The 454345-nt window shown below is 63.3% G+C and carries 407 protein-coding genes, 5 tRNA genes, 1 pseudogene and 1 riboswitch; of the genes and pseudogenes, 164 read left to right on the plus strand and 249 right to left on the minus strand.

Translation table 11 applies throughout. From position 1 onward, the window contains the following. Positions 1-138 precede the first annotated feature (138 nt). The 32 genes from EDF71_RS00005 to EDF71_RS00160 all read right to left on the minus strand — a co-directional run bounded on the left by EDF71_RS00005 (position 139) and on the right by EDF71_RS00160 (position 30489). Positions 139-1122 carry a branched-chain amino acid ABC transporter permease gene (locus EDF71_RS00005; RefSeq protein ID WP_133854605.1) on the minus strand — a complete coding sequence of 328 codons (984 nt, stop codon included), beginning with the start codon at positions 1120-1122 and terminating at the stop codon, positions 139-141. Between the two features lie 9 nt (positions 1123-1131). After that, positions 1132-2016, minus strand: a complete 885-nt coding sequence (locus EDF71_RS00010) for a branched-chain amino acid ABC transporter permease (protein WP_133854606.1) — start codon at positions 2014-2016, stop codon at positions 1132-1134. Positions 2017-2149: 133 nt separating this feature from the next. Beyond that, a complete protein-coding gene (locus tag EDF71_RS00015) occupies positions 2150-3346 on the minus strand; it encodes an ABC transporter substrate-binding protein (RefSeq protein WP_133854607.1) in 1197 nt (398 codons plus the stop codon). A 75-nt stretch (positions 3347-3421) separates the two neighbouring features. Further along, complete coding sequence (locus EDF71_RS00020) at positions 3422-4144, minus strand: ABC transporter ATP-binding protein (protein ID WP_133854608.1); 723 nt, start codon at positions 4142-4144, stop codon at positions 3422-3424. 1 nt (position 4145) lies between these two features. After that, positions 4146-4916 (minus strand): ABC transporter ATP-binding protein, encoded by a 771-nt coding sequence (locus EDF71_RS00025; RefSeq protein WP_021028573.1) that lies wholly within the window; start codon positions 4914-4916, stop codon positions 4146-4148. Between the two features lie 328 nt (positions 4917-5244). Continuing rightward, positions 5245-5763, minus strand: coding sequence for a DUF1178 family protein (locus tag EDF71_RS00030; RefSeq protein ID WP_133854609.1), 519 nt, complete (start codon positions 5761-5763; stop codon positions 5245-5247). A gap of 4 nt (positions 5764-5767) precedes the next feature. Next, positions 5768-6094 carry a DUF2818 family protein gene (locus EDF71_RS00035; RefSeq protein WP_133854610.1) on the minus strand — a complete coding sequence of 109 codons (327 nt, stop codon included), beginning with the start codon at positions 6092-6094 and terminating at the stop codon, positions 5768-5770. Positions 6095-6125: 31 nt separating this feature from the next. Continuing rightward, positions 6126-7619, minus strand: a complete 1494-nt coding sequence (gene nuoN, locus EDF71_RS00040; protein WP_133854611.1) for an NADH-quinone oxidoreductase subunit NuoN — start codon at positions 7617-7619, stop codon at positions 6126-6128. Positions 7620-7646: 27 nt separating this feature from the next. After that, complete coding sequence (locus EDF71_RS00045) at positions 7647-9116, minus strand: NADH-quinone oxidoreductase subunit M (RefSeq protein WP_133854612.1); 1470 nt, start codon at positions 9114-9116, stop codon at positions 7647-7649. Between the two features lie 12 nt (positions 9117-9128). Then, positions 9129-11168 (minus strand): NADH-quinone oxidoreductase subunit L, encoded by a 2040-nt coding sequence (gene nuoL / locus EDF71_RS00050; protein WP_133854613.1) that lies wholly within the window; start codon positions 11166-11168, stop codon positions 9129-9131. 28 nt (positions 11169-11196) lie between these two features. Next, positions 11197-11505, minus strand: coding sequence for an NADH-quinone oxidoreductase subunit NuoK (nuoK, locus tag EDF71_RS00055; protein WP_133854614.1), 309 nt, complete (start codon positions 11503-11505; stop codon positions 11197-11199). Next, the gene (locus EDF71_RS00060) at positions 11502-12170 is read right to left on the minus strand and encodes an NADH-quinone oxidoreductase subunit J (protein WP_133854615.1); all 669 of its coding nucleotides are present in this window, start codon (positions 12168-12170) and stop codon (positions 11502-11504) included. Before EDF71_RS00060 ends, nuoK begins: the two co-directional genes overlap by 4 nt. Before the next feature lie 35 nt (positions 12171-12205). Next, positions 12206-12718 carry an NADH-quinone oxidoreductase subunit NuoI gene (gene nuoI / locus EDF71_RS00065; protein ID WP_021028565.1) on the minus strand — a complete coding sequence of 171 codons (513 nt, stop codon included), beginning with the start codon at positions 12716-12718 and terminating at the stop codon, positions 12206-12208. A 15-nt stretch (positions 12719-12733) separates the two neighbouring features. Then, the gene (nuoH, locus tag EDF71_RS00070) at positions 12734-13810 is read right to left on the minus strand and encodes an NADH-quinone oxidoreductase subunit NuoH (protein WP_133854616.1); all 1077 of its coding nucleotides are present in this window, start codon (positions 13808-13810) and stop codon (positions 12734-12736) included. Beyond that, positions 13807-15921, minus strand: a complete 2115-nt coding sequence (nuoG, locus tag EDF71_RS00075) for an NADH-quinone oxidoreductase subunit NuoG (protein ID WP_133854617.1) — start codon at positions 15919-15921, stop codon at positions 13807-13809. The genes nuoH and nuoG overlap by 4 nt, the downstream gene beginning before the upstream one ends. Positions 15922-15935: 14 nt before the next feature. Continuing rightward, on the minus strand, positions 15936-17291 hold the full coding sequence (nuoF, locus tag EDF71_RS00080) for an NADH-quinone oxidoreductase subunit NuoF (protein WP_133854618.1): 1356 nt from the start codon (positions 17289-17291) through the stop codon (positions 15936-15938). Then, a complete protein-coding gene (gene nuoE, locus EDF71_RS00085) occupies positions 17288-17779 on the minus strand; it encodes an NADH-quinone oxidoreductase subunit NuoE (protein WP_133854619.1) in 492 nt (163 codons plus the stop codon). Before nuoE ends, nuoF begins: the two co-directional genes overlap by 4 nt. Then, entirely contained in the window at positions 17776-19029 is a 1254-nt protein-coding gene (locus tag EDF71_RS00090) for an NADH-quinone oxidoreductase subunit D (RefSeq protein WP_133854620.1), read from the minus strand. Before EDF71_RS00090 ends, nuoE begins: the two co-directional genes overlap by 4 nt. Positions 19030-19056: 27 nt before the next feature. Further along, positions 19057-19665, minus strand: a complete 609-nt coding sequence (locus EDF71_RS00095; RefSeq protein WP_133854621.1) for an NADH-quinone oxidoreductase subunit C — start codon at positions 19663-19665, stop codon at positions 19057-19059. Between the two features lie 8 nt (positions 19666-19673). Then, positions 19674-20153 (minus strand): NADH-quinone oxidoreductase subunit B, encoded by a 480-nt coding sequence (locus EDF71_RS00100; RefSeq protein WP_021028558.1) that lies wholly within the window; start codon positions 20151-20153, stop codon positions 19674-19676. A 22-nt stretch (positions 20154-20175) separates the two neighbouring features. After that, entirely contained in the window at positions 20176-20535 is a 360-nt protein-coding gene (locus EDF71_RS00105) for an NADH-quinone oxidoreductase subunit A (RefSeq protein ID WP_021028557.1), read from the minus strand. Positions 20536-20608: 73 nt separating this feature from the next. Further along, a tRNA-Leu gene (locus EDF71_RS00110) sits at positions 20609-20693 on the minus strand. 116 nt (positions 20694-20809) lie between these two features. Then, a complete protein-coding gene (gene secG / locus EDF71_RS00115) occupies positions 20810-21286 on the minus strand; it encodes a preprotein translocase subunit SecG (RefSeq protein ID WP_133854622.1) in 477 nt (158 codons plus the stop codon). Between the two features lie 47 nt (positions 21287-21333). After that, positions 21334-22077 (minus strand): triose-phosphate isomerase, encoded by a 744-nt coding sequence (tpiA, locus tag EDF71_RS00120; RefSeq protein ID WP_133854623.1) that lies wholly within the window; start codon positions 22075-22077, stop codon positions 21334-21336. Then, the gene (locus tag EDF71_RS00125; RefSeq protein WP_133854983.1) at positions 22071-23066 is read right to left on the minus strand and encodes an NAD(P)H-quinone oxidoreductase; all 996 of its coding nucleotides are present in this window, start codon (positions 23064-23066) and stop codon (positions 22071-22073) included. The genes tpiA and EDF71_RS00125 overlap by 7 nt, the downstream gene beginning before the upstream one ends. A 99-nt stretch (positions 23067-23165) precedes the next feature. Then, positions 23166-25409 carry a polyribonucleotide nucleotidyltransferase gene (gene pnp / locus EDF71_RS00130; RefSeq protein WP_133854624.1) on the minus strand — a complete coding sequence of 748 codons (2244 nt, stop codon included), beginning with the start codon at positions 25407-25409 and terminating at the stop codon, positions 23166-23168. 209 nt (positions 25410-25618) lie between these two features. Then, a complete protein-coding gene (gene rpsO / locus EDF71_RS00135) occupies positions 25619-25885 on the minus strand; it encodes a 30S ribosomal protein S15 (RefSeq protein WP_027011292.1) in 267 nt (88 codons plus the stop codon). Between the two features lie 132 nt (positions 25886-26017). After that, positions 26018-26347 carry an AzlD domain-containing protein gene (locus EDF71_RS00140; RefSeq protein ID WP_243854098.1) on the minus strand — a complete coding sequence of 110 codons (330 nt, stop codon included), beginning with the start codon at positions 26345-26347 and terminating at the stop codon, positions 26018-26020. After that, positions 26344-27066: an AzlC family ABC transporter permease gene (locus tag EDF71_RS00145; RefSeq protein WP_133854625.1), complete on the minus strand. Its 723-nt coding sequence runs from the start codon at positions 27064-27066 to the stop codon at positions 26344-26346. Before EDF71_RS00145 ends, EDF71_RS00140 begins: the two co-directional genes overlap by 4 nt. A gap of 273 nt (positions 27067-27339) precedes the next feature. After that, positions 27340-27876, minus strand: coding sequence for a GAF domain-containing protein (locus tag EDF71_RS00150; RefSeq protein WP_133854626.1), 537 nt, complete (start codon positions 27874-27876; stop codon positions 27340-27342). Beyond that, positions 27873-29231, minus strand: coding sequence for an MFS transporter (locus EDF71_RS00155; RefSeq protein ID WP_133854627.1), 1359 nt, complete (start codon positions 29229-29231; stop codon positions 27873-27875). The genes EDF71_RS00150 and EDF71_RS00155 overlap by 4 nt, the downstream gene beginning before the upstream one ends. 25 nt (positions 29232-29256) lie before the next feature. Beyond that, complete coding sequence (locus tag EDF71_RS00160) at positions 29257-30489, minus strand: amidohydrolase family protein (RefSeq protein WP_133854628.1); 1233 nt, start codon at positions 30487-30489, stop codon at positions 29257-29259. Between the two features lie 137 nt (positions 30490-30626). Here EDF71_RS00160 and EDF71_RS00165 point away from each other — a divergent pair, with 137 nt between their 5' ends. Beyond that, positions 30627-31532: a LysR substrate-binding domain-containing protein gene (locus EDF71_RS00165; protein ID WP_243854099.1), complete on the plus strand. Its 906-nt coding sequence runs from the start codon at positions 30627-30629 to the stop codon at positions 31530-31532. Positions 31533-31601: 69 nt separating this feature from the next. After that, positions 31602-31994 (plus strand): low affinity iron permease family protein, encoded by a 393-nt coding sequence (locus EDF71_RS00170; protein ID WP_133854629.1) that lies wholly within the window; start codon positions 31602-31604, stop codon positions 31992-31994. A gap of 42 nt (positions 31995-32036) precedes the next feature. On the opposite strand, the gene ykgO is transcribed toward EDF71_RS00170, so the two are convergent. Both ykgO and EDF71_RS00180 read right to left on the minus strand, forming a co-directional pair. Next, positions 32037-32186 (minus strand): type B 50S ribosomal protein L36, encoded by a 150-nt coding sequence (gene ykgO / locus EDF71_RS00175; RefSeq protein WP_021028544.1) that lies wholly within the window; start codon positions 32184-32186, stop codon positions 32037-32039. A 112-nt stretch (positions 32187-32298) separates the two neighbouring features. Continuing rightward, positions 32299-33366 (minus strand): SDR family oxidoreductase, encoded by a 1068-nt coding sequence (locus EDF71_RS00180; protein ID WP_133854630.1) that lies wholly within the window; start codon positions 33364-33366, stop codon positions 32299-32301. A 170-nt stretch (positions 33367-33536) separates the two neighbouring features. Here EDF71_RS00180 and EDF71_RS24885 point away from each other — a divergent pair, with 170 nt between their 5' ends. Continuing rightward, entirely contained in the window at positions 33537-33686 is a 150-nt protein-coding gene (locus tag EDF71_RS24885) for a hypothetical protein (RefSeq protein ID WP_165841178.1), read from the plus strand. A gap of 53 nt (positions 33687-33739) precedes the next feature. On the opposite strand, the gene EDF71_RS00185 is transcribed toward EDF71_RS24885, so the two are convergent. After that, a complete protein-coding gene (locus tag EDF71_RS00185) occupies positions 33740-34060 on the minus strand; it encodes a plasmid stabilization protein (protein ID WP_133854631.1) in 321 nt (106 codons plus the stop codon). Positions 34061-34113: 53 nt separating this feature from the next. Continuing rightward, positions 34114-34242 (minus strand): hypothetical protein, encoded by a 129-nt coding sequence (locus EDF71_RS25525; RefSeq protein WP_269075742.1) that lies wholly within the window; start codon positions 34240-34242, stop codon positions 34114-34116. Positions 34243-34472: 230 nt separating this feature from the next. On the opposite strand from EDF71_RS25525, the gene EDF71_RS00190 reads away from it, so the two are divergent. Then, entirely contained in the window at positions 34473-34736 is a 264-nt protein-coding gene (locus EDF71_RS00190) for a hypothetical protein (protein ID WP_133854632.1), read from the plus strand. A 29-nt stretch (positions 34737-34765) separates the two neighbouring features. On the opposite strand, the gene EDF71_RS00195 is transcribed toward EDF71_RS00190, so the two are convergent. Together EDF71_RS00195 and EDF71_RS00200 are read right to left on the minus strand one after the other, a co-directional pair. Next, positions 34766-35446 (minus strand): hypothetical protein, encoded by a 681-nt coding sequence (locus tag EDF71_RS00195; RefSeq protein ID WP_243854100.1) that lies wholly within the window; start codon positions 35444-35446, stop codon positions 34766-34768. Next, complete coding sequence (locus EDF71_RS00200; protein WP_133854633.1) at positions 35443-36486, minus strand: MlaD family protein; 1044 nt, start codon at positions 36484-36486, stop codon at positions 35443-35445. Before EDF71_RS00200 ends, EDF71_RS00195 begins: the two co-directional genes overlap by 4 nt. 169 nt (positions 36487-36655) lie before the next feature. On the opposite strand from EDF71_RS00200, the gene imuA reads away from it, so the two are divergent. Genes imuA through EDF71_RS00215 form a run of 3 tightly spaced genes read left to right on the plus strand, consistent with a single transcriptional unit; the run spans position 36656 to position 42035 of the window. Next, complete coding sequence (gene imuA, locus EDF71_RS00205; protein WP_133854634.1) at positions 36656-37465, plus strand: translesion DNA synthesis-associated protein ImuA; 810 nt, start codon at positions 36656-36658, stop codon at positions 37463-37465. After that, on the plus strand, positions 37383-38882 hold the full coding sequence (locus EDF71_RS00210; RefSeq protein ID WP_243854101.1) for a DNA polymerase Y family protein: 1500 nt from the start codon (positions 37383-37385) through the stop codon (positions 38880-38882). The genes imuA and EDF71_RS00210 overlap by 83 nt, the downstream gene beginning before the upstream one ends. A 24-nt stretch (positions 38883-38906) precedes the next feature. Continuing rightward, entirely contained in the window at positions 38907-42035 is a 3129-nt protein-coding gene (locus EDF71_RS00215) for an error-prone DNA polymerase (RefSeq protein ID WP_133854635.1), read from the plus strand. Positions 42036-42108: 73 nt separating this feature from the next. On the opposite strand, the gene EDF71_RS00220 is transcribed toward EDF71_RS00215, so the two are convergent. Continuing rightward, the gene (locus tag EDF71_RS00220) at positions 42109-42894 is read right to left on the minus strand and encodes a hypothetical protein (protein ID WP_133854636.1); all 786 of its coding nucleotides are present in this window, start codon (positions 42892-42894) and stop codon (positions 42109-42111) included. A 199-nt stretch (positions 42895-43093) separates the two neighbouring features. Here EDF71_RS00220 and EDF71_RS24890 point away from each other — a divergent pair, with 199 nt between their 5' ends. Beyond that, positions 43094-43351, plus strand: a complete 258-nt coding sequence (locus EDF71_RS24890) for a hypothetical protein (protein WP_166656414.1) — start codon at positions 43094-43096, stop codon at positions 43349-43351. Between the two features lie 252 nt (positions 43352-43603). Here the strand turns inward: EDF71_RS24890 and EDF71_RS00225 are convergent, their stop codons facing one another. Continuing rightward, positions 43604-44839, minus strand: coding sequence for an MFS transporter (locus EDF71_RS00225; RefSeq protein WP_133854637.1), 1236 nt, complete (start codon positions 44837-44839; stop codon positions 43604-43606). Positions 44840-45058: 219 nt separating this feature from the next. Here EDF71_RS00225 and EDF71_RS00230 point away from each other — a divergent pair, with 219 nt between their 5' ends. Beyond that, positions 45059-45682 (plus strand): TetR/AcrR family transcriptional regulator, encoded by a 624-nt coding sequence (locus tag EDF71_RS00230; protein ID WP_133854638.1) that lies wholly within the window; start codon positions 45059-45061, stop codon positions 45680-45682. 87 nt (positions 45683-45769) lie between these two features. Here EDF71_RS00230 and EDF71_RS00235 read toward each other — a convergent pair whose 3' ends face one another. Beyond that, positions 45770-46504, minus strand: a complete 735-nt coding sequence (locus EDF71_RS00235) for an SDR family oxidoreductase (RefSeq protein WP_133854639.1) — start codon at positions 46502-46504, stop codon at positions 45770-45772. A 104-nt stretch (positions 46505-46608) separates the two neighbouring features. Here EDF71_RS00235 and EDF71_RS00240 point away from each other — a divergent pair, with 104 nt between their 5' ends. Then, positions 46609-47532 (plus strand): LysR family transcriptional regulator, encoded by a 924-nt coding sequence (locus tag EDF71_RS00240; RefSeq protein ID WP_133854640.1) that lies wholly within the window; start codon positions 46609-46611, stop codon positions 47530-47532. Positions 47533-48269: 737 nt separating this feature from the next. Here the strand turns inward: EDF71_RS00240 and EDF71_RS00245 are convergent. The 3 genes from EDF71_RS00245 to EDF71_RS00255 are packed head-to-tail and all read right to left on the minus strand — an operon-like array spanning position 48270 to position 51675. Continuing rightward, positions 48270-49112 carry an LLM class flavin-dependent oxidoreductase gene (locus EDF71_RS00245; RefSeq protein WP_133854641.1) on the minus strand — a complete coding sequence of 281 codons (843 nt, stop codon included), beginning with the start codon at positions 49110-49112 and terminating at the stop codon, positions 48270-48272. Then, entirely contained in the window at positions 49109-50380 is a 1272-nt protein-coding gene (locus tag EDF71_RS00250) for an LLM class flavin-dependent oxidoreductase (RefSeq protein ID WP_166656415.1), read from the minus strand. The genes EDF71_RS00245 and EDF71_RS00250 overlap by 4 nt, the downstream gene beginning before the upstream one ends. Next, the gene (locus tag EDF71_RS00255; RefSeq protein WP_133854643.1) at positions 50377-51675 is read right to left on the minus strand and encodes an acyl-CoA dehydrogenase family protein; all 1299 of its coding nucleotides are present in this window, start codon (positions 51673-51675) and stop codon (positions 50377-50379) included. Before EDF71_RS00255 ends, EDF71_RS00250 begins: the two co-directional genes overlap by 4 nt. A 112-nt stretch (positions 51676-51787) precedes the next feature. Between EDF71_RS00255 and EDF71_RS00260 the strand changes: the two genes are divergently transcribed. The 4 genes from EDF71_RS00260 to EDF71_RS00275 are packed head-to-tail and all read left to right on the plus strand — an operon-like array spanning position 51788 to position 56987. Next, positions 51788-53473: an ABC transporter substrate-binding protein gene (locus EDF71_RS00260; RefSeq protein ID WP_133854644.1), complete on the plus strand. Its 1686-nt coding sequence runs from the start codon at positions 51788-51790 to the stop codon at positions 53471-53473. Between the two features lie 3 nt (positions 53474-53476). Next, a complete protein-coding gene (locus EDF71_RS00265) occupies positions 53477-54442 on the plus strand; it encodes an ABC transporter permease (protein ID WP_208300976.1) in 966 nt (321 codons plus the stop codon). Further along, the gene (locus EDF71_RS00270; RefSeq protein WP_133854645.1) at positions 54439-55383 is read left to right on the plus strand and encodes an ABC transporter permease; all 945 of its coding nucleotides are present in this window, start codon (positions 54439-54441) and stop codon (positions 55381-55383) included. The genes EDF71_RS00265 and EDF71_RS00270 overlap by 4 nt, the downstream gene beginning before the upstream one ends. Further along, entirely contained in the window at positions 55380-56987 is a 1608-nt protein-coding gene (locus tag EDF71_RS00275; protein ID WP_133854646.1) for an ABC transporter ATP-binding protein, read from the plus strand. Before EDF71_RS00270 ends, EDF71_RS00275 begins: the two co-directional genes overlap by 4 nt. On the opposite strand, the gene EDF71_RS00280 is transcribed toward EDF71_RS00275, so the two are convergent. Together EDF71_RS00280 and EDF71_RS00285 are read right to left on the minus strand one after the other, a co-directional pair. Next, positions 56976-58061, minus strand: a complete 1086-nt coding sequence (locus tag EDF71_RS00280) for a LacI family DNA-binding transcriptional regulator (RefSeq protein ID WP_133854647.1) — start codon at positions 58059-58061, stop codon at positions 56976-56978. The genes EDF71_RS00275 and EDF71_RS00280 overlap by 12 nt on opposite strands. Before the next feature lie 83 nt (positions 58062-58144). Then, positions 58145-59329, minus strand: coding sequence for an acyl-CoA dehydrogenase family protein (locus EDF71_RS00285; protein WP_133854648.1), 1185 nt, complete (start codon positions 59327-59329; stop codon positions 58145-58147). A 182-nt stretch (positions 59330-59511) separates the two neighbouring features. Here EDF71_RS00285 and EDF71_RS00290 point away from each other — a divergent pair, with 182 nt between their 5' ends. After that, a complete protein-coding gene (locus EDF71_RS00290; RefSeq protein ID WP_133854649.1) occupies positions 59512-60477 on the plus strand; it encodes a TauD/TfdA family dioxygenase in 966 nt (321 codons plus the stop codon). Between the two features lie 27 nt (positions 60478-60504). Here EDF71_RS00290 and EDF71_RS00295 read toward each other — a convergent pair whose 3' ends face one another. From EDF71_RS00295 to EDF71_RS00310, 4 genes are read right to left on the minus strand one after another with little or no spacing between them, the layout of a single operon-like run. Continuing rightward, on the minus strand, positions 60505-61485 hold the full coding sequence (locus EDF71_RS00295) for a tripartite tricarboxylate transporter substrate binding protein BugD (RefSeq protein ID WP_133854650.1): 981 nt from the start codon (positions 61483-61485) through the stop codon (positions 60505-60507). A 26-nt stretch (positions 61486-61511) separates the two neighbouring features. After that, entirely contained in the window at positions 61512-62912 is a 1401-nt protein-coding gene (locus tag EDF71_RS00300) for a class II fumarate hydratase (protein ID WP_133854651.1), read from the minus strand. Positions 62913-62965: 53 nt separating this feature from the next. Next, positions 62966-64354, minus strand: a complete 1389-nt coding sequence (locus tag EDF71_RS00305) for a cation:dicarboxylase symporter family transporter (protein WP_133854652.1) — start codon at positions 64352-64354, stop codon at positions 62966-62968. A 22-nt stretch (positions 64355-64376) separates the two neighbouring features. Continuing rightward, positions 64377-65753, minus strand: coding sequence for an adenylosuccinate lyase family protein (locus EDF71_RS00310; RefSeq protein WP_133854653.1), 1377 nt, complete (start codon positions 65751-65753; stop codon positions 64377-64379). Positions 65754-65870: 117 nt separating this feature from the next. On the opposite strand from EDF71_RS00310, the gene EDF71_RS00315 reads away from it, so the two are divergent. Beyond that, positions 65871-66617, plus strand: coding sequence for a GntR family transcriptional regulator (locus tag EDF71_RS00315; protein WP_133854654.1), 747 nt, complete (start codon positions 65871-65873; stop codon positions 66615-66617). A 46-nt stretch (positions 66618-66663) separates the two neighbouring features. On the opposite strand, the gene EDF71_RS00320 is transcribed toward EDF71_RS00315, so the two are convergent. Beyond that, complete coding sequence (locus tag EDF71_RS00320) at positions 66664-67068, minus strand: DUF4440 domain-containing protein (RefSeq protein WP_133854655.1); 405 nt, start codon at positions 67066-67068, stop codon at positions 66664-66666. Continuing rightward, on the minus strand, positions 67061-68416 hold the full coding sequence (locus tag EDF71_RS00325) for an MFS transporter (RefSeq protein ID WP_133854656.1): 1356 nt from the start codon (positions 68414-68416) through the stop codon (positions 67061-67063). The genes EDF71_RS00320 and EDF71_RS00325 overlap by 8 nt, the downstream gene beginning before the upstream one ends. A gap of 89 nt (positions 68417-68505) precedes the next feature. On the opposite strand from EDF71_RS00325, the gene EDF71_RS00330 reads away from it, so the two are divergent. After that, positions 68506-69432, plus strand: a complete 927-nt coding sequence (locus EDF71_RS00330) for a LysR family transcriptional regulator (protein WP_133854657.1) — start codon at positions 68506-68508, stop codon at positions 69430-69432. A gap of 76 nt (positions 69433-69508) precedes the next feature. On the opposite strand, the gene EDF71_RS00335 is transcribed toward EDF71_RS00330, so the two are convergent. Both EDF71_RS00335 and EDF71_RS00340 read right to left on the minus strand, forming a co-directional pair. Then, positions 69509-70822: an Ig-like domain-containing protein gene (locus EDF71_RS00335; RefSeq protein ID WP_133854658.1), complete on the minus strand. Its 1314-nt coding sequence runs from the start codon at positions 70820-70822 to the stop codon at positions 69509-69511. A 295-nt stretch (positions 70823-71117) separates the two neighbouring features. Continuing rightward, on the minus strand, positions 71118-73550 hold the full coding sequence (locus EDF71_RS00340; RefSeq protein WP_208300977.1) for a TonB-dependent siderophore receptor: 2433 nt from the start codon (positions 73548-73550) through the stop codon (positions 71118-71120). A 557-nt stretch (positions 73551-74107) separates the two neighbouring features. Here EDF71_RS00340 and EDF71_RS00345 point away from each other — a divergent pair. Together EDF71_RS00345 and EDF71_RS00350 are read left to right on the plus strand one after the other, a co-directional pair. After that, complete coding sequence (locus tag EDF71_RS00345) at positions 74108-74473, plus strand: VOC family protein (protein WP_133854659.1); 366 nt, start codon at positions 74108-74110, stop codon at positions 74471-74473. Between the two features lie 125 nt (positions 74474-74598). Beyond that, positions 74599-75135 carry an ATP-binding cassette domain-containing protein gene (locus tag EDF71_RS00350; protein ID WP_133854660.1) on the plus strand — a complete coding sequence of 179 codons (537 nt, stop codon included), beginning with the start codon at positions 74599-74601 and terminating at the stop codon, positions 75133-75135. 17 nt (positions 75136-75152) lie between these two features. Here EDF71_RS00350 and EDF71_RS00355 read toward each other — a convergent pair whose 3' ends face one another. After that, on the minus strand, positions 75153-76187 hold the full coding sequence (locus EDF71_RS00355; RefSeq protein ID WP_133854990.1) for a linear amide C-N hydrolase: 1035 nt from the start codon (positions 76185-76187) through the stop codon (positions 75153-75155). 140 nt (positions 76188-76327) lie between these two features. Then, entirely contained in the window at positions 76328-76726 is a 399-nt protein-coding gene (locus EDF71_RS00360; RefSeq protein WP_133854661.1) for a hypothetical protein, read from the minus strand. A gap of 199 nt (positions 76727-76925) precedes the next feature. On the opposite strand from EDF71_RS00360, the gene EDF71_RS00365 reads away from it, so the two are divergent. The 4 genes from EDF71_RS00365 to EDF71_RS00380 all read left to right on the plus strand — a co-directional run bounded on the left by EDF71_RS00365 (position 76926) and on the right by EDF71_RS00380 (position 81770). After that, a complete protein-coding gene (locus EDF71_RS00365) occupies positions 76926-77843 on the plus strand; it encodes a LysR family transcriptional regulator (protein ID WP_133854662.1) in 918 nt (305 codons plus the stop codon). A 222-nt stretch (positions 77844-78065) separates the two neighbouring features. Continuing rightward, positions 78066-80429, plus strand: coding sequence for a TonB-dependent hemoglobin/transferrin/lactoferrin family receptor (locus EDF71_RS00370; protein WP_133854663.1), 2364 nt, complete (start codon positions 78066-78068; stop codon positions 80427-80429). A gap of 30 nt (positions 80430-80459) precedes the next feature. Then, positions 80460-80975 (plus strand): hypothetical protein, encoded by a 516-nt coding sequence (locus EDF71_RS00375; protein WP_133854664.1) that lies wholly within the window; start codon positions 80460-80462, stop codon positions 80973-80975. 3 nt (positions 80976-80978) lie between these two features. Continuing rightward, positions 80979-81770 (plus strand): DUF4198 domain-containing protein, encoded by a 792-nt coding sequence (locus EDF71_RS00380; protein WP_133854665.1) that lies wholly within the window; start codon positions 80979-80981, stop codon positions 81768-81770. 132 nt (positions 81771-81902) lie between these two features. On the opposite strand, the gene EDF71_RS00385 is transcribed toward EDF71_RS00380, so the two are convergent. The 3 genes from EDF71_RS00385 to EDF71_RS00400 all read right to left on the minus strand — a co-directional run bounded on the left by EDF71_RS00385 (position 81903) and on the right by EDF71_RS00400 (position 84710). Next, positions 81903-82967 carry an ATP-binding protein gene (locus tag EDF71_RS00385; RefSeq protein ID WP_133854666.1) on the minus strand — a complete coding sequence of 355 codons (1065 nt, stop codon included), beginning with the start codon at positions 82965-82967 and terminating at the stop codon, positions 81903-81905. Further along, positions 82964-83686 (minus strand): response regulator, encoded by a 723-nt coding sequence (locus tag EDF71_RS00390; protein WP_133854667.1) that lies wholly within the window; start codon positions 83684-83686, stop codon positions 82964-82966. Before EDF71_RS00390 ends, EDF71_RS00385 begins: the two co-directional genes overlap by 4 nt. A gap of 475 nt (positions 83687-84161) precedes the next feature. Further along, a complete protein-coding gene (locus tag EDF71_RS00400) occupies positions 84162-84710 on the minus strand; it encodes a TetR/AcrR family transcriptional regulator (protein WP_166656416.1) in 549 nt (182 codons plus the stop codon). A gap of 142 nt (positions 84711-84852) precedes the next feature. Between EDF71_RS00400 and EDF71_RS00405 the strand changes: the two genes are divergently transcribed. The 3 genes from EDF71_RS00405 to EDF71_RS00415 are packed head-to-tail and all read left to right on the plus strand — an operon-like array spanning position 84853 to position 90567. Beyond that, a complete protein-coding gene (locus EDF71_RS00405; protein WP_133854670.1) occupies positions 84853-85989 on the plus strand; it encodes an efflux RND transporter periplasmic adaptor subunit in 1137 nt (378 codons plus the stop codon). A 13-nt stretch (positions 85990-86002) separates the two neighbouring features. Continuing rightward, the gene (locus EDF71_RS00410; protein WP_133854671.1) at positions 86003-89161 is read left to right on the plus strand and encodes a multidrug efflux RND transporter permease subunit; all 3159 of its coding nucleotides are present in this window, start codon (positions 86003-86005) and stop codon (positions 89159-89161) included. Beyond that, complete coding sequence (locus tag EDF71_RS00415) at positions 89161-90567, plus strand: efflux transporter outer membrane subunit (RefSeq protein WP_133854672.1); 1407 nt, start codon at positions 89161-89163, stop codon at positions 90565-90567. The genes EDF71_RS00410 and EDF71_RS00415 overlap by 1 nt, the downstream gene beginning before the upstream one ends. 171 nt (positions 90568-90738) lie before the next feature. Here the strand turns inward: EDF71_RS00415 and EDF71_RS00420 are convergent, their stop codons facing one another. Then, a complete protein-coding gene (locus EDF71_RS00420) occupies positions 90739-91659 on the minus strand; it encodes a LysR family transcriptional regulator (protein ID WP_133854673.1) in 921 nt (306 codons plus the stop codon). A gap of 98 nt (positions 91660-91757) precedes the next feature. On the opposite strand from EDF71_RS00420, the gene leuC reads away from it, so the two are divergent. From leuC to EDF71_RS00435, 3 genes are read left to right on the plus strand one after another with little or no spacing between them, the layout of a single operon-like run. Next, entirely contained in the window at positions 91758-93173 is a 1416-nt protein-coding gene (gene leuC / locus EDF71_RS00425) for a 3-isopropylmalate dehydratase large subunit (protein WP_133854674.1), read from the plus strand. Continuing rightward, complete coding sequence (leuD, locus tag EDF71_RS00430; protein ID WP_133854675.1) at positions 93166-93849, plus strand: 3-isopropylmalate dehydratase small subunit; 684 nt, start codon at positions 93166-93168, stop codon at positions 93847-93849. Before leuC ends, leuD begins: the two co-directional genes overlap by 8 nt. Then, positions 93849-94727 carry an alpha/beta hydrolase gene (locus tag EDF71_RS00435; RefSeq protein ID WP_133854676.1) on the plus strand — a complete coding sequence of 293 codons (879 nt, stop codon included), beginning with the start codon at positions 93849-93851 and terminating at the stop codon, positions 94725-94727. Before leuD ends, EDF71_RS00435 begins: the two co-directional genes overlap by 1 nt. A gap of 200 nt (positions 94728-94927) precedes the next feature. Here the strand turns inward: EDF71_RS00435 and EDF71_RS00440 are convergent, their stop codons facing one another. Then, positions 94928-95476 (minus strand): hypothetical protein, encoded by a 549-nt coding sequence (locus EDF71_RS00440; protein WP_133854677.1) that lies wholly within the window; start codon positions 95474-95476, stop codon positions 94928-94930. A 122-nt stretch (positions 95477-95598) separates the two neighbouring features. Continuing rightward, positions 95599-95781, minus strand: a complete 183-nt coding sequence (locus EDF71_RS00445) for a hypothetical protein (protein WP_133854678.1) — start codon at positions 95779-95781, stop codon at positions 95599-95601. Between the two features lie 360 nt (positions 95782-96141). Between EDF71_RS00445 and EDF71_RS00450 the strand changes: the two genes are divergently transcribed. After that, complete coding sequence (locus EDF71_RS00450) at positions 96142-96486, plus strand: hypothetical protein (protein ID WP_133854679.1); 345 nt, start codon at positions 96142-96144, stop codon at positions 96484-96486. Between the two features lie 168 nt (positions 96487-96654). Continuing rightward, positions 96655-96999 carry a hypothetical protein gene (locus EDF71_RS00455; protein ID WP_133854680.1) on the plus strand — a complete coding sequence of 115 codons (345 nt, stop codon included), beginning with the start codon at positions 96655-96657 and terminating at the stop codon, positions 96997-96999. Positions 97000-97121: 122 nt separating this feature from the next. On the opposite strand, the gene EDF71_RS00460 is transcribed toward EDF71_RS00455, so the two are convergent. Then, entirely contained in the window at positions 97122-98030 is a 909-nt protein-coding gene (locus EDF71_RS00460) for a LysR family transcriptional regulator (protein ID WP_133854681.1), read from the minus strand. 154 nt (positions 98031-98184) lie between these two features. On the opposite strand from EDF71_RS00460, the gene EDF71_RS00465 reads away from it, so the two are divergent. From EDF71_RS00465 to EDF71_RS00475, 3 genes are all read left to right on the plus strand, one after another. Further along, a complete protein-coding gene (locus EDF71_RS00465) occupies positions 98185-98961 on the plus strand; it encodes an SDR family NAD(P)-dependent oxidoreductase (RefSeq protein WP_133854682.1) in 777 nt (258 codons plus the stop codon). Positions 98962-99214: 253 nt separating this feature from the next. Then, on the plus strand, positions 99215-100459 hold the full coding sequence (locus EDF71_RS00470; protein ID WP_208300978.1) for an MFS transporter: 1245 nt from the start codon (positions 99215-99217) through the stop codon (positions 100457-100459). Continuing rightward, a complete protein-coding gene (locus tag EDF71_RS00475; RefSeq protein WP_208300979.1) occupies positions 100456-101355 on the plus strand; it encodes an NAD(P)-dependent oxidoreductase in 900 nt (299 codons plus the stop codon). The genes EDF71_RS00470 and EDF71_RS00475 overlap by 4 nt, the downstream gene beginning before the upstream one ends. Positions 101356-101503: 148 nt before the next feature. Here the strand turns inward: EDF71_RS00475 and EDF71_RS00480 are convergent, their stop codons facing one another. Continuing rightward, on the minus strand, positions 101504-102127 hold the full coding sequence (locus tag EDF71_RS00480; RefSeq protein WP_133854683.1) for an HAD family phosphatase: 624 nt from the start codon (positions 102125-102127) through the stop codon (positions 101504-101506). Positions 102128-102408: 281 nt separating this feature from the next. Between EDF71_RS00480 and EDF71_RS00485 the strand changes: the two genes are divergently transcribed. After that, entirely contained in the window at positions 102409-102876 is a 468-nt protein-coding gene (locus EDF71_RS00485; protein ID WP_133854684.1) for a cupin domain-containing protein, read from the plus strand. Then, positions 102854-103528 (plus strand): carboxymuconolactone decarboxylase family protein, encoded by a 675-nt coding sequence (locus EDF71_RS00490; protein WP_347876654.1) that lies wholly within the window; start codon positions 102854-102856, stop codon positions 103526-103528. Before EDF71_RS00485 ends, EDF71_RS00490 begins: the two co-directional genes overlap by 23 nt. 138 nt (positions 103529-103666) lie before the next feature. Here the strand turns inward: EDF71_RS00490 and EDF71_RS00495 are convergent, their stop codons facing one another. The 11 genes from EDF71_RS00495 to EDF71_RS00545 form a co-directional block, all read right to left on the minus strand. Continuing rightward, positions 103667-105070, minus strand: a complete 1404-nt coding sequence (locus tag EDF71_RS00495; protein WP_133854685.1) for an efflux transporter outer membrane subunit — start codon at positions 105068-105070, stop codon at positions 103667-103669. A 2-nt stretch (positions 105071-105072) separates the two neighbouring features. Continuing rightward, the gene (locus EDF71_RS00500) at positions 105073-107082 is read right to left on the minus strand and encodes an ABC transporter permease (RefSeq protein ID WP_133854993.1); all 2010 of its coding nucleotides are present in this window, start codon (positions 107080-107082) and stop codon (positions 105073-105075) included. Beyond that, positions 107076-108254: an efflux RND transporter periplasmic adaptor subunit gene (locus tag EDF71_RS00505; protein ID WP_133854686.1), complete on the minus strand. Its 1179-nt coding sequence runs from the start codon at positions 108252-108254 to the stop codon at positions 107076-107078. The genes EDF71_RS00500 and EDF71_RS00505 overlap by 7 nt, the downstream gene beginning before the upstream one ends. Before the next feature lie 85 nt (positions 108255-108339). Further along, positions 108340-108687: a DUF3325 domain-containing protein gene (locus tag EDF71_RS00510; protein ID WP_133854687.1), complete on the minus strand. Its 348-nt coding sequence runs from the start codon at positions 108685-108687 to the stop codon at positions 108340-108342. Further along, entirely contained in the window at positions 108684-110384 is a 1701-nt protein-coding gene (locus EDF71_RS00515; RefSeq protein WP_133854688.1) for a PepSY-associated TM helix domain-containing protein, read from the minus strand. The genes EDF71_RS00510 and EDF71_RS00515 overlap by 4 nt, the downstream gene beginning before the upstream one ends. 1 nt (position 110385) lies before the next feature. Continuing rightward, positions 110386-110679: a DUF3649 domain-containing protein gene (locus EDF71_RS00520; protein WP_243854102.1), complete on the minus strand. Its 294-nt coding sequence runs from the start codon at positions 110677-110679 to the stop codon at positions 110386-110388. 205 nt (positions 110680-110884) lie between these two features. Beyond that, positions 110885-113371 carry a TonB-dependent receptor gene (locus EDF71_RS00525; protein ID WP_133854690.1) on the minus strand — a complete coding sequence of 829 codons (2487 nt, stop codon included), beginning with the start codon at positions 113369-113371 and terminating at the stop codon, positions 110885-110887. Between the two features lie 136 nt (positions 113372-113507). Further along, positions 113508-114869 (minus strand): sigma-70 family RNA polymerase sigma factor, encoded by a 1362-nt coding sequence (locus EDF71_RS00530; RefSeq protein ID WP_133854691.1) that lies wholly within the window; start codon positions 114867-114869, stop codon positions 113508-113510. Between the two features lie 99 nt (positions 114870-114968). Further along, on the minus strand, positions 114969-117284 hold the full coding sequence (locus EDF71_RS00535) for a TonB-dependent siderophore receptor (protein WP_133854994.1): 2316 nt from the start codon (positions 117282-117284) through the stop codon (positions 114969-114971). Positions 117285-117553: 269 nt separating this feature from the next. Next, positions 117554-118561: a FecR domain-containing protein gene (locus tag EDF71_RS00540; RefSeq protein WP_243854103.1), complete on the minus strand. Its 1008-nt coding sequence runs from the start codon at positions 118559-118561 to the stop codon at positions 117554-117556. Beyond that, on the minus strand, positions 118558-119067 hold the full coding sequence (locus EDF71_RS00545; protein WP_133854692.1) for a sigma-70 family RNA polymerase sigma factor: 510 nt from the start codon (positions 119065-119067) through the stop codon (positions 118558-118560). The genes EDF71_RS00540 and EDF71_RS00545 overlap by 4 nt, the downstream gene beginning before the upstream one ends. A 188-nt stretch (positions 119068-119255) precedes the next feature. On the opposite strand from EDF71_RS00545, the gene EDF71_RS00550 reads away from it, so the two are divergent. Then, positions 119256-120152 carry a LysR family transcriptional regulator gene (locus EDF71_RS00550; RefSeq protein WP_133854693.1) on the plus strand — a complete coding sequence of 299 codons (897 nt, stop codon included), beginning with the start codon at positions 119256-119258 and terminating at the stop codon, positions 120150-120152. A 91-nt stretch (positions 120153-120243) separates the two neighbouring features. Here the strand turns inward: EDF71_RS00550 and EDF71_RS00555 are convergent, their stop codons facing one another. Beyond that, a complete protein-coding gene (locus tag EDF71_RS00555) occupies positions 120244-121902 on the minus strand; it encodes a ParB/Srx family N-terminal domain-containing protein (protein ID WP_133854694.1) in 1659 nt (552 codons plus the stop codon). Between the two features lie 314 nt (positions 121903-122216). Between EDF71_RS00555 and EDF71_RS00560 the strand changes: the two genes are divergently transcribed. After that, complete coding sequence (locus EDF71_RS00560; protein WP_133854695.1) at positions 122217-123338, plus strand: NADH:flavin oxidoreductase/NADH oxidase; 1122 nt, start codon at positions 122217-122219, stop codon at positions 123336-123338. Between the two features lie 165 nt (positions 123339-123503). Here the strand turns inward: EDF71_RS00560 and EDF71_RS00565 are convergent, their stop codons facing one another. From EDF71_RS00565 to EDF71_RS00605, 9 genes are all read right to left on the minus strand, one after another. Next, positions 123504-126152 (minus strand): TonB-dependent receptor, encoded by a 2649-nt coding sequence (locus EDF71_RS00565; protein ID WP_166656417.1) that lies wholly within the window; start codon positions 126150-126152, stop codon positions 123504-123506. A gap of 109 nt (positions 126153-126261) precedes the next feature. Next, on the minus strand, positions 126262-127284 hold the full coding sequence (locus EDF71_RS00570) for a FecR domain-containing protein (protein WP_133854697.1): 1023 nt from the start codon (positions 127282-127284) through the stop codon (positions 126262-126264). Then, positions 127281-127757, minus strand: a complete 477-nt coding sequence (locus EDF71_RS00575; RefSeq protein WP_243854104.1) for a sigma-70 family RNA polymerase sigma factor — start codon at positions 127755-127757, stop codon at positions 127281-127283. Before EDF71_RS00575 ends, EDF71_RS00570 begins: the two co-directional genes overlap by 4 nt. A gap of 141 nt (positions 127758-127898) precedes the next feature. Then, positions 127899-130382, minus strand: a complete 2484-nt coding sequence (locus EDF71_RS00580; RefSeq protein WP_166656418.1) for a TonB-dependent siderophore receptor — start codon at positions 130380-130382, stop codon at positions 127899-127901. An 88-nt stretch (positions 130383-130470) separates the two neighbouring features. Next, entirely contained in the window at positions 130471-131424 is a 954-nt protein-coding gene (locus tag EDF71_RS00585) for a FecR domain-containing protein (protein WP_133854700.1), read from the minus strand. 2 nt (positions 131425-131426) lie between these two features. Then, positions 131427-131933, minus strand: a complete 507-nt coding sequence (locus EDF71_RS00590; RefSeq protein ID WP_133854701.1) for a sigma-70 family RNA polymerase sigma factor — start codon at positions 131931-131933, stop codon at positions 131427-131429. A 152-nt stretch (positions 131934-132085) separates the two neighbouring features. Next, a complete protein-coding gene (locus EDF71_RS00595; RefSeq protein ID WP_166656419.1) occupies positions 132086-134644 on the minus strand; it encodes a TonB-dependent receptor in 2559 nt (852 codons plus the stop codon). A 113-nt stretch (positions 134645-134757) separates the two neighbouring features. Further along, complete coding sequence (locus EDF71_RS00600; protein WP_133854702.1) at positions 134758-135768, minus strand: FecR domain-containing protein; 1011 nt, start codon at positions 135766-135768, stop codon at positions 134758-134760. Continuing rightward, the gene (locus tag EDF71_RS00605) at positions 135765-136292 is read right to left on the minus strand and encodes a sigma-70 family RNA polymerase sigma factor (RefSeq protein WP_133854703.1); all 528 of its coding nucleotides are present in this window, start codon (positions 136290-136292) and stop codon (positions 135765-135767) included. Before EDF71_RS00605 ends, EDF71_RS00600 begins: the two co-directional genes overlap by 4 nt. A gap of 494 nt (positions 136293-136786) precedes the next feature. Here EDF71_RS00605 and aspT point away from each other — a divergent pair, with 494 nt between their 5' ends. Next, complete coding sequence (gene aspT, locus EDF71_RS00610; protein WP_133854704.1) at positions 136787-138472, plus strand: aspartate-alanine antiporter; 1686 nt, start codon at positions 136787-136789, stop codon at positions 138470-138472. A gap of 103 nt (positions 138473-138575) precedes the next feature. Beyond that, entirely contained in the window at positions 138576-140186 is a 1611-nt protein-coding gene (locus EDF71_RS00615; protein WP_133854705.1) for a bifunctional aspartate transaminase/aspartate 4-decarboxylase, read from the plus strand. Between the two features lie 24 nt (positions 140187-140210). On the opposite strand, the gene EDF71_RS00620 is transcribed toward EDF71_RS00615, so the two are convergent. Continuing rightward, complete coding sequence (locus EDF71_RS00620; protein WP_133854706.1) at positions 140211-142601, minus strand: DNA polymerase II; 2391 nt, start codon at positions 142599-142601, stop codon at positions 140211-140213. Positions 142602-142694: 93 nt separating this feature from the next. Here EDF71_RS00620 and EDF71_RS00625 point away from each other — a divergent pair, with 93 nt between their 5' ends. Both EDF71_RS00625 and EDF71_RS00630 read left to right on the plus strand, forming a co-directional pair. After that, the gene (locus tag EDF71_RS00625) at positions 142695-143582 is read left to right on the plus strand and encodes a M35 family metallo-endopeptidase (protein WP_133854707.1); all 888 of its coding nucleotides are present in this window, start codon (positions 142695-142697) and stop codon (positions 143580-143582) included. A 22-nt stretch (positions 143583-143604) separates the two neighbouring features. After that, complete coding sequence (locus tag EDF71_RS00630; protein ID WP_133854708.1) at positions 143605-144039, plus strand: hypothetical protein; 435 nt, start codon at positions 143605-143607, stop codon at positions 144037-144039. A gap of 308 nt (positions 144040-144347) precedes the next feature. On the opposite strand, the gene EDF71_RS00635 is transcribed toward EDF71_RS00630, so the two are convergent. The 9 genes from EDF71_RS00635 to thrS form a co-directional block, all read right to left on the minus strand. Further along, a tRNA-Pro gene (locus EDF71_RS00635) sits at positions 144348-144424 on the minus strand. An 18-nt stretch (positions 144425-144442) separates the two neighbouring features. After that, a complete protein-coding gene (locus tag EDF71_RS00640; RefSeq protein ID WP_133854709.1) occupies positions 144443-144874 on the minus strand; it encodes a MerR family transcriptional regulator in 432 nt (143 codons plus the stop codon). A 113-nt stretch (positions 144875-144987) separates the two neighbouring features. Beyond that, a complete protein-coding gene (locus EDF71_RS00645) occupies positions 144988-145314 on the minus strand; it encodes an integration host factor subunit alpha (protein WP_021025154.1) in 327 nt (108 codons plus the stop codon). A 22-nt stretch (positions 145315-145336) separates the two neighbouring features. Continuing rightward, positions 145337-147790, minus strand: a complete 2454-nt coding sequence (gene pheT / locus EDF71_RS00650) for a phenylalanine--tRNA ligase subunit beta (protein WP_133854710.1) — start codon at positions 147788-147790, stop codon at positions 145337-145339. Positions 147791-147940: 150 nt separating this feature from the next. Continuing rightward, positions 147941-148996, minus strand: a complete 1056-nt coding sequence (gene pheS / locus EDF71_RS00655) for a phenylalanine--tRNA ligase subunit alpha (RefSeq protein ID WP_021025156.1) — start codon at positions 148994-148996, stop codon at positions 147941-147943. A 142-nt stretch (positions 148997-149138) separates the two neighbouring features. Then, positions 149139-149498 carry a 50S ribosomal protein L20 gene (gene rplT, locus EDF71_RS00660; RefSeq protein WP_021025157.1) on the minus strand — a complete coding sequence of 120 codons (360 nt, stop codon included), beginning with the start codon at positions 149496-149498 and terminating at the stop codon, positions 149139-149141. 26 nt (positions 149499-149524) lie between these two features. After that, positions 149525-149728 carry a 50S ribosomal protein L35 gene (gene rpmI / locus EDF71_RS00665; protein WP_133854711.1) on the minus strand — a complete coding sequence of 68 codons (204 nt, stop codon included), beginning with the start codon at positions 149726-149728 and terminating at the stop codon, positions 149525-149527. Positions 149729-149973: 245 nt separating this feature from the next. Further along, complete coding sequence (gene infC, locus EDF71_RS00670; protein ID WP_133854712.1) at positions 149974-150591, minus strand: translation initiation factor IF-3; 618 nt, start codon at positions 150589-150591, stop codon at positions 149974-149976. An 85-nt stretch (positions 150592-150676) separates the two neighbouring features. Next, positions 150677-152608: a threonine--tRNA ligase gene (thrS, locus tag EDF71_RS00675; protein ID WP_133854713.1), complete on the minus strand. Its 1932-nt coding sequence runs from the start codon at positions 152606-152608 to the stop codon at positions 150677-150679. A 348-nt stretch (positions 152609-152956) separates the two neighbouring features. Between thrS and EDF71_RS00680 the strand changes: the two genes are divergently transcribed. Continuing rightward, positions 152957-153679 (plus strand): hypothetical protein, encoded by a 723-nt coding sequence (locus EDF71_RS00680; protein WP_133854997.1) that lies wholly within the window; start codon positions 152957-152959, stop codon positions 153677-153679. 41 nt (positions 153680-153720) lie between these two features. Here the strand turns inward: EDF71_RS00680 and EDF71_RS00685 are convergent, their stop codons facing one another. Continuing rightward, positions 153721-154194: an Lrp/AsnC family transcriptional regulator gene (locus EDF71_RS00685; RefSeq protein WP_133854714.1), complete on the minus strand. Its 474-nt coding sequence runs from the start codon at positions 154192-154194 to the stop codon at positions 153721-153723. 101 nt (positions 154195-154295) lie between these two features. Here EDF71_RS00685 and EDF71_RS00690 point away from each other — a divergent pair, with 101 nt between their 5' ends. After that, positions 154296-155207, plus strand: coding sequence for a DMT family transporter (locus tag EDF71_RS00690; RefSeq protein ID WP_133854715.1), 912 nt, complete (start codon positions 154296-154298; stop codon positions 155205-155207). A 79-nt stretch (positions 155208-155286) separates the two neighbouring features. Here EDF71_RS00690 and EDF71_RS00695 read toward each other — a convergent pair whose 3' ends face one another. Beyond that, positions 155287-156588: a UDP-N-acetylglucosamine 1-carboxyvinyltransferase gene (locus tag EDF71_RS00695; RefSeq protein WP_133854716.1), complete on the minus strand. Its 1302-nt coding sequence runs from the start codon at positions 156586-156588 to the stop codon at positions 155287-155289. Positions 156589-156768: 180 nt separating this feature from the next. Continuing rightward, positions 156769-157557: a MetQ/NlpA family ABC transporter substrate-binding protein gene (locus EDF71_RS00700; protein WP_021025165.1), complete on the minus strand. Its 789-nt coding sequence runs from the start codon at positions 157555-157557 to the stop codon at positions 156769-156771. Between the two features lie 199 nt (positions 157558-157756). Here EDF71_RS00700 and EDF71_RS00705 point away from each other — a divergent pair, with 199 nt between their 5' ends. Then, positions 157757-158023, plus strand: a complete 267-nt coding sequence (locus EDF71_RS00705; protein ID WP_133854717.1) for a DUF3820 family protein — start codon at positions 157757-157759, stop codon at positions 158021-158023. 55 nt (positions 158024-158078) lie between these two features. On the opposite strand, the gene EDF71_RS00710 is transcribed toward EDF71_RS00705, so the two are convergent. Then, positions 158079-158534 carry an ABC transporter substrate-binding protein gene (locus tag EDF71_RS00710; RefSeq protein ID WP_133854718.1) on the minus strand — a complete coding sequence of 152 codons (456 nt, stop codon included), beginning with the start codon at positions 158532-158534 and terminating at the stop codon, positions 158079-158081. A gap of 229 nt (positions 158535-158763) precedes the next feature. Next, complete coding sequence (locus EDF71_RS00715; protein ID WP_133854719.1) at positions 158764-159426, minus strand: LysE family transporter; 663 nt, start codon at positions 159424-159426, stop codon at positions 158764-158766. Between the two features lie 70 nt (positions 159427-159496). On the opposite strand from EDF71_RS00715, the gene EDF71_RS00720 reads away from it, so the two are divergent. From EDF71_RS00720 to EDF71_RS00730, 3 genes are all read left to right on the plus strand, one after another. Beyond that, a complete protein-coding gene (locus EDF71_RS00720) occupies positions 159497-160399 on the plus strand; it encodes an HTH-type transcriptional regulator ArgP (protein WP_133854720.1) in 903 nt (300 codons plus the stop codon). Between the two features lie 134 nt (positions 160400-160533). Continuing rightward, positions 160534-161520: an ABC transporter ATP-binding protein gene (locus EDF71_RS00725; protein ID WP_133854721.1), complete on the plus strand. Its 987-nt coding sequence runs from the start codon at positions 160534-160536 to the stop codon at positions 161518-161520. Beyond that, complete coding sequence (locus EDF71_RS00730) at positions 161517-162881, plus strand: hypothetical protein (protein ID WP_133854722.1); 1365 nt, start codon at positions 161517-161519, stop codon at positions 162879-162881. Before EDF71_RS00725 ends, EDF71_RS00730 begins: the two co-directional genes overlap by 4 nt. Here the strand turns inward: EDF71_RS00730 and EDF71_RS00735 are convergent. Both EDF71_RS00735 and EDF71_RS00740 read right to left on the minus strand, forming a co-directional pair. After that, a complete protein-coding gene (locus EDF71_RS00735; RefSeq protein WP_133854723.1) occupies positions 162878-163621 on the minus strand; it encodes an LrgB family protein in 744 nt (247 codons plus the stop codon). The two genes, EDF71_RS00730 and EDF71_RS00735, sit on opposite strands and share 4 nt — an antisense overlap. Then, positions 163618-164103 carry a CidA/LrgA family protein gene (locus EDF71_RS00740; RefSeq protein WP_133854724.1) on the minus strand — a complete coding sequence of 162 codons (486 nt, stop codon included), beginning with the start codon at positions 164101-164103 and terminating at the stop codon, positions 163618-163620. The genes EDF71_RS00735 and EDF71_RS00740 overlap by 4 nt, the downstream gene beginning before the upstream one ends. Positions 164104-164257: 154 nt before the next feature. Between EDF71_RS00740 and EDF71_RS00745 the strand changes: the two genes are divergently transcribed. Continuing rightward, a complete protein-coding gene (locus EDF71_RS00745; RefSeq protein WP_133854725.1) occupies positions 164258-165142 on the plus strand; it encodes a LysR substrate-binding domain-containing protein in 885 nt (294 codons plus the stop codon). A gap of 10 nt (positions 165143-165152) precedes the next feature. On the opposite strand, the gene EDF71_RS00750 is transcribed toward EDF71_RS00745, so the two are convergent. From EDF71_RS00750 to EDF71_RS00760, 3 genes are all read right to left on the minus strand, one after another. Next, positions 165153-165722, minus strand: coding sequence for a DUF2721 domain-containing protein (locus EDF71_RS00750; RefSeq protein WP_133854726.1), 570 nt, complete (start codon positions 165720-165722; stop codon positions 165153-165155). Between the two features lie 358 nt (positions 165723-166080). Beyond that, positions 166081-166296: a SlyX family protein gene (locus EDF71_RS00755; protein ID WP_133854727.1), complete on the minus strand. Its 216-nt coding sequence runs from the start codon at positions 166294-166296 to the stop codon at positions 166081-166083. 93 nt (positions 166297-166389) lie between these two features. Then, positions 166390-167580 (minus strand): PLP-dependent aminotransferase family protein, encoded by a 1191-nt coding sequence (locus tag EDF71_RS00760; protein ID WP_208300984.1) that lies wholly within the window; start codon positions 167578-167580, stop codon positions 166390-166392. 169 nt (positions 167581-167749) lie between these two features. Here EDF71_RS00760 and EDF71_RS00765 point away from each other — a divergent pair, with 169 nt between their 5' ends. Together EDF71_RS00765 and nth are read left to right on the plus strand one after the other, a co-directional pair. Further along, positions 167750-168787 (plus strand): DUF4105 domain-containing protein, encoded by a 1038-nt coding sequence (locus EDF71_RS00765; RefSeq protein WP_133854729.1) that lies wholly within the window; start codon positions 167750-167752, stop codon positions 168785-168787. 60 nt (positions 168788-168847) lie between these two features. After that, on the plus strand, positions 168848-169501 hold the full coding sequence (gene nth / locus EDF71_RS00770; protein ID WP_133854730.1) for an endonuclease III: 654 nt from the start codon (positions 168848-168850) through the stop codon (positions 169499-169501). A gap of 15 nt (positions 169502-169516) precedes the next feature. Here nth and cobT read toward each other — a convergent pair whose 3' ends face one another. The 15 genes from cobT to EDF71_RS00845 all read right to left on the minus strand — a co-directional run bounded on the left by cobT (position 169517) and on the right by EDF71_RS00845 (position 184058). Continuing rightward, positions 169517-170599 carry a nicotinate-nucleotide--dimethylbenzimidazole phosphoribosyltransferase gene (gene cobT / locus EDF71_RS00775; RefSeq protein WP_133854731.1) on the minus strand — a complete coding sequence of 361 codons (1083 nt, stop codon included), beginning with the start codon at positions 170597-170599 and terminating at the stop codon, positions 169517-169519. A gap of 149 nt (positions 170600-170748) precedes the next feature. After that, positions 170749-171186, minus strand: coding sequence for a hypothetical protein (locus EDF71_RS00780; RefSeq protein ID WP_133854732.1), 438 nt, complete (start codon positions 171184-171186; stop codon positions 170749-170751). 124 nt (positions 171187-171310) lie between these two features. Then, on the minus strand, positions 171311-172765 hold the full coding sequence (locus EDF71_RS00785; RefSeq protein WP_133854733.1) for a cobyric acid synthase: 1455 nt from the start codon (positions 172763-172765) through the stop codon (positions 171311-171313). Further along, positions 172762-173166, minus strand: a complete 405-nt coding sequence (locus EDF71_RS00790; protein WP_133854734.1) for a DUF3037 domain-containing protein — start codon at positions 173164-173166, stop codon at positions 172762-172764. Before EDF71_RS00790 ends, EDF71_RS00785 begins: the two co-directional genes overlap by 4 nt. Continuing rightward, positions 173153-173938 carry a HipA family kinase gene (locus EDF71_RS00795; RefSeq protein WP_133854998.1) on the minus strand — a complete coding sequence of 262 codons (786 nt, stop codon included), beginning with the start codon at positions 173936-173938 and terminating at the stop codon, positions 173153-173155. The genes EDF71_RS00790 and EDF71_RS00795 overlap by 14 nt, the downstream gene beginning before the upstream one ends. Positions 173939-173996: 58 nt before the next feature. After that, positions 173997-174998: an aminotransferase class I/II-fold pyridoxal phosphate-dependent enzyme gene (locus tag EDF71_RS00800; RefSeq protein ID WP_133854735.1), complete on the minus strand. Its 1002-nt coding sequence runs from the start codon at positions 174996-174998 to the stop codon at positions 173997-173999. Beyond that, a complete protein-coding gene (cbiB, locus tag EDF71_RS00805; protein ID WP_243854130.1) occupies positions 174991-175977 on the minus strand; it encodes an adenosylcobinamide-phosphate synthase CbiB in 987 nt (328 codons plus the stop codon). The genes EDF71_RS00800 and cbiB overlap by 8 nt, the downstream gene beginning before the upstream one ends. Before the next feature lie 104 nt (positions 175978-176081). Then, a complete protein-coding gene (gene bluB / locus EDF71_RS00810) occupies positions 176082-176771 on the minus strand; it encodes a 5,6-dimethylbenzimidazole synthase (protein ID WP_133854737.1) in 690 nt (229 codons plus the stop codon). 22 nt (positions 176772-176793) lie between these two features. Further along, on the minus strand, positions 176794-177363 hold the full coding sequence (gene cobO, locus EDF71_RS00815; RefSeq protein WP_133854738.1) for a cob(I)yrinic acid a,c-diamide adenosyltransferase: 570 nt from the start codon (positions 177361-177363) through the stop codon (positions 176794-176796). A gap of 75 nt (positions 177364-177438) precedes the next feature. After that, positions 177439-178248, minus strand: coding sequence for an ABC transporter ATP-binding protein (locus EDF71_RS00820; protein WP_133854739.1), 810 nt, complete (start codon positions 178246-178248; stop codon positions 177439-177441). Continuing rightward, on the minus strand, positions 178248-179225 hold the full coding sequence (locus tag EDF71_RS00825; protein WP_347876656.1) for an iron ABC transporter permease: 978 nt from the start codon (positions 179223-179225) through the stop codon (positions 178248-178250). Before EDF71_RS00825 ends, EDF71_RS00820 begins: the two co-directional genes overlap by 1 nt. 77 nt (positions 179226-179302) lie before the next feature. Continuing rightward, a complete protein-coding gene (locus EDF71_RS00830) occupies positions 179303-180301 on the minus strand; it encodes an ABC transporter substrate-binding protein (RefSeq protein WP_243854106.1) in 999 nt (332 codons plus the stop codon). Further along, positions 180301-180888: a bifunctional adenosylcobinamide kinase/adenosylcobinamide-phosphate guanylyltransferase gene (locus tag EDF71_RS00835; protein ID WP_133854741.1), complete on the minus strand. Its 588-nt coding sequence runs from the start codon at positions 180886-180888 to the stop codon at positions 180301-180303. Before EDF71_RS00835 ends, EDF71_RS00830 begins: the two co-directional genes overlap by 1 nt. Positions 180889-180898: 10 nt before the next feature. Continuing rightward, the gene (locus tag EDF71_RS00840; protein WP_243854131.1) at positions 180899-182311 is read right to left on the minus strand and encodes a cobyrinate a,c-diamide synthase; all 1413 of its coding nucleotides are present in this window, start codon (positions 182309-182311) and stop codon (positions 180899-180901) included. Positions 182312-182342: 31 nt separating this feature from the next. Continuing rightward, positions 182343-184058, minus strand: coding sequence for a TonB-dependent receptor (locus EDF71_RS00845; RefSeq protein ID WP_243854132.1), 1716 nt, complete (start codon positions 184056-184058; stop codon positions 182343-182345). A 269-nt stretch (positions 184059-184327) separates the two neighbouring features. Further along, positions 184328-184575: riboswitch (cobalamin riboswitch) on the minus strand. Positions 184576-184612: 37 nt separating this feature from the next. On the opposite strand from EDF71_RS00845, the gene EDF71_RS00850 reads away from it, so the two are divergent. The 3 genes from EDF71_RS00850 to EDF71_RS00860 all read left to right on the plus strand — a co-directional run bounded on the left by EDF71_RS00850 (position 184613) and on the right by EDF71_RS00860 (position 186516). Continuing rightward, positions 184613-184828, plus strand: coding sequence for a hypothetical protein (locus EDF71_RS00850; protein WP_021027064.1), 216 nt, complete (start codon positions 184613-184615; stop codon positions 184826-184828). After that, the gene (locus tag EDF71_RS00855; protein ID WP_133854743.1) at positions 184828-185247 is read left to right on the plus strand and encodes a cell division protein ZapA; all 420 of its coding nucleotides are present in this window, start codon (positions 184828-184830) and stop codon (positions 185245-185247) included. Before EDF71_RS00850 ends, EDF71_RS00855 begins: the two co-directional genes overlap by 1 nt. Positions 185248-185694: 447 nt before the next feature. Next, positions 185695-186516, plus strand: coding sequence for a sulfite exporter TauE/SafE family protein (locus EDF71_RS00860; RefSeq protein ID WP_133854744.1), 822 nt, complete (start codon positions 185695-185697; stop codon positions 186514-186516). Positions 186517-186532: 16 nt separating this feature from the next. On the opposite strand, the gene hemN is transcribed toward EDF71_RS00860, so the two are convergent. After that, on the minus strand, positions 186533-187915 hold the full coding sequence (gene hemN / locus EDF71_RS00865; RefSeq protein ID WP_133854745.1) for an oxygen-independent coproporphyrinogen III oxidase: 1383 nt from the start codon (positions 187913-187915) through the stop codon (positions 186533-186535). A gap of 150 nt (positions 187916-188065) precedes the next feature. Between hemN and fnr the strand changes: the two genes are divergently transcribed. Both fnr and EDF71_RS00875 read left to right on the plus strand, forming a co-directional pair. Continuing rightward, complete coding sequence (gene fnr, locus EDF71_RS00870; RefSeq protein WP_133854746.1) at positions 188066-188788, plus strand: fumarate/nitrate reduction transcriptional regulator Fnr; 723 nt, start codon at positions 188066-188068, stop codon at positions 188786-188788. Positions 188789-188935: 147 nt separating this feature from the next. Further along, on the plus strand, positions 188936-189379 hold the full coding sequence (locus tag EDF71_RS00875) for a universal stress protein (protein ID WP_133854747.1): 444 nt from the start codon (positions 188936-188938) through the stop codon (positions 189377-189379). 110 nt (positions 189380-189489) lie between these two features. Here EDF71_RS00875 and EDF71_RS00880 read toward each other — a convergent pair whose 3' ends face one another. From EDF71_RS00880 to lgt, 7 genes are all read right to left on the minus strand, one after another. Next, on the minus strand, positions 189490-191046 hold the full coding sequence (locus EDF71_RS00880) for a malonyl-CoA synthase (protein WP_133854748.1): 1557 nt from the start codon (positions 191044-191046) through the stop codon (positions 189490-189492). 66 nt (positions 191047-191112) lie between these two features. Next, on the minus strand, positions 191113-191904 hold the full coding sequence (locus EDF71_RS00885) for an enoyl-CoA hydratase-related protein (RefSeq protein ID WP_133854749.1): 792 nt from the start codon (positions 191902-191904) through the stop codon (positions 191113-191115). A gap of 16 nt (positions 191905-191920) precedes the next feature. Continuing rightward, entirely contained in the window at positions 191921-192874 is a 954-nt protein-coding gene (locus EDF71_RS00890; RefSeq protein WP_243854133.1) for a tripartite tricarboxylate transporter substrate binding protein, read from the minus strand. A 256-nt stretch (positions 192875-193130) separates the two neighbouring features. Beyond that, positions 193131-194609 (minus strand): malonyl-CoA decarboxylase, encoded by a 1479-nt coding sequence (locus EDF71_RS00895; protein ID WP_133854751.1) that lies wholly within the window; start codon positions 194607-194609, stop codon positions 193131-193133. After that, the gene (locus EDF71_RS00900) at positions 194606-195274 is read right to left on the minus strand and encodes a GntR family transcriptional regulator (RefSeq protein ID WP_133854752.1); all 669 of its coding nucleotides are present in this window, start codon (positions 195272-195274) and stop codon (positions 194606-194608) included. The genes EDF71_RS00895 and EDF71_RS00900 overlap by 4 nt, the downstream gene beginning before the upstream one ends. Positions 195275-195523: 249 nt before the next feature. Further along, entirely contained in the window at positions 195524-196312 is a 789-nt protein-coding gene (locus EDF71_RS00905) for a transporter substrate-binding domain-containing protein (protein WP_133854753.1), read from the minus strand. 103 nt (positions 196313-196415) lie between these two features. Next, on the minus strand, positions 196416-197237 hold the full coding sequence (lgt, locus tag EDF71_RS00910) for a prolipoprotein diacylglyceryl transferase (RefSeq protein WP_243854107.1): 822 nt from the start codon (positions 197235-197237) through the stop codon (positions 196416-196418). Positions 197238-197520: 283 nt separating this feature from the next. Here lgt and dapA point away from each other — a divergent pair, with 283 nt between their 5' ends. Then, entirely contained in the window at positions 197521-198417 is an 897-nt protein-coding gene (gene dapA / locus EDF71_RS00915) for a 4-hydroxy-tetrahydrodipicolinate synthase (RefSeq protein ID WP_133854755.1), read from the plus strand. 39 nt (positions 198418-198456) lie between these two features. After that, positions 198457-199563, plus strand: coding sequence for an outer membrane protein assembly factor BamC (bamC, locus tag EDF71_RS00920; protein ID WP_133854756.1), 1107 nt, complete (start codon positions 198457-198459; stop codon positions 199561-199563). Between the two features lie 230 nt (positions 199564-199793). Here the strand turns inward: bamC and EDF71_RS00925 are convergent, their stop codons facing one another. The 3 genes from EDF71_RS00925 to EDF71_RS00935 form a co-directional block, all read right to left on the minus strand. Continuing rightward, a complete protein-coding gene (locus EDF71_RS00925; RefSeq protein ID WP_133854757.1) occupies positions 199794-200189 on the minus strand; it encodes a hypothetical protein in 396 nt (131 codons plus the stop codon). A 199-nt stretch (positions 200190-200388) separates the two neighbouring features. Then, on the minus strand, positions 200389-200913 hold the full coding sequence (locus tag EDF71_RS00930; protein ID WP_243854108.1) for a hypothetical protein: 525 nt from the start codon (positions 200911-200913) through the stop codon (positions 200389-200391). After that, positions 200913-202064, minus strand: a complete 1152-nt coding sequence (locus EDF71_RS00935) for a cupin domain-containing protein (RefSeq protein ID WP_133854758.1) — start codon at positions 202062-202064, stop codon at positions 200913-200915. Before EDF71_RS00935 ends, EDF71_RS00930 begins: the two co-directional genes overlap by 1 nt. Before the next feature lie 53 nt (positions 202065-202117). Here EDF71_RS00935 and EDF71_RS00940 point away from each other — a divergent pair, with 53 nt between their 5' ends. The 6 genes from EDF71_RS00940 to EDF71_RS00965 all read left to right on the plus strand — a co-directional run bounded on the left by EDF71_RS00940 (position 202118) and on the right by EDF71_RS00965 (position 205749). Continuing rightward, positions 202118-202642 (plus strand): FKBP-type peptidyl-prolyl cis-trans isomerase, encoded by a 525-nt coding sequence (locus EDF71_RS00940; protein WP_133854759.1) that lies wholly within the window; start codon positions 202118-202120, stop codon positions 202640-202642. A 134-nt stretch (positions 202643-202776) separates the two neighbouring features. Next, positions 202777-203337, plus strand: a complete 561-nt coding sequence (locus EDF71_RS00945; protein ID WP_133854760.1) for a MarR family transcriptional regulator — start codon at positions 202777-202779, stop codon at positions 203335-203337. 87 nt (positions 203338-203424) lie between these two features. After that, positions 203425-203916, plus strand: a complete 492-nt coding sequence (locus EDF71_RS00950; protein WP_166656420.1) for a DUF393 domain-containing protein — start codon at positions 203425-203427, stop codon at positions 203914-203916. A 41-nt stretch (positions 203917-203957) separates the two neighbouring features. Then, positions 203958-204875, plus strand: coding sequence for an NAD-dependent epimerase/dehydratase family protein (locus EDF71_RS00955; protein ID WP_133854762.1), 918 nt, complete (start codon positions 203958-203960; stop codon positions 204873-204875). After that, positions 204872-205273, plus strand: a complete 402-nt coding sequence (locus EDF71_RS00960) for a DoxX-like family protein (protein ID WP_133854763.1) — start codon at positions 204872-204874, stop codon at positions 205271-205273. The genes EDF71_RS00955 and EDF71_RS00960 overlap by 4 nt, the downstream gene beginning before the upstream one ends. Then, positions 205273-205749, plus strand: coding sequence for a DUF2269 domain-containing protein (locus EDF71_RS00965; protein WP_133854764.1), 477 nt, complete (start codon positions 205273-205275; stop codon positions 205747-205749). Before EDF71_RS00960 ends, EDF71_RS00965 begins: the two co-directional genes overlap by 1 nt. Before the next feature lie 4 nt (positions 205750-205753). On the opposite strand, the gene EDF71_RS00970 is transcribed toward EDF71_RS00965, so the two are convergent. After that, positions 205754-206671, minus strand: coding sequence for a Dyp-type peroxidase (locus EDF71_RS00970; protein ID WP_133854765.1), 918 nt, complete (start codon positions 206669-206671; stop codon positions 205754-205756). Between the two features lie 473 nt (positions 206672-207144). Between EDF71_RS00970 and EDF71_RS00975 the strand changes: the two genes are divergently transcribed. Further along, complete coding sequence (locus EDF71_RS00975) at positions 207145-208176, plus strand: helix-turn-helix domain-containing protein (protein WP_133854766.1); 1032 nt, start codon at positions 207145-207147, stop codon at positions 208174-208176. A gap of 113 nt (positions 208177-208289) precedes the next feature. Then, positions 208290-209474 (plus strand): MFS transporter, encoded by a 1185-nt coding sequence (locus EDF71_RS00980; protein ID WP_208300980.1) that lies wholly within the window; start codon positions 208290-208292, stop codon positions 209472-209474. 80 nt (positions 209475-209554) lie between these two features. Here EDF71_RS00980 and fumC read toward each other — a convergent pair whose 3' ends face one another. After that, complete coding sequence (gene fumC / locus EDF71_RS00985) at positions 209555-210946, minus strand: class II fumarate hydratase (protein ID WP_133854767.1); 1392 nt, start codon at positions 210944-210946, stop codon at positions 209555-209557. A 620-nt stretch (positions 210947-211566) separates the two neighbouring features. On the opposite strand from fumC, the gene EDF71_RS00990 reads away from it, so the two are divergent. Together EDF71_RS00990 and EDF71_RS00995 are read left to right on the plus strand one after the other, a co-directional pair. Then, positions 211567-213120, plus strand: a complete 1554-nt coding sequence (locus EDF71_RS00990) for a fumarate hydratase (protein WP_133854768.1) — start codon at positions 211567-211569, stop codon at positions 213118-213120. Between the two features lie 174 nt (positions 213121-213294). Then, positions 213295-213504, plus strand: a complete 210-nt coding sequence (locus EDF71_RS00995) for a hypothetical protein (RefSeq protein ID WP_133854769.1) — start codon at positions 213295-213297, stop codon at positions 213502-213504. 78 nt (positions 213505-213582) lie between these two features. Here EDF71_RS00995 and EDF71_RS01000 read toward each other — a convergent pair whose 3' ends face one another. The 3 genes from EDF71_RS01000 to xdhC form a co-directional block, all read right to left on the minus strand. After that, positions 213583-214971, minus strand: a complete 1389-nt coding sequence (locus EDF71_RS01000; RefSeq protein WP_133854770.1) for a gluconate:H+ symporter — start codon at positions 214969-214971, stop codon at positions 213583-213585. A 158-nt stretch (positions 214972-215129) separates the two neighbouring features. Further along, complete coding sequence (locus EDF71_RS01005) at positions 215130-216362, minus strand: urate hydroxylase PuuD (RefSeq protein WP_133854771.1); 1233 nt, start codon at positions 216360-216362, stop codon at positions 215130-215132. Between the two features lie 339 nt (positions 216363-216701). Then, the gene (xdhC, locus tag EDF71_RS01010; RefSeq protein WP_133854772.1) at positions 216702-217517 is read right to left on the minus strand and encodes a xanthine dehydrogenase accessory protein XdhC; all 816 of its coding nucleotides are present in this window, start codon (positions 217515-217517) and stop codon (positions 216702-216704) included. Positions 217518-217580: 63 nt separating this feature from the next. Between xdhC and EDF71_RS01015 the strand changes: the two genes are divergently transcribed. Then, complete coding sequence (locus EDF71_RS01015) at positions 217581-218159, plus strand: hypothetical protein (RefSeq protein ID WP_133854773.1); 579 nt, start codon at positions 217581-217583, stop codon at positions 218157-218159. A 78-nt stretch (positions 218160-218237) separates the two neighbouring features. Here EDF71_RS01015 and EDF71_RS01020 read toward each other — a convergent pair whose 3' ends face one another. Beyond that, positions 218238-218822 carry a YSC84-related protein gene (locus EDF71_RS01020; protein WP_133854774.1) on the minus strand — a complete coding sequence of 195 codons (585 nt, stop codon included), beginning with the start codon at positions 218820-218822 and terminating at the stop codon, positions 218238-218240. A gap of 349 nt (positions 218823-219171) precedes the next feature. On the opposite strand from EDF71_RS01020, the gene EDF71_RS01025 reads away from it, so the two are divergent. The 4 genes and pseudogenes from EDF71_RS01025 to EDF71_RS25335 all read left to right on the plus strand — a co-directional run. Further along, positions 219172-223980 (plus strand): RHS repeat-associated core domain-containing protein, encoded by a 4809-nt coding sequence (locus EDF71_RS01025; RefSeq protein ID WP_133854775.1) that lies wholly within the window; start codon positions 219172-219174, stop codon positions 223978-223980. Continuing rightward, on the plus strand, positions 223980-224552 hold the full coding sequence (locus tag EDF71_RS01030) for a tetratricopeptide repeat protein (protein ID WP_133855003.1): 573 nt from the start codon (positions 223980-223982) through the stop codon (positions 224550-224552). Before EDF71_RS01025 ends, EDF71_RS01030 begins: the two co-directional genes overlap by 1 nt. A gap of 68 nt (positions 224553-224620) precedes the next feature. Further along, positions 224621-225394 (plus strand): RHS repeat-associated core domain-containing protein, encoded by a 774-nt coding sequence (locus tag EDF71_RS01035; RefSeq protein WP_133854776.1) that lies wholly within the window; start codon positions 224621-224623, stop codon positions 225392-225394. A gap of 435 nt (positions 225395-225829) precedes the next feature. Next, positions 225830-226149, plus strand: a pseudogene (locus EDF71_RS25335) (transposase); the annotation flags it as partial. Positions 226150-226330: 181 nt separating this feature from the next. Here EDF71_RS25335 and uraH read toward each other — a convergent pair. Further along, a complete protein-coding gene (gene uraH / locus EDF71_RS01045) occupies positions 226331-226681 on the minus strand; it encodes a hydroxyisourate hydrolase (RefSeq protein WP_133854778.1) in 351 nt (116 codons plus the stop codon). A gap of 92 nt (positions 226682-226773) precedes the next feature. Here uraH and EDF71_RS01050 point away from each other — a divergent pair, with 92 nt between their 5' ends. The 6 genes from EDF71_RS01050 to EDF71_RS01075 all read left to right on the plus strand — a co-directional run bounded on the left by EDF71_RS01050 (position 226774) and on the right by EDF71_RS01075 (position 235683). Beyond that, entirely contained in the window at positions 226774-227451 is a 678-nt protein-coding gene (locus tag EDF71_RS01050; protein WP_116925811.1) for a GntR family transcriptional regulator, read from the plus strand. Beyond that, a complete protein-coding gene (gene puuE / locus EDF71_RS01055) occupies positions 227448-228407 on the plus strand; it encodes an allantoinase PuuE (RefSeq protein ID WP_133854779.1) in 960 nt (319 codons plus the stop codon). The genes EDF71_RS01050 and puuE overlap by 4 nt, the downstream gene beginning before the upstream one ends. A gap of 66 nt (positions 228408-228473) precedes the next feature. Then, a complete protein-coding gene (gene uraD, locus EDF71_RS01060; protein WP_133854780.1) occupies positions 228474-230249 on the plus strand; it encodes a 2-oxo-4-hydroxy-4-carboxy-5-ureidoimidazoline decarboxylase in 1776 nt (591 codons plus the stop codon). After that, the gene (locus tag EDF71_RS01065; RefSeq protein WP_133854781.1) at positions 230246-231517 is read left to right on the plus strand and encodes a M20/M25/M40 family metallo-hydrolase; all 1272 of its coding nucleotides are present in this window, start codon (positions 230246-230248) and stop codon (positions 231515-231517) included. Before uraD ends, EDF71_RS01065 begins: the two co-directional genes overlap by 4 nt. 271 nt (positions 231518-231788) lie before the next feature. Then, positions 231789-233276, plus strand: a complete 1488-nt coding sequence (locus EDF71_RS01070; RefSeq protein WP_133854782.1) for a nucleobase:cation symporter-2 family protein — start codon at positions 231789-231791, stop codon at positions 233274-233276. A 103-nt stretch (positions 233277-233379) separates the two neighbouring features. Beyond that, positions 233380-235683, plus strand: coding sequence for an NADP-dependent malic enzyme (locus EDF71_RS01075; RefSeq protein ID WP_133854783.1), 2304 nt, complete (start codon positions 233380-233382; stop codon positions 235681-235683). 112 nt (positions 235684-235795) lie between these two features. On the opposite strand, the gene EDF71_RS01080 is transcribed toward EDF71_RS01075, so the two are convergent. From EDF71_RS01080 to EDF71_RS01100, 5 genes are all read right to left on the minus strand, one after another. Beyond that, positions 235796-237151, minus strand: a complete 1356-nt coding sequence (locus EDF71_RS01080; RefSeq protein WP_133854784.1) for a four-carbon acid sugar kinase family protein — start codon at positions 237149-237151, stop codon at positions 235796-235798. Between the two features lie 5 nt (positions 237152-237156). After that, complete coding sequence (locus tag EDF71_RS01085; RefSeq protein WP_133854785.1) at positions 237157-238434, minus strand: ribulose-bisphosphate carboxylase large subunit family protein; 1278 nt, start codon at positions 238432-238434, stop codon at positions 237157-237159. 30 nt (positions 238435-238464) lie between these two features. Next, complete coding sequence (locus tag EDF71_RS01090) at positions 238465-239004, minus strand: VOC family protein (protein ID WP_133854786.1); 540 nt, start codon at positions 239002-239004, stop codon at positions 238465-238467. Positions 239005-239124: 120 nt separating this feature from the next. After that, positions 239125-241011, minus strand: coding sequence for a TRAP transporter large permease subunit (locus EDF71_RS01095; protein WP_133854787.1), 1887 nt, complete (start codon positions 241009-241011; stop codon positions 239125-239127). A 38-nt stretch (positions 241012-241049) separates the two neighbouring features. After that, on the minus strand, positions 241050-242069 hold the full coding sequence (locus EDF71_RS01100) for a TRAP transporter substrate-binding protein (RefSeq protein ID WP_133854788.1): 1020 nt from the start codon (positions 242067-242069) through the stop codon (positions 241050-241052). Positions 242070-242203: 134 nt separating this feature from the next. Here EDF71_RS01100 and EDF71_RS01105 point away from each other — a divergent pair, with 134 nt between their 5' ends. Continuing rightward, complete coding sequence (locus EDF71_RS01105) at positions 242204-243241, plus strand: LacI family DNA-binding transcriptional regulator (protein ID WP_243854110.1); 1038 nt, start codon at positions 242204-242206, stop codon at positions 243239-243241. Between the two features lie 18 nt (positions 243242-243259). Here the strand turns inward: EDF71_RS01105 and EDF71_RS01110 are convergent, their stop codons facing one another. Genes EDF71_RS01110 through EDF71_RS01150 form a run of 9 tightly spaced genes read right to left on the minus strand, consistent with a single transcriptional unit; the run spans position 243260 to position 251665 of the window. Next, positions 243260-243790, minus strand: coding sequence for a MarR family transcriptional regulator (locus tag EDF71_RS01110; RefSeq protein WP_133854790.1), 531 nt, complete (start codon positions 243788-243790; stop codon positions 243260-243262). Positions 243791-243825: 35 nt separating this feature from the next. Continuing rightward, a complete protein-coding gene (locus tag EDF71_RS01115; protein WP_166656422.1) occupies positions 243826-244254 on the minus strand; it encodes a PaaI family thioesterase in 429 nt (142 codons plus the stop codon). A gap of 46 nt (positions 244255-244300) precedes the next feature. Then, on the minus strand, positions 244301-245266 hold the full coding sequence (locus EDF71_RS01120; protein ID WP_133855004.1) for a hydroxymethylglutaryl-CoA lyase: 966 nt from the start codon (positions 245264-245266) through the stop codon (positions 244301-244303). Beyond that, positions 245266-246927, minus strand: a complete 1662-nt coding sequence (locus tag EDF71_RS01125; protein WP_243854111.1) for an AMP-binding protein — start codon at positions 246925-246927, stop codon at positions 245266-245268. The genes EDF71_RS01120 and EDF71_RS01125 overlap by 1 nt, the downstream gene beginning before the upstream one ends. Next, a complete protein-coding gene (locus EDF71_RS01130; protein ID WP_133854792.1) occupies positions 246911-247693 on the minus strand; it encodes an enoyl-CoA hydratase/isomerase family protein in 783 nt (260 codons plus the stop codon). Before EDF71_RS01130 ends, EDF71_RS01125 begins: the two co-directional genes overlap by 17 nt. Positions 247694-247710: 17 nt before the next feature. After that, positions 247711-248694: a tripartite tricarboxylate transporter substrate binding protein gene (locus tag EDF71_RS01135; protein ID WP_133854793.1), complete on the minus strand. Its 984-nt coding sequence runs from the start codon at positions 248692-248694 to the stop codon at positions 247711-247713. A 47-nt stretch (positions 248695-248741) separates the two neighbouring features. Next, a complete protein-coding gene (locus EDF71_RS01140) occupies positions 248742-249938 on the minus strand; it encodes a CaiB/BaiF CoA-transferase family protein (RefSeq protein WP_133854794.1) in 1197 nt (398 codons plus the stop codon). Positions 249939-249940: 2 nt separating this feature from the next. Then, a complete protein-coding gene (locus EDF71_RS01145) occupies positions 249941-250675 on the minus strand; it encodes an enoyl-CoA hydratase/isomerase family protein (protein ID WP_133854795.1) in 735 nt (244 codons plus the stop codon). Between the two features lie 6 nt (positions 250676-250681). Beyond that, positions 250682-251665: a nitronate monooxygenase gene (locus EDF71_RS01150; RefSeq protein WP_133854796.1), complete on the minus strand. Its 984-nt coding sequence runs from the start codon at positions 251663-251665 to the stop codon at positions 250682-250684. 600 nt (positions 251666-252265) lie between these two features. On the opposite strand from EDF71_RS01150, the gene EDF71_RS01155 reads away from it, so the two are divergent. Beyond that, positions 252266-252580, plus strand: a complete 315-nt coding sequence (locus EDF71_RS01155) for a hypothetical protein (protein WP_133854797.1) — start codon at positions 252266-252268, stop codon at positions 252578-252580. A gap of 50 nt (positions 252581-252630) precedes the next feature. On the opposite strand, the gene EDF71_RS01160 is transcribed toward EDF71_RS01155, so the two are convergent. Then, positions 252631-253284, minus strand: coding sequence for a flavin reductase family protein (locus EDF71_RS01160; protein ID WP_133854798.1), 654 nt, complete (start codon positions 253282-253284; stop codon positions 252631-252633). Between the two features lie 254 nt (positions 253285-253538). On the opposite strand from EDF71_RS01160, the gene EDF71_RS01165 reads away from it, so the two are divergent. Genes EDF71_RS01165 through EDF71_RS01180 form a run of 4 tightly spaced genes read left to right on the plus strand, consistent with a single transcriptional unit; the run spans position 253539 to position 257331 of the window. Then, positions 253539-254564, plus strand: coding sequence for an ABC transporter substrate-binding protein (locus tag EDF71_RS01165; RefSeq protein ID WP_133854799.1), 1026 nt, complete (start codon positions 253539-253541; stop codon positions 254562-254564). Positions 254565-254619: 55 nt separating this feature from the next. After that, positions 254620-255648 carry an ABC transporter substrate-binding protein gene (locus EDF71_RS01170; RefSeq protein WP_133854800.1) on the plus strand — a complete coding sequence of 343 codons (1029 nt, stop codon included), beginning with the start codon at positions 254620-254622 and terminating at the stop codon, positions 255646-255648. A gap of 57 nt (positions 255649-255705) precedes the next feature. Continuing rightward, positions 255706-256536 (plus strand): ABC transporter ATP-binding protein, encoded by an 831-nt coding sequence (locus EDF71_RS01175; RefSeq protein WP_021027056.1) that lies wholly within the window; start codon positions 255706-255708, stop codon positions 256534-256536. A gap of 18 nt (positions 256537-256554) precedes the next feature. Next, a complete protein-coding gene (locus EDF71_RS01180; RefSeq protein WP_133854801.1) occupies positions 256555-257331 on the plus strand; it encodes an ABC transporter permease in 777 nt (258 codons plus the stop codon). Between the two features lie 213 nt (positions 257332-257544). On the opposite strand, the gene EDF71_RS01185 is transcribed toward EDF71_RS01180, so the two are convergent. The 3 genes from EDF71_RS01185 to EDF71_RS01195 form a co-directional block, all read right to left on the minus strand. Continuing rightward, positions 257545-258291 carry an anti-sigma factor gene (locus EDF71_RS01185; RefSeq protein ID WP_133854802.1) on the minus strand — a complete coding sequence of 249 codons (747 nt, stop codon included), beginning with the start codon at positions 258289-258291 and terminating at the stop codon, positions 257545-257547. Beyond that, positions 258288-258866: a sigma-70 family RNA polymerase sigma factor gene (locus EDF71_RS01190; RefSeq protein ID WP_133854803.1), complete on the minus strand. Its 579-nt coding sequence runs from the start codon at positions 258864-258866 to the stop codon at positions 258288-258290. Before EDF71_RS01190 ends, EDF71_RS01185 begins: the two co-directional genes overlap by 4 nt. A gap of 81 nt (positions 258867-258947) precedes the next feature. Continuing rightward, complete coding sequence (locus tag EDF71_RS01195; protein ID WP_133854804.1) at positions 258948-259520, minus strand: DUF3455 domain-containing protein; 573 nt, start codon at positions 259518-259520, stop codon at positions 258948-258950. A gap of 253 nt (positions 259521-259773) precedes the next feature. On the opposite strand from EDF71_RS01195, the gene EDF71_RS01200 reads away from it, so the two are divergent. From EDF71_RS01200 to EDF71_RS01290, 19 genes are all read left to right on the plus strand, one after another. Next, positions 259774-260340: a fasciclin domain-containing protein gene (locus tag EDF71_RS01200; RefSeq protein WP_133854805.1), complete on the plus strand. Its 567-nt coding sequence runs from the start codon at positions 259774-259776 to the stop codon at positions 260338-260340. Between the two features lie 324 nt (positions 260341-260664). Further along, entirely contained in the window at positions 260665-261426 is a 762-nt protein-coding gene (locus tag EDF71_RS01205; protein ID WP_133854806.1) for a FadR/GntR family transcriptional regulator, read from the plus strand. Positions 261427-261625: 199 nt separating this feature from the next. After that, on the plus strand, positions 261626-265246 hold the full coding sequence (locus EDF71_RS01210; protein ID WP_133854807.1) for an SIR2 family protein: 3621 nt from the start codon (positions 261626-261628) through the stop codon (positions 265244-265246). Positions 265247-265367: 121 nt separating this feature from the next. Then, on the plus strand, positions 265368-266420 hold the full coding sequence (locus EDF71_RS01215) for a ligase-associated DNA damage response exonuclease (protein WP_133854808.1): 1053 nt from the start codon (positions 265368-265370) through the stop codon (positions 266418-266420). Then, positions 266417-268132, plus strand: a complete 1716-nt coding sequence (locus EDF71_RS01220; RefSeq protein ID WP_133854809.1) for an ATP-dependent DNA ligase — start codon at positions 266417-266419, stop codon at positions 268130-268132. The genes EDF71_RS01215 and EDF71_RS01220 overlap by 4 nt, the downstream gene beginning before the upstream one ends. After that, positions 268125-270842: a ligase-associated DNA damage response DEXH box helicase gene (locus EDF71_RS01225; protein ID WP_133854810.1), complete on the plus strand. Its 2718-nt coding sequence runs from the start codon at positions 268125-268127 to the stop codon at positions 270840-270842. Before EDF71_RS01220 ends, EDF71_RS01225 begins: the two co-directional genes overlap by 8 nt. Beyond that, positions 270842-271546 carry a ligase-associated DNA damage response endonuclease PdeM gene (pdeM, locus tag EDF71_RS01230; protein WP_133854811.1) on the plus strand — a complete coding sequence of 235 codons (705 nt, stop codon included), beginning with the start codon at positions 270842-270844 and terminating at the stop codon, positions 271544-271546. Before EDF71_RS01225 ends, pdeM begins: the two co-directional genes overlap by 1 nt. A 215-nt stretch (positions 271547-271761) precedes the next feature. Further along, positions 271762-272802: a hypothetical protein gene (locus EDF71_RS01235; RefSeq protein WP_243854112.1), complete on the plus strand. Its 1041-nt coding sequence runs from the start codon at positions 271762-271764 to the stop codon at positions 272800-272802. A gap of 343 nt (positions 272803-273145) precedes the next feature. After that, positions 273146-275224: a catalase gene (locus EDF71_RS01240; protein WP_133854812.1), complete on the plus strand. Its 2079-nt coding sequence runs from the start codon at positions 273146-273148 to the stop codon at positions 275222-275224. Between the two features lie 295 nt (positions 275225-275519). Then, the gene (locus EDF71_RS01245) at positions 275520-276884 is read left to right on the plus strand and encodes a GntP family transporter (RefSeq protein WP_133854813.1); all 1365 of its coding nucleotides are present in this window, start codon (positions 275520-275522) and stop codon (positions 276882-276884) included. 100 nt (positions 276885-276984) lie between these two features. Then, positions 276985-277908 carry an L-threonate dehydrogenase gene (gene ltnD / locus EDF71_RS01250; RefSeq protein WP_133854814.1) on the plus strand — a complete coding sequence of 308 codons (924 nt, stop codon included), beginning with the start codon at positions 276985-276987 and terminating at the stop codon, positions 277906-277908. Continuing rightward, positions 277905-279182, plus strand: coding sequence for a 3-oxo-tetronate kinase (otnK, locus tag EDF71_RS01255; protein WP_133854815.1), 1278 nt, complete (start codon positions 277905-277907; stop codon positions 279180-279182). The genes ltnD and otnK overlap by 4 nt, the downstream gene beginning before the upstream one ends. A gap of 14 nt (positions 279183-279196) precedes the next feature. Next, on the plus strand, positions 279197-279883 hold the full coding sequence (locus tag EDF71_RS01260; RefSeq protein ID WP_133854816.1) for an aldolase: 687 nt from the start codon (positions 279197-279199) through the stop codon (positions 279881-279883). Between the two features lie 67 nt (positions 279884-279950). Continuing rightward, positions 279951-280760 (plus strand): 2-oxo-tetronate isomerase, encoded by an 810-nt coding sequence (gene otnI / locus EDF71_RS01265; RefSeq protein WP_133854817.1) that lies wholly within the window; start codon positions 279951-279953, stop codon positions 280758-280760. Between the two features lie 88 nt (positions 280761-280848). After that, on the plus strand, positions 280849-281694 hold the full coding sequence (locus tag EDF71_RS01270) for a MurR/RpiR family transcriptional regulator (RefSeq protein ID WP_133854818.1): 846 nt from the start codon (positions 280849-280851) through the stop codon (positions 281692-281694). A gap of 774 nt (positions 281695-282468) precedes the next feature. Further along, positions 282469-283188 carry a response regulator transcription factor gene (locus EDF71_RS01275; protein WP_243854113.1) on the plus strand — a complete coding sequence of 240 codons (720 nt, stop codon included), beginning with the start codon at positions 282469-282471 and terminating at the stop codon, positions 283186-283188. A 10-nt stretch (positions 283189-283198) separates the two neighbouring features. Further along, on the plus strand, positions 283199-284566 hold the full coding sequence (locus tag EDF71_RS01280) for a HAMP domain-containing sensor histidine kinase (RefSeq protein WP_133854819.1): 1368 nt from the start codon (positions 283199-283201) through the stop codon (positions 284564-284566). A gap of 379 nt (positions 284567-284945) precedes the next feature. Beyond that, positions 284946-286373 carry an MFS transporter gene (locus EDF71_RS01285; protein ID WP_133854820.1) on the plus strand — a complete coding sequence of 476 codons (1428 nt, stop codon included), beginning with the start codon at positions 284946-284948 and terminating at the stop codon, positions 286371-286373. Positions 286374-286382: 9 nt separating this feature from the next. Next, on the plus strand, positions 286383-287030 hold the full coding sequence (locus tag EDF71_RS01290; protein WP_133854821.1) for an aspartate/glutamate racemase family protein: 648 nt from the start codon (positions 286383-286385) through the stop codon (positions 287028-287030). Positions 287031-287061: 31 nt separating this feature from the next. Here EDF71_RS01290 and EDF71_RS01295 read toward each other — a convergent pair whose 3' ends face one another. The 3 genes from EDF71_RS01295 to EDF71_RS01305 all read right to left on the minus strand — a co-directional run bounded on the left by EDF71_RS01295 (position 287062) and on the right by EDF71_RS01305 (position 290269). After that, on the minus strand, positions 287062-288339 hold the full coding sequence (locus EDF71_RS01295) for an FAD-dependent oxidoreductase (protein WP_133854822.1): 1278 nt from the start codon (positions 288337-288339) through the stop codon (positions 287062-287064). Further along, positions 288336-289187 carry an NUDIX domain-containing protein gene (locus EDF71_RS01300; protein WP_133854823.1) on the minus strand — a complete coding sequence of 284 codons (852 nt, stop codon included), beginning with the start codon at positions 289185-289187 and terminating at the stop codon, positions 288336-288338. The genes EDF71_RS01295 and EDF71_RS01300 overlap by 4 nt, the downstream gene beginning before the upstream one ends. 101 nt (positions 289188-289288) lie before the next feature. Further along, a complete protein-coding gene (locus EDF71_RS01305; RefSeq protein WP_133854824.1) occupies positions 289289-290269 on the minus strand; it encodes a quinone oxidoreductase in 981 nt (326 codons plus the stop codon). 114 nt (positions 290270-290383) lie between these two features. Here EDF71_RS01305 and EDF71_RS01310 point away from each other — a divergent pair, with 114 nt between their 5' ends. Together EDF71_RS01310 and EDF71_RS01315 are read left to right on the plus strand one after the other, a co-directional pair. Further along, positions 290384-291286, plus strand: coding sequence for a DMT family transporter (locus tag EDF71_RS01310; protein ID WP_133854825.1), 903 nt, complete (start codon positions 290384-290386; stop codon positions 291284-291286). A 107-nt stretch (positions 291287-291393) separates the two neighbouring features. Then, entirely contained in the window at positions 291394-292260 is an 867-nt protein-coding gene (locus EDF71_RS01315; protein ID WP_133854826.1) for a DUF2076 family protein, read from the plus strand. A gap of 79 nt (positions 292261-292339) precedes the next feature. Here the strand turns inward: EDF71_RS01315 and EDF71_RS01320 are convergent, their stop codons facing one another. The 12 genes from EDF71_RS01320 to EDF71_RS01375 all read right to left on the minus strand — a co-directional run bounded on the left by EDF71_RS01320 (position 292340) and on the right by EDF71_RS01375 (position 307186). Continuing rightward, entirely contained in the window at positions 292340-293167 is an 828-nt protein-coding gene (locus EDF71_RS01320) for an SDR family oxidoreductase (RefSeq protein ID WP_133854827.1), read from the minus strand. Positions 293168-293318: 151 nt separating this feature from the next. Next, complete coding sequence (locus EDF71_RS01325; RefSeq protein ID WP_133855008.1) at positions 293319-294191, minus strand: DMT family transporter; 873 nt, start codon at positions 294189-294191, stop codon at positions 293319-293321. Between the two features lie 73 nt (positions 294192-294264). Beyond that, entirely contained in the window at positions 294265-295572 is a 1308-nt protein-coding gene (locus EDF71_RS01330) for a DUF3422 domain-containing protein (protein ID WP_133854828.1), read from the minus strand. 140 nt (positions 295573-295712) lie between these two features. After that, complete coding sequence (locus tag EDF71_RS01335; protein WP_133854829.1) at positions 295713-296363, minus strand: hypothetical protein; 651 nt, start codon at positions 296361-296363, stop codon at positions 295713-295715. A gap of 292 nt (positions 296364-296655) precedes the next feature. Beyond that, positions 296656-299142 carry a TonB-dependent siderophore receptor gene (locus EDF71_RS01340; RefSeq protein WP_243854114.1) on the minus strand — a complete coding sequence of 829 codons (2487 nt, stop codon included), beginning with the start codon at positions 299140-299142 and terminating at the stop codon, positions 296656-296658. An 88-nt stretch (positions 299143-299230) separates the two neighbouring features. Beyond that, on the minus strand, positions 299231-300367 hold the full coding sequence (locus EDF71_RS01345; RefSeq protein ID WP_133854830.1) for a FecR domain-containing protein: 1137 nt from the start codon (positions 300365-300367) through the stop codon (positions 299231-299233). A gap of 60 nt (positions 300368-300427) precedes the next feature. Further along, the gene (locus tag EDF71_RS01350; protein WP_243854115.1) at positions 300428-300925 is read right to left on the minus strand and encodes a sigma-70 family RNA polymerase sigma factor; all 498 of its coding nucleotides are present in this window, start codon (positions 300923-300925) and stop codon (positions 300428-300430) included. A 171-nt stretch (positions 300926-301096) separates the two neighbouring features. Next, positions 301097-302611 (minus strand): tripartite tricarboxylate transporter permease, encoded by a 1515-nt coding sequence (locus EDF71_RS01355; protein WP_133854832.1) that lies wholly within the window; start codon positions 302609-302611, stop codon positions 301097-301099. Positions 302612-302625: 14 nt separating this feature from the next. Beyond that, a complete protein-coding gene (locus EDF71_RS01360) occupies positions 302626-303114 on the minus strand; it encodes a tripartite tricarboxylate transporter TctB family protein (RefSeq protein WP_133854833.1) in 489 nt (162 codons plus the stop codon). 260 nt (positions 303115-303374) lie between these two features. Beyond that, a complete protein-coding gene (locus EDF71_RS01365; RefSeq protein WP_133855010.1) occupies positions 303375-305138 on the minus strand; it encodes a GspE/PulE family protein in 1764 nt (587 codons plus the stop codon). 343 nt (positions 305139-305481) lie between these two features. Next, positions 305482-306267, minus strand: a complete 786-nt coding sequence (locus tag EDF71_RS01370) for a spermidine synthase (RefSeq protein ID WP_133854834.1) — start codon at positions 306265-306267, stop codon at positions 305482-305484. After that, entirely contained in the window at positions 306257-307186 is a 930-nt protein-coding gene (locus EDF71_RS01375; protein ID WP_133854835.1) for a LysR family transcriptional regulator, read from the minus strand. Before EDF71_RS01375 ends, EDF71_RS01370 begins: the two co-directional genes overlap by 11 nt. A gap of 94 nt (positions 307187-307280) precedes the next feature. Here EDF71_RS01375 and EDF71_RS01380 point away from each other — a divergent pair, with 94 nt between their 5' ends. Continuing rightward, a complete protein-coding gene (locus tag EDF71_RS01380) occupies positions 307281-307592 on the plus strand; it encodes a DUF2798 domain-containing protein (RefSeq protein WP_133854836.1) in 312 nt (103 codons plus the stop codon). On the opposite strand, the gene EDF71_RS01385 is transcribed toward EDF71_RS01380, so the two are convergent. From EDF71_RS01385 to EDF71_RS01400, 4 genes are read right to left on the minus strand one after another with little or no spacing between them, the layout of a single operon-like run. Then, positions 307589-308095 carry a DNA-deoxyinosine glycosylase gene (locus EDF71_RS01385; protein ID WP_133854837.1) on the minus strand — a complete coding sequence of 169 codons (507 nt, stop codon included), beginning with the start codon at positions 308093-308095 and terminating at the stop codon, positions 307589-307591. The genes EDF71_RS01380 and EDF71_RS01385 overlap by 4 nt on opposite strands. Continuing rightward, positions 308088-308960 (minus strand): TatD family hydrolase, encoded by an 873-nt coding sequence (locus EDF71_RS01390; protein WP_133854838.1) that lies wholly within the window; start codon positions 308958-308960, stop codon positions 308088-308090. The genes EDF71_RS01385 and EDF71_RS01390 overlap by 8 nt, the downstream gene beginning before the upstream one ends. A 20-nt stretch (positions 308961-308980) precedes the next feature. Beyond that, positions 308981-309664, minus strand: coding sequence for a lipoprotein-releasing ABC transporter ATP-binding protein LolD (lolD, locus tag EDF71_RS01395; protein WP_133854839.1), 684 nt, complete (start codon positions 309662-309664; stop codon positions 308981-308983). Beyond that, on the minus strand, positions 309657-310913 hold the full coding sequence (locus EDF71_RS01400; RefSeq protein WP_133854840.1) for a lipoprotein-releasing ABC transporter permease subunit: 1257 nt from the start codon (positions 310911-310913) through the stop codon (positions 309657-309659). Before EDF71_RS01400 ends, lolD begins: the two co-directional genes overlap by 8 nt. Positions 310914-311011: 98 nt before the next feature. Between EDF71_RS01400 and EDF71_RS01405 the strand changes: the two genes are divergently transcribed. From EDF71_RS01405 to EDF71_RS01415, 3 genes are all read left to right on the plus strand, one after another. Then, complete coding sequence (locus EDF71_RS01405; protein WP_133854841.1) at positions 311012-311932, plus strand: phosphoglycerate mutase; 921 nt, start codon at positions 311012-311014, stop codon at positions 311930-311932. Further along, on the plus strand, positions 311929-313644 hold the full coding sequence (gene recJ, locus EDF71_RS01410; protein WP_133854842.1) for a single-stranded-DNA-specific exonuclease RecJ: 1716 nt from the start codon (positions 311929-311931) through the stop codon (positions 313642-313644). The genes EDF71_RS01405 and recJ overlap by 4 nt, the downstream gene beginning before the upstream one ends. A gap of 294 nt (positions 313645-313938) precedes the next feature. Further along, positions 313939-315198 carry an FAD-dependent oxidoreductase gene (locus tag EDF71_RS01415; protein WP_133854843.1) on the plus strand — a complete coding sequence of 420 codons (1260 nt, stop codon included), beginning with the start codon at positions 313939-313941 and terminating at the stop codon, positions 315196-315198. A 70-nt stretch (positions 315199-315268) separates the two neighbouring features. Here the strand turns inward: EDF71_RS01415 and EDF71_RS01420 are convergent, their stop codons facing one another. The 5 genes from EDF71_RS01420 to EDF71_RS01440 form a co-directional block, all read right to left on the minus strand. Beyond that, on the minus strand, positions 315269-315967 hold the full coding sequence (locus tag EDF71_RS01420) for an aspartate/glutamate racemase family protein (RefSeq protein WP_133854844.1): 699 nt from the start codon (positions 315965-315967) through the stop codon (positions 315269-315271). 8 nt (positions 315968-315975) lie between these two features. Next, positions 315976-316446 carry an Lrp/AsnC family transcriptional regulator gene (locus EDF71_RS01425; protein WP_021026316.1) on the minus strand — a complete coding sequence of 157 codons (471 nt, stop codon included), beginning with the start codon at positions 316444-316446 and terminating at the stop codon, positions 315976-315978. A gap of 18 nt (positions 316447-316464) precedes the next feature. Further along, positions 316465-317238 (minus strand): amino acid ABC transporter ATP-binding protein, encoded by a 774-nt coding sequence (locus tag EDF71_RS01430; RefSeq protein ID WP_133854845.1) that lies wholly within the window; start codon positions 317236-317238, stop codon positions 316465-316467. 1 nt (position 317239) lies between these two features. After that, positions 317240-317905 carry an amino acid ABC transporter permease gene (locus EDF71_RS01435; protein ID WP_133854846.1) on the minus strand — a complete coding sequence of 222 codons (666 nt, stop codon included), beginning with the start codon at positions 317903-317905 and terminating at the stop codon, positions 317240-317242. Positions 317906-317999: 94 nt separating this feature from the next. Continuing rightward, complete coding sequence (locus EDF71_RS01440; protein WP_243854116.1) at positions 318000-318839, minus strand: transporter substrate-binding domain-containing protein; 840 nt, start codon at positions 318837-318839, stop codon at positions 318000-318002. Positions 318840-319115: 276 nt separating this feature from the next. Here EDF71_RS01440 and EDF71_RS01445 point away from each other — a divergent pair, with 276 nt between their 5' ends. The 7 genes from EDF71_RS01445 (at position 319116) to EDF71_RS01475 (ending at position 328007) form a co-directional block, all read left to right on the plus strand. After that, positions 319116-320012 carry a 3',5'-nucleoside bisphosphate phosphatase gene (locus EDF71_RS01445; RefSeq protein WP_133854847.1) on the plus strand — a complete coding sequence of 299 codons (897 nt, stop codon included), beginning with the start codon at positions 319116-319118 and terminating at the stop codon, positions 320010-320012. A gap of 50 nt (positions 320013-320062) precedes the next feature. After that, positions 320063-320698 carry an L-threonylcarbamoyladenylate synthase gene (locus tag EDF71_RS01450; RefSeq protein WP_021026320.1) on the plus strand — a complete coding sequence of 212 codons (636 nt, stop codon included), beginning with the start codon at positions 320063-320065 and terminating at the stop codon, positions 320696-320698. A gap of 185 nt (positions 320699-320883) precedes the next feature. Continuing rightward, positions 320884-321537 (plus strand): site-2 protease family protein, encoded by a 654-nt coding sequence (locus EDF71_RS01455; protein ID WP_347876655.1) that lies wholly within the window; start codon positions 320884-320886, stop codon positions 321535-321537. Between the two features lie 51 nt (positions 321538-321588). Beyond that, positions 321589-322881: a tryptophan--tRNA ligase gene (locus tag EDF71_RS01460; RefSeq protein WP_133854849.1), complete on the plus strand. Its 1293-nt coding sequence runs from the start codon at positions 321589-321591 to the stop codon at positions 322879-322881. A gap of 157 nt (positions 322882-323038) precedes the next feature. Next, a complete protein-coding gene (locus EDF71_RS01465; protein WP_133854850.1) occupies positions 323039-323746 on the plus strand; it encodes a response regulator transcription factor in 708 nt (235 codons plus the stop codon). Between the two features lie 121 nt (positions 323747-323867). Further along, positions 323868-325595 (plus strand): FecR domain-containing protein, encoded by a 1728-nt coding sequence (locus tag EDF71_RS01470; RefSeq protein WP_133854851.1) that lies wholly within the window; start codon positions 323868-323870, stop codon positions 325593-325595. A gap of 60 nt (positions 325596-325655) precedes the next feature. Continuing rightward, entirely contained in the window at positions 325656-328007 is a 2352-nt protein-coding gene (locus tag EDF71_RS01475; protein WP_133854852.1) for a CHASE2 domain-containing protein, read from the plus strand. 13 nt (positions 328008-328020) lie between these two features. On the opposite strand, the gene EDF71_RS01480 is transcribed toward EDF71_RS01475, so the two are convergent. The 5 genes from EDF71_RS01480 to EDF71_RS01500 form a co-directional block, all read right to left on the minus strand. Then, on the minus strand, positions 328021-329274 hold the full coding sequence (locus EDF71_RS01480) for an MFS transporter (protein WP_133854853.1): 1254 nt from the start codon (positions 329272-329274) through the stop codon (positions 328021-328023). 176 nt (positions 329275-329450) lie between these two features. Then, positions 329451-330692: a radical SAM family heme chaperone HemW gene (hemW, locus tag EDF71_RS01485; RefSeq protein WP_133854854.1), complete on the minus strand. Its 1242-nt coding sequence runs from the start codon at positions 330690-330692 to the stop codon at positions 329451-329453. A gap of 1 nt (position 330693) precedes the next feature. After that, entirely contained in the window at positions 330694-331329 is a 636-nt protein-coding gene (locus tag EDF71_RS01490; protein ID WP_133854855.1) for a non-canonical purine NTP pyrophosphatase, read from the minus strand. A gap of 146 nt (positions 331330-331475) precedes the next feature. Continuing rightward, complete coding sequence (locus tag EDF71_RS01495; RefSeq protein WP_133854856.1) at positions 331476-332318, minus strand: PP2C family serine/threonine-protein phosphatase; 843 nt, start codon at positions 332316-332318, stop codon at positions 331476-331478. Continuing rightward, positions 332315-333307 (minus strand): serine/threonine-protein kinase, encoded by a 993-nt coding sequence (locus tag EDF71_RS01500; protein WP_133854857.1) that lies wholly within the window; start codon positions 333305-333307, stop codon positions 332315-332317. Before EDF71_RS01500 ends, EDF71_RS01495 begins: the two co-directional genes overlap by 4 nt. A 72-nt stretch (positions 333308-333379) precedes the next feature. Between EDF71_RS01500 and EDF71_RS01505 the strand changes: the two genes are divergently transcribed. From EDF71_RS01505 to EDF71_RS01520, 4 genes are all read left to right on the plus strand, one after another. Then, positions 333380-334291 (plus strand): YicC/YloC family endoribonuclease, encoded by a 912-nt coding sequence (locus tag EDF71_RS01505; RefSeq protein WP_133854858.1) that lies wholly within the window; start codon positions 333380-333382, stop codon positions 334289-334291. A gap of 14 nt (positions 334292-334305) precedes the next feature. Next, on the plus strand, positions 334306-334944 hold the full coding sequence (gene gmk / locus EDF71_RS01510; protein ID WP_133854859.1) for a guanylate kinase: 639 nt from the start codon (positions 334306-334308) through the stop codon (positions 334942-334944). Then, entirely contained in the window at positions 334944-335147 is a 204-nt protein-coding gene (gene rpoZ, locus EDF71_RS01515; RefSeq protein ID WP_133854860.1) for a DNA-directed RNA polymerase subunit omega, read from the plus strand. The genes gmk and rpoZ overlap by 1 nt, the downstream gene beginning before the upstream one ends. 166 nt (positions 335148-335313) lie before the next feature. After that, complete coding sequence (locus tag EDF71_RS01520; protein ID WP_133855012.1) at positions 335314-337491, plus strand: bifunctional (p)ppGpp synthetase/guanosine-3',5'-bis(diphosphate) 3'-pyrophosphohydrolase; 2178 nt, start codon at positions 335314-335316, stop codon at positions 337489-337491. An 80-nt stretch (positions 337492-337571) separates the two neighbouring features. Here EDF71_RS01520 and greB read toward each other — a convergent pair whose 3' ends face one another. The 5 genes from greB to EDF71_RS01545 form a co-directional block, all read right to left on the minus strand. Further along, a complete protein-coding gene (greB, locus tag EDF71_RS01525) occupies positions 337572-338132 on the minus strand; it encodes a transcription elongation factor GreB (protein WP_133854861.1) in 561 nt (186 codons plus the stop codon). A 98-nt stretch (positions 338133-338230) separates the two neighbouring features. After that, positions 338231-339742 carry an amidase gene (locus EDF71_RS01530; RefSeq protein ID WP_133854862.1) on the minus strand — a complete coding sequence of 504 codons (1512 nt, stop codon included), beginning with the start codon at positions 339740-339742 and terminating at the stop codon, positions 338231-338233. Then, entirely contained in the window at positions 339739-340692 is a 954-nt protein-coding gene (locus EDF71_RS01535; protein ID WP_243854117.1) for a tripartite tricarboxylate transporter substrate binding protein, read from the minus strand. The genes EDF71_RS01530 and EDF71_RS01535 overlap by 4 nt, the downstream gene beginning before the upstream one ends. Beyond that, a complete protein-coding gene (locus EDF71_RS01540; RefSeq protein ID WP_166656423.1) occupies positions 340689-341288 on the minus strand; it encodes a TetR/AcrR family transcriptional regulator in 600 nt (199 codons plus the stop codon). The genes EDF71_RS01535 and EDF71_RS01540 overlap by 4 nt, the downstream gene beginning before the upstream one ends. A gap of 131 nt (positions 341289-341419) precedes the next feature. Further along, positions 341420-341617, minus strand: a complete 198-nt coding sequence (locus EDF71_RS01545) for a hypothetical protein (protein ID WP_133854864.1) — start codon at positions 341615-341617, stop codon at positions 341420-341422. Between the two features lie 257 nt (positions 341618-341874). Here EDF71_RS01545 and EDF71_RS01550 point away from each other — a divergent pair, with 257 nt between their 5' ends. The 4 genes from EDF71_RS01550 to EDF71_RS01565 are packed head-to-tail and all read left to right on the plus strand — an operon-like array spanning position 341875 to position 344574. After that, positions 341875-342249 (plus strand): hypothetical protein, encoded by a 375-nt coding sequence (locus tag EDF71_RS01550; protein WP_133854865.1) that lies wholly within the window; start codon positions 341875-341877, stop codon positions 342247-342249. A 55-nt stretch (positions 342250-342304) separates the two neighbouring features. Next, positions 342305-342847: an RNA polymerase sigma factor gene (locus tag EDF71_RS01555; protein WP_133854866.1), complete on the plus strand. Its 543-nt coding sequence runs from the start codon at positions 342305-342307 to the stop codon at positions 342845-342847. 2 nt (positions 342848-342849) lie between these two features. Further along, the gene (locus tag EDF71_RS01560; protein WP_133854867.1) at positions 342850-343719 is read left to right on the plus strand and encodes an anti-sigma factor; all 870 of its coding nucleotides are present in this window, start codon (positions 342850-342852) and stop codon (positions 343717-343719) included. A 54-nt stretch (positions 343720-343773) separates the two neighbouring features. Then, entirely contained in the window at positions 343774-344574 is an 801-nt protein-coding gene (locus EDF71_RS01565; RefSeq protein ID WP_133854868.1) for a substrate-binding domain-containing protein, read from the plus strand. Between the two features lie 176 nt (positions 344575-344750). On the opposite strand, the gene EDF71_RS24895 is transcribed toward EDF71_RS01565, so the two are convergent. Beyond that, positions 344751-344924, minus strand: a complete 174-nt coding sequence (locus EDF71_RS24895) for a hypothetical protein (RefSeq protein ID WP_166656424.1) — start codon at positions 344922-344924, stop codon at positions 344751-344753. Between the two features lie 420 nt (positions 344925-345344). Here EDF71_RS24895 and EDF71_RS01570 point away from each other — a divergent pair, with 420 nt between their 5' ends. Continuing rightward, entirely contained in the window at positions 345345-345695 is a 351-nt protein-coding gene (locus EDF71_RS01570) for an FHA domain-containing protein (protein ID WP_133854869.1), read from the plus strand. Between the two features lie 341 nt (positions 345696-346036). Continuing rightward, positions 346037-347188: an IPTL-CTERM sorting domain-containing protein gene (locus EDF71_RS01575; RefSeq protein WP_166656425.1), complete on the plus strand. Its 1152-nt coding sequence runs from the start codon at positions 346037-346039 to the stop codon at positions 347186-347188. 19 nt (positions 347189-347207) lie between these two features. Here EDF71_RS01575 and EDF71_RS01580 read toward each other — a convergent pair whose 3' ends face one another. Beyond that, on the minus strand, positions 347208-347825 hold the full coding sequence (locus EDF71_RS01580) for a LysE family transporter (RefSeq protein ID WP_133854871.1): 618 nt from the start codon (positions 347823-347825) through the stop codon (positions 347208-347210). A 65-nt stretch (positions 347826-347890) separates the two neighbouring features. Between EDF71_RS01580 and EDF71_RS01585 the strand changes: the two genes are divergently transcribed. The 4 genes from EDF71_RS01585 (at position 347891) to EDF71_RS01600 (ending at position 351326) form a co-directional block, all read left to right on the plus strand. Then, positions 347891-348826: a LysR family transcriptional regulator gene (locus EDF71_RS01585; protein ID WP_133854872.1), complete on the plus strand. Its 936-nt coding sequence runs from the start codon at positions 347891-347893 to the stop codon at positions 348824-348826. A gap of 151 nt (positions 348827-348977) precedes the next feature. Continuing rightward, positions 348978-349754, plus strand: a complete 777-nt coding sequence (locus EDF71_RS01590; protein WP_133854873.1) for an SDR family oxidoreductase — start codon at positions 348978-348980, stop codon at positions 349752-349754. A gap of 8 nt (positions 349755-349762) precedes the next feature. Next, on the plus strand, positions 349763-350095 hold the full coding sequence (locus EDF71_RS01595) for a hypothetical protein (protein WP_243854118.1): 333 nt from the start codon (positions 349763-349765) through the stop codon (positions 350093-350095). A 28-nt stretch (positions 350096-350123) separates the two neighbouring features. Beyond that, positions 350124-351326 (plus strand): low temperature requirement protein A, encoded by a 1203-nt coding sequence (locus EDF71_RS01600; protein ID WP_133854874.1) that lies wholly within the window; start codon positions 350124-350126, stop codon positions 351324-351326. 64 nt (positions 351327-351390) lie between these two features. Here EDF71_RS01600 and EDF71_RS01605 read toward each other — a convergent pair whose 3' ends face one another. Further along, the gene (locus tag EDF71_RS01605) at positions 351391-352929 is read right to left on the minus strand and encodes a THxN family PEP-CTERM protein (RefSeq protein WP_166656426.1); all 1539 of its coding nucleotides are present in this window, start codon (positions 352927-352929) and stop codon (positions 351391-351393) included. A gap of 145 nt (positions 352930-353074) precedes the next feature. After that, positions 353075-355315, minus strand: a complete 2241-nt coding sequence (locus EDF71_RS01610) for an IPTL-CTERM sorting domain-containing protein (RefSeq protein WP_133854876.1) — start codon at positions 355313-355315, stop codon at positions 353075-353077. 338 nt (positions 355316-355653) lie between these two features. Here EDF71_RS01610 and EDF71_RS01615 point away from each other — a divergent pair, with 338 nt between their 5' ends. Beyond that, positions 355654-356490, plus strand: coding sequence for a response regulator (locus tag EDF71_RS01615; RefSeq protein ID WP_133854877.1), 837 nt, complete (start codon positions 355654-355656; stop codon positions 356488-356490). 91 nt (positions 356491-356581) lie between these two features. Next, positions 356582-358753: a HAMP domain-containing sensor histidine kinase gene (locus tag EDF71_RS25530; RefSeq protein WP_133854878.1), complete on the plus strand. Its 2172-nt coding sequence runs from the start codon at positions 356582-356584 to the stop codon at positions 358751-358753. A gap of 9 nt (positions 358754-358762) precedes the next feature. Here the strand turns inward: EDF71_RS25530 and EDF71_RS01625 are convergent, their stop codons facing one another. The 12 genes from EDF71_RS01625 to EDF71_RS01680 form a co-directional block, all read right to left on the minus strand. After that, positions 358763-359542, minus strand: a complete 780-nt coding sequence (locus EDF71_RS01625) for an ABC transporter permease (protein WP_243854119.1) — start codon at positions 359540-359542, stop codon at positions 358763-358765. Continuing rightward, positions 359539-360759 (minus strand): ABC transporter substrate-binding protein, encoded by a 1221-nt coding sequence (locus tag EDF71_RS01630; RefSeq protein WP_133854879.1) that lies wholly within the window; start codon positions 360757-360759, stop codon positions 359539-359541. Before EDF71_RS01630 ends, EDF71_RS01625 begins: the two co-directional genes overlap by 4 nt. 40 nt (positions 360760-360799) lie before the next feature. Further along, positions 360800-361606 (minus strand): ABC transporter ATP-binding protein, encoded by an 807-nt coding sequence (locus tag EDF71_RS01635; protein ID WP_133854880.1) that lies wholly within the window; start codon positions 361604-361606, stop codon positions 360800-360802. Then, positions 361603-362691 carry an acyl-CoA dehydrogenase family protein gene (locus tag EDF71_RS01640; RefSeq protein WP_133854881.1) on the minus strand — a complete coding sequence of 363 codons (1089 nt, stop codon included), beginning with the start codon at positions 362689-362691 and terminating at the stop codon, positions 361603-361605. Before EDF71_RS01640 ends, EDF71_RS01635 begins: the two co-directional genes overlap by 4 nt. 246 nt (positions 362692-362937) lie before the next feature. Further along, complete coding sequence (locus tag EDF71_RS01645) at positions 362938-365082, minus strand: tripartite tricarboxylate transporter substrate-binding protein (protein ID WP_166656427.1); 2145 nt, start codon at positions 365080-365082, stop codon at positions 362938-362940. A gap of 213 nt (positions 365083-365295) precedes the next feature. Continuing rightward, a complete protein-coding gene (locus EDF71_RS01650) occupies positions 365296-365892 on the minus strand; it encodes an alkylhydroperoxidase domain protein (protein WP_133855016.1) in 597 nt (198 codons plus the stop codon). 11 nt (positions 365893-365903) lie between these two features. Beyond that, a complete protein-coding gene (locus EDF71_RS01655; RefSeq protein WP_133854883.1) occupies positions 365904-366572 on the minus strand; it encodes a CMD domain protein in 669 nt (222 codons plus the stop codon). 20 nt (positions 366573-366592) lie between these two features. Continuing rightward, positions 366593-367699 (minus strand): putative FMN-dependent luciferase-like monooxygenase, encoded by a 1107-nt coding sequence (locus EDF71_RS01660; protein ID WP_133854884.1) that lies wholly within the window; start codon positions 367697-367699, stop codon positions 366593-366595. Next, positions 367659-369302, minus strand: a complete 1644-nt coding sequence (locus EDF71_RS01665; RefSeq protein ID WP_133854885.1) for an ABC transporter ATP-binding protein — start codon at positions 369300-369302, stop codon at positions 367659-367661. The genes EDF71_RS01660 and EDF71_RS01665 overlap by 41 nt, the downstream gene beginning before the upstream one ends. After that, positions 369299-370258 (minus strand): ABC transporter permease, encoded by a 960-nt coding sequence (locus EDF71_RS01670; RefSeq protein WP_133854886.1) that lies wholly within the window; start codon positions 370256-370258, stop codon positions 369299-369301. Before EDF71_RS01670 ends, EDF71_RS01665 begins: the two co-directional genes overlap by 4 nt. A gap of 2 nt (positions 370259-370260) precedes the next feature. Further along, positions 370261-371205: an ABC transporter permease gene (locus EDF71_RS01675; RefSeq protein ID WP_133854887.1), complete on the minus strand. Its 945-nt coding sequence runs from the start codon at positions 371203-371205 to the stop codon at positions 370261-370263. A 34-nt stretch (positions 371206-371239) separates the two neighbouring features. Next, a complete protein-coding gene (locus EDF71_RS01680) occupies positions 371240-372907 on the minus strand; it encodes a TIGR04028 family ABC transporter substrate-binding protein (protein WP_133854888.1) in 1668 nt (555 codons plus the stop codon). Between the two features lie 362 nt (positions 372908-373269). Between EDF71_RS01680 and EDF71_RS01685 the strand changes: the two genes are divergently transcribed. The 7 genes from EDF71_RS01685 to EDF71_RS25350 all read left to right on the plus strand — a co-directional run bounded on the left by EDF71_RS01685 (position 373270) and on the right by EDF71_RS25350 (position 382100). Next, positions 373270-373836: an OsmC family protein gene (locus tag EDF71_RS01685; protein WP_133854889.1), complete on the plus strand. Its 567-nt coding sequence runs from the start codon at positions 373270-373272 to the stop codon at positions 373834-373836. A gap of 34 nt (positions 373837-373870) precedes the next feature. After that, positions 373871-374644 carry a VOC family protein gene (locus tag EDF71_RS01690; RefSeq protein WP_133854890.1) on the plus strand — a complete coding sequence of 258 codons (774 nt, stop codon included), beginning with the start codon at positions 373871-373873 and terminating at the stop codon, positions 374642-374644. A gap of 359 nt (positions 374645-375003) precedes the next feature. Next, positions 375004-376455: a Wadjet anti-phage system protein JetA family protein gene (locus tag EDF71_RS01695; RefSeq protein ID WP_133854891.1), complete on the plus strand. Its 1452-nt coding sequence runs from the start codon at positions 375004-375006 to the stop codon at positions 376453-376455. A gap of 6 nt (positions 376456-376461) precedes the next feature. Next, positions 376462-377151: a DUF4194 domain-containing protein gene (locus EDF71_RS01700; RefSeq protein ID WP_133854892.1), complete on the plus strand. Its 690-nt coding sequence runs from the start codon at positions 376462-376464 to the stop codon at positions 377149-377151. Then, entirely contained in the window at positions 377148-380831 is a 3684-nt protein-coding gene (locus tag EDF71_RS01705) for an SbcC/MukB-like Walker B domain-containing protein (protein WP_133854893.1), read from the plus strand. The genes EDF71_RS01700 and EDF71_RS01705 overlap by 4 nt, the downstream gene beginning before the upstream one ends. A gap of 2 nt (positions 380832-380833) precedes the next feature. Beyond that, the gene (locus EDF71_RS01710) at positions 380834-381856 is read left to right on the plus strand and encodes a hypothetical protein (protein ID WP_243854120.1); all 1023 of its coding nucleotides are present in this window, start codon (positions 380834-380836) and stop codon (positions 381854-381856) included. Positions 381857-381899: 43 nt separating this feature from the next. Then, the gene (locus EDF71_RS25350) at positions 381900-382100 is read left to right on the plus strand and encodes a hypothetical protein (RefSeq protein WP_243854121.1); all 201 of its coding nucleotides are present in this window, start codon (positions 381900-381902) and stop codon (positions 382098-382100) included. Positions 382101-382143: 43 nt separating this feature from the next. Here EDF71_RS25350 and EDF71_RS01715 read toward each other — a convergent pair whose 3' ends face one another. The 7 genes from EDF71_RS01715 to EDF71_RS01745 all read right to left on the minus strand — a co-directional run bounded on the left by EDF71_RS01715 (position 382144) and on the right by EDF71_RS01745 (position 390000). After that, entirely contained in the window at positions 382144-383526 is a 1383-nt protein-coding gene (locus tag EDF71_RS01715; RefSeq protein ID WP_133854894.1) for a sulfite reductase subunit alpha, read from the minus strand. Further along, the gene (locus EDF71_RS01720; RefSeq protein ID WP_243854122.1) at positions 383526-384665 is read right to left on the minus strand and encodes an FAD:protein FMN transferase; all 1140 of its coding nucleotides are present in this window, start codon (positions 384663-384665) and stop codon (positions 383526-383528) included. The genes EDF71_RS01715 and EDF71_RS01720 overlap by 1 nt, the downstream gene beginning before the upstream one ends. 57 nt (positions 384666-384722) lie before the next feature. Beyond that, positions 384723-385523 (minus strand): DUF4198 domain-containing protein, encoded by an 801-nt coding sequence (locus EDF71_RS01725; protein WP_133854895.1) that lies wholly within the window; start codon positions 385521-385523, stop codon positions 384723-384725. A gap of 33 nt (positions 385524-385556) precedes the next feature. Then, positions 385557-386078: a DUF2271 domain-containing protein gene (locus EDF71_RS01730; RefSeq protein WP_133854896.1), complete on the minus strand. Its 522-nt coding sequence runs from the start codon at positions 386076-386078 to the stop codon at positions 385557-385559. Positions 386079-386115: 37 nt separating this feature from the next. Next, a complete protein-coding gene (locus tag EDF71_RS01735; protein WP_133854897.1) occupies positions 386116-386763 on the minus strand; it encodes a PepSY-associated TM helix domain-containing protein in 648 nt (215 codons plus the stop codon). A 135-nt stretch (positions 386764-386898) separates the two neighbouring features. After that, complete coding sequence (locus tag EDF71_RS01740) at positions 386899-387579, minus strand: Fe2+-dependent dioxygenase (RefSeq protein WP_133854898.1); 681 nt, start codon at positions 387577-387579, stop codon at positions 386899-386901. Positions 387580-387639: 60 nt separating this feature from the next. Then, positions 387640-390000 (minus strand): catecholate siderophore receptor Fiu, encoded by a 2361-nt coding sequence (locus tag EDF71_RS01745; protein WP_133854899.1) that lies wholly within the window; start codon positions 389998-390000, stop codon positions 387640-387642. A gap of 304 nt (positions 390001-390304) precedes the next feature. Here EDF71_RS01745 and EDF71_RS01750 point away from each other — a divergent pair, with 304 nt between their 5' ends. From EDF71_RS01750 to EDF71_RS01770, 5 genes are all read left to right on the plus strand, one after another. Next, on the plus strand, positions 390305-391153 hold the full coding sequence (locus EDF71_RS01750; protein WP_133854900.1) for an AraC family transcriptional regulator: 849 nt from the start codon (positions 390305-390307) through the stop codon (positions 391151-391153). Positions 391154-391397: 244 nt separating this feature from the next. Beyond that, positions 391398-392030: a LysE family transporter gene (locus EDF71_RS01755; protein ID WP_133854901.1), complete on the plus strand. Its 633-nt coding sequence runs from the start codon at positions 391398-391400 to the stop codon at positions 392028-392030. Between the two features lie 247 nt (positions 392031-392277). Continuing rightward, positions 392278-393153, plus strand: a complete 876-nt coding sequence (gene yghU, locus EDF71_RS01760) for a glutathione-dependent disulfide-bond oxidoreductase (RefSeq protein ID WP_133854902.1) — start codon at positions 392278-392280, stop codon at positions 393151-393153. A 156-nt stretch (positions 393154-393309) separates the two neighbouring features. Continuing rightward, positions 393310-393924: a glutathione transferase GstA gene (gene gstA / locus EDF71_RS01765; RefSeq protein WP_133854903.1), complete on the plus strand. Its 615-nt coding sequence runs from the start codon at positions 393310-393312 to the stop codon at positions 393922-393924. A gap of 69 nt (positions 393925-393993) precedes the next feature. Next, positions 393994-394338, plus strand: a complete 345-nt coding sequence (locus tag EDF71_RS01770) for a carboxymuconolactone decarboxylase family protein (RefSeq protein WP_133854904.1) — start codon at positions 393994-393996, stop codon at positions 394336-394338. 60 nt (positions 394339-394398) lie between these two features. Here EDF71_RS01770 and EDF71_RS01775 read toward each other — a convergent pair whose 3' ends face one another. Both EDF71_RS01775 and EDF71_RS01780 read right to left on the minus strand, forming a co-directional pair. Continuing rightward, complete coding sequence (locus EDF71_RS01775; protein ID WP_133854905.1) at positions 394399-395307, minus strand: LysR family transcriptional regulator; 909 nt, start codon at positions 395305-395307, stop codon at positions 394399-394401. 138 nt (positions 395308-395445) lie between these two features. After that, entirely contained in the window at positions 395446-396384 is a 939-nt protein-coding gene (locus tag EDF71_RS01780) for a LysR family transcriptional regulator (protein WP_133854906.1), read from the minus strand. Between the two features lie 204 nt (positions 396385-396588). Here EDF71_RS01780 and EDF71_RS01785 point away from each other — a divergent pair, with 204 nt between their 5' ends. The 4 genes from EDF71_RS01785 (at position 396589) to EDF71_RS01800 (ending at position 403704) form a co-directional block, all read left to right on the plus strand. Then, positions 396589-397782, plus strand: a complete 1194-nt coding sequence (locus EDF71_RS01785) for an efflux RND transporter periplasmic adaptor subunit (RefSeq protein WP_133854907.1) — start codon at positions 396589-396591, stop codon at positions 397780-397782. Continuing rightward, entirely contained in the window at positions 397779-400985 is a 3207-nt protein-coding gene (locus tag EDF71_RS01790) for a multidrug efflux RND transporter permease subunit (RefSeq protein WP_133854908.1), read from the plus strand. Before EDF71_RS01785 ends, EDF71_RS01790 begins: the two co-directional genes overlap by 4 nt. Then, on the plus strand, positions 400982-402496 hold the full coding sequence (locus tag EDF71_RS01795) for an efflux transporter outer membrane subunit (RefSeq protein ID WP_133854909.1): 1515 nt from the start codon (positions 400982-400984) through the stop codon (positions 402494-402496). The genes EDF71_RS01790 and EDF71_RS01795 overlap by 4 nt, the downstream gene beginning before the upstream one ends. A gap of 119 nt (positions 402497-402615) precedes the next feature. Next, entirely contained in the window at positions 402616-403704 is a 1089-nt protein-coding gene (locus EDF71_RS01800) for an NADH:flavin oxidoreductase (RefSeq protein WP_133854910.1), read from the plus strand. A 110-nt stretch (positions 403705-403814) separates the two neighbouring features. On the opposite strand, the gene EDF71_RS01805 is transcribed toward EDF71_RS01800, so the two are convergent. The 3 genes from EDF71_RS01805 to EDF71_RS01815 form a co-directional block, all read right to left on the minus strand. Then, a complete protein-coding gene (locus EDF71_RS01805; protein ID WP_166656428.1) occupies positions 403815-404507 on the minus strand; it encodes a phosphatase PAP2 family protein in 693 nt (230 codons plus the stop codon). A gap of 312 nt (positions 404508-404819) precedes the next feature. Then, positions 404820-404896 (minus strand) — tRNA-Arg (locus tag EDF71_RS01810). 15 nt (positions 404897-404911) lie between these two features. Then, a tRNA-Ser gene (locus tag EDF71_RS01815) sits at positions 404912-405001 on the minus strand. 491 nt (positions 405002-405492) lie between these two features. On the opposite strand from EDF71_RS01815, the gene EDF71_RS25250 reads away from it, so the two are divergent. Further along, positions 405493-406008, plus strand: coding sequence for an SHOCT domain-containing protein (locus tag EDF71_RS25250; protein ID WP_208300981.1), 516 nt, complete (start codon positions 405493-405495; stop codon positions 406006-406008). 198 nt (positions 406009-406206) lie between these two features. Here EDF71_RS25250 and EDF71_RS01825 read toward each other — a convergent pair whose 3' ends face one another. After that, complete coding sequence (locus EDF71_RS01825) at positions 406207-407055, minus strand: GIY-YIG nuclease family protein (RefSeq protein WP_133854912.1); 849 nt, start codon at positions 407053-407055, stop codon at positions 406207-406209. A 365-nt stretch (positions 407056-407420) separates the two neighbouring features. Between EDF71_RS01825 and EDF71_RS01830 the strand changes: the two genes are divergently transcribed. Then, positions 407421-408689, plus strand: coding sequence for a glutamate carboxypeptidase (locus EDF71_RS01830; protein ID WP_243854123.1), 1269 nt, complete (start codon positions 407421-407423; stop codon positions 408687-408689). Positions 408690-408939: 250 nt separating this feature from the next. Beyond that, positions 408940-409437, plus strand: a complete 498-nt coding sequence (locus EDF71_RS01835; protein WP_021027972.1) for a YetF domain-containing protein — start codon at positions 408940-408942, stop codon at positions 409435-409437. On the opposite strand, the gene aliA is transcribed toward EDF71_RS01835, so the two are convergent. From aliA to EDF71_RS01855, 4 genes are all read right to left on the minus strand, one after another. After that, on the minus strand, positions 409438-411078 hold the full coding sequence (gene aliA / locus EDF71_RS01840; protein WP_133854913.1) for a cyclohexanecarboxylate-CoA ligase: 1641 nt from the start codon (positions 411076-411078) through the stop codon (positions 409438-409440). A gap of 63 nt (positions 411079-411141) precedes the next feature. Beyond that, positions 411142-412293 carry a cyclohexanecarboxyl-CoA dehydrogenase gene (gene aliB / locus EDF71_RS01845; protein WP_133854914.1) on the minus strand — a complete coding sequence of 384 codons (1152 nt, stop codon included), beginning with the start codon at positions 412291-412293 and terminating at the stop codon, positions 411142-411144. 24 nt (positions 412294-412317) lie between these two features. Beyond that, positions 412318-413100, minus strand: a complete 783-nt coding sequence (badI, locus tag EDF71_RS01850) for a 2-ketocyclohexanecarboxyl-CoA hydrolase (RefSeq protein WP_133854915.1) — start codon at positions 413098-413100, stop codon at positions 412318-412320. Between the two features lie 29 nt (positions 413101-413129). After that, positions 413130-413894, minus strand: a complete 765-nt coding sequence (locus tag EDF71_RS01855; RefSeq protein ID WP_133854916.1) for a glucose 1-dehydrogenase — start codon at positions 413892-413894, stop codon at positions 413130-413132. Positions 413895-413975: 81 nt separating this feature from the next. On the opposite strand from EDF71_RS01855, the gene EDF71_RS01860 reads away from it, so the two are divergent. From EDF71_RS01860 to EDF71_RS01870, 3 genes are all read left to right on the plus strand, one after another. Further along, positions 413976-414494: a MarR family transcriptional regulator gene (locus EDF71_RS01860; RefSeq protein ID WP_133854917.1), complete on the plus strand. Its 519-nt coding sequence runs from the start codon at positions 413976-413978 to the stop codon at positions 414492-414494. Between the two features lie 306 nt (positions 414495-414800). Next, a complete protein-coding gene (locus tag EDF71_RS01865; RefSeq protein WP_166656429.1) occupies positions 414801-415205 on the plus strand; it encodes a DUF2846 domain-containing protein in 405 nt (134 codons plus the stop codon). A gap of 210 nt (positions 415206-415415) precedes the next feature. After that, positions 415416-415847, plus strand: a complete 432-nt coding sequence (locus tag EDF71_RS01870; protein ID WP_133854919.1) for a hypothetical protein — start codon at positions 415416-415418, stop codon at positions 415845-415847. A 127-nt stretch (positions 415848-415974) separates the two neighbouring features. Here the strand turns inward: EDF71_RS01870 and EDF71_RS01875 are convergent, their stop codons facing one another. Together EDF71_RS01875 and EDF71_RS01880 are read right to left on the minus strand one after the other, a co-directional pair. Beyond that, the gene (locus EDF71_RS01875) at positions 415975-417153 is read right to left on the minus strand and encodes an IPTL-CTERM sorting domain-containing protein (protein WP_133854920.1); all 1179 of its coding nucleotides are present in this window, start codon (positions 417151-417153) and stop codon (positions 415975-415977) included. A gap of 133 nt (positions 417154-417286) precedes the next feature. After that, positions 417287-417670: a hypothetical protein gene (locus EDF71_RS01880; RefSeq protein ID WP_133854921.1), complete on the minus strand. Its 384-nt coding sequence runs from the start codon at positions 417668-417670 to the stop codon at positions 417287-417289. A gap of 294 nt (positions 417671-417964) precedes the next feature. On the opposite strand from EDF71_RS01880, the gene EDF71_RS01885 reads away from it, so the two are divergent. After that, positions 417965-418041, plus strand: a tRNA-Arg gene (locus tag EDF71_RS01885). A 145-nt stretch (positions 418042-418186) separates the two neighbouring features. Here the strand turns inward: EDF71_RS01885 and EDF71_RS01890 are convergent. The 12 genes from EDF71_RS01890 to EDF71_RS01945 form a co-directional block, all read right to left on the minus strand. Then, positions 418187-419590, minus strand: coding sequence for a DegQ family serine endoprotease (locus EDF71_RS01890; protein WP_243854135.1), 1404 nt, complete (start codon positions 419588-419590; stop codon positions 418187-418189). Between the two features lie 305 nt (positions 419591-419895). Next, complete coding sequence (locus EDF71_RS01895) at positions 419896-420654, minus strand: sigma-E factor negative regulatory protein (RefSeq protein WP_133854923.1); 759 nt, start codon at positions 420652-420654, stop codon at positions 419896-419898. Positions 420655-420710: 56 nt separating this feature from the next. Beyond that, the gene (gene rpoE / locus EDF71_RS01900) at positions 420711-421346 is read right to left on the minus strand and encodes an RNA polymerase sigma factor RpoE (RefSeq protein WP_133854924.1); all 636 of its coding nucleotides are present in this window, start codon (positions 421344-421346) and stop codon (positions 420711-420713) included. Between the two features lie 61 nt (positions 421347-421407). Next, positions 421408-422013, minus strand: coding sequence for a hypothetical protein (locus tag EDF71_RS01905; RefSeq protein ID WP_133854925.1), 606 nt, complete (start codon positions 422011-422013; stop codon positions 421408-421410). Between the two features lie 67 nt (positions 422014-422080). Beyond that, positions 422081-423325 (minus strand): beta-ketoacyl-ACP synthase II, encoded by a 1245-nt coding sequence (fabF, locus tag EDF71_RS01910; protein WP_133854926.1) that lies wholly within the window; start codon positions 423323-423325, stop codon positions 422081-422083. An 84-nt stretch (positions 423326-423409) separates the two neighbouring features. Beyond that, on the minus strand, positions 423410-423649 hold the full coding sequence (acpP, locus tag EDF71_RS01915; RefSeq protein ID WP_021027954.1) for an acyl carrier protein: 240 nt from the start codon (positions 423647-423649) through the stop codon (positions 423410-423412). A gap of 105 nt (positions 423650-423754) precedes the next feature. Then, complete coding sequence (fabG, locus tag EDF71_RS01920) at positions 423755-424501, minus strand: 3-oxoacyl-ACP reductase FabG (protein WP_133854927.1); 747 nt, start codon at positions 424499-424501, stop codon at positions 423755-423757. Further along, the gene (gene fabD / locus EDF71_RS01925; protein ID WP_133854928.1) at positions 424498-425442 is read right to left on the minus strand and encodes an ACP S-malonyltransferase; all 945 of its coding nucleotides are present in this window, start codon (positions 425440-425442) and stop codon (positions 424498-424500) included. The genes fabG and fabD overlap by 4 nt, the downstream gene beginning before the upstream one ends. Positions 425443-425506: 64 nt before the next feature. Next, entirely contained in the window at positions 425507-426487 is a 981-nt protein-coding gene (locus tag EDF71_RS01930) for a beta-ketoacyl-ACP synthase III (protein ID WP_133854929.1), read from the minus strand. A gap of 5 nt (positions 426488-426492) precedes the next feature. Next, positions 426493-427545: a phosphate acyltransferase PlsX gene (gene plsX / locus EDF71_RS01935; protein WP_133854930.1), complete on the minus strand. Its 1053-nt coding sequence runs from the start codon at positions 427543-427545 to the stop codon at positions 426493-426495. A gap of 129 nt (positions 427546-427674) precedes the next feature. Next, on the minus strand, positions 427675-427857 hold the full coding sequence (gene rpmF / locus EDF71_RS01940) for a 50S ribosomal protein L32 (RefSeq protein WP_021027949.1): 183 nt from the start codon (positions 427855-427857) through the stop codon (positions 427675-427677). A gap of 155 nt (positions 427858-428012) precedes the next feature. Continuing rightward, positions 428013-428570, minus strand: coding sequence for a YceD family protein (locus EDF71_RS01945; RefSeq protein WP_133854931.1), 558 nt, complete (start codon positions 428568-428570; stop codon positions 428013-428015). A gap of 26 nt (positions 428571-428596) precedes the next feature. Between EDF71_RS01945 and EDF71_RS01950 the strand changes: the two genes are divergently transcribed. Together EDF71_RS01950 and EDF71_RS01955 are read left to right on the plus strand one after the other, a co-directional pair. Then, positions 428597-429193, plus strand: a complete 597-nt coding sequence (locus EDF71_RS01950; protein ID WP_133854932.1) for a Maf family nucleotide pyrophosphatase — start codon at positions 428597-428599, stop codon at positions 429191-429193. Beyond that, positions 429190-429972: an SAM-dependent methyltransferase gene (locus tag EDF71_RS01955; protein ID WP_133854933.1), complete on the plus strand. Its 783-nt coding sequence runs from the start codon at positions 429190-429192 to the stop codon at positions 429970-429972. The genes EDF71_RS01950 and EDF71_RS01955 overlap by 4 nt, the downstream gene beginning before the upstream one ends. An 88-nt stretch (positions 429973-430060) precedes the next feature. On the opposite strand, the gene EDF71_RS01960 is transcribed toward EDF71_RS01955, so the two are convergent. Genes EDF71_RS01960 through EDF71_RS01970 form a run of 3 tightly spaced genes read right to left on the minus strand, consistent with a single transcriptional unit; the run spans position 430061 to position 432188 of the window. Continuing rightward, positions 430061-431092, minus strand: coding sequence for a S49 family peptidase (locus EDF71_RS01960; RefSeq protein ID WP_133854934.1), 1032 nt, complete (start codon positions 431090-431092; stop codon positions 430061-430063). Between the two features lies 1 nt (position 431093). Further along, positions 431094-431471, minus strand: coding sequence for a Rieske 2Fe-2S domain-containing protein (locus EDF71_RS01965; RefSeq protein WP_133854935.1), 378 nt, complete (start codon positions 431469-431471; stop codon positions 431094-431096). 60 nt (positions 431472-431531) lie between these two features. Beyond that, complete coding sequence (locus EDF71_RS01970) at positions 431532-432188, minus strand: HAD-IA family hydrolase (RefSeq protein WP_133854936.1); 657 nt, start codon at positions 432186-432188, stop codon at positions 431532-431534. Between the two features lie 468 nt (positions 432189-432656). On the opposite strand from EDF71_RS01970, the gene EDF71_RS01975 reads away from it, so the two are divergent. Next, positions 432657-433520 (plus strand): ribonuclease E/G, encoded by an 864-nt coding sequence (locus EDF71_RS01975; protein WP_133854937.1) that lies wholly within the window; start codon positions 432657-432659, stop codon positions 433518-433520. Between the two features lie 53 nt (positions 433521-433573). Here EDF71_RS01975 and EDF71_RS01980 read toward each other — a convergent pair whose 3' ends face one another. Continuing rightward, a complete protein-coding gene (locus tag EDF71_RS01980; RefSeq protein ID WP_133854938.1) occupies positions 433574-434593 on the minus strand; it encodes an RluA family pseudouridine synthase in 1020 nt (339 codons plus the stop codon). A gap of 588 nt (positions 434594-435181) precedes the next feature. Here EDF71_RS01980 and EDF71_RS01985 point away from each other — a divergent pair. From EDF71_RS01985 to queF, 4 genes are all read left to right on the plus strand, one after another. Then, a complete protein-coding gene (locus EDF71_RS01985) occupies positions 435182-438211 on the plus strand; it encodes an Rne/Rng family ribonuclease (protein WP_133854939.1) in 3030 nt (1009 codons plus the stop codon). Positions 438212-438275: 64 nt separating this feature from the next. Continuing rightward, positions 438276-439052 (plus strand): peroxide stress protein YaaA, encoded by a 777-nt coding sequence (gene yaaA, locus EDF71_RS01990; protein ID WP_133854940.1) that lies wholly within the window; start codon positions 438276-438278, stop codon positions 439050-439052. 38 nt (positions 439053-439090) lie between these two features. After that, entirely contained in the window at positions 439091-439972 is an 882-nt protein-coding gene (locus EDF71_RS01995; RefSeq protein ID WP_243854124.1) for a 2OG-Fe(II) oxygenase, read from the plus strand. A gap of 55 nt (positions 439973-440027) precedes the next feature. After that, the gene (gene queF, locus EDF71_RS02000; RefSeq protein WP_133854942.1) at positions 440028-440885 is read left to right on the plus strand and encodes an NADPH-dependent 7-cyano-7-deazaguanine reductase QueF; all 858 of its coding nucleotides are present in this window, start codon (positions 440028-440030) and stop codon (positions 440883-440885) included. On the opposite strand, the gene EDF71_RS02005 is transcribed toward queF, so the two are convergent. From EDF71_RS02005 to EDF71_RS02020, 4 genes are all read right to left on the minus strand, one after another. Next, a complete protein-coding gene (locus EDF71_RS02005; RefSeq protein ID WP_133855020.1) occupies positions 440886-442115 on the minus strand; it encodes a DNA polymerase IV in 1230 nt (409 codons plus the stop codon). It lies immediately after the preceding gene. A gap of 143 nt (positions 442116-442258) precedes the next feature. After that, on the minus strand, positions 442259-443602 hold the full coding sequence (locus EDF71_RS02010; RefSeq protein WP_133854943.1) for an MFS family transporter: 1344 nt from the start codon (positions 443600-443602) through the stop codon (positions 442259-442261). Positions 443603-443697: 95 nt separating this feature from the next. Beyond that, a complete protein-coding gene (locus EDF71_RS02015; RefSeq protein ID WP_133854944.1) occupies positions 443698-444609 on the minus strand; it encodes a DMT family transporter in 912 nt (303 codons plus the stop codon). Positions 444610-444752: 143 nt separating this feature from the next. Beyond that, positions 444753-445922, minus strand: a complete 1170-nt coding sequence (locus tag EDF71_RS02020; protein ID WP_133854945.1) for an alpha-hydroxy acid oxidase — start codon at positions 445920-445922, stop codon at positions 444753-444755. A gap of 528 nt (positions 445923-446450) precedes the next feature. Here EDF71_RS02020 and EDF71_RS02025 point away from each other — a divergent pair. Further along, positions 446451-448112, plus strand: coding sequence for an L-lactate permease (locus EDF71_RS02025; protein WP_133854946.1), 1662 nt, complete (start codon positions 446451-446453; stop codon positions 448110-448112). A gap of 28 nt (positions 448113-448140) precedes the next feature. Here EDF71_RS02025 and EDF71_RS02030 read toward each other — a convergent pair whose 3' ends face one another. The 4 genes from EDF71_RS02030 to xdhA form a co-directional block, all read right to left on the minus strand. Then, complete coding sequence (locus EDF71_RS02030; protein WP_133854947.1) at positions 448141-448776, minus strand: YbhB/YbcL family Raf kinase inhibitor-like protein; 636 nt, start codon at positions 448774-448776, stop codon at positions 448141-448143. A 121-nt stretch (positions 448777-448897) separates the two neighbouring features. Then, positions 448898-450199 carry an NCS2 family permease gene (locus EDF71_RS02035; protein WP_133854948.1) on the minus strand — a complete coding sequence of 434 codons (1302 nt, stop codon included), beginning with the start codon at positions 450197-450199 and terminating at the stop codon, positions 448898-448900. 98 nt (positions 450200-450297) lie between these two features. Further along, the gene (gene xdhB / locus EDF71_RS02040) at positions 450298-452721 is read right to left on the minus strand and encodes a xanthine dehydrogenase molybdopterin binding subunit (RefSeq protein ID WP_133854949.1); all 2424 of its coding nucleotides are present in this window, start codon (positions 452719-452721) and stop codon (positions 450298-450300) included. Position 452722: 1 nt separating this feature from the next. After that, the gene (xdhA, locus tag EDF71_RS02045; RefSeq protein ID WP_133854950.1) at positions 452723-454324 is read right to left on the minus strand and encodes a xanthine dehydrogenase small subunit; all 1602 of its coding nucleotides are present in this window, start codon (positions 454322-454324) and stop codon (positions 452723-452725) included. Between the last annotated feature and the right edge of the window lie 21 nt (positions 454325-454345).

Genomic DNA, 454345 nt, shown 5'->3' on the forward strand with positions numbered 1-454345 from the left:
TACTTCTGGACCATCTTGAGCTTGAAGCTCTCATCGTATTTCGTCATGAAAAACACCCCAAAGGTTGGACTGGTGTCCAACTTTTGGGGTGCAGTTCACAATGCAGGCCTTTGACTTGGGCGCGTCTGCGACCCTCCGCTATTTCTTCTTGCGGTCAATGAAGGCGATCAACTCGCCCATGATGCCGCGGCGGAATGCCAGCACACAGATCACAAAAATCAGGCCGGTCACGATCGTCACCGACTCACCCAAGGTGTTGAACCATTCGACGCCGGTCAAGCGCGACAGCCAGGTGCCGATATCGCCGATCTTGTTCTCCAGCGCGACGATGACAGCCGAGCCGATGATCGGACCAGAGAGCAAGCCCAGGCCGCCCACCAGGGTCATCAGAATGACCTGGCCGGATGCCGTCCAATGCACGTCGGTCAAGGTGGCAAAGCCCAGCACCACGGTCTTGAGCGAGCCTGCCAGGCCGGCCAGTGCCGCCGAGATGACAAAGGCCAGCAGCTTGAAGCGGTTGACGTCGTAGCCCAGCGAGATGGCACGTGGTTCGTTTTCCTTCAGGGCCTTGAGCACCTGACCGAAAGGCGAATGCACCGTGCGCATGATCAGCAGGAAGGCCAGCACTACGATGGCCAGGGCCACGTAGTACATGGTCCAGTCGCTCTCCAGGCTCAGCAGGCCAAACAGCTTGCCGCGCGGCACCGCTTGCAGGCCGTCCTCACCACCGGTAAAGGGCATTTGCAGGCAGGCGAAGAACAGCATCTGCGCGAGCGCCAAGGTGATCATCGAGAAATAAATCCCCTGGCGGCGAATCGCGAGCCAGCCGAACACCACACCCAGCAAGGCGCCGAACACCACGCCGAACAGAATGCCCAGCTCCGGCGTCAGGTGCCAGACCTTGATCGCATGGCCGGTTACGTAAGCCGCACCACCAAAGAAGGCGGCATGGCCGAAGGACAGCAGACCGGTGTAGCCCAGCAGCAGATTGAAGGCACAGGCAAACAGTGCAAAGCACATCAGCTTCATCACGAACACGGGGTAGGCACCCATGAACGGCGCAGCGATCATGCCGAGCAGCAGCAGCCCATAACCCAGTTTGGCAAACTTCTTGGAATTCATCCCCTCACCTCACTTCGCTTTGCCAAACAGGCCAGCCGGGCGCACCAGCAGCACGATGACCATGATCACGAACACGACCGTGGCCGAGGCTTCCGGGTAGAAGACCTTGGTCAGGCCTTCGATCACGCCCAGTGCCAGGCCGGTGACGATGGCACCCATGATGGAGCCCATGCCGCCGATCACGACCACCGCAAACACGGTGATGATCAGGTTCTGGCCCATCAGCGGCGTGACCTGGTAGACCGGAGCAGCCAGCACGCCGGCAAAGGCAGCCAGGCCCACGCCAAAGGCATAGGTCAGCATGATCATCAGCGGCACGTTGACACCGAAAGCCTCGACCAGACGCGGGTTCTCGGTACCGGCGCGCAGGTAGGCACCCAGGCGGGTTTTCTCGATCACGAACCAGGTGGCAAAGCAGACGATCAGCGAGGCCACCACCACCCACATGCGGTAGTTGGGCAACAGCATCACGCCAACGTTGGTGGCGCCTTCGAGCAGTTCGGGCGTGTCATAGCCCAGGCCGGAGACACCGTAGATCGAGCGGAACACGCCTTCGATCAGCAGCGACAGACCCAGGGTCAGCAGCAGGCCGTAGAGGTGGTCGAGCTTGTAGATATGGCGCAGCAGGAAGCGCTCTATCAGCACCCCGATGATGCCCACCAGAATCGGCGACAGCAGCAGCATCACCCAGTAATTGATCTGGAAGTACGATGCCGCCATCCAGGTGAACATGGCCCCCAGCATGAACAAAGCGCCGTGGGCGAAATTGATCACGTTGAGCAGGCCAAAGATCACGGCCAATCCCAGACTGAGAATGGCATAGAACGAGCCATTGACCAGACCCAGCAGCAGCTGGCTCATCAAGGCCGGTAATGAGATACCAAAAATTTCCATGAAAAGCTCACGAGTCGGTGAATGAACACAACACGGCTGGCGTCAGGCTGCCTGGGCCATCGGCACCCGGGCCATCAGCGATGGACGGGTGCCGCAGCGGGCAGCAAAGACGCAGCTTACGTGTGAGCGGTGCTTACTTCCAGAGCGCGCACTTGGATTCGGCCTTGGTCGTCCAGACCTGGTCCGCAGGCAGGGTGGACAGGACCTTCAGGTAATCCCAGGGCTTCTTGGATTCGGCAGGCGACTTGGCTTCGACCAGGTACATGTCGTGCGCGTAGCGGCCATCGGGGCGGATGACACCCTTGCCGTAGAAGTCGTTCAGCGGCGTGCTCTTCAGGTAGGCCATGACCTTGTCGGCATCGGTGGTCTTGACGGCCTCGACAGCCTTCAGGTAGTTCATCGTGGCCGAGTAGTCAGCAGCATGCAGATCGGTAGGCATGCGCTTGGTCTTGGCGAAGAACTTGTCGGCGAACTTGCGCGTCTCGTCGTTCAGGTCCCAGTACCAGCTGGTGGTGTGCAGCAGGCCTTCGGTGTTCTTCAGGCCCATGCTGTGGATGTCGGACAGGAAGACCAGCAGACCGGCGGTCTTCATGGTCTTGTTGATGCCGAACTCACGCGCGGCCTTGATGGCATTGATGGTGTCGCCACCAGCATTGGCCAGACCCAGGATCTGGGCCTTGGAGCTTTGCGCCTGCAGCAGGAAAGACGAGAAGTCAGAAGCGTTGAGCGGGTGGCGCACCGATCCCAGCACCTGGCCGCCCTTGGCCTTGATGACGGCGGTGGTGTCCGCTTCCAGCGAATGGCCGAAAGCGTAGTCGGCCGTCAGGAAGAACCAGGCCTTGCCGCCACGGTCCACCACCGCGCCGCCGGTGCCCTTGGCCAGGGCCACGGTGTCATAGGCGTAGTGCACGGTATAGGGGCTGCATTGCTCATTGGTCAGTGCCGACGAGCCCGCGCCGCTGTTGAAGTAGACGCGCTTTTTCTCTTGGGCCACCTTGGCAGCGGCCAGCGCCGTGCCGGAGTTGGTGCCGCCGAACAGCATGGTCACGCCGGCGGTATCGATCCACTCGCGCGCCTTGGAGGCAGCGATGTCGGCCTTGTTCTGGTGGTCGGCCGAGACCATCTCGATAGGCTGGCCCAGCACCTTGCCACCAAAGTCATCGATGGCCATCTGGATGGCGACGGCGCCGTTCTTGCCTTCCACGTCAGCGTAGAGGCTGGACATGTCCGTGATGAAGCCGATCTTCACCTTTTCCTGTGCCTGGGCAGCGCCTGCGGACAGGGCGACCAAACATGCCACCTGGGCAATGGCTTTGAGCTTTGCTTTCATCTTGTCTCCTAAAAAATATCTGTTCTCAATACATGGCGGCAGTCTGCGCTGCGCCAGGGTTGCAAAAAGTTGGGCCTAGACCCCCAGCAAGGTGTTGAGCAAAGGCATCTTGCCTTCAAGCTCACCCGAGCTGAACTGCTCGACGATCTGGCCGTGTTCCATCACATAGAGGCGGTCGGCCAGCGGCGCGGCAAAGCGGAAGTTCTGCTCCACCATCACGATGGTGTAGCCCTTGGCTCGCAGGTTCACGATCATGCGGGCGAGCGCCTGCACGATGACGGGGGCCAGGCCTTCAGAGATCTCATCGAGCAGCAGCAGCTTGGCGCCGGTGCGCAGGATGCGGGCCACCGCCAGCATCTGCTGCTCGCCGCCCGACAGGCGCGTGCCTGGGCTGTGCCGGCGCTCGGCCAGGTTGGGGAACATCTCGTAGATCTCTTCGACCGACATGCCGGCCGAGCCGGTTTTCAGGTCCGGCGGCAGCATCAGGTTTTCTTCGCAGGAGAGGCTGGCGAAGATGCCGCGCTCTTCCGGGCAGTAACCCAGGCCCAGATGCGCAATCTTGTGCGTCGGCATCTGGATGGTTTCAACGCCATTGATCTTGATCGAGCCCTTGCGCGCTCCGGTCAGGCCCATCACAGCGCGCATCGTCGAGGTGCGGCCCGCGCCATTGCGGCCCAGCAGGGTCACCACCTCGCCTGGCATCACGCGCATGTTCACGCCATGCAGCACATGCGATTCGCCATACCAGGCGTGCAGATCGCTGATCTCCAGTGCAGGCACTCCGTTTTTCTCATTCATGTCAGTGCGCTCCCTGCAGCTGGCCGTCGGTGGTTCCCATATACGCTTCCATCACCTGGGGGTTCTGCGACACGGTCTGGTAGTCGCCCTCGGCCAGGATGGCTCCGCGCTGCAGCACCGTGATGCGGTCTGCAATCGTGGAGATGACCTTCATGTTGTGTTCGACCATCAAGATGGTGCGGCCGGCCGACACCTTCTTGATCAGCTGGGTGACACGCTCCACGTCCTCATGGCCCATGCCCTGGGTGGGCTCGTCGAGCAGCATCAGCTCGGGCTCCATCGCCAAGGTGGTGGCAATCTCCAGCGCACGCTTTTGGCCATAGGGCAGGTTCAGGGTGATCTCGTCGGCCAGATGGGCCAGGCCCACCTCTTCGAGCAAGGCCACGGCACGGCCGTTGAGCTTGTCCAGGGTGCGCTCGCTGCTCCAGAAGTGGAAGGAGGTGCCCAGCTTGCGCTGCAAGGCGATGCGCACGTTCTCCATCAGGCTCAGGTGCGGAAACACGGCCGAGATCTGGAAGGAGCGGATCACCCCACGGCGGGCAATCTGGGCCGGCTCTTCGCTGGTGATGTCCGTGCCGTTGAAATGGATGATGCCCTTGGTGGGCGTCAGAAACTTGGTCAGCAGGTTGAAGCATGTCGTCTTGCCGGCACCATTGGGGCCGATCAGCGCATGGATCGAGCCCCGCTGCACCGACAGGTTGACATTGCTGACTGCTGTGAATCCCCGAAACTCCTTGGTGAGATCTCGGGTTTGAAGAATGACATCACTCATGGGCACCGCACCGCTTCGCTGGAAAAAAGTGCGACGCCTTTCCTGGATGGAAATATACGTCGCTTCGATGCTGCCAATACTAGGAAAGAATACTGCAATGCAACACTGGGGAAAGCCTGTAGGTGAGGCTGCGTACGCGTTAACCCGTGGGCTTTATGCGCTCACTTTTTGATAGTCACCTGAGGGACAAGCGGTCGTCTTTTTGTCATCAAAATCAAGCATGGGCGACAATGTTAGCGCCCTGCTCCGCCCCCTCCATACGCGCTGTGCATCATGGAGGCGGCAGCATGCAAGCCAAGCTGGCTGCTGCTTAGGCGACAGAAGAGGCTTATTGCAGACGGTGTTTGCTGGCTTCAGGCAGCAGCAGGGGCAGCACGTCGATGCCGTCATCGACGAGGGCGCGCTGCTCCTCCGGGGTGGCGGTGCCACGGATGGGCCGGACATCGACCTCGCCCTCATGCATCTGCCGGGCCAGGTCGGCAAAGCCGCTGCCCACATCGTCGGTATTGGCGATGACCTGGCGCGACAGCTCCAGCCAGGCCTGTTGCAGGCGCTGGGCATCGCTGAGCGGGTTATGAGGGGGCTGGGATGGCGAGGATGCCGCCGGCGCGCTGGCGGGCTGTGCAGGGGCTGCAGCAGATGAGGCCGGCGCAGCAGGCGCCGCCGGGGCCAGGGAATTGGATTTGCGCGCCAGATGCGGGGCGCTCAGGCCTTTGACGATCTCGTGCGAGTTGCACATCGGGCAGCTGAGCCAGCCCTGGCTTTGTTGCTGCTCGAAAGCGGCCTCCGAGGCGAACCAGCCCTCAAAGATATGGCCCAAAGGGCAGCGCAGGTTGAAAACCTTCACAGGCTTACCCCGCTCGGCTCACCTTGCGCAGCAGGTACTGGTAGGCAAAACCGGGGAAGGCAAAGGTCAGGAACAAGGTGCCGGTGACGGCATAGAACTCCCAACCCTGGCTGCTGCGCTGGCCAGCACGGCCTTCAAGCAGCATCGCAAAGGCCCCGATGAGGAAGTACAGCACGACCAGCTCAACCAGGCGGATCCACAGTGCCTTGCTGGCACTGCCGCCGTCATGGCATACCGGCCCTGCGGCCAGGATGCGTTGATTCAGAAACGGAAGATTGGCCGCAACAAAGCCCGCCACGATCACCAGCCAAATGGATGCAGTGATAGACATGCGGGCTTTGCAGGGCTAAAGGTAGGACAGCTTAGCTGGCGAGCGCGCGCAGCACGGCGTCAGAGCACAGCTTCATCAGACCGCCGGGCATGATACCCAGGATCAGCACCAGCGCGCCATTGACGACCAGCACGGCACGCACGTCCAGAGGTGCATGCACCTTGGCGGCAGTGATGGGCTTGTCAAAGTACATGACCTTGACCACGCGCAGGTAGTAGAAGGCGCCGATCAGCGACATGATCACCGCAAACACAGCCAGCGCAATGTACAGGCCGCTGCCCGATGCCACCAGCGCCTGCAGCACGGCCAGCTTCGAGTAGAAGCCCACCAGCGGAGGAATACCAGCCATCGAGAACAGGCAGATCGCCATCACGCCAGCGTACAGCGGGCTGCGCTGGTTCAGACCGGCAAAGTCGGCGATCTCTTCGCTCTCGAAGCCTTCACGGGCCAGCAGCAGGATCACACCGAAGGTAGCCAGGGTGGTCAGCACATAGCTTACGACGTAGAACATCGAGGCGCTGTAGGCGTTGCCAGCGGTAGCCGCTTCGACATTGCCATTGACCACACCGGACATCAGACCCAGCAGCACAAAGCCCATTTGCGAGATGGTCGAGTAGGCCAGCATGCGCTTGATGTTGGTCTGGGCGATAGCTGCCAGGTTACCGATCAGCAGCGAGAGGATGGCAAGCACGCCCAGCATCTGTTGCCAATCAAAGGCCAGCGGCAGCAGGCCGTCCACCAGCAGGCGGATCACGATGGCAAAGGCTGCCAGCTTGGGCGCGCCGCCCACGATCATGGTGATAGCCGTTGGTGCGCCTTGGTAGACGTCAGGCACCCACATGTGGAAAGGCACCACACCCAGCTTGAAGGCCAGACCAGCGACCACAAACACCAGACCGAAGACCAGCACCTGGTGGCGGATCAGGCCGGAGTTCACCGCCTTGAACACTTCACCAATATCGAGCGAACCCGTGGCACCGTAGATCATCGACAGGCCGTACAGCAGGAAACCCGACGCCAGGGCACCCAGCACGAAGTACTTCATGCCAGCTTCCACCGCAGCGTTGTTGTCACGGCGCAGGCAAACCAGCGCGTAGCTCGACAGGGTCAGCAGCTCCAGGCCCAGGTAGATGATCAGGAAGTTGTTGCCCGAGATCATCACGTTCATGCCCAGCAGCGCCAGCAGCGACAGGATGAAGTACTCACCGCCCTTGAGCATGCCACGGTCACGCGAGTAACCACGGCCATACACCAGGGTCACGGCCATCGCGATGGCCGCAGCGCACTTGAGCCAGTTACCCATGGCGTCCGAGACGACCATGTTGCCAAAGGCGTAGAAGGTGTTGCCATTGGCGGCGTAGATACCGGTGATCACCGCCACGACCCCGAGGGTCAGCAGCGATAGCACGTAGGTGAGCGTGCGGCCCGGGCTCTTGACGCCCAGGTCCACGAGGGTGATGACGCAGGCCATCACCAACAGCACGATTTCAGGATAGATAGCCAGCCAGCTGATGTTATCAATCATCTCAAGTCTCTCAATTCTGTCTGACCATCACAGCTTGGACACGGCGACATGCTTGAGCAGGTCGGCTACCGAGGCACCCATCACATCAGTGAACGGCGCGGGGTAGATACCCATGATCAGCACGGCAGCAGCCAAGATGCCCAGGATAAGGAATTCGCGGCAACCGATGTCCTTGAGCTCGCGCACATGGTCATTGGCGATGGGGCCGAAGTACACGCGCTTGTACATCCACAGCGTGTAGGCAGCGCCCAGAATCAGCGCGGTGGCCGACAGCACACCAATCCAGAAGTTGAACTTGGTGGCGCCCAGGATCACCATCCACTCGCCGATGAAACCGGCGGTGCCTGGCAGGCCGCAGTTGGCCATCGCAAACAGCAGTGCAAAGGCAGCGAACTTGGGCATGGTGTTGACCACGCCGCCGTAGGCAGCGATATCACGCGAATGCACGCGGTCGTACAGCACGCCGATACACAGGAACATCGCGCCCGACACAAAGCCGTGGGCAATCATCTGCATCAGACCACCCATGACACCGATGTCATTGAAGATGAAGAAGCCCAGGGTCACAAAGCCCATGTGTGCGACGGACGAATAAGCCACGAGCTTCTTCATGTCCTTCTGCACAATCGCCACCAGACCCACATAGATCACAGCCACCAGCGACAGCGCGATGATGAGCCAGGCCCATTCGTGCGACGCATCAGGAGCGATGGGCATGGAGAAACGCAGGAAACCATAGGCACCCAGCTTCAGCATGATCGCGGCCAGCACGGCAGAACCACCGGTAGGCGCTTCGACGTGAACGTCGGGCAGCCAGGTGTGGACCGGGAACATCGGCACCTTCACCGCAAATGCAGCGAAGAAGGCAAAGAAGATCAAGGTCTGCTCGGTCATCGTCAGCGGCAGCTGGTGCCAGGCCAGAATCTCGAAGCTACCGGCCTTGGTGTACAGGTACAGCAGTGCGATCAAGGTCAGCAGCGAACCCATCAGGGTGTACAGGAAGAACTTGAAAGCGGCGTAGATGCGGTTCGGGCCGCCCCAGATACCGATGATCAGGTACATCGGGATCAGCGTGGCTTCGAAGAACACGTAGAACAGCAGACCGTCCAGTGCGGAGAACACACCGATCATCAGACCCGACAGGATCAGGAACGCACCCATGTACTGGTTCACGCGCTCGGTGATCGACTCCCAGGACGCCAGCACCACGATCACCGTGATGAAGGCGGTCAGTGGCACGAACCAGAAGGAGATGCCATCAACGCCTAGGTAGTAGTTGATACCGAAGCGTGGAATCCAGGACGCCTTCTCGACGAACTGCATCGCCGACGTACCCAGCTGGAAGCCGGTGTACAGCGGCAAGGTGACCAAGAGGCCTATCAGCGCACCGACCAGTGCGATCCAGCGCACCATCTTGGCTTGCTCCTGCTTGCCAAAGGCCAGCAGGACCGTACCAAAGACGATGGGCGTCCAAATTGCAAGACTCAACAATCCCATTTTTCTTCTTCCTTACTTGTTGAGCAGCACGAAGTACGTCATGGCCAGGAAGATACCCAGAATCATGACCAATGCGTAGTGGTACACATAACCCGTCTGCAGCCAGCGCACCAGAGCGGAGATGCGGCCAACGACCTTCCAGGAACCGTTGACGATCAGGCCATCGATCAGACCCTGGTCGCCCACCTTCCAGAACACGCCGCCCAGCACGCGCGAGCCGCGGGCGAAGATGTTTTCGTAGACCCAGTCCACACCGTACTTGCCTTCCAGCGCCTGGTACAGGCCGACCTTCTCGCTCATGCGCTTGATGGCCGCAGGAATCTCAGGCTTGACCATGTAGAACACATAAGAGGTCACCACACCAGCCAGCGCCAACCAGAACGGCGCAGCGGTGAAGCCGTGCAGTGCCATCGGAATCCAGCCGTGGATCTTCTCGGCCAGCTCGGCCATTGCGCCGTGCTTGCTGCCATCCACATAGATGACACCCTTGAAGAAATCACCGAACAGCATGGGCATCAGCGCGATCGCACCGATCACCACCGAAGGGATCGCCAGCAGCACCAGCGGCAGGGTCACCACCCAAGGCGACTCATGCGGCTTGGCATCGTGGCCATGGCCATGGTGGTCGTCATGACCATGGTGGTCATCGTGGTGGGCATCGGGGTTCTGGTCGTAGCGCTCTTTACCGTGGAACACGATGAAGTACAGGCGGAACGAGTAGAACGCGGTGATGAACACACCAGCCAGCACGGCAAAGTTGGCAAAGCCGGCGGCAGGCAGGTTCGAGGCGTGTACCGCTTCGATGATCGCGTCCTTCGAGTAGAAGCCCGAGAAGAACGGCGTACCGATCAGCGCCAGGTTACCCAGCAGGAAGGTGATCCAGGTGATGGGCATGTACTTGCGCACGCCACCCATCCAGCGGATGTCCTGGTTGTGGTGCATGCCCATGATGACCGAGCCTGCGCCGAGGAACAGCAGTGCCTTGAAGAAGGCGTGCGTCATCAGGTGGAACACGGACACCGAGTAGGCCGACACGCCCAGCGCAATGGTCATGTAACCCAGCTGCGACAAGGTGGAGTACGCGATCACGCGCTTGATGTCGTTCTGGATGATGCCCAGGATACCCATGAACAGCGCGGTGATCGAGCCGATCACGAGGATGAAGTTCAGCGCGGTATCGGACAGTTCATAGAGCGGCGACATGCGCGAGACCATGAAGATACCGGCGGTCACCATCGTGGCCGCGTGGATCAGTGCCGAGATGGGGGTAGGACCTTCCATCGAATCGGGCAGCCAGGCATGCAGCGGGAACTGGGCCGACTTGCCCATCGCACCGATGAACAGGCAGATGCAGATCACCGTCATCAACGACCAGGTAGAACCTGGCAGGGTCATGCCGTTCAGTTCCTGGCTCTTGGCGAAGATTTCGGTGTAGTTCAGGGTGCCGGTGTAGGCAGCGATCAGGCCGATGCCCAGGATGAAGCCGAAGTCACCGACACGGTTGACCACGAAGGCCTTCATGTTGGCGAAGATCGCGGTTTCCTTCTTGAAGTAGAAACCGATCAACAGGTAAGACACCAGGCCCACTGCTTCCCAGCCGAAGAACAGCTGCAGCAGGTTGTTGCTCATCACCAGCATCAGCATGGAGAAGGTGAACAGCGAGATGTACGAGAAGAAGCGGTCGTAGCCTTCGTCTTCTTCCATGTAGCCCATCGTGTAGATGTGCACCATCAGCGACACGAAGGTCACCACGCACATCATCATCGCGGTGATGGAGTCGATCAGGAAACCGATCTCCATCTTCAGCGACCCGACGGTCATCCAGGTGTAGAGCGTCTGGTTGAAGGTCGCACCTTCAAACACCACGCTCTGGAACGTCATCGCAGAGATGACGAAGGCAATGAACACACCCAGGATGGTGAGCGTGCGGCTGCCAACGCGGCCGATGCGGTTACCGCCCAGGGCGGTGCCGAAAATGCCTGCCAGCAAAGATCCTGCCAGGGGCGCCAAAGGCACCGCCAACAGTGTTGAAGCAGAAAGGGTTTGACTCATTCTTCTTAACCTTGCAAGTATGGGTGCCTCAACCCTTCAGGGAGTTGAGATCTTCCGCATCAATGGTGGATTTGTTACGGAACAGCAACACCAAGATTGCCAACCCAATTGCCGACTCCGCCGCCGCAACGGTCAGGATGAAGAACACGAAGATCTGGCCGTGCATGTCTCCCAGGTAGTGGGAGAAGGCAACAAAGTTCGTGTTCACGGCCAGCAGCATCAACTCGATGGCCATCAGCAGCACGATCAGGTTGCGGCGGTTCATGAAGATACCGACCACGGACAGCGCGAACAGCATCGCGCCCAACGTCAGAAAATGACCCAGTGTGAGCGTCATACCTTCTTCTCCTCGGCATCAGCAGCAGGCGGCACCAACGGTGCTGGCGGCTTGCTGGCCTCGACTTTGACCAATTGCAGACGATCCGAAGCACGCACGCGCACTTGCAGGGATGCATCGATAGCCTTGGAGTCCTTGCGTTGGCGCAGGGTCAGGGCAATCGCGGCAATCATCGCCACCAGCAAGATGACCGCAGCCACTTGCACAGGGAACAGATACTCGGTGTAGAGCATGGTGCCCAGCGCCTTGACGTTGCTGTAAGGCACGACATTGCCAGCCGCATCCATCACCGCAGGAATGGCCTTGGGCGCATCAATGGCGCTGAAGCCACCGATCAACACCACACCCATTTCAAACGCGACGATGGCAAAAATCACCGCTGCGAGCGGGAAGTTCTTCCAGAAGTTCTTGCGCAGCTGGTCGATGCGGATATCCAGCATCATCACCACGAAGAGGAACAGCACCATGACAGCGCCCAGGTAGACCATCACCAGCACGATGGCCAGGAACTCCGCCTTGAGCAGCAACCAGATACCGGCTGCCTGAGAGAACGCCAACATCAGGTGCAACACAGCGAGCACCGGATTTGGGGAAGTAATCACTCGGAATGCCGCGTACAGCAGCACTACCGAGAACAGATAGAAAAAACCAGTTGTGACATCCATGTGGGGCTCTTTTCGATCATTCTCCAAGTGCCGCGTTAGCGGTACTTTGCGTCCGCAGCCTTGGCTGCAGCAATTTCAGGTTCGTAACGGTCGCCCACGGCCAGCAGCATTTCCTTGGTGAAGTACAGGTCGCCGCGCTTTTCCCCGTGGTATTCCAGAATCTGGGTTTCCACGATGGAGTCAACCGGGCAGCTTTCTTCACAGAAGCCACAGAAAATGCACTTGGTCAGATCGATGTCGTAACGGGTGGTGCGGCGTGAGCCGTCATCACGCACATCGGACTCGATCGTGATCGCCATGGCGGGGCAGACGGCTTCGCAGAGCTTGCAGGCAATGCAACGCTCTTCGCCGTTTTCATAGCGGCGCAGCGCGTGCAGGCCACGGAAACGGGGCGACAGCGGTGTCTTCTCTTCGGGGAACTGGACCGTAATCTTGCGCGCAAACGTGTAGCGACCGGTCAGGGCCATGCCCTTCATCAATTCCCAGAGCATGAAGCTCTTGAAGAAATCCTTCACCGAGAAAGAGCGGGGAGAAACTGCAGTAGTCATGTTGTATTCCTCCGCTTATTTCCAGATGTTCCATGGCGACAGCAACCAGCCGCCGACAAAGACCAGGTACACCAGGGTGACGGGGATGAAGATCTTCCAACCCAGACGCATGATCTGGTCATAGCGGAAACGTGGGAAAGTAGCGCGAATCCAGATGAACATCGACACCACCAGGAACGTCTTGGCAGCCAGCCAGATCCAGCCGGGGATGAAGGACAGGAAATCGAACGGTGGCAACCAGCCGCCCAGGAACATGATCACGGCCAGGATGGACACCAGCCACATGCTCGCGTACTCCGCCAGGAAGAACACGGCAAAGCCCATGCCCGAATATTCCACCATGTGACCGGCCACGATTTCCGCTTCGCCTTCAACGACGTCGAAGGGGTGGCGGTTGGTCTCAGCCACGGCCGAGATCAGGTAGACGATGAACATCGGCAGCAGTGGCAGCCAGTTCCACGACAGGATGCTGGCACCCGACGATGCCATCATGCCCTTGCCCTGGGCCAGCACGATTTCGGTCAGGTTCATGCTGCCGGTGACCATGATCACCACCAGGAAGCAGAAGCCCATCGCGATTTCATAGCTCACCATCTGGGCCGATGCGCGCAGCGCGCCCAGGAAAGCGTACTTGGAGTTCGATGCCCAGCCGGCGATGATCACGCCATAGACTTCGATCGAGGTGATGGCCATCACCAGCAGCAGGCCCACGTTGACATTGGCCAGCGCCACATCAGGGCCGAAGGGGATGACCACCCAGGCTGCCAGCGCAGGCATGATGGCCATGATCGGGCCCAGGCGGTAGAGGCCCGAGCTCGCCGCCGTCGGCGTGATGATTTCCTTGGTCATCAGCTTGAGGCCGTCGGCCAGAGGCTGGAGCAGACCAAAAGGGCCGACCCGGTTGGGGCCGTAACGCACTTGCATGAAGCCCAGGAGCTTGCGCTCCCACAGGGTCAGGTAAGCCACCGCGCCCATCAGAGGCAGAACGATGCACAGGATCTTGACCAGGTTCCAGATCACTGGCCAGACCAGGGTCGCCCACCATTCCGCTGCGATCAGGGTCAGACCGCCGTTGTAGATTGCGTCGATCATGCTGCCACCACCTCCGAGGATTGGCGGGCATCCGCCGTCATTTGCAACGACGGCGCGCGACGCACGATGCCATCGAGTTGGTAGATGCTGGCAACCACGGGCTCCTGGCCTGCAGGTGCCGACACTGCCATATTGGTCTTGGTGCTGTTGGACAGCAGCTCGGCAGGCACCTGGCCTTGCGAGCCGGTGGCCACGGCCAGCACATCCTGCGAGGAGTCAAAGGCCATGCCTGCAACATCCAGCAGATTGCCCAGCACGCGCAGCACCTTCCAGCCCGGACGGGTATCGCCCAGTGGCTTGACCACGGCGTGGAAGCTCTGCACACGGCCTTCGGCGTTCACGAACGAGCCCGAGGTCTCGGTGAATGGCGCGATTGGCAGCAGCACATCGGCGATGTCCATGTTGGCCTTGAACGGGCTCAGGCTCACCACCATCTCGCAGCCTTGCAGCGCCTGGCTGCCAGCGGCCGTGTCGAATGCGGGTTCGCAGTTGAGCAAGATTGCTGCCTTGACGCCACCGGCGAGCATCTCGCCAGCGTGCATGCCATGGGCCTGGGGCACAGCACCCACCCATTGCGCGCCCACGGTGTTGGCCGCTTCGGTCAGGAAGCCCACGGTCGCACCGGTCTGCGCGCCAATCCAGTTGGCGATCGACAGCAAGGTGCTCGCTTGTGCATGGTGCGCGACCGCATTGCCCAGCAGGATGGCCTTTTGCTCGCCGTTTTGCAGCGCGCGGGCAATCTCGATGGACTCAGGCGTCACCGTACCGGCATTGTTAGGCGCTTCCACACCCTTGGACTGGGCGATGGCCGCTGCCACGGAGGACAGCGCATAGGCCCACTGCGCAGCAGGTGTGACCACCTGGTGGGCCAGCGGAATCGCCAGATCAAAAGCCTTGGACTGGATGGCGGTCACCACCGCGCCCTTGCGGGCGGCCTGGCGGATGCGCTGGGCAAACAGCGGATGCTCCTTGCGCACGTTTGAGCCCACGATCAAAGCCGTGTTCAGGTCCGACAGCGAAGCGATCGAGCGGCCCAGCCAGCGCACGCCTTCTGCCTTGGCAAAATCGGCGTTGCGCAGACGGTAGTCCACGTTCTGGCTGCCCAGCGAGCGCACCAGCTCACCGGCCAGGAACAGCTCTTCGAGCGTGCTGTGCGGGCTGACCAGCGCACCCACGGCGCTGGCGCCATGGTCGCGTTGCACGCTCTTGATGCCATTGGCCACGTATTCCAGCGCAGCTTGCCAGCTCACTTCGAGCCATTGGCCGCCTTGCTTGATCATCGGCGCGGTCAGGCGCTCTTCGCCGTTGAGGGCTTCGTAGGAGAAGCGGTCACGGTCGGCAATCCAGCATTCGTTGACGGCATCGTTCTCGAAAGGCACAACGCGCATCACCTTGTTGTTCTTGACCTGAACGATCAAGTTGGCACCGGTGGAGTCATGCGGGGAGACCGACTTGCGGCGCGACAGTTCCCAGGTACGGGCGCTGTAGCGGAAAGGCTTGCTCGTGAGCGCGCCCACGGGGCAGATGTCGATCATGTTGCCCGACAGCTCCGAGTCCACCGTATCGCCCACGACCGTGGTGATCTCGGCGTGCTCGCCGCGGTTGACCATGCCCAGCTCCATGATGCCCGAGACTTCTTGACCGAAGCGCACGCAGCGGGTGCAGTGGATGCAACGGCTCATCTCTTCCATCGAGATCAGCGGGCCCACGTTCTTGTGGAAGACCACGCGCTTTTCTTCTTCGTAGCGCGAGCTGCTGGCACCGTAGCCCACAGCCAAGTCCTGCAACTGGCATTCACCGCCCTGGTCGCAGATCGGGCAATCCAGCGGGTGGTTGATGAGCAGGAACTCCATCACCGATTGCTGGGCCTTGACCGCCTTGTCCGAGGTGGTGCGCACAATCATGCCTTGAGTCACGGGCGTGGCGCATGCGGGCATCGCCTTGGGCGCCTTCTCGACGTCCACTAGGCACATACGGCAGTTCGCCGCGATCGACAGTTTCTTGTGGTAGCAGAAGTGAGGGATGTACTTGCCCGCCGCATCGGCCGCGTGCATGACCATGCTGCCTTCCGCGACCTCGACCTTCTGACCGTCTATTTCAATTTCAACCATATGCTCACTCGCGATCAGGAAGAAGCAGCGGTCTGCTTTTCAGCAGCGTTGATCTTTGCTTCGAATTCATGGCGGAAATGCTTGATCATTGCGCGCACCGGCATCGCTGCCGCATCGCCCAATGCGCAAATCGTGCGCCCCATGATGTTGCCGGCTACCGAGTCCAGCTTGTCCAGATCCTCGGCGCGGCCGTGGCCGTGCTGGATGCGGTCGACCATGCGCCACAGCCAGCCCGTGCCTTCGCGGCAAGGGGTGCACTGTCCGCAGGACTCGTGCTGGTAGAAGTAGGACAGGCGCAGCAGGCTCTCGACCATGTCGCGCGAGTCGTCCATCACGATGACGGCGCCCGAGCCCAGCATCGAGCCGGCCTTGGAGATGGAGTCATAGTCCATCGTGCAGGCCATCATGATGTCGGCAGGCAGCACAGGGGCCGACGATCCGCCAGGGATCACAGCCTTGAGCTTGCGACCGGTGCGCACACCGCCCGCCAGCTCCAGCAAGGTGGAGAACGGCGTGCCCATCGGCACTTCGTAGTTGCCGGGCTTGTTCACGTCACCGCTGACCGAGAAGATCTTGGTGCCGCCGTTGTTGGGCTTGCCGCATTCCAGGTAGGCCTGACCACCGTTGCGGATGATCCAGGGAACGGCCGCAAAGGTTTCGGTGTTGTTGATCGTCGTGGGCTTGCCATACAGACCAAAGCTGGCCGGGAATGGCGGCTTGAAGCGGGGCTGGCCCTTCTTGCCTTCGAGCGATTCGAGCAAGGCGGTTTCTTCGCCGCAGATGTAGGCGCCAAAGCCATGGTGGGCATGCAGCTCGAAGCTGAAGTTGCTGCCCATGATGTTGTCACCCAGGTAGCCTGCCGCACGCGCCTCTTCCAGCGCCGCTTCAAAGCGTTCGTAGACCTGGAAGATTTCGCCGTGGATGTAGTTGTAACCCAGCGAGATGCCCATGGCATACGCGGCGATGGCCATGCCTTCGATCACGATATGCGGGTTGAACATCAGGATGTCACGGTCCTTGCAGGTGCCAGGCTCGCCCTCGTCCGAATTGCACACCAGGTGCTTTTGGCCGGGGAAGTTGCGGGGCATGAAGCTCCACTTCAGACCGGTGGGGAAGCCAGCGCCGCCACGGCCGCGCAGACCCGATTCCTTCATCGTGGCAATGACCTGGTCCTGGGTCAGACCCTCGCCACCGTCCTTGCCCAGCAGCTTGCGCAGGGCCTGGTAGCCACCGCGAGCCTCGTAGTCTTTGATCGACCAGTTCGTGCCGTCCAGACCTGCATAGATCTGGGGTTCGATGTGGCGATCGTGGAAGCAGGTTTCCACGCCGGTGGCCTGGAACTGCGACAGAATTTGAGCGGCTGTAGTCACTTGGTGTCCTCCGCTGCGCGCAAGCCGGTCAGCAGCTGGTCCAGCTTTTCGTTGTCCATGAAGCTGCACATGTGGCGGTCATTGACCAGCAGCACCGGTGCATCGGCGCAGGCGCCCAGGCATTCGGATTGCTCGATGGTGAACACGCCATCGGCGGTGGTATCACCCATCTTGATGCCCAGCTTGTCTTCCAGGTGCTTGAGTGCCTCGCGGCCGCGACGCAGCTGGCAAGGCAGGTTGGTGCACACGCTCAACTTGTACTTGCCCACCGAGTGCTGGTTGTACATGTTGTAGAAGGTGGTCACTTCATGCACGGCGATCTCGGGCATCTCCAGGAATTCGGCGATCACCGCCTCGCTCTCCTGGCTTACCCAGCCCTGCTCCTGCTGCACGATAGACAGGCAAGCCATCACGGCCGACTGCTTCTGCTCTGCCGGATACTTGGCAACTTCGCGGGCAAAGCGTGCTTTTGTTGCTTCGGTAATCATCGGTCAACGTCTCCAAACACGATGTCCAAGGTGCTCAGCACCATCACGGCATCGGCCAGCATGTGGCCACGGCTCATTTCATCGAGCGCCGAGAGATGCACAAATCCTGGTGGACGAATCTTCAGGCGGTAAGGCTTGTTGGCACCATCGCTGATCAGGTAGATGCCGAACTCGCCCTTGGGGTGCTCCACCGATGCGTAAGCCTCGCCCTCGGGCACTTTGAAGCCTTCGGTGAACAGCTTGAAGTGGTGGATCAGCTCTTCCATGTTGGACTTCATGGATTCGCGATCGGGAGGCGCCACCTTGTGGTTGTCGGTGATGACCGGACCGGGGTTGGCACGCAGCCAGTCCACGCACTGCTTGACGATGCGGTTGGACTCGCGCATTTCAGCAATGCGCACCAGGTAGCGGTCATAGCAGTCGCCAGTCTTGCCCACAGGGATGTCGAAATCCATGCGGTCATAGACTTCGTAGGGCTGCGACTTGCGCATGTCCCAGGCCAGGCCCGAGCCGCGCAGCATCGGGCCGGTCAGGCCCAGGTTCATCGCACGGTCGACATCGACCACGCCGATGCCCACATTGCGCTGCTTCCAGATGCGGTTGTCCGTCAGCAGGGTTTCGTATTCGTCCACGCACTTGGGGAAACGCGCGGTGAAGTCATCGATGAAGTCGATGAGCGAACCTTGGCGGTTGCTGTTCATCTGCTCGATGGCCTTGGCATTGCGCACCTTGCTGGCCTTGTACTGCGGCATGCTCTCTGGCAGATCGCGGTACACGCCACCCGGGCGGAAGTAGGCCGCGTGCATGCGCGCGCCGGAGACGGCTTCGTACATGTCCATCAGGTCTTCACGTTCGCGGAAGGCGTAGATCAGAATGGTCGAGCTGCCGCCGTCATTGCCCGAAGAGCCCAGCCACATCAGGTGGTTCATGATGCGGGTGATCTCGGAATACATCACGCGGATGTATTGCGCGCGGATCGGCACTTCCAGGCCCAGCAGCTTTTCGATAGCCAGGCAGTAGGCGTGTTCGTTGCTCATCATCGAGCAGTAATCCAGGCGGTCCATATAGGGCAGCGACTGGATAAAGGTCTTGCTCTCCGCCAGCTTCTCGGTGGCGCGGTGCAGCAGGCCGATATGCGGGTCTGCACGTTGCACCACTTCACCATCGAGCTCCAGCACCAAACGCAGCACGCCGTGTGCTGCAGGATGCTGGGGACCGAAGTTGAGTGTGTAGTTTTTGATTTCAGCCATGGTTCTTCATCGTGAGGTCAGAGCGCCTCAGTGCAGGCCTCCGTAATGGTCTTCACGAATAATGCGGGGCACGATCTCGCGCTGCTCGATCGTCACGGGTTCGTAGATCACGCGTGCCTGCTCGGGGTCGTAGCGCATCTCCACATGGCCTGTCAGCGGGAAATCCTTGCGGAAGGGGTGACCGATAAAGCCATAGTCGGTCAGGATGCGGCGCAGGTCGTCATGGCCTTCAAAGACAATGCCGAACAGGTCAAAAGCTTCGCGCTCAAGCCAGTTGGCCGAAGCCCAGAGCTGGCTGAGGGTGTCGAGCACCGGGAAATCGTCGTCCTGGCAGAACACGCGCACACGCAGGCGCTGGTTCAGGCTGATCGACAACAGGTGCGAAACCACGGCAAAACGTGGGCCATCGGTGCCCACGTCCTTGTATGCGGAGTAATCCACGCCGCACAGGTCCATCAGCATCTCGAACTTGCATTCGGGCGCATCGCGCAGCAGCTGCATGGCTTGCAGGTAGTTCGAGGCGGAGACCTCGACGGTCACTTCACCCAGCGCCAGGGTCACCGAGCGCGCCTTGTCGCCCAGCACGCGGGCGATCGTCTCTTGCAGCACGCTAGGCTGTATCAGTTCTACACTCATTCCAACTCCTAGGCGCGCGCGATCGTGTGGGTGCGGCGGATTTTTTGCTGCAGCTGGATGATGCCGTAGATCAGTGCTTCTGCCGTGGGCGGGCAGCCTGGCACATACACGTCCACCGGCACAATGCGGTCGCAACCGCGCACCACCGAGTAGCTGTAGTGGTAGTAACCACCACCGTTGGCGCAGGATCCCATCGAGATCACCCAACGCGGCTCAGCCATCTGGTCGTACACCTTGCGCATGGCCGGGGCCATCTTGTTGCACAGGGTGCCAGCCACAATCATCAAGTCAGCCTGGCGCGGGCTGGCACGGAAGACTTCGGCGCCGAAGCGGCCGATGTCGTAACGCGCAGCGGCCGCGTGCATCATTTCGACGGCGCAGCATGCCAAACCAAACGTCATGGGCCAGATCGACCCAGTCTTGGCCCAGTTCACCACCGAGTCGTAGCTCGTGGTGACAAAGCCTTTCTCCAACACACCTTCAATCATCGTGTACCTTTTTGATTTCCGGTTATTCCCAGGTCAGCGCGCCCTTTTTCCATTCATAGGCGAAACCCACCACCAGAATGGCCAAGAACACGAGAACCGCGATAAAACCAGGCATTCCCACTTCATGCAGCGAAACCGCCCATGGGAAGAGGAACGCAATTTCCAAGTCGAAGAGAATGAAAAGAATGGCGACGAGGTAGTAGCGCACATCGAATTTCATGCGCGCGTCTTCAAAGGCCTCAAAGCCGCATTCGTAAGGGGAGTTTTTCGCCGCGTTCGGGCGATTGGGTCCGAGGATGTAGCCTATGACTAGAGGACCGAGGCCAACGCCTGCTCCAACTAGGATAAACAAAAGGACCGGGAGGTACTGTTCGAGGCTCATCTTGATGTCTACTCACCGCAGGAGCCAACCCAGGTAAGCACAAGACGCGACCCAGGCAGGCCTTTTATTGTGTTGGTGCCGTCGGCGAGACTCGAACTCGCACAGCTTTCGCCACTACCCCCTCAAGATAGCGTGTCTACCAATTTCACCACGACGGCTGATTTGACTTGCCTGGCAAGCATCGATTGCTTTTGCTTGCAATCTGCTCACCAGACAGACTCAGATTCTACTCTGGAAAAACCCTGACTAAAGGGATTCTTTTCAAATAGTTGAGTTATTTGCCAGCAGGCTGTGCTGGCTCGGCAGGTGCTGCCGGAGCAGCAGCAGGCACGGAGGCATCGGCAGCTGGTGCAGCAGCGCCAGCGGCAGGCACCGAGGCATCAGCACCAGCAGCAGGTGCCGCAGGGGCTGCAGCTGGTGCAGGCGTGGAAGCAGGAGGAATGGTCGCGTCCACGGGAGCGCTCGACTGCGGGATCGTCGCAGCAGGGCCTTCCAGCACGCTACCGGCCGAGGTCGGGCGGGCATTGCCCAGGTAGGCCAGACCCAGGGTCGTGACAAAGAACACCGCCGCCAGCACGCCCGTGCTGCGCGAGAGGAAGTTGGCGCTACCGGAAGCACCGAACAGGCTGCCAGCGCTGCTGCCGCTGCCAAAGGCAGCACCCGCGTCGGCACCCTTGCCATGCTGCACCAGCACCAGGCCAATCATGACCAGTGCTGCCAGCATTTGAATCGTCAACAGAATCGTTACCATCATCTACCCTTTTATCAAACTTGGTCGTCGCCAGAGCCGCTTGTCTATCAAGCAGCTGCAGCAATAATTTTCAGAAAATCCTGGGCCTTCAACGAAGCGCCACCGATCAGTCCACCATCAATATCGGGCTGGGCCAGCAGTTGCTCGGCATTGCCCGCATTCATGCTGCCACCATACAGCACCGGCACCGTGGCTGCCTGCGTGCTGGCCGCTGCCAGTTGCGCGCGCAATACAGCATGCACAGCCTGCGCCTGCTCGGGGCTGGCCGTCTTGCCCGTGCCAATGGCCCAGACGGGCTCATAGGCCACGACGATTTCAGTGACGCAAGCACCCACCGCATGGATCACCGCCGCCAGTTGGCGCTTGACCACCGCTTCGGTCTGGCCAGCTTCGCGCTCCGCCAGGGTCTCGCCCACGCAGACAATCGGTGTGATGCCGGCAGCCAGGGCCTTTTGCGCCTTGGTCGCCACCAGCGCATCGGTTTCGCCGTGGTACTGGCGGCGCTCGGAGTGGCCGACCAGTGCGTAGCGCACCGCAAAGTCACGCAGCATCGGCGCCGACACCTCACCGGTATAGGCACCGCCATCGTGCGCCGACACATCCTGCGCAGCCAGCGCAATCGCCGAGCCTTGCAGCAAAGCCTGCACCTGGCCCATATAGACAGCAGGCACCGCCACCGCCACATCGCAGCCCGGTTGACCCAGGCCTTGCAGCAGCTCGCCCAGCAAGGCTTCATTGGCAGCCAGGCTGCCGTTCATCTTCCAGTTTCCAGCAATCAGTTTTTTCACAATTGATCCCAGGTCAGCACGATCTTGCCGATATGTTGGTTGGATTCCATCAGTGCATGGGCCTGACTGGCGTGTGCAGCAGTGAACTGGCTGTGGATGATGGGACGCACCTTGCCCGCTGCCAGCAGCGGCCAGACCTTGGCCTGCAAAGCCTGGGCAATCGCCGCCTTGAAGGCCACCGGACGCGGACGCAGGGTCGAGCCGGTGATCTGCAAGCGGCGGCGCAGCACCAGACCGGCATTGAACTCGGCCTTGATACCGCCTTGCACGGCGATGATGACCAGGCGGCCATCCTCGGCCAGCGCCTCGACCTCGCGGGCCACATAGTCGCCCGCCACCATGTCCAGGATCACATCCACACCCTTGCCAGCGGTGATGCGCGCCACTTCGGCGACAAAATCCTGGCTGCGGTAATTGATGGCCTCGTCAGCGCCCAAGGCCAGGCAAGCCTGGCACTTTTCATCCGAACCGGCAGTCACGATCACCTTGGCGCCAAAGGCCTTGGCCAGCTGGATCGCCGTCACACCAATACCGCTGCTGCCGCCCTGGATCAACAAGGTCTCACCGGCTTGCAACGCACCCCGGTCAAACACATTGCTCCAGACCGTGAAGAAGGTCTCGGGCAGGCAAGCGGCCTCGACATCCGACAAGCCCTCGGGCACCGGCAGGCACTGGGCCACCGGGGCCACGCAGTACTCGGCATAGCCACCACCGGCGACCAGCGCGCATACGCGGTCACCCAGCTTGAGACCCTGCTCGGCCATGGCCGCCGTGTCTCCCGCCACCACCACACCAGCCACTTCCAGACCCGGCAGGTCCGAAGCACCTGGAGGCGGCGCGTAATGGCCCTTGCGCTGGATCACATCGGGGCGGTTCACGCCACTGGCGACCACGCGAATGCACAGCTCGCCCTGCCCCGCCTGCGGCACAGGACGCTCTCCCAGCTTCAATACCTGCGGATCACCAAAGGCGGTGATCTCGACTGCACGCATCTTGTCCACGCTTGTTTCCTCAGCCAATCACAATCAGCACACGCTTTTCAGCAGAAAAACGCACCCAGCGCCAGGCGCATGGGTACGTCACACAACAGATTATTGCTGTTGTTGTTGCTGCTGGTCGGCAGCACCGTCCACGCGGGGTTCGCGTGGTTCGCGGTTCTGGCGAGGAGCGCGATCGCCGCGGTCACCACGGTCGCCGCGTGGCTCACGGAACTCGCGCGGTTCACGCTCAGGCATGCCGGCTGGACGGTCCAGCAGCGCCTTCATCGACAGCTTGACACGGCCCTTTTCGTCCGTCTCCAGCACCTTGACCTTGACGACCTGGCCTTCGCTCAGGTAGTCGGTCACCTTTTCCACGCGCTCGTGGGCGATCTGGCTGATGTGCAGCAGACCGTCCTTGCCGGGCAGCAGGTTCACCAGTGCACCGAATTCCAGGATCTTAACGATCGGGCCTTCGTAGATCTTGCCGATTTCGACTTCGGCGGTGATCTCTTCGATGCGGCGCTTGGCTTCGTCAGCCTTGGCGCCATCGGTGGCAGCGATGGTGATGGTGCCATCTTCCTCGATGTTGATCTGGGTGCCGGTCTCTTCGGTCAGCGCACGGATGGTGGCGCCGCCCTTGCCGATCACGTCACGGATCTTCTCGGGGTTGATCTTCATCGTGTACAGCTTGGGCGCGAACGACGAGACTTCCGCCTTGGCTTCGCCCATCGCTTCTTGCATCTTGCCCAGGATGTGCATGCGCGCTTCCTTGGCTTGCGCCAGTGCCACTTGCATGATTTCCTTGGTGATGCCCTGAATCTTGATGTCCATCTGCAGCGCGGTGATACCGTTGGTGGTACCGGCTACCTTGAAGTCCATGTCACCCAGATGATCTTCGTCACCCAGGATGTCGGTCAGCACGGCAAACTTGTTGTCTTCCTTGATCAGACCCATGGCGATACCAGCCACGTGGGCCTTCATCGGCACGCCGGCGTCCATCATCGACAGGCAGCCGCCGCAGACCGAAGCCATCGACGAGGAACCGTTCGATTCGGTGATTTCCGACACAACGCGGATGGTGTAGGGGAACTCTTCCTTCGAAGGCAGGCAAGCGGCCAGAGCGCGCTTGGCCAGACGGCCGTGGCCGATTTCGCGGCGCTTGGTCGAGCCCATGCGGCCCACTTCGCCGGTGGCAAAGGGAGGCATGTTGTAGTGGAACAGGAAGCGGTCTTCAAACTCGCCAGCCAGGGCGTCGATACGCTGTGCATCGCGCTCGGTGCCCAGGGTGGAGATCACCAGCGCCTGGGTTTCACCACGGGTGAACAGGGCCGAGCCGTGGGTGCGTGGCAGCACGGACGAGCGAATCTCGATAGGACGCACGGTGCGGGTGTCGCGGCCGTCGATACGGGGCTCACCAGCCAGAATCTGCGAGCGCACGATGCGCGCTTCGATGTCGAACAGCATGCCGTCGACCTTGACGCCGTCAAAGGCCACGCCTTGCTCGGTCAGGCCAGCCTTCACAGCGGCGTATGCCTGGCGGCAGGCCAGCGTACGGGCTTGCTTGTTGCGCAGTTGGTAAGCGTCGCGCAGAGCGGCATCGCCCAGCTCGCCAACCTTGGCGATCAGTGCCTCGTCCTTGGCAGGAGCGGCCCAGTCCCATACGGGCTTGCCGGCTTCGCGCACCAGTTCGTGGATCACGTTGATCGCCACTTGGCTTTGCTCGTGGCCATAGACCACGGCGCCCAGCATCACTTCTTCAGGCAGTTGTTGGGCTTCGGACTCGACCATCAGCACAGCAGCTTCGGTACCTGCCACCACCAGATCCATCAGCGAATCCTTGCGCTGGGTCTGACCGGGGTTGAGCACGTATTCGCCATTGATGTAACCCACGCGGGCAGCACCGATAGGGCCATTGAAAGGAATGCCCGAGATGGACAGTGCAGCGGACACGGCGATCATCGCAGCGATGTCGGCATCCACTTCAGGGTTCAGCGAGATGGTGTGGATGACCACATGCACGTCGTTGTAGAAACCTTCGGGGAACAGCGGGCGGATCGGGCGGTCGATCAGACGGCTGGTCAGGGTTTCGAGTTCGCTGGGCTTGGCTTCGCGCTTGAAGAAGCTGCCAGGGATCTTGCCTGCAGCGTAGGTCTTCTCGATGTAGTCAACGGTCAGTGGGAAAAAGTCCTGACCGGCCTTGGCGATCTTGGAGCCCACCACCGTAGCCAGCACCACGGTGTCGTCGATGTTGACCAGCACCGCGCCGGAAGCCTGGCGGGCGATTTCACCGGTTTCCATGGTGACCGTGTGTTGGCCCCACTGGAAAGTCTTGGTGACTTTGTTGAATATGGACATAGATTGCTCCTGGTTAAACAGCTAAAAACCTGTCGGTTTTCAGCAGGAGCCGGCATTCAGAACACGATGCCATTCCAGGGAGGTTGAAGGCCTGGAACCCGGGGTTCAGCCCCCTTGGAATGACACAGCTTCGCTCTGTTTGCGCGGCGTTGAAGTAAAAAACGCCTGAGCTAGCGGACTAACTCAGGCGTCTCCATCTCACCCTGGGCTTACTTACGCAGGCCCAGCTTAGCGATCAGTGCAGTGTAACGGTCAGCGTCCTTGGACTTGAGGTAGTCCAACAGCTTACGACGACGGCTCACCATGCGCAGCAGGCCGCGACGACCGTGGTGGTCCTTGGCATGCGTCTTGAAGTGAGGGGTCAGTTCGTTGATACGGGCGGTCAGCAGAGCCACTTGGACTTCTGGGCTACCAGTATCGTTAGCGGAACGTGCGTTGGCCTGTACAACTTCGGCCTTGATAGATGCGGCGATCATGTGTTTTCCTTATAAGGAACACCGGCTTGCGCTGGCATTCTGGTTACTTGCGCCACAGCCGGAAAAGCTTGTGACGTGCGTCTTGCACCATGCAAAACCCTGCAATTATACCCAACTTCCAATTCTTGGGATTCAGGCCCAAAACCGCACCAAAGCCGATGCCGCCGCACCCAACACCACCACCAGCAAAAACGGCGCGCGCAGCGCCAGCGCGATGATGGCCACGGCCAGCGCTGCCAGGCGGGCATCCAGCACCAGTTGCTGGCCGCTGACCAGGGTGTTCATGGCGGTCAGGGCCGCCAGCAGCGCAATCGTCAACGCCCCTGCCACCCGGGCCATGCGCGGGTGGCGCAGCCAGTGCGCCGGTACGCCATAGCCCAGCAGCTTGGTACCATAGGTCACGGCGCTGGCCAGCAGCACCCAGAGCCACCAGTGGTTGCCCACATCTGCCATCGCGTTCATCGTGCGGCCTCCTGCACGCTCGCGCCCTGCCCGGCCGGGCCGCTGCTGCGCGATGCATAGCCCCAGACAGCGCCGACCACCGCCGCAATCAAGATAGGCACGCCCGGCGCCACCCAGGGCACCGCCAGCATGGCGATGCTGGCAGCCACCACCGCCAGCGCGATCGGCTCCTTGTGCGTCAGGCGCGGCCAGAGCAGGCCCATAAAGGCAGCCACCGCCGCACCATCCAGCCCCCAGCGCCCCGGGTCGCCCAGGGCATTGCCCAGCAAGGCGCCTGCGGCGGTGAACAGATTCCACAGCAGGTAGACGCCCACGCCAGCGGTCCAGAATCCCCGCTTTTGCTCGGCTTTGTCGGTTTGCCCCAGCGCGGTGGCCGCAGATTCATCGATCGTCAGCTGTGCCGACAGCAGGCGTGCCAGGCCGCGTGGGCCCAGCAAGGCGGCCATCTGCATGCCGTAGACGGCGTTGCGCACGCCCAGCAGGCTGGCCGCGCCCAGGGCCGCTGCGCCAGCGCCACCACCCGCAACCACGCCGACAAACGCAAACTGCGAGCCGCCGGTAAACATCAGCAGACTCAAGGCGCAGGTCTGCCAGACCGACAGACCCGCCGCCACCCCGAGCGCACCAAAGGAGATGCCATACAAACCGGTTGCCACGCTGATCGACACGCCCATGCGCACGGCGGGCGAGGACCACAACCCTGAACTGTTAGAAGCCATGGGCGGCGATTTTAGAGCGTATTGAGTCTGGCGCGCGCCACTGCCAGGCACCTAGGGATCCTCCGCAAGCGGGATGGACGCGGATCGGGATGAGCCGCAAGGCGTCTTTTGCAGTCAATAGCGAGCTATTGACAAGAAAGACAACGCAGCGGATCGCCCGAGACCGCGTTCAGACCACGGCAGGGAGTTTTGCAGAGGGTCCCTAGCTCAGCAGGCGCAAAAAAGCCCGCAGGGCCAGGGGCCTTGCGGGCTTTGGTGTTGGCAAGCCGGCGCTCAGACGCTTTGCAGGCTGGCGCTGTCAATGCCCCGCGCCGCCTCGCGCGCGGTTTCGCGGGCCGAGGCCAGCGCCGGCACGCAAACGCCGGCCACCAGGTGGATCAGCGCCTCGGGCACGTCGTTGTAGGCGCCGCGCGGGCCCAGGATATTGATGGAGCCCAGCACCTCACCGCCATACCAGACGGGAATGTTCAGCACCGCATGCAGGCCCCGGGCGACCAGGTCCTCGGCTTCGGAGAAGACGGTGCGGATGTCGGCCTCATCGCGCCCGATGTAGGGCAGGCCCTGGTCCAGCACCCGGCCCGACCAGGGGCCCTTGCCGGTGGCCTTGAAGCCGCCCAGCGGGCTGATAGCCTCGTTGGACGAGTAGATGCGACGCATCAGCTTTTCCTGCTGCAGGTAGACCAAGCCGGTCAGCAGGCCGTAGCCAAACAGCTGCTGGCAGCTGTCGGCAATAGCGGCCCAATGGCGCTCGGCATCGCTGCTCTGGCCCAGGGTGTGGGCCAGGCGGCCCAGGATATGGGTGGTGCTCATTGCTGAATTCCTTCCAGGGACACGCCATGGGTGTTCTTGCCAAACAGCAGAATGCCCATGCCGCCGACAAACAACACGCCCGTCATCAGCGCAAACACGCCACCAAAGCCCAGCACCGGATAGGCGGCCCCCACGATGGTCGGCGAGGCAATCGAGCCGATGCGTGCCAGTGCCGAGGCCGTTCCCATACCGGTAGCTCGGATGGAGGTCGGGTAGATCTCCGAGGTGTAGGTGTACTGGCCGGCAATCACGCCGTTCATGCCAAAGGACAGCAGCATGCTCAGCAGGATGATCTCCTGATCGGCACCGGCAAAGGCCAGGCCCAGGGCCGCCAGGCAGGACACCAGCATGTAGGCCAGGATGGTGTACTTGCGGCCGATCTTGTCGTTCAGATAGGCAGCCGAGTAGTAGCCCGGGATCTGCGCCAGGTAGATCAGGATGGTGAAGGAGAAGCTCTTGGTCACCGCAAAGCCACGCGCCACCAGCAGGCTGGGAATCCAGACCAGGAAGGCGTAGTAGCAGAACATCACCGTGATCCAGAACACCCAGACCACCAAGGTGGTTTGCAGGTACTGGGGCTTGACCAGGGTGGCCAGCTTGGCCCAGGCGCCTTGCACGGCGGCGTCGGCGGCCTTGGCCGCCAGGCTCATCTTCACCGGCTCGGGCAGCGGCTTGCCGCTGCTGCGTTGCACCTGCGCTTCAATGGCGGTGCAGATCCGGCTGGCCTCTTCATGGCGGCCCATCTCTTCCAGCCAGCGGGGCGATTCGAACAGCGCGCGGCGCATCCACAGCAGGAACACCACCGGCACCGAGGCGATGACCATGATCCAGCGCCAGCCGTCCGCACTCATCGGCACGATGAAGTAACCCAGCAGCGCCGACATCACAAAACCAAAGGAGAAAAAGCCCGCCAGCGCACCGGTGAAGCGGCCACGGTAGCGGCTGCTGACAAACTCGGCCAGGTAAGGCGCCACGATGGCGCCCTCGGCCCCCATGCCCACACCGGCAATCATGCGCAGGATGTAGAACTCATGGAAGTTGGTGGCAAAGGCATTGATGAAGGTGGCCACGCAAAACAGCACCAGCGCCCACATCATCACGACCTTGCGGCCAAAGCGGTCGCCCAGCATGCCCGAGAGCAGCGCACCCACCAGAAAGCCGACATAGGTGCTGCTGGCAATCCAGCCGGCCTGAATGCCGGTCAAACCCCATTGTTCGCGCAGCGAAGGCAGGATGAAGGCGATGATGCCCGCATCCAGCGCCTCAAAGGCCAGGCCCAGGCCGCCAATGATGAGCAAGGTGAAATGGAAGCGGCTGAAAGGCAGCCGCTCCAGACGTTCGGAAGCGTTATACATATTGTTGTTCTCGCTCAAAGGCCTGTCAGCAGGCGTTCTTGTGGATGAAGCCGTCGCGCATGATCAGCTTGATCGCCGCGTCATGCTGGGTCAGCACCGATACATCTTCCAGGGGGTTGCCATCGACCAGCAGCAAGTCCGCATAGGCGTTCTCCACCACTTCGCCCAGCAGGCCTTCGTGGTTCAGAATCTCGGCGCCGATCAGGGTGGCCTGTTGCACCACCTTGGCATGGCCCAGCACCTTGGCGCGCAGCACCAGCTCGTCCGATTGCATATAGTGCGTCTCGCCCAGCAAATCGCTGCCAAAACCCATCTTCACGCCAGCGGCGTCCAGCACTTGCAGCGCGTTGAGGCCGTTGGTGCGCACCTTGGCAATCTTTTGCACCGACTCGTCGGGCAGACCGTACTTGGCACCGTCGTTGGCCAGGCCTTCATAGGTGATCAGGGTCGGCACCATGTAGGCACCCTTTTCCTGCATCAGCTTGGCGGTGGGTTCATCGACCAGGTTGCCGTGCTCGATGGTGCGCACGCCGCACTGGATGGCACGGGTGATGGCCTGGGGCGTATACGCATGGGCCATCACATAGGTGTTCGCATTGTGGGCCTCTTCGACGATGGCGGTCAGCTCCGACACCGAAAAGCCCAGATTGTTGATGGGATCGTTGGGCGAGGCCACGCCGCCCGAGGCCATCACCTTGATCTGGGTGGCGCCCTTCAGGATCTCTTCGCGCACCGCCAGGCGGCAGGCGTCCACGCCATCGACCACCTTGCCAATATTTCCGATCTTGTAGGCGCAGGAGCAGGGGTCGAGCGTGTCATTGCGCGCCCGGAAATCGCCATGGCCCCCGGTTTGCGACAGCGCCTTGCCAGCGCAGAACAGGCGCGGGCCGGCCACCTGGCGGGTACGCACCCCTTCGGCCAGCGCCCAGTCGGCACCGCCGGCATCCCGCACCGAGGTAAAGCCCCGGTCGATCATGCCCTTCATGATGGGCAGCGCACGCAGCAGCGCCAGCGCATTGGGCAGGTTGGCAACCGCACCCAGGTTGAAGCCCGAGGCCATCACGTGCACGTGGCAGTCGATCAGGCCGGGCATCAAGGTCATCCCCTTGGCATCAATGACGGTGGCATCGGCCACCTCAAAGTCTTCGGCGCTGATCTTTTCGATCAGACCGTTGCGCACCAAAATGGTATGAGTAGAAGTCAATACGAGATTTCGGGTGTCGAGAATCTTGGCATTGCGGATCAGGGTGGATTGCATAATCGGTTTTGGCGTTCACAGCGCCATGGTTGCCTCTAATGCCCCGAACTCTAGCCAAGCTGCAACAATATGTGGCAATGACATGACGTCATGCATCTGCCAATTTTTTCTACCATCATGAGTGGAGCTCATACCCCATGCGCCGTCGCTGCCCCACGATTTCAGAGCTGAACGCCTTCCTGCTGTCGGCGCAACACCTCTCGTTTTCCAAGGCCGCCAAGGAGCTGTTTGTCACGCAAAGCGCCATCAGCCGCCACATTGCGGGCCTGGAGGCCTACCTGGGCCACCCCCTGTTCATGCGCCGCAGCCATGGGCTGGCGCTGACCCATATCGGCGAGAACTACCTCAAACTCGTACGCCCGGCGATGGAATCGCTGGAACGCGCCACCACCCAGGTCATCTCCACCGCGCAGAACGCCCATCTGCTCAGCCTGTCGGTGGCACCCACCTTTGCCGCCAACTGGCTGTTTCCCCGGCTGGAGAGCTTTCGCGCCAGCAACCCGCACATCGCCATCCACTTTGTGCGCTACAGCACCACCGACAGTGCCGAGACCGGCGATGGCTTCGATGCCTCCATCCAGTACGGCTACGGCGACTGGCCGATTGCCGATGCCCAGTACCTGATCGGGCGCGAGACCAGCATCGTCTGCTCGCCCAGCTACCTGCAGCAGCACCCGATTGCGCATTTCAGCGACCTCAAGCAATGCAGCCTGCTGCAGCACATCGAGCTGCCCACCTCCTGGGACGACTGGTTCACCGCCTATGCCGGCCCTTATGAAGGGGCACGCATAGGCCCCGGCTTCAACCTCTTCACCCTCATCATCCAGGCAGCGATTGGCGGCCTGGGCGTTGCCTTGGTCCCTAGTTGCCTGCTGCAGGAGTCGCTGGCCTCACACAAACTGGTCGAGCCCCTGGGTCAGCGCTTTGAAAGCCCGCTGGGCTACTACCTCTGCGCCCCCACCTGGCGCAGCGACATGGAAAGCTACCAGCGCTTTGGCGAATGGCTGCAGCAGGAATGCCGCCGCCCTCCTACAGCCACTTGATCTGCAGCGGCACCCCGACCGCCTCCCTTGCTTCTATGCTGGACGCCATCCCTGAACGAAGGAGTCCCTGTGAAGACCCAACATTCCCCTTTCAACAAAATCGCCCGCTCCGTCGCCAAGTTCAGCGGCCACCCCGTCTGCTTTGTCGGCGCCCTCGCGGTCATCGTGCTCTGGGCCATCAGCGGCCCGGTCTTTGGTTTCAACGACACCTGGCAGCTGGTGATCAATACCGGCACCACCATCATCACCTTCTTGATGGTCTTCCTGATCCAGTCCACCCAGAACAGCGATACCGAGGCCATGCAGATCAAGCTCGACGAGCTCATCCGCGCGATCGAACCGGCCCGCAACCGCATGCTCTCGCTCGAAGAGCTGGACGAAGACGAGCTGGATGCGCTGCGCAAGGAGTTCGACATCCTCGCGGAAAAAGCCCGCCAGGCCGAGGAAGCCAAGCAGGGCTGAGCAGCGCCGGCCTTAGTGGGTGCCCCCACTCAGCCTATCCGCTCAACCCTTGTGCTTGTTCTTGGCACCACCCTGGCGCGCCTTGAAGCGCGGGTTGGATTTGCAGATCACATAGATGCGGCCACGGCGCTTGACCACCTGGCAATCACGGTGGCGCTTCTTGGCTTCTTTGAGCGAGGACAGGACTTGCATGGCAGAACTTCTCCAGAACAGGAACAGAAGCCAAAATGATAATGCATTCTCATTATCATTTCAACCCTGTGCCTTGCGATGGATGTAAAGCTGGGCCCGCGCAAACCTGGGTTCAGGATTCGCCCACGCTCCCCGTCACCGGCAACACAATGCCCGAGATATAGCTGGAGCAGGCCTGCGATGCCAGAAACACATAGGCGGGGGCCAGCTCTTCGGGCTGGGCGGGCCGGCCCATTTGCGTGTCGGCACCAAATTCGCGCAGGTCCTCGGGGCTTTTATCGGCCGGGTTCAGCGGCGTCCAGACTGGTCCCGGGGCCACGGCATTCACCCGTATGCCGCGCTCCATCAGGTTCTGCGCCAGCGCCTTGGTAAAGGCATGGATGGCGCCCTTGGTCGCAGAGTAGTCCAGCAACTGCTTGCTGCCGCGCAGGCCGGTGACCGAGCCGGTGTTCACAATCGCATCGCCCCGCTGCAGGTACGGAATGGCGGCCTTGACCATGTGGAAGTAGCCAAAGATATTGGTGCGAAAGGTTTCATCCAGGCGTTCAGTGTTCAGGTCCTCAATATCGGCCGCATGCTGCTGGAACGCTGCATTGTTGACCAGCACATTGAGCGCGCCAAACTGCTTGAGCACCTGCTTGACGGCCTTTTCGCAAAACTGCGGATCCTGCACATTGCCGGATATCGCCAGGCTCTGCTGACCTTCTTCCTCGATCAGGCGGCAGGTCTCTTTGGCGTCGTCGTGCTCATTCAGGTAGAGGATCGCCACATTGGCGCCCTCTCGTGCAAACAACAGCGCCACCGCCCGGCCAATGCCTGAATCCCCGCCGGTGATGACCGCCGTCTTGCCCTCCAGCTTGCCGCTGCCCCGGTAGTTTTCTGCCAGGTAGAGCGGCTGCAGATCCAGCGCTTTCTCATGGCCGGGCTTGGCCAGCTTTTTGCCGGGCATCGGCGGTGTCGGCACCGCATGGCCAGGGCCAGGTGCGGTCTTCTTGCTGCTTTTAGCGTCTTTGCTGCCCTTGGCTTTTTTGGACGCCTTGGCAGCCTTGTCCCGCGCATCGTTCTTGGTTTGCTGCTGCTGGATGCGCTGCTGTGCAGCCACCACCTCCGCGACCGAGCGCTTTTCTGGCGCAGGCTTCTTGCTGGCGCTCTTTTTGGACTTGCTGGTGGATGGGCTCATGCTGAAACTCCTTGGAACTTGAACTTGGAAAAAAACAAAACGACTTAATGCAGCGGCAACGCGCTGCTACATCAACCTCGACAGCCCTACATGCGCTTACCCGCTGCCAAACTTGTCCGACATACGGCCGCCGCAGCGCGCAGTACAAACAAGGCAGAAAGGAGGCTGCCATGCCAACCCCTACTACGCCCCCTCAACCGCCGGTGGCACCACCGCCGCCGGATCTGCCCAAGCCCGAGCCCATTGATCCGCCAGACAGCACCTTGCCGATCGAGGAACCGGGGCATGAACCACCGGTCAAGGATCCGGAACCGGTTTAAACCGGTAACGCAACAGGCCAGCACACCATCCGGTGGCTGGCCTGTTTTCATCCTTAGTTTTTCTTGGCAGCAGCGTTGCGCTTGCGGGTAGCCGCCGCCTTTTTGGCCGATGCGGAGCGCGCCTCAGGGCTGCGGCTGGCAGCGGCTTTTTTGGCCGCTGCCGATCGCACGGCCGCCAGCCGCGATCCCGGCCCGGTCGCCTTGCCCCGGCCCGATCCAGAGAGCTTGCCGCCCCCCGTTTCCTTGTTCACCGTGGCCCAAGCGCGTGCTGCGGCTTCGTCTTCCGACACGCCCTTTTTCTCGTAGCTTTTTTCGATATGGCGGGCCATGCGTTTTTGCTTATCGGTATAAGCGGATTTATCTCCTTGGGGCATCACGGATCTCCTTGGGTGCTGCGTTAGGCGGGGTGGCGCGGGATGGATACGCCTTACTGCGATGGATCACCATCTGCAGGCGGGCCGCCGCCACCGGGCTGGGGCTTCTTGGGAGTGGTTGGGACTGGCTTTTGCGCCTGGGGCAACGCAAACGCCTTGTGCATGTGCTGCATCGTGTGCATGGCATCCTCCTGAAACGGGTTGGAGCTTTCAGCGTAGCGCTGCCGCCAAGCCCGCCATGTGGGAGAAATGCTTTGCTGTACCTTGTTCCGCTTCACACATGACGTAACGGCGATGCGCGTACCTTGGCGTGCTACCGGGGCCTACACGCCAGCGCTGCTGCGCTTGCCACACTGGGCTTTTGCCAAGGGCACGCTGCATAGGCAGACAGGCCCGCCACAGGAGGACGACCATGCCCCAGCCCTACGATCCCAGCCAATCGCATACCCAGCCCCCTATCCCAGGCCAGCCCCAGCCGGCGCCTGGTGAGCCAGGCACGTATGAGCCCAGCCCGTTGCACCCCTACCCGGGCAACCCGCAGCACCCTTATCCAAGTGAGCCAGTGCACCCCTATCCAGGCAACCCCGAGCACCCCTACCCCGGCAACCCCGAGCACCCCTACCCCGGCACGCAGCCAGAGCCCGCGCCCGATACGACGACCGGCCAATCGATGTGAGTGGATGCAGCGTTTGAGCGGCTGCGGGCTTATTTCTGCGTCACTTGCAGCAGGTCAAGACGGCGCTGCACCTGGTCGGCCAGCGCCGTATCGCCCAGCTCGCGGGCTAGGCGCTGCTGGTTGATCAGCCAGGCCATCACAGCGCGGCGCCAGCCTTGGGCAGAGGCAGTGTCCACCGCCTGGGTGACGACCGCCATCGGCACCGGTCCGCGCACGGCCAACACGCCGGCGGCGACCAGGCGCGAGAGCGGGTCTTCCATAGCGGCCAGCGCAGCGGCTGCCTGCTCCGGTGCCAAGGGCGCCACCGCCTGCTGGGCCTTGGGCAGCAAGGCCACATCACCGTCAGCCAACTGGCCCTGCAGATAGCGCGCATAGGCCTGTTCGGCATCGGCGGCATCCTGGGCCACAGCCTCAAAGCCTGTGCAAGGGGCAGCATCCAAGGCAGCCACCTGTGCAGCGCAACGCGCCAGCTCCAACCGGGCCAGCAAATCAGGCCGCGCGGTGCGGCTTACCTCGTCACGCGCACGCCGCCATTCGGCATCGGCCACCCGGCTGTTGCCGGACAGATAGGCATCGGTCGCGCGCTCGGCAGCGCCTTGTTCGTTGATCGCCCAATCGGGCGCTTTCTTGCCGCTGGCACAGCCGCCCAGCACAGCGGCGGCCAGCAGTGCAGCGGCCAGGCGGGTGGTGATGGCAATCATGGCGCTCATGGCAGTCGCACCTCGGCATCTTTTTTGGCAAACGGCCATTTGCGGTTCAGCTCGGTCAGCATGCCTTCCACCTTGCGCAGATTGGCCTCGACATCGGCACGCAAATCGCCCAACTGGTTGGTGGCATCCTTGGCATTGGCGCCCACGGCCTGGGCCTCCACCAGCACCGCATCCACCTTCTTCAAGCTGCCGCGCACATCACCCAGCACGGCATTGAGCTGCTGCACCGTGGCACGCACTTCGGGCATCACGCCATCGGAGCCAAACACCTGCTTGTCGGCATTCTTGGCCAGGCCATCCAGCCGCGCCAGCAGCTGGTTGGTGCGGTCCAGGGTCTGCGATATCTTGCGCGCCTCGGCATCCCCACCCATCACCACGCCCAGCGCGCCGCTGGGGCCGTTGAGCTTGGTGCTCAGGTCACGCAACTGCTCCAGGGTGCCGCCCAAGGCCGAGCCGGCCGAGGTCATCATGTTCAGGTTCTCCAGCAGCTGGCGGGCATTGCTCATCAGCTGGGGCAGCTCAGCCGTCGCATCGCCCGACAGCACGGCACGCACAGCGCCATCCTCCAGCTGCGGGTCGTCCAGAATGCCCGAGTAGGCCTTGATCGTCGTGCCGCCCACCAGGCCCTTGACCAGGGTGAACACGCTGCTGCTGCGCAGCCAGTGTGCATCCTTCTCGGGCACATCGACATGGATGCGCACCGTGCCATCGGGCGCCAGCTCAATCTTGCTGACCTTGCCGATCGCAAAGCCGGAGAAGGTCATGTCCAGACCGATGGACACGCCCTCGGAATCATCGGCCGTCAGGATCAGCGACTGCTTGGGCTCAAACACACCGCGCGCATACATCAGATAAAAGGCCGAGCCCAGGATCAGCAACAAGGTAAACAGCAGCAAGGCCCCGGCCTTGCGCTCCAGGTGCGGCACCGGCGTCAGGCCGTCCACCGCCACACCATCGACCACGGCCGTACGCCGCGCAGAGGCGGCAGAAGACGGCGGCGCAGGGCGGTCGGCAGAGTCGTGGGGTTCTGGTATTTGCATGTACCGCGATCTTACCCGGCTGGCTGTCAGCTTCAAAACAAAGCTGCAGGGGCTTGTTTTCAAAGACATACACAGGCTTTGTCGTCCTACAGTGCGGCGCAGACCCGCCCGCTGTTACACATAAGGCAGGCGCAAGCTCTTATACTGTACATATATACAGTTATTTGCCATGCCTAAACTCGATGCCCTGTCCCTGCCGCCTACGGTGGCCGCCCAGCTCTGGCGCGGCGACCACTTGGTGCGCGCGCCGATGGCAGGCATCCCCACCGGCTGGGATGCGCTCGATGCCGAGCTGCCCGGCAAGGGCTGGCCCAGCCAGTGCCTGACGGAGGTGCTGCAGCCCCAGGCCGGCACCTTGGAATGGCGCCTGACCGGCGTGGCCCTGCAGCAGTGCCCAGCGCACAAACCCGTCATCGCACTGGGCCCGCCGCTGCCGCCCCATGCCAGCGGGTTGGCGCAAAGCGGCCTGGCGCCTGGGCAGCTGGTCTGGATCCACGGCAGCCGCCCGCAAGACCAGCTCTGGGCGCTGGAGCAGTTGCTCAAGGCCAATGCCGCCGCCGCGCTGCTGGCCTGGCTGCCCCAGGTGCAGCCCGAGCAGATACGCCGCCTGCAAATCAGCGCCCAGCAGTTTGAAGGCCTGGTCTTTGTGTTCCGGCCCGAGAGCAGCCGGCACCAGGCCTCGGCCGCGCCACTGCGGCTTTTGGTGCGCAGCAGCCAGCCCTGGTCGCTGCAGCTGGAGCTGCTCAAACGCCGGGGCCCCGTGTACGAAGGCACGCTGGAGCTGCCCGCCGTGCCGCCCAGCCTGCAAGCCGTGCTGCCCACCCGCCTGTGGCCCGCTAGCCTGCCGCAGCCCCAACCTTCCACCACCTCGACCCGAGCCATCCTCTTGCCAGACCATGACACCGATCTGGGCCGCCCTGCTGCCCCAACTCCCCTGCCCCGCCGCCAGCGCGCCCAGCCATCCAGCCTGCAGCACTGAGGCCGCCAGCGCCGCGCCCAGCGCCAACATGCAAGGCCTGGCGCTGTGGGCGCAGCAGTTCACGCCGCGCCTGGCCTGCGTGCCCTCGGACAGTGTCTTTGGCGATGCGCTGGTGCTGGAGCTCTCAGCCAGCGAGCGCCTGTTTGGCGGCCGCCAGCAGCTGGCCCGGCGCCTGCTGCGCGAAAGCCGGCAGCTGGGCGTGCAGGCCATCGGCTGGGCCCCCACCAGCCTGGCCGCCATTGCGCTGGCACGCTGCGGCATCCGCCACGGCATGGGCCATCCGCTGCCCCAGGTGCTGGCGCCCCTGCCCTTGCAGGCCATCGATGCGGTGGCCCGCCATGCCGAGCTGCTGAGCCAGCTGGGCTGCCAGAGCCTGGGCGCTGTGCATGCGCTGCCCCGGGGCGCGCTGGCCCGGCGCATGGATACGGGCATCTTGAAAGCCCTCGACCAGGCCCATGGCCTGCTGCCCGACCGCTACCCCTGGATCAGCCTGCCTGCCCGCTTTGATGCCCGGCTGGAGCTGCCCATGCGCATCGACCAGGCCGATGCGCTGATGCATGGCGCGCGCCACCTGCTACTGCAGCTGTGCGGTTGGCTGGCGGCGCAGCGTGCCGGCGTGCGCAGCTTTCGGCTGTGCTGGTGCCATGATGCGATGCGCTCCCGCCATGTGGGCGATGGCGGCGAGCTGACCATCCACACCGCCAGCACCACGCGCGATCTGCAGCACCTGTGCCGCCTGCTGCAAGAGCACCTGGCCCATGTGGAGCTGCAAGCCCCCGTGGGTGAGCTGAGCCTGCATGCCGATGCGCCCGAAGCGCTGCAAGAGCGCAGCGCCAGCCTGCTGCCCGACAAAACCGCTGATGATGAAAGCCTGGAGCAGGTGCTGGAGCGCATCACCGCCCGCCTGGGCGCCGACCAGGTGCAGCGCCCGCTGCTGCGGCCCGACCACCGCCCCGAGTGGCAGGTGCAGTGGCTGCCCGCGCAACCGGCCGGCAAGGCCAAGGCCGCCCCGCCCTCGGCGTTGCCACCCCTTCCGCAACCCAGCTTCCTGCTGCCCACGCCGCTGCAACTGCTGCAAGACAGCCAAAGCCGGCCGCTCTACCACGGCCCCTTGCAATTGCTTCTGGGCCCGCAGCGCATTGAAGGCGGCTGGTGGCACCGCAGTCCTGGCTTTTTGCCAGTGAGCGATGCGGATGGAGACACTCACACCGATGAGGCAGCAATCAACATCGGTCACAGCGACCACGGCGATCACCGCGAAAGCCCGCCCAAGCCCGCTCCCCTCTCCCAAACCGCCCACACCGCACTGCGCGATTACTGGGTCGCCCACAGCACCCATGCCGGCCTGCTGTGGATTTTTCATACCCGGCTGTCTGCCCACAGCAGCGCCTGGTTTTTGCACGGCCGCTTTGCCTGAGCCGCGCTGCATCCTGCTTGCACCATGGCCACGCGCCCTCCCCTCCCCATCCCCGACTACGCCGAGCTGTGGTGCCTGAGCAATTTCAGCTTTCTGCGCGGCGCCAGCCACCCGCATGAGCTGGTCGAGCGCGCCCATGCCCAGGGCTACCGCGCGCTGGCGCTGACCGATGAATGCTCGCTCGCCGGCATCGTGCGCGCCCATGTCGCCGCGCGTGACTGCGGGCTGCCGCTGATCGTGGGCGCACAGTTCGAGGTGCAGCCCACCGATGCAGCCGCGCCCGCCTTCACCCTGGTGGCACTGGCCTGCAACCTGCATGGCTATGGCAACCTCTGCGCCCTCATCACCCAGCTGCGGCGCAAATCACCCAAGGGCAGCTATGCACTGGCGCAGTCGGCCATCCACCCGCGCGCGCTGCAAGACTGCCTGCTGCTGCTGGCCCCCAGCCGCCAGGCCAACCCGGCGCAGATCCAGGCCCAGGCCGCCTGGCTGCAGCAGCACTTTACCGGCCGCTGCTGGCTGGCCGTGCAGCTGGACCGCAGCCTGGGCGACGAGGCCTGGCTGGCGCAGATGCGAGCGGCGGGCAGCAGCAGTGGCGCGCCGCTGGTAGCTGCCGGCAATGTGCACATGCATGTGCGCTCGCGCAAGCCCATGCAGGATGTGCTGACCGCCATCCGCCTGCGCACACCGCTGACCGACTGCGGCTACGCGCTGCAGCCCAATGCCGAGCAGCACCTGCGCAGCCGGCTGCGGCTGGCGCAGATGTACCCGCCTGACCTGCTGGAGGCTAGCCTGGGCATTGCAGCGCGTTGCCAGTTCTCGCTGACCGAGCTGCGCTACCAGTACCCCGACGAGGTGGTGCCGCCTCAGCTCACGCCAGCAGCCTACTTGCGCCAGCTCAGCTACGAAGGGGCAGCGCGCCGCTGGCCGCAAGGCACGCCGCCGAAAGTGCAGGCCACCTTGGAGAAAGAGCTGGCCCTCATCTCCGAGCTGCAGTACGAGCACTACTTTCTGACCGTCTACGACATCGTGCGCTTTGCCCGCAGCAAGAACATCCTCTGCCAGGGCCGGGGCTCGGCCGCCAACTCGGCGGTCTGTTTTTGCCTGCAGATCACCGAGGTCGATCCGGACAAGACCCGGCTGCTGTTCGAGCGCTTCATCAGCAAGGAGCGCAACGAGCCGCCCGATATCGATGTGGACTTTGAGCATGCCCGGCGCGAAGAGGTCATCCAGTACCTGTACAAGAAATACGGCCTGCACCGCGCCGGCCTCACCGCCGTGGTCATCCGCTACCGGCGCAAATCCGCGATCCGCGATGTGGCCAAGGCGCTAGGCTTTGCACTGCCCAGCATCGATCTGCTGGCACGCGACCATTCGCGCTGGGACGACGAACTGCTGCGGGCCGAAGCGCTGGCCCAGTGTGGCCTGCAGGCGGGCGACCTGGCCGTGCGCCAACTGCAGGAGCTGGTCGAGACCCTGCGCGATTTTCCGCGCCACCTGTCCCAGCATGTGGGCGGTTTTGTGCTCACGCGCGGCCCGCTCTCGCGCATCGTGCCGATCGAGCGCGCCAGCATGGAGAACCGCACCGTCATCCAGTGGGACAAGGACGACCTCGATGCCGTCGGCCTGCTCAAGGTGGATGTGCTGGCGCTGGGCATGCTCACCGCACTGCAGAAAATGCTGCACCTGGTGGGCGCACGCCAGGGCCGCAGCTTTGCGCTGGGCGATATCCCGCACGGAGACACCGCCACCTACGACATGATCTGCGCGGCCGACACCATCGGCGTCTTCCAGATCGAGAGCCGCGCCCAGATGAGCATGCTGCCACGCTTGCGGCCGCGAACGTTCTACGACCTGGTGATCGAGGTCGCGCTGGTGCGGCCCGGCCCTATCCAGGGCGGCATGGTCCACCCCTATCTGCGCCGCCGCCAGGGACTGGAAAAAATCCAGTACGAAAGCGAGCTGCTGCGCCCGGCACTGGAGCGCACCCTGGGCGTGCCCATCTTCCAGGAACAGGTGATGCAGATCGCCATCGATGCGGCCGGTTTCAGCGCCGGCGAGGCCGACCAGCTGCGCCGCTCGATGGCCGCCTGGCGCCGCACCGGCAACCTGCAAAAGTACTACGACAAGATCATCAATGGCATGACCGGCAACGGCTACTCGCAGGCCTTTGCCGAATCGATCTTTCAGCAGATCCAGGGCTTTTCGGAATACGGTTTTCCTGAGAGCCATGCCGCCAGCTTTGCGATCCTGGTGTACTTCAGCGCCTGGATCAAATGCCACTACCCGGCCGAGTTTCTGGTGGCCATGGTCAACAGCCAGCCGCTGGGCTTTTACAGCAACAGCCAGCTGATCCAGGATGCCAAGCGCCATGGCGTGCAGGTACTGCCCGTCGATGTGATGCACAGCGGCATGGATTGCAATACCGAAGCCGCCAGCGGCCCCCACCCCGCCGTGCGCCTGGGCCTGCGCCTGGTCAAGCAGCTGCAGCAGACGCAAGTCGAGCGCCTGCTGCAGGCCCGCAGCGCCGCCCCTTTTGACAGCGCCCAGGACCTGGCCCGCCGCGCCCAGCTCGATGCCCCGGCGATGAAGTACCTGGCCGCCGCCGATGCCCTGGCCAGCCTAGAAGGCCACCGCCGCAACCAGCTCTGGCATGCCTCCGCGCCGCTGCACCACAGCCGCCTGCTGCGCGCAGCCCCCATCGATGAGGAAGAGCTGCAACTGCCCGCCGCCAGCGAGCAGGAAGACATCCACTGGGACTACGCCTCGCTGGGCCTGAGCCTGCGCTGCCACCCCATGGCCTTGCTGCGCGAACGCCTGCAGCGCCACCGCTTCCAAACCCAGGCCGAGCTGCGCGAAGCCCGCGACGGCAGCTGGGTGCGCGCCTGCGGCATCGTCACCCTGCGCCAGCAACCGCCCACCGCCAAGGGCGTCGTCTTTATCACCCTGGAGGATGAAACCGGCAACCTGCAAGTCATCTGCTGGCCCCAGCTGCGCAGCGCCCAGCGCGATGCCCTGCTGCATTCCCAGTTCCTTGCTGTGCAAGGCCGCTGGCAGCGCAGCGGTGAGGTGGGCAACTTGATTGCGCACCAGCTGCGGGATGTGTCGGACTGGTTTGAGAGTTTGCGGATTCGGAGCCGGGATTTTCGGTGAGGGTGTTGCGCTTAGCCAGTTGGATTCGCAATTGGCAAGCCATACAGTCGTGTGCTGCTACGGTGTTGACTCTTTACTGGTTTTCCTCACCAGAATGAGGTGACGACTTTAACGACTGGAGCTTCATCAAGACATTGTTCAGTTCTACGCCGATGTTTACAGTCAGCGGCTGAATTCGATCATGCTCCTTCCGCATGAAATCACGAGCATCGGTTCTTAAAAATAATTCTCCCGCATACCAGAACGACTCCAAAAAAAGAACCCACTTCTCTTTCCTTCTGCCAGTAGCGTCCTCATTCAGTTCTGAGCGAACGATGCTGCGGTGCTTGACAGTATTAGTCAAGGCACTAAGGTATTTGTAGTCATCGCCAGTCGTAATCTCTTGGAACAATCTACAGAGCTTGTCATACTCCGGATGCCCGGCGTCGTGCTGCTGCTCTAGTAACTTAAGGACTTCCTTGGCATTGATGTCTCGCTCTCTGAGCGGCTTTGGAATCGTATCCAAGGCCAAAGCGTAATAGAGCATGTGAGAACAGGTGTCCGACACTGCATGCAAACTCTGCACAAATGCAGCGATATTTGCCCTGATTTTCAGCATTAGGTGACTGAACTCACCGTACTCATCGTAAACACCCCAGATACCTGTCTCTTCTAGCTTTGATTCGATGTACTCACTCATCATGCCCAAGGCCTCATGGTAGTGATAGCGGCAGAATTCGGGTCTATCCGTCATGGACCTTACGCTAGGATGCGCCTTCTTCCACTGAACTGGACCAAATATTGCAGCTACCAATTCTCCGGTCAATCCGATGTCCCATGTGGGATTTTTTTCATATTCAGCTTTAGAATTTTCGACCATTTTTCCTACATCCAAGCGAGCAGACTCTAAACTTTTATTCTTCAGCTAACTTTAGTTATTAGAACGCAATGGTGCTCCGCTGAATGCCGTACAGTAAGTCCAATCGCACCCAACCAAAGGCTCTATTTTGAAAATTCCATGCCGCTGTGGTGCTCTCATTGTTGACAGCACCGACAATTTATCCCACAAAGCCCATTTAATGCCCGATCAAAGTCGGTTTGGCGCGCTTGATGCGATCGACGAGGAAGTCATCGACCCGATTGCCAATGGCAAATTGAGCAAGGACGACGCATACATGCGCGCGCGATGCATCCTCCAGGCCTCCACACGAACGATGTGGCAGTGTCGGTCTTGCGCAAGGTTGTTCATCAACGCACAAGATGGCTCACTGCACTGCTTCACACCCGAAGATGCAAACACCGACAAAGACATTCTTGCCTTGGACATGAGCCAGTAGCTGCATGAACGCATCGCTACTGCGTTCGGCCACCGGCCTTAACTCAGGAGTGAAGAATAACGCACGAATACCAGCGCTTTGCATTGCCCGCAACTTGGTAGCGCAGTAGACGGCGGCAGTCGGAAACACCCCATGCGCACCAGCTGCGGGATGTGTCAGACTGGTTTGACAGCCTGCGGATTCGGAGCCGGGATTTTCGGTGAGGAGGAGTGCTGCGAAGCAACGCCGCTGTCTTACCGTACCCGTCGCAGATCAGTGGCCCACCACCGCCGTATTGGATACGCGGTGGCCCGATGGGAAGCCTTGGGAGCGCGCCCACCAAGCCATCCCGAAGCCGACCAGCAGCAGCGCCAACGCGGCCCAAGGTAGAGCGCCCGCCCCTTGGATTTCCAAAATGACGCCACCCAGAATCCCACCGCCGGCAATGGCGCTGTTCCAAGCCACCACATTCATGGACAAGGCCACATCCGCGCCCTCGCCAGCCGTATCAGCCAAGGCGGTCTGCAACAACGTAGCCGCACCACCAAAGGTGAGGCCCCAAATGGCCACCCCGGCATAGACAAGCCAGGCGGACGCGCCCCATAGCCCCAAGGCCAGAGCCGTCAGCGCGAAGGTCGCCAGGCTGACCAGCACTGCGGCGCGCAGGCAGCGATCCACCAGCCGTCCGACGATCCAGATGCTCAGCAGTGCCGCGACGCCGAACACCAGGAGCACGAGATCCACGTGACCCGCCAAACCGGCCAGTGCCGAAAACGGTGCCACGTACGTATACAAGAGGTTGTGTGCCAGCATCCAGGCGATCACCACAGCCAGCACAGGGCGGACGCCTGGCGTTGTAAATACCTTGCGCAATGGCATCGTTTCGCGACCTGACTGACCTGGATAGTCAGGCACCTTCCGCTGCACCCAGACGATCAGTGCCAAGGTCAGCAAAGACATGATGCCGAAAGCAGTGCGCCAACCTACGAGCGCGCCCAGCCAGGTGCCCACAGGCACGCCCAGCGACAGTGCAATGGGCGTTCCCACCATGGCAATGGCCATTGCGCGGCCCTGCAGATGCGGCGCGACCATCCGGCGCGCATAGCCAGCCAACAGGCTCCAGGCCAGTCCGGCAGCCATGCCCGCGCAGAAGCGAGAAGCCAAGGTCAGCCAGTAGTTCGAAGACAACGCCGTCAGGGAGTTGAAGGCCAGAAAACCGACGATGGTCAGCAGCAGCACGTTGCGTCGCCGCCAGCCACGGGTGGCGATGGTCAGGGGAATCGCTGCCAGCAGTGAGCCCAGCGCATAAGCGGTGATCATTTGCCCCGCGAGCGCCTGCGACACGCCAAGCCCTTCGCTGATCTGCGGCAAAAGGCCCGCAGGCAAGGTCTCCGTCACGATGCAGATAAACCCCGTCATGGCGAGCGCCAGTAGCGCGGATATCGGCAGCCTCTCAGCAGCTGCTGGCGGTGTGTGCGCCTCGGGTGGGTGCCAGGTCGTCTTAGTCATCGAAAGGATTCCGTGTGAGAAGTTGAGGTGGGATAAAAGCTGCGTCGAGGACGCGCCCGCTGAAGATGAGCGTGCCCCGGGCGGGTCAGGTCGGTGGATCAGCCATCGCCGGCGCTTCGATTTATATATCGATTGGTATAAATGTAGCGAATCCTGGACGCCCTTGTCAACGACTTTTGTATCGATTAGTATTTAAGTCCTTACCAACAGGAGAGCGCCATGGCGCAAATGGGCCGTCCCCGTAGCTTTGATCGTGAAGAAGCCATCCACCAGGCGATGCATCTGTTTTGGGAGCATGGCTATGACGCCACCTCGCTGACACAGCTCAAGGCCGGCATAGGCGGAGGCATTACGGCACCCAGCTTTTATGCGGCATTCGGCTCGAAGGAGGGCTTGTTCAAGGAAGTCGTGACGCACTACCTCGCGACCCATGGACAGGTCGAATCCAGCTTGTGGGATGAGCGCCTGCCACCGCGCGAAGCTGTTGAGCTGACCTTGCGCCGCTCGGCAAAAATGCAAAGCGAACGCGGTCATCCCAAGGGTTGCCTGATGGTGGTTTCAGCCGCGGGTTGCTCAGGCGAGCATCTCCAGGTTCAAAAGATGCTGGCTCAGGCTCGCACAAGAACACGCGATGGCATTGCCTCTTGCGTGGAGCGCGCGAAGGCATCGGGCGAATTGCCCTCAGAGACCGACGCGCGCGCGCTGTCGATGGTGTTCGGAGGCTTTTTAGTCGGTTTGACCACGTTGGCCCGGGATGGGATGACATCGGTCGCCCTGAACAACGCAGTGACCGAAATCATGCAGGTATGGGACGCTGGCGTGCACAAAGCCAAGGCGCACTGATAACCCATGGTGGCTGGCGACAATATCAACAGCCATGAAGCTCATAGCCTTGCGGCCGCCCGGTTCTAGCAGCAGTGCGGGTTCACATCAATGCGGGCTCACCGTAGGCCGCATGATGATCTCACTGGTATCCACATCCGCCGGTTGCGAAATCGCAAAATGGATGGCCCTTGCGATCGCCGATGCGCTGATGGCCACTTTGCGAAACTCCTTCATCTCTTCACGGCCAGCGGCATCGGTGATGGTCTCCGCCAGCTCCGACTCCGTCACCCCGGGACTGATCGTGGTCACACGGATGTCGCGGCTTTCCTGCCGCAGCCCTTCCGAAATCGCCCAGACCGCGTACTTGGTAGCGCAGTAAACGGCGGCGGTTGGCGACACCGCATGCGCGCCGATGGAGGCGATGTTCACGACATGCCCAAAGCCCTGCTGGCGCATGGTGGGCAACACCGCCGCAATGCCGTGCAGCACACCGCGAATGTTCACATCGATCATCCAGTCCCACTCCTCCACCCGCAATGCGGCAAGCGGTGACAGCGGCATCACGCCGGCGTTGTTGATGATGGCATCGATGCACCCATAGCGATTCAGCGCATGGTCGGCAAAGGCCTGCAGCTGCGCACGCTGGGTCACATCCAGCGCCAGCGCTTCGGCCACACCGCCTGCGTTCTGGATATCGGCCACGATCTGGCCCAGTTTGTCGACCCGGCGGGCGCCCAGCACGACGGTGGCGCCGTGCGCGGCCAGCAGCTTGGCGGTGGCCTCACCGATACCGCTGCTGGCACCGGTGATCAAAATGACTTTGTCGAGCAAGTTTTTCATGGAGAACTTTCTGCACATGGCGTTGGAAAGTTCAAACTGTAGGCAGCTTGGCTTGATCAGAGAAGTGTGCCAATGCTGCACAATTTGGTTAGACTTTCTAACCAATGAAAGACGAACTTCACTTGCTCCACTGCTTTTTGGCGGTGGCCAAAGCGCAAAACTTCCGTGCTGCTGCCGACCAGCTGGGCGTGACACGCTCTGCCGTCAGCCAGGCCATGCGCAAGCTGGAGGACCAACTGGGCATCGCCCTGGTCCACCGCACCACCCGCCATGTGCGCCTGACCGAGGCCGGCCAGACGCTGCACCAGCAAATCAGTGGGCCTTTGGCTGCTGTGCAAGTGGCACTTGAAGAAGTATCCGAAGAAGGCCCGGCGCGCGGGCTGCTGCGCGTGGCGGTCACCTCCATCGCCGAGCGCTTTCTGTCCGGCCCCTTGATCAGCGCCTTTGCCGCCGCCCACCCGCATATCACCTTGGATGTCACCGTCACCGATGACGAATCCGACATCATTGCCGGTGGCTTTGATGCCGGCCTGCGCCTCGGTGAAGTCATCGAGCAGGACATGATCGCCATCCCGCTGACGGGGTCGCAACGGCAGGTGGTCGTCGCCACCCCTGCCTACCTGTCTGCACAGGGAACGCCCCAACACCCCAATGACCTGCTGAGCCACCGCTGCATCGGCTGGCGTGCCGAGCTGGAGCTCGCCCCCTACCGCTGGGAATTCCAGGAAGACAGCCGTGATTTCAGCCTCGCGGTCGCCCCCCGTGTCACCACCAACGACATGCTGCTGATGGTGCGCACCGCGCTGGCCGATGGCGGCATCACCATCGGCATGGAAGAGACCTTTGCGCCCTACCTGGAACGCGGAGAGCTGGTCTCGGTGCTGGACAGCTACCTGCCCTACTTTCCCGGCTTTTACCTCTACTACCCCAACCGCAGAAACCAGCCGCGCAAGTTAAGGGCCTTGGTGGAGCATGTGAAACGGTGGGTGCCGGTGGCTGGGTCTTTGCCCGGGTCCACGGCAAGTTAAGCAGGAAGGCCAATCAGCAACGCGTAATACTCCGATAAAGTCGCCACACCGCAGGCGTTTGATCTGGCCCTGGTGCATTACCGCCCAGACGCATGGCGTGCCCATGTGATGCTCAGGGTGGGATGCGATCTGTTCCTGCACCTTTCGATCCGCAAATCCTGGCCACGATAAATATTGAGAAATAATTTCCTATGCAAGAGACTTATTCCCGATTTTCATGGGTCGACAGCGTAGATGGGCCATGCGCATTTATCGTTCTTTGTACTGAGCCAGGTGCGCATTCGATACGGCTTTGTTTTTCCAATATCGTCGGTGCCCCGTCGCGGGACTTGGTCATCCGCTTTGACAGCGTCATAGCATGCATGTCTCATACCAAATACGCGCACCCATGGGAGACCTATCCAATAACGGAAATTCCTCAACTGGGAGGGGACTGGGGCAGTGCCGCTTATCCTCTACTGGAAGTAAAAGACTCGCAGTGGCTAGACGCATTCAGCACAACCCAGTCGGTGGGGTTAGACAGGGATACCGTACGCCATTTTCGCTTTGTGAGCCTGGATAACATCGTTGATGTTTTGGTATACGGGCAATGCGTATTAACCACCGAATGGGTTGACACAAGCAGCAACGTTGTCCGCACTTGAGCAGTCCAAGCCATGACTCGCTTGTGCCCCAACGAATGTTTCCGGCATCAGAACCCAGGACCCATCGGGAAACCTCACCCTGCCGCCCCCCACTCACACCCGCAACGCCACCGCTGCATCCTTGAAGACCGGCGTCTGCACCGCAGCAGCGCTACGTCCTGCAGGCAACTGCAGGGCTTCGCGTATCGACGCGCCTTGCGCCGGGGCATTGTCTTCGCTGGACCAGGCGAGGATGGCATCCAGCGATGGCGCACCGGTTCGCAGGCTCACAGGGTCGCGCGTGAAATGGCCTGACCCCGGCTCGGTTTCGTTGAGCTGAAGGTCCAACGATGGCTCCGGGGAAGCGGCGGTGCCGTGGGGCGAGAGCAGCAGCAGCGGGGGCTTGCCCGGGATATCGGTGGGCAGTGTGAGCGGGCCGCCGATATGCGTGTAGACGGGGTCCGCTATGCGCACGATGCGGTCGGCATCCACATAGCGGCCGCCTTCGGTATCGCCAATGAGCGCGTCCATGGGCCAGCTGTCCCAGAGCGAGGAGACCAGACGCAAATAGTCGGCAGCGCTGGCGGGAGAGGCCGCATCCTCGGGCCGAAACCAGCCGGCGGTGGGCGCATCTGCGTGCAAGGCCAGGCCGATGCGCGAGCCATGCAGGGCGTTGAGCGTCGCGAGATTGCGTGCAAGATTGATCGGGTGCTGCTGCGCAGGATTGGCACTGGCAATGAAGCGGCTGCTGCGCGTAAAGGCGAGCAGGAAGGACAGCGCCACAGAGGTATCACGCGCCCTGGCTGCTGCTGTTCCCAGGCCCAGTGCATAGGCTGCAACCGGCAGGGCATCCAATGCCTTGCCAAGTGCGGTGGCAGGCGCGCCGCCACCGGCGAGAGTGGTGAGAATGTCTTCCAGCGCCTGGCCGGAAAGGTCCAACACGGTGTGTACCGTCATGCAGAAAGCTCCTGAAGGCGTTGGGCAAAAGCAAGGGGGGTGGCTACTGGCTCGGGCGGCACAATGCCGCGCTGGCGCAGCACGGGCATGGCATGGTCAACGAACTCGCGCAGCCCGATGGGGTTGGCGTCGAACAGCAGGTTGAAGCCATCGGCGGCACCGCCGCGCCACCAGCGCTCAGCCACGTCGGCAAACTGCTCAGGCGTGCCCACAAAGAACTGGTGGCCAAATCCGGAGAAATGCCGGATGAGCTGACCGATCGTGAGCCCGTTGGCCACGCCATAGGCGGTGATGGATTTGCGGAAACCTGCGGAACCACGCTCTGTGGAGCCCGCCAGTTGTTCCAATGCCGAGGCCGGCGCCTGCGGATCGAGCCGATCAGCCGGAATGTCGAGCAGGCTGGAGAAGCGCTGCAACACATAGTCCTTGGGGCCACGCTGGTGCACCCGCTGAAAACGCGCCTCGGCCTCCGCTTCCGTCGAGCCGATCACCAAATGCACGCCGGGCAGCACCACGGGCGGCCGGCGCCCGGACTCGCGCGCCATGGTATGCAGCTCCAGCCGGTTCTTGCGTGCCACCTCGAACACCGTTTCGGCGGAGAACACGGCATCGGCACTTTGCGCGGCAAGGCGCCGGCCCTGCTCCGATCCACCAGCTTGCACGATGAGCGGGCTTACCTTGGTGCTGAAGCGCGCCGCCGCCCCCTGGGTGGGCAATTCATCGCGCTTGAGTGAATACTGAAAGCGCTCGCCCGAGTGGTTGAAATCCTTGCCCTCGCGCACCGCATCCAGATAGCCGGCATAGACCTGCAAAAACTCGGTGGCGCGGGCATAGCGGTCGGCGCGCTCAGGCGTTTTGGGCACCTTGAAGTCCTGGGCGGAGAGCTCTGGCAAGCCCGTCACCACATTCCAGCCAAACCGGCCTTGCGACAGCAGGTTGTAGTCCAGCAGGCGGCTGGCAAGCTCCACCGGATCGTTCGAACCCGTGGACACCGTGGCGATCACGCCCAGCCGGCTGGTCTCCGCGAGCACGACGGCCAGCGTGGCCAGCGGCTCCACCATGCGGTTGGGGCGGATGGCCGGGTTGGACGACAGCCCCGGCCCATCGGCCAGAAAGATGCCGTCAAGCCCGCCGTCTTCGGCAGTGCGGGCCACCGTGCGCCAGAACGCTTCGCTCAGGTTGTCACGGGGGCCGGTGCCCGGTGCCCGCCAGGCGCCCGCGTCGGTGCCGAAATCGTAGATGTTGGCATTGAGGATGAAGCTGCTCACGGCTGCGCCTCCACTGCCAGCGTTGGCGCGGGCGCTGCAGCGATGGACGCTGCCCCAGCTGCGGTGCCGGCATACCAGATGGTCGGAAGGGCGACGCCGTTGAGCGCCTCATTGCCCAGCACGCGTGCCTTCTGCGGCGACGGGTTGTGCGATGCCAGTGTGCGTGCATTGCGCCAGTGCCGATCCAGCCCACGCGCGGCCACCACCATGGAGCCGCCGCCAATATCAAACAGCGCCTGCGTCGCATCGAGAATCAACGCGGGCAACACCACCTGCAGCTGCGTGACGGCGCGATGCCCATCCGCATACGGGTCCCCCAAGGCGTCTTCGCTGGGTGTCTGCAGCTGCAGCGCAGCAGAGCGCACCGCGAGCAAGGCGGTGCCGGCGACTGCCTCCAGGCGACCGACCTGCTCCTGCACCAAGGGGTCGTCGGCAGGCACCGAGGCGGCTGCATGGCTGAAGTGGCGCTTGCGGCCATGCAGCCACGCGGCCGCATCTTCAAAGGCACGAATGGCAATCCCGGTGAGCGTGGCCAGGTGGGTGAGCTGGGCCATCGCGTCCTGCAAGCCCGAAGGCGTGTCCTCCGAACGGGCGCGCGGCCGCACATGGGCGGGATCCACCAGCACCTGTTCGAACTGCATGGTGCCGCTCATCGTGAGGCGTTGACCGACGCCGTCCCAGTCATCGACCACGGTCACGCCCTGATCCTCACGGGCCACGGTGGCCAGAATGTGCGTGCCTTCGGTGTCGGCTGCAAACACGTTGACCCAGTCGGCATAGCCTGCCCCCGTGGTGTAGAACTTCGAGCCGTTCAGACGCAGACGGCCCTGTCCATCGGGCTCAACCTTGGTGCCGACGGCACCCACGGCGATGTTGCCGATCTCGGTGGTCGCACTCGCAAAGAGCTTGCCGCCCGCCACCTCGGCAACGCCAAAGGCATTGCCCGACAAATCGGGGTGGCGCACGAGATGCTCCACATAGAGGAAATGCGAGCGCAGGCTCTGCGCGGCGCTCGAGTCGGCACGCGCCAGAGCGATCAGCAAGTCCACATTCTGCGCATAGCTCCATCCCAGCCCGCCCTGTGCCGTGGCCAAACGCGCAGAAGTCACGCCGAGTTGGGCCAGCGCTTGCAGCTCATTGGCCAAGGAGCCTCCGTCCCGATCGCGCTCGGCGGCGCGGTCCCGCAATGTCGCCAACACGGCATCGACCTTGGGGGCCAGCGCAGGTGGCAGACCTAATGCCTGCGCAGTGAACAAGGGGGCGAAGCGAAAAGAAGGTTGAGGCGCCGAGGTCACGAGAACTCTCCATCAAGAAAGCGAAGATTGATATGCATAAATCGAATAACGAAAAAGATTTTTATACATGATACTAGTAGTACTTCGAAATTGATACGAATAAATTCTTCTAATGACTTACGAAAAAGCACCTAAACACTTCACGGCTCCGGTGTCGCGCAGACTGGCTTTGACGCTGGGAGGGGGCCTGGTCGGTCTGGTTCTGGCTGCCTGCTCCAAGACGGAAACTGCGCCCGCCTCCACGGCTTCCGCAGCGGGCGCATCCGCTGCACCGGCAGCACAGACCGAGCCGGTGCGCGGTGGCCAGCTCGTGGTCGCCATCCGAGCCGAGCCCGCTCAGTTGAATCCGCTGGTGGACCAGGGCTCGGGCGCGCATTCGGTGCGCCCGGCGCTGGACTCCCTGGTCTGGGACAACGGCGACGGCACGCACGCGCCCTGGCTGGCGTCGAGCTGGGATGTGTCGGATGACGCCACCACCTACGTTTTCCACCTGCGCAAGGACGTGCATTTTCACGATGGCACGCCCTTCAATGCGGCGGCCGTCAAGGCCAACTTTGACTATGTGAACGACCCGGCCAACAAGTCGACCGGCTCCACCGCCAAGCTCAAGCCGGTGGCGACGGTCATTGACGAATACACCGTGTCGGTGAAGCTGGGCACGCCCGAGTCCAGCTTTCTCACCTTAATTGCCGCGCCCTACTTCGGGATTCTTTCGAAGCAGCAGATCGAGCAGGACCCCAAGTCGCTGGCCACCAAGCTCATCGGCACCGGCCCCTTCAAGTTCGACAGCTGGGTCAAGGGCCAGAGCCTGACCTATGTGCGCAATGACGATTACCAATGGGCGCCCGCGCAGTTCCACGCTGGCGCAGCCTACCTGGACAGCGTCAAATACGTCTTCCTGCCCGAAGACCAGACACGCTACAACGCGCTGACCACCAAGGAAGCGCATGTGGTCGACTACATCGCGCCCGAATACGCCAAGAGCGTGAAGCAAAGCGCGGAGTACCAAAACGAGGAATTCCTGCTGCCGGGCGTGGGCTACAGCCTGCATTTCAACACCCGCCGCGCGCCCTTCGACAAGCTCGAAGTGCGCCAGGCCCTGCTGCATGGCCTGAACCGCGAAGAGATCGTCGCCAGCTCCACCTTCGGTGCTTATCCGGTGCAGGAATACCTGGCCAGCACAACGCCCGACTTCAACAAGGAGCTGAAGAACAAGATCAGCTACGACGCGGACAAGGCCAATCGCCTGCTGGACGAAGCGGGCTGGAGCACGCGCGATGCGCAGGGCTACCGCAGCAAAGAGGGCCAGCGCCTGAGCGCCTCCATCCCCTATGCCGACAACGACCAGCTGGCACAGCGCACCTTGGAGCAAGTTCAGATCGATGCGCGCAAGCTCGGCTTCGAGATCAAGCTGCAGCCTGTCACCGATCTGCCCGAACGCCTCTACAACGGCAACTATGGCCTGCTGGGCACCTTCCAGTCCGAAGCCACCGGCATGCAGCTGTGGCGTCTCTATGGCACAGACAACATCAGCGATGGCAGCACCGTGGGCTCCAACGCCTCGTTCCTGAGCATTCCCGAGCTTGATGCCTTGCTGGCCAAGGCGCGGGCCTCGGGCAAATCACCCGACCGCGCCCGCTACTACGCCCAGGCGCAGGAGATCCTGCCGAACTACGCGCCCTCGGTGCCGTTGTACTCGCGTGCCCGCCTCGTCGCCATCCAGAAGAATGTGCATGGCGTGGCCTGGGACAAGGCCTGGCCGCAGCCCTACCTGTTCGATGCCTGGATCGGAAAGTAAGCTGTGACGCAAGCCTCCCTGCGCCCTCTCTCCCGCCGGGTCCTCCACCGTGTTGGCCTGAGCGCGCTCACCGTGCTCGGGGCCATCACCGCGGCGTTTTTCGCGCTCAGGCTGGTGCCGGTGGATCCGGCCTTTGTCATTGCAGGCGCAGGCGGTGACGCCGTGGCCATCACCGCCGAAGTGCTGGCCGCCATCCGCAAGGAATACCACCTGGACGAGCCGCTGGTGATGCAGTACCTGTTCTACCTGTCGCGCCTGGTGCAGGGCGACATGGGCATGTCCTATGTGCAGGAGCAGCCCGTTGCCAGCTTGATTGCCGAACAGGCCCGCCCCACCTTGGCGTTGGCCAGCCTGGCCTGCGGCCTGGCCGTGTTGCTGTCGCTGGCCGTGGGCATTCTGAGCGCCGGGCGCCGCCGCAGCAGTGCCATCGCTGGCGCCGTGGAACTGGTGCTGGCTTCCACGCCCGTGTTCTGGATCGGCTTTCTGCTGATGCTGCTCTTCACCGTGCACTGGCAGCTGTTCCCCTTGCTGGATACCGGGGGTCTGCGCTCGCTCATCCTGCCCGCGCTGACCATTGCCCTGCCCACGGCCGCGCCGCTGGCACAGGTACTGCGCCGCTCCATGGACGATGTGCTGGAGCAGCCCTTCATCACCACGGCCCGCGCACGCGGGCTGTCGGTGCTGGCCACCAAGCTGCGGCATGGCCTGCGCCACGCGGTGATTCCCTACCTGACCATGGCGGGCTACAGCTTTGGCGCGCTGCTGGGCGGCGCCGCCATTACCGAAACCCTGTTTGGCCGCCCCGGCCTCGGCCGCCTGCTGGTGAATGCCGTCACCCGCCAGGACATGCCGCTGGTGCTGGGTCTGGTCTCTCTCGCCACCCTGGCCTTTGTGGTCATGAACCTGCTGATCGACTTCGCCTACCTCCTCATCGACCACCGACTGCAGACAGAGTCGCCGCAGCCATGAACCAGACGCTTTCGATCCCTATTGACGCCCACGGCGCCCAACACAGCCCCACCACCCCGAGCACCCAGCACGCGCCTGCCGCATCAACCGCAGCAGGCACAGCGCCAAGGTTTTCACTCTCAGACTGGCGCCTGCCGCGTGCGAGCACGCTGGGCGCCGCGCTCGCGGTGACCGTGCTCCTGCTGCTGCTGTGCGCGGTGCTCGCTCCCAGCCTGCTGGCTCCGGGCGATCCACTCGCAGCCGACCGCAGCCAGCTGCTGCAGCCGCCCTCGCTGCACCACCCCATGGGCACGGACCAGATCGGCCGCGATGTCTACACGCGCGTGGTGCATGGCGCGCGGCCTTCCATTCTGCTGGGGCTGAGCGCAGTGGCGCTGTCCCTGGCGGTGGGCACGGTGCTCGGCCTGCTCGCCGGGCTCACGCAGCGTGTGGTGCCCACGGTGGTCATGCGGCTCACCGACATCGGGGCCGCGTTTCCGGAGTTGCTGCTGGCCGTCTTTATCGTCTCGCTGTTCGGCAGCGGCATCTTCAACGCGGCCATTGCCATCGGCATCGCCGGCATCCCCTACTACACCCGCATCGTGCGCGCCGAGACCTTGCGCGTGCGCTCGGCCAGCTATATCGAGGCCGCAGAGGCGCTGGGCCTGAGCCGCGCCGAGGTCGTATTGCGCCATATCGTGCCCAATGCACTGCGGCCCCTGATCGTGGTGGCCACCATCGGCCTGAGCAGCGCCACACTGGCTGGCGCCGCGCTGAGCTTTCTGGGGCTGGGCAACCCGCCGCCCTCGCCCGAATGGGGCGCCATGCTCACCAATGCCCGCAACTTTCTCAGCATGGGCTGGTGGGCGGCGGTGTTCCCGGGACTGGCCATCACCTTGTTCGTGATGAGCACCACCTGGCTGGGCCGCTGGCTGCAGCAGCGTTCGGAGGGCCGGCTGTGAGTTTGCTATCCAACACCCCGTCAGCGCCCCTGCTGCGCGTACGCAACCTGGCGGTGGCGTTTGAAGAGCGCGGCCGCTTGCGCCAGGCCGTATCAGGCCTGAGCTTTGAGCTGCAGCCGGGCCGGTGCGTCGCGCTGGTGGGTGAATCCGGTTCCGGCAAAAGCGTGAGCACGCGCTGCCTGGTGGGACTCAATGGCCCGAACGCCCGCATCACCGCCGATGCGCTGGAGATCGACGGCCAGAACGCGCTGCGCCTGGGCGAGCGGCAGTGGCGCAGCCTGCGCGGTCGCAAGGTCGGCTACATCCTGCAGGATGCGCTGGTCTCGCTCGACCCCTTGCGCACCATCGGGCAGGAGCTGCAGGAAGCCATCCGCGCGACCGAGTCCGCCACACGCGAGCAGGAGCAAGCGCGGGCGCTGGAACTGCTTAGCCGCGCCCACATGCCCGATCCGGCGACACGTATCCACGAATACCCCAGCCAGCTCTCGGGCGGGCTGCGCCAGCGTGCACTGATCGCCACCGCCATCGCGGGCAACCCGCCCATCCTGATTGCCGACGAGCCCACCACGGCGCTCGATGTGTCCGTGCAAAAGGAGATCCTCGCACTCTTTGGCGAGCTCAAGCGCCAGGGCATTGCCCTCATCCTCATCAGCCACGATCTGGGCGTGGTGTCGCAGCTGGCTGACCAGGTGATCGTGCTGCGCCAGGGCCAGGTGGTGGAGAACGGCCCGGCAGACCAGGTGCTGCGTCAACCCACACACGCCTATACGCGCAGCCTGATGGCCGCTATCCCCCGGCTCGATGATGCGGCGCCCGACACTGCGACGGGCCATGCGCCCGTGCTGCTGCGCGCCGTCCATATCCGCCAGCGCTTTGCCGGGCGTGAGGCCCTGCGCGGTGTGGACATTGAGCTACGCCACGGCCGCACCTTGGGGCTGGTGGGTGAATCGGGCTCCGGCAAGACCACGCTGGCCCGCATTGTGGCCGGCCTGCAGAAGGCGACCGAAGGGCACATCCAGGCTGACACCCTGCGTGCCCCACCGCCGCGCAGCCGTGCCAGGCCGATTCAGTTCGTGCACCAGGATCCGCTGTCTGCCTTTGACCCGCGCTACACCGTGGGCCGGGTGCTGGCAGAGGCGCTGTGGCTGCGCTTTGGCCGCGAGTCCAGCGCGCGCAGTGACGAACGCGTGGCCCAGTGGCTGCACAAGGTGGGGCTCGATCCGGCACTGGCGGCACGCAGGCCGCTCACGCTGTCGGGCGGGCAGCGCCAGCGCGTGGCCATTGCCCGTGCGCTGGCGACGGAGCCGCAGATCGTGGTGCTGGATGAACCCGTCTCCGCACTCGATGTATCTGTGCAAAAGCAGATTCTGGAACTGATCACCACACTGCAGCGTGAAACCGGTGTGGCCATGCTCTTCATCTCGCACGACCTGGGCGTTATCCGCCAGGTGAGCCACGATGTGGCCGTGCTGCGCCATGGCGAACTGCGAGAGTACGGCGATGCGCGCCAGGTGCTGGAGCGCCCCAGGGACGACTACACGCGCCAGCTCATTGCGGCCGTTCCGCACCTGGGCAATGCGCCCCTCGCGGCATCAGCGCAATGAACGGGCGGAACCCCGCACCACCAGGTGCGGGGGCTGCAGCGGCTCGGGCAGCTGCGGCCCGTCCGCGTCCAGTGTCATCAGCAGCGCTGCGGCACGGCCAATGGCCGTGGCATTCTGGTGCACCGTGGTGAGGCCGGGCGAGAGCAGTTCGGCAAACACCGCATCGTCGTAGCCCACCACGGACAGATCGCCAGGTACTGAGATGCCGCGCTCATGCAATCCCTTGAGCACGCCCAAGGCCAGCATGTCATTGGTGCAGAACAAGGCGGTGATCGGGGGTTGCTGCTTCAACAATGCCAGCAGCACATCCACGCTTTGCCGGCCCTCTTCTACCGTCATTGCCGTGCGGCTGATCTCATGGATACGCGCATCCGCAACACCGGCGAAGCCCGCATGAAAGCCGCGCGACCGGCTGGCACACCAGGATATCTCGGGCGAGCCATTGACCAGCGCCACCTCCCGGTGGCCGCCATCGCGCAGATAGGCCGCTGCCAGTTCCGCCCCAGCGGCATGGTCCAGACTGATGGAGGGAAACTCGCCCTGCGGGTCTTCGCTGTCTAGCAGCACCACCTGGATACCCTTGGCCCGAAAACGGCGCAGCAGCGGCAGATTGGACGGCGTGGGTGCCACCAGAATGCCGCGCACGCCCTGTGATTCAAAGGACTGAAAAATCGCGCTCTCGGTCTCCGCATCCTCGTTGGAGCTGCCGATGATGAGCGGAATGCGCCCTGGCGCCGTCACCGTCTCGATGCCCTTGACCACTTCGCCCCAAAACGGATTGGCCACATCCAGCACCACCACCCCCAGGGCCTTGCCAATGCCGGACTTGAGCGCGCGGGCCGAGCTGTTCACGCTGTAGCCATGGTCGGCCATCACCCGCTCGATGGCCGCCAGCGTGGCAGGCGCCACCAGATGCGGCCGGTTGATGGCATTGGAGACGGTGGCCTGGGACACGCCCACCAGGCGGCCAATGTCCTTGGAGGTCAGCCGCACCACGCCGCCATCTGGCGGCGGATGGTCGGCTGGGGAGGCCGGACAGTTGTCGTCATCGGGGTGCGGTGGGGTTGGGGTCACGTCAGTGTGGATGGCGCAAGGCTGGAGGGCTGATCACTCCGAGTCTAAGGCTTTCCACCGCCCTGCGGGCACAGCGCCCCCGCTCATTGGATGCCGCTGGGCACAGGCGGCTCGCCCGTCAGAAACCAGTAGCCCACATTGCGGGTCTTGTACTCTTCCGGGTTGTGCAAGGTATGCGTGCGCACATTGCGCCAGAAGCGGTCCAAGCCCAGCTCGTTGGATGTGGATCGGGTGCCCGTCACTTCAAAGATCTTGCTGGTCACATCCAGCGCGGTATTGCCTGCAAAGGCATTGGCCGCCGCCAGCGGAATCGCGGCCTCACCGCGCTCAGCAGCTGTCAAGGCCTCACCACGCGCCCACACCCGGTCCAGCACATCGAGTGCCTGGTCGGCCAGCGCCGTCGCGGCCAGAGTGCGGGTGTACAGATCGCCATACACGCGCTTGACCCAGGGATCGTCCACATGCCGCTCCACGCCCGAATGCACCCAGGGGCGGCTGTCGTTGAGAGAGTATTCGCGCGCCCGCAGCAGCGCACCCTGCGCGGTGCCCAGAAACACATTGAGCAGCACACTCTGCTGCACAAACGGAATCAGCGTGCGGTACGGAGCGCGCGGCGTGGCGCTGCGGCGTTCATAGACCTCATGGGCCTCCACTCGCACGTTCTCATAGGTGCAGGTGCCGCTGCCCGTCTGGCGCTGGCCAAAAGCATCCCAATCGTCCAGCGCCGTCCATCCTGCGCGGCCTGCGGGGATGGCGGCATCGATGGTCTCAGCGCTGTCCTCGTCCACCCAGGTGATGTGCAGATGGTCTGCCACATGGCTGCCCGAGGTGTAAGGCTTGCTGCCATTCAGAATCCAGTGGTCGCCCTGCCAGCGCCCCGTCAAGCTGCGCGCTCCGGCATTGGAGTTATTGGCCCAGAACCAGTTGCCCTCGGCCGAGGCCGCATACAGCTGCGCCGCCTGCTGAGGACTGCTCAGCACATGCGCGGAGTGCAAGGACGATCCATGGTAGCCAAAGAGATGCGCCACCGAGCCATCAGCCTGGGCGAACTCGCGCACCACCCGCAATGCGGTGGACCAGGGCTGGCCGGCGCCGCCGTGCTGCGCGGGAATGCCCAGCCGCAGCAAGCCACTGTCCTTGATCTGCTGATACTGCTCCAGCGGCTTGCCGCCTGCCTTGTCGCGTTCAATCGCATCGCGCGCAAAGAGATCACGCAGCTCGACAGCCTGGCGCAGGTAGGGATTGGAGAGATCAGCTTGAAAAGTCATACCGACAATATAGCCACCGGGCGCTGCGCGCTGCCGTTCTGCATAGACGAAATGCGCATCTCCATATCTGAAATCCTTCCAACCAATTCTCTGGAGAGACAGGACACTTTGTAGTTTCAGGATGACCGCATTGTCATTGCACATCGCTTCATCCAAGCCACTACAACACAGAGAGAATCAAGATGAACGCTCGCACACCCATCGCCACATCTGGTGTGGACACCAGCATTGGCAACCTGCAGATCCGACGTGTCGCGGGCACCCTCGGCGGTGAGGTGCAGAACATCCAGCTCAGCCCCGACCTGTCTGAACAGACCATTGCCGACATCACCCGTGCCTTGGTGAAATACAAGGTGCTCTTCTTCCGTGGCCAGGGCCATCTCGATGACGAAGCGCACCAGGCGTTTGGCGCGCGTCTGGGCAAGACTGTCGCCCACCCCACCGTGCCTGCGCCGTCAGGCACCAAGATCTTCGAACTCGATGCCTCCAAGGGCGGCGGCCGCGCGGACTCCTGGCACACCGATGTCACCTTCCTCGATGCCTTTCCCAAATACTCCGTGCTGCGCGGCGTGGTCATCCCGCCCTACGGCGGCGACACCGTGTGGGCCGACACCACGGCGGCCTACCGCAACCTGCCGCCCCAGCTCAAGGCCCTCGCCGACAGCCTCTGGGCACTGCACAGCAACGACTACGACTACGGCGCCGAACGCACGCAGGTGGACAGCAGCCGCCTCGACCACCAAACCAAGGTGTTCACCTCCGCCATCTATGAAACCGAGCACCCCATCGTCCACGTGCACCCGGTATCGGGCGAACGTGGCCTGTTGCTCGGCCATTTCGTGCGCCGCATCCTGGGCGTTACCGGCAGCGAATCCGCCCGCATCTTCGAGCTGGTGCAAAACCGCGTGACTCGCCTGGAAAACACCGTTCGCTGGTCATGGCAACAAGATGATGTCGCCATCTGGGACAACCGATCCACCCAGCATTTCGCCATCAACGACTACGGCGACCTGCCCCGCATCGTGCGCAGAGTCACCGTGCATGGCGACCCCGCGGTCTCCATCGACGGACAGCACAGCCGCACCATTCGCCGCCCGGAGGCCTCCAGCCAGGAGACCTTGGACCGGCTGATTGCGACCACTGCGTAGCCAGCCCCTCAAGCCCCAGGCCCCCACTCAATCCAGCGCCATCTGCGTCTTGGCCGCTACATCCTTCCAGCGCGTCACTTCCGCCTCGGTGTGCCGGCCCAGCGCCTGGCCGCTGTATTGCTCAGGCGGCAGCAACTGGATGGCCTGGCTGACGAGCTTGTCGGTGTATTCCTTGTCGCCCATGACTTTCAGGTAGGCCGTCTGGAACTTGTCCAGCGCTTCTGGCGGCGTGCCTTTGGGCGCGTAGATGCCGTACCAGGTACTGGCCTCAAAGCCTGGCAAGGCGGTCTCGTCCAAGGTCGGCACATCCTTGAGCTGCGGCAAGCGCTGCCTGGAGGTGACGGCCAGAGGGCGCAGCTTGGCGTCCTTGAGCTGCGGCAGGGCCGTGTTGGTCTGGTCGAACATGCCGTCGACCTGGCCGCCGATGACATCGAGCAATGCCGGACCCGCGCCCTTGTAGGGCACCAGGGTGACCTTGATGCCGGCCGAGGTCGCAAACAAGGCGGCGATCAGGTGGGAGCTGGAGCCTATGCCCGCATTGCTGATGTAGAGCTTGTCCGGGTGGGCCTTGCCCCATTCGACCAGGGCCTTGATGTCCTTGGCCGGGTGCTCCTTGCGGACCATCAGCACCAAGGGCGTATCGGGAAAGCGGAACACCGGCGCGAAGTCCTTCACCGGGTCGTAGCTGAGCTTTTTGTACAGCGCGGGCGCTGCACCCATATAGCCCATGTGGCCGACCAGCATGGTGTAGCCATCGGGCTTGGCGCGCGCGGCCTTGGCTGATCCCACCGTGCCTCCCGCGCCCGGAGCGTTGTCGATGATGATGGGCTGGCCCACCTCTCGCGCCACCCGCTCGGCCACGCTGCGGGCCAGCGCATCGGTGGGGCCACCGGCGGCAAACGGCACGATCCAGGTGATGGGTTTGGACGGATAGCCCTGCGCCCCGGCCCCTGCCGCAGCGCTGATGAGGGCAAGCGCCGCCATACCGCTCTTGATCAACGATGTCATTTTTTGTCTCCTTGTCGTTAGAAAAATCAGGGCGCTGGATGGGGCCGCGCCAAGGCCTTGGCATCCACATGCCGGTCGTAGTCTTCGCCGCTGAGCAGGCCCAGCGCCAGGGCCACCTCGCGCGGGGGGCGGCCGCTAGCCAGGCTCTCGCGCACAATGCGGGCGACCTGGTCGTAACCCAGCACCGGGTTGAGGGCGGTCACCACCAGCAGCGAGCTGCCCACATTCGCGGCCAGCCGCTCTTCGTTCAAACCCAGGCCATCGACCAGGCGGGTCGCAAAGACATGCGCCGCATCGCTCAGCACCCGGATCGACTGCAGCAGGTTGTGGATGAGCACGGGCTTGGCCACGTTCAGCTCAAACAGCCCGGAGGCATTGGCCATGGTGATGGTGCTGTGGTTGCCCATCACCTGCAGGCAGGCCTGCACCAGCGCTTCGGCGATGGTGGGGTTGCGCTTGCCAGGCATGATCGATGAGGTCAAGCCATCGTCAGGAATGTGCAGCTCGCCCAGGCCGCAGCGCGGGCCCGATCCCAGCAAGCGCAGGTCGTTGGCGATCTTGACCAGCGAGCTGGCCAGGGTGTTGAGCGCGCCCGAGGCCTCTACCAGCGCATCGTGCACCGCCATGCCTTCGAACTTGCTGGGGTTGGGCACAAAGGCCAGCCCGGTCAGGCCCTGCAGTTCCTCGCAAAAGGCGGCATCAAAACCCGGCGGCGCATTCAGGCCGGTGCCCGCTGCCGTGCCGCCCTGGGGCAGCACCAGCAGGCGCGGCAATGTCGCCCGCACCCGCTCCATGCCCAGCGCCAGCTGCCGGGCATAGGCGTCAAAGGCCTGGTCCACCATCATCGGCACGGCATCCATCAGGTGGGTGCGCGCGATCTTGACCACGCCCGCAAAGGCCTGCGCCCTGCCAGCCAGGCTGGCTTGCAGCACCGCCAGCGCCGGCAGCAGGCGCTCTTCCAGCTCCCGCACCGTGGCGATGTGCATCACCGTGGGAAAGCTGTCATTCGATGACTGCGAAGCATTGACATGGTCGTTCGGGTGTACCGGCGCCTTGCTGCCGCGCGGCTCGCCCAGCAGCTCGTTGGCGCGGTTGGCGATGACCTCGTTGGCATTCATATTGGTCTGGGTGCCCGATCCGGTCTGCCAGACCGTCAGCGGAAAATCCGCATCATGCGCACCGTCGCGCAGCAGCGCTGCCGCCTGCACGATAGCATCGGCAAGCCGCACATCCAGCGCGCCGCAGCGCTGGTTGGCCTTGGCGGCGGCCATCTTCTGCAGGCCAACGGCCTGGATCAGGCAGCTGGGAAAGCGCTCGGTGCCAATCGTGAAAACGCCCAGCGCGCGCTGCGTCTGGGCCCCCCAGTAACGCGCGGCGGGCACCTCCACCGGCCCAAAGGCGTCATGCTCGATACGGCTGTCGTTCATGCTGTGTCTCCAGGGGGGCATGCCAGCGGTGCATGCCCCGGGGTTCAGTGGGCTCAGCCTGCGCTGGGGCTGCGTTGCAGGGCGGGGCTGGCCGCGCTGTCATGCGCATCGGCTGCCAGCAGGTTGCCATCGTCGATCGCCTCGTCGGCCGCTTGGGTTTGCGGGTAGCGCTCGGGGTAGAGGTGGCGCTCGGCAGCCTGCGCATCGAAGGTGCCCGACCACTTGGCCACCACCACCGTCGCCACGCTGTTGCCCAGGGTGTTGCAGGTGGCAATCGCCATCGACAGGAAGCGGTACACGCCAAAGATCACGGCCAGGCCTTCCACAGGCAGGATGCCGGTGGAGGTGACAGTGGCCGCAAACACCACGAACGAGCCGCCCGACACGGTAGCCGCGCCCTTGGAGGTGAGCAGCATCAGCAGCAGGATGCCGATCTGGTGGTCCAGACTCAGCGGCACGCCGTAGGCATGCGAAATGAACATCACGCCCATGGCCATGAACAGCGAGGTGCCGTCCAGGTTGAAGGCATAGCCGGTGGGCAGCACCAGGCCCACGGTCTGCTTGGCGCAGCCCAGGCGTTCCAGCTTGATCAGCAGGCGCGGGAGTGCGCTCTCGGACGAGGCCGTGCCCAGCACGATCAGGATCTCATCCTTGATGTAGCGCACAAAGCGCCAGAGGCTAAAGCCGGCAATGCGCGCCACCAGCCCCATCACCACGGCAATGAACAGCGCCACCAGCACATAAAAGCCCAGCACAAACTGCGCCAGTGCAATCAGCACTGCCGTGCCATTGCTGCCGACCGAGTAGGCCACCGCACCAAAGGTGCCGATGGGCGCGAGCTTCATCACCAGGTTGATAAAGGCGAACAGCACTTCGGAGATGCCATCGAGCGCGGCATTGATGGGCTTGCGGCGCGCATCGGGGATGGCCAGGATGCCGATGCCCACCATGACGGCCAGCACCACCACCTGCAGCAGCTCGCCCTTGGCAAAGGCGCCCACAAAATTGTCCGGCACGATGTGCGCCATGAACTCCAGAAAGCCCTGGGGCGCCGCCGCCTTGGCCACCGGCGCAGCCGTGCTGGCCGTCACATGGGCCATGCCCTTGCCGATCTCAATCAGGTTGCCTGCGAGCAGGCCCACGACCAACGCGATGGTCGACACGATCTCGAAATAGACAATCGCGCGCCAGCCCACGCGGCCCGCGCTTTTGACATCGCCGGCCGAGGCAATGCCGTGCACGATGGTCAAAAACACCAGCGGCGCCACGCCAGCCTTGATCAGCGACAGAAACATGTCGCCCAGCAGCTTGAGCTTGGACGCAAAGGCCGGGAACACAAAGCCCACGGCAATGCCCAGCAAGAGGGATACCAGCACCTGCATGCCGAGCTTGCGGTACCAGGGCAGTTTGCGCACAGGCGCCAGAGATTGGGAATTCGTCATTGTTGTCTCCTCCACCGCAGCCTCAGGCCTGCACCTGCGCCGACAGTTCCAGCGCGCGGTCCACCATCTGTGGCGCCAGGCCCAGGTAGTTGGTCGGATCGGTCAGGCGGTCAATGGTGGCGCGGTCAAAGTGCTGGGTCACCTCTGGCAGCGCAGCCAGCGCCTCGGCCAGGGTGCCGCCCTTGTCGTTGACGGTGCGGCATGCGTCGTACACCACATCGTGCGCCTGCTGGCGGCCAATGTGCGGCGCCATGCCCATCATCACGGCCTCGGCCACGATCAGGCCTCGGCTGATGCCCAGGTTGTGCTTCATGCGGTCCTCATCGACGATCAGGCCGCCCAGCGCAAACTTGGCCTGGTACAGCGCACCGGAGCTGAGGATGAAGCTCTCGGGAATGGCAATCCACTCCGCATGCCAGGGGCCGGTGGCGCGTTCAAAGTCCTGCACCATGGCATCCACCATCAGGCCGGCATGCTGGCGCACGGCCTTGGAGGCGGCCAGCATCAGCTCGCTGGAGATGGGGTTGCGCTTTTGCGGCATGGTGCTGCTGGCGCCACGGCCCTTGACGAAGGGCTCATACACCTCGGCGAACTCGGTGGAGGCCATGATCATGATGTCCAGCGCAATCTTGCCCAGCGAGCCGGTGATAAGCGCCAGCAGGTTGATCGCTTCGGCAAAGCCATCGCGGGCCACATGCCAGGTGGTGGCCGGCACGCCCAGGCCCAGCTCATCGGCCAGCGCCTTCTGAATCGCAAAGCCTGCTTCGCCCACCGAGGCCAGGGTGCCGGCAGCGCCTGCGAACTCGACCACCGCCACACGTGGGCGGAGCTCGGCCAGGCGCTGCTGGTGGCGGTCAAACATCGCCAGCCAGATGGCAACCTTGTAGCCGAAGGTCACCGGCAGCGCCTGCTGCAGGTGGGTGCGGCCCGCCATCGGCGTGTCGCGGTGCTTCTTGGCCAGGTTGGCAAGGATGCCGCGCAGCTCGCGCACATCGGCATCGATGCTGTCGATCGCATCGCGCACCTGCAGTGCCACGGCGCTGTCCATGATGTCCTGCGTGGTGGCGCCCCAGTGCACATAGCGGCCGGCTTCGCCACACATCGCCACCAGCTGGTGCACCAGCGGCAGGATGGGGTAGCCCACGATGTCGGTCTCATGGCGCATATGGTCAAAGTCGATGCGCGAGAGCTGCGATTCGCGCGCTATCACCTCGGCGGCATCGGCAGGGATCACGCCCACCCGCGCCTCGGCCTTGGCCAGGGCCACTTCCACATCGATATAGCGCTGGATCAGGGCCTGGTCCGAGAAGATGTCGCGCATCTTCTGGGTGCCAAAGGCGTCACGGAACAGGATGGAGTCGACGACCGTGCTGGAGAGAGGAAAGGAGGTGGCGCTCATGGTGCGTGCTGTATTGCGTTAGAGTAGATGACATGCTATGTCCGGACCAATTATGTCCGGACATATGAACTATAAATATGTTCGGACATATCCATTACAGGGTATACCCTTGCTTCCATGAATGACGCCACTGCCCGCAAACTGAACTTCAGCGATATCGCCAACCACCTGACCGATGCCATCACCTCGGGGCATTTCGCGGTGGGGGCGCTGCTGCCCACCGAACTGGAGCTGTGCGAGCACTACAGCACCAGCCGCCACACCGTGCGGGCGGCGCTGGCAGCGCTGCAGGAGCGCGGCCTGGTATCGCGCAAGAAGAACGTGGGCACGCGCGTAGAGGCCTCCAAGCCCAAGAGCCCGTTCCGCCCCACCCTCGCCTCGGTGGATGACCTGGTGCAGTTCGGCGCCGAGCATTTGCGCCAGGTGCAGCGCATTGAAGAAACGGTGGCCAGCGCCAGCCTGGCGCAGGAGTTGGAATGCCCGCCCGGCGCGCGCTGGCTGTGCATCTCCAGCCTGCGGCTGGAAGGCGACCGCCAGGCCCCGCCCATCGGCTGGACCGATGTCTATGTGGACCCGCAGTACCAGGACATTGGCGAGTTGGTGCGCGCCACCCCCGGCGTGCTGATCAGCAGCCTGATCGAAGAGCGCTATGGCCGGCAGATTGCAGAAATCCGCCAGGACATCCAGGCGGTGCAGATCGACGATGCCGCGCTCGCCAAGGTGCTGGAAGTGCCGCTGGGCGCCCCAGCGCTGAAGATTGTGCGGCGCTACCTGGACCTGGACGGTGAGCTGTTCGAGGCCAGTGTCACCACCCACCCGGCCGAGCGCTTTCGGGTGTCGATGCGGTTGCAGCGGATGAAGTAGGCCCCGGCGAGCGCCAGGGCGCGACGCCGCTGCCGCCCGCTTGCCATCAACGGCTCAGGGCCGTCTCATGCAGGTAGTGCCAGCGCAGCGCCCCATCGGCGCAATCCACAATCGCCGTCGCCCAGCGCGCCGTGGCGCTGCCGTTCAGATGGTGGGTCTCCTGGTAGCGCAGCGCCACGCTGCTGGCGGCTTGCCAGACAGTGGCCACCTCGCCGATCTCGATGCGCAGCCCGGGCCGGCCGCCAGCGGCTTGCTCGAACATCGCAGCCACCTGCGGCAGCTGCACCACGGCACCTGCGGTAGTCACCATGCTGAAGCTTTCGGCAAACATGGGCATCAGCTGATCCATGGCAGCCCGCGCCATGCCCGGCTCGCCGGCAAAAATGGTTTGGATCAGTGCGTGCACGTCGTGGACGCTGCGCTCGGCAGCCTGGATGTAGGTCTTATTCATGGTGGGTATTTTCTGCAGGCAAGCTGCGCAGTTGAAGAAGAGGAAGCAGGCCCAGCACCGCGGCGATGGCAAATGTGAGGTGGTAGGCCTGGGGTGCCGGCCAGCGCTGCGCCAGCCCATTGAAAACCATCAGCAGCAGCGCCGCGCCCACGCTGAAGGCCATTTGGCGGTTGATGTTCCACAGCACGCTGGCCTTGTGGGTTTGGGCGCCGTCAAAATCCATCAGCGCCGTGGTCTGCGCGCTGTTGGCACCCAGCCCGCCGCCCATGCCCATAAACGCATAGGCCAGGATGAGGACCGGCAGATCCTGGGTGGAATCCACCGCCGCCAGCGCCGCAATGCCCAGGCTGTGCAGCAGCATTGCCAGCAAAAACAAGCGCCCTGCCCCCACCCGGTTGTACAGGCGCCCGCACAGCAGCATGGCCGCCAGCGCCCCTGCGGCATACACCACCATGAAGCGCCCCGTTTGCGCGGCCCCCATCTGGAGCAGGTCTTGCAGATAAAAGATATTGAGCAGGTTCACCCCGGTAAAAATGCCGGGGATGGCGTAGTACACCCAGATCGACAGCGTGAGCCGGGGACTTTGGAGCAAGCGCAGATCCACGATGGCATCGGCCACCTGGCGGAAATGCCTGGCATAGAGGCCGGCAAACCCCAGCGCAGCGCCCAAGCAGGCCAGCGCCACCACGCCGGCTTGGCCGGCCCCATAGAGCGACATGCCCAGCAAGGCACTGGCCAGCGCGGCGCTGATCAGCAGCAGGCCCAGCAGGTCGGGCCTTGTCTGCGCTGGCGAAGGCTCCTCGCGCAGCCACAGCCATGACAAGGCAGCGGCCGCCAGCGCCAGCGGAATATTGGCGTGGAACACCCAGCGCCAGGAGGCCTGGTCCACGATCCAGCCACCCAGGCTGGGAGACAGCGCAGGTGCCAGCAGGGCCACCGCCATCACCAGGGTTGAGATACGGGCCCGTTCGCTGCCTTGGAAGCGGTTGAAGGTCATCGCCTGGCCCACGGGGATCAGCAGGCCGCCCGCCATGCCCTGTACCAAGCGCCAACCCACCATCTGGCCAAAGCTGCTAGCCTCACCGCAGGCCCACACGGCCCCCGCAAACACCAGCATCGATGCGGCCAGCAAGCGCCGTGCACCCCAGCGGCTGGCCAGCCAGGGGCTGAGCGGAATGACCAGGGTCAGCCCCAGGATGTAGGCATTCGCGACCCAGGCGCTGGCCGCGCTGCCGATCTGGAATGCGGCGGCCATGCGCGGCAAGGCCACGGCCGGCATAAAGATGTTGATGCAGTCAATGAAAAATCCCAGCAAGAACACGGAGGCAATGCGGTAGCGGTACGTCATCTTGGATCCCTTTGGCCCAGGATGGTAGGCAGCGCTGCGCGGCCCGTCGATACCGCTATGCTTGAATCTTTGTTTGGCCAGATTGAACAATGAACCGCATCGCCCTCTCCACCCAGCTCCACCGCGTGCAGACCTTTCTGGCCGTTGTCGAGCTGGGCTCATACACCAAGGCGGCCGATTACCTGTCCATCAGCAAGGCCATGGCCAGCCTGCATGTCAAAGCCCTGGAGGAGGCCCTGGCCGTCACGCTGCTGCTGCGCAGCACCCGCAGCATTGCGCTGACCGAAGCCGGCCAGGACTTCTACGATGAGTTCAAGGAGCTGGTCGGCCAGCTGGAAAACAAGTTTGAAATGGCCATGCAGGGACGCAAGCGCATCGCCGGCACCTTGCGCCTGAGCACCACGGGCGAATATGGCGAGCGCTTCATCCTGCCATTGATGGCCAGGTTTGTGCAGCAGTACCCGGCCATCTCCATCCGCTACGACACCAACTCCTCGCTCAGCGACCTGATTGCCGAAAAGCTCGACCTGGTGGTGCGCCTGGGCAGCCTGGCCGATTCCGACTTCAAGAGCCGCAAACTGGACGACTACGACATCCTGCTCGTCGCCTCGCCCGCCTTGCTCAAAAAGCATCCGGTGCGGCAGCCTGCGGATCTGGCCCAACTCCCCTGGATCGCCAACAGCAACCTCCAGAGCCCCACGCACTGGACCCTGCGCGGTCCGCAGAACAAGAGCACCGAGGTCAAGGGCAGCGCCGCCCACCATGCCAACACCTCCGCCGCCATCCGCCTGATGGCGCTGTCGTCGATGGGTGTCGCCGTGCTGCCCGCCTGGCTGATCGAGCAGGAACTGCACAGCGGCGCCCTGCAGCAGCTGCTGCCAGGCTACAGCCTGCCACGCCAGTCAATCAGCGCAGTCTTCCCCAACAGCAGCCACCTGCCGCACAAGACCCGCGCCTTTATCGACTTTCTCAGCAAGAACCTGGGGCCCTCTGCCAAACGACCTGCGCTGGTCTGAACGCGGACTCGGGCGATCCGCGTCCTTCCCGCTTCACCAATCCGCATGAAAAAGCCCTCCGAAGAGGGCTGGGCAATCAGGCCAGGTTGCGCTTTCTGCTCAGGAACCCGGCCACACCCATGGTCAGCATCGACAGCAGGCCGACACCCCAGCCAGCCAGGCCGGGAACAGCGGTGGCTGTGCCGGGGTTGGGCGGCGTGACCTTGGCAGGAATGTGCAAGGTCACGGTGACTGGATCGGCCGTGCAGGCGGGCGTGGGCGTCGACGTGTCGCAGACCCTGTACTGGAAAGTCACATCGCCGGAATACACACCGTCAGGGGTATAGAGAATCAGCTCGGGATGGCTGGGATCGGGGATGCTCAGCGCACCGAACTGCGGAGCGCTCAGCAACTCGACCGATGCCTTGTTGATGGTCGTGCCGCCTTCCACATAGTCATTGGTGGTGACATCGGGAATCGCAAAGGCCGCCGAGATATTGGGCAGCGTGTGCTCGTCATCAACGCCCTTGACGACCTCGGTGGCAGGTACCTGAGAGGCGGTCACCAGGATATTGTCGAACGCTGCATAAGAGCTGTCTGTGTCCATCTCCCAGACCACACCCAGACGCTGTGTAGCGCTGGTGAAACCCATCGCTGCCATATCCAAGGCGTAGTGCATGGCATGCCAGTCAAAGGACAGGCCATTTGGCGACGCGGTGGAGAACGTAAACACCTCTGTGCGGACTGCAGAGGCTGGCACACCATTGATATTCACCGAGGATTCGGATGCACCGTTGTCTACCAAAGACAAGGTGTCACTTGCCTCAAGCCGGAAGAAACGAAACTTGACGCCGTAGTCCTTGTTGGGTCGATCCAGCCAAATCTTGTGATACAGATCGGTGGGGTTCGTCGGGTCTGCGCCAGCCAATTGCACCGCCAACCCGGACCAGTCCATCGACAGGTCCATGAAACTCTGTCCTTGTGTCGGAAAGACCAGCCCCACCGACTCTGAGTGGCTGTAATCACTCGTTTGACGAATGATCGCCCCGGTGAACTTGTTCAGTGGGCGGAGATTGTCTGCGTAGCCATTACCGATCCAGGCGGGGGAATGGCTGGGGTTATCGGTTGGATTGTTGACGGCGGTCGTGCACAGACGATCTGCGGTTTTGACCTGAACAAAGGGAAAGCCATTGGCCGGATCACTGTAATTGTCAGAGAACGTACCGTAGTTCGCGCTCCCCACCGGAGTCCCCCCACCATCTCGGCATATCTCGATCGCGAACTGCGCAGCATTGGGCGTCTCAAAGTCGTTCTGATACACCGTAATCAGCCCCTGGGCAAACAGGCTGGAAGTGGCAAGCAACATGGCCGAGGAAACAACGATGTTCCGGGCACCCCACAGATGAGTCATATAACGTCCTTGGCAATGATGTTACGCACGATCAATACATTCGATCGAGCCAATAAAGCAAAAGTCGAAGTCTATTTAGCAAAGCGCCACGAAACGCATGATGAAGGTCAAAGAAGGTGAATCAATGACGGTTAGCAACGGTTTGTCGCGCGAAGTGCACATGTGACATAGTGTAAATGTATTTATTTGTTTCTGCCACTACTTGGCGACATGCCGGAACACGGAATACACACCCAAAAAAAATGCACCACCGGCCCCTCAAGACCCGTGGTGCATTACTTGAAAACAGCAGCGCTTAGAACTTGTAGTTCAAGCTCACCGTCACCGTGCGCGGCTCGCCCCAGGTGTAGGTGCTGTACCAGCTGAAGATGGTGTAGTACTTCTTGTCAAACAGGTTCTTCACGTTGAGCGAGGCGGAGAGCTGCTTGTTGAAGTCGTAGCGGGCCATGGCGTCCCAGATCCAGTAAGCCGGCACGGTGTGCACGGCATTGCCACCGGTCGGCACGCTGATGGTGCCCCAGGTCTTGTCCTGCCAGCGGGCGCCGCCGCCCACCGTCAAGCCGCTCAGGCTGCCGGCCATCTTGTAGCTGGTGTAGAGGTTGAACTGGTTGGAGGGCGTGAGCGTGGTGACACGCTCGCCATCCTTGCGGGCAATGCTGTGCGAGTATCCGGCCTGGATCTGCCAGGCCGGTGTGATCTGGCCCGACACCTCCGCCTCCCAGCCCCGGCTTTTGACGCCCTGGACCGCCCGGTAGGCAGGGTTGCCGCTGGGGGTAATGCCCCCGCTCTCCACGGCAAAGTTGTCCTGCAAGGTCTGGAAGATGGCGGCGCTGGCATTGAGGCGGCCACCCAGGAACGAGGCCTTGGCCCCCAGCTCATAGTTCTTGCCTTCCAGCGGATCCAGGGTTCGGCCTTGCTCGGTCTGGTAGGTCTGTGGTTTGAAGATACCGCTGTAGCTGGCATAGACCGAGTAGTTCTGGTTCAGGTCATACACGGCGCCCAGGTAGGGCGTGAAGACATTCTTCTCCTTTTGCTCTTGCACCCGGTTCTTGTAGTTGGAGAAGCGCCCGCCGGTGATGAGCTTCAGGTCATCGCGCAGGTTCCAGCGGGCCGTCGTGTAGATGCCGCTCTCGTAGGTGCTCTCGTCATTGCTGTAATCCGGCGTGCTGTTCCAGACCGGTGCGGGCACCTTGCCATTCCACTGGTAGTAGTTGTCGACTACCCCGTCAAAGCCGCTGTTGTCGTTGTAGTAGCCATCGTTTTTCCAACGGCGCTTGGCCAGGCTGCCGCCCAGCACCAGCTCGTGGCTGCGCCCCAGCAGCGAGAAGGGGCCGCTGGCATACAGGTCGGCCGCATCGCTGGTGGTGCGGCCGATGTACTGGCCCTTCCACATGCTGACCCCGGCGCCGGTCAGCGGATCGGGGTTGCCACCAGCTGCAGCACCCAGGTTGGCGTTGTAGCCATTGATCTGGTGGTTGAGCTGCAGCTTGCTCACCCAGCCGCTGTCGAAATTGTGTTCCAAGGTGGCAAAGGCGGTGCGCGTGTACTGGTCCCAATGGCTCCAGTCGGCACCGTTGTTGAACGAGCGCGGCATGGCGTTGAAATCGCCGTTCGCATCGAGCAAGGGAATCCCGCCCCAGGTCGATGCCGTGGGCTTGTTGTCCTGGCGGTCCGCGCCCAAGGTCAACAGGGTTTGGGGGCCCAGGTCCATCTCGACGATGCCGTAGAGCACGCCGGTCTTGCGCTCATAGCGGTCCAACTGCGAATGCTTGTCCTGGTAGGTCGCCACGCCGCGTGCGCGGATGCTGCCGCTGTCGTTGAGTGCGCCGCTGATGTCCAGCTCGCCCCGGTAGTTCTGGTAGCTGCCAGCGCTGATGCTGGCATGGCCGCTGAATTCCTTGGTCGGCTTTTTGCGCACCAGGTTGATGGTGGCACCCGGATCGCCACTGCCCGTGAGCAGGCCGGTGGCGCCCTTGAGCACTTCGACCCGGTCGTAGATGGCCATGTCGGTGAGCGTATTGCCGGCGGAGTAGGACGAGTCACGCGACATCGGAATGCCGTCGTACTGGAAGTTCTGAATCGCAAAGCCGCGCGCGTAGTACTCGGTGCGCTCGCTGTCGTAGGTCACGATGCTCACGCCCGGCGTGTGGTTGATGACATCGTCAATGGAATTGAGCTGGAAATCGTCCATCACCTGGCGGGTGACGACACTGACGGACTGCGGCGTCTCGCGCGGGGTCAGCACCAGGCGGGTTGCCGTTGCAATGGCACCGGGCGTGTACGAGCCCGAGCCCTCGGTGATCTCGCCGAGCTGGTTGGTGCGCACCGTGACTTCCGACAGCGTGACTTCGGCACCCGCTGCGCTTGCGGCCGATGGTGCAGCAGATACAGATGCTGCTGGGGCCGCTGCCGCTGCCTGTACCGTCAGCACGCCGCCTTCCACCCGCCCTTGCAAGCCGGAGCCTTGCAGCAAGGTCGCCAATGCCTGCGACACCTGCTGCGCACCTTGCAGCGCTGGCGCCTGGCGGCCCTGCGCCGCTTCGGGCGCTGCGGTAAAGCTGAGGTTTGCCTGGCGGGCAAATTGCGCCAGCGCGCTGGCCAGCGGTTGTGCAGGAATATCAAAGCTGGCGGTCTGCGCCAGCGTCGCCTGCATGTGCAAGGCCAGGCCCAGGCAGACAGCCGCATGCGCCAGCACGGTGCGGCGGGGCTTGAAGGTGAAGGAAGACATGAAAGGTTTCTCGTCCGATAAATAGCAATGACGGGACGAGACAACGCCACCTGACCTGTGCTGCACGCTGAGAGTCGCTAACACAACCCTTGATACGTCGTTACCAAGCCTTGTCGTACGTCTGTACTGCCTGCGGCTTGGCGCCTAGTCTCAACCGCAAACCTTCGGTTTGCTGGGCCGTGTTAGCGAATCTAAAAGCAAGCCACCAGAGCGAAGCGCATGCGGCGCTGTCACCGTCCGATGGATTTCTGCGTGCGTGGCGTGGGCTGGTCAGCGCGGGAAATCCTCAAAGCCTTGCGGCCACCGCCCCGCTTGGATCAAGGGCGGCAGCCTGCAAAAGGCGCTGCCAATGGTACTTATCAAATGCGAATCAGTCTCATACTCAATACTATTTAGTGACATTTCAGCAACAGTTTTGTGAAACCACGAGCGCGCTGCGGGTCTGCAGGCCGATCAGCCGCCTGCTCTTGTATGCACGCGCCTGTTGCACGCGCCTGTATGCACGCGCCTGTCATCACGCCAACACAGCACGTCTGCCGCTGCGATAATCGCTCGCCATGACCATCGCGCTCACCACCCTGCTCATCTACGCCAAAGACATGCAACGCACGGCGCGCTTTTATGTCGAGCATTTTGGCTATGCCTCTGACTGCAAGGTGGTCGACGGCCTGATCAGCCTCCAGCCCCTGCACGGCGGCGCGGAGATCCTGATCCACCAGGCCGCCAAGAGCCTGAAGTTTGGCTCTGCGGTACTCAAGCTCAGCTTCAGCGTGGCAGACGTTGAGCAATTTGTGGCCCAGGCCGCCGCCAAGGGGCTGGCATTTGGCAGCCTGCACCAGGCCAATGGCTACGCCTTCGCCAACACCAAGGACCCGGATGGCAACTCCATCAGCGTGTCGAGCCGCCAGTACCGGACGAGCTAAGCGACAGGTCAAACGATCGGCATCGTCGCCAGCAAGCTGCGCTATTCCAGGCCAAGGGTTTGGCTAGAATCCCCTCTCTTTGCCCGCGAGCAGCACCGCGGGCCACAACCCGGCAAAGGATGGAGATGCGCTATCTGGTGGTAGGCACAAGCGGGGCAGGCAAATCAACTTTTGCCCAAGCGCTGGCAGAGCTGACGGCATCCCGCTATATCGAGCTGGACGCGCTGTACTGGGGGCCGGACTGGCAAGCCGTGCCGACGGAGCAATTCCGGCAACGGGTGGCGCAGGCCACGCAAGGCGAGCGCTGGGTGGCCGATGGCAACTACAGCGATGTGCGCGATATCCTCTGGCCGCAAGCCAGCCATGTGCTGTGGCTCAACTACAGCCGCTTCACGGTTTTCTCGCGCCTGCTCTGGCGCACGCTCCGGCACAGCATCACGCGCCAGCGCCTGTCGCACGGCAACCGGGAGTCGCTGGCGATGGCCTTGTTCTCCAAGAATTCGATCCTGCTGTGGGCCTGGACGACCTACGCTAAAAACCAGCGCAAGTTTGCGGCGCTGCGCAATGATAGGCAGTTTGCGCATCTGCAGTGGCTGGAGATCCGCAAGCCGTCAGAGGCGGCTAAGCTGCTCCAGACCATCGCTACACCACCACAGCGCTGACGCAGCACCGCACCGCCTTACTGCAGCCCCAGGAACTTGAACGGCGCCGAAGGCTGGAAGGCCGCCGTCGCATCGCCGGCATACGCATGGTTCTGGTTCGGTCCCAGATCCAGCTTCATCACCTTGCCGCTGTCGTGGCTGAAGTTCAGTGCCTTCAGGTCCACCCAGAAGGTATTGGGGGTCAGGGCCGATTCAAAGAAGTAGAGCTTGCGCTTGTGGTCGAAGACCGTGCGCCAACGCGTCGATGAGATATTGGGCTGGTCCGGGGTCGTGATGCCATAGGGCACGGAGACATTGCGGATCACGCTGAACACGCTGGCCAGCGCCTTGTTGGGCTCCTGGTCCTGCGGCACGGCATTGACGTAGAAGGAGGCGCGCGCAAAGCGGTCGGCAGCGCGGTTGGTGCCTGGCAGCATGACGGTGCCGCCAATCTGCTTCCAGTAGCTGTTCAGCGCCAGCTGCTCGTCAAAGGTGGGCGAGTTGGTCATCACCTGGTAGCTGCGGCTGTGGTGGATGACCTGGCGGCCGCCGATGTACTCGACGATGGCGCTGTCGCCACTGGCGTCCGACATCGACAGGTGCAAGGTGGTGAGCCGGTCCTCGCCGGGCACATTGTCCGAGACGATGGTGAAGGGCTGCTGCTCCAGCGCCTTGACGGCCTCGGCCACGGTCGCAAAGTTGTCGAGCACATACTGCGCCCAGGCGGCAATCGTCAGGCCGGGCTTGCTCTTGTCATCAAACTGGGGGTACTGCGATTCGGCCAGCCACAGCAGGTTGGCGCTCAGCCCCGCTTCGTTGACGCCATCGGTGGTCGAGACGTCGTAGCCCGAGGTCACCAGGCTGCCGTAGCGCGAGGTCCAGCGCAGCGAGTTGGGCCCCGCCTGGCCCGTGCGCTCCATGCCGCGTGGCAAGACCCAGAGGTTGCTGGTGATGTCGTTTTTCCAGTCCATCGAGCGCGCGGTGATCACCTGGTCATTGGCACCCAGGTAGACCACCCGCGTGCAGGCGATGGCGCTGCTGATGCTGCTGAGGCCCAGCACGCCCGCCAACATGGTCGCAGCCAGCTTGCGCGCAGTCGGCCGATTATTCTTGTTCGTCATTGGTCTCTCCCTCCCATCGGTTGGTTTGGCTTTTTAGGACAAGCCAGCAGGCCGCGCCTACCGCATCGGGCAGGAGCGACCCTGCTGCTGGTTTACTGCGCGCTGGCCTTCCAGGTTCCGTTGGGCTGCTTGCAGAACCAGAACTGCCATTCCTCCTTGAGCTTGCCGGTGGGGCGGCTGGCTTCCACATTCAGCAGGCGGCAGGTGTCGGCCTTCTGGGTCTGGCTGGTTTGCAGCGGGGTCAGTGCCATCTGCACCTGGCGCGAGCGCGGGCCCTGGCTGCTGGTCCACTGCGTGGTGCTCTTGTCGGCGGCGTTGTTCAGCACATCGCCCACGGCCTTGCGCAACGCAGGCACATCCTTGGCGGGCACGCTGGCCGTGATGGTCTGGTTGAGAAACGACAGGGGCGCGGCAGAAGCGGCAAAGGCCAGGCCACCCAGAACGGTGGCCAGCACCAGGGCGGGCAGTTGGCGTGCAGCAGGCTTTTTCATGGTGTCATATCCTCTCATTGAATTTCTCGGTGCGATCGCCAGCAAAGCCGCAGACCTGCCATGCAGACAGGCCCAGCGCGCTTCACCCGGGCTCGCGTTATCAGCGAGATGATCATATTCCATATAGTCTGATCCACCCACCCTATGAAACTGACGATGCCCTTGCGCAACGCCACCATGCCCCCAGCAGGAACCCGCCATGCCCCGCGAAAACATCAATGACTTGTTGGCCTTTGTCGCCGTCGCGCGGGAAGGCAGCTTTACCAAGGCCGCCGCGCAACTGGGCGTGTCGCAGTCGGCACTGAGCCACACCATCCGGGGCCTGGAGGCCCGCATGGGTGTGCGGCTGCTCAGCCGCACCACGCGCAGCGTCTCACCCACCGAGGCGGGTGCCTATCTGCTGGCCCGCATTGGCCCGGGCTTTGACGAGATCGAATCGGGCGTGGCTGCGCTCAGCGATTTTCGGGACACGCCGCGCGGCAATGTCCGCATCACCACGGCCGAGCATGCGGCCAACACCGTGCTCTGGCCCAAGCTCGCGCCGGTGATGCAGCGCTACCCGGATATCTCCATCGAGATCAATGTCGACTACGGCCTGGGCGACATCGTCGCGCAGCGCTTTGACATGGGCATCCGCCTGGGCGACCAGGTGGCCAAGGACATGATTGCGGTGCGCATCGGGCCCGACTGGCGCATGGCGATTGTGGCGACGCCCGACTACCTGGCGCGCATGCCCGCGCCCCAAGCGCCTCAGGACCTGGCCGCCCACCAGTGCATCACGATGCGCCTGCCCACCCATGGCGGGCTGATGGCCTGGGAGCTGGAGAAAGACGGCGCTGCGGTGCAGGTGCGCGTGCAGGGCCAATGGGTGTTCAACGGCAGCCGCGCCATGCTGCGCGCTGCGCTGGCGGGTTTTGGCCTGACCTATGTGCCCGAGGACATGGCCGCGACCCATCTTGCGCAGGGTGAGCTGGTACGGGTGCTGGATGACTGGTGCCAGCCCTTCAGCGGCTACCACCTGTACTACCCGCATCGGCGTGGCATGTCGCCTGCGATGCGCGTGGTGGTGGATGCCTTGCGCCACAGCGAGGTGCCCGCCTTGCACGCAGTGTTGTAGAAGTGAGCAAATGCAAGAAATTCGACGCAAATGATAATCATTTTCATATAGAATCGCTTTTTTCAGGCGCCAGCAATAACAAAACCATGCCATAAGGGCCTGCTGCAAACCTCGTTCTGAGGGTTCTGCAGCCGACCCCTCAGCCTGCATCATCCGCATGCAGCACAGGTCAGTAGCCAGCAGTCCTTCCTTCCCCCCTCTTGCTTTAACTGGCTGGACCCTATGGCTTCTCGCACCTCTTCCCAGGCGCAGCGTATGTCTGCGCGCGCCACTTCCACTTTCCAACCCCGTTACCTGGCCGCAGCTGTGGCCGCACTGGTATCTGCCGGCGCCCTGGCGCAGCAGGCTGCCCCGGATCAGGCGGTGCAACTGGCACAAGCGGAATCGACGATGCCGCAAGTGACGGTGCAGGCCAAGGCAGAAAAGGCCCCCGGCACGATCACCGTGATCTCCGGCGAGGAGCTGGAAAAAGCCAACAACATGGCGGACATCTCGCGCTACCAGCCCCTGGTGTCGGCCCCCGGCACCGCATCGGGCACCAGCCGCAACCGCAGCAGCTTTGACCGCTCGGGCACCACGGGCTACAACATTCGCGGTATCGAAGGCAACCGCATCGGCATGGATGTGGACGGCATTGAAATGCCCGACGCCAGCACCCGCCCCTACGTCAGCCGCGCCGGCAACAACACCTTTGGCATTGGCCGCGACTTTATCGACCCCGAGATGTTCTCCTCGGTCGGTATCCAGTCGGGCACCACCACAGCCCGTCGTGCAGCCGGTGGCATTGGCGGCGCCGTCAGCTTCAAGACCAAGTCGGCCAGCGACTTTTTGCGCAATGGCAATAACAGCTACTTTGGTGGCAAGCTCGGCTTTGATTCCGCCGACCATTCCTGGAACGAAAGCATCACCGCTGCGGGCAAATCGGGCAGCCTCGATGGCCTGATCGCCTTCTCGCGCCGCGATGGCAAGGAGACGCAGAACAACAGCGCCCTGGGCATCAAGGCATCGCCGGAAGACTGGCATTCCAACGCGCTGCTGATGAAGGGCGGCCTGCAGATCGATGCCGAGAACCGCCTGGAGCTGTCTGCCGACCTGTACCGCCGCAGCAACCAGAGCCAGTTCTATGGCTGGAGCACCGACAACAGCGCCATCACGCAAAACAATATGCAGGACAGCGACACCAGCCGCAACACGCTGCAGCTGTCGCACCTGTGGACGCCTGCCGACGCCTTAGTGGACCAGCTGGACACGCGCCTGTTCTTCCAGAACACCGATACCAAGGACGTGACCGACACCACCACCTTGGCGAGCGGCGCCGTCGCGCGCAACCTGTCGCAGAACAAGACCAAGGCCTGGGGCCTCTCGACCACCGGCGACAAGCGCATTGATCGCCACCGCCTGAGCTTTGGCTTCAACGCACAGACGCAAAGCCAGGAACGCCCCTGGGACGTGGCCGGCTACATGAAGCCACAGCCCGACACCGACACCCTGCGCCTGGGCGCCTTTATTCAGGATGACATTGGTTTTGACGTAGGCGGCAAGCGCCTGGGCGTGATCCCCGCGCTGCGCGTTGACCGGGTCAAGGTCGAACCCAAGCACCTGGGCGATTTTGCCGAAGGCGCGTTGACCGAAGACGCCGCCTCCAAGCTGTACAGCAACCTCAGCAGCACCATCTGGAGCCCGAGCCTGGGCCTGACCTATGAGCTGACGCCCAAGTTCATCGCCTACGGCCAGTACAAGCGCAGTGGCCGTGCACCGACCGCTGGCGAAGTGTTCGGCTCCTGGAACATGGACCAGAACTACGCCGGCTCTGCCCAGTACGCGCTGATCGGCAACAGCAACCTCAAGCAAGAGACCAGCAACGCCTTTGAGATCGGCGTCAAGGGATCGCCGACCGACGGCGTGCTGTTCAATGCCTCGACCTTCTACACGCGCTACAAGGACTTCATCGGCTACACCCGCTACACCCGCGCCAGCGCGCCTGACAAGTTCAGCAACGTACCCGCACACATCGGCACCATCTACCAGGCCGAGAACCGCGACGAGGCCACGATCTACGGTCTGGAAATGAGCGCCCGCCTGGACCACGGCCAGTGGGCACCCGCCGTGAAGGGCCTGTACTCGACCTGGGCGCTGGGCCTGTCCCATGGCACCTCCAAGTCCAACTATGCGGGTGACAAGGATGTGCCGCTGGACACCATCCAGCCGCGCAAGGCCGTGATCGGCGTGGGCTATGACGCCCCCATGCGCGCCTGGGGCGTGAACATGACCGGCACCTTTGTGGCCGGCAAGCAGGCCCAGGCCACCAACCGCGAGAGCTATACCAACGCTGGCACGGACATCGCCGACTCCAGCATTGAGCAGTTCCGCGTGCCCGGCTATGCGCTGTTCGATCTGTCGGGCTACTGGCAGATCAACAAGAACGCCCGCCTCAACGTCGGCATCTACAACCTGACGGACAAGCGCTACTGGGATTACGCCAGCAGCCGCAGCCTGCAGCCCTCCGTTGCCAAGGACCAGCGCGACATCCAGCTGCTGACCAACCCGGGCCGCACCTACGCCGTTTCGTTGAACGTCAATTTCTAAGTTTCTCTCCCACCACGAAAGGACCCCAGCATGAACCGCTTTTCCGCCGCCATGACCGCAATCGCAGCCGCCGCGCTGCTGACGGCCTGCGCCAGCAACGACAGCAAGACCGCAGCCCCCGCCGCTGCTGCCAAGACCGAGGCCAAGGGCCCGGCCACCCCCGTGGGCGGCCACGGCCACAATGCCTTCATGGGCGGCTATGACGCCAACCGCGACGGCGTTGTCACCCGCGAGGAATACGACACGCTGCGCAAGCAGCGCTTCGTCGCCGCCGACACCAACAAGGATGGCTGGCTGAGCGAGGACGAATACGTGGCCGAGTTTGAAGCCCGCCTCAAGGCCCAATACGCCGCCGCAGGCAAGAAGCCCGACCAGCAGTACGAAGGCAGCATCAAGCAGGCCCATGTGCGCTTCCACATCCTCGACACCAACAAGGATGGCAAGCTGAGCATCGAAGAGGAAATCGACATCGCCAACAAGACCTTCAAGAACGCCGACCGCAACGGCGACGGCGTGGTCAACGCAGCCGACATGGCAGGCCAGTAAGCCATGCAAGCGCGCCATTTGTTTGCTGCGCTTGCTGCGACGTTCAGCCTGAACGTCGCCCAGGCCCACATGCCCTTTCTGCTGCCCAGCGTGTTTGATGTGCAGCCCAAGTCCACCATCAGTGTGGATGCGGGCTTTGCAGAAAAACTGTTTCTGTCCGAAGTCCAATTTGGCGACACGCCCTTCAGCATCACCACGCCCTCGGGCACCACGCTGCCCTTTGGCGATGTGCACCAGTTCAAGACCCGCACGGTGGCAGAGCAAAAACTGCCCGACGAGAAAGGTACCTACCGCCTCTCCAGCGGCCCGCGCCTGGGCGCCATCTTCCGCAGTTGGGAAGTGAATGGCAAAACCACCGTCGTGCGCGATCCCAAGGCCGTCATGCCCGACGGTGGCGTGATGAAGGTGCACTACCAGTCGCTGTCGGTCTCCGATGCCTACGTCACGGCTGGTGCACCCACCCCCATCAAGCCCTATGGCAAGGGGCTGGAGATCTTGCCCAGCACGCACCCCAGCGATGTGTTCGCCGCAGAGAAATTCAACTTTGCGGTGCACTTTGATGGCAAGCCGCTGGCAGACCAGAAGGTCAGCATCTACCGTTCGCCGATGGACCTGCAAGGGCAGAACAGCGTGGATGAGCTCAGCTCCGATGCGCAGGGCGATATCAGCTGGACCCCGAGCAAACCGGGCATCTACATGGCCCTGGTACGCCACCGCGCCCCAGCCCCTGAAGGCGCTGCCGCGCCGACCTATGGCTACAACTACACGCTGACCTTCCGGGTACTGGCGCAGTAGTTTTATGGGGGGCTGCACGCTGGCCTGGCGGCCCCCGATGCCAGCGCAGACCAAGCGCTGCAAGGCCTGCAAAAAGCGAATGCGCCGATGCTGCAGAGCCTGAAGCGCAACCGCCCTTAGGGGTAGGCCGGCTCAGGCTCGCTTCCAACTGATGCTGAAACGAGAGCCACCGTTGGGAAGCCGTTCATAGGCCGCTCGTCCGTTATGGGCCTGCGCAATGGCAGCAACCACCGCGAGCCCGAGCCCGGTGCTGCCCACGTTATCTGTGCGAGCTGAGCGCCGAAACGCCTGAAAAACATGGGGCGCCAGATGCTCTGGCACACCCGGGCCTTCGTCATCCACGGCCAAAAGGTATTCACCGGCATCATTGATCCGGGTCCGAACGGTGATCGTCCCACCGACCGCATGCTTGTGTGCGTTTTCGAAAAGTGCGAGCAAGGCCTGCTTGATACGCATGGGGTCACACCACGCTTCCTGGAGCTCAAGCGCCAACACGCATTGGTGATGGGATGCCACAAACCGCTCTTCAAAAAAGTGCACTACTGACAGCACATCCTCATCGAGTCTGGCCTGCTCAAAATGAAGGTACAGGTGCCCAGCATCCGCCAAACCTACCGTTCTGAGATCTTCTACGAGACGCCCCAGCGATTCAACCGATTTCAATAACTTCTGGAAATTATCTTGCGATGGCATAAATATGCCATCAGATAATCCTTGGAGCCGCCCACTTAAAATGGTAATGGGCGTGCGCAACTCATGAGCAATCGCAGCATTCCAGAATTTCTGCTCTTGGGTTACTCGCTCCAGCTTTTCTGCCAGCATATTGAAATCGTTGGCCAGGATGGCGGCTTCGCCCAACGATGAATGGCCCACTTCCGCACGGGCATTCAGATTCCCTTGCGCCACTTGCTTGATGGCCAGGGTGACCGAATTCAATGGAATCAATATACGATTGGCCAACCTGACAGCCACAATCGCGGCCAGAACCAGACAACCCAGGGTCAAAAAAGTCAGAAATATCCATTCCCAAAAACTGGGAAAAGCTCCTGAGCTCTCGTTGATCTTATAGCTCTCTGGCCAATAAGCATCCCAGATGTAATAGAAGGCGTACACGAACATGACGGATATGGTGATGACCGCTACGGACATCCCCATCATCCAGACCATGATTTTCTTGCTCAGTCCATCTAGTTTCATACCGTTTTGCTTACCCGATATCCGACACCACGAATGGAATGGGGCACACCCTCAATACCGGAGTCTTCAATCTTTTTCCGAAGCTTGCTGATGTGCGAATCCACTGCGCGAAACAGCTGGTCGCCCTCTTGCAGGCAGTGGACGGTCAACTCCTCGCGAGTGAAAACCCGACGAGGCGCCTGCAGCATTCGGGCCAATAACTTGAATTCTGTGGGAGTGAGGTTGAGACGTTTGCGTTGCCCCTCAACCTGAACGCTCGCCTCATATATTTCAAGATTCACTTCCAGATGAAGAAATCTCAGAATCTTCAGGGTTGAGGCCGATGTGGCGCGCGCCCTGCGCAATATGGCTTCCACCCGCGCCACCACCACAGCAGCATTGAAGGGTTTGACGACGTAGTCATCCGCTCCAAGACGCAAACCCATCAGCTTGTCAATATTCTGATCAAGCGCTGTAAGCATGATGACCGGGGTCTCGCCATATTCCCTGATTCGAGACAATACCTCCCAGCCATCGAACTCAGGCATATTGACATCAAGGATCAGCATGTCGGGCTTCAGACGATTATGCAAGTCCAGTGCGATACGACCATTCGGTGCGATAGCCGTACGATAACCAGATTTTCTGAGATAGGCATCGAGAATCTCAGCAATCTCCGCTTCATCTTCTGCTATGAGGACGAGAGCATTCTTGTCAGATTGGTAGGAAGAGAGACTCATAGGCTTGGGCAGGACTCCAAAAAAGATGCACGACTCTAAGCATTTTTGCGATCCCTGTGTTTATTTCTGCTCTACATCAAATCTACACACATCCGCATTCATCACTTCTATAACGCATGGGAAAGTCCTGCTTGTTTTGTCTGGCGCCGCAGCTGGCGGCCATTAAAAAGTGATGATGAAAGACCGTAGTCCCCTCGAGAGCATCCATGAAAACAGTGATGTTTCTCTGGTTTCAGCAGCGCGAGATTTCGCCTCGGGCGCAGCGCAGAGATCTGTGGATGCAGCAGATCTGGCGCAGCGACTGTGGAAGCAATCAGACCGACTGGCCAGTCGGCTCCGGGCAGAGCATCAGTCAGCGACGCGCCCAAGGTCTATGGCCGGCTTCTCTGTCCGCATTCAGCGCCTGCTCCTGGCGGCCGCAGGAATGATTTTGGCGTACGTCATGTTAGGAGGTGCCGCACGCCCCTGATGCCCATCAGCGCCGCATGGCACCTTCGAGGATCAGCGCACAAGCGATGGGCAACACGCTTGCTCTTGCGATGCGTCCACGCCGCTCCCCCTCCATGAGGCCGATGAGCATGCCACCCAGGCTCTCATTCAATGCGGCAGCCGGTATGTCAACGCGGAAGACGCCTTCCCGCTGACCCCGCAGGAAAAATTGGTCAAGCGTCGCCTCATACGCCAGGCATGCAGGTCCCAACTCCGGATCCGTTTCGATGTCGCGTGACCAGAACTCCATGAGAAAGGCGTGCAGCTCCTTATGAACGACTTGCCCTTCCACCAAACGGGTCAGTGCATCCACTGGGGAGCCTTCATCAAGGCGTGCTTCGTGAAGGCTTGCAGTCAAGCGAGCGATGCAATGTCTATGCAGTAAGTGGATGAGCTCATCTTTGCTGCTGCAAAAGCGGTACAGCGTTGCGCGGCTCACACCGATGGCCTTTGCGATTTCCTGGTACGTCGCGCCTGGAGCGTGTGCAAGCGCTGCTGCGATGGAAGCAAGTGATTTGTCGTCTTGGAGGTTCATGTCGGCCAGTGAAGGGGCGGGTTGCCTCAGCGGGAACCACAAGCAACACATTTTAGATGAAAGCGTTTTGATTATACAAATTTGCCTCAATTGAGACATAATTGTCTCTTTTGATTCATATCAATCTATCTCTCTCCCTCGTATGACCCACCCTCTTTTTCGTTTAGGTTTTTCAGGAGCGATGCTTGTTGCCATCACCGGCTGTGGCAGCCAGGAATCCCCCCACACCGAGGAGCAGCCTCCGGCGACCGTGTCTGTGTTCAGCGCTGCGCCCAGCACCCTTGAGATCACCGAGCAATTGCCTGGCCGTGTCCGGGCTATCCGTACTGCGGAGGTTCGTGCGCGCGTGTCAGGCATCGTCAAAAAGCGGCTCTTCACGGAAGGCATGAACGTGAAGGAAGGGCAGGTTCTCTTCCAAATAGACGCCGCACCTTTCGAGGCCGCACTCGACCGGGCCAATGCCGATGTGCAACGGACTGAAGCTGCTGCAGCGGAAGCCAAGTCCACGCTGGACCGATACACCCCGCTTGCAAAGATTGAAGCCGTCAGCCAGCAGGACCTGGTCACCGCCCAGACGGCCTACAAGACGGCCCTGGCCAATGTGGCTGCGGCTAAGGCAGATGCCAAGACAAGCAGGTTGAGCCTGGAGTACGCGACGGTTCGCGCGCCCATCGCGGGGCGCATTGGCCGCTCCTTGGTTACTGAGGGCGCACTGGTTGGACAAGGCGAGGCCACCGCCCTGGCAACGATTCAACAGATCGACCAGGTCTACGTTGACGTTACGCAGCCAGTCGCCGACGCGATGCGACTGCGCGAAGCGGTCGAGGCGGGCGCACTCCAAGCGGGTGGTGGACGCGTCGTGGCGACTGTCGATGGAACGCAGAAGCAGCGCGAAGGCAAGCTGCTGTTTTCTGATATCTCGGTAGATCCGACCAGTGGGCAGGTCACCCTGCGAGGGATGTTCCCCAACCAAGACGCTTTGCTGCTGCCCGGCATGTTTGTTCGCGTTGCTGTCAGCAAGGGCGTGTCGTCCGAGGCCATCTTGGTGCCGCAGCGGGCCGTTCGCGTCGACGCTGATGGCGGTAGCCATTTGTGGGTCGTGAACAAGGACGCTGTCATTGAGGACCGAGAGGTTGGCACTGGCGGCATGTATGGCGCTCAGTGGCATATTCTGCACGGCCTCAGTGCGGGGGAGCAGGTAGTGGTCGGAGGGCAGGCAGTGGAAGCTGGGCAGAAGGTCCATGTCGCCATGGACGCGGGTGCGGACAAGAAGAAGTAAGGAGAGCGCACTGATGTCAAATTTCTTCATCAACCGCCCCCGGTTTGCCTGGGTGGTTGCCATCTTCATCATGCTGGCGGGACTGCTCGCCATTCCGAACCTCCCCGTTGCGCAGTTCCCGGATGTGGCCCCTCCGCAGATTTCGATCTCCGCCACTTACCCAGGTGCGTCCGCGACCACCATGACCGAGAGCGTGACAAGCGTCATTGAGCAGGAGCTCAATGGCACGAAAAACCTCCTCTATTTCGATTCTTCCAGCTCCAGTGGTTCAGCGGAGATCACCGTCACCTTCAAGCCCGGAAGTGACCCCAACCTGGCGCAGGTGGATGTGCAAAACCGGCTCAAGAATGCCGAGGCGCGTATGCCAGAAGCCGTCAGACAGCTGGGCCTGCGTGTCGAACAGGCCAACGCCGGATTTCTGCTCATCTACGCGTTGAACTTCACGGAAGACAAGCCAGGCCAGGATGTGACCCAGCTATCGGAGTACGCAGTGCGCTCGCTCAATAACGAGATCCGCCGTTTACCCGGTGTCGGCAAGGTGCAGTTTTTCAGCTCTGAAACCTCCATGCGGGTCTGGGTTGATGTCCAGAAGCTGCGTGGCTTCGGGATGTCCATCGCAGATGTCAATTCGGCCATCCGGTCGCAGAACATCCAGGTCCCGGCCGGGAGTTTCGGCAGCCGCCCAGGCAGTACGGAGCAGGAACTAACCGCGACCTTGCTGGTGCAGGGTATGAAGCGCACCCCTGCCGAGTTTGGCGACATCGTGTTGAGAGCCAACCCAGATGGCTCTGCAGTGCGCCTGCATGATGTGGCGCGCATAGAGACCGGACTGCAAGATTTCTCATTCGAAGCCCGCCTCAACGGAAAACAGGCGGCCGCGGCCGCTGTGCAACTGGCTCCCGGTGCCAACGCCATTGCTACGGCCAAGGCGGTCAAGGACAAGCTCGAGGAGCTCAAGCCCAACTTCCCGCCAGGCATGACCTACGACATCCCCTACGACACCTCGTTGTTTGTGAACGTGGCCATCGAGAAGGTCATCCACACCCTGATCGAAGCCGTAGTGCTGGTGTTCCTGGTGATGTTTCTTTTCTTGCAGAACATCCGCTACACCCTCATTCCGACCATTGTTGTGCCGGTTTGTCTGCTGGGCACCCTTGCCGTGATGTATGCCGTGGGCTTCTCGGTCAACATGATGACGATGTTCGGCATGGTCTTGGCCATCGGGATCCTGGTGGATGATGCGATCGTCGTGGTGGAAAACGTGGAGCGCCTGATGGCTGAAGAAGGGCTCACACCGCGCGAGGCGACAGTCAAGGCCATGCAGCAGGTGGCCGGCGCCATCATCGGTATCACGCTGGTGCTGACGGCAGTGTTCCTGCCCCTGGGTTTCATGTCGGGTTCGGTCGGCGTTATCTACCGCCAGTTCTCTTTGTCGCTGGCAGTCTCCATCTTGTTCTCGGGCTTTTTGGCTTTGACGCTGACGCCCGCGCTTTGCGCCACGTTGCTGAAGTCGATTGCGAAGGGACACCATGAAAAGAAGGGATTTTTTGGTTGGTTCAACCGACGGTTCGCTGTTCTCACCGAGAAGTTCGACCTCCTCAACCATTGCCTCGCGCGTCGAACGGGCCGCTACATGCTGGTCTATCTGATGCTGACCATGGTGCTGGGCTTGCTGTATGTACGAGTACCGGAGACGTTCGTTCCCACGGAGGACCAGGGCTACAACATCGTGAGCGTGCAATTGCCTCCCGGCGCGACCTACGCACGTACCCAGCGCGTGGTGGAAGACGTGGAGAAGTACCTGGGCACCCGTGACGCAGTTCAAAGCTCCATCAACATCATCGGCTTCAGTTTCTCGGGCTCCGGAGAAAACGCCGCTTTGTCTTTCCCATCGTTCAAAGATTGGTCCAAACGCTCGCGGGAGCAGTCCGCAGATGCGGAGACCCAGGCTATGAACGAGGCGTTTGGCACCCATGCCGATGCGCAAATCATGGCCGTGAACCCTCCGCCCATCGAAGGACTGGGCACCTCGGGAGGCTTCTCACTGCGTCTGCAGGACCGTGCAGGTATCGGCATTGACGCGCTGACAAAGGCCAAGGATGTGCTGCTTGCGAAGGCGGCGCAGCACCCGGCGATCGCGTATGCGATGGTCGAGGGCTTGCCCAACGCGCCTCAACTGCGCCTGCAGATTGACCGAGCCAAAGCGGAGGCATTCGGGGTGAAGTTCGACAGCATATCCAGTGCCTTGGAAACATCCTTTGGCTCCAACATTGCAGGCGACTACGTCTACAAGGGGCGCCTGCAGCGGGTGGTAGTGCAAGCGGAACCGAAGGACCGCGTCACCCCCACTGAAGTGCTGGCGCTTCCGATCCCCAATGCATCCGGTGAGTTGGTTCCTATCAGCGCTTTTGCCACGGCCGAGTGGACCTCGGGTCCCTCGCAGCTGTCACGCTACAACGGCTACCCGGCATTCCGCATTGCGGGTGATGCCAAGCCGGGTCATAGCAGTGGTGAAGCCATGGCCGCCATGGAGGAACTGGTGCAAGGCCTACCACCAGGCGTGGGCTATGAATGGACTGGCCTGTCCTACCAGGAGCGTCAAGCCGGTTCGCAGGCGCCCATCCTGTTTGCGCTGGCCATCCTGGCGGTCTTCTTGCTGTTGGTGGCCTTGTATGAGAGCTGGGCAATTCCAGTGTCCGTGATGCTTATCGTGCCGATCGGTGCACTGGGATCCGTGCTTGCGTTGATGGTTGCCAACATGGTGCCGGGCTCATCGGGCCTGGCCAATGATGTGTACTTCAAGGTGGGCCTCATCACCGTGGTTGGCCTGGCCGCCAAGAACGCCATTCTGATTGTTGAGTTTGCCAAGAGCCTGATGGAGGCGGGAAAGCCCATCAAAGATGCAGTTCTGGAGGCGGCGAAGCTGCGCTTCCGCCCCATTGTCATGACCTCTCTGGCCTTTATCCTGGGTGTCGTTCCTCTGGTGCTCGCCTCGGGCGCCGGTGCCGCCAGCCAACGCTCGCTGGGCACGGGCGTGATTGGGGGAATGCTTGCTGCGACGGTCATCGGTGTGGTGTTTGTTCCGCTTTTCTTTATTGCGGTCATGTCTATGTTCGGTAAGGCGAAGCGCGAGACGACTGCTGGTTCGACCCACCCACAGGAGGCTGTGTAATGCCCGTTTTTCAACTTACCAAGACTGCGGCAGCCGTCTTCCTGGCGGCATCGCTCAGCGCCTGCTCACTCGCGCCCACGTACAAGCAGCCAGCCGCTCCTGTTCCCACCGACTGGCCAGACCTGAAAGCCAACAGCGCAGGCGTTCCGATCGGACTGGCAGATTTGGTCGCGGACAAGGCCTTGCTTGACCTCGTAGCGGCTGCGGTTGACCACAACCGTGACCTGCGCAAGGCACTGTTGAACGTTGAGGCCGCGCGGGCACAGTACGGAATCCAACGTGCTGAGCAATTGCCCAGCATCAGCGCCCAGGCCAATGGCACGCGACAGCGAACAGCTGCCGACCTTTCCCAGACCGGGCGGGCTTCTACAACCTCGGTTTATCAAGCCGGCTTGGGGGTCACCGCATTTGAAGTGGACCTGTTCGGACGGCTGAGAAATCTCTCCGAGAGCGCGTTGCAGGAATTCTTCGCCATCGAGCAGAACGCCGAAGCGGCGCGAATCAGCCTGAGCAGCGAAGTGATGCAGGCCTACATCACTCGCAACAGTGCGCAGTCGCGGCTAAAGCTCACAGAACGCACGCTCGCGGCACGAGAGAAATCCTTGGCGCTCACCGAGCAGCGTCGCGCCGCAGGTGCTGCCACTGCGCTGGACCTCGAAGATGCCCGTGGGCTTGGCGAGCAAGCCAGAGCGGATCTTGAGCAGGTGCGCAGAGAGTTGCGCCAGGCAAACAACGCCTTAGGTCTTTTGACGGGTAGCCATGCCGGTGCAGAGCAACTTCGTCAGACACGGGAAGGTGCCTCTATCTTCGCCCTGCGAGATATAGGCGCTGGCGCACCGTCTGACCTGTTGCGTGACCGGCCAGATATATTGGCGGCCGAGAATTCACTCAAGGCACGCCATGCCGATATCGGCGTGGCTCGCGCCGCCTTCTTCCCTCGGTTGTCGCTGACTGCGTTTCTTGGCAGTTCCAGCCCTGAGCTGTCGGACCTGTTCCGAGGGAGTTCTCGTGCATGGAGCTTCGCCCCCCAGCTGACCATGCCCCTGTTCGATGGCGGAAGAAACCAGGCCAACCTTGAGCTCGCGGTGGTGAGAAGGGATATCGCAGTAGCGCAGTACGAAGGGGCCATTCAGACCGCGTTCCGCGAAGTCGCGGATGCCTTGGCGGCGAACGATACCTTGCGCAATGAAGTGACCTACAGGAAGGCACTTCTGGAAAGCAGCCAGCGGTCATTGGCACTTTCAGAGGCCCGCTACAAAGGCGGGGTCGACAGCAGCCTGCGGTATCTGGATGCACAGCGCACTTCGTATGACAACGAACTGGCCTACATCAATATCGTGGCTCAACGGCAGACCGCCATCGTGAGCCTGTTCAAGGCCTTGGGAGGGAAATGGTATCTCGAATAGCGGTCTAGATCGATGCCGGCATGGTGAGACGGGTAGCGCAGCTCGCATGCGCTAGCCTTCACCCTATTGCGTTTAACCAGGGCCAGTCCTTGCCCCAGCCAGCCGGCCATCCCAGCCTGCGCAATCCCGAGCAAGCTCCCCGCAGGGCCACAGCCCGCCATTCGTCGCCCATCACCAGCTGGCATCCGCCCTCCCCGGCGGGCGCTGCGGCGCGAACACCTCGACCAGATGGTCCACCAGGGCCTTGGTCTTGGCGGGCAGATGGGCCCCGCCATGGAACTGCACATAGATATCGGCGGGCGGCAGCCGCCATTCCGGCAGCACCGGCAGGAGCTGGCCCGCGCGCAGCAGGGGGCCGACCTCCCACGCGGAGCGCATCAAGATGCCGTGCCCCGCCATCGCCCAGGCGGTGGCCGATTCCCCATCGTTGGCACTCAGCGGCCCCCGCACCTTCACGGTTTCTGTCTGCGCGCCATTGCGCAGATGCCAGGTGCCAAACGCCTCATCGCCCTCGCGGATGAAAAGGCAGGCGTGGCGCGTCAGCTCCTGCGGTGACGATGGCGTGCCCATCGCCTGCAGATAGCGCGGCGAGGCGCACAACACACGCCGGTTGCGAGCCAGCACCCGCGCCGTCCAGCGGGAATCAGGCATATCGCCCATCCGGACCACCAGATCAAAACGGTCCTCCAGCAGGTCGGCAGGCCGGTCGCTCAGCTGCAGTTGCACCTCCACCTCTGGAAAGCGCTGTGCAAACGTTCCCAGCGCTGGCGCAATATGCCGGCGCCCAAAGCCAAAGCTGGCATTGACCCGCAGCAGGCCCTGCGGCACGGCGGCCGCCCCGCCAATGGCGCGCTCCAGCGAACCCAAGTCCGAAAGCAGGCGCGCGCCCTCCACCAGATAGCGCTCGCCCTCAGGCGTCAAGCTCATGCGACGGGTGGTTCTTTGCATCAGCCGGGCGCCCAGCCGCGCTTCCAGTGCCGCAAGGCGCTTGCTGACGGCCGGACCGGTGACGCCCAGCTGCTGCGCCGCACTGCGCATGCTGCCCTCTTTGCTGAGCAGCGCAAAAAAGGCGATGTCCGAGAATCCATCCATTCGTAACTCCAGCGACCGAAAGTCGTGCTTTGCCGCGCATTGTATATTTTCGCCTCAGCTGTGAGACTCGGAGCCATCGCGTACACAGAGCACCCCACATGCACCGCACCCTTTACCGCAAGCTGGTCGACGCCCATACCGTCACCCAGCTCGATGCGCAGAACGTCCTGCTGTTCTGCGACCTGCACTTGATGAACGAGTACACCAGCCCCCAGGCCTTTGCCGGTCTGGATGAGCAAGGGCGCCAGGTGCTGATGCCAGGCCAGAACATGGCCGTGGTCAGCCATGTGATTCCGACCGACCCGGGCGCTATCCGCATCATTCGCGATGCCGCGCCTGCGCTCCAGGCCAGCAACCTGCGCAAGAACTGCGACCAGCATGGCATCCCCTTGTTCGACACCCAGGATGCGCTGCAAGGCATCGAGCATGTGGTGGCGCCTGAGCACGGCATGGTGCGGCCCGGCATGGTGGTCATTTGCGGCGATTCGCACACGACCACCTACGGCGCATTGGGCGCTCTGGGCTTTGGCATCGGCACCTCGGAGGTCGAGCATGTGCTGGCCACGCAGACCTTGGTGTACCGGCTGGCCAAGGACATGCGCATCCAGGTCGATGGCCTGCTGCCGCTGGGCACCACCGCCAAGGACCTGATCCTCATGGTCATCGGCCATATCGGCGCCCAGGGTGCCCGGGGCCATGTCATCGAGTTCTGCGGCACGGCATTCGACGCCATGTCGATTGAAGCCCGCTTCACCGTGTGCAACATGGCCGTTGAGGCAGGCGCCCGTGGCGCCCTGATCGCGCCAGACCAGAAAGCCGCAGACTATGTGCTGGCGCGCTCTGCGGACCTGAACGGCCTCATCCAGCAGGCCGCCCTGCAGCACTGGGCCGGCCTGCGCAGCGATGCAGGCGCGGTGTTCGATGTGGAGCACCGTTTTGATGCCAGCGACGTGCCCCCGCATGTGACCTGGGGCACCAGCCCGGACCAGGTGGCGCCCATTGGTGGCGCGGTTCCCGATCCCGAGACACAGGCCGCTGGGCCCCTGCGCCGCAGTACCGAGCAGGCACTGCGCTACACCGGGCTCGCCGCAGGAACGCCTCTGGAAGGCATCGCCATCCAGCATGTCTTCATCGGCTCCTGCACCAACGCCCGCATTGAAGACCTGCGGGCCGTGGCCGAGGTGGTGCGCGGGCGCCAGGTGGCCCAAGGGGTCCGCGCCATGGTGGTGCCGGGCTCCGGCGCAGTCAAACAACAGGCAGAAGCAGAAGGCATTGCCAGCCTGCTGCTGGATGCCGGCTTTGAATGGCGGGAGCCGGGCTGCTCCATGTGCCTGGCGATGAACGGCGACATCCTGGCAGACGGTGTGCGCTGCGCCTCCACCACCAATCGCAATTTCGAGGGACGCCAGGGACGCGGCGCCATCACCCACCTGATGAGCCCTGCGATGGCGGCCGCCGCCGCCATCACCGGCACCATTACCGACGTTCGACGTCTGGAGACCCCGCATGCGTGAGCAAAACATCCTGAGCGGCAAGATGGCCGCTCTGGCCATCGAGAACCTGGACACCGACCAGATCATGCCCAAGCAGTTTCTGCACGGCATCGACAAGGCCGGGCTGGACAAGGGCCTGCTGTACGACCTGCGCTTTGATGCCGCAGGCCACCAGCGCCCAGACTTTGTGCTGAACCAGGCCGAGCGCGCCGATGTGGAGATCCTGGTGGCCGGCGCCAATTTTGGCTGCGGCTCCAGCCGAGAGCACGCCGTCTGGGGGCTGCAGCAGTATGGCATCCAGGCCATCATCGCGCCCAGCTTTGGAGAAATCTTCTACTCCAATGCGATGAACAACCAGCTGCTGCTGGTCATGCTCCCCGAGGCAGAGATCGCCCAACTCATGGCCGATGCCGACCGCCTGGAGACCTCGCATGTCCATATCGACCTGCAGGCGCTCCGGGTCAAGAGCCAGAGCGTGGATGCCGCCTTCAGCCTGTCGGAACGCCACCACCGCATGCAGCTGGAACGCAGAGACCTGATTGGCATGTCGCTGACGTACCAGGCAGAGATCATGCATTTTGCGCAGCGCCACTGGGAGGCCTATCCTTGGCTCAAAGACGTGGCCCTGCGCACCCGGCAACAATTGGGTGCGACGCCACGCGCCCAGCAACCGGCCAGCTTTGGAGGAAAAGCCTGATGTTCGAGCGTTTTGACACCCGCGATGTAGCCGTCAACGGCACCGTGATTCGTTGCCGCGCCGGGGGCAGCGGCCCCGCGCTGCTGCTGCTGCACGGCCACCCGCAGAGCCATGTGATGTGGCACCGCGTGGCCCCCACCTTGGCCGAGAAGTTCAGTGTCGTCTGCGCCGATCTGCGCGGCTATGGCGACTCGGCCCGCCCCGGGCCCAGCCCGCACCATGCCGCCTACAGCAAGCGCACGATGGCCCAGGACATGGCCGCTCTGATGACCAGCCTGGGCCACCAGCAGTTCCGCCTCGCCGCCCATGACCGGGGCGCCCGTGTGGCCCACCGGCTGCTGCTGGACCACCCCGATCGGGTGCAGCGCGCCATGCTGCTCGACATCGCACCGACCCTGGCCATGTACGAGCAAACGACGGAAGCCTTCGCCAAAGCCTACTGGCACTGGTTCTTCCTCATCCAGCCCGCACCGCTGCCAGAGCGGCTGATTGACGCCGACCCCGCCGCCTACATCCGCGATGTGATGGGACGCCGTCACGCGGGTCTGGCCGCCTTTGCGCCAGAAGCGCTGCAAGAGTACCTGCGCTGCATTGCCATCCCAGGCACCGCCACCGCCATCTGCGAGGACTATCGCGCATCCGCCGGCATCGACCTGGAGCACGACCGGGCCGACAGGGAGAAGGGGCACAAGGTGCTGGCCCCGCTGCGCGTGCTATGGGGCGCGGAAGGCGCCGTGGGGCGCTGCTTCCCGGTGCTGGACCTGTGGCGCGAGGCGGCTGCTGACGTCAGCGGCAAGGCGCTCGACTGCGGTCACTACATTGCCGAAGAGCAGCCGGCCAAGTTGCTGGAGGAGATGGGGGAGTTTTTTGCCATCTGATGGGCGGTGATGGAAGTGGTCATCTCGAGGCCCGCTGAGCGCATCAGCGGGCCTTCTTGGGCGAGGGACGATCACTGATCGGCTGCTTTGGAGCCCAGCGCATGGGTGACCTCTGCTGACCGGTCTGCAACTGTCGCAGACGGCGTCCTTGCATGCAGCGCTGCGGAACGCCATTCGCCAACGCGCAGACAGTCTGCGATTCATTGCGCATCTTCTGGTCTCAGCGCTGAATACGTCCAAGGCAGGCTGACGAGAAGTGCCTTGGCATCTACGTCAAACTCCTCCCTGTAGTGGTGCTGGTGGGGAACCGGAATCCGCGGATCCCCCAGCTCGAAACCCAGTGCGTTGAGCCTTTCCTGGTACCGCCCGATCGGCCCGTAAGCAAAGATTTGATCGTGGCGGTCCCAGACAATAGTCGCCCTTTCTTCCACCGAATAGGCCCAAATATCAAATCGCGCATCGCCGCTTAGAAACGCGCCGAATCTGCCGATGAAATCTTGAAATTCTTCTAGCGAAAGTGCTGGGCTTTGGTAGCGGCCTTCCGCCCCTTCACCTCGCGACGTGTGAAGAACAAAGAGCAGAAGATAAGGCGGTGAGAGACTGGCCACAAGCGTCGCGAACGGCAAGGCATCACCAGCCGGAACGCCTGCTATCAAACGCTCCGTGGCGTCCACAAATGAAACTGCATACACCGGTCCGTGCGAGAACGGAGCCCAACTATGGGCCAGGAAATGGGAAAGCTTGTGCATCTGGGATACCCACTTGAATGTCGGCCTCTGTGCCACGCAACCACAGCCAGAGCGGACCATCGGGTTCGACTGATCCAGGCCGAATCGCGAAATCCTACCAGCAGAGCCCATGGTGACGCTCACTAGATCGCCAGATATGCGGCCCATTCAGGGACCTGACTCCTTCCATCGGAGGTGCAGGCCTGGACAGGTTGCACATAGCGCTCATCGTCAACTTCTCCAAGCTGGTGATGAATCCCGACGCTCAGTTGAATACGACCATTCCAGCCGCTGCCATAGAGACGATGGCAGTAAACACGGGTCATCCAGTGCTCCAATCAGAACGTGGTGGTGACTTGCTCAAAGCAAGCCATCGCGTGTGAGCAATGCAACCCTGAGTTGCTCCATGTTTAGCAACGCGTTTTCGCCGACAATGCGGCGGGCGAAGGCTTCTCCGGTCGGCAGGTGCGGGAAATGCTTTATCCATGCGATTGGTAAGCCCAAACCCTCGAAGAGTTGATGAGGTGGTCTATCCGCCTAGCTAGCACAATGGCCACGGAAACGGAACCAGGATTTTCTTTTCATTCAGCATTACTGGATGCCAAATTCGCTTCGAACTTGCACCATAAAATCACTCTGTTTTTTGGATCCGTCTCCCTTTTTTGATCTAACGATTGGACGAAGTGATGTATTTTTTGACGATCACGGGCGGTGATGAAATGCTGTGTGAAAGGACTCCGTTCCATGACTATGCGGAAGCCGTGGCCGCATGTGGAGAGTTCTATGAGCCGAAAGCGCCTGGTGCCGTACTGAATTTCACATCTGTGGTGGTACGGAAAAAGTTTGTGCGTTCTTATACCCATCTCACGCTGCTGGCTGACCTAGGCGATGTGCCGCATGACTCGCCCGAGGCCTTTTTAGCGGCTAAACAAAGTAACGCATTTTCATTTTCGAGGTCTTATGTATTTGTCATCGAAAGCAGCGAAGGCGTTCGCGAAGCAGACGAGCGAGCAAGCGAAGTCGATGAGTAAGATGTTGGCGGAGTCAAGAATTCATCTATCCGATGTCCGTCTCTGACGACTGATGTGAATTCAACCTATAGCGGATTTCGCTGATTCAATGATCCAATGGCAAGTGGGAGTAGACTGATTCTCAATAAGCCTGATGGGCATGGATTAGCCTGGCAAATTATTAAATGTATGAAACTCATTAATGCCGATGTTTGCCGTGATGGTGGCTCGATTACAGCTGAATTTCGACTTGCTGATAAATCGCTCCTTTCGTTGCTCCTCGAAGTTTCATCTGAGGGATGGCCTCAATATGCACACCTTCATGCAGGGGGTGAAATCCAGCAAAGTTGCGACCCCAGCACGGTGGTCGCTAGAGGTAGTCTGCGAGAAAAAAAGATCATTGCGCTGCTGGCCAAGTGGCGAGACTCCCCTTCTCGCCAGCCTGATGAGTATCCAATGGAGCGTGCAGATAAAGAAAATGCCGAGCGCTGGGCATTGGAGATGTGCAGGCGCATACCTGAACGAACTGCTTGACTGTCTATAACAAATTCACCAGCTACGACTCCACTGCAAAAGACGCCTTGCGTTTCATCTCAATCGGCGAGGGACACGCAAAGGGCACTATCTGGGAGAGCCGTTTTCCCCCCAGCCCCGCATTAGTCAACAAGCTTGCCTACGAAGTCAAGCAGTGCGCGTGTTTTCCTAGGTACGTAACGCCGGGATGGATAGTAGGCGTACAAAGGGAATCTATGGTCGGACCATGTCGGAAACACTGGCACTAGCTGACCAGCACTCACGTATTCCTCCGTTCCAAGCTCAAAAAGCTGAGCTATCCCAAGCCCAGCCAGGCAGGTGCTGTAGACCGTTCCTGGGTCATTGACGGTCAACATGCCTTTGGGCTGCACCAGCAATTTTTTTCGTCGTTGCTGAAATTCCCAGGGGAATGGCTTTCCTGTCACTGGCTCTCGAAACAATATGCACTTGTGGTGATGCAACTCCAGCTCGCGTGGATCTGTGGGATGCCCAAATCGCTGCAGGTATTGGGGTGACGCCATTGCCAGCACTCTGGTGTCAAACAGCTTTCTCGCCACAAGCGATGATGACTGAGGGTGACCAAAACGAAGCGCCACATCAAAGCCGTCTGCCACCAGATCCCCCAGCTCATCCTTGCTACGCAGTTCGATCTCCAGCTCGGGACAGCTGTCCATGAAGTCCCCCAAACGGGGCGCAAGAATGAACCTTGCAAAAAGGGGATCTACATTGACACGCAACTTCCCCCGCACTTGTTGTGCATCCCCTGCAGCGCTCCCGGTCGCCTCTGCCAGAGCACCAATGAGCGGCATCACTTCTTCATAGAAGCGACGCCCTTCATCCGTCAAACGTACCTGACGTGTAGTGCGCTCAAAGACACGGATACCCAACCTGGCTTCAAGGCGTGCAACCGCTCTGCTGACACCGGACTGTGACAAATCCACCAGCTCAGCCGCTTTGCCAAAGCTGCCGGTGTCGACAACGGCAGCCATCACATCCAGCCCTTCCAAGAGCTGTGTACTGAACGCGCTCATATATGACTACCAAGCATAAATATTGTGATTCTCATGCTATCGCAATTCAGGGCCTGGTGGCTCAGAATTCTCCCATCGCCAGAGACATCTGATCTGGCAGAGACGAGCGGTCAACAGCCCTGTTCCAGATAGCTCGTCGCAGAAGGAGAAATGAATGTCGAGAATTTTCATCACCGGATCCTCCGACGGTCTGGGCCAGATGGCTGCACAACTTCTGGTGGAGAGCGGTCATCAAGTGGTCTTGCATGCCCGAAACAGAGAACGCGCAGTGCATGCCATGGCACAGGTTCCGGGAGCCCAGGCCGTGCTGTCTGCCGATCTTTCGAGCATTGAGGAAACCAAGGCGCTTGCGCACAAATTGAATGATGCAGGCCATTTCGATGCAGTGATACATAACGCAGCTGTGGGCTTTAGCGAGCCTCGACGTGTAGCGACCATTGATGGCCTACCGCATGTGTTTGCGGTGAACACACTAGCGCCCTACATCCTCACTGCGCTTATGCATGCGCCCAAAAAGCTGGTTTACATCAGCTCACGCTTGCATTTAAGTGGTGATCCATCGCTGGGAGATCTGGCGTGGGAGAGCCGGCGCTGGAGCGGCGCACAGGCTTATTCGGACTCCAAGCTGCATATCGTGTTGCTGGCATTTGCCGTTGCTCGCCGCTGGCCTGGCGTGCTTTCGAACTGCGTCGAGCCAGGTTGGGTTGCAACCAAGATGGGAGGGCCTAATGCCACGGATGACCTTGACCTGGCATATCGCACCCAGGCATGGCTCGCCACCGGTAGCGCTGCTTCGCATCAAGTAACCGGCGATTACTTCTATCACCAGCAATCGGCACAAGCCCTGCGTGCCGCCCTCGATCCCGCTCTGCAAGACCGCCTTTTGCAAGCCTGTGCCCAGTTGAGCGGCGTCGCGCTTCCTTCTCACTGAGAGCCGCTAGCACGATCCAGCAAAGCGAAGGCGTCCCCGACCAGGCATCAAGCCGCAGCCCATACAGGCGTACGGCAAGGCTTGGGTCGGCCGGCCAGGCAAAGGACACATCAGGGCTGGTGTCAGCAGCTCTAAAGCGACTCAGGTCCAAACCAGCCACGTGATGGTTCCACACGGGTAAGGCGCAGCTATGTCCAAAAAGCGGACTTCTTTCTCAATCCTTCTCAGTTAATCGTTTCAACGGAGATCATTCATGCACTCACACACCACTGAATCCAGTACCGACCCATCGACCCATCAAGACAGATCTCATCACCGAAGCAGCGGCATTTCCAAGGCGAGGGCTGCCGCTGCAGTGATCGCTTTGAGCCTGGGTTGCTTTACCTTTGTAAGCACCGAACTGATGCCTGTCGGCGTACTGCCAATGATGGCGGAAGGCCTGCATGTGTCTCTTGGCGCTGCAGGCTATCTCGTCACCATCTTTGCCTTCATGGTTGCGCTCACGGCCGCTCCGCTCACCAGCCTGTTGGGCGGTCTCAACCGGAAAGTGCTGATGGCGGGGTTGTTGGCCGTGTGCTGCATCGGCAACTTGGTCACGTTCCTCGCACCAGGCTACTTTGTCGTCTTTCTGGGGCGCATTCTCGTCGCAGCCGCCATTGGCGTTTTCTGGTCGACGGCTGTCGTGACGGCAGTGCATATGGTGTCGTCTCGCAATGCCGTGAGGGCCACCTCGATCGTATTCGGAGGTGTCTCGCTCGCTGCTGTTCTGGGTATTCCCGCAGGCACCATGCTGGGAGATATGTACAGCTGGCGCGCCGTTTTCGCCGCACTCTCGGTGCTGAGCCTATTGGTGTTCACCATCGTTGCCTGGTCGGTTCCGGCAGTTCGCATCACTAAGACAGCCAAGCGTGGCGCAATGTCTTCGGTACTCAGGAGCGGCCCACTGCTCGCCGTGTTCGGTATTACGGCGCTGGTGGTGACTGGCAACTTCCTGGCCTACACCTATGTCACTCCTTATCTGGAGCAGATGGCGGGTCAGAGTCCCGCACAGATCAGTATGCTGCTGCTCGTCTATGGTGTGGCAGGCGTGGTCACCAACTTTGCCATAGGCCCATTTGCATCCCGCGCACCGCGCACTAGCCTTGGCCTGGTAACGGCGCTCTTCACGCTGAGCCTGGCATGTACCAACTCGGCCTCTGGCAGTACCACGGCCATTTTCATTGCACTGGCCGCATGGGGAGCCGCATACGGAGCATTGCCGGTACTGCTGCAAACCTTGGTGTTCAAGGAAGCATCACGCATTCCCGGCGCGGCCGATGCCGCAACCGCCATCAATGTGTCCGTCTTCAACGCAGCCATTGGTCTCGGCTCTCTACTGGGCGGCATGCTGATTAACCTGGCAGGGCCTCACCCCATTCCCTATCTGTCGGCCTGCTTTGGTTTGGCCGGATTGCTCGCCATTGTTGTAAGCCGCGAAGGCAAGGCGCGTCATCGTTGAGTTCAGTCATCGTCAGTGAGAAAAAAATGAGTCATATAACCGTTTTGGGCTTGGGCGCAATGGGATCGCGAATGTCTGCCCAATTGCTTGCAGCCGGGCATAAGCTAACCGTCTGGAATCGGTCCCCCCACGCCGTGCAAGCACTGATAGACGCGGGGGCTCACCATGCCGCCTCACCAGCAGAGGCAGCCAGTGGCGCAGAGGTGGTGATTGCCATGCTGCGTGACGATGAGGCATCGCGGCAGGTTTGGCTCGATGCAAACACCGGCGCACTTGCAGGCATGGTGCCGACGGCCATCGCTATCGATAGCTCCACCCTCACGCCTGGGTGGGTCCGAGAACTTGGCCGCCGTATGCAAGAGCGTGGCATCTCCTTTTTGGAGGCACCGGTCTCAGGCTCGCGCGCGCAGGCAGATGCAGGTCAACTGACTTACCTGGTTGGCGGTGATGCACCGACGCTTGCCCGCTGCCTGCCCCTTCTTCAGACGCTGGGATCCCGTGTAGAACATGTGGGTGCGCTTGGCCATGGAGCCCTTGCAAAACTGGCCACCAACGCCATGCTAGGCATTCAGGTGACCGGACTGGCAGAAGTCATTGCCATGCTGGAGCGCCAGCAAGCCAATACGTCTGAAGTTCTGAACGCCATGGCAAAGACCTCCGTTTGGGCTCCTGTATTTACCTATCTCTCCAGCACGATGGTGCAGCGGCAGTTTGCACCTCAGTTCCCGGTGGAACTGATGGAAAAGGATTTTGGCTACACCTTGCGGGAAGCGGGCTCGAACGCCAATGCACCGACACTCGCGGCTGCCCACGCGGTCTTCCAACGGGCCCGTGCACAAGGTCTGGGTTTAGAAAACATGACCAGCGTCGTGCAACTGTTTCGCGCAGAAAAATGATAGGAGTCGTAGCGAGACGCGTATCCAGTCGCCTGGGCCGAGGAGCCCGCTTAGGGTATCGGCGGGCCTTCTTAGTTTTGGCTAGAGCGTTGTCTCAGGCCGCGGTGCCACCAATAGCGGTCACCAAGAAGTGCGGCCTGACAGACGCTTAAGCAATCGCCAGCCCAGCCTCTCTGAGTCGCGCACGCAGATCATCAACACCGACAAAATGGATGGCATGCATCCCCGAACGCCTGGCCGCTTCCACATTACGCAGGCTGTCATCAATGAAGACGGTGGATTTAGGGCTCAGACCGAATCGTTGGATGGTGAGATCAAAAATCTCGGCTTGAGGCTTTACCAGCCGCTCGTGACCCGAGACAACAATACCCTCGAACCAGTTGAGAAAGTCAAACCGCGCTTGCGCGATGGGAAAGGTCTCGGTGGACCAGTTGGTCAGTGCCAGCAGGCGCAGATGGCCCTGGCCTAGCTCCCTCAATAGGTCCACCACCTCGTTGTTCGCACCAGGCATCATTTCCTCCCACCGATCGTAGAAGGCACGGATGTTCGCCTCCTGGGACGGATGCCTTTCAATGGCCTCTGCAATGCCTTCACGCCATGGCCGGCCTTGGTCCTGACGTTCGTTCCAATCAGGACTGCACACCTCTTCCAAGAAGGCCTCCATACCTGCGACGTCGGGTCCAAAAATCTTTCGGTACAAGTGCCTCGGGTCCCATTGAATCAGCACATTGCCGAGGTCAAAAATGACGGTATCTATCTGCAGTCCGTTCATGCAATTGCTCAAAGTAGTAGAACCGCTGCACCTTACACCAAACGATGGATCTTGTTGCCGCCCCCATTCATGAGCCCCGCTCATGGCGGCATGCGCCCTCAAGGGCTCAATCAAAAGTCGCTAAATCTCTAGCATGCAAACCATGGATCACCCGGCCGCGCCAGCGGCCTTTCCCTGGAGTTGACTATGCAGATAAACGGCTATACAGCCCACACAACAGGCACGCCCGTGCCCACCCGAATCCCTGGCAGCAGCCAGCATCCCACCGAACAGGAGGCCGCATGAGCAAACACCTGATAGCCGCAGGCGCCTACATGCTGATCAGCACCAGCATGGCCCAAGCCCAGGGCATCCACATCAGCCCTGCTGGCACGCCGGCCACGATGATCGGCGCGGCGCAGAACTTCAGCGGCCATGTCGCGGTAGACATCAAGGCGGCGGGCGACAGCGCGCAGCAAGGCAGTGTGGGCATGGTGGACTTTGCACCGGGTGCCCGCACCGCCTGGCACACCCACCCTGTCGGGCAGCTGCTGGTGGTCACCGATGGCAAAGGCTGGATACAGCAGGATGGCCAGGCCCGGCAGAACATCCAGGCCGGTGATGTCGTCTGGATCGATGCCGATGTGCGCCACTGGCATGGCGCCGCTGCCACCACCGGTATGCGCCATATGGCGGTGACCTATCTGAAGAACGGCAAGAACGCCGACTGGAAGGAGCTCGTCAGCGATGCGCAATACAACCCCCGCTAAAACCATGCAGCAGCTGATGTGCGCAGCTGGCCTGGTGCTGATGGCCGGTGAATCGTCGGCACAGAGCACGGCCACCAGCCCGGCGGCTACCAGTGCGCAGGCCTGCACGGCCAACGGCAAAAGCCAAGCACCGTCGCAGGTGCTGAGTGCCCAGCAGCAGGCCATCCTGCCGATCGCAGCGTTTGCGGCCGCAGGCGACATGGAGCGGCTGACCTCCAGCCTGCAAGCCGGTTTGGAGGCGGGCCTGAGCATCAGCGATATCCGCGAAGTGCTGGTACAGCTTTACGCCTATGCCGGCTTTCCGCGCAGCCTCAATGCGCTGAATACCTTCATGCAGCTGCTGCATCAGCGCGAAAAAAGCGGCATTGTCGATGCACCCGGCTGCGCACCCAGCCGCGCCATTGCGCAAGGCGATGCACTGCGCGCTGCCGGCCGCGCCAACCAGACCCAGTTGGCAGGGGCGCCCGTGCAAGGTCCCCTGTTTGACTTTGCGCCTGCGATTGGCGAGTACCTGCAATCGCACCTGTTTGGCGCCATCTTTGAGCGTGACAACCTCGACGGGCACAGCCGCGAGCTGCCCACTGTCGGCATGCTGTCGGCGCTGGCAGGGGCGCCGAATCGCAGCTGCAATCGCATATCCGCATCAGCCTGAACGCCGGGCTGAGCGCCGTCCAGTTGCAGCAGGCAGTGCAACTGCTGGACAGCCGCGTAGGCAGCACCAATGGCCAGCGTGCCAGCACCGCACTGGCCAACACCCTGGCAGCGTTGGCCCACCAGAAGCGTTAAAGCGCTAACCCTTGTTGGTCTCGCCCTGCACCTGCCCCCAACCGCCGCCCAGCGCCTTGTACAAGGCCACGCTGGCGCGCAGGCGCTCCTGGTGCAGCTGCACTGCCAAGTCCTGCGCCTGGTACAGCGAGCGCTGGGTATCCAACAGCACCAGCTGGGTTTCGGCACCGGCGCGGTAGCGGGCCTCGGCCAGCGCCAGCGCCTTGCGGGCCTGGCGCAGTTCTTCCTCTTGCGCCAGCGCCTGCTGCTGCACACCGGCAACGGCGTTCAAGGCGGTCTGCACATCGCTGAAGGCCTGGACGATGCTCTGGCGGTAGGCCAGCAGCAACTCCTCGCGCTGGGCGATCACCAGGTCGCGGTTGGCTGCCAGGCGGCCGGCATCAAAGATGGGCGCAGCCAGGCCAGCAGCCAGCGAGTACAGCGGGTTGTCCAGCACGCGGTGCAGCTGGCGGCCTTGTGCGCCCAGCTCGGCCGTCAAGCTCAGGCGGGGCAGCATGGCGGCGCGTGCGGCCTCCAGGTCGGCATCGGCCGCCTGCAAGCGGGCCTCGGCGCGGGCAATGTCGGGCCGGCGGGTGACCAGCTCGATGGGCTCACCCTGGTCGATACGGGGCACCTGCAAGGCCAGCACACTGCTTTGGCTGACGGCAGGGCCTTGCGCCTGGCCCAGCAGCAAGGCCAGGCTGCGCTGGGCATCGGCCTGCTGCTGGTCCAGGGCCGCCAGCGCGCGGCGCTGCGCCGCCACCAGGCCGCGTTGCTGCGCCAGCTCCAGCGATGTGGCCGCGCCAAAATTGGCCTTGGATTCGACCAGCGCCAGCAGGCGCTTGGCGGTTTGCAGATTGCGCTGGGCAATCTCACCGCGCTCACGCAGGCCCACGTTCAACAGCCAGGCATCTGCCACTGCGGCGGTGACCGACAGACGCACCGTGTCGTGGTCAAAACTGCTGGCGCGCAGCGCAGCGCCTGCCGCATCGCGCTGCGACTGCAGGCGGCCCCAGAGGTCCAGCTCATAGCTGGCAGCCAGGCCGACCGACAGGTTGCGGCCCGTCGTCTCGGCATGGCCGCCCAACCGGCCTTGGTGCCCGGCCTGGGCCGTGGCGTTGACGGTGGGCAACAGCTCGGCCCCGGCATAGCGGGCGCTGGCCTGTGCCTGCTGCACCCTGGCCATGGCGGCGGCCACATCCAGGCTGTGCTGCTGGGCATCGGCCACCAGCGCATCCAGCTCCGCGCTGCCAAAGCTGCGCCACCAGCCCTGGGTGACGGCATCGCCTTGGGCCGCGTCACTGCGCTGCCATTGGGCAGGCACATCCAGCGCTTGCAACTGCGACTGCTGCACCTGCGGCGGCGCCGACACACAGCCGGCCAGCACCAGGGCCGCTGCCAGCGCGCTGGCGATTGGGAAGATCTGCATACTCACTCTCCTGCCAGGGCCCGCACTGGGTCCAGGCGCGCGGCCGTCTTGGCCGGCATATAACCAAACACCAGACCGGTGACCACCGCACAGGCAAAGGCACCGGCCATGGCCCGGATGGAAAACACCACCGGCACACCGGCCAGCACCAGCACGGCACCTACCAAGGCGCCCACCACCAGGCCCACGGTGCCACCCGACAGGGTCACCAGGCTGGCTTCGGTCAAGAACTGGCGCAGGATGTCGCTCTGCCGCGCACCCACGGCCATGCGGATGCCGATCTCCCGCGTGCGCTCGCGCACCGTCATCAGCATCACATTCATCACGCCAATGCCGCCCACCACCAGCGACACCGCAGCAATCAGCCCCAGCATCACCGCCATGCTCTGGCGCGTGGCCGCCTCGGCCTGGATGCGTGCGGCGGCATTGCCGATGCCAAAGTCTTCGCGGCCGCCATGGCGTGCCAGCAGCACGCGGTGGATGGCCGTCTCGGCCTCGTTGACCACCTCGGAGGACATGGCCTCGACCACCACATAGTCCGGCTGGGTCTGCGCCTGGTAGACGCGTGCCCGGCCCGATTGGTAGGGGATGAAGACCATGTCGTCATAGTCCTGCGCGCCCGAATCCGCCCCGCGCTCGCTCATCACGCCAATCACCTCGAAGGCCGAGGTGCCGATGATCAGCTGCCGCCCCAGCGGGTTGGGGGTGTCGGGGAAGAAGTGCTTGTGCGCCTTGTGGCCCAGCACCACCAGCGGCGCCAGATCGCGGTCCTCGGTGTCCGTGTAGTAGCGGCCCAGCTTGGGCTTCCAGTGGTGTACCAGCGGCATTTCTTCGCTGGCGGCAAACACATAGACCTGCTTGTCGGCATTGCCATAGCGCACGGTGATGGGGTCGCCAATCACCGGCATCACGCGCCGTATCTCGGGCAGCTCGCGCAAGGCATCGAGGTCTTCTTCTGTTATCTGGCCTGCCGGCCCGCCGGTCGCTGGCGGCTTGCTGCCCATGTAGAGGATCGCCGTGCCCATAGTGCCCATCTGCTCGACCACCTTGCGCCGCGCGCCTTCGCCAATGGCCAGCATCACGATCACCGAGACCACGCCAATCACAATGCCCAGCAAGGTCAGACTGGTGCGCACCCGGTTGAGGCGCATGCCCCGCCAGGCCGAGCGTGCGGCCTCCAACAGCTCGGCCACCAGTGGCGCGGCCGAGGCACTGCCGCCCTGGGGCACCGGCGCCAGCTCCATGCGTGTGCCCTCGCCTTGTGCGATGGTTGCAGTGGTTGCCGCCGTTGCAGGCTGGCTGGCGCTGTCGCCCACAACGCGGCCGTCGCTGATCTCGATGACGCGTTGCGCCTGCGCTGCCACATCGCGGTCGTGGGTGATCAGGATGATGGTGTGGCCGGCAGCGGCCAGCTCGCGCAGCAGCGCCATCACCTCGGCGCCGCTGTGCGAGTCGAGTGCGCCGGTGGGCTCGTCGGCCAGGATGATGTGGCCGCCATTCATCAGCGCCCGCGCGATCGACACGCGCTGCTGCTGCCCGCCCGAGAGCTGGTTGGGCCGGTTGCCCAGGCGCTCGCCCAGGCCCAGGCGCTGCAGCAGGCCCTGGGCGCGCTGCACCCGTTCTTCCTTGGGTAGGCCAGAGTAGATCGCCGGCATCTCCACGTTCTCACTGGCGCTTTCGCTGGCGATCAGGTGGTAGCCCTGAAAGACAAAGCCAAAGGCCTCGCGCCGCAGCCAGGCCAGCGCGTCCGAGTCAAACTGCGCCACATCCTGGCCCTGGAAGTGGTAACTGCCATCGCTGGGCCGGTCCAGGCAGCCCAGGATGTTCATCAAGGTGGACTTGCCCGAGCCCGAGCTGCCCACGACAGCCACAAATTCGCCCGCGTAGATATCCAGGTCAATGCCATGCAGCACGGTCACCAGCGGCTGGCCGCTGGCGGGGTCGCCATAGTGTTTGCGAATGCCCCGCAGTGCGATCAGTGGCTGGTTTGCGTCAACCGGGCCGCTCACCATTGCAGCCACCTGGGGCCACGCTCCAGCGCGGTCTCGCCGATGACGACCTTCTCGCCTTCGGCCAGACCTTCCAGCACTTCCACCTGGTGGCGGCTGCGTATGCCCACCTTCACGCTGCGGGTCTGGGGTTGGCCGTTGGCATCCAGCACCCGGGCCACGTGGGCGCCTTCGCGGGCCTTGTCTTCCTCCACCGCCGTCAGCGCCACCGCCAGCGCCTGGCTGGCACTGGCGCTGACAAACACCACCTGTGCCGTCATCTGCGGCATCAGCTCAGCGTCGTCATTGCCCACGTCAAACAGCACGGTATAGGCCACGGCCTTGGTGGCGGGTGCCGGCGTTTGCGCATTGCCGGCCGGCTGGGCCTGGCTGGCGGCGGGCGCGGGCAGCACCTGGCGCACCTGGCCCTTCCAGCGCCGGGGCTTGGTCTGGCCAGCACCCCCCAGGGTGGTGAAGTAGACGGGCATGCCTTCCTTGACGCGGCGAACATCGGCTTCGGACACCTCGGTCCAGACCGTCATCGCCGACAGATCGGCAATGCGCAGGATATTGGGCGTCTGGTAGGTCGCGTTCAGGGTCTGGCCCTCGCGTGCCTCGACCGACACCACGGTGCCCGCCATCGGTGCATAGATGCGGGTGTAACCCAGGCGTGCCTCATCGGCCTTCAGCGATGCCTGGGTCTGGCTGATCTGGGCCTTGAGGTGATCCATGCGCGCCACGGCCATGGCCAGGTTGGCCTGGGCGGTCTGCAGGTCTTCCTCGCGCGTGGCCTCGTGTGCGCTCAGCTGCTGCTGGCGTTGCAGCTGCTGGCCCGCCAGCCGGTGCTGGGCCTGCTGCTCGGCCAGCTGGGCGCGCAGGCCCGCCAACGAGGCGCGGCCTGCATCCACCGTCGCGCGCTGCACGCTGGGGTCAATCTCCACCAGCAGATCGCCCTTGGCCACCTCGGCACCAGGCTCCACCTTCAGCTTCAGGATCTGGCCCGAAACCTGGGCGCCCACATCCACATAGCTGCGCGGCTGCAAGGTGCCAATTGCTGTCACCGTGGCCTCGATATCCTGGCGCGCCACCGGCTCGCTCTGGTAAGCCATGGCCGGGCGGCCCGACCACCATAGCACCGCCCCTGCCACCACCGCCGCAACGGCGACCACGGTTACTCCTACGCGCGAGGCCTTCATGAGATCGCTCCCTCAGCCACGTTCTTCTGCACACCCTTCATTGCTTCCCCCACCATAGCTCCCCCAGTTATTCATTTGCAGGCCGTCAAGCCCACCACCACAAACCCAACAAGGCCAGCGGCGCCAGCGCAGCCGCTGCACGCGCCGCCCAGCGCGGCGCAGCCGCAATCCACAACACAGCGACCAGTGCCCCTGCAGATATCCAACCCAGCCAGGCCACCACGCCCACGGTGGCGCCCCAACCGCCCACGCTGGGCAGCACGGCGGCCGCCAGCAGCAGGCTGCCCAGCAGGCGCAGCAAGCGGCTGCGCCGCAGCGGTATGTCTCGCTCGCCCGTCAGCTGCTCATGGTGGCGGTCCATCGCAAAGGCCAGGGCCGTCATGCCGGCAAAGGCCAGCGCCAATGCGTATCCGGATGCTTGCCAACTGTTCATGCGCCCACCTGTAGCTTGTTAGCGGTTGAAGATGCTGCCTTGCCCGCGACCAGCGCGCGGCGGCGCCCCAGCACCCGGCAGGCCCAGACGGCGGCCAGGCCAAAAGCCCAGGCGCCCAGCTCCACGCCGGCGCTTTCCCAATCGCCGCGCAGCAGTTGCGCCGGCCAATGGTCGCCCACGGTCACCGCATTCAGCACCGGCAGCAGCAGGCAGAGGGCAGCCAGCAGCGCCATCTGCTCCAGCCAGGCCTTGGCCGGAGCGCGCAGCAGGCCATGCAGCAGCGCGGCCAGCCACAGCCCAAAGAAGACGCCCAGCTCCCACTGCGCGCGCAGCGGCAGCTCCAGCGGCAGCAGGCGGTTGGCCCAGAGGTAGCCAATGCAGGCCACACCCAGGCCGGCAATGGCCGCCACATTCAGCCCCTCGATCAAGCGGTAGACGGTGGCCGTGGCGCTGCCAAACTCCCCCATGTGCTTGCTGCGGCGCTTGACGACAAACAGGATGGCGCCGGTGGCCATCATGGCGGTGCCTGCCAGGCCGCAGACAAAGTACAGCCACTTCATCACCCACCCGCCAGACTTGACCATGTGCAGCCCGCCCATCACCGACTGGGCGAGCGATGCACCACCGCCTTCGGCCTCACCCGGCATGCGCAGCTGCAGCAGCTCGCCGCTGGCGGCCGAGAACATGGCCATGCCGGTATTGGGGCTCAGGCGCTTGTCGGCATCGGCATCGCTGTTCCAGCCGTAGATGCCAACGCGCGCGGCTGCATCGCCAGGGTGGTTCACCACCACGGCACGCACGGGCTGGCCGATCAGTGCCTGGCCACGTGCGGCAAAGCTTTCCAGATCGGGCACCGCCATGGGCTCGCCCGAGCGTGGCGGCTTGCCGGGCTCGCCCAGCTCGGCCGCAAAGGTCTGGACGGCGCCGGGCGCCGTGCCGTACTGGCTCCAGATGCCGGCGGGCATAAAGGTCAGCGCCGATATCGCAATGCCGGTGTAGGCAATCATCAGCTGGAATGGCAGGGTCAACACCGCCACGGCATTGTGCGCATCCAGCCAGCTGCGCTGGCCCTTGCGGGCACGGAAGGTGAAAAAGTCCTGAAAAATCCGCTTGTGCGTAATCACGCCGCTGAGCAGCGCCACCAGCATGGCCATGCCGGCAACACCGACCACCCACAGCCCGGCCTGGCCGGCATGCAGCTCGTAGTGGAAATGCACAAAATGCTCGCCGCCCATCGTGGCCCGCATCGCGCCATGGTGGTGCTCATCCAAAGGTTCTCCCGTGCGGGTGTCCAGCTCGGCATCGGCATACTGGCGCTTCTGGTCAAACCAGTAGACCTTCAGGTCGCCGCCGCCCTTGGCATCGGTGGGCCAGATCTCCCACATCTCGGCGCCCTGGTGGTACTTCTCCATAAAGGCCGCGCCCCAGGCCAGGCGCTGGCCCCGGCTGGAGGCCAGGCCTGCGGCCTCGACAGCCGCCTGCTCGGCCTCATGCGCCGCTTCCTCGGCATGGTGCTCAGGCGTCATCCAGTGGCCAATCGCCTCCTGGAACACCGCCAGGGTGCCGGTCAGGAACACCGCATACAGCAGCCAGGAGAACCACAGCCCGCACCAGGTATGCAGCCAGGCCTGCGCCTGGCGAAACCCGCCCCGCCCTGCGCCGCTGCCCGGCCGCTTGTCGATCACGGTCTTGCCCATGTCAGCGTCCCAGCACCAAGGCGCCAGCTGCCAGCAGTGCGCTGGGCAGTGCAATCCCCAGCCAGACCTTACCCGGCGAGACCGGCGAGAACGCCCACACCGCCGCCAGCGCATGCAGCGCGAAGCTCCACTGCATGCCGGCCAGCACGGCCTCGGCCCGGGCAGCCGGCAGCACGGCCGCCAGGAAGACGGCCAAGGCGCTGGCCAGCAGGTAGCCGCCGAACACGGCGGCCAGCAAGCGGCTCAGGACGGACAGGCCCGGGTGGGCGCTGGGTGCGTTAGAAATGGGGTTCATGGTTAGGGACATCGTGGTGGTTGCGGGGTAAACAATTTTTTAAGTCGCCAATGGGCCTTTTCAGGCCCCTCCTCTTACATGACAAACGAGATGCGAAAAAGGGCCATTTGGTTTGTAAGCACCTGTCGAGGATCCTCCCGCCTGTGACAGCGGGTGGGCCCTCAAACGGTGCTGGTTCAAGCCAGCGGCCCGGCGCTTTTATTGTTTAGAAGGTCCCCCGCAAAGTAAGCATCGCGCTGCGCGGGCTGCCGTAGTAGTTGCTGCCGCTCGCATAACCCACCGACTGGTAGTAGGTCTTGTCGAACAGGTTGTTGATGTTCAAGGTCACCGTCCAGCGCGGGTCGACCTTGTACTGCAGCATGGCATTCCACACGGCGTAGCCGCCTTGGGTGAAGTCATAGCTGCGCACCGGGTTCCAGTCCGCGTCATACAAGGTGTCTTTCACATAGTGCTTGCTCTGGATGTGGGCGCTGGCCCCCACGCGCCAGGCAGACAACTCGCCCGGCAAGGTGTAGGCGGTGCTCAGCTTGAGCAGATGGCGCGGCGTGATGCTGCTGAAAGGCGCACCCTCGGTCTCATCGCGGGTGGAAACATAGGTGTAGCCCGCCGAGGCCTGCCAGCCCGGACGCAGCTCGCCGCCCACTTCCACATCAAAGCCCCGGCTGGTGACCCGGCCCTGTGGCAGGTAGCAGCAGTTGCCCGACCATTCCTCGTGGTTGCTGGGGTAGCGCGTGTCGAGCACGGCTGTGCCCGTGCGCTCCACATTGAAGACACTGAAGGTGGCATTGAGCTTGCCCTCCATCAGCTCGCCCTTGAGGCCGGCCTCATAGCTCTTGCCCTTAACAGGCGCCAGCGAATCGCCGGGCGGTGGGCCCGACTTGGACAGCGCCTGCGGCTTGAGGATGGAGGCATAGCTCAGGTAGGCAGACCATTGGCCATTCAGGTCATAGATCACGCCGCCATAGGGGCTGAACTTGCCCGGCTCGCTGAAGCGGCTGCCCGATGCCAGCTCCCAGTTGCCGGCCGCATCCATCGACTCATACACCTGGTTGAACTTGTACTTGGCGTAGCGCCCACCCAGGATGACATGCAGCCGGTCCGTGGGGTGCAGGCGCAGCACGCCATAGCCGCCCAGCTGCTTTTGCCCCCAGGGGTTGTAGCGGCGCGAGACCGGGCCCGCCGCCGCTGGCTGCCAGCTGCCGGGGTTGAACACATCAATCGGCACCACGCCTGATGGATCGCTGGAGTAGCCCACATTCCAGAAGCTCTCAACGCTCTGGCGATCCACGCCCAGCACCAGCTCATGGGTGCGCCCCAGCAGCGAGAAGTTGCCCGACAGGCTGGCATCCACCACGGTCTGGGTGTTCTTGTACAGGTAGTGGCCGCCGCCGTTCCAGGTCACGCCGGTGCCGGTTTCACGGTCCAGTGCGCCATAGCCAAAGGCAGTGGTTCCGTCGTAGTCGGACGAGGTGCGGGTCACGTTCAGCTTGGCGCGCCAGTTCGGGTTCAGCCTGTGCTCCAGCGCGGCAAACAGCTCGGAGTTCTGGGTAAAGCCGGTGGACCACGGCTGGGTCAAGCTGGTGTTGCGCGGCAGGCCGATGTCGCTGCCATCGTTGTAGCGCGGCACATCGCCACCGCCCTCGCCGCGCATGCGGATGTTGGCGCGGCTCAGGCCTGCAGTCAGCAAGGTGTCGGGGCTCAGATCGGCCTCGATGATGCCGTAGAACTGGGGCGAGCGTTGGTGCTTGATATCGATGAAGGAGTCACTGTCGGTATAGGACACCACAGCCCGGCCACGCACCCGGCCTTCAAGCGCCAGCGGCCCGGTCACATCGAGCATGCTGCGGTAGTTGTTCCAGCTGCCCAGCGACTGCTGCACCGTCACACGCGGCTCAGCCAAGGGTTTTTTGCGCACGATGTTGATGATGCCGCCCGGATCGCCCACGCCACCCAGCAGGCCGGATGCGCCCCGCATCACCTCGACCCGGTCGTAGAAATCCATGTTCTGCGCGGCGCTGTAGGTGAAGTTGGAGATGTTCAGCGGCGCGCCACCATCGACCTGCATGCTGTCGATCTGGAAGCCGCGCGAGAAGAAGTTCGCGGCCTCGGCATTGGTCAAGGTCGTCGTGATGCCCGGCGTGGCGGCCAGCGCATCGCGCACCTCGGTCAGGCGGCGGTCATCGAGCTGCGCCCGCGTCACCACCGATACCGACTGCGGAATCTCGCGGAAAGCCAGGTCAGACTTGGAGGCAATGCTGGTCACCCGGCTGGTGTAGGAGCCGGTGTCTTCCGTGGTGCCGTCTATCGCGCGGCGCGCCTGCACCCGCACCTCGGCCAAGGTGCTCTCGCGCGTGGGCGCCGTCTCTACCGTCAAGGTGCCATCCTGCATGCGGCCATGCAGGCCGCTGTTCTTGAGCAGGCTGTCGAGCGCCTCGCGCAGCGGCAGCTGGCCATGCAGAGCAGGGGCTTGGCGGCCGGTAGCCAGCTCGGGGGCAAACACCAGCTGCAGGCCGGCCTGGCGGGCAAACTGGTCCAGCGCAGCGGCCAGCGGCTGGGCGGCCATGTCAAAGCGCTGGGTCTGCGCCGGGGCGCCGGTTTGCGCCAGTGCGCCCTGCAGCGGCAGCGCCAGAACCAGCAAGAGTGCGGCATGGGCCAGCGGTGTGTGCCGGGCACGGAAAAGCAATGAAGGCATGAAAATCGTCCTTGTGAAGATGGGGTGAAAGCAAACGCTCACCACAAGGACGATCGGCCCTGAAAGTTCCTGAAAAATAATTGGATCGCGGCTGCCGCAGCCCGCGTAGTGCAGTGCCATACCGTGCCCTGCTCCATCAAGACCGGCTGCGGCGGCTGAGCAGCAGGCTGCCATCGCTTTGCGGCTGCACCTGCACCGGCAAGGCCCGGGGCAGTGCCTGAATCCAGGCCTGGGCCTGCGCAATACGTACCCGGCCGCTGAGCGGCAGGCGCGCTGCATCCGGCGTGGCTTCCATCGCAAACGGCGCATAGCGCGCCAGCCGCTCCAGTGCCTGGCCCAGGGTGGCATGCTGGAACACCAGCTCGCCATGGCGCCAGGAAGCAGCCGACTCCACGGACGACAACTCGGGGCTGCGGTCGCCCGCCGCCCACTGCAGCGCCTGTCCGGCCTCCAGCGTATGCACAAAGCCATCATCCTGCGGCGTTTCGATGGCGTCGCCCTCGGCCATCGGCTCCACACGCACCCGGCCCGATTCCACCTGCACGCTGACCCGGCTGGGCCCCCGGCCCATCGGCGTGATCTCCACACCAAAGCGTGTGCCCAGCACCGTGATGCGCAGGCCGGCCGCCTGCACCTCAAAAGGCCGGCTCTCATCACGCGCCACGTCAAAAAAGGCCGCACCTTGCAGCAGCTGCACCGATCGGCGCGCCGCAAAATACTGCAGCTGCGCCTGGCTGAGAGCATCGAGCAGCAGGCTGGAGCCATCGGGCAGCGCATGCCGCACCTGCTGGCCGCGTGGGCTCTGCCAGCTGGCCTGCCACTGCACATGCTGCTGGCGGTAAAGCTGCCACTGCTGCCAGCCCAGATGACCGCCCAGGCCCACACCGGCAAAACTCAGCAGCGCGGCCAGGCTGCGGCGCCGGCCGGCACGCCGGGCGCTGCCCAGCTGGTTGCCGCGCCAGCGCTGCAACGCATCTTCCACACAGGCACTGGCCTGGATCAGATCGCGCTCGATGGTGTTCAGCGATACGCCCAAGCGCTCGGCAATCAGCGGCTGCTTGTCGCCATGGATGCGGTGGGCCACAAAGGCGGCGCGGCTGCGCTCGGGCAGGCCGGCCAGTGCCGTCTCCAGCACCGCCAGCGCCTGGCGGTACATCACGGAATCGGCCACATCCGGCGCATGGCTGGGCGCCAGCTGCTCCTGCAGCACAGCGCCTTCCACATAGCGGCCGTGGCGCTGGCGGCGGCGGTGCGCGTCCAGCGCCAGGTGCTGGGTCATCACCGCCAGGTAGGCCGTGGTGTCATCGGGCTGGTCGCCCGCGGCCTCCGCCTGGCCACTGGCCTGGGCATGCTCGGCCAGCTTGAGCCAGGTCTCATGCACCAGCTCGCCTGCCTCGTCGCGGCTGCCGGTGCTGCGCGTCGCCACCCGCACCAGGTCGGCATAGGCCCGGTCAAAGCCGGTCAATAGCGCGCGGGTGAAGGAGGCTGACAATTCCATGGGGCTGGATCATAAGCCATGTAAAGAGAATCATTCTCAATAGCCATACTGATTTTCTGTCCTCTGCCCCAGGAGCGGCGCTTTTATCACTACGCGTACTTAGAAGAAGTACTTGAAGCTCACAGTCGCCTCACGGTCCACGCCACGGAAGATGCCCGCATAGTAGGTCTTGTTGAAGAGGTTGTTGACGTTGAGCGCCATGCGGTACTGGGGTGTTTCATAGGCCAGCGCCAGATCGGCCACGGTCACCGCGTCGTTGTAGTTCGGGCTGCCATTGGAGGCCAGGTTATAGGGCGAGCGGCCCTTGTAGCGCAGGCCAGCCCCCACCATCACGCCCGGCAGGCTGCGCGGGCGGTAGTCCAGCCAGAGGCTGGCCATGTGGCGCGAGGTCTGCAAGGTTTGCTGGCCGATCTCAGCTGGCCGGTTGCTTTGGGTGGTGCGCGGGTCCAGGTAGGTGTAGCCAAGCATGCCCTGCACTTCTGGCGTGAGGGCCATCTGCGCTTCCAGCTCAAAGCCGGTGGAGCGCACCTCGCCGGTCTGCACGCTGAAGCGAGGGTGGTCCGGGTCCTGGGTGGTCACATTGGTCTGGCGCAGGTCAAACACCGAGGCGGTAACCACGCTCTTGCTGCCGGGCGGCTGGTACTTGATGCCGACCTCGTACTGCTTGCCCTTGCGCGGTGCAAAAGCACTGCCATCAAAGGCCAGGCCGGTGGTCGGGTCGAACGAGCTCGCGTAGCTGGCATACGGCGCCAGGCCATTGGCCATCTGGTAGAGCAGGCCCACGCTGCCGGTGGTGGCGTTGTCGCGCATGCGTGGCTGGGTGCTGCTGTTCTGCGTGGTGCGGGCCACATCATGGCGCAGGCTGAGGTTGGCAATCCAGGGCCCGCGCTTGAACTGGTTGAGGGTGTAGATACCGGTCTGGCGCAGGTCGCTGTTGCTGTCTTCGAGCTCAGGCACCGCGATGGACTGGCCATAGACGGGCGCGCTCAGGCTGAGGTTGGGCACATCCCAGCCAAAGCCCAGGCCGCCGCGCTCCTTGTACTTGGTGATATCGACGCCCCAGGCCATGCGGTGCTCCACATCGCCCCAGCGCAGGTCCTTCTGCGCCCGGCTGTCCATCGCCAGAGTTTTGCCCTTGGTGCGCTGGGCCAGGTTGGCGCGGGTCACGCTGTCGCCATCAGCCAGCACATCCATCGCATAGATGTGGCGGTAGTCGATGTCGATCGTGGAGTAGCGCAGGTTCTGCGTCAGGGTCCAGCCGCTGTCGGTCTGGTGCGAGAACGCATAGCCCAGCGAGCGCGTGTCGCGGTCAAAGCGGTCAAACGCCGGGTCGCCTGCCGTCAGCTTGGGCGACAGCTGCTTGATCTGCGGATAAGTGAACAGGCTGGGCCACCAGGGCTTGGGCGTGCTGCGTTCGCGTGAGTAATTGGCCAGCACCGTCAGCTGGGTCTGGTTGGAGATATTCCACAGCAAGGATGGCGCAATGGCCAGGCGGTCGTCGCGCGATCCGATGGAGCGGCCATCGCTGTCGCGGCCCTTGAGGTTCAAGCGGTAGAGCAGCTTGCCGTCGGCATCCAGCGCGCCGCCCAGATCGGCCGTGAGCTGGGCGCGGTGGTAGCGCCCATACGAGGCGCCCACGCTGTTGACATGGTCCGCCTCGGGCCGTTTGGACAGCACATGGATGACACCACCGGGCCGGCCTTGGCCAAACAGCATGGAGGCGGGGCCCTTGATGACCTCCAGGCTCTCGATCTCGTCGATCTCGTCGTTCCAGGAGCCATAGGTGCCGGCGGCAAACTGGCGCAGCCCATCCTTGTAGTACGAGCTGCCATCGCTGAAGCCCCGGATGATGGCGCCCGTCATGCGCACATCGGCGCCGGTGACCTCGGTGGCCACGCCAGGTGTATAGGACAGCGCCTGCTCGATGCTCTTGGGCGCCTGGGCCTGCAGCTGCGCCTGGCTCACGACCGAGATGCTGCGCGGCGTCTCCATCAGGCTGGTGCCCAGCTTGGTGGCAGACACGGGGCCGGGGCTGGCATAGCCCTGCTGCGCCTGGCCGCGCTGCGAGGTCACCGTGACTGCCGGCAAGGTGGTATCGCCCGCCTGGCCGGCGCTGGCGGGTGCCACGGCCGGGCGCGGCGCGGCTTGCAAGATATAGGCGCCAGCGGCGGTGCGCTGCAGGGCCAGGCCGGTGCCGGCCAGCAGGCGCTGCAGTGCTTCATCCGGCGCATAGCTGCCCTGCAGGCCCGCGCTGCGCAAGCCCTGGACCTGCGCTTGCGTGAAAGACAGCAGCAGGCCCGATTCGCGCCCAAAGCGGTTCAGCGCATCTTCGAGTGCGCCGGCCGGGATCTGGTAGCTGCGGCTGGCCCCCACGGCCTGAGATGCAGCAGCGGGCTGGGCATGGCTGCTGGCCATGCCGGCACAGGCCAGCGCCAGCACCAGGCTGCGGCAGGCCCAGACATGGGTCGCGGAAGAAGCGCTCAACGCAGACAGCCCGGCAGCGGGACGCGGGTGGACAGAAGACTTGGCCATGGTGATCACAAAGAAAAGAGGACGGGTGGCAGGAGCGCCGTGCAAGACGGCGCCATGCCGCTTTCCTTTGACATGTCCCGCGAGAAAGCAAAACAGACCAGGCTGAGCCCAAAATATTTGAAAAAAGTATTTGATCCCTGCTGCGCGCGTGGCTAACCGGCCTTCTCGACCACCACTTCGCGCTGCCCCCACCAGCGCACCAGGCGGCGCACCCGCAAACCTGGCAAGGCATCGAGCGTGGCCAGCACCCGCGCCACATCGGCCAGCGGGTAGCTGCCCGACATGCGCAGGCCCGCCACCGCCGGGTCGCAGACCAGGCGCTCGGCGCTGTAGGGCTGCAGCGCAGCCAGCATATCGGCCAGTGCCATGCCACGTGCCACCAGCATGCCGTCGGTCCAGGCCAGGCTGTCTTCATACGCCGCCTGCGGTGCCGATACCGACTGCGCTTGCAGCACCGCGCTAAAGCCGGCCTGCAGCAGCTGCCCGCCGCCCCCGTTGTGGGCCGGGCTCAGGCGTACAGCACCCTCAAACACAGCCACCAGACTGCCTCTACCCGCCAGGCTGCGAACCGAAAAACGCGTACCCAGCGCCTGCGCCAAGCCTTCGCGCGTCTGCACCACAAAGTCGCGGGCGGGTTGCTGGCTATCGGGCGCGGTGGTGATCAGCACCTCGCCTTCAACCAAGCGCAAGCGGCGCAGGCCTGCGCTGTAGTCGATGTTCAAGGCCGTTGCGCCGTTCAGCACCAGCTGGGTGCCGTCGTCCAGACGCATGCGCTTGCGCTCGCCCCGGGCGGTCTGCACATCGGCAGTCCAGCGCCGCCAAGGCAGTTGCTGCTCGGCCTGCCAGGCCACCGCACCACCAAACACCAGCACGGCCAGGGTCTGCACCACCCGGCGGCGGCGGGCCGAGCCCCGGGGTGCCAAGGCCGCCCTGGCCACCTCGGCACTGCCCCTGCCACCGGGTGCGGCCAAGGCGTTGAGCTTGTCGTTGACCCGGGCCAGGTGCTGCCAGGCCTGTTCATGCAGGGGATCGGCATCCCGCCAGGCCTGCCAGGCTTGGCGCTGGCCCTCATTCAGCGCGCCCTCTTGCTGCTGCAGCCACCATTCCACCGCGCTGCGCGCCACCTCGGGCGGCACGGTCAAACCAGCGGCGCCCATCATGGCGCCACCGCAAAAAAGCAGCGCATGCCCGCCTGCAGCAGGTAGCGCTTGACGGTGGTCAGCGACACACCCAGCGCCAGCGCAATCTCGGCCTGCTTCATGCCATCGAGCTGGGCCATCAAAAAAGCCCGGCGTACCGGCGCGGGCAGTCCATCGAGCATGCGGTCGACCTCGTCAAGCGCCTCCAAGAGCAGCGCCCGCTCTTCGGGCGAGATGGCCGTGGCCTGCGGCACCAGGGCCAGCGCCTCCAGGTAGGCGCGTTCGAGCTGCTGGCGCCGGTAGTGGTTGGCCAGCACGCGCTGGGCCACCGTGGTCAGCAAAGCCCGGGGCTCGCGCGCCTGCACCGGCTCCTCACGGCAGAGCAGGCGCATAAAGGTGTCCTGCGCCAGATCGGCCGCCTGGTGTACATCACCCAGCTTGCGGCGCAGCCAGGTCTGCAGCCAGCCATGGTGGTCGGCATAGAGCGTGGCAACTTCGGAGTGCAGGGAAGGTTCGGCGCTGGACATAGGGCTGGGGGCCTGCGAACAGGCCCATAGACAATGCAAATAGGAATTACTCGCATTGTAACCAGGCGTATTTGACCCTGTTGGCACCTGCAGCAGCGCTGCCCCGCCCCATACCCATAGCGCAGCAGCGGCAAAACAGGCCCAGCACAATATCAGCCAAATTTAGCTATCTGAGAGTTGTGATAAGCATGCGAGATATCAAGAAGATGGACCTCAACCTGCTCAAGGCCCTGGATGCGCTGCTCGATGAGCGCAGCGTGACCCGTGCTGCCGGCAGGCTGGGGCTGACCCAGCCTGCGATGAGCGGCATGCTGCAGCGCCTGCGCGAAAGTTTTGCAGACCCCTTGTTTGCGCGCGTCCAGCGCGGCATGGTGCCCACGCAGCGCGCGCTGGATCTGGCCTTGCCCATCAAGCAGATGCTCTGCGAGATCGATGCATTGCTGCAGCCACCGGTGTTTGACCCCAGCACCGCCCGGCTCACCTTCCGCATCGCCGCGACCGACTATGCGCTGCGCGCCATTGCCGTGCCTTTTCTGGCGGCCTTGAAGCGCCAGGCACCCAGCATCCGCGTGTCGCTGATCCCGCTGGAGCCGCGCCTGGTGCAGGGCCAGCTGGAGCGCGGCGATATCGACCTGGCGTTTTTGACGGGCGACAACACGCCGCAGGACATGCATGCGCGCCAGCTGTTCCAGGAGCACTATGTCTGCGTGATGCGCGAAGGCCACCCGGCTGCGGGACGCAAGCTCAGCGTCAAGCAGTTCTGCGCGCTGGACCATGCGCTGGTGTCGTACGAAGGCGGCGGCTTCCACGGCGTGGTGGACGAGGCGCTGGAGAAGCTGGGCCAGCGCCGCGAGGTGACTTTGTCGCTCAAATGCTTTGTGGTGCTGCCCGATATCCTGCGCTCCAGCGACATGGTCGCCGTGCTGCCCAGCCGCCTGGTCGCTGGCATGGAGGGGCTGTCGGTCTGCAAGCCTCCGGTGGAGGTGCCGGGCTTCAGCCAGCTGGCGGTCTGGCATGAGCGCAGCCACCACAACCCGGCGCAGCGCTGGCTGCGCGAGCTGCTGTTTTCCGCTACCCAGGCATAAGAAAGGGCCCCTGAAGGGGCCCTCTGGACTGCCACATGAGCGCCCAACCCCAAGGTTGCGGCGCTCCACGGGGCTTAGGTGCTGGCCTCGCTTATTGCGCTACCCAGGGTGGCGACTGGGTGTAGTTGTTCCAGCATGCAGGCTGCTGCGCTGGAGCGCCTTGGCAGGTACGCCAGCCTACGGCGTACCAGGCCTTACCGCCGTTGCGGTAGTCGCCGGATTTTTTGGCGTCACTGCGCCAGACTTCTTTTTCCAGCGTGTCGTTCCAGTCCTTCGTCTTCAAGGCGCTTGTGGTAGGTGTGAGCTGGCCCATGGCCGTGTTGGTCAAGCCAGGGAAAATTTCCGTTCCGGGTGCGGCGCTGCGCATCTTGAAAGCTGCATCACGTACAGCGGCGACATAGCTGTCTGTGCTGCCTGCGCCTGCCAGTTCAACGCCGTTTTGGACATTGACTTCGGCAGCGTTGAGGTCCATCAGCTTGTATTTGCTCAGATCGATGGCAGCTTGGCCAGCCGCTGCTTCGCGCAGCCACAGGCCCCAGTAGAACTCGGCAAATTCCTGCACTTGTGCGTTGCTGTAGCCCATGTCGCGGGTCAGGTAGACCAAGGAGCGATAAGGGTCATCCGCCAGGGCGCTCAGGCCCAAGGTGCTAGGCAATTGTGCTGGCGTGATGGCAGCGCCTGCCTTGTCGAACAGCCAGACGAACTTGTTGGCCTGCATTTTTTGCCAGAAGCTGCTGAGGTCTAGCGTATCGCTGAAATTGCCTGCGACGCGCACATACACCGTCAGGTCTGGGCCACCATCGGCCAGTTCCCACAGGGTCGTGAAGGTGTGGTGACCATCGGTCAGGTAGAGCTGGCCATTGGGGCCCACCACCACGGTTTTGAGGCCGTCAGGGCTGACATCGCTATTGGCCACCGTGCATTTGAAACCTGTCGCGTTGATCAAGGAAACCTGGCCCACGACATAGTCGCTGGCGCTGCCTCGGCCCGTGTCTTCGCAATAGTCCTTGGCGCGCTTGAGCTCGGTCGCTTCCGTTTGGTCTTTGAAGTTGGTGGAGCCAGCCGCAAAGCGTGCCATGTTGGGTTGCTTGCGCGCCAGATGGTAGTAAATCTGGTCGTAGCCCACCGAAGGCTGGGTGGGATGCAGGTCCTTCAGTTGGACGGCCATCACCTCGCCCGTCTGGCGTGTGAAGTTGTCGGACACCACCACATCAATCGAACAAGATTGGCCGGCCGCCAAGGTCAGGTCGTTGCTGCAGGCTGGCACCTGGCTGTCATCGCTGGTGGAAAACAGACGCGTGCTGGCGTTGCCGTTTTGGATGCTCAAACCCTGCAGGCGCACTGCTTGCTTGGTGGTGTTGCGCACCAAGACACGCTCGCTGAAATCCCGGTCCAGACTGATTTTTGCCGGGCTGGTTTGCAGGTCCAGCGTGCGCTGCACTGCTTCGGCTTGTGTGCTGTCTGCCTGGCTGAAACCCGCAACGGCAAGCATCGCCAGCACCGGCAGGCTCAACCAATGGCCTGCGCCTTTGCGCTTGCCCAGCAGCAGCACCAGTGCAATAGCCAGCACGCTCAACAGCACGGCCAGCGGACCCAGTGGCACGGGCGTGGCAGCGGTAGCGTTAGCGCCTGGGGCCAGGACGGCCACAAACTCCACGACCAGCGAAGCGGTGGTGGTTTGGGCATAGACGGAAGGCGCGGTGGCCGCGACAAGCGCCAGCGTGGCAGTCGGCAAAAATAGGCGGTGCATAAATGTGAGGACGGCTAAAAACAGTAACAGGCCGCCACACTAAGGCGCTAATTTGACGGCGTCATGACAAAACCGGAATAGGCCTCTGCTGTGCAATGCATGCAAGAGGGCCTGCCTGATATCAGCTAGGCAGATGGCCACCATAAAAAACCAGCATTTGATTTATGGCTGTAGCACCTCAATTGCAGGCGATGGACGGCCGAAGCAGCCCCTGTTTGGGCTGGCGAGCTCTCGCCTTGCAGATCTGAAAGCGATCTGCGGGCGGCAGCTTCGGCGGCCGTTCCATCCCTTATTTCTTCACCCCAAGCATTCTCATGTCAGCCCTGTTTACCCCCTTTACGCTCAAAGACGTCACCCTGCGCAACCGCATTGCCGTGCCTCCGATGTGCCAGTACAGCGCCACCGATGGCTACACCAACGAATGGCACCAGGTGCACTACCCCTCGATCGCCCGGGGCGGCGCGGGCCTGGTGATTGTTGAAGCCACGGGCGTCTCGGCCGATGGCCGCATCAGCCCTGCCTGCCTGGGCCTCTGGGATGACGCCCATGTGCCCGGCCTGGCACGCATTGCTGCGGGCATCGAGGCCGCAGGCGCTGTGCCCGGCATCCAGATTGCGCACGCCGGCCGCAAGGCCAGCGCCAACAGCCCTTGGGAAGGCGACGACCATATCCCCGAGAGCGACCCGCGCGCCTGGCAAACCATTGCCCCCTCGGCCATCGCCTTTGGTGGCGACCTGGGTCGTGTGCCCCGTGAGATGACCCTGGCCGATATCGAGCGCGTGAAGGCAGATTTTGTCGCCGCCGCGCGTCGCGCACTGGCTGCCGGCTTCAAATGGCTGGAGCTGCACTTTGCCCATGGCTACCTGGCGCAGAGCTTTTTCTCGGCCCACTCCAACCAGCGCCAGGATGCCTATGGCGGCAGCTTTGACAACCGCGCCCGCTTTGCGCTGGAGACGCTGGCCGCCGTGCGCGAAGTCTGGCCCGAGAACCTGCCGCTGACCGCCCGCTTTGGCGTCATTGAATACGATGGCCGCGATGAAGAAACCCTGGCCGAATCGATCGAGCTGGTGCGCCGCATGCGCGAAGGTGGGCTGGACCTGCTCAACGTCAGCGTGAACTTTGTCATCCCCGGCGTGCAGATCCCATGGGGCGAGCCCGCCTTCCTGGCCCCGATTGCCGCCCGCGTCAGCCGCGAAGCCGGCCTGCCCGTGGCATCGAGCTGGGGCATTGACGACCCCGAGCTGGCCGAGCGCGTGGTGGCCGAGGGCCAGATGTCGCTGGTGATGATGGGCCGCTCGATGCTGGCCAACCCGCACTACCCCTACACCCTCGCCCAGCAGCTCAAGGCAGCCCGGCCAGACTGGGTGCTGCCTGCGCCTTACGCCCACTGGCTGGAGCGCTACCGTGGTGCGGGCAAGCAGGCGGCTGCGGCCTAAAAAGAAAATCTGCGCGCGGTTAGCGCGCAGATCTTTCTGAGGCTTGGGGGCCAACAGGGCCCAGCAACCCAAAGCTTTGCGCTTGCCCTCAGGCGCCCTGTTGCAGGCTGCACCGCAGCACGGCAAGACCGGGCGGCAGCGTACCCAAGCGCGTGTCGGCGACGCTTAGAACTTGCCGCGCAGGGTCAGCATCCAGTTGCGCGGCTCGCCATAGTAGTTGCCCGAAGCCGCACTGCCCACCGTGCGGTAGTACCACTTGTCCAGCAGGTTGTTGACGTTGAGCGTCAGCGACCAGCGCGGATCAAAGCTGTAGGCCACCGAGGCATTCCAGACCGCATAACCACCCTGCGTATAGCGGAACGGTACCGAGGCCCCGTTGTACTGGCCGGTGGAAGGGTTGATGCTGCTGACCGTGCCCGATACATACTGGGCGCTTTGCACGGTTGTACCGGCCCCCAAGCGCCAGGCGCTGGCCTCGCCCGGCAACTGCCAGGTACCCCAGAGCTTGAGGGTGTGCTTGGGCGTGATCGAGCTCAAGGCGGCATTGGTGGTTTTGTCGCGGTTGTGGTTGTAGGTGTAGCCGGCATAGAGATTCACACCGGGCGCCACCTGGCCATTGATCTCGGCGTCAAAGCCCTGGCTGATCACCTTGCCCGTTGCCAGGTAGCAGCAACTGCCGGCGTAGAGAATCGACTCGGCCGGGTAGTTGGGATCGGCAATGCCACCGCCCTCTTGTTGGATGCGGTACAGCGCAAAGGCTGTGTTCAGCTTGCCGTCCAGGATCTCCCCCTTCACCCCCAACTCCACATTGGAGCCGCGCACCGGTGCCAGCCCCGTGCCCGGGGCAGGTCCGGCCTTCAGGTTGGCCTGGGGCCGGTAGATTTCCGCATAGCTGGCATAGGCGGTCCACGAAGGGTTCAGGTCATAGACCAGGCCGGCAAACGGCGTGACCTTGGTGGGCTCGTCGTAGCGCGTAGCGGCGGCCAGGGTCCAGGGCGCTGTGGGGTCGAGCGCGCCGCTGCTGTTGACCCGGTTCCAGTACTGCTGGTCATATTTGAAGCGGTTGACTCGCGCACCCACGACCAGCTTGGTGCGGTCGGCAATCTCCAGCCGCAAGGTGCCGTAGGCACCGATCTGGCGCTGCTTGTTGGGGTTGTAGTCACGTGTCCATCCGTTGGCCGTAGGCTCCTGCCACAGGCTGGTGTCGAGGTTGAACACATCGACGGGCTGGCCCACCACATTGGTGGCATAGGTGCTGCCCTTCCAGCGGCTGGTGATGTCCTGGGCATCCACGCCCAGCAGCACCTCGTGCGTACGGCCCAGCAGATCGAATGCACCGCTCAGGTTCACATCGATCAGGTTCTGCTCGTTCTGGTACCACTGCGGCGTACCACCCCAGTAGTGGCCCAGCCCGGTCAGCGGATCGACGGCTCCAAAGCCGAAAGCACCCCATGCGCTGCCCTGCTGACGCGCCTGGGTCGCATTGGCACGCAAGGTCCAGCGGTCGGCCAGCCGCCAGGTGAGCTTGGCAAACAGTTCCTTGGAGGTGCCATTCAAGTACGACCAGTCGGTGGTGAACCCGGTATTGCGCGGCAAGTGCAGATCGGCGCCATTGCTGTAACGGGGCAGCCAGGAAGTGGTGCCGTTTTCATGGATGTGCTGGTCGCGTGCGCCAAGCGCCAAGGTGGCGGCCGGTCCCAGGTCGGCTTCCAGCACGCCGTAGAGGAATGGCCGCTCCAGCGACCGGCGATCGACAAAGTAATCGCGGTTCTCGTAGGCGATGACGGCGCGGCCGCGCAGCTTGCCATCAAAGGCCAGCGGGCCCGATGCGTCCAGCTCTGTGCGGTAGTTGTTCCAACGCCCGGCCAATGCGCTGATGCTGTACTGCGGCGTGGCGGTCGGCATCTTGCGCACCAGGTTGACGGCGCCACCGGGGTTGCCGGTGCCGTTGAGCAGGCCGGCGGCCCCGCGCAGCACTTCGATGCGGTCGTACTCGGCCATGTCATAAGCCACGTTGGCGTAATGGCCAGTGAACATCGGCGCGCCGCCATCGAGCTGGATGCTCTCGATCTTGAAGCCCCGCGCATACATATCGGGCAAGCGGGTGTTCTGGTCTTGCACGGTGATGCCCACCACCTGTGCCGCAGCCGCGCCCAGGTCCACCAGGTTCTGGTCCTCCAGCCGCTGCTTGGTCAGCACCGTAACCGACTGCGGCATCTCCCGCATCGCCTGCGCCGTCTTGCCGATGGTGATGGCATCGCTGGTGTAGGAGCCCGTGCCCTCGGTCTCGCCCAGCCGCCTGGCCTGCACCCGCACCTCGCGCAAGGTGTAGTCGCCGGGCGCAGCGGCAGGCGCTGCTTCTGGCGTATCAGCATCGCTGTCGGCCTCGGCCTTGGATGCGGCCAATACCGTCAGCGTGCCGCTGGGCGTTAGCGCCAGGCGCAGGCCGCTGCCCTGCAGCGCCTGCTGGGCAGCGTCTTCCACCGTCAGCTGGGCGTTGATGGCGGGGGCCTGGCGACCGGCCAGCAGGCGCGGGTCGGCGCTGATCGAGCGGCCGCCTTCGCGCGCAATGCGGGCCAGGGTATCGGCCAGCGGTGCAGCCGGCAGCGACCAGGCCCTGGCGGCCGCAGAAGGCTGGGCAGCGCCAGGCGCCGCAGCAGTTGTGCTGGCGGGCTGCGCCCAGCTGGTGGAGGGCAGCAGGCTGCCGCCCAGCAGCAGTGCGCCCAAGGTGGCGGCCAGCGGATGCAGCGGCAAACGGGGCCGGCGGAGGGAGCGAACCAGGGGACGGCAAGAAGGGGATGGCGAGGATGTCATGGATAGCGGTCGATAAGGGATAAACATGTCTTCATCCCTCTTGTGCAACGAGGACCGCAAAATCCCTCAGCTTGCGCAAAATATTTTTTCTGCGAAGAGTGCCCGCCGCTCAATCCGCGTTGTCGCGCAAGCCGATCAGGGTGAGCCAGCTGCCCCAGTGCCGCACGGTGACCGGCTGGGTATCGACCAGGTCCTGCAACACCCGCTGCGGGTCATCGAGCGAGAACACGCCAAAGATCGGCAGCTGCGCCGCCTCGGGGCTGATGCGCAGCACACCCGGCATATAGGGGCGCAGCGCATCCACCACCAGCGCCAAGGGCTGGTTGCGCACATCGATCACGCCCTGGGCCCAGGCGTCGGCGGCCAGGCCTGGCGCCTCCAGTGCAATGTGGTCATCGCCAAAGCGTGCCGCCTCACCGGCCTGCAGCACTTGTTCCAGCCCACTGCGCGTGGTGATGCGCACACTGTGCTCCAGCACCTGCACCAGGGTCTGGCCCAGCGCGTCGAGCTGCCGCACCATGAAGTGGGTGCCCAGGGCCTGTACCCTGCCCTGCGCGCTTTGCACCACAAAGGGCCGGTCAGCGCCCAAGGGTGCGACCTTGGCCAACACGGCACCGGCACGCAAATGCAGCAAGCGCAGGCTGGCGCTGTAGCGGATATCCAGCGCCGAGCGCGCATCGAGCAGCAGCTCGCTGCCATCGGGCAGGCGCTGGGCCAAACGCTCGGCGGTGCGGGTGCTGAGATCGGCCACCAGCGCCTGCCAGGGGCTTTGCCGGTAGGCCAGCACAGCGGCGGTGGCGCTGCCCAACACGACGGCCAGGCTGCCACGCAGCACGCGCCGGCGCGATGCGCTGGGCACAGGTGCCAGCAAGGCCTGGCGCCCTAGCTGCGCGGCCGGCCCGGCATCCCGCATCTGCGCCAGCGCGCCAGCAACACCGCCCGTGCTGCCCGCGCCAACGGCCCCGGCACCCAGGCGGGATTGCAAGGCATCCCAGGCTGGCGGGTGCGCGGCATCGGCCTGCAGCCAGGCCTCAAAGGCCTGGTGGTCGCTGGCACTGGTCTGGCCGGAGCCGAGCTTGACCAGCCAGTCAATCGCCTGGTCGGTGGCGCTGTCGATGCTGCGTGCCTTCACGTGCGGGGCTCGTCCAGCATGTAGAGGTGAACAAAGGCCTGCCTCACATAGCGCTCCACCGATGCCACGGAGACACCCATGCTCTGGGCGATCTCGCTGTGCTTGAGACCATCGAGCTGGCGCAGCAAAAAGGCCTGCCGCACCTTGGCCGGCAGGCCCTGCAACGCGCGGTCCAAGGTCTCCACCGCCTCGCGTACCAGGGCATAGTCCTCGGCCGACAAGGCCAGCGCCTGCGGCTGGGCAGCCAGCGCATCCAGCCAGGCCTGCTCCAGCTCACGCCGGCGCCAGAACTCATACAGCACGCGCTGCGCCAAGGTGGTGAGGTAGGCACGCGGCTCCAGCAGCGCGGCGGCCTGGCCGCCCAGCATCAGGCGCACAAAGGTGTCATGCGCCAGATCGCTGGCCTGGTGCGTATCGCCCAGACGGCGCCGCAGCCAAGCCCGCAGCCAGCCATGGTGGTCGGCATAGAGCATGGCAACTTCGGGGTGCTGGCAAGAGGCTGGGGGCGGCATGGACAGGGAGAAAAGGGACAAAGGTGAAGCCGGGCCCCTCCTCAAACAAGAATCATTCTTAATAAATTGTACCCAGATCCCAAAGCCGTGCGGGCGCCTGCGTCAATAGCTGGCGCGCAGCACCAGCGATACGTTCCGGGGTGTACCGAAATAGTTGCGGCTGGCGGTGGTGCCCAGGGTTTCGACGTAGCGGCGATCGAACAGATTGTTCAGCGACAGCGCGGCCGACAGGTGGCGGTTGAAGCGGTAGCCCACACGCAGATTGGCCGTGGCAAAACCGCCCTGGCGAATGTCCACCCCGCTGCTTTGCGTGTACATACGGCTCTGTGCGCTGATACCACCGCCCACGCTCCAGCCCTGCAGCAGACCGCCAAAATCCTGCGGCGCAAAAGCATATTGTGTCGAGAGCCGGAAGATATGCTTGGGGATGTAGGTCAGCAAGGGCTGGCCCACGTTGGAAGCGTTGCCATCCTTCAGGTATTTGGTGGTGTTGTAGGTGTAGCCGGCAGAGAGGTTCCAGTTCGAGGCCAGCTTGCCGTTGATCTCGCCCTCGATACCTTGGCTCTGCACCAGTCCAGCGGCGACGTAGCAGGCGCCATTCCATGTATCGCAGACATGCGAACCATCCGGATCGGTGACTGAGCGGTTCTTGTCGCGCATGCGGAAGACGGCCAGCGAGGCCTGTAGCTTGCGGTCCATCAATTCGGCCTTGATACCCGCCTCTGTCTGCCAACCTACGCGCGGCTGCAGGCGCTGGCCGTTCACGTCCTTGTCACCTTGCGGCACAAAGATATCGGCGTAGCTCATATAGGCACTGACCTGGTCATTGATATCCCAGATCAACCCGCCATAGGGCGTGAACTCGTTGTGCGCCTTGCTGTAGTCGCTCCAGCTGGTGTCGCCTATGCTTTGCGAATCGATCAGGAAGCGGGACATCCGTCCCCCAACGACCAGAGTCAGCGGGTCAGCAAGCTTGAGTTGCAGCGAGCCGTAGACGCCGGACTGGGTCTCGCGTTCCGCAAATGTGGGCTTGCCTTCTGCCAGGTCTGAAGCGGCAATGCTAGGGTTGAACAGATCCATGCCGCTGAAGTATGACCAGGCATAGCCGCCCTGGATGTCGACCTTGCTGCGGTTGAATCCCAAGGTCAGGCGGTGTTGTCGGCCCAGCAGTTCAAAGGGGCCGCTGATGTTCATGTCGATGTCCTGGTTTTCCACCGGCCAATTGGTCTTGCGGCCGCTGAAGTCCGTGGTCTGGCTCACCGGGTCCAGTGGAGCAGTGCTCTCCAGGTAGGCAGAGTCGAAATTGGTACGCCGCTTACGCAGCGAAACCTTGGCGCGCCAGTCGTCGCCCAGCTTATGCGTCAGCTCGGCTGCAAGCTCGGTGATGGGGTATTCCCAGCGCTGCCAGTCTGCGCCGACCGACGCCGACCGCGACACATCCAGAAAGCTGCCATCGGCATAAGTAGGCAGGCCCGCTGAGCGCCCTGTCAACTTGCTCTTCTGGTGGGTGGCAGTGAGCGACAGCATGGTGCTGGGGGTCAGGTCCCAGTCCAGCGTGCCATAGGCGAGCTGCTGGCGGTTGTGGGCCGAGCGGTAGTGGAAATCGCGGTCCTCAGCGGCCAGCACCATGCGTCCGCGCAAGCTGCCCACTTCGTTGAGCGGACCGGTGATGTCGAGCTCGGAGCGGTGGTTGTTCCAGGATCCGGCAGACAGCATGACGGATGCCTGCAATTGGTCCAGCGGACCCTTGCGAACCAGATTGACCGTGCCGCCTGGCTCCCCCGAGCCCTGCAACAGGCCCGCGGGTCCGCGCAACACCTCAATACGGTCATAGACGGCTGTATCGAGCTGCTTGTAGCCATTGATGATCTGGCGGCCTGCGGGCACACCGTCGTACTGCGCGTTCATCGTGTAGCCACGGCTGTAGAAAACGGCCGTGCCTTCGCCTTGAGAGACGGCAGAGATACCGGTAACCGAACGCAGTGCATCCTCCACCGTGGTCAGGTTCTGATCCTCCATGCGCTGGCGGGTGACGACCGAGATGGACTGCGCTGTTTCGCGCAGGCCCTGTACCGTCTTACCCAGGGTGATGCCCTGCGCCGCATAGGAGCCTGAACCTTCGGTGGCGGCATCGCGCACCGCCTGCGCCTGGACCCGCACTTCCGACAACGTGGTCTCGCCCTCAACCGTCGCAGCCGCTGGCACAGGGCGCTGCTGCAAGGTATAGCGACCGGCCGAGGTCTGCACCATGACCAGACCACTGCCAGCCAGCAGCCTTTGCAGCGCCATCTGCGGTGTGAAGCTGCCAGACAGGGCGGGACTGTGCTGGCCCTGCGTCAGCGCCGGATCGAAGGACAGCGCAATGCCAGCCGCAGCCGCTACCTCGGACACGGTGCGGCCCAGCGGGCCAGCGGCAAGCTCATAGCGCTGGGTGGGCTCCAGAGCTGCGCCAGAGGCTGTCGCCTCCTGGGCTGCCTGCACACTGCCGGCCAACAACAAGCCACTTAGCAGGGCCAGTCGAACGGCATGCGAGACGGGCCTCAGTCGTGCAGAGAAGGGAGGGAGAGACAGGGGGCAAGCAGACATAGACAGCATCCTTGTTGGCAAAAAGTGAAGGGTTCACTGCACTTGCCAAACAAGGCGCCAAAAAGTCTCAGCACTAACGCATTTATTTTCAAGAATCGCGGGTCACCGTTACCCAATAGCCACCCAAACGGCGGTGGATGGCCACGCCATAGGTCTGGGCCAGCATGGCCAAGGCACTGTCGGTATCAGCCAGCGGATAGGCACCAGAGACCAAGATCTGCGCCACTTCAGCGCTGCATTGCAGCAGGCCTTGCCGGTAACGCCCAAGCTCGGCGCAAACCTCGGCCAGCGGCATCGCGTCAGCCACCAGCATGCCCTGCACCCATGCCTGGGGCCTAGCGGGCACCACGGGGCCGGCACCGCGCGCATCCAACAGGATCGCGCTGCCAGCAGCTACCACCTGCACGGGCGCAGACGCACTGCGCGGACTCACCTCCACCGCGCCTTGGCTTACCGCCAGATGCACAGAGCGACCACTATCGATATCACGCACGCTGAAGCGTGTGCCCAATGCCCGCAATCGCCCCTGTGCGGTAGCCACCAGCAGCGGCCGGTTGCGTCCGCTAGGGTCCGGTGCCGTTTCCAAAAAGATGGCACCTTGTTTGAGGCTCAGCAAGCGCTGCTGGTCATCGAACGCCACCCACACTCGGGCACCAGCATCCAGCAGCAGGCGGCTGCCGTCGGCCAACAGCACGCGGCGCTGCTGACTGCCCTCGGCACGCAGCTCGCCCGCCTGCTCTGCCAAAACACGCCAGCCCAGCCAACCCGCTGGCACCACAGTCAGCAAAGCAGCCATACGCAGCACTGCTGCTCGGCGCTTGGGAGCCGCCAGCCGGTCACGGCGACCGAGTGCAGGCATGGCGACCTCCGCAGGCAAGCCGCCCAGTTTGTCCATCAGCAACTGGGCCCGCATCCAGGCTGCTGCATGGGCGGCGCTCGTCTGTTTCCAGCGCTCCAGGTCGGCATGCTCAGCAGCGCTCAATCCGCCATCATGCAGGCGCACCAGCCAGTCTGCAGCCTCATCCAGAATATGGGCTTGCATGCTCAGTCCATCAAGGCCAGGCATTGGCGGAAAGCCTGGGCCATGTAGCGCTTGACACTGCTGAGCGAGACGCCCAGTTGCTCGGCAATGTCGGCATAAGCCAGGCCATCCAGCTGGGAGAGCAAGAATGTGCGGCGCACCACAGGAGGCAAGGTATCGAGCATGGCATCGATCTCATGCAAGGCCTCCAGCACCAAGGCCCGCTCCTCGGGCGACGGGGCCAGCGGCTCGGGAAGCTGCGCCAGTGCTTCGAGGTAGGCACGCTCCAAGGCCTGGCGACGGCACCAGTTGACCAATACGCCCTTGGCGACAGTGGTGACATAAGCACGCGGGGATTCGAGCCGCTGCACCTCCCGCGCTTGCAGGATTCGCATAAAGGTGTCCTGCGCCAGATCTGCAGCATCAAAGGCATTGCCGACCTTGCGGCGCAACCAAGTTTGCAGCCAGTGGTGGTGGTCGCTGTAAAGGGTGGCAACCTGCAGTGTTTGGAGAGGGTCGGCAGCGGGCATGGAAAAGGCTTTGGCATGGCGCGTGCCCGCTGCGCAAAGCGCGGCACACAATCAAGAATAATTCTTATTCAATGGACTGTAGCCGCGCCAAGAAAGCCCAGGCCGCCGTCTTGTGGCGGCTTTGCCTGGCTCCCGCCCTCTTCAGTCTTTGCTTAAAACCGATACCGCGCCGTCAGCATCACATTGCGCGGGTCGCCAAAGAAGTTGGGGCCGTTGTCTGCGCCGATGGAGCTGTAGTAGTAGCGGTCGAACAGGTTGTTGATGTTCAGGTTCAGATCCAGCTGGCGGTTGACCTTGTAGCCCAGGCGCAGGCCGGCGACAGCGAAGCCGCCCTGGTGTACGCCCCAGGGGCTGTCGGTCCGACTTTGCACTTCCAGCGATCCGCCCACGCTCCAGCGCTGCCAATCGCCCGGCAGGCGGTAGTTGGTGGCCAGCTTGACGAGGGTACGCGGGATGTTGGAGGCATAGCGCTCGCCCAAGGTAAAGGTGCCAGCCGGGTCATAGGCCGATGCCGGGCTGCGCCGCTTGGCCGAGGCATAGGTGTAGCTGGCGGCCAGCTGCCAGCCGGGTTGCAGCTCGCCGCTCAGCTCCAGCTCCACGCCACGGCTGCGCACCTTGCCTGCCGATTGGTAGCAGCTGGTGGCACGGCCACCACAGGCCGATGCGGGCAAGGCATCGGGCAGGTTGTCCAGATCGATCTGGAAGATGGCGGCGCTGGCATTGAGCTTGCCGTCCAGGTATTCGCCCTTGATGCCCAGCTCAAAGTTGGTCCCGGTCTGCGGCGGCAGGCTGCCGCCATCGGCGCTTTCGTAGCTTTGCGGGTTGAAGATGCGTGTGCCGCTGGCATAGACCGAGTACTGGTCATTGAGCGTGTAGACCAGGCCTGCATAGGGCGTGAACTTGCGCGTTGCCTTGTCGTGCGTGGCACCGTAGGGGGTATCGCCATCAAACTGCACCTGGTCGCGTTCGAACCAGTCCAGGCGTGTGCCCAGGATCAGCTTGGTGGCATCGCCCAGCGCCAGGCGGCTCATGCCGTACAGGCTGGTCTGGTCCATCTCGGCCTTGCGCCCCCACAGGCCAAACTCGCCAATCGTCGGCTTGGGAATGCTGCCCGGGTCCCAGCTGAGGGGGTTGAAGGTGCCCAGAGTGAAGTTGCCATTGATGGTGGCGCCGCCGCCCACATCGTTCCAGCGGCTGCGGCGGTGGCTGGCGCCCACCACCAGGTCATGCGCGCGGCCCCAGGCGTTGAACTGGCCCGACAGCTGGGCATCGATGCTGCGCTGGGTGCGGTCGTAGTCATAGCCACCACCACCCAGACCGAACTGGGCCTGGCCCTGGCTGTCCAGCACCGGCGAGCGCAGGTAGGTGCCCAGCATGTGCATCTCGCTGTTGATGGCCGACGCGGCCAGGCGCGCCTTCCAGCCGTTGTCCAGGCGGTGCTCCAGATCGGCAAACACGGTCTTGCTGCGCTTGTCCCAGAAGGACCAGCTCGGGCTCATGCGGGTGGAGCGCGACAGCGGCAAAAAGCTGCCGTCGGGGTTGGTGCCCAGGCCGTTCCAGTCCACACCGGGGTTGTCTTCATCGCTGAAGGAGCCGCCCACGGTCAAGGTGGTGGAGGCTGTCAGGTCGGCTTCGACAATCCCATAGACCAGGCTGCGCTTGTTCTTGGTGTCGTCGATGAAGGAGCCTTTGTCCTGGCGGCTGACCACGGTGCGGCCGCGCAAGGTGCCTGCCTCGTTCAAGGGGCCGCCCACATCGACCGAGGCCGTGTAGTTGTTCCAGCTGCCAGCGCTGGCGGTGACATTGCCCTCAAAGCTGCGGCCCGGGCGCTTGCGCACCAGGTTGATCGAGCCGCCCGGCGTGCCTGCGCCCTCGGTCAAGCCGGCGGCGCCGCGCATGATCTCGGCCCGGTCATACATGGACAGCGCGCCGGTGGACAGCGCCGCCTCCTCGTACTCGATCGGCAGGCCATCGACCAGCAGGTTGTTGATCTCAAAGCCGCGTGACGAAAAGCGGTAGCGCTCGCCGCCCCACTTGACCACCGTCAGACCCGGCGCCGCCTGTGCAATGTCGGCCAGCGAGACCAGGCCCCGGTCCTCGATCTGCTGGCTGGTGATGACGGACACGGACTGCGGCGTCTCGCGCGGCGACAGGGCCAGCGGCGTGGCCGTGCGCATCTGCTGCGTGGTGTAGCTGCCCGTGCCTTCGGTGGCGCCACTGCGGTCGAGCGGCGCGGCGACCTTGACTTCAGGCAGGGTCTGCGCCTTGTCCGCGCCTTCGGCGGGCCGGGCTGTGGCGGCGGGGGCTGGTGCAGCCCGCAGGGTATAGACACCGACAGCGCGCGCCGCTACCGGCTCCAGGCCCGTACCGGCCAAGAGGCGGGCCAGGCCCGCATCCACCGCATGGCGCCCTTGCAGGCCGGGCGACTGCTTGCCCGCCAGCAGCTGCGGCGGCATGCTGATGCTGATACCGGCTTGCTCGGCAAAGCGGGCCAGGGCCTCGTCCAGCGGCCCCGCCGCAATCTGGTAGCTGCGCAGGTCAGCGGCCTGGCTGCTGGCTGGGCTGGCGGGGGTAGATGGCTGCTGCTGGGCATGGCCCAGGCTGGCACTGCAGGCCATGGCCAGCAGCGCGCTGCGCACGGCTGCGCTGAGGGGCCGGCGCAGCAAGGCTGGCGCGGCGGATTGGTTGGAACAGGTGAAAGCGGAACCCATGTCGGCGTACTCCGGATAGTGTCAATGAAGGTCTCTCAAGGCTTCACACGCCAAATCCGGAAAAGGGACAGCTGGGAGCAAAAAATTTTGAAAAAGAAAAATCAGGCCGCTGGTTAGGAAGCGCCAGCCGGTACCAGGGTCACCCAATAGCGGCTGCGGTAGACGACATGCACCGGCAGCAGATCGGGCAGGCTGTCCAGCACCGGCGTGGTATCGCGCAGCTGAAAACTGCCCGACAGCCGCAGTTCGGCCACTGCCGGATCGCAACGCAGCAGGCCGCTGCGGTAGCGGCCCAGCTCGGCGGCAAAGTCGGCCAACCGCATATTGCGCACATGCAGTACCCCCCGGGTCCAGCTGTCCGCTTGCGGCGCCAGGGCTTCGATGGCGGAGGCGCTATCAGCATGCAGCTGCGCCTGCTGGCCGGCTTGCAGCACCACGGGGCTGCTGCCCGTTTGCGTGGGCTGCATCTCCACTGCCCCTTCAAGCACCGCCACGGCCGTCGCATCCCCTTGCACCCGCACGGTAAACCGGGTGCCCAGCGCACGCAGCCGCCCCTGGGGCGTGGCCACCACCAGCGGGCGCGCAGGTACCACCGGGTCGGCAGCGGTCTGTACATGGATGGCGCCCTGCTGCACGCGGATCAGGCGCAACGCGCTGTCGTAGCGCACATCGATGGCGGTGGCGGTATCGAGCTGGAGCTGGCTGCCATCGGCTAGCACCAGGGCACGCTGCTCGCCGGTGGCGGTGCGGTAATCGGCCAGCCAGCCCGCTTGCTCGCTGTGGCGCCAGGCCATCCAACCCACGGGGGCGGCCACCAGCAAGGCAGCCAGGCCGCGAATCGCTTGCCGGCGCTGGGCGGCGGGGCGGTCCAGCGCGGCCATCGCCAGTGATGGCGGTAGCTGCGCCATCTGGCCGGCCAGGCGCTCGGCCTTGTGCCAGGCCGCGGCATGCACAGGGTCAGCCGCCAGCCATTGCTGCCAGCGTGCCCGATCCTGCGCACTGGCGTCGCCTGCCTGCAGCAGAAAAAACCATTCGGCCGCCTGCAGTGCGGCCTGCTCGCTGATGGGGGTGGTGCTAGCTGCGGGCGCTGCTGCCTGGCCCGGGGCGGGATGCAAGGCGCTCATGGCATCAGCACGATGCAGCGTGCCATCGCCTGGGCCATATAGCGTTTGACCGTGCGTTCGCTGCATTGCAGGCGGCTGGCGATGTCGGCATAGGCCATGCCCTCTAGCTGCGCCAGCAGGAAGGCCGCACGCACCGGCGCGGGCAGGCCATCCAGCACGGCATCGAGCTGCTGCAGGGTTTCCAGAATGATGGCCTGGTGCTCGGGCGATGGCGCGAGCAGCTCGGGCATCAGCGCCAGCGCTTCCAGGTAGGCCTGCTCCAGCGAGCGGCGGCGGTGCAGGTTGGCCACCAGGCGTTTGGCGACCAGGGTCAGGTAGGCACGCGGCTCGCGCAGCTGCCAGCCAGCTTGTTTCTCGGGGCTGTGCTCGGGTGCATCGAGCAGGCGCACAAAGGTGTCTTGCGCCAGGTCTGCCGCATCCCCGGCATGGCCCAGTTTGCGGCGCAGCCAGCCCTGCAACCAGCCATGGTGGTCAACATAAAGCCGGGCAAGGTCGCCGTGTGGCGTGGGGATGGAGGAAGACATGGAGGGCCGGTTCTGTGCAGGCCCAGGGGTGCCGCATTCAAACAAGAATCATTCTTATTTAATTTTAACCAGATCTTGTTTGGGCCCATCGGCTGCATCAATAAACACCCAGGGAGTTGTGGCGAGAACGCATCAGCGCTACAACATTTCTGCGCAGCGGAGATCAGAACTGACGGCTTCTCGGCAACAGGGCTTTTCGGTCCACGACACCGCGATGAGGGTGTTCACTTACTAACCGCATGGCGCAGAGAAGACCATCCATGGCACGCGCCATACCGCAGACTGCGGGCCCTACATCCTTGAAAAAATTCAATTTCTGATCTGCCGCAAGCGCAGCGCTTTATTCGGCTTTGCCAGTCTTGTCCTACATGCAGATTTTTGCGCGCTCGGTTAACGTGGCAGCACCCCATTGCAAACAATTCCTAACAAGCTGTACACCGGGCGACGTTGGACTTGGCCGGTAGCGCAGCCTTCTTTTGCTTGGAAAGGCTCGTATGGATTGGCTCAGAGGTATCTTGCACCAGGCGCCGGAGATTGCGCTGTTTGCGGCCTTGGCGCTTGGCTATGGCATCGGCAAGCTGCGGTTTGGCTCGTTCCAGTTGGGGGGTGTGGCAGGCTCGCTGTTGGCGGCGGTGCTGATCAGCCAGGTGGGGGTTCAGATCGATTCGGGCATCAAGGCCGTGCTGTTTGCGCTGTTCATCTATGCCGTCGGTTTTGAGAGCGGTCCCCAGTTCTTCCGCTCCCTGGGCCGGCAGTCGATCAAGGAGATCCTGATGGCGGCGGTGGTGGCCATCTCGGGCCTGGTCACCGTGGTGGTGCTGGCGCGGGTCTTCCACCTGGACAAGGGCTTGGCAGCGGGGCTGGCCGCCGGTGGCATGACGCAGTCGGCCATCATCGGCACGGCGGGCTCGGCCATCGAGAAGCTGGGCCTGGCCGCCGACGAGGTGCAGCGCATGCAGGCCAATGTGGCCATCGGCTATGCGGTGACCTATATCTTTGGCTCATTCGGCGCCATCTTGCTGTGCGTGAATGTGCTGCAGTGGCTGACTGGCCGCAAGATCCATGACGATGCCATCCAGGCCGAGCAGGAAATGCTCAAGGGTGTGCATGTCTATGGCGCCGGCGAATCGCCTGCGGCGCCTGATCTGGTGGGCCGCATTTTCAAGGTCAAACAGTCGGGCGGCACGGTTGCCGAGCTGGAGGCCAGTGCCCAGCAAGGCCCGGCCACCATCGAGCGCATCCGCCGCAAGAATGCGCTGGTGGGTGTGGACCCGCAGCTGGTGCTGGAGGCCGGCGACATTGTGCTGCTGGTGGGCCGGCGTGCTGCTGTGGTGGCGCTGGGCGCCAGCATTGGCGATGAGCTGCAAAGCGCCGAAGACATGGACGTGGTGATGGTGCGCCGTGATGTGTCCATCACCAACAGCCAGTACCTCAACCGCAGCGTCAAAGACATCCTCGACTGCCTGACGCCCGAGTTCAAGCACGGCGTCTATGCGGTGGCACTGACGCGCTCGGGCTCGCCCTTGCCGATCACGCCTAAGACCTTGATCGTGCCCGGCGATGTGGTGACCCTGTTTGGCACGCCCCAGGATGTGCAGAATGCCGCGCAGTCGGTGGGCCCCATCCTCATCCCCAGCGACAAGACCGACTTTGTCTTCCACGGCCTGGGCATCACCGTCGGGCTGCTGATCGGTCTGCTGGTGCTGCGCATCGGCTCCATCCCCATCACCCTGGGCAGCGGCGGCGGCGCCCTGCTGGCGGGCCTGCTGTTTGGCTGGTGGCGCAGCCGCAAGCACACCTTGGGCAATATGCCCACCGCCGCTTCTACCTTGCTGCGCGACCTGGGCCTGGCCGGCTTTGTGGCCATGGTCGGCCTGCAATCGGGCCAGCAGGCGGTGAGCACGGTGATGGAGCAAGGCCTGAGCCTGTTCCTGATGGGCATGGTGGTGACCATCGTGCCGCTGCTGATTGCGATGCTGTTTGGCAAGTATGTGCTGCGCTATGAGAACGTGGCCATCTTTGCCGGGGCACTGTCGGGCGCGCGCAGCGCCAACCCGGCCTTTGGCGAGGTGCTGGACAAGGCGGGCAACGCCATCCCCACGGTGCCGTTTGCGATCACCTATGCGCTGGCCAATGTGTTTCTGACCCTGCTCGGGCCGCTGGTCATCGCCTTTGCCTGAGCGGCGCGGCGGTTCTCGCCTATCTCCATGACCTACCGGCGGCGCTACGCCGCCTCCCCTCTTCCGGTTTACCTGTTTATCAACGACTGCAAGGAGTTGCACCATGTCTCAGGACTACCAGCGTCTGGCCCATTTGAGCCCGTTTGAGCTCAAGGATGAATTGATCAAGGTGGCATCGGGCAAGGCCAATCGGCTGATGCTCAACGCCGGGCGCGGCAACCCGAACTTTCTGGCGACCACGCCGCGCCGCGCCTTCTTCCGCCTGGGGCTGTTTGCTGCGGCCGAGTCCGAGCTGTCGTACTCGTACATGACGGCCGGCGTCGGCGGCCTGGCCAATATCGAGGGCATTGAAAACCGCTTTGAGCGCTACACCGCCGAGCACCGCGACCAGGAAGGCGTGCGCTTTCTGGCCAAGGCCCTGAGCTATGTGCGCGACCAGCTGGGCCTGGACCCTGCCGCCTTCCTGCATGAGATGGTAGATGGCATCCTGGGCTGCAACTACCCGGTGCCACCGCGCATGCTGACCGTGAGCGAGAAGATCGTGCGCCAGTACATCGTGCGCGAGATGGCCGGCGGCGCCGTGCCGGTGGAGTCGGTCGACCTGTTTGCGGTGGAAGGCGGCACGGCCGCGATGGCCTATATCTTCGAGAGCCTGCGCATCAGCGGCCTGCTCAAGGCTGGCGACAAGGTCGCCATCGGCATGCCGGTGTTCACGCCCTATATCGAGATCCCGGAGCTGGCGCAGTACGCGCTGGAAGAGGTGCCCATCCATGCCGATCCGGACAATGGCTGGCAGTACTCCGATGCCGAGCTGGACAAGCTGCGCGACCCGGCCGTCAAGATCTTCTTCTGCGTCAACCCCAGCAATCCGCCGTCGGTCAAGATGGACCAGCGCAGCCTGGAGCGCATCAAGGCCATCATTGCCGACCACCGCCCCGATCTGATGGTGCTGACCGACGATGTCTACGGCACCTTTGCCGATGACTTCCAGTCGCTGTTCTCGGTCTGCCCGCAGAACACCTTGCTGGTCTACTCCTTCTCCAAGTACTTTGGCGCCACCGGCTGGCGCCTGGGCGTGATTGCCGCGCACAAGGAGAACGTCTTTGACAAGGCGCTGGCCCAACTGCCCGAGAGCGCCAAGGTGGAGCTGGACCACCGCTACCGCTCGCTGCTGCCCGATGTGCGATCGCTCAAGTTCATCGACCGCCTGGTGGCCGACAGCCGCGTGGTGGCGCTGAACCACACCGCCGGCCTGTCCACCCCGCAGCAGGTGCAGATGGTGCTGTTCTCGTTGTTTGCGCTGATCGATGAAGCCGATGCCTACAAGCAGGCGCTCAAGCAGCTGATCCGCCGCCGCGAGGCCACCTTGTACCGCGAGCTGGGCATGCCGCCGCTGCACAACCCCAACTCCGTCAACTACTACACCTTGATCGACCTGCAGAGCGTGACCTGCCGGCTCTATGGCCAGGAATTTTCCGACTGGGCGGTCAAGCAGTCTTCGACCGGGGACATGCTGTTCCGCATTGCCGATGAGACCGGCATTGTGCTGCTGCCGGGCCGGGGCTTTGGCTCGGACAGGCCATCGGGCCGGGCATCGCTCGCCAACCTGAATGAGTACGAGTACGCCGCCATTGGCCGCGCCTTGCGCAAGATGGTGGACGAGCTGCATGCGCAGTTCCAGGCCCAGGCCGGCGGCAAGGGCGGCGCCGGTTAAGCGTTGGGCAGGTGCAGCAGGCCGCTAGAACAGCTCCTGCTGCCTTGAGGTCAAGCTGTTGAAGTCCTCCCCCAGCGGCTGCAGGATCGAATCAGCAATCGGCTGCAGCTGCTTGCTCAGGTAGTGCTCATAGTCGATAGGCGACTGGCGCACCTCCAGGGGCTCGGGTCCGTTCTTGCCCATCACATAGCGGATCCAGCCGCCGCCTTGGTACTGCAACGGGCGGCCCAGGCGCAGGTTGTAGTCATCGGCCATGCGCGCGGCACGCACTTGCGGCGGCAGGTTGGCCACATAGGCATCCAGCCGGTGGCGCAGGCGTTTGCGGTAGACCAGCAAATCATCGTTTTGGCCCGCCAGGGTGGCCTGCGCATAGTCGATGACAAAGTCGCGGTACGGCAGCCCCTGGAACACACGCGAGAGCAGCCCTTCCTGGAACTGGCGCGCCAGCAGCGTCCAGTCACTGCGCGCCATCTCCAGGCCCCGGTAGACCATGGCCTCCTTGCCATCGGCATCCACGCTCAGGCCCGCATAGCGCTTCTTGCTGCCCACGTCCGAGCCCCGGATGGTGGGCATGAAGAACTTCTTGTAGTGCGTGTCGAACTCGATCTCGAGAAAGCTCTCCAGGTTCTGTTCCTGGCGCAGGCCTTGCGTCCACCAGGCATTGATGTCATTGACCAGCGAGGTGGCCACCGCATGCGCCTCTTGGTTGCTGTGGGCACGGCCCAGCCAGATGAAGATCGAATCCGTATCCCCGTAGATGACCTCGTAGCCGCGCTGCTGCACCAGCGCCTTGGTGCGCTTGACCATCTCATGGCCGCGCAGGGTGATCGACGAGATCAGCGCCGGGTTGAAAAAGCGGCATTCCGTCGCGCCCAGCACCCCGGCGAAGGAGTTCATCACCAGTTTGAGCGCTTGTGACAGCGGCTCGTTCTTGCTGCGCTTGGCCTCGTCACGCGCGCGCCAGAGCGTGGTAACGATCTCGGGCAGGCAGTGCTTGTCGCGCGAGAAGCGCGTGTCCATCGGTCCGCGAATCAACGACGCGGTATCACCGGCATGCAGGCCTTCGGCCAGGCCCACCGGATCGACCAGGTAGGTGCGGATGATGGAGGGGTAGAGGCTTTTGTAATCGAGCACCACCACCGAGTCATAAAAGCCGGGCCGCGAATCCAGCACATAGCCGCCGGGTGAGGACTTGCCCCGCACATCGCCCACATTGGGCGCCACATAACCCTGGCGGTGCATGCGCGGCAGGTAGTGGTGGCTGAACGCGGCTATCGAGCCGCCAAACTGGTCCAGCTGCAGGCCGGTGGCATGCGCGCGTTCCATCGCAAACTGCAGCAGCTGGGCCTTGTCAAAAATGCGCAGCACCAACTCACAATCGCGGATGTTGTAGGTAGCCAGCGCGGGCTTGTCCTCCTGGTAGCGGCGCTCGATCTCGGCCATCTTGTCGTACTCGTCGCCAATGTCCTTGCCCTCGCCCAGCAAGGCCTGGGCCACGTTCTCCAGGCTGAACGATGGAAAGCTCCAGACCGCCGCCCGCAAGGCCTCGATGCCATCGATGACCGCACGGCCCGGCATCGGCGCAAACCAGTAGTCTTGCTTGCCCGGGTGCGCCCGCCAGGCAATGGGCCGGCCCTCGCGCCCCAGCAGCAGCGGCGTGGCGCAATCGTCTGCCGTCTTTTGCAGCACCCGCAAGTCGAACTGGATCACATTCCAGCCGACGATCACATCCGGGTCATGGCGCGCAAACCAGTCGTTGAGCTGCTCGATCATCGCCAGGCGGCTGGCGCAATAGATCAGCACGAAATCGCTGCTTGCTTCGCTGGGTTCAGCCTGCGCATCGGGCGCCGAAGCATCGCCCAGCATGAACACTACCCGCTGGCCCACACCATCCAGCGCAATCGAATACAGATCCTGGTGCTGGCTGGTCTCAATATCGAGCGACACCAGCTTGAGCGCCGGCCGGTATGCGGGCGCAGGCAACAGCTTGCAGTCCACCACGGTACTGCCTTGCAACAGACCACCTTCGATCTGCACACCCGCCGTGATGAACCGCTCCATCAAATAGCGCTCATGGGGCCGCACATCGGCTTCGAGCAGCGACACATCCAGCTGCTTCAACCCACGTGCGAGCTTGCCCAACTGCCGGTAGTGTTTGGCATAGACGCCCAAGACCGGCTCCTGCTGAAAACTCTTGAGGGCCAGTTCGCGCAGATCCATATCCGGCATGGCCAGCAACTGCGTCTGCACCACCACCCGGTGCCGCGCCTCGACAAACGCGACCGACGCTTGCCGCGTCAGCAGCACTTTCAGCGGACCAGCATCGGTCGCCAGCCAGTACTCAATCTCGGTACCCGCAGCCGTGTCCCGCCAATGGCGGGTCAGGATGAATCCTTGGTGGGGGGTGGTGGGCACGGAAGGGCAGAAGAAAGAGGAAAAAAGCGCCGCAGAACCTGCGATCAGGGCCGCTAGGTATTGTGCACGCGGAGAGATATCAAATGTAAACGGGTGCAAATCACCGAGCGCTCTTCGCCACTCTTATGTATCGTTCATCTCTATCAAATTTCTTACTTTGATAGAAAGATTAATTTAATGACATTATTCAGAGTACCAGGACCCATCGGCGTCAATGTTTCCAACAACTCAGGACCAGGCCCCGAGTTCTCAGCGAGCCTCGGAAATTTTCAAGCGCCAACCACGGGCTGGACTGGAGATATTTTCCCAAGCTCATTTTCCCAAACTCCCTCAGTCATGAGAAAAATGACAAAAACAACAGATCTTGTAGAGCAAATCGACAATGATTACGCTGATATTTGCCACAACATGAGGAGTGAAGCATTTGGCAAACTCATGATGGATTATCGTGATGAAGCCGTGGCATATACACAGACTAGAACAGCTGAACTACATCGGTGGGACGAGCAGGCAAAGGCAAGAACGCTCACTTGGTTTAACAGCTCAGACGATGAAATTCGAGACTATTTATTACCACGGTTAGGCTCCACAATGAGGGTTTTGAAATCTCTAACCCCTGACAACTTTGACTATGACACAGGAGAGAATAGGCAGCTCTCAGGCTGTTTACCCGGACAGGGTATGTTCGAAGAAGGTGCCATTGCCTCCGTTTGCCCTATTGATACCGAGAGGCATCGAATCCTCATCAATATGAAATTCTTCACTATTCCCAAGCGGGGAGTAACTTTCGGTACCAATATCTTTACGGGGAAAGACTCGCAGCTACAGACTTTAATTCATGAGGTCACCCACTTCAATGATGTTGCCAGTTCAACCGATGATTTTTATAGTAACAAAAACGCATTGTTTCATGCAAAGCATCCAAAGGCACGAATGAATGCAGACAGCCTAGCCGGCTATATTCTTGGAATTAATATTTAATTATTACAAGCACAGAAAAATCATGAGATTTCTTAAAGCAACATTAGCTTCATTGATCTATATTTCTTCACCTCTTGCTTATTCGTGCGTCATTCCCGATCTGCAGTACTATATTAAATTCAGCCCAGACACCTCAGAGCTTGGGAAGGAAGAAGCAACAAAGATTGCAAAATGGCTCATCGACTGGAGAGAAAAAGAGGGCATTAAATACGCCATCGTCTTCTCAAACATAACCAAAGAAGACCGCGATTTCAACCAGGTTTCCAATCAAAGGGTTAAAAATATAGCATCGCTTCTAACACCTTTACTAGAAGAAAAAACGGAAATCAAATATGGCACATCCATCCGAAATTATTCAGTGGAAAAATCAAAATATGATGATCTGAATGAGATTCAAATATCGATCCAGCCTGAGTGCAAAAGGACTGGAAATTGCTGCGGCGGAAACAGCAGGTGATCTTGCAATGACACAGCCCATACCGTCAGCGCTGTTCCTGTGGGCGATCGTTATAGAAAGAGTTACCTCCAAAGGAGGAACGTTCATTCATCTCCCCATGCCTTTGCGCACCGATTGCCGCTGCAGATCCAGTCTAGGTGAAAAGGATACTTGGCATGCTGATACCGCGAAGCGATGGCCAGTGAAGCTGCGACCTGCGCGTTAGCGGGTGCAGAAAGATAGGAAAACAGCATTGGCAACGCACTTGAAAACCTGCGCGCAACAAAAGAAAAAGGACTTAGCTCTTTCGAGCTAAGTCCTTGTCTTTTTGGTCGGAATGGCGGGATTCGAACTCGCGACCCCTTGCACCCCATGCAAGTGCGCTACCAGGCTGCGCTACATTCCGAAGACTTGAATTATATACCTAGTTTTCGGGGTCTCCGGAAAGAATGCGACGAATTTCTTGCAACTCGATCGCGGCCTGCTGCCAGCTCAGCGGTTCCAGGCTTTCGGGCATGCCGGCAGCCAGCGCATCGGCGCCCTCTTCCTGCAGTGCGAACATGCTGTCGTCTTCCAGCGCATCGAGCATGGCCTGGCCGCGCGGCAGCGACTGGAGCTGGTTGCGCGCACCGCTGATCGTGAAGCCGCGCTCATAGAGCAGCTCACGGATGCGGCGGATCATCAGCACCTCGTGGTGCTGGTAATAGCGGCGGTTGCCCCGGCGCTTGACCGGGCGCAGCTGCGTGAACTCCTGCTCCCAGTAGCGCAGCACATGCGGCTTGACGTCGCACAGCACCGATACCTCACCGATGGTGAAGTAGCGCTTGGCAGGAATGGGGGGCAGCTGTTTTTCCATGGACAAATTGTAAACAGCCGCGAAAGCGGCCGTGTTGCATATAGGCGAAAGCGGGCGACGGTTTGACCTTCAGTGCCAACGCACTGCAGGCGGCCGCGCGCCCAGGGCCTGCGTCATTCCATGTCGGCCGGTGCCTGCACCGAATCCTTGAGCTTGCCGCTGGCATGGAAGGTCACCACACGGCGCGCCTCGATCGGCACCTCTTCTCCGGTGCGCGGATTGCGGCCGGGGCGGGCTTTCTTCATGCGCACCTGGAAGTTGCCAAAGCTCGACAGCTTCACATCTTCGCCCTTGATCAAGCTCTCCGAGATCAGGTCGAAAAAGGCATCGACCATGTCCTTGGCTTCGCGCTTGTTCAGGCCGATGTTGTCAAACAGCATGTCGGCCAGCTGCGCCTTGGTCAGCGCAGGTTGTTCCAGGCTCTCAACGGTGAATTCCATATAGCAATCCTCGCGTGTGGGATCAGCGCAGACGCGCACCCAGGCTTTGTGTGAGTTGTTCCACCACGGCCTGCACGGCCGCTTCGATCTCGGTGTCTTCCAGCGCGCGTTCGTCATGGCCCAGGCTCAGACGCACGGCCAGGCTCTTCTCGTCCTGGGCCAGGCTGCCGGCAGCGGCTTCTTCGCCGGCCTTGAGCTTCTTGGGCCGGAACACGTCAAACAGCACGGCACTGCGCAGGATAGCACCTGCGCTGGCAGCCGTGATGGCCTGCATGATCTGGGCGTGGGTGACGGCTTCCTTGACAACGACGGCGATGTCGCGCTCGACCATCTGGTGCTTGGCCACCGGTGCGAACACCGGCACTTGGCGTGCCAGCACGGCATCAAGGGCAAGCTCGAACATCACCGGCGCCTGGGCCAGATCCCATTCCTGGCGCCACTGGGGGTGCAGCTCGCCGACAAAGCCGATGGCCTTGCCGTCCAGCAGCACGCGGGCGCAACGGCCGGGGTGCAGCGCGGGGTGCTCGGCCGCTTCAAACACCGGCTTGAGCGGTGCGAGCAGTGCCTCTACATCGCCCTTGACGTCGTAGAAATCAACCTTGGTCTCGTCGCGGCCCCATTGCAGCTGGTCAGCTGCGCCGTAGGCCAGGCCGGCCACGCGCATGGGCTGGTGGAAGCCCTTGACGGTGGTGTCGGACTCGACGACCGAGTCGTCCTTGAAGAACACGCGGCCCAGCTCGAACACGCGCACGCGCTGTGCCTTGCGGTCCACATTGAACTTGAGCACCTGCAGCAGCGAGCCCAGCAACGAAGAGCGCATCACGCTCAGGTGGCTGGCGATGGGGTTGAGCAGCTTGATGGCCTGGTTGTTGCCAGCCAGCTCCTGCTCCCACTTTTCTTCAACAAAGCTGAAGTTGATGGTTTCCTGGTAGCCCAGGCCGGCCAGCGCATGGCGCACGGCGTAGGGGCTGCGGGAGTTCTCGGCACGCAGTTTGGGCGAGATCGGCGCCAGCGGCTTGCTGGTGGGCAGATTCTCATAGCCAATCATCCGCGCGATTTCTTCAACCAGGTCTTCTTCCAAGTTGATGTCGAAGCGGAAGGTGGGCGCGGTCACGCTGATCACGCCTTCTTGCGCCACGGTGGCGGGCAGGCCCAGGCCGTTCAGCGCATCCAGACATTGCTGCTGGGTCACGGGCATGCCGATGACCTTGGCCGCACGTGCCACGCGCAGTTGCACCGTCTTGGGCGCTGGCATGTTGGGCTGCTGGTCGTCCATGGCGGCCACCTGGGTCTCAGGCGTGCCGCAGATCTCCAGCACCAGCTGGGTGATGCGCTCGATGTGCTCGGTGGTGAACTGGGGGTCCACACCGCGCTCGAAGCGGTGGCCCGCGTCGGTCGAGAAGTTGAAATGGCGCGAGCGACCGGCCACCGCCTTGGGGAACCAGAAGGCCGCTTCGATGTAGATGTTCTTGGTGTCGTCGGACACGGCGGTGGCATCGCCACCCATGATGCCAGCCAGCGACTCCAGGCCGTGCTCGTCCGCGATCACGCCGACCTTGAGGAAGTCGTCGATCGTGATGGTGTTGCCGTTGAGCAGCTTGAGCGTTTCGCCCTGCTTGCCCCAGCGCACGCTCAGGCCACAGCTGATCTTGTCCAGATCGAAGATGTGGCTGGGACGGCCCAGCTCGAACATCACATAGTTGGAGATGTCGACCAGGGGGCTGACAGCGCGTTGGCCGCAGCGGGCCAGGCGGTCCAGCATCCACTGCGGGGTCTTGACCTGGGTGTTGACGTTGCGCACGATGCGGCCGGAGAAACGGCCGCACAGGTCGGTCGCCTCGATCTTGACGGGCAGCTTGTCTTGCGAAGCCACGGCCGCAGCCGGGAAGGACAGGGCCTTGAGCGGCGTGCCGGTCAGTGCCGACAGCTCGCGAGCCACGCCGTAGACCGACAGGCAGTGCGCCAGGTTGGGCGTGAGCTTGAGGGTGAACAAGGTGTCATCGAGGTTCAGGTACTCGCGCACGTTCTGGCCCAGTGGCGCATCGGCGGGCAGCTCCAGCAGACCGCCGTGGTCGTCGGCAATGCCCAGCTCCTTGGCCGAGCACAGCATGCCAAAGCTTTGCACGCCACGCAGCTTGCCGATCTTGATCTTGAAGGGCTTGCCATCCGCGCCGGGAGGCAGCTCGGCGCCCACGGTGGCGCAAGGGATGCGGATGCCCACGCGCGCATTGGGCGCGCCGCAGACGATGTTGAGCAGCTCCGGGCCGCCCACATCGACCTGGCAGACACGCAGGCGGTCGGCATCAGGGTGTTGCACGGCTTCTTTGATCTCACCGACAACGATGCCGGTGAAGGGAGGTGCGACGGGGTCGAGCTCTTCGACCTCGAGACCCGCCATGGTCAAGGTATCGGCCAGCTCTTGGGTGGTCAGCGACGGGTTGCAGTATTGGCGCAACCAGGATTCAGGAAATTGCATAGTCGGACTCTTTGGCGTTCAGGCCTGCTGCGCCATCTTGGGCATCGGCAGGCCGGGCGTTCTTGCTTTTCAAAGGGGAGCGGGTGGCAGCACATGCTGCCGGGTGGCTGGGGATCACATTGCAGACCTGCAGCACCGCCCGCTCCGTTTTCAGGACTGGAACTGCGACAGGAAGCGGATGTCGCCGTCAAAGAACAGGCGCAGGTCATTGACGCCATAACGCAGCATGGTCAGGCGGTCAGGGCCCATGCCAAAGGCAAAGCCAATGTATTTCTCGGGGTCCAGGCCCATGTTGCGCACCACGTTGGGGTGCACCTGGCCGGCGCCCGAGACTTCCAGCCAGCGGCCGGCCAGCGGTCCGCTTTGGAACTGGATGTCGATCTCGGCCGAGGGTTCGGTGAACGGGAAGAAGCTGGGGCGGAAGCGCAGCACCAGGTCATCCTGCTCGAAGAAGGTCTTGCAGAAGTCGGTGAACACGACCTTGAGGTCCTTGAAGCTCACGTTCTCACCGATCCACAGGCCTTCGCACTGGTGGAACATCGGCGAGTGGGTGGCGTCCGAATCCACGCGGTAGGTGCGGCCCGGCGCGATCACGCGAATCTCGGGCATGGTCTGGCCGGCGTCGATCAGGTTGCGGTAGCGCTTGACGTGCTGGACCGCATGGCGCACCTGCATCGGGCTGGTGTGCGTGCGCAGCAGGTTGGGCGCGTGCTGCGTGCCGCCTTCCACATAGAAGGTGTCGTGCATGGAACGCGCGGGATGGTCTTCCGGCGTGTTGAGTGCGGTGAAGTTGAACCAGTCGGATTCGATCTCGGGGCCTTCGGCCACATCGAAGCCCATGGAGCCGAAGATGCCTTCGATGCGCTCCATCGTGATGGACACGGGGTGCAGACCACCGCTGCCGCGACGGCGGCCGGGCAGGCTCACATCCAGCACTTCGGCCTTGAGGTGGGCTTGCAGCTCGGCATCGGCCAGCGCCTTGCGGCGTGCCGTCAAGGCCGCCTCAATCGCCTGCTTGGCCACGTTGATGGCGGCACCGCGCGATTTTTTCTCTTCGACGGAAAGCTGCGCCATGCCCTTCATGAGCTCGGTCATCTTGCCCGACTTGCCCAGAAACTGCGCCTTGGCGTTTTCCAGATCAGCGGGGGTATGGGCCTGCGCAAACAACTGTTGCGCGCTTTCGACCAGAGAATCCAACTCGTTCATATCGACTCTTATCGACTTAGGTGCCGGGCCGCCAAAAGCAGCCTGGCGATAAAAAAACAAGGGCTAGCGCCTTTTCAAGCCCTAGCCCTTGCTGTGTGTGCACCAGCAGCTACTAAATCAACAGTAACTACCGATCGTGACCTTAGGCAGCCAGCTTGGCCTTGACTTGGTCGACGATAGCTGCAAAAGCAGCCTTGTCGTGCACGGCGATATCGGCCAGCATCTTGCGGTCGATTTCAATGGCAGCCTTCTTCAGGCCGTTGGCGAACTGGCTGTAGGTCAGGCCCAGTTCACGGGAAGCGGCATTGATACGGGCGATCCACAGTTGGCGGAACACGCGCTTCTTGGTACGACGGTCACGGTAGGCGTACTGGCCTGCCTTCATTACCGCTTGCTTAGCAACGCGGAAGACGTTACCACGGCGACCACGGAAACCCTTAGCGAGGGCCAGAACTTTTTTGTGACGGGCGCGTGCCGTTACACCACGTTTGACGCGAGGCATGTGTTTTCTCCTAGTTCGTCAGTGAATTACAGGCCCATGCCGGGCAACATTTGTGCGACGTGACCCATGTTGGTCTCATGCACAGCGGTTGCACCACGCAGATGGCGCTTGTTCTTGGTGGTCTTCTTGGTCAAGATGTGACGCTTGAAGGCTTGACCGCGCTTGACGGTGCCACCTGGACGAACGCGAAAACGCTTCTTCGCGCTGCTTTTGGTCTTCATTTTGGGCATGTGAATGCTCCTTATGTTTGTGCTCGTGAGGCGTTCCATCGCCATGATGGAACTTGTTATGGCCCCGAGCCACTTTTGTGACAGACCTAGATCAGATCTACTCTATCAATGCGCAGAGTGTTGACGGCACCCAGCTGAGGCACCAGGGCCGAAACCCCGGACTCAGGCAAGCACTGCTGCTACCCTGCTAAAAACCGAAAGCGGCCTAAGCCGCTTGTCGGTAATCCGGTATTCTAACCGCTTCTTTAAGCTGTGGCTACTGGGGAGGAATTACCCTCCACCGGCTTGCCAGCAGCAGCGCCACCGGGCTTCTTGCGCGCCGGAGCGATCATCATGATCATCTGGCGGCCTTCCAGCTTGGGGAACTGCTCGACCTGGATCAGGTCGGCCAGCTCGTCGCGGATGCGGTTGAGCAGGTCCATGCCCAGGTTCTGGTGGGTGATTTCACGACCACGGAAGCGCAGGGTCACCTTGACCTTGTCGCCTTCAGCCAGGAAGCGCTTGATGTTGCGCATCTTGACGTTGTAGTCGCCATCATCAGTACCAGGACGGAACTTGATTTCCTTGATTTCGATGACGGTTTGCTTGGCCTTGGCCTCGGCCGCCTTCTTCTGCTCCAGATACTTGAACTTGCCGTAGTCCATCAGGCGGCAAACCGGAGGCGTGGCCGTGGCGACGATCTCGACCAGGTCAACGTCCAGCTCTCCGGCCATGCGCAGCGCTTCCATCAGCGGCACGATGCCCAGGGGTTCATTATCAGGACCGGACAGACGCACTTCTTGTGCCTGAATCTCACGATTCAGGCGGTGTTTGCGTTCTTCGCGGTGGCGGCGATCACGGAATTCAGTAGCTATGGCTTTCACCCTAAAAATTTAAAAGCTACGACAGCGTAGCTGCTATTTATGCAGTCCACGCTGTCCAAAGCTTTTCAGCGCCTGGGTAGGCTTGTTAGGCTTTAGCGGCGATGTCCTGGGCAATCAGTTCGACGAATGCATCAACGGACATCACACCGAGGTCTTTACCGCCCCGGGCGCGCACTGCTACGGCTCCGGCTGCCTTTTCCTTGTCGCCGGCGACAAGAATATAGGGCAGCTTTTGCAACGAATGCTCCCGTATTTTATACGTAATCTTCTCGTTGCGCAGATCGGTAACCACACGCAGCCCTTGGAACGGCAAGGCCTTACGCAGTTTGTCGGCCACTTCCTGCACGTAGGCGCCTTGCGCGTCGGTGATGTTGAGCACCGCGATTTGCGTGGGCGCCAGCCAGGCGGGCAGCGCGCCAGCGTGCTGCTCGATCAGGATGCCGATGAAGCGCTCCAGCGATCCCACGATCGCACGGTGCAGCATGATCGGGCGGTGGCGCTCGCCGTCTTCGCCGACGAACTCGGCATCGAGGCGCTCGGGCAGGTTCGGGTCGACCTGGATGGTGCCGCACTGCCATTCACGGCCCAGTGCGTCCTTCAGGGTGTACTCGATCTTGGGGCCGTAGAAGGCGCCCTCACCCGGCAGGTATTCAAACTCGCAACCCGAGGCACGCAGGCCTTCGGCCAGCGCTGCTTCGGCCGCATCCCAGCTCTCGTCGGTGCCGATGCGCTTTTCAGGGCGGGTCGACAGGCGGTAGAGGATGTTGGTAAAGCCAAAGTCGGCATAGACCTTTTGCAGCAGCGCGGTGAACGCGGTCACCTCGGCCTGGATCTGCTCGGGCAGGCAGAAGATGTGGCCGTCATCCTGCGTGAAGGCACGCACGCGCATGATGCCGTGCAGCGAGCCGGTGGGCTCATTGCGGTGGCAGGCGCCGAACTCACCAAAGCGCAGTGGCAGATCGCGGTAGCTCTTGATGCCTTGTTTGTAGATGAGGATGTGGCCGGGGCAGTTCATCGGCTTGAGTGCGTACTCGCGCTTTTCCGACTCGGTCGTGAACATGTTCTCGCGGTACTTGTCCCAGTGGCCGGTCTTCTCCCACAGTGTCTTGTCCAGGATCTGCGGGCCCTTCACCTCCTGGTAGCCGTTGTCGCGGTACACCTTGCGCATGTACTGCTCCACCTCTTGCCAGATCGACCAGCCCTTGGGGTGCCAGAACACGGTGCCAGGCGAGTGCTCGTCGATGTGGAACAGGTCGAGTTCGCGGCCCAGCTTGCGGTGGTCGCGCTTTTCGGCCTCTTCCAGCATCGTCAGGTACTGCTGCAGATCGTCCTTGCTGGCCCAGGCCGTGCCGTAGATGCGTTGCAGCATCTCGTTGTTGTGGTCGCCGCGCCAGTAGGCGCCCGCCACCTTCATCAGCTTGAAGTGCTTGAGCTTGCCGGTGCTGGGCACGTGGGGGCCACGGCACAGGTCTTCGAACGCGCCTTCGCGGTACAGGCTCACATCTTCATTGCTGGGGATGGAGGCAATGATCTCGGCCTTGTAGTTCTCACCCAGTCCCTTGAAGTAGGCCACGGCTTCGTCACGCGGCAGCACGCGGCGCACAACGGCCTCGTCCTTGTTGGCCAGCTCGGTCATGCGCTTTTCAATCGCCACCAGGTCTTCGGGTGTGAAGGGGCGCTTGTAGGCGAAGTCGTAGTAGAAACCGTTGTCGATCACCGGACCGATGGTCACCTGGGCTTCAGGGAACAGTTCCTTGACGGCGTAGGCCAGCAAGTGGGCGGTGGAGTGGCGGATCACTTCCAGGCCGTCAGCGTCCTTGGCCGTCACGATGGACAGCGGCATGTCGCGGTCGATGACAAAGCTGGTGTCCACCACCTTGGCGTTGTCGCCCAGACCCACCTTGCCAGCCAGCGCGGCCTTGGCCAGGCCGGCGCCAATCGATGCAGCGACCTCGGCCACCGACACGGGGCCCGGATAGTCGCGCTTGGAGCCATCGGGAAGCGTAATTTGAACCATGAGAAATCCTAAATAATCGTGCTGTACAGAGCCGCGCTGCCCAGAAAAGCAAAAAGCGCGGAGCTTGTCCGCGCTTTGGTGTGAGGAGACGAAATCGTCGTACAGGCGCGAACCACCGGCCTTATTGGCCAGTCAAACCCCAAGTGGTTGTAGTTCGCGGTGTCATAACCGATGTTGCCTTTCTCGCTCTTACCAGTGGATGAAATCTAAAACGACTGTCATTTTCCCACATTCTGATGCAATCTGCTGGTCTTCCCGCAATCCAGTCGCCAACAGGCTTGCCATAATCAAAACGATAGCAGACCTTGACGATTAGATATGCCCTATCGCTACGCCCGATCTGTTGGAATGTCCGCCTGCCTGGCTGCGTTATTGCTGCAAGGGGGCTGCTCCAGCACCCCTCCCACCCGTGGCAAAGTCCCCGAACGCGATATGCAGGCCCAGGAATGGGGCCAGTCCGATGTGAACCGCATGGCCACCTTGAGCATGCGCGCCAATCTGCAAAGCCTGTATGTGTTGATGGACAAGCTCTACCGCCGCAATCCGCAGGAATGGCGCAAGGGCGGTTTTGACAACCGCGAAGCGGCTATGAAGGCGGTGCGCGAGGCGATAGAAAACCAGCAACCCTGGCCGGATCTATTGGATCAGCGCGACATTGCCGGCATGAGCATGGCCCTGGCGCCCGAATTTGCCGGCGACCGGGTCGCCGCCTTCACCTGGGCCACGGCCGACATGCTGATCACCGCCTACGGCGGCCGCACCACCTTCTACTTGATCCATGGGCTCGATGCCCAGTCGGTCTACAACGCCTCGCGCAATCTGGAGATTGCCAACTGGATGCTCACCCACCGCAAACTGGGCAATGGCCAGGCCATGCTGCTGAGCAATGAGCTCAATGCCAACGAACGCAACCTGAGCTTTGAGCGCGAATTTGGCAAGATGATTGCCCGCAATGACCTGATGGCCGATGTCGTGTCCGAGAAATACCGGCGCGCGGTGATTGGCTATGTGCAGGGTCTGGCCGGCGGCAGCCTGCTGCAGTTCCTGCCGGTGCAAGCGGTGGCGCATTAACGGCACCCACCGCCCCCCCCTGCTTTCCCCAACCAGTTGATTCAGCGCGCAGGCAGCGGCAAATGCAGGCTGCGCTTGAGCGTGGCCAGCGCGATCGAAGTGTTGAAGCGCTGGATATTCTGGTCGCCATCAAACAGCCGCTGGGTGATGGCCTGGTACTCCTGCATGTCGCGGGCCGTCACCACCAGCAGGTAATCGGTCTGGCCGGTGACCATATAGCACTGCTGCACGGCGGGCTCGGCCGCCACCCGGGCACGAAAGCCCAGGGTCAGCGCATCCAGCTCATTGACCAGTTGCACCTCGATAAAGATGGTCAGCGGCCGGCCCACGGCTTCCGGGTTGAGCAAGGCGGTATTGGCGGCGATGACCCCGCTGTCCTGCAAGCGGCGAATGCGGCGCTGCACGGCAGCGGGCGACAGGTTCACCTGCTCGGCCACCTCGCGCTGGGGCCGCAGGTTGTCGCGCTGCAGGATGGCCAGAATGGCCAGGTCGAAGACATCGAGTTCAACATTCATCGCAAGGGCCTGGAGGAGAAGCGCACAGCAAGAGCGAAACTTGCATTTGGCACCGATTTTTCGAGCAATTTACTTCGCTCAGCTGCAATATTATCTCGGCCATGCAAGATTCTCTCTGGCAGCGCCTGCTGCCCTCCTTGGCGGTGTTGGGCTCAGTCAGTGCGCTGTGCCTGGGCACCAGCTTTGCCAAACACCTGTTCCCGGTCGTCGGCGCCCAGGGCACCACCGCCTTGCGCGTGGGCTTTTCCGCGCTGTTGCTGCTGCTTATCTGGCGCCCCTGGCGCTTTGGGCCCACCAAGGCGCACCTGGGGCAGATTGCGATCTTTGGCGTGGTGCTGGGCCTGATGAACCTGCTGTTCTACATGGCCATCAAGCGCCTGCCCTTTGGCGTGACGGTGGCCATCGAGTTTGTCGGCCCGCTGTCGGTGGCGGTCTGGACCTCGCGCCGCGTGCTGGACCTGGTCTGGCTGGGGCTGGCTGCGCTGGGCCTGTTCCTGCTGCTGGTACTGCCGATGTTTGGCGTACAGACCGCCGCGCTCGATCCGGTGGGCCTGTGCTTTGCGATCATGGCCTCGGCCTGCTGGGCCGGCTATATCGTGCTGGGCAAGCGCGCCGGCCATATGCATGGCGGCATGGTGGTGTCGCTGGCGCTGCTGACTGCCGCCATCGTGGTGGTGCCCTTTGGCATTGCCGAGGCGGGCGCCAAGCTGCTGCAACCCTCCATCCTGCTCTATGGGCTGGCGGTAGCCGCCGTCTCCAGCGCCATTCCCTACAACTTGGAGATGTTTGCACTCAAACGCCTGAGCTCGGGCGCCTTCTCCACCATGCTCGCAACCGAGCCCGCCATTGCCGCCATCGCCGGCATGCTGGTGTTGGGCGAGCTGCTGACCGCCACCCAGTGGTCCGCCATTGGCCTGATCATGGTGGCCGCAATGGGTAGCGCGCTGACGGCCAAGCCTTCTGCACCGCCGCAGGCCGCAGCACCCAAACCGGAGGGGCAGGCCGTCGCCTGATTGCAGCCCCAACCGGCCATGCAAAAAGCGCCTGCCGCAGAGACGGCAAGCGCTTTTTTATGCGTACGTGGCAGAAGGCTTAGTTCTCGCCCGCCCACTCCACCTTGGCGCCCAGGCTCTGCAGGTTCTCTACAAAGCGCGGATGTGCGCGCTTGATGGGCGCGGCATTGCGGATCTCGGAGCGGCCTTCGATGCTGGCGGCCACCATGAACAAGGCAATCGCCACGCGGATGATGTAGGGGCTCTCCACGACAGCAGGGCTCAGCGGGTTGCCACCCAGGGTGACGATGCGGTGCGGATCGGACGAGAACACATGGGCGCCGAACTTGGACAGCTCACCCGTCCAACCCAGCGCGCCATCATAGACCTTGTTCCAGAACATCGCATTGCCTTCGGCACGCACGCCCAGCGCGATGAAGATCGGCAGCAGATCGACCGGGAAATAAGGCCAGGGCGCGGCCTCGACCTTGGTAAGCACATTGCGGGTAAACGGCGTCTCGACCTTGAGCGGGCCCTTGCGGATGGCACGCGACCAGCCGTCCTTGTGTTCGATCTGCACGCCAAACTTGGCAAAGGTGCGGTCGATCAGCGGGAAGTTGTCGGGCGTGCGGTTGCGCACCTGCACATCGCCGCCGGTGATCGCGCCCAGCGCCAGGAAGGTGGTGATCTCGTGGAAGTCTTCCTCGAAGTGGAACTCGCCGCCGCCCAGTTGCTCGACGCCATGCACCGTCAGGCGCGAGGTGCCGATGCCCTCGATCTTGGCGCCCAGCATCACCATAAAGCGGCAGAACTCCTGCACATGCGGCTCGCAGGCGGCATTGGTCAGCACCGAGCTGCCCTTGCCGGTAGCGGCGCACAGCACAAAGTTCTCGGTGGTGGTGACCGAGGCGTAGTCCAGCCAGTGCTGGGTGGCCTGCAGCGGGCCATCGCAGCGCACGATCAGCGAACCCTCGCCATGCTCCACCCGGCCGCCAAAGCGGCGGAACACCTCGATATGCGGATCGATCTCGCGCACACCCAGGGTGCAGCCCTTGACGTTGTCCTCCAGCCGCGCCACGCCAAAGCGGGCCAGCAGCGGCGGCACCAGCATGATGGACGAGCGCATCTCCTCGGGCAGGTGGTGCTTGCAGGCATCAAAGTGGGTATCGCGGTGGTGCAGCTTGAGCACGCCGCTGGCGTAGTCCATCTGCACGCTGGAGCCGAGCTTGCCGAAGATGTCCAGGATCTTGCGCACATCGGTGATGTCCGGAACGCCATGGAGCACCAGAGGCTGCGCCGTCAACAACGTGGCGCACAGCACAGGCAAAACGGCATTCTTGTTGGACGAGGGAATGATGCGGCCCTGCAAAGGGGTGCCGCCGTGCACGATGAGTTTGGACATGGATGGGGGGAGGTCGCGAATTCTTGAGTGGCCCGGGGCAGTGTGCGCTATCCGGGCTGACCCTGCATGTTACAGCGTCAAAAACAACAAAAGGCACTCGGTGGGAGTGCCTTTTGTAAATACCCGTCAACAAAATATGCGGGATGCTGCTAGGCCCTGCTAGGGCAGCTTGCTAGCCGATCAGAACGCGGGAACCACGGCGCCCTTGTACTTTTCCAGGATGAATTTCTTCACATCGTCGCCATGCAGCGCGCGGGTCAGCTTGGCAATCGCCTCGTCATTGGCGCGGTCAGCACGGGCGGCAATGATGTTGGTGTAGGGCGAATCAGCACCTTCGATGAACAGCGCATCCTTGGTGGGGTTGAGCTTGGCTTCGATCGCATAGTTGGTGTTGATCAGGGCCAGATCCACATCACCCAGCGCGCGTGGCAGCAAAGGCGCTTCCAATTCCTTGAACTTCAGCTTCTTGGGGTTCTTGGCGATGTCCAGCGGGGTGGAGGTCAGCTTGGAGGCGTCCTTGAGCTCGATCAGACCGTGCTTTTGCAGCAGCAGCAAGGCGCGGCCGCCGTTGGAGGGGTCATTGGGGATGGCCACGGTGGCGCCGTCCTTCAAGTCCTTGATGTTCTTGATCTTGCTGGAGTAGGCGCCAAAGGGCTCCACATGCACCTTGCCATTGGGCACTTGCACCAGCGAGCTCTTGCGGTCCTTGTTGTAGCTGTCCAGGTAAGGCTGGTGCTGGAAGAAGTTGGCATCGAGCTGCTTGTCTTCCACGGCCGCGTTAGGCTGGATGTAGTCGCTGAACTCGCGCACTTGCAGATCCACACCTTCAGCCTTCAGCTTGGGCTTGATGAAATTCAGAATCTCGGCATGTGGCACCGGCGAGGCCGCCACTTTCAGCACTACATCTGCCGCATGGGCAGACACGGCCAGGGCCGCAATAGCAAGAACAGAAAGCGTTTTTTTGAACATGGTGTTTTTGACAAATGAGAAAGACCAGCCCCGGCAACTACTTGGATTTCTCTTGATGGGACTGAACCAAGATGGTGCAAGTCTAGCCTTATTTGGCATATCACTCAAAGAAAATAAAGAGATTTGGTTATAAAGAATTTGATCTTAATACCCGCTCGCTACAGTCTGCGGGCTTGAAGAGCGGGCTATGCTTGCGCCCATGTCTACCCCGTTTGACCCCGATCAGCTGCTGCGCCTGCTCACCACGACGATGCCCTTTGGCAAGTACCAGGGCCGCGCCATTGCCGACCTGCCTGGCAACTACCTGAACTGGTTTGCCCGTGAAGGCTTTCCCAAAGGCGATCTGGGCCGGCTGCTGGCACTGATGCACGAGATCGACCACAACGGCCTGGGCGAGTTGCTGCGCCCGCTGCGCGCCAGCCTGCAAGCGAGCGGGCAGCCAGTTGGGCAACCCCTGCGCCCATAAAAAAACCCGCAGGCTGCAAGCAGCTGCGGGTGGGTTCAGGCCATTGCGGCGCTGATTATTTGACGGCGGAGCGGGCTGCGTCGGCCTTAGCCTTGGCTTCATCGGCCTGCTTTTGCAGCGCGGCGGCTTCGGATTCTGCCTTCTTGGCTTCCGCTTCCTTAGCGGCGGCTTCTTCCTTGCCCTTGTCACCGCCCATGGCGCCTGCCATGGCACTGCCGGCCATCGTGCCAGCAACGGCGCCCACGGCGGCTGCGCCCATGGTGCCCATCATGCCGGAGCCTCCTGCGGCAGGGGCCGCTGCAGCAGGGGCAGCAGCTGCTGCTGGAGCGGCCGCAGGTGCAGCGGCGGCTGGCGTCGCAGGCTTGGCTGCCGGCGCTGGTGCTGCCTTTTGCGTAGCTGCTGGGCGCTTGACACCGCCACCCATGCGCTTGGCGTGGGCCAGGCCTGGCAGAACCAGACCGGCAATGGTCAAAGCAAGAACGGATGCAGAGGTGCGAAAAGAGGGGTTCACAACGAATTTCCAGATAAAAGGCCAGGGCTGCAGGCGTGGTGCCTGCGTGCCTACCATGGGTACATAAGGGGAAACGCTGCAAATTCAAGTGCTTGGCAGCACGGCTTGCAGCGGTATGGCTCGGCTTTGGTTATTCGTTATGCGTAGCGCGCAGCTACAAATATTGTAGAGCAAGCGCTAGGCCAGGAGGCATCTACAAGACCTTGGGCGCCGTCAGCAATCGCGCGCATCAGGCAGCGCCTATGCTCGCCAGCCCGCTGTACACCCACCAGGCCAGGGCCAGCATCATCACGCCGGTGAAGCCATCCATCACGCGCCAGGCCTGGGGCTTGGCAAACAGGGTTTGCAGGCGCCGGCCGGCGCTGGCCAGCATCACAAACCAGGCCAGGCTGGCGCTGGCAGCACCCAGTACAAAGATCCATTTCAGGCTGCCATCCTGGCGCGCACCGATCGAGCCGACCAGCACGACGGTATCCAGGTAGACATGGGGGTTGAACAAGGTGATGACGACCAGCGCCCCCAGCACACGCCACAGGCCACGCCGGGCCGCCGTGGCGGGCGCGCCGTCCGCATCGGCAGTCGGTGCTGCGCCAGCAGGCATCGCGGCACGCCACAGCGCCATCAGGCCATAGGCCAGCAAAAACAGCGCGCCGCCCAAGGTCAGGTAGTAGGCCAAGGTGGGCGAATCCCCCAGCACCTGGGCCATGCCGGCCACGCCGATGCCGATCAGCAGCGCATCGCTGAACACGCACCAGGCGACGCAGGCGCGCACATGCTCACCGCTCACGGCCTGGCGCAGTACATAGAGGTTTTGCGCGCCGATCGATACGATCAGGGAAAGGCAGACGGTGAAACCGGCCAGCCAGGTAGAAGTCATGCTTGTTGTCCACATGGCAGCTATTGTGCGGCGCACCAATAAATAAGTAAAATTAAACAATCTTAGCCAAATGAAGCAAAACTAAATGCTCGACTACCTGGGACTGGCCGCGCTGGCGGCCGTGGTGCGCGAGGGCAGCTTTGAGCGCGCCGCCAAGAAACTCCATGTCACCCCGTCGGCGGTGTCGCAGCGCATCAAGCAGCTGGAAGAGCGTACCGGCCAGGTGCTGGTACAGCGCGGCAACCCCTGCACGGGCACCGAGGCCGGCCAGCGCCTGTGCCTGCATCTGGAACAGGTGGCCCTGCTGGAAAATGCCCTGCGCCGCAGCAACCCCGATCTGCTGCCCGATGCGCCGGTGGCGCCGACGATCAAGCTGGCGGTGAATGCCGATTCGCTCTCGACCTGGTTCATGGATGCAATGGCCGAGTTCACCGCCAGCGGCAATGAGCTGCTGGACCTGCGCGTCGATGACCAGGACCACACCGCCCAGGCGCTGCGCGAAGGGGCGGTGCTGGGCGCCGTGACCGGCACCAGCGGCCAGATCCCCGGCTGCAACAGCTGGCCGCTGGGCACGATGCGCTATGTGGCCGCAGCCAGCCCCGGCTTTATGGCGCGCTACTTTGCAGACGGCGTCAGCACCCAGACCCTGGCCCAGGCGCCCATCATGACCTTTGACCGCAAGGACCGGCTGCAGGACCAGTGGCTGCAAGCCCAGGGCATGGCCCCCAGAGGCAGTGGGCCCCGGCATTTTCTGCCGTCCAACCAGGGCTATGTGCGGGCCTGCGAGATCGGCATGGGCTGGGGCATGCACCCCACGGTGCTGATTGCCGAGCAACTGGCGCGTGGCAGCCTGGTGCCACTGGTGCCTGATACTCCGCTGGACCTGCCGCTGTACTGGGCACTGCCGCGCAGCGCACAAGCCAGCCTGGCCCGGCTGACCGACTGCGTCATGCGCGCAGCCAGCCGCGTGCTCACGCCTGCCGCTTGAGCATTTCTGCCATGGCGTTGTCAGCACAGCGCAGGCCTGTGCGCCTATGATGCGAGCAGTTGCAGCGCCAGATAAGCAACCGGGGCGCTGCCGCAGAGGGAGGTATCCATGGTTTTCATTAGAAAGAGCACAGCATGATTGAGGTGCAGGATCTCATCGTCGACTACCCCGGCCACCGCGCGCTGCATGGCGTCAGCCTGCAGATCGAGGCAGGCACGGTGACCGCCCTGGTGGGCCCCAATGGCGCCGGCAAATCCACCTTGCTGCGCTGCATTACCGGGCTGGAGGCGCCGTTGAGCGGCAGCACTCGGGTTGCGGGCATCGATGTGCAGCAAGAACCCCGCCGCGCCCACCAGTACATGGGCTATCTGTCGGATTTCTTCGGCCTCTACGAAACCCTGAGCGTGGCCCAGTGCCTGCAGTACGCGGCAGAGAGCCAAGGCCTGAGCCGCAAGGAAGCCACTGCGCGCGTGCATACCGTGGCCGAGCAGCTCGCGCTCAGCAGCAAGCTGGGCAATGCCACGCGCAGCCTCTCGCGCGGCCAGCGCCAGCGGGTCGCCATTGGCCAGGCCATCATCCACCAGCCCCAGGTGCTGCTGCTCGATGAGCCGGCCAGCGGGCTGGACCCGGAAGCCCGCAGCAGCCTCTCGACCCTGTTCCGCCAGCTGCAGGCCCAGGGCATGACCCTGGTCGTCTCCAGCCACATCCTGAGCGAGCTGGACGAGTACTGCAGCCATATCCTGTCGATCCGCGAGGGCCGCATCACCAGCCACGGGCCCTTGAATGCCGTGGCAGGCGCGGGCGGCAGCAGCGCCCTGCCTTCCGAGCTGGTGATGCAGCTGGAGCTGGCGACACCACTGGCCCAGCCCGAGCTGGCCCTGGCCGGCTACCGCCTGGTGGACATGCGCGCTGGCCGCGAGGGCAGCGCCAGCCACATTCTGTGGATTGGCATGCCTGCGCAAGACACTGCTGCCCGCGTGCAGCTGCTGCAACAGCTGGTGGCCCATGGCGCGCAAGTGCTGGGCTACCAGGAGGCGCGCACCAGCCTGCAGGAGCGCTACCAGCAAAGCCTGGAAGCACCTGCTGATCCACAAGCGCTGTTTGCCAAGGAGTGGCCATGAATCCGGAATTTCGCCGCCAGCTCAGCCTGGAGCTGAGCCCTGCGCGTTTGGTGCTGATGCCCGCCATCTTGCTGATGCTGGCCATCTGCGTGTTTGTCATCGAGGGCAAGCAACCCCTGCTGTACCTGCACAAGGGCGCCCTCACCCTGGTGGGCCTGCTGGCCGCCTGCGTGGGCACTTTCACAGCGCTGTCCAGCATCAACGATGAGCTCAACGAGCGCACCTGGGACCAGCAGCGCATGAGCGCGATGTGCCCCTGGCGCATGGCCTGGGGCAAGCTGCTGGGCGGCCCCAGCTACGCCTGGTACGGCGCCCTGCTGTGCAGCGCTGCCGCCCTGCTCTGCGGCTTCTGGCTGGGCGAGCTGGCCGACACCATCCTGGTGCTGGTGCTCAGCATCGTGGGCGCCTGCGCGCTGCACTGCGCGATGATGGCCAGCCGCCTCTACAGCATGGACCCCAACAAACCCGCCACCAGCCGCAATGTCTGGGTGCTGGTGGTGCTGGTGTTTCTGTTGCTGCAACTGGCCAGCAGCCTGGTGGTGGGGCTGGGCAGCCTGCTGGGCGGTGACGGTGGCGGCGCCTGGTGGGGTCTGCAACTGGGCTCGGGCGCACTGCTGCTGATTTTTGCCGCCGCCAGCCTTCTGCTTGGTCTGCTGGCGCTGTGGCGGGCCATGTCGATGCAGCTGTCGGTGCCGACCACGCCCTGGGCCTGGGCGCTGGGCAATGCGGCCACCGGCCTGCTGCTGGTGGGCCTGGTGCCCACGGGCACCGGCCGGGCGTTGACCGGCATGCTGCTGCTGGCACTGGCAACCTACTACGCGGCGGCGCTGGAGAGCCAGGTGCCGCAGCGCTGGCGCGCCCTGCTCTACAGCGCGCAACACGGCCAATGGCGGCGCTTTTGGCAGAACATGCCGCTGTGGCCCATCAGCTGGTGCATGGCCTTTGCGGTGCTGCTGCCGGCCTATTTGCTGTGGAATGCCGATCCGCTGTCCAACCGCGGCCAACTGGGCCCGCTGGCCTTCATGGTGCTGCTGCATGTGCTGCGCGACTGCGGCATCTACCTGGTGTTCTCACTGCGCAAAAGCAGCCGCTCGCCGCTGGGCATGACCTTGCTGGTGGTGTTTGTGCTCAGCGCCCTGTTGCCGGCCATGTTCTGGTCGCTGGGCCTGGCGCCGCTGTTCGAGCCGCTGTTTGGCGCCTTTGACCCGCGCCTGTCGTCCAACTTTGCGCATGCACCGGCCCTGGGCTGGCTGGCCTGGGTCGGCATGCTGCTGCAGCTGGCGGTGCTCGCCGTGGTACTGGTCTGGCGCTTCAAGGCCATCACCCCACGCACGGGCAGCAACGACCTGTTTGCACTCTAGCCAAACACCCAGGCGCCGATCCAGGGCGCAGCCAGCACATTGAGAGCGCCGGCAATCATCATCACCAGCGAGGCGGCCACACCTTGCTGGGGACCGGCCATCTGCGCCTTGGCAACGCCCGAACCGTGGGCCGATCCGCCCAGCATGGCCCCCGCTGCCACCCGGCTGCGCAGCCGGGGCAAGAGACGCAGTACCAGGCCACCAATCAGCATGCCGGTCACCCCGGTGAGCAGCACAAACAAGGCAGCCAGGTCCAGCGGGCCACCGATGGCACGCTCGGCCTCCACCGCAAAGGGCGTGGTCACCGAGCGCATCGCTAGCCCTTTTTGCAGCAAGGGCGACAGGCCCAGCCAGCGCGCCAGCCACACCGACGTCAGGATGGACACCGTGCTGGCCACCAGCACGCCGGCCAAAATCGACATCCAGTGCTTGCGCACCATCTGGCGGTAGTCATACAGCGGCAGCGCAAAGGCGACGGTCGTCGGCCCCAGCAGCCACACCAGCCAGTGGGTATGGGTGCGGTAGTCCTCGTAGCCAATGCCCAGCAACAGCAGTGCGGCCACCAGCACCAGAGGCGTGCCGATGATGGGCATCAGCAGCGTGTGCGGATAGCGCCGGTACAGCCGCTTGTTGAGGTAGTAGCACAGCAGGGTCAGCAGCAGTGACAGCAGCGCGGCGCTGCCATGGCTCAGCGGCCACAGCGGTAACCACGCGGTCGAGAGGACAGGCGCGGCAGTCATCGCGCCCCTCCCGCAGCGGCCTTGGCGCTACGCTGCTGGCTGCGCTTGCGCTGGGCCAGGCGCAGCTCCAGCCGGTAGACCGCATCGACCACCAACGCGGTGGCCACCATCACACAGGCAGTGCTCAGCACAATCACCAGCACAATGCGCAGCCCCTGGCTGCGTACCAGGTCGCCATAGTTGACGACCACCAGCATCGCCGGGATGAAGAACAGCAGCATGTCCGACAGCAGCCAGCGCGTGCCCTGTGCCAGCCAGCGGCCGGGCACGGCGCGGCTAAACAGTCCCAGCGCCAGTGCAGCAAAGCCAATCAGGCCCGCCGGCGTACGCCAGCCCATATGGCTGCGCAGTGCCTCGGCCGCCAGCCAGATGGCGCAGAGCAGCGCCACCTGCCACAGCGTGCCTGCCGCCTGGCGGACCTGCCGGGGCAGCCCCATGCCTGCGGATCTGCCCTCGCCCGCCACCCTGTTATCGCTTGTCATGCCGTCCTCAGTCTGGCCCTTGGGCCAGTGGCAGTGGCGGCGGTGCGGCCCCTTGCCTCACCATGCTGCACTGCACAAAACGTATTGTAAAAATGGCATGACCATTCGTAAAATGACTTATTTTTATAAATTCCATTCCATATAGGAATTCACCATGGACCTGCGAGCGCTGCGCTACTTTGTCGAGGTGGTCAACCGCAATAGCTTCACCCGCGCGGCGGAGGCGCTGTATGTCACCCAGCCCACCATCAGCAAGATGGTGAAGGCTCTGGAAGACGAGCTGGGCGGCCCGCTGCTGCTGCGCGAAGGCCGCAAGCTGCAGCTGACCGATGCCGGGCGCGTGGTATTTGAGCGCGGCCAGACGCTGCTGCAAGAGGCCAGCCGCCTGCGCCAGGAAGTGGCCGAGGTGGATGGCATCGCGCGCGGCACGCTCAGCGTGGGCGTGTCCCCCACCACGGGCCACTACATGGCGCCCATCTTTGCGCAGTACCGCAAACTCTATCCTGGCGTGCAGCTGCAGCTGCATGAGCGCGGCGCCCGGGCGCTGGAACAAGCGGTGGCAGAGGGCGAGATTGATGTGGCCATGGGCCTGTTGCGTGCGGGCAGCCCCTTGGCCAGCCTGCGCATACACACCCACCATACCGTGGCCGTTTTTGCCCATGCGCGCGCGCCCCAGGGGCAAAGCCAGGTGCGCTGGCAGGAGCTGGCTGCCCTGCCCTTTGTGATGTACGAGAGCGACTTTGCGCTGTACGAAGGCGTGCAGAGCTGCTGCGCGCAGGCGGGCTTTGAGCCGCAGATCGCGCTGCAAAGCCGTTACTGGGATTTGATTGGCGACCTGGTCGCCGCCGATGCCGGCATTGCCATCATGTTCGACCATGTGGCCAGCCGCTTTGACCCGGTCCAGGTGCGCTGCCTGCCCGTGGTCGATCCCACCCTGAGCCATGATTTTGGCCTCACCTGGCGGCCTCAGAACCTGTCCAAGGCCGCCAGCGCCTGGCTGGCGCTATGCCAGGCGCGCTATCCGCAGGCCCGGGCATAAACCCAAGGCCTCAGACCTGGGGCATAAAGCCGTCTTGCCGGCCTGGGTCAGCTGCGCTGATGCGCGCTGCAGGTGCGGGGCTGCTGGCAGCGGCCACCGGTGCCGCCTCAGGCACCTTGGCCGGTTGGCGCAGCGGGTGGAAGTTCAGCAGCTGGGTGGCCATCATGGTCTCGACCATGAAACAGCACAGCGCCGAGACAAAGCTGACCACGCCCATGCCAAAGCTGAACATGGCGGCCAGCGACCAGCTGGTGGCGTCGATCTCGGTCTTGGTGGTCTGGCCGACGAAGAGCAGGATGATGGTCAGCGCAATCAAGGCGCCACACAGCGTCAGCAGGCCGATGCAGAGGTTGGCCAGGCGCCCGCGCCGGCGCAGAAAGTTCAGCTCCAGCAGGGAGCGCTGCACATAGTCCTCGTCCTTGGAGGCCATCATGCGGTCTTCCAGCACGCGGCCCCGGTCGATGATGCGCGCCAGCCGGCCGGCGACGGCGCCGATCATGCCCGCCACACCGGTGAGAAAGAAAACGGGAGCCACAGCCAGCTGGATGCTGTGGGTGATGTTGCTGACGTCGATGGACATGGTGTTGGTGCAGAGATGGTGGACAAACTGCGCTGCAGCACACGCTAGGGACCCTCTGCAAAACTCCCTGCCGTGGTCTGAACGCGGTCTCGGGCGATCCGCTGCGTTGTCTTCCTTGTCAATAGCTACGGCTATTGACTGCAAAAGACGCCTTGCGTCTCATCCCGATCCGCGTCCATCCCGCTTGGCGAGGATTTTGCAGAGCATCCCTAGTGCAGGCTGCGACGCCTGCGATGAACACTGCAAAATTCAAGCCAACATTCTCGCACCAAATAGGTGCAAACCCTAATACCTTTTTTGCCCTGTTTCTGGGCTGATTTGAAGCAAATTGTGTGCTTCCCAGTGCAGAGACCGGCGTTCAGTAGTGCGGCGGCAGCTCGTCGCGTGCACCTGGCGCAACACCTCCGGTCTCGGGCATGCGCTGCTGCAGGTCCTTGACCAGGTGCAGCAGGCGGTCGATCTGCTGCTGTTGCTTGTAGATCGTCAGGTTGAGCTCTTCGAGCAGGTCATCGGCATAGGCTGCCTTGATCTCCAAGGCTTCAAGGCGCTGCTGCAGGGGTTCGAGGGTGGACATGGCGGCTCCTGGCTAAAAACGGGGCGGGCGAGTAAAAGAATAACGCCGGCATGTGACAGCGCACATGCCGGCGTCCCAGGTGGGTGGGAGTGCTTACAGCGCCTTGGCCAGGCGGGCAATGCCCTCTTCGATACGTGCAATATCAGCGGTGGCAAAGGACAGGCGCAGGGTCGAGGTATCGGGGTTCTGGGCAAAGAATGGCGTGCCGGGCACAAAGGCCACGCCCTGCTCGATGGCGCGCTTGGCCAGCGCATTGCCGTCCGTCTCCTGGCCCCGGGCGCCCGTCAGCTGCACCCAGATGAACATGCCGCCCAGCGGCTGCACAAAGCGCACTGCATCGCCCAGCTGGCTGCGCAGGCCGTCGCCCATCGCCTTGCTGCGCGCCGCGTAGGTCGTGCGCACGCGGTCCAGGGTGGCGGGCATGCGGCCGGCCTTCAGGTACTGGGCGGCGGTGGCCTGGCTGAAGGTGCTGGTATGGGCATCGCTGAACTGCTTGCACATGACGCACTTGCCCAGCAGCTCAGCCGGTGCAATCAGCCAACCCAGGCGCAGACCAGGGCTGAGCACCTTGCTCATGCTGCCGCAGTGGGCCAGGTAGTCGCGGCTGCCGGGCACGCTGTCCGACAGCGCCAGCATGCTGGGCGGTGGCGGTGCATCAAAGTACAGGTCGCCATAGGGGTCGTCCTCAACCACCAAAGTCTGGTGGCGCACGGCCATTTCCAGAATCTGGCGGCGGCGCTCCAGGCTCAGCAGCGCACCGCTGGGGTTGCCAAAAGTGGGGATCAGGTAGACCAGCTTGGGCTGGTGCTCGGCAATCAGTTGCTCCAGCGCTTCGGGGATGACGCCGTTCTCATCGGTAGGAGCGCTGATGACTTCGGCGCCATAGAGGCGGAAGCACTGGATGGTGGCCAGGAAGGTCGGGCCTTCGACGATCACCTTGTCACCGGGCGAGATCATGGTCTTGCCCAGCAGGTCCAGCGCCTGCTGGCTGCCGGTGGTGACGATCAGCTGATCGGGCGTCAGCGACTGCACGCCCTTGGCCGCCATCAGGCCCACGATCTGCTCGCGGAACGGTTGGTAGCCCTCCGTTGCGCCGTACTGCAGCGCAGCGCCCGGCTCCTCTTTCAGCGCCGCATTGGCCGCTGCCTGCACACCGTCCACGTCGAACATGGCTGCATCCGGAAAGCCCCCGGCAAAACTGATGATGCCGGGCTTGCCCAGCAGCTTGAACAGTTCACGGATGGCGGACGTCTCGACATTGTCGAGGCGGGAGGCAAAGCGCAGTGTCATGGAGTGTTCTCTCAAATCAAAAAAGAGCAGCCCGGTCGATCGACGGGCCGCCCTGGCATTTTGCTACTTTTTACCGCCCCCATGCGTCGCTCTGGCATCGCCAGTGGCCCTCCAAATGCCTTTGCCTATCGACTATGCTTGCGCCCTAAAGGATTCTGACAACATGCGCATCGCCGCTTTCTTCATTGTTTTGGTCAAATTGCTGGCCTCGTTGCTCATGCTGCTGGGCGTGGTCTGGGCCTGTGGCGCGCTGTGGTTTCAGCTGGCACAGTCGGTCAAGTCGGGCTCGGCCCGGGGACTGCTGCTGGGGGTCTGGGTCGGGGTGGGCCTGTACTGCATCTACCTGCTGTGGCAGCAGCGCATGCCCAAGGGCCTGCTGATCTATGGGCTGCTGTTTGCCGCCATCCTTGCCTGGTGGGCCAGCATCCAGCCCTCCAACACGCGCAAATGGGCGCCCGATGTGGCCCAGCAGCTGTCGGGCACGGTCCAGGGCGACCTGGTGCAACTGCACAATGTGCGCAATTTTGACTGGCAGACCCCCAGCAAGGCCACGGTGCGCTGGGAAGACCGCAACTACGACCTGCGCCAGCTCGTGTCGGTGGACATGAGCACCTCGTACTGGATGGGCCCGGCCATTGCCCATACCCTGGTGTCCTTCGGCTTTGAGGACGGCAAGGGCCCGCGCCGCTATCTGACCTTCTCGGTGGAGATCCGCAAGGAACAGGGCGAGCAGTTCTCGGCCGTGGGTGGCTTCTTCAAGCAGTTCGAGCAAAGCCTGGTGGCCGCCGATGAGCGCGACATCCTGCGCGTACGCAGCAATATTCGGGGAGAAGAGGTCTACCTGTACAGCGTGGCCATGCCGCGCGCTGCCATGCGCTCGCTGTTCATCGCCTATGTGGACAAGGCCAATGCGCTGGTCGAGACGCCGCAGTTCTACCACACGCTGTTTGCCAACTGCACCACCATCGTGTTCGAGATGGTGCGCCGCATTGTGCCGGGCCTGCCAATGGACTGGCGCCTGCTGGCCAGCGGCTACCTGCCCCAGTATGTGGACAGCCTGGGCGCCCTCGCCCGGCCGCATGACTTTGAGGCCATCCATGAGGCGGCCCACATCAACGCCCGCGCCAAGGCCGTGCGCCCGGGTGAGGATTTCTCGGCCGCCATCCGCCAGGGCGTGCCGCAGGTGCCACTGCAGCCCTGATGCAGGGACCCAGGCTCGGGCCTTGCCAGATAATGGCAGCCGAGCCTGCAAAAAAACACGATGAAAACCGCTGATATCCAACCCTTCTTCGCCACCTTGAAGGCGGCCAATCCCTCGCCCCAGACTGAGCTGGAATACACCTCGGTGTTCGAGCTGCTCGCCGCCGTGCTGCTGTCCGCCCAGGCCACCGATGTGGGGGTCAACAAGGCCACCCGCAAACTCTTCCCGTTCGCCAACACGCCCCAGGCCATCCTGGCGCTGGGGCTGGAAGGCCTGGAGGGCTATATCAAGACCATCGGCCTGTACCGCAGCAAGGCCAAGCACCTGATGGAGACCTGCCGCATTCTGGTGGAACGCCATGATGGCCAAGTGCCCGACACGCGCGAGGCGCTGGAAGCCCTGCCCGGCGTGGGCCGCAAAACCGCCAATGTGGTGCTCAATGTGGCCTTTGGCCAGCCCACCATGGCGGTGGACACCCATATCTTCCGCGTCAGCAACCGCACCGGTCTGGCGCCCGGCAAGAACCCGCTGGAAGTGGAAAAGCAGCTGATGCAGCGCGTGCCCGATGACTATGCCGTCGATTCGCACCACTGGCTGATCCTGCTGGGCCGCTATGTCTGCCAGGCGCGCAAGCCGCGCTGCTGGGAATGCCTGGTCAGCGGCTACTGCGATTTCTCGCCCAAGACGCCGCCACCCCAAGGCGCGCTGCGCTGATCGCAGCGGCAGGCATCAGACGTTGCTCTGGGTGCTGACCCCCGCCGATGCAAAGCTGGCCATGTCGCGCAGCATCGCGCAGGCGGACTCCAGCAGCGGCCAGGCCAGCGCCGCACCCGAGCCTTCGCCCAGGCGCAGTTGCCAGTCGAGCAGCGGCTGGGCCTGCAAGGCCGCCAGCAAGTGGCTATGGCCCGGCTCGCCCGAGCGGTGGGCATAGACGCAGCGCTCCAGCACCCCGGGCTGCAGGCGTGATGCCACCAGCACCGCAGCGCTGGTGATAAAGCCATCGACCACAATCACACGGCGCTCCAGCGCAGCCTGCAGCACCGCGCCCACCATGGTCGCAACTTCCAGCCCGCCCATCGCTGCCAGCACGGCCAGCGGCTCCTGCACATCGGCATGGCGCGCCAGCACCCGGCGCAGCACAGCAGCCTTGCGGGCCACGCCCTCACCACTCAAGCCCGTGCCTGCACCGGTCACCGTCTCCACATCCAGATTGCAGAGCCGTGCCAAGAGCAGCGATGCGCTGGAGGTATTGCCAATGCCCATCTCGCCCAGCAACAAGGCATTGCCAGGCAAGGCCTGCAGCAGCGCGCGGCCATTGGCAATGGCCGCTTCGCACTGCGCCATGCTCATCGCAGGGCCCAGGCTGCTGTCTTGCGTGCCGGGGGCAATCTTGCGCAGCCAGAGGCGGGGAGCGCCTGGGGGCAGCACCTCGGCATGGGGTTCAAAATCACGGGCCACGCCGCAATCGACCACATTCAGCGCCACGCCATGCTGGCGCGAGAGCACGCTTACCGCCGCGCCACCGGCCAGAAAATTACCCACCATCTGCCAGGTCACATCCGCCGGGAAGGCCGACACGCCCTGCGCCACCAGGCCATGGTCCGCCGCAAACACCACCATCTGGGGATCGGCCAAGCGGGGCTGGGTATCGCCCAGGATGCAGGCGATGCGCAAAGCCAGCGCTTCGAGCATGCCCAGCGAGCCCAGCGGCTTGGTCTTGTTGTCCAGCAGTTGCTGCACTTGCTGGCGGAAGGCGGCATCGTCGACGGAGGCGATGTGGGGGATGAGCGGAGAGAACGAGGATTCGGACATGATCAAGCTAGGGAGCAGGGCAAGGCGATACGCCAAGCCGCCAGTATCGCCCTGCCCGCACAGGTTTGCAGCCCCCAGCCCGCAATCCAATGAAAAACGCTCTGCGCAGCAAATGCTGGGCAGAGCGTTGTTGGACTGGATCAGTCAGCTTACTTGGCAGGCACCGTATAGGTGTACTCGCGCAGAATGCCACCGCCTTGCACCGAGCCGCTGTCCTGGCCCTGGGCCACGCGGCCTACGCAGGCACGGCGGTCTTCGTCGGTCTTGAAGACGGCGCAGCGTGCGGTGGCGTTTTCGCGGAAGCTGGAACCTGGATCGGTCAGCTGGCCCTGGCGTGCGGCTTGGCGCGCAGCAGCTGCTTCGCGGGCGCTGGAGCTGCCTTCGGCCACATCGGCATTGGCGCGGGCATCGCCACGCATTTCACCACGCTTGTGGTGGGCACCGTGTGGGCCATGCGGCATGGGCTTCGCATGCTTGGCAGGGGGTGGTGGGGGTGGCGGTGCGGATTGGGCGCTGGCATAGCCGGCGGTGCCCAGGGCGAGGGCCATCGCGGCCATTTGCAAAGTCTGACGGAACATGTTTTTCATAGCGATCATCCTTATCGGTGATGAGAAGCAACACGAACAGCATGCCTGCGCGGCAGGCACGCCCCTATCGGCCCAATCCGCCAGTGCTTGCAATATTTGGCCTACAGGCAAAAGCCTTGGCCATTCAGGGCAAGCGGTCCCCAAACCACTCGCCCACCCCTTGGGCCATGCGCTCAAACACCTGGTCCAGGCTGGGTGCGTCATGGCCAAACAGCGCATGGATCACGGCAGCGTTCTCAAACAGGCCATGCACATAGGTGCCCAGCACCTGCGGCGCCCCGCCCTGCCACAGCAGGCCCGGCAACAGCTCTTGCGCGGGCTGGGCTGCGCTGGCCTGCATATCGGGGCGCAGTTCGGTCTGGCCATGGTGGATTTCATAACCCGTCACCACCAGGCCGCTCAGGCCCTGCCAGGGCGCCTGCACAGCAGGCAGCAGCAGGCGCGTGGGTTGCACATTCTTTTGCTGTGCAAACAAGGTCACCAGCGGCAGCAAGCCCAGGCCGGCGGCATTGCCGTCTACCCCATGCAGATCGACCAGCGCCTCGCCCAGCATCTGCAGGCCGCCGCAAATACCCAGCACCCGCTTGCCGGCCTGCGCATGGCGGGCAACGGCGGCATCCAGCCCCTGCTGGCGCATCCAGGCCAGATCGGCAGCGGTGGCCTTGCTGCCCGGCAGGATCACCCAGTCCGCATCGCTCAACTGCGCGGGCGTGCGGGCCCAGACCACGCGCACGCCGGGCAGTTGCAGCAGCGGCTGGAACTCATCGAGGTTGCTGATACGCGGGTAGGCCACGATGGCGATGCAGGTGTGCACGGCCTGCCCCTGGCCGCCACTGCCCCGGTCGTCGAACACGCCATCTTCCTCGGGCAGGCCGTGCTGGAACTGCATCGGAATGCAGGCCACCGTCGGCACGCCGGTCTTGTCTTGCAGCATCTGCGGCGCGGGCGCCAGCAAGGCCGCGTCGCCCCGGAACTTGTTGAGCACAAAGCCCTTGATCAGGCCTTGCTCCTCGGGCGGCAGCAGCGCCCAGGTGCCGTAGAGGTGGGCAAAGGCCCCGCCCCGGTCGATATCGGACACCAGCAGGCAGTGCGCATCGCAGTGCCGCGCCACGCGCATATTGACCACATCGCTGCTGTGCAGGTTGATCTCGGCGGGCGAACCCGCACCCTCGATCACCACCACATCGTTCTCGGCGCGCAGCGCATCGAGCGCCTGCGCAATCTGCGGCCACACCTTGAGGCTGCGACCGCGCCAGGGCATTTTGGACAGCGCCTCGTCCACCTGGCCAAACAGCACGACTTGGCTGCGGGTATCGGCCTCGGGCTTGAGCAGCAACGGGTTCATGCGCACATCGGGTACGGCGCCTGCGGCCAGCGCCTGCAGGTACTGGGCCGTGCCGATCTCGCCCCACTGGCCATCGGGCGTGGCCACCACGCGGGCGTTGTTGCTCATGTTCTGCGCCTTGAAGGGCGCCACCTTGTAGCCCTGGGCCCGGTACCAGGCGCACAGCGCCGTGGCCACCCAGCTCTTGCCGGCGCCACTGCTGGTGCCCAGCACCATGATGCAGCGCGCGCTCATCGAGCTGCGCTGCCCAGCGGCAGCACCATGCGCGCCATGATGCGCTCCAGCGCCGAGCCCGCATCGCTGCACAGGCCCGTGTGTACCGGCGAGGTCTGGATCATGCTGCTGCGCTTGGCGGTAAGCCAGTGGAAGCGCGCACGGTACGGCAGCTGGCCGATGGGCCCAGCCTCGGGCACGCCAGCGCAAATGGCCACGATGCTGCCCAGGTGGCGGTAGACCGCTTGCAGATCGACGTCCGGATCCAGTGCCAGCAGGCGCGCATCATCCAGCGCGATCGCGGCCTGCAGATAGCCGCTGCGCTGGCAGGACAGGATCACGCCAGCGTTGATGAACTCTTCCCGCTCGACCCGGGGCACCACGCGCACGATAGCGTAGTCATACACATCATGCGCGTGCATCGATGGCTCCTTGCAACCAGCGGCCACGCGCTTGCAGGCGGGCCAGAAAATACTTCACATAGGCGGCGCGGTGCGCCTGCGGATCGGCCAGCAGCGGGCTGTTGCGGTCTTCCGCCGCCTTGGCCAGAAAGCAATCGGGCACCGTGGCCAGAATGGCGCTCAGCACCGGCTCGTTCAGCTGCGCGGCCAGCGCCTCGTCCACCTCGGCCAGCTGGCTGGCCTGGGCCAGCAGCACATGGTCGGCAATCGGCGCAAAGGGCTTGCCCGGGTCGGCCACCGTGCCATCCCAGGCATGGTGGAAGGTCAGGGTCGCGCCATGGTCAATCAGCCAGGGCTTGCGCTGCCACATCAGCATATTGGTGTTGCGGGCCGTGCGGTCCACATTGCTGACCAGCGCATCGAACCAGACCAGGCGCGAGGCGAAATCGTCGCTGACCGCATCGACGGCCGGATCAAAATTGACCGAGCCAGGCAGGTAGTCCAGACCGACATTGAGGCCATCGCTGGCCCGGATCAGGTCCTGGATCTCGGGATCGGGCTCGGTCTGCGCCAGCTTGGCATGCAGCATGGCCAGCACCAGCTCGGGCAAGGGCAGGTCCAGCGCGCGGGCAATGCCGCCGCAGATGAGCTCGCCCATCAGCGCGCGCACGCCCTGGCCAGCCCCCCGGAACTTGAGCACATACATGCCCAGATCGTCCGCCTCGACGACGGCCGGCATCGAGCCGCCCTCGCGCAGCGGCGTCACATAGCGCTCCACCAAGACGGTGCGCAGTTGCAAAGTTTGTAAATCCATGCCAAATGGTAGCGGTTGCCGCATGTCCTCGCCGGGCCTAAGCATCTGCCAGCGACAGCCAGGCCCGCGCCAGCGCCGCCTGCGCCACCGGCGCCATCACGCCCAGGCGCACATGACCGGGCAGGCCAAAGCTGCGGGCATCGCGCAGCTTGATGCCCTGGCTGCGCAGTGCCACCAAGCGCGCGGCCATATCGGCCTGGGCCAGCGGCAGGTGCGCGACAATATAATTGGCCTGGTGGCCGGGCAGCACCGCCCAGCCCAGGCGCTCGCACAGCGCCAGTTGCCGGCCCTTCCAGTGACGCAAGGTGTCCAGGCTGCGTGCCAGCCAGGCCTGCACCTCGGGGGTCACCCAGGCCTGCAGCATGGCCACGCCATGCGCACCCACCACCCATGACGGCGCCAGTGCCCGCAGCGCGTCGATCTGCGCCTGCGCTGTGCCCTCGGGGGCAATTGCATAGGCAGCGCGCACCCCCGTCATGCCCAGCGCCTTGTTGGGCGTCCACAGCTGCCACAGCGCAGCCATGTCGCGCTCTGGCGCAGGGCCTTCCAGCCACAGCGGCCGGTAGGCGCAATCCAGCACCAGGCCATGGTGGCTGGCATCGTCAGGCAAAGCCTGCCAGATATCTTCGACCCGGCCCAGCGGGCTGGAGGGTTCGCAGGCCCAGTGCAGGCCGTCACCCCAGGTCGTATTGCGGCTGCTGCGACGCAGGCCCCACACCTCCGCCGCCTGGGCGTAGTCGCCATAGCTATGGCGCGGCAGGCTGACCTTGGTGGCGCCTTGGCGCAGCGCATGCTGGGTCAGGCGGTGGATCAGCTCGCTGCTGCTGCCGCCGATGACCAGGCGCTCGGGCGCCACGGCGTGGAAGGACGCCAGCTGCAGGCGCAGCGCCGTGTACTGCGGATCGGGGTACTGCGCCAGGTGCGCCGCCTGCAAGGCCGACACCGCCTCTGGGCAGGGGCCGCAGGCATTGCGGTTGGTGGAAAAATCATGCGCCGGTACGCCCAAGGCGTCGGTGCCACCATGCTCGTTATCAGCCATGGGCCAAGGCTCCTTGCGCCATCAAGGCGATTCCTATCTTTATCGCCAAACCCAGGGCCAGTAGCAAGGCGCACAGCGCCTGCGCCCACACCACCCGGCCCGCCAAGGCCAGCGCCCGCTGCACATCCTGGGCCTGCGGCGGCCGGCCTTGCGGGTTGAGCTGGTACACACCGGGTTTGGACAGGTGCACACCCAGCACCCGCGCCATCGCCCCCATGGGCCAGCCGCCGTTGGGCGATGGCGTGACCGCTGCATCGCGCCGCAAGCCGGACCAGGACAGTCCGCCCGCCAGCAGCGCCAGCCAGGCTGCGGTAATGCGGGCCGGCAACCAGTTCAGCACATCATCGGCCCAGGCCGCCCATTTGCCGGCCCATCGCCAGTGGCGGCGCTGCGCGCCCTGGCCGCGCCAGCCGGGGTAGCCCCACATGGCATCGGCCGTGTTGGCCAGCCGGTACAGCGCCGCGCCCGGCAGGCCAGCCACCGCAAACCAGAACAGCGGCGCCAGCACCGAATCGCTCAGGTTCTCAGCCAAGGTCTCGATCGCGCTCTCGCGCACTGTCGCTGCATCAAGCTGCGCGGTGTCGCGGCTTACCAGCCAGGACAGGCGGGCCCGGCCCGCTTGCAGCGATTCGCCGAGCGCGGCCTCGACCGCCAGCACCTCGCTGCGCAGCATACGCCAGGACAGCAAAGGTTTAAGCAGCAGTCCGGCCACAAGGCCACCCAGCCACCAAGGCGCTGCCTGCAGCAGATACATGAGGCCCGCATACACCCCCCAAGCGCCGACCGCCAGCAGGCACCAGGCCAGCGCCGCCAGCACAAAGCGCCCGTAGGCGCGCTGCTGCGCCTGGCGCGGCGCAATCGCCTGGCCCAGCAGGCCCAGCAGCTTGCCCATATAGACAACCGGGTGCAGCCGCACGGGTGGCTCGCCCCACCACCAATCGACCAGCAAGGCCAGCAATACGGCCAGCAAGGCCGCCATCGGTGCCTGCCAGTGCAGCACAGGGCCAGTATCTGTCAAGGCCTGGACCAGTTGCAGCAGCGGGCTGCCACCGGCCAGCGCCAGCGCCCCCAGGCCGCCATCGCTCATGGCTGCGGTCCTTGGTCTGGCTGCCAGCACTCGTCCATCAGCATCTGCTGCAAAGGCGCGCGGCTGGCCCAGCGTTCCTGCTGCAGCATGGGCTCGGCATAGTAGGCCTCCACAGGGCCCAGGCACAAAACAGCCAGCGGGTGCGCGCCGGCAGGCATGGCCAGCAACTGCGCCAGCACCTGGGGCTCGAACAGCGATACCCAGCCCATCCCCAGCCCTTCGGCACGCGCAGCCAGCCAGAGGTTCTGGATCGCGCAGGCGGTGCTGGCCACATCCATCTCAGGCAAGGTACGACGGCCAAACACATGGGCTTCTCGCCCGGGCGGCATGGCCACCACCAGCACCTCGGCCGCCTGCAGCACGCCCTGCACCTTGAGCTTCATAAAGTCGGCCTCGCGCTCGCCCATCGCCTGGGCGGTACGCAGGCGCTCATCCTCCACCAGCGCATGGATGCGGCTGCGCATCTGCACATCGCGCACACGGATAAAGCGCCAGGGCTGCATAAAGCCGACGCTGGGCGCATGGTGCGCCGCGCGCAGCAGGCGCAGCAGCACGGCCTCGTCCACCTGGCCGCCGGCAAAGTGGCGCATGTCGCGCCGCTCATGGATGGCGCGGTAGACGGCTGCGCGCTCGGCCTCGCTGAATGCGGTGGCGGCAATCGTGGGGGCGGGGTTGGTGTCGCTCATGCCAGCAATCGGCTGTGCTGCCTCAGTCTTCAATGCCGCGCTGCGCCGGGATGCCGGCCTTGAACGCATGCTTGATCAGGGTCATCTCGGTGACGGTGTCGGCCACATCGATGATCTCCTGTGGGCAGCGCCGGCCGGTGATGCAGACATGCACCTCCTTGGGCCGGGCGGCCAGGGTGTCCAGCACCTCTTGCAAAGGCAGCCAGCCATAGATCAGTGGGTAGGTGATCTCGTCGAGCACCACCAGAAAATACTCACCCGACAGGATAGAGGCCTTGGCCTTTTCCCAACCATCGCGCGCCAGCTGGCCGCTGTGCTCCAGGTCGCGGCTCTTCCAGCTGAAGCCATCGCCCAGGCCTTCGACCGGCAGGCCCACCTGCTCGGCCAGGCGGTGCTCGCCAAAACGGGCGGTCGGCACCTTCATGAACTGGTAGACCTTGACGGCCTTGCCCCGGCCCGTCGCGCGGAAGGCCAGGCCAAAGGCCGCCGTGCTCTTGCCCTTGCCGTCACCGGTGTTGACGATCACCAGGCCACGGCGCTCGCCCTCTGGCTTTTCATAAGGCTTTTCGCTGGGTGGCGTTTCAATCTGCATCGCAATCTTTCCTTGTTTCGTTGTGTCGTTGGAAGCGGGGCCAGGCCCCGTTTCACAAAAGGTTCAGCGCCAGCGTTAGCCGGCCTGCGCAGCGGTGGCCGTGCGCGGCAAGGCCATCCACACGCCATCAATGGCACGCACCTGGATGCGGTGGTCAAACACGGCCTCCAGCGCGGCATGGGTGGCCGGGTCATCACAGCGGCCCTGGTGCAGCACCCTGCCCGCCTGCAGCACCAGCATATGGTCGGCCAGCAGCGCCACGGAAATCTCATGGAGCACGCTGACCACCGTAGTGCCCTGGGCCGTCAAGGCCCGCATGCTGTCCACCCAGTCGGTCTGGTGCGGCGGGTCCAGATTGGCCAGCGGTTCATCCATCAGCAGCACCTGGGCCTGTACGGCCATCGCGCGGGCCAGCAGCACACGCTGGCGCTCTCCGCCCGATAGCTCGGCCACCGGCCGGTGGCGCCAGTCCCAGGCATGAGCTGCGCGCAGGCATTGCTCGACCACCGCATGGTCTTCGCTGCTGGGCGCCGCAAACCAGGGCTGGTGCGGCAGGCGGCCCAGCATGGCCACATCCATCACCGTCAGCTCCTGCGTCACCACCTCGCCCTGGCCCAGCCAGGCCAGCGCCTGGGCGCGCTGCTTGCGTGGCCAGCGCTGCAAATCCTTGCCCAGCAGTGCCACATCGCCCTGCAGCTGTGCTGCCGGCCACAGGCCGCCCAGCACCTTGAGCAGGCTCGATTTGCCTGCGCCATTGGGGCCGACAATGCTGGTCCAGCGGCCTTGGGCAAACTGGGCGTTGACGCCTTGCAGAATCGGCCGCGCATGCACAGCGGCATGGATATTGTTGGCAGTCAGCGCAGCGGGGGTTGTAGTGGTCAGCATCACAGGCCTCCTGCCGATCGGGTGCTGCGGTGCATGCGCCAGAGCAGATAAGTGCCGCCCAGCGCGGCGGTGAGCACACCCACCGGCAGCTCTTGCGGGGCCACCAGCCAGCGTGCCAGGATATCGGCCGCTAGCAGCAGCACACCGCCCATCGCGGCGGCCAGCACGGTGCTGCGGCCATGGCCCACCTGCACCAGGCTGCGCACCAGGTGCGGGGCAGCCAGGCCCACAAAGGCAATCAGCCCGGTCTGCGCGACCGAGGTGCCGGTGGCCAGGGCCAGCACGGCTACCAGGCCATAGCGCAGCGGCGCCAGCGGCAGGCCCAGGCTGGCAGCGGTTGCCTCGCCCAGGGTCAGGCCATCCAGCACCCGGGCGCAACACCACGTGGCCAGCACGCAGACCAGCAGCACGGCGGCCATCAGCGCGCAGCCCTCCCAGCCGACAAAGGCCGAGGTGCCCAGCGTAAAGGCCTGCATGGCCTGCAGAATATCGGGGTGGCGCAGCTCCAAAAGATCGCGCATGGCGCCCAGCACCACGCCCACGATCACGCCGGCCAGCAGCAGGCGCAAGGTGTTTTGCACATTGCGCGCCAGCACCACCGTCAGCGCCACCGCACAGGCCGCGCCAACAAAGGCCATGCCGGTCATGCCCAGGCGGTAGAGCAGATTCAGGCTGGTGACGGACGAGCCCAGCAGCACCAGGCCCAGCGCACTGCCCAGCGAGGCGCCGGAGGCACTGCCCAGCAAATAGGGATCGGCCAGCGGGTTGCGAAACAGGCCCTGGGCCACGGCCCCGGCCAGGCCCAGCAGGCCACCGGCGAGCCAGGCACCCAAGGAACGCGGCAGGCGGATATCGACCACGATCTGCCAGGAGGTCGGGTCATCGCGCATGCGCAGCACGCTCTCCCAACCAGTGCTGCCCACACTGGCGCCCACCAGCAGCAGCACGACGCTGAGCACCAGCAACACCAGCGCCAGCCAGGCACTGCGGCGCAGGCCGGGAGCGGCCTCGCGCAGCGCTGCGGGCGCAGGTGCAGAGCTGGGCAAAGCGGCCATCAGCGCGCCACCGCTGCCTTGCCAGGCGCCTTGTCGGCCAGGCAGCGCGCCATCAGCGCCGCGGCCTGGGCCATGCGTGGGCCGGGTCGCACGATGGCATACGACTCTTCATCGCTGAACACGCAGACCCGGCCCGCCTTGACGGCCAGGAGGTTGTTCCAGCCCGGGTAGCTGGTAGCAGCCTGCATGCTGCGGTTGCCCAGCATGATCACATCGGGCTGGGCGCGCAGCAAAAACTCCGGGCTCAGCCGGGGAAAGGGGCCCAGCTCGGCCGGCACCACATTGTCGGCACCCAGCTGGGTCAGGGTCTCGCCAATAAAGGACTGGGGGCCGGCCGCATAAGGGCCCCGGCTCACTTCAAAGTAGACCCGGGTATGGCGCGTGCGCTCGGGCAGCCCGCGCACCACCGCATCAATGCCAGACTCCAGCTCGCGCCAGACCCGGTCTGCGCCCTGCGCCTGGGGCACGCCCAGCAGCTGGCCCAGGGTGCCCAGCACGCGGTGGATGTCGGCCTTGGACTTCACATCCAGCGCCACCACCTTCAGGCCCAGCGCCTGCAAACGCTCGGCCGCCTTGGAGGCATCGGACAGCAGCACCACATCAGGCTTGAGCGCCACCACCGATTCGACGCTCGGGTCCAGCCCGCCGCCCACCACCGGCAGCTTCTTGACCGAGGCAGGCCAGTCCGAATAGCGGTCCACGCCCACCAGGCGGTCGCAGAGGCCGAGCGCGCAGGTGCTCTCGGTCAGCGATGGCAAGAGGCTCACGATGCGCTGCGGCGCTTGCGCCAGCTGGACCTTGCGGCCCCGGTCATCAACGATGGCCGCGGGGCTGACCAGGTCCTGGTCCTTCCAGACCGGCGCGTTGGCAAAGGGTTGCAGGCGCAGTTCATCGACGCTGGCAGACGGTGCAGCTTGGGCCATCGGCAAGGCGAGCATCAGCGCCACGCAGGCCAGCGTTTTTTGCAAAAGAGGTCGGGGAGCCATCAACAAAGCCATCATTTCATCTGCAGCGGCAAGCCCGCCGCCATCAGTTGTACGCGGTTGCAGGCCGCTGCCGCCTGCTGGTTCAGCAGACCCAGCGCATCGACAAAGGCGCGCACCTCGCGGCCCATCGGAATCACGCCCAGGCCAATCTCATTGCTGACCAGAATCACAGGGCCAGTCGCTGCCTGCAGGGCAGCGATAAAGGCATCGCACTGCGCCTGCCAGGCTTGCGCAGGCGGAGTCGCTGGCGGCTCCATCGGCATCCGCCAGTTGGTCAGCCACAGGGTCAGGCAATCCACCACCAACAAGTGCTCTGGCCGGCTGTGGGCCTGCAGCAGCTGGGCGACATCGCGCGGCGCTTCCAGGGTGGCCAGTTGCGGCACGCGCTCGCGGCGGTCACGCTGGTGGCGCGCAATGCGCTGCTCCATCTCGGCGTCATAGGCGGTGCCGGTGGCGATCAGGCTGGCGCTGCGGCCAGCATCGGCCTGCAGCCAGGCACGCGCCAGCAGCTCGGCCTGGCGCGATTTGCCCGATTTCTGCCCGCCCAGCAGCAGCAGCTTCAGCGGCGCGCCATCGACGTGGAAAATAGCTTCATCCATGCCGCGCATCTTAGGCGTTCAGCGCCTCGCAGCGCCAGGCCTGCGGATCGACCACCGGCATGTCCACCCCCAGCAAGGCGGCCACCGCCTGCGGGCAGGAGGGGAACCAGGCATGGAAATAGCTGGCATGGATGCTGCCCTGCTGGTAGACGGCTTCGCCCTTGCCGCTTTCGGCCGCTTGGCCCGGGCGGCTGCTGCGCGCCACTTCCTGGGCCTCGCTCTGCAGCTTGGAATAGTGAAAGGTGTGGCCGCGCAGCATGCCCCAGGGCGTCAGTAGCTGCTGCATGCCCAGGCCCGCCAAACGCTGCTGCATCACCGCCTGCGCCGGCAGCAAGCCCCACAAGCTATGCCAGCGGCTGTCCAGATCGGTCAGGCCTTCGGCCAGCGCCACCATGCCGCCGCATTCGGCCCAGACGGGCTTGCGCTGCTCCAGGTGCGCCTGCAGATCCAGCTGCACGCCGGCATTGGCCTTGAGCGCCTGCAGGTGCAGCTCCGGATAGCCACCGGGCAGCCAGAGCGCATCGCAGGCGGGCAGGCGCTCCCCGGCAATGGGCGAGAAAAAGGCCAGCTCGGCACCCATGGCCTGCAGGCATTCCAGATTGGCGGTGTAGATAAAACTGAAAGCGGCGTCGCGGGCCACCGCAATGCGCCGCCCGGCCAGCCAGGCGGGCACCGGTGCGGCGGCAGCAGGTGCAGTAAAGGCCACCGTCCAGCGCTGCTGCCATTCCTGCCAATCCAGTTGGCCCAGCGGCGTTTGCGCCAGCACATCGGCGGCGGCATCCAGGCGCTCGGCGGCGTCATGCAGTTCATGGGCGGCCACCAGGCCCAGATGGCGCTCGGGCAGCAGGTTGGCGCGCGGCTTGGCGGCATCCAGGCTGATCTGGTGCATCGCGCCCAGCCACAGGGCCGGGTCGCGCAGGCCGCTGCGCAGCATCTCGCCATGGTGGGCGGTGGCCACGCGGTTGGCCAGCACGCCGGCCAGTTGCAGGCCCGGATCATAGTGCTGCAAACCATGGGCAATGGCGCCAAAGGTGGCCGCCATGGCCGATGCATCGACCACGACCACGGCGGAGATGCCCAGCGACTTGGCCAGCTCGGCGGCGCTGTTGGCGCCATCGAACAGGCCCATCACGCCTTCGATCAGCAGCACATCGTTGCTCTGCGCGGCCTGAAACAGGCGCGCGCGCACATCGGCTTCACCGTTCATCCAGCGGTCCAGCGCATGCACCGGTTGGCCGCTGGCCAGGCGCAGCCACTGCGGGTCGAGAAAATCCGGACCGCACTTGAACACCTGCACCCGCCGGCCCTGGCGGGCATGCAGACGGGCCAAGGCCGCTGTCACCGTGGTCTTGCCCTGGCCGGATGCGGGCGCCGCAATCAGCAGCGCCACGCAAGAGGCCATTGAGTGGTCCTGAACCGTCATCTCTGTCATGGCTGGCTTATCCCCTCTGCGCTCAGCGCGGCATCCACTTCACACCCACATACACGCTGCGCCCTTCGGTGGCGTAGGTGCGTGCAGTCTGGTAGCGTTTGTCGGTCAGGTTGTTGATCCGGGCGATCAGGTTCACATCCTTGACAATCTCGGTCTGCGCCGACAGGTTGAACAAGGTGTAGCCGCCCAGCACATTGGTGTTGGCAGCATTGTCAAAGCGCTTGGCGCTGGTCTGCAGGTCGGCGGCCCAGGTCCATCCTGCGGCACGCGTCTCGGCACCCAGGGTGGCGAAGCGCTTGGCGCGGCGCGCCAGCAGCTTGTCGTTTTCGGTGTCGCGCGGGTTCTGGAAGTCGACCGAACCATGCAGGTTGAAAGCGCCCAGCTTGGTGGTGCCCGCCAGGGTAATGCCTTCCAGGCGCGCCTTGCCCACATTGGCGTAGCAGCCGTACTCACTCTCACACGTGCCCGGCGACGAGTAATTGATCAGGTCGGTCACCCGGTTGCGGTAGGCCGTGGCCGAGAAGCTGTTGGCGCCTTGCGCCCAGCGCAGGCCCAGCTCGGCATTGCGGCTTTTCTCGGGGCGCAGCGATGCATCGCCATACTCGCTGAAGCGCTGGTAGAGCGTGGGCACGCGGAAGGCCGAGCCCACCGTCGCCGTGGCGCGCCAGTTGGTCGCAAAGGCATAGCCGTAGGCGGCGCTGCCGGTGGTCTTGCTGCCAAACTCGCTGTCGTCATCGCGGCGCAGGTTCAGCTGCACCGTATGCGGGCCGGTGTTCAGGCCATAGCCCAGTGCCAGCGCGTTCTGGTGGCGGTCGCGGTCAATGCCGCCATTGGTCAGCGCGTCGTCGCGCCGCTCCAGCGCGGCCGTCAAGGTGTGCACGCCCAGGCGCCATTCGTTCTGGAACAGGTAGTTCTGCAGGCGGGTGTCCGTCTGGTAAGGCGACGGCCGGGTTTCGTAATAGTCGCGCGACTGTGTGAACTGCAGCTTGGTGCTGTATTGCTCGGTCCATTGCGCCTGCCAGTTCAGGCCCAGCGCATACATCTTGTTGAGGCTGCGGTCGTCCTCGGTCAGGCTGCTGTCATAGCCCGAGTTCACATCGCTGGCCAGCAAGGTGGCCTCCAGCCGGTGCTGGCGGTTGATCTGGTAGCCCAGGCGGCCGCTGACCGCATTGCTGCGGTAGTCGTCCTTGTCCGGGTTGGCGGTGGCCACCGTACGGGCATTGAAGCCATCGGTCTGTGAGCGGTTCAGGCCCAGAGCGTAATCCCAGCCGCCGGCGCTGCCGGAGATGCCGGCCTCAGCCGTGAAGGTGCCCCGGTTGCCAAAGCCCAGGCCCACATAGGGCTGGGGCACGCCGCCCTCGCCCTTCTTGGTGAAGATCTGCACCACGCCGCCCATTGCGTCCGAGCCGTAGACGGCAGCGGCCGGGCCGCGCAGCACTTCGATGCGGTCGATCAGCGCCAGCGGAATCGATTGCCAGGAGGCGCCGCCGGTCGATTGCGAATCCATGCGTACGCCGTCGACATAGACAGCGGTGAAACGCGAATCCGCACCGCGCATGAACACGCTGGTGGTCGTGCCGGGCCCGCCGTTGCGCGAAATCTGGATGCCCGGCACCCGCGCCAGCACATCGGCCACGCTGCCTGGGCCCTGGCGCTCGATGGTCTGCGCATCGATGATGGACATATCAGCGACCAGATCGGACAACGGTTGCTCGATGCGATTGGCGGTCACTACCATCTCTTGCAGGTTCTTACCCTCTGTTTCCTGGGCTGCTGCGGCCTGCTGCGCCTGTGCGGGCAGCGCAAAAAATGGCAGTGCTGTCGCGACTGCCAAAGCCAGAAATGTGGGGGTATGGAGGGTGCCGGAGCGGGGCGCAAACGCGGGACGCGCGCCGCGGCGTGTCATGGAAGTAGAGGAAAACATGCACTGAGTTGGTGATGAACCACCCCGCGCCAGCCTCCCCGCCGGCAATGGGGAACACGGAGGCCGCAGCAAGACCTCAGCCACGCGCCTCCACTATTGTTGGCCGGTATCCGGGCTGGCGATGACACAGCACACGCCTTCCCAAACACTTGTTCAAGGTATTCAGTGGCATAGTGGTGGCTGTGGATGGCGCAAAAGCCAACCATCGCTTACCGTTGCGGGGGCAGCGCAGGTTGCGTAAGGCTTGTAGGGCACAAGCGCCGCTCCTGCTTCCCGTTGAACTGCCCCCATGTGAACCACTGGGGCGAGCACCAACGGGTACAATTTTAGCGTTAAACCCATTGCGCACTTAAGAAGACTGTCTCTCTATGGCCACTACGCCTTCTATGGATCTGATGCTTGAGCGGGTGGAGGCACTGCTGAGCCGCCATGAGGCTTTGCAACGCGCCCACGCCCAATTGCAAGAGCAAGTCACCACCCTGACCCAGGAGCGCGACTCCCTCCAATCGCGCCTGACAGCGGCCCGCGCCCGCGTGGATGCACTGATCGAACGCCTGCCCAAGACCTTTGACCAGGACGAATGATGAAACAGCTGGAAGTACACATCATGCAGCAAAGCTATATGCTGGGCTGCCCCGAAGGCCAGGAAGCACGCTTGCTGGCCGCAGTAAAGCATGTGGACGAGGCCATGAGCGGCATCCGCGACGCGGGCAAGATCCGCGGCCGTGAGCGCATCGCCGTGCTTGCTGCCCTCAATGTCGCCTTTGATCTGCTGGATTTGCAGGTGCAAAACAGCCAGCTCAGCCAGACGGCGGACGCGCTGCAGGCGCAAGCCGCTGCCCAGTCTGCCGCAATGGCCGAGGCCCAAGCCCAGCCCGCTGCCGGCGGCCAGGCCAGCCTGGACTGGGACGAGCCCCGCCTGCAGTCGGTGATGCAAAGGCTGGACGCCGCACTGGCGCCCGCGCCGGCCAAGGCCGCCGAAACCCTGGGCACCAGCGCCTGAGGCCTGGCGGCAAGCTGGCGCCAACACCAGATTGCCGCCCCATGCAATGCCTCCACGCAAAATACCACCCTTTCCATTGCTCAATATAGCTAGCCAGCTATCTTTTTTGACCAATCCAGGCACATTGAATTGCAGTTTTGGTGGGTGCGGCAGGCGCGAGCGATTACAATGGAAGCGTTCGCAGCCCTGCTGGACTTTATAGTTCCTTGAACCAATGCTCTACGAGCACGGGCTTGGTACATCACCTATTGAGCGTGATCGTCTCGCGTCAGATGAACCCAACGATAGGTTGCCCTTGCCCACCTGAACCCCCGGTTCAGGATGACGGTCCAGTGGATCCGCTGCGAACACCTGTTTTCTTCGGGCAGGCTGCCCAACCTGTCTTCTCCTCTCCGCGACAGCGGGGTTTCAGGCCACCTGTTTCAGGTGGCCTTTTTACTGTGCACCATGACTGATCCCCTCGTTTTGCTGCCGCTGTCGTTTCTGGGCTTGATTGGCGGATTTCTGGCAGGCCTGCTGGGCATTGGCGGCGGCATGGTGCTGGTGCCCTTCATCACCTACATCCTGGGCACCCAGGGCGTGGCGCCCGAGCTGGCGATCAAGATGGCGATTGCCACCTCGATGGCGACCATTGTCTTTACCTCGATGTCCAGCGTGCGCGCCCACCACCAGCATGGCGCCGTGCGCTGGGATCTTGTCAAACGCCTGGCCCCGGGCATTGTGCTGGGCGGCCTGCTGGCCAGCCTGGGCATTTTTGCCGTGCTCAAGGGCAGCTACCTGGGTTTGTTCTTTGGGCTGTTCATTGGCTATTCGGCACTGCGCATGTTCCGCAAGCCCAACAGCAAGGCCATGCGCAGCATGCCGGGCACCGGCGGGCAGCTGGCAGCCGGCGGTGTGATTGGCTGCCTCTCGGGCCTGGTGGGTGCTGGCGGCGCCTTCATCAGTGTGCCTTTCATGACCTGGTGCAGCGTGCCCATGCACAACGCGGTGGCAACCAGCTCGGCGCTGGGCTTTCCGATTGCGGTCACCAATGTCATCGGCTTCATGGTGGCCGGCCTGCACCTGCAGGGCCTGCCACCGCATTCGCTGGGCTATATCTGGCTGCCCGGCCTGGCCGCCATCGCCACCTGCAGCGTGCTGACCGCACCGCTGGGCGCCCGCGCCGCGCACCGCCTGCCGGTGGCCCAGCTCAAGAAGATCTTTGGCGGCATCCTGCTGTGCCTGGCGCTCTACATGCTCTACAAGAGCCTGGCGGCCTGGCAGGTCTGAGGCTCTCCTGCGCCGGCTAGATGATGCGCGAGAAGCGCGCCCGGTTGCGGTCGGCCTGCAGGTTCTTGTCGAACACCATGGCCACACCGCGCACAAAGTACCAGCCCAGCTCCGTCACGCTGATCGCCTCGTCGCTCAGCTGCACCAGGCCCTGGTCCTGCAGCTCGCGCAGCTGGGCCAGCTCGGAGGCAAAATACTGCGCAAAATCAATCAGCCAGGCCTGCTCCAGCGATTCAATCGCCAGGCTGCCCTGGCACATCAGGCCCATGATCACCGCGCGGCGCAGCAGGTCATCGCGCGTCAGCGCCAGGCCGCGCACCACGGGGATCTGGCCCTGGTCGATCAGGTCGTAATACTCTTCCAGGGTCTTGGCATTCTGGCTGTAGGTGGCGCCGATGCGGCCAATGGCCGAGACGCCCAGCGCCAGCAGATCGCAATCGGGCTGGGTGCTGTAACCCTGGAAGTTGCGGTGCAGGCGGCCCTGGCGCTTGGCCACCGCCAAGGCATCATCGGGCAGCGCGAAATGGTCCATGCCCACATAGACATAGCCGGCGCCTTCCAGCGCAGCCAGGGCCTGGGCCAGCATGGCCAGCTTGTCGGCCGGGCTGGGCAAGTCCTGCGCCTGGATGCGGCGCTGCGGCTTGAAGCGCTCGGGCAGGTGCGCATAGGCGTAGAGCGCAATGCGGTCGGGCCGCAGCGCATTGACCTGCTCCATCGTGCGCGCAAAGCTGGCCGGGCTTTGCAGCGGCAGACCATAGATCAGGTCGATATTGATCGATTCAAAGCCGATCTCGCGCGCCTGCGCCACCAAGGCAAACACCTGGTCGGCGGGCTGCTCGCGGTGCACGGCCTTTTGCACCAGCGGGTCAAAATCCTGCACGCCAAAGCTCAGGCGGTTGAAGCCCAGCTGGTAGAGGTGCAGCAGGCGCTCGCGGCTCACGGTGCGCGGGTCGATCTCGATCGAGTACTCGCCGCCCGGCTGCAGATGGAAGCGCTGCTTGACCATGTCCATCAGGCGGCTCAGGCCGGCGTCTGTCAAAAAGGTGGGCGAGCCCCCACCCAGGTGCAGCTGGCTGATGGTCGAGCGCGTGCCGAGATGGGCCAGTTGCAGGTCCAGCTCGCGCTCCAGGTAGTCCAGGTACTCGTCGGCCCGCTCGGCATGCTTGGTGATGATCTTGTTGCAGGCGCAGTAGTAGCACAGCGAGGCGCAGAACGGCACATGCACATACAGGGACAGCGGCGCCAGCCTGGCCGCCAGGCCGCTGCCGCGTTGCGCCAGCGCCTGCTTGTACTCATTCGCAGCAAAGGCTTCAACAAATCGGTCTGCGGTAGGATACGACGTGTAACGGGGGCCAGGGACGTCAAAACGGCGCAGCAGTTCGGGGGTCAGGGAAATCATGGGGCTTCATCCTTGCGGACCCCCAATGTGCCCCAAGGCTTGCCACGCGTCCTTGATATACATCAAGAACCCATTTGTCGCCTGCACGCACAATAGGCGCATACAAGGAACGCCGTTCCTACACGAATATTTGTTCGAGGGTATTGATACATGACATCCAACTCCATCAAAGTAGCGTGCTCCAACTGCAATTTGCGCGAGCTGTGCATGCCCGTGGGTCTGTCGGCCGAACAAATGGAACGCATTGACGAGATCGTTGCCACGCGCCGCAAGATCAAGCGCGGCAGCGCGCTGTTCCGCAACGGTGAGACCTTCACCTCGCTGTATGCGATCCGCACCGGCTTCTTCAAGACCAGCATCGCTACCGAAGATGGGCGTGACCAGGTCACCGGTTTTCAGATGGCCGGCGAGATCATCGGCCTCGATGGCATCGTCCACGACCGCCATTCCTGCGACGCGATTGCGCTGGAAGATGCCGAGGTCTGCGTGATGCCCTACTCCTCGCTCGAAGACCTGTCGCGCGAAGTGACCGCCTTGCAGCACCATGTGCACAAGGTCATGAGCCGCGAGATCGTGCGCGAGCACGGCGTCATGCTGCTGCTGGGCAGCATGCGTGCCGAAGAGCGCCTAGCCGCCTTCTTGCTGAACCTGGTGCAGCGCCTGCATGCCCGGGGCTTTTCGCAGCATGAGCTGATCCTGCGCATGACCCGCGAGGAAATCGGCAGCTACCTGGGCCTGAAGCTGGAGACCGTGAGCCGCACCTTCTCCAAGTTTGCCGAAGAGAACATCATCGAGGTCAAACAGCGCCATGTGCGCATTCTGGACACGGAAAAGCTCCAGGGCCTGATCAACACCCAGGCCTGCACGGTCTAAGAACAGGCGCATAACCTTCGCCAACAGACACAAACGCGGTCTGATCCGACATCCACATCAGCAGCAAGCGGCGATGCTCGGAGATGAAACCACGGCAAGGCTGCCCCCCGCAGCCCTGCCCCATGTCTGACCTGAAAGGAGCCTGCCATGTACCAACATATCCTGCTTGCCACCGATGGCTCTGAGCTGTCCGAAAAGGCCGTGCGCCACGCTCTGGCGCTGGCCAAACTGAGCCATGCCACGGTGACTGCCGTCAACATCTCGCCCAACTACCCGCGCAGCTACTTTGAAGGCAGCACCATGCAAAACCCCGATGACATTGCACGCATCGAGGAAGGCTGGGAACGTGCCGCGCAAGGCATTGTCGACAAGGTGGTGGCCGAAGGCGCCGCAACCGGCGTGCCCATCAAGACCTTGGTGATCAAGTCCGACATGATTGCCGAAGCCCTGCTGGAGACCGCGAAGAACGAGCAATGCGACCTGATCGTCATGGCCTCGCACGGCTACCGGGGTTTGAAGCGCCTGCTGCTGGGCAGCGAAACCCAGCATGTGCTGACCCATGCGACGATCCCGGTGCTGGTGCTGCGCTGATCGCCATCTAAGCGCATCCGCCCAATAGCAAACCCTCGCCTGCGGCAGCTTTTGAGCTGCCACAGCGCGAGGGTTTTGTCATGGCGGCTCAGGCCGCCACCGTTAGCGCATCAGCCCTTGAACAGGCCCTGGTACTCGTCGCGCAGCAGGTTCTTCTGCACCTTGCCCATGGTGTTGCGTGGCAGCTCACCCACGACAAAGCAGCGCTTGGGAATCTTGAAGTTGGCCAGCTGCTTTTTCAGGGTCGCGATGATGCCCTCGGCATCCAGCTGCTGGCCGGCCTTGGCAATCACCACCGCCACGCCCACCTCGCCAAAATCGGGGTGCGGCACACCGACCAGCGCGCTTTCGGCGACGCCCGGCAGCTCATTGATGAAGCCCTCGATCTCGGCCGGGTAGACGTTGTAGCCGCCGGAGATGATCAGGTCCTTGCTGCGGCCGACGATGGTCACATAGCCACGTGCATCGATCTTGCCCACATCACCGGTCTTGAACCAGCCGTCGGCCGTGAACTCCTGCGCGGTCTTCTCGGGCATGCGCCAATAGCCGCTGAACACATTGGGGCCTTGCACCTGGATATGGCCGATCTCGTCAGCGCCCAGTGCCTGGCCATCATCGCCCTGCACCCGCACACCCACGCCCGGCAGCGCAAAGCCGACCGTGCCGCCCCGGCGCTCGTCCTGGCCGCCATGGCGGGCATCGGCCTGGTACGGGTTGGAGACCAGCATGATGGTCTCGCTCATGCCATAGCGCTCCAGAATGGTGTGGCCAGTGCGGGTCTGCCAATCGCGGAAGGTCTCGATCAGCAAGGGTGCCGATCCGGAGATGAAGAGGCGCATGTGCTGCGAGGCCGCCTTGGTCAGCCCCGGCTCGGCCAGCAGGCGCACATACAAGGTCGGCACGCCCATGAAGACCGTTGCCCGCGCCATCGCGGCAATCACCGCCTTGGGCTCGAACTTGGCAAACCAGATCATTTTGCTGCCATTAAGCAGGGCCGCATGGATCGCGACAAACAGGCCGTGCACATGGAAGATCGGCAGCGCATGGATCAGCACATCGCCCTTCTTCCAGCCCCAGTAGTCCTTCAGCATCACGGCATTGCTCAGCAGGTTGCCATGGCTCAGCATCGCGCCCTTGCTGCGCCCGGTGGTGCCGCTGGTGTAGAGGATGGCAGCCATGTCGTCGGCCGATTTCTGCGCGGGCGTGTGCGCATCGTCGCAGTGCACCGCGCGCTCCAGCAAGGTGCCGCTGCGGTCATCGCCCAAGGTGAACACGCTTTGCGTGCCGCACTGGAAGGCAATCTTGGAGACCCAGCCAAAGTTGGCAGGCGAGCAGACCACGACCGCCGGCTCGGCATTGGTGACAAAGTACTCGATCTCGGCACTTTGGTAGGCAGTGTTCAGCGGCAGAAACACATGGCCGGCGCGCAAGGTGGCCAGGTACAGCGCCATCGCCTCGACCGACTTCTCGACCTGCACGGCCACGCGGCTGCCGGAAGGGATGTTCAGCGAATCGAGCAGGTTGGCGATGCGCGCGCTCATGCGGTCCAGGTCGCGCCAGCTGTAGTTCAGCGGTTCACCGCTGGCCGAGGTGGTCTCCACGGCGATGGCATCGAGGTCCTCAGGAAAGGCCGCGCGCAGTGCGCAGAACAGGTTGTCGTTGGTCATGTTTGTCTACTTGGTTGGTGGTTTCCTTGGCGCCTGCGACCGGGCTGCTGCCCTGCGCAGGCCGCTTCAAAGCTGGGGGCTTCTCTTGGCCACAAAGGCGGCAATGCCCTCGCGGTGCTCTGCCGAATCGGCATAGGCATAGGGCTGCTGCAGCACCGGGGCCTGGGCATCGCCCTCGGCCAGTGCGCGCAACAGTTGCTTGGTCATGCGGGCGGCCTGGGGTGCCAGGCCGCAGATGCGGGCCACGCTGCGCTCCAGTTGGGCCTGCAGCTGGGCAGCGGGGTGGACCTGGCTCAAAAAGCCCGAGGCCAGCATCTGCTCGGCGCCAAATACCGCTGCCTCCAGCAGCATCTGCCGCGTCTTGGCAGGCCCCACCTGGCTCAGCACCAGGGCGGCCTCCTTGGGCGCCATCGGAAAGCCCAGCTTGGCAATCGGTGCGCCAAACTGGGCCCTGTCTGTGGCCAAACGGGTGTCGCAGCAGCTGGCCAGCTCCACACCGGCGCCCATGCAGGCGCCGTCAATGGCGGCGACCAGGGGCACATCGCATTGCAGCATGGCATGCAGCGCGGGCCAGACCTCGCCCTCGTGGAAGGCAGCCAGGCTCTCGTGCTGAAAACGAAAGTCCGCGTATTCCGAGATATCGCCGCCAGCGCAAAAGGCCTCGCCCTCGCCTTGCAGCACGATGCAGCGCAGCCCGGGCTGGCGCTGCAGGTCCTCAAACACGCTGCGCAGCTGCCGCCACATCGCGCGCGACATGGCATTGCGCTTGCCCGGGTGGGCCAGCACCACGCGCACGGCCTGCGCACGGGATGCGGCCTCGCCCGCCGTCCACGATTCCACACGAACCTGCCCCGCCATCACATCGCTCCTGCTGTCATTCAATCTTGGCACCCGAGGCCTTGACCACCTCGGCCCAGCGCTTGACCTCGTCGGCCACAAAGGCCGCAAACTGCGGCTGCGTCATGCTGCCATATTCCGCACCATTCTTGGCCCAGATGGCCTTGATTTCTTCCGAGGCGCCCATGCGCTTGGCCTCCTCGAACATGCGTGCCTGCAGCTCGGGCGAGGTGCCCTTGACGGCCCAGAGGCCGTACCAGGTGGTCACGTTGTAATCGGGCAGGCCCACCTCGGCGGCGCAGGGCACATCGGGCAGCGAGGGGTTGCGCTGGCTGCCGGACACCATCAGGCACTTGATGCGCCCGGCAGCGATGTGTGAGGCCGACGAGCCCAGGCCGTCGAAGAGCATGTCCACATTGCCGGCAATCAGGTCCTGCAGCGCAGGGCCTGCGCCTTTGTAGGGCACATGCAGGATGTCGGTCTGGCTCTGGATCTTGAACAGCTCGCCGGCCAGGTGGTGGCTGGTGCCAGCGCCGGCCGAGGCAAAGCTCATCTTGCCGGGATTGGCCTTGAGCTGGGCCAGCAGCTGCTGCATATTGGCTGCCGTCACCCGCTTGGGGTTGACCACCAGCACCTGCGGCACCGTCGCCAGCAAGGCCAGCGGCACCAGGTCCTTCTGGATGTCGTAGTCGAGCTTGGGATAGACCGAGGGCGCAATCACATGGTGGGTGCCGCCCATGAAGAAGTGGTAGCCATCGGAGGGCTGGCGCGCTGCAAAGCTGGCCCCCAGGGTGCCGCCGGCGCCGCCCTTGTTGTCGATCACCAGGGTCTTGCCCGAGATTTTCGAGAACTGCGAGGACAGCGGCCGCGCAAAGGCATCGGTGCCGCCCCCTGCGGGAAAGGGCACCACCCAGGTCACCGGCTTGGTGGGCCAGTCCTTGGCTGCTGCCGTGTTGGCCCAGCTCCAGGCGGGCAGCGCCGTGCCGGCCATGCCGGCGGCCAGGCCTACCAGCGTTCGCCTTCTGGATGAGGACGGTGTATAGCTCTTGGTCATCTTGTCTCCTAACGGTTATTTTTAAGTTCCACGCACACCCGCCTGCGCGTGCCCACAGCAACGCACAAGCCCTGGCTGGTCAGCAAAGAATGCCCACCACCCAGGCTGCGGCCCTTATGCAGGCCTGCAGCTCTCTCCAGGCCAGCGCAGCGCCCGGGGACGCGATGCTGGCCTGCCATCCTCAAAAACAGGTTCAGACCTTGGCCAGTGCCTCGATGCCCGAGGACACGGGAATCTTGCCCTGGGCCAGCAGATTGCGGTGCTTGTCCAGGCGCTTGAGGTCGTACAGGTAATTCACCATCAGGCCATAGGACTGCTTGATGCCCTTGGCGGAGGTATCGCCCGCCCAGTTCAGGCGCTCGACCCGGGAGCCATTGCCCAGGTGGAAGCGGGCCACCGGGTCCACCGGCTTATCCTTGACCAGGCTCTTGCCCAGGTAGCGGGCAGCGGCATGCATCAGCAGCTTGGCAGCGGGATCGGCCGCCTGCCATTTGCCCGCCTGCTCCAGCGCGCCCATCCAGTCGTCCACGCTGGGTTCGGCCTTGTCCAGGGCCTTGCCCAGCTCGGCGCGCAGGCGCTTGTCGGCGCCTTCCCAGACCTCGCCGGCGTTCTTGCCCAGCCAGCTGCGGAAACCCGGTATCGGCGACAAGGTGGCGAACTGGCGCAGCTTGGGAAACTCCTGCAAGAGCTGCTCCACCACGGTCTTGATCAGCGAATCGCCAAAGCTCACGCCGCGCAAGCCGGTCTGGGTGTTGCTGATCGAGTAGAAGATGGCCGTGCTGGCCTTGTCCACATCGGCAGCGGCGGCGGCCTCGTCCAGCAGCGGTGCAATGCTGTCCGACATCTTGTCGACCAGGGCCACCTCGACAAAGATCAGCGGCTCATTGGGCAGGCGTGGGTGGAAGAAGCCATAGCAGCGGCGGTCGCTGTCGAGGCGGTTTTTCAGATCGGCCCAGCTGCGGATGTCGTGCACCGCCTCGTACTTGATGAGCTTTTCCAGCAGGGAAGCGGGCGAATCCCAGCTGAGGCTGCGCAGCTCCAGAAAGGCGATATCGAACCAGGTCGAGAACAGGTATTCCAGATCGGCGTCCACGGCGACCAGCCATTCCTGGCTCTTGAGCTGGGGCAGCATCTGCGCGCGCAGATCGAGCAAAAAGCGCATGCCCTGCGCGGGCACCGCAAAGCGCTGGAACAGCCGCATGCGCGGCGTCTGCAAGGCCTTGCGCAGTTGGCGTTCGGCAGCGGCCATGCCGGCGGTACCAATCGCATCCTCATAGCGCTGGCGGGCCTGGCCGATCTTGGCCACATCGGGCACAAACTGCTCGCACAGCAGGCGCCAGCAGTCCAGGCGCTGCTCGGGTTGTGCCGCGGCATACCACTGCATCACCGGCTCGGCCAGGCGCCCACCCTCGGCATCGCTCACCTCGCTGGCGCCCACGGCCTGCAGGTCGGCCAACAGGCGGCGCAGCTCGCGCGGCGACAGCGTCTCATTGCCCCGGCGCAAGGTGGCCTTGAGGCGCTCGGTGGTGCTGCGCTCGCCTTCGGCAGCGCTGCTGCTGCCCAGCTCGGTAGGAATGCCGACCGAGCGCAGCCAGGCCGCGCTTTTTTGCAGCCAGCTGTTGGCGGCGCTGTCCCCCCCGGTGGCGGGCGTAGTTTCAGTAGCGGTGGTCATAAAGCAATCCTTGACATGGAAAGGGGGGTGATGCGCAGCAGCGCCTTGCGCTGCTGCAGCAAATGGTTGCGCATGGTCTGCTCGGCGGCATCGGCGTCGCCGGTCAGCATCACGGCATAGATATCGAGGTGTTCCTGCAAACTGGCTTGCAGGCGGCCCGGCGCGCGCAGCTGGTGCAGCCGCGCCAGGCGCAAAATGCGGCGCAGATCGGCAATGGCCTGGGCCAGCCATCGGTTGTCGGCCAGGGTGATGAAGGCCTCGTGGATCTGGTGGTTCATGCGGTAGTAGGCCGCGATGTCGCCCGCCTCGGCGTAGTGGGTCAGCTGCTCGTGCATCACATCGAGCACGGCGCGGTCGGCGCTGCTGAGTTTCTTGGTGGCTTCGTAGGCGGCACGGCCTTCCAGCAAGGCGATGACCGGAAATATATCGTCCAGGTCGCGCTCGGTCACGGTCTCGACAAAGCAGCCGCGCCGGGGTTCATGGCGCAGCAGGCCTTCGGAGACCAGCAGCTTGAGGGCTTCACGCAGCGGCGTGCGTGAGACAGACAACTGGTCGCACAGCGCCTTTTCATCCAGCAGCTCGCCTGCGGCCAGGGTGCCGGCAAAGATCAGGTCGCGCACCTGGATCGCCACCGTGTCGTGCAAAGGCTGTCCGGCAATCGCCATCCGCTCACTCCTTGGTAAAAGCCGTTTTGCGCTAGAGCCAGCAGCCCAAAACGCAGTGCGTGCCTGTAATTATGAGAAATTACAGCGCATTTTGGCACCCGTGTTAATACCCAGTTCATAGCCCGCAACCACTGTTACCGGTGCAAACGCTCACCTCCGCCATTTTTGGCAAAAAAAGCAGGCACCGGTGCAACCGGGCCTGCTTGTGTCAGCGCTGGGGCCGTGGGCCCGCAGCGTCGGATGAAGTCCTCAGTCCTTGCCGTAAGGGTCAAAGTCAAAGTACTTGTCGGCAATCTTCTTGTAGCGGCCGTCTGCACGGATCGCGGCAATCGCATCGTTGAGCGACTTCTTCAGCTCGGGCTGGCCCTTGCGCATTGCAATGCTGGCGCCTTCGCCAAAGATCTTCTTGTCCACCAGGGTGTCGCTGACAAACTCAAAGTTCTGGCCTTCGGGCTTCTTCAAGAAGCCATAGGCAATTTCCACGCTGTCGGCCACCGAGCCATCGAGGCGGCCGGAGTTGATGTCCAGGTAGACAGGGTCACGGCCAGGGTAGGAGACCACATCCACGCCTGCGGGCTTGAGGTAAGTGAGTGCCCATTTCTCCTGGATGCTGGCCTTCAGCACGCCCATCTTCTTGCCCTTGAGCGATTCGGGGCCGGTGTACTTGAAGCCTTTGGGCATCACGATGCGGGCACCCGTGTGGTAGTACTTGTTGGTGAAGTCCACGACACGCGCGCGGTCCTCGTTCTTGGCCATCGAGCTGATGATCACATCGTACTTCTTGGCCTGCAGACCGGGGATCATGCCGTCCCAGACCTGCTCGACAAACACGCACTTGCGCTTGATCTCCGCGCACAGCGCGTTGGCGATGTCGATATCGAAACCGGCGGGCTGGCCTGTGGGCAGCTTGTAGGTAAAGGGCTCGTAGCTCAGGTCCACAGCCACTTTCAGATCGGGCAAGGCCTGCTGCGCAGACACCGCTGCACTGCCCAGCATGCACACACCGGCCACCAGGCCCAGCACCAATTTTCTTGTCATATCGTCCACTCTCCGCTCAGGCAAAAAACAAAACCGCTGTGCCAGATGAACCCGGCACAGCGGCTGATCAGTATAGCCCTATAAAACCAGGGATATAAGCGGTTTAGGACGTAGCAAGCACCGGTTGGCTGCGGCCCCGGTTCCAGAGGTAGATGCCCAGCAGCACCATCGGCAGGCTGAGCCACTGGCCCATGCTCAGGTTCAGCGACAGCAGACCCAGGAAGTCATCGGGCTCGCGGAAGTATTCGGCAATGAAGCGCAGCAGGCCATAGCCGATCAGGAAGACACCGGCCACCTGGCCCTCACCACGCTGCTTGCGCGAGTACAACCACATGATGACGAAGAGCAGCACGCCTTCGAGCAGGAACTGGTAGATCTGCGAGGGGTGGCGCGGCAGCATCGAGCCGCTTTGCGGAAACACCATGCCCCAGGGCAGATCGGGGCTGGAGAAGCGGCCCCAGAGCTCGCCATTGATGAAGTTGCCCACGCGGCCCGATGCCAGACCCAGCGGAATGCAGGGCGCGACAAAATCGGCCACCTGCAGCCAGGGCCGGCCCTTGAGCTTGGCAAACAGCACCATGGACACAATCACGCCCACCAGGCCGCCATGGAAGCTCATGCCCCCCTGCCAGACCGCCAGGATCTCTAGCGGGTTGCTGAGGTAGTAGCCGGGTTTGTAGAACAGGCAGTAGCCCAGGCGGCCACCGACGATGACCCCGAGCACGCCATAGAACAGGATGTCCTCGACATCCTTGCGCTGCCAGCGCGTGGGCGTGGTGACCGAGGCAAAAGGCTGGTCCTTGAGGCGGCGAATGCCCAGGAACAGGAACAGGCCAAAGGCGACCAGATAGGTCAGGCCATACCAGTGCACGGCCAGCGGGCCGAGCTTGATGGCAATCGGGTCAAATTGGGGATACATCAGCATGGCAGGCATTGTGCCGCAGTTCGCAGCGGGCAGCGCCAAGCCGGGCCGCGCCACAGGACTTACCCGCGCCCATGCGCATTCAATTACACAATCGATATCAACCGATCACCCGAAAATTTACGTCAAATTAACCAAATAACCAAGACAAAACATTCAAAATGACCAAACATGAAACGTGTTTGCGATCAATATGACAGCGATGGCTTCTGAGCGCGCTATACTGCCAGCGGCGGTAGCAGTCCAGCCACCGCTAGAATCTTCCATCCAGCTTCCAATCCACGCTATGACTTCCACCAGTGTTCCATTGACCGGTAGTATTGTTGCCCTGATCACCCCCCTGCATGCCGATGGCAGCGTGGACTATGCAAGCCTGCGAAAACTGATCGACTGGCATATCGCCGAAGGCACCAACTGCATCGGCGTGGTGGGCACCACGGGCGAGTCGCCCACGGTCACCGTTGAAGAGCACATGGAGATCATCCGTGTCTCCGTCGAGCAGGCCAACAAGCGCGTGCCCATCATGGCCGGCTGCGGTGCCAACTCCACCCACGAAGCCATCACCCTGGCCAAGTACGCCAAGAGCGTGGGCGCAGACAGCCAGCTCCAGGTCGTGCCCTACTACAACAAGCCGACCCAGGAAGGCCAGTTCCAGCACTTCAAGGCGATTGCCGAAGAGGTTGGCGACCTGCCGATCTTCCTCTACAACGTCCCCGGCCGCAGCGTGGCCGACATGCAGCACGACACCGTGCTGCGCCTGGCCGAAGTGCCCGGCATCGTCGGCATCAAGGAAGCCACCGGCAACATCGAACGCGCGCAGTGGCTGATCAAGGATGCGCCTGCCGGCTTTGGCATCTACTCGGGCGATGACCCCACCGCCGTGGCCCTGATGCTGTGCGGCGGACATGGCAATGTCAGCGTCACCGCCAACATCGCGCCACGCCTGATGAGCCAGCTATGCCAGGCGGCAATTGCCAAGGATGTTGGTCGGGCTATGGAAATTCAGAATAAACTGCTGCCGCTGCATAAAGCCCTCTTCTTGGAGGCCAACCCCATTCCGGTAAAGTGGGCGGCGAACAAGATGGGCCTGTGTGGCCCGACCCTGCGCCTGCCGATGACCGAGCTTTCCGCCGGTCTGCATGGCACGGTGGAAGCTGCGATGCGCGGAGCCTCCCTGCTCTAAAGCAATCCTCTGCGCGTTGCCTCTGTTAAGGATTTGAACGTGAATTCCCTCGTAAAACTCAGCTTGCTGAGCCTGTCTGTCACTTTGGCCGCTTGCAGTACCGGCAATATTCTCGAAGGCGACAAGATCGACTACAAAGGCGCCACCAAGGGCCCGACGCTGGAGGTGCCTCCGGACCTGACCCAGCTGTCCAAGGACTCGCGCTATGTGGTGCCTGGCGGCACGGTATCGGCTGCGGCCTACCAGGTGCAAAAGGACGCCGCGCCCAAGGGCACGGCCAATACCGCCGCTTCGCAGATTGGCGACGTGCAGATTGAGCGCGATGGCAACCAGCGCTGGCTGGTCATCGATCGCCCCGCAGACAAGGTCTGGGAACCGGTCAAGGACTTCTGGCAGGAAAGCGGCTTTGCGCTGACCATCGAGCGTCCCGATATCGGCATCATGGAAACCGACTGGGCTGAAAACCGCGCCAAGCTGCCGCAGGATTTCATCCGCCGCTCCATCGGCAAGGTGTTTGACTCGATCTACTCGACCGGTGAGCAGGACAAGTTCCGCACCCGCATCGAGCGCCGCCCTGATGGCAAGTCCGAAATCTATGTCAGCCACCGCGGCATGGAAGAGGTCTATTCCAACAAGGAAAAGGACAGCACCATCTGGCAGCCCCGCAAGGCCGATCCCGAGCTGGAAACGGAATTCCTGCGCCGCATCATGGTCAAGCTGGGCGTGAGCGAAGAGCAGTCCAAGGCGATTGCGGCTGCGCCGTTGGCCCCTGTCAGCACCTCCAAGATTGCTACCGCTGCCGATGGCTCGCCGGTGCTGCAGGTCAGCGATCCGTTCGACCGCACCTGGCGCCGCGTGGGCCTGGCGCTGGACCGCACCGGCTTCACCGTCGAGGACCGCGACCGCAGCCAAGGCGTCTACTTCGTGCGCTACATCGACCCGACCGATCTGAACAAGAAGCCCGATGGTTTCTTTGCCAAGATCTTCAACCGCAACCCGGATGCACCGGACCCGATCAAGTACCGCATCCAGGTCAAGAGCGAGGCCAACAGCAGCAATGTCAGCGTGCTCAACGAGAGCGGCAAGGCCGACACCACGGCGAATGCCCAGCGCATTCTGAAGGTGCTGGCAGACGACATGAAGTGATGCCCTGCACGGCCTCTTGGGCCGTGACCAGCCTCCCAAGCCACTGCGCCTGCGCAGTGGCTTTTTTCATGGGCGCGGAATGAGGATGCCAAAAGGCATAGGCCGCAGCGGCGGACTACCGATCCCCACCCTCAACCCTTCGCCCAAACAAAAAGCCCGTGCAAAGCACGGGCTCGTTCAGGCAAGTCTGCAGTGCAGGCCCGGTAGCGACCAGGCCAGCAACTCAGCGCTTACTTGCTCACCGATTCCTTGGCAGCGGTAGCAGCGTTGGATGCAGCGTCAGCAGCCGACTTGGCAGCATCTGCAGCAGCGGCGCCAGCGTCCTTGGCGGCGTCAGCAGCGTTGTGGGCAGCGTCCTTGGTGGCGTCAGCAGCATTGCCGGCAGCTTCCTTGGTAGCGTCAGCAGCCTTCGAAGCAGCAGCGCTGGCATCAGCAGCAGCGTCCTTGGCAGCATCAGCAGCAGCGTTGGCGGCGTCCTTGGCAGCTTCAACAGCAGGTGCGGGTGCAGGTGCTGGCGCTTCCACAGGCGCAGGTGCTGGTGCGGGCACAGCAGCTTCTTCCTTCTTGCCGCAAGCAGCCAGAGCAACAGCAGCCATCAACGATGCGATAACCAGGGATTTCTTCATTTCGGTATTCCTAACGACGGTGGATTCTTGTGGAACGGGCCAGAGCAAGCAAAGCGCTCAGGCCAAGGGTGCGTAGCACAAAGTAATAACGCCTTAGCGTCTGAAATGAATTATAGGGATTACCCGGGCTGCATGCCTATGCTAACAGCCCCCGCAACGTTGCCGGCCAGCAACGAAAGACACGGTTGTCAACAATGGCCTACAAACCCAGCACCGTCGCGGCAAAGTCCGGGGTGCTGGCCGAGCGAATCCACTCCTGCAATCGCTCGCCCAAGGGCACGATGGCACTGCGCTCGGCGCTGGCTACGCCCACGCAGCGCTCCACGTCCAGGCGCTGCACGGCCCACTGGGGCGACCACAGCGCGCTGGGGATCTGTGCCACATCGCGGCTCAGCAGCCGGCGGCACTGCAGGCGGTGGTCCCAGGTCTTGCGCCATTGCACCCAGCGCGGGTGGCGCTGTACCAGCCGGTCAAAGCGTTGCGCCAGCACCGTCATCTGCCCGCCCTTGCGCGCCCACAGGTGCAGCAGCTCCACCGCATCGGCACTGCCCCAGGCCCAGTCGGCAAAATCCGCATCGGCCACGGTGATCTGGCGCCAGCCCTGCGTGGCCGCCTGCTGCAGAAAATACTGCAGTTGCGCATCAAAGGCTGCCCGGCCCTCAAAGCGGCCGCTCATCCCTTCGGCGGGCTGCCAGGCAGAGGGTGCGGGGCCGGCGCTGTCCATCACTGCGGTACCGCGTGGGCCCAGCCGTCCTCGCACCACTGCGACAGCAGCTGCAAGGCATCGTCGCTGGCACCGCTGATATCGCGGCGGTCCAGGTGGCGGCCATCGGCCAGCTTCTTCATCAAGCTGAAGTCACGGCCAGCGGCGCAGTAGCTTTCACCATTGATGAACACATGCTGCTCGTCATACATCATGCGGGTCTTGCGGTCCAGCGCCACGGCTTCGAGCATCGCGGGCGAATCCTCGGGCTCGAACCAGACATTGGCCTTGGGCTCGGTCAGCGACTCGCCCAGCGCGCGGGCCAGCGCCAAAGGCTCGGCCAGGCGTTTTTCGATGGCGGCACGGGCAAAGTCCAGCATCGCGGGCGGAATGGCGCCAGGCGCCTGCACCGCCGTCTGCTTGGGGTCCTGGTAGATCGGCGAGGCGGCCTTGGCGTTGACGTCGCCATCCATCTCGTCGCTCTCGGACATGCGCATCAGCAGCTCGCCGGCCAGCTCCTGCTGCGCGGGGGAGCGGAAGCCGATCGAGTAGGTCATACACTCGCCTTCGGCCACGCCGTCATGCGCATAGCGCGGCGGCAGGTAGAGCATGTCGCCGGGCTCCAGCACATACTCCTCCTGGGCTTCGAACTCGGCCAGGATCTTGAGCGGAATGCCTTCCTTCAGCGCCAGGTTCTTTTGCTTGCCGATGCGCCAGCGGCGCTTGCCATGGGCTTGCAGCAGGAACACGTCATAGCTGTCGAAATGCGGGCCCACGCCGCCGCCATCGCTGGCATAGCTCACCATCAGGTCATCCAGGCGCGCGGCAGGCACAAAGGCAAAGCGCTGCAGCAGTGCATGGGCAGCATCGCTGTGCAGATCCAGGCCCTGCAGCAGCAAGGTCCACTCTGGCGTCTTCAGCGAGGGGATGGCGCGGCGGCTGAACGGGCCGTGCTTGACGCTCCAGGCGCCCGCCTTGTGCTGGATGAGGCGCGATTCCACGCCCTCCTCGCCGGCCAGCTCAAACAGCTGGGCGCGCGGCAGCGGCAGCTGCAGGTCCTTCCAGTCGCTGACGGCACCGCGCACCAGCAGCGGCTTTTTCTGCCAGTAACGGCGCATGAACTGGGCCGGAGAGATGCCCCCCAGCAGAGGCAGTGCTTGTTCGATTTGCATGGTTTTCTCGGTGATCCTCTGGGCGCCCGGGCCCAAACTGCGACAATTGTCCTATGGAAATCACTGATCAATGCGTGGTCGCACTGACCTGGACGCTGAAAGACACTTTGGGCGAGACCCTGGACGTGCTCGACGAGCCCGTCGAATTCCTCGTCGGAGGCCAGGATTTGCTGGCCCGCGTGGAGCAGGCGCTGCAAGGCCATACCGTCGGTAGCCGTGTGCAGCTGCACCTGGAGCCCGAAGACGCCTTTGGCGATTACGACGAGGAAAAGGTCTTCCTCGAAGCGCGCTCGCTCTTCCCACCGGATCTGGAAGAAGGCATGACCATCGAAGGCCATGCACTGCCCCAGGGGACCAACCCCGATGCGCCACGCGACATGATCTACACCGTCACCGAACTCTACCCCGAGCATGTGGTGCTGGACGGCAACCACCCGCTGGCCGGCATCGCCATTCGCCTGGACATTCAAGTGGCTGGCGTGCGCGAGGCGACCGAAGAAGAAATTGGCACGGGCACCTGCGGCACCGGCTTCTTCCGCGTGCAACCCCAGGCGCCAGGCAACAACCTGCTGCACTGAGCACGGCGCTGGCCGCATCTGCGACCAGACGGCCAGCAAGCACCCCAGACCAAGGCCATCCTCCGTGATGGCCTTTTTCATGGCCCCTTAATTTCTGTATTGACAGAAATAAATGAAGCCCTAGAATTCAACCCATGCAAATGACCGACATCCAACAACAATTTGTGCTGCACTGGGGCGAGATGGGATCCATGTGGGGCGTCAACCGCACGGTCTCGCAGATCCATGCGCTGCTGTTTGTGCTGGGCAAGCCGCTCAATGCCGAGCAGCTGAGCGAGACCTTGAACGTGGCGCGCTCCAATGTCAGCAACAGCCTGAAGGAGCTGCAATCCTGGCAGCTGGTGCGGGTCACGCATGTGCTGGGCGACCGGCGCGACTATTTCGAGACCAGTGTCGATGTCTGGGAGCTGCTGCGCACCATCGTGCGAGAGCGCAAGGAGCGGGAGTTTGATCCCACCACCCGCCTGCTGCAGTCCTTGGTCAACAGCCCCGACTTTGCCCGAGAAAGCCCTGATGGCCAGGACCGCATCATGGCGACCCTGGAGCTGATGCAAAAGCTGGGCGCCTGGAGCGACGAGATGCTGCGCCTATCGCCCGCCACCCTGGACAAGATCCTGACCCTGGGCGCAACCGTGCAGCGCTTTGTGCGCGGTAGCCCGGCCGCACAGGAGCCCGAGGCACTGAGCAAGCCCTGAGAACACCATGGCCGTGCCCTGCAAGGAGAGCGGCCTTTTTTTGGCACCATTATTTCTGTTTTGACAGAAACATCGAAAGGAATGCATATGCTGAGCCGTGATACTGCCGACACCCGCTTCCCACTGACCATTTACTACGACGCCAGCTGCCGCATGTGCAATGCCGAGATGCGCCATTTGATGCTGCGCAACCAGGCGGGCAAGCTCATCTTTATTGACGCCAGCACCGCCGATCTGAGTGAGGCCCCCGCCGACAAGGCCGCACTGATGCAGGCCATCCACGGCGTGGGCGCCGATGGCAAGGTCTACATCGGGGTCGATTGCCTGACCCGCGCCTACCTGGGCGTGGGCTGGGCCTGGGTGCCCCGGCTGGCGGGACTGCCGCTGGTGGCCGATGCGCTCGACAAGCTCTACCCACTGCTGGCCCGCAACCGCTACCGTCTGCCACTGGCCCCGATGGCCTGGGTTCTGGAGCAGGGCTTGCAATGCACGGTACGGCGCCAGGCCCGGCAGGCTGCAGCGCGCAGCGCAGCCTGCGCACGCGGCAGCGATGCCTGCGATATCGACCGCCCGCGCTAAACGCGCTGCTAGAAAAACGCCCTTGGCAACCAGGAGACAGCATGCACAGCACCCACGCCCCCCAACCCACCGTCTTGCTCTGCGGCGGCCAGGGCTTTATCGGCCAGGCGCTGGCGCGCCAGCTGCGTGCCCAGGGCATGCGCGTCATTGCAGCCAGCCGGCGCTCCCAGCCGCCGCTGCAGTTTGGCAAGATGCAGCAGCCGGCCGATTGGCTGCCCCATCTGCAAGGCGTGGACATGGTCATCAACGCCGTAGGCAGCCTGCGCGACCAGCCGGGCCCCGACGGTGCCACTTTGGAGGCCCTGCACCAAACCAGCCCGCAAGCACTGTTTGAGGCCTGCGCCCAAGCGGGGGTACGGCGCGTGATGCAGCTGTCGGCCCTGGGGGTGGAGGGCAACGACACCGCCTACGCCCGCACCAAGCGCGCAGCCGACAGCCGTTTGCTGGCCCTGACCGCGCAAGGCCAGCTCGACGGCATTGTTGTGCGGCCCAGCATTGTCATCGGCGCACAGGGCGCCAGCACCCAGCTGTTCATGCGCCTGGCGCTGCTGCCGGTGCTGGTGCTGCCAGCGGTGATGCAGCAGCGCCTGATGCAGCCCGTCGCGGTCGATGAACTGGCCGAGGTAATGGTACGGCTGCTGCAGTCCCCCACCACCGGCATCGTGTCGCTGGGCGGGCCTCGGCGTCTCAGCATGGCGCAGATGATTCTGAGCCTGCGCCAGCAATCCGGCCGCAGCAAGGCGCTGCAACTGCGCTTGCCGGACTGGGCCACCCAAGCCAGCGCACGGCTGGGCGATGCGGTGCCCAGCAGCCCCTGGTGCAGTGCTTCCTTGCAACTGGCATCCCTGGACAATTGCTGCGACCCGGCGCCGATGGCGCAGTGGCTGGGGCGCGCACCCAGCGATCCGGCTCAGATGCTGGCCCTTATCCGGGGCCCGGCTGCGGGAGAGGCCAAATGACCGCCAGACCGATACCGCAGCACCCGCCCTTGCAGCTGCTGCGCCTGAGCCTGGTCGCCGTCTGGCTGTGGACGGCCGCTGCCAGCCTGCTGCAGTGGCAGGGCGAAAGCACCTCGCTGCTGATGGCGGGTGGCATCGCATCGCCCGACATCCAGACCTGGTTGATTGGCGCTGGCGTGGCGCTGGATCTGCTGCTAGGCCTGTGGCTGCTGTGGCGGCCCGGGCGCGCGGCCTATGCCGCTTCGTTCGCAGCCATGCTGGCGATGACCCTGGCAGCGACCGCGCTGCTGCCCAGCCTGTGGCTGCACCCACTGGGCCCCTTGTCCAAAAACCTGCCGATTGCTGCCGCGCTCTGGCTGCTGTGGCAGAGCAGCCCCTGCGACGGACGGAGTGAATGATGAACACCTATTTGCTGCTCAAAACCCTGCACATCCTGTCGAGCGTGCTGATGGTCGGCACGGGATTTGGCTCGGCCTTCTATATGTTCTTTGCCAACCGCAGCGGCAATGTAGCGGCCCAGGCCGTGGTCAGCCGGCTGGTGGTGCGGGCTGATTGGTGGTTCACGACGCCGGCGGTCATCATCCAGCCGCTCAGCGGCTGGGCGCTGATGATGATGGCCGGCTGGCCCTGGCACACGCCCTGGCTGCTGCTGTCGATGGCGCTGTATGTGCTGGCGGGCCTGTGCTGGTTGCCGGTGGTGGCCATGCAAATCCGCATGGCCCACATGGCCGCCCAGGCCGATGCCCAGGGCCAGCCGCTGCCCGACGCGTACCGGCGCCTGGCCGGGCGCTGGGAGGCGCTGGGCTACCCGGCCTTTGTGGCGATGCTGGGCGTGTACTACATGATGGTCAACAAGCCCACGCTCTGGAATTAGCGTTTTACAAACCCAATGCGCGCAGATCGATGCGGCCGTCCAGCATCGGCGGGCACCAGTAGTAGGCATTGGTAACGGGGTTGGACATCTGGAACAGGCCATCGGCAATGCCGTCTTCCTCGCCCGCCATGCGGCGCATCTGCGCCTCAAAGGCGTCATAGCTGCGGCCAAATCCGGCAAAGATGGCGCCAACGGCATCGCTGCCATCGGGCTGCACCTTCCACCAGGGCATATTGCGGCGCAGGATAAAGGCTTCGGGGTCGAAGCTCTCCTGCGCGGTGCGCTTGACGTGGGCCGACGCGGGCGCATCGTCCAGCTCTTCGTTGTCGCTCAGGCGGCGGCCAATCATGTGGTCCTTTTGCAGCGCGCTCATGCGGGCAAAGGCGTCCATGTCATGCAGCCACTGCTGCACGGCAAAGTAGCTGCCGCCGTCCAGCCCCGGGCCCATGCCATCGGCAATGGCGGCATGCACGGCGTCGTCGTCCTTGGGGTTTTCGGTGCCGTCTTCGTAGCCGGTCAGATCGCGCACCGCATCCTTGCCGTTCCAGCCGTGGCGGAAGCAATCCACCACCTTCTCGCGGCTGAAAGCCGGCGCCAGCAGCGCAGCCGCCTCACGCGACAGACGCAGCACATCGCCCTGGTCATTGCCGCGCAGCCACAGGCACAGCGCATGCGGCGTCAATGCCAGCGGGCCTTGGGGCCCGGTGATGGCCGGAAAATTGCGCAAGCCCGGCACCTGCACGCCCAACAGATCGGCCACCGGCTGGCCGATGCAGACAACGGCCTGCTCGCCATCGGCCCATTGCTGCAAGCGCGCCAGCGCGGCACGCACGGCCGGGGCATCGCCGGAGATTTTCCAGAGTTGGTAGCGGCTGGCAGCTGGCAGCGCCAGCAGGATTCCTGGTTGGTTCAAGGCGGTCATCGTGTGGGGGACGCGCAGCTGTGCCGCTGCGTCTTCGCTGTTGGATTGCAATCAGCTATTGTCGCGCAGCTGTCCTACAAACAAGGCCCTTGCCCGTTTGCATTGCCCAATCACGACCATAGCTGTTGCTTTTAGAACGTGTTTACGATCTCTACGCAGCCGCGTTGGAGTGCAATCGGGATGAGTTCGAAGGGCTGGTCCGCAGCTTGCACCGGGGTGCAAGCAAGGGCCAGCGCGAAGAAATCGCCCGATTTCACTCCAACCCGTAGGGACAGTGGCTTTGCGAGCGGTCCCCTTCGTTGCAGCACTTGCCAATAGCGGGCTATTGGCTGCGCACTGCGCCTCGCATCCCATCTCGCAAAGACACTGTCGCGGCGCGAGGAGATCGTAAACACGTTCTCAGGCTGCAGCTTGGCAGAATCTGTGCGATCAATGTCGTTGCTGCCAAATCGTCCTGCATGCACACTGTGCGCATGCCCCCATCCCGCACCACCGCCGCCCACAACGCCCAGCCCGGCCACCGCGTCATCTGCATCGCCTACCCGCGGGCGATGAGCCTGGACATCACCGGGCCCATGCAGGTGTTTGCCACCGCCAACGATGTGCGCGAGCGCCAGGGCCAGCCCGCCTTCTACCAGCTGGTCTTTGCCGGGCTGGAGGCCGGCCCGGTGACGCTGTCCTGCGGTTTGCAGACCATCGCCACCCAGGGCCTGGGCCAGCTGCGCCCCGGCGCCAACAGCACGGTGCTGGTACCGGGGGGCGATGGCGTGGTCGAGGTGCAGCACCACAGCGGCCTGCGCCAGTGGCTGCAGCGCACGGCGCCCAAAGTGCAGCGCCTGGGCTCGGTCTGCTCGGGCGCGCTGATCCTGGCACGCGCCGGCTTGCTCGATGGCCTGTCTGCCACCACCCATTGGTGCCGCCTGGCTGAGCTGGCGGCGATGGAACGCCCCATCCAGGTCGATGGCGACCGGCTGCACACCTTTGATGCCAGCCATCCGCAGCAGCGCCATATCTTCACCTCCGCCGGGGTGACCTCGGGCATTGACCTGGCGCTGAGCCTGATCGAGGCCGACCTGGGCCGCAGCATGGCGCTGGCCGTCGCCCGGCACCTGGTGATGTTTGTGCGCCGGCCCGGCGGCCAGGCGCAGTTCAGCCCGCTGCTGGCGGCCGAGACCACACAGGCGCCGCGCCTGGCCGGTTTGCTGGAGTGGATTCCCGGCCACCTGGGCGAGCGCCTCAGTGTGGAACAGCTGGCGGCGCAGGCCTGCCTGCCGCCGCGCACCCTGGCGCGCGTGTTCCAGCAAGAGCTGGGCACCACGCCGGGCCGCTATGTGGAGCGGGTGCGGCTGCAAGCCGCCACCACCTTGCTGAGCCAGCGCCAGGCCTCTGTCTCCACCGTGGCGCGCCTCTGCGGCTTTGGCCACCCGGAAAACCTGCGCCGCAGCTTTCACAAGACCCTGGCTGTCAGCCCCCAGGCCTTTGCCGAGCGCTTTGGCGCCGGCTAGCCCAGGGCCGCCGCTGAGCGGCTGAACCCAGCATTACTACCCACCAAGCGATCCGGACCGCACTGCGCTGCCCGGCAGCACCCTCACGCCTCTCCATTCCCGGATCACCGCCCATGCTGCTCCAACGCCACCCCCAACTGCTCACCCTCAGCATCGCGCAAGCGCTGTACTGGTCCTGCTCCATCATCGGCATCGCCCTCACCGGCCTGGTGGGCCGGCAACTAGCGCCCTGGCCGGTGCTGGCCACGGTGCCGCTGACCTTGCTGGTGGCAGGCAACCTGCTGTCGATTGGCCAACTGGCCCGCTGGATGCAGCGGCATGGCCGCGCCCGGGGCCTGCAATACGGTGCGCTGCTGGGCGTGGCAGCTGGGCTGCTGGCCGCCTGGGCGGTGGTACAGGCGAGCTTTGGGCTGTTTTGCCTGGCGATGCTGCTGCTGGGCGGCTACCAGGCCTCCGCCGGCTTTTACCACTTTACCGCGCTGGATGGAATGCCGGCCGAGCACAGCGGCCGTGCGGCAGCCTGGGTGCTGGCCGGTGGCATCGCAGCGGCGCTGCTCGCGCCCAGCCTGGCCATCCATGCAGCCGACGCGCTGACCACACCACTGGCCGGTGCCTATCTGGCCATTGCAGTGCTGGCCTTGCTGGCCTGCGCGCTGCTGCAATGCCTGCCAGCGCATCTGCATCGGCCGATGCAGGCCAAGGCCGCCGCCCAACCCGCCCTATCGCGGCGCCAGCTCTGGCAGCGCCCCGCCCTGCGCCAGGCCATTGTGCTCAGTGCCTGCGGCCATGGGCTGATGGTGCTGGTGATGAACGCCACCCCGCTGGCCATGCATGGCGCGGGCCACTCGCTGGCCAGCTCCACCCAGGTGATCCAGTGGCATGTGCTGGGCATGTTTGCGCCCTCCTTGTTCGCGGGCCGCGCGGTGGACCGCTTTGGCGCCCGGCGCCTGGCCTGGCTGGGCGCGGCCCTGCTGGCGGCCAGCGCGGCGGTGGCGCTGATCGGCCTGCAGTTTCTGCCGTTCCTGGTTAGCTCCTTGCTGCTGGGCGCCGGCTGGAACCTGATGATCCTCGCCGGCACCAGCCTGCTGAACCAGGCCTGCACACCCGAGGAGCGCCCGCAGGCCCAGCCGATGATGGAATGGACCAACAACGGCAGCGCCGCGCTGATGTCGCTCAGCTGCGGCGTGCTGATCCAGACCCTGGGTTGGCAGGCGGTGAATGTGACGATGCTATTGACCTTGGCGCTGCTGGCTTGGCAAGGCGGCCGCTCGGTCTGGGCGGCGCGGGCGCAGGCCTGAGCGCAGCAGGTCTGCAAGCTCGGTCGAGAAAAAAAGGCCCGCAGCGATGCGGGCCCTGGAGCTTTCAAGCGTCTGGACGCTTACAGATTGCCCACCATGTGCTCGGGTACGACCCACTGGTCAAACTGCTCGGCCGTCACATGGCCGCTGGCCACGGCCGCATCGCGCAGGCTGCTGCCTTCCTTGTGCGCCTTCTTGGCGATATAGGCCGCCTTGTCGTAGCCGATATGGGTGTTTAGGGCGGTCACCAGCATCAGCGAGCGGCTCACCAGCTCGGTGATGCGCTCGCGGTTGGGCTCGATGCCGACGGCGCAGTGGTCATTGAAGCTCACCATGCCATCAGCCAGCAGGCGCACGCTCTGCAGGAAGTTGTGCGCCACCATGGGGCGGAACACATTCAGCTCGAAGTTGCCCGAGGCGCCGCCGACGTTGATGGCAGCATCGTTGCCAAACACCTGGGCGCAGAGCATGGTCATCGCTTCGCACTGCGTGGGGTTGACCTTGCCCGGCATGATGGACGAGCCAGGCTCGTTCTCGGGGATGGAGATCTCACCCAGGCCGCTGCGTGGGCCCGATGCCAGCCAGCGCACATCGTTGGCGATCTTCATCAGGCTGGCCGCCAGGGTCTTGAGGGCGCCATGGCCAAACACCAGCGCATCGCAGGAACCCAACGATTCAAACTTGTTGGGCGAGGTCACAAAGGGGTAGCCGGTCAGCTTGGCCAGCTCTTGCGCCACACCTTCGGCATAGCCCTTGGGCGCGTTCAGGCCCGTGCCCACGGCGGTGCCGCCCAGCGCCAGCTCATACAGATGGGGCAGTGCCGACTTGAGGTGCTTGGCACCATGCTCCAGCTGGGCCACCCAGCCAGAGATCTCCTGGCCCAGGGTCAGCGGCGTGGCATCCTGCAGGTGGGTGCGGCCGATCTTGACGATGTCGTTGAAGGCCTCGCTCTTGGCCTGCAGCGTGCGGCGCAGCTTTTCCAGCGCGGGCAGCAGCTTGCGCTCGATGGCGGTGACGGCGGCCACATGCATGGCGGTGGGGTAGACGTCGTTGCTGGACTGGCTTTTGTTCACATCGTCATTGGGGTGGACCAAGCGCGACTCGCCGCGCTCGCCGCCCAGCAGCTCGCTGGCGCGGTTGGCCAGCACTTCATTGACGTTCATGTTCGTCTGCGTGCCCGAGCCGGTCTGCCAGACCACCAGCGGGAACTCATCGGGGTGCTGGCCGGCAATCACCTCGTCGGCGGCCGCATTGATGGCCTTGGACTTCTTCTCGTCGAGCAGGCCCAGCGCGTTGTTGACGGTGGCACTGGCCTTTTTCACCTGCGCCAGCGCATGGATGATCTCGCCGGGCTGCTTCTCGCCGCTGATGTCGAAGTTCTGCAGCGAGCGCTGCGTCTGGGCACCCCAGAGTTTGTCGGCGGGCACATCGATCAGGCCGAAGGTGTCTTTTTCCTGGCGGGTAGCTGTCATGTCTGGATCACTCCTTGTATCTCAACAATTGCAACGCGGCTCGTCTGGCTGGTAAGCGTTTGGCTGGTGGGCCGCAGGATTCGTAAATATGACGCCGCCCGCTTTGCGGCAAAGCGGGCGCAGCATCGCATCCTAACGCAGTCAATGACAGGCGTTCTCATCTGTACCAAGCAGCCATGCTGGGCGCATGCTCTTGCGCTCAGCCGACACTTGGGCGACACCCCAGAACCTGCTCAAAATCTCTACGCAGCCGCGTTGGAGTGCAATCGGGATGAGTTCGAAGGGCTGGTCCGCAGCTTGCACCGGGGTGCAAGCAAGGGCCAGCGCGCAGAAATCGCCCGATTTCACTCCAACCCGTAGGGACAGTGGCTTTGCGAGCGGTCTGCTTCGTTGCAGCGCTTGCCAATAGCTGGCTATTGGCTGCGCGCTGCGCCTCGCATCCCATCTCGCAAAGACACTGTCGCGGCGCGAGGAGACTTTGAGCAGGTTCTGATTCTTCTAGAAGACTTATCGGGCATTTGCCACCACCGGCCCGGCGAAAGGCCGATAATCGCAGCCGTGATACCGAGCGCCAACGGCAGCATAGCCTTGCGCAATCCAAAACCCACCCCACAAGCACGATGACCACCTCCATCCGTCAGCAGGACCTGATCGACTCGATCGCGGGCGCCCTGCAGTACATCAGCTACTACCACACACCGGATTTCATCCAGCACCTGGCACGGGCCTACGAGCGCGAGCAAAGCCCGGCGGCCAAGGATGCGATGGCCCAGATCCTGACCAACTCCAAGATGAGCGCGACCGGCCAGCGTCCCATCTGCCAGGACACCGGCATCGTCAACGTGTTCCTGAAGGTGGGCATGGATGTGAAGTGGGAAGACTTCACGATGGGCCTGGAAGACGCCATCAACGAAGGCGTGCGCCGTGGCTACAACCACCCCGACAACACCTTGCGCGCCTCCGTGGTGGCCGATCCCCAGTTCGCCCGCAAGAACACCAAGGACAACACGCCTGCCGTCATCAATGTGCAGATCGTGCCGGGCGACAAGCTGGATGTGACCGTGGCTGCCAAGGGCGGCGGCTCGGAGAACAAGTCCAAGATGATCATGATGAACCCCAGCGACAACATCGTTGACTGGGTGCTCAAGACCGTGCCAACCATGGGCGCAGGCTGGTGCCCACCGGGCATGCTGGGCATCGGCATTGGCGGCACCGCTGAAAAAGCCGTGCTGCTGGCCAAGGAAAGCCTGATGGAAGACCTCGACATGTACGAGCTGCAGCAAAAGGCAGCCAGCGGTGCCGAGCTGGACCAGGTGGAAAAGCTGCGCCTGGAGCTGTTCGAGAAGGTCAATGCGCTCGGTATCGGTGCCCAGGGCCTGGGCGGCCTGACCACCGTGCTGGACGTGAAGATCAACATGTACCCCACGCACGCGGCCTCCAAGCCCGTGGCGATGATCCCCAACTGCGCCGCCACCCGCCACGCCCATTTCGTGATGGACGGCTCCGGCCCCGTGTACCTGGATCCGCCATCGCTGGACACCTGGCCCAAGATCGACTGGGCGCCGGATTACAACAAGTCCAAGCGCGTGGACCTGAACACCCTGACCAAGGAAGAAGTGGCCAGCTGGAAGCCGGGCGACACCATCTTGCTCAACGGCAAGATGCTGACCGGCCGCGACGCTGCGCACAAGCGCATCCAGGATATGCTGGCCAAGGGCGAGCCGCTGCCCGTCGACTTTACCAACCGCGTGATCTACTACGTGGGCCCGGTGGACCCCGTGCGTGACGAAGTGGTTGGCCCTGCCGGCCCGACCACCGCCACCCGCATGGACAAGTTCACCGACATGATGCTGTCGCAGACCGGCCTGATCGCGATGATCGGCAAGTCCGAGCGCGGCCCGGTCGCCATCGAAGCCATCAAGAACCACAAATCGGCCTATCTGATGGCCGTGGGCGGCGCCGCCTACCTGGTCTCCAAGGCCATCAAGCACGCCAAGGTGGTCGGTTTTGCCGATCTGGGCATGGAAGCCATCTATGAATTCGACGTGGTCGACATGCCCGTGACCGTGGCCGTGGATGCCGGCGGCACCAGCGCCCACATCACCGGCCCGGCGATCTGGAAGGAAAAAATCGCCACCGGCGAATTCAAGGGCATTGAAGTCGCAGGCGCCTGATCTGCGCCCCGCCCGGCCCCGGCCGGGCGACGCCACCCAACCGCCTGCGGGCGGTTTTTTGCTGCGCGGGAGTGCCAGCTTTACCCTTCCCACCCTTGAAACATTACTATGCTTGGCCCCCAGGTACGGCGCATGCTGTATCGTGGAGGCTGAACACCGCTAAGGAACAAAAACATGGCCAAGCCGAATTACCAGTACGAAAAGCGCCAGCGCGAGCTGGAAAAGAAGAAGAAAAAGGAAGAAAAAGCCCAGCGCAAGGCCAGCGGACACTCTGCGTCCGACACCCCGGACGGCAACGAAGACGGCGCGCCATCGCAGCCAGATGCAGACAACGCCGCTGACGCAGGCGACGCAGCAGCCGACCAAGCCAAGTCTGCCGACTGAGCACGGCGCGCCCGCAAGGGCCAAAAAAATGGGCCGCCAGCATTGCTGCTGCGGCCCATTGGCATTTCTGGAACCCTGCTATCCGCCCAGCGCCGGCAAGGTGTTGAACAGCAGCACCATCAAGAGGCCCACGAACGAAACAATGGACTGCACCACGGTGATCGTGCGCGTCGCCTCGCCCATGGTCATGCCAAAGGATTCCTTGACCATCCAGAAACCGGCATGGTTGGCATAGTTGAAGAACAAAGAGCCGCAGCCAATCGACAGCGCCAGCAAAGGCAGGTTCAGGCTCGGGTCGGCAGCGGCGAGCGGGGCCAGCAAGCCGGCCGCGCCCACAATGCCCACGGTGGCCGAACCGGTCGACACCGACAGCAGCATCGCAATGAGCCAGCCCAGCACCAGCGGCGGGAACGCAAACTGGTGCGTCAGGTGCACGATCGCATCGCCCACCTTGGCGCTGGTCAGCACCTGCTGGAAAGCACCGCCGCCGGCAATGATCATGATGATGCCGGCAATCGGCTTGAGGCTGGCGCCCAGGGTGTCGCGCAGCTTTTCGGCATCGCCGCTGCGCAGGTAGACCAGGGTAAAGGCCGCAAACAGCACGCCCAGCAGCATCGCAATCAGCGGATTGCCCAGGAAAGTTGCGACTTGCAGAACGGCCGAGCCCTTGGGCAAGGCCATCTCGGCCAGCGCATGGGCCAGCATCAGCAGCGCTGGCAGCAAGGCAGACAGCACGCCCATCGCAATGCCGGGCTGGTCCTTGCCGGTCTCTGCCTTGCTTTCGGTGAATTGGTCCAGCAGGGCCTGCTCAGGCCGGGTCGTCATACGTGGGGTGATGAAGGCGCCATACAGCGGACCGCCTAGGATCATCGCGGGCAAGGCAGCCAGGAAGCCGTAGAGCATCGTCGGGCCGACGGTGGTTTTCAGGGTCGCAATGGCGGTCAGCGGGCCCGGATGGGGCGGCACCATGCCGTGCATCGATGCGAGCGCCGCAATCACCGGCACGCCCACATAGACATAGGCCGAGCCCTTGAAGTTCTCGCGGCTCTCCAGCTTGCGCGCCACGCTGAAGATCAGCGGCAGCATCACCACCAGGCCCACTTCGAAGAACATCGGGATGCCGATGATGAAGGCCACCAGGGTCATGGCCCAGGGGATCATGCGGTCCGAGGTGTGGCGCAGGATGGCGCTGGCCAGGCGCTCGGTGGTGCCCGAGTCGGCCAGGATCTTGCCAAGCATCGCCCCCAGCGCAATCACCACGCCGACGGCGCCCAGGGTCTTGCCTGCGCCGTTGGTGATGTTCTTGGCAATGTCGCCCGGCGCCATGCCGGTGGCAAAGCCCACGCCGATACAGACGATCAGTAAGGCCAGCAAGGGGTGCATGCGGATGCGCGAAACAATCAGCGCAACCAGCACCAGCACGCTCACCAAGGCGGTCAGCAGCAATTGGATATCGAAATTTGACATGCGAGAAGATGTGGATTTGTGACACGCATCCCCAGCCACCTACCGCAAGCAGGGGCTTGGGCATGCCCCAACCCTCCTATCCTACGCCGATCAGCCACCCCAGGCTGTAGTCGGATTTCTCCGGGCCGGGCGCCTGCCCGGCCCGCCGGCGCGGGCCCTCAAGGCGCTGTCGATGCGCCGGACTCGAACCAGCGCTTGACCAGATCGCGCTCCTCGGCGCTCAGCCCCTCGGGATTGCCAAAGGGCATCTTGCGCAGCACCACCACCTGCTGGTAGATCTGCTGGGTGTGCTGGGCCACTTCTTGCGGGCTGTCGAGCTTCACATTCTTCTGCGCCAGGCCGGTGGCGCTGTGGCAGAGCACGCAATGCTGGGCGAACACCTTGGCCACCTCACCATAGGGCACGGCGCCGGCAGCGGGCTGGCTGGCGGGGGCTGGCGCTGCGGCCACTGCTGGCTTGGGGCCGGGGCGCAACCAGGCGATCACGCCCAGAATCACCAGCACCCCGATCAGCGCATAAGGCCAGGGGTGCTTGTTGCGGCCGAGCTTGTGGCCATGGCGCAGCACAAAGAACTGACGAATGGCTGCGCCGGCAAACATCATGCCGATGAGCACCAGCCAGTTGTACTTCTGGTTGTAGAGCCAGCCGTAGTGGTTGGACAGCATTGCAAACAGCACCGGCAAGGTGAAATAGGTGTTGTGCACGCTGCGCTGCTTGCCGCGCTTGCCGTAGATCGGGTCAACCGGGTCGCCATTCTTCAGGGCCCGCACGACGGTGCGCTGGCCAGGAATGATCCAGAAGAACACGTTGGCACTCATCGAGGTGGCCAGCATCGCGCCCATCAGCAAAAACGCGGCCTGGCCGGGGAAGATATGGCAGGCCAGGTAGGCGGCGATGCAGACCAGCACCAGCACCATCGCACCCACAATCGCATCGCCATGCTTTTTGAAGCCGAACACGCGGCAGATCCCGTCATACAGCAGCCAGAACACCGCCAGAAAGCTCAGCGCCGTGAACACCGCCAGCGGCGCGCTCATCGCGTTGGGATCGGCCGGGTTGACCAAGTAGATATTGGCGTTCCAAAGGTAGGACACCGTCAACAGTGCAAAGCCCGACAGCCAGGTGGTATAGCTCTCCCAGTAGAACCAGTGCAGGTGGTCGGGCAGCTTGGGCGGCGAGACATTGAACTTGACCGGGTGGTAGAAGCCGCCGCCATGCACGGCCCAGAGCTCGCCGCTGACGCCCTGCTTTTTCAGGTCTTCGTCTTCCGGCGGGGTCAGGCTGCTGTCGAGGAACACAAAATAGAACGAGGAACCTACCCAGGCGATGGCTGTGATCACATGCAGCCAGCGCAACAACAGGTTCGCCCAATCGAGGATATAGCCTTCCATTGCTCTCATCCTTGGCAGCGTGGGGTCTGCCAGTGCGAGGGAGGGGTGATGCCCGCTCTCCTCATCAAGCAGCCAGCGTGGAGGCACCGGCCACTTGTTGAACCTGCTCACCACGGCGGGCGATCTGAGCAGCAGACAGGCCGCAATCCACAGCCATCATCGACATGACCGGGGCACCGCTGCGACCTTTTGTAGACTCAAAGTGTATGCAATTTCTGCCGCCCAAAGGTCGGCAAAAAGCTGCACAGCCCCTAGATAAAACCCTGATGCAACGCAGCAAAACCGCTGCGGTCCGCTTCGGCAAAGCGTGCGCCGTGCCTGCACGGTGTGCAAGCCCTATCAGGCATGCTGCGTTCGTTGCAGGTGCTGCAGCAGCTGGGCGGCCACCGCAATCGCAATCACCTCGGGCGCCTTGCCCTGGATGCCCGGCAGCCCGATCGGGCAGGTGATACGGGCAAACTCCGCATCGGCAAAACCCCGCTCGGCCAACCGGTGCGCAAAACTGGCGCGCTTGGTGGCGCTGCCAATCAGCCCGACCAGGTCCAGATCGCCCTGCTGGCGCTGGCGCTGCAGGCAGGCCTGGGTGATCTGCAGGTCCTGCTGGTGGTCGTGGGTGAGGATGAACACGCTGCTGCCCGGCGCCAGGTCTGCCACCGCCATCTCGATAGGATCGGAATACTCGGCCTGCACATGGGCAGGCAGCTCGGGCGGAAACAGCACCTCGCGGCTGTCCACCCAGGTGATGGCGAGCGGCAGGTTGCTGAGCACCTGCACCAGGGCCGATCCCACATGGCCGGCGCCAAACACGGCGACGGGGCTGCACTCGGGGGCCAGCATCTGCGCCAAGGGCTCGCTGTCGGCCTGGGCAATCCGCTGAAAACGCAGGTGCACCACACCACCGCAGCATTGGCCAAGGCGCGGGCCCAGCGCAAAGCGCTCGCTCAACGGGGCACCGCCACGGGCGAGCAGATCGCGCGCCTTGTTGGCGGCTTCCCATTCCAAGTGGCCGCCGCCAATCGTGCCCAGCTGGTCCTGCGCAAACACGGCCATCCAGGCTCCGGCATCGCGCGGCGCCGATCCCTGGGTAGACTCCACCTGCACCAAACAGGCATCCTGCGTCGCCAGGCGACCCAATAATTGCTGCAGTACGGGCATGCCTTGTTCCATCGTGAGAATCGGCCTGCCATACTGCAGGGCCGCTGTAGACGGATTTGTACCATGAGCGATCGACCCACCACCTCCCTGCTGTCACGACTTTGGCATACGCTTTTTCGTATACCGCCCAAGTCGCCCGCCGCAGCCAAGGCGTCCTCAGGCCAGCCGGCAAAGGCGGCCAACGCCCCCGAGCAGGATGACGACCAGGACAGCTACCTGTCGGTGCTGACCGAAATGCCTGGCATGCGCATGCCCGCCTGGTCGCCGGAAGGCGATGGGCAGGATTCCGTCCTGAACCCGGTGGCCGACGAGGCCTACCGCAAACGCTGCGCCCAGCATCTGTACGACCGCTATGCCGAGCGCATCTACCCCGGCATGCTGCCACCCATGCTCTACGCCATTGGCGTGCTGGAGCTGCTGCTGGATGAAGACGGCCATATCCAGGACATGAACTGGATGCGTGCGCCCGCGCAGGCCCAGGAAGTACCGCCGCAGATCGAGGCGCTGGTGCAGGCGGCCGCCCCCTTCCCCGCGCCCCAGCATTTGCGCCACGGCGAGGTGATGGTGTCCTATACCGAGACCTGGCTCTGGGATGCCTCGGGCAAGTTCCAGCTGCATACCTTGAGCGAAGGCCAGCTATAAGCCGACCGCAATAGGCATAGGCGCAAAAAAACCGGCCAGCTGGCCGGTTTCTGCTGTGCAGGCCCGTTGGGGGCTGCTTTATTCCTTGATCTTGGTGATCTTGGCGCCTTGCAGCGACACGCCTGCTTCCAGGCCTGCGTTGTTCAGCACAAAGCTGGTCACAGGGGCCTGGGCCGAGGTGGTGTCGATGCTGCCATTGGCACCCACGCGGCCAGCGGCCACGGTGGCGTCAGCACCCACCGACCAGCCATTGCTCTGGCGGAACTTTGCCAGCGCTTCAGGCGTATTGAACACATAGATGACGGCCTTGGACTGGCCTCCTGCCTGCCAGCCGATCGACGCGCCGGTGGTGCTGTAGTAGCTGTCGCTGCGGCTGCCCACACGCAGCACGCCACGGCCGTGTTCCACACCCACCACAAAGCTGCCGCCGATGACCGATGGGAACACCAGCACGCCCTTGGAGCGAGCCACCAGGTCCTTGGAGCCAGGAGCGGTCTGGTACAGGCGTTCCAGCGCTGCATTGGCACGGGCGTCTACTGACGTCTCATCCGCACGAGGCGCATTGCTGGTTTCAGGCTTGGTGACCGTGCAGGCCGCCATCGACAGAGCGCCGGCAACCACTGCAGCGGCGACACCCAGGCTGCGCATAGAAAAACGTCGCATACCTACTCCTTTGAAATTTGCTGTTCTGGCAATCAGGTCTGCACCGCCGTCTATTCGGCGGTACCCCTAGGAGCAAATGGTAGCCACACCTCGTGACGCTGGAAGCCTGCAGATACAACTTGCGGCGTCGGCCTACAGCCTGGGCGATGCGTGTTTGAGACAGGTCAAGGGCTGGCGGATCAACACAACTGCATAGGCGTATCGATGCCGTTTACTGGCCGGAACGTTATGTTTGCGGCGCTGCGTTGGCATGGTCTAAGGCCATCTCGCCTCTTCAAATTCACCCCTATCAAAACCCTCAATATGGTAGATTTAGACTATTTATTATAGATTTTTGATAGGAATTCACATGTCAGGAAAGCCAGCAGCTCGCATCGATGACAAGGTCAAATACGCGCGAATCGTCACCGGTTCACGCACCGTCCTGATAGGCACTCAGGGCGGGGTGGCTTGCTCGGTTTGTCCGGATGGCAAGGCAACCGACTCAACGGTTGGTAATCCCGTCAATGCGCAACTGGGTGCTAAGGTGCTTTCCGGGCCTTCTGACTTGGACTTCGCATTGCCCGGAGCCATGCCCCTCGTCTGGCAGCGCCAGTACAGCAGCTATGTCAACGCGCAGCATGGCGGGCATTGCGGGGTGTTGGGCTATGGCTGGGGGCTGCCAACGGATTTGCGCATCAAGGTGGAGGCAAGCGCCACTCTATTGCACGACAGCCAGGGCCGCACGATCACCTTTGATGCCTTGGCAGCAGGTGAGTCGATCTACAGCCCGAGCGAAGATATCTGGCTCCTTCGCTCGGGCTGGCATCCGGGCAATCTGACTAACGATCTGGCGGCCATGACCGGGCCCGCCAAGTTCACCCAGGCTGGTGCTGCAGATAGCTTTGAAGCCCCACCTCCACGCAGCCAGCAGGCACCCTTGTGGTGGCAGGGTCGCTTCTCCTGGATCCGGCGCGATATGGCTTGCGGGGATCTGATGATCCTGGCGGCCAATGGGAGCGGTGATACCGTCTGGGTGTTTGGCCCGGCGAACTGGCAGGCGGTTGAAGCGGCACGCAAAGATATCCATGAACAGAAGACCGCAGGCAATCCGGTCACGGTGACCGAGCCGGACATCGATGCAAACTGGATACTGCTGGGCAAGGTGGACCGGCTGGGCCGCTCGCAGCGCTACCACTGGAGCCAAGTGCTGGGCCAGGAGCGCATCACCACCATTGACGATGGCGTGGGCCGGGGCTACCAGCTGCACTACACGCAAGCCATTGCAGCGCAAGACGCCCAGCACTTTCACCACAAGCGCACTGACACCGACGACCACGAAGACGAACATTTCTTCTGGCAAGCCGACAGCGGCGTGCGCCTGTCAAAGGTAGATCTGTATCGCGACCCTTTGGCCTCCATGCTGCAGACCAAGCCCACCACCTTGGTGCACTACAGCTACAGCACTGAGGGTGATTTAGTGTCTGTCACCAACCGCCACGGTCAGGTCGTGCGCCGCTTTGCCTGGCGCAACCATTTGATGATCGCCCACCAGGAGCGCGGCGGGCCGGAGCACCACTATGCCTATGACCGCTACGAGCCAGGCGGCCAAGCCATCGAGCAGCGTAACCAGGAAGGCTTGGACTACAAGTTTGACTACCAAGAGCTACCGGAGGTCGATGGTCAGCCGAGGCGAGCATGCGTGGTCACGGACAGCCTGGGCCGGGTAGACAAATACATCTTCCAAGGCGAGGCAGGGCTGCAGCGCCTCGTAGAACACACCCGCGCTGACGGAAGCACCATTAAACGCAAGTACAACCAGTACGGTCACCTCACAGAGGTAACCGACCCGCTAGGCCGCAGCGTGTACATGGCCGTCAGCCCCATGGGCCAATTGCTAGCAACGCAAGGCCCGGACGGATCGCGCAGCAGCCAGCGCTTTGACGACAGCACCAACCTGCTGCAAAGCAGTACGGATGCCGCAGGCCGCACAACGCACTACGAATACGACTTTCACAACCGCCTGACGCGGGTGACCTTGCCGGATGGCAGTAGCGAGCAATACCACTACTCCAACATCACCGGCGGCCCCGCAGACCTGGCGACCCGCGCCAATGCCGACAAGCCCATCCGCATCACCGATGCCAATGGTCGCGACAAACATATTGCCTACACCCCCACGGGCCAAACTGCCAGCTATACCGACTGCTCCGGTCAAAGCACCCACTACGAATACAGCCGCTGGGGCCAGACCACGGCGGTGCGTAACGCGCTGGGCGAGCGGGTGGCCTACGAATACAACGAGGAGGACCAGCTGCGGACGGTGCACTACCCCGATGGGGGCAAGGAGCACTACAGCTATGACGCTCGGGGCCAGGTGGTGGAAGTCAAAGCCGGGCGCAGTGATGACCGAGAGCTCAATAGTCCCAGCAAGAGCCGCATCCCTGTCAGCACCACCGCACCCAGCGTGCGCATGGCCTATGACCTCTGGGGGCGCCTGGTGCAGCGCAGCCACGCAGGCCAGCACCTAGGCTTTGCCTACGACAAAGCAGGCCGGCTGACCCAGCTCACCAACGAGAACGGCGAGCACACCCGCTTTGCTTGGGATGTGATGGACCGGCTCAGCCAGGAGACCGGGTTCGACGCCCGGGTGCAAAGCTACCAATACGATGCAGCTGGCCAGCTTGTTCAATCTAGTGATGGATGGCCCGCTGAGCAAAGCCTGGCTGCACACACCAGCCATTACGAATGGACAGCAAACGGTCAGCTCGCTGCCCGCTATCTGCCAGCAACCGACCTGCTGCCCGCCACCACCCAACGCTATGAATGGGGCCAAGTGGGTGAATTGCTGCAAGCGAGTGTGTGGCACCAAACAGAAACTAGCAGCGAAGGCCCAAGCCAGCATCCAGCCCAAGACGGCATCCTGCAAAGCCAAGCGGTGATCGAGCGCGATGCAGCCGGCAGGGTCATCGGCGAAGTCCAACGCCTCTACAAAACCCCCACCCCGGATGACCTGCAAGACCGGTTCTTTACCCCCGAGATTGAGTTTGAACACCGCATCAGCCACCAGCTGGACGCCCTGGGCAACCGCCAAGGCAGCCAGCTCCAAGGCCTGGGCGAAGTGGGCTACCTGCTCTACGGCGCAGGTCACGTGCACGACATCACCTGGCAAGGCGAAAGCCTCGTCAACTTTGAGCGCGACGCGCTGCACCGAGAGATTCACCGCCAAGTCCTCACCGACATCAACCACACAACCCCGGGCGAAAACACCGCCAAGCCGCTCTACCGCAAGCTCAGCTGGGATGCAGCCGGGCGCATGGAAACGATGCAGTGGATGGGCCTGGAGCAAGGCAGCGCGCTGGATGACATGCTCTCCATGCCCGGCGGGCAAGCCCCGAGCCGCGTCCCGCCAACCTTGCTGGGCGCCATGAGTGCCCGCCAGTACTACTACGACAGCCTGGGCCAGATGGTCGGCATGCGAAGCCACACCGGCATCAGCCGCTTTGCCTACGACGGGGCAGGACGCCTGACAGGCGCGCACACGCCGCATGCCGGATCGCAGCGCTGGCAGTTTGACCCGGCTGGCAATCGGCTACCCATCGCAGGGCCAGAAACACGACCCACCGCAACCGACGCCATCACCGGCCACCTCAACGAAACCGACCGCCTGCGCGCCCAGCAACGCGCCGCCGCCCAAGCCAATCCCATCACCAAAGAGCAGCTGCTGCGCAGCGACTTCAACCCGCTCCAAGCTGCCCCAGACCCCAGCAACAACCAGCCCCTGCACACCAGCAAACGCTGGGCCGGCAACCGCGTGGCCTATTACGAGAACCAGGAAGATGCGAGCAGCCAGGGTGGAAAAATCCACTACCAATACGACAGCCGAGGCAATCGCACCCAAAGCTTGGACGAGGCCACGGGCCGCAAGCTGGAGCTGATGTATGACAGTGGCAACCAGCTGGTGCAGGTAGTCGTTGAAGAAGCAGGTCAGCGCTACACGCAAAGCTACAGATACGACGCGTTTGGAAGACGTTTGGCCAAGTACAACGCCCAGGGCAAGGCAAGCTCAAACGGCGGAGCGGCGACAGACTACTTCGGCTGGGATGGCGACCGCCTCATCCACACCGAGCGGTTCAACAGCGCCAACGCCAAAGACAGCCAAGGCGCAGTCCAACCTGAAATCATCCACACCATCTACGAGCCAGGGTCCTTTACCCCACTCATCCAGCTGCGCAGAACTGCCAAAGCCGAACCAGACTTGGGCGATGCACTGCTGGCTAACACCTCGCCAGGCGTGGTGCAAGACGCGCTGCGCAGCGCCCTTGCAGATATCAAAACGCTCAACGCCTCGCTCCACCAGAACATCGCCTTTATGTCCATGTCCAAGGACGTGCAGGCATTTATGCGCGAGCAGTTTCAGGACTACGAGCAAACGGCGAGCGCCCAACGCCAAGAAGCCGCAGCAAAGGTAGAGATCCGCCACTACCTGTGCGACCAACTGGGCACGCCCAATGCGCTGATCCGGGAGGACAGCCGGCTGGACTGGGCGACGCAGTTGGATGCTTGGGGGAATGTGCGGGCGGAGCATAACCCGGGTGATTTGTATCAGCCGATTCGGCTGCCGGGGCAGCATGCGGATGGGGATACGGGGCTTTATTACAACCGGTATCGGTATTATGATTCCGGTGTTGGTTGGTACATCAACCAAGACCCTATTGGATTAATGGGTGGTGTAAACATCAATAATTACCCTACCAATCCCGCAACTGATATCGACCCATTGGGATTAGTTCCGATATACAGAGAAGGAGGCATTCGTGTTGAAGCATATTTAGGGCCGCAAGCTGGCGGGCTGGAGCATGCACGTCACGGGCCTGGTGCACAGTACCATGTTCATATTTATGATGAAAAAGGGAATTATGTGAGAATGGGTACTGAGAACTGGACCCCGCTTACAAAAGAAGACGAAGAGAAAATGAAGAAAAATAAAAAAATTCGTGATTTTTGCAAATCATTGTCTTCTGGTGAACAGAAACTTCTCGATCGAGCAAATCGCCAAGTTTTTCATCGAGGGCATCCAACTATCAATCAGTCAATGAGACTTGGCAACATGTCGGGCGCCAGAGCTGCGGGGAGATTTGGAATAGTGCCACCAGTAATTCGCGGAGGAGGACAGTAATGAAGCACACAGAACCCATTGAGTTGGATATGGCATACAAGGCATATAACGAGCAAGGTGACGTAGAGCTGGCAATATCACTGTATGAAATTGCAGCGAAAGAAAATAGCATTGAAGCAATGGAAGCATTGATAGATATCTATTTAAGCAAAGGAGTAATTAAAAGTGGTCACGTATGGATGGAAAAAATTATACAAGAGGCCGAAAGTGGCAAACCAGACTTTCAGCTTGCGTTATCAAAACTGCATCTATCAAAAAATATTCCAGATGCAAGTAATCAAATAGCCTTTGATTTCCTACTAAAAGCAGCAAATAATTGCAATGCTGATGCTCAATATATATTAGCCGACTTGTATTGCTCTGGTCTTCACCAAGTAGAAAGGTCAACAGAAAGAGCTGGTTACTGGCTCCGACGAGCATATAAAAATAGGCATCCAGCCGCGATCTATGACATCGCATGTTTCCATCTGCATAAAAATAATAAAAAAGAGAAAGCAATGTGCTTACTAAAAAAATCTTCTGATTTGGGTTTTGATCAGGCCACGGATGCGTTAAATACCCAAGATATTTGACCGAAATGATGATTTCATATAATCCGAAGTTTTGATTTAAAACAATCAATTTTATTGCACTTATATTTATGAACAGTCGGCTGGGCTGTACGGTGCAACTTTGCGCTTGGGGGAATGTGCGGGCGGAGCATAACCCGGGTGAGCTGTATCAGCCGATTCGGCTGCCGGGGCAGTATGCGGATGGGGATACGGGGCTTTATTACAACCGGTATCGGCATTATGAGCCAACGAATGGAGGGTATGCTACTCAGGATATGCTAGGAGTGGTGGGAGGAATAAACCTTGGAATGTACACAGGAAACCCACTCAAAAGGATAGACCCTCAAGGGCTTTCTCCTGTCGCAACCAATGCCTGTGTTGTTGATCCAATTACAAAGCAAAATGCAGGACGATTTATTGTTGATTCACGAGGAAATATTGTTCCTGAGCCAGTGGGCGGCAAAACAATCCCTTATCCCCTATCCAATCCTGGAAGTCCAGATACACATACACTATACGAAAATGGTTCAAATGCCTACAGATTAAATCCCCAAGGACATGCCAATAACCCAACACCTCACGGACATGCACATTTACCGGGAGCGGGCCCCAGCAGAAAAGGGCAAGGCCCCTCTCTGGATGTCAGCAGACGGCAAGTTCCATACAACAGCGCTGGCGCACACATTGCATTAAAATCTCTTGGAGCAATCGACTTCCTAAGAAGCCTATACCAAATGGGTCGGCTTAAATCCTGTAACGAAGGTGGTTTTGGACAGTGTTTTTGCGCTTTAAGCAATACAACCCTGGGGCATGACGAAAAAACCTCAGACAATGCCTGTATGGGAAATATAATGGATCTTTAAAATGATACTCAATGACAATTAAAAAATTTACTTGGGCGACCGAACCATAACCAAATTAATTTTCTAAACTCTAATTAATAAAATATCTATTGAATTTGACTGCGTCTCTATTTTTGAAACCGAACATTGGATCCCTGGGGAATCTATCGACATAAGCAATTGTGTAATAGATTTTTGTGATGTGGCAGACTATTCCATAAAACCCTTAGGATTTATCCCCAATGATTTCATAGTTGGCATCAAAATGTCAAACCGTAAATTAAATATCAAAACCTTGGGTGAGTTGTATGATTCACAAAGTCAGCAATTAGATATTATAGAGGGCAGTTTATATATTGATTTCGGCAGATACAACATCAATTACTGATAGCGAATCCTCATTAGAGAAACTCTGCAAAACTCCCAACCCGCCGCAACGCATGGGACGATCTACAGATGAAGCAAATGATCCTGGCCACCGGATTTGAGAGGCAATCCAAACGCAGGCGCAAGCGTGCGTTCTTGGACGAGATGAATTTAGTCGTTCCATGCATGAGCTGGTAACGCTCATCGACCCGCACAGCCCGCCCCAAGCCACTGGCAGGCCTGCTTTTGCAGTCGAATCCATGCTGCGTATTCACCCGCTGCAACAATGGTTCAACCTCCCGGCTCCTGCGGTAGAAGAAGCGCTTTGAGGCATCCCGATGTTCGCCAGCTTGGCCAGGCCCGATCCGGGCATCAGCACCATGCCCGACGAAATCACCATCTTGCGTTTTGGCATAACCCCAAGTCCACGCCGCCTTTTGGCAGCGCATCAGTGGGGCTTGCAAATTCTGGCTAAAAACAAGCCGTAGCTTTTGACCGGGGAAAGCAACGCCGCAGGCCGCCCGGTCCAGCATCCAAGGTCAAGTAGGGAACAGTGCAGAATTCCCTACCTGCCCTTTCCCAAGCTCAAACTCAAGACCCCCGGTACGTCGAATAGCTCCAGGGGCTGACCAGCAGCGGCACGTGGTAGTGCTGGTCTGCATGGGCCACACCAAAGTCCAGGTTGACCTGGTTCAGAAAGTTGGGGCTGGGCAGCTCCACGCCCTTGGCGGCAAAGTAGGCCGCTACCTCAAAGCTCAGGCGGTAGGTACCTGGGCGCAGTGTTGCGTTGTCAAACAAGGGGGTCTGGGTGCGTCCGTCGTGGTTCAGGGTCTCACGCCGGATCAGGCGCAGCTCGCCGCCGTCGGTGGCGTACAACGCAATGTCCATGCCCGCTGCGGGGCAGCCGTGCATCGTATCGAGAACGTGGGTGCTCAGGCCCATAGGTAAATCTCCTGATGATTCTGGGTAAGATCGGACTGGTGATGTGCACTAAAAGTGTATACACTTTTTGTCATTCGGCCTACTATCCTGACATGGAATCCACCTCAACGTCCACCATTGCCCAATCCCTGACCCGTGCCATCGTCGAGCACCGGTTGCTGCCGGGCACCAAGCTGGCCGAGCAGAAACTCGCGGACCACTTTGGCGTGTCGCGCACCCTCGTGCGCCAGGCGCTGTTCCAGCTCTCGCAAAACCACCTGGTCACGCTGGAGCCCGCACGCGGCGCCTTTGTGTCCACCCCGTCCGTCACCGAAGCGCGCCAGGTCTTTGCCGTGCGCAAGATGCTCGAAGCGCAGATGACGCGCAGCTTTGTCGAGACCGTCACGCCCAAGCAGATCAAGGTTCTGCGCGAGCATGTGCGGCAAGAGGCCGCCGCCGTGCACCGCGCCGATGTCACCGAGCGCACCGAGTTGCTGGGCGACTTCCATGTGCGCATGGCCGAGCTGATGGGCAACGATGTGCTGGCCCAGCTGCTGGGCGATCTGATCTCGCGCTGCGCGCTGATCACCTTGATGTACCAGTCGGCCAGCGCCGCCGCCCACTCGCACGAGGAGCACGAAGAAATCGTGCAGGCCCTCGCCCGCAAGGATGCCGAAGGCGCCGTTCAACTGATGATCGCGCACCTGGAGCATGTGGAGCAAGGCCTGCAGTTCGAACGCGAGATTCCCAGCAACGATTTATCCATGGCTCTGTCCTCGATCACGCTATGACCTACGACGCTACCACCCCCTACCCCCGCGACCTCATCGGCTACGGCCGCGATGTGCCCCATGCCCAATGGCCCCAGGGCGCGCGCATTGCCGTGCAGTTTGTGCTGAACTACGAGGAAGGCGGCGAAAACCATGTGCTGCACGGTGACCCGGGCAGCGAGCAGTTCCTCTCGGAAATGTTCAACCCGGCCTCCTACCCGGACCGCCACATGAGCATGGATGGCATCTATGAATACGGCTCGCGCGCCGGCGTGTGGCGCCTGCTGCGCGAGTTTGAGAAGCGCGGTCTGCCGCTGACGGTGTTTGGCGTGGCCTCGGCGCTGCAGCGCCACCGCGAGCTGGCCCAGGCGTTTTCCGATCTGGGCCATGAGGTGGCCTGCCACGGCCTCAAATGGGTGCACTACCAAAACACGCCCGAAGACATCGAGCGCGCCCACATGCAGCAGGCAATGGACATCTTCCACAGCCTCTACGGCAGCCGCAGCACCCACGGCCTGGGTTGGTACACCGGCCGCGACAGCCCCAACACCCACCGCCTGGTGGCCGATTTTGGTGGCTTTGCCTATGACAGCGACTACTACGGCGACGACCTGCCCTTCTGGATGAAGGTCGGCAAGAGCGATGGCAGCGCCGCGCACCAGCTGATCGTGCCCTATACCCTGGACTGCAATGACATGCGCTTTGCGCTGCCCCAGGGTTACTCGCATGCCGATCCCTTCTTCCATTACCTCAAGGACACTTTCGATGTGCTGTACGCCGAAGGCGACCCGGCTGGCGATAACCGCCCCAAGATGATGAGCATCGGCATGCACTGCCGCCTGCTGGGCCGCCCGGGCCGTATCACCGCACTGCAGCGCTTTTTGGACCACATCCAGCAGCACCAGAACGTCTGGGTCTGCCGCCGCATCGACATTGCCCGCCACTGGGCCGAGCACTTTCCCGCCCCCACGCTTTGAAAGATGACACAGCGCCGAGCGTAAGCCTACAGAGCGCTAGTAACCCATCCACTCGCTAGGAAACACATGGCCCTGACCCTGGAACAACTCAACCAAGCCACGCCCGATGCGGCGCTGGCCATGCTCGATGGGCTGTACGAGCACTCGCCCTGGATTGCCCAAGCCGCGCTGGCCCAGCGGCCCTTTGCCTCGCTCGCCCAGCTCAAGCACGCGATGGTGCGCGTGCTGGCGCAGGCGCCGGTCGATGCGCAGCTGGCCTTGATCCGCGCCCACCCCGAGTTGGCGGGCAAGGCCATGGTGGCCAACACCTTGACAGCAGAGTCCACGTCGGAGCAAAACCGCGCGGGTCTCACCCAGTGCACGCCCGAGGAGTTCGCGCAGATCCAGCAGCTCAATGCAGACTACAACGCGCGCTTTGGCTTTCCGTTCATCCTGGCCGTGCGTGGGCCACGGGGCCAGGGCCTGGCCAAGCAGGAGATCATCGCCACCTTTGCGCGGCGCCTGAACCACCACCCCGATTTCGAGCGCGAAGAGGCAATGCGCAACATCCACCGCATTGCCGAGATCCGCCTGAACGACAAGTTCAGCTACGAGCCGGTGCTGGGCAATGACGTCTGGGACTGGCAGGAGCGCCTGGCCCAGCACAGCGATGAAGGCTTTGCCGAAAAAGGCCAGCTCACCGTCACCTACCTGACCGATGCCCACCGCGCCTGCGCCCAGCGCATCAGCCACTGGATGCGCGACAGCGGCTTTGATGAGGTCGAGATCGATGCCGTCGGCAATGTCGTGGGCCGCTACCGCCCCGCGCAAGAAGGCGGCAAGTACCTGCTCACCGGCAGCCATTACGACACTGTGCGCAACGGCGGCAAGTACGACGGGCGCCTGGGCATCTTTGTGCCGATGGCCTGTGTGCGTGAGCTGCACCGCGCCGGCAAGCGCATGCCCTTTGGTATCGAAGTGGTGGCCTTTGCCGAAGAAGAAGGCCAGCGCTACAAGGCTACCTTCCTGGGTTCGGGCGCGCTGATCGGCCACTTCAACCCGCAGTGGCTGGACCAGGCCGATGCCGATGGCATCACGATGCGCGAAGCCATGCAGCATGCCGGCCTGTGCATTGACGACATCCCCAAGATCCAGCGTGATGCCTCGCAGTACCTCGGCTTTATCGAGGTCCACATCGAGCAGGGCCCGGTGCTGACCGAGCTGGACATTCCGCTGGGCATCGTCACCTCGATCAACGGCAGCTCGCGCTTTGTCTGTGAGATGCAAGGCATGGCCAGCCATGCCGGCACCACGCCGATGGACCGCCGCCGCGACGCCGCCTGCGGCGTGGCCGAGCTGATGCTGTTTGCCGAGCAGCGCGCTGCGCAGGATGGCGATTCCGTCGCCACCGTCGGCATGCTGGAAGTGCCCAGCGGCTCGATCAACGTCGTGCCCGGCCTGTGCAAGTTCAGCATCGACATGCGCGCCCCCACCGATCCGCAGCGCGACGCGCTGGTGCGCGATGTGATGGGCCAGCTGGAGGCGATTGCGCAAAAACGCGGCCTGCGCTACCGCGCCGAGCAAACCATGCAAGCCGCAGCTGCCCCCAGCGCCGCCGCCTGGCAGCAGCGCTGGGAAAAGGCCGTGGCCGCCCAGGGCGTGCCGCTGTTCCGCATGCCCAGCGGCGCCGGCCATGATGCGATGAAGCTGCACGAGATCATGCCCCAGGCCATGCTCTTTGTGCGCGGCATCAACAGCGGCATCAGCCACAACCCGCTCGAGTCCTCGACCGCCGATGACATGCAGCTGGCGATCGACAGCTTCAGCCATGTCCTTCAACAACTAGAAAACGAAACCGTATGACCACGAACAACGCCACCTACGATGCCCTGGACCAGTGGATTGACCAGCACTTTGACGAGCAGGTGCAGTTCTTTCAGAAGCTGGTGCAAGTCCCCACGGACACGCCACCGGGCGACAACACGCCCCATGCCGAGCGCACCGCCGAGCTGCTGCAGGCCATGGGCTACACCGCTGAAAAGCATGAAGTGCCCCAGGCCGATGTCGAAGCCTATGGCATGACCTCGATCACCAACCTGATCGTGCGCCGCCCCTTTGGCGCAGCCGGCTCGGGCCGCACCATTGCGCTCAACGCCCATGGCGATGTGGTGCCGCCCGGCGAGGGCTGGAGCCATGACCCCTATGGCGCCCGCATTGTCGACGGCAAGCTCTATGGCCGCGCCGCTGCGGTGAGCAAGTGCGATTTCTCCACCTTCACCTACGCGCTGCGCGCACTGGAGGCCGTGGCCAAGCCCAGCAAGGGTGCGGTCGAGCTGCACTTTACCTACGACGAAGAGTTTGGCGGCCTGCTGGGCCCTGGCTGGTTGCTGGAAAAAGGCCTGACCAAGCCTGACCTGATGGTCGCAGCCGGCTTCAGCTACGAAGTGGTGGTTGCCCACAACGGCTGCCTGCAAATGGAGATCACCGTGCACGGCAAGATGGCCCATGCCGCCGTGCCCCACACCGGTGTGGATGCGCTGCAGGCCACCGTTGCGATCATGAACGACCTGTATGCGGAAAACACCGCCTACCAAAAGGTCTGCTCCAAGGTCGAAGGCATCAAGCACCCCTACCTGAACATTGGCCGCATCGAAGGCGGCACCAACACCAATGTGATCCCCGGCAAGGTGCTGCTCAAGATCGACCGCCGCATGATCCCCGAGGAAAACCCGGTCGAGGTCGAAGCCCATATCCGCCAGGTGATTGCCAAGGCGGTGGAGCGCTTCAACAGCGAGCGCGGCTACCAGGGTGACGACGCCGTACGCATCGACATCAAGCGCCTGCTGCTGGCCAATGCGATGACGCCGCTAGCCGGCAACCAGCCGCTGGTCGATGCCATTCAGACCCATGGCGAAGCGCTGTTTGGCGAGAAGCCCCCTGCCGTTGGCACGCCGCTGTACACCGATGTGCGCCTGTATGTGGAACGCGGCATTCCTGGCGTCATCTACGGCGCCGGCCCCCGCACTGTGCTGGAAAGCCATGCCAAACGCGCCGACGAGCGCCTGGACCTGGAAGACCTGCGCCGCGCCACCAAGGTCATCGCCCGCTCGCTGGTCGATTTGTTGGCCTGATCCAACGCGGCGCGTCCACCGCGCCGCCTCCAACATCCTCTTACCAACTGCCCCCTGGCCCAGCGCCCGGGGGCAGTTTTGCTTGTACCTGCAGGCTTTGCAGCGGACTGACACTGCATCAACCACTGCGCTTGAAGCCGCTGCAACGGAGGTGCTTGAGGGTAATCAGGGGGGTGATGTCGCAGCGCATGTGTATACACTTTTTGTATGGATTTCTAAGAAATAACACTGGCTTATTCAGTCAAATTCCCCCGCATGAGGAGTGATAAAGATGCAATCTGACAAACACCCCGTCGACCAAGTGCTGCCCCTGGGCCGCCTCACCACCTTGGGCTTGCAGCATGTGCTGGTCATGTACGCGGGGGCCGTGGCGGTGCCGCTGATAGTAGGGCGCGCACTCAACCTTGATTCCCACCAGATAGCCAAGCTGATCTCGGCCGATCTCTTCGTCTGCGGTCTGGTGACTCTGATCCAGGCATGGGGAGCAACCCGCTGGTTTGGCATCAAGCTCCCAGTGATGATGGGCGTGACCTTTGCCAGCGTGGCGCCGATGATCTCGATGGCGCAAACCAATGGCGGCGTCTATGGCGCAGGTCTGATCTTTGGTTCGGTCATTGGCGCGGGGGTCATATCGATACTGATCTCACCACTGGTCAGCCGCATGCTGCGCTTCTTTCCGCCTGTAGTTACCGGCACCATCATCACCGTCATCGGCATCAGCCTGATGCGCGTGGGCATCAACTGGATCTTTGGCAATCCGGTCGGCCCCACGGCACCGTCGGTACCCAACCCTGAGCATGTCAAATGGCTGCAGAGCGCCCAGGTGGCAGCGGGCGCGCCTGGCTCGGCGCTGCCACCCATTCCCCATGGCCTGGCCATCCTGCCCTCGGTGCCTAACCCGCGCTATGGTGATCTGAGCGGCGTCGGCATCTCTGCCTTGGTGCTGGTCTCCATCCTGCTGATCACCAAGTTCGCCAAGGGCTTCATGGCCAATATCGCGGTGCTGGCCGGCATTGTCATTGGTGCCATCGTCGCCTCGGCCATGGGCCTGATGACCTATGAAAAAGTGGCGCATGCCGAGTGGTTTGACTTTGTCATGCCCTTTGAGATCGCGATGCCGGTGTTCGACCCCATCCTGATCCTGACGATGACCCTGGTGATGATCGTCGTGATGATCGAATCGGTCGGCATGTTCCTGGCGCTGGGCGACATGACGAACAAGGAAGTCACCCCTGCCGACCTGACCCGGGGCCTGCGCACCGATGGCCTGGGCACTCTGCTCGGCGGCATCTTCAACACCTTCCCCTACACCAGCTTTTCGCAAAACGTCGGACTGGTGGCGGTCACCGGCATCCAGAGCCGCTTTGTCTGCGTGGCCGGCGGCTTTATCCTGATCATTCTGGGCGTGCTTCCCAAGCTCGGGGCGCTGGTGGAATCGCTGCCCACCATGGTGCTGGGCGGCGCCGGTCTGGTCATGTTCGGCATGGTGGCTGCCACCGGCATCCGCATCCTGTCGAATGTGGATTTCCGCCATAACCGCTACAACGCCATGGTCGTTGCCGTGTCCATCGGCGTGGGCATGATTCCGCTGATTGCACCGCAGTTCCGCCAATGGATGCCCCACGCCATCCACCCCTTGATCGAATCTGGCATTCTGCTGGCGTCGATCTGTGCCGTCGTCTTGAACCTATTTTTCAACGGTGCCAAGCTCGACCAGGCCCAGATCATCAAGGCTGCGCAGCAAGCAGATGCCCACTGACAAAATTGCTGCGGTGCAGCATCGAAACTTAGGCCCACTGCCCCATAGGGGTGGGCCTGCGCCTTTATCATCAGCTTGGTACACACTGGATTGACTCACTCTTATGGCACAACAACTCTCCGCCGCCGAACAGGCACTGCGCGAAGCCGCACTCGAATACCATCGCAGCCCCAGCAAGGGCAAGATCTCCGTCACCCCCACCAAGCCGCTGTCCAACCAGCGTGACCTGTCGCTGGCCTACTCGCCAGGCGTGGCCTACCCTTGCCTGGACATCGAAGCCGATCCCAGCCTGGCGGCAGACTACACCTCGCGCGGCAACCTGGTGGGCGTGATCACCAACGGCACCGCCGTGCTGGGCCTGGGCGATATCGGCCCACTGGCCAGCAAGCCGGTGATGGAAGGCAAGGGCTGTTTGTTCAAGAAGTTCGCCGGCGTCGATGTGTTTGACATCGAGTTGGCCGAGCGCGATCCGGACAAGCTGATCGACATCATCGCCAGCCTCGAACCCACCCTGGGCGGCATCAACCTCGAAGACATCAAGGCACCTGAGTGCTTCTACATCGAGCAAGAGCTGTCCAAGCGCATGAACATTCCGGTGTTCCATGACGACCAGCACGGCACGGCCATCATCTCCAGCGCTGCGCTGCTCAACGGCCTGGAACTGGTCGACAAGCAGATCGGCAACGTCAAGATCGCCGTCTCTGGCGCGGGCGCCGCAGCCATTGCCTGCGTCGACGTGATGGTGGGCCTGGGCGTCAAGCGCGAGAACATCTTCATGGTGGACTCCAAGGGTGTGATCTACGAAGGCCGCCCTGGCGGCCTGGACGCCTCCAAGGCGCGCTATGCCCAAAAGACCGAAGCCCGTACCCTGGCCGACGTGGTCAACGGCGCTGACGTGTTCCTGGGTTGCTCCGCTCCTGGCGTGCTGACGGCCGACATGGTCAAGACCATGGCCGACAAGCCCATCATCCTGGCGCTGGCCAACCCCGAGCCAGAAATCCGCCCCGAGCTGGCCAAGGCCGTTCGCCCCGATTGCATCATCGCCACCGGCCGTTCGGACTACCCGAACCAGGTGAACAACGTGCTGTGCTTCCCCTACATCTTCCGTGGCGCACTCGATTGCGGCGCCAGCAAGATCACCGAAGCGATGAAGCTGGCCTGCGTGCGCGAAATCGCCGCCCTGGCCAAGCAGGACGTGAGCGACGAAGTAGCAGCCGCCTACCAGGGCAAGGAGCTGAAGTTCGGCCCCGACTACCTGATCCCTACGCCTTTCGACACCCGCCTGATTCTGCGCATTGCGCCCGCCGTGGCCAAGGCTGCACAAGAATCCGGCGTGGCTGCACGCCCGATTGAAGACATCGAAGCCTACCGTGAGAACCTCACCCGCTTCGTCTACCAAACCAGCATGTTCATGCGCCCGGTTTTTGCTGCGGCCAAGAGCAATGTGCAACGCGTGGCCTACGCCGAAGGCGAAGACGACCGCGTGCTGCGCGCCGTGCAAGTGGCGGTGGACGACGGCCTGGCCAAGCCTATCCTGATCGGCCGCCCTGCTGTTATCGAAGCCCGCATTGCCAAGGCTGGCCTGCGCCTACAGCTGGGCAAGGATGTGGACATCGTCAACCCTGAAGATGACCCCCGCTTCCGCCAGTACTGGGAGGCTTACCACGCACTGATGGGCCGCAATGGCGTGACTCCTGAGGTCGCCAAGTCTGCCGTGCGCCGCTCCAACACCGTGATCGCCGCACTGATGGTGCACCTGGGCGATGCCGACGCGATGCTGTGTGGCGTGATGGGCCGCTTTGACAAGCACCTGGGCCATATCGAAGACGTGCTGGGCCACAAGACCGACGCCAACCGTCTGGCCACCGTGAACGCGCTGATGCTGGAAAACCGCACCCTGTTCATCGCGGATACCTACATCAACGAAGACCCCACCGCCGAAGAGCTGGCCCAGATCGCCAAGCTCGCCGCGCAAGAGGTGCAGCGCTTTGGCCTGCCGCCCAAGGTGGCCTTCCTGTCGCACAGCAACTACGGCTCGTCCACCCGCAAGTCGGCGCTCAAGATGCGCGCTGCCCGCGACCTGTTTGCCGCCGCCAACCCCGACATCGAATGCGATGGCGAAATGCATGGCGACACCGCGCTGGACGAGAACGTGCGCGAGCGCACCCTCATCGAGTCGAGCCTGACCGGTGAAGCCAATGTGCTGATCTGCCCGAACCTGGACGCAGCGAACATTCTGTTCAACGTGCTCAAGACCACGGCATCGCACGGCACCACCATCGGCCCGATCCTGCTGGGCAGCGAGGCACCCGCCCATGTGCTGACCCCCTCGTCCACCGTGCGCCGCGTGGTCAACATGACGGCCCTGGTCGCCGCCCAGGCCCAGGCCCGCAAGGAAGGCAAGTAAGCCCTGGCGCGGCACCCGCCGCGCCTTTGCTTGCGCTGCATAGTCCAAAAAAGATAGCCCCAGGCATGGCACCTGGGGCTTTTTTACGTCTGCACCGCAGCCCTCGCGCCCCTCAGCCCGCCCCCGTCACCAGCCGGTCAAACAGCTGCGCATCGCCCATCTGGCCGCCTTTGAGCATCAGCTCCAGCCCATCGATGCGCACATCATCGCTGCGCGCCACGCTCATGGTTACCCCGGGCGCCAAGGTGCTGTGGAAGGCCAGCCCCCACAGCCCCAACGCCTGCGTCGCCAGGCTGGAGGTATCGCCGCCCGCAATGCCCAGGCGCCGCAAGGGCTGGCCTTGTACTGCCAGCAGGCGCAAGGTCTCGGCCACCAGCTGCGCGCTGCGCTGTGCCACCGCTGCTGTCGTGGCCGCGTCCACCGCTTGGTTGGGCCGGCTGGTATGCGCCAGCATATGGTGCCCATCGTGCAGCCCCTGGGCCAGCTGGGACGCACAGGCGGGCAGATAGCCCTCCTCGGCCAACAGCCGGCCCACATCCACCTCCCTCTTGTCAAACTGCTGGCTGGCCGCAATCTGCTGGCTGGAGACCGGCGACAGGCTGCCCACCAGCACCAGCACCGGGCCCTGCGCAGGCGCCAGCGGTTCCGCCACTGGCAGCGCTCCCAATAACCCCAGTTGGCGCCATCCTGCTATCAGGCACTGCTCCACGCCGCTGGGCCCCACGGCCAGCAAGGGCGACTGCTGCACGCGCGCCCACAGCAGCGCGCCAATCTGCGGCAGCTGGGCTTCATGCACCAGGTCGATCAGCAAGGCATCTGGCACAGGGCCTGCGCCTTCTTGCGCCTGCATCCAGCGCAGCAGCACCTCGGTATCGGCACCCGCCAGCTCCAGCTGCCGCGTACTCAGCAGCCGAATATCGGCCAGCCCCTGCTTGGCCAGGTGCAGGCGCAGGTCAGCCTCGTCCATGGGGGTGACAGGGTGCTGCCGCATGGTGGGATGGCGGTCAAGGCGCTGCACCGCGCCGCCCGGCCCCGCCTGTGCAAACAGGTTGCCAAAGGCGCAGAAGCGCCCGATATTGGGCTGGCCGCCAACGATCACCGCTGGTGATGCAGGCGCCACCTTGCGCAAGGCCGCCACGGCCGCGCCAATGCTGCCCACATGCGGAGCGCTGTCAAAGGTGGAGCAGCATTTGTAGTGCAGCAGTGGCGCGCCGCTGGCGGCCATGAACTGCGCCACCGGCGCCAGCACCTCGGCCATTGCGGCCGGCGGCAGGCTGCGGGCGGCACCGGCAATGCCAATGGCCTGCAAGGGCCCAGCCTTGGCCCGCTGCGCTTCGGTCGGCACATCCAGAAAAAGCAGGGAGCGCAGGCCCGCCTGCGCCACCGTGGCCAGGGTGTCGGTCGCACCGGTAAAGTCATCGCCATACCAGACGACGGCGGGCTGGCCGCGCAGCAAGGTGTCCAGCATGTCGCCTATCCGCGCTTGCCAAAAAACTGCAGCGCGCGCGCCAGCTCCGGCGCATGCCAGGCATAGTCGTCCAGGCTGCTGCCTTCGCGCACGGCAGCCCAGGCCTGGCGAATGCTCACTACGCCGGCAGCCGGACCATCGGGGTGGGCCAGAATGCCGCCGCCCGACATGAACAGCAGGTCATCGCTCTGCAGCGCCGCCCAGGTCGCAGGCACCGTGCCGGCCCACTGGCCCGATGAGAAGGCCGGCAGCACGCGGTCATCCTGCGCGGCAGACAGGCGCCGCTGGCAGTCCTGCGCGGATTCCACCACCTCGGCATCGGGCTGGGCAAACTTGCCCTGCAGGCCATGCACATGCACATGGTCCACCCCGGCCAGGCGCCACAGGGTGTGGTAGGCCTGGTAGCCCATGCCCAGCATCGGGTCGCGCGACAGCGCGCCATAGCCATTGCGGTGCGCATGCAGCGCCAACGGCGTGTGGCGGCGCAGGCTCTGGATGCCCGACAGCCCGCACCAGTTGATGCTGGCCATCACGCAGCTGCCGCCCTCCTGCTGCACCAGATCGGCATGGCGCAGCATGGCGCTGGTCTCATCCGTGATGTTGAAGGCCACCATCACCCATTTTCCGGTGCGCTCCCGGTGCTCGCGGATCACGCGCATCACCGCCGGAATGCGCTCCTGCAGCGGTGCATGCGCCGGGTTGGCCGATACCTCGTCGTCCTTGATAAAGTCCACGCCCGCATCGCAGAGCTGCCGCACCAAGTCGGCCGTCTGCTGGGCAGACAGGCCCACATTGGGCTTGATGATGGTGCCGACCATCGCGCCCGCGCTGGCCCCAATGCTGCGCCGCGTGCCGGCCACGCCCAGGGTCGGCAGATCGAACTGGTCGCGGTAGTCCGGCGGTAGGTCCAGGCTTTCCAGCCGCAGGCCCGATACTTCTCCCAGGTCATACAGATTGCCGCTGACGGTGGCCGCCAAGGTGGGCAGGTTGGCACCCACATTGGCAATGGGGAAGGCAATGCGCACACGCGCACGCTGCCAGTTCGCGCCCGCGCCATAGCCTTGGCGCTCCAGCCAAGCATTGGGCAGGCTGGGCCGCTCCACCGTGCCCAGGTGCTGCACCTGCAGCACCTGGGCACGCGCGCGCGCCCGCAGGTCATCGGTCTCGCCCGCCACGCGCGTAAAGGTGCCGCAGGATTGCTCGCCGGCCATCACCTCGGCCACGGCCTCGGGCGCCAGTGGCGTCTCGATCAGGTAGCTGGCTTCAAAATGGGTAGATTTCATCGCATTTCCAGGCCCAGGGCGGGCCGGCCATCACAGGGTATTGAGGTCAGGGAATGGGCGCACGGGGTTCTGGCCATCCCAGTCCTGGGAGGCCGCGCGGATCAGATCAAACATCTTTCCCTTGGGCCCCATCACCTCGGACAGCTCGATCACCGTGCCCGGGTGGTACTCGGTGTCAAAGTAGATAAAGCGGCCGTTCTTGCCCACCTCGCCACTCATCTGCGGCTTGAAGCCCTGCGCCAGCAAGCGCTGCAGATCGGCGTCGTAGTCGGTGGTCCAGTACGCCACATGCTGCAGGCCCGTGCGGCCGGCGCGCAGAAAGTCGCGGTACATCGACGGCACATCGTTGCGCACCTGGATCAGCTCCACCTGCACAAAGCCCGAGTTGGCCAGCGCCACCGAGTTGTGCGGCTGGTAGCGCTCGCCCGCGTACTGGTAGTTCTCGATCGGCACCTTCGGGTTGTAGAACCAGGGGCCCACGCCCAAGGTCTCGCTCCAGTACTGCATCGCGGCCTCGATATCGTTGACCACATAGCCCAGCTGGCGGATCTCTCCCAAAAAGCGACTCATAGCTTGTCTTTCGTTTGTTGTAGGGTTGGTTGTTGCGTTGGTGGCATAGGCGCTGCCTCACGTGGGGTACACGCGATGCAGACCTAGACCTAAAAGCGGGCCCTGAGACCGCAGCCCGCTTTAAAGAAATCCAGTAGAAATCCAGGGGATGGCCGCCACAAAGAGCAGCCCGATGAACAGCGCCAGCATGTAGCCGCCAATGGGCCGAATGCCTTCGTTGGGGTTGACCTTGCTGATCGCGCAGGCGCCGTAGTAGCCCACGCCAAAGGGCGGCGCAAACAGGCCAATGCCCATCGCAAAGATGACGACCATTGCGTAATGCACCTCGTGCACGCCCACTTCTTTGGCAATGGGGAACAGCAGCGGGCCAAACAGCACGATGGCGGGGATGCCTTCGAGCACACTGCCCAGCACGATGAAGCAGACGATGGAGATCGCCAGAAAACCCCAGCTGCCGCCCGGCATGCTGGTCATCGCCTTGGCCAGGTCAGACGAAAAGCCCGACTGCGTCAGCCCCCAGGCCATGCCGGTGGCGCAACCCACAATCAGCATGATCGCGCCCGACAGCGAGGCCGTCTCCACCAGCATGGGCTTCAGGCGCCGCCAGTCAAAGCAGCGGTAGATGAACAGGCCCACCAGCACCGAATAGACCACGCCGATGGTGGACACCTCGGTTGCCGTCGCAATCCCCTCCACGACGGCAGCGCGGATCACAAAGGGCAAGGCCAGCGCCGGCAAGGCAATCACCAGCAAGCGGCCAATCTGCTTGCCGCTGAAGCGCTCCACACCGCCCAGATCCTCTTTGCGGTAGCGCCACCACACAACGCAGCACAGCGCAGCGCCCAGCACCACGGCTGGCAGCATGCCGCCGGTAAACAGCGCGGCAATCGATATGCCGGTGACCGAGCCAATGGTGATCAGCACGATGGACGGCGGAATGGTCTCCGTCTGCGCGCCGGTAGCCGACAACAGCGCGACCAGATCGCCCTCCTTGGCGCCGCGCTTTTTCATCTCTGGGAACAGCACCGGCGCAATCGCCGCCATGTCGGCCACCTTCGATCCCGAGATGCCCGAGACCAGGTACATCGCGCCAATCAGCACGTACGAAAGGCCCCCGCGCACGCGGCCCAGCAGGCTGGCCAGAAACTGGATCATCGCCTTGGCCATGCCGGTCATCTCGATCAGCGAGCCCAGAAAAATGAACATCGGCACTGCCAGCATGATCAGGTGCGACATGCCCTCATCCAGCCGGCCCACCATCACCACCAGCGGTGTGCGCGTGGTCAGTGCCAGGTAGCCAAAGGTGGCCAGCGCAAACGAGAACGCAATCGGCACACCCGCAAACACCGTGCCCGCCACCACCAGCACAAAGAAGATCACCAGGTTGAACTTGCCCAGGCTTTTGAACAGCGGCTGGCACAGCCAGAACAGCAGCACCAGCCCCGCCACCATGGCCACTGCCGCCAGCGCCTTTTGCCAGCTGGTCTGCGTCAGCAGGCGCAGCAAGGCCACCACGGCCATCAGGCCCATGCCCACCGGCAGCGCTGCGGCCCGCCAGGCATTGCTCAGCTCCATCGCCGGCGTGGTGATAAAGGCCTCCTCCTCCGCGTACTCGTAGGCGGGGCCCAGCACCATCAGCAAAAAGGCCAGCGATGCGGCCAGCGCAAAGGCCTCCAACGCCGCGCGCAGCCCTGGCCGCACGTTGTTGATAAAGGCCGTCATGCGCATGTGCTCGCCCCGGCGCAGCGCCACCACGGCACCCAGCATGGACAGCCACAGAAACATCAGCGAGGCCAGCTCATCGGACCAAACCAGCGGCTGGTGGAACACATAGCGCGCCACCACGCCGGCAAACAGCACGATGATTTCGGCCAACACCAAGGCGGCGGCCGCCGTCTCGACGATGGCGCCCAGGCCACGGTCAACGCCACGCGCCAGCGAGGCCAAGGCGTTGTCGGGCGGCGCGGGAGAGAGCCCCGCCAGTGCGGGGGTTGCAGGGTGGGACATGGCAATGCTCTTGGTCAGAACGGTGAATCAGGCAGCGCTCAAGCGAGCTTGCCAACGGCGCCTTCGAGCAGGCTCCACACGTCCTTGCCAAAGCGGCCTTGCCAATCCTTGTAAAAGCCCGAGCTGCGCAGCGCCGCGCGAAAGCTCTCCGCATCCGGTTGGTTGAACTGCAGGCCCTTGCTGGCCAGATCGGCCTGCACCGAGGCATTGAGCTGGCTGATATCCGCCCGCTGCGCCATACCGGCATCGTTGATGGCGGTGGCCACAATCTTCTTCAGATCGGCCGGCAGGCTCTCCCACATGCGGCCGTTGGCAATGAACCAGTAGCCGTCCCAGATATGGTTGGTCAGCGAGCAGAACTTCTGCACCTCGTAGAGCTTGGCCACCTGGATGATGGGCAGCGGGTTCTCCTGCGCATCCACAATGCGGGTCTGCAACGACGAGTACACCTCGGAGAACTGCAGGCTGGCCGGCGCAGCGCCCAGACCCTTGAACATCGCAATCGGCATCGGGCTCACCGGCACGCGGATCTTGAGGCCATCCATGTCCTTGGCGCTTTGCACCGCGCCCTTGCTGCTGGTGGTCTGGCGGAAACCGTTGTCCCACATCTTCTCGAACGCATAGAGCTTGCGCTTGGCAATCTCGGCCCGCACCATCGCGCCCAGCTGGCCGTCCATCGCCTTCCAGACCTGGTCGTAGTTGGTAAACGCAAAGCCCACCGCATTGATGGCCGCTGCCGGCACCAGGGTGGCAATCACCAGCGCCGATGGCGTGAAGAAATCGATACCGCCCGAGCGCACCTGCGCCAGCATGTCGGTATCGCCACCCAGCTGGTTGTTGGGGTAGATGGCCAGCTCGACGCGGCCATTGCTTTCCTTGCGGATGCGGTCTGCCGCCTCTTGTGCACGGATGTTCAGCGGGTGGCTCAGCGGCAGGTTGTTGCCGTATTTGAGCGAGAACTCGGCCGCACGCGCGATCAATGGAAAGCCCGACACCATGCCCGCGGCAGGCAAGGCAGTCAGTCCCTTGATGAGGGAACGGCGGCTGAGTTCGGTCATGCTTGTCTCCTAGTATTTGATTTGAATTGATGTAATGGCACAGATCTCATACTGGAAGATATGCAAACGACTTGCTATAGTCAAACGCACAAAATGATTGAATCTGATGTTTTCTGATGCCTAGCCACCCAGCAATGCCCCCGCAGCGTCTCACGCTCAAAACCGTGGCCGCCCTGGCGGGCGTCTCCACCGCGACCGCCGACCGGGTGCTGAACCAGCGCCCCGGCGTGCGCCCCATCACCGTGCAGAAAGTGCGCCAGGCCGCGCAGGCGCTGGGCTACCTGCCCGATGCGCTGGCCGATGCCGCGCCGCAATCCGCGCCCTGGAAGCTGGCCTTTGTGCTGCCCCAAGGGCAGAACCCCTACCTGCGCATGCTGGGCGACACGATTGGCTTTTCAGAAAGCCACCAGGCGCCCTTCAACGTCAAATGCCAGGTGGAATATGTCGAAAGCTTCAACCCCGAAGCGCTGGCCGCCAGCTTGCTGCGCCTGGGCAAACGGGTGCAGGGGATCGCCTTCATGGCCATCGAGCACCCCGCTGTGCGCGAAGCCGTGCAGCAACTCGCCGACCGGGGCGTGCCTACGTTGACTGTGATCTCTGATCTGGACAACAGCGCCCGCATCGCCTATGTGGGGCTGGACAACCGCGCAGCCGGCCGCACCGCCGCCTACCTGCTCGCCCGCTTTATCGGCAGCCAGCGCCGCGATGCGCAAATCGCGCTGATTGCAGGATCGCGCAGCTACCTGGCGCATGAGGAGCGCGAGGGCGGTTTTCTGCAACTGCATGCCGAGCAGTTCCCCGACATGCAGATCCTGGGCCTGCGCGAGAGCTATGACGACTCCTCCCGCAACTACCAGCAGACCAAGGAGCTGCTGCAGCGCCACCCGCATATCGCCGGTATCTACAACATCGGTGGTTCATCCGATGGCGTGGGCCGCGCATTGCAGGAAGCCGGCCGCGAGCACCAGGTCGTCCTCATCGGCCACGGCCTCACCCCCGACACCCGCGCCCTGCTGATCAACGGCACCATGGACGCCGTCATCACCCAAAGCCACCTGGGCATCATCATGAGCTGCATCCGCATGTTCAGCAATCTGCGCGACCAGCTCGACACGATGACGGCGGTGGACATCGTGCGCAGTCAGATTATTTTTCGGGAGAATTTGCCTTGAGGGGCCTGGCCCAGCCCCTCAATCGGCGGCGATGACCGCGCCCGGTTTGCGTTTGGGCTTGGCCGCCTTTGCGCGCTCTCGGGCCAAGGTCTCATGCGCATGCGCCGTCAGCAGGTCCAGCGCCCGGTCGAAGACCTCGCGCTCCTGGCTGCTGAGCACCGAGAGCAGTTCCTCATTGCGCTTGACGGCCTTGGGGAACACCTTGCGGTAGAGCTGCTTGCCCTTGGCCGTGAGGCTCAATTGCACGCCCCGACCATCGGACTGGTCCGCGCCGCGCTGCAGCAGGCCACGGTCAATCATCAAAGACACCGCACGGCTGGCCAGACTCTTGTCGATATTCACCTCACGTGCCAGGCCTTGCAGGGACATGGGCGCATTCGCCCCCAACATCCCCAAAATCCGCCATTCCCGGGGGTCCAGCTCGAAATCACGTTGGTTCGACTCTGCAGCCAGGCGGCTCCAATGGCTTGCAAGCATGTTCAGGCGAAACGACACCAGCTCCTTGAAATGGCTGGCGGTTTTGGGCTCCTGAGCATCTGCGGAAGGCATGAGGTCTGTTTTAGGCATTCATGAAGTATAGAAAATCACGGAGACCATTGGCTCCGTTTTCGGCGAATTCTCAATGACGCGGTGCCTGAAGCCACCAGGCGGTCGGCCGCATCGCGGATCTCGGCGCGGCAAAACACCAAGGTGTGGGCCGCATGCTCCACCCAGGCCCTGACCTGCAGGTCGCCCTCCGCAGGCTGCATGTACTGCACATGTAGATCGGTGGTGCCGCCCAGCTCCTCCACCCCGTCCAGTGTGCGGCTGGCACGGGCCATGGCGCTGTCGAGCATGCTGGCAAGCACCCCGCCATGGATGGCGCCCCGCCGGTTGAGCAGCTCTTTGCGCAACGCAAGCCGGAGCACGGCACGCCCTTCGGCGGCCGTCTCGGTCACCAGGCCCAACCATTCAGCAAACGGCGCCACCTCCGGGTAGGCGGAAAGCGCTGGCTCCAGGTGGGCGGCGGTCATACCAGTGGCCGGTGACGGCATAGGTTCTCCGTAGCGCTTGCAACACTCATCGCGCTGCACTGCGCAAGGGGTTCAATCCGCTGCGCACCACGCGGGCATGCAGCTCACGCCCCAGTACCGCTTCGCACAGCTCTGCGGTCTCCAGCAAGGCCTGCATGTCGATACCGGTCTTGACGCCCATGTTTTCAAACAGGTCGATCAGGTCCTCGCTGCTGACATTGCCCGTGTGGCCGCCGCCGTATTTCACCTTGGCGGGATGGCCACCCACGCCGCCCATCGCGCAGTCAAAGTGCCGCACACCGGCATCCAGCGCAGCCACGTAGTTCACCAAGCCGGTGCCCCGCGTGTCATGAAAGTGCGCAATCGGTGTCACATCGGGGTAGGCCGTGCGCATGCGCCTGAACAGCTCTGTTGTCACACGCGGCGTTGCGGTGCCCGTCGTGTCGCCCAAGGTCACATAGCGCACCCCGGCATCCCGAAAGCGTCCCACATCCGCCAGCACACTGTCTGGGTCGACCCAACCCTCGAAAGGGCAGCCAAAGGCCATCGAGATCGTTCCGATCAGCCGAAACTGCTCAGCAGCGGCTGCGGCCATCTGCGCAATGTTCTGCCATTGGTCGGCCCGGCTGCGGGCCAGGTTCTTCAGGGAATGGGAGTCGGTTGCAGACACCAGCAGACTGATCTCGTTGGCGCCATAGCCGGCCTCGCGGTCGGCCAGTGCCCGCTCCACCGCCCGTAGATTGGCACAGGTCGCCTTGTAGAACGCACCCGCTGCACGTGGCAGCGCCTGCAGCAACTCGCTGGCATCGGCAAATTGGGGAATCACCTTGGGGTTGGAATACGAGGTCGCCTCGATGCGCGCAAACCCCATGTCGGCAAAACGCCGGATCAGGTCTACCTTGGTGGCGGTTGGCAACATCACCGACTCATGCTGCAAACCATCGCGTGCAAAGCATTCGCACAGGACGACATCGCGCCCATCGTCTTCGCGAGAGAGAGAAGCGTTCAGCATCATGCGGCCACCGTGTCTGGTTGGATCTTCCACAGCTCCAGCGCATGCGCGCGCAGCTTGTTCTTCTGCACCTTGCTGCTGCCCGTCATGCCGATGTTCTCGAAGCTGTCCACCAGTTCCAGGTAACGAGGCACCTTGAAATTCGCGCAGCGCGCCTTGCACCAGGCAATAAGCTCATCACCACTGGCCTGCTGGCCGGGTTTGAGCAGCACAAAAGCGCCCGTCACTTCTCCCAAGCGGGCATCGGGCACCCCAATGACCTGCGCTTGCTGCACGGCAGGGTGGGCATGCAGCACCTCTTCGACCTCGGCCGGTGCCACGTTCTCTCCGCCCACGCGGTACATGTCCTTGAGCCGCCCGACCATGCGAAAGCGGCCATCGGCACTCTGCTCGCCCATATCGCCGGTGCGCAGCCAGCCATCCTCGGTCATGGCCTTGGCGGTGGCCTCGGGCATGTTGTAGTAGCCGCGCATCACGTTCCAGCCGCGCACCTGGATCTCGCCCTGCCCCTGGCCAGGCGCCACCAGCGCCCCCGTTTGGGCATCGGCAATCCGAACCTCCACTCCCGGGTGGGGCCGCATGAGGCCATCCCGGCGCAGCTCAAATGCGTCATCGTGGTCACTCAGCAGCACATTGGGCGAAGCCTCCGACTGGCCGTAGGCATTGCAGACATGGGGCACCCCCATGACATCGCGGATCTTCTGCATCACCTCCGGCCCTGCGGCCGCCCAGCCGCCTTTCAGATGCAGGCGTGAGGCATCGAAGGTCTCATGCCCCATCAGCATCAGAAAGATCGTGTCGTTGCCCGAAGTCAGCGTGCAACGCTCGCGCTCCAGCACCTCCAGCGCCTGCGCCACATCAAACTTGGGCAAGCTGAGCAGGCAGCAACCCGACACCAACGACACCAGCACCGACAAGGTACTGCCCGCCACATGGAAAAACGGCCGAATGCTGAAGTAGCGGTCATCGGCCGTCACGCCCATGCGCCTGGCCACGCAGGCCGCGTCGCCCAGCATGTTGGCATGGGTCAGCATCACTCCCTTGGGGAACGAGGTGGTTCCCGAGGTGTACTGGATCAACAGAATGTCGTCCGGGCGCACCTGCGCTGCCAGCGTGTCCAGCGTCGCATCGCCCACCCCTGCCCCGTCTGCCAGAAATGCCTCATATGAGGTCACAGCCGCAGCAAGGCCCTGGCCGCCGATGCACACCACCTGGCGCAGCTGGGGCAGTGCCGCACCGGGCAACTGCGTATCGATGGCAGGCTCCACCTGGCGCAGCATGCCTGTGAAGTTAATGCCCAGAAAACGGTCGGCATGGATCAACAGCCGCACATCAGCCTGCTTCAGGCAGAACAGCAACTCATCTGCCTTGAAACGGGTGTTGACCGGCACCGTCACCGCGCCCACCGTGGCACAGGCAAAAAAGGCGGCGATCCATTCGCCGGAGTTTCCCAGCATCAGGCCCACATGGTCACCCTTGCCAATGCCGGCCGCATGCAAGGCGGCCGCTATGCGCCGGCTCTGTGCGGTGATCTGCGCCCAGCTCCAGCTTTCGCCCGGCCCCACATAGGCCTGTGCCTGGCCACGCTGTTGGCACACCGCATTCAACACCTGCGCCAGGGTGACAGGCACCGGCACCAGCGCGTCATTGAGCAGTTGCATCGCCATCTCCCTTCTTGCCAAAGCCTGCGATGGCCTTCTTCCAGTCGCTGCGGCGCAGATTCTCCTGGATGGCGAGCAGCTCAACGGCCATCGCCCCTTCCCGGGTGGTGTCCAGGCCGGCATCAATGCTGTGCTTGGTCAGCGCCACGGTGAGCGGATTGGCGGCTGCAATCTGTAGCGCCATCGCCTTGACCTGCGCCTCAAACGCATCGCTGCTGAACACATGGTTCACCATACCCAGCTGCAAGGCCTCCTGGGCATCGACGACGCGACCGGTGAACAGCAACTCCTTGGCCATGCGCCGCCCCACTATGCGCGGCAAGCGCTGGGTCGCGCCCACCGTGCCCCAGCCCACTTCGGGGTACTTGAAGGCGGCAGAGGTATCCGCCAGCACAAAGTCGCAGGCTGCCGCAATCTCGCAGCCCGAGCCATAGGCCGGGCCCCGGATCGCAGCAATGACAGGCTTGGACAATGCTTCGATCGCCGCATAGGCGGTGAAGCCATTGACCCGGCGCGCAATGATCTCTGCGGGGCTCATGCCCTGCCGCTCTTTGAGGTCCGCCCCCGCGCAGAAGGCGACGCCTTCGCCGCGTACCACGATGACGCGCACCGTGTCGGCCTGCTCCAAAGCATCGCAGGCCTCAACCAGCTCTTGGCACATCGCCACATTCAAGGCATTGCGGCTTTCAGGCCTGGCCAACCACAGGGTGGCGACCGCAGCATCCACGTCAATGCGCAGGGTGCTGAACTCAGGAAATGTCTGCATACTCAAAAACCTCTGTCTCAGTTTTGCAATTTCATGCCCGTGGCCTGCACCAGCTCGGCCAGCCGCTTTCCATCCACCTTGATGAACTCGGTCGCCTGCGCCTTCATTTGTGGCATGGGCTCCGCGTTCTGGGCCAGCAGCAGCTTCTTGAACTCTGGCTTGGACTGCACAGTCTGCAAAGCGGCTGCCAGCTTGTCCACCACGGCCGCTGGCGTTTTGGCCGGCGCGGCGAGCGAATACCAGCTGCCCATTTCGCTGTTGGCGACACCGGCCTCTGCAAAGGTGGGCACATCAGGCATGTCCGGAGAGCGCTTGCTGCCGCCATAGGCCAAGGCGCGCAAACGGTTGGATTTGATGAAGGGCAGCACGGCGGAGATGTTCAGAAAACCCACCTGGGCCACGCCCGCCACCATGTCGTTCACCGCCGGTGCTGCGCCCTTGTAGGGCACATGCAGCAGTTCCACCCCAGCCGCATGCTTGAAGGTTTCCGCTCCGATGTGGGGCGATGAGCCCATGCCCGCCGAGGCATAGCTCAGCTTGCCCGGCTCGGACTTGGCCAGCGCAATGAACTCCTTGAGCGTCTTGGCCGGCACCGAAGGATGCACCGTCAGCACATTGGGCACATTGGCCACCATGCCGATGAACTCAAAATCGTCCACGCCGTGGTAGGCCACCTTGGTGGCGAGCGGGGTGACGGTATGCGCAGCCGCCGTGCCCAGCAGCAAGGTGTAGCCATCCGGCGCCGCCTTGGCCACAAAGGCCGCCCCAATCGATGCACCTCCGCCCGCCTTGTTCTCCACAATCACCGACTGGCCCAGCAAGTCGCCCAGCTCCTTGGCAAGCGCCCGCCCCAGCAGGTCCGCAGAGCCGCCGACCGCATAGGGGTTGACCAGGACGATGGGGCGCGACGGGTAGTCGCCCTGGGCCATGGCCCCCGGTGCAGCCAGGCTGGCAGCGGCAAGTACCGCAACACCTATCAGCGCACGACGAAATTTCAACATGCTTGTCTCCTTGATTTTTTGATGTCACATAGTTACCAGGCTGAGACTCAGATCGCGCCTTCTGCCCGCAATCGCTGTATCTCGTCCACACTCATCGCCAAGCGCTCGCGCAGCACCTCGTCGGTGTGCTCGCCAAGCAGCGGGGGGCGCTGAACCTCAGGGTCGTCAAACCCGTCAAAACGGAAAGGAATGCGCAGGCCACGGAAGCTGCCAATCTGCGGATGTGGGTACTCCACCACCATGCCGCGCGCGGCGACATGCGCATTGCTCAGCACCTCATCGACTTGCAAGATGGGGCCGGCTGGCACTCCCACTGCATCGCAGCGGCGGCACAGCTCATCGCGGTCCAGCCGCGCAATGGCTGCCTGCAGGCCCGCCATCACCTCCTCGCGGCGCGCCATGCGCTCCGCGTTCTTGGCAAGTGCGGTGTCAGTCGCCCAGGCTTCCAGGCCCAGCAGGTTGCACAGCGGCGCCCAGTGCTGGTCGCTGCCGGTGATCTGCACCCATTTGCCATCGCCGCAGACAAAGGCCGCAGAAGGGATACGCCCGGGGTGCTCCGTGCCCAGCCGCTCGGGCACCTCGCCCAGCGCAAACCAGCGTGCAGCGGCTAGCGACAGCAAGCCCACCTGGCCGTCAAACATCGAAAAGTCCACATGGCTCCCCTTGCCAGACTTGGCGCGCCCCGTCAGCGCCGTCAGCACTGCAATCGCCACCCACAGCCCGGAGCTCAGGTCGGCCACCGGCAAGCCAGGCTTGACCGGACCGCCACCGCGCTCCCCCGTCAGGCTCATGATGCCGGCCATGGCCTGGAACACCGTGTCGTAGCCCTTGCGCTGGGCGTAGGGCCCGGTCATGCCAAAGCCGGTGCAGCTCACGTACACCAGCTGGTCGTTGACGGCACGCAGCGAGGGGTAGTCCAGCCCATATTTGCGCAGGTTGCCGACGGGAAAGTTCTCCAGCACCACATCGGCCTGCGCAGCCAGTTGGCGCACCACCGCCTGGCCTTGCTCGGAGCGCAGGTTCACCGTCACCGACTGCTTGCTGCGGTTGAATGCCAGGTAGTAGGCTGAGACATCGCCGCCCTCGCCTTGCATCTTGGGCTCGAAGGAGCGCGTCTCGTCCCCGGCGCCGGGCTGTTCAACCTTGATGACCTCCGCGCCCAGCTCCGCAAGAATCATTGATGCGAAGGGACAGGCGAGCACCCGCGACAGATCCAGAATGGTGATGCCTTCAAGAGGACGCATGCTCAGGCCTCCTTCGCTTTGCGAAAACCGCGCATCATCACATTGGCGTCGCGCCCCACTTCCAACGCGGGCCCCAGGGCCAGATCGGCAACCCGGTGAAAGCTGCGCTTGGTCGTGGCCATGGCCACCGGGCTCCAGCCTGCAATGGTGTGCGCCATTTGCAAGGCGGTCTCCAGCACCTGCGCATCAGGCACCACGCGGTTGCACAAGCCCATGGCCTTGGCCCCCGGGCCATCCAGCGGCTCGGCCAGCGCCACCAACTCAAAAGCCTGCTTGCGCCCCACCTGGCGCACCAGATTGGCCATGACCACCGCAGCGACGATGCCGTGCTTGAGCTCTGGATACCCAAAGCGCACCGTCTCCGACATCACCGCCAGATCGCAGGCAATCGCCAGGCCCGCCCCGCCGCCCAGCGCATTGCCACGCACGGCCGAGATCACCGGCTTGTTCATCTGCGAGAACACCAGATGCAAGGCCGTCGTCAGATCAGCGCGGGTAGTCACCGCCTGCGGGTCTTCGGGGGTGAGTGCAGAAAACTCGGTGGTGTCGGCACCGGCGCAAAACGACTTGCCCGCCCCCGTCAGCACCACAGCATGGACAGCAGGATCACGGTCGGCTGCGCGCAGGCTGTCGAGCAATTCTTGAGTCAGCACGGTGTTGAGCGCATTGTGCTTTTCGGGGCGGTTCAACGTGAGGATGCGGACGGCACCACGGTCTTCAATCAGGAGATGTTGCATAGCGAATCAGAGCGGTTGGTTGTCAAATTGGTTGTGGGCGGCCAGGTCCATGCCCGCCAGGCGGGCGCTGGCCTGCGCCAATTCCTGCACCAGTTGCGCCATCACATGCGCTGCGGGTTGGATCTGCGAGACCAGGCCGGCCGACTGCCCCAGTTCGACCTTGCCCCATTCGATATCCCCGTCCAGCGCCGCTTGCTTGAGCGAGCTCTTTTTGAACAAGGCGTCGTAGTCGTCCTGCGCCAGCTGGTCACGTTCGGCATCAAAAATGGCCTGGGCAAAGGCATTGCGCAAGCCCCGCACCGGAAGGCTTCCGCGCCCGATCAAGGCCGTGTCGTGCACATCGGCCGCCAGCACCGCAGCCTTGTAGTTGTCATGCACAGCCGCTTCATCCGTCAGCAAGAAGCGTGTGCCCAACTGCACGGCATCGGCACCCAGCGCGAGCAAGGCCGCAATACCCCAACCATCGGCCACACCGCCACCGGCAATCACTGGAATCGACACCTCCTGCAGCACACGGCGGACCGTCACCAGCGTGCTCACCTCATTGGCAGGCGGATGGCCACCGGCTTCACCGCCCACCACCACCAGCGCGTCCACGCCTGCAGCCTCGGCCTTCTTGGCATGCTCCAAGGTCGATACCACCTGAATCCACACAGCGCCATAGTCCCGAAAACGCGGCAGGTGCGCCTTGGGGCCCCCTTGCGAGGCAATCACCACCGGCACCTTGCGCGCCACCATCGCGTCCAGAATCTCCGCCACCTGGGGTCGGTACAAGGGGATGTTCACCGCGTAGGGCTTGTCAGTCGCGCCAGCCAGTGCATCGAGGGTGCGGATAAAGTCCTCCAGGCGCAGCGGGCCTGCCGCCAGCACCCCCAATCCCCCCGCGTTGGAGACCGCCGCTGGCAGCGCTGCATTCGATGAGGCCCAGCTCATACCCGCCTGCACGATGGGGTGCCGTATACCCAGCAAGCGGGTGATCCGATTCGCCATGAGAACTCCCTGAAATCCAAAAGTAGTTGAAACTTTAAACTACTTTTATCCCAGCGACAAGAGCCTACTCATCAATCCTGATGAAAAAATATCTTGTCATTCTCCAATGAAAATTCTCAAACAAGTTGACAAATGAAACCAGATGCTTGATATCTTCAACTTTTCCTGCGTGCACAAAATAGGGGGAATTTGCCTTTCATCGGAGCACGGGAAGATCTGCACGTCCGACGCAAAAGACCATGCCAGCGCCGCCATGCCGATGCGTACACCTCCCCCCCGCGAATGTTCTGCACTGCACACCGCAGGTTCGGCGTTGCGTCACGTTGTTAGTCTTTGGAAAAAGCTGCCTCTATGCAGCCGGTCTGCGCATCCCATGCATTGGACGGGCAGAACACGCCAAGTTTGAGGATGGACCAATGACGGTGCCGGACATCGTGCGATGCCAGATAGTTTCAGGGAGAATCTGCCTTGAGGGGTGGGGTTCCCATTGGGCCGCACGGGTGCCAAGCAAGGACTTGGCTGTGACGCTTCCTGTAGCTAGGATCCACGCCCCAATGCGCTTCAGCGGAATCCCCCGCATCCCCCAACCCGAGGAATGACATGCATCCTGTACCGCGCTTGGCCCAACAGCTGGTGGCTGAATGGGCTGAAGACCTGGCCCTAGTCCTTGGACGCTCTGTTGATGAAATTCGGCAAAAAGGTCTGGGGGCAGCAGACTTTCCATCAAACGAAAGCCTGCACATCAAGCTGATGGACGGCTCGTTTGTTCAGTTCGAATACGCATTCCATGTAGTCAATGCGCAGAAGTTCGCGATTGCGGTGTTCACGGAACACTGCGGCTACCATGTCTTCCCCTTCCATGAGGCCGAGGTGTCCCGCATCCAGCGCGAGGTTCTGTTTGTGCAGGAGTTCTAGAGATCTAGCAACTCCCGCACCCTAGCAATCCCCCGCGCCGGTAGCTCCCCTCACATCTCATCAATCGCCGTACTCCCCTCCCCAGCCTGTGCGGCAGCCAAGCCTTCTCCCGCCTCAATCGCAAAGCGCTCCCGGCAGTTGATATAAAAGCTCGCGCCAAAGCGGCCGACGGGGAAGAACTCCTGCAGCCGCACCCGCCATTTTTCGGTGTCGACCAGGCCATCGCGCACGGCCAGCCATTGCACCCGGCCGATGAAGACGTAGCGGCTGGCGGTTTCCAGGGTTTCGTGCAGCACGCATTCGAAGGCCACGGGGGCTTGCACGATGCGTGGGGGGCGCACGCTCTGAGAAGGAGTTGCGGTTAAGCCCGTGTGGTCCAGCTCGCTTTCGTGCGGGGCCAGGCGGTCGCCGCAGCGGTGCATGGCGGCGGCCATGGTCTCGTCGGCGATGTGGACCACAAACTCCTTGTCGCGCAGGATGTTGGTGGCAGTGTCTTTTTGCGCGGCGTCCTGCAGCTTGTTCACGCTCAACATCACCACGGGTGGGTCCTCACCCATCATGTTGAACATGCTGAAAGGCGCGGCGTTGATGGTGCCGTCTGCGCCCAGGGTCGTCACCAGCGCAATCGGGCGAGGCACGATCAGGCTGGCCATCAGCTTGTAGCGTTCATAGGTGCCCAGCTGGGCAAAGTCGATCTCGGTCATGGGCGCTTTCTCATCGTCTGAATGGCCCATTTTGCTTGCAATTGCCATGCCTTAATGGCTGCCATACAAGAAGCCGACTAACAGGTATACAAGATGCACCAAGCAGATGCGCGGCTATGCATCAGCGCGTGCACGAATCTATATTTTCCTCCCCGCATTTGCACCAGCCTGGTGCAATCAAGCCCGCCAGTAGACGGCTTACAAGCTGGCACCGATCTTGCAAACGACCTTGTATGCAACATCGGAGGACCCCCATGCACAAGCGCAGTTTTCTGAAGACCACCGTCGCCGCTCTGGCCCTTTCCCGGGGTGCTGCCCAGGCGGCAGATACGCCCATCAAGTTCCAGCTCGATTGGCGCTTTGAGGGGCCCGCCGCCTTCTTCTTGCAGCCGGTCGCGCAAGGGCTGTTCAAAGCGCAGGGGCTGGATGTGACGGTGGATGCTGGCAATGGCTCCGGCGGTGCAGTGCAGCGCGTGGCATCAGGCACCTACGACATGGGTTTTGCCGACCTGGCCTCGGTGATGGAGTTCCATGCCAACAACCCCGATGCGCCCAACAAGCCGGTCGCGGTCATGGTGGTCTACAACAACACGCCGGCCTCGGTGATGGCGCTCAAAAAATCGGGCATCAAGACCCCGGCAGACCTGGCTGGCAAGAAGCTGGGTGCGCCGGTGTTCGATGCCGGCCGCAAGGCCTATCCGATTTTTGAAAAGGCCAATGGCGTGGGCAACGTGACCTGGACCGCTATGGACCCGCCGCTGCGCGAAACCATGCTGGTGCGCGGCGATGTCGATGCCATCACCGGCTTTACCTTTACCAGCCTGTTGAACCTGGAGGCACGTGGCGCCAAGGCCAGCGATGTGGTGGTGATGCAGTACGCCGACTATGGCGTCAAGCTCTACGGCAACGTGATCATCGCCAGCCCCAAGATGATCCAGGAGCGGCCCGAGGCGATCAAGAAGTTCCTGACCGCCTTTGCCCAGGGCGCCAAGGGCGTGATCGCCAACCCGGCCCAGGCGATCCAGTCCGTCAAGGCGCGCGATGGCATCGCCAATGTGGCGCTGGAGACGCGCCGCCTGCAGCTGGCGATCGACACCGTCATCAACAGCGCCGATGCCCGCAAGGAAGGCTTTGGCCGCCTGGACAGCAGCCGCCTGAGCCTGATGGCCGCCCAGGTCTCCGACGCCTATGGCACCAAGACCCGTGTCAAGGCCGAAGACGTCTGGAACGGCAGCTTTCTGCCGCCCGCCGCCGTGCTGGATGTGCTCCCCAAAAAGTAAGCCATCCCTAGCCTTCTCCACCCCCTTTGCCCCCACCACCTGACGAGACCATCCCGTGAAAAAACGCAGCTTCCTCCACGCATCCCTGGCCCTGCTAGCCGCCGCCAGCACCTGCAACGCCCTGGCCCAGCCGCTGACGCCACTCAAGTTCCAGCTCGACTGGCGCTTTGAAGGCCCGGCCGCCCTCTTTGTGCACCCCGAGCAAAAGGGCTACTTCAAGCAGGCCGGTCTGGATGTGACGGTGGAAGCGGCCAGCGGCGCCGGCGCGATCCAGCGCGTGGCCTCGGGCACGCATGACCTGGGCTTTGCCGACCTGGCTGCGCTGATGGAGTTCCATGCCAACAACCCCGATGCGCCGATCAAGCCCGTGGCCATCATGGTGATCTACAACACCACGCCCGCATCGGTGATGGCGCTGAAAAAATCCGGCATCACCAAGGCCAGCGACCTGACTGGTAAGAAGATGGGCGCGCCGATTTTTGATGCTGGCCGCCGCACCTTCCCGATCTTTGCGCAGGCCAATGGCGTGGGCGCCGTGCAGTGGACCACGATGGACCCACCGCTGCGCGAAACCATGCTGGTGCGCGGCGATCTGGATGCTGTCACCGGCTACACCTTCACCAGCCTGCTCAACCTGGAGGCGCGCGGCATCAAGGCCGAGGACGTGGTCGTGCTGCCCTATGCCACCCATGGCGTGCAGCTCTACGGCAATGTCATCATCGCCAGCCCCAAGCTGATCGCCGAGAAGCCCGAAGCCGTGCGTGCCTTCCTCAAGGCGTTTGCGAAAGGCGCCAAGGAGGCGATTGCCGATCCGCAGGCCGCCATTGCTTCGCTCAAGGCCAAGGATGGCCTGGTCAATGTGCCGCTGGAGGTGAAACGCCTCAAGCTCACCATCGACACCGCCATCGACAGCAAGGGCGCGCGTGAAGAAGGTTTTGGCCAGCTGCGCAGCGAGCGCCTGGGCTTGATGGCCGAGCAGGTGGCCAAGGCCTACGAAACCAAGAACCCCGTGCCCGCCCAAGCGGTCTGGAACGGCAGCTTTCTGCCCAGCGCTGCCGAGCTGGACATCCTCCCCAAGCGCTGATCCCGCCGCCTGCAGGGCGCTGCTTGCGCCCTGCCCTTTTGAAGACGATTGCACCCTATGACGGCCTCCCTCCAAGACCCTGCCTTTGTCGAGTTTCGCGATGTCTGGCTGGCTTACAACGACGAGTTGCAGGCCAAGAACCAGTTCGCCGTCGAAGCCATTGACCTGCAAGTGCGCCGTGGCGAGTTCATCGCCATCGTCGGCCCCTCGGGCTGCGGCAAATCCACCTTCATGAAGCTGGCCACCGGCCTGCGCATGCCCAGCATCGGCAAGATCCGCATCGATGGCCAGCCCGTCACCGGCCCGCTCAAGATATCGGGCATGGCCTTCCAGTCGCCATCCCTCTTGCCCTGGCGCACCACAGTCGACAACGTACTGCTGCCGCTGGAGATCGTCGAGCCCCACCGCAGCCAGTTCAAGGCCCGGCGCCAGGAGTACGAGGAGCGGGCCCGCCGCCTGCTGCAAAAGGTCGGCCTGGCGGGTTATGAGGACAAGTTCCCCTGGGAGCTGTCAGGCGGCATGCAGCAGCGCGCCAGCATCTGCCGCGCGCTGATCCATGAGCCCAAGATGCTGCTGCTCGACGAGCCCTTTGGCGCCCTCGATGCATTCACCCGCGAAGAGCTTTGGTGCATCCTGCGCGATCTGCATGCCGAGCAGCAGTTCAACGTCATCCTCGTCACGCATGACCTGCGCGAATCCGTGTTCCTGGCCGACTCCATCTATGTGATGAGCAAGAGCCCCGGCCGCTTTGTGGTGCGCCGCGATATCGACATCCCCCGCCCGCGCGATCTGGAGCTGACCTATACCAAGGAGTTCAGCGACATCGTGCATGAGCTGCGCGGCCACATCGGCGCCATGCGCAAGACCGGCACCGTGATCAACCAGTAAGCGCCAAGGCCCCACTCTATGTACAAGCTCAACAACCCCAAGCTCGAACGCTGGTCGCCCTGGCTGCTGCTGGCCGCCGTGGTCCTCCTCTGGCAAATCATCTGCTCGGCCTTCCAGGTGTCGGAGTTCATCTTCCCCAGCCCCTTGCTCATCTGGCAGCAGTTTCTGGAGTTCCACACCGTCATCGCCGCGCACGCCTGGCGCACCTTTTGGGTGACGATGGCCGGCTTTGGCGTAGCCATCGTTGTCGGTGTGTTGCTGGGCTTTTTGATTGGCAGCTCGCGCCTGGCCTATGCCGCCGTCTACCCGCTGATGACCGCCTTCAACGCACTGCCCAAGGCCGCCTTTGTGCCCATCCTCGTGGTCTGGTTTGGCATCGGTATTGGCCCGGCCATCCTCACCGCGTTCCTGATCAGCTTCTTCCCCATCATGGTCAACATCGCCACCGGCCTGGCGACCTTGGAGCCCGAGTTGGAAGACGTCTTGCGCGTGCTCGGCGCCAAGCGCTGGGATGTGTTGATAAAGGTCGGCCTGCCCCGCTCGCTGCCCTACTTCTACGGCTCGCTCAAGGTCGCCATCACTCTGGCCTTTGTCGGCACCACCGTGTCCGAGATGACCGCCGCCAACGAAGGCATTGGCTACCTGCTGATCTCCGCCGGCTCATCGATGCAAATGGGCCTGGCCTTTGCGGGCCTGTTGGTGGTGGGTGCGATGGCGATGGTGATGTATGAGCTGTTCAGCTTGGTAGAAAAGCGCACTACCGCATGGGCGCACCGAGGCGCGAACAACCACTAAAGCGGATCGCGGCCTTCGGGCTGAATCACAGCCACCAAAACAAAGGGGCCCGTTCCATGAACGGGCCCCTTGCTGTTTGGCGGCAACGGCTAAGAGCCGCTAACACGACCCAGCAAACCGAAGGTTTGCGGTTGAGACTAGGCGTCAAGCCGCAGGCAGTACAGGAGTACGACAAGGCTTGGCAACGACGTATCAAGGGTTGTGTTAGTGGCTCTAAATCTGCACCGCCCGGCCAATGAACTGAATCGGCCCCGTCGGCTTGCCAATCGGCGATCCGCCTGCGGGCTCCAAGGTCAGCTCAAACAGCTGGTTGGGCTGCAACGGCGGCAGCTTGTCCACGGGTACCTCAATGGCTTCACCCGGTTTGACGAGGCCCAGCGACACCGGGGCGCTCCAGCCATCGGCCTTCGTCCAGAACTGCAAGGATTTCTCAGCCGGCACCACATCGCTGCCCAGCGGCACCAAGCGCAGCCGGTCGGCGGCCTGGGCCTGCACCAGCCAGCCAGGGGCCTGGCTTTGCGGTGCGGCCAGCACCACAAAGTAGCGGGCCGGGCCAGGTGCGGGGGCGGGGCCCAGCACCAGCACGCCGGCCAGCACCGCAGCAGCCGCAAAACCGCTGCCGGCCAGGCCACGCCATAGCGCCAGGCTGTCCCAATCCCACCAACGGCGCGGCGCTGCGGCGGCGCGCTGCGGCTCGGCCGCTGGCCACAGGCTGGCGGTGATGCGCGGCCACAGGCCCAGGCTTGGCTCTTGCGGCGGAGCCAGGCGGGTCAAGGGTTGCAGGCGCTGCTCCCAGGCATCCACGGCGGCGCGCAGCGCAGCATCCTGCGGCAGGCGCTCTTCGATCGCGCGGCGTTGCGCGGCATCCTGCGTGCCCAGCACATACTGGCCGGCCAGGGTCTGCAGGTCGTCGGGGCTGTCGCCATCGGGCGGCAAGGTATTGGGGGTATCGGCGCTCATTGCATGCATTCCCGCAGGGCGCGCAGGCCCCGCTGTATCCAGGCTTTGACGGTTCCCAGCGGGGCCTGCACCCGCGCTGCAATCTCACTGTGGCTGCAGCCATCCACATAGGCATGCAGCAGGCATTCACGGCGCTGCGGCTCCAGCCCTTCCAGGCACTGGCCCAGTCGGCCCAGTTGCGCCTGGCGGCTCAGCGCATCGCCCTCTTCCTGCCAGGCGGCCATCGCGGCGTTGGCTTCATGCGCTGCGGCAGTCGGCTCATCCAGCGCCGTTTCGCGGGCGCTGCTGCGCACCCGGTTCAATGCGGCGTGCCGAACAATGCTATAGATCCAGCCTCTAGCCGCACCCCGTGCCGCGTCAAAACTGTTGGCCTTGCTCCAGATCGACACAAAGGCATCGTGCAGCACATCCTCGGCCGCCGCACGGTTGCGCACTATGCGCAGCGCCACACCCAGCAGGTAGCGGCCCTCTTGCTCATAGATGCGCTGCAACGCGTGGCGGTCACCCCGCGCACAAGCTTGCAGCGCCAAGGCATGGTCAAAACTGTCGTCGGTCACAAAAGCGGCTGGCGGCATGAAGGCGATCCACGAAGAAGGAAGGGGAGGAAATCCTTCTTCGAGTGTAGCCGCTATAAAACAGAAACTTACAACAGAGACTTAAACTGGCTTCCAGAAGATGTAATCAGCCTGGTACTTCACCACGGCCTTCTGGCCCTTTTGCGCCGTGGTGCAAGGCTTGTCAGCCGGTGCCACGCCGCCCTTCAAAGCCACACGTTGGATATGGCTTACACCCACCAGCGCGCCGCTGCCCATTGCAGGGTTGGCCTTCACCAGCTGGTACGGCAGGTTGCCCTCACCCGATGGCGCCACGGCCAGCTGCGTTGCCGTCAGCTTGGAGCCGTCATTCGCTTCCCAGGTGGCGGGCGGGCCGTAGTAGCGGCCTACCGACTTGCCAGCGCGGTCCTTCAGCACCGCATCCGGGCCCACAAACACCCACTCGGTCTGGCCGGGGGCATTGGCCTTGTCGCGGCATTCGTAGGTGATGTCACCCGAGCCCACCGTTTCCCAGGCCACCTTGTGGCCAGCGGGCACCTGGATGGTCGCTGGCAGCGATGCCTGCGAGAAAGCCATCTCCTTTTTCTGCATCGAGCCGCAGGCGGTCAGCAGGCCAATGGAAGCCACGGCGGTGGCGATGGCGGCGATACGGGGAGCTGTGCGAGAGGTCAACATACGAGTTCTCCTAGTTAGGGGGACAGGACGAGAGTGAAAACAGCGCTCTTTGATGTGCTGTTAGTGGTACTAGTCGCCAGCTGCCGGTATGGATGCAGTGGATGCAAAATTTTTTTTGCGCTGCCTGCATCGCTCCCTTGCTCCCCTTCTTTACAAGCGTCTTCCTATTTGTTGAATCCAGTGCGCCGCCCGCTGCGTATTCCAAACAGCCGCAACGTTTTTCGGCTGAACATCCACACGCAAGGAGCATCTCATGGCCTCGATCCAAAGTACCCGCAAACTGGTCTCTTACGGCATGGCTTTCATGGTGGCAAGCACATCCATGGCAGCGATCGCCAAAGACGTGATGGTGGGCGGCGCGCCCATGCTGCCTACCAAGGACATCATCGACAACGCCGTCAACTCCAAGGACCACACCACCCTGGTGGCAGCAGTCAAGGCTGCAGGCCTGGTAGAGACCCTCAAGGGCCCAGGCCCCTTCACCGTGTTTGCCCCCACCAACGCCGCCTTTGCGGCCCTGCCCGCCGGCACGGTAGACAACCTGCTCAAGCCCGAGAACAAGGCCATGCTGACCACCGTGCTGACCTACCACGTCGTCCCCGGCAAGTGGGATGCAGCCGCGATCAGCAAGATGATCAAAGACGGCAAGGGCATGGCCAGCATCAAGACCGTCAGCGGCGGCACCTTGGTGGCCAAGAGCCAGGGCTCCAAGATCATGCTGACGGACGAGAAAGGCGGCACCGCCACCGTCACCATCCCCGATGTCTACCAATCCAATGGCGTGATCCATGTGATCGACAAGGTGCTGCTGCCTAAATAAGGCTGGCATCTGCTGATGGGGCCGCAGCCGCTGCAGTGCACGCAGGGCAGCGGCCACCAGGCACCCCGCTGCAGGCCGCCGACAAGGGCTTGCAGCTTTGGCGTTGGCGTGCTGGCATAAACAGGCCGATGGCAAGCAGATGGCCCCGCTGCGGCAGGCGTAGCCACTGCATCTACAGTAACCCGCCGTTTGGCCAAAAACACGGCATAGCCATCCATTGCGCCTAAGGCGCAGGCAGCGCCCCTGGGCTGGAGTACAGTAAGCGCCATCTTGCGGCCTGGCAGCAGCCAGCGCCCACTCCCACAAACCAGCTCCTGCCCACGCATGCCGATCTCCTTCACGCCCGTCAAGGCCGCCAACTCTCTCGCCGATCAAGTGGCCCAGGCGCTGGAGGCCAGCATTCGGCAAGGGCAAATGCAACCGGGCGACCGCCTGCCCACCGAGCTGTTGTTGGTCGCGCAGTTTGGCGTAAGCCGAACAGTGGTGCGCGAGGCGCTGTCCCGCCTCAAATCCAGCGGCCTCGTCGCCTCCCGCCAAGGTAGCGGCGTGTTTGTACAAGCGCCCCGCGCTGAACCGCTGGACCTGGAAAAAGGCCATGCCGCCTCGCAAGAGGCCGTCATCCAGATCGTAGAAGTGCGCCGCGCACTGGAAGCCGAAGTGGCAGAACTAGCGGCCGCCCGCCGCAGCACCGCCGATCTGCGCCGCATCCGCGCTGGCGTCAAGGCATTGGCCAAAGCCGTGGCCGACGGGAAAGACGGCGTAGCCGAAGACGTCGCCCTGCACCGCGTCATCGCCCAAGCCTCCGGCAACCCTTTCCTGCTCAGTACCTTGGATTACCTGTCGCAGGTGCTGGCGGGTGCCACGCGCATCACCCGCGCCAATGAGGCGCGGCGGCAGGACTTTGCGGCTGCCGTGACGCAAGAGCATGCGCGGATTGTGGAAGCGATTGAGGCGGGGGATCCGGCGGCTGCACGGGCGGCAGCGACGGCGCATATGAATAACGCGATTGACCGGATCCGGCAGGCGGATCCGGCGTTTTGGCAGCAGGATGGGGAGCGGTTGGCTCGGGTGTTACTAAATAGCTAATACTCTTATAAATTGTTCATTACTAATTTTATATAAAGTATAGCTATGTAACTCATATACCTTCAACTTTGACGAGAAGAGAACTATAACAAGCTTATAAATATTTTCCTATTAATACAAAAAAGCTTGATTAAATCGTAAGCAAGAATTTATTATTCTGCTATTTAGAATTTACCTATTAATCCAAAATATATTAGTCATGGAAAAATTGAAGCAAGTGTTAAGCCAGGAAGATACGATTATATTTATCGGCTCCGGATTATCGTTGTGGTCTGGCTTACCGTCATGGAGTCAGCTCATCGAGGACCTAGCTAAATTTGTAGAATCTTTTGGCGTTAACGCTGGCTTGATCCGAGCAGAAGCTACGCGAGGTGACCTCCTGCAAGCCGCCAGTTATGGTTTTGACCGTCTTACCAAACAACAGATCGGTGAATTTATAAGAGAAGCTTGCCAATACGGAAAAGCTGAACCTCATGAAATTCATAAAAAAATTGTTTCCCTTGGCACAAGATGCTTCGTCACCACGAACTATGACAATCTATTAGAGGAAGCACTTCGAAAATGGCGGCCCAATAACTTTTTCAGAGCACCTATTACTAATAAAAATCTTACAGAAACCGCAGAAATAGTAAGTGCTAGAGCTTTAGATTTCATTTTCAAGCCCCATGGTGATGCGGCTGACAGTGACAGCATAATATTAACCCGAGAACAGTATCGCCAGCTATTACCACAGGGGGAACGTCATAGCTCCCTGGAAACGCTAAAATTACTTTTGGCAAGCAGACCTGTCGTCTACTTCGGCTTTGGCCTCCGAGATCCCGACTTTTTATACATAAAAGATCTTCTTTCAAATATTTACAAAGGTGGTACGCGAGACCACTACGCAATAATGCCAGATATATCTGAAGCAGAAAGTGATTACTGGCGAAGGCATTATGGAATTCACCTTATCACTTACCCTACCACAGTTGACACTAACAAAAGAAAAAATCATGATGCGCTGCTACATCTGATAGATTCATTCATCGATGTATTACCGCCTAAATTACCTCTTGACTTGGATATTCCGGCTAAAGAATCAACTTCAGATGTAGTGCTTTCTTTAGCTCGTCATGCAGCTCGACTTGAGCGTTACTCAAAGGCCAATCCAGAGCTGCCTATACGAGTGCAATTAGACAAAAAAAATGAACTCCCATATCACTCACTACGATCTGATACGTTCAACGGCGCAATCGTCGACAGATTTCTTGATAACGGACCAAACAGAGCAATTCTGATAGGATTACCAGGATCTGGAAAGTCTTACTCCTTAAAAAGGTCCACTGCACGTTTGGCAGATAAGCTTCATGACATATGCTTATCAGAGACGTTTGAAGAAAAATCAGCAGTCATACCAGTTTTCGTAGACCTTAAATTGTATTGCGGAGACATAGTCGATTTAATTAATCAGAATATTCCTCAAAATATGTCTTTGAGTGAAATGGCAGTTCGTTTTAAATTGAAATTTTATCTAGATTCATTTAATGAAATGCCGCGAGAATATCGAGAAAATGGTGCTTACGAAGTAGATTTCTCAGATTTTGAAAAAAATTACGACAACTCATCTATTGTTATCACATCACGAACTGTTGATGGCCTCGAAAAATTTGAATTCCCTATATATCATCTCGACTTAATTGATGAAAATGTTCTGACAACAGAGCTTCAAAAATTAAACATTTTTATTGAGGGCAGATTTGAGACAGATATGAGGCGTCTGCTTCAAAAACCATTTTACTTTCACCTTGTCAGTTCTGGAGCCATATCTCTGCCTCATGAAGCTCACCCACGGGACATCTATCAATCTTTGCTCAACAAGTTGTATATTAGTTTTCACACTAGATTCTCTCCAGACTTCAATTTAGAGAATATACTCGCAACTGTTGCGTATGATGCTATAAATCGAGGGGAAGAAGCGTACGCCACCGCAAATATATTAGAAAAGATTGAAAAAGAGATTGCCAAATCCAAGATACAAGATATCAAGGCAAATGATATAGTTAATTGGCTTATCTCTAGATCGATTTTAATTCCATATTCCAATGGCCGAATTGCTTTTATTCACCAATCAATCACTGAATATCTTGCGGCCACTCAACTTTCTTTTGAATATCAAATAAATCCATTGATTTTGGAAGAGAAGCTTACCCTTACCAGATGGGATCAAGCTTTATTTCTAACCCTCAGTCTGTTACCTGAATCAGAAGCTTATAGTTTTTTTAAGAAAATTACTGATATTGATTTTGATTTAGCACTAAATGCGGTTAAATACTTAGAATTTAATCGTGACGACATAGTCTCAAAACTTCTAGATTTGATACCTGAGAAATTAAATCAAAGAAAATCATTTACCGATTATAAAATAGAATCACACTTGGAATTCAGCTTACCAATCTCGGAGTGCCATGAACAGAAATTGAGATTTTTAATGAGCAAAGGACATTTGATCGGGGCCGCCGCATTAAATCGACTCATTGAAATTAAGGGCATTTCAGTAAAAGAAGAAGCACTAGATCTCCTAGTTCAATTTCATGACGACTATAATTTCTGCTGCAATGGAATAGCAGATTCTTTGACACCTTTCTTTATAGATTCCGATATAAAATCATTAAAATCAATGGCTGACTCTCTTATCGATGAGATCGAACCAGAATCAGATGATTATATGTTAAATGGTTTTATTTCCGGATCCGCATTACTACTCTCAAAAATCGAAATTCCGCTCCTTGAAAAATCATTTCTATGCCTAGATGAGGATATTTATCCTCCAGATATACATGCTCGTATTGCGTGTGAATCTCTGTGGCATAGAAATTCAACTCCCGCCTTAGAGCTGGCTGCAAATCTACTACTAAGAAACATTAATCATGCAGCCACTTCAATATATTTTTTAGCAAAATCTGAATCAGCCACTGAAAAACTATCATGGGATTGCTTCGATTCCAATCACGTACTTCGATTAATATCACTAGCGGAAATGATCGATGAAAAAAGCTGGGCGCTCAGAGCATTACATTGTTTATGTAAGGCTCGACCGGATTTGGCTCAGTTGACTAAAGCCATGGCATTGCTTAGATCGGGCATTTCCAAGGCCGCGCTGTTATTCTGCGTTTCGCAGGAAAACCATGAGGATTTCTTCGAAGCAATGAGAGAATTACTCGACATGACCGCTGAGGAACGCGCACACGAGCAATTGCACCTAATAGAAAAAATAGATATATCTTGGGTGGGCCAAGAAAAATTATTTATTGAGATATTAAAACTCCGCGACCCCATACTAACCATCAGTCTTTTAGAGCAGTTACCTATTCAAAAATCTACTACTTTAGGATTTCTTGAAATCGGAGATATCGAATGGTGGCTAGATTGGATGCATAATAATAAAAACTCATCCATTCCAAAATTTTTTCTTTTTGAAAGACTGTCGTGGATGTTTTTCAATTTAACCAGTCGAGAAACAAGACATTCTTTCGTAGAGGAATTCAATAATTCCAACTCCAATTATCGAAATATTCTTGCCAATAGCATTCTCATTTATCACACAGATCTCACTACTGATGATTTCAGCAAGGATGCAATTAGATTTCTTTTGGAAAATTTAGAAATTAAAAGAGATTCCGGTTTGGGCAGAAATCTATTAGCACAAACTGCCACCGAGCAATTCATTCAAGGAGAAATAATACCAATGATCTCAAAAGAAAAAATTCCTCTACAAACCAACCTTCGCAGTATTCTTAAGGCGGCGGGCGCTCGGCATGGAAAACGTTATATAGTAGATTGATTACATATATTTAAAAAAGCAGTCATTTAAACCTCTGCTTATAACGGGTTGCCCCACTCCCGCACCCCAACAAGGCAAACTCTGACGCCCACCCCCGCCCCCGCAGCCGCAGAATTTGCCCATGCTCGCTGCTTCTGCTTCTGCTTCTGCTTCTGCATCTGCCAACGCCCCACCCGCTGACGTCATCACGCTGACCGACAAAGGTCTGTACTGCGCGGCTGGGGATTTTTTTATTGATGCCTGGAAGCCGGTTCACCGCACGTTTGTCACCCACGGCCACTCGGACCATGCCCATATAGGGATGGGCGAGTACTACTGCAGCTCGACAAGCGAACCAATTTTGCGATGGCGGCTGGGGGAGCAGAACATCCATGCGCTGCCGTTTGGGCAGACGATCACGATGGGGGAGGTGCAGGTATCGCTGCACCCGGCGGGGCACATTCTTGGATCTGCCCAGGTGCGGGTGCAGCACGGCGATGCGGTGTGGGTGTTTACGGGCGACTTCAAGCGCGAGCCGGATCCCACCTGCGAAGCGTTTGAGCTGCTGCGCTGCGACACCCTGATTTGCGAGGCGACCTTTGCCTACCCGGTGTACGCCTGGCCCACGATGGCCCATGAGGTGGAGCGCATCGAGCGCTGGGTGGCGCATTGCAAGGAGCAGGGCAAGGCGGCGGTGCTGTATGCCTACAGCCTGGGCAAGGCCCAGCGGGTACTGGCGGGCTTGGCTGGCAAGCTGGATGCGCCCGTGTTGCTGCATGGTGCGATGGCACGCGGCACCGATATTTACCGCCAGGCAGGCATTGCACTGGCCGCTACCGAGATGGTGGTCGATGTGCCTACCGATACCGACTTTGCTGGCCGCATGGTGCTGGCACCGCCCTCTGCGCAAGATTCCGCCTGGCTCAAGCGCTTTAAACAGGTAGAGCAAGGCTTTGCCTCGGGCTGGATGCTGCTGCGCGGCAACCGGCGGCGGCGCAATATGCAGCGCGGCTTTGTCATATCGGACCATGCCGATTGGCAGGAATTGGTCGACACCATTACCGAAAGCGGCGCCCAGCGGGTGCTGGCCACCCATGGCAATACCGATGCGCTGATCCCCTACCTGCAGAGCCTGGGCATACAGGCAGAGCGCCTGCGTACCGCCTATGGCGACGAAGAGGAGGCGGCCGAATGAACCGCTTTGTGGCGCTGTACCAGTTGCTGGACGAGGCATCCGGCACGCGCGACCGCGAGCTGGCCCTGCAGCAGTACTTTGCCGGCGCCAAAGCCACCGAGGCGACCTGGGCCGTCTATGTGCTGAGCGGCGGCAAGGTGAACACCGGCAAGAACCGCCTGGCCACCACCACCGAGCTGCGCAGCTGGGTAAGCGAGCTGACCGCCCTGCCGCTGTGGCTGGTGGAAGAGAGCTACCGCCAGGTGGGCGATTTGGCGGAGACCTTGTCGTTGTTGGTGGCAGCTTGGCAAAAGCAGGGTATTAACCATCCTGAGCTGGTGGCTGCGCCCGGCGCTGCCTTGGCTCCCGATGCCGATGCGCCCTGGCATGCCAGCTTGCTGGGCGCGACCTTTAAAACACCCGACAACGACAGCCGCCTGGACGAATGGACGGAGCAGTTTTTGCTGCCGCTGGTGGCCGCTGATGCCGAGCAGCGCAAGCGCGCGATCCAGCAGGCCTGGCAGCAGCTGGATACCCCTTCGCGCCTGGTCTTTAACAAGCTGCTGACCGGATCGCTGCGCGCAGGCGTTAACAAGCGCAGCCTGCAGAACAGCCTGGCGCCGCTGGTGGGCATATCTGCCGCCGATATGGCGCACCGCATGGTGGGCGAATGGCTGCCCAGCGCCCAGGCCTATGAGGCCTTGATGGACCCGGAAACCAGCGCGCAGCTGCTCGATAAGCCGTACCCCTTCTACCTCGCCTCGCCCTTGCCGCAAGAGCCAGAAGCCTTGGGCGACCCCAAGGATTGGCTGGCCGAATGGAAATGGGATGGCATACGCGTGCAGCTGGTGCGGCGCCAGGGTCATGCGCCTTACCTGTGGTCGCGTGGTGAGGAACGGCTGGATGGCCGCTTTCCGGAGCTGGAGGCCGCCGCTGCCTTGTTGCCGCGCGACATGGTGCTGGATGGCGAACTGCTGGCCTGGGATTACGAACAGAACAAGCCGTTGGGCTTTGTCGCGCTGCAAAGCCGCATTCAAAAGCGCAAGCCTTCCGCCAAGCTGATGCAGACCGTGCCGGCGCGCATTCTGTTTTATGACCTGCTGGAGTGCGATGGCGAAGACCTGCGCGCCCAGCCGCTGGAGCAGCGCCGCGTCAAGCTGGAGCGGCTCATCCACCACGCCGACTTGCCGGCGCTGGGCATATCGCCGCAGCTGCCGTTTGACAGCTGGGATGCCCTGCCCCCGCTGCGCAACACCGCTGCCGAGCACAACGCCGAGGGGCTGATGCTCAAGGCGCTGGCATCCCCCTACAAGGAAGGCCGGCGCCGGGGCGATTGGTGGAAATGGAAGGTGGACCCGTTCAGCATTGATGCGGTGCTGATTTATGCGCAAAGCGGCAGCGGCCGCCGCAGCACCTTGCACACCGACTACACCTTTGCCGTGTGGAGCGGCGATGCGCTGGTGCCTGTCGCCAAGGCCTACTCGGGCCTGACCGATGTGGAGATTTTGCGGCTGGACAAATGGATTCGCAGCCACACGGTGGAGCGATTTGGGCCGGTGCGCTCTGTTACCCCTAGCCTGGTGTTTGAGATTGCCTTTGAAGGCGTGAACCGCTCGACCCGCCATAAATCGGGCGTGGCGGTGCGCTTTCCGCGCATCTTGCGTTGGCGCGAGGACAAGACCGCGCAAGACGCCGACCAATTGAGTGCCTTGCTGGAGCTGGCCGATGGCTGATCTGGACCACAACACGCCCCCCAGCGACCGCGCGATGCAGCGTGCGGCCAAGCGCTGGCGTGACTGGTTGAAGGAGCAGGACATAGGCGCGGCGGTCTTCCAGCAACAGGCCTGGCGAGCGTATGCCGATGGGCACAGCGGTTTGATATCGGCCCCCACCGGCCGGGGCAAGACCTTGGCAGCGCTGGGTGGGCCCTTGATGCAGGCGATGGCCGAGGCTGAGTCGCCCGAGGGCCGCGCAGCGCATGGCCCGCGCATGCTCTGGGTGACGCCCTTGCGTGCGCTGGCCAGCGATACCCGCGAGCGCATCACCGGCCCGGTAGCGGCGGTGCTGCCCCACTGGCAAGTGGCGATGCGCACAGGCGATGCCACATCACGCGACAAACGCCTGACCGATACCGGCAAGGCGCAGCTGGTGGTGATAACGCCCGAATCCTTGGCGCTGCTGCTGAGCCATGAGCGCAGCCGCGAGCAGTTCAGCCAGCTGCGCTGCATTGTGGTGGATGAATGGCATGAGCTCCTGCCCAGCAAGCGCGGGGTGCTGCTGCAGCTGAACCTGGCGCGCATCCAAGCGCTGGCACCGGGGGCGCAGGTCTGGGGACTGTCGGCCACGATTGGCAATCTGCAAGAGGCCAGCGATGTGCTGCTGAGCGCCTGGCAGGTGAAGGAGCCTGCGCTGATCCAGGACATGCGGCCCAAGCCCTTTCATCTGCACAGCATTACGCCGCCGCTGGGCACGCGCATGCCCTGGGCGGGGCATTTGGGCCTGGCCAATTTGGGCGAGGTGGCCAAGCTGGTGTTTAGCGCGCCCAGCACCATTGTGTTTACCAATACCCGCGCGCAGGCCGAGCTGTGGCACACCGCGCTGGCGAGCATATGGCCGGAAGATGCCGAGACCTTGGCCATCCACCATGGCTCGCTGGACCAGGGCGTGCGGCAGTCGGTAGAGCAGCGCCTGCGTGCAGGCACCTTGCGCTGCGTGGTGGCGACCAGCAGCCTGGATTTGGGGGTGGACTTTCCGGCGGTGGAGCGCGTGATCCAGATTGGTGGCGCACGCTCCGTTGCCCGCATGGTGCAGCGCGCTGGCCGCGCCAAGCACCGGCCTGGTGCTGCTGTGCATGTGGAGGCGGTTGCCACCCAGGCGATGGACCTGGCCGAGTTTGCCGCCGTGCGCGAGCTGGCCGAGGCGCAGGTGTATGAGCGGCGCGAGCCGCTGCGCCTGTGCTTTGATGTGCTGAGCCAGCATGCAATGAGCGCGGCGCTGGCGGGTGGCTTCAGGCCACCAGAGCTGCTGGCCGAGGTGCGGCGCACTGCCGCTTTTCGGGAGCTGAGCGATGCCCAGTGGCTAGCGATGCTGGCCTTTCTGGAGCATGGCAGCGATTCCCTTGTGCAATACCCGCAGTACGAGCGCCTGCACTGCGCCGATGGCCTGTGCCAGCCGGCCAACACCGGCGTGGTGCGCATGCACCGCATGTCGATCGGCACCATCACCGCACACGGCGCAGTCAATGTGCAGTACCTGCGCGGCGCGCGGCTGGGCTCGGTTGAAGAGGCGTTTATTGCAAGACTCAGCCCCGGCGACGTATTTAACTTTGCCGGCCGCAGCCTGGTGCTGGTGCGGTTGGAGAACCAGACCGCCTGGGTGCGCCGCAGTGTTGAAGTCGGCCTGCTGACGCCGGCATGGGCAGGCTCGCTGATGCCGATGTCCTCATCCTTGGGCGAGCGCATGCAGCAGCTGCTGAGCACGGCCGCTGCCAGCCCCGCCGCCGATGACGCCCCCCACGCCCGCGAGCTGCAATGGCTGCAGCCCTTGCTGCAGCTGCAAAGCCAGCGCTCGCTGGTGCCGGGCGCAGACCAGCTGCTGATTGAACAGGTCGGCAACACCCAAGCCGCCAAGGCCGCGCCGCTGTTTGTCTACCCCTTTGCTGGCCGGGTGGCGCATGAGGGGCTGGCGGTGCTGATTGCCACGCGCCTGGCGCATCTGCAAGCCAATACCTTTGCCTGGGCCTGCAATGAGATTGGGCTGATGATCCAGCCCACCTTGCCCATCGATGCAAATGCGGTGGACTGGGCGGAGATATTCAAGCAGGACGGGCTCGACACCGATCTACGGTCCGCCGTGAACTTCAGCGAGCTGGCACGCAAGCGCTTCAAGGAGATTGCGCAGATTGCAGGCCTGGTGCAATCCAAGGTGCCGGGCAAGAAGAGCCGTGCCAGTGATAGGCAGTTGCAGGTCTCTGCCAGCCTGCTGTTTGATGTGCTGAGCAAGTACGACCCGGAGCATTTGCTGCTGCGCCAGGCCCGGCAAGAGGCGCTGGACCAGGAGCTGCACCTGCCGACCATGCAAAGGCTGCTGGCCAGCATTGCGGGGCGGCAGATTGCATTGCGCTTTCCGCCCAAACACACGCCGTTTTCATTCGGGCTGTGGGCGGAGAGCTTTCGCGGTCAGCTCAGCAATGAGACCTGGCAAGACAAGGTGCGGCGCATGGCCGAGCAGCAAGAGCGCCAGGCCAGGGGCGAGCCCACACCGGGTGCACCACGCTCCGCACGCTCACCACGAACACAACGACCGGGCGCGCCACCGCAGCGCGCGCCCCACCCCGGCAGCCCTAACAAGGCCGCAACCAAGGCGGCGCCCAAGCAGGCCGCCCCCCGCAAGGGCATGCGCAGCACCGTGCAGCGCGCGCCCCAACCACAGGACACCCACTAATGGCAGGTACGCAATCGGCACAGCTTTTCTCCCCCATCCAACTTTCGCCATCGCCCCAGGACCATGTCGCGGCCAGCATTGCCGGCATGGAGTTCTTGGTGCTGACCGAGCGCGCATTGTTCTGGCCTCAGGAAAGCCTGCTGATCATTGCCGACCTGCACCTGGGCAAGAGCGATATCTTTCGCCGCCGGGGCGTGGCCGTGCCGTTGGAGGTGCAGCGCCAGGACCTGTTCCGCCTGCACCAGATTCTGCAAAAGTGGCAGCCGCAGGAGCTGGTGATTCTGGGCGACTTTGTGCATGGCCGCTTTATTGGTGAAGACACCTTCCAGCTCTGGCAGACCTTGCGGCGCGCCAACCTCAAAACCCGCTTTACCCTGACCCGGGGCAACCACGACCGCTACCTGCAAACCGAAGCCCTGCTGCTGGATGACGTGCACACCCACCTGGCCCGCCACCAGGTGCTGATGAGCCATGAGCCCATGGGCCCGGGCATGCACCACTTTGCGCTCAATATCCACGGCCATGTACACCCTGCCATGCGCGTGCCGCAGCTGCGCCAGCGCCTGCCCTGCCTCGCCTACTCTGCGCCCTACCTGAATCTGCCGGCGTTTTCGGAGTTCACCGGCTCGGGGCCCATGGCCGTGCAGCCACTGCATGCCTGGCTGTTTGCTGGCGAAGGCTCGGCGCCTATTGCGGTGTATTGATGGCGCCTCGCTGATCGCCGGCTTTCTGCATTCCCGAATTCAGACGGGCGCTGCATTCCTGTGCCCTACCCCACCAGAACCCAAGCCTGGCGCGCCTTTGCGCAGATCGGCTGATGGCGCTAACAGCCAAGCGCGCACGGTCTGGCCCGCGTTTGGACTACAAACTTTTTGGGGGCCAAAAGCAGAATAAAGGCGTCATCTAACAAGGAATAGCCATGGTCACCACATATGTAGAGGAAGAGCGCGTCGTCACCGGCGGCGCATTGCCACGCGCCTTAGCGGGCAGCAGCGAAAGTGCGGTCTCCTGGGCCGCCATTTTTGCGGGCGCATTGGCAGCTGCGGTGCTGTCGTTGTTGCTGTTCATGCTGGGCATTGGCCTGGGCCTGTCATCGGTATCTGTCTGGTCCGGCCGTGGGGCCGATGGCGAGACGATTGGCTGGGGCGCGGTCGCATGGCTGGCGTTTACGCAGCTGGCCTCGGCCGGTGTGGGTGGCTATATCGCTGGCCGCCTGCGCACCAAGTGGCAGGGCGTGCACACCGATGAGGTGTACTTTCGCGACACCGCCCATGGCTTTCTGTCCTGGGCGCTGGCAACCATGCTGATGGTGGCGATTGCAGGCTCGATGGCCGGTGCCGCGATCTCCGGCACGGCCAAGGCTGCCGGTGCGGTGGTGAGCGGTGCAGCCCAAGTGGTGGGCGGTGCAGCCAGTGGCGCCACTGGCGTGATTGGTGGTGCCGCCTCTGCAGCGCTGACCGGCGCTGCTGGCGTGACTGCCGGCAAGGCCAATGAGCCAGGCTCGGACCTGAACTACTGGATCAACAGCCTGCTGCGCCAAGGTGGCCCTACCGAGCAACAAAAGCAGGACATGAAGGACGGCGCGCAAAACGTCGCCCAGAAGGCCCGCTCCGCTGCCGATGATGCCAGCGAGATGAGCAGCGTGTTCATGCATTCGCTGCAAGCCGGCTCCCTGTCGAACGACGACCGCCAGTACCTGGGCCGCCTGGTGGCACAACGCAGCGACATGAGCCAGGAAGAATCCGAGAAGAAGGTGCAGGCCACCTACGACCAGGTCAAGCAACAGATCGACAAGGCCAAGCAAGCCGCGCAAGACGCAGAGGCCAAGGCCAAACAAGCGGCCGAGCAAGCCCGCAAGGCCACCGCCTATTCGCTGATGTGGATGTTTGTGGTGCTGCTGATTGGTGCCTTTGTGGGCAGCCTGTCTGCCACCTTTGGCGGCCGCCAGCGCGACGCTTAACTGACCACATCCATTCCACCTGAACACCACCTTTGCCTGCGGGCAGACCTAGAAAGGAAACACCATGCGATCCATCCTGCTTTGGCTGATTGGCGTGCCGATCCCGATCATCATTTTGATTGCCATCTTCTTCCACTAAGAAGACCGCTCCCCTAGCACCTGGGCCGCTCATGGAGCGGCCTTTTTGCGTTCGCATGCCGCATCGGAGAAAACATGCCGCCAGCTCAGCCTACGCATACAGCCAATTCCTCCAAACGCCTACAAGCGCGGCGTGGTGCAACTGCCATCCTTAAGGGCTTGAGCCTATCGGCCGACTACAACGCCAACCCCACGGAGATCCACGATGACCACTCGCAAATCGACCTCGTCCGCAGCAAAGACCCAAGGCGCAGCAGGCGAGCTCCATGAGCAGGCCGGTGACGGCCACCCAGTGATGACGACGCAGCAAGGCATTCCGGTATCGGACAACCAGAACTCGCTGCGCGCCTACAACCGCGGCCCGACCTTGCTGGAAGACTTTGTGCTGCGTGAAAAGATCACGCACTTTGACCATGAGCGTATTCCAGAACGCATCGTCCACGCACGCGGCACGGCAGCGCATGGCTACTTTGAGCTGAGCGATTCGCTGAAGAAATACACCACGGCCAAGGTGCTGACCGAAGTGGGCAAGAAGGTGCCGATCTTTGTGCGCATGTCCACCGTGGCGGGCGGTGCCGGCTCGGTCGATACGCCGCGCGATGTGCGCGGCTTTGCGATCAAGCTCTACACCGAAGAAGGCAACTGGGACCTGGTGGGCAACAACATCCCGGTGTTCTTTATCCAGGATGCGATGAAGTTCCCCGACCTGGTGCATGCCGTCAAGATGGAACCGGACCGTGGCTTTCCGCAAGCCGCTTCTGCGCATGACACATTCTGGGATTTCATCTCGCTGATGCCCGAGTCAATGCACATGATCATGTGGGCCATGAGCGACCGCGCCATCCCGCGCAGCCTGCGCACCATCGAAGGCTTTGGCGTGCACAGCTTCCGCCTCATCAACGACAAGGGCGAGAGCACCTTTGTGAAGTTCCACTGGCGCCCCCAGCTGGGCATCCAGTCCACCGTCTGGGACGAGGCCGCCAAGCTGCAGTCTGCCGATAACGACTACCACCGCCGTGATCTGTTCGAGGCGATTGAAGCCGGCCATGCGCCCGCCTGGGATCTGTTTGTGCAGCTGTTCACGCAGGAACAGGCCGATGCCCTGCCCTATGACCACCTGGACCCGACCAAGATCATTCCGGAAGAGGTGATTCCGCTCAAGAAGATTGGCAGCTTTACCTTGGACCGCTGGCCCGACAACTTCTTTGCCGAGACCGAGCAGGTCGCCTTCTGCCCGGCCAATGTGCCGCCAGGCATTGATTTCTCCAACGATCCGCTGCTGCAAGGCCGTTTGTTCTCGTACCTGGACACGCAGCTGTCGCGCCTGGGCGGGCCGAACTTTACGCAGATCCCCGTGAATGCACCCAAGTGCCCATTTGCGCACACCCAGCGCGATGGCCATATGCAAACCCAGGTGCCCAAGGGCCGCGTGGCCTATGAGCCATCGAGCCTGGACCCGAACTCGCCCCGCGAATCGCGCGCCCAGGGCTTCCGCTCATTTGCGCAACCGTCCGAGGCCGATGCCAAGAGCCGCATCCGCCCCGAAAGCTTTGCCGACCACTACAGCCAGGCGCGCCTGTTCTACACCAGCCAAAGCGAGGTGGAGCAAGCCCATATCGCCAGCGCCCTGGTGTTTGAGCTGTCCAAGGTGCAGACCCCCCATGTGCGTGAAGCCGTGGTTGCCCACCTGCTGGTGATTGACAGCGATCTGGGCAAGCGCGTGGCCAAGGGCCTGGGCCTGGCGGCCCTGCCCAAGCCCGCCAAGCCTGCGGTGCCCGTGCAAGACCTGCCACCCAGCCCCGCGCTGCGCATCATCGACCGCATGAAGCCGACCCTTGAAGGCCGTTGCGTCGCGATCCTGGTGGACGATGGTTCCAACGCTGAGAACGTGGCCGCGCTGCAAAAGGCCATCCTGGCGGAGAAGGCCATGGTCAAGATCATCGCGCCCAAGATTGGTGGCGCCACCTTGAGCGACGGCAAGCACATCGCCGCTGACGCCCAGCTGGCCGGCGCCCCATCGGCGCAGTTTGATGCCGTGGCTTCTGTGATCCCGATGGCATCGGGCGAGATGCTGGCCAAGGATGGCGCGGCGCAAGACTGGTTCCGCGATGCCTTTGGGCACCTGAAAGCGATTGCCGCTTGCAAGGCCACGCATCTGATCCTGGATGCCGCTGGCGTGAAGCCGGATGAAGGCGTTTTCGAGCCCAAGGATGTGGCCGGCTTTATCAAGGGCGCGAAGACGCGCTTTTGGGACCGGGAGCCCAAGGTGCGTACTTTGGCTTGATGGCCAGTTTTAGAGGGCCGCCGATGGCCCTTGATGCCCCGCCACCAGGCGCTGCAGTGAAAGCTGCAGCGCCTTTTTTGCGTCCATCGCCAGCAAGCATTGGTCGATTCAGCGCCTGCCCACTAACCCTGCCCAGGCCGATAAAAAACCCTGCACCGCCTCGGGAAAGTACCGCGCAAAGCGGCAGCCAGGCAATGCTATGATCGCGCAAAATTTGTATGATAACAATATAAGCTGCTGGCAATCGACGGTCGCCAGCACCCTTCTAATAACTAAGCGAGACAAGTCCTTAGCCATGTCGACCATTGCTCTTTTGGGCATTGCCGGCGCCAGCATTGCTGCGCTGCTGCTGCTCATCATCCGTTTTGAAATCCATGCCTTTGTGGCGCTGCTGCTGGTCAGCCTCCTGGTGGCGCTGGCCACAGGCATGCCGGTCGCCGACATCATTCCCACGCTGATATCGGGTATGGGCGGCACCTTGGGATCAGTCGCGATCCTGGTGGCGCTGGGGGCGATGCTGGGGCGCATGATCGAGGTATCCGGCGGGGCCAACACCCTGGCGCAGCGCTTTAGCCAGCTGCTGGGGCCGCAACGCGTGCCGGCGGCGCTGACGGCAGCGGCGCTGGTGCTGTCCATCCCGGTGTTCTTCGATGTGGGCTTCATCATCCTGATCCCCATCATCTATGGCTTTTGCAAGGCGGGCGGCGTCAGCCCTGTCAAGTACGGGCTGCCGGTGGCGGGCATCATGCTGGCCACCCATGTGGTGGTGCCGCCGCACCCGGGCATTGTGGGCGGCGCGGCTGTGCTGTCAGCCGATGTGGGCTGGATAACGGTCATCGGCCTGGGCATCTGCATTCCGCTGGCCTTTGTGGCCCAGTGGGTGGGCGGCCTGCTGAACCGCCGCAACTATGTGATGCAGGCCGATGCCGAGGCCCAGTTCCGCAACTTTGGCGTGGACCAGGCAGCAGACAGCGCTGCCGCCAAAGGCCCGGGTGTGGGTGCGATGCTGGTGCTGATTCTGGCGCCGCTGGCCCTGATCATGCTGGGCACCACGGCCGCCACTGTGCTGCCCAAGGGCAACAGCCTGCGCGAGGTACTCGCCTTTACCGGTGCACCCATTTTTGCGCTGATGGTGGCCATTGGCCTGGCCTTTGTGCTGCTGATCCGCCCGCTGCGCTGGAGCAGCAAGCGCACCAGTGAAGTGATGGAATCGGCACTGCCTGCAGCGGCCAGCGTGATCCTGGTGACGGGCGCCGGCGGCGTGTTTGCCAAGGTGCTGACGGTGAGCGGCATTGGCTCGGCGCTGTCGCAAACCCTGGCGGGCACGGGTCTGCCGCTGATTCTGCTGGGTTTCATCATCTCGCTGGCACTGCGCGCGGCGCAGGGCTCGGCCACGGTGGCCATTCTTACCACCTGTGGCCTGTTGGCCGAAAGCATCCATGGCGGCGGCTTCAGCGCCGTGCAGGTTGCCGTGCTGACGGTCGCCATCGGTTTTGGCAGCCTGGGGCTGTCGCATGTCAATGACTCGGGCTTCTGGATTGTGACCCGCTACCTGGGCCTGAGCGTGGCCGATGGCCTGCGCAGCTGGACGGTGCTGACGACCGTGCTGGGCGTAGCTGGCTTTGCGCTGACCTGCGTGGTCTGGGCGTTGGTGGCCTGATCCGCAGCTTGATTTATCGCGAACCTATTTGTCACTTGCATTCTTGTGCCCCGGCCACCGGCCGGGCATTCTCTACCTCTGATTCACGGGAGCATCTCCAATGACTACACAAGCACAGCACGCCAAGGTGGGCGTCATCGGCCTGGGCGCCATGGGCCTGGGCATTGCCCAAACCCTGCGCAACCGGGGCTACCAGGTCCATGTCTGTGATGTGCGCCCGGGGGCGGCGGCAGACTTTGCCAGCGCCGGTGGCGTGGCCTGCGCCCACCCGGCCGAGCTGGCGGCGCAAGTGGATGTTGTTGTGTCGGTTGTCGTCAACGCCGCGCAGACCGAGGCCGTGCTGTTTGGCGAGCATGGCGCCGCTGCGGCGATGCGCGCTGGCTCCACCTTTGTGATGTGCTCCACGGTGGACCCGAACTGGTCCATCGCGCTAGAGGCGCGCCTGGCCCAGAGCGGTGTGCTGTATGTGGACGGCCCCATCTCCGGCGGCGCAGCCAAGGCGGCGGCCGGCCAGATGACGATGATGACCTCGGCCACACCAGCGGCCTACGCGGCAGCGGGCGATGTGCTCGATGCGATGGCTGGCAAGGTCTACCGCCTGGGCGACAAGGCCGGCGCGGGCAGCAAGGTCAAGATCATCAACCAGTTGCTGGCCGGTGTGCACATTGCCGCTGCGGCCGAGGCCATGGCCTTGGGCCTGCGCGAAGGGGTGGATGCTGCCGCGATCTACGAGGTCATCACCCACAGCGCCGGCAACAGCTGGATGTTTGAAAACCGCATGGCCCATGTGCTGGCGGGCGACTACACGCCGCTGTCGGCCGTCGATATCTTTGTGAAGGACCTGGGCCTGGTGCTGGATACGGCACGCGCCAGCAAGTTTCCGCTGCCGTTGGCTGCTACCGCGCACCAGATGTTCATGCAGGCCTCCACAGCCGGCTATGCCAAGGAAGACGACAGCGCGGTGATCAAGATCTTCCCCGGCATCACCCTGCCCCAGGCCGCCAACGACGGAGGCCAGCGATGAGCCAGACTGCCTTGAAGCTGGGCTGCATTGCCGACGACTTTACCGGCGCCACCGACCTGGCCAATAACCTGGTGCGGGCCGGCATGCGCGTGGTGCAGACCATTGGTGTGCCCAGCGGCCCGCTGGATGCGGAGGTGGATGCCGTCGTGGTAGCCCTCAAGTCGCGCACCATCCCCGCTGAGCAGGCCATTGCCCAGTCGCTGGAGGCCCTGCGCTGGCTGCAGGGCCAGGGTGCGCAGCAGATCTATTTCAAATACTGCTCCACGTTTGACAGCACCGCTGCCGGCAATATCGGCCCGGTGACCGATGCCTTGATGGATGCGCTGGGCAGCGATTTCAGCATTGCGACGCCCGCCTTTCCAGACAACAAGCGCACGGTCTTTAAGGGCTATCTGTTTGCCGGCGATGTGCTGCTGAACGAAAGCGGCATGCAGAACCACCCGCTGACCCCCATGACCGACCCCAACCTGGTGCGCGTACTGCAGTCGCAGACCCGACGCAAGGTGGGCTTGATCGACCACAGCGTGGTTGCCCAGGGCGCAGACGCCATCCGCAGCCGCATTGCGGCGCTGAAGGCTGAGGGCGTCGGCATTGCGATTGTCGATGCGGTATCGAACGACGACCTGCTGCGCATGGGCCCGGCGCTGGCGGATCTGCCGCTGGTGACCGCAGGCTCTGGCGTCGCCATTGCGCTGCCCGCCAACTTTGGCCTGCAGCCCAGCAACCAGGCTGCCGCCTTGCCTGCGGCCAGTGGGCTGCAGGCGGTGGTGTCGGGCAGTTGCTCGGTAGCGACCAATGCCCAGGTGGCGCAGTTCATCGCCAGCGGCCGGCCGGCCTTGGCCCTGGCGCCGCTGCGCATGGCCGCTGGTGATGCGGTGGTGCGCGAGGCGCTGGACTGGGCCCGCCCGCATCTGGCCAAGGGGCCGGTGCTCGTCTACTCCACCGCCGAGCCCGATGCAGTGCGCAGCATCCAGGCCCAGTTGGGCGTTGAGCAGGCTGGTGCGCTGGTCGAGCAAACCCTGGCCGCGATTGCGCGCGGCCTGGCGGAGCTGGGCGTGCGGCAGCTGGTGGTGGCCGGTGGCGAAACATCAGGCGCCTGCGTGCAGGCACTGGGCATTGCACAGATGCGCATTGGCGGCCAGATTGACCCAGGGGTGCCTTGGTGCCATGCGGCCAGCCCGGCAGCGCCCGAGGGCTTGCACATCGCGCTCAAATCGGGCAACTTTGGCAGCACCGATTTCTTCACCAAAGCATTCACCTGCTTGCAAGGCTGAACACCATGGTCTTTATGGATGAAACCAGCGCCCGCGCCGAGATCTGCCGGGTAGGCGCATCGCTGTTCCAGCGCGGCTATGTGCATGCCAGCGCCGGCAATATCAGCGTGCGCCTGGCCGATGGCTACCTGATCACCCCGACCGATGCCAGCCTGGGCCAGTTGGTGCCCGAGCGCCTGGCCAAGCTCGATCTGCAAGGCCAGCAGCTGAGCGGTGACCGCGCCAGCAAGACCATCGTGCTGCACCGGCGCATTTACGAGGCCAGTGCCAACACGCCAACGCCGGCTGGCTGCGTGATCCACACCCACAGCCGCCAGCTGGTGGCCTGCTCGCTGCAAGCCACTGCCGTGCCGGAGGTGGTGCCCGCCGCCGAGCTGCTGCCCGCCCTGACGCCCTACTTTTTGATGAAGGTCGGCCGCGTGCCGCATATTCCCTACCACCGCCCCGGCTCGCCCGATGCGGCGCAGGCCGTGGCCGAGGCGATTGCGCAGTACGCAGCCGCCGGCAAGCCGATCCGCGCCGTGATGCTGGCACGCCTGGGGCCCAATGTCTGGCACGAGAGCCCGGCTGCCGCCATGGCCGCGCTGGAAGAGCTGGAAGAAACCGCTCTGCTCTGGAACCAGTGCCGCCAGCAGCCACCCGCGCCACTGAGCGAGGCCCAGATTGACGAGCTGCGCCAGAGCTTTGGAGCCCACTGGTAAAACCTCATCCTGCCTGGCACGCACGGACCCTCTGCCTGCCGGCCGCCCCTTTTTTGGAAAGCACCCCATGCCCCGTTTTGCTGCCAACCTGTCCATGCTCTACAACGACCTGGACTTTCTGGACCGCTTTGCCGCCGCCGCCCGCGATGGTTTTACGGCCGTCGAGTACCTCTTCCCCTACGCCTACGCGCCCGAGCAGCTGGCGGCTTTGCTGCAGCAACAGGGCCTGCAGCAAGTGTTGTTCAATGCCCCGCCCGGCGATTGGGACCGGGGCGAGCGCGGCATTGCCTGCATCCCCGGGCGTGAGTCCGAGTTCCGCGACGGTATTGCGCAGGCGCTGCGCTATGCCAAGGCGCTGCAATGCCCGCGTCTGCATGTGATGGCCGGCCTGGTGCCTGCGGGCGCAGATGCCGCTACCGTGCGCGCCACCTACATCGCCAATATCCGCCATGCGGCCGAGCAGGCGGCGGCGCAGGGTGTGCGCATCTTGCTGGAGCCCATCAATGGCCGCGATATGCCCGGCTTCTTCCTGAGCCGCCAGGACCAGGCCCATGCGCTGGTCGCCGAAATTGGCGCCGCCAATGTGCAGGTGCAGATGGACCTGTACCACTGCCAGATCGTCGAAGGCGACCTGGCGATGAAGATCCGCCAGTACCTGCCCACCGGCCAGGTCGGCCACATCCAGATTGCCGGCGTGCCCGAGCGCCATGAGCCCGATGTGGGCGAGCTGAACTACCCCTACCTGTTTGCGCTGCTCGACAGCCTGGGCTACGACGGCTGGATTGGCTGCGAGTACAAGCCCGCACGCGGCGCAGCGCCCCATGCCACCAGCGATGGCCTGGGCTGGTTCAAGCCTTATCTGGCCAAGGCTGGGTAAGCACCGCCGTGGTGGATGGGGTGGATGGGGTGGCCTAGAATCGCCTCATCCCCCTTTAGCCGCAGGCCCACCGGCCCGCCGCCATGCGATGCGACCACAAGCGACCGAATCCTTTTTGCAGCGGGTGCGCCAGCACCTGCAGGCACTGCCGGCCACCGAGCGGCAACTGGCCGACTTTGTGCTGGAGTTCCCCGGCGAGCTGGCCAGCTATGCCGGCAATGAGCTGGCCCAGCTGGCGAAGGTGTCGCCCTCCACGGTGAGCCGCTTTATCCGCCGCCTGGGCTATGAGAACTACGAAGAGGCGCGCCGCCAGGTGCGCGAGGACAAGCAAAGCGGCTCGCCGCTGTTCCAGTCGGCGGCCCAGGCTTTTCAGCGCGGGCAGATGCTGGCCACGCACCGCGAACGCTCGCTCGCCAACCTGACAAATACCCTGGACCAGCTGAGCGAGCCGCAGCTGAGCGAGATCGTGCAGGCCATCATCGCTGCGCGCCAGGTGCTTATCTTTGGCAGCCGCAGCAGCCATGCCTTTGCACAGTACCTGCGTTGGCAAATCATCCAGGTGGTGCCCCAGGTCATCAGCCTGCCCGGCCCCGGCGAGACCTTGGCCGAGTACACCACCCAGCTGGGCAAGAACGACTGCGTCATCCTGTTTGGCATGCGCCGCCAGACCCGGCAAATGGCCGCACTGCTGGCCAGCGCCAGCAAGGCCGGCGCCTCGGTGCTGCTGGTCAGCGACCAGGCCTCCCCCCACTACGCCGCTGCCACCTGGTCCATCCAGTGCGACTGCCATGGCCCAGGCCTCTTGGACAACCATGTGGCCGTGATGGCCGTCTGCGACCTGCTGGCCACCATGGTGCTGGAGGCCGCCGGCGCGCCGGGCCGCAAGCGGCTGGCGGCCATTGAGCAGCAGCATGAGCAGCACCAGGAGTTCTAGGCAACCTGCATAGACGTGCAGACTCTCCGGCCGATGGGCATGCAGCGCAGCAACGCTGTAGTGCTTGCTTTAAAAGTGAATGAGGCGGGTGGGAGAGAAGTGCCTGTGCGCTCCACACATCCAGAAAACGGCTGTGGAGCAGGCAATCCCCGTGGCACATTTCCACATGGCCTCCACATCGTGCGACTGACCAACGGATCTGAACGGAACCTGCTTAGCGCTGATGGGGACGCGCTTGATCGGTCTTGGGCCGCTGCAGCCCACGAACGGTACGCACCCATCGCCATCCTGCAGGCTCTGACAACCAGGTGGGCGTGCGGAACTGGCCGAATGCGCTTTTGGGCGGATGTGCAAGGCCTGTCGAACCTGGCAGCGCCGCTTCTGGGCGTGGAATGCTTGGGGTGGCCCGGACGGGCCTTGGGTGATCCACCACCAGCTGGCCTGCGTGCTGCACCCCTGTCGCTTGGCTCTGTTGGCGATGGGCAGGCTCGTGGCCCCCTGTTTGTGCTTGCGCGGCCATGGAGAGGGACATGATCGCCAGGGCTTTGGCTACGGTACCCAGCCACAAGGCGAAGGGTCTGTTCTGCTTGAGAAGCATGAGGGGTAGTCCTTTGGAGGTGTTGTGTTCCCTGGCAGTGGACCATTTCCACATTGCCTCAACATGGCGCCTACGGGCACATTGATCTGCACTGGTACGAGGGCGCACATGGAAGCACAGCAGCTGTATTGGGTCATCACCAAGGTTGCCGGAACATTGCGTCATGAAGCGCGCGGATGTGGTACTTTCCTGCGCTTACCCAATACAAGAACCGAGCGCTCTGCATGCGAATACTGATGGTGGAGGACGAACCAGAAATGGCGTCGCTGATACGGCAAGCTCTGGAAGCGCAGGGCATGGTGGTCGATGGGGCCGTATCCATCCTCCAGGCCCGGGCCGCTTTGCAGCAACCTCTGCATGATCTGGTGTTGCTGGATCGCCAGTTGCCGGATGGGGATGGAGCCAGTCTTATCGTTGAGGCGCGCAGCAGTCGCCCGCACTTGCCCATCATCTTGCTGACCGGAAAAAGAGACGTTGCCGAACGCGTGCACGGCCTGGACTTGGGTGCGGATGACTATCTGAGCAAGCCCTTTGCCGTTGAGGAGCTCATGGCCCGCATCCGGGCGATCGGCCGCCGTCCTGCCCAAGTGAGCATACCCACGGTGAATGTGGGTCGCCTCACCTTCAACTTCAGCACCCGGGAAGCGCTGGTGGACAGCCTGCCGGTGCCCCTGCCGCGCCGCCAACTGCTGGTGCTGGAAGCGCTGTGCCTGCGCGCTGAACGCACGGTGCTGCGCGAATGGCTGATTGAGCGCGTCTACGGCTTTGAAGACGAGATCCAATCCAATGCGCTTGATGCGCACATCTCCAAACTGCGCCGCCAACTGGAAGCGGTGGAGGCCGGGGTCACCATCCATGTGATCCGGGGCATAGGCTACCTGCTCAAGGCGAACTAGCGTGAGGAGGTTGCGCAAATCGCTGGTCCTGAAACTGAGCCTGAGCCTGATCGGGTTTCAACTGGTCATTTTCATGGTGGTACTGGCCGGTTTCTCATGGATCGTCGCCCTGAAATCATCGGGCACGGTGGACGAAGGCGTGGTGGGCACGGTGGCGAATTCGATCCAACGCGATGCCCAGGGCAGGCTGGTGCAGGCCGACACCGAGGAGGTCCGTCGGCTGGCAGCCCTCTCCATGCTCTGGTTTGTCGCCTCAGACGGGAAAGGACAGGAGCTCCGCCATGGGCCGGTGCCAGCCCATGTTCAGGGGTTGGTAGCGGCCTTGCCCTCTTTGGGCGAATCGGGCCTGTGGGCGCGCCATGATCCGGCGGTGTTCGCCTTGCGTGTCGTTATCCACGAGGCGCCCTTCGGGCAGCTGTACTTGCTGGTAGGCGGCGCCCCTTCGCAGGGTTTTTGGGCGGCCTTCAGCATCATGCTGGCCGTGTTCGCGCTGCCGCTTTTGCTGCCCTTGGTTCTGGTAACCCTTGCTGTCGTTCCTTGGCTCACCCGGCGGGCGCTAGCGGGTGTGTCTCGCACGGCGCGGCAGGCCGAGGCGATCAATATCCGCGAGCGAGACGCTCGGCTGGAAGAGGATGGCTTGCCTGCAGAGGTGCAGCCGCTGGTCAAGGCGGTGAACGATGCGCTGGCCCGCCTTGGCCAGGGCTACGACGCGCGGGATCGCTTCCTGGCCGATGCGGCCCACGAACTGCGCGCACCCATCGCCATCCTGGAGCTCCGGGTCGGCATGCTGACATCCGGAACGGCGCGAACGCGCCTGCTGGCCGATGTGGCACGCCTGTCGAACCTGGCCGAGACGCTGCTGGATCTGCAGCGCCTGGGGCGCCAGGGCCAGGAATTGAATGCACTGGCCGCTATCGACTTGCGCGCAGTGGCGCTGCAGGTGGGCGCCGACATGGCACCCCTGGTGATCGACGCGGGATATGCGTTTGAGGTCAACAGCGTTGACGCGCCCCTTCATGTCGAGGGTGACGGGCCGGCCTTGGGACGTGCCCTGGTCAATCTGCTGCAGAACGCAATCGTGCATGGTGGCGGCCATGGCCTTATTGCTCTGGACGTGGAGGCCAACACCACGCACGGCAGCTTGCGCGTGCATGACCAGGGACCGGGCGTGCCCCTTGAAGAACGGGAACGCATTTTCGAGCCCTTTTATCGCCTGCACCCGAGCGACCAAGGCACCGGCCTGGGCCTGCATTTGGTGCGGGAGATCATCGATCTGCACCATGGCTCTGTGGAGGTCATGGAGGTAACGGGCGGTGGGGCCTGCTTCGAGATTCGCCTGCCCCTGATAAAGGATTCCGCAACGCTGCCTGCGCGCTGATTCAGGCGCCGCCCAATGGTCGATACCCCCGCGAGTCTTGGACAGCTTAGCGGCTCCTCAGGCAGATGTCAGACAGATGTCAGGCAGATGTGAGCGCTTCGCATACGGCCTCGGTCACTTGAACAGTGGTGGCCTGGCGCCCGCAGCCATGACCGCTGCATGAGCTGCTGCGGCCTTGTTTTCAGAAATCGCCCCACCACCCCCTTGCCCCCAATGCCACCCTGGATGGCACGTTGCTTGCTAAGCATGCCTGGTGCATGAAATTTCAATTTCATATGCACCATATTAGTGAAATACCTATACCAAACTTCGATGAACTGCCCAACACTGGCGCAGCGATCCGAATCGAGCAAGTACGACTCTTCTCAAGGAGCTTTCAATGGCTGGTGGACCTGCACTTTCCTCTGCACCCGACTCTCCCAAGGTGGCCGAACTCGACCAGGCCCTGGACAAGATAGGGGTGACCCGCTCACACCACACGATCATCTTTTTGATCCTGATTGGCTGCCTGTTTGACAGCTTCGAGCAGAACGCGGTCGGCATCATCGGGCCCATGCTCAAGGAGCAATGGGGGCTGACGGCGTCGGACATCGGCATGCTCAATACGGTGACCTTTGCCTGCGCGGCGATTGGCCGCATCGTCTCGGGCTATATCGCAGACCGCTATGGCCGGCGCGTCATGCTGTCGGTGGACCTGCTGCTGTTCACCATTGGTGCGGGCATTTGCGCGATGGCGCCCAACCTGGCGGTGATGGCGCTGGGCCGCGCGGTGGTGGGCTTTGGCCTGGGGGGCGAGATTGCGATTGCGGTCACCATGCTGTCGGAGTTCTGCTCGTCCAAGTTCCGGGGCACGGCCGTCGGCCTGGTCAATGTGGGCGCAGGCGGGCTGGGCAATTTTCTGGCACCGGCCTTTGGCTTGCTGGTGTTCTGGATCTTCCCCGGCGACAACGGCTGGCGCTGGCTCTTTGTCTGCCTGATGGTGCCGGCGCTGCTGGCTGCGTTCTACCGCCGATATATCCCCGAGACGCCGCGCTTTCTGCTGTCGCAAGGCCGCATTGCCGAGACCAATGCGGTGCTGACGCGCCTGGCATCGGGCAAGCTGGCGGGCGCTGCGCAAGCCAGCCACCCCTATATCAGCGATGACGGCAGCAGCACCACGGCGACCAAGATCAAGGTGCGCATTACCGAGATTTTCCGGGGCGCGCTGGGGCGCCGCACCGTGCCGCTGTGCATCACCATCTGGATGACCTATGGCGCGCAGATTTCAGTGCTGACCTTGATGCCAACGATTCTGGTGGGCCTGGGCTACAGCATGTCCAAGAGCCTGCTGTTCACGATGGTGATGCAAAGCGGCAGCCTGTTGGGCGCGATTGCGGCCTCGGCGCTGGGTTTTCACTTTCCGCGCAAACGGGTGCTGACCGCCGGCGCGATCTGCGCCTGCCTGGCAGCGCTGACGATTGGCTTTGCCGCCAAGAGCATTGTGGTGCTGCTGATTGCCGGGGCCACCTTCCAGTTCTTTGTGCTGCTGCTCAACACCACCATCTGGATCTATGCCCCCGAGCTCTACCCCACCCGTGTGCGCGCCTTTGGCACCGCCTTCATCCTGGCCACCGGCACAGCGGCCGGTGCGCTGATGCCGCTGGTGGCAGGCCGCCTGTTTGATGGCTTTGGCCTAGGCGGCGTGTTTGGCCTGGCCGCTGCGATGTACCTGATCTTCATCATCAGCGTGCAATGCGTGCCTGAAACCTATGGCCGCTCCCCCGATGCCGAGCCCCTGGCTGGCACGCCTGCCACGCCCCAATCCTAGTTTTGCTGCATGCCCAAAATCCTGCTGATCAACCCCAATGCTTCCGAGGCCACCACCGCAATGATGGCCGATATCGCCCAGCGCTCGGCGCCTGCGCAGTGGCAGATTCTGCCCCGCACCGCCGGCAAGGGCCCGTCGATGATCGTCAATGCGACCGAGCTGGCGCAAGCTGCGCTGGAGGTGGAAGACTGCTGGCACGAGGCGCCCAGCGACTGCGCTGGCACCATCATCAGCGCCTTTGGCGACCCGGGGCTGGAGCGGCTGCGGGCCCTGAGCGCCGTGCCCGTCGTCGGCATTGCCGAGGCTTCGATGCTGGAAGCAGCCAGCGGCGGCCGGCGCTTTGGTGTGGCCACTGTGACGCCGGATTTGGTGGAGCCGATTGCCGGGCGGGTGGCTGCCGTGGGTTTGACCCATCTCTACACCGGCATCCGCCTGACCGAGGGCGACCCGCGTGCCTTGGCCGCTGATGCCCAGGCCTTGGAAGAAGCACTGGCGCGTGCGGTGCAGCGCTGTGTGGACGAGGATGGCGCGCAGGCCGTGATCATTGGCGGCGGCCCGCTGGGCCAGGCCGCCATTGCACTGGCCGAGCGCCTGCACCTGCCGGTGATTGCGCCGATACCGGCGGCGGTGCGCAGGCTGGCGCAGCTGATGGGCTGAGCGAACAAACGATCAGCCGCACCAATGCGGTTTAGCCAGCGGTACGCAACTGCCAGAAAGGCAGCGCCTGCGGCCCGCACATCCCGTTCGCAATGCGCTGGGCCGTCGGCAGCGAGCCGGTCAGGCCCAAATGGCCATGGCCCACGGCCAGCCACAGGCCCTGGATCGCATCGATATGGCCCACCACCGGCACGGAGCCCGGCAGGCAGGGGCGGTGGCCCATCCAGTGCTGGGCTTCCAGGCCGGCCAGGGCCGGGAAGGCCTCGCGTGCAATGCGCTCGATGCCAGCAGCGCGGCGCGGGTTGGGAGGCGCCGTCAGGCCAGCGATCTCGACCGTGCCGCCTACGCGCAGCCCGCCTTCCATCGGCGTAATAAATACCTTTTTGTCGGCCAGCACCACGGTGCGCTCCACCAGGTGCTGGGCACCGGCAAACTGGGCGTGGTAGCCGCGTTGCGATTCGATCGGCAGCAGCATGCCCAGGGGCTTGAGCAGTGCAGGCGCCCAGGCACCAGCGGCCACCACCACATGCGGCCAACGCTGCGCATCCAGCGCGGCATCGCCGGTGCGCACGGCCCAGCCCTTGTCATCGGGGCGGATGGCCTTGACCTCCGCCTGCACCAGCTTGCCGCCGCGCTGCACAAAGGCATGCAGCATGCGCTGCACATAGCGCAGCGGATTCAGGATGGTGCCGTGGTCCGCCAGGTAGCGGCCATGGGCATAGCCCTGGGGCGCCTGGGGCTCCAGTGCCTCGATGCCAGCGCGGTCCAGCTCCTCGACCTGGTAGCCGTATTTGGCGCGCAGCTGCCAGCCGGTGGCATCTTTTTGCGCATAGTCGGCATCGGGGTAGAGGTGCAGATGGCCGCGCCGCATGAACAGCTCGGACACACCCAGGTTCTGCGCCAGCGCCGCATGCGCATCGACGGCGCCCTGGTACAGGTCGTTGAGGCGCTCGGCCGCAGCGGCCACCCGCTTGGGCTCGGCCGATTGCGCAAAGGCCACCAGCCACGACGCCGCCTTGGGCAGGTGCTTCCAGCCAATCGACAGCGGGCCGTCCTGGTCCATCAGCATGCCGGGCACGGTCTTCAAGATGCCGGGCAAGGCCAGCGGCGCGACCGAGCCGGGGCTGATCGCGCCGGAGTTGCCGTAGCTGCATTCCATGCCGGGCTCGCCCCGGTCGATCAAGGTGACGGCCACGCCATAGCTTTGCAGCGCCAAGGCCGTGGCCACGCCGACCACACCGGCACCCACCACCACCACCTGCTTGGGTGCCTGCACCGGGGCGCCCTGCTTGTTCGCTGTCTCTGTCATGTCATCCAATCTGCAAAACCGGCCCAGACCAAGGCGGCCTCGGGCGTGAATCGTGCCTGCGCCAGCTGCTGCTGGACCTCATCGGCCTGCCACAGCGCAAACTGCGCCACTTCGCCATCCTGGTTGCGGGGCGCCATGCCCTCGGACACGGTGGCGGCATACCAGTGGATGTCTTCGTACATATAGCCCAGGTCGTCGCCGCCATCGCTGTCGGGCTGGCGAAATCGCAGCACGCCGCCATGGCGCAGGCCTTGCAGGTCGGCGATCTGCAGACCGGCCTCTTCCCAGGTTTCGCGGGCCAGCGCTTGCTCCAGGCTGTCCTGGGCCGAGACCATGCCGCCCATCAAGGTGTCCCAGTGCAGCGGGTAGTTGGCCTTGTTGGCCGCGCGCTGCTGCACCCACAGGCGCCCATCCGGGGCCATGCCCACCAGGTGGACGGCCAAGGTGGCAATGCCCAGCACGCGCACTGCCCCGCGCTCTACGGTGCCGATGCGGCTGCCATCCACTGCCTGCACAGCCAGCTGCTCATTGCGCCAGGGACCGCTGCGGCCGGCATCGCGCAAGGCATCGGCCAGGCGCCCCATCAAGGTGGTGGCATCTTGCGTGGGCGATTCCAGCAGCCACACCGCTGTGCCCGAGCGCTCGCGCTTGGACAGCAGCGCATCACCGCCCAGGCGCCCTGCAATACCGGTCTCGATCAAGAAATGCTCGACCAGGGAGCCAACTGCCTGGCCATTGACCCAGAGCGGCAGCCTGGCCTTGCGGGGTGGCGACTGCATGGCCGTGCGCGCAGCAGCCAGCCAGGCGGGCGGCTCGGGCGCGAACTGCGGGGGAGAAACAGGGGACATGGGGCACTATCAAAATAAAAGCAGATGGATGTTAGTCCATCTGCGCCTGGCGGCAGGCCATGCCCACCCAAAACCCGATGCCTGCATCGGCTACGGAAATATCAAGGCAGCAAGATGCTGCTGCCCGTGGTCTTGCGCGCTTCCAGCGCGCGGTGCGCGGCCTGCACTTCAGACAATGCAAAGCGCTGCGCAATATGGATCTTGACCTGGCCCGAGCCGACGACGGCAAACAGGTCATTGGCCATGGCCTGGCAGGCCTCGCGCGAGCGCAGATGGGTAAACAGCCCCTGGCGGGTGACATAGAGGCTCTTGGCCGCCAGGATGGCCGGCGCAAAAGGCGGCACCGGGCCGGAGGCATTGCCAAACGAGACCATCAGGCCAAAGGCGCGCAGGCACTGCAGCGAGCCATCCCAGGTGTCCTTGCCGACCGAGTCATAGACGACCTTGACGCCCTTGCCGCCGGTGATGTCCTTGACCCTCTCGGCAAAGTTTTCGGTACGGTAGTTGATCGCTACCTCGGCGCCATTGGCCAGCGCCAGCTGGCATTTCTCGTCAGAGCCGGCGGTGGCGATCAGGCGCAGACCCAGCGCCTTGGCCCATTGGCAGGCGATCAGCCCCACGCCACCGGCTGCGGCGTGAAACAGCACAAAGTCGCCCGAATGCAGACCCTCGACCGGCTTGGCCTGGCGCAGCAGGTACTGGGCGGTCAGGCCCTTGAGCATCATCGCTGCGCCGGTCTCAAAATCAATGCTGTCGGGCAGCTGGCAGACATAGGTGGCGGGCATCACCCGCACTTCGCTATAGCTGCCGGGCGGGTTGCTGGCATAGGCCACGCGGTCGCCCGGCTGCAGGTGCTGCACGCCATCGCCCACGGCCTCGACGACACCGGCGCCTTCCATGCCCAGGTTCAGTGGCATCGGCAGGGTGTAGAGGCCGGTGCGCTGGTAGACATCGATGAAATTGAGCCCGATGGCATGGTGGCGGATGCGCACCTCGCCCGGGCCGGGCGCGCCGACGTCCACGTCGACCAGCTTCATCTCCTCGGGTCCGCCATTGCGGGCAATCTGTACTGCCAAAGACATGGGAATTCTCCTGTGTGAACTGAGATAGGCTCGGGGGTAGGTTCTGGGTGCTGCCAGTCACCATGCTGCCACGCTTTCCTACCAGTTGCTGTCACGGGGATGTACAGTCTCGCGATGCAACAAAAAATGACACCGTCGACCATGGCGCTGCTGACCGCCGCCCCGCTGATGTGGGCGGGCAATGCCGTCGTGGGTCGGCTGGTGCATGAGCTGGTCTCGCCGATGCTGCTGAACTTTGTGCGCTGGCTGCTGGCCTTTGCCATCCTGCTGCCGCTGGCCTACCCGCTGCTGCGCCGGGACAGCCCGCTGTGGTCCCACTGGAAGCGCTGGGCCATCATCGGCCTGCTCGGCATTGGCTGCTACAACGCCTTCCAGTACATGGCGCTGAAGACCTCGGGGCCCATCAATGTGACCCTGGTGGCATCCAGCATGCCGCTGTGGATGATGGCCTTTGGCGCGCTGTTCTTCCAGACCCGCATTACCCGGCCGCAGATGCTGGGCGCGCTGTTTTCAGTCAGCGGTGTGCTGCTGGTGCTGAGCCATGGCGACTGGCAGCAGCTGACCCAGCTGCGCCTGGTGCCGGGGGATCTGTTCATGCTGCTGTCTACCGCCTGCTGGTCGCTCTACAGCTGGCTGCTGGTGCGCACCTATGAACCCGCTGGCATCAAAAGCCAGTGGGCGCTGCTGCTGATGGCCCAGCTGGCCTTTGGCCTGCTGTGGTCGGGCCTGTTTGCCGGCACCGAATGGGCGATTGGCGCCAGCCAGCTGCAGATGAGCAGCACCCTGCTCTGGGCCATTGCCTATATCGTCATCGGCCCGGCCATCCTGGCCTACCGTTGCTGGGGCATGGGCGTGCAGCGGGTGGGGCCCACGGTGGCGGGCTTTTTCAGCAACCTGACGCCGCTGTTTGCAGCGGTGCTGTCCGCTGCGTTTCTGGGTGAGCCGCCCCGGCTCTACCATGCAGCGGCCTTTGTGCTGGTGGTCGCCGGCATTGTGATTTCGTCGCGCCGGACCTGATCGCTTACAACCTGCTACGGAAAGAACGCGGGCTTCACACTGGCGCCCTTGCGCAAGCGCACAGTGCATCCCATATGCGGTGACACCACCATCGCAAGGATGCCGAGATGAATGCGCAAGAACAAACCCTGATCGAGAACCTCTTCCAGCAACTGCGCCAGCTCGATGGCCAGCCCAAGGATGGCCAGGCAGAAGCCTGGGTGCGCCAGCAGGCCCAGCAAACCCCGGATGCGTTGTACTGGCTGACCCAGCGCGGCCTGCTGCTGGAGCAGGCGCTGCAACAGGCCCAGCAGCAAGAGGCGCAATTGCAAGCCCAACTGGTCGAGGCCCGGGCTGCTGCCGCTAAACCGGCTGGCGGCAGTGGTGGCAGCTTTTTAGGTGCCGGGCTGGACACGCATTTTGGCCGTACCCCCGATGCCAACCTGGCCAGCCGCAGCCCAGCGGGCTATGCGCCCAGCTCTCCGCAGAACAACGCCGCCCCTGCAGGCTATGGCGATACGCCAGCGCCGGCCAGCAGTGGCCGCTGGTTTGGCGCGGCCCCGGCAGCGCCCGCCCCTATCCCCGCCCCCATGCCTGCGCAACCCAGCGCTGGATCAGCAGCGGGCGGCTTTTTGGGCCAGGCTGCTGCCTCTGCCGCCGGTGTGGCGGGCGGCATGCTGCTGTTCAATGGCCTGAGCCATCTCTGGAGCAATCCTGCCCAAGCGGCGACCACCCCCAGCCATGCGGCTAGCACCAGCAGCCCGGCGGCGGACAGCGCCAGCACGGCCAGCTCCAATACCAACAGCAGCGGCGACAACAGTGGTCTGGACCAGCTCGCCCAACAAGCCGGGCGTGACCATGTGGATTCTTCCGTCAACCGGTGGATGCCCGATTCGGACAGCAGCAACACCAGCAATAGCAGCAATAGCCAGGACGTGGCGGACTATGACAGCGGCGACGATGGTTTTGACTTTTTTGATGACGACCAGGCCTGATGGCCGTCAGCCTCAAGTTCAGATGTAAAAAAACCGCCCGGGCAATTGCTCGGGCGGTTTTGCTTTGGGTTGCCAGTGCTTAGAAAGTACCGACGTAGGAGCCGCCGTCCGGCAGGATATTCTGGCCGGTGATATAGGCCGCCTGCTGGCTGCAGAGGAAGGCGCAGATGGCGCCAAACTCATCGGCGGTGCCGTAGCGGCCGGCGGGAATCTGCTTTTGCTGCGCTTCGCGGATATCGGCTTCGCTCTTGCCGGTCTTGCTGGCCGTGGCCGAGATGGTGGCAGCGATGCGGTCGGTGTCGAACTTGCCGGGCAGGATGTTGTTGATGGTCACGCCCTTGCCAGCAATGGCGCTGCGTGCCACACCGGCCACAAAGCCGGTCAGGCCGCTGCGCGCGCCGTTGGACAGGCCCAGGATATCGATAGGCGCCTTGACGGAGCTGGAGGTGATGTTGACGATGCGGCCAAAACCGCGCTCGGCCATGCCGTCGATCAAGGTCTGGATCAGTGCAATGGGGGTGAGCATGTTGGCGTCCAGCGCCTTGACCCAGGCGTCACGGTCCCAGTCGCGGAAATCACCGGGTGGTGGACCGCCAGCGTTGTTCACCAGAATGTCAAAGCGCTGGCCTGGGCCGCCTTCGGCATTCAGCACGGCAGCACGGCCGGCTTCGGTGGTGATGTCTGCGGCCACGGCGATCACCTGGGGTGCCACGCGGCCCGGGGCGGCGGCTGCCCACATGGCGGCCATCACCTTGAGCTGGCGGGCGGTGTCCTTCAAGGCTTCTTCGCCGCGGGCGTTGATGACCACGTTGACGCCTTCATTAACCAGCGCCTGCGCGCAGCCACGGCCCAGGCCCTTGCTGGCCGCGCAGACCAGTGCCCATTTGTTGGCAATTCCAAAATCCATATTCAAATCTCCTTGTGGGTATAGATGCTATGTCACAAACCGCAGAAGTGCTGGCGCTGCTCGCCTTGCCCTTGTGAGTCGCCAAGACGACCCAGAAAACCGGCGGTTTGCGCTGGAGGCAAGGCCACGACGCATCCCGCGTTGACGACGCTTATGGTCTTTTGGCCTGGTGGGTGAACACATAGATGCCGGTCAGCACCAAGGCTGTTCCGCCCACCATCACCGGGGTCAAGGGCTCGCCGAGCAGCCACACGCCCATCAGGATGGTGGACAAGGGCCCGATCATGCCGGTCTGGGCAACCGTGGCAGCGCCCAGGCGCTCGACCGCCAGCATCACCAGCAACACCGGCACGGCGGTGCACAGCGTTGCGTTGAGGACGGACAGCCAGATGACGGCCGAATCCACCTGCGCGGCCTGCAGCGGCCGGGTCAGCAAAAACTGCGCAATGCAGAACAGGCAGGCAAAGCTGGTGGCCAGGCCCACCAGGCGCAAGGCGCCCAGGCGCTTGACATACTGGGCGCTGTAGACCAGGTAGACGGCATAGCTCACGGCGCTCAGGAACACCAGAGTGGCGCCCCAGCCCACCTGCTGGCCCGCGCCATGCGTGAGCAGCTCCACACCAAACACCAGCATCACGCCGGCATAGCTGATGGCCAGGCCCAGCAGCTGGCGGCCGCTGGCCACCTTGCGGTACAGCAGCCAGCCCAGCGCCAGCACCAAGGTGGGGTTGAGGTAGAGGATCAGCCGCTCCAGCCCCGCGCTGATATAGCTCAGCCCGGCAAAATCGAGGTAGCTGGAGAGGTAGTAGCCGCAAAAGCCCAGGGCGATGACGGCCAGCCAGTCACGCAGCGACAGCGCCGGTTTGCCCCGCCCTGCCCACCAGGCCATGATGACAAACAGCGGCAGCGCAAACAGCATGCGGTACATGATCAGGGTGATCGCATCGACGCCATGGCGGTAGGCCAGTTTGACGATGATGGCCTTGCCACTGAAGGCGATGGCGCCAACGACGGCGCAGACCATGCCGGCCCGGCGTACGCTGGGCGTGAGCACCGCAGCCGGTGCAACAGAAACAGACAAGATAACTCTCCAACAATCAGTGCTGATCCGCCGAACCGTGGAACAAGCGATGGTGCATGCGGCGAATCGACCACCAGACGCCCAAGCCTATCACCGGGATGGCCAGCGCCGCCGTCGTTTCTGGCGACAGTGGCCACCCACATTTCTGCAGGCCCTTGGCCAGGTAGCTGATGAGGCCGGTGAAGTAGTAGGTGATGGCCGCCACCGACAGGCCCTCGACGGTGGATTGCATCTTGAGCTGCAGGCCCTGGCGCTCGTTCATCGCCTTGAGCACCGCCTGACGGCCCTGCTTCTGGCTGATGTCGACCCGCGTCTGCAGCAGGTTGCTGATGCGCGAGACACGCTGGGACAGTGCCTCCAGCCGCTGGTGGGCGGACACGCAGGTGTTGCGCGCGGGGGTCAGGCGCCGGTCCATGAAATCGCCAATGGTCTGGTAGCTGCCCAGGCGCGTTTCCTGGATATCGCCCACGCGCTGCTGCACCAGCGCAAAGTAGGCGCTGCTGGCCGAGAAGCGCGAATGGTGGGCGGCGTACTGGCTCTCCACCTGGGCCGCCAGGCGGGTGAGCTGGTCGAGCAACTGCGGCTCGCTGGCGGCACCGGCGCTGCGGATGGCGGAAGACAGCTCGGCCAGTTCGGACTCGGTGCTGGCGAGCTTTTCCATGGTTTCGCGCGCCGCAGGCAGGCCCAGCAAGGCGGCCATGCGGTAGGTCTCGATCTCCAGCAGGCGCTGCACCAGGCGGCCATTGCGCGCAGCCGACAGGCTCTGGTTCAGTACAAAGAGGCGCGATGCGCCGTCCGAGTGGATGGAGAAATCAGTGTAGATCTGCGCCTTCTGGTCGGAGGCCTTGGAGGCCACGAGCTTGTCCTCGTACAGCCAGCGCTGCTCGACCTTTTTCTCCAGCGCGGGCGATGCGGGCAGCACCCAGGCGTTCATCGCCAGCAGGCAGCGGCCCGGCAGACCGGCCAGCCATTGGGCGGGCACCAGGTCGCTGGCCGAAGGCAGCTCGGCCTCGTCCAGCGCCTCGGGGCGGATGGGCACCATCCAGGTCCAGGAAACAAACTCGGTGTGCAGCTCCCAGCGCAGGCGGCCATTGCCCAGGTCCAGGCGCAGGTGGTTGGCCTCGGCATCGGGCACGGGCAGCTGCAGATCGCGCAGCAGCTGGTGCAACCACTGGCGGCTGGCCGCGCGCTCGGCGGCATCGGCCCACATCACCGTGCAGAACACGGCGGTGTTGTCGGGCAGGGCTTCAGGGGGGCGGGAATGGACTTCGTTGTGCAGCGCACGGCGCAGGTCGTGCTGCTGCAGCAGGGGCAGGTTTTTCATGAAAGACAAAAAGCGGCAATACGCAGACGGCAAACCATCGAACTGCTGCAATTGTCGTGCCAAGCCAATACTTGTGCAGGCGCCCGCTCAAAAGCGGCGCGCCTGCCCCTGCGGGGGATGAGCGCCTTATGGCGTTGGCCTTACTGCGGCACCTCAAAGCTCAGGGTAGCGGTGTGGCGCACCTCGTCGTACTGCTTGTCGCCCAGCTTCACGCTGCCGTTGTTGACCCGGGCCGTGACCTCCATCACATAGAGGCCGGGGAAGGATGGCGTAAAGCTGACGGTGCCATCCTTGGCGGGTGCCAGCACGCGGCGCCAGCCTTCGCTGGTGTCCACATTCACCTGGCTGGCTGCCACCGGCCGGCCCTTGAACATCAGCTGGTAGGTGTTGCCCTGGGGCGTTGTCGGCACCAGTTCCAGGTCATTGACGGCCTTGGTCTCCTGGCGGCCAAAGCGGGCCTGGTAGTAGGTCAGCACGCCATCGCTGCCGGCACGGGTGGCGGCAAAGCGCTGGTCGGCCGGGGCGCCCTCTTCCTTGGCCAGGATGTAGGGGTCGGCCGATGCCGGCACGGTCTTGCCTTCTGCTACTACCTGGCGCGGTTCGCTCAGTTCGCTCAGTTGGCCTGGCGTCTTGTGCAGCTCGCCCACTTGGGCGCGCGTCTGGCCGTTCTCGGTTTGCAGCCACAGGTAATCGGCCTGGGCGGGCAAGACAGCGCCGACGCTGGCAGACACGGCCAAGGCCGCTGCCAGCAGTGGGCGAAACAGGGTGGATGGTTGGGTTTTCTTGGACATAAGCTCCTCCTCTTGGGCTGGATGGGATGGCTGGCGGGTTCCCGGCGGCGGCATGCGCAGCGGCGTGCGCAATGGCACGGGCGGGGAAAGCTGGCTCAGGGGTTGGCCATCGCGGGGCGCTGCGGGCAGGCCCCGATGCAAACAGAATGGGGACTGGCGCTAAAGGCCTGCCCATCCGCTTGCGGATCGCAACGCGCAGCCTAACGCAGTTTGTGCGCTGCAAAACCCGAACCCTGCCGTTTTTTGGACAAGGCCGGGCGCTGCCACGGCGCGTTGGCAGCTCCGCCTGCAATTACAGCTTGGGCGTGTACTTCAGGGTCAGCATGGCATTGCGCGGATCGCCATAGGTGCCGCCGGTGTAGCCGACAAAGCCCGGCAGGATGTAGTGCTTGTCAAACACGTTGTTCACGTTGAGGGCGACGCTGACCTCGGGCGTGGCCTGGTAGGCCAGGCGCAGGCTGGTGATGGTGTTGCCTGCCACCTTGAAGGAGCGGTCATAGCTCAAGGTATGGCTTTGCGCGACGACGCCAGCGCCCACACTCAGCCGGTTCCAATCGCCAGGCAGCTGGTAAGACAGCCAGGCGCGCAGCATGTGCTTGGGCGTCCAGGTGCTGAAGACCTGGCCCTGGTTGGTCGGGTCGTTCAGGAACTTGCTGGTGTTGAAGGTGTAGCCGACCATGGCTTGCAGGTCGCGCGCCACTTCGCCGCTCACTTCGGCCTCTACACCCTGGCTGCGCACCTTGCCGGACGAGGTGGAGCAGTACCAACCATCGCAGGCATAGCCGGAGGCCAGGTCATTGACGGCGCGGTTCTTGTGGTTGTAGCGGAACAAGGCCAGCGAGGTGTTGAGCTTGCCGTTCATCAGCGCGCCCTTGATGCCCAGCTCGTAGTTGGTGCCGGTGATCGGGTCGAGCACCTTGCCCTCCACCGTGCGCTCGGACTGGGGCTCGAACACGCTGGTGTAGCTGCCGTACAGCGACCACTCCGGGGTGAGTGCATACACCAGGCCGGCGTAGGGCGTGATCTCGCCCGAGGTTCCGATGACCTGGCGCTCATCGGTGACGGCATTGGTGTAGAGCGAGTCATACCAGCTGCTGCGCGCGCCCACAATCGCCGTGAGCGGCTCGGTCAGGCGCGTGCGCAGGCTGCCGTAGATGCCTTTTTGCCGCACATCGTAGGCGGACTTCCACTGCCGGCCACCGGCGGCCAGCAGGCTGTCCAGGCTGGGCTCGGGGCGGTGGTGGTCGATGTTGAAAATATCGGCCCCGGCCGTGAAAGTGCGGGCATAGACATCGTTGGAGCGGTATTTGGAATAGTTGGCGCCCACTGTCACATCGTGGCGCAAGCCCGCCAGCTCAAAGCGGCCGTTGATGAAGGCATCGAAGGCGACCTTCTTCAGGTCGAAATCGGTGTACCAGTCGTCATAGGTCACATCGCCACCACCGGCTGCCACCGTGCCGGTCATGCGCTGGTGCAAGGAGGCGTTTTGCTCGCGCATCTGCAGCGCCGAGACCTTGAGCTTCCAGTCGTTGTTGATGCGGTGGTTCAGGTCGGCATAGACCGTCGTCTGCTTCACGTTCGAGCGGTTCCAGTTGGAACCAGTGAAGGTGGAGCGCGGCAGGTCGGGCATGCTGCCATCGGCATACAGCGGCAGGCCCATGATGAAGGGGCGGCCCTTGCTGTCGAGCTGGCTCACGCCAAAGCCGACCGTGGTGTCGGGGCTGATGTCGTAATCCAAGGCGGCGTAGAGCGAGCGTGTGCGCTCATTCACATAGTCGACAAAGGAGTGGCCACGCGACTCATCCACCACCAGGCGGCCACGCAGGCTGCCCTCGTCGTTCAGCGGGCCACCGGCATCGAGCTGCAGGCCATAGCGGTCCCAGGAGCCGGCGCGGGCGGTCACGGTGACAGTCGTCTCCCGCTGGCCGCGCTTGCGCACCAGGTTGACGGCACCACCCGGGCTGCCCGTGCCCTGCAGCAGGCCCGAGGCGCCACGCAGCACTTCCAGCCGGTCGTAAAACACCATGCCCTCGGTCCCCCAGTTGCCCAGCGAGTAATGGTTGCGCGGAATCGCCACACCGTCGTACTGCCAGGCATCGATCTGGAAACCACGCGAGGCCAACACCATGCCCTGGCCCACGCCCTGCAGCCCCATCGTGCCGGTCACCTTGTTCATCGCATCGCGCAGGTCGCTCACGCCCTGCTCGTCGAGCTGCTTGCGCGTCATCACGCTGATGGACTGCGGAATGTCCTTGAGCGACTGGTCGCCCTTGTTGAGGCTGACGGCCGAGGCCGCCAACGAGCCCGTGCCTTCGCTGGTCGCGTTGCGCTCGCCTTGCGCGGTGACCGTCACCGTCGGCAAGGTGCTGGTGTCGGACGCCGCAGGCGTTGCCTTGATGACCATGGCCTCGCCCTGGCGCACCGCCATCAGGCCGCTGCCGGCCAGCAGACGGTCCGCCGCTTGCTGCGGGGTGAGCGTGCCGGAGACGGCGGGCGCCGTCTTGCCCTCCACCAAGGCCGGCGCAAAGCCGATGGACACGCCCGTGGCTGCCGACAGTGCCTGCAGCGCCGCGCCCAGCGGCTGGGCCGCAATCGACAGGCTGCTGGCCTGGTTGGCTGGGTTGGACGGTGTGGCGGATTGCGCATGTGCCGCCAGCGGCATCGTCAGCACCAGCGCGGCTGCCAGCGCCAGCGGTGCGGAGTGGAAGCGGGCCATGGTGGATACCGAAGAAGTGCGCGAAGGCGCGCGGGAAGCGAGGGAAAAACGGGTGGAGGACATGGTCAGGCAATGCAGTAAATAAATCTCATTACCTTCTATGACGCACCGGGTTCGCAGAACTGCACCCTGCTTTTGGTATTTTTTGGAATTATTTTTTATCGGATCTGGCCACGATCTCGGCCCGGCCCCCAGCGCTGGGCACCAGGCGCACCGGCAGCACCAGGGTCAGCATATGGGCGAACTCGGCCGGCTTGGCGGTCGCGTAGCTGCCGCCAATCGGCAGCGCGGCGACGGCAGGGTCGCGCACCACCAGGCCAGTGGGGCCATAGCGCTCCATCTCCTGCAAGGCCTGGGCGAGGGGAGTGTGGTCAAAGCGCAGCAAGCCCTTGCGCCACAGGCCCACGCTGTCGGGGGGCACGCTGCCCACGGGTGCCAACAAGCCATCGGCGGCCACCTGGGTGGTTTGGCCAGCGGTCAGCAGCAGTGCGCTGGAAGGGGTCTGCACGGCGGCCACGCGCACCCGCCCTTCTTGCACCTCCACCCGCACCTGGCCGGCATCGATGCCATCCTGGCGATAACGCACCGCAAAGCGCGTGCCCACCACGGTGACGCGGGCCGGGCCGGCCTGCACCTCAAAAGGCTTGCTGGCATCAGGGGCCACACTGAACATGGCCTGGCCATGCGCCAGCTGCACCTCGCGCCGGTGGCGGTACAGGCGCACCTGGGCATCGGTGTCGGCATCAAGCACCAGGGTCGTGCCATCGGGCAGCTGCAGGCTTTGGCGCTGGCCGCGCTCGACGACATAGTGCGCGCTGTAGACCGGCTGCATCCACTGGTGCCAGCCCAGGCCGAGCGCAATCAGCAACACGGCACAGAAGGCCAGGCCACGCGGACCAGGCAGCAGGGCCTGCAGCCAGGGCCGAGGGCGCGCTGGCCTGGGTTGGGCGGCTGCGGGTTTGGGCGATGCGGCAGCGGCAGCCGGCTGGCTCGCCGCCTGGCTGGCGCGCCACTGGGCCACCGCGTCTGCAGGCAGCGCACGCAAGCGGGCAACGCCGGTATCCATGCGGGCAAAGGCCTCGGCATGCGCGGCGCTGGCCTGCAGCCACTGCACCAGTTCCGCCTGCTCGCCCGCGTCCAAGCCCTGCTCCTGGCGGGTGTGCCACTGCGCGGCCTGCAGCTCCACAGCGTCCTGCTCGCCAAAGAAGGCCTGCAGCGCGCGCGCCTCCGCCGCCTCGTCAAAAGGCGGGGCGGATGCTTGGGAGGGCGAGGTGGAAAAACGGCTCATCTCAAAGCTATAGACGCATGGGCGCGGAAAAACTGCATGTCGGCCCTGCGCTGGAAGGGATCAATCACCATGGTCCAGCTCCTGTTTGCGGGTCGCGCAGGCGATCTTGCCACGGCTGATGTACTGGTTGACCATGCTGATCGACACGCCCATGCGTTCGGCAATCTGCTGGTTGGACAGCTCGTCAAACAGGTACATGCAAAAGGCCTCGCGGCAGCGGGGCGGCAGGGCCTGGATGGTGGCCAGGTAAGCCTGCACGGTTTGCGATGAGGCATAGGCCGCCTCGGGCTGCAGGCGCTGGGGGCTGGCGGGTTGCTGGGTTTCATCGAGCGCGTCGATGTCTTCGTGCTGGCGCAGCTGGGCACGCCGGTCCAGATCGATCTTGGCGTTCAATGCCACCTGCTTGAGCAAAGCGGCCGGCTGGTCGATCACCTTGCCGGCGCGCTGCATGCCGAGCACGCGCGCATAGCTCTCCTGCGCCAGGTCGGCCGCGGTGTCGCGGTCTCTGACCTTGCGCAGGCAGAAGTTCAGCAGTTCTCGGTAATAGCGCTCAAGCACGAACGGGCAACGCCCCATGGAAAGCCAGGGTCTCCATCGGCGGTCCAGCTTTCGCGCCTCAGATGGGAATAACTCTCATTATCACCGATAAGCCACAGCGCTCTTGGGCCGTAGAAATATAAAAAGGCATCCGAAGATGCCTTTTCCATGTTGCAGCCTGGCTACGGGCGATCAGTCTTCTTCGACAAAGGCTTCTTCGCGCTTCTTGCTCACCGCTGGCAAGCAGACCACCACCAGCAGGATGGCAGCTGCGATCAGCAGGCCGGCAGAGATCGGACGGGTGACGAACACCGACCAGTCACCACGCGAGAGCAGCAGGGCACGGCGCAGGTTTTCTTCCATCATCGGGCCCAGGATGAAGCCCAGCAGCAGGGGAGCAGGTTCCGTACCCAGCTTGTGGAACACATAGCCCACGAAACCGAAGATACCCACCATCCACACGTCCCAGCTGTTGTTGTTGGTACCGTACACACCGACAGCGCAGAACAGCACGATCGATGGGAACAACCAGCGGTAAGGCACGGTCAGCAGCTTGATCCAGACGCCGATCAGCGGCAGGTTCAGGATGATCAGCATCAGGTTACCGATCCACATCGAGGCAATCAGACCCCAGAACAGTTCTGGGTTGCTGGTCATCACCTGGGGACCAGGCTGGATGTTGTGGATGGTCATCGCACCCACCATCAGTGCCATCACGGCGTTTGGTGGAATACCCAGGGTCAGCAGGGGAATGAACGAGGTCTGCGAGCCAGCGTTGTTGGCCGATTCAGGCGAGCACACGCCACGGATATTGCCTTGGCCGAAAGGAACTTCACCAGGACGCAGCTTGGTCTTCTTCTCGATCGTGTAGGCCGCGAAAGCCGACAGCATCGCACCGCCACCAGGCAGGATACCCAGGGCCGAACCCAGAGCAGTACCACGCAGCATCGCGGGGAACATCAGCTTGAAGTCTTCCTTGGTCGGCATCAGGCCAGTCACCTTGGCAGCAAACACTTCGCGCTCATCGTCAGGCTTGGACAGGTTGGCGATGATTTCACCGTAGCCGAACACGCCCATGGCGATCACGACGAAGTCGATACCGTCGGTCAGCTCAGGAATGTCGAAGGAGTAACGGGCCACGCCGGAGTTCACGTCGGTACCCACCAGGCCCAGCAGCAGACCCAGCACAATCATGCCCACCGCCTTGAGCAGCGAACCCGAAGCCAGCACCACGGCGCCAATCAGGCCCAGGGTCATCAGCGAGAAGTACTCGGCAGGGCCGAACATGAAGGCCACTTCGGTCAGCGGAGGTGCGAAGGCAGCCAGGATGATGGTGCCCACGCAGCCGGCGAAGAACGAGCCAATGCCCGCTGCCGCCAGTGCCGGACCAGCGCGTCCCTTGCGGGCCATCTGGTAGCCGTCAATCACAGTCACGACCGATGATGACTCTCCCGGGAGATTCACCAAGATCGCCGTGGTGGAGCCGCCGTACTGGGCGCCGTAGTAAATACCGGCCAACATGATCAGTGCAGCCACAGGTGGCAGTGCGTAGGTGGCAGGCAGCAGCATCGCGATGGTGGCCACAGGGCCGATACCAGGCAAGACGCCGATCAGGGTACCCAACAGACAGCCGATAAAGCAGTAAATCAGGTTTTGAAAGGTAAAGGCAACACCGAAACCGGTGGCCAGGTTGTCAAACAATTCCATGGTCCTGGCCCCTCTTAACCGGTAATAAAGCTAGGCCACACGGGGAACTGAAGGTTCAGTGCCCACACGAAAGCGACGTAACTGCCAATGGCCAGGATGGTGGCCAGAATGAAGACCGACTTGGCGCGGAACTCCGAACCTGCCAGGCTGGCAATGAAGACCAGTGCATAGATGGCGACGATCAGGCCCATGGCAGGAATGCCGATGGTGGGCACGCCCACGAGCAGGATGCCGAAGGCAAAGTTGGCCAGCAAGATGAAGAACACTTGTCGCCATGCCCATTTGCCGACCGGGTCTCCGTCAGCAGGGCCAGCCGTGAGGCCCTTGAAGGCCACGGCTGCACCGATCAGCGTCAGCAGGACGCCGAGAATCAACGGGAAGTACCCCGGACCCATGCGAGCACCTGTACCGATCGAGTAGTTCTGGGCGCCGATGGCGAACCCGAGACCTACTGCCATGTACATGATGCCCGCCCAGAAGTCTTTCTGGCTTTTGAGCTTCATTACCTTTGTCTCCAAACAATTTTAGGGATGCAGCGCATTGTCAACGCTGACGGGCAGCTGACGCATGTGGATTCCACTTACGATTCCACACAGGAAAACCCCTATGGTGACACCTACCCCTGCAGCGCCGAAACCCAAGCTGGGCGCGGCCTGCAGCCAGATAGCAGCCTTCTGATTGGATGAGACTGGACAGGGTGATCCCTTAGTCCCAGGGTGCCCCGCACGCGCCCTTGCTTGAGGGCAGCGGGGGGCAGAGAAGATTAACGGTCGCCCATTTCGATGGGCGGCGTATTGGCCATCACCTCTTCGATGGTGGTCAGGCCTTCGGACACGCGCAGCGCGCCCGCCAGGCGCAGCGGGTGCATGCCGTCCTTCACCGCCTGGCGGCGCAGCACCGACATCGACGGCGAGCCATGGACCTGGTCCTTGAGTGCTTCGGACACGGTGAGCAGTTCGTACAAGCCCATGCGTCCGCGAAAGCCGGTGTCGCGGCATTCTTCGCAGCCCACGGGTTTGTAGGGGCGGTAGTCGCGCTTGATCTTCCAGGGCTGGATGGCGCTGGTCAGCGCCTCGGTCGATGCTTCCTCATCGGGCTGCTTGCACTGCGGGCAGAGGGTACGCACCAGGCGCTGCGCCAGCACGCCCAGCAAGGTGGCATTGATCAGGTACGGCGGCACGCCCAACTCCATCAAGCGGCTGATGGCGCTGGGGGCATCGTTGGTGTGCAGGGTGGAGAACACCAAGTGGCCGGTCAGCGCAGACTGCACGGCCATTTCAGCGGTTTCCAGATCGCGGATTTCGCCGACCATGATGATGTCCGGGTCCTGCCGCATCAGCGCGCGCAGGCCTTCGACAAAGCTGAAATCCAGCGCCGGCTGCACCTGGGTCTGGTTGAAGGCCGGCTCGATCATTTCGATCGGGTCCTCCACGGTCGATACATTCACCTCTTCGGTGGCCAGGCGCTTCAGGGTCGAATACAAGGTGGTGGTCTTGCCCGAGCCGGTGGGGCCGGTGACCAGGATGATGCCGTGCGGGCGCTCGACCAGCTTCTCCCAACGCTGCGCATCATGCGGGGTAAAGCCCAGCGCCGACAGATCCTTGACGGTGTTTTCCGGGTCAAAGATACGCATCACCATCTTCTCGCCAAAGGCGGTGGGCAAGGTGGACAGACGCATTTCCACCTCGTCACCCAAGGTGTTGCGGGTCTTGATGCGGCCGTCCTGCGGGCGGCGCTTTTCGACCACGTCGATGCGGCCCAGCAGCTTGACGCGCGAGACGATGGCGTTGTGCACGCCCAGCGGCATCTGGTAGACCTTGTGCAGCACGCCGTCAATGCGGAAGCGGATCACCGACTGGTCGCGGCGCGGCTCCAGGTGGATATCGCTGGCGCGCTGCGCAAAGGCAAACTGCCACAGCCAGTCCACCAGGCGGATGATGCCCTGGTCATTGGCATCGAACTGCTGGTTGGTGTTGCTAAGGTCGACCAGCTGCTCGAAGTTGCCCAGCGAGCTGAGCGAGCCGCCCAGCTTGCTGGCCGCCTTGACCGACTTGGCCAGCGCAAAGAATTCGTTGCGGTAGCGGTCGATGTCCTTGGGGTTGGCCAGCACCCGGCGCACCTTGCGCCGCGCCTGGCGCTCGACCTCGCCGACCCACTCATCAATCCAAGGTTCCTTGACCGCAATCACCACCTCCTGGGCCGTCACCTGCACCGGCAGAATGCCGTGGCGCTGCGCATAGGGCGCGCCCATGGTTTCGGCCACCTTGGCGGCGTCCACCTTCAGCGGGTCGATCTTGTAATAAGGCAGGCCGCAATGCTTGGCGACAAACTCGGTAAGCATCTCCACATCGAGTGCCTTGCCATCTAGCTGGCGTGGCACCACCACACTGGCCAGACGCACGATCGGGTGCTGGCTGCTGGATGCATGGCTGCAGCGGTCGATGGTCGCCTTGGCCAGTTCGGGGCTGATCCAGCCATCGGTCTGCAGCCAGTTGATGACCTGGGTCAAATCCAGCGGGCGCTGCATCAGCGCCGGCAAGCCGCTGCGCGCTGGCGGCACGGTGGCGGGGCCTGATCCGCTTGGCGTAGAAGGCAGCGAGGCAGGACCACTGGGCTTGGACGGTGCAGGACCGTCTTCGACATTACCAGGCACAAAGATCGCCGAGCGCCGAATCGGTGCCGATGCACCGGAAATGCCACCGCCGCCTGGCCCACTCGATGAACGGCTTTTGGTGGCGATATCACCGGGCAAGGCATCGCCCCGGCTCTTGTGGTGTTTGTTTGGCTGATCAGGCACTGCCATGGTGGATTCCCTCTGTCTTTTTGTCTTCTGGCTTTATACCTGATCGTTCCATGGATGCCAGGTAAAGTCAGTCCAGCAGCGGCTGCACAGGTTTAAAAACCTTTAACCACTTGAGCGCCGGCAAGCCGGTCTGCTGCTGCACCAGGTCGGCACGCTGGCTGAGCAGCTCGCGGCTGGGGCGGCTGGCGCTGCGCTGGGCCAGCACGACGGTATTGCCCTCCTTCGTTGCCGCAAAGCGCCAGACGGCCTCCGGCCCAAAGGCCTCCTGGATATGGGCAAGGCTGCGGGCAAAGCTGTTGGTGCGGCCAAACAGGTTCACCGTCATGCAGCCGTCCTCGGTCAGCAAGTTGCGGCAGTGCTGGTAGAAGTCGGAGCTGTCGAGCACGGGAGCAGCCGCCTCGTGGTCGTACAGATCGACCTGCAGCGCATCGATGGTCTGCAGGTACTGGGGCTTCTGGATCTCGACCCCGGCATCGCCCAGCACGACCTGGAGCTTGTCGCTGTCCGGCGGCAGCTTGAACCACTGGCGGCAGACCGTGATCACCTGGGGGTTGAGCTCGATCGCGGTGGTGCTGGCCATGCCCAGCTTTTGCGCGCAGAACTTGGTAGCAGCGGCGGCCCCCAGGCCCAGCTGCATTGCGCGGCGCTCGGGCACCGTGGGCCAGTCCACCAGCAGCAGCCAGGCCATCATGCGCTGCACATATTCCAGGTCGATATCGAAAGGCTTTTTGATGCGCATCGAGCCTTGCACCCAGGGGGTGCCCAGGTGCAGATAGCGGGCTCCGTCAAAGTCGGAAATCGTGACCTCGGGCAGTGGCTGCGCCAGCTGCGGAGATTTTTTTCTAGTCGTCATGGGTGGGGATTATCGGCATTTGGCCTTGCAGCCAGGGTTCGGCCCGGGCAAAGTCCCCGAGCATCTCGACCAGCGCACGCACCCGCGCCGGCATATGGCGCTGCTGGGGCCAGACCATGAAGATCGGGTTGGCGGGCGCATGCCACTGGGGCAGCACATGCAGCAGCGCACCACTGCGCAGCTGTGCATCGCACATCCACAGGGGGCAGTGCAGCATGCCATGGCCTGTGCAGGCCATCTCGGCGGCCAGGGCCACATCGTTGATGACGCAGCGCGCCTCGGCATGGAAGGACTGGGCATAGCGCTCCCCGGTTTGCGCATGCTGCAGCTGCACGGTGCGCAGCGGCTCGGCCACCAGCCACTGGTGGCCCGCTAGCTCACGCGGATGGCGCGGTGTGCCCGCCTGCGCCAGGTAGCCGGGCGATGCCAGCAGGCCAATAGCAGTCGTGCCCAGGCGCCGGTGCGCCAGGCTGGAATCGGGCAGATCACCCAGGCGCACCGCCAGATCGGCGCCATGCTCAAACACATCCTCGCGCAGGTTGGACAGGCGCAGATCGAGCTGCACCTTGGGGTGTTGCGCCAGAAAGGCCGTCCACACCGGCCGCAGCAGGCCCTTGGCCAGGTTCATCGGCGCGAGCACGCGCACGAGGCCCTGCACCTGGGTGTGGCTGGCCTCCAGGCTTTCAGTGGCCTGCTGCAGCGAGCGCAGCAGTGGCGCGCAGCGTTCGTAGTATTCCAGCCCCTCGGGCGTGGGCTGCAGGCGGCGGGCACTGCGATGCAAGAGCTTGCAGCCCAGTTGCTGCTCAAGCTGCTGCAGGCGCCGGGTTACGGTGGCGGGCGGCAGCCGGGTGCGGCGCGCTGCCGCGCTCAGGCTGCCACTGTCCACAATGGCGGCAAACAAGGCCAGGTCATCCAGCATGATTTCATTTATGGAATTTAAGAACTTGAATTTGTCTATTTTTCCATTATCAATCAGCCTTTAGACTGCGCGCATTGATCTTTCTGGAACCGCCATGTCGAACGCGCTCAAACAACGCCTGCTGTCCTCCGTGCTGATGTCGCTGCTGCTCTCCGGCCTGATGACGGCCTGGGTGACCTGGCTGAACCTGGGCTTTGTGGGCGATTTCATCGGCCGCTGGCTGCAGGCCTATCTGATGTCTTGGCCCGCGGCTTTCACGATTGTGGTCTTGCTGGGGCCGACGGTGCAGCGCCTGTCCTGGCGCTGGGTGGGCGGCAGCCCGGTGGCGGCCAGCAGCCCTGCCACCTCGAAGCCCGTCGCGGCCAAGAAGGGCAAACGTGTCGCGCTGCAAAAGGCTGGCGCTTAGTCGCGCAGGCCGGTTTGCTGCATCACTTCGCGCCAACCGGCCAGTTTGCGCTCAAAGCTCCATGAAGCATTGGCCGGGCTGCTGGAAGGCAGGCGGTAGCTGGGCAGGCCCAGCACGGCCTGCACGCGGGGTGCATGGCGAAAGCTCTCGCCGCCATTGTGGGCAGCGGCCACTAACAACGGGCACTGCTGTTTGAGCGCCACAAAATCATTGAGCTGGGCATTGCGGATGCTGGTGTCCAGACTGCCTTCACGCTCGCAGGCGGCATAGACATCCCACAGGCCTAGACCCCGCTCCAGCAGCCAGGCGCAGCGCTCGGCATAGGCGCTGGGCTGCGGGTGCTCCGGCCACAAGGCTGCCAGCAGCGGCCACATGTGGTTGCGCGGATGGGCATAGTACTGCTGCAGCTGCAAGGACTGCACACCGGGGAAGCTGCCCAGAATCAAGACCTGGGTGCCCGGCCCCACGACCGGGGCCAGCCCGCAGAGCAGCGCATCAGCCATGGGCTAATCCCCCATCGGCATTAGGCAGCAGAGGCTGCAGCCGGAGCAGCACCCGGGCGGCATTGGCGCTGGTGGCCCGCTGCCAGTCGGCGGTGGTCAATGCTTCATTGGCATGGGCCTCGGCCCGCAGCGCCAGCATGACCTGCGCGATACGTGGAATCTCGGCCGGCTGGTTGCGGCCCTGGGCCTCGCCAGCGGCGCGCTGCTCGGCCGTGGTGTAGAGCCAGTGTGGGGGAATATCGGGGGCATCGGTCTCGACGACGATGGCCTCCATCGGCAGCTGCTGCACGAGGCGGCGCAGATGCAGCGCGCGCTCATAGGTCAGCGCGCCGCCAAAGCCCAGCGCAAAGCCGCGCTCGATAAACTGCTGCGCCTGCTGCAGGCTGCCGTTGAACGCATGCGCAATGCCGCCCTGCACCGGCCAGCGGCGCAGCGCGCGCAGCAGCTGGTCCGACGAGCGGCGCACATGCAGGATCACCGGCAGGTCAAAGCGGCGCGCCAGCTGCAGTTGCTGCTCGTAAAACCAGGTCTGGCGCTCGGCATCCAGCCCGGGCACAAAAAAATCCAGGCCGATCTCGCCAATCGCCACCAGACGCGGGTCATCGCGGCAGTCTTCGAGCATGTCGGCCAGGGCCTCGATGTCGGCTTCTACCGCACGGCCGGTGTAGAGCGGGTGGATGCCCAGCGCATAGCTGTCGCCCCAGCGATGCGCCAGCTCGCGCACGGTGGCCCAGTTGCTGCGCTCTACCGCAGGGATCACGCAGTGCGCCACCCCCACCGCATGTGCGGCGGCGCGCAAGGTGTCGCGGTCGGCATCGAACTCGGGGGCATCCCAGTGGCAATGGGTATCAATCCAGAAGGGCATGCGGGCGCGGCCAGCCTGGCTCAGGCTTCAAAGCGGCCGTTGACCATGCGCACCGCCCGGTCGCAGCGCTGGGCCAGCTCGCCATCATGGGTGACCATGACAAAGGCGGTGCCGCGTTCGCGCGCCAGCTGCAGCATCAGCGCGAAGACGGTGTCAGCCGTGGCGCGGTCCAGGTTGCCGGTGGGCTCATCGGCCAGCACGCAGGCGGGCTGGGTGACCAGCGCGCGCGCAATGGCCACGCGCTGGCGCTCGCCCCCGGAGAGCTCGGCGGGGCGGTGCAGCACGCGGTCCTTCAGGCCCACCGAGGCCAGCACCTCGCGCGCACGCTCGGTGCATTCGGCATAGGGCATGCGGCGGATGCGCAACGGCATGGCCACGTTGTCCAGCGCGCTGAACTCGGGCAGCAGATGGTGGAACTGGTAAATAAAGCCCAGGTGCTGGTTGCGCAGCTCGCCCTGGCGGGCGGCGCTGAGCGTGTCGAGCCGCTGGCCCTTGAGGCTGACGGTGCCGCTGCTGGGCGCATCCAGCCCGCCGAGCAAATGCAGCAAGGTGGATTTGCCCGAGCCCGAGGCGCCGACGATGGCCAGGGTTTGGCCGGCCTGCACCTGCAGGTCGATGCCATGGAGCACCTGCACATCGAGCAGGCCTTCGGTAAAGCGCTTGGTCAGGCCCGAGGCCTCCAGGACGATGGACGAATCATTCATAACGCAGCGCCTCGGCGGGGTTCACGCGGCTGGCGCGCCAGCTGGGGTACAGGGTGGCCACAAAGGCCAGGATCAGGGAGATGACAGTAATCGGCACGATGTCGCTGCGCTGGGGCTCGCTCGGCATCTGGCTGATCAGGTAGATGTCCTTGGGCAGGAAGCTGGTGTGCAGTGCGCGCTCGATGGCGGGCACGATGACATCGATATTGCAGGCCACCAGGAGACCCAGGCCCAGGCCGACCAGGGTGCCGATGACACCCACCAGCGCGCCCTGCACCACAAACACGCCCATGATGCTGCGCGGGCTGGCGCCCAAGGTGCGCAGGATGGCGATATCGGCACGCTTGTCGGTGACGGTCATCACCAGGGTGGTCACCAGGTTGAAGGCGGCCACGGCGACGATCAGGGTCAGGATGATGAACATCATGCGTTTTTCCACCTGAACGGCGGCAAACCAGGTCTTGTTCTGCTGCGTCCAGTCGCGGATCAGCAGGTGGCCGCTCAGGCTGTGGGCCAGCTGCTGGGTCACCTCAGGGGCCTGGTGCAGGTCCTTGAGCTTGAGGCGCACGCCGGTCGGGCCTTCCAGGCGGAACAGGCGCTCGGCATCCTCATGGTGCATCAGCACCAGGGTGGAGTCGTACTCGTAGTGGCCGGAGTTGAAGGTGCCCACCACCTGCATCTGTTTGAGGCGGGGCACGGTGCCGGCCGGGGTGACCTGGCCGCTGGGCACGATCAGGGTGACCTGGTCGCCCTGGCCCACGCCCAGAATACGCGCCAGCTCGGAGCCCAGCACCACATTGAAGCTGCCCGGTGTGAGCGCCTGCAAACTGCTCTGGTCGATGCCGGTGGTCATGTCGGTGACCTCGGGCTCCAACGCCGGGTCAATGCCGCGCAGCAGCGCGCCGCGCATGTCTTCACCCCGGGCGACCAGCGCCTGGGCAGAGACAAAAGGCGCCGCGCCAATCACATTGGGGTTGGCCTTGGCCTCGGCAATGGTGCGGGCCGGATCGGGCAAGGCATCGCCGCCGGGCGTGAAGATCTCGATATGCGAGACCACGCTGAGCATGCGGTCGCGCACCTCTTTTTGAAAACCGTTCATCACCGACAGCACGATGATCAAGGCCGCCACCCCCAAGGCAATGCCCAGCATGGACACGCCCGAGATGAACGAAATAAACCCATTGCGCCGGGTTGCCCGACCCGCACGGGTGTAGCGCCAGCCCAGCGCCAATTCATAGGGAATCTGCATAAATCGTTCTAAAAATGTAGATGGTGCCGGTTGGGCCTTAGAAGCTTCTTAATCCACTGCACCGCAAACCGCATTGTGGCATCGCCGACAATAGACCCATGTCGGAAAACCAGCATTTGATCATCTCCTACGCGGCCACGGACGAGCCGGGCTGCCAGCAAGCCTTGCAGGCGCTGCCCCTGCCGAACCTGCAACGCCTGCTGCGGCAGTGGTCCGTCAGCGCCAGCGACAACGGCGCGCTGGAAGATTTTGCCCCGCCCCATGAACGTGTGCTGGCCCAGGCCATGGGCCTGCCGCCCAAGGCCACGCCCTGGGCGGCGCTGTATCAGTTGCAAAACGGCCAGGCACCGGGCGATGCCGGCTGGGCCTTTCTCTCGCCCTGCCACTGGCAGATCTCGCCCGACCAGGTGCGCATGAGCGAGTTGTCTGCCGCGCAGATGAGCGACGAGGAATCGCGCAGCCTGCTGGCCATCATGGCGCCCTGGTTTAGCGAAGACGGCATTGAACTGGTCTACGACCGGCCCGACCGCTGGCTGGCACGCGGCCCGGTGTTTGCGCAGCTCGATACCGCTGCGCTGGACCGCATTGCGCTGCGCGATGTGCGGCCCTGGCAGCCCGACAAAGCGCAAGCCGCCGTGCTGCAGCGCCTGCAGACCGAGATGCAGATGCTGCTCTACACCCACGCCTTCAGCGATGCACGCGAGGCCAGTGGCCGCGCGCCCATCAATTCCTTCTGGGTGCACGGCGCAGGCGCCCTGCCCGCCGGCTACCAGCCACCCGCCCAGGTGCCGGTGCTGAATACTGCGTTGCGCGACAGCGCCCTGGTGGGCGACTGGCGCAGCTGGCAGCAGCAGTGGCAGCAGCTGGATGCGACCCTGGCCAGCACCGCCTGGAGCCGGATCAGCCTCTGCGGCGAGAAAAATGCCATCACCCTGGCACCCCCAGCCCCCGGCTGGCTACCGAAAATCAAGCAATGGCTGGCACCGACCAAGCCCTTGGCGCTTCTGAGTTCCCTATGAAAATTCTGGCTAGAGATATTCCCCCGCGCACCGTCTGGGCGCTGGAGCAGGCAGGTGTGCACCCACTGCTGGCCCGCCTGTTTGCCGCGCGCGGCGTGCAAGCCGCCGCTGAGCTGGACGACGGCCTGGCCCAGTTGCTGCCGCCCGCCGGCCTGCTGGGCACGCGTGAAGCGGCCCTGCTGCTGGCCGATGCGATTGGCCAGCAGCAGCGCATTTGCGTGGTGGCCGATTACGACTGCGACGGCGCCACCGCCTGCGCCGTGGCCCTGCGTGGCCTGCGCATGCTGGGTGCCCAGCAGGTCAGCTACCTGGTGCCGGACCGCGTGGTTGACGGCTATGGCCTCACGGCCGCAATTGCCGAGCGCGTGCACCAGCAAGGCGCGCAGGTGCTGGTGACCGTGGACAACGGCATTGCCAGCGTGGACGGCGTGGCGCGCGCCAAGGCACTGGGCATGACGGTGATCGTCACCGACCACCACCTGCCGGCAGCCACCTTGCCGGCGGCCGATGCCATCGTCAACCCCAACCAACCCGGCTGCGGCTTTGCCAGCAAGGCCATGGCCGGTGTGGGCGTGATGTTCTATGTGCTGATGGCCTTGCGCGCCGTGCTGCGCGACCGGGGTGCCTTTGCCGACATGGCCCAGCCGCGCCTGGACAGCCTGCTGCCGCTGGTAGCACTGGGCACCGTGGCCGACGTGGTCAAGCTCGACGCCAACAACCGCCGCCTGGTGGCCCAAGGCCTGCGCCGCATCCGCGCCGGCCATATGCCACCCGGCCTGGGCGCGCTGTTCTCGGCCGCCAGCCGCCGTGCCGCCACCGCCAGCACCTTTGACTTTGGCTTTGCCTTGGGCCCGCGCATCAATGCGGCCGGGCGCCTGGCCGATATGACCATTGGCATCGAATGCCTGCTGACCGACGACACCTTGCTGGCCGACACCCTGGCGCGCCAGCTGGATGCCATCAACCGCGAGCGCCGCGATATCGAAACCGGCATGCGCGAACACGCCATGCTGCTGGCCGAGGCCTTGTTTGAAGAAGGCACTGAGCCGCCTCCGGCCGTCAGCGTGTTTGACCCGGATTTTCACGAAGGCGTGGTCGGCATCGTCGCCTCGCGCATCAAGGACAAGCTGCACCGCCCGACCTTTGTGTTTGCCGCCAGCAGTGCGCCCGGCCATGAGCATGAGCTGAAAGGCTCGGGCCGCTCGATCCCCGGCTTCCATCTGCGCGATGCGCTGGACCTGGTAGCCAAGCGCCACCCAGGTGTGCTGATCAAGTTCGGCGGCCATGCGATGGCGGCCGGTTGCACGATTGCGCTGGACGATTTCGAGGTGTTTGAACAGGCGCTTGCCCAGGTTGCGCAGGAATGGCTGGATGAGCGCACGCTCACCCGCCAGTTGGAGACCGACGGCCCGCTGCCGGTGCAGTTCCGCCATGCCGAGACCGTGGACACGCTCAACAGCCAGGTCTGGGGCCAGGGCTTTGCGCCGCCGACCTTCAGCGAAGAGCTGGAGATCGTCAGCCAGCGCCTGGTGGGAGAGAAGCATTTGTCGCTCAAGCTGCGCCACCATGGCGAGATGGTGGACGGCATCTGGTTTGGCCATACCGAGCCACTACCTGCCAAGGTGCTGCTGGCCTACCGGCTGGACATCAACGAATGGCAAGGCCAGCGCAAGCTGCAGTTTCTGGTCGAAGGCGCGCAGCTGCCCGGTTGATCGGAACCTAGGGCTTGCGGGGCCGCAAGACTTTACTAAAAGTTAAGGAAATTGCGCCAAAACGGAAGACCCTTGTCACCGTAATTTCCTAAAATACGCGCCGCAGGATGCGCTGCGAAAAACGCTTGTTGTACAGGCATCCTGACCAGGGGCTGGCCCGCAGGCCCGGCAGGCGGTGCGGCCCGGCGATGGCCCGGGCGCCCGCGCTTGCCAAGCCCTTGGTTTTGATTGTTAATTTAATATCAGTCATACGCTAGATCGTTTCTAGATGACTGCCAGGACTCCAAACATTCCATGAGCAATATTTCCGTGGCCGTGCTGGGCGCCGGCATGGTGGGCGTTGCCAGCGCGTTGGCGCTGCAGAAAAAGGGCTTCCAGGTGACCTTGCTGGACCGGCTGGCCCCTGGCGAAGAGACCTCCTACGGCAACGCGGGGGTGATCGCGCGCAGCTCGCTGATGCCCTTCAACAACCCCAGCCTCTGGGGCAACCTGCCGGTGCTGCTGAAGAACCAGAGCGCTGGCTTTCGCTACCAGGCCCGGTTTCTGCTGCAAAACCTGGGCTGGGCCGCGCGCTTTGTCGCCCTGGCCCGCAAAACGGCGTTCGAGGAAACCACCACGGCGCTGGACAGCCTCATCCGCCTGTCGATGAACGAGCACGCCCAGCTGCTGCGCGCCAGCGGCGCCGCGCACCGCATGCGCGACAACGGCTGGATGTTTCTCTACCGCCAGTCCAGCGCCTTTGCGGGCGGCGCGCTGGCGCGTGAGCGCATGGCCCATTTCGGCGTGGCCACCGAGGTGCTGGAGCGCGACCATATCCGCCAGCTGGAGCCGGCGCTCAACCCCATTTTTGAGCGCGCGCTGTGGATCAAGGACACCTGGTCGGTGGACAGCCCGGGCGATGTCGTCAAGGCCTATGCCGAGCTTTTCCGCAAGCAAGGCGGCCAGTATGCGCAGGCCCGCATCAAGACCGTGGAGCCACTCGCCGGCAGCCGCTGGCGCATCCGCGCCGATGGTGCGCAAGATGGCCTGGAGGCCGACCGCGTGGTGGTGGCCCTGGGCCCATGGAGCCGCCAGTTCATGGCGACCCTGGGCGTGAAGGTGCCGATGGCCTATGAGCGCGGCTACCACATGCACTTTGCGCCACCCGCGTCCTGCAATATCTCGCGCCCGGTCTACGACACCGCTGGCGCCTATGTGCTGAGCCCGATGGAGCAAGGCCTGCGCCTGACCAGTGGTGTGGAGCTGACCGATATCGATGCCCCCGCCAACCCGGTGCAACTGGGCCTGGCCGAAGCCGCCGCCCGCGAGGCGATTGACATGGGCCAGGCGCTGGAGCCGGCGCCCTGGATGGGCAGCCGCCCCACCCTGCCGGACAGCCGCCCCATCATTGGCGCGATGCCGGGTCAGCGCAATCTCTGGCTGGCCTTTGGCCACCAGCACATTGGCTTCAGCACCGGGCCGGGCACGGGTGCGATTCTGGCGGCGCTGATGCGCGGCGACGATGCGCCGGTCGATGCACGGCCGTTTCGCGCCGAGCGTTTCCTCAAGGGCTAAAGCAACGGGCTCACGTGGTCTTGCCACTACGCCCGGACTGCATGGCCGGGCGCTTCAGGCCTGGCCAGAATCAGGCTGGCAACGCGGCCCAGCGCTGCGCCAGCAGGCTCACCACATCATGCACAGGCCGGCCGGTAGCGCCTGCCACCGCATCGCGGTAGACGGGCATATTGGTGCACTCCAGCACAATCGATTGCAGCTGCGGATGGGCCTGGCACAGCGCAACGGCGGCAGCCACCACATCGCGCTCGGCCTGGGCGATGTCCATCTCCAGCTCATTGCCGAGGATGCGCGTGGCAAATTCTCCGTCCGGTGCCACGCCTTGCACGGGGGTGCCTTCAGGCACGCCGGCAGCGGCCAGAATGCGTGGCGTCAGGCTGGCCGCAGCGATGGTCACCACGCCGGGCCGGGGCAGCAGCGCGCACTGCAGCAGGCTGGAACTGACCACCGGCACATCAACACTGCTGGCCAGCAGATCCTGGTAGGCGGCCAGAAAGCCGCAGCTGGTGGTGATCAGCGCAGCGCCTTGTGCCTGCATTGCGCGGGCGGCATCGACAAAGGGCTGCACAAAGCGGGGATCGGCCTCGCGCACGATCTTGGCGGGCGAGGCCCCCTGCACCTTGTGCATCTGCACAGGGATGCCCAGCGCTGCCCAGGTCTGCAGGTTGCCGATGTCCCCGGGCGGGCGCGGGAACTGGGTGTCCAGCATCAGGATGCCGAGAAAAGGCGCGGAAGCGGAAACGGAGGAGGCAGCAGCGTTGGGCAGCATGGGCAGGTTCAGTCGAGCAGGGGCAGCGCGGGCAGTGCGCCACGGCGGTCGATCTTGCGGCTCAGCACCACCGAGGTGTAGGTCTGGCGAATGCCTTCGATCAGGCCGATGCGGTCGAGCAAGGCATCGAGCTTTTCGTTGGAATCGCAGCGCAGAAAGATCATGTAGTCATGCTGGCCGGACACGGCCGAGACCTCTTCGACCTCGGGAATGCTCTCCAACACCTGCATGACGGCCTGGGCAGTCTTGGGCATCACGCTGATGCCGCAGTAGGCGCGCACGGCCGACTGCTCCAGCTTGGAGCCCAGGCGCACGCCGTAGCCGGCGATGACGCCTTCCTTCTCCAGACGCGCAATGCGGGCCACCACGGTGGTGCGCGCCAGGTTGAGCTTGCGCGCCAGCTTGGCCGTGGACTCGCGCGCGTCGGCCTGCAACAGCGCCAGCAGCTTGCGGTCAATATCGTCAAGTCGAAAATCCATGGTTCTCCTCCCTGCTGGTTATACGGCGTGGCCAATAATGCGGCCCAGAAAGCTGCGTGTGGCTTCGTGCTGCGGGTTGTCGATCACCTGCGCGGGCGGGCCCTCTTCGACCACCACGCCATCGCGCATGAAGACGACCTTGTCGGCCACCTCGCGGGCAAAGGCGATCTCATGGGTCACCAGAATCATGGTCATGCCGTCGCGTGCCAGCGACTGGATGACCTGCAGCACCTCACCGACCAGCTCGGGGTCCAGCGCCGAGGTGGCCTCGTCAAACAGCATCACGCTGGGTTGCATGGCCAGCGCGCGGGCAATGGCCACGCGCTGCTTCTGGCCGCCCGAGAGCTGGTCGGGCATCATCTGCGCGCGCTCGGCCAGGCCCACCTTTTGCAGCAGCGCCGTGGCGCGGGCTTCGGCCTCAGCCTTGCCGATGCGCAGCACGGTGATCGGGCCTTCCATGACGTTTTGCAGCACCGTCATGTGCGGGAACAGGTTGAAATGCTGGAACACCATGCCGGTGCGTGCGCGGAAGCCCGCCAGCACCTTGTCCTTGGGCAGCTGGGTCTGCTTGCCGTTGAAAGCAAGGGACTGCGCATCGACCCGCACATCACCGCCATCAGGAACGGTCAGCAGGTTGATGCAGCGCAGCAGGGTGGACTTGCCCGAGCCCGAGGGCCCGATCAAGGCCACCACCTGGCCCCGGTTGACATCCAGGCAGATGTCCTTGAGCACTTCAAGCTGGCCGAAGGACTTTTTCAGGCCACGAATACAGATGAGCGGTTGGTCTTGCATCTCAGGCCTCCTTGGCAGCGCTGCCGTGCTCCAGGCGCTTGGCCCACAAAGTCACCGGGAAAAGAATCAGGAAATAGGTGATGGCGATAAAGGTATAGACCTCCAGCGGGCGGTAGGTGTCATGCGCAATGACCTGGCCCTGGTAGAGCAGATCGGGCACGGCCAGCACCATCAGCAAGGAGGTGTTCTTGAGCTGCAGGATCGACTGGTTGACCAGTGGCGGAATCATCTTGCGGAAAGCCTGGGGCAGGATCACGCGGCGCATCACCTGGCCGCGCGTCATGCCGATCGCCTGGCCCGCTTCGGTCTGGCCGATATCGGTGGAGATGATGCCGCCCCGGATGATTTCGGAATAGAAGGCGCCGCCGTACAAGGACAGGCACAGCGCAGCCGCCACGGGCGCGCTCATCTCGATGCCGGTAAGCACCGGCAGCGCGTAGTAGAACCACACCAGTTGCACCAGCACCGGTGTGCAGCGGAAGACCTCGACAAAGGCGCGCAGCGGCGCGGTCACAATCTTGTTGCTGGACAAACGGCCCAGGCCCGCCACCAGGCCGACGGCCAAGCCGCCGAGCACGCAGATCACCGTGAACAGCAAGGTGTAGCCCACACCGCCGACCAGCAGCATGCGGTACTTCCACAGGAAGCTAAAGTCCCACTCGTACATAAATCAATCTACCTTTAACGCATACACCCCGGAGGCAGCACGCGGCTGCAACCGGGGTGTTTCACATGGGCCAAGCGCCCATGTGGACCAACCATCAGAACTTGACTTCCTTGGGGAAGGAATCGGCCTTGACGCCGGCCAGCTTTTCCATGTTCTTGAGCACCACGGACTGGATTTCGCCCTTGCCACGGGCTTCATCCAGCCAGGCGTTAACGGCGTTCTCAAAGTCCTTGTTCGGTTCCTTGCGCAGGCCCACATTGGTGTTGGCCGTCTCGACCGGGGTCGGCACATAGACCGTGCCCACGTCCGGGCGCTTGGCCACCAGCGGCTGCGACAGCAGCACCACCAGCACCTGGCAGTCAGAGCGGCCGGTCTGCACCGACATGGTCGCCGCGCCCGAGCTCTCCAGACGCGAGATATTGGCCTTGGGCAGCGCGCGGGTGGCGAACTGGTCCTGGTTGGAGCCGATATCGACCACCACCTTGGCATCCGGGTTGTTCAGCTGCTCCCAGGTCTGCACCGGGGCATGGCCCTTTTTGCAGACCGCCGTGAAGGTGTTGTTGAGCAGGGGCTTGGAGAAGTTGACCACTTCCATGCGCTGGGGCGTAGGCGCCATCGCAAACATCAGGTCGATCTTGTTGGCCTGCAGGTCCAGCACGGCATTGCCCCAGGTGGTCTCGACGAACTTGACGTTCACGCCGAGCTTCTTGGCCAGGCTTTCGCCAAAGTCGGGGCCAAAGCCTTCCCACTTCTGGGTCACCAGGTCCTTGCTGAAGTAGGGAATCGCGCCAGCGACCGTGCCCACGCGCAGTTCCTTGGTGCGCTTGACGCGGTCCATCGTCGACTCAGCGCCTTGCGCCAGGGCCGCGCCAGCCACCGATACACCTGCGACCACCAAGGCGGCTGCACCCATCAACTTTTTGACAGAAAACATCTACGTATCCTCTAGACGCAGCGAAAACGGGCTGCGCGGCCGTGAAAAACCGACAGTGTATTCCTGTTAAAAACCCTAGTAAAAAACACAAAACGTCGAGATGCATTGTTATTTTCGTCAAATCGGCGAAACAACGACAATTTAAGGGTTAATACTGACATTTCAGAGACAAGCTAGGGCCGGAATACCCGCGATAGCCCCGCATGCTGCGCCGGGTCTGACACGCTGGGCGCAGCACGCGGCCTACAATGGATCGATATTCCTCTAGCCAAATTCATGCCAGACATGCTGAACGCCGATCTGCACTGCCATTCCACGTTTTCCGACGGCACCCTGAGCCCGGAAGCGCTGGCGCAGCGTGCGCGCGAGCGGGGTGTGCAGCTCTGGGCGCTGACGGACCATGACGAGGTCAGTGGCCTGGACCGGGCCAGCGCGGCCGCCGCCCAGCAACAGCTGGCGTTTTTGAGCGGGGTGGAGATCTCGGTCAGCTTTGGCGAGACCACGGTGCACATCGTGGGCCTGGGCTTTGACTGGCAGCACGCCGGCCTGCGCGCCGGCCTGGCGCGCACACGAGGGGGCCGCGAGCAGCGTGCCCGCGACATGGCAGCCGGACTGGAAAAGGTTGGCATCGGCGGCGCCTACGAGGGCGCACTGCGCTATGTGGGCAACCCGGATCTGATCTCGCGCACGCACTTCGCGCGCTTTTTGGTGGATACGCGGGTCTGCCGCGATCCATCCGAAGTGTTTCGCCACTACCTGGTCGAGGGCAAGCCCGGCTTTGTGCCGCACCGCTGGGCCAGGCTGCAGGATGCGGTGCAGTGGATTGTCGAGGCTGGCGGCATGGCCGTCATCGCCCACCCTGCGCGCTACCACCTCAATGGCGGCGAAGAACATGCGCTGTTCTCGTCCTTCAAGGACTATGGTGGCCAAGGCGTGGAAGTGGTGACCGGCAGCCACTTTCCGCATGAATACGCGATCTATGCGGACATGGCCAAGAGCTTTGGCTTCTATGCCTCGCGCGGCTGCGATTTTCACAGCCCGGGCGAATCGGGCACCGATTTTGGTGCGCTGCCCCCGCTGCCCAATGGCGTAGCCCCCGTCTGGCAGGCGCTGGAGGGGCGCATCCTGCACCCGACCAACCCCAGCCCGCCGCCGCAGGCCGCTGTCCATTGACATAAGCCCCCTGCAGCAGTCCCCACGATAACAAGAGCAAAAGCAAGACCATGGCCCAATATTTCGAGGTTCACCCAGACAATCCCCAGCCCCGCCTGCTCAAGCAGGCAGCCGCCATGCTCAAGGATGGCGGCATCCTGGCCGTTCCCACCGATTCCAGCTACGCCTTTGTCTGCGCGCTGGACAACAAGCAGGTGGTGGACCGCCTGCGCCGCATTCGTCAGATTGACGACAAGCGCATGCTGACCTTGCTGTGCTGTGATTTGTCACAACTGTCGAGCTATGCGATGGTGGACAACCACCAGTTCCGCATGCTCAAGCTGGGCACGCCCGGGCCCTTCACCTTCATTCTGGATGCCACCAAGGAAGTGCCCCGCCGCATCAGCCACCCCTCGCGCAAAACCATTGGCCTGCGGGTGCCTGACAACAAGGGCCTGCTGATGCTGCTGGAGCTGCACGGCGAGCCGCTGCTGTCCACCACCTTGATCCCGCCCGGCGAGACCGAGCCCCTCAACGACCCCGAAGAGATCCGCGAGCGCTTTGAATCGCAGATTGAACTGGTCGTCAACGCCGGCCCCTGCCCGCTGGAGCCCACAACGATTGTCGACCTGACCCCCATGGGCACCGGGGGTGCGCCCGTGGTGGTGCGTGAGGGCCGGGGGCCGCTGGCGCAACTGGGTCTCTAGCCGCGATCTAGCCGCTTTCCTGCCGCTGGTACCCCTCCTGGCGCAGCGCCACCAGCAGGGGCTGCGCAAACGTTTGCTGCGGCCATTGCCATAGCCTGGCTGCGGCCACTGGCAAATCTGATAGGCTCGCCACTGCCTGGTGCGCTGTCGCGCGCCCTCCATCCCCTTTGACCAACGCTCCCTCCGTGAACGCTGACCTGATACAAACCGTTCTGATCTACGCACTGCCCGTGCTGTTCTCCATCACCGTGCACGAGGCCGCGCATGGCTATGCAGCGCGCCATTTTGGGGACAACACGGCCGCCATGCTGGGCCGCCTCACGCTCAACCCCCTCAAGCACATTGATCCCATCGGCACCATCCTGATGCCGCTGATGCTGTATTTCATGACCTCGGGCGCCTTTGTGTTTGGCTATGCCAAGCCCGTGCCCGTGGCCTTTGGCAATCTGCGCAACCCCAAGCGCGACATGATCTGGGTGGCACTGGCCGGCCCGGCCACCAATTTTGTGCAGGCGCTGCTGTGGGCGCTGGTCTACGGCATCCTCATCGCCTCGGGCGTGGAGGAGCGCTTCTTCCTCAAGATGGCGCAGGCCGGGGTGCTGGTCAACCTGGTGATGTGGGCCTTCAACCTGTTTCCGCTGCCGCCGCTTGATGGTGGCCGGGTGCTGGTCGGCCTGCTGCCCTACAAGCAGGCGGTGGCCGTCTCCAAGATCGAGCCCTATGGCTTTTTCATCGTCATGGGTCTGGTAATCGCCGGCGTCGTCAGCACCTTCTGGATGCGCCCCCTGATGGCCCTGGGCTACACCGTCGTCAGCGTGGTGCTGCTGCCCTTCAGCTGATCGCCAAGCCCCAACGCCCTGCCGCGCCGCAAAGCATATTGAATGATAGTTATGACTAAGACACGTTATCTCACTGGCATCACCCCTTCTGGAACGCCCCACCTGGGCAACTACGCCGGCATGATGCGCCCGGCCATCGCTGCCAGCCGCGCAGGCGATGTGGAGAACTTCTACTTCCTGGCCGACTACCACGCGCTGATCAAGTGCCAGGATCCCGAGCGCGTCAACCGCTCGACCCTGGAGATTGCAGCGAGCTGGCTGGCAGCGGGCCTGAACCCCGAGCATGTCACCTTCTACCGCCAGTCGGACATCCCCGAGATACCCGAGCTGACCTGGTTTTTGACCTGCGTCACCGGCAAGGGCGTGCTCAACCGCGCCCATGCCTACAAGGCCGCGCAGGACAAGAATGCCGAGTCCGGCAAGGACGGCGATGACGGCGTGACCGCAGGCCTGTTCATGTACCCGGTGCTGATGGGCGCCGACATTCTGGCCTTCAACGCCAACAAGGTGCCAGTGGGCCGCGACCAGATCCAGCACATCGAGATGGCGCGCGATATGGCGTCGAGCTTCAACCACCTGTATGGCGAGCATTTTGTGCTGCCCGAGGCCGCAGTGGACGACAACGTGGCAACCCTGGCCGGCCTGGACGGCCGCAAGATGAGCAAGAGCTACGACAACACGATCCCGCTGTTCTCGACCCCGGCCCAGCTCAAGAAGCTGATCGGCGGCATCGTCACCGACTCGCGCGCACCGGGCGAGCCCAAGGAAGTTGAAGGCTCGGCACTGTTCCAGATCTACCAGGCCTTTGCCAGCGCCGAGGAAACCGCAGCGCTGCGCCAGGCCTATGCCGACGGCATTGGCTGGGGCGATGCGAAGACCCTGCTGTTCGAATGCATTGACCGCGAGCTCGCTCCGTTGCGCGAACGCTACAACTACCTGATGGCCCACCCCCAGGAAGTAGAGGCTATTTTGCTGAAGGGTGCAGAGAAGGCACGTACATATTCGGGCCCTTTACTACACAAGTTACGTGGCGCTGTTGGCCTGCGGCCACTGACCCCGGCCAGCACCGCCGCTGCACCCAAGGCAGCCGCCAAGCAAGGGGGTGCCGCTTTCAAGCAGTACCGCGAGAAGGATGGCAAGTTCTACTTCAAGCTGGTGCGTGCCGATGGCGCGCTGCTGCTGCAAAGCCAGGGCTTTGATGCTCCGCGCGATGCCGGCGCGATGATTGCCCATTTGCAGGCCGCGCCGCAGAATCTGCAGGCTGCGATGGACAACCTGCAGCTGGGTGACAGCTTTTCACTTTCTGACGTGCAGTTGGCACTGAAAGAGATAGCCGAGAGTTAAGAGACTGCCTATACTGCATTTGCAACCAATTGTTGAAGCTGTCACCGTAGTGGCAACTTGCCCGTTTAACGCAGTGTGGAGTCGGTGATTCAATTTGCTTTTATTATTGAGCCATCAAATAAAAGCAAGCTATTGAGCTTTGTGGGAGTGAGCTGTTATGAGAATTGTGGCACTGGATGATGATCTGGTGGTGTTGGATATGCTCTCCAAGACCATGGAGGCGGAGGGCCACGCCTGTACAACCCATTCCTCTGGCGCCTCGCTGATCAAGGACATGCGCCGCGAGACCTATGACCTGCTGATCCTGGACTGGCAGCTGCCAGACACCACGGGTCCGCAGGTGGTGCGCTGGATTCGAGAGAACGTCAACCAGGAGTTGCCGGTGCTCTTCATCACCAGCCGCCATGGCGAGGCCGATATCGTGGAAGGACTGGAGTCGGGTGCGGATGATTTCATGATCAAACCGTTGCGCGTGGCCGAGTTGGTGGCGCGCGTGCGTGCCCTGCTGCGCCGCGCCTACCCGGCGGCCACCAAGGGCACGCTGGAGTTTGGTCGCTACAAGTTCCTCTCCGATTCGCGCGCCCTGGAGGTCGATGGCAAGTTGGTGGAGCTGAAGAACCGCGAGTACGACCTGGCGCTGTTCCTGTTCCAGAACATGGGCCGCCTGCTGTCGCGCGACCATCTGCGCGAAATCATCTGGGGCCAGAACTCTGATGTCATCTCACGCTCGCTGGACACCCATGTATCGCGGCTGCGCACCCTGCTGGATCTGCGACCGGAGAACGGTTTCATCATCACGGCGGTCTACGGTGTAGGTTACCGGTTTGAGGCCGTCAAACCGCTGTCCGAGGCGCAGCCTGAATAAATTTTCTGCCGTTGAATGCAGCGCGGTTTACGGCCAACACGCAACACGTGTTGGCCGTATTTACTCTGCGGCACGCAACGGCTCTGCCAGGCCTTGAAGTCTGGTTGCAAGGAGAGCCATTTTGATTCTTTCTCGTCTGCCGTTTTCTGCTGCCGTTTTGCTGGCCTTTGGCGTGGCCGCCCCTGGTCTTGCGCTGGCGGCATCGGCAGACCAGTTGCCCGATATCCGCCACACCGTGCAAAGCGGGGACACGCTGGAGGCCGTGGCCAAGCGCTACCTGAAGGACCCGCAGCAGTGGCGCGCCGTGGGCACGCTCAATGGCGTCAAGGATCCGCTGCGCCTGCCCATTGGCTCGGTCATCGTCATCCCTGCCAACATGGTGGGGTACCAGGAGGTGACCATCAGCCACATCAAGGGCGTGGCGCGCGTGCGCTCGCCGCTGGCCGGTGGCGACTGGGAAAGTGCCGCATCGGGTACAACCCTGACCGAAGGTGATGAGCTGCAGGTACCCGCCGGCAGCTTTGTGACCTTGCGCTTTGCCGATGGCAGCTCGGTGCGCATCAATGAGAACTCCGAGCTCAAGCTCAGCGAGCTGCGCAAAAACAGCCGCACCGAGGAGCAGCAATCGGTGCTGGACCTGAGCCGTGGCGGGCTGGAATCCCACGTCACACCGGTGATGGACCAGCGCCGCAAGCGCAAGTTCGAGATCAAGACCCCGATGGCCACCACCAGCGTGCGCGGCACCGTGTTCTCGGTCAGCGTGACGGATTCGGGCAAAGCCATCACCGCGGTCGACCAGGGCGTCGTGCAGGTGCAGGGCCACCCGGCCCAGCCAACGGCGCGGCAGGCGGCACAGCAGGCGCTGGTGCATGCCGGTTCGGGCGTGGCCGTACAGGCCAGCGGCCAGGTCGGCGCCACCGTGGCGCTGCTGGAGGCCCCGAGCCTGCAAGGCAATCCTGCCGTGTTTGAGGACGCGAATTTCCTGACCCTGCAGGTCGGCGAAGTGCCGCGCGCCCAGCAATACGGCGTGCTGCTGGCACTCGATCCGGAGCTGTCGCGCGTGATCCTGCGCCAAAACCATGCCAGCCCGACCTTCAAGTTCGAGGCTGTACCCGATGGCACCTACTACATGAGCGCACGCGCCATTGACGACCAGGACATTCCGGGCAAACCCGCGACGCAGACCATCAAGGTCAAGGCCACCCCGATTCCGCCGCTCTATTCCAGCCCCGCACCAGAAGGCCTGATCGGCCTGTCCGATGGCGAGCTGCTCTGCACCGAAGGCGGCTCGGGCATTGCCGGCTACCGCATCCAGGTGTCGGCCAGCCGGGACTTCTCCACGCCTTTGCAAGACAGCGGCGTGGTCGGCAACTGCCAGGCCACCGTCGCCAGCCTGGGCGTGGGCAGCTATTTCTGGCGTGCGGCCAGCGTGCGCAAGCTGGCCGATGGCAGCCTGGACCAGGGCCCGTTTGCGAAGCCCCAGGCCTTCAAGACCGGCAGCAACCCCAGCACCCTGGGTGCCGATGCACTGAGCGCCGGCGAGGCCAGCGCGCCCAATCTGCTGCAACTGTCCTGGCCGGCAGAGGCGGGCCAGCGCTTCAACCTGCAGCTGGCAACGGATGAGTCTTTTGCAGCCCCGCTGGCTACCGCCCAGCTGGACCAGCCACAGTGGACATCGGATGCGCTGGGTGCGGGCGACTACTACGTGCGCATCCAGGTGCTGGACCCGTCTGGTTTGAAGAGCCGCTATTCCGATCCGCGCAAGCTGACGGTGGAGCCCTCGATCATCACCGGCTCAGGCGGTGTGCTCAAGACCGGTGAAGGCAAGGCCGTCCTCAGCCCGCGCTAAGGGCATGGCGACCCGGGCAGAGCGCCTGCTGCGGCTCTGCCCCGCCCACTGAAACCGCCCATGGCCGCCCGTTCCTTCTCCCTCAGCCGCACCCAACTGCGTTGGTTGGAGTGGCTGCTGCTGTCCGCGCTGCTGCTGGGCGCCGTGGGCTGGGCCAGCCTGCGCGAGCAGCCCCGCATCATCAACACCTTTGTGCAGGACATCACCGGCTGGCTCAGCGCGCCTGCCCCCCGGGATGACATCGTCATCGTCGCCATCGACGATGCCAGCCTACAAAGCGTGGGGCGCTGGCCCTGGCGCCGCTCCGTGCATGCGCAGCTGATTGATCGCATTGCTGCCCAGCAGCCCAAGGCCGTAGGCGTGGACGTGCTGTTCAGCGAACCCGACCGCCAAAACCCCGATGACGATGCCCAGCTTGCCCAGGCCATTGCCCGCGCTGGCAATGTGGTGCTGCCGGTGGACTGGCGCATGGCCAATGTGGACATTGGTGCCGAGCTGCCGCTGGCCAGCCTGCGTATGGCGGCACGCCAGCTGGGCCATGTGAATGTGACCGTCGACGATGACGGCGTGATCCGCCGCTATTTTGGCGCCCAGGGTGAGAACACCGGGCCCTGGCCGCACTTCAGCATTGCCATGCTCTGCGCCAGCGGCCAGAGCCACCCGCTGTGCCAGGGCACGCGCCCGCCCGAGCCCGGCGAGCAGTGGGAGCAGCGCTCGCCCGAAATCTTCAACTTTGCCCGGGGCGACCGGCCCTACACCATGTACTCGGCCGAGGACGTGCTGACCGGGCGCATCCCCGCAGACAGCTTTCGCGGCAAGCATGTGCTGCTGGGTGCCACCGCCTCCGGCCTGGGCGACTACTTTGCCAGCCCGGCCCGGCCGGCATCCCGCCATATCGCTGGGGTGGAGCTGATTGCCCATGCGCTGGATTCGCAGCTGTCGGGCCAGCATGTGCATGCCGCATCGCTGCCGGGCAATATGGCAGTCAACCTGGCCGCCATTGTGCTGGCCTTGATGGCCATTGCGCTGCTCGGACCCATGGCCGGCCTGCTGGCCCAGGGGCTGGTCGCCGCCGGCCTGCTGGCGCTGTGCCTGGCGCTGCGCAGCTTTGCCGGCCTGCAGCTGGCGCCGGGCGCGGCGCTGGTGGGCCTCTTGGTCATCTACCCGATCTGGAGCTGGCGGCGCCTGAGTGCAGCGGCCCAGTTTCTGCAGCAGGAGATGCACAACCTGCGCGCCGCGCTGGACACCACCAGCGCCCCGCAACGCAACGGCATGCTGATGGACGATTTTCTGGAGCGGCGCATCAAGGCCGTGGAAACCGCCACCGACACCTTGCGCCAGATGCACGGCTTCGTGCGCGATACCCTGCGCCAGATCCCCTCGCCCACCTTTGTGGTCGATCCGCTGGGCATGGTCAGCCTGCACAATGCCGCAGCCGTCAGCTACTTGCAAAACCTGGGCATGCCCAGCCAGGGCCTGATCGCCATCCAGTCAGCGCTGAACGGCATGCGCATCAAGGATTCGGGCCAGGTGCTGTCCTTTGCCAATGCCGAGCAGCTGCGTGCACTGCCAGCTGAGTGCGAGGTGCTGGACCGCGAGGACCATGCCTGGCTGCTGCTGGCCGAGGCCTTTCGCGCGCCGGCACCCGCCGGTTGGCTGCTGATGCTGGTGGATTTGACCGAGCTGCACAAGGCCCAGCAGCAGCGCGACCAGGCGCTGCGCTTTATCTCGCATGATTTCCGCTCGCCCCAGTCCTCCATCATCACCTTGCTGGAGATGTACAAGGAATTCCCCGGCCAGATGAGCGAGGCCGAGCTGCACCAGAAGATCAACCGCCTGGCCCACCAGTCGCTGGAGATGGCCGAGAGCTTTGTGCAGCTGGCCTCTGCGCAGTCGCAGGCCATGCAGCCCCAGTTGCTGAGCCTGGATGTGCTGCTGCAAGAGGCGGTGGACGACTGCTGGGCCAAGGCCTCGGAGAAAAAGATCCAGGTGCGCTACCTGCCCGGGGCGCTGGAGGCGGCCGAGACCGACATTGCCTGTTTTGGCGACCGCTCCCTGCTGCAGCGCTGCTTTGTCAATCTGCTGAGCAATGCCATCAAGTACAGCCCCAGCGGCACGGTGGTGGAGGCCAGCATTGCCGACGATGGGGCGTATTGGTTGGTGGAGGTGCGCGACCAGGGCTTTGGCATGACACAGGAGCAGCTGGACAAGCTCTTCCAGCCTTTCCACCGCTTTCACCAGAACAGCCAGCCACAGGTGGCCGGCATTGGCCTGGGCCTGAGCTTTGTGCAAACCGTGGTGCTGCGCCACCAGGGCTTTGTCAATGTGAGCAGCGGGGTGAACGAGGGCTCCTGCTTCGGTCTGCACCTGCCCAAGGCGCCGGGCATGCCGCAGGAGCTGCCCGCCGCTTGAGGCGCTGCACTGTTCAGTGCAGCTCTTTGCCTTTGAGTTCAGGAATCAGCCACACCGTGGCCAGCGCATCCAGCACATAGATGGCGGCCAAGAGGCCAATCGCCATCTGGAACGAGTACTGCGCGGCAATCGCACCGATCACCACCGGGCCGGCGCCGCCCACGGCACGGCCGATGTTGAACAGCACGTTTTGCGCCGTGGCGCGCGCCTCGGTCGGGTAGGCCTCGCTCATCAGCGCGCCAAAGCCGCCCATCATGCCGTTGACGAACATGCCCATCACCGCACCGGCCCAGAGCATGGTGATCGGGTCGTTGAGCTGCGAGTAGAACAGCACCATCAGCGCCGCACCGGCCTGGAACAGCAGAAAACTGGGCTTGCGGCCGATGCGGTCGGCCAGCTGGCCAAAGATCCAGATGCCGGCCATCATGCCCAGGATGGTGACGGCGGTCCACAGCGCAGATTTGGTCAGGTTGAAGCCCATCTTATTGGCCAGAAAGGCGGGCATCCAGATCATGATGCCGTAGTAGCCAAAGTTCTGCACCGAGGTGAGCACCGCAATGCCAACGCTGATGCGGGTGGTGGCGCGGTCCTTGACCAGCAGCTTGAAGCACTGCAGCACCGACTGCTTTTTCTCCTGGCTGCGCACAAACACCTCGGGCTCATGCAGGCGGTTGCGGATGACCCAGGCCACGATGGCGGGGATCACACCGACCAGGAACATGCCGCGCCAGCCGATATGGGGCAGCAGCAGAGGCGTCAGCAAGGCCGCGCCCAGCACGCCCACCTGCCAGCCCAGCGCCACATAGGACGAGACACGGGCCCGGTAGCGCGCAGGCCACGCCTCGGCCGCCAGCGCCATACCAATGCCGAACTCGCCGCCCAGGCCGATGCCGGCAATGGTGCGGTAGATCAGCAGGTCCCAGTAGCCCCGCGCAAAGGCGCACAGCCCGGTGAACACCGCAAACAGCACGATGGTCCAGGTCAGCACGCGGATGCGGCCATAGCGGTCGCTGAGCATGCCGAACACAATGCCGCCGAAGACGGCGCCGATCAAGGTCCAGGTGACCAGGGAGCCGGCCTGGGCCGTGGTCAGCCCCAGGTCCTCGCGGATGGCGCTGAGCATGAAGCCCAGGATCAGCAGGTCAAAGCCGTCCATGGCGTAGCCGACGGCCGAGCCGGCCAAGGCCTTCCAGCCATAGCGGTTGACGGTATCGGATGGTGGGGAGGCAGTGCCTGAAACGGCAGACCCGGCAGCGGAAGAAGACATGAAATGCGCTTTGTAGTAGGTTTTATGACCGCTGCGCCCACAAAAATGCCGCACAGACGGCGGCATGTTTGCTCAGCAGCGGGCGCTATTGTGCGCGATATCTATACGCTCTGCGTAGGGCCTGCGCAGTCCACATATTGACTAGTCGGTAAAAAATGGGGGCTACCCCCCCAGATTCAGGCCAGGAACAGCTCCTGCAGGTCGCTCAGAAAGTCAAATCCACGCTCTGTGGGGGTGACTTTCTGGAAATCCAGCTTGATCAGGCCCTTGGCCTCGGCCTCGTGCAGGGCCTTGGCGATGGAGCTGAGCGGCAGGCCGGTGCGGTCCAGGTAGTCCTGCAGCGCAAAGCCCTCGCGCAGGCGCAGCGCATTGAGCATGAACTCAAACGGCAGATCGGCGCGCTTGACCTCGTCGTCCTGCGCCAGCGCATTGCCCTGCAGCGCCTGGGCCATGTAGCGGGCGGGGTCACGCAGCCGCACCTGGCGCACCACGCGGTGGGCAAAGCTCAGCTTGCTGTGGGCGCCCGCCCCAATGCCCAGGTAATCGCCAAACAGCCAGTAGTTGCTGTTGTGCACGCAGGCGTGGCCGGGTTTGGCATAGGCCGAGACCTCGTAGCGCTGCATGCCGGCCTGCGTGGTGCGCGCGGTGATCTGGTCGAGCATGGCATAGGCCACATCGTCCTCGGGCACGGCCGGCGGGTACTTGGCAAAAAAGGTGTTGGGCTCGATGGTCAGGTGGTAGATCGAGATATGCGGCGGCGCAAAGCTCAGTGCCTTGTCCAGGTCCCGCTCCAGATCCTGGGCGGTCTGGCCCGGCAGCGCATACATGATGTCGAGGTTGAAGGTCTCGAAGCTGCTGGCCGCCTCTTCGACCGCAGCCATCGCCTGCGCGCCGTTGTGCACGCGGCCAATGGCTTCCAGAAAGCGGTCGTCAAAGCTCTGCACGCCAATCGACAGACGGGTGATGCCGGCGCCGCGAAAGGCCCGAAAGCGGTCCTTCTCGAAGGTGCCGGGGTTGGCCTCCATCGTGATCTCGCAACCGGCTTCCACACGCAGACGCGCACGGATGGCCGAGATCAGCCGGTCAATCGACTCCGGCGAGAACAGGCTGGGGGTGCCACCACCGAGAAAAATGCTGTGGATGCTGCGCCCCCAGATGAGCGGCAAGGCCTGCTCCAGGTCGGCGATCAGCGCATCGATGTAGCGCTCTTCGGGCACCGCATGGCGACCGTCGCGCGCCTCGTGCGAATTGAAATCGCAGTAGGGGCATTTCTTGATGCACCAGGGCAGGTGCACATAGAGCGACAGCGGCGGCAGGCTGGGGAGCTGCAAGGTGCCCGGCCGCATGTAGTGCTGGATATCGCGCTGCACCACCTGCTCGGTGGGCTGCGCCGATTGCAGCGGAATATGCACGGCCATCTCAGTCCTTGGGGGCTGCTGCCACCATGGGCGTGCCGGCCAGCCAGCTGTCGCGCAGCAGCGCCATCATCAGGCGCGAGGAGCGACCCCGATGGCTGTGCGCATGCTTGACCTCGGTGGCCATCTGCCCAAAGGTCATGCCCAGCTCGGGGATCAGCAGTACCGGGTCAAAGCCAAAGCCGCCCTCGCCCAGCGGCTCGGTCGTGATCTCGGCGGCCACGCGGCCGACGGCCACCAGCGGCTCCGGGTCCTTGGGGTGGCGCACCGCCACCAGGGTGCTGACCATGGCGGCACGGCGATCGGTCAAGCCCTGCATCTGCTCCAGCAGTGCGCGCACATTGTTGGCATCGCTTTTCTCGTAGCCGAACTGGGTGCAGTAGTAGGCGGTATCCACCCCCGGCAGGCCACCAAAGGCCGCCACGCAGAGGCCGGCATCGTCGGCAATGGCGGGCAGGCCGGTACGCTCGGCGGCAAAACGGGCCTTGGTCAAGGCGTTTTCCAGAAAGGTGCCATAGGGCTCGGGCGCCTCGCCCTCCATCAACTCGCCTTGAGGCACCAGGGTGACGCCCAGCGGCTCGAACATGGCCTGCAGCTCGGCAAGTTTGCCCTGGTTGTTGGAAGCAAGAACGATTTTCATGGGTCAGCACCAGCCGCTGCGCCGGTATCACCTGCGCAGCCAGCTGCTTTTTTGAGAACGGTAAAAACAGGCATGGCGGCCTTGCGCCGCCATGCCAGGACAGGCTGAATTATCGGACCAGCGACAAAACGCAGTGCGTGCCGGGCTTATGCAGCCGGCGCATCGGGCTTGGGTGCGGCCTTGTCGCCCGCCTCGGGCTCGGGCGGCGGTGGCGGCAAGGTGTCGCTCACCGGGTCTTCCGATTCAAAGCGCTCGGCACCGGGCATCTCCCACTCCATCGCCACGGCGGTGACGTTGTCGCTGGTGGCGCCCGCCTTGCGCAGGGCCGCGTCGATCAGGTCGGGGATGGCACGCGATACCGACTTGTTGGCCAGCTCGCGGGCAATCACGGTCTCGGAGACGCTGCTCCAGAGGCCGTCAGAGCAGAGCATGATGCGGTCACTGCGGTGCATCTCGGTGGGCCCGGCCACATCGAAGAACGGACGCGAGGGGCTGCCCAGGCAGGTGAACAGCACATTGCGGTTGAAGCGCTCCGGGTTGATGCTGGTCACGCCGGAGCCACGCAGCTCCATATAGGAGTGGTCGCGCGTGCGCGCCAGCACCTTGCCGCTGCGCACCAGGTAGAGGCGCGAGTCGCCGCAGTGCACCCACCAGATATTGCCATCCTGCACCACCGAGGCCACCAGGGTGGTGCGCGGCGGGTCATCCATGTTGTTGGCAATCGCGTACTTGAGGATATTGTGGTGCGCCGACAGCAGCGCGTTTTCCAGAAACTCGGCCGGGTCCTCCAGCTTGGGGCGGGCCAGGCGCTGAAAATCCAGCGACACGGTCTGCAAGGCCAGCTGTGCGGCCACTTCCCCTTCCGGATGCCCTCCCATGCCATCGGCCACGACAAAGAGACAGGCTTCCTTGGTATAGCTATACCCCATCCTGTCTTCGTTTTTTTCCCGCCCACCCTTGCGGCTGAGCTGGAAGACCGAGAACTTCATTTGGTTTGGCCTCCGCCCACGCGCTTTTTGGTATCGCTGACCAGCGAATCAATCGACATACGAACCTTCTCGGTGACGCTCAGTTTGGTATAGCGGCGCTCGTCTTCGCGCGCCAGCTCTTTTTGTAATAGGAACACCGATTGGGGCCGGGCCTGCGGATCGAGCGCCATGCACCATTCCACCAGCTCGATCAGATTGTCCGAGTAAACGCCGCGCACCTTGGACATAGCGAGGCTCAGGCGGTCTTTTTCCTGGCGCTTGGGCGCATCGTTGGGCGGAATGCCCTGCATGCAGGCATAAATGCAGGCGCCAATCGCGTAGATGTCCGTCCAGGGGCCCAGCGACATGTCGCGGCGGTACATCTCGGGCGCGGCAAAACCAGGGGTGTACATGGGGCGGACAAAGTTGCCCTCCTTGCTCAGCACCTCGCGGGCGGCGCCAAAGTCGATCATCACCGCCTTGTTGTCGTCGGTGATGAAGATGTTGGCCGGCTTGATATCGAGGTGCAGCATCTTGTGCTGGTGCACGATGCGCAGACCGCGCAGCACCTCGTCGAACAGCGAGCGGATGGTGGACTCGCGGAAGACCTTGGCTTCCTTCAGATCGCGGGCGGTAACGACGAAATCCTGCAAGGTGGCGCCTTGCAGGTAGTTCATCACCATGTAGACGGTGTCGTTTTCGCGGAAGAAGTTGTAGACGCTGACGACCGAGGAGTGCGAGATCTGGGCGAGCGCGCGGCCCTCTTCAAAGAAACTCTTGAGGCCCAGGCGGTACAGCGACAGCTTGTCGGGCTCGATGCTGGGCGACAGCGAACCGGGCGCACGCGTGGCCAGGCTCGATGGCAAATACTCCTTGATGGCGACCTGCTGGCCATCGGGCGCCAACGCCAGATAGACCACCCCGAACCCCCCCGCCGATATGCGCCGCACGATCCGGTAGCCACCGATGACGGTATTGGCTGGTAGCGGCGCTGGCTTTACTTTTGACATAGTTTGATGAACAACGCAGGTATATGAGAAGCCTGATAATGAGCGCGATTGCAAGCAACCTCATACAGTCCTATGCCAGTTTACAGCATGACAGGCTATGCCTCTGTCCAGCAAAGCATCCCACCTGACGGTGACAACAATGCTCCCTCCCTCTGGCGCGTCGGACTGGAAATTCGCTCGGTTAACAGCCGATTTCTCGATTTATCTTTCAAGCTTCCGGAAGACCTCAGAAGCTGCGAACCACAGTTACGCTCTCTGGTAGATAATAGTCTGAAGCGTGGCAAGGTGGAAGTACGTGTACTGATCAACAGTGAACAAGCCTCCAGCGTGCCGGTCGCATCGCCCCGCCTGCTGCAGCAGCTGGGCAGCTTCCAGGACACCGTCAAGGCCTGGATGCCCACGGCCCAGCCCTTCACTGTGGCAGAAGTACTACGCCTGAGCGGCAGCGGCAGCATCGAGCTGCCCGAGAACTGGGCCGAGAACGTCGCCGCGCTGTGCCAGCAAGCCCTCAAGACCCTGCTCGACGCCCGCCAACGCGAAGGCAAGCGCCTGGCCGACATGCTGCAAGACCGCATCAAGCAGCTGCGCCAACTGGCCGAGCAAGCCGAGCCCCTGATCCCCGAGCTGGTCAAACAACAAAAGCAACGCTTTCTGGAGCGCTGGCAAGAAGCGATGGCGCTGAGCGCCGGCAGCGTCTCGCCCGAAGCCGCTCAGGATCGGGCACTGACCGAAGCCACCGCCTTTGCGATCCGCATCGATGTGGCCGAAGAAGTGACCCGCCTGCGCTCGCACCTGGAAGAAATCAGCCGTCTGCTGACCAAGGGTGGTGATATCGGCAAGCGCCTGGACTTCCTGATCCAGGAACTGCACCGCGAGGCCAACACCCTGGGCTCCAAGTCCGCCGCACTGGATCTCACCCGCATCAGCGTGGACATGAAGGTCCTGATCGAACAGATGCGCGAGCAAGTGCAAAACATCGAATAAGAAGAAGCTACACCATGGAATACCCCGGAAACCTCTTTGTCGTCTCGGCGCCCAGCGGCGCGGGCAAGTCGTCCCTCGTCAAGGCCCTGCTGGAGCTCGACTCCCAGGTCTTTCGCTCCATCTCCCACACCACGCGCTCGCCGCGTGGCCAGGAAAAGCATGGCCGCGAGTACTACTTCGCCTCGCGCGATGACTTCGAGCGCATGATTGCCTCCAACGCCTTTGTCGAGTGGGCGAATGTGCATGGCAACCTGTACGGCACCTCGAAGAAGGCCATTGAAGAGCGCCTGGCCAAGGGCACAGACATCGTGCTGGAGATCGACTACCAGGGCGCCTTGCAGATCAAGCAAAGCTTCCCCCACGCCGTGCTGATCTTCATCCTGCCGCCCAGCTGGGAAGAGCTGCGCTCGCGCCTGGAAAACCGGGGTGAGGATGCCTCCGACGTGATCGAGAAGCGCCTGAAGAACGCCAAGGATGAGATGGCCCAGGTCCACAAATTCGACTTCGTTATAATTAACGAATTGTTCGAGCGCGCTTTGTTCGATCTGAAGGCCGTTGTACATTCACAACGCTTGCGCTATTCGGCCCAAAAGCGCGTTCGCAGCGAAATATTCTCGTCACTCGACATCCCTGTTACCCTGGAGAACTCCTGATGGCCCGCATCACCGTTGAAGACTGCCTCGACAAAATCCCTAACCGCTTCCAACTGGTTCTGGCCGCTACCTACCGCGCCCGTATGCTGAGCCAAGGCCACACCCCCAAAATCGAAAGCCGCAACAAGCCAGCCGTGACCGCGCTGCGCGAAATCGCTGCCGGCAAGGTGGGCGTGGAAATGCTGAAAAAAGTACCCGGCTGAGCCCCTGCTCATGCAACAAAATGGCACCGAATGGCGGTGCCATTTTTCTTGGTATTCACACAAATTTGTCATCGCACGCTACAGTTAAGGCGTGAAGTCCGTGTCCATCCCCTCCGCACCCGCCCAAGTCTCTGGCGTCATCGCTACCGCCGCAGCCAAGCCTGCCATGTCGTATCCGGTAGTGGTGAGTGCCTACGCCGAATTTCTGGAGAAGCTCGACTACCTCGGTGAAGCAGATCTGGCCCTGGTGGAAGAAGCTTTCGAGTTTGCCGCCACGGCTCATACCGGCCAGTTCCGCAGCAGTGGTGATCCCTACATCACCCACCCCATTGCGGTTGCCGAGATCTGCGCGAGCTGGAAGCTCGATGCCCAGGCGCTGATGGCCGCGCTGATGCACGATGCGATGGAAGACTGCGGCGTCACCCGCGATGACATAGCCCGCCAGTTTGGCGACACGGTGGCCGAGCTGGTCGATGGCCTCACCAAGCTGGACAAGCTCCAGTTCAACTCGCGCGAAGAGAACCAGGCAGAGTCCTTCCGCAAGATGCTGCTGGCCATGGCGCGCGATGTGCGCGTGATCCTCGTCAAGCTGGCCGACCGCACCCACAACATGCGCACCATGTCCGACATGCCGCGCAGCAAATGGGGCCGCATCTCGACCGAGACCATGGAAATCCATGTGCCCATCGCCAACCGGCTGGGCATCAACCGGGTCTACCGCGAGCTGCAGGACCTGGCCTTCAAGCACCTCTATCCCTGGCGCCATGACACCCTGGTCAAGGCACTGGGCCGCTCGCGCAACCGCCGCAAGGATGTGGTCCAGAAGATCCATGCCGAGGTCGACTCGGCCTTTGCCAAATCCGGCATCAAGATCCGCCTCGGCAACCAGGAAAAAACGCTCTACGCCATCTACAAGAAGATGGATGGCAAGCGCCTGTCGTTTGCGCAGGTGACCGACTCCTACGCCGTGCGCGTCATCGTGCCCAACCTGATCGACTGCTACACCGCGCTGGGCGTGCTGCACCAGGTGTTCCGCCCGGTGCCTTCCAAATTCCGCGATTACATCGCCAATCCTAAGTCGAACGGCTACCAGTCGCTGCACACCACCTTGGTCGGCCCGTCGGGGGTGAGCATGGATTTCCAGATCCGCACCGAGGACATGAACCTGGTCGACGAGTACGGCGTGCTGACGCACTGGATGATCCAGGCGCGGGCCATGCCCAGTGGCGAGCAACTGGGCAACAAGTGGGTGCAGTCGCTGCTCGACATCCAGGACGAGACCCGCGACGCCCATGAGTTCTGGGACAACGTGCGCGTGGACCTGTTCCCCGACTCGGTCTATGTGTTCACGCCCAAGAACCAGATGCTCACCCTGCCCCGGGGCGCGACCGTGCTGGACTTTGCCTACGCCATCCACAGCAATGTGGGCGAGCGCACGCAAGGCGCCCGCATCAACAACGAGCAGGTGCCACTGAGCACGGTGCTCAAGAGCGGCGATGTGGTCGAGATCTCGACCTCGCCCGATGCCGCTCCGCATCCCTCCTGGCTCACGATTGTGCGCACGGGCCGGGCCAAGTCCAAGATCCGCTACTACCTCAAGACCCAGGGCCAGAACGAAACCGCTGCGCTGGGCGAGCGCCTGCTGCTGCAGGCGATGCGGGCCGAAGGCATCTCGCAGCTGCCCGAGGACAAGGCCGTCTGGGACAGCCTGCTGACCCGCCTGGAAGCGCGCAACAAGGTCGAGCTGTTCAACGACATCGGCCAGGGCAAGCGCATTGCCGTGTTTGCCGCCAAGCAGGTGGTTGACCTGCTGGCCGAGCAAGGCCAGCGCCCTGATGCCGTGCTGCTGAGTCAGGAACGCTTCAAGACCGGCGCCAGCAAAGCCACGACCGCCCTGGTGCTGGATGGCTCACCCAATGCTGCCGTCAAATACGCCAAATGCTGCCGGCCCGTACCTGGCGACCCGATTGCCGCCCACCTGGACCGCAATGCCGGCTTGGTGGTGCACAACGCCCAGTGCGCCGTCTGCAAGCGCCTGCTGGCCAAGGATGCCGAGCATTTTGTCGATGTGGAATGGGCTGATGAATTCGCCAGCGAGTTCGACACCGGCGTCGTGGTCACCATCAACAATGGCAAGGGCGTTCTCGGCAAGATTGCCGCCGAGATCGCCGCGATGGGCTCGGACATCACCCATATCACGATGGACGACGAAGTGGCCATGGACACGATGGCGCTGCGCTTTGTGCTCACCGTCAAGGACCGTGCACAGGTGGAGCTGCTGCTGCGCCAGCTGGTCAAGCTGCCCTATGTGATCCGTGCGCACCGGGTGCTGCCGGTCGCTTGATGCCCTTCCGATAAAGATCGGGCCCTCCCCAAACCACAGCGCGCCTCGAAGGCGCGCTTGTGCTTTGGGAGCGGGCCAGCTCAGGATGTCCCCGGCTCCGGGTACTGCACATCCAGCACCTCCAGCACCCGCACCCCGCCCGGCGTGGGCAGTTGCACCTCATCGCCAATGCGGGCCTTGAGCAGCGCGCGCGCAATCGGGGCCACCCAGCTGACCTGGCCCCGGCTGGCGTCGGCCTCGTCAATGCCCATGATGGTGATGCGCTCCTCGCTGCCATGCTGGTCGCAGTACAGCACCGTTGCCCCAAAGTAGACCTGGTCGCTGCCATGGTGCACCCCCGGGTCCACCACCTCGGCCGCTTCCATGCGCTTGGTCAGAAAGCGGATGCGCCGGTCAATCTCGCGCAGGCGCTTCTTGCCATACAGGTAGTCTCCGTTTTCCGAGCGGTCGCCATTGCTGGCGGCCCAGTGCACCACCTCCACCACCTTGGGCCGCTCGTCGTCGATCAGCTGCAGCAGCTCCTGCTCCAACGCGCGGTAGCCCCCAGGCGTGATGTAGTTCTTGCCGCCGGCAATCTTGGGCAGTTGCGGCAGGTCGTCATCGTCGTCGTTGTCCGTCTCTTTGGTAAAGGCCTTGTTCATTCCGCTATTTAAACAAAGATTGAGGTGGCACCCCGCCAGAAAGAAAAAAGCCTGCCACCGCCATGGCAGACTTGCCTTCAGCGGGAAGACCGAGGGGATTACACCGCCTGGCCCACGCTGGCCTGCGCGGCGCCACCGATCTCAGGCGGGTGGGTGACGATGCTGCGCAGTTCGGGCCGGGGCTGGGCCAGCGCTGCCAGGTCGGGCCGGGGGCGGGCAAAGTCGCTGTTGTGCAGGCCCAGCTTTTCGACCGCCGCCGCCATCGCCAGCAGGCGGCCATCCTGGTGCAGTGGGCCAATCATCTGCAGGCCAAAAGGCATGCCTGCCTCATCACGGCCGCAGGGCAGCGACAGCGCGGGGTTGGTCGCCAGGGTCACCACATAGGTCAGGCTCAGCCATTCGTAGTAGTTGCGCTGGGTCTTGCCATCCACCTCTTGGGCATAGAGCTGCGTCCAGGGGAAGGGCGACAGCGGGGTCACTGGTGCCAGCACCAGGTCGTATTGCTCAAACGTGCGCTGGAACATGCGCTGGATGCGGGTCTGCGCCAGATGCGCCCAGGCCCGGTCGCCCAGGCTGATGCTGGCCGCCATCTCCACATTGGCCAGCACATTGGGGCCTAGCGTTTCGGGGGCCGTGCGGTAGATATCGGCAAAGGCCGCCACAAAGCTCTCAGCGCGGATGATGTCAAAGCAGCGGTGCGCTTCTTCCAGGTTCCAGGGCAAGGCGTCCATGCAGGCCACCTCACCGGCCAAGGCCTGCACCCGCTGGCGAAAGGCACGGCGCACGATCGGGTCGACCGCACAGGTGCCAAAGTCCTCGGTGTAGGCCACGCGCAGGCCGCGCAGGTCCATCTCCGGCACGGGCCAGACGGGGGCGTGGCTCACGCCCATGCTCAACGGGTCCATCGGGTGCGGGCCCATGCTGGCCTGCATCATCAGCGCGGTATCGGCCACATCCCGGCCCATGGGGCCCAGCACCGAGATGGCGGACCAGCCCAGCGGCCGGTCGTCATTGGCAATCAAGCCGGGCGATGGGCGCAGGCCCACCACGCCGCACAGCGCCGCCGGAATGCGCAGCGAGCCGCCGGTGTCCGAACCGGTGCAAAGCGGAAACATATCCGTCGCCAACGCCGCCGCCGAGCCACCCGAGGAGCCGCCGGCATTCAGATCCGGGTTGAAGGGGTTGCCGGTGGCGCCCCAGACCGGGTTGCGGCTGTTGGCACCGGCGCCCATGTCAGGCGTATTGGTCTTGGCCGTGACGATCGCGCCCTGGCCGCGCAGCCGGGCCACAAAGGAATTGTCCTTGACGGGCACATGGCCGCGCAGCCGCACATTGCCGCTGGTGGTCAGCAGACCTTCGGTGGCCTGCAAATCCTTCACGCCCAAGGGCAGGCCATGGAGCAGCGGCAGCTGGCTGCGCCGCCCCACCTGCGCCTCTGCCAACTGGGCAGCGCTGCGGGCGCGCTCAAAATCGGTGGCGCAGAGCGCATTCACCGCCGGGTTGATGGCCTGCATGCGGGCAATGCAATCATCCAGCAGTTCAACCGGCGAGATCTGCCGGCTCTGGATCAGGCTGCGCAGCTCGACTGCGCTGTGTTCTACCAAACTCATTGCGTGGCCAATCCCAGTTTGTCGATCAAAGGCTTCCAGACGGCGATGTCGCGCTCGGCAAAGCCCAGCACATCGGCAGGCTGGCTGCGCATCAGGGTCACGCCCATCTTGTCCATGCTGTTGGCATAGACCGGGTCGCTGTAGCACTGGTTGGTGGCATCGTTCAAGGCCTTGATCACCTCAGGCGGCGTGCCCTTCTTGGCCACCACCGCAATCCAGGAAGGCCGCGCCAGCACCGCCGGCCCACCGGCCTCGGCAATGGTTGGCACATCGGGCAGCACCGGCGAGCGCTGGCCAGCAAAAATCGCCAGCGGCACCAGCTTGCCCGCCTTCACCTGGGGCGCGGCCGTGTTCAGCACCAGGGTCATCGCCTGGATCTGCTGGCCCATCAGGGCCGTCAGGCCCGCGCTCTCGCCGACAAAGGGCACATGGGTGGCGGGCCAGTGCATGGCATCGGTCAGCGCCGTGGTCAGCAAATGCGCGGGGCTGCCCTTGCCAGGCGAGCCAAAGTTCAGCCCGCCAGCCTGGGACTTGGCAACCTTCTCCAGATCGGCGAGCTTGGTCACGCCCGCACCCGCCGGCACCACCAGCACCAGCGGGGACGAGCCAATCATTGCGACACCGGCAAAGTCCTTCAGCGGGTCATAGGGCATCTGCAGGTGCACATAGGGCGTGATCGTCATCTGCGACATGCCGATCGTCATCGCAAACGAGCCATCGGCCGGCTGGCCCTTGAGGTAGTTGATGGCCAGGATGCCATTGGCACCGGGCTTGTTCTGCACCACCACCGGGCGCCCCATCAGCCGCCCGGTGCATTCGCCCCAGGCGCGCGTCATGGCGTCCGAGCCGCTGCCTGGCGGCTGCTGCGCGATCACTTGCAAGGGGTTCTGGGCGGCGGCGCCGAGTGCCCAGGCCGTCAGGCCGCAGGCAAGAAGGGATGCTCTGATCAAGGGGTCACCTCGCTGGAAAAAGATTGAAGAAGCAGGGACAGCTGCTGCAGTTGCTGGTCAATCGCAGCCGGGCTGGAGAACGGAGCGACCACGCCCAGGCCGCGCAGGCAGGACAGTACCAGCTGGCAGCGCGCGGCCACATCGGGGGCAGATGCCCATTCGGGGAAGCTGCCGCACATGCGCTGCTGCAGCTTGGTGTTGATGAGTTCGCGCTCGGCGCGGATATGGGCGACGATGCCCTCGTCGGCACGTACGGCCAGATAGGCCTCCCAGGCCACCGCAAAGCGCGGCTGGCCATAGAGCCGGTGCCAGGCCTCGTGCACAAAATGGTCGGCCCGCCGCCGCATGGACCAGCGCGGCGATGGCCAGAAGCTGTCGTCGGTATCGATCTTCTGCACCAGCCGCTGGATGATCTGCAGCATCAGCTCAGCCTTGGAAGAGAAATGGTGCTGCACCGCCCCGGTCGTCATTCCCGCGATACGGGCCACCTCGTGCATGGACAGGCTGGCGATGCCCTTGGTTTGCATCACCTCGAGCGCAGCATCCATCAGGCGCTCACGCGTCTGTTCGCTTTTTATTTGGTGCAGGTTGGGCACAACGGGTCTCCTGAAATACATTATGCGTGTAATGTAATTTGGGAGAAATCCGGGTTTGGCCTAGGGCGGCACTGCCCGCGTGCGCAGGCCGGTAAAGGCAGGGAAAGCAGGCCGCGCGCGGCCTATGGGCATCAAAAAAGCGCCGTCAGCAGCGCCAGCTCGGCCAGAAACGCCTGCATCTGCGGGCTGGCCTCTTCGCCCGGCGCCAGCAAGCCATGCTTGTGCGCCAGCTGCCGAAACACCGATGCCGCCGCCAGCTGCGGCAGCGCGGTAGCACCCTCTCCCCCTTCCCCGACATCGCTCAGGTTGTCATGGGCCACTTCAATCATGCGAACTCCTCTCTTCTTGTGGGCAGCCAAGGCATCCGGCCTGGGCGGCCGCCAGCTTGGATTCTTGTAACTGTATAAATATACAGTATTTGAGAATGTGTGCTGTCGGAAATTCGCATCGATGGAACGACCACTGGTACATGGATGAGGCGCTGCGCCACTGCAAGTCGCAACAATTTTCAAAGGTCTTGGAATAATCCCGGCATGCCATCCGTCTACAGAGGTGTTCTTCCACCCAACCTTGAAAGATGTACGCCATGAAAACCCCTTACGCATCCCTGGTCGCTCTGTCTTTGGCTGCCCTGCTGGCCCCGTTGGCCCAGGCCGAGCCGGTGGCCAAGATGGCCAATGGCATGCTGGTCAACGCCAGCGGCATGACCCTCTACACCTTTGACAAGGATGTGGCCGGCAGCAACAAGAGCATGTGCAACGGCCCTTGCATCGCGCTGTGGCCTGCAGTGTCTGCAGCGGCCGATGCCAAGCCTGAAGGCGACTACAGCATCATCACCCGCGACGACGGCAGCAAGCAGTGGGCCTACAAGGGCAAGCCGCTCTATACCTATACTGCGGACAAGAAGGCCGGCGACGCCACGGGCGACAACTTCAAGGACGTCTGGCACGTCGTCAAGTAAGCGCCGGCTCCTGCTGATTCCCCTCCTCACCCCCTGACCCGAACTGCAGCCCCTTATGCGAGCACAGGACGAAGCGGAGATTGTGGCCTGCATCCCCAGCCTGCGGCGCTATGCGCGCGGGCTGGTCTCGGACCCGGACCGGGCCGATGACCTGGTGCAGGACACCCTGGAGCGCGCCTGGTCGCGCTTTTCCATGTGGCAAAAGCGCAATGAGGTGCGCGCCTGGATGTTCGGCATCATGCACAACCATTTCATCGACCGCCTGCGCGCCCAGCGCAGCCGGCCCGAGGACAGCGCGGGCGACGACCTGCCCGAGCTGCCCCAGCGGGCCCAGCAGACCGATGCACTGGAAGTGCGTGACCTCGACCGCCTGCTGCAGCGCCTGCCGCCAGAGCAGCGCGAGGTGCTGCTGCTGGTCAGCGTCGAAGAGCTGAGCTACCAGGAAGTGGCGCAGATCACCGGCGTGCCGCTGGGCACCGTGATGTCGCGGCTCTCGCGGGCACGCGCCCGGCTGCGCGACGAGATGGCCAGCCAGGGCCAGAGCAAGGAGCAGGACAAAGTCAGCCATGCAGCGCAAAGAATCCAACGGGTGAAGTGACCATGGACAAGCCCCCCCTCAAAGCCCTGGACGCCAGTCCCATGCCCCCGGTGACCGAAGCCGATCTGCATGCCTATGTGGACCGGCAATTGCCCAGCGCACGCCACCTCCAGGTCGAGCAGTACCTGCACGAGCACCCGGAAGAAAGCGCCCGTGTGCAGGATTGGCAGCAGCAGAATGCGCGGCTGCGCGACATGCTGTCCCCGGTGATGGACGAACCGCTGCCGATGGGCCTGCCGCTGCGCCCCACGCAGAGCAGCCTGCCCTGGCGCAGCCTGGCCGCCGGCTTGCTGGTGGCGGTCATCAGCGCGGGTGCCGCCTGGTCGATCCGTGGCGCGGTCGATGCCAAGGCCATCCAGCTCGCGATGGCGGGCCAGCCCGCAGCCAACACCCACCTATCCGCCCAGCCGCAACTGCTGCCCGCCAATGGCACAGCCCTGAGCGGCTTTGCCCAGCGCGCGGCGATTGCCCATGTGGTCTACAGCCCCGATGTGCGGCGCCCGGTGGAAATTGGCGCCGAGCAGGAGCAGGCGCTGGTCACCTGGCTGACCAAGCGCATGGGCACCAATGTGCGCCCGCCCCCGCTCAATGCCCTGGGCTACCGCCTGATTGGCGGCCGCCTGCTGCCCGGTGACAGCGGGCCGGTGGCGCAGTTCATGTACGAGACCGAAGCTGGTCTGCGCCTGACCCTGTATGTCACCCGCGAGGTGACTACCCAGAACGATGTGCAGTTCAAGTTCGGCCAGGACGGCCCTGTCAACGTCTTCTACTGGGTGGAAAACCACCTTGGTTATGCCATCTCGGCAGGGGCAGACCGTGCCGAGCTGATGCGCGTCTCGCAGGCCGTCTACCAGCACCTGCAGCAAGACTGAAGCTGCCGCGCCAGCGCGGCCCCTGCCTCATTACCCTTTGGAGCCAACCACACCATGCAAAAGATCCAGCGACTCCGTCTCCGCCTCGCCTCCCTGCTGACTGCCCTCTGCGTTACCGCGCTGGGCAGCGCCCATGCGGCCGATGCGATCAACGTCTACGGCCCGGGTGGGCCAGCCCCGGCCATGAAGGAAGCCGCCAAGACCTTTGGCGAGGCCCAGCATGTCACCGTCAACGTCACGGCCGGGCCCACCGGCCAGTGGGTGGACAAGGCCAAGGCCGACGCGCATGTGGTGTTCAGCGGCGCCGAAAACATGATGGGCGACTTTGCCAAGGCCATGCCTGGCGTCTTCGATCTGCAAAAGGCCGAGCCCATGTACCTGCGCCCCGTCGCCATCCTGGTGCGGCCGGGCAATCCCAAAAACATTCAAGGCTTTCGCGATGTCCTGGCGCCCGGCATCAAGGTGCTGGCAGTAGCAGGTGCGGGCCAGAATGGCCTGTGGGAAGACGTGGCTGGGCGCACCGGCGATATCCAGGTGCTGCGCGCCTTTCGCCGCAACCTCCTGCTGCCCGAAGCAGCCAACAGCGCAGAAGCGCGCCAACGCTGGATCTCGCAACCCGATATCGATGTCTGGCTGATCTGGAACATCTGGCAGGTCGCCAACCCCGATCTGGCGCAGCTGGTGGAGATGGATGAGCCCTACCGCATCTACCGCGACACCGGCATCGTGCTCACCCACCAGGGCGAGAAGAATGCCCAGGCCCAGGCCTTTGTGCAATACCTGCAGTCGCCCGCCGGCCAGGCCATTTTTGCCAAATGGGGCTGGCAGACACCGGCAGCAGGCGCCGCCAAATAAGTCTTCCAGCCGGGGCTTTTAGAGCCCCGTCCAACGCCTGGCTTGGTCACCAGCAGCACTGTCCGCTGGCGATCAAACCTAGGTGGTCAGCTGTAATAAAGCCGTTGCCCAAAGAGCTACGCATGCAATAGTCGTGGGACTGGGAGTGGAAGGCATGCGCACGGCATGAAACCGAATCAATCTCCCAGCGGCTTGGCGTGCTGCATCGCAGCCAGGCGGCGGTACTTCTCAAAAGTCTTGCTGATATCAGTGGAGACCGAAGGCACATAGCGCTTCGCTTTCTCACCGCGATGGGCCACCAAGGGACGCGTCGGCATGGTCAGCATCGGAAATGAGGGCTGGTTTTGCATACCCAACTCCTTTCACAAAAGACTTTTTAATCGATTCAGTCAATGAGTTAAGAATGTAAGCCTTGCTTGCGCAAAGTCAAGCCAGGGCCCTGGCTGGCGACCGTCATGGTTGTAATTAATTGCAAACTGAACAAAGCAAAGGCCATGTCGAGATAGCAAAGGCCTGCCCTCTGCAGACCGCCCCATGCCTCCGAAAAGCCAACAAATACAGGCTAAAACGCCCTAATTTGAACAGTGCCAAAAAGCATGCATGGCGCCTTGCTATGCAGGCCACAGCGACTTTTCCAGGAGGCTGATCTGGGACCTCGCCAGGTTAGAAATTGCTGACAATCTATTTCAAAAATTTCATACAGAATCCATCCCTTCGAAAGAATCCAGGCCTTTTTCCCCCTGGTCTTCTCGCGTGATTGGAGGTTCTGCATGCCAGTGCTTATTCAGATTCGGTCACCCCTTGCGCCCTCGCCCAGCCAGCTGAGACTGGGCAAGGGCCAGACCTTGATTGGCCGGGATCCGGGCTGCGGTGTCTGCCTGGACGACCAGGGTGTCAGCAGAGACCATGGCGCCTTCAGCTACTACATTGGCGTGCTGATGGTGGAGGACCACAACAGCACGAATGGCATCTTCGTCAACGGCCTCAAGGTCAAGCGCCAGGTGCTGTACACGGGGGACAGGGTCAAGGTCGGGCCGGTCGAGATCTACATCCAGAAAGGCTCAGCACCGTCCGGGGCAGATGTCGGGTCAGCGGCGTCAGCGCCTCAAATGCCAAAGTAAATCAGCCACTGGTAGTCGTTTTATTTCTGCGACTGCCCGCAAAAGAATGCCGTTGAAGTTGCTCCAGTTTTAAAAACCTGACAATAATAATCATTACGATTAGCCACAGTTGTGGTTTTTATTAACGATTAGCCGCAGCAAGCTGTGACGCAGCTTCAGGGGACTCATCTGCGGCACGAATGGGTTTATCCATGAAGTCGATTTTGGAACAGGCACGGGCTCACTATCGGAAGGGCATCAGCGCCTTGTTATTGGCAAGTGCAGTAGGTCCGAGCCTCGCGCAGCAGTATGTATTTGCCCCGAGTTCCGCAGAGGGCGTCGACGGCTGGGTGGCAGGCTGGATGAGCAACCGCCCACCGGGCACGCTGACGCAGGACTGGTACCCGGGCTCAGGCGAAGATAGCTTCGGCGACAGCGCAGTCTCGGGCGATACCCACGACACCACCTTCCTCGCCAGCACCGGCGCGCAGCGCTTCGGCGGCGGATTGACGGCCAGCGCCGACCCCACTTATCTGGACTTCCAGCGTATCTCCAATCTGACGGCGCGCTCCGCCACTCAGGCGATCACTGCCCAGCAGTACATCGAGTTTCCGTTCACGACCGGTACCCTGCATTACGCAGATGCTACGGCTGCCCCGGCGCTGTTCTATTTCAATGCGGCAGCCACCTCCAAACGCTGGAATATGAATGGCAATAGCCATCCCCGCGCCTTTGGCTATGCCGCCTACATCGTGGATGCCAGTGGCAGCCCTGTCGGCGATGTGATTCAGCAAATTAACGATGTAACGACGGTGGCAGGGGAAGATTTTCAGATAGTCCGCCCACCCGATGGGCCGGGCCCGGGCGTTGAGCTGCAACCAGGCACAGCTTATGCGCTGCGCTTTTACCTGTTTGGCACGGCAGCCAATGCCGATAGGCAAGCCTCCTGGGATGACACTTTGTTCGCGATGAGCCGCCAGACATTGGCCGACATCGTCGTTACTGCCAGCACCGTCTCCGTGGTGCCTGCCGACGCTCAAAACACCTACAGCTACACCTTCAGCGTCTACAACAATGGCCCTGATACCGCCCAGGCGCTGGTGTCCGACCCCTTGCCAGCGGCAGCCAACGGTACAACTGCCAGCTGGACTTGCGTGCTACGGCCTTCTGCTACGCCCTGCGCCATTCCTGCGGGTAGCGGGGCCATTGGGTCCGTGCTTCAACCGCTGAACGTGGGAGAGACGGCGGTTTACGCGGTCAGCTGGACCGGCCCGGCCATTACCGCTGCTGGTAGCCACACCATCAGCGCGCTGCCCCAGGCCGACAGCCCCAGTGATCCCATTCTCAGCAACAACTCGGCAGTCGTGCGCGTGGCGCCGCCTCCCGTGGTCGAGATAGAGGAGCCAGCCCCCCGTCCCACTCCAGTGCCCGCAAGCGATGCCTACAGCCTTGCATTGCTCGCCCTGTTGCTTGCTGCCTTCGGAATACGACAGCGCCGCCGCACCGGGGCGTGATGGCAGGGTCGCGCGGCGCTCAACGCGAACCACGCGACAGCGCCAGCAGCACGCCAAAGCCCAGCAGCAAACCGCCAAAGGCGCGGTCAATCCAGTGCCGTGCCGCCAGCAGCCGGCCGCGCACCGCGCCGGCTGAAAAGCACAAGGCCACCAGGCTGAACCAGGCGATATGCGCCAGCGAGATAAAGGCGCCATAGCCCAGCTGCACGGCCAATGGCGTCTGGGGCTGCACCACCTGCAGGAACAGGCTGACCATGAAGACGGTGGTCTTGGGATTCAGCGCATTGGTCAGAAAACCCGTGCGCAGCGCCGCCCCATCCGACAAGGGCGCTGCTGCCGCCTCGGGCGCATCGCCCGCAGGCTGGGAACGCAGCATCTTCAGCCCCAGGTAGACCAGGTAGGCGGCACCGGCCAGCTTGATCGCATTGAACAGCCACAGCGACTGCTGGATCAGCAACCCCAGGCCCAGCAAGGTGTAGGCCACATGCACCAGCACCCCCAGGCCAATGCCCCAGGCAGTGAGCACACCTGCGCGCCGCGACAGCAGCAGGCTGTTGCGCGTCACCATCGCAAAATCGGGCCCGGGGCTGATCACCGCCAGCAAAGTGATGGTGATAACAGCTAACAATTCGGTCATGGCGTATCCTCTGCAATAGCAAAAACAGCCCGCATCGTGCCTGCAATGGTGCCTGATGAAAAACGATGATTTCTGACAGCCATGGTGAGTCTGGCTCACCATCTCCCGACAACCGCCTCCCTTCGCTGCTGGCACTGCGCTGCTTTGAAGCGGCCGCCCGGCTGGAGAACTTCAGCCGCGCCGCCGATGAGCTGCACCTGACCCATGGAGCCGTCAGCCGCGCGGTGCGCCTGCTGGAAGACGACCTGGGCCTGGCGCTGTTCGAGCGACGCAGCCGGCGGGTGTTTCTGACCGACGAGGGCCGGGCGCTGGCCCAGGCCGTCAGCCAAGGGCTGGATCTGATGCGCCAGGGTGTTGCCGATCTGCGCGCGCGTGCACGCCCGCAGCAGCGCTGGGTGCTGTCCTGCGAGCCCACCTTGCTGATGCGCTGGCTAATTCCGCGCTGGCCCGATTTCCAGGCGCGCCATCCGGGTCTGGAGCTGCACCTGGTCGCCGGAGGCGGTCCCTTCTCCTTTGCCAGCGGCATTGATCTGGCCATTCGCCGCGACGACTTTGCCTGGCCTGCTAGCTGCCATGTCGAGCCGCTGTTTGCCGAGCGCATCGGCCCGGTCTGCCGGCCGGACCAGCAAAGGGCCTGGTTCCGCAGTGGCAAGCGCAGCGCGGCACTCCAGGCCCAGGCCCTGCCGCTGCACAGCCGCACCCGGCCCAGCGCCTGGCAGGACTGGGCCCGGGCCAGCGGCCAGCCGCTGCCGCGCGCCAGCGGGCAAAGCTTTGAGCATTTCTATTTCAGCCTGCAGGCGGCCGTTGCCGGCCTGGGCGTCGCCATCGGGCCCTGGCATCTCGTGCAGGATGACATCGCCAACGGCCTGCTGGTGGCACCGCTGGGCTTTGTCGACGATGGCTCGCAGTACTGCCTGCTCTCCCCCCAGCCGGTGCAGGCGGGCACGGTGCCAGGCGACCTGCTCGACTGGCTGCAGACCATGGCTCAGGCAGGCGCCTAGCTTGGTAATTTTCGTTGCATACAAAAATTCAATGACCAATCCGGCACATAGCAAACGCTTCATCGCTTTTGCAAATTCGATTGATTGAATATGACAATAAAAATCTCCACTGTGATACACGCCGATTCCCATCACTTTCTGGAGATACCGCATGCGCAAAGCCCACACCGTCCAAGACAAAGTCGTCCTGATTGCAGGGGGAGGAAAAAACCTGGGAGGCCTGATCGCCCGTGACCTGGCCAGCCAGGGAGCCAAGGCCGTCGCCATCCACTACAACAGCGCCGCCAGCCGCGATGAAGCACTGGCAACAGTGGCGGCCGTCGAGAAGCTGGGCGCCAAGGCCCTGGCCTTGCAAGGCAATCTGAGCAGCGCAGCGGCCGTGCAAAAACTGTTTGCCGATACCGTGGCGGCGCTGGGCCGACCCGACATCGCGATCAACACCGTCGGCAAGGTGCTCAAAAAACCGATGGTCGATATCTCCGAGGCCGAGTTCGACGAGATGTCCAACGCCAACAGCAAGGCGGCCTTCTTCTTTTTGAAGGAAGCCGGCCTGCAGCTCAACGACAACGGCAAGATCGTCACCCTGGTCACCTCGCTGCTGGGCGCCTTCACACCGTTCTACTCGTCCTATGCCGGCACCAAGGCACCCGTCGAGCACTACACCCGCGCAGCGGCCAAGGAGTTCGGCGCACGCGGCATCTCCGTGACCGCCGTCGGCCCCGGCCCGATGGACACCAACTTCTTCTACCCCGCCGAAGGCGCCGATGCCGTGGCCTACCACAAGACCGCCGCCGCGCTGTCAGGCTTCAGCAAGACCGGCCTGACCGATATCGAGGATGTCGTGCCCTTCATCCGCCACCTGGTCACCGATGGCTGGTGGATCACCGGCCAGACGATTCTGATCAACGGCGGCTACACCACCAAGTAAGGCCCTCCATGGCCGGCCTCTGCAGCCTGGCGCTGCGGGGCCGCGCCCTCTCAACACTTGAAAGTGCCGATATGCATGTATTGCTGGTGATCGCTGGCGGCCTGGTGCTGCTCGGGGTATTTGTGCTGTTTGACTGGCTGTGGGCGGCCAGCGCCGCCGGCATGGTGGTGGCGGCCAAGCTCTTCATGCCCCTGTGGCTCCTGATCGCCTGCACCAATATGTGGGTGGGGGTCACCCAGGCGGGCTACAGCGTACGCGATGAAGCGCTGATCCTGCTCATCGTGCTGATCGTGCCCGTGCTGCTGGCCAGCGTCATCACCCGCCTCCTCTCGCATGCCTGAGGCCGCGCGCCAAGACCCCAGATCCGCTATGCCGATTACCCCCGCTCTCCCCCACCCCTTGCTGCGCCAGCGCGATGGCCACCATGCCCGCGTGACCTATGAAGAGCTGTTCTTTGACCTGGTCTATGTGTTCGCCGTCACACAACTGAGCCATGAGCTGCTGCACCACCTGTCGCTCGGCGGCGTGGCACAGAGCTTGGTGCTCTGGTTTGCCGTCTGGCTGGGCTGGCAGTACACCTGCTGGGTCACCAATTGGTTCGATCCCGAAACCACGCGCATCCGCAGCATGCTGTTTTGCAGCATGCTGCTGGCCTTGCTGATGGCCTCCAGCATCCCCGAGGCCTTTGGCGAGCGCGGGCTGGTGTTTGCCCTGGCCTATGTCGCCATGCAGGTGGGGCGCACCGCCTTTATCTGGGTCCAGCTGCCGGCCGGCCATGCGCTGGGCCAGAACTACCTGCGCATGCTCGGCTGGGTCTGCATCTCGGCGGTCCTCTGGATCGCGGGGGCGCTGGCCGCGCCCGAGCTGCGCCTGCTGCTGTGGCTGCTCGCGGTGCTGTGTGAGTACCTGGCACCGATGTTCGGCTTTGCGCTGCCCGGCCTGGGCCGCAGCCAGACGCAGGACTGGACCATCGAGGGCGGCCATATGGCCGAGCGCTGCCAGCTCTTTGTCATCGTGGCGCTGGGCGAGACCTTGCTGGCCAGCGGCGCCACCTTGGCCGACACCGCCATCTGGACCGGGGATGTCTTGCTGGCCCTGGGTGCCACCTTTATCGGCACCCTGGCGATGTGGTGGCTGTACTTTGGCATTTCCAGCAAGGATGCAATGGCCGCCATCAGCCACGCCGAGGACCCGGGCCGCATCGCCGCCTATTTCCACTACGTGCATGCCATCCTGATCGCCGGCGTCATCGCCACGGCCGTTGGCAACGACCTGGTGCTCGCCCACCCGCATGCACTGGCGACCCTGCCGCAGATCGCCATCCTGCTGGCCGGCCCTGCGATCTACCTGCTGGGCAGCGCCATCTACAAAAAGGTGGTGTATGGCGCGCTGCCCGCCTCCCACTGGATTGGCGCCTTGCTGCTGCTGGCCCTGGTGCCCCTCAGCGCCTTGTGCAGCCTGCTGGTGCTGGGCTGGCTGACGACGGCGCTGATCCTGGGCATTGCGTTTTGGGACACCTATGCGCCCAAGCCGCCCCGGCTGCCAGCTGCACAGCACCCAACGCAGCACTGACCAGACCAGGGCGCCATGCCCATGAGGCGATGCCCCATAAAGGCGGCATCGCCGAGGCGCCGGTTCACAGCCGGCGGCGCGCATCCCAGGCCAGCCCACCCAGCAGCGCAGCCAGCAGCAACAAGGCCCAGACACCCAGCGTGGGCACAGGGGTGGGCGCCGCCGTCTGCGTGCTCACCGCCGCGCTTGAAGGGTTGTTGCCCAAGGCCCCATCGCTGCCGCCATTGCTGTCGTTGTCCGCCCCCGTGGCGCCCAGCACTGTAACGCTGCCACTGGCCGGCAGCTTGAAGCTGACCGTGCAGCTCAGAACGCCCTGGCTTGGTACAGCGGCCGGGCCCGTGCAAACCGGGCTGGGGCTGCCCGGCAGGCTGGCGGCATTGCTGATGCTGCAGAACGCATTCAGCGCCGTGCTGCTGCCGATATTGCTGCAGGTGGTCGTGCATACCACCAGGGTGCCCGCCGCTGCGGAGCCTGGCGTGCATACGGTGCTGCTCTGCATGTCGCTAACGGCCCGCCAGGCAAAGAGATTGCCGCTGGATCCGCCCGACGGCACATCGATCACAATCGTCTGCGCGCTGGTGCTGCCCGCCACACTGGTGTCCAGACTCCCAGGGTCGGCGGCGCTGCCGGTCAGGCCCTGCTGGGTATAAGCCGCCTGCCATCCTGCGGGCGGCGCCGTGCTGATCGTGCAGCTGGCACCCACGGGCACCCCCTCAAAGCTGAAGCTGCCATCTGCCGCCGTTGCCACCGGGCCGGCGCTGTAGCTCGGTTCGGTACAGGCCAGAGACACATCGACGGCGGACCCAGCGTCCACCGCCTGGCCATCATCCTGGGTGTTGGCAGGCGTGCTGCCCTCGGCATACACCCGGCCCGACACCGCCGCCGTCTGCGTCAGGTTCAGCAGGAAGGGAATCGCATTGGCCTCACCCTCCACCGTCGTAAAGCCAATGCAGCCGCTTTCTGCATTGGCGGCCGCGCAGTAGGCATCCGGCAAGGGATTGGCAGCCGGTGCCGGGAAGAAGCTGAACACAAATTCGTCGCCACCAAAGACGATCGTGCGGTTGACCGATCCATCGAGCACCCAGATATCGCTGCAAGGCGTCTCGCTTGGAACCACGCAGGACGTGGCGTCCACGTTGTTCGGTGTTTCGGAAAAGCGGATGGTGTAGGTGAAGGTTTCGTAGGTATAGGGATCGCCACTGTCCTTGCGCCGGATCCCCAAGGTCGTGGCAATCGTCGCACTCGCCAAGGTGCCATGGGCGGAGGACACTAGATTGTTCGCATGCGTGTAGGTATTAGCAGGCTGGGCCGCACCATTGGTGACCAAGGTGCCCGTCTTCGGGCTGTCGGAGATACCGATGCCGCTGCGCCCTACCCCCGCAGGCCCACTCGAACAGGCCCCCCAGGTGATATCGGTCGCACTGACCAGTTCGCATCCGTTCGAAGTACCAGGACCGGCGCCATTGAAGGTGGTGGCAACGGCGGAAGTGAGAAATTGCGCACTGACCTCATAGTCCCATTCCACCGGCGCGGCCGCTACGCTACCAGCGGCCATGGCCCCCAAAAATCCGAGCGCCGCAAGACATTGGCGAAAGCTCTGCATAGGTTTCTCCCGGGTGGGCACGCGCTGCATGCCACATAGGTATGGATGCGCAGGCAGCAGCCTGGCGGGCGCCGAGGATGCTGGGTGGAGCGGCAGGCGGGGTCGCCCTGGGGCATGGCCCCAGCCCGCCGCTCCGCCGTCAGGCTCAGGCGCGGCGGCGCAGGCCGACAAAGCCCAGCATCGCGGCCAGCAAGGCCAGCGCCCAGGTACCCAGCGTCGGCACCGGGGTGGCAGCAGCCGGCAGCGCCGTCACGGTGATGGACTGGGTCACCGGTTCGGCCACGGTGAAGAAGGCATTGCCTTCCTGGTTGGCCTCGATGCTGCAGGTGCCGGTGCTCAGCACCCGCACCGATGCGCCGCTGACCGTGCAGACCGCAGGGGTCAGGCTGGTGTAGCTCACCGCCAGACCCGAGCTCGCGGTGGCGGCAGGCGCCAGCGCAAAGCTGCTGCCGGTCACCACGCTATGGGCCGTTTGTGCCGGGAAGCTGATGGTCTGTGCGCTCTGCACCGTCACACTCTGGGTCACCTGCGCTGCGGCATTGAAAGCCACCGCGCCCACATTGCCACCCGGCTGGTTGGCCGCAATCGTGCACAGGCCGCCGGACACGGGGGTCACCGTGGTGCCCGCCACCGTGCAGATGGCCGGGGTCAGGCTGGTGTAGCTCACTGCCAGGCCCGAGCTGGCCGTCGCCACCGGGTCGATGCTGAACGTGCCAGCCGTCACATTGCGCGGCGAGGTCTGTTCCGGGAAGGTGATGCTCTGGTCTGGCGGTGCATCGATCTGCATGCCTTGGCGCACCGCAGGAGCAGGATCGACGTTATAGGTCAGGCCATTGATGGTCTGGGTGCCGGCAGCGGCATTCGCTTCGATGGTGCACAGGCCCGTCACCGCAGGCACAACCAGGGTCGCGGCACCGGTGCTGGCATTGACCGTGCACACCGTGGGGGTCACGCTGCTGTAGGTCACTGGCAGATTGGCACTGCTGGTGGTGGGCGGCGTGGGGTTCCAGGAGACCGAGGATCCGTTCAACGCCGAATAGGTGCCGGGCTCGGGCGCCAGGAAGTTGATGACCTGCTTGGTCGGATCGAGCTCAGCCAGACGCGCAATACCGCGGCGCGCCATGCCCGCCACGCTGGTGAACTTGCCGCCCAGGTAGACGGTGCCATCGTCGTTGGGCAGCACCGTCCAGACCCAGCTGTTGGCGCTGAAGGAAGTGTCGAACTCGGTGTCCAGCGAGCCATCGGCATTGAAGCGGGCAATGCGCTGGCGCGGGGCATCAGTCACGACGGCGCCATTGGCGGGGTTGGTCACACCGGCGCGGCCATAGTCACCACCGACCACAATCTTCTGCTCGCCACCCACGTTCTGCAAGGCGACCGACGAGGCCCACCAGTTCACATAGGACTGGAAGCTGCTGTCCACCGTGCCATCGGTGTTCAGGCGCGCAATGCGCCAGTGGATTTCATCGGCATAGCGGTGCGTGCCGCCGGCATAGACAATCTTGCCGTCGTTCTGCAATGCCAGCTGGTAGACAGGCCAGGAGCCATCCCAGGCGCCGTTGCGGCCAGCAATGGCCTGGCCGGCATCAAAGGTGTCATCGACCGAGCCGTCGGCATTCAGGCGCGCCACGCTCATGCGGTTCACACCGTTGACCTGCGAGAACGTGCCCGAGATCAGGATCTTGCCGTCAGGCTGCAGCTTGACGTCTTCGATGCCATTGTTGGGGCCCGTGCCCACGTTGAACGTGGCATCGAGCGTGCCGTCGGCATTCAGACGGGCCACCCGGTTCGCCACCGAGCCATCGATGCGGTTGAAATAGCCACCAATGATGATCTTGCCATCGGGCTGCAGCGCAATGCCGCGCACATTGCCATTGGCCTTGACCGAGCCGGCCGGCGCGTTCTGGAAGCCAGCGTCCAAAGTGCCATCGGCATTGAGACGGGCAATGCCCCAGAAGGTGGAGAAGCTGGCTGCGCCCTGAGGCTTGACCGCCGTGAACTCGCCGCCCACCAGCAGCTTGCCATCGGGCTGCACCGCAATCGCCTTGACGAAGTCATTGGTGGCCACCTTGAAGCCGGTGTCGAGCGAGTCATCGGTATTGAAACGCGCCACGCCCTGGTAGCCGGCCTGGCCTTCCACGGTGTTGAACAGGCCGCCAATCACCACACGGCCACTGCCATCCTTAACCATGACCATGGTCTCCAGATTGCTGCCGCCCGCATTGGCAAAGTTGTCGGGGGCATAGACCGCAGCCTGGGCCATGCCCAGCATGCCGGACCAGGCCAGCAGTGCGGCAGGTAGCGCCTTCAGGATTTTCGACGCCTTGCGGCCCTGCTGCGCCTTGCGGCGGTCAGCTGCTCCATTCACCATAGAAAAATGTGCCATCGTTCAAAACCTCCAGTTGCGATGCATCGACGCGCCACAAGCCCAGGCTCGCAGCGCAGAAACCTCATGGAGGATTTGCACATACGTAACAAAATTTGTTATTTGGTTTTTTAATAAATCTTTTGAAATTCAAGCAATACCAAAGACTTTTTCAGAAAACAGCTGATATTCGCTTCCAAAACCACGGCTTATCAGCGAACAAAGCGCTTGGAGACACCGTAAAGCGGGCAGCGGCAGGTCCCCCAGTTAACATTGGTTTAAAACAAACGAATCGCCTGATTGTTCCTACGTGTGACAATTCACAACCGTTAAAGGTGTATCAAGGTCCTGCAAAAACTATGAGCAATGCCGACATTCCATCGCCCCACGTCTTGATCGTGGACGATGATCCCGACCAGCTTCGTCTGCTGGTCGCTGCATTGCGCAATACCTCGTACCGGGTGAGCGTGGCCCTCAATGGCGACCAGGGCTATGCCAGGGCGGCGGTGCTGCTGCCCGATCTGATCCTGCTGGATGTGCGCATGCCTGGGCGCAACGGCATCACGATTGCGCGTCTGCTCAAGACCAACCCCGCTACCCAGCACATTCCGATTATTTTTCTGTCTGCCATGGTCGAGCAGGACGACCGGCTCTCCGGCCTGCGCGCAGGCGGTGTGGACTACATCACCAAGCCCTTTTTTGTTGAAGAGATCCAGGAGCGGGTGCGCATCCACCTGATGCTGGCCCAGCAGAACCTGCGGCTAACCCAGGATGGGCCACTGGCACAGCCTGACCGAGCTGTCGCCCCACCGAGCCAGTCACCCGCCAATCTCACGCTCAAGCAGGTGGCCACCGAATACATCCTGGGCCATATCCAGGACCCCGAGCTGAAAAGCTCGGACGTCGCCGCCAGCCTGGGCCTGTCCATGCGGCGCCTGAACATGGTGTTCGAGACCAGCGATGGCCTGTCGGCCTTTGAGTTCATCCGCCAGGAGCGCATGCGCCGCGCGGCCTTGATGCTGGCCCAAAGTACCTTGAGCATTGCCGATGTGGCCCTGGAAGTGGGCTATCTGAACTCGGCCAACTTCTCCACCGAGTTCAAGAAGTTCTGGCAAAAATCGCCCACCCAGCTGCGCACCGAATGCCAGGCGGACCCCGAGGTGCTGCAAAACCTGGTCGCCTCCAAGTTCCATTGAGTGCCTGCCCCACTCACATCTGCGCCCATGCGCTGCATGTGACCTGCCAGAGACCTGCACCAGCCAACCGACTCCGCCCTGCCTCTAGACCATGGACATCCCTGCCCCGTCTTCCCCGTTCGCTGATGCGGACCCTGGCGCCACCGGCAAGCCTCCCGCCGCCATGAAACGCGGCCGGGAGATGCTGCCCCTGGTGCGCCGGGCCACCTTTGCGCTCGTGCTCTTCTGGCTTGGCCTGGTGGCCGGCCTGGGCTGGTGGCTGTCGCAACGCATCGCCAGCCAGTGGACCCAGAGCCAGGCCTCCAGCGCCGCTTACGAAGCCGAAACCACGGCACGCGTGGTAGACCGGCTTTTTACGCAGATGGTGAGCGTCGCCAATATGGTGGCCAGCCAGAGCCAGGTGATCGAGCTGGCCACCCGCTACCGCGAGGACCCGCCCGGCCTCGAAGCGCTGACCCGCCAGCAGCGCGCAGCACAGTTCACCAAAGACCCGCTGGTGCGCAAGGTGGGGGATTTTATGGACGCGCTGGGGGCCGATCTGCGCTATGCCCGCATCTACCAGAACAACCTGTCTGACGACACCATCACGGCCAGCAACTGGGCCGCACCCGACAGCATCGTCGGCATGATCTACTCAGGCCGCATCTACCTGAACCATGCCTTGCGCGACGGCAGCGGCCATTCCTTCGGCATTGCGCGCATCAACAAGACGCCGTCGTACTTTGTGGCCAGCCGCATCGACGATGCCCAGGATGTCGTGCAGGGCTCCGTCACCGTCAAGTTCGATGCGCCCGACATGGCGCACTACCTGACCGGCCGGCACAGCGCGCTGATCGTCAACCGCCAGGGGCGCGTGACGACCAGCTCGTCCGAACCCTTCATGCTGCGCAATGTGGCCGGCCTGCTGCCCGCCAGCGAGCTGCATCCCTGGGACCGCCAGGACGGCGAAGAGCTGGGCGAGGCGATGGACATCCAGCCGCTGGCCGCCTATGGCATTGACGGCCAATGGTTGATCGATGGCAAGCCCTATGTGATGAAGCGCCAGCCGCTGAACAACCGGCAGTACCAGCTGCTGACCCTGGCCTCGCTGGAACCCCTGGCCGCCATCCGTGAGCAGCACCTGTGGACGGCGATACTGGTTGGCGCAGTAGGCACCGCGCTCATCCTGCTGTCCTGCCATATCCTGGGCCAGATGGTGGTGCGCCGCCAGGACGAAAAATACGCCGCCATGGTCACTTCGGCACTCAATGCCGACCTGAGCACGGCACTGAGCGATGCCCAGACCAAGGAACGCCAGAAGGTGGAAGTGCTGGGCTACATCGGCCATGACCTGCGCGCGCCGCTGGCCACCATCAAGGGCTATTCCGAGCTGCTGCTGACAGAGGCCCCGGAGAAGCAGCAGGGCCTGGTCAAGACCATCCAGCGCAGTGTCAAATACCAGCTCGACCTGATCGACGAGCTGCTGGAGTACGCCAAGTCCGAGCTGCAACCGCTGGCCGTGCGCCCCGCGCCCATCGATCTACAGGCGCTGCTGGACGACATCTCCGACTACGCCGTCTCGCTGTGCTCGCAGCAGAACAACCACTTCCACAGCCATGTCAGCGGCGCCCTGCCCCGCCGCATCGCCATGGATGGCAAGCGCCTGCAGCAGGTGCTGCTGAACCTGGTCTCCAATGCCGCCAAGTTCACCCGCGATGGCGTCGTCACGCTGTCCGTCAACGCCCGCCAGGATGGTGAATTCTGCGTGCTCCATGTCGCCGTCAGCGACACCGGCATTGGCATCGACCTGGCCCAGAAGCCCGATATCTTTGACGCCTTCCAGCAAATCCAGACCGAGGGCGGCAGCACCGGCCTGGGCCTGTTCATCTCGCAGCGCATTCTGATGGCGATGGGCGGAAGCCTGGAAGTGAGCAGCGCCGCTGGCCAGGGCACCACCTTCTCGTTCGAGCTATCGGTTCCGATCATCGAAGCCAGTGGCGCAGCTGCGGGCAGCAATCCAGCCACCACCGCAGCGCCAGCGCAGCCCAGCCGCGTGCTGGCCACAGCGGGGGCCGCCATCGCCACCCCTGGCGATGCCGCACTCGATGAGCTCGCCGAGCTGGCCTTGCAGGGCCGCCTGACCGATATCGAAGGCTGGATCAACCGCCATACCGATCACACGGCCCATGCGCTGTTCACGGCCCAGTTGCTGGACCGGCTGGAGCAGTTTGACTTTGCCGGCATCCACCAGCTGGCACTGCAGAGCAAGCGCGGCGCCCGCTGAGCAGGGCGTTCAGCCCTGCTGGCCGCGCTGCATCCAGCGGCTGCTGATGGCCCGGGCCAGCCAGTCCAGCACAAAGCCCAGACAGCCGATGACGACAATGCCGGCCATCAGCTCGTCATAGGCCAGGCGGTCGCGCGTGTCCAGCACAAAATAGCCCATGCCGCTGGAGACGCCCAGCATCTCGGCGGGCACCAGCACGATCCAGCCAATCCCCACCGCCAGCCGAAAACCGGTGAGGATATGGCTGATGCAGCCGGGCAGCACCACCCGGGCAATGGTCTCCCAGCGCGTGGCCGACAGGCTGTGCGCCAGCCGCATCCAGGCCGGGTCCAGCGCGGCCACGCCGGCAGCGGTGTTCAGCATGATGGGCCAGACCGTGGCAAAAGCCAGCAGAAAGATCACCGGTGCCTCGCCCACGCCCAGCGCCATTACCGCCAGCGGCATCCAGGACAGCGGCGACACCATGCGCAGAAACTGAAACGTTGGCCCGCTGATGCGCGCAAACAGCGGCGACAGGCCCAGGCACAGCCCCAGCGGCACACCGATCGCCAAAGCCAAGGCCAGTGCAATCGCAATGCGCTCCAGGCTCATGCAGATATGCGGCCACAGCTCGCCGCTGCCCAGCAACTGCACCAGGGCCTTGAGCCCGGCCTGCGGAGCAAAGGCTGAGCGGATCGCCTCCACATCGGAGATATGCCGGGCCGCCAGCGCCCACAGCGCCAGCGTGATGGCCATGCCCAGCAGCGGCCAGGCCAGGCGCGCCGCCCAGCGTTTGCCCCCCTGCATCATGCGGCGATCACTTCCTTGCGGCTGAAGTCCTCCGCATGGCCAAAGGCCTTCAGCCCTCCCACCTGGCTGAGTGCCTGCTTGACGAAGCGGTCATCGACCAGGTCCTTGGCGGCAAAGGCCGGGTCCAGATCGCGGATGAAGTCCACATTGCCTTCCATCAAGGTGCCCTGCATGGCCTTGACCAGCTCCTGCGTGTAGCTCGGGAAGGGATAGGGCTGGAAGTCGATGCGGCGCTGGTTCCATTCGGGGTGCTGCAGCACGCCCTTGGCGCGGTACTGCTCGAAGTCCTTCAGGTCAAACACCTTCTGCAGCACCGGCAGCGGGTGCGGCGTGTACTTGTTGGCGCCGTCCTTGGACATCAGCTCGGCCGTCTCGCCCATGTGGTCGCGCGTCCACAGCTGCGCCTTGACGATGGCCGTGGTCACGCGCTGCGCCCATTCGGGACGCTCGGCAATGTCGCGCTCGGACAGGGTCACCAGGCAGCAGGCATGGTCCTTCCAGATATCGCCCAGGAAACGCGCCACCTTGCCCACGCCCATGGTCTCGGCCATGGCGTTGAACGGGTCGGCCACGATAAAGCCCGAGACCGATTTGGAGGCCAGCGCGGCCACCATCTCGGCCGGCGGCACGATCACCAGGTTCACCTCCTTGGCGCCCAGCGCCGTGCCCTTGGGCTTGCTGACCGGCGTGAGCCCGTTCTTGCGCAGCACCTGCTGGATGAGGATGTTGTGGATCGAGTACCAGAACGGGATCGCGAACGTGGTGCCGGCCAGATCGGCCACGCTGTTGATGTTGGGGGCGACGGTGATGGCCGAGCCGCTCATATGGTTCCAGGCCACCACCTTGGCACCAAACTTGGAGCCATAGCGCACCGACAAGGTGGTGGGCGACAGCAGGTGCACCACATTCACCTGGCCGGCGATAAAGGCCTCGATCAGCTGCGCCCAGCTGCGGAACAGGCGGGGCTTCTCTGCCTGCAGGCCTTCGGCCTCAAACAGCTTGCGGCTGTGCGCCACAAAGAAGGGGGTCGCATCGGTGATCGCCAGGTAGCCAATGCGCACGGGCACATCGTCGCCCTTGAACTTCTGCGCCAGCGCGTCGCCCGCGCGCAGCAAAGGCGTGGCCGCCACACCGCTGATGGCGGCAATGCGCAGCCAGTCGCGCCGGCTGATGCCGCAGTCGCAGTGGCTCGATGTGCAGATGTGCTGGTAGGTCATGGTTCTCTCTCCGGGTTATGTGGGGGTGTTTATCAGTTCGTCAAACGGCAGCGGCCTGGCCGCGCAGGCTTTGCAGCGCATGCAAAATCTCCAGCCGCATCGCGGCAATGCGCTCGTCGTCCATGCGCCGGGGGTGGGCGATGTCGATGCGCCAGCTCTGCACGATGCGGCCGGCACCGGCCTGCACATCGGGCGTGCTGCCCATCAGCAGCACCCGGTCTGCCACCAGCAGCGCCTCGTCAATGTCGTGGGTGACGAGCAGCGCCGCGGTATGCCAGCGGTGCACCACCTCGACCAGTAGCGCCTGCATATCGCTGCGGGTCAGCACATCCAGCGCCGAGAAAGGCTCATCGGCCAGCAGCAGGCGCGGCTCACGCGCCAACGCCCGGGCAAGCGCCGCACGCTGGGCCATGCCGCCCGAGAGCTGCGCCGGAAACAGCCGCTCCTTGCCCTTCAAGCCCACCGCCTCCATGCTGGCCTGCACGCGCTGCGCAATTGCCTGCTGCGTGGCCTTGGGCTGGTGCTTGAAGTCCAGGCCAAAGGCCACGTTGTCCTGCACATTCAACCAGGGCAGCAAGCTGGCCTGCTGGAACACCACGGCCGCACGGGGGTGCGGCGCGCGCAAAGGCGCATCCAGAAACTGCAGGGCCCCCGCATCGGGCGGCTGCAAGCCCGCCAGGGTGCGCAGCAAGGTCGATTTGCCGCAGCCACTGCCGCCCAGCAGCGCCACAATCTCCTGGCTGTCGATATCGATGTCGATGCCGGCAAACACCGGCTGGCCCGCCTGGTAGCCATAGGCCAGACCCCGGCCCTGAAGCGCTTGGCTAGGTACAAGGCTTGCCGTCATGCCGCCACCTGCGGGGCATGCTGGGCCAGTTCGCCTTCGAGCTGGGTCAGGCTAGGCGTGACGATCGGGATAAAGGCCGACTCGCGCCAGCGGCGGCCAAAGTCGGGCTGCTGGTCCTGCAGATAGGCGCGGCCTCCGGTGGCCTGCAGCTCCAGCTGCAGGGCGTCTTGCACGATGCCCGCCAGGCGCATGCGCAGCGCAAACAGCGGACTGACATCGGCGACCCAGCGGTCATCCAGCACACCGTCCAACAGCGCTGCCTCCACCTGGCCCAGGGTCTTTTGTGCCTCGCTCACGCGGCCGTGCAAGGGGCCACGTGCGCCGCCGCCCTGGGCAGCCGCCTGCAAGGCGGCCCGCGCCAGGCCGATCGACAACGCACACTGCATGCCCAAAAATCCCGGGCGTGCCGCCTTCAGATACGGTGGTCCGGCCTGGGCCAGCAGCGCCTGGGCGGGCACCACCACCTGGTTCAGCTGCAGCGCAGCGGTGTTGCTGGCACGCATGCCCAGCAGGTCCAGATCGGGCGAGCGCACCAGACCGGGCAGGCCACTCTCCAGCGCCATCACCATCGGCAGGCCGCCGCCTTCGGGTTGCACCGCAGCGGCCACGACAAAGCCCTGGCTGCGCACGTTGGACACCCAAGGCAGCAGGCCATCCAGGCTCCAGCCCTGCTCCAATGGCTTGGCCTGCACCTGCAAGGTCTCGATGCGCGACAAAAACTTGATCACATTCGAGAGGCCGACCGCGCCCGCGATATCGCCGCGCAGCAAGGCATCCCACCAGCGCTCGCGTGCGGCCTCATTGCCGCTGGCCTGAAGGTAGTGGATAAAGGCGCGCTGGCTCCAGAACACAAAGGCGCTGGTCAGCGACAGGCTGGCCACCTCGGTGATCGCGGCAATGGCATCGCGCACATCACCGCCATGGCCGCCTTGCGCGACCGGCAGGCCGGTGCGCAGCAGGTCATGGTGGGCCAGCATGGGCAGCACGGTGCTGGCCAGCTCGGCCTGGGTATCGAGCACAAAGGCGCGTTGCGCAATATCGCTGCGGGCGCTTTCAGTCAACAAGGGGCTGCGGGTGAGGCTCATGGTGCAACAGGGCCGGCCAGGCATGCTTGGACCTACCGGCTGCTGCTGCCAGCCCGCAAAGAAACCCGGTTGGAGCGCATCAGTCGCATGGTCAGTTGCCGGACCGGCAAAAAGTCATGGGGAGCGCGCGGGCAGGTCCCGCGCGAGGATGCTGCAGTCTAACGCAACTGCTTTATAGGCTTATTTGATCTAGCGCAGGTGGGCCCGGCTTGCACCGTGCTACCAACCATGCCAGGCCACATCCAGTCATCGCGCGGGCAAGGCCAGGGCGCGCAGCCATGCCTCACGCATCTGCGCCTCCAGCGCCAGCAGGCTCTCGGGCGAGCCGCCTCCGCCCACCGCCTGCATGTTCTGCAGCTGCTGCTGCAGCTCAGGCTTGGCCAGCACCTGGGCGATGGCTTGCTGCAGTGTGCGGTTGGCAGCGGCATCGGAGTTAGCTGCGGCCCAGAGGATGAAGTGGTCGTAGACCGCTAAGCCCGCCAGCGAGGCATGGGCGCCCAGCGTGGGCCAGACGACCCCATCCAGGCTTTGCGGATGGCCCGGATCGGCCGTGCTGCCCAGCACCCGCAGCTGGCCACCTCGCACTGCCGAGGCCACGCCATTGACGGGTGCCAGCACCAGCTCCACCGCATGCGCCTGGGTCAGCACATCGGAGTCGGGGTACCTGCCGGGGAAGACCACGCGGCGCAGATCCACACCGCTGCGCGCCAGCAGCTCGGCCCATGCCAGCTGCCCGACCCAGCCATCGTCACCCGTGCCCACACGCAGCGCACCCGGATGGGCCCGCGCATAGGCCAGCAAGTTGTCGGTGTTGCCAATGCCCAGCGCATCGGCCTGCGTACTGTCAATGGCCAGCACCCAGGGCTGCGATGCGACCACGGTCACTGGCAGCAGCGATCGCAGCGCGGTATCGATGGGCGGCCCTTGGTGCAGGCCGGGGATGCCGCCGCGCGGCAGGGTCATGGCTGTGAACAGCAGCCGGCGATTGCCGCCGTCGGCGGCCAGGCGCTCGTAGTCGGCCACGCTGGCATCGGGCAGATGCTTGACCTCCACCTGGCGGCCCAGCAGCGCTGGCAACTGCGTCGCCAATATCTGGGCAAAGTAGGCATTGCGGCCACCGGCGGGCGATGGCACGGTGATCTGCAGCGGCAGCTGCGCCTGCGGCGCCAGCCACTGGCCGGCATCGTTCATCAGGCCATAGCGGATGGCCCACTGCCCGGCGGTCGATGGATTGCGCACCAAGGCCTGGGCCACCCAATAGCGGCCCATGCGCCAGTACTGCCGAATCATCGGCCACTCATCTTGCCAGCCGGGCGGGCGCCAGTCCTCGGCAAACAGCGCCGTCACCACCGCATAGCCATGGCGAAAGCGGCGCGCCGCATGGAACTGCGGCGCAATCACCCATTGGCCCCGCGCATTCTGGTAGCCCCAGCGCCCGGTGGCAGCGTCCTTAACGGGCCGCAGCCCCTCCCCACCCTGGCTGCGCTGCAGGCGCTGCCAGCGGCATACCCGGGGCGTGCTGGCGTCTCGCTGCAGGCGCAGCCCGGCATTGCTGCACAGCTGGATGCGGCGCTGCGCCGTCGCATCGGGCAGATCGCCAAAAGTGAAGGGAATCACCATGCGCCCCTGCGGATCGATCACACCGGAGCCGAGCGAGCCCGGTGTCACGATCTGCTTTTTGTAGTCCATCCACTGCGCGGTGGTGATATCACTGGGCGGCACCGGCGCCAGCCAGCGGCCCCGGGCATCGCGCAGGCCCGGCTGCGCATACACCAAATCCAGCTTCAGGTCCGACGCCAAGGGCCGGGCGTCACCCGGCATCAGATAGGCGACGGCATCGGGGGAGAACACCTGGCCCGTGGTGCTGCCATCGCAGCGGACCGGTGGCACGGCCCAGTGGCCTTGCGCATCCAGGCGCCCATAGGCGGTGGTCGCTTCTCGCCGGCCATGGGGCTTGTGCTGCACCAGCCAGACCTTGGTAGCGGGCTGCAGCACGTTGTTCACGCTGGAGTTGTTGTGGGAATCCACCCGTACCACCTGCCAGCGGCCATCACAGAAGCTGCGTGCGGAAGGCGCCAGAAAAAGTGTGTGCCCCTCCAAGGCATCGAACAAGGCGGGCGCCAGTCCCGTGTTGGGGTCCGGGTTCAGGCTCAGCCAATGCAGGCGATCCATGTGTCGGGGATCAGCGCCGATCTGGAACATGAAAATCTCGGCCCAGGGTGGCGCAGACGAGGCCACGGGCTGCAGTTGCCAGTGCGGCTGCATCGGCATCGCGCGCTCAGGGTGGGCATACAGATCCTGGTAAGCAGGCGGCGCAGCCTGGGTGCTGACCACGCCGAGGCTGCATGCCAGCAGCCCCAGCCAGGCGCGCAAGCGCAGCAGGGCTTTCATACCGGGCCACCGGCCAGCCAGCTGGACGCCGATGGCGGCTGTGGCAAGCCGCTGCGAGAGATGCAGAAGAAGGAGCATGGAGGCCATGGACAGAAGGGGATACAGCGCCAAAGTATCCGCTTTTTCTGCGCCCGCCCGGCACCGGACCCGCCCCAAAAAAACCTGGGGGCCTGCGCGCTGTTGCGCAAGGCAGGCTCCCAGGGCTTGGCCTGCTTAGGCCTGCGCAGCTTCCAGCGCGGGCTCGCCCAGGCTCAGCATCAGCCGGTTGGCCCAGTTGAAGAAGGCCGCGCCTTGCAGCGCATCGGCAATCGCATAGTCGTCCAGCCCGTTCTGGCGCAGGCCGTCGATATGGCCGGCATCCAGCGCCAGAGGGGTCTCGGTCAACGCTACCGAGGCGGCAACGATTGCGTTCCAGCGTGGGCCCAGATCGGCCTGCACCCCTAGGTCCAACAGCTTTTGCACATCCTCTTCGCGGCGCGAGAAATGCGAGGCAAAGCGCGCATGCACCGAGGCGCAGTAAATGCAGCCGTTGAGCCGGGAGGTGGCCGCAGCGGCCAGCTCGCGCTCGGCGCGGGGCAGGCCTCCGTCGGGGTTGTAGAAGATGTCCTTGTCAGTGCGGGTGCGCGCGCCCAGGGTGTCAGGGTCACGGGCCAGCAGCCGAAAGTATGGCGACTTGGCACGCGAGGCATCCACCAGGCCTTCAAAATGCCTGGGGGTCAGCTCCTCCTCCGGCAAGGGTTCAATCCAGGGCAGCCAGTCCAGTTGGGCTTGGGTAAAGACCTGGGGTTCGGTGCTGTTCGGGTAGTGCAAGGTTTGCTCGCTCATGCAGCGTTCTCCTCGGCGGTGGGTTGTTGGGTAGCGGTGGATGGCGCCGGATGGGCCTGCAGCAGGCGCAGGCCCGCGACCACACGGATCTGAAAGGCCAGGAAGGACACCAGCTGCGACAGCACCACGATGTCGGTCGCCGTCCAACCCGCATCCAGCAAGGCCTGCAGATGCGCGGGCTGGGCATCACGGGGGTGGAAGGCCAGCAGATGTGCATGCGCTAGGCCGGCCGACAGGCGCTCGCCCAGCACAGCGCGGCTCTGCGCGCCCACCGCATAGACCGGGCGGGCCTGGTCTTCGGCGCTCAAGGGGCCTTTGGGGTACTGACCATAAGGTCCGCGCGCCAGGCCTTGCGCCACTTCGGCATCAATGGCCTTGCCCAGCGCCAGGCTGGCCTGGGTGGACAGCGCATCGCGGTAAAAGCGCTGCACCTGCGGCTGCTGGTGCAGACCGGCCACAAAGGCGGCAACGGCCAGGCGCTCGTCCAGCGGCCAATGGCTGCTGAGCGGCGCGCGGGGCGCCAACAGCGTCAGAAAGCTTTGCTGGGCCTGCTCACGTGCCTGCAGGCGGTGGCGGCGCACGGCATCCAGATGGCTGCCCGGCGCTATGCCGGCGAGCTGGTCAATCACATCATCGCCAAGCGATGGGTTCCATGCAGAAGTCATAGCAGTATCACTCCAAAAAATCAGGCCAGTGCCGGTACCGGCACGGGGAAAGAGGCGGTCGCGGGTGGTGCCAGCGCGTCCTCGCGCCGCCAGCCCAGCGCCGGCGCCACGTACTGCGCGGTCAGCGCAATCGAGCGCAGGATGTCGGCATGCGGCGGGTCGATCGAATGCACCTGGAAGGAGATATCGGTCGCCCGCGCCAGCGCGCTATCGGCGCGCAGCGAGGCAATCACCTCATCGGGCGTGCCCACATGCACGTCGTAGGCGGCCAGCAGCTGTGCCAGCGGTGCATCCGCCCCCCATTGGCTCGCCGGGCCGCCCGGGTTGGCAGCGGCGGCTCGCGCCAGGCTGCGGCGCAGTCCCAGCTCGGCCAGCTGCAAGGCACGCTGGCGGTCTTCGGCCACAAACAAGGTGCGCGATCCCAGGATGCGCGGCACGGCACCTGTCGGCAATGCGGCCAGGTAGGTGTCGATCAAGGGGTTCTGGATGTCGGCCAGGCTTGCACCGGGCGCCTCGGCGCTGCGCGGCTGGGTGCGTGACAGCATCAGCCCGTCGCCAGCCAGGCCGGCGCGCTCGGCACCGGCGGCCGAGAACGTGGCCTGCCAGATGCGCGACAACAGCTGCGGCCCAGCCGGGTAGAGGCGATCGCCGCCGGGCAGCGGCAGCCCCGCCCAGGCATTGCGCAGCACGGCCAGGTGCTGCGCATAGATGCGGGCACGGTCGTCACTGCGCAGGCCAAAGGCGCTAAAGGATTCGGGCGTGCCACCGGTGCCCACGCCAAACTCCAGGCGGCCAGCGGACAGCAGATCCAGCACCACCGCGTCTTCGGCCACGCGGATGGGGTTCTCCATTGGCAAGGTGACAATGCCGGTGCCCAGGCGGATGCGCTGGGTGCGCGCCGCCACATGGCTCAAAAACACCAGCGGTGCAGGCAGGCCGCCCTCGGCTTCATGAAAGTGGTGCTGCGCCACCCAGGCGGTGTCAAAGCCATGGGCCTCGGCATGCTGGATCTGCTCGGTCACCAGGCGGTAGCGCTCGGCGGCGCTGGCCTGGTCCAGCAGGCGGCTGAAAAAACCCAGGCGTTTTCTAGGCGGCAAGGGCAGGGAGAGGCTCTGGTTCATAGGCATGCTTTTTTCCGGGAATGGCGGCGATCAGCTCGCGCGTATAGGCACTGCTGGGGCGCGAGAACACCTCGTCCACCGGCCCGGCATCGACCTGGCGACCGCCCTGCAGCACCGAGACGGTGTCGGCAATCTGGCGCACCACGGCCAGGTCGTGCGAGATAAAGAGATAGGTCAGTTGCAGCTCGCGCTGCAGCTGGTCGAGCAGCGCCAGAATCTGCGCCTGCACGGTCACATCGAGGGCGGACACGGCCTCGTCCAGCACCAGCACACGCGGCTGCAGAATCAGCGCCCGGGCAATCGCCACGCGCTGGCGCCGGCCGCCCGAGAGCGCACGCGGCCGGCGCGTCAGCACTGCGGGCGGCAGGCCTACGCGGGCCAGCATGTCATGCACACGGCGCTCGCGCTCGGCAGGCGCCAGGCGCTCAAAGTTCAGCAGCGGCTCTTCGATGATCGCGTAGATGCTCTGGCGCGGATCGAGTGAGCTGAACGGGTTCTGGTAGACCAGCTGCACCGTTTTGCGGAACTGGCGCAAGGCCTCGCCGCGCAAGGCCGTCACATCGATGCCTTCCACCGTGATGTGGCCAGCCGTCGGCTTGCCAAAGCCGACCACGTCGCGGATGGTCGTGGTCTTGCCCGAGCCGGACTCGCCCACGATGGCATGCGTGCTGCCCCGTGGCACCTCGAACGAGATGCCATCGACCGCGCGGAACAGGCCGCGCTGGCCCGCCACCGCAAAGTCATGCACCAGATCGCGCACCACAATGGCCGGCTCCGCATCCAGCGCCCTGGGCGCCCGCGCCGGCGCCGTGCCCAGCGAGGGCGCATCGGCCAGCAACTGGCGCGTGTAGCGGCTTTGCGGATTGCGCAGCACATCGGCCGTGGGCCCCTGCTCCTGGATGCGGCCCGCCTGCAGCACCACCAGGCGGTTGGCACGGTCGGCGGCCACGCCCAGGTCATGCGTCACCAGCAGCACGGCGGTGCCAAACTCGCGGCGCAAGTCGTCGATCAGATCGAGAATGCGGCGCTGCACCGTCACATCGAGCGCGCTGGTGGGCTCATCGGCAATGATCAGCGCAGGCTGCAGCGCAATCGCGATGGCGATCAGCACGCGCTGCTTCATGCCGCCCGAGAGCTCATGCGGAAACTGGCGCGCGCGCAGCTCGGGCTGCGACAGCCCCACTTTTTGCAGCAGCTCCAGCACGCGCTGGGCAATCTGCTGTTTGTCGCGCCAGCCATGCAGGCGCAGCATCTCACCGACCTGGTCGCCCACGGTGCGCACCGGGTTCAGCGAAGTGGTCGGGTCCTGCGGAATCAGGCTGACCACCTTGCCGCGCAGCGCCTGCAATTGGCGCTGCGACCAGCCGGCTACGTCCGTGCCATTGATGCGGATGCTGCCGGCCTGCACTCGGCCGTTGTCGGCCAGCAGGCCAATGATGGACTGGGCAGTGGTTGTCTTGCCCGAGCCGGATTCGCCGACCAGGGCCAGCACCTCGCCGGCGGCGATGGAGAATGAGACCTCGTGCACGGTGCGCTGCTCGGCCTGGCCATCGTGGTAGGCGATCGACAGGTTCTCGACCTGGAGTACGGGAATGGTGCTGTCCGTCATGCGCGCCTCCGGGTCAGATCGGCGCTGATATGGTTGGCCGCCAGCACCACGGCTGCGACCAGCAGGCCGGGCGCGGCCGTCAGCCACCAGGCGGTGGAGATGTAGTTGCGGCCTTCGGCAATCAACAGGCCCCATTCGGGTGTGGGCGGCGGCGCGCCATAGCCCAGAAAGCCCAGGGTCGAGATCGCCAGAATGGCCGAGCCAAACTGCAAGGCGGCCAGCGCGATCACCGAGGTCAGCGAATTGGGCAGCACATGGCGCCAGAGCACGGCCGCAAAGCGCCCGCCACTGCCCAGTGCCGCTTCCACATAGTCAGAGCGGCGCACCCGCACCACTTCCGATCGCACCAGGCGCGCAAAGCTCGCGACCGAGACAATCCCGACGGCCAGCGCCGCATTCACCGTGCCAAAGCCCAGGATGATGATCACCGACAGCGACAGCAGCAACGAGGGCACGGACAGCAGCACATCGACAAGGCGCATCACCACGTCCTCCACCCAGCCGCCTGCTGCGCCGGCAACCAGGCCCAGCAGGGTGCCCAGCACCAGGCCCACGCTCACGGCCACAAAGGCACCGCTGAGCGAATGCACCGCGCCATAGACCAGGCGCGCATAGCTGTCGCGGCCCAGCGCATCCGTCCCCAGCCAGTGTGCGGCGCTGGGCGCCTGCAGCTGCTGGCCGGCGGTGCCCAGCACCGGGTTGTAGCTGGTAAACCAGCCCGGCGCGATGGCCCACAGGGCCACCAGCGCCAGCACGCCCCAGGCCAGCAACAGGCCAAATGGCGCGGCACGCAAGCGCCGCAAGGCGGCAGAGAAGATGGCCGGCAGGCCTGGCGCGGCCAACCGCTGCGGCGCAGCGTGCACTGCAGCGCTGGCTGTGCCACGGGCTGGGCCCAGCAGGGCCGGCTCGGCGGCCAAGGCCCCCAGGCCGGCGGGTGATGAAGTGCTTGCAGACATGGTCAAACTCCCAAACGGTTGCGCAAACGCGGGTCGAACAGCGGGTAGAGCAGGTCCACCGCAAGATTGATCAGCACAAAGGCGGTGGCCGAGATGACCACGACCGCCTGCAGCACGGCGCTGTCCTGGTTGCCGACGGCCTGCTGGGTCAGGCTGCCCAGGCCATTGAGGCCAAAGACGGCCTCGGTCACCACGGCGCCGCCCAGCAGCTCGCCAAACAGCACGCCGGCCATCGTCAGCATCGGCAGCGCAGCATTGCCAGCCACATGGCGCAGCAGCAGCCACAGGCGCGGGGCGCCCTTGGCGCGTGCCACGGCCACAAAGGGCTGGGTCAGCACCTCGTCCACATTGCGCAGCAGGATCTGCGCCAGCGGCGCGGCAATCGGTATCGCCAAGGTCAGGGTTGGCAGCACCAGGCCCTGCCATTTGCCGGGGTTGATCACGGTGATCCAGCCCAGGCGGAACGACACCAGCTGGATCAGCACAATGCCCAGCCAGAACACGGGCACCGAGACAAACACCGAAGGCAGCGCATAGAGCGCGCCGCGCAGCCAGCGCCAGGGCGCCAGCTGGGCCAGCAGTGCCAGGACCAGGGCCAGCACCACCGCCAGCGCAAAGCCCAGGCCGGCCAGCCGCAAGGTGGGCGGCAGGCTGGTGGCCAGCCCCTGGCTGACCGGCACCCCGGCCTGCAGCGAATAGCCAAAGTTGCCGCTGACAAAGCCCGTCAGGCTGTGCCAGTACTGCTGCCACACGGGCTGGTCCGCGCCATAGGCGGCGCGGATGTCGGCCACCTCCTGCGGGCCCAGGCCCAGCTCGGGGCTGAGGAACTTGATCAGCAGCGCATCGCCAGGCAGCAGCTGCAGCAGCACAAAGGACGCAGTGAACGCCGCCCACAGCACCAGCAGCGCCTGGGCACTGCGCCGGGCCAGATAGGGATAGAAGGACATCGGGGTGCTCCTTACCGCTCAGCGGTACTGCGCCTTAGCGCTTGGCCAGCCAGGTGCTGTAAAAGCTTGGGCGCCCCACCGCCTCAAACCCCACATCGCGCACCCAGGGGGCAGCAGCAAAGGCCTGCGGCTCTTCAAAGATGGGGATCACATAGGCCTGGTCGATCAGGTAGTTCTGCACCTCGGCCGTCAGCGCCAGGCGCTTCTGGGCATCGGTCTGCGCAGCAATCGCCTCCAGCAGGCCATTGAGCTGCGGATCGACAAAGCCCTTGACCTTCTGGCTCACGCCTCCCTGCTGCAGCAACACGTTGCGGTTGGTCGGGTAGTAGTTGCTCTTGATCACATCGGGATCGGCGCGGCCCACCATGCCGGGCGCGACCGGGGTTTTCTCCGGATCGAGGTTGTCGACGATGCGCACGCCGGCATCCCCGCTGAGCACCTGCAGCTTGACCCCCACCTTGGCCCACTGCTGGGCCACCAGCTGCAAGGTTTCCTTGTTCTGCGGCTGGGGCAGCGAGTCATAGGCGGCCAGCACCAAGGCGCGGCCATCCTTTTGGCGGATGCCATCCGGCCCGGGCGTCCAGCCGGCGCTCTCCAGCAGCTGCTGGGCCTGTTGCGGGTCGTAAGCCAGCCTGCTGGCCAGGTTGACATAGCCCTGTGCGCTGGCCGCGATCACCGAGGTGGCCTGCGGGTAGTTGTGCGAGAACAGGGTCTGCACCACCTCCTGGGTATTGGTGGCATGCAGCAGCGCCTGGCGCACCTTCAGATCGGCGACCAGCGCGTTGTCGGGGCGGAAAACAATGCTGTTGTTCACGCCCCGCGTGGACGGTGCATAGATGACAAACTTCTGCTCTTCCACGCGCTTTTCGTCATAGGCCTGCACCTGGCGGATCACGCCGGCCTGGCCCGACAGCAGCGCGCCAATGCGCACGCTGTCCTCTGGCGTGACGATAAAGCGCACTTCATCCAGGCGCGCGCGGCCCTGGTGCGCCAGCTGCGCCGGTCCCCAGCTGTAGTCCTTGCGGGCCGACAGCAGCAGTTCCTTACCCAGGGTCTCGCTGGCTACCACAAAGGGGCCCGAGCCGATGATCTTGGTGGCATCGCCCAGCTCGTCAAACGGGCGCTCCAGGGTCTGCAAGGCCACGAGGCCCGAGCCGATCACCGAGGTGCCTTGCAGGAAGCCCGGTGAGGGCTTGCTGAAGTAGAACTTCACCGTCAGCGGGCCCAGCACCTCGCTGCGCTCGTAGTTGTTGATGACCTCGGACACCGGCAGCTTGAGCGCCTTGTTGCCGCGCCCATAGGTGTCAAAGTTCTTGGCCACCGCTGCCGCATCCAGCGGCGTGCCGTCGGAGAAAGTCACGCCCGGGCGCAGCTCGAACGTGAACTCGGTTGCCGTGTCATTGACGGTCCAGCTTTTGGCGATCCAGGGCTGGATCTCCAGCGTCTTGGGGTCCTGGTAGGTGAGCTTGTCTGTTATCTGGTTGAGCACGCCGCCGTTCGGGTAGAAGCCGCCGGCTGGCGGGTAGAGGTTGGTATGCGCCTGCTGCTCCAGGTACACCAGCGCGCCACCGCTGGCCGGGCCGGTGTCGGCCTTGGCCTCGGCCACGCTCTCGGTCTTGGAGCAGGCCGACAGCAGCCCACCCAGCGCCAGCAATGCCGCACTCCATACCGCCAATTTTTTGAATTTATTTGCTTTCAACACCACGCACCACCCTCGCTAGCCACGGGCAACCTTGCCTGCACCGGCGCGCCAACCGCGGCCGCCGGGCAGCGGCACCCTTGCAGAAAGTGCCGCCATCTGGGTTTGTCATGCTAGGCATTTGGCGTGCGGCGAGAAGGTATTTTTCGGAGCATCGATATACGCAAACCAAGGAAGCGTGCGGCTGCCGAGCCCGCTGCCGCATAGAGGGTTTGCGCATAAGCACATGCGCGGCTGCCGCATATGCACATGCGATCTGCGCAGTTCACGGATGGGCATGCCGCACCAACAATGGGCTGAGAACGTGTTGACGTTCGTAGGCACGCATCACCTCCCGCCGATGCAGCACATTTCCAAGAGACTCCATGAGTGCAAGCCCTGCTACCTTGAATGACTACCTGGCTGAAAAGCGCGGCGCCGTGTTGGCCCGCGATGCCCAGATCGATGCCGGCACGGCCCAGGCCACGGACCTGCGCGCCAGCGTGAGCGCCGAAGGGCGCAGCGGCGTGCGCCGCATCCGCATCCGCGAGCACCAGGTCATCAGCGACAGCCCGCCCAGCTTTGCCGGCTACAACCTGGGCCCCAGCTCGCCCGAGCTGCAGCTGGGCGTGCTGGGCAGCTGCGTCACCCATATCTTTCTGATCCAGGCATCGGCGCAGCAAGTGCCGCTGACCAGTCTGGAGGTAGAGGTGAGCGGCGTGATCGACCCGCGCGCCGGCAAGCCTGGCCACGAGGCCACGCCCGTCTGGCCCCATGACATTGCCTACACCGTGCATATTGATTCGCCCGCGCCGCGCGCCGACATCGATGCGCTGTTTGCCGCCGTCGAGCGCACCTGCCCGATCCTGAACCTGCTGCGCCAGCCGCAGACCATCCGCGCGACCGTCGAGCACAGCGATTCGCTGGCTCAGACGCAGAAGCAAGCGGCCTGATTCCCTTCCTCCCCCTTTTACGGATCTATCTCCCATGGCTCTGACACTTGACCACATCGTGATCGCGGTCCACGACCTCGACAAAACCATTGACGACTACGCCGCACTGGGCTTTACCGTGGTGCGCGGCGGTGAGCACCCCGGCCGCCCCACCCACAATGCGCTGGTGGTGTTTGAAGACGGCGCCTATTTCGAGCTGATCGCCTGGCGCAGCCCGGCGCCGCAAGACCGCTGGTGGCAGCTGCTGGACCAGCATGGCGAAGGCATCATCGACTTTGCACTGCTGCCCCCCAGCACTGCCGAGGTGATTGCTGCGGCCAAGGCGCGTGGCCTGGAGCTGCAAGGCCCGCTGGATGGTGGCCGCCTGCGCCCCGATGGCGAAAAACTGCAATGGCAGACCGGCCGCCCGCACACGCATGACCTGCCCTTCCTCTGCGGCGACATCACCCCACGCAAGCTGCGCGTGCCCGAGGGCGAACTGCGCCAGCATGCCAACGGTGCCACCGGTGTGGCGCGCCTGACGGTCGCCGTCAGCGACCTGCTGCAAAGCCTGGAGCGCTACCGTGCGCTGCTGGGCGACAAGGCCCACATCCACGCGGCCGACGGCGGCAACACTGCCACCATCGCGCTGGGCAACAGCGTGCTGGAGCTGACGCAAACGGCGCCGCAGTTGCAGAGCAAGGGCGAAGGGCCATTGGCGATTGTGCTCAAGGGTGCAGGTACCTGGGAGCAAGCCTCTGCCAAGCTGACGCATGGTGCAGACATTGCATTTGCGAAGGCGGAGCTGGCGGTTGAAGTCGAATCCTGAGCCATGACAGAGGTATCTGTGGCCAGCGAGTCATGGCGACTCGGCAATCGGATTCTGCGCAATAGGGAGGGCTTGCGGAATCGCCTTCTCACCACATAGTTATCAGCGCCCGTTGCTGATCCTAGGATTTCCTGGTGCAGCAACCAGCCATGGCTGGCTGCTGCATGGCACACCGATTATTCGGCGCTCCATTTTCTAGGACAAGCAAGGATGCCACCATCGCGTGGCTTCATACGCATGCCCAACAGCGCTGCACCCAGTACAGCTTCGCCGCGAAATCTTCTCCGGCTCTGTGTATCATCCCTCTGGTAGCTGAATCATGTGGGATTCGTTCGCGACTACGGACTGGGATGCCAAGCATGCAATTCTTCAACCCTCCGCGTGAAAATTTCTTCCGACCTCTCACGCATGACAACCGCGAACTGTGCGCAACGGTACTGCGCGCATTGCACGAAAGGGTGCACGGCGCCAACGCCGATTATGCGGAAGTCCTGACCCGAGAGCTGGTGCTTGAGGTGATCCAGCAAGCGCTGGCAGATCCCACGCTGAGAGGCATTGTTTTCGCTGAAGGACAAGCGGTGCGCCCTCAAGATGAGCGCCTGTATGCCAGTGATCTGCTACGCAAGCTCAAGGAGCATGGCTGGCTAGATGACTACCGAGACCCCATTGACCTGCAGCCCACACTGAAGCTCAGCCGCGCAGGCAAAGCGTTCAGCGAGACCTTTGCCAACCTTGATGACTCCCGCGCCAAAACAAGGCAGCGCAATATGCGTTCCGCCCGCAAAGCGCTGACAGCGTTTCTTGCGAGCCGAGATGTCGACGAACTCCTTGACGCACATGAATTCGCCAGCCGCGTGGTACAGGATCTGCAGGAGGACATCGAATACTTCCGCCACTTGATCCAGAGTCTGACTCGGGAGGCGCTTGCGCAGAAGGTAGCCTGGAGCGAGTTCAACGAGTTCATAGAGAAGCGCTTTGCGCGCGAATATGCCGTGCGCCTTGTGGCTGACTCTGCCGAACGCCACCGTGGCCAGATCAATGAAGCCTTGGAAGAGGTCAGAGCTCTCGACGGAGAGCAGCGCAGCGGCGTAGATGCCCATCTGCTGCAGCGTGCGCCTTGGTTAGAGCAAACAGCACAGGGTCGCAGTCCCATGCTGTGGCTGGCAGACCGCACCGAAAGCATGGTCGACGCCGCTTGCGGTCTGAAGCTTCCCATGCTGCGCTCGGAAATGAACAACTATGTGCGGCGCTTTACCAGTCTTCTACGCCAGGCACTCTCCCTTGACTATGGCGCTGACTCTCCCCTCGGACGAACCATGGCCTGGCTGAAGGAACAACCAGAGCCAGCACATGATGATCTCCTTGACGTCCTGGCTCAACGTCTGGCGACCGCAGAAATTCGCCTGCCCGGTGGTCTGTTGCGCTGGACTGTTCGAGATAGCGGATCCGAGGCCTTAGCGCTAGCACCGCTGATTGTGGACGAAGAAAGCCGCCTTCACGCATTGCTACGCAGGGCAGAAGCCGAGGCCTTTGCCTTTAGCGATCAGCAAGTTCTACAAGGTTTACTGCCTCATTTACAAAGCGGTCCTATTAGCTTGGCAGCACTGCCATTGGATAGTGCCGAAGACGCGGTTCGCGTGCTGCATGCAGTTGGTGCAGTACGTTCTGCCGAAGGACGACGGCTGGTCCAGGCCCGTAAAAAACCGGGGCAGGTGACCAACAGTTATTTCCAGGCTGATGACTACGAGTTACTCATAATGCCTATCGAAGGGCTTGGATCCTGGCCCGATGGATCTGAGCATGGGCGCTAAACACATATGCTGCAATCCCTGCCCCAATACATAGAACAGCGCCTGACCACCGAAGGCTCCGTCCATATCAAAACAGCCCGCTTCGCTGAATTAGCCGGAAGATTGCTGGCCAGTGGCGTGCTGTGGCGTGAATATTCCCGGCCGGAAGCGGCGCTATACGATGATGCACTCCAATGCGAACACTTGCTGCGCGAATGGTTCGCCTGCATGGGCTTTGTGTTGACCCACGATAGCGATGCCCGCTTACTGCGGCTCTACCCTCCAGGAACAGACGGAGGTGATGACGAGGAAGAAGGCATTCGCCGCCTGCGCGCCCGTCTGTCGCGCGATTTTGTGGCGGCCGTGATTGCCCTACGCTTCCTCTACACCGAAGCACTCACAGGGCGCCGCTCACTAGTGGACGAGCGTCTGGCTATCAGCCTGGAAGAACTGTCCCAAGCCGTGGTATCCCTGTTAGCGCACAAGCTGCCCAACGCTGCCAGCGATCGCATGGCTCTGCTGCGTGAACTGCGCAAACACCGTGTGCTGCATTTTGTTGAAGGCGACAACGCAGGTGATATGCAGATGGGCCTAGCCGTGTTGCGTCCAGTGATGAGCTTCGTCAGTGACGAGGCATTAGAAGAGGCCTTGCGCACGGTGGTGCAGCAAGGACGACCTTTGCCCACTAGCAAGGCAACCACCGAGGACAGCCTATGAAGATCGCCAAGCTGCTGACCTGGCATTGGGGGTCGCTGGAAGACCGTGAGTGGCATTTCGCTGATGCGGTATTGCTGACGGGAGAATCGGGTTCGGGAAAATCCACATTGCTGGATGCGATACAGACGGTGCTGACAGCTGCACACCAGCACGTGGTGCAGTTCAACATTGGCCAGGACGAATCCACACAAAGCCGGCGTGGTGGCAAAGAGCCTCGTACCTTGGCTGCATACGCCTTGGGGCAGCAAGCCGATGGCGTCTTCCTGCGTACCCGTTCAAGCAGCTATGCGGGCATCGTCTTCGAGGCGTCCGATTCCGCTGGCGAAAAAGCAGAGCCTTTCACAGCACTGGTGGGCGTAGAGGCCTTCGAGGATGGACGGCGAGCGGTGCTCCAAGGATCCCCGCAGTTCTATATCGTCCGCCGGGCACTATCGCTAGACCATCTGGCGCGACGAGCCGGTGAGGCGCTTGGCTCTTCGCCATTGCCATTGAAGGAGCTCTATGTACAACTCCAGCACCGCTTGCAGCCCGACAAGGACAAGGCTGCAGCGGCAGTACAGCGCTTCTCCGACAAAGGTAGTTATCTGCAACACCTCTATGGCGCACTGATGGGTAAGACGGCGGTCGGCGAGCACGATGCAACGCGTGCCGCCAAATCACTCGTCAAGGCCATGGCCTACAAGGAACTGGGTAACGTCAATGATCTGGTGCGCGACGAGATTCTGGAGCCGCACGATTTCAGCAAAGACCTTGAGAAAATGCGCGAGTTGATGCGCTCCATCGCCAGCCTCAAGCTGGAGGCCGAGCGTCTGGTATTGAATCTGGAACGGCTTGCCACGGCACAAGCCAGCGGTGACCAAGTACTGGACGAGGCCAGGCGGTTTGTCACCACCACCATCGCTCATGCGCTGCGCGCTCTTAGTGAGGCGCAGACTGAGCTAGCTGCTGTGCAGCGCCAGATAGGCATACAAGGAAAGAAGCAGCAGCTGCTGCAAGACAAGCTGGCATCGCTAGAAGCTCAAGAAGTCCAAATGCGCGAGCAGCTGCGCAGCGTCGAAAAATGCCTGGATGATAGCGATGTGGCACGCGAGAAGCAGGCATTGGAAAACCAGGTCCGTATCCAGGCTGACCAGTTTCGACTGCACTGGAGCCGAGTGCAAGAGACGGCGCATGGCATCGACGGCATGGCGTCCCAGCTCGAACAGCTGCTCCAGCTGAACTTGTCGGCGGTACCTACGCTCGCTGCCGCAGTACATAGCCTGCGGCCCGCAGCACAGGAGGTGCTCAAGCACTGGCCGGCCATGGTCCAGGTCTATGCGCGTGCAGCGATGCTGGATGTGGAATTGCCCGCCTTCGAATTGGAACTGTTCGACGCGCATCTGGACAGTCTAGGCAAGCATATCCATGAGGGAGATACCTCGGTACAAGGCGCGGTGCTACAGGCCTTGTCCGAGGTCGGCATTCGCATGAATCAGCTGAACGACGAGACTGAGCAACATGATGCCGAACTGCGCCGCCTTCAGTCCGGTCGCGCGCAAGGGCCTAGGGATGCCCATGAGGCGGTGGCATTGATTGAACGTGAGATCCCAGCTGCTCGTCCCCATCTGTTGGCACAACTGGTTGAGCCAAGGCCTGGAACGCATTGGCAAAATGCCATCGAAGGCTACATGGGTGGAGACCGATTTTCCATCATTGTTGAGGCAGGCATGGAGGCGGACTGCGCCCAGCTGGTGAAACGAAAATTCCACGTGCGTTCGCCCAAAGTCGTGCAGGGTAAAAAGGCGATGGAGGATACGCAAGGCCGACAGCTCGAAGCCCGATCCATCCTGCATGAGCTTAATTGCCAGCACCCAGTAGCCCAGGCATTCCTGACAGCGCAATATGGCCGCGTCCGTAAAGTGGATAGTGCAGAGGAATTGGCGCGCACCCCGCAAGGCCTGATGGAGGAAGGCATGGGCAGTCGTGGCTATGGCATGTTCGCCTGCCGTGCGCCTGACGCGGAGCTGGCCTTCGGCGAAACTGCGCGCCAACGGCGTCGACAGTGGTGCGAAGAGACGCTTCAGCGGCTGGCCAAGGAGACCAGAGCGCTACAAGCGCTGCGCCAGTCGCTGCATGCCTTTACCCGTATGTTCAACGGGCCAGTTTTTATGCCGCTGACACCGCTGCTGCTACCCGTTCTGGAGAGCCAGGCCCAACATGCCCATGCCGAGCTGGCGCTCAAGGCATTGGACCTATCAGCCATTGATGCACTGTTGACTGAGTTGAGCGATCTGAACGCACGCATCAATGACGTGCGACTGCAGCACAGTGACGAAAAGGAGCAGATGGGCGCGACAAAGCAGGCTTTGAGTGGCTTCCACAAACGCGAGGCCGATCTGCTGGCACGTTTGCCAGATCTCGACATCACCTGTGTCAACGCCAAGGTCTGGGCGTCTCGCTTTGCGAGTGCCGTGCCCGCCCAGGCCACCGAACCGCAATTGCTCCAGGAATCCGAAGCTCTGGTAGCCCAATCGGAGACTAGCCTGGACGCACTGCGCCATCGCATGCAAAGCCTGCGGGATGGCCTGCCTCGTACATTGCGCGAGTTGGAGCAGGCTGTGGCGACCTACTTGGCTGGCGCCCGTGATGACAGCGAGCGCTTTACCTGGATCGCCCCTCCCCGCAGCGTGGATCGACTGGAAGAGATGCTGCCTGCAGTCGAAAGCGTCCGGAACGCTATTTGCGAGCAAGCCCAGCGCCAGCGCGCTATCGGTTTGGCTGAGAATGCGCAGGCGCTGGGTATAGCTGAAGGCCAGTTCAACCATGTCTTCACCAGCAGCTTCTGCTTCAAGGTGCGCGATGACGTCAAGCAAGGCGCACTGACACTGCAACGGCTTAATCGCCACTTGCAAGATATTCGCTTCGGAAGCGACACCTTCAGGCTGGAATGGGACTGGGTACCTCGCATGCAAAAAGTGCAGGAGTTCTTCGAGGCCGTGGAAAGCGCAGTAGAGGGATTGGAGCAAGACCGCGGTTCGATCTTCAACTCCACTCGGCTCACTGACAGCCAGCGCGCCACGGCAGAAGATATTCGCCGCTTGTTGCTGGCCAATGACCAAGGCGCGAGTGAGCGTGCGCTGCGTGAACTGGCCGACTATCGCAACTACCGACGCTACGATATCGTGCGCACCAGCCCAGTGGGTACCACGCGGCTATCCACCTGGGGTACAGGGTCGGGCGGCGAACTAGAAACGCCTTTCTACGTTGTACGCTCGGCCGTGCTGGCCCATGCTTTAGGCCACTTTGGCCGAGATCGCCGCGAGGCGCCTGCACTGCGCCTTATGCTCAATGACGAGGCTTTTTCAAAAATGGACGAGACGCGCTCGCGAAATGTACTGCAGTTTCTCTCGCAAACACTGGGGCTTCAGTTGGTGGTGGCAATGCCGACATCCAAATCTGGCGCAGTCAAGCCCGAGTTCGACAAGGAGTTCACTTTCTCCAAGGTCATGGCGAGACGCGATGGCAAGGAGCTGTTCATCAGCGAAGCGCAGGAGAAAAAGCTCAACCGGCCAGCACTTGCCCGCTTGTGGAGCGCACATGCCGACCGTGCCCGCGAGACCGCACGCACGCAGTGGATGGCTCAGCAAGCACCAAAGCCAAGCGCTGAGGATGAAGGCGGTAATGGGGGTGCAGCGTCTTGATCATGGACTCGCAACCATTCATTCCCAGCCCCGATTCTCCGGCGCCGCATCCTTTTTTGCTGCGTGTTTCCCAGAGCCTGCTCGCGAAGGCCGAGCGAAGTAGCGCAACAGGCCCCGTTCGTTTATCACTAGACCGCAAGGCTGCACCCGAGTTGTACGATGCAGTGGATGCCGATCAAATCCAGTTGCTGCGGATGCAAATTGATGATCTGTGCCATACAGGTTGGGTCCGGTTGCGACTGGAGGATCCTCGCGCATTCGCCAGTTTTGGCGATCGCAAGCCCAAGCTGGAATTGAGCGACTTCGATGCATTGGCCGCCTGGGCTGGATACACCCCACGAGCCCAGCGCTGGAGACAGCAATGGCGTGCACATCTCGCAGAATATTGGGTAGCCACTCCGCTGCAAGCACCTTCAGACCCTGCGGCGGTATTGGATCATCTTGCACGCAACCCCTTGCTTCCGGTGGAATGCCTCTCCGTGGAGGAGGCCACCCTCAGCATCACCTTGTTGACGGCCCTATGTCGCTCCGGTCAGGCCATCGCTTTGCGCGAGGCGTCGGCCAGCATCTTTCAGGGCCGCGCCAAGGTGCTTGACCATCGGGAGGAGTTGCTGAGGTTGCTGGGCGCAGCACATGAGCAGTTCGCAGACACGCCAGCACAGTTGCTGTTGGCACCACCATACAGGACGGCGGCAGACGGCGATGCAACGGCTGCATTTACGGAGGTGCTGTTTATCGAGAATCTGGTCACTTTCGAGCACATGGCAGACACACGCGGATCCTCCTGGGCGGACAGTTTGCTCATCTATGCAGCAGGCTTTCGCGGAAGCACTCGCAAGCTGCGCATGCGTGCCAACTGCCGCCTGTACCTGCGTGCGCCAGCGCCATCCATCGTCTTGCCAGAAATTGAGCGCTGGCTTTTTTCCACAGCCGCACACCACAGCGATGGCCAGACATCCCTGCCGGTGTATTTTTTCCGGAGATCTCGACTATGCAGGCATGCAGATACTTGCAAGCCTGTGTGAGGTATTTCCGCATACCCAAGCCTGGCGTCCAGGCTTTGTCCCCTTGGCCAAGCTGTTGGAATCGGGGGCTGGCCATGCACCCCAATGGGCAGCCAAAGCACTGCAAACAGACCCCGGCGCCACGGGCTGCGTCTACGCAGACAGTGCCCTGCTGCCTTTGTTGCGTGTGAAGGATCGCTTCATAGACCAGGAAGCTTTAGACCTGAACGCGATCATCAGATCACATGGTTCGGCCGCCATGTGACCGACAGCGATTGCCTCATGGCTCAAGCCAGCTTGAGGAGAGATCAATACACATCGCGCCGGTAACGCCCGGCCAGTGCCAGGGCATCCACTTCAGCGGCGCCCAGCACCTGGCGCAGCACGGTATCCACACCCTGCGCCATGCCCTGCTGGCTGCCGCAGACATAGATCGCAGCGCCGCGCGCGACCCAGTCGCGCAGCTGCTGCGCCTGGCGCTCCAGCAACTGCTGCACATAACAAGGGTCGGTGGCATCTCTTGACCAGGCGCGGTCCAGCCGCTCCAGCTGGCCAGCGGCCAGCCACTGCTGCAGTTGCGCGTCCAGCAGCGCATCCTCACCCGGCTTGCGCTCGCCAAACAGCAGCCACTGGTCGGAGCGACCCATCGCAATGCGTGCGCGGATATGGCTGCACAGGCCCGCCAAGCCGGTGCCATTGCCGATCAGCAGCAGGGGGCGCTCGGCGTTGTCTCCCAATCTAAAACCGCTGTGCGCACGCAGCTGCATCGGCAACACATCGCCCACGGCCATGCCCTCGCACAGCCAGCCCGATGCCAGGCCCGGTGTGCCATCGGCACGCGTGCTTTGGCGCACCAGCAGTTGCAGCTGGCCATCCTCGGGCACCGAGGCAATCGAATAATCTCGGCTGCGCTGCGGATCGGCCGGCACCACCAGCGATACCAGGTCACCGGATTCCCAGCGCGGCAATGCGCCGGACTGCGGCTGCCAGTCGAGCAGGTACACCGGGCCGCCCTGGCTGCCGGGGTTGAGCAACTGGCGGCGGCGCAGCACCCAGGGCTGGGCAGCTTCCGGCTGGCGCCAGCCATCGCCAGCCTGGCCGGTCAGCGTCTGCAGCAGCTCGGCCGTCTGGCCCTGCCAGGCGACCAGGCTGGCCTCATCGCCGTTGTCCATGCACAGCACATCGGCCTTGGCGCCCTGCTGCTGCAGCCACTGCTGCACGCGCAGGCCAAAGGCGCAGAAGGCCGCGTATTCGCTGTCGCCCAGCGCCAGCACCTGGGCACTGTGCCCGGGCAGCGGTTGCGCCTGCTCCAGCACCTGGCGCACAAAAGGCAGGGCGTCGTCGGGCGCATCGCCCTCGCCGGTGGTGGACAGCAGCCAGAGGCTTTGCGAGCAGGCCTGCAAGTCGGCCAGGCGCAGCGCCTGCACCGGCCGCAGTTGGACTGCGCAGCCGCCGGCATGCAGTACGCGCGCGGTCTCATGGGCCAGGGCCTCGGCCCGGCCGGTCTGGCTGGCATAGGCCACCAGCACCGGCGCGCCCTGCTGGCTGCCCGCTTGCAGCGCGAGCTGCTCCTGGCGCTCAGCCCGGCGCTGGCGCCACAGCCGCCCTGCAATGCCGGCACACAGCAGCGCATACCCCGCCACCAAGCCTGCTGCGCCTGCCATCCGCGCAGGGCTTGCTATCCAATCCATCATCGCTTCATGCTGCCTGCAAAACGCTGCTCCCAGGCCGGCGTCATACGGCGCAGGCCTTGCGGCTGCCCGGCATCGGGATGGGTGTGGAACACCGCCGCCAGCTGCTGCTGCAGCGCAAACTGCCAGCCGTCCTCGGGCCCCAGCACCGTGAGCACGGTGGCCAGCGCATCGGCATGCATGCAGTCGCGGTGGTAAACAGTCACGCTGGTCAGCGCATGGGCCACGGGCCGGCCGCTGCGCGGGTCCAGGCTGTGTGAAAAACGCTGACCACCCTGCATGAACACATGCCAGTGGTCGCCCGAACTGGCCAGCGCGCCATCGCCCAGCGGCACCACCAGTGGTTCATCACCGGCAACACCTGCCACGGCTACACGCCAAGGCTGGCCGCCGGGTTTCTGGCCCCAGGCCCGGATCTCTCCGCCAATCTCCAGCAGCGCATGCTGCCAGCCGGCCGCGCGCAGGCGCTCGGCGACCCAGTCCACGGCATAGCCCTTGGCGATGCCGCTCAGATCCAGCTGCAGGCCACCGGGCTGCAGCAAGCGCCGCTGCTGCGGCTGCCACTGCAGACGCTGGTGGCCGCAGACCTGCAGCGCGCGGTCAATATCGGCCTGCGCAGGTGCTTGGCCACTGTGCGGCGCTTGTGGGTTCGCACGCGGGCCAAAGCCCCAGAGCGACACCAGCGCACCCACCGTCGGGTCATAGGCGCCATCGCAGGCGCGGGCCCAGTGCAGGGCCGCATCCAGCACCTGCGCCAGCTCGGGTGGCAGCACCTGCCAGCTGCCTGCATCCGCGGCATTGAAGCGCGAGAGGCAGGAGTCCGCCTCCCAGTTGCTCATCTGCGCGATCACGGCATCGAGCGTTTGCTGCACCAGCGCTTGTACCGGCGCCAGCGGGGCATAGTCGGGGTTGGCCAGGCGCAGCGACCAGGTGGTGCCCATCGTTGCGCCCTGCAGGCTGTGCAGGCTGCCATCCTGCGCATGCTGCATCGCAGGCGCCTTCCAGGCGGGGGATGCAAAGGAGCGGCCGGCTAAAGCCTGACCCGCCAGCGCAGGCTGGCCTTCACCCCGGGCCCGGGCCTGGGCCTGGGGGATTTGCCAGATGCCGGCGCCATAGTGGATGCGCGGTGCCGTGCTCATAGCCGCTCCGCGATCAGGCCGGCGCTTGTCCGTGTTGCTGTCACCCGCCACTGCGCCTTAAGGCAGCACTTCCAGGGTGGCGACATAGGCCAGGCGGCGTTCCTTGGCGATGGGGTTGGAGGTCTTGTCGTCCTTGACGTCCGCATCCAGCCAGTACATGCCCGCCGTGGGGAACTTGACCTTGACGTGGCCCTGGGCATCGGTCTTGAGCTTGATCTCGTTGACGGCATCGCGGTAGCGCTTGCCATCGGGCACCAGCACCACTTCGACATCGGCAGCCGGTTTGCCATCGACATGGAAGGCAAAGGTGGCTTCCTCACCCACCACCAGGTCGTTGGGGTGGGTAACAGGCACCAGCTCCAGGCCCTTGCCGCTCAAACGCAGCGGGCTGGGCTTGCCCATGGTCACAAAGGTCTCGATGCGGCTGATGCTTTCCGCCACGCGCACGTCCTTGGCATCGGCGGGGATCTGCTTGGCGATCTCTTCGGCGCTGCCGCGCAGGCGCTTCATCTGGCCAGCGGCATCCTTGTAGGAGCCCATGACGCCGCTGTTGACAATGGCCAGCTGGTAGGTACCGGCTTGCTCGGGCTTGATGTCAAAGACGCTGCGCAGCTCGCCCTTGTGGGCATTCTTGGGCTCCACCGTGCTGCCATCGGGCGCCGTGATCACCAGCTTGTCCAGGCCCAGCGGGCGGTGGTTGAAGAAGAACATGTCGTTGGACACGGCAGCATCGACCGTGACCCAGTCCGCCTTGGACAGCACGGTGCTGGAAGGCTTCATCCAGACGCTGTGGGCCTGGGCGCCGATGGCGGCGCAGCTCAGCGCCAGCGCGGCGGCGATACGGGTGGCAGAAAACATGGCGACTCTCCTCAGAAATAGTGTTGTGTTGGATCAGGGCTTGAGTTCGAGCTTGATCTCGCCCAGCTCCGTCTTGCCCTGGGCAGACAGGCTGGTGGCCTGCTTGGCAGGCCATTCAAAAGGAATGCTCACCAGCTCGCGGCCACCGACTTCGCGTGCGGCCTCGATCTGCAGCTTGTACTGGCCCGGCTCCAGCTTGGGCAGCGGGTTGCTGCCTTCGGAGAAGGACAGCGCATGCTTGCCTGCCGGCTTGGTGGGCTGGGTCACGCCATCGATGGGTACGCTCAACTCACGGCCGCTGCGGCGCCACCACTGGCGCATGTCCTTGAGCCATTTTGCGCCTTCGGCATCGCGCTTTTTCACCTCGTACCAGACCGACAGATTGGCGGCGACTGTGCCGTCAGCGCGCTCCAGCCAGACGGCAACATAGGGGCGGTGGTATTCGGCCACCTCCAGGCGTGGCAGCTCCACGCCGACATTCAGCCCACCGGCAACGGCCGGCAGCCCAGCCACCGCCGTCAAGGCCACGGTGAAACGCGAAACAGTGCTTGTCATGTGCTCTCCTCGGAATAAAAAGACGGTGGCTGCGCGCTCAGTGCACCAGCAGCAGCGCGAGCAGCGCTGGGACCAGCAGGCCCAGGCCCACCATGGGCCAGGTCATGGGGCGGCGGCCGGCATGCATCTGCAGAATGAACAGACCGGTGATGCAGAACACCAGACAGGCGCCTGCAAAGATGTCGATGAACCAGGTCCAGGCCAGGCCCGCATGGCGGCCCTTGTGCAAATCGTTGAAGTAGGAGATCCAGCCCCGGTCGGTGGATTCATGCTCGGCCTGCCCATCGCTCAGCGCAACGCGCACCCAGGCATCGCCACCTGGCCGAGGCAAGGCCACATAGACCTCGTCCTCATTCCATTCCACCACGCGCTTGCGCGTGTCGGCGCCCAGCTCTGTGCGCAGCCAGCCTTGCACATCGGCAGGCAGCGGCTGGGCGGTGTCTGCGGCCTCTTTGTGGCTTGCGGCCGCCTGTTGCAGGCCCTGCAGCAGCGGCGCGGGCAAGGTGCCTTCGCGCAGCACCACGGCGGGCTTGGCCTCGATCTGGCCGGCATGGTTGAGCGTGAAGCCCGTCACCGCAAACAGCAGCATGCCCACCAGGCAGATGGCGGAGCTGACCCAGTGCCATTCATGCAAGGTCTTGAGCCAGTAGGCCCGCTGCGAAGAGGAAGACGCGTTGGCTTTCATGCGGAGAGAGGCAGGTGTCAGACCCGGCGGCGGGGCAGGACGGCGCCGGGCAAAAGCAGGGATTTTAAGGAAAATAAATGCTAATGAATCTCATTTTCAAATACTTTACCCAGTGGAGACATGGGTATGCGGTACTCAGGTCTCCGCCCACATGCGCAGCAGGTTGTGGTAATGGCCGGTGAGGGAGACGGTGTCTTCCGTCTCGCCCAGCTGGTTGCGCAGCCGCTGGATGCTCTGGTCCAGCTCAAACAGCATCGCGCGCCGGGCATCGTCCCGCACCAAACTCTGGGTCCAGAAGAAGGAGCTGACCCGCTCGCCCCGGGTCACCGGCTCGACCCGGTGCAGGCTGGACGAGGGGTAGAGGATCAGGTCGCCCGCAGGCAGCTTTACCTCGTGCATGCCATAGGTATCGACCACGACCAGCTCGCCGCCGTCATAGTCCTCGGGGTCGGACAGGAACAAGGTCGAGGACACATCGGTGCGCAGCCACTGGGCCACGCCGGCCTCGCGCCGCGCGGCGCCATCGACATGCAGGCCATAGGTTTCGGATTCGGCATAGCGGTTGAACAGCGGCGCCATCGTGCGCGCCGGCAGCGCAGCCTGAAAGAACAGCGTATTGGCCGCCAGCGCACGCTGGATGATGCGGCCCTGCTCCAGCGCCACGGGCGAGGTCTCGGGCAGTTGCCGGTTGCGCTTGACCTGCGCGCCCTGGCTGCCAACCGTGGCACGGCCGTCTATCCAGTCGGCCGCATCGATGGCCGCGCGCATGGCGGCCACCTCGTCGCGCGTGAGTACATTGGGAATGTGCAGCATCATGGCTTGATCTCCTCCATGAAAAAAGCCCCGGCAGACGCGGGGCTGGCTTCAAACAAGTGATTAGAAGCTAAAGTTCGCCGTCACGCGCGCCGAGCGTGGAATGCCGGGGAAGTAGCGGTAGCCGCTCTTGTTGATGGCCGCCACATAGCGCTTGTTGAACAAGTTATAGACGTTCAGCTGGATATCCACGTTCTTGTTGATGCGGTAGCTGGCCAGTGCGTCAAATACCCAGTAGGACTCGGTGAAATTGGGCGTGCCCACAGCACCATCGGTGCCGCGCTTGAGGCCGCTGGAGTAGCGCGCGCCGCCACCCACCGTCAGGCCCGTAGAGAACTGGTAGCTGCTCCACAGCGACAGCGCATTCTTGGGCGTGTAGGCCAGGCCGCTGGAGCCGTCCTGCGCCACATTGGCGCCCGTGGCCACCTTGGTGTTCTGGATGGTGTAGCCCGCAGTCACGCCCCAGGCGGGGGTGATCTGGCCGGTGGCGCCCAGCTCCAGGCCTTGCACCGTCTTCTTGCCGGTCTGGCTGATGGTGCCGTCCGAGTCGGTCACGATTTCGTTGGTGATCTCGGTACGGAACAGTGCACCGGTCAGCAGCACCCGCTTGTCCATCAGCTCCCACTTGGTACCCACTTCGGCCGTCTTGGCCTTTTGCGGTGCCATGTTGGGGTTGCCAGCGTTGTTGGCTGCAGCAGACAGCGCAAAGTTGCTGCCGCCTGGAGGTTGCTGCGACAGTGCGTAGTTCACATACACGCTGCCATTAGGCGCGGGCTTGTACAGCAGGCCGGCCTTCCAGCTCACCAGGTTGCCCGAGGCCTGCAGGCCATCCGAAGTGGTGGGCACCACGGTGCCGGCTGGGTTGGCGCCGCAAGGCTGGGTGGTGGAAGTGGCCGTGCAGACAGCCATCGCGTTGTACTTGGTCTTGTAGTGGTCCCAACGCAGGCCCATGTTGGCCTGCCATTGGTCATTGAACTGCAAGGTGTCAAAGGCATACAGCGCGACGGTATCGGTCGTACCCTTGCTGTCCGCACCGTTGCGCGCATAGCTCGGCAGCGACACGCTGGAGTCCGGGTTGTAGATGCTGACCGTGGGCACCACGCCCGTCGTCGCCAAGCCGTAGTTGGTCTGCTCTTCGCGCGTCAGCTCCAGGCCGGTGCTCAGGCTGTGCTTGACCGAGCCGGTTGCAAAGGCGGTGGTCAAATTGGTCTGGTTGGTCAGGATGCGGTTGACCTGGTCCTTGGTGTTGATGTTGCGCGACATCGTCCAGGTGGAGGGGTCGGCCGGGTTGGGCGTCAGCAAGGAGCCCGGCGTCCAGGCGCCGGTGGTGGCGTTCTGCGAATAGCCGGTGGCCATGAAGGCCGACAGCAGGTAGTTCTGCTTGGTCTGGCCCCAGCGCGTGGTGTTGCGCAAGGTGGTGCCGGGCGCAATGTCATGCTCCAGGCGCAAGGTGGCCATGTCGGCGGTCACATCGTCGTGGTCCGAGGCCGTGCCGTAGAAATTGCTCGAATCCACGCGCGATGCGCTGTTCAGGAAGCTGCGGTAGCCAGGGTAGTTGCTGCGGTCGGGCGCACTGTAGCCGGGCAGGCCCAGGGTCATCACACCGCCATCGGGCACATTGCTTTGCTTGACGTGCAGCAGGTTCAGGAACACGCGCGTGTCGGTGTTCAGGCCAAAGGCAAACGACGGCGCCAGGCCCCAGCGGTCGTTCTTGACCTGGTCGCGGCCGGCCACACCGGCATCCTGCACCATGGCGTTGAGGCGGAATGCCGTGCCGTTGTCGTGGCTCAGGCTGCGGTTCAGATCGATGGTGGTGCGCTTGTAGCTGCCGCTGCCAAAGCCCAGCGAGCCGCCGAAGCTATCGGTCATGTTGGGCTGCTTGGTGACCATGTTGATCGCGCCGGTGGGCGCGCTGCGGCCGTAATCGGTGCCGGCGGGGCCCTTGGTCACTTCCACCTGGTCGGTGTTGAACACATCGCGCGACAGCGCGCCCACATCGCGCACACCGTCCACATAGATGCTGCTGGACGTGTCAAAACCGCGCATGTAGATGGCATCGCCCGTGCTGGTATTGCCGTTCTCGCCCGCGTAGAAAGTGCCCACGCCGGGCACATTGCGCAGTGCTTCGGTCAGGGTGGTGGCGCCCTGCTCCTTCATCACCTGCTCCTTGACCACGGAGATCGTCTGCGTGGTGTTGACCAGGGGCTGGGTGAACTTGGGCGAGGACAGCTGGCTGGGCTCATAGCCGGTTTCGCGCGGTGCCTCCACCGTCACTTCTTTCAGCGTGACCGTCGGTGCAGGTGCGTTCTGCGCCAAAGCCGGCATGCCCAGTACCGCGATGGCAGTCGCTGCCACCAGACCGGCCTTGGGGGCAGGAGCGGCAGCACCATGTTTGCGACTTTTGATATAGGTTTGTTGTGTCATAAACGAGGAAAGCAGAGTAAAGAAAACGCTTGCAGATTCATCGACTTGGAGGCCAAAAGCCGTCCAGACCGCAGAACATGAGCAAGCGCTAACTCGCAATGATAACGATTCTCGTTATTAATTTCACTTAGCTTTCACCAAACCCCGTCTTCTGTCGCGAAGTGGCAACAGGCGGCTGACCAGGCATCGCCGCTGACGATGCCAGACGTTCCTTCGCACGGGGTTGGTCGGGTGGGTGATGGGCGGGTCGCTGCCATGCGAGAATCGCCGGCGGCTCAGCCCCAGCCCCTGTCAAAGCCATCGCATGCCTGCCCCAACGCCCACTACGACACCCACCAGCCAGCCGGCCCAGGCGTTCTGGTGCGACCCGGCCCTGCCCTTTGTGGAAAGCCGCCGCGCCAGCCAGAGCCGGGCCTGCTACAAGCCGCACCACCACCCGAGCTTTTCCATCGGCGCGGTCGATGGCGGCCACAGCGTCTTCACCGGCGCGGAGGCCGGCCCCGTCCGGCTGTCGCCTGGCGCCCTGGTCTTTGTGCCGGCCGAGCGTGTGCATGCCTGCAACCCGGCGCCCGATAGCGTCTGGAGCTACCAGATGCTGCACCTGGATGCCGGCTGGCTGCAGGCGCTGCGTGCGGAATATGCGGACCCGGCGGCGATGGCCAACGAGCCGGTGCGTATCGTCGAGGACCCCGCCCGCTACCAGCGCTTCTGCCAGCTCAATGCCCAGCTTTTCTCGCAAGCCGACGCGTCCGACAAGGAAGCCAGCCTGGTCGAGTTCATCGGCGACCTCGACACCCAGCAAGGCCTGCAGATCCACGCCCCCGAGCTGCCATCGCAGTTGGCGCAGCGCATTCGCCCGGCGCTGGACTGCCTGCGCGCCAACCCCTGCGCCAGCGTGCCACTGAACCAACTCGCCGACCTGGCGGGCATGAGCCGCTACCAGACCATCCGCGCCTTTCGCAAGCTGACGGGCCTGGCACCCCATGCCTGGCAGCTGAACCAGCGCATCAACCTGGCCAAGCAGCAGCTGCGCGGGCAAGACGGCATAGCGGCAGTGGCGCTGCAACTCGGCTTTGCCGACCAGGCGCATTTTCAGCGGGTGTTTAAGGCGCATACCGGCGTCACGCCAGGCTGCTTTCGCAAGACGCATTAGAGCCGCTAACACAACCCTTGATGCGTCGTTGCCTCGCCGGCCGCGCCAAGCCTTGTCGTACTCCTGTACTGCCTGCGGCTTGACGCCTAGTCGGGGACGCCTAGTCTCAACCGCAAACCTTCGGTTTGCTGGGTCGTGTTAGCGGCTCTTAGTAGTAGCCCATAGCAAGCGCTGCAATTTCGTTCAATACAAGGCGGGCGGCAGCCGCCACCATGCAAGGCCATCCCCCGCCTGGTCCTTTTGCATGCAACAGTTTTTGCTGATCGCAGCCGCCCATTTTCTGGCGCTGCTCTCCCCCGGTCCTGATTTCTTTTTGATCGCCCGCACCTCGCTGGCCAGCGGCTGGCGCAGCGCTGGCGCCGCCTGCCTTGGTATCGCGCTGGCCAATGGCGTGTTTATCGTCACCGCCTTTGCCGGTGTCGCCGCGCTCCAGCCGGGCAGCCAGCTGTTCATCGCGCTGCAGCTGGCCGGCTGCGGCTATCTGCTTTACCTGGGCCTGCTGTTTATCCGCCATGCGGGTAAAAGCGCGCTGGGCGTTGCGGCCAGCCCGGGCCAAACGGCTTCTGCCCGCACCAGCTGGCGCCGTGCGGCCGGCATGGGTTTTCTGTCGGGCATCCTCAACCCGAAGAACGCGCTGTTCTATGCCAGCCTGGCGGCCATGCTGACGGGCCCGCATGCCAGCGCGGGCTGGAAGCTGGTGTACGGCAGCTGGATGTTCAGCATCGTGCTGCTCTGGGACCTGCTGATTGCCGCGCTGATCGGCAACCCGGCGGTGCTGCGGCGCTTTGCGCGGGCACTGCCCTGGCTGGAGCGCATCTCGGGCGCGGTGCTGATCCTGCTGGCCCTGGGGGTGATCGCCGCGCTGTGGCTGCGTTGAGGGTCGCTCGGCCACCCAAGCCCCGGCATTGTTCCGGCCACCGAACAATGAATTCGCCCCTGCCGCGTTGATCGCGCCGAGCGGCATTTCTAGAATTTCTCCATCGACGGACATCGCCGCTGCAGCGAATCTGGGCCTGCATGCAGGCCCACACTTTGGGGCTGGGGTGATGGCCTTTTCCTCACCTTGATCGGTGGTGGCCAGCGGTCCCCGCAACGGACAGCTGCGCGCCGCCCAGGAGCACGCGATGGCGCAAGCCCTTCTTGACAACCAACCGGCCGGCTATGTGCCGGACAAAGTCTGGACCCCGAAAAACCAGTACGGCGGTACCTTTGGCAGCATCAACCAGCCGGTGTCCGGCGCCCGCTTTGAGCGGGCCCTGCCAGTCGGCCAACACCCGCTGCAGCTGTATTCGCAGGGAACACCCAACGGCCAGAAGATCACCATCCTGCTCGAAGAGCTGCTGGCCGCCGGCCACAGCGGCGCCGAGTACGACGCCTGGCTGATCGACATCTTCAAGGGCGAGCAGTTTGGGAGCGGCTTTGTCAGCCTCAACCCCAATGGCAAGATCCCGGCGCTGGTGGACCAGAGCAGCGACCCGGTCACCGAGGTGTTTGAGAGCGGCTCCATCCTCGTCTACCTGGCCGAGCGCTTTGGCGCCTTTCTGCCCACCGAGGGCCGGGCACGCACTGCCACCTTCAATTGGCTGATGTGGCAGATGGGATCGGCACCGTTTGCCGGTGGCGGTCTGGGCCATTTCTATGCCTATGCGCCGCTCAAGATCGAGTACGCGATCGACCGCTATGCGATGGAGGTCAAGCGCCAGCTGCATGTGCTCGACACCCACCTGGCCTCGCACGAATACCTGGCCGGCGACCAGTACACCATTGCCGACATGGCCGTGCTGCCCTGGTACCCCGGCAGCCTCTATGGCGTCTACAACACGCATGAGTTCCTGGCGGTGCAGGATTACAAGCACCTGCTGCGCTGGTACCAGGCGCTGTGCGAACGGCCCGCCGTGGCACGTGGCCGTCGCGTCAACCGCCTGTCGGACAAGCCCGGCGAGTTTCTGCGCGAGCGCCATGACGCCAGCGACTTTGAGACGCTGAGCCCCAAGCTCTAGGCCCTTCGCCGTAGCCCGCTGGCTGCAGCGGGTTCGGCACGGGCCATCCCCCTCCTCACCCACCCACAGGGTCCATCGGGCCCTGAGGCCGCCGCATGCGCGGGGCTCAGGCCCGGACACCACTCTCTTCTTTCAGGCTCCACTACCAAGGCATTTATGAAACTGTATTACGCACCCGGCTCCTGCGGCCTGGCCTCGCAAATCGCGATGCAAGAGGTTGGCCAGGCTTACACGCTGGTCAAAGTCGATTTCAAGACCAAGACCACCGTCGAGGGCGACTACCTGAAGGTGTCGCCCAAAGGCTTTATCCCCGTGCTGCAGATGGAGGACGGCGACCAACTGACGGAGGGCGCCGTCATCCTGCAGTGGATTGCCGACCAGCACCCCGACCGCCAGCTGCTGCCTGCCTTTGGCAGCCGTGCCCGCTACACGGCATTGGAATGGCTCAACTTTGTAGCCAGCGATCTGCACAAGGGCATGGCCGTGATGTTCTCGCCCTTTCTGGATGAGGCGACCAAGCAGCGCTTTGCCGAGGGCAATTTGCGCAGCAAGTTCCAGTACATCGACGAGCACCTGCGCCAGAACGACTATGTGCTGGGCGAGCGCTTCTCGGTGGCCGACGCCTATCTGTACAACGTGCTGTCCTGGCCCCACCGCGTGAACATCGACATGGCCGGCTACCACCATATCGCCCGGTTCATGGAGCGCATGGAGCAGCGCCCCAGTGTGCAAGCCGCGCTGAAAGCCGAAGGCCTGGCGGCCCAGGGCTGATACGCCCCCATAACCATCCCTGGCAAGCGCAGCGGCGCTTGCTTTTCACACCCTGGAAAGAACGACAAGATGATGCAAGACTGGAACCACTACCGCGCCTCCCTGCTGGAGCGCGTGGGCGACTTTGCCCAACACAGCCCCGATGTGCTGCGCGGCCTGGCGACCATGGACCATGCGGCCACCAAGAGCGGCCAGTTGGGGCCCAAGATCCACGAGCTGATCTCGCTGGCCGTGGCCGTCACCACCCGCTGCGATGGCTGCATTGCTGTGCACACGCAAAAGGCGGCCGAGGCGGGCGCCAGCGTGGAAGAGATATCCGAAGCGCTGGGCGTGGCGATTGCGATGAACGCCGGCGCCGCACTGACCTATTCGGCGCGGGTGATCGAGGCCTTCCAGCAGCTGCCGCAGAAATAGCGCTGGGCCATCCCACCCAGGCGCTCAACGCAGACAGCGCGCCACAGGGCGCCTACCGGCTCAGCGCAAGGTGGCGTGGTTGGCAAACAGCTGCGCCACCCAGTCGACAAACACACGCACCTTGGCCGACAGGTGGCGGTTCTGCGGGTAGACCACGTGGATGGGCAGCGGCTCATTGGTCCAGTCTTCCAGGATGGACTGGATGCGGCCATCCTGGAGCATGGGCGCGAGCAGAAAGTCGGCCATCTGCACAATGCCCAGGCCGGCTAGGCCGGCGGCGGTGTAGGCATAGCTGTCGCTCAGTGCGATATGGCTGGACAGGGCGACCTGGATCTTTTCGCCATCGCGCTTGAAGTACCAGTCAAACACCTTGCCGGTGCGCGCCGAGAAGTAGTTCACGCAGCGGTGGTGCACCAGGTCATTGGGGTGCTGGGGCCGGCCATGGCGCTGGAGGTAGTCCGGCGATGCGCAGGTCAGGTAGTGCATGGTGCCGACGCGGCGCGCAATCAGGCTGGAGTCGCTCAGTTTGCGGCCACCACGAATGGCGCAGTCCACGCCCTCTTCCATCAAATCCACCTGGCGGTCACTGCAGCCCAGTTCCACCTGGATGTCGGGGTAGAGCGCCATGAAGTCCGGCAACGCCGGGATGATCAGCTCAATCGCCAACCCGGTCGGCGCATCGATGCGCAGCCGCCCGGAAGGGCTGACCCGCGTTTGCACCAGGCAGTCTTCTGCATCGCGCACATCGGCCAGAATGCGCATGCAGCGCTCGTAGTACGTGGCGCCTTCGGCCGTGACGCTGACATGCCGGGTCGTGCGGTTGAGCAGCTTGACCGACAGCGCGGTCTCCAGCCCCTGGATCAAGGTGGACACCGTGGCCTTGGGCAGCTTCATGTTCTCTGCGGCACGCGTGAAGCCGCCGCAGTCGACCACCTGCACAAAGACCTCCATCGCCTGAAACTTGTTCATCTTGCACTCTCCAAAGATCCGCCCTTGGCAGGGCCCTTGTCTACGCCAGATGCGATGGTTACCGCGTTGCTGCCAATGATAAATATCTGAACAATGAATTGACTGTTCAGCAGCCCGAACAATCGATGCCAGCCTGCATCAGCGCGCCTCGGCAGCGCGCTTGCTGCGGGGCCAGCCCATCTGCTCCTGACTGACCAGTTCGCTGACCCAGTCCACAAAGGCCCGTACCGTGGGTGAGAGGTGGCGGTTTTGCGGGTACAGCACCGACAGCGGGGCTGCCGGTGCCGCATAGTCGGCCAGCACCTGGCGCAGGCGCCCGCTGATCAGATGCTCCCGCACCATATAGCTGCCCGGCCGGATGAGGCCCAGGCCATCGAGGCCGCAGGCCACATAGGCATCGGTGTCGTTGACGATCAGGCTCTCCGCCATGCGGATGAAGCGCAGCTCCCCATCGACCAGAAAATCCCACTCCAGCGAGCGCGCGGTGCGGGCCGACAGGTAGCCCACCGCATGGTGCCGGGCCAGGTCCTCCAGGGTCTGCGGTGTGCCGTGCTGCTCCAGGTATTCCGGTGAGGCGCAGGTCACCCAGTCAAAGGCTGCAATGCGCCTGGCCACCAGCGTGGGTGAGTCTTCCGGCGTGCCAGCGCGGATCACGCAGTCGATGCCCTCCTGCACCAGCTCGACGGTACGGTCGGATACGGTCAGGGTCAGCTCGATATCGGGGAAGCGCGCCAGAAAATCCTTGATCGCGGGCAGCACCACCAGCCGGGCCAGCGACAAGGTCATGTCTACCCGCAAGCGGCCGCGCGGCCGGGCCGCACCACCGGCAAAGCTGGCCTCGACCGCTTCGATGTCGGCCAGCAGCCGGCGGCAGTGGTCAAAGTAAAGCGTGCCATCGGGCGTGAGGCTGATGTGGCGCGTGGTCCGCTGCAGCAGGCGCACGCCCAGAAAAGCCTCCAGCTCCTTCACAGCCCGGGTCACGCGCGAGGGCGGCAGCGACAGGCTGTCGGCCGCCCGCGTGAAGCTGTGCATCTCGACGACACGGGCAAAGATCTGCATCGATTGAAGGCGGTCCATGGCGCTTGTCCCGGCTGGGGTTTTATTGCATTAAACGCAACAAGTATAAGTTTGAAGGCGAATTAATGGCATGGGCAGTGGGTTTCCGAATCCATACGCGCACCATAATTCCAAACCAGGCAATAAACTAAACCAGATTTTGGGCTAGATGTTTGGGGGTGCGCGGCCCACACTGCAGGCCGTTCAACTACGGCGAGAAGTCGCATGAAACCCCTGAAAAAGCACCCCTTGGCAGCGCTGGCGTTGGCGGCCATTTCGGTCGCCAGCGCCGGCCTGGTTCTGACCAGACACGGCACACAAGCCCACGCCGAAGCTGCCGCCGCGCCACCGCCCACCGTCACCTACAAGCCGGCGCTGCAGCGCCCGGTATCGGATGCCCAGGACTACACCGGCCGCCTGGAGGCGGTGGACGTAGTCGATGTCCGCCCCAAGGTGCCGGGCACCTTGATGAAGGTCCACTTCAAGGATGGCCAGCATGTCCGCCAGGGCGATCTGCTGTTCAGCATCGACCCGGCACCGCTGCAGGCCCAGTTGCAGCAGGCACAGGCCAACCTGGCGGGCGCGCAGGAGCGCCAGCGCCTTGCCAACAGCGAGCTGGCCCGGGGCCAACGGCTGATGGAATCGGCCTCGATCGCGCGCCGCGAATTCGATGCCCTCGACAATGCTGCGCGTGAAGCCGCCGCCGCACTCAAGGGCGTGCAGGCCGCCGTGGCCCAGGTGCAGTTGCAGCTGGGCTATACGCAGCTGCGGGCACCGATCACGGGCCGCATCTCGCGTGCGGAAATCACCGCCGGCAATGTGGTGGTGGCGGGCGGCGACGCAACCCCGCTCACCCGCATCGTCTCGGACGGCAAGCTCTATGCCGCCTTCCATGTGGACGAGCAAAGCTATCTGCGCATCATTGCGCCCTCGCTGCGCAGCGGCGCGCAGCCAGCGGTCAGCGTCGGGCTGGCCAACGATGCAGGTTTTCCGCATGCCGCCACCATCGAAGCGCTGGACAACCAGATGGACACCCGCTCAGGTACCGTGCGGGTGCGCGCCCGCATCGCCCAGGCCAGCGCCGAGATGCTGCCCGGACTGCAGGCCCGTGTGCGCCTGCAAGGCGGCACGGCCTACAACGCCATCATGGTGGACGAGGCCGCCGTCAGCACCGACCAGGACCGCAAGTACGTGCTGATCGTCAATGCCGAGAACAAGGTGGAGCGCCGCTTTGTCGAGCTGGGCGCGCTGCAGGGCAAGGAGCGCGTGCTGCGCAGCGGTGTGCCCGCCGATGCCAAGGTCATCGTTGATGGCGCCTACCGCGCCCCGCCCGGCACCACGGTGACCGCGGTCGCCGCTGAAGCCGCCGACGGCCCGCAGGCCGCATCCAGCCCAGCGGCGACGGGAGAGCGGTCGTGAACATCTCCAAGTTCTTCATCGACAGGCCGATCTTTGCCTGTGTGCTGTCTGCGCTGATCTTGCTGGCCGGCATCGTGGCCGGCTTCAACATGCCGGTGTCGGAATACCCGCAGGTCATTCCGCCATCGGTCGTCATCCATGCGCAGTACCCCGGCGCCAATGCCAAGACCATCGCCGAGACGGTGGCAGCGCCGCTGGAGCAGTCCGTCAATGGCGTGGAAGACATGCTCTACATGGAATCCAAGGCCAGCGGCGATGGCCATCTCTACCTCACGGTGACCTTCAAGCTGGGCACCAACCCGGACCGGGCCCAGCAGCTGGTGCAGACCCGCGTGTCGCAGGCACAGGCCCGGCTGCCCGAAGATGTGCAGCGCCTGGGCGTGACCGCCGTCAAGAACTCGCCCATCATCACCGTGTCGGTGCACATGGTCTCGCCCAAGGGCACCTATGACAACAACTACATCAGCAACTACGCGATCCTGCATGTCAAGGATCGGCTGGCGCGCATTGCCGGCGTGGGCGAGGTGGCGATCTGGGGACCGGGCGGCTATGCCATGCGCGTCTGGCTCGACCCGGCGGCCCTGGCCGAGCGCGGCCTGAGCGCCAATGATGTGGCCAGCGCGATCCGGCGCCAGAACATCCAGGCGGCGGTGGGCACCATCGGCAGCGCCCCAGCTGCAGCCGACACTGCGTTCCAGCTCAACGTCAACGCGGACGGGCGCCTCAAATCACCCGAAGAGTTCAAGAACATCATCATCAAATCCGATGCGCGCGGCGCCATCACCCGCCTGGGCGATGTGGCCCGGGTGGAGCTGGGCGCCGAAGACTATGGCATCCGCGCCACCTTGGACAATGCACCGGCCGTGGCGGTGACCGTGCAAGAGGCGCCCGGCGCCAACTCGCTGCGCATATCGCGCGAGGTGCACCAGGCCATGGAAGAGCTGGCCAAGGACTTCCCGGAGGATGTGGTCTACCGCATCGTCTATGAACCCAGCCGCGCCGTCCAATCCGGCATCGATGCCGTGGTCAAGACCTTGCTGGAGTCAGTGGCGCTGGTGGTGCTGGTGGTGTTTCTCTTCCTGCAGACCTGGCGCGCCTCGGTCATCCCGCTGCTGGCCGTGCCGATCTCCATCGTGGGCACCTTCAGCTTTCTGCTGCTGGCCGGCTACTCCATCAACACGCTGTCGCTGTTTGGTCTGGTCGTGGCCATCGGCATTGTGGTGGATGACGCCATCGTCGTCGTCGAAAACGTGGAGCGCAATATTGCACGCGGCTTGGGCCCGCGCGAGGCCACCTACCAAGCGATGCGCGAGGTCAGCGGCCCCATCATCGCCATTGCGCTGACCCTGTCTGCGGTGTTCCTGCCGCTGGCCTTTCTCAGTGGGCTCACGGGGGAGTTCTACAAGCAGTTCGCGGTGACCATTGCGATCTCGACCTTGATCTCGGCGGTCAACTCGCTGACCTTGTCGCCCGCACTGTCGGCGCTGCTGCTCCAGCCCCATGGAGCCGCGCCGGATGCCGTCACCCGCATCACGCAGCGGCTGTTTGGCCGCTTCTTTGCCAGCTTCAACCGCCGCTTTGAGCGCGCATCGGAGCGCTATGGCCAGGGCGTGGGGGGCGTGCTCAAGCGCAAGGGGGCCATGATGCTGGTGTATGCGGCGCTGCTGGCTGGCACCTGGTGGCTCACCGGCCATGTACCCGGCGGCTTTGTGCCCCCGCAGGACAAGGAATACCTGGTCAGCCTGGCGCAGTTGCCCGAGGGCTCGACCCTGGACCGCACCGAGGCCACGATGACGGCGATGAACGAGGTGGCCCTCAAGCACCCTGCCGTGCTGGGCACCTCCAGCTACAGCGGGCTGTCGATCAATGGCGTGACCAAGAGCTCCAGCACCGCGCTGAGCTTTGTGCTGCTCAAGCCCTTTAACGAGCGCCAAGGCTATAGCGCCAACCAGGTCGCTGCCGATCTGGGCCAGGAGTACCGCAAGATCGGCCATGCCTTTACCGGCATCTTTCCGCCGCCACCCGTCTATGGACTGGGCACGCTGGGCGGCTTCAAGCTGCAGATCGAGGACCGCGCCGACCTGGGCTATGAGGCGCTGTACACGGCCACCCAGGCCTTCATCAAGAAGGCGGCTGAGGCACCCGAGCTGGGGCCGTTGTTCTCGACCTATACCGTCAATGTGCCGCAGCTGAAGATCGACATCGACCGGGCCAAGGCGCAGCAACTGGGTGTCGATACCCCGGCGGTGCTCAGCACCTTGCAGGCCTTCCTGGGTTCGTACTACGTCAATGATTTCAACTTTCTGGGCCGCGTCTACCAGGTGCGCATGCAGGCGGACAGCCCCTTCCGCTCCAAGCCCGATGACATCGGCCAGCTGCATGTGCGCAGCGAGTCGGGGCAGATGGTGCCGCTGGCCTCGGTAGCCACAGTCAGCCAGACCTATGGGCCCGACCAGGTCGTGCGCTACAACGGCTTCACCGCAGCCGACATTGGCGGCAGCCCCGCGCCCGGTTATTCGTCCGACCAGGCCATGGCGGCCATCCAGCGGATCGCCTCGGAAACCTTGCCACCCGGCATGGGCTTTGAGTGGACCGACCTGACCTACCAGCAGATCATTGCCGGCAACAGCGCAGTCTGGATCCTGCCACTGTGTGTGCTGCTGGTCTTCTTTGTGCTGGCTGCCCAGTACGAAAGCCTGAGCCTGCCGCTGGCCATCATCCTGATCATCCCGATGGGCATTTTCTCGGCGCTGCTGGGGGTCTGGTTGACGGGCGGCGACAACAACATCTTTACCCAGATAGGGCTCATCGTGCTGGTGGGGCTGTCCGCCAAGAACGCGATCCTGATCGTGGAGTTTGCGCGTGAGCTGGAGATGGCAGGCCGGTCCACGCTCCAGGCTGTCATCGACGCCTGCCGCCTGCGGCTGCGCCCCATCCTGATGACCTCGCTGGCGTTCATCATGGGCGTGATACCGCTGGTGCTGTCCTCCGGCGCCGGTGCCGAAATGCGCCAGGCCATGGGCATCTCGGTGTTCTTCGGCATGCTGGGCGTGACGCTGTTCGGCCTGTTCCTCACCCCCTTGTTCTATCTGCTCGCCCGGGCACTGGGCAGAGGCCGGCCGCTGCATTCAGCCGCGCCCCACGCTGCACCCACGCTGGTGCCCCACACCGTTGAACTGAAACCTGCGGAGGGCCAGCCATGAGCCGCCTTTTTGCCACCATCCAACACACCGCGCAGCTTGGCACACGCGCCGTGGCCACAGCCATCAGCCTGTTGCTGCTGGCAGCCTGCTCACAGCTGCCCACTGAACATCGCCCGGCACTGGCGATCCCTGCGAACTACCGGGAGCCCAGCGACCCATCCGCATCGGCATTGCTGCCGCCGAGCCCCTTGGGCCGCTGGAAGCCGGCCGAGCCCGCCGACCAGCAAGCGCCATCGCCCTGGTGGGAGGTCTTTGAGGACCCGGTGCTGCTGGCGCTGGAGCAGCAGGCCCTGCAAGCCAACCCTGATGTCAGCATCGCCATGGCCCGGCTGCAACAGGCCCGCGCGCTGGCAGCGCGCAGCGAAGCGGCGCGGATGCCGGAGATCAACGCCGGCGCCAGCTACAGCCGCCAGCGCACACCGGGCGCTGCGACAGGCCGCGAAGACGGAGCATCCGGCAGCAGCCAGTCGCTGTGGCAGGCACAGGCCTCGGTGGCCTATGAGCTAGATGTCTTTGGTCGCGTGTCCTCCAGCATTGCGGCTGCGCAGGCGGACAGGGCCCAACAGCAGGCCCTGGCGCACCAGATGCTGCTGCTGGTGCAGGCCGATGTGGCGACAACCTACTTCCGGCTGCGCCAGCTGGAGGCGGAACTGCGCCTGCTGCGCGACACAGTCCAGTTGCGCGAAGACGCTGCAGGCTTGCTGGACCGCCGGCTGAGCGCAGGGGCGGTAGCGCCTTTTGTCGCCGACCAGGCCCGCACCGAAGTGCTGACGGCCCGCGCCGAGCAACTGGCGCTGGAGCAGCAGCAAGCGCTGGCGCTGCATGCACTGTCCATCTTGCTGGGCCAGGCGCCGGCCAGCTTTGCGCTGGCGCCACTGCCCCTGGCGCCTGTCAGCGTGCAGCTGCCGGCGGGCCTGCCATCGGCCTTGCTGGAACGCCGCCCCGATATCGCCGCAGCCGAGCGAGCCATGGCGGCCGAGAACGCCCGCATCGGTATTGCCCAGGCCGCGTTCTTTCCGTCGTTCTCGTTGACCGGTGCGCTGGGCTATGCGTCGTCGGACCTGGGCCACCTGCTGCAGTGGTCGCAACGCAGCTTTCTGCTGGGGCCGCTGCTGAGCCTGCCGATTTTTGACGGCGGACGGCGCGAGGCCGAGCTGGCCCGCGGCCATGCGCTGTACGACGAACGGGTGGCCCAGTACCGCAAGACCGTGCTGCATGCCTTTGGCGAAGTCGAGGATGCGCTGGCCGCGATGCGAACCCTGGACGAGCGCATCGTGCACCAGCACGGCGCCGAGCAGGCCTCGTCGCGCGTCGCCCGATCGGCGCAGTCCCGCTTCGACGAAGGGGATGTCGACTACCTCGTTGTTGTCGATGCCGAGCGCACGCGGCTACGCAGCCGCCAGGCACTGATCCAGTCGCAAGGCGAACGCGCCCGCGCCACCGTGGCGCTGGTGCGCGCACTGGGCGGCGGCTGGCAGAGCACCACCACGGTTGACGGCGCTGGCGATTGATCCCGCACCAGAAGGAGGTGCCTGCATCTCAGGCCCTCCTCTCTGGCACCCCAAAAAACCTGGCGCAGCGCAGCCTCTGCGGGCGCCATCCCCTTTCCTGTCCTTTAGGAGGCAATTCCATGTCTGTTGCAGACCTGTTCAAGCCGCTCACGCTGCGGCATGGTCCGGCGATGAAGAACCGCTTCATGCTCGCCCCGCTCACCAACCAGCAGAGCGAACCCGATGGCCGCGCCAGCGCCGATGACCTGGAGTGGATACGGCAACTGTCCGAAGGCGGCTATGCCTTGGTACAGACCTGTGCGACCACGGTCGAGGCCGGCGGCATCGCCTTTGCGCGCCAGCTGGGCATTCATGGCGAGGCGCATCTGCCCGGCCTGGCCCAAATGGCAGCCCGCTTGCGGGCGGGCGGCACCTTGTCTGCGGTGCAGCTGCACCATGCCGGGCACCGCGCCAACCCTTTGCTCGGCGGCATTCCGGCGCCGGCATCGGGCCACACCCTGCCGGGCGTACGTGCCTTGACCACCGAGGCGGTGCAACGCATCCGCGACAGCTTTATCGCCAGCGCCCAGCGGGCTGAGCAGGCCGGCTTCGACGGCATCGCCGTGCATGGCGCCTTTGGCTGGATCCTGTCGGAGTTCATGTCACCTCTGCTCAACGACCGCCAGGACCAGTACGGCGGCAGCCTGGACAACCGGGCGCGCCTGACGATCGAGGTGATCGAAGGCATCCGCAAGGCCTGCGGCCCGGATTTTCAGATCGGCTGGCGTCTGTCGATCGAGCGCTATGGCCTGCGCCTGGAGGAGCTGCGCGACATCACCGCCGAGATCCTCGACCGCGAACTGATCGACTACCTCGATCTGGCGCTGTGGGATTCAGCCCAGACCGTGCAGGACGGTGCATGGAAAGGCAGGACCTTGCTCAGCCTGTTTACCGAGCTGCCACGCAAAGGCGTGCGGCTGGGCGCTGCCGGCAAGATCATGAGCGCCGAGCGCGCCGGCCAGCTGCTGGATGAGGGCTGCGACTTCGTGCTTGTCGGCCGCGCCAGCATTTTGCAGCGCGACTTTCCAAAGCAAGTGCAGTCCAACCCGCGTTACGAAAGCCCGCGCATGCCGGTGAGCGCGCAGTACCTGCGAGAGCGGGGGCTGAACGAGCACTTTATCGACCACATGCGCGGCTGGCAGAGCTTTGTGGTGCATGGCTCGCCATAGCACTTGGCGTGCCCCCTGGTCAGCAGGTTCCGCCATCCGGCACGTGGATTGCGGACCAGGCCGTCAAAATGCAGCGTGGTCGACACGCTCGTGTTTGGCGCCTGAGCCCATCAGGCTGCCAAAGACCGCGAGCGCAGCGTATCGCAGTACGCCATGCACAGAGAGATCCAGCAAGCCGATGCGATGCAGGATGCCAGGATGTCCGAGACATAGTGCGCGCCCAGGTAAATGCGGCTCAGGCCCACCAGTGCCACGATGCCCATCAGTGCGACGCCCAGGCATAGGCGCGAACTCCAAGCTAAAGAGCTTCTCAGGGTCATGCACAGGGCCCAGCCCACCACAATGCCTGCAGACAGGGTATGGCCGCTCGGGAAACCAAAGCCGTGGGCTGAAACCAGGGGCTCCAAAGCGGGACGCGTGCGGTGGAATGCCGTTTTCAGGATGAAATTCAGCGGCGCAGCGCCAATCAAGAGTGCAGCCGATTCGCCCACCAATCGCCACTGGCGGCGGATGATGGGGAAAGCAAAGGCCACCAGCGCCACCAGGACCAGGAGCGGCGTCTGGATCCGGTGCATGGTCAGCATGAGGCCATGCAGTTGCGCATGGCCGATGCTTCTCAACTTCTTGATCAAGACCAGTTCTTGCGCCTCTACACCCGGATTGATAACGAATGCGGCCAGGATCAACAGGCTGGTCCCCAAGATCCAGGACAGGATCAAGAAACGCTTGGAGGTGGATAAAGCCCCAGGCCACGGAGTCGTGGGGTGGAGGCTTCTATCGGCAGCAGGAAGCTCGAGCTGCATGAAGGGTCCTTTCAGGCCGGAATGTGCAAGGAGCCGGTGCATGTCCGCTGAATGCCTTGCGTGGCTCGCCCGCCATTCTCTGGACCATCCGAGACGGCCTGATGACTGTCTCGGTCATTTTCGTTGCCAACGAGAGCGGCAGCTGATTGGCGGTGCCTGATGTGCCTGAACTTGGTCGCTGAATGGACCTCAGGTGAAGGTGGCGTCGTGACGCGACGTCGCTCCCGGCTTCGCGTGACGACATCGATGGAAGCGGGAAAAGCCCGAAAAACGAAAAAGCCTCAGAGCATTTCTACTCTGAGGCTTAACGTTTGGTGCGGCTGGCAGGAATCGAACCCACGACCCCTTGGTTCGTAGCCAAGTACTCTATCCAGCTGAGCTACAGCCGCTAATTATCGATGCTATGGCGGAGAGGGAGGGATTCGAACCCTCGGTACGTTTGCACGTACGCCTGATTTCGAGTCAGGTACATTCGACCACTCTGCCACCTCTCCGCAGCGCCGAAGCTGCAATTGTAGCAGGCAATTTGATGGTCTCGGGAAGAAACGCAGATTTCTTGGAAATTGATGGGTTGGAGGGTGGTTAGCACGGACGTTGGAACCATGTTGTCCCGAACGGGACGGCGAGCCAAGGGATCTGATGCTGAAGCATACATGTTCTAGCGATAAACGCCTTGGTGGAAGGCCTGCACCTCAAACCACAGCTCAAATTTGCGCTCCTAGGGAAACGTGACAGCTGAGTTATCTTGAATGCAAACAAGCCGATTCCGTACGCCATCTCGCACTCCTACCCCTGCGGTTGCTCAGCATGCCAGCCTTGAGCAAAGGTAGGGAGACGCAAATCTTGGAAGGCCATCGCTGCATCGATGCCCGAAACGCAATCAGCATCCAGCGAAACTCGCGTGCGGCAAGACCCACATTGAAGTAACATACTGTAATCAATCCAGTCGGCGGCTGCCGCCTACTATTTACCAAGCGAGTACATCTTGAAAGACTTGATCAACAAAGCGAAGAACTCTGCAGGCCAAATAGTGGAAGTCGGCAGCCAAACTGTCTCCAAAGGCGCAAAGCGCTTGAACATCAATAGCGTGAGTATCAAACGTGGTAGTGCAACATTGATTGATGGCGTTACAGACGCATCTAAGCAAATGTACGAATTGGGCAAGGGCGCGATCAAAACTGACTTAGCCAAGGATGCTGCAGCGGGAGCTGCAATTGGTGCCGCTATAGCTCTGCCCCTCCCTATCGTCGGGCCTGCACTCGGCGCTGCCGTTGGAGCTGGCCTCGGTCTTTATAAAAATATTTCACAAGGCCCTAGACCCCAAAGCTCATCGCCTGAAGCGGCAAGCAAAGTGATTGAGGTAGAGGCTAAGGAGGTGAAGGCCCCCACGGTCAGCATCGATAAATGCGAAGAACTGGAGAAGCTGTTCGCCCTCAAGGAAAAAGGTGTGCTAACGGATGAAGAATTTTCTGAAGCAAAGCAGAAAATACTTGCACGCTAATGCGCGGTCCAGACTAACCTGATCGAATGACCAGCTGCCACCAGCTTGGCACCACGCGAACGCGATGTGATATCCCAAGGACGGACGTAGGAAGCCAAACAGCAATGCTGGCAGTAGAGCATAGGCACTCGCCCCGGCTCAAGCGAAGCGAGAGCAGCGAACACTCATCACCCTGACATGCCCGCTGTTTTTACGACCTCAATTGCGATTAAGCCCAAACCGCCTGCTCCCCAGCGCCACCTTCCAATAGTTCTCCCGAGCGATCACTTCGCGGCGAGGCATAGTTGTTGACAAGGCTTCCAAGAGCGTAAATCTGAACTCGTTTTCACGGCCTGGATGATTTTTGAGTAATTCCATCAGCTCCAAATTGCCGCCATGGCCGGTGGCGGCATAGGCGCTCCATCGCTGCCAAATCCCATTGAGGCCGTAAGCTGAACCGACGTACTGCCGGCCACTCTTCTCGTCCGTGATGAGATAAACACCGGCAATAGAGCCCAAGCCTTGTTGCCACGTGACCTCCGTCATCGCCAGACGCAGTTCCGCAATCACCAATGAGGTATCTGAGACGGTTGTAAACGGGACTGCAGGTTCAGCCCGTAGACGAACCGGGTAGTTGTTGGCTTTCTGAAGGACCCGTCGCCAGCCCACTTCTTTGCCGGTCCAGGTGATCTGCAACTTCATTCGCAAGTCGGCCAACTGTTCAAGCTCCTCAAGCTCATGGTAGAAGCCACCTGTCTGTTCCTCAAAAGGCTCTAGACTTTCTTTCAACAGTCCTCTGTCAAACGCCTCCTGCCCCGGCATCACATCGGTGATCCGCCACAAGCCCAACAGCACGCCCTGCCCCGGCTGGTGCCCATAAAAGCCAATGATGAGGCCGCCTTGTTTATGTGGCCTAAGCTGCATGGCTTGGTACAAGGTCAAAGCCCGAGTCCCAAGGAATTTTTGCAATGGATACCTCCCGGTCTTGTGCCTCATTAAGGTGACTGGTTGGGCAGATGGATCAATTCCCCGTTCCTGAAGCAATCCGTATAGCTGGGTCGAAATCATGATGGTTACGTCAAATAAGCGACGACGAAAATTATCAGTGATCGAAGTTTGAATTACGCCGAGTTGGCGAAAGACTCCGCATGCAGTTCGCGGAACATGAAGGGAAGCGTACCTTTCATCAAGCGCATCCTTGCCATTCGGAGTGCGCTTCGGCGCCCATCAGCAGCGGGGCTGATCTTAGGCAGGAATTGCGCACTGCTCAATGACTGTAGTGATCAGGTCATCAAGACGAAGCAAACCTTAACGGAACCTGATGGTGACGGCACGTCTGTCCCAGCCGTGACCCTCGTGGCGGAGCTCCGTTCTTATGCTTGCGTCCGTCACATGACAATCCCGTGACGCTTTCAAGAGACTCCCCCCACCCAATGATTACTATGAAAAAAACCTTGTTGGCCATGGCCGCTGCTGCGGCCCTTTCCTTGTCCGTATCGGGTTGCTCCGACAGCAGCGCCTCCTCGCTGCGCTACAACGCTGTGCTCGACCAGGCTTCGCAGACCGAGAAAGCGGCAGTGCTGCAGACGCTGCAGGAACTGGTCAATATCGAGACGGGTACCAATGACGCCATCGGCATTCCACAGATGGGCAATTACCTGGAGGCGCGCCTGCAGGCACTGGGCGCCAATGTGGTGCGCCACAAGGCAGAAGCGGGTGTTGTGGGTGACAACATTGTCGGCACCTTCCAGGGCAGTGGCACCAAGAGCCTGCTGCTGATGGCACACATGGACACCGTCTACACCCGGGGCATTCTGGCCACGGCACCCTTCAAGGTGGAGGGCGACAAGGCCTACGGCGCGGGCATTGCCGATGCCAAGGGCGGCATCGCCGTGATTCTGCACAGCCTGGGCTTGCTCAAGGCGCAGAACTTCAGCAAGTTCAAGACCATCACGGTGATGTTCAACACCGATGAGGAAAAGGGCTCCTTCGGCTCGCGCGATCTGATCCAGCAGTTGGCCGCGTCACACGACTATGTGCTGTCCTACGAGCCTTCGGGCCTGGAAGAAGGCTTTGGCACCGCCACCTCAGGCATTGCCTATGTGCAAGCCGTGGTGCATGGCAAGGCATCGCATGCCGGCGTGGCGCCCGAGGCAGGCATCAATGCACTGACCGAAGCCTCGGCCCTGGTGCTGCGCACGCAGGATATCCAGGACAAGGCCAAGGAACGCGGCTTCAACTGGACCACGATGACCGCTGGCGGCAGCGCCACCAACATCATCCCGGACAAGGCCGTGGTCAACGCCGATGTGCGCTATGGCAAGAATGAAGATCTGGATCTGATAAAGGGCATGCTGGACAAGGCCGCATCGGTGCCCCATGTGCACGGTGCCACCATCGACATCAACCTGACCCGGGGCCGCCCTGCCTTCAACGCCACCGACGACGGCGTCAAGCTGATCCAAAAGGCCATCACCATCTATGCCGATGTGGGTGGTAAATCAGAGATGTACACCACGCGCGGTGGTGGTGGATCGGATGCCGCCTATGCCGCGCTGTCGGGCAAGCCGGTGATTGAAGGCCTGGGCCTGCCAGGCGCCAACTACCACTCCAACCTGGCCGAGTATGTGCTGACCGAGCCGATCGCAAGACGCCTCTACCTGTCGGCACAGCTGATCTCCGATCTGGGCCAGGGCATGTAAGCGTTTCACTCCACCTCCCCTCTTCAGGCGCCAGCACACACTGGCGCCTTTTTATTTTGTGGATCCATCGCAAGCATCCTCCTTCGGTGGTAGCGCTGGAACTGTAGAAAAAAGACGACGATGCCGGGGCCTGCCAGCGTACGTGGCAACACCGCGCCAGGCCGCCGCTGCGGACTATCATTGCCAAGTCAGCGGGCAGTCTCGGCCAGCATGCAGGCGCTGCCCGCCCCAGCTTCTGAGGAGTGATGCCATGTTCTCGATGAGTGTTCCGTGGTGGGAGTTTGTGGTGCGCGGCTTTGTCGTCTACGCGTTCCTGCTGGTGTTCTTGCGGCTGACCGGGCGGCGCCAGATTGGCCAATACGATCCCTTCGACCTGATCTTGCTGCTGATCCTGTCAAACGCGGTGCAGAACTCGATGAACGCGGGCGACAACTCGCTGATCGGCGGGCTGATATCGGCCACGACCCTGATTGCCTGCCACTCCATCGTCGCGCAGCTGAGCTACCGCAGCAGGCGGGTGTCGCGCTGGGTCGATGGGATCCCCAAGCGGCTGATCTCCAACGGCCAGGTCAACCGGCAGGTGATGGATGCCGAGCTCATCACCAGCGATGACCTGAAGGCCGCGCTGCGCGGCGCAGGCTGCCTGCACACCTACGAGGTGGAGCAGGCCACGATAGAGACCAACGGACAGATCACCATCGTGCTGCGCAACCGCGACAGCTCCTCGGGCGCGTCCGACGCGGTCTAGCTACAGCGCGGCCTTCAGCTGCTCGCGCAGTTTGAACTTCTGGATCTTGCCCGAGGGCGTAGCGGGCATTTCTGGCAGCACCACCAGCCGCTCGGGCAGGTAGTGGGGCGCCAGCTTCTGCGTCCGCAAGAAGTCGGTTAGGTCGGCCAGCGCCGGCTCCGCCGCGCCGGGTTTGAGCACGATCACCGCGCAGGCCCGCTCGCCCAGGCGCTCGTCCGCATAGGCCACCAGGGCTGCCTGCGCCACGGCCGGGTGCTTGTAGAGCAGGGCCTCCACCTCCACCACCGGAATGTTTTCACCGCCGCGGATGATCACATCCTTGCTGCGGCCGGTGATGCGGATATAGCCTTGCGCATCCATGCGCGCCTGGTCGCCAGTGTCGAACCAGCCGTCATCGGTGGTGGCATTGAGATGCGGGCGTTTCAGATAGCCGCCAAAGTTGGAATTGGCACGCACCCACAACTGGCCGATCTCGCCGCGTGGGCACTCCTGGCCCAGCGCGTCCAGTACCTTGACCTCGGCGCCGGGCAGCGGCAGGCCATCGGTCTCGACCGCGCGCTGCGCGCCATCGCTGGGCAAGGTGGTGGTGACGGCGCCGTTCTCCGACATGCCCCAGGCCGAGATGATCTGCGCCCCCAAGGCAGCTTGCGCCTGCTCCACCAAGGGACCGGGGATGGGCGCACCGGCGCACAGAAAGCTGCGCAGGCTGGGCACCGCCCCGCTGGTTGCCACCTCGCGCGACAGATCGGCCAGAAACGGCGTCGATGCCATCGTGAAGCTACAGCGCCATTGCCGGATCAGCTGGGCGGTGGTGGCGGCGTTCCATACGTCCAGCAGTACCGCCGTGGCTCCCAGCATCACCGGCATCATCAGCCCGTACATAAAGCCGGTCTGGTGCGCCATGGGCGAGGCCATCAGCACCACATCGTCACTGCCCAGCGCCAGGCGCTCGGCATAGGCATGGATGTTGGCCATCAAGGTGTTGGAGGAGTGCATCACGCCCTTGGGCTCGCCCGTGGTGCCGCTGGTGTAGATGAGCTGGGTGATGGCATCGGGCAGGACCCGGTGGCGCCCCAGGATCTGCGTGGCATCCGCATCGCGCTCCCAGGCGGGCTGGGTCAGCAACGCCTCAAAGCTGTCCGCGCCGGCACCACCGATGGCGACCACGTGCTGAAGCTGGGGCAGCTGCGGCTGAATACCTTTGAGCATCGCCTCGTAGTCCAGGTTGCGAAAGTCCTTGAGCACCACGACCAGCTTGGCCTCCCCGTGGCCCAGCATAAAGAGCAGCTCACGCTCCCGAAAGATGGGCATCAAGGGGTTGAGCACCGCGCCGATGCGCGCGCATGCCAGGTACAGCACCGTGAACTGCCATACATTGGGCAACTGGCAGGCCACCACATCGGCAGGCCGCACACCCAGCCGCCACAAGCCGATGGCCACGCGGTCGGCCATGCGCGCCAGCTGGGTGTAGTTGAAGGACTGCGCAGCGCCCTCGCCCGTGCGCTGCCCCACCAGCGCCAGCCGGTCGGGCCACTGCTGCGCGGCCTGGTCCAGCGCGTCGTTGATGGTGGTGTCACGCCACCAGCCCTGGCTGCGCATCTGCGCACGGCGCGGCGCCAGCAATACGGCATCAAATTGCATGCTTGTCTCCTGTCGGTTGGGGCTCGGCGCTAGTGGGCTGCGCTTGGGAGCAGATCGCGATGGCTATGCGGGCACGGCCTGCCTGCCGGCCCGGTCGCGGGCAATGATGGTTTTCATGATCTGGGCCGTGCCATCGCCAATCTGAAAGCCCAGCACATCGCGCAGGCGCTGCTCCATCACGCCCCGGTCGTAGCCGCCATGGCCAAACATCAAGAGGCACTGGTGGATGCAGTCGTAGGCCAGCTTGGGGGCCCACCATTTGCACATGGCCGCTTCGGCACTGTGGGGCTTGCCCTGGTCCTTGAGCCACAGCGCCTGCAGGCACAAAAGGCGTGCGGCACTGACCTGCGTATCAAAATCTGCCAGTGGGTGCGACACGCCCTGGAAGGCCGACAAAGGCTTGCCAAAGGCCTGGCGCCGGGTGACGTACTGCCAGGCATCGTCAAGCGCCGCACGCGCCACGGCCAGCACCTGCAGGCCGATCAGCGCGCGCGAATAGTCAAAGCCCTGCATCACCTGCACAAAGCCCTGGTTCTCATCACCCAGGCGGTGCGAAAGCGGCACACGCACGTTGTCGAAGAACAGCGAGCCCCGGCCAATAGCGCGCTGGCCATGGCAGTCAAAGCGGCTGCGTGTGATGCCAGGCAGGTCCATCGGCACCAGCAAAGCCGTCACGCCATGCGCGCCTGATTCCACCGTGCCGGTGCGGCCAAACACCACGGCGATATCGCACTGGTCTGCGGCAGAGATGGAGGTTTTCTCACCATTGAGCACATAGCCTTCCGCATCGCGCTCGATGCGCAGACGCAGGCTGGCGGCGTCGGAGCCGCCACGGGGCTCGGTCAGCGCAATGGCGCACAGCGCCTCGCCCGCCACCATTTTCTGCAACCAGGGCCCCGCCACATCCGGCTGGCCATGGGCTGCCAGGATCTGCGCATTGAGCGATGCCAGCAGTGGCACATAGGACATGCTCAGGTCGGCGCGCGCCAGCTCCTCATGCACCACACCGGCAGCCAGGCAACCCAGGCCCTGCCCGCCCAGATGCTCGGGCAGCTCGGGGGCAATCAGGCCCATCGCGCCCATCTCGCGCATCAGGCTGCGGTCCAGCACCCGGGTCCGGTCGCGCTCCAGAAAGCCCGGCGCCACGCGCGCCTCTGCAAACCGGCGCACCGATGCGGCCAGGGTCATCAAATCATCGTTCAGGTACGGATTCATGGGCACCTCTTGCGGCAGGCTGCGTTACTTGGCGTGTTTGCGGAAATCGGGCTTGCGCTTCTCCTTGAGCGCAGCCACGCCTTCGCGCGACTCGTCGGTGTCGTAATACAGCTTGAGCGCATACATGCCCATGCCGGCAATGCCCGCCTGGTGCGCGGTGTCCATGTTGAAGCTGCGCTTGGCAATGGCAATTGCGGTGGGGCTGCGCTCGCAGATGGTCTCAGCCCATTCCTGCACGGTGGCATCGAGCTGCTCCGGCGCCACGCAGATATTGGCCAGGCCCATGGCGACTGCCTCCTCGCCGGAGTAGCGCTTGTTCAGATACCAGATCTCGCGCGCCTTTTTCTCGCCCACCACACGCGCCAGAAACGCCGTGCCATAGCCCGGGTCCACCGAGCCCATCTTGGGACCCACTTGGCCAAAGATGGCCTTGTCGGAGCAGATCGTCAGATCACAGATGGTGCACAGCACATTGCCGCCGCCAATCGCATAGCCCTGCACGCGGGCAATCACCGGTTTGGGCACATTGCGGATGGCATCGTGCAGCTCTTCCATCGGCAGGCCGATGGTGCCACGGCCATCGTAGTTGCCATCGTGCGCCGATTGGTCACCGCCAGTGCAAAAGGCCTTGTCGCCCGCACCGGCCAGCACAATGCAGCCCACGCTGCGGTCGTAGCCCGCCTTGTTCAGCGCGCGGATCAGCTCGTCGCAGGTGATGCCGCGAAAGGCATTCATCTTCTCGGGGCGGTTGATGGTGATCCAGGCCACGTGCTTGCGCACTTCGTAGAGGATGTCTTCGAATTCCATGTCAGTCTCCTTGTAATTGGTGGGGGCCTTCAGCCGGCCATCGTGAGGCCGCCCGATACGCTGATGACCTGGCCGGTCACATAGGCGGCATCGGCGGAGGCAAAGAACAGGATGGCGCCGGGCAAGTCCTCGGGCTGGCCAATGCGGCCCAGCGGGATCGCGCGGGTAAAGGCCTCAAGCAGCTTGTCGGGGTTGCCAGCGCCCTCCTTGTAGCTGGCGAACAAGGCCGTGTCCGTGGGGCCGGGGCAAACCACATTCACGGTGATGTTGTGGCGGGCATGCTCACGCGCCAGGGTTTTGGACAGCGCCACCAGCCCGCCCTTGCAGGCCGCATAGACCGCCTCGCCCGAGGAGCCCACGCGCGCCGCGTCAGACGCGATATTGACGACACGCCCGGCCTTGCGCTCTGCCATGCGCGGCAGCACTGCGTGGTGCATGTGCAAGGCGCCTACCAGGTTGATGGCAATCAGCTGCTGCCATTCACTCTCGTTGGTCTTGGTGAAGGGCTTGAACACATCCCAGCCGGCGTTGTTGACCAGCACATCAATGGCAGCCCAGTGCTCGGCTTGCTGCACGGCGGCATCCACACTGGCGCGATCGGTGATGTCGCAGGCCAGCGCTTGCGCCCGTCCGCCAGCAGCTGCAATTGCATCGGCCACCGCCTGCGCGGCCCCCAGCTGCTTGTCGAGCACCGTCACCCGGGCGCCTTCTCCGGCAAAGCGCTTGCAGGTGGCACCACCAATGCCGCCACCGCCACCAGTTACTACAACATGTTGCCCATCAAAACGTGCCATGATTCCACCTTTCTTGCGCAATGCATCGTTTAATTAGACAATATATTTACATAAATGCCATGCCATGGCAATATCCCGATCATGAGCAAAACCGCCAAAACCCCTAGAGAAAACCCGAACCAGCTGCGCAACGATCTGGCCAACCGGCTGTACTTCAAGCTCTACCAATGCGCCAACATGTTGCATAAAACAGGCACCAAGGCGGTGGAAGCCCAGGGCCTGACCACGCAGCAATGGGCCGTTATGGGCGCCCTGTCGCGGCCAGAAACCGCAGGTGGCATGGGCATGGGGGAGTTGGCGCGTTACCTCCTGGTAAGCCGCCAGAATCTGACCGGCCTGCTGTCACGCATGGAGGCCGCCGGCTATGTGCACAGCGTGCCCGACCCGGCGGACAAACGCTCGCGCCTGGTGCAGCTTACCCCTGCCGGGCAGCAGGTGTGGCAGCACGATGCGGCCGAGTCGATAGGCCGCTATTACGAGCAGGCGCTGGAGGGCTTCTCGAGCAATGACATGGTGCACACCCTGCACTACCTGCTCAAGCTGCTGGACAACATGAAGGCGATTGATGCGCAGCAGAATGCGGGCAAGGAGGAAGGCTGAGTGCGGAAACCCAAGCATCTTCATCCTCAGACATGGTTCCACCAAGCCCAAGGCATTGCTTCAGTGAACAACTCGAACCGTGCAATGCGCATCAGAGGCAGGAACTCGTCTCCCATTCGTCCATAGACCTCTGCATACCGGTCGGCTGCCAACCGAATCTTCTGTCTTTACGATGCAGAAACATGCAACGAGACAAACGGAGTCTGCATATAATTAAATTTTTACAATTGATACATAACCATGTGGAAAACAGCATCGGCCATGTGCCTGCTCGCAGCCTTTTTGACGGGTTGCGCTTCGGTCAATATGGCGAGCAAGGAAGAGTCAGCCAAAGCCAAGACCTTCCAACTGCCCAGCGCAGGCAATGCCGGCCTCTATGTTTACCGCAACAGCATGTTCGGCGCAGCGCTCAAGAAGGACATCACCATCGATGGCAAGTGCCTCGGCGAAAGCGCATCGAAGGTATTTTTCTACACTGAAGTTGAAGGCGGCAAGACCCACAGAATCGAGACTGAATCCGAGTTCTCCCCCAACGGCATTGATTTGACGACCGAGGCAGACAAGACCTATTTTGTCCGCCAGTACATCAAGATGGGCGCCTTTGTAGGCGGTGCCAACTTGGAAATCGTGCCCGCTGAACAAGGCAAGGCAGACCTGGCTGAGCTGGATATGGCAGTCCCCGGTAAATGCGGTGAAAGACGTGTTCAGTAAGCGCTGACCAATCGCCATGCATATGCGATGCCATTGAAAGCACTTGGAATGGCATACGTTGAGAAAGGCCCTTGCTCTTGATGATGAGCAAGGGCCTTTTTGATGGGTTTCGTACGCACAAGCCCTGTGGCGTCCCCTACCCAAGGCGGCTTCACAACCACCTCACACCCACCTCAATCGCTGCACACACGACCCTTCTAGCATGGGCGAATGCAGTTACCAAAGCCAGCTTCACAAGGCCAAGCCGCAGGCCTCATCCTGGGCACGGTCGTGCTCGCCAATATCGTGACGACCTGGGTTCTGATCAGCAACTTGGATGCAATGCTTTACCCCGTCGAAGCCGACGCGATCATGATTCCCATCGCCAACAACTTTCTCAACTCGCTGTGCCTCCTGCTCTTGGCTGGTGTAGGCATCTGCCTGCCTCGGCATCACATTGCCTGGCGCATGGCGAGTCGCATCTTGATCGGGGTAGCAGTCATGTATGCACTGGCGTTGGCAGTGTACTGGTGGTACCCCTTTCACTATTTGGCTGGAGCCTCATTTTTGCCTGCGGTGCTGGCCTGCGCTTGGGCAGTCTGTTTACCAGCACGCAAACTGCCGGCCAGGGGCGCAAACACCAGGCCCTCCGAACTGGCCTGATCGTCCCCCATGGCAAGTCAGGGACTGATGCCGCTTCCCAACAAGTTCGCACGAGGACAGAGAAGACCTGATGGGAAATGCGCACGTCAGCGGATGCCAGAGCTCAGACTTTCCCGCCCTTCTCTCCTCAGGAGCACAGATAGCGCCGCTTCAGCATCAGGCCGCCGCCCAACAGCCCTAGCGATAGCAGCAGCAAGGCTCCATCTGACAGCGCAGGAACAGCGACCGCAGGAGATAGCACCACAGGCGCAGCTGCCTCCCCGTCATCATCCGCAATCCGAACCGAGGCCTGCGATGCACCCGCCAGCAAACTGTAGTCATCGGGGTTGTCCGCTGGTTCGATGGCAACCGACACAGTGACCTGGCCATCGCCTTTGACGGTATTGGCAGTGGCTGTGATCGTGCAACTCGCCGTGCTGTCGCCCACTGCAATCTCCAGCGGACCAGCACAACCGCTGTAGCGACTGGCGTCGCCCGAGGTGTTCAGCCCAATACTGAGCGCAGCCTCCGCAGGCCGGCTCAAGCGCAGGGTACAGATCGAGGTTAGCCCTTCGGAGTCCAGCAGCTGTGCCTTGTCGCACTGGATCGAGGCACTGGGCGGGACCACCTCGAAATTGGCCGACACCGAGGCCAGCGGGCCGACCACCTCGATATTGTCAATGGCGCCAACAAAGCCGCTGGAGCCATTGCCAGCACCGCCTTCTACGGCGAAGACCACCATGTCGGCAAAGCGCTCATCTGACTGGAAGTCCGAAAAAGGCCGTCGTATGTTGGGATCAAAGCCGCCTTGAGCAGCGCTGCGCCCTTGCCAGACGATGCCCTGGAGCATATCGGCCGTCGTCCACTGGTCCAGACCAACGCCCTGCACCCCGGCAATATCGGGGGTGTAGACAAGGGTCTGCGTATGCACGCCGGCCGCATTGCGCAGGTACAGCCGCAGCACGGGGGCCTGGTCCACCACATCGGTGCGGTGCACCAGCCACTGGTAGGAGATTTTGGTCAGCTCCGACAGTTTGCCGAAAGTATTCTCGGGGTAGTAAGCCAGCCCGGCCTTGGAGGAGGTGACTGGCAGCTCCAGACGCAGCGAGCCATTGCCGCTGTTTGCGAAATCCTTGGTGACCTGGGCCAGACCTGCACTCGTCAGCCCCACCTGCCCCCACTGGTCTGGGCCACTGCTCCCCCATTGGAAGGTCGCCTCAGGCACCACGTCGGCAGCGGCCACCACGGCGGCGTTCGCCCTCTGCGTCCCCAGCCATACCGAGCCCAGAACCAAACCCATGGTGCAAATGCGAAACAACAACTTCATAGCCGCTCCTTGTGTTGATACGCATTATTGTTTCAAGATGTAAACAACTCCAGCTTTTTATTATCTATTTCTATGGAGTGATGTTTTTCTGATGATTGGGAAGATGGCTGGGCTTGGCACCAGCCCTCCGAGCTCATTCCGCTGTTTCGCGGTGCCAGCGCAGGCTCAAGAAACCCAGCACCAGTGCAAACGCGGTCAGCAAGACCAGCATCAGCCCGCCCAGCTTGGGAGCAGGCCGGGAAAAGGCCCCTGCTGCCTGCTCGGTCACCGCAGTCATGCTGTGGCGCACGCGGTGGAAAACCGTGTCGTCGTCTTGCGCGAGCGCGCTGCCTGCCGCATGCAGGTCTGCGCTGGGCAAGGCCACCCCTTGCGCCCAGGTGCTAGCCAGCCGACCTGCATAGGGCCCTTGGCTATCGGCCGACCCTTGCTGCGAGCCCAGCAGGTGGTAGTCCGCCGGCATCTCTCTGGTCGTTGCAGCAGCGGGCAGCGCATGCAGCAGCACGCAGCCCAAAGCCACCAACCACCCAAGAATCAGACGCCTGCACAACCTCATTTCAGCAGCCATATACAGAAATTAACAATGTTGCTTACTATCGGACTGCGCCTACAAACGGTCAATCCCCAAAATTAGTGAATATGTACTACGGTGGTCCTCGGCACTACAGGCTGCCCACTATGACTTATGCGTGTCACAAACCGGGAAAAAGTCCGGATCTGGATGCCGAAAGCGCCTCTCGCTCCCGCCCTCCGGTGACGGCATACCAAAAAAGATGGCTATGATCAAAATTTGCGTGCTATAATCGATGGCTTAGCGGCTGTAGCTCAGCTGGATAGAGTACTTGGCTACGAACCAAGGGGTCGTGGGTTCGATTCCTGCCAGCCGCACCAAACGTAAAGCCTCAGAGCAGCAATGCTCTGAGGCTTTTTCGTTGCTGGGGCGGCGCCTGTGCAGATCTACGCAGCCCCATGAAAAAAGCCGATCTCCATCAAGGAGGCCGGCTTGTGAACAGTACAGCGACTGTGCGCTGACGGTTTACTTGGTCGGGCGAATCAGCACATATTGGGTCCACTCACCCCGGCGGAACAGCACGTTGACGGGCTTGGACTTGTCGGCCTTGGCCACCGCAGCGTCGAACTGCTTGACGTCGTTGATCTCGGTGTTGGCAATGCCCAAGATCACATCGCCTTGCTTCAGACCGGCACGGGCAGCTGCCTCATCGGCCGATACGATCTGCACGCCACCCTTGAGGTGCATGGACTTGCGCTGTGCATCGGTCAGATCGGTCACCACCAGGCCCAGCTGCTGGGCAGCGGTGGAAGGCTTGGCCTTCTCCGGCTCTTTACTGGTCGCTGCAGCATCTGCGCTGGCATCCGACGGAATCTCGATGATGGTGATCGGCAGATCCAGGGTCTTGCCACGGCGGAAAACAGTAACGGTGCTCTTCGAACCGGGTTTGGTGTTACCCACCCAGCGCGGCAGATCCGCCAGCTTTTCCAATGGCTTGCCATCGAACTTGGTGATGATGTCGCCCGCTTCCACGCCCGCCTTCTCCGCAGGCGAACCACTTTCCACACCCGTCACCATCGCGCCCTGGGCCTTGCCCAAGCCGATGGATTCAGCGACATCCTTGTTCACCGTGGAGATTTGCACGCCGATCTTGCCGCGCACCACGCGGCCGGTGGCGCGCAGCTGGTCGCTCACGCGCACCGCTTCATCGATCGGGATCGAGAACGAGATGCCCATGAAGCCGCCCGAACGCGAATAGATCTGGCTGTTGATACCCACGACCTCGCCACGCATGTTCAGCAGCGGGCCGCCCGAGTTGCCAGGGTTGATGGCAACATCGGTCTGGATAAAGGGCAGGTAATCGCCGGTGTCGCGCTGCTTGGCCGACACAATGCCGGCGGTCACCGAGTTCTCCAGGCCAAAGGGCGAGCCGATGGCCATCACCCATTCGCCCACACGCAGGCGGTTCACATCGCCAATCTTGACGGCAGGCAGGCCAGTGGCATCGATCTTCACCACGGCCACATCGGTGCGCTTGTCGGCGCCCACGATCTTGGCCTTGAACTCGCGCTTGTCGGTCAGGGTCACGATGACTTCATCGGCGCCATCGACCACATGCGCATTGGTCATCACATAGCCGTCAGCCGTCAGGATGAAGCCCGAGCCCAGGCCGCTGGGCACTTCTTCGCCATCGGCGCCGGGGCGCTGTGGGCGTTGCTGTTTGGGAACGCTGGGCACCGGCAGGCCAAAGCGCTTGAAGAACTCCAGCATCTCCGGATCCAGGCCGCTCTGGCTTTGGCGGTTGGAGACCTTTTCCATCGTGCGGATGTTGACCACCGATGGGCCCACCTGGTCAACCAGGTCGGTGAAATCAGGCAGGCCACGCACCACGGCAGGTGCGGGGGTCTGGGCTGCTGCCGGCAGCATCATCGCGCTGCTGACGGACAGAATGGCCGCCAGTGCACTGATCTGAAAAGGCTTCCAACGCTTTAGAGACATATCACTCCTCAATTTGACAATATGGCGGCAGCGCATTTTTAGCGATTCAAACGCCTTGCAATGGTGCCGTGCCGCAATTGGAGGGGCAATAGGCCTCAAGGTTCCAAGCGTGCATCACCTTCAGATAGGCAGCAAAACACAGGTTTCAAGCCTTGATCGGTGAAAGGCATAAAAAAACACCTGCAAGGCAGGTGTTTTTCTGAAAAGCAGGTGATTTTGGCAAGTTCAGCCGATGATCAGCACAAGCGCGAAGTCTTGTCTGCGCAACCACTGTTGCGTTTTTCCGCATTAAAGGTGGCATTGCGCAAGAAGCCAGCAGGCATCTGCAGATTGGCGGTGACGCCAATCTGGCCGCGTGCGGCGAGCACTTCATCAAGGCGCGGATCGCGCAGCATGATGGTGGAGTTCTGCCCCACAGTTACTTGCTGCTCAATCAAACCTTGTGCATTAGCAGCGGCTGGGTGGCTAGCGGCAGCAGACGCCACTACTTGCGGTGCTGCCGCGCTCGCCACCTGTTGCTGTGCGTTGCCGCCAGCGAGCAACCCCATGCTGTTCCAGCCCACCATGGCCACCGCCGCCACGGTGGCAAAGCCGGCCACCATCTTCCAGCGGAAGACCGAGTGGTTGGCGGCATCCTGTGCGGCAGCGGCAGGCTTGATGGTCTGCGCAGCGGCAGCAGCCACGGCCGGCACCGCAACAGCGCCTGGCGCAGGTTGGCCCTGGGCCACCAGCGGCGGCTCCAGCGCAATCTTGGCATTCAGCGCATCCAGGAAGGCCAGGCTGTCGGAGCACGGCGCATGGGCCGAGCGCATCAGGTCGCCAATGACCTGGTAGGACTGCAGCGAGGCGTAACAGGCCTCGTCGTCGGCCAGCTCTGGCAGTTCAGCCAGCAGTTGGCTGAGCGCCCGGTCGTCCAGTTCACCATCGACCCAGGCGGACAGCTGCTCACAGGCTGCCTGCGTGCTCTTGTTCGATGCTTGGTTTTCGAGATTCATAGCCATTTTCCTAGCGGGCCCCAGGCCCTTGCAGCCAGTCATCACACTCATATCAGCTACCAACGCTTGCCAGACTGGCGTTCAAGCATGGGCTTTACCTTGGCGGAAATCGCCTCGCGGGCGCGGAAAATTCGCGACCGTACGGTACCGATGGGACAATCCATCGCAGCGGCAATGTCTTCATAAGACATGCCTTCAATCTCACGCAGCACGATAGCCTGTCGCAGGTCTTCGGGCAGCGCGTCCATAGCGGTGTTCACGGCCTGGGCAATTTCCTTGGCAGCGATCACCGTCTCTGGCGTCTCATCCGTGGTTAGTTCACGTCCGGGCGCATAAGTTTCATCGTCATCGTCTTTTGCGCGCAAAGCACTTTCCGTCATCACCGGATTGCGGATCAGTTCCACCATCGCCTTCTTGGCGGTATTGACGGCGATACGGTACAGCCAGGTGTAGAACTGCGCATCTCCACGGAACTGCGGCAGCGCGCGATAGGCGCGCAGAAAGGTTTCCTGGGCCAGATCGGGCACCAGATCCACATCGCGCACCATGCGCCCGATCAGGCGCTCAATGCGGCGCTGGTATTTGAGCACCAGCAGGCCATAGGCTTTTTGATCTCCTGCCACCGTGCGCTGCACCAGGTGCAGATCGCTGTCATTTGCATTCGGGGTACTGGCCGTTGGCGTTCCCGTCATAAAAGAGGCCCTCTTGGCGCTACAAGCTTGCAGCTATTGTTGTGGTTGTTCAGCTGTAGGCTTACACCTGATGGATGTTCTGCGGTTCAGCGGCAAGCGACGAGTATAAAACCCGACGAATATCCGGCCAACGCTCTGGATTAGCGGCTTTCGCCACCAGCAGCCACTGACTGCGACCCGGGCTTTGCAGCCCTTTAGCCTGCAACAAAATCCACGATTGCCCATCCATCAGCACGGCCAGTTGCGCAAGCTCCTGGCGCTGCTCCAGCGCCAGCGGGCCTTGCCCAAGGCACCACTGAGAGCCGGTACAGCACAAACAAGTTCCCTGCGGCCACAGCGGCATGCGCCAAACCAGCCCGATGGCCAGCGCCAACACCAGCACCGCTAGTGCGCGTGGCAGCACCGATGGTGCGGATGCATGCATCCAGACCAGGCATAGCACCGTGACCAGGCCCAGCCAGCTGGCCAGTAGCAGGCGGATGCGCATCGGACTTGGCAGCGCAAAGGACTGCAGCGCCATCAGGGCAGCTGGGCGATGGTGGGGCATGGCTGGGTGACGATTGAAAAAGGCATCGCTCCATTCTGCAATGCACCCCTCGATGACCGCGCAGGGCAAACCCCGTGTTGAAGCTTCAACATCGCATTGACCAAGGCGGCTCAAAAACAACAAAGGCCTCTGTAACAGAGGCCTTATCCAAGCTTGAGAGCTGTGGCGCACCGGGCGCCAACCGCCATCAAACCCGTTTGAACACCAGGGTGCCGTTGGTGCCGCCAAAACCGAAGTTGTTCTTGACAGCGATCTCCAGCTTGGCGTCGCGCGCGGTGTTCGCGCAGTAGTCCAGATCGCATTCCGGATCCTGGTCCACCAAGTTGATGGTCGGGGGAATCTTCTGGTCCTTCAATGCCATGACGGTAAAGACGCTCTCCAGGCCGCCAGCACCACCCAGCAAATGGCCGGTCATGGATTTGGTCGAGCTGACCACCAGCTTCTTGGCATGGTCACCCATGGCCGCCTTGATGGCATTGGTCTCGTTGAGGTCTCCCAGCGGCGTGGAGGTGCCGTGGGCATTGAGGTAGTCCACCTGGTCGGCATTGACGCCTGCATTGCGCAGAGCGGCCAGCATGGCGCGGCGTGGGCCGTCCATGTTGGGCGCGGTCATGTGACCGGCGTCAGCGCTCATGCCATAACCCAGCAACTCGGCATAGATCTTGGCACCACGGGCCTTGGCGTGCTCGTACTCTTCGAGCACCACAATACCGGCGCCCTCACCCAGCACAAAGCCGTCACGGCCCTTGTCCCAGGGGCGCGATGCCGCCTTGGGATCGTCATTGCGTGTGGACAGCGCGCGCATTGCTGCGAACCCACCCACACCCAACGGAGAAACAGTGGCTTCGGTACCACCTGCAATCATGACGTCGGCATCGCCGTACTCAATCATGCGACCGGCTTCACCAATGCAGTGCAAACCTGTCGTGCAAGCAGTCACCACCGACAGGTTCGGGCCTTTGAAGCCAAAACGCATCGATACATGACCTGCGACCATATTGATAATGGACGCGGGAACAAAGAAAGGCGTGATGCGGCGCGCACCACGGCGCTCATATTCACCGTGCGTGTTCTCGATCAGTGGCAAACCACCGATACCCGAACCGATCACACAGCCAATACGAGTTGCGAGCTCTTCATCCAGCGCCTCGCCCAAAGGCAGGCCGGCGTCTTTCACTGCCTCTTGGGCAGCGGCAATACCGTAATGAATGAAGGAGTCCATCGTGCGTGCTTCCTTGGCACTCATATAGGACTCAAGGTCAAAACCCTTCACCTCACCTGCAATCTTGCAGCTGAAATCAGTGGTGTCGAACTTGGTAATGAGGTCAATGCCGGATTGACCGGCCAAAATGTTGGACCAGGCTTCAGCAACCGTGTTACCCACGGGGCTGATGCAACCCAGACCAGTCACGACGACGCGACGGCGACTCATGCGTTACAACTTTCTTGTTGATCTCTCGGAAGATTCGCAGCAAGACACTTGCGCCACAAGGGCGCCAAGTGCATGCGCAATCAATTAAGCCTTTTGGTGGCTGTTGGCGTAGTCGATGGCGTTCTGCACCGTCGTGATCTTCTCTGCGTCTTCGTCAGGGATCTCGATTTCGAACTCATCTTCCAAAGCCATCACCAGTTCCACGGTGTCCAGCGAGTCAGCGCCCAGGTCGGCCACAAAGGCCTTTTCGTTCGTTACTTGAGACTCTTCCACGCCGAGTTGTTCGGCGATGATTTTCTTGACACGTGCTTCGATATCGCTCATGGTTTCCCTCTGGGGGTTGTGAATGAACCCGCGATTCTAGCTGCTTCAGCAATACCTGAGTGCAACTTGCCGTCGCGAGGAAACGGCATTCAACTTTCGTCAAATTTACATATACATGCCGCCATTGACATGCAACTCCTGTCCGGTCACATAACCGGCACCGTCTGAGGCCAAATAGACCACAGCGTTGGCAATGTCTTGCGGCTGTCCCAGCTTGCCCAAGGCAATCTGCGACTGCAGAGCTTTCTTCTGTTCTTCGGGCAACTGGGCCGTCATATCGGTCTCGATGAAACCAGGCGCCACGCAGTTTACCGTGATGCCACGGCTGCCCAGCTCCTTGGCCAGCGAGCGCGTCATACCTGCCACACCCGCCTTGGCGGCCGCGTAGTTGGCCTGACCGGCATTGCCGGATGCGCCCACCACACTGGTGATGCTGATGATACGGCCAAAACGCTGCTTCATCATCGGGCGGATGGCAGCGCGGCTGGCGCCGAACACGGCCTTCAGATTGGTGCCCAGCACGGCGTCCCAGTCGTCATCCTTCATGCGCATGGCCAGGGTGTCGCGGGTGATACCGGCGTTGTTGACCAACACATGCAGGCCGCCTTGGGTCTTGACCAGGCTGTCGATCAGCGCTTCGACGGCAGCGCCATCGTTCACATCCAGGGCCACGCCACGCGAGCCGGCAAAGGCCGACAGCGCTTGCGAGATCTTGGCTGCGCCGTCTTCGGTCGTTGCCGTGCCGATCACCTGGTAGCCGGCTGCGCCGAGCGCCTGGGCAATGGCTGCGCCAATACCGCGCGATGCGCCGGTAACCAGGGCGACTTTGGCTGTTGAGGTGGTTTCAGTCATGCGATGGCTTCTTTGGTTTCTTGCAAAGTGGCGGGGTCGTACAGAGCCACACCGACGAGTTCAGGGTCGATGCGCTTGGTCATGCCGGTCAGCACCTTGCCCGGGCCGCATTCGACCAGGTGGGTGGCGCCCAGCGCACGCAGGTGCTGCACGCACTCGACCCAACGCACGGGGCCAAAGGCCTGGCGGTACAGCGCATCACGGATGGCATCGGCATCGGTAGGCATCGCCACATCGATATTGTTGAGCACAGGAATCTGGGGCGCAGCCAGTTGCAGCTCGGCCAGGGCCAGCTTGAGCTTTTCAGCGGCGGGCTTCATCAGGCTGGAATGGAAAGGTGCCGACACCGGCAGTGGCAGCGCGCGCTTGGCACCTGCTTCCTTCACGGCCAGGCTGGCCGCTTCCACCGCGGCCTTGGAGCCGGCGATGACCGTCTGGCCGGGGTCGTTGAAGTTCACCGCCTCGACGACCTCAGTGCCGCCCAGCTGGGCAGTCACCTGGGCGCACACGGCCTTGACCTTGTCGGCATCCAGGCCCAGCACTGCCGCCATGGCGCCGGCACCCACAGGCACGGCCTCTTGCATGGCGGCACCACGCAGGCGCACCAGCGGCGCGGCCTGGCTCAAGGTCAATACACCGGCAGCTACCAGTGCGGAATATTCGCCCAGCGAGTGGCCGGCAACGGCCATCGGCATGGCGCCGCCTTCGGCCTGCCAAACACGCCATGCGGCCACACCAGCGACCAGCATCACCGGCTGGGTGTTGGCGGTCAGTGCCAGCGTTTCTTTGGGGCCGTTCTGGATCAGCGCGCCCAGGTCTTCACCCAGCGCATCCGAGGCTTCCTGCAGCGCCTGAACGACGGCAGGGTGGCCACCCCAGGCATCGAGCATGCCCATGGACTGCGAGCCTTGGCCCGGAAATACAAATGCAAAAGCGCTCATGTCTCGGTTCAATCAGTTTTTATCAATTGGCGGATGGCAGCGGTCTCGGCAACGCCGAGCCATGCTACATCGTCAGCAGCACCGCACCCCAGGTGAAGCCACCGCCCACGCCTTCCAGCATCACATTCTGCCCAGGCTTGACCTGACCGCTGCGCACCGCATGGTCCAGCGCCAGCGGGATCGAGGCCGCCGAGGTGTTGCCATGCTGGTCCACCGTGACGACGACTTTCTCAGGTGCAAGCTTGAGCTTGCGCGCGGTGCTCATCATGATGCGCAGGTTGGCCTGGTGCGGGATCAGCCAATCGATATCGGCTTCCTGCATCTTGGCTTTTTCGAGTGCAGCGCGTGCAGCCTTGTCCAGCACACCGACGGCGAGCTTGAACACGGCCTGGCCATCCATGCGCAGCAGCGGCGAGCCAATCACCAGACCGCCCGAGACATTGCCCGGCACGCACAGAATGTCAACATGGCTGCCATCGGCATGCAGCTCGGTCGCCAGAATGCCCGGCTTGTCAGAGGCTTCCAGCACCACGGCGCCGGCGCCATCGCCAAACAGCACACAGGTGGTGCGGTCATTGAAGTCCAGAATGCGGCTGAATACCTCGGCACCCACCACCAGCACACGCTTGGCACTGCCGGACTTGATCATCGAGTCCGCCACCGTCAGTGCATAGACGAAGCCGCTGCATACCGCCTGCATGTCAAACACCGGGCAGCCATTGGCAATGCCCAGCTTGTTCTGCAGGATGGCGGCGGTCGACGGGAACACCATGTCCGGCGTCGAGGTCGCGACGATGATCAGATCAATATCGCTGGCTTGGATATTGGCGGCCTGGAGGGCATTCTTCGAGGCCTCCAGCGCCAGATCGCTGGCCACAACATCAGGCGCTGCAAAATGGCGCGCCTTGATACCAGTGCGCTCCACAATCCACTCGTCGGAGGTTTCCAGACCGCGCGTGGCCATTTCAGCGGCCAACTCATCATTGGTGACACGACGTGGCGGCAGGTAGCTGCCAGTGCCGATAATGCGGGAATAAATACTCATCGAATTCAGGTAGGAGACGTCACGGTTTTGGCAGCAGCAGTGCTGTCTGCCGACATCAGCAGGGGCGCTGCCGTCTGAATCTTGGTCTGCACGCGCCCCAGCAAATCATTGCGGGCGGCATCATAGGCGCGCCGCAAGGCATGCTCATACGCCACCGCGTCGGCCGAGCCATGGCTTTTGAAAACCAGGCCGCGCAATCCGAGCAATGCAGCCCCATTGTAGCGGCGGTGGTCCACCCGCTTCATCAAGCGCGCCAGCACCGGGTAAGCGATCACTGCGGCGATCTTGGTGAGCAGGTTGCGTTTGAACTCTTGCTTGAGCCCGTTGCTGATCATGCTGGCCACGCCTTCGCTGGCCTTGAGCGCGACATTGCCGACAAAGCCATCACAGGTCACGATATCCACCGTGCCCTTGAAGATGTCATTGCCTTCGACATTGCCGTAAAAATTGAGATAACCCGACTGTCCCGCCGTGCGCAGCAGCTCGCCGGCACGCTTAATGACCTCGCTGCCCTTGATGGCTTCTTCGCCAATATTGAGCAGGCCGACGGTGGGGTTTTCGGTGTTTTCCAGGGCGCTGACCAAGGCAGAGCCCATGACGGCGAACTGCAGCAGATGCTCTGCACTGCAGTCCACATTGGCGCCCAGGTCCAGCACCGTCGTGGCGCCGCCCTTGGCGTGGGGAAGCTGGGTGGCGATAGCCGGGCGGTCAATGCCGTCCAGCGTCTTGAGCACATAACGGGCAATGGCCATCAAAGCCCCGGTATTGCCCGCCGACACGGCTGCCAGTGCGGCACCCGTCTTCACCTGGCTGATGGCCACCCGCATCGAAGAATCCTTCTTCTTGCGCAGGGCCACTTCCACCGGGTCATCCATAGTGACCACTTCGCTTGCATGCACGATGGTGGCACGCTCGTGCTGAAAAGACTGCAATGCCTCAGCCTGCCCGACCATCAACAGATGGGCATCAGGGTGGCTATCCAAAAACTTCTTGCATGCGGGTAGCGTGACACGGATACCTGCGTCCCCACCCATGCAATCCACGGCCAGTGTGATCATTCGTTCGGTAATTCTTTGACGTTGTTCGCACCGAGTTCCAGTCCGCCGCGCCCCGCGCCGCTTTCTGGCAAGAAATAAAAAAGGCCCGCGCTACTATGTAGCTGCGGGCCTTTTTTATACAGCTATGGCTTAGGCTTCCGACTTGTTCTTCAGCACTTGGCGGCCACGGTAGAAACCGTTGGGGCTGATGTGGTGGCGCATGTGGGTTTCACCGGTGGTGGGTTCCACAGCGATGCCAGGCACGTTCAGTGCGTTGTGCGAACGGTGCATGCCGCGCTTGGAAGGGGATTTCTTGTTTTGTTGAACAGCCATGATGGCTCCTGAGTCTTGAAAGGGTTGGTGACATGGCCTGCGCAATCACAAACGCATGCCCTAAATTTACGCGACTAGCCCATTAAAGACACGAGGGATTCGCGCGAAGCCTCAAATTATAGCAAAGATCGCAAGCAGGCTTCAAGCCACCCACACTAGGATTGGTTTTTATCGATGCGCAGCGATGCCAGCGCCGCGAAGGGATTGGCTTTTTCCGCAGGGCGGTCGTCAAAATCCTGGGTGGCGGACTCCAGCTTCACATCCACCGGGCAGACCTCGTGCATGGGCACCATGGGCAAGGCCATCAGCAGCTCGTCCTCGATCAACTCCAGTGCATCGATCTGGGGCGCCAGCACCAGCACATCTTCTTCGCTCTCGTCATCCAGCGCGGCCGCCGTGGCCTCATCCTTTACAAAGCGGAAGGAGCGGCTGCTTTCCACTGCCACATCCACCGGGCGCATGCAGCGCTGGCACTGCAGCTGCACCTGGGTTTCGGCATGCAGGTGCAGCCAGGCCTGGCCTGGGCCGCCTGTCGATTCCACCCATTCACCATCCAGCACCCAGCGCACGGGCTCGGCAGCAGCGGCCTCGCCGCGCTGGTCTTCGGCCAGCAAGCGGGCCAGTTGCCCCAGGGGCACCTCGCCTTCCAGCGCCGCGTTTTGGTGGGCAAAAGCCTTGATCTCAAGGCGATTGACTGAAAATTCCTTTGTCATGCGCGCCAGTGTAAGAGAATCTGGGCATGTCTGAATCCCTGATGCCCCGCGCCCTTGTACTGGGCTCCACCTCCCGCTACCGGCGAGAGCTTCTGTCGCGCTTCCGCCTGCCCTTCGAGACGGCCTCGCCCGATGTGGACGAAACCCCACAGCCCGGCGAAAGCCCCGCCGCGCTGGCGCTGCGCCTGGCGCTGGCCAAGGCCCATGCGGTGGCCGCCCAGTACCCTGATGCGATCGTGATCGGCTCCGACCAAGTGGCCGACCTGCACGGTCAGCCGCTGGGCAAGCCGATGGTGCATGACAAAGCCGTGGCACAGCTGCGCGCAATGAGCGGACAAAGCATGCAGTTCCACACCGCCGTGGCCGTGGTCTGCAAGGCCAGCGGCTTTGCGCAGGCCGATACCGCCGTGGTGCGCACCGTGTTCCGCCCGCTTGATGACGCAGAAATCGAACGCTACCTGCTTGCCGAAACCCCTTATGACTGCGCCGGCAGCGCCAAGAGCGAAGGCCTGGGCATAACCCTGCTCGACGCCATCGAAAGCGACGACCCCACCGCCTTGATCGGCCTGCCCTTGATCCGCACAGCCCGTTTGCTGCGCGCTGCCGGATTGGTGTTGCCATGAACCAACAAGTCACAAAGGGACGCTTGTTTCTGGTCCCCACCCCACTCGATTTTGGCTGCGCTACCGAGGCGCCGCTGACCGATGTACTGCCACTGCACACCGTGCAGGCCGCTGCCCGCATCACCCACTGGGTCTGCGAGAACGCCAAAAGCTGCCGCGCCTTTCTCAAGCGGGTGGATGCCGTGGCGCCCCTGGCCCTGCCACTGCAGCAGCAAAACATTGCCGAGCTGCCGCGCGAAGCCCATAAAAAAGGCGACCACAACCCACAGACCACCGCCAGCAGCGATGGCAGCAGCCTGATTGCCGCCGCACTGCAAGGCCATGATGTGGGCCTGGTCAGCGAGGCGGGCATGCCCGCGATTGCCGACCCTGGCAGCTCGGCGGTGCGCGCCGCCCATGATGCAGGCATTGATGTGGTGCCGCTGGTCGGCCCCACCTCGCTGTTGCTGGCACTGGCCGCCAGTGGCCTCAATGGCCAGAACTTTGCGTTTGTGGGTTATGTGCCCAGCGATGCCGCCGACCGCAGCGCCCGCCTGCGCGAGCTGGAGCAGCTGGCGCTGCGCCAGGGCCAGACTCAGATCTTCATCGAGACGCCTTACCGCAACCAGGCGCTGCTGGGCGCGCTGCTGCAAACCCTGCAGCCCAATACGCGCCTGTCCATCTCCAGCGGACTGACCTTGGAGAGCGCCAACACCCAAAGCCGCCTGGTCAAGCAGTGGAAGCCGCTCAACACCAGCCTGGACAACCGCACCCCGATGGTGTTTGCCATTGGCCGCTGACCCTCGTTAGTCGCTGCAGCCCATGCGGCTGCGCCCATGAAAAAAGCGGTGCCCAGGCACCGCTTTGTCATTCAAGCCTTGCAGACTGTCAGCGCACGCTGGGCAGTAGCGACATCGAGCGCAAGGTACCAACCGCACCCGCACCGACCGAGGCTCCAAAGCGCTTGGCAAAGCGCTCGGCCACATTCTCGCGGCGGGTGTAATCCACCACCTCTTCCGCACCCACCACATCGCGGGCCACCTGGTCCAGGCTGCCCAGGCCATCGGCCAAGCCCAGCTTCACGGCCTCCTGGCCGGTCCAGAACAGGCCGCTGAAGGTGTCATCGGTTTCCTTCAGACGGTCACCCCGACCCTGACGCACCACCTGGATGAACTGCTGGTGAATCTGGCTCAGCATCTGCTGCGCATAGGCCTTTTGCTTGTCGTTCATGGGGCTGAATGGGTCCAGCATGCCCTTGTTCGCGCCAGCGGTGAGCAAGCGGCGCTCCACGCCCAGCTTGTCCATCGTGCCGGTAAAGCCAAAACCGTCCATCAGCACGCCGATGCTGCCAACGATGCTGGCCTTGTCGACATAGATGCTGTCAGCGGCAGAGGCGATGTAGTAAGCCGCAGAAGCACAGGACTCCTCGACCACCGCATACATCGGCTTCTTGTACTGGGCCTTGAGTCGCACGATCTCGTCATTGATCATGCCGGCCTGCACGGGGCTGCCACCGGGCGAGTTGATCAGCAGCACCACGGCCTTGGCGCCATCGTCCTCGAAAGCGGTGCGCAGTGCGGCAATCACATATTCGGCACTGGCATCGGCGCCCGAGGCGATCTCGCCCTTGAGCTCCACCACGGCGGTGTGCTCGGTCGAGGTCTTGGTCGCTGTGCCGTCCGAGCCAAACAGGTAGCTCACAAAGGCGATCACCAGGCCCAGCCAGACCAGGCGGAAGAAGATCTTCCAGCGCCGCGCGGCGCGCTGCTCCTTGAGCGTGTCAAAGGCCAGGCGCTCCAGCACCGAGCGTTCCCAGCCCGGGCTGGCTCCAGCGGCGGCAGGCCCCGCAGCGGCCGGCTGCCCCCACAGGTCGGGCGCCGGCGGCGGATTCTGCTGAGGATTGTTGTCCATGGGGTTCATCTTAAAAATCAAGAGGTTGTAGACGGTTATCCGTGTGCCAATAGACCACGCCATCACTCTCACTCAGCGCAACCTTGACCAAACCGCCACGACAGGGACCGCCGGCACAGGCTCCAGTATCGGGCACATAGGCTGCACCATGGGTGGCGCAGAGCAACCAGTTACCTGTGTCGTCGAAAAAACGCCCCGGCTGGTAGTCCATCTCCATCGCCACATGGGTGCAGCGGTTCAAGTAGGCGTGGACTCCCTCGTGGTAGCGGATGGCAAAGGCCTGGCAGGTCTGGCCGGCATAGACCACATCAAAGGCCACCGCGCGCCCACCGTGCAGCAGCGCATCGCTCTGGCACAAGGCAATCATCTGCGCCGGTACTTCCGCCATCACCGCACCTGTTCACCGAGGTTCATCTGACTGTACATACAGACAGTGATTGCACCATAGCTAGGCATGATCCGCCATCCACTGTTGCAGTTCAGCAACGGTATGGGCCACATACAGGGGCTTGAAGGCCTCAAAACCCTCATGGTGGTGGGCGCCATAGCTCACCCCCACGCTTGGGCAGCCCGCATTGACGGCCATTTGCAGATCATGCGTGGTGTCACCCACCATCAATACGCGCTCGGGCGCCACATCCAGCTCGGCCATCAACTCCTGCAGCATCAGCGGATGGGGCTTGCCAGCCGTCTCGTCCGAGGTGCGCGTTGCCTGGAAGCGCCCCTTGAGCAAGGTGGTATCCAGCACCCGGTCCAGCCCACGGCGGTTCTTGCCGGTGGCAATGGCCAGCAGGTGGCCGCTGGCCGTCAGTTGGTCCAGCAGTTCCAACACGCCCTCAAACAAGGTCACCTGCTCCTGGCGCTTGAGGAAATGCAGGCGGTAGCGGTTGGTCAGTTCCACCATCTTGTCCTCCGGCACATCGGGCGCCGCATGGCGCAGCGCGCTGTGCAGGCTCATGCCGATCACATACTTTGCCTCCACCAGGCTGGGCACCGTACCGCCCACATCCCGCACCGCATCCTGGATCGACAGCGCAATCGCTGCGGTCGAGTCAAACAGGGTGCCATCCCAGTCAAAGGCAATCAGGTCAAATTGGCGCGCCATGGGGTGCTCTTTCTATATCGGTCACAAATTTCATCCATCGGCCACTAGCGGCATGGGCATGCTCGCTATGGGGTAAACGCACCCGAATCTGGTGAGCGCAGCTGAGCCCGAGGGGCTCGGCAGGGTCGTTGGTTTAACGGCAGGCATTTTAGTTCAGCCCCCAGGGTTTACGCAGGGCTGCCGTTTGGTGGATAGCGTCCCAGCAAACCCGCGCAGCCAAAAGGCATGTGTCCCTTGCCTGTCGCCACGAACCGACACCGGCCTACTTTATATGTACCTAAACGCAAGCCGCCCGCAGCAGGCTACAAGGGCCTACGCTCTTCGAGACAGCGCGACATGGGCTTTGAATTTTCGTTTCAAACCCGTTCAAAGGCGCACACTCCCGCAGCAACAGCTTGATTAGCATGGTGAATTGACCGCGTGCCTAGCCGACAAAGCAGGTTTTACACATCCCACACCCATCGCACCATGAAACGCATTCTGATCAATGACACACACGCCGATGTGCGACGCCTCGCCATCGTGGACGGCCAGCAACTGCTGGATTGCGAGATCGAAATAGAGGGCGAAGAGCTGCGTAAAGGCAATATTTACCAAGGCATCATCAGCCGCATCGACCGCGCCCTGGGGGTATGCATGGTGTATTACGGCGAAGACTGCGATGGAATGCTGCCTCTCAAAGACATCAGCAAGCAGTGCAGCGATGAAGGCTTTTCCCCCGGCCAGCTGTACAACCCGCCAGCGGTCAACGAAGGGGATGCGCTGATGGTTCAGTTGATTGAAGAACAGCGGGAAGCCCAAGCAGCCGTCCTCAGCACCGCGATTACGCTCTCCGGTCGCTATCTGGTACTGGCACCCAGTCAGTATGGCAATGGCCTGTCTCGATACGCGGGAAGCCCTGCGCAGGCGCGACTACCAGATTTGCCGAGCCAGCTGGCTTATCCCCCAGGCATGGCGATTGCTGCACGCCATGCCGCCCAGGGCCACAGCGCCACCGAGCTGCAAAGAGATCTGGATTACCTGCTCAAACTCTGGGAAGCCATTGAACGCGCCGCGCAGTACAACCAGGAGGCATACCTGATCTACCAGGAGTCCAACTTGGTAAGCCGCACGATCCGCGACTATTTTCAAGAAGATTTCGCCGCCATCCTGATCGACTGCGAGGCCCTGTATGAACAAGCCCAACGGTTCATGGCACTGGTAATGCCCGAGCATGCAGACAGGGTTCAGTACTATCAGGAAGACACTCCGCTGTTCGAGCACTTCCAGATCGCCGACCAGATGGAAGCGGTCTACCCGCTAGCCGGGCGGACTAAGCCATCCCTATCCTGAAGACAGACGTCCCAAGCGTTTTTAGCGCCTGGGTGCCAAAACAGGCGCCCTGTCTATTCGGCCGCCGAAGCCGCCGCCACAAAATCCGCCAGCTCCGCAGGCAGCTCGGCACCCAGCTGTACGCGCTCTGCCGTCTGCGGGTGGTTGAACTGCAGGCGCCAGGCGTGCAGGAACATGCGCTTGAGGCCATGCTTGGCCAGGCGCTTGTTCAGGTCGAAGTCGCCATATTTCTCATCGCCGGCGATCGCATGGCCACTGCTGGCCAGGTGCACGCGGATCTGGTGGGTGCGGCCGGTCTTGATCGTCACCTCCAGCAGGCTCATCGCCGGCAGGCCCAGCTGGTGGCGAGCGGCAAACACTTTTTGCACCTTGACCAGCGAGACCGAGCGCATGCCCTCGGGGTCGTCGGCCGTGGTGGCGCGCACGCGGCGCTCGCCATCGGGCAGCAGGTATTTGCGCAGCGGCGTGTCGATCACCTTCTTGTTGGCCGGCCATTCGCCGATCACCAGGGCCAGGTAGGTCTTACCCGTCTCGCGTTCGCGGAACTGGTCCTGCAGATGGGTCAGGGCCGAACGCTTCTTGGCCACCAGCAAGATGCCCGAGGTTTCGCGGTCCAGCCGGTGCACCAGCTCCAGAAAGCGGGCATCCGGGTGGGCGCGGCGCAGCTGCTCGATCACGCCAAAGCTGACGCCCGAGCCGCCGTGCACCGCCACGCCGGCGGGTTTGTTGATCGCCAGCATGACATCGTCATCGAGCAACAAGGGAAACTCCCTAGCTGGCACCGCGCGCTCGGCTTCGTCGGGTTTGGCAGCCACGCGCACCGGCGGAATCCGCACCACATCGCCCGGTTGTACGCGAGTGTCCGCTGTCGTGCGGCCCTTGTTGATACGGACTTCACCCTGGCGGATGATGCGGTAGATATGGGTCTTGGGTACGCCTTTGAGGTGGCGCATCAGAAAATTGTCCAGGCGCTGGCCTGCGTCGTCGGGGTGGACCTCGACCAGCCTTACAGCCACTGGGGGTGCTTGTGGACTACGGGGCTCGCCCGGTTTGCCCCCTATAATATGTTTCACCTGCGCGATAGAGTTATTGGTTTACCGGTGAGCAGTTTAATTCACCCACCAGTACCCGCACAGGCCGGTCGATGTCTGGCTGATCGCCTTGCCGCCCCACCTGCATACCAAAAGATTGCGCAGGGGACGCCAAGTGAATCAGGCGGACAGACACATTGAAACAACGAAAAAACAGATTTTTGGCGACAGCTGTCGCAAAGGCCTGCAACCAGGCCCCGCTCAGCTGATCGTCTTCACACCAAACATGTTGATTTTGTGGGCTTGGATGGCAACTCTCTGGCACAGCAGCAGCTGTGCGCCAGTGCGTCTTGCCGTGCCCGCTGTGCGCATGTTCTCAGGGCAGATATCCCAGCCGGAGGCAGCCCAGCGCTGGCTGGCCGGGTATTTACATGCCCTCTCCCGCGTGCCTAGATCCCCTGTGCTGACATAAGTATTACCAGCAAACATGACACGCTCTGTGAATTCTTTCGTTTCTCTGCGTCTGTCCCGGCATCTGTGGCTCCAGTAAGAGCCTGTTTATTGTTGGGATTGGAGACAGGTGCCTGACTGACAAAGGCAGCCTGTCCCGCATTACGAAGGACGCGCATCATGAAACGGATGCTGATCAACGCCACGCAAGCTGAAGAGCGCCGCCTCGCCATTGTCGATGGCCAAAAGCTGCTGGACTACGAAATTGAAATCGAAGGCCGCGAACAACGCAAAGGCAATATCTACAAAGCCGTTGTTACCCGGGTCGAACCCTCTTTGGAAGCCTGCTTTGTCGACTACGGCGAAGACCGCCACGGCTTTCTGCCCTTCAAGGAAATCTCCAAGCAGTATTTCGCCGAAGGCGTCTCCCCCAGCCAGGCCCGCATCAATGATGTGATCAAGGAAGGCCAGGAGCTGATCGTTCAGGTCGAAAAGGAAGAACGTGGCAACAAGGGCGCGGCCCTGACCACCTTCATCTCGCTGGCCGGCCGCTATGTGGTGCTGATGCCCAACAACCCCCGTGGTGGTGGTGTCTCGCGCCGCATCGAAGGCGACGAGCGCGCCGAGCTCAAGGAGGCGATGGACCAGCTGGACTACCCCAAGGGCATGTCCATCATTGCGCGCACCGCCGGCATTGGCCGCAGCGCACCCGAACTGCAATGGGACTTGAACTACCTGCTCAAGCTCTGGGGCGCCATCGACGGTGCTGCCAAGTCGGGCAAGGGTGCCTTCCTGATCTACCAGGAATCGAGCCTGGTGATCCGCGCAATCCGCGACTATTTCCACAATGACATCGGCGACATCCTGATCGACACCGATGACATTTATGAACAAGCCCAGCAGTTCATGGCCCATGTGATGCCTGAGCACGCTGCCCGCGTCAAGCGCTACCGCGATGACGCGCCGCTGTTCAGCCGCTTCCAGATCGAGCACCAGATCGAGTCGGCCTACTCCCGCACCGTGACCCTGCCATCGGGCGGCGCCATCGTGATCGACCACACCGAAGCGCTGGTCTCCATCGACGTGAACTCGGCCCGCGCCATCAAGGGCGGCGACATCGAGGAAACCGCCACCCGCACCAACCTGGAAGCGGCCGACGAAGTGGCCCGCCAGATGCGCCTGCGCGACCTGGGCGGCCTGATCGTGATCGACTTCATCGACATGGAAGAGTCGAAGAACCGCCGCGATGTGGAAAGCCGTCTGCGTGACGCGCTGCGCCAGGACCGTGCCCGCGTACAGTTCGGCACCATCAGCAAGTTCGGCCTGATGGAAATGAGCCGCCAGCGCCTCAAGCCTGCGCTGAGCGAAGGTGCCCACATCAACTGCCCACGCTGCGGTGGCTCCGGCCACATCCGCGATGCGGAAAGCTCGGCACTGCAGATCCTGCGCATCATCCAGGAAGAGTCGATGAAGGACAACACGGCAGCCGTGAACTGCCAGGTGCCTGTCGAAGTCGCCTCCTTCCTGCTCAACGAAAAGCGTACCGAAATCCAGAAGATCGAGCTCAAGCAGCGCGTATCCGTCACCATGGTGCCCAACAAGGCGCTGGAGACCCCGCACTACAAGCTCGAGCGCATGAAGCACGACGATCCCCGTCTGGACTCGATGGAAGCGAGCTACAAGCTGGCCGACCCCGAAGAGGAAAGCCTGGGCTTTACCCGCCGCTCGCAAGAGCCGACCAACAAGCAGACCCCGGTCATCAAGGGCGTACTGCCCGATGCACCGGCGCCGATTGCCGAGCCACGCCCTGCACCCGCTGCCCGCACCGCCAATCCGCAAAACGGCAAGCCGGCAGGCGCCCCTGCCGCAGCGCCCGCTGCTGCACCGGTGGCCGCACCGCAAAAGGGCTTCTTCGCCTGGCTCAAGCGCTTCTTCGGCATGGCCCCTGAGCCCGCACCGGCTCCCGTGCCTGCACCAGCAGCCGCACCGGCCGCCGACGCCCGCCGTGAAAACCGCGATGGCCGCAACGCCAACAACCGTGGCGGCCGTGGTGACCGTGCAGAGCGCGGCGACCGTGGTGAGCGCAAGGATGGAAACCGCCCCGCCCGTGGCGAGCGCGCCGAAGGCGAGCAGCGCACTGAGCGCAATGGCCGTGGCAACAACGGCGCGGCCGACGGTAGCCGCAGCCCCCGTGGTGGCGACCAGGAAGGCCGCAACCGCCGTGGTGAGCGCGGTGACCGCCAAGAGCGCAGCCGCCGTGACGAAGCCCCGCTGAACCCACAAGCCGGTGACAACGCAGCCGCCAATGGCGAGCGCCAGGAACGCGCACCGCGCCCCGAGCGCGCTCCCCGCGAGCCGCGTGAAGGCCGCCGCGACCGTGGTGACCGCCAGGACCGCCGCAACAACGGTGACGAGGCCGCTCAGCCATTGAACGCCGTGGCACCGGCCCCCATCAACGCCGATGCGGTGATCGCCTCCCTGCCATCGCTGGACCTGGATACCGGCAACCAAGCCGCACCAGCCGCTGATGCAGACGGCGCAACGCCAGAGCGCCGTGAGCGCCGCTCGCGTGACCGCTATGGCCGCGACCGCCGCAACCGTGGTGAGCGCGAGCGCAATGGCCGTGACGAGCAAGTGGAAGGCGACAACGCCGCCGCCGACTCGGGCTTTGGCGCCGATGCCGCCCCTGCCGTGTCGCAAGACGCCGACGAGGCACCACGCCGCAGCTACTTCAACGCAGCGCCTGCAGCTGCACCGGCAGAGGCCCCAGCGCCCGCCGTGGCGGATGTGGCACCGGCTCCCGCCCCAGTGGCACAAGCCGAGCAAGCCGTTGTCGCTCAGGAAGCTGCACCCGTAGCCGCTGTGGCTCCCGTGGCACCTGCCGCTCCTGTCGCAGCAGCACCCGTGGTTGCAGCCCCTGCGCCTGTCGTTGCCGAGCCTGCCAAGGCCGGTCTGCCAGCGATTGCCAGCTACAGCCTGCCGCTGGATGCACTGCACCAGATCGCCAGCACCGCCGGCCTGCAATGGATCAACTCCGATGCCGACAAGATCGCTGCCGTGCAAGCGGCCATCGCCGCCGAGCCCAAGCCCTTGCATGTGCCGCGTGAGCGCCAGCCCGTGGTGCAGATCGACCAGGGCCCGCTGATCCTCGTCGAGACCCGCAAGGATCTGACCGACCTGGTCCTGCCGTTTGAGCGCGAAACCGCTTAAAAACTGCTGACCCAGCAACCCTCAGGCCGGAGCGATCCGGCCTGTTTCATTGATGGAGCCCCTGATGCTGTTTCTGCTCTCGCCCGCCAAATCTCTGGACTACGAAACCCCGCTGCCCGCCGGCCTGGCCAGCACGCAGCCCCAGTTCATCCCCCAGTCCAAGGCCTTGATCGCGGTGCTGCGCAGCCAGTCGCCGCAGCAGATCGCCAGCCTGATGGACATCAGCGACAAGCTCGCTGCACTGAATGTGGCCCGCTATGAGGCCTGGTCGCCCAAGTTCAGCAGCAAGAACGCGCGCCAGGCCATCATGGCCTTCAATGGCGATGTCTACGACGGCCTGCAGGCCCCTACCCTGAGCGCCAAGCAGCTCGATTGGGCGCAGTCCCACCTGTGCATGCTCAGCGGCCTCTACGGCGTGCTGCGCCCGCTCGATCTGATGCAGCCCTACCGGCTGGAGATGGGCACGCGCCTGGCCACCGAGCAGGGCAGCAACCTCTACCATTTCTGGGGCACGCAGATCGCCGACTACCTCAATGCGCAGCAGGCCAGCGAAGACAAGCCCGTCGTCGTCAACCTGGCCTCGCAGGAGTACTTCAAATCGGTGGACCGCAAGGTGCTGCGCGCCAGGGTCATCGACTGCAGTTTTGAAGACTACAAGAACGGCCAGTACAAGATCATCAGCTTCTTTGCCAAGAAGGCGCGGGGCATGATGGCGCGCTACGCGATCGAGCACCAGACCAAGACGCCGGCGGCCTTGAAGAAGTTCAGCACTGCGGGCTACGCCTTCACGCCCGAGGCCTCGACTGAAGACCATTTCGTGTTCAGGCGCAAAGTCGATTGATGCGACTTTGATGCACAATGGGCCGCGAAAGGAATCTGATGACAGCCTCGCAACCCCTCACCCCGGAACTGCGCGCCTGGATAATTGAACAGGCCAGCGCAGGCGTCAGCGCCGACCGCGTGTTCAAAGCCATGTGTGATGCCGGCTGGAACGCCGACGTCGCCGAGTCAGCGATGGAATCGGTCCTGACCGAGCACCTCGCGCAGTTGCAGGCGAGCAAGGAGAGCCCCGTCGTGGCGGCCTCCCAGCCAGCTGCCCCATCCCGTCCCCTGCCCGAGCCCAGCCTGGGCCAATCGCCCTCTACCATCGATGTCGGTGACCGCGAGGTCAGCGTGCTGCTGGCCCTGCAGCACCCGCGCGTCGTTGTGTTCGGCAATCTGCTCTCCGACGAGGAGTGCGACGCCATCATTGCGGCGGCCGAGCCGCGCATGCAGCGTTCGCTGACCGTCGAGACCCAAACCGGTGGCGAAGAAGTCAATGCCGACCGCACCAGCGATGGCATGTTTTTTCAGCGCGAGGAAACACCCGCCGTCGCCGCGCTGGAGCGCCGCATCGCCAAGCTGGTCAACTGGCCGGAAAATCATGGCGAAGGCCTGCAGGTGCTGCACTACCGGCCCGGTGCCGAGTACAAGCCGCACTACGACTACTTCGACCCGACCCAGCCCGGCACGCCGACGATTTTGAAGCGTGGCGGCCAGCGCCTGGCCACCCTGGTGATCTACCTGAACAACCCGCAAGCCGGCGGCGGCACCAGCTTTCCCGATGTGGGGCTGGAAGTCGCACCGCGCCGTGGCAATGCCGTGTTCTTCAGCTACGCCGCCCCCGACCCCGCAACCAAGAGCCTGCATGGCGGCTCGCCGGTGATCGCCGGCGAGAAATGGATCGCCACCAAGTGGTTGCGCGAGGGCGAATTCAAGTAAACCGCAGCCGCCGCCTAGCCCCCGCGCAGGCAGCGGCCGCTTTTTGATCCACAGCATGACCGTCTCCCCTTCGCCCGAGCAATCGCCCCTGGGCCAGCGCTCCGCCTACATCGACCAGTACGACCCCACCCTGCTCTTCCCGCTGCCCCGCCAGGCCAAGCGCGACGAGATCGGCCTGCAGCCCGACAAGCTGCCCTTTTTTGGCGCCGACCTGTGGACGGCCTATGAAGTCTCCTGGCTCAACCTGCGCGGCAAGCCCCAGGTCGCGCTGGTGAGCTTCACCATCCCCTGCGAAACGCCCAACATCGTCGAGAGCAAGTCCTTCAAGCTCTACCTGAACAGCTTCAACAACAGCCGCTTTGGCTCGGTCGATGAAGTGCGGGCCAAGCTGCTGGCCGATATCAGCGAAGCCGTATGGCGCGGCGCGCCTTACCAGGCCTCGGTGGGCGTGCAGATGATCGACCCCGAGGTGTTCGACACCCTGCCACTGCAAGAGCTCGACGGCCTGAACCTGGACCGGCTGGACATCGACTGCGAGCACTACCAGCCCCAACCGCAGTTGCTGCGCGCCGCCTTTGATGAGGCGCCCGTCACCGAGACCCTGTGCAGCCGCCTGCTCAAGAGCAACTGCCTGGTCACCGGCCAGCCCGACTGGGGCAGCGTGCGCATCAGCTACACCGGCCCGGCGATCGACCAAGAGCGCCTGCTGCAGTACATCGTGAGCTTTCGCAACCACAACGAATTCCACGAGCAATGCGTCGAGCGCATGTTTGTCGATATCTGGAAGCACTGCAAGCCGATCCGCCTGACGGTCTATGCCCGCTACACGCGCCGGGGTGGCCTGGACATCAACCCGCTGCGCACCAGCCAGCCGATGGCCCTGCCGGCCAATATCCGCACCGCACGCCAGTAATCAGTCGAGGTCGTCGAACAGCGGCAAGGTGTAGGGGTCGGCCTTCTGCTCCGCAACGCCCAGCCGGTTTTGGGCCTGGCGCATGGCCTGCCAGTCGCCCACCAGGCCCTGGGCCAAGGCCTGCTCCAGCGGCAGCAGGCCACCCACCCTCACCCCCAAGAGCCGCAGGCGCTGGTCCAAAGGCGCGCGCTTGAGGCATTGGCCCGCTGCATGCCGGATGGCAGCGGCATCCTGGGTGTAGAGCGGCAGGCTGTGGTCGCGCGTGGCGATGCGAAAGTCCGGGTAGCGCAGCTTGATGCCAATCGTGCGCCCCACATAGCCCTTGCGCTGCAAGTCAGCGGCCACCATCTGGCACAGCTCGGTAAAGATGGCGCCCAGCTCGGCCTTGTCGCGCACCGCATGCAGGTCGCGGTCAAAGGTGGTCTCGCGGCTCATCGATACCGGCTCGCTCTCGGTCACCACCGGCCGGTTGTCCCGCCCCCAGCTCGATGCATGCAGCCAGGCGCCGTAGCTGCGGCCAAAGTGTTCCACCAACCAGGGCAGGTCCTTGGCAGCCAGATCGCCCAAGGTGGTAATGCCCAGCGCCTGCAGCTTCGCATCGGCCTTGGGGCCCACGCCATTGATCTTGCGGCAGGCCAGCGGCCAGATCATCGTTTGCAGATCGCTCTCCAGCACGATGGACACGCCATTGGGCTTGTTGAACTCGCTGGCCATCTTGGCCAGCTGCTTGTTGGGGGCCACCCCGACCGAGCAGGTCAGCCCGGTCGCCGCATGGATGACTGCCTGCATCCGCAGCGCCAGGCTGCGGCCATGGTCGTCCTGGCCGCCTTCGACATGGGTGAAGTCGATATAGACCTCGTCCACGCCCCGGTCCTCCATCTGCGGCGCCATCGCGGTGATGATGGCCTTGAACTGGCGCGAGAAATGCCGGTAGCGCGCAAAGTCCACCGGAAGCAGGATGGCCTGCGGGCAGAGCTTGGCCGCCTTCATCATGCCCATCGCCGAGCCCACGCCAAAGGCGCGCGCCGGGTAGGTGGCCGTGGTGATCACGCCCCGGCCCACATAGTCCTTGAGCTGCGGAAAAGCCTCGGGCGGGATCGCGTCGAGCCGGTCGCCATAGCGCGCTTTCAGCGCCTCATCTTCAACCCGGCGGCCCCCGCCGATGATGACTGGCAGGCCCTTGAGCTGCGGGTAGCGCAGCAGCTCGGCCGAGGCATAGAAGGCATCCATGTCCAGATGCGCAATGCGGCGGCGCGGAGGCAGAACAACAGGCGATGGCGAGGGGGCGGAGCACACCTGGCTATTGTCTCCCAGCGCGGCGTGGCTTGCAGCGGCCCGCAGCGCAAAACCAGCTGCGAGGCTGCTGCGGGCGATCAGTGGTCGTGGTGCAGGTAGGCGGCCTGCTTGGGCAGGCGCAGGCTGAACAGGAAGGCAATCACCATCATCACCGACACATACCAGAAGAAGGCGTTTTCATGGCCGGCGTTCTTCAGCGCCAGCGCCACAAACTCGGCCGAGCCACCAAAAATGGCATTGGCCACCGCATAGGCCAGGCCCACGCCCAGAGCGCGCACCTCGGGCGGGAACATCTCCGCTTTGACGATGCCCGAGATCGAGGTGTAGAAGCTCACAATCGCCAGCGCGACCAGGATCAGCACGCCGGCCGTCACCGGCGACGAGGCCTGGTGCAGGGTGGTCAGAATCGGCACCGTGCCCAGGGCACCCAGCGCGCCAAACAGCATCATGCTGGTGCGCCGGCCAATGCGGTCGGACAGCGCGCCAAACAGCGGCTGCATGCACATGTACAGGAACAGGCAGACGGTCATCACATAGCTGGCCGTCTTGATCGGCAAGCCCACGCTGTTGACCAGGTACTTCTGCATATAGGTGGTGAAGGTGTAGAAGATCAGCGAGCCGCCAGCGGTATAGCCCAGCACGGTGACAAAGGCGCGCCAGTGGTGCTTGAACAGATTGCCCAGGGTGCCGGTTTCCTTGTTCTGCATGGCCTCGCTGGATTGGGTCTCATGCAGGGTGCGGCGCAGCAGCATGGCCACAACAGCGGCCGCAGCGCCCACCACAAAGGGAATGCGCCAGCCCCAGGCACGCAGCTCGGCATCGCTCAGCACGGCTTCCAGGATGACGATGAGGAGCACGGCCAGCAGCTGGCCGCCGATCAGGGTCACATACTGGAAGGACGAGAAAAAGCCGCGCTGGCCCTTGAGGGCCACTTCGCTCATATAGGTGGCCGTGGTGCCGTATTCACCGCCCACCGATAGGCCTTGGAACAAACGGCAGAGCAGCAGCAAGAACGGCGCCCAGGCGCCGATTTGTGCATAGGTGGGCAGGCAAGCAATCACCAGGGAGCCGGCGCACATCATGGTCACCGAGATCAGCATGGATTTCTTGCGGCCGTACTTGTCGGCAATGCGGCCAAACAGCCAGCCGCCGATGGGGCGCATCAAAAAGCCGGCGGCAAAAACGCCGGCGGTGTTCAGCAGCTGTACGGTGGGGTCACCTTTTGGGAAGAAGGCAGCGGCAAAGTAGATGGCCGAGAAGGCATAGACATAGAAGTCAAACCATTCCACCAGGTTGCCTGACGAGGCCGCCATGATGGAGAAAATGCGGTGGCGCTTTTCTTCAGGGCTGTAATGGGGAGGAGTGGTAGCCGAAGTCTGGGCGGCCGATGGCCCAGGTCCTGGCACGGAGGGTGTTGTCATTGGAGTGGTCCCGTGTAGCAATGCAGACCATGATGCGCCGCCCGCGAGACCCCCTGATGTCAGACGGGCGCTGAATTTCCAGCGTGCAGCCCGTTTTAAAGCTGGGTGCAGATCACCACAATGCCGACCAGCATCAGCGCAATGCCCCACTTCTCGTTGCGGCGCAGCTGCTCCTTCAGCACCCGGCGCGAGACCAGGTAGCTGAACACCACCTCGACCATGCCCAGGGTGCGCACTGAGGCAGCGCTTTGCAGCGCATAGGCGCTGAACCAGGCCAGAGACGCCGCACTGCCCATGCAGCCCGCCAGCAGCGACACGCGCCAGGCCTTGGCAATGCGAACCAGCACGCTGCGGTCACGCCAGATAAACCAGGCGCCCATCGCCAGGGTCTGCATGCACTGCGCAATGAACACGCCCCAGGCGCCCGACAGCAGCGCGCTCGGTGCGTTGAGCGCCAGCGCAGCGCCCCGAAATCCCACCGTCGCAATCGCAAAGCAGGCGCCGCAAATGAGGCCATACATTGCGGCCTTGCTGCGCCAATCCAGCTTGGCGCCGATCTGGCGTGGCGGTAAGGACAGCAGCGCCACGCCAATGGTGGCAATGGCCATCGCAGCCAGCGCCCAGTAGGTGGGCAGCTCGCCCAGAAAGACCGCGCCAAACAGCGCCACCTGCAGCACCTCGGTTTTGGACAGGGTCACCGCCACGGCAAAGTTGCGCTGCTGCATTGCCAGCAGCAAGGCGCCAGTCGCAGCGATCTGGAAGAACGCGCCCAGCGCCAGCCAGCCAAAATAGGCGCCCGTCCAGTGCGCAATCTCAGGGGCCTTTGCAGGCAAGGTGTAGAGCAGTACCAGCGCCAGCGCAGCCAGTGGCAGGCCATAGAGAAAGCGCACCAAGGTGGCGGGCCAGGTGCCCAGATCGCGGGTCAGCGAGCGCTGCGCCGCATTGCGCGCCGTCTGCGCGATGGCGGCAAACACCACCAGCCCCATCCACCAACCACCCCATTGCATTCCCGCTCCGTCAGCCATTACCGCATCCACTTCATCACTAGGGCCCCGATGGTAGGCGATCACTGCCCCTTGTGCGCCTGCATTTGGCGATGCGAGCCTGCGGCATCAAGAGGGGCCAGCACCCGGCCTTCCCCCTGCCCTACTCAATAAGGCTGTGGATAGGTGCCGGGCACCAGGATCCGCTGGTCCACGTTGTTGATGTTGGTGTGGCCGCAGAAGGCCATCGACACATCCAGCTCCTTGTGGATGATCTGCAGCGCACGCGTCACGCCCTCCTGGCCATAGGCACCCAGGCCGTACAGAAAGCTGCGGCCGATCAAGGTGCCCTGGGCGCCCAGCGCGCGGGCCTTAAGGACGTCCTGGCCACTGCGGATGCCGCTGTCCAACCAGACCTCGATGTCCTTGCCAGCGGCCTGCACGATCGATGGCAGCGCATCGATGGTGGCAGGTGCGCCATCGAGCTGGCGGCCGCCGTGGTTGCTGACGATCAGCGCGTCCGCACCGGTATCTGCCGCCAACCGCGCATCCTCGGCCTCCATCACGCCCTTGAGGATCAGCTTGCCGCCCCAGCGCTTCTTGATCCATTCCACATCGCCCCAGTTCAGGCAGGGGTCGAACTGGTCGGCCGTCCAGGACGACAGCGAGCTCACATCGGCCACGCCATCGACATGGCCCACGATATTGCCGAAGGTACGGCGCTTGGTGCCCAGCATGCCCATGCACCAGCGCGGCTTGGTTACCAGGTTGATGAGGTTCTTCAAGGTCGGCTTGGGCGGTGTGGACAGGCCGTTCTTGATGTCCTTGTGGCGCTGGCCCAGGATCTGCAGATCGAGGGTGAGCTGCAAGGCCGAGCAGTTTGCCGCCTTGGCGCGGTCGATCAGGCGCTCCATAAAGCCCCGGTCGCGCATCACATAGAGCTGGAACCAGAAGGGATGGCGGCCGGTGTGCTCGGCCACATCTTCGAGCGAGCAGATGCTCATCGTCGACAAGGTGAACGGAATGCCAAAGGCCTTGGCCGCGCGGGCCGCCAGGATCTCGCCATCGGCATGCTGCATGCCCGTCAGGCCCGTGGGCGCAATGGCCACCGGCATGCTGACCTCCTGCCCCACCATGGTGCTGCGCGTGCTGCGGCCTTCCATATTGACTGCCACACGCTGGCGCAGCTTGATCTTGTGGAAGGCCGCCTCGTTGTCCCGGTAGGTGCCCTGGGTGTAGGAGCCCGAATCCGCATAGTCGTAAAACATCCGAGGCACTCGCTTTTCGGCCACGACGCGCAAATCTTCAATACATGTGATCTTGGATAAATCAGCCACAAATCTTCCTTGTTATCAAGCCCCTGCAGCGGCGCTGGCGGCCATGCCCTCTGTGTAACCCGCTGTGCTCAGCGCCCTTGTCACGCAGGCGGCAACTCCAGCACCCTCGTTACAAGGTCTAGGGTTTTACAGGACTGCGGGTCGGCAGCTAGGCGGACATTATGTCGATGTTCTATCCATCCAGGTGTATAGAACCTGCTTGTGATCTCCTCGCGCCGCGACAGTGGCTTTGCGGGATGGGATGCGAGGCGCAATACCGCAGCAATAGCCATGCTATTGCGAGGATTTGCAACGACGCAGACCGCCCGCAAAGCCACTGTCCCTACGGGTTGGAGTGAAATCGGGCGATTTCTGCGCGCTGGCCCTTGCTTGCACCCCGGTGCAAGCTGCTGACCAGCCCTTCGAACTCATCCCGATTGCACTCCAACGCGGCTGCGTAGAGATCGCAAGCAGGTTCTCAGTCATAACAGCAGTCTATAGCCCGACCTTCCGGCGGCGCTTGCGCTGCGCTACAACGAGGAGTCAGGCATGGTTTGGCAACAGATCTACAACCCGGTGGGCAATATGGTGCTCTCCACCTTGCTGGCGGCATTGCCGGTGGTCGTCATGCTCGTCGGGCTGGGCTTTTTGCACCTCAAGGCCCATATTGCGGCCGGCGCCGGCCTGGTCTGTGCCTTGCTCATTGCCATCGTGGTCTATGGCATGCCGGCCGATATGGCCGGCCGCGCGGCGGTCTTTGGGGGGCTCACGGGCCTGCTGCCCATTGGCTGGATCGTGCTGAACATCATCTTTCTGCACCAGCTGACGGAGCAGAACGGCAGCTTCAAGATCCTGCAGGACTCGATTGCCGGCATCACCGAGGACCGGCGCATCCAGCTGCTGCTGATTGCCTTTGCCTTTGGCGCTTTTTTTGAAGGTGCGGCGGGCTTTGGCACACCAGTGGCTGTCACGGCGGCCATCCTGATCGGGCTGGGCTTTTCACCGCTGGCAGCCTCGGGCCTGTCGCTGATTGCCAATACCGCACCCGTCGCCTTTGGCGCGCTGGGCACGCCAGTCATTACCCTGGCCAAGGTCCATGGCTATGACGTGATGGAGGTCACCGCGATGGTGGGCCGCCAGTTGCCCTTCTTCTCGGTGCTGGTGCCTTTCTGGCTGATCTGGGCCTTTGCCGGCCGCAAGGCCATGATGGAGATCTGGCCGGCCATCCTGGTCACCGGCCTGTCGTTTGCGATCCCGCAGTACCTGGTGTCCAACTTCATCGGTCCGGAGCTGGTCGACATCATTGCCGCCATCGTCTCCATGGGCTGCCTGATCGGCTTTCTGCGCTTGTGGCAACCCAAGAACATCTGGCGCAGCACCTCGCTCAAGGGCCGCGACACCAGCGAAGACACCACGGCCAAGCCACGCGCCATAGTGGCGCATGCCCGCGCCGATGTGATCCGCGCCTGGACGCCTTGGGCCATCCTGACCGTCTTCGTGTTCATCTGGGGCCTGCCCTCGGTCAAGGCCGCGCTGAATGGCCTGTTTGCCCCGTCCTTCCCGATGAGCGGTCTGCACAACATGATCGAGAAGGTGCCGCCGGTGGTGCCCCAGCCCACCAAGGAAGGCGCGGTCTATGTGCTCAACCTGCTGTCCGCCACAGGCACCGGCATTCTGATGTCCGCCATCGTCGGCGGCCTGGTGATGAAGTACAGCCCGCTGGGCCTCATCAAGCAGTTCTTCAAGACGATCTGGCTGGTACGTTTTTCGCTGCTGACCATTGTGCTGATGCTGGCCCTGGGCACCCTCACCCGCTACTCCGGCACTGACACCACCCTGGGCCTGGCCTTTGCCAACACCGGCGTGTTCTACCCCTTCTTTGGCACGATGATGGGCTGGCTGGGCGTGGCGCTGACCGGTTCGGACACCGCCTCCAACGTGCTGTTTGGTGGCATGCAAAAGGTCGCTGCCGAGCAGCTGGGCCTGTCGCCCAACCTGATGGGCGCGGCCAACAGCTCGGGCGGTGTGATGGGCAAGATGATCGATGCCCAGTCCATCGTCGTGGCCTCCACCGCCACCCGCTGGTTCAACCATGAGGGCGACATCCTGCGCTACGTGTTCTTCCACTCGGTGGCCTTGGCCACCTTGGTGGGCATCTTTGTCACCTTGCAGGCCTATGTCTACCCCTTCACCCTGATGGTGGTGAAGTAAGCACAACGGGGCCCTCGGGCCCCGTTGCTTATGCCACCTTGACCGCAGGGTTCAGGCTGTACAAGCCGGTGATGCTGGCCTGGCCCAGCACCGGGGCCTTGACCAGCGCAGCGCGCACATTGGCACCCGTCAGCTCACCATCGACTGCCAAGGTTGGCGTGGCCAGTGCATAGACCGTGAATACATAGTGGTGCACCAGGCTGTCATTCCAGGGTGGGCAGGGGCCGTCGTAGCCGTAGTACTCGCCTTGCATCTGCGCATCGCCGGCAAACCAACCGGTGTAATCGTTGATGCCATGGCGCAGGCCCTGGGGCGCAGCCGGGCCGGGCTTGCCATGGGCGGTGATGCCGTCCGACTGCGCGCCGGCGGCGATCTCGGTGGTGGTGGCTGGAATGTCCAGCAGCAGCCAGTGGTAGAAATCGACCCGGGGCAGATCGGCTGGCACCGTGCGGCCTTCCTGGTTCACATCGTCGCCCCGGCTGGGCACATCGGGGTCATGGCAGACGATGACAAAGGACTGGGTGCCGGCAGGCACATCGCGCCAGGCCAGGTGCGGATTGCGGTTGGACGACAGCAAGACATGGGCTGTCGCATCGGGCACGGCAAAAGCGAACTCGCCAGGAATGGCCTGGCCGTCTTGAAAGCTGTGGCTGCTGAGCTGCATCTGATAAATCCTTTGCGGGTATGAAAAAAGCCAAAGGGCCTCGACCAGGGTCGGGACACTTTGGCAAATTCTAGGTTGCTGCAGCGCAGCTGTCAGTCAGGCAGCCTCTGACAGGCGAGGTTCAATGCCCGCCGATATAGGCGAACTTGAACAGGAACAGCGCTGCAATGATCCAGACCATCCAGTGCACATCGCGGGCCCGGCCGGTGAACAGCTTGATGGCAGCGTAGGAGATAAAGCCAAAGGCCAGGCCGTTGGCGATCGAGTAGGTGAAGGGCATCATCACTGCGGTGATGGCAGCAGGGATGGCCTCGGTGGTATCGGCCCAGTCCACCTCGGTCAGCTCCTTGAGCATCAGGCAGGCCACAAACAGCAGCGCGGGTGCGGTGGCGTAAGCGGGCACCGAGCCGGCCAGCGGCGCGATGAACAAGCAGGCCAGGAACAGCACGGCAACGGTCACGGCGGTGAGGCCCGTGCGGCCGCCGGCCTGCACACCCGAGGCGCTCTCGACATAGGCGGTCGCGCTGGAGGTGCCCAGCAGCGAGCCAGCAAAGATCGCGCCACTGTCGGCCAGCAGCGAGCGGTGAAAGCGCTCCATCTTGCCGGGCACCAACAGGCCGGCGCGCTTGGCCACGCCCATCAGGGTGCCGGTGGCATCAAACAGCTCAACCAGGAAGAACACCAGCACCACGTTCAGAAAACCACTGGACAGCGCCGTCTTGATATCGAGTTGCAGGAAGGTCGGCGCAATCGACGGCGGTGCCGAGAACACGCCCTGGAACTGGTTGCCGCCAAAGATGAAGGAGGCCACGGTGACGGCCAGAATGCCGATCAGGATGGCGCCGGGCACGCGCAGGCGGTCCAGCACCACGATCAGGAAAAAGCCCAGCGTGAACAGGATCACCGATGGCGAATGCAGGTCACCCAGGGTCACCAGGGTGGCCTTGGATTCCACCACCACGCCGGCGCTCTTGAGCGCAATCAGCGCCAGAAAGAGACCGATACCGACGGTGATGGCCACGCGTATCGAAGCCGGTATGCCGTTGATGATCTGGTCGCGTATGCGAAAGATGGTGACCAGCAGGAACAGGCACCCGGAGACGAAGACCGCTCCCAGCGCTGCCTGCCAGGTGTAGCCCATGCCCAGCACCACCACATAGGCAAAATAGGCGTTCAGCCCCATGCCGGGCGCAATCGCAATCGGGTAGTTCGCATACAGGCCCATCAGCACCGAGCCCAGCGCCGCAATCAAGCAGGTGGCGACAAACACCGACCCCTTGGGCATGCCCGCATCCCCCAGGATGGAGGGGTTGACGAACATGATGTAGGCCATGGTGAGAAAGGTCGTGAGCCCCGCCAGCACCTCGGTCCGCACCGTCGTGCCATGCTCTCCAAGCTTGAAATATTTATCCAGCGCACTCATGGCTGCTCCTTGTGGTTATGCATCGTTCAATGGGAAGCTGATTCAGATCGAAGGCGGCGAGTATCGCAGTTGCGGACGCAACATGCCCGGCACCACCGTCAAAGCCCTGTCTGCACGGCCGCGATGGCGTCCAGCACCGCCTCGGCCGTGGCCGGTGCCCGCAGCGGTGGGCAACAGCCGGGCGCGCCAGTGGCGGCCACCGCATCGCGTATCGCAAACAGCACCGAGAACGGCAGCAGCAGCGGCGGCTCGCCCACCGCCTTGCTGCGGTGGATGGTCTCGTGCGGGTTGGCGCCGTCGAACAGCTGCACGTTCAGCACGGGCGGGCAGTCGTTGGCGGTCGGGATCTTGTAGGTGCTGGGGGCATGGGTCATCAAGGCACCGGTCTTGGGGTGCCAGACCAGCTGCTCCATCGTGAGCCAGCCCATGCCCTGGATAAAGGCGCCCTCGACCTGGCCAATGTCCACGGCCGGGTTCAGCGACCGGCCCACATCATGGATCACATCGGCGCGCAGCAGCTTGCTCTCGCCGGTCAAGGTATCCACCACCACCTCGCTGACGGCCGCGCCGTAGGCAAAGTAGAAGAAGGGCCGGCCACGCATGGCCGCCGCATCCCAGGACAGGCCGGGCGTCGCATAAAAACCATCGGACCAGAGCTGCACCCGCTCCAGATAGGCCTGCTTGACCAGGGCCTCAAAACGCAGGGTCTGGCCTGCGCAATGCACCTCGTCATTCACAAAGCGCACCGTGGCCGGGTCAGCCCCATGCTGGGCCGCCATGCAGGCGGCCAGGCGCTCGCGGATCTGGCGTGCCGCATCCTGCGCGGCCTTGCCGTTCAGGTCGGTGCCGGTCGATGCCGCGGTGGCCGAGGTGTTGGCCACCTTGGTGGTGTCGGTGGCCGTCGCCCGCACCCTCTCAAAGGCCACGCCCAGCTCATGTGCCACCACCTGGGCCACCTTGGTGTTCAGGCCCTGACCCATCTCGGTGCCACCGTGGTTGACCAGGATGGAGCCATCGTTGTAGACATGGACCAGCGCGCCGGCCTGGTTGAAATGCTTGACGTTGAAGGAGATGCCGAACTTGACCGGCGTCAGCGCCAGGCCGCGCTTGAGCACTGGGCTGGTCGCATTGAACGCATCCACCTGCGCACGCCGCGCCCGGTAATCACTGCGCGCCTCCAGCTGCGCCACCAGCTCGGCGATGATGTTGTCGTCGACCTCCTGGCCATAGGGCGTGCACTGCCCGCTGTCCTTGGCATAGAAGTTGGCGCGGCGCACGTCGAGCGCATCCTTGCCCAGCTGCCGCGCGATCGAGTCCATGATGTTCTCCATCACGATCGCGCCCTGCGGTCCGCCAAAGCCGCGAAACGCGGTATTGCTCTGGGTATTGGTCTTGCCCATGAAACCGCGCATGCGCACATTGGGCAGCCAGTAGGCATTGTCGAAGTGACAGAGCGCGCGGGTCATCACCGGCGCCGACAGATCGGCCGAATGACCGGCGCGCGAGACCATGGTCACCTCGGCGCCCAGAATGCGGCCGGCATCGTCATAGCCGATGTCGTACTCGTACCAGAAGCAATGGCGCCGGCCGGTGATCATGAAGTCATCGTCGCGGTCCAGCCGCAGCTTGACGGGCCGGCCCAGCTTGCGCGCCGCCACCGCTGCCACGCAGGCAAACAGCGCCGATTGCGATTCCTTGCCGCCAAAGCCGCCGCCCATGCGCCGGCATTCCACATGCACCGCATGCGACTGCACGCCCAGTGCATGGGCCACCAGGTGCTGCATCTCGCTGGGGTGCTGGGTGGAGCAGAACACATGCATCGCGCCGCCCTCCTTGGGGATGGCGTAGCTGATCTGGCCTTCGAGGTAGAACTGCTCCTGGCCGCCCACCTCCCAGCTGCCCTGCAGGCGGTGCGGGGCCTGGGCAATGGCCTGGCTGGCGCCGCCGGCATCGGTCTCGCGCACCAGCTGCATTGGCGGCATCACATACTGGCCCAGCGCATGGGCCTGCTGCGGCGTCAGCACCGGCTCGGCCTCTTCCACCGTGGCCAGCTTGCGGGCCATCGCGGCCACGCGCCGCGCGGTTTGCCGGTCGCGGGCCAGCACCGCAAACATCGGCTGGCCCAGGTAGCGGATCTCGCCATCGCAGAGGATGGGGTCGTCATGGATGATGGAGCCGCAGTCATTGACGCCGGGAATATCGGCCGCCGTCAGCACCGCCACCACACCGGGCTGGGCGCGCAGCGCGTCCAAGTCCAGCGACAGCAAACGGCCATGGGCCACGGGCGACAGGCCCAGCGCGCAGTGCAGGCTGCCGGCCAACTCGGGCATATCGTCGATGTAGGCGGCCTCACCGGCCACATGCCAGGCGGCAGACTCATGGCTGCGGCTGATGCCGACCTGGTGGCCCTGCTGGCGGGCCTTGGTTTCCTGCGCGACATCGATGCGCGCCTTCTGGTTGTCGCGGTAATCGGCAAAGGCTTCGGCGCCGGCCAGTACATGCTTGGGGATCGAGGTGTTCATATCAGGCTCCCGTGGCTGCGGCCTGTGGGGCCTGGGCGCTGCTGACGAGGTGCGGCATGGCCGCCCAGACGGTGGTGGCATCGGCTGGCAAGGGGGCTTCGGCCCGGGTCTCCAGCCACAGGCGCTGCAGCAGGTTCTGCGCCACCTTGAGTCGGTAGGCCGCGCTTGCCCGCATATCGGTCATCGGTTGAAAATCCTCGGCCAGCGCGGCCTGGGCGCGCTGCACGGCCTGCGCCGTCCAGGGCTGGCCCAGCAGCGCAGCTTCGGCCTTGGCGGCGCGCCGCACCGTGGCCGCCATGCCGCCAAAGGCCAGGCGCACGGTCTCCACCTGGCCCTGGGCATCCAGCTGCAGCGAAAAGCCCGCGCACAGCGCCGAAATATCGCAGTCAAAGCGCTTGCTGATCTTGTAGGCCCGCACCTCGCGGGCCTGCACCGCCAGCGGCACACGCAGGCCCTGCACCCACTCGCCGGGCTCCAGCTGGTTCTTCATGTAGTCCAGGTAAAAGTCGGTCAGCGGCATGCGCCGCAGGCGCTCGCCCCGGCGCAGCTCGATCTCGGCATCCAGCGCCATCAGCACCGGCGGGGCATCGCCAATCGGCGAGCCATTGGCCACATTGCCGCCCATGGTGCCGGCATGGCGCACGGGGGGCGATGCAAAGCGCAGCCAGACCTCGGTCAGCGTCGGGAAGCGCTGGGCCAGCGCGGCCCAGGCCGATTCCAGCGAGGCGCCGGCGCCAATGCAGAGCATGCCATCACGCTCTTCAATGCGGCGCAGCTCTGCCACCCGGCCGACGGCGATCAAATCGCCCAGCGGCCGGAACTGCTTGTTGATCCACAAGGCCACATCGGTGGTGCCACCAATCATGCGGGCATCGGGCAGCGCGGCGCGCAGCTGCGCCAGGCTGGCTATGCTGGCCGGCGCATGGAAGTGCTGGGGCTGGCCGCCGCTGGGGCTATAGGCATAGCTCCAGTCGGCATCGCTGCGCAGCGACTGCAGGGCCGTCACCACTGGCGCCGCATCCAGCTGGCGGGCGGGCAGGTCCAGCATCTGCTGGCCGGCATCCAGAATGGGCCGGTAGCCGGTGCAGCGACAGAGGTTGCCGCTCAGCGCATCGGCCAGCTGCTGGCGCGTGGGCGCCGCACCCTGCTGCGCCTGCTGCCGCTCATACACGGACCACAACGACATTACAAAACCGGGCGTGCAAAAGCCGCATTGCGAGCCATGGCAGTCCACCATGGCCTGCTGCACCGGGTGCAGGTCGCTGCAGGGCTGGCCAGCCTCCTTGGGGCGGCAGCTGGTCTTGAGGTCTTCCACCGTGAACAGCGCCTTGCCATGCAGGCTGGGCAGCAGCTGGATGCAGGCATTGACGGTCTGCAGCTTGAGGCCTTGCACGGCCTGCGGATCGCCCGGCTCTGCCAGCTCGGCCAGCATCACCGTGCAGGCACCGCAATCGCCTTCGTTGCAGCCTTCCTTGGTGCCGGTGCAGCGCGCGTCCTCGCGCAACCAGTCCAGCACACTGCGCGTGGGGGCCAGGCCTTCAACTTCGGTGATACGGCCTTGGTGGTAGAAACGGATGGCTTGTGGGGCAGTCATGGGGCTCATGGTGGGGCTCGGTCGCGCATT

Origin of the sequence: Comamonas sp. JUb58, from assembly GCF_004364775.1 — a bacterium.
Lineage (GTDB): Bacteria > Pseudomonadota > Gammaproteobacteria > Burkholderiales > Burkholderiaceae_C > Comamonas.

What these genes read in the sequence shown, in the direction of transcription:
- EDF71_RS00005 (WP_133854605.1), bottom strand. Translation starts at nt 1,122, where the DNA reads ATGAATTCCAAGAAGTTTGCCAAACTGGGTTATGGGCTGCTGCTGCTC.
- EDF71_RS00010 (WP_133854606.1), bottom strand. Translation starts at nt 2,016, where the DNA reads ATGGAAATTTTTGGTATCTCATTACCGGCCTTGATGAGCCAGCTGCTG.
- EDF71_RS00015 (WP_133854607.1), bottom strand. Translation starts at nt 3,346, where the DNA reads ATGAAAGCAAAGCTCAAAGCCATTGCCCAGGTGGCATGTTTGGTCGCC.
- EDF71_RS00020 (WP_133854608.1), bottom strand. Translation starts at nt 4,144, where the DNA reads ATGAATGAGAAAAACGGAGTGCCTGCACTGGAGATCAGCGATCTGCAC.
- EDF71_RS00025 (WP_021028573.1), bottom strand. Translation starts at nt 4,916, where the DNA reads ATGAGTGATGTCATTCTTCAAACCCGAGATCTCACCAAGGAGTTTCGG.
- EDF71_RS00035 (WP_133854610.1), bottom strand. Translation starts at nt 6,094, where the DNA reads ATGTCTATCACTGCATCCATTTGGCTGGTGATCGTGGCGGGCTTTGTT.
- nuoN (WP_133854611.1), bottom strand. Translation starts at nt 7,619, where the DNA reads ATGATTGATAACATCAGCTGGCTGGCTATCTATCCTGAAATCGTGCTG.
- EDF71_RS00045 (WP_133854612.1), bottom strand. Translation starts at nt 9,116, where the DNA reads ATGGGATTGTTGAGTCTTGCAATTTGGACGCCCATCGTCTTTGGTACG.
- nuoL (WP_133854613.1), bottom strand. Translation starts at nt 11,168, where the DNA reads ATGAGTCAAACCCTTTCTGCTTCAACACTGTTGGCGGTGCCTTTGGCG.
- nuoK (WP_133854614.1), bottom strand. Translation starts at nt 11,505, where the DNA reads ATGACGCTCACACTGGGTCATTTTCTGACGTTGGGCGCGATGCTGTTC.
- EDF71_RS00060 (WP_133854615.1), bottom strand. Translation starts at nt 12,170, where the DNA reads ATGGATGTCACAACTGGTTTTTTCTATCTGTTCTCGGTAGTGCTGCTG.
- nuoI (WP_021028565.1), bottom strand. Translation starts at nt 12,718, where the DNA reads ATGACTACTGCAGTTTCTCCCCGCTCTTTCTCGGTGAAGGATTTCTTC.
- nuoH (WP_133854616.1), bottom strand. Translation starts at nt 13,810, where the DNA reads ATGATCGACGCAATCTACAACGGCGGTCTGACCCTGATCGCAGCGGAA.
- nuoG (WP_133854617.1), bottom strand. Translation starts at nt 15,921, where the DNA reads ATGGTTGAAATTGAAATAGACGGTCAGAAGGTCGAGGTCGCGGAAGGC.
- nuoE (WP_133854619.1), bottom strand. Translation starts at nt 17,779, where the DNA reads ATGATTACCGAAGCAACAAAAGCACGCTTTGCCCGCGAAGTTGCCAAG.
- EDF71_RS00090 (WP_133854620.1), bottom strand. Translation starts at nt 19,029, where the DNA reads ATGGCTGAAATCAAAAACTACACACTCAACTTCGGTCCCCAGCATCCT.
- EDF71_RS00095 (WP_133854621.1), bottom strand. Translation starts at nt 19,665, where the DNA reads ATGAGTGTAGAACTGATACAGCCTAGCGTGCTGCAAGAGACGATCGCC.
- EDF71_RS00100 (WP_021028558.1), bottom strand. Translation starts at nt 20,153, where the DNA reads ATGATTGAAGGTGTGTTGGAGAAAGGCTTTGTCACCACGAGCTACGAC.
- EDF71_RS00105 (WP_021028557.1), bottom strand. Translation starts at nt 20,535, where the DNA reads ATGAGCCTCGAACAGTACCTCCCGGTCCTTTTGTTTATCCTAGTTGGA.
- secG (WP_133854622.1), bottom strand. Translation starts at nt 21,286, where the DNA reads ATGGTAACGATTCTGTTGACGATTCAAATGCTGGCAGCACTGGTCATG.
- EDF71_RS00125 (WP_133854983.1), bottom strand. Translation starts at nt 23,066, where the DNA reads ATGCGTGCAGTCGAGATCACCGCCTTTGGTGATCCGCAGGTATTGAAG.
- pnp (WP_133854624.1), bottom strand. Translation starts at nt 25,409, where the DNA reads ATGTCCATATTCAACAAAGTCACCAAGACTTTCCAGTGGGGCCAACAC.
- rpsO (WP_027011292.1), bottom strand. Translation starts at nt 25,885, where the DNA reads ATGATCGCCGCATCTATCAAGGCCGAAGTTGTACAGGCCAACGCACGT.
- EDF71_RS00140 (WP_243854098.1), bottom strand. Translation starts at nt 26,347, where the DNA reads ATGAACGCGATGGCAGATGTGGGCAACCACTGGTGGCTCTGGGTGCTG.
- EDF71_RS00145 (WP_133854625.1), bottom strand. Translation starts at nt 27,066, where the DNA reads ATGGCTTCTAACAGTTCAGGGTTGTGGTCCTCGCCCGCCGTGCGCATG.
- EDF71_RS00150 (WP_133854626.1), bottom strand. Translation starts at nt 27,876, where the DNA reads ATGAGCACCACCCATATCCTGGGCCGCCTGGCCCACACCCTGGGCCAG.
- EDF71_RS00155 (WP_133854627.1), bottom strand. Translation starts at nt 29,231, where the DNA reads ATGTATAACGCTTCCGAACGTCTGGAGCGGCTGCCTTTCAGCCGCTTC.
- EDF71_RS00160 (WP_133854628.1), bottom strand. Translation starts at nt 30,489, where the DNA reads ATGCAATCCACCCTGATCCGCAATGCCAAGATTCTCGACACCCGAAAT.
- EDF71_RS00165 (WP_243854099.1), top strand. Translation starts at nt 30,627, where the DNA reads ATGCGCCGTCGCTGCCCCACGATTTCAGAGCTGAACGCCTTCCTGCTG.
- ykgO (WP_021028544.1), bottom strand. Translation starts at nt 32,186, where the DNA reads ATGCAAGTCCTGTCCTCGCTCAAAGAAGCCAAGAAGCGCCACCGTGAT.
- EDF71_RS00180 (WP_133854630.1), bottom strand. Translation starts at nt 33,366, where the DNA reads ATGAGCCCATCCACCAGCAAGTCCAAAAAGAGCGCCAGCAAGAAGCCT.
- EDF71_RS24885 (WP_165841178.1), top strand. Translation starts at nt 33,537, where the DNA reads ATGCCAACCCCTACTACGCCCCCTCAACCGCCGGTGGCACCACCGCCG.
- EDF71_RS00185 (WP_133854631.1), bottom strand. Translation starts at nt 34,060, where the DNA reads ATGCCCCAAGGAGATAAATCCGCTTATACCGATAAGCAAAAACGCATG.
- EDF71_RS25525 (WP_269075742.1), bottom strand. Translation starts at nt 34,242, where the DNA reads ATGCACACGATGCAGCACATGCACAAGGCGTTTGCGTTGCCCCAGGCG.
- EDF71_RS00190 (WP_133854632.1), top strand. Translation starts at nt 34,473, where the DNA reads ATGCCCCAGCCCTACGATCCCAGCCAATCGCATACCCAGCCCCCTATC.
- EDF71_RS00195 (WP_243854100.1), bottom strand. Translation starts at nt 35,446, where the DNA reads ATGAGCGCCATGATTGCCATCACCACCCGCCTGGCCGCTGCACTGCTG.
- EDF71_RS00200 (WP_133854633.1), bottom strand. Translation starts at nt 36,486, where the DNA reads ATGCAAATACCAGAACCCCACGACTCTGCCGACCGCCCTGCGCCGCCG.
- imuA (WP_133854634.1), top strand. Translation starts at nt 36,656, where the DNA reads ATGCCTAAACTCGATGCCCTGTCCCTGCCGCCTACGGTGGCCGCCCAG.
- EDF71_RS00210 (WP_243854101.1), top strand. Translation starts at nt 37,383, where the DNA reads ATGACACCGATCTGGGCCGCCCTGCTGCCCCAACTCCCCTGCCCCGCC.
- EDF71_RS00215 (WP_133854635.1), top strand. Translation starts at nt 38,907, where the DNA reads ATGGCCACGCGCCCTCCCCTCCCCATCCCCGACTACGCCGAGCTGTGG.
- EDF71_RS00220 (WP_133854636.1), bottom strand. Translation starts at nt 42,894, where the DNA reads ATGGTCGAAAATTCTAAAGCTGAATATGAAAAAAATCCCACATGGGAC.
- EDF71_RS24890 (WP_166656414.1), top strand. Translation starts at nt 43,094, where the DNA reads ATGCCCGATCAAAGTCGGTTTGGCGCGCTTGATGCGATCGACGAGGAA.
- EDF71_RS00225 (WP_133854637.1), bottom strand. Translation starts at nt 44,839, where the DNA reads ATGACTAAGACGACCTGGCACCCACCCGAGGCGCACACACCGCCAGCA.
- EDF71_RS00230 (WP_133854638.1), top strand. Translation starts at nt 45,059, where the DNA reads ATGGCGCAAATGGGCCGTCCCCGTAGCTTTGATCGTGAAGAAGCCATC.
- EDF71_RS00235 (WP_133854639.1), bottom strand. Translation starts at nt 46,504, where the DNA reads ATGAAAAACTTGCTCGACAAAGTCATTTTGATCACCGGTGCCAGCAGC.
- EDF71_RS00240 (WP_133854640.1), top strand. Translation starts at nt 46,609, where the DNA reads ATGAAAGACGAACTTCACTTGCTCCACTGCTTTTTGGCGGTGGCCAAA.
- EDF71_RS00245 (WP_133854641.1), bottom strand. Translation starts at nt 49,112, where the DNA reads ATGACGGTACACACCGTGTTGGACCTTTCCGGCCAGGCGCTGGAAGAC.
- EDF71_RS00260 (WP_133854644.1), top strand. Translation starts at nt 51,788, where the DNA reads ATGACTTACGAAAAAGCACCTAAACACTTCACGGCTCCGGTGTCGCGC.
- EDF71_RS00270 (WP_133854645.1), top strand. Translation starts at nt 54,439, where the DNA reads ATGAACCAGACGCTTTCGATCCCTATTGACGCCCACGGCGCCCAACAC.
- EDF71_RS00285 (WP_133854648.1), bottom strand. Translation starts at nt 59,329, where the DNA reads ATGACTTTTCAAGCTGATCTCTCCAATCCCTACCTGCGCCAGGCTGTC.
- EDF71_RS00290 (WP_133854649.1), top strand. Translation starts at nt 59,512, where the DNA reads ATGAACGCTCGCACACCCATCGCCACATCTGGTGTGGACACCAGCATT.
- EDF71_RS00295 (WP_133854650.1), bottom strand. Translation starts at nt 61,485, where the DNA reads ATGACATCGTTGATCAAGAGCGGTATGGCGGCGCTTGCCCTCATCAGC.
- EDF71_RS00300 (WP_133854651.1), bottom strand. Translation starts at nt 62,912, where the DNA reads ATGAACGACAGCCGTATCGAGCATGACGCCTTTGGGCCGGTGGAGGTG.
- EDF71_RS00305 (WP_133854652.1), bottom strand. Translation starts at nt 64,354, where the DNA reads ATGACGAATTCCCAATCTCTGGCGCCTGTGCGCAAACTGCCCTGGTAC.
- EDF71_RS00310 (WP_133854653.1), bottom strand. Translation starts at nt 65,753, where the DNA reads ATGAGCGCCACCTCCTTTCCTCTCTCCAGCACGGTCGTCGACTCCATC.
- EDF71_RS00315 (WP_133854654.1), top strand. Translation starts at nt 65,871, where the DNA reads ATGAATGACGCCACTGCCCGCAAACTGAACTTCAGCGATATCGCCAAC.
- EDF71_RS00320 (WP_133854655.1), bottom strand. Translation starts at nt 67,068, where the DNA reads ATGAATAAGACCTACATCCAGGCTGCCGAGCGCAGCGTCCACGACGTG.
- EDF71_RS00325 (WP_133854656.1), bottom strand. Translation starts at nt 68,416, where the DNA reads ATGACGTACCGCTACCGCATTGCCTCCGTGTTCTTGCTGGGATTTTTC.
- EDF71_RS00330 (WP_133854657.1), top strand. Translation starts at nt 68,506, where the DNA reads ATGAACCGCATCGCCCTCTCCACCCAGCTCCACCGCGTGCAGACCTTT.
- EDF71_RS00335 (WP_133854658.1), bottom strand. Translation starts at nt 70,822, where the DNA reads ATGACTCATCTGTGGGGTGCCCGGAACATCGTTGTTTCCTCGGCCATG.
- EDF71_RS00340 (WP_208300977.1), bottom strand. Translation starts at nt 73,550, where the DNA reads ATGTCTTCCTTCACCTTCAAGCCCCGCCGCACCGTGCTGGCGCATGCG.
- EDF71_RS00345 (WP_133854659.1), top strand. Translation starts at nt 74,108, where the DNA reads ATGACCATCGCGCTCACCACCCTGCTCATCTACGCCAAAGACATGCAA.
- EDF71_RS00350 (WP_133854660.1), top strand. Translation starts at nt 74,599, where the DNA reads ATGCGCTATCTGGTGGTAGGCACAAGCGGGGCAGGCAAATCAACTTTT.
- EDF71_RS00355 (WP_133854990.1), bottom strand. Translation starts at nt 76,187, where the DNA reads ATGTTGGCGGGCGTGCTGGGCCTCAGCAGCATCAGCAGCGCCATCGCC.
- EDF71_RS00360 (WP_133854661.1), bottom strand. Translation starts at nt 76,726, where the DNA reads ATGAAAAAGCCTGCTGCACGCCAACTGCCCGCCCTGGTGCTGGCCACC.
- EDF71_RS00365 (WP_133854662.1), top strand. Translation starts at nt 76,926, where the DNA reads ATGCCCCGCGAAAACATCAATGACTTGTTGGCCTTTGTCGCCGTCGCG.
- EDF71_RS00370 (WP_133854663.1), top strand. Translation starts at nt 78,066, where the DNA reads ATGGCTTCTCGCACCTCTTCCCAGGCGCAGCGTATGTCTGCGCGCGCC.
- EDF71_RS00375 (WP_133854664.1), top strand. Translation starts at nt 80,460, where the DNA reads ATGAACCGCTTTTCCGCCGCCATGACCGCAATCGCAGCCGCCGCGCTG.
- EDF71_RS00380 (WP_133854665.1), top strand. Translation starts at nt 80,979, where the DNA reads ATGCAAGCGCGCCATTTGTTTGCTGCGCTTGCTGCGACGTTCAGCCTG.
- EDF71_RS00385 (WP_133854666.1), bottom strand. Translation starts at nt 82,967, where the DNA reads ATGAAACTAGATGGACTGAGCAAGAAAATCATGGTCTGGATGATGGGG.
- EDF71_RS00390 (WP_133854667.1), bottom strand. Translation starts at nt 83,686, where the DNA reads ATGAGTCTCTCTTCCTACCAATCTGACAAGAATGCTCTCGTCCTCATA.
- EDF71_RS00400 (WP_166656416.1), bottom strand. Translation starts at nt 84,710, where the DNA reads ATGAACCTCCAAGACGACAAATCACTTGCTTCCATCGCAGCAGCGCTT.
- EDF71_RS00405 (WP_133854670.1), top strand. Translation starts at nt 84,853, where the DNA reads ATGACCCACCCTCTTTTTCGTTTAGGTTTTTCAGGAGCGATGCTTGTT.
- EDF71_RS00410 (WP_133854671.1), top strand. Translation starts at nt 86,003, where the DNA reads ATGTCAAATTTCTTCATCAACCGCCCCCGGTTTGCCTGGGTGGTTGCC.
- EDF71_RS00415 (WP_133854672.1), top strand. Translation starts at nt 89,161, where the DNA reads ATGCCCGTTTTTCAACTTACCAAGACTGCGGCAGCCGTCTTCCTGGCG.
- EDF71_RS00420 (WP_133854673.1), bottom strand. Translation starts at nt 91,659, where the DNA reads ATGGATGGATTCTCGGACATCGCCTTTTTTGCGCTGCTCAGCAAAGAG.
- leuC (WP_133854674.1), top strand. Translation starts at nt 91,758, where the DNA reads ATGCACCGCACCCTTTACCGCAAGCTGGTCGACGCCCATACCGTCACC.
- leuD (WP_133854675.1), top strand. Translation starts at nt 93,166, where the DNA reads ATGCGTGAGCAAAACATCCTGAGCGGCAAGATGGCCGCTCTGGCCATC.
- EDF71_RS00435 (WP_133854676.1), top strand. Translation starts at nt 93,849, where the DNA reads ATGTTCGAGCGTTTTGACACCCGCGATGTAGCCGTCAACGGCACCGTG.
- EDF71_RS00440 (WP_133854677.1), bottom strand. Translation starts at nt 95,476, where the DNA reads ATGCACAAGCTTTCCCATTTCCTGGCCCATAGTTGGGCTCCGTTCTCG.
- EDF71_RS00445 (WP_133854678.1), bottom strand. Translation starts at nt 95,781, where the DNA reads ATGACCCGTGTTTACTGCCATCGTCTCTATGGCAGCGGCTGGAATGGT.
- EDF71_RS00450 (WP_133854679.1), top strand. Translation starts at nt 96,142, where the DNA reads ATGTATTTTTTGACGATCACGGGCGGTGATGAAATGCTGTGTGAAAGG.
- EDF71_RS00455 (WP_133854680.1), top strand. Translation starts at nt 96,655, where the DNA reads ATGAAACTCATTAATGCCGATGTTTGCCGTGATGGTGGCTCGATTACA.
- EDF71_RS00460 (WP_133854681.1), bottom strand. Translation starts at nt 98,030, where the DNA reads ATGAGCGCGTTCAGTACACAGCTCTTGGAAGGGCTGGATGTGATGGCT.
- EDF71_RS00465 (WP_133854682.1), top strand. Translation starts at nt 98,185, where the DNA reads ATGTCGAGAATTTTCATCACCGGATCCTCCGACGGTCTGGGCCAGATG.
- EDF71_RS00470 (WP_208300978.1), top strand. Translation starts at nt 99,215, where the DNA reads ATGCACTCACACACCACTGAATCCAGTACCGACCCATCGACCCATCAA.
- EDF71_RS00480 (WP_133854683.1), bottom strand. Translation starts at nt 102,127, where the DNA reads ATGAACGGACTGCAGATAGATACCGTCATTTTTGACCTCGGCAATGTG.
- EDF71_RS00485 (WP_133854684.1), top strand. Translation starts at nt 102,409, where the DNA reads ATGAGCAAACACCTGATAGCCGCAGGCGCCTACATGCTGATCAGCACC.
- EDF71_RS00490 (WP_347876654.1), top strand. Translation starts at nt 102,854, where the DNA reads ATGCGCAATACAACCCCCGCTAAAACCATGCAGCAGCTGATGTGCGCA.
- EDF71_RS00495 (WP_133854685.1), bottom strand. Translation starts at nt 105,070, where the DNA reads ATGCAGATCTTCCCAATCGCCAGCGCGCTGGCAGCGGCCCTGGTGCTG.
- EDF71_RS00500 (WP_133854993.1), bottom strand. Translation starts at nt 107,082, where the DNA reads ATGGTGAGCGGCCCGGTTGACGCAAACCAGCCACTGATCGCACTGCGG.
- EDF71_RS00505 (WP_133854686.1), bottom strand. Translation starts at nt 108,254, where the DNA reads ATGAAGGCCTCGCGCGTAGGAGTAACCGTGGTCGCCGTTGCGGCGGTG.
- EDF71_RS00510 (WP_133854687.1), bottom strand. Translation starts at nt 108,687, where the DNA reads ATGAACAGTTGGCAAGCATCCGGATACGCATTGGCGCTGGCCTTTGCC.
- EDF71_RS00515 (WP_133854688.1), bottom strand. Translation starts at nt 110,384, where the DNA reads ATGGGCAAGACCGTGATCGACAAGCGGCCGGGCAGCGGCGCAGGGCGG.
- EDF71_RS00520 (WP_243854102.1), bottom strand. Translation starts at nt 110,679, where the DNA reads ATGAACCCCATTTCTAACGCACCCAGCGCCCACCCGGGCCTGTCCGTC.
- EDF71_RS00525 (WP_133854690.1), bottom strand. Translation starts at nt 113,371, where the DNA reads ATGCCTTCATTGCTTTTCCGTGCCCGGCACACACCGCTGGCCCATGCC.
- EDF71_RS00530 (WP_133854691.1), bottom strand. Translation starts at nt 114,869, where the DNA reads ATGGAATTGTCAGCCTCCTTCACCCGCGCGCTATTGACCGGCTTTGAC.
- EDF71_RS00535 (WP_133854994.1), bottom strand. Translation starts at nt 117,284, where the DNA reads ATGGCCAGCAGCCATGCCCAGCCCGCTGCTGCATCTCAGGCCGTGGGG.
- EDF71_RS00540 (WP_243854103.1), bottom strand. Translation starts at nt 118,561, where the DNA reads ATGATGGGCGCCGCTGGTTTGACCGTGCCGCCCGAGGTGGCGCGCAGC.
- EDF71_RS00545 (WP_133854692.1), bottom strand. Translation starts at nt 119,067, where the DNA reads ATGTCCAGCGCCGAACCTTCCCTGCACTCCGAAGTTGCCACGCTCTAT.
- EDF71_RS00550 (WP_133854693.1), top strand. Translation starts at nt 119,256, where the DNA reads ATGCGAGATATCAAGAAGATGGACCTCAACCTGCTCAAGGCCCTGGAT.
- EDF71_RS00555 (WP_133854694.1), bottom strand. Translation starts at nt 121,902, where the DNA reads ATGCACCGCCTATTTTTGCCGACTGCCACGCTGGCGCTTGTCGCGGCC.
- EDF71_RS00560 (WP_133854695.1), top strand. Translation starts at nt 122,217, where the DNA reads ATGTCAGCCCTGTTTACCCCCTTTACGCTCAAAGACGTCACCCTGCGC.
- EDF71_RS00565 (WP_166656417.1), bottom strand. Translation starts at nt 126,152, where the DNA reads ATGACATCCTCGCCATCCCCTTCTTGCCGTCCCCTGGTTCGCTCCCTC.
- EDF71_RS00575 (WP_243854104.1), bottom strand. Translation starts at nt 127,757, where the DNA reads ATGCTCTATGCCGACCACCATGGCTGGCTGCGGGCTTGGCTGCGGCGC.
- EDF71_RS00580 (WP_166656418.1), bottom strand. Translation starts at nt 130,382, where the DNA reads ATGTCTGCTTGCCCCCTGTCTCTCCCTCCCTTCTCTGCACGACTGAGG.
- EDF71_RS00585 (WP_133854700.1), bottom strand. Translation starts at nt 131,424, where the DNA reads ATGCAAGCCCATATTCTGGATGAGGCTGCAGACTGGCTGGTGCGCCTG.
- EDF71_RS00590 (WP_133854701.1), bottom strand. Translation starts at nt 131,933, where the DNA reads ATGCCCGCTGCCGACCCTCTCCAAACACTGCAGGTTGCCACCCTTTAC.
- EDF71_RS00595 (WP_166656419.1), bottom strand. Translation starts at nt 134,644, where the DNA reads ATGGGTTCCGCTTTCACCTGTTCCAACCAATCCGCCGCGCCAGCCTTG.
- EDF71_RS00600 (WP_133854702.1), bottom strand. Translation starts at nt 135,768, where the DNA reads ATGAGCGCCTTGCATCCCGCCCCGGGCCAGGCAGCAGCGCCCGCAGCT.
- EDF71_RS00605 (WP_133854703.1), bottom strand. Translation starts at nt 136,292, where the DNA reads ATGTCTTCCTCCATCCCCACGCCACACGGCGACCTTGCCCGGCTTTAT.
- aspT (WP_133854704.1), top strand. Translation starts at nt 136,787, where the DNA reads ATGGATTGGCTCAGAGGTATCTTGCACCAGGCGCCGGAGATTGCGCTG.
- EDF71_RS00615 (WP_133854705.1), top strand. Translation starts at nt 138,576, where the DNA reads ATGTCTCAGGACTACCAGCGTCTGGCCCATTTGAGCCCGTTTGAGCTC.
- EDF71_RS00630 (WP_133854708.1), top strand. Translation starts at nt 143,605, where the DNA reads ATGAGATTTCTTAAAGCAACATTAGCTTCATTGATCTATATTTCTTCA.
- EDF71_RS00640 (WP_133854709.1), bottom strand. Translation starts at nt 144,874, where the DNA reads ATGGAAAAACAGCTGCCCCCCATTCCTGCCAAGCGCTACTTCACCATC.
- EDF71_RS00645 (WP_021025154.1), bottom strand. Translation starts at nt 145,314, where the DNA reads ATGGAATTCACCGTTGAGAGCCTGGAACAACCTGCGCTGACCAAGGCG.
- pheT (WP_133854710.1), bottom strand. Translation starts at nt 147,790, where the DNA reads ATGCAATTTCCTGAATCCTGGTTGCGCCAATACTGCAACCCGTCGCTG.
- pheS (WP_021025156.1), bottom strand. Translation starts at nt 148,996, where the DNA reads ATGAACGAGTTGGATTCTCTGGTCGAAAGCGCGCAACAGTTGTTTGCG.
- rplT (WP_021025157.1), bottom strand. Translation starts at nt 149,498, where the DNA reads ATGCCTCGCGTCAAACGTGGTGTAACGGCACGCGCCCGTCACAAAAAA.
- rpmI (WP_133854711.1), bottom strand. Translation starts at nt 149,728, where the DNA reads ATGCCCAAAATGAAGACCAAAAGCAGCGCGAAGAAGCGTTTTCGCGTT.
- thrS (WP_133854713.1), bottom strand. Translation starts at nt 152,608, where the DNA reads ATGGTTCAAATTACGCTTCCCGATGGCTCCAAGCGCGACTATCCGGGC.
- EDF71_RS00680 (WP_133854997.1), top strand. Translation starts at nt 152,957, where the DNA reads ATGTCCGCCTGCCTGGCTGCGTTATTGCTGCAAGGGGGCTGCTCCAGC.
- EDF71_RS00685 (WP_133854714.1), bottom strand. Translation starts at nt 154,194, where the DNA reads ATGAATGTTGAACTCGATGTCTTCGACCTGGCCATTCTGGCCATCCTG.
- EDF71_RS00690 (WP_133854715.1), top strand. Translation starts at nt 154,296, where the DNA reads ATGCAAGATTCTCTCTGGCAGCGCCTGCTGCCCTCCTTGGCGGTGTTG.
- EDF71_RS00695 (WP_133854716.1), bottom strand. Translation starts at nt 156,588, where the DNA reads ATGTCCAAACTCATCGTGCACGGCGGCACCCCTTTGCAGGGCCGCATC.
- EDF71_RS00700 (WP_021025165.1), bottom strand. Translation starts at nt 157,557, where the DNA reads ATGTTCAAAAAAACGCTTTCTGTTCTTGCTATTGCGGCCCTGGCCGTG.
- EDF71_RS00705 (WP_133854717.1), top strand. Translation starts at nt 157,757, where the DNA reads ATGTCTACCCCGTTTGACCCCGATCAGCTGCTGCGCCTGCTCACCACG.
- EDF71_RS00715 (WP_133854719.1), bottom strand. Translation starts at nt 159,426, where the DNA reads ATGTGGACAACAAGCATGACTTCTACCTGGCTGGCCGGTTTCACCGTC.
- EDF71_RS00720 (WP_133854720.1), top strand. Translation starts at nt 159,497, where the DNA reads ATGCTCGACTACCTGGGACTGGCCGCGCTGGCGGCCGTGGTGCGCGAG.
- EDF71_RS00725 (WP_133854721.1), top strand. Translation starts at nt 160,534, where the DNA reads ATGATTGAGGTGCAGGATCTCATCGTCGACTACCCCGGCCACCGCGCG.
- EDF71_RS00730 (WP_133854722.1), top strand. Translation starts at nt 161,517, where the DNA reads ATGAATCCGGAATTTCGCCGCCAGCTCAGCCTGGAGCTGAGCCCTGCG.
- EDF71_RS00735 (WP_133854723.1), bottom strand. Translation starts at nt 163,621, where the DNA reads ATGACTGCCGCGCCTGTCCTCTCGACCGCGTGGTTACCGCTGTGGCCG.
- EDF71_RS00740 (WP_133854724.1), bottom strand. Translation starts at nt 164,103, where the DNA reads ATGACAAGCGATAACAGGGTGGCGGGCGAGGGCAGATCCGCAGGCATG.
- EDF71_RS00745 (WP_133854725.1), top strand. Translation starts at nt 164,258, where the DNA reads ATGGACCTGCGAGCGCTGCGCTACTTTGTCGAGGTGGTCAACCGCAAT.
- EDF71_RS00750 (WP_133854726.1), bottom strand. Translation starts at nt 165,722, where the DNA reads ATGTCCATCGACGTCAGCAACATCACCCACAGCATCCAGCTGGCTGTG.
- EDF71_RS00755 (WP_133854727.1), bottom strand. Translation starts at nt 166,296, where the DNA reads ATGTCCACCCTCGAACCCCTGCAGCAGCGCCTTGAAGCCTTGGAGATC.
- EDF71_RS00765 (WP_133854729.1), top strand. Translation starts at nt 167,750, where the DNA reads ATGCGCATCGCCGCTTTCTTCATTGTTTTGGTCAAATTGCTGGCCTCG.
- nth (WP_133854730.1), top strand. Translation starts at nt 168,848, where the DNA reads ATGAAAACCGCTGATATCCAACCCTTCTTCGCCACCTTGAAGGCGGCC.
- cobT (WP_133854731.1), bottom strand. Translation starts at nt 170,599, where the DNA reads ATGTCCGAATCCTCGTTCTCTCCGCTCATCCCCCACATCGCCTCCGTC.
- EDF71_RS00780 (WP_133854732.1), bottom strand. Translation starts at nt 171,186, where the DNA reads ATGAAAAACATGTTCCGTCAGACTTTGCAAATGGCCGCGATGGCCCTC.
- EDF71_RS00785 (WP_133854733.1), bottom strand. Translation starts at nt 172,765, where the DNA reads ATGAGCGCGCGCTGCATCATGGTGCTGGGCACCAGCAGTGGCGCCGGC.
- EDF71_RS00790 (WP_133854734.1), bottom strand. Translation starts at nt 173,166, where the DNA reads ATGCACGCGCATGATGTGTATGACTACGCTATCGTGCGCGTGGTGCCC.
- EDF71_RS00800 (WP_133854735.1), bottom strand. Translation starts at nt 174,998, where the DNA reads ATGGCTGATAACGAGCATGGTGGCACCGACGCCTTGGGCGTACCGGCG.
- cbiB (WP_243854130.1), bottom strand. Translation starts at nt 175,977, where the DNA reads ATGGCGGCCTTGCTGGCCGTATTGCTGGCCTTGCTGGTCGATTGGTGG.
- bluB (WP_133854737.1), bottom strand. Translation starts at nt 176,771, where the DNA reads ATGAGCGACACCAACCCCGCCCCCACGATTGCCGCCACCGCATTCAGC.
- cobO (WP_133854738.1), bottom strand. Translation starts at nt 177,363, where the DNA reads ATGCAGATTGAAACGCCACCCAGCGAAAAGCCTTATGAAAAGCCAGAG.
- EDF71_RS00820 (WP_133854739.1), bottom strand. Translation starts at nt 178,248, where the DNA reads ATGCTGACCACTACAACCCCCGCTGCGCTGACTGCCAACAATATCCAT.
- EDF71_RS00830 (WP_243854106.1), bottom strand. Translation starts at nt 180,301, where the DNA reads ATGGCTTTGTTGATGGCTCCCCGACCTCTTTTGCAAAAAACGCTGGCC.
- EDF71_RS00835 (WP_133854741.1), bottom strand. Translation starts at nt 180,888, where the DNA reads ATGGATGAAGCTATTTTCCACGTCGATGGCGCGCCGCTGAAGCTGCTG.
- EDF71_RS00840 (WP_243854131.1), bottom strand. Translation starts at nt 182,311, where the DNA reads ATGACGGTTCAGGACCACTCAATGGCCTCTTGCGTGGCGCTGCTGATT.
- EDF71_RS00845 (WP_243854132.1), bottom strand. Translation starts at nt 184,058, where the DNA reads ATGGTAGTGACCGCCAATCGCATCGAGCAACCGTTGTCCGATCTGGTC.
- EDF71_RS00850 (WP_021027064.1), top strand. Translation starts at nt 184,613, where the DNA reads ATGGCCACTACGCCTTCTATGGATCTGATGCTTGAGCGGGTGGAGGCA.
- EDF71_RS00855 (WP_133854743.1), top strand. Translation starts at nt 184,828, where the DNA reads ATGAAACAGCTGGAAGTACACATCATGCAGCAAAGCTATATGCTGGGC.
- EDF71_RS00860 (WP_133854744.1), top strand. Translation starts at nt 185,695, where the DNA reads ATGACTGATCCCCTCGTTTTGCTGCCGCTGTCGTTTCTGGGCTTGATT.
- hemN (WP_133854745.1), bottom strand. Translation starts at nt 187,915, where the DNA reads ATGATTTCCCTGACCCCCGAACTGCTGCGCCGTTTTGACGTCCCTGGC.
- fnr (WP_133854746.1), top strand. Translation starts at nt 188,066, where the DNA reads ATGACATCCAACTCCATCAAAGTAGCGTGCTCCAACTGCAATTTGCGC.
- EDF71_RS00875 (WP_133854747.1), top strand. Translation starts at nt 188,936, where the DNA reads ATGTACCAACATATCCTGCTTGCCACCGATGGCTCTGAGCTGTCCGAA.
- EDF71_RS00880 (WP_133854748.1), bottom strand. Translation starts at nt 191,046, where the DNA reads ATGACCAACGACAACCTGTTCTGCGCACTGCGCGCGGCCTTTCCTGAG.
- EDF71_RS00885 (WP_133854749.1), bottom strand. Translation starts at nt 191,904, where the DNA reads ATGGCGGGGCAGGTTCGTGTGGAATCGTGGACGGCGGGCGAGGCCGCA.
- EDF71_RS00890 (WP_243854133.1), bottom strand. Translation starts at nt 192,874, where the DNA reads ATGGCCGGCACGGCGCTGCCCGCCTGGAGCTGGGCCAACACGGCAGCA.
- EDF71_RS00895 (WP_133854751.1), bottom strand. Translation starts at nt 194,609, where the DNA reads ATGACCACCGCTACTGAAACTACGCCCGCCACCGGGGGGGACAGCGCC.
- EDF71_RS00900 (WP_133854752.1), bottom strand. Translation starts at nt 195,274, where the DNA reads ATGGCGATTGCCGGACAGCCTTTGCACGACACGGTGGCGATCCAGGTG.
- EDF71_RS00905 (WP_133854753.1), bottom strand. Translation starts at nt 196,312, where the DNA reads ATGACAAGAAAATTGGTGCTGGGCCTGGTGGCCGGTGTGTGCATGCTG.
- lgt (WP_243854107.1), bottom strand. Translation starts at nt 197,237, where the DNA reads ATGCTGATGTATCCCCAATTTGACCCGATTGCCATCAAGCTCGGCCCG.
- dapA (WP_133854755.1), top strand. Translation starts at nt 197,521, where the DNA reads ATGACTTCCACCAGTGTTCCATTGACCGGTAGTATTGTTGCCCTGATC.
- EDF71_RS00925 (WP_133854757.1), bottom strand. Translation starts at nt 200,189, where the DNA reads ATGAAGAAATCCCTGGTTATCGCATCGTTGATGGCTGCTGTTGCTCTG.
- EDF71_RS00930 (WP_243854108.1), bottom strand. Translation starts at nt 200,913, where the DNA reads ATGGACAGCGCCGGCCCCGCACCCTCTGCCTGGCAGCCCGCCGAAGGG.
- EDF71_RS00935 (WP_133854758.1), bottom strand. Translation starts at nt 202,064, where the DNA reads ATGCAAATCGAACAAGCACTGCCTCTGCTGGGGGGCATCTCTCCGGCC.
- EDF71_RS00940 (WP_133854759.1), top strand. Translation starts at nt 202,118, where the DNA reads ATGGAAATCACTGATCAATGCGTGGTCGCACTGACCTGGACGCTGAAA.
- EDF71_RS00945 (WP_133854760.1), top strand. Translation starts at nt 202,777, where the DNA reads ATGCAAATGACCGACATCCAACAACAATTTGTGCTGCACTGGGGCGAG.
- EDF71_RS00950 (WP_166656420.1), top strand. Translation starts at nt 203,425, where the DNA reads ATGCTGAGCCGTGATACTGCCGACACCCGCTTCCCACTGACCATTTAC.
- EDF71_RS00955 (WP_133854762.1), top strand. Translation starts at nt 203,958, where the DNA reads ATGCACAGCACCCACGCCCCCCAACCCACCGTCTTGCTCTGCGGCGGC.
- EDF71_RS00960 (WP_133854763.1), top strand. Translation starts at nt 204,872, where the DNA reads ATGACCGCCAGACCGATACCGCAGCACCCGCCCTTGCAGCTGCTGCGC.
- EDF71_RS00965 (WP_133854764.1), top strand. Translation starts at nt 205,273, where the DNA reads ATGAACACCTATTTGCTGCTCAAAACCCTGCACATCCTGTCGAGCGTG.
- EDF71_RS00970 (WP_133854765.1), bottom strand. Translation starts at nt 206,671, where the DNA reads ATGACCGCCTTGAACCAACCAGGAATCCTGCTGGCGCTGCCAGCTGCC.
- EDF71_RS00975 (WP_133854766.1), top strand. Translation starts at nt 207,145, where the DNA reads ATGCCCCCATCCCGCACCACCGCCGCCCACAACGCCCAGCCCGGCCAC.
- EDF71_RS00980 (WP_208300980.1), top strand. Translation starts at nt 208,290, where the DNA reads ATGCTGCTCCAACGCCACCCCCAACTGCTCACCCTCAGCATCGCGCAA.
- fumC (WP_133854767.1), bottom strand. Translation starts at nt 210,946, where the DNA reads ATGACAGCTACCCGCCAGGAAAAAGACACCTTCGGCCTGATCGATGTG.
- EDF71_RS00990 (WP_133854768.1), top strand. Translation starts at nt 211,567, where the DNA reads ATGACCACCTCCATCCGTCAGCAGGACCTGATCGACTCGATCGCGGGC.
- EDF71_RS00995 (WP_133854769.1), top strand. Translation starts at nt 213,295, where the DNA reads ATGGCCAAGCCGAATTACCAGTACGAAAAGCGCCAGCGCGAGCTGGAA.
- EDF71_RS01000 (WP_133854770.1), bottom strand. Translation starts at nt 214,971, where the DNA reads ATGTCAAATTTCGATATCCAATTGCTGCTGACCGCCTTGGTGAGCGTG.
- EDF71_RS01005 (WP_133854771.1), bottom strand. Translation starts at nt 216,362, where the DNA reads ATGGAAGGCTATATCCTCGATTGGGCGAACCTGTTGTTGCGCTGGCTG.
- xdhC (WP_133854772.1), bottom strand. Translation starts at nt 217,517, where the DNA reads ATGCCCGTACTGCAGCAATTATTGGGTCGCCTGGCGACGCAGGATGCC.
- EDF71_RS01015 (WP_133854773.1), top strand. Translation starts at nt 217,581, where the DNA reads ATGAGCGATCGACCCACCACCTCCCTGCTGTCACGACTTTGGCATACG.
- EDF71_RS01020 (WP_133854774.1), bottom strand. Translation starts at nt 218,822, where the DNA reads ATGCGACGTTTTTCTATGCGCAGCCTGGGTGTCGCCGCTGCAGTGGTT.
- EDF71_RS01025 (WP_133854775.1), top strand. Translation starts at nt 219,172, where the DNA reads ATGTCAGGAAAGCCAGCAGCTCGCATCGATGACAAGGTCAAATACGCG.
- EDF71_RS01030 (WP_133855003.1), top strand. Translation starts at nt 223,980, where the DNA reads ATGAAGCACACAGAACCCATTGAGTTGGATATGGCATACAAGGCATAT.
- EDF71_RS01035 (WP_133854776.1), top strand. Translation starts at nt 224,621, where the DNA reads ATGAACAGTCGGCTGGGCTGTACGGTGCAACTTTGCGCTTGGGGGAAT.
- uraH (WP_133854778.1), bottom strand. Translation starts at nt 226,681, where the DNA reads ATGGGCCTGAGCACCCACGTTCTCGATACGATGCACGGCTGCCCCGCA.
- EDF71_RS01050 (WP_116925811.1), top strand. Translation starts at nt 226,774, where the DNA reads ATGGAATCCACCTCAACGTCCACCATTGCCCAATCCCTGACCCGTGCC.
- puuE (WP_133854779.1), top strand. Translation starts at nt 227,448, where the DNA reads ATGACCTACGACGCTACCACCCCCTACCCCCGCGACCTCATCGGCTAC.
- uraD (WP_133854780.1), top strand. Translation starts at nt 228,474, where the DNA reads ATGGCCCTGACCCTGGAACAACTCAACCAAGCCACGCCCGATGCGGCG.
- EDF71_RS01065 (WP_133854781.1), top strand. Translation starts at nt 230,246, where the DNA reads ATGACCACGAACAACGCCACCTACGATGCCCTGGACCAGTGGATTGAC.
- EDF71_RS01070 (WP_133854782.1), top strand. Translation starts at nt 231,789, where the DNA reads ATGCAATCTGACAAACACCCCGTCGACCAAGTGCTGCCCCTGGGCCGC.
- EDF71_RS01075 (WP_133854783.1), top strand. Translation starts at nt 233,380, where the DNA reads ATGGCACAACAACTCTCCGCCGCCGAACAGGCACTGCGCGAAGCCGCA.
- EDF71_RS01080 (WP_133854784.1), bottom strand. Translation starts at nt 237,151, where the DNA reads ATGCTGGACACCTTGCTGCGCGGCCAGCCCGCCGTCGTCTGGTATGGC.
- EDF71_RS01085 (WP_133854785.1), bottom strand. Translation starts at nt 238,434, where the DNA reads ATGAAATCTACCCATTTTGAAGCCAGCTACCTGATCGAGACGCCACTG.
- EDF71_RS01090 (WP_133854786.1), bottom strand. Translation starts at nt 239,004, where the DNA reads ATGAGTCGCTTTTTGGGAGAGATCCGCCAGCTGGGCTATGTGGTCAAC.
- EDF71_RS01095 (WP_133854787.1), bottom strand. Translation starts at nt 241,011, where the DNA reads ATGTCCCACCCTGCAACCCCCGCACTGGCGGGGCTCTCTCCCGCGCCG.
- EDF71_RS01100 (WP_133854788.1), bottom strand. Translation starts at nt 242,069, where the DNA reads ATGACCGAACTCAGCCGCCGTTCCCTCATCAAGGGACTGACTGCCTTG.
- EDF71_RS01105 (WP_243854110.1), top strand. Translation starts at nt 242,204, where the DNA reads ATGCCCCCGCAGCGTCTCACGCTCAAAACCGTGGCCGCCCTGGCGGGC.
- EDF71_RS01110 (WP_133854790.1), bottom strand. Translation starts at nt 243,790, where the DNA reads ATGCCTTCCGCAGATGCTCAGGAGCCCAAAACCGCCAGCCATTTCAAG.
- EDF71_RS01115 (WP_166656422.1), bottom strand. Translation starts at nt 244,254, where the DNA reads ATGACCGCCGCCCACCTGGAGCCAGCGCTTTCCGCCTACCCGGAGGTG.
- EDF71_RS01120 (WP_133855004.1), bottom strand. Translation starts at nt 245,266, where the DNA reads ATGCTGAACGCTTCTCTCTCTCGCGAAGACGATGGGCGCGATGTCGTC.
- EDF71_RS01125 (WP_243854111.1), bottom strand. Translation starts at nt 246,927, where the DNA reads ATGCAACTGCTCAATGACGCGCTGGTGCCGGTGCCTGTCACCCTGGCG.
- EDF71_RS01130 (WP_133854792.1), bottom strand. Translation starts at nt 247,693, where the DNA reads ATGCAGACATTTCCTGAGTTCAGCACCCTGCGCATTGACGTGGATGCT.
- EDF71_RS01135 (WP_133854793.1), bottom strand. Translation starts at nt 248,694, where the DNA reads ATGTTGAAATTTCGTCGTGCGCTGATAGGTGTTGCGGTACTTGCCGCT.
- EDF71_RS01140 (WP_133854794.1), bottom strand. Translation starts at nt 249,938, where the DNA reads ATGCGTCCTCTTGAAGGCATCACCATTCTGGATCTGTCGCGGGTGCTC.
- EDF71_RS01145 (WP_133854795.1), bottom strand. Translation starts at nt 250,675, where the DNA reads ATGCAACATCTCCTGATTGAAGACCGTGGTGCCGTCCGCATCCTCACG.
- EDF71_RS01150 (WP_133854796.1), bottom strand. Translation starts at nt 251,665, where the DNA reads ATGGCGAATCGGATCACCCGCTTGCTGGGTATACGGCACCCCATCGTG.
- EDF71_RS01155 (WP_133854797.1), top strand. Translation starts at nt 252,266, where the DNA reads ATGCATCCTGTACCGCGCTTGGCCCAACAGCTGGTGGCTGAATGGGCT.
- EDF71_RS01160 (WP_133854798.1), bottom strand. Translation starts at nt 253,284, where the DNA reads ATGACCGAGATCGACTTTGCCCAGCTGGGCACCTATGAACGCTACAAG.
- EDF71_RS01165 (WP_133854799.1), top strand. Translation starts at nt 253,539, where the DNA reads ATGCACAAGCGCAGTTTTCTGAAGACCACCGTCGCCGCTCTGGCCCTT.
- EDF71_RS01175 (WP_021027056.1), top strand. Translation starts at nt 255,706, where the DNA reads ATGACGGCCTCCCTCCAAGACCCTGCCTTTGTCGAGTTTCGCGATGTC.
- EDF71_RS01180 (WP_133854801.1), top strand. Translation starts at nt 256,555, where the DNA reads ATGTACAAGCTCAACAACCCCAAGCTCGAACGCTGGTCGCCCTGGCTG.
- EDF71_RS01185 (WP_133854802.1), bottom strand. Translation starts at nt 258,291, where the DNA reads ATGAGCGCCGATACCCCCAATACCTTGCCGCCCGATGGCGACAGCCCC.
- EDF71_RS01190 (WP_133854803.1), bottom strand. Translation starts at nt 258,866, where the DNA reads ATGCCGCCAGCCGCTTTTGTGACCGACGACAGTTTTGACCATGCCTTG.
- EDF71_RS01195 (WP_133854804.1), bottom strand. Translation starts at nt 259,520, where the DNA reads ATGTTGACCTCTCGCACAGCTCCCCGTATCGCCGCCATCGCCACCGCC.
- EDF71_RS01200 (WP_133854805.1), top strand. Translation starts at nt 259,774, where the DNA reads ATGGCCTCGATCCAAAGTACCCGCAAACTGGTCTCTTACGGCATGGCT.
- EDF71_RS01205 (WP_133854806.1), top strand. Translation starts at nt 260,665, where the DNA reads ATGCCGATCTCCTTCACGCCCGTCAAGGCCGCCAACTCTCTCGCCGAT.
- EDF71_RS01210 (WP_133854807.1), top strand. Translation starts at nt 261,626, where the DNA reads ATGGAAAAATTGAAGCAAGTGTTAAGCCAGGAAGATACGATTATATTT.
- EDF71_RS01215 (WP_133854808.1), top strand. Translation starts at nt 265,368, where the DNA reads ATGCTCGCTGCTTCTGCTTCTGCTTCTGCTTCTGCATCTGCCAACGCC.
- EDF71_RS01220 (WP_133854809.1), top strand. Translation starts at nt 266,417, where the DNA reads ATGAACCGCTTTGTGGCGCTGTACCAGTTGCTGGACGAGGCATCCGGC.
- EDF71_RS01225 (WP_133854810.1), top strand. Translation starts at nt 268,125, where the DNA reads ATGGCTGATCTGGACCACAACACGCCCCCCAGCGACCGCGCGATGCAG.
- pdeM (WP_133854811.1), top strand. Translation starts at nt 270,842, where the DNA reads ATGGCAGGTACGCAATCGGCACAGCTTTTCTCCCCCATCCAACTTTCG.
- EDF71_RS01235 (WP_243854112.1), top strand. Translation starts at nt 271,762, where the DNA reads ATGGTCACCACATATGTAGAGGAAGAGCGCGTCGTCACCGGCGGCGCA.
- EDF71_RS01240 (WP_133854812.1), top strand. Translation starts at nt 273,146, where the DNA reads ATGACCACTCGCAAATCGACCTCGTCCGCAGCAAAGACCCAAGGCGCA.
- EDF71_RS01245 (WP_133854813.1), top strand. Translation starts at nt 275,520, where the DNA reads ATGTCGACCATTGCTCTTTTGGGCATTGCCGGCGCCAGCATTGCTGCG.
- ltnD (WP_133854814.1), top strand. Translation starts at nt 276,985, where the DNA reads ATGACTACACAAGCACAGCACGCCAAGGTGGGCGTCATCGGCCTGGGC.
- otnK (WP_133854815.1), top strand. Translation starts at nt 277,905, where the DNA reads ATGAGCCAGACTGCCTTGAAGCTGGGCTGCATTGCCGACGACTTTACC.
- EDF71_RS01260 (WP_133854816.1), top strand. Translation starts at nt 279,197, where the DNA reads ATGGATGAAACCAGCGCCCGCGCCGAGATCTGCCGGGTAGGCGCATCG.
- otnI (WP_133854817.1), top strand. Translation starts at nt 279,951, where the DNA reads ATGCCCCGTTTTGCTGCCAACCTGTCCATGCTCTACAACGACCTGGAC.
- EDF71_RS01270 (WP_133854818.1), top strand. Translation starts at nt 280,849, where the DNA reads ATGCGACCACAAGCGACCGAATCCTTTTTGCAGCGGGTGCGCCAGCAC.
- EDF71_RS01275 (WP_243854113.1), top strand. Translation starts at nt 282,469, where the DNA reads ATGTGGTACTTTCCTGCGCTTACCCAATACAAGAACCGAGCGCTCTGC.
- EDF71_RS01285 (WP_133854820.1), top strand. Translation starts at nt 284,946, where the DNA reads ATGGCTGGTGGACCTGCACTTTCCTCTGCACCCGACTCTCCCAAGGTG.
- EDF71_RS01290 (WP_133854821.1), top strand. Translation starts at nt 286,383, where the DNA reads ATGCCCAAAATCCTGCTGATCAACCCCAATGCTTCCGAGGCCACCACC.
- EDF71_RS01295 (WP_133854822.1), bottom strand. Translation starts at nt 288,339, where the DNA reads ATGACAGAGACAGCGAACAAGCAGGGCGCCCCGGTGCAGGCACCCAAG.
- EDF71_RS01300 (WP_133854823.1), bottom strand. Translation starts at nt 289,187, where the DNA reads ATGTCCCCTGTTTCTCCCCCGCAGTTCGCGCCCGAGCCGCCCGCCTGG.
- EDF71_RS01305 (WP_133854824.1), bottom strand. Translation starts at nt 290,269, where the DNA reads ATGTCTTTGGCAGTACAGATTGCCCGCAATGGCGGACCCGAGGAGATG.
- EDF71_RS01310 (WP_133854825.1), top strand. Translation starts at nt 290,384, where the DNA reads ATGCAACAAAAAATGACACCGTCGACCATGGCGCTGCTGACCGCCGCC.
- EDF71_RS01315 (WP_133854826.1), top strand. Translation starts at nt 291,394, where the DNA reads ATGAATGCGCAAGAACAAACCCTGATCGAGAACCTCTTCCAGCAACTG.
- EDF71_RS01320 (WP_133854827.1), bottom strand. Translation starts at nt 293,167, where the DNA reads ATGGATTTTGGAATTGCCAACAAATGGGCACTGGTCTGCGCGGCCAGC.
- EDF71_RS01325 (WP_133855008.1), bottom strand. Translation starts at nt 294,191, where the DNA reads ATGGTCTGCGCCGTCGTTGGCGCCATCGCCTTCAGTGGCAAGGCCATC.
- EDF71_RS01330 (WP_133854828.1), bottom strand. Translation starts at nt 295,572, where the DNA reads ATGAAAAACCTGCCCCTGCTGCAGCAGCACGACCTGCGCCGTGCGCTG.
- EDF71_RS01335 (WP_133854829.1), bottom strand. Translation starts at nt 296,363, where the DNA reads ATGTCCAAGAAAACCCAACCATCCACCCTGTTTCGCCCACTGCTGGCA.
- EDF71_RS01340 (WP_243854114.1), bottom strand. Translation starts at nt 299,142, where the DNA reads ATGTCCTCCACCCGTTTTTCCCTCGCTTCCCGCGCGCCTTCGCGCACT.
- EDF71_RS01345 (WP_133854830.1), bottom strand. Translation starts at nt 300,367, where the DNA reads ATGAGCCGTTTTTCCACCTCGCCCTCCCAAGCATCCGCCCCGCCTTTT.
- EDF71_RS01355 (WP_133854832.1), bottom strand. Translation starts at nt 302,611, where the DNA reads ATGGAATTGTTTGACAACCTGGCCACCGGTTTCGGTGTTGCCTTTACC.
- EDF71_RS01360 (WP_133854833.1), bottom strand. Translation starts at nt 303,114, where the DNA reads ATGAAGCTCAAAAGCCAGAAAGACTTCTGGGCGGGCATCATGTACATG.
- EDF71_RS01365 (WP_133855010.1), bottom strand. Translation starts at nt 305,138, where the DNA reads ATGCAGCGCCCGCTGGATTTGACCCAGGTCATCAACTGGCTGCAGACC.
- EDF71_RS01370 (WP_133854834.1), bottom strand. Translation starts at nt 306,267, where the DNA reads ATGACGACTAGAAAAAAATCTCCGCAGCTGGCGCAGCCACTGCCCGAG.
- EDF71_RS01375 (WP_133854835.1), bottom strand. Translation starts at nt 307,186, where the DNA reads ATGCTGGATGACCTGGCCTTGTTTGCCGCCATTGTGGACAGTGGCAGC.
- EDF71_RS01380 (WP_133854836.1), top strand. Translation starts at nt 307,281, where the DNA reads ATGTCGAACGCGCTCAAACAACGCCTGCTGTCCTCCGTGCTGATGTCG.
- EDF71_RS01385 (WP_133854837.1), bottom strand. Translation starts at nt 308,095, where the DNA reads ATGGCTGATGCGCTGCTCTGCGGGCTGGCCCCGGTCGTGGGGCCGGGC.
- EDF71_RS01390 (WP_133854838.1), bottom strand. Translation starts at nt 308,960, where the DNA reads ATGCCCTTCTGGATTGATACCCATTGCCACTGGGATGCCCCCGAGTTC.
- lolD (WP_133854839.1), bottom strand. Translation starts at nt 309,664, where the DNA reads ATGAATGATTCGTCCATCGTCCTGGAGGCCTCGGGCCTGACCAAGCGC.
- EDF71_RS01400 (WP_133854840.1), bottom strand. Translation starts at nt 310,913, where the DNA reads ATGCAGATTCCCTATGAATTGGCGCTGGGCTGGCGCTACACCCGTGCG.
- EDF71_RS01405 (WP_133854841.1), top strand. Translation starts at nt 311,012, where the DNA reads ATGTCGGAAAACCAGCATTTGATCATCTCCTACGCGGCCACGGACGAG.
- recJ (WP_133854842.1), top strand. Translation starts at nt 311,929, where the DNA reads ATGAAAATTCTGGCTAGAGATATTCCCCCGCGCACCGTCTGGGCGCTG.
- EDF71_RS01415 (WP_133854843.1), top strand. Translation starts at nt 313,939, where the DNA reads ATGAGCAATATTTCCGTGGCCGTGCTGGGCGCCGGCATGGTGGGCGTT.
- EDF71_RS01420 (WP_133854844.1), bottom strand. Translation starts at nt 315,967, where the DNA reads ATGCTGCCCAACGCTGCTGCCTCCTCCGTTTCCGCTTCCGCGCCTTTT.
- EDF71_RS01425 (WP_021026316.1), bottom strand. Translation starts at nt 316,446, where the DNA reads ATGGATTTTCGACTTGACGATATTGACCGCAAGCTGCTGGCGCTGTTG.
- EDF71_RS01430 (WP_133854845.1), bottom strand. Translation starts at nt 317,238, where the DNA reads ATGCAAGACCAACCGCTCATCTGTATTCGTGGCCTGAAAAAGTCCTTC.
- EDF71_RS01435 (WP_133854846.1), bottom strand. Translation starts at nt 317,905, where the DNA reads ATGTACGAGTGGGACTTTAGCTTCCTGTGGAAGTACCGCATGCTGCTG.
- EDF71_RS01440 (WP_243854116.1), bottom strand. Translation starts at nt 318,839, where the DNA reads ATGTTTTCTGTCAAAAAGTTGATGGGTGCAGCCGCCTTGGTGGTCGCA.
- EDF71_RS01445 (WP_133854847.1), top strand. Translation starts at nt 319,116, where the DNA reads ATGCCAGACATGCTGAACGCCGATCTGCACTGCCATTCCACGTTTTCC.
- EDF71_RS01450 (WP_021026320.1), top strand. Translation starts at nt 320,063, where the DNA reads ATGGCCCAATATTTCGAGGTTCACCCAGACAATCCCCAGCCCCGCCTG.
- EDF71_RS01460 (WP_133854849.1), top strand. Translation starts at nt 321,589, where the DNA reads ATGACTAAGACACGTTATCTCACTGGCATCACCCCTTCTGGAACGCCC.
- EDF71_RS01465 (WP_133854850.1), top strand. Translation starts at nt 323,039, where the DNA reads ATGAGAATTGTGGCACTGGATGATGATCTGGTGGTGTTGGATATGCTC.
- EDF71_RS01475 (WP_133854852.1), top strand. Translation starts at nt 325,656, where the DNA reads ATGGCCGCCCGTTCCTTCTCCCTCAGCCGCACCCAACTGCGTTGGTTG.
- EDF71_RS01480 (WP_133854853.1), bottom strand. Translation starts at nt 329,274, where the DNA reads ATGTCTTCTTCCGCTGCCGGGTCTGCCGTTTCAGGCACTGCCTCCCCA.
- hemW (WP_133854854.1), bottom strand. Translation starts at nt 330,692, where the DNA reads ATGGCCGTGCATATTCCGCTGCAATCGGCGCAGCCCACCGAGCAGGTG.
- EDF71_RS01490 (WP_133854855.1), bottom strand. Translation starts at nt 331,329, where the DNA reads ATGAAAATCGTTCTTGCTTCCAACAACCAGGGCAAACTTGCCGAGCTG.
- EDF71_RS01495 (WP_133854856.1), bottom strand. Translation starts at nt 332,318, where the DNA reads ATGAAGTTCTCGGTCTTCCAGCTCAGCCGCAAGGGTGGGCGGGAAAAA.
- EDF71_RS01500 (WP_133854857.1), bottom strand. Translation starts at nt 333,307, where the DNA reads ATGTCAAAAGTAAAGCCAGCGCCGCTACCAGCCAATACCGTCATCGGT.
- EDF71_RS01505 (WP_133854858.1), top strand. Translation starts at nt 333,380, where the DNA reads ATGCCAGTTTACAGCATGACAGGCTATGCCTCTGTCCAGCAAAGCATC.
- gmk (WP_133854859.1), top strand. Translation starts at nt 334,306, where the DNA reads ATGGAATACCCCGGAAACCTCTTTGTCGTCTCGGCGCCCAGCGGCGCG.
- rpoZ (WP_133854860.1), top strand. Translation starts at nt 334,944, where the DNA reads ATGGCCCGCATCACCGTTGAAGACTGCCTCGACAAAATCCCTAACCGC.
- EDF71_RS01520 (WP_133855012.1), top strand. Translation starts at nt 335,314, where the DNA reads ATGTCGTATCCGGTAGTGGTGAGTGCCTACGCCGAATTTCTGGAGAAG.
- greB (WP_133854861.1), bottom strand. Translation starts at nt 338,132, where the DNA reads ATGAACAAGGCCTTTACCAAAGAGACGGACAACGACGACGATGACGAC.
- EDF71_RS01530 (WP_133854862.1), bottom strand. Translation starts at nt 339,742, where the DNA reads ATGAGTTTGGTAGAACACAGCGCAGTCGAGCTGCGCAGCCTGATCCAG.
- EDF71_RS01545 (WP_133854864.1), bottom strand. Translation starts at nt 341,617, where the DNA reads ATGATTGAAGTGGCCCATGACAACCTGAGCGATGTCGGGGAAGGGGGA.
- EDF71_RS01550 (WP_133854865.1), top strand. Translation starts at nt 341,875, where the DNA reads ATGAAAACCCCTTACGCATCCCTGGTCGCTCTGTCTTTGGCTGCCCTG.
- EDF71_RS01555 (WP_133854866.1), top strand. Translation starts at nt 342,305, where the DNA reads ATGCGAGCACAGGACGAAGCGGAGATTGTGGCCTGCATCCCCAGCCTG.
- EDF71_RS01560 (WP_133854867.1), top strand. Translation starts at nt 342,850, where the DNA reads ATGGACAAGCCCCCCCTCAAAGCCCTGGACGCCAGTCCCATGCCCCCG.
- EDF71_RS01565 (WP_133854868.1), top strand. Translation starts at nt 343,774, where the DNA reads ATGCAAAAGATCCAGCGACTCCGTCTCCGCCTCGCCTCCCTGCTGACT.
- EDF71_RS24895 (WP_166656424.1), bottom strand. Translation starts at nt 344,924, where the DNA reads ATGCAAAACCAGCCCTCATTTCCGATGCTGACCATGCCGACGCGTCCC.
- EDF71_RS01570 (WP_133854869.1), top strand. Translation starts at nt 345,345, where the DNA reads ATGCCAGTGCTTATTCAGATTCGGTCACCCCTTGCGCCCTCGCCCAGC.
- EDF71_RS01575 (WP_166656425.1), top strand. Translation starts at nt 346,037, where the DNA reads ATGAGCAACCGCCCACCGGGCACGCTGACGCAGGACTGGTACCCGGGC.
- EDF71_RS01580 (WP_133854871.1), bottom strand. Translation starts at nt 347,825, where the DNA reads ATGACCGAATTGTTAGCTGTTATCACCATCACTTTGCTGGCGGTGATC.
- EDF71_RS01585 (WP_133854872.1), top strand. Translation starts at nt 347,891, where the DNA reads ATGATTTCTGACAGCCATGGTGAGTCTGGCTCACCATCTCCCGACAAC.
- EDF71_RS01590 (WP_133854873.1), top strand. Translation starts at nt 348,978, where the DNA reads ATGCGCAAAGCCCACACCGTCCAAGACAAAGTCGTCCTGATTGCAGGG.
- EDF71_RS01595 (WP_243854118.1), top strand. Translation starts at nt 349,763, where the DNA reads ATGGCCGGCCTCTGCAGCCTGGCGCTGCGGGGCCGCGCCCTCTCAACA.
- EDF71_RS01600 (WP_133854874.1), top strand. Translation starts at nt 350,124, where the DNA reads ATGCCGATTACCCCCGCTCTCCCCCACCCCTTGCTGCGCCAGCGCGAT.
- EDF71_RS01605 (WP_166656426.1), bottom strand. Translation starts at nt 352,929, where the DNA reads ATGCAGAGCTTTCGCCAATGTCTTGCGGCGCTCGGATTTTTGGGGGCC.
- EDF71_RS01610 (WP_133854876.1), bottom strand. Translation starts at nt 355,315, where the DNA reads ATGGCACATTTTTCTATGGTGAATGGAGCAGCTGACCGCCGCAAGGCG.
- EDF71_RS01615 (WP_133854877.1), top strand. Translation starts at nt 355,654, where the DNA reads ATGAGCAATGCCGACATTCCATCGCCCCACGTCTTGATCGTGGACGAT.
- EDF71_RS25530 (WP_133854878.1), top strand. Translation starts at nt 356,582, where the DNA reads ATGGACATCCCTGCCCCGTCTTCCCCGTTCGCTGATGCGGACCCTGGC.
- EDF71_RS01625 (WP_243854119.1), bottom strand. Translation starts at nt 359,542, where the DNA reads ATGATGCAGGGGGGCAAACGCTGGGCGGCGCGCCTGGCCTGGCCGCTG.
- EDF71_RS01630 (WP_133854879.1), bottom strand. Translation starts at nt 360,759, where the DNA reads ATGACCTACCAGCACATCTGCACATCGAGCCACTGCGACTGCGGCATC.
- EDF71_RS01635 (WP_133854880.1), bottom strand. Translation starts at nt 361,606, where the DNA reads ATGACGGCAAGCCTTGTACCTAGCCAAGCGCTTCAGGGCCGGGGTCTG.
- EDF71_RS01640 (WP_133854881.1), bottom strand. Translation starts at nt 362,691, where the DNA reads ATGAGCCTCACCCGCAGCCCCTTGTTGACTGAAAGCGCCCGCAGCGAT.
- EDF71_RS01645 (WP_166656427.1), bottom strand. Translation starts at nt 365,082, where the DNA reads ATGAAAGCCCTGCTGCGCTTGCGCGCCTGGCTGGGGCTGCTGGCATGC.
- EDF71_RS01655 (WP_133854883.1), bottom strand. Translation starts at nt 366,572, where the DNA reads ATGACTTCTGCATGGAACCCATCGCTTGGCGATGATGTGATTGACCAG.
- EDF71_RS01660 (WP_133854884.1), bottom strand. Translation starts at nt 367,699, where the DNA reads ATGCCTATGAACCAGAGCCTCTCCCTGCCCTTGCCGCCTAGAAAACGC.
- EDF71_RS01665 (WP_133854885.1), bottom strand. Translation starts at nt 369,302, where the DNA reads ATGACGGACAGCACCATTCCCGTACTCCAGGTCGAGAACCTGTCGATC.
- EDF71_RS01670 (WP_133854886.1), bottom strand. Translation starts at nt 370,258, where the DNA reads ATGTCTGCAAGCACTTCATCACCCGCCGGCCTGGGGGCCTTGGCCGCC.
- EDF71_RS01675 (WP_133854887.1), bottom strand. Translation starts at nt 371,205, where the DNA reads ATGTCCTTCTATCCCTATCTGGCCCGGCGCAGTGCCCAGGCGCTGCTG.
- EDF71_RS01685 (WP_133854889.1), top strand. Translation starts at nt 373,270, where the DNA reads ATGAGTGCAAGCCCTGCTACCTTGAATGACTACCTGGCTGAAAAGCGC.
- EDF71_RS01690 (WP_133854890.1), top strand. Translation starts at nt 373,871, where the DNA reads ATGGCTCTGACACTTGACCACATCGTGATCGCGGTCCACGACCTCGAC.
- EDF71_RS01695 (WP_133854891.1), top strand. Translation starts at nt 375,004, where the DNA reads ATGCAATTCTTCAACCCTCCGCGTGAAAATTTCTTCCGACCTCTCACG.
- EDF71_RS01700 (WP_133854892.1), top strand. Translation starts at nt 376,462, where the DNA reads ATGCTGCAATCCCTGCCCCAATACATAGAACAGCGCCTGACCACCGAA.
- EDF71_RS01705 (WP_133854893.1), top strand. Translation starts at nt 377,148, where the DNA reads ATGAAGATCGCCAAGCTGCTGACCTGGCATTGGGGGTCGCTGGAAGAC.
- EDF71_RS01710 (WP_243854120.1), top strand. Translation starts at nt 380,834, where the DNA reads ATGGACTCGCAACCATTCATTCCCAGCCCCGATTCTCCGGCGCCGCAT.
- EDF71_RS01715 (WP_133854894.1), bottom strand. Translation starts at nt 383,526, where the DNA reads ATGGATTGGATAGCAAGCCCTGCGCGGATGGCAGGCGCAGCAGGCTTG.
- EDF71_RS01720 (WP_243854122.1), bottom strand. Translation starts at nt 384,665, where the DNA reads ATGAGCACGGCACCGCGCATCCACTATGGCGCCGGCATCTGGCAAATC.
- EDF71_RS01725 (WP_133854895.1), bottom strand. Translation starts at nt 385,523, where the DNA reads ATGTTTTCTGCCACCCGTATCGCCGCCGCGCTGGCGCTGAGCTGCGCC.
- EDF71_RS01730 (WP_133854896.1), bottom strand. Translation starts at nt 386,078, where the DNA reads ATGACAAGCACTGTTTCGCGTTTCACCGTGGCCTTGACGGCGGTGGCT.
- EDF71_RS01735 (WP_133854897.1), bottom strand. Translation starts at nt 386,763, where the DNA reads ATGAAAGCCAACGCGTCTTCCTCTTCGCAGCGGGCCTACTGGCTCAAG.
- EDF71_RS01740 (WP_133854898.1), bottom strand. Translation starts at nt 387,579, where the DNA reads ATGATGCTGCACATTCCCAATGTACTCACGCGCGACGAGGTGGCCGCC.
- EDF71_RS01745 (WP_133854899.1), bottom strand. Translation starts at nt 390,000, where the DNA reads ATGACACAACAAACCTATATCAAAAGTCGCAAACATGGTGCTGCCGCT.
- EDF71_RS01750 (WP_133854900.1), top strand. Translation starts at nt 390,305, where the DNA reads ATGCCTGCCCCAACGCCCACTACGACACCCACCAGCCAGCCGGCCCAG.
- EDF71_RS01755 (WP_133854901.1), top strand. Translation starts at nt 391,398, where the DNA reads ATGCAACAGTTTTTGCTGATCGCAGCCGCCCATTTTCTGGCGCTGCTC.
- yghU (WP_133854902.1), top strand. Translation starts at nt 392,278, where the DNA reads ATGGCGCAAGCCCTTCTTGACAACCAACCGGCCGGCTATGTGCCGGAC.
- gstA (WP_133854903.1), top strand. Translation starts at nt 393,310, where the DNA reads ATGAAACTGTATTACGCACCCGGCTCCTGCGGCCTGGCCTCGCAAATC.
- EDF71_RS01770 (WP_133854904.1), top strand. Translation starts at nt 393,994, where the DNA reads ATGATGCAAGACTGGAACCACTACCGCGCCTCCCTGCTGGAGCGCGTG.
- EDF71_RS01775 (WP_133854905.1), bottom strand. Translation starts at nt 395,307, where the DNA reads ATGAACAAGTTTCAGGCGATGGAGGTCTTTGTGCAGGTGGTCGACTGC.
- EDF71_RS01780 (WP_133854906.1), bottom strand. Translation starts at nt 396,384, where the DNA reads ATGGACCGCCTTCAATCGATGCAGATCTTTGCCCGTGTCGTCGAGATG.
- EDF71_RS01785 (WP_133854907.1), top strand. Translation starts at nt 396,589, where the DNA reads ATGAAACCCCTGAAAAAGCACCCCTTGGCAGCGCTGGCGTTGGCGGCC.
- EDF71_RS01795 (WP_133854909.1), top strand. Translation starts at nt 400,982, where the DNA reads ATGAGCCGCCTTTTTGCCACCATCCAACACACCGCGCAGCTTGGCACA.
- EDF71_RS01800 (WP_133854910.1), top strand. Translation starts at nt 402,616, where the DNA reads ATGTCTGTTGCAGACCTGTTCAAGCCGCTCACGCTGCGGCATGGTCCG.
- EDF71_RS01805 (WP_166656428.1), bottom strand. Translation starts at nt 404,507, where the DNA reads ATGCAGCTCGAGCTTCCTGCTGCCGATAGAAGCCTCCACCCCACGACT.
- EDF71_RS01825 (WP_133854912.1), bottom strand. Translation starts at nt 407,055, where the DNA reads ATGATTTCGACCCAGCTATACGGATTGCTTCAGGAACGGGGAATTGAT.
- EDF71_RS01830 (WP_243854123.1), top strand. Translation starts at nt 407,421, where the DNA reads ATGATTACTATGAAAAAAACCTTGTTGGCCATGGCCGCTGCTGCGGCC.
- EDF71_RS01835 (WP_021027972.1), top strand. Translation starts at nt 408,940, where the DNA reads ATGTTCTCGATGAGTGTTCCGTGGTGGGAGTTTGTGGTGCGCGGCTTT.
- aliA (WP_133854913.1), bottom strand. Translation starts at nt 411,078, where the DNA reads ATGCAATTTGATGCCGTATTGCTGGCGCCGCGCCGTGCGCAGATGCGC.
- aliB (WP_133854914.1), bottom strand. Translation starts at nt 412,293, where the DNA reads ATGAATCCGTACCTGAACGATGATTTGATGACCCTGGCCGCATCGGTG.
- badI (WP_133854915.1), bottom strand. Translation starts at nt 413,100, where the DNA reads ATGGAATTCGAAGACATCCTCTACGAAGTGCGCAAGCACGTGGCCTGG.
- EDF71_RS01855 (WP_133854916.1), bottom strand. Translation starts at nt 413,894, where the DNA reads ATGGCACGTTTTGATGGGCAACATGTTGTAGTAACTGGTGGCGGTGGC.
- EDF71_RS01860 (WP_133854917.1), top strand. Translation starts at nt 413,976, where the DNA reads ATGAGCAAAACCGCCAAAACCCCTAGAGAAAACCCGAACCAGCTGCGC.
- EDF71_RS01865 (WP_166656429.1), top strand. Translation starts at nt 414,801, where the DNA reads ATGGCGAGCAAGGAAGAGTCAGCCAAAGCCAAGACCTTCCAACTGCCC.
- EDF71_RS01870 (WP_133854919.1), top strand. Translation starts at nt 415,416, where the DNA reads ATGCAGTTACCAAAGCCAGCTTCACAAGGCCAAGCCGCAGGCCTCATC.
- EDF71_RS01875 (WP_133854920.1), bottom strand. Translation starts at nt 417,153, where the DNA reads ATGAAGTTGTTGTTTCGCATTTGCACCATGGGTTTGGTTCTGGGCTCG.
- EDF71_RS01890 (WP_243854135.1), bottom strand. Translation starts at nt 419,590, where the DNA reads ATGATGCTGCCGGCAGCAGCCCAGACCCCCGCACCTGCCGTGGTGCGT.
- EDF71_RS01895 (WP_133854923.1), bottom strand. Translation starts at nt 420,654, where the DNA reads ATGAATCTCGAAAACCAAGCATCGAACAAGAGCACGCAGGCAGCCTGT.
- rpoE (WP_133854924.1), bottom strand. Translation starts at nt 421,346, where the DNA reads ATGACGGGAACGCCAACGGCCAGTACCCCGAATGCAAATGACAGCGAT.
- fabF (WP_133854926.1), bottom strand. Translation starts at nt 423,325, where the DNA reads ATGAGTCGCCGTCGCGTCGTCGTGACTGGTCTGGGTTGCATCAGCCCC.
- acpP (WP_021027954.1), bottom strand. Translation starts at nt 423,649, where the DNA reads ATGAGCGATATCGAAGCACGTGTCAAGAAAATCATCGCCGAACAACTC.
- fabG (WP_133854927.1), bottom strand. Translation starts at nt 424,501, where the DNA reads ATGACTGAAACCACCTCAACAGCCAAAGTCGCCCTGGTTACCGGCGCA.
- fabD (WP_133854928.1), bottom strand. Translation starts at nt 425,442, where the DNA reads ATGAGCGCTTTTGCATTTGTATTTCCGGGCCAAGGCTCGCAGTCCATG.
- EDF71_RS01930 (WP_133854929.1), bottom strand. Translation starts at nt 426,487, where the DNA reads ATGAGTATTTATTCCCGCATTATCGGCACTGGCAGCTACCTGCCGCCA.
- plsX (WP_133854930.1), bottom strand. Translation starts at nt 427,545, where the DNA reads ATGATCACACTGGCCGTGGATTGCATGGGTGGGGACGCAGGTATCCGT.
- rpmF (WP_021027949.1), bottom strand. Translation starts at nt 427,857, where the DNA reads ATGGCTGTTCAACAAAACAAGAAATCCCCTTCCAAGCGCGGCATGCAC.
- EDF71_RS01945 (WP_133854931.1), bottom strand. Translation starts at nt 428,570, where the DNA reads ATGACAAAGGAATTTTCAGTCAATCGCCTTGAGATCAAGGCTTTTGCC.
- EDF71_RS01950 (WP_133854932.1), top strand. Translation starts at nt 428,597, where the DNA reads ATGTCTGAATCCCTGATGCCCCGCGCCCTTGTACTGGGCTCCACCTCC.
- EDF71_RS01955 (WP_133854933.1), top strand. Translation starts at nt 429,190, where the DNA reads ATGAACCAACAAGTCACAAAGGGACGCTTGTTTCTGGTCCCCACCCCA.
- EDF71_RS01960 (WP_133854934.1), bottom strand. Translation starts at nt 431,092, where the DNA reads ATGAACCCCATGGACAACAATCCTCAGCAGAATCCGCCGCCGGCGCCC.
- EDF71_RS01965 (WP_133854935.1), bottom strand. Translation starts at nt 431,471, where the DNA reads ATGGCGGAAGTACCGGCGCAGATGATTGCCTTGTGCCAGAGCGATGCG.
- EDF71_RS01970 (WP_133854936.1), bottom strand. Translation starts at nt 432,188, where the DNA reads ATGGCGCGCCAATTTGACCTGATTGCCTTTGACTGGGATGGCACCCTG.
- EDF71_RS01975 (WP_133854937.1), top strand. Translation starts at nt 432,657, where the DNA reads ATGAAACGCATTCTGATCAATGACACACACGCCGATGTGCGACGCCTC.
- EDF71_RS01985 (WP_133854939.1), top strand. Translation starts at nt 435,182, where the DNA reads ATGAAACGGATGCTGATCAACGCCACGCAAGCTGAAGAGCGCCGCCTC.
- yaaA (WP_133854940.1), top strand. Translation starts at nt 438,276, where the DNA reads ATGCTGTTTCTGCTCTCGCCCGCCAAATCTCTGGACTACGAAACCCCG.
- EDF71_RS01995 (WP_243854124.1), top strand. Translation starts at nt 439,091, where the DNA reads ATGACAGCCTCGCAACCCCTCACCCCGGAACTGCGCGCCTGGATAATT.
- queF (WP_133854942.1), top strand. Translation starts at nt 440,028, where the DNA reads ATGACCGTCTCCCCTTCGCCCGAGCAATCGCCCCTGGGCCAGCGCTCC.
- EDF71_RS02005 (WP_133855020.1), bottom strand. Translation starts at nt 442,115, where the DNA reads ATGGATGCCTTCTATGCCTCGGCCGAGCTGCTGCGCTACCCGCAGCTC.
- EDF71_RS02010 (WP_133854943.1), bottom strand. Translation starts at nt 443,602, where the DNA reads ATGACAACACCCTCCGTGCCAGGACCTGGGCCATCGGCCGCCCAGACT.
- EDF71_RS02015 (WP_133854944.1), bottom strand. Translation starts at nt 444,609, where the DNA reads ATGCAATGGGGTGGTTGGTGGATGGGGCTGGTGGTGTTTGCCGCCATC.
- EDF71_RS02025 (WP_133854946.1), top strand. Translation starts at nt 446,451, where the DNA reads ATGGTTTGGCAACAGATCTACAACCCGGTGGGCAATATGGTGCTCTCC.
- EDF71_RS02030 (WP_133854947.1), bottom strand. Translation starts at nt 448,776, where the DNA reads ATGCAGCTCAGCAGCCACAGCTTTCAAGACGGCCAGGCCATTCCTGGC.
- EDF71_RS02035 (WP_133854948.1), bottom strand. Translation starts at nt 450,199, where the DNA reads ATGAGTGCGCTGGATAAATATTTCAAGCTTGGAGAGCATGGCACGACG.
- xdhB (WP_133854949.1), bottom strand. Translation starts at nt 452,721, where the DNA reads ATGAACACCTCGATCCCCAAGCATGTACTGGCCGGCGCCGAAGCCTTT.
- xdhA (WP_133854950.1), bottom strand. Translation starts at nt 454,324, where the DNA reads ATGAGCCCCATGACTGCCCCACAAGCCATCCGTTTCTACCACCAAGGC.